Origin of the sequence: Leifsonia sp. 115AMFTsu3.1 (assembly GCF_004362795.1) — a bacterium.
Classification (GTDB): domain Bacteria; phylum Actinomycetota; class Actinomycetes; order Actinomycetales; family Microbacteriaceae; genus Leifsonia.
Genome location: NZ_SNYB01000002.1, coordinates 833,495 through 1,280,222 on the forward strand (window position 1 = coordinate 833,495; position 446,728 = coordinate 1,280,222).

The 446,728-nt window shown below is 69.8% G+C and carries 448 protein-coding genes, 6 tRNA genes, 1 pseudogene and 1 riboswitch (1 of these 456 only partly in view); of the genes and pseudogenes, 277 read left to right on the forward strand and 178 right to left on the reverse strand.

All coding sequences use genetic code 11. From position 1 onward, the window contains the following. The 9 genes from AXZ95_RS14950 to AXZ95_RS14990 all read left to right on the forward strand — a co-directional run. On the forward strand, window positions 1–1,312 hold the 3' portion of the coding sequence (locus AXZ95_RS14950; protein ID WP_018191989.1) for a type II secretion system protein. Its footprint begins 14 nt before the window's first position; 1,312 of the gene's 1,326 nt are visible here — the last part of the coding sequence; its start codon lies beyond the left edge, outside the window; its stop codon occupies window positions 1,310–1,312. Window positions 1,313–1,314: 2 nt separating this feature from the next. Continuing rightward, a complete protein-coding gene (locus tag AXZ95_RS14955; RefSeq protein ID WP_018191988.1) occupies window positions 1,315–2,022 on the forward strand; it encodes a hypothetical protein in 708 nt (235 codons plus the stop codon). Beyond that, window positions 2,019–3,848, forward strand: coding sequence for a hypothetical protein (locus AXZ95_RS14960; RefSeq protein ID WP_018191987.1), 1,830 nt, complete (start codon window positions 2,019–2,021; stop codon window positions 3,846–3,848). Before AXZ95_RS14955 ends, AXZ95_RS14960 begins: the two co-directional genes overlap by 4 nt. Further along, window positions 3,845–4,696: an A24 family peptidase gene (locus tag AXZ95_RS14965; RefSeq protein WP_018191986.1), complete on the forward strand. Its 852-nt coding sequence runs from the start codon at window positions 3,845–3,847 to the stop codon at window positions 4,694–4,696. The genes AXZ95_RS14960 and AXZ95_RS14965 overlap by 4 nt, the downstream gene beginning before the upstream one ends. Window positions 4,697–4,707: 11 nt before the next feature. Beyond that, window positions 4,708–5,757 (forward strand): type IV pilus assembly protein PilM, encoded by a 1,050-nt coding sequence (gene pilM, locus AXZ95_RS14970; RefSeq protein ID WP_018191985.1) that lies wholly within the window; start codon window positions 4,708–4,710, stop codon window positions 5,755–5,757. A gap of 137 nt (window positions 5,758–5,894) precedes the next feature. Then, window positions 5,895–6,428, forward strand: a complete 534-nt coding sequence (locus AXZ95_RS14975) for a hypothetical protein (RefSeq protein ID WP_231374463.1) — start codon at window positions 5,895–5,897, stop codon at window positions 6,426–6,428. A gap of 1 nt (window position 6,429) precedes the next feature. Beyond that, complete coding sequence (locus AXZ95_RS14980; RefSeq protein ID WP_018191983.1) at window positions 6,430–7,140, forward strand: hypothetical protein; 711 nt, start codon at window positions 6,430–6,432, stop codon at window positions 7,138–7,140. Window positions 7,141–7,220: 80 nt separating this feature from the next. Then, complete coding sequence (locus AXZ95_RS14985; RefSeq protein ID WP_026307274.1) at window positions 7,221–8,333, forward strand: hypothetical protein; 1,113 nt, start codon at window positions 7,221–7,223, stop codon at window positions 8,331–8,333. Window positions 8,334–8,354: 21 nt separating this feature from the next. Further along, window positions 8,355–8,849, forward strand: coding sequence for a DUF6121 family protein (locus tag AXZ95_RS14990; protein ID WP_018191982.1), 495 nt, complete (start codon window positions 8,355–8,357; stop codon window positions 8,847–8,849). A 15-nt stretch (window positions 8,850–8,864) separates the two neighbouring features. Here the strand turns inward: AXZ95_RS14990 and AXZ95_RS14995 are convergent, their stop codons facing one another. Then, the gene (locus AXZ95_RS14995; protein WP_018191981.1) at window positions 8,865–13,379 is read right to left on the reverse strand and encodes an FtsK/SpoIIIE domain-containing protein; all 4,515 of its coding nucleotides are present in this window, start codon (window positions 13,377–13,379) and stop codon (window positions 8,865–8,867) included. A gap of 137 nt (window positions 13,380–13,516) precedes the next feature. Between AXZ95_RS14995 and AXZ95_RS15000 the strand changes: the two genes are divergently transcribed. The 4 genes from AXZ95_RS15000 to AXZ95_RS15015 are packed head-to-tail and all read left to right on the forward strand — an operon-like array spanning window position 13,517 to window position 16,417. Continuing rightward, complete coding sequence (locus AXZ95_RS15000; protein WP_018191980.1) at window positions 13,517–13,819, forward strand: hypothetical protein; 303 nt, start codon at window positions 13,517–13,519, stop codon at window positions 13,817–13,819. Beyond that, window positions 13,816–15,174, forward strand: a complete 1,359-nt coding sequence (locus tag AXZ95_RS15005; RefSeq protein WP_020487544.1) for a putative T7SS-secreted protein — start codon at window positions 13,816–13,818, stop codon at window positions 15,172–15,174. The genes AXZ95_RS15000 and AXZ95_RS15005 overlap by 4 nt, the downstream gene beginning before the upstream one ends. A gap of 14 nt (window positions 15,175–15,188) precedes the next feature. Then, window positions 15,189–15,809 (forward strand): hypothetical protein, encoded by a 621-nt coding sequence (locus AXZ95_RS15010; protein ID WP_018191979.1) that lies wholly within the window; start codon window positions 15,189–15,191, stop codon window positions 15,807–15,809. Then, on the forward strand, window positions 15,806–16,417 hold the full coding sequence (locus AXZ95_RS15015) for a hypothetical protein (RefSeq protein WP_018191978.1): 612 nt from the start codon (window positions 15,806–15,808) through the stop codon (window positions 16,415–16,417). The genes AXZ95_RS15010 and AXZ95_RS15015 overlap by 4 nt, the downstream gene beginning before the upstream one ends. Here the strand turns inward: AXZ95_RS15015 and AXZ95_RS15020 are convergent. After that, window positions 16,374–17,162, reverse strand: a complete 789-nt coding sequence (locus AXZ95_RS15020; protein WP_018191977.1) for a hypothetical protein — start codon at window positions 17,160–17,162, stop codon at window positions 16,374–16,376. The two genes, AXZ95_RS15015 and AXZ95_RS15020, sit on opposite strands and share 44 nt — an antisense overlap. A gap of 153 nt (window positions 17,163–17,315) precedes the next feature. On the opposite strand from AXZ95_RS15020, the gene AXZ95_RS15025 reads away from it, so the two are divergent. The 7 genes from AXZ95_RS15025 to tuf all read left to right on the forward strand — a co-directional run bounded on the left by AXZ95_RS15025 (window position 17,316) and on the right by tuf (window position 24,530). Further along, window positions 17,316–17,612, forward strand: a complete 297-nt coding sequence (locus tag AXZ95_RS15025) for a WXG100 family type VII secretion target (protein WP_018191976.1) — start codon at window positions 17,316–17,318, stop codon at window positions 17,610–17,612. Window positions 17,613–17,730: 118 nt separating this feature from the next. Beyond that, the gene (locus AXZ95_RS15030; protein WP_018191975.1) at window positions 17,731–18,777 is read left to right on the forward strand and encodes a hypothetical protein; all 1,047 of its coding nucleotides are present in this window, start codon (window positions 17,731–17,733) and stop codon (window positions 18,775–18,777) included. A gap of 2 nt (window positions 18,778–18,779) precedes the next feature. Continuing rightward, window positions 18,780–19,802 carry a hypothetical protein gene (locus tag AXZ95_RS15035; protein ID WP_018191974.1) on the forward strand — a complete coding sequence of 341 codons (1,023 nt, stop codon included), beginning with the start codon at window positions 18,780–18,782 and terminating at the stop codon, window positions 19,800–19,802. A gap of 359 nt (window positions 19,803–20,161) precedes the next feature. Beyond that, complete coding sequence (gene rpsL / locus AXZ95_RS15040) at window positions 20,162–20,536, forward strand: 30S ribosomal protein S12 (protein WP_011186743.1); 375 nt, start codon at window positions 20,162–20,164, stop codon at window positions 20,534–20,536. After that, window positions 20,536–21,006 (forward strand): 30S ribosomal protein S7, encoded by a 471-nt coding sequence (gene rpsG / locus AXZ95_RS15045; RefSeq protein ID WP_018191973.1) that lies wholly within the window; start codon window positions 20,536–20,538, stop codon window positions 21,004–21,006. Before rpsL ends, rpsG begins: the two co-directional genes overlap by 1 nt. A 99-nt stretch (window positions 21,007–21,105) precedes the next feature. Beyond that, window positions 21,106–23,220 carry an elongation factor G gene (gene fusA, locus AXZ95_RS15050; RefSeq protein WP_018191972.1) on the forward strand — a complete coding sequence of 705 codons (2,115 nt, stop codon included), beginning with the start codon at window positions 21,106–21,108 and terminating at the stop codon, window positions 23,218–23,220. A 116-nt stretch (window positions 23,221–23,336) separates the two neighbouring features. Next, complete coding sequence (gene tuf / locus AXZ95_RS15055; RefSeq protein WP_018191971.1) at window positions 23,337–24,530, forward strand: elongation factor Tu; 1,194 nt, start codon at window positions 23,337–23,339, stop codon at window positions 24,528–24,530. A 337-nt stretch (window positions 24,531–24,867) separates the two neighbouring features. Here the strand turns inward: tuf and AXZ95_RS19660 are convergent, their stop codons facing one another. Then, window positions 24,868–25,020 carry a hypothetical protein gene (locus AXZ95_RS19660; RefSeq protein WP_018191970.1) on the reverse strand — a complete coding sequence of 51 codons (153 nt, stop codon included), beginning with the start codon at window positions 25,018–25,020 and terminating at the stop codon, window positions 24,868–24,870. A gap of 453 nt (window positions 25,021–25,473) precedes the next feature. On the opposite strand from AXZ95_RS19660, the gene rpsJ reads away from it, so the two are divergent. The 31 genes from rpsJ to truA all read left to right on the forward strand — a co-directional run bounded on the left by rpsJ (window position 25,474) and on the right by truA (window position 43,320). Further along, entirely contained in the window at window positions 25,474–25,782 is a 309-nt protein-coding gene (rpsJ, locus tag AXZ95_RS15060; RefSeq protein ID WP_018191969.1) for a 30S ribosomal protein S10, read from the forward strand. A 14-nt stretch (window positions 25,783–25,796) separates the two neighbouring features. Continuing rightward, window positions 25,797–26,456: a 50S ribosomal protein L3 gene (rplC, locus tag AXZ95_RS15065; protein WP_018191968.1), complete on the forward strand. Its 660-nt coding sequence runs from the start codon at window positions 25,797–25,799 to the stop codon at window positions 26,454–26,456. A gap of 5 nt (window positions 26,457–26,461) precedes the next feature. Then, entirely contained in the window at window positions 26,462–27,112 is a 651-nt protein-coding gene (gene rplD, locus AXZ95_RS15070) for a 50S ribosomal protein L4 (RefSeq protein WP_018191967.1), read from the forward strand. After that, complete coding sequence (gene rplW / locus AXZ95_RS15075) at window positions 27,112–27,408, forward strand: 50S ribosomal protein L23 (RefSeq protein ID WP_018191966.1); 297 nt, start codon at window positions 27,112–27,114, stop codon at window positions 27,406–27,408. The genes rplD and rplW overlap by 1 nt, the downstream gene beginning before the upstream one ends. 24 nt (window positions 27,409–27,432) lie before the next feature. Further along, the gene (gene rplB, locus AXZ95_RS15080) at window positions 27,433–28,272 is read left to right on the forward strand and encodes a 50S ribosomal protein L2 (protein WP_018191965.1); all 840 of its coding nucleotides are present in this window, start codon (window positions 27,433–27,435) and stop codon (window positions 28,270–28,272) included. A gap of 12 nt (window positions 28,273–28,284) precedes the next feature. Then, window positions 28,285–28,566 carry a 30S ribosomal protein S19 gene (rpsS, locus tag AXZ95_RS15085; protein WP_018191964.1) on the forward strand — a complete coding sequence of 94 codons (282 nt, stop codon included), beginning with the start codon at window positions 28,285–28,287 and terminating at the stop codon, window positions 28,564–28,566. 25 nt (window positions 28,567–28,591) lie between these two features. Then, complete coding sequence (gene rplV, locus AXZ95_RS15090) at window positions 28,592–28,984, forward strand: 50S ribosomal protein L22 (protein ID WP_018191963.1); 393 nt, start codon at window positions 28,592–28,594, stop codon at window positions 28,982–28,984. Beyond that, complete coding sequence (gene rpsC / locus AXZ95_RS15095) at window positions 28,984–29,751, forward strand: 30S ribosomal protein S3 (RefSeq protein ID WP_018191962.1); 768 nt, start codon at window positions 28,984–28,986, stop codon at window positions 29,749–29,751. Before rplV ends, rpsC begins: the two co-directional genes overlap by 1 nt. Before the next feature lie 2 nt (window positions 29,752–29,753). Then, a complete protein-coding gene (gene rplP, locus AXZ95_RS15100; protein ID WP_018191961.1) occupies window positions 29,754–30,173 on the forward strand; it encodes a 50S ribosomal protein L16 in 420 nt (139 codons plus the stop codon). Next, window positions 30,173–30,502 carry a 50S ribosomal protein L29 gene (rpmC, locus tag AXZ95_RS15105; RefSeq protein ID WP_018191960.1) on the forward strand — a complete coding sequence of 110 codons (330 nt, stop codon included), beginning with the start codon at window positions 30,173–30,175 and terminating at the stop codon, window positions 30,500–30,502. Before rplP ends, rpmC begins: the two co-directional genes overlap by 1 nt. Continuing rightward, a complete protein-coding gene (gene rpsQ / locus AXZ95_RS15110; protein WP_018191959.1) occupies window positions 30,502–30,807 on the forward strand; it encodes a 30S ribosomal protein S17 in 306 nt (101 codons plus the stop codon). The genes rpmC and rpsQ overlap by 1 nt, the downstream gene beginning before the upstream one ends. After that, window positions 30,804–31,172, forward strand: a complete 369-nt coding sequence (gene rplN / locus AXZ95_RS15115) for a 50S ribosomal protein L14 (RefSeq protein WP_018191958.1) — start codon at window positions 30,804–30,806, stop codon at window positions 31,170–31,172. Before rpsQ ends, rplN begins: the two co-directional genes overlap by 4 nt. Before the next feature lie 3 nt (window positions 31,173–31,175). After that, window positions 31,176–31,535: a 50S ribosomal protein L24 gene (gene rplX, locus AXZ95_RS15120; protein WP_018191957.1), complete on the forward strand. Its 360-nt coding sequence runs from the start codon at window positions 31,176–31,178 to the stop codon at window positions 31,533–31,535. Next, window positions 31,535–32,122: a 50S ribosomal protein L5 gene (rplE, locus tag AXZ95_RS15125; protein WP_018191956.1), complete on the forward strand. Its 588-nt coding sequence runs from the start codon at window positions 31,535–31,537 to the stop codon at window positions 32,120–32,122. The genes rplX and rplE overlap by 1 nt, the downstream gene beginning before the upstream one ends. A 99-nt stretch (window positions 32,123–32,221) precedes the next feature. Beyond that, window positions 32,222–32,620 (forward strand): 30S ribosomal protein S8, encoded by a 399-nt coding sequence (gene rpsH / locus AXZ95_RS15130; RefSeq protein ID WP_018191955.1) that lies wholly within the window; start codon window positions 32,222–32,224, stop codon window positions 32,618–32,620. A gap of 6 nt (window positions 32,621–32,626) precedes the next feature. Then, window positions 32,627–33,163: a 50S ribosomal protein L6 gene (gene rplF, locus AXZ95_RS15135; protein ID WP_018191954.1), complete on the forward strand. Its 537-nt coding sequence runs from the start codon at window positions 32,627–32,629 to the stop codon at window positions 33,161–33,163. Window positions 33,164–33,165: 2 nt separating this feature from the next. Beyond that, a complete protein-coding gene (rplR, locus tag AXZ95_RS15140) occupies window positions 33,166–33,537 on the forward strand; it encodes a 50S ribosomal protein L18 (protein ID WP_018191953.1) in 372 nt (123 codons plus the stop codon). 59 nt (window positions 33,538–33,596) lie between these two features. Further along, window positions 33,597–34,247 (forward strand): 30S ribosomal protein S5, encoded by a 651-nt coding sequence (gene rpsE, locus AXZ95_RS15145; RefSeq protein WP_269209392.1) that lies wholly within the window; start codon window positions 33,597–33,599, stop codon window positions 34,245–34,247. Then, a complete protein-coding gene (rpmD, locus tag AXZ95_RS15150; RefSeq protein WP_018191951.1) occupies window positions 34,247–34,432 on the forward strand; it encodes a 50S ribosomal protein L30 in 186 nt (61 codons plus the stop codon). The genes rpsE and rpmD overlap by 1 nt, the downstream gene beginning before the upstream one ends. Next, a complete protein-coding gene (rplO, locus tag AXZ95_RS15155; RefSeq protein ID WP_018191950.1) occupies window positions 34,432–35,124 on the forward strand; it encodes a 50S ribosomal protein L15 in 693 nt (230 codons plus the stop codon). Before rpmD ends, rplO begins: the two co-directional genes overlap by 1 nt. Window positions 35,125–35,200: 76 nt before the next feature. Further along, a complete protein-coding gene (gene secY, locus AXZ95_RS15160; protein WP_018191949.1) occupies window positions 35,201–36,523 on the forward strand; it encodes a preprotein translocase subunit SecY in 1,323 nt (440 codons plus the stop codon). Beyond that, complete coding sequence (locus tag AXZ95_RS15165) at window positions 36,520–37,140, forward strand: adenylate kinase (protein ID WP_026307273.1); 621 nt, start codon at window positions 36,520–36,522, stop codon at window positions 37,138–37,140. Before secY ends, AXZ95_RS15165 begins: the two co-directional genes overlap by 4 nt. Window positions 37,141–37,142: 2 nt before the next feature. Next, complete coding sequence (gene map, locus AXZ95_RS15170; protein ID WP_018191947.1) at window positions 37,143–37,973, forward strand: type I methionyl aminopeptidase; 831 nt, start codon at window positions 37,143–37,145, stop codon at window positions 37,971–37,973. A gap of 173 nt (window positions 37,974–38,146) precedes the next feature. Further along, the gene (infA, locus tag AXZ95_RS15175) at window positions 38,147–38,368 is read left to right on the forward strand and encodes a translation initiation factor IF-1 (RefSeq protein ID WP_011186713.1); all 222 of its coding nucleotides are present in this window, start codon (window positions 38,147–38,149) and stop codon (window positions 38,366–38,368) included. Between the two features lie 82 nt (window positions 38,369–38,450). Further along, window positions 38,451–38,564 (forward strand): 50S ribosomal protein L36, encoded by a 114-nt coding sequence (gene rpmJ, locus AXZ95_RS15180; RefSeq protein WP_018191946.1) that lies wholly within the window; start codon window positions 38,451–38,453, stop codon window positions 38,562–38,564. A 135-nt stretch (window positions 38,565–38,699) separates the two neighbouring features. Further along, window positions 38,700–39,074 carry a 30S ribosomal protein S13 gene (gene rpsM / locus AXZ95_RS15185; RefSeq protein ID WP_018191945.1) on the forward strand — a complete coding sequence of 125 codons (375 nt, stop codon included), beginning with the start codon at window positions 38,700–38,702 and terminating at the stop codon, window positions 39,072–39,074. Window positions 39,075–39,112: 38 nt separating this feature from the next. Further along, window positions 39,113–39,511, forward strand: coding sequence for a 30S ribosomal protein S11 (gene rpsK, locus AXZ95_RS15190; RefSeq protein WP_018191944.1), 399 nt, complete (start codon window positions 39,113–39,115; stop codon window positions 39,509–39,511). A gap of 120 nt (window positions 39,512–39,631) precedes the next feature. Continuing rightward, window positions 39,632–40,630, forward strand: a complete 999-nt coding sequence (locus AXZ95_RS15195; RefSeq protein WP_018191943.1) for a DNA-directed RNA polymerase subunit alpha — start codon at window positions 39,632–39,634, stop codon at window positions 40,628–40,630. Window positions 40,631–40,684: 54 nt separating this feature from the next. Next, window positions 40,685–41,257 (forward strand): 50S ribosomal protein L17, encoded by a 573-nt coding sequence (gene rplQ, locus AXZ95_RS15200; protein WP_026307272.1) that lies wholly within the window; start codon window positions 40,685–40,687, stop codon window positions 41,255–41,257. Window positions 41,258–41,420: 163 nt separating this feature from the next. Further along, window positions 41,421–42,446: a GNAT family N-acetyltransferase gene (locus tag AXZ95_RS15205; RefSeq protein WP_018191941.1), complete on the forward strand. Its 1,026-nt coding sequence runs from the start codon at window positions 41,421–41,423 to the stop codon at window positions 42,444–42,446. 4 nt (window positions 42,447–42,450) lie between these two features. Further along, window positions 42,451–43,320, forward strand: coding sequence for a tRNA pseudouridine(38-40) synthase TruA (gene truA / locus AXZ95_RS15210; RefSeq protein WP_018191940.1), 870 nt, complete (start codon window positions 42,451–42,453; stop codon window positions 43,318–43,320). 7 nt (window positions 43,321–43,327) lie between these two features. Here the strand turns inward: truA and AXZ95_RS15215 are convergent, their stop codons facing one another. The 3 genes from AXZ95_RS15215 to AXZ95_RS15225 are packed head-to-tail and all read right to left on the reverse strand — an operon-like array spanning window position 43,328 to window position 46,093. Then, entirely contained in the window at window positions 43,328–43,963 is a 636-nt protein-coding gene (locus tag AXZ95_RS15215; protein WP_018191939.1) for a response regulator transcription factor, read from the reverse strand. Next, on the reverse strand, window positions 43,960–45,171 hold the full coding sequence (locus tag AXZ95_RS15220; RefSeq protein WP_018191938.1) for a histidine kinase: 1,212 nt from the start codon (window positions 45,169–45,171) through the stop codon (window positions 43,960–43,962). Before AXZ95_RS15220 ends, AXZ95_RS15215 begins: the two co-directional genes overlap by 4 nt. 52 nt (window positions 45,172–45,223) lie before the next feature. Continuing rightward, a complete protein-coding gene (locus tag AXZ95_RS15225) occupies window positions 45,224–46,093 on the reverse strand; it encodes a helix-turn-helix transcriptional regulator (RefSeq protein ID WP_018191937.1) in 870 nt (289 codons plus the stop codon). A gap of 105 nt (window positions 46,094–46,198) precedes the next feature. On the opposite strand from AXZ95_RS15225, the gene AXZ95_RS15230 reads away from it, so the two are divergent. From AXZ95_RS15230 to glmM, 4 genes are all read left to right on the forward strand, one after another. After that, window positions 46,199–47,137 (forward strand): SDR family oxidoreductase, encoded by a 939-nt coding sequence (locus AXZ95_RS15230; protein ID WP_018191936.1) that lies wholly within the window; start codon window positions 46,199–46,201, stop codon window positions 47,135–47,137. A 167-nt stretch (window positions 47,138–47,304) separates the two neighbouring features. Beyond that, on the forward strand, window positions 47,305–47,751 hold the full coding sequence (gene rplM / locus AXZ95_RS15235) for a 50S ribosomal protein L13 (RefSeq protein ID WP_018191935.1): 447 nt from the start codon (window positions 47,305–47,307) through the stop codon (window positions 47,749–47,751). A gap of 52 nt (window positions 47,752–47,803) precedes the next feature. Continuing rightward, window positions 47,804–48,301, forward strand: a complete 498-nt coding sequence (gene rpsI / locus AXZ95_RS15240; RefSeq protein WP_018191934.1) for a 30S ribosomal protein S9 — start codon at window positions 47,804–47,806, stop codon at window positions 48,299–48,301. Between the two features lie 27 nt (window positions 48,302–48,328). Beyond that, entirely contained in the window at window positions 48,329–49,690 is a 1,362-nt protein-coding gene (gene glmM, locus AXZ95_RS15245) for a phosphoglucosamine mutase (RefSeq protein WP_018191933.1), read from the forward strand. Window positions 49,691–49,727: 37 nt separating this feature from the next. Here glmM and AXZ95_RS15250 read toward each other — a convergent pair whose 3' ends face one another. Further along, window positions 49,728–50,036: a helix-turn-helix transcriptional regulator gene (locus AXZ95_RS15250; protein WP_018191932.1), complete on the reverse strand. Its 309-nt coding sequence runs from the start codon at window positions 50,034–50,036 to the stop codon at window positions 49,728–49,730. 81 nt (window positions 50,037–50,117) lie between these two features. Next, the gene (coaA, locus tag AXZ95_RS15255; RefSeq protein WP_018191931.1) at window positions 50,118–51,056 is read right to left on the reverse strand and encodes a type I pantothenate kinase; all 939 of its coding nucleotides are present in this window, start codon (window positions 51,054–51,056) and stop codon (window positions 50,118–50,120) included. A gap of 65 nt (window positions 51,057–51,121) precedes the next feature. Here coaA and glmS point away from each other — a divergent pair, with 65 nt between their 5' ends. From glmS to AXZ95_RS15295, 8 genes are all read left to right on the forward strand, one after another. Continuing rightward, complete coding sequence (gene glmS, locus AXZ95_RS15260) at window positions 51,122–52,972, forward strand: glutamine--fructose-6-phosphate transaminase (isomerizing) (protein WP_026307271.1); 1,851 nt, start codon at window positions 51,122–51,124, stop codon at window positions 52,970–52,972. A gap of 4 nt (window positions 52,973–52,976) precedes the next feature. After that, on the forward strand, window positions 52,977–53,333 hold the full coding sequence (locus AXZ95_RS15265; RefSeq protein ID WP_018191929.1) for a holo-ACP synthase: 357 nt from the start codon (window positions 52,977–52,979) through the stop codon (window positions 53,331–53,333). Next, window positions 53,321–54,451, forward strand: coding sequence for an alanine racemase (gene alr / locus AXZ95_RS15270; RefSeq protein ID WP_018191928.1), 1,131 nt, complete (start codon window positions 53,321–53,323; stop codon window positions 54,449–54,451). Before AXZ95_RS15265 ends, alr begins: the two co-directional genes overlap by 13 nt. Next, window positions 54,448–54,981: a tRNA (adenosine(37)-N6)-threonylcarbamoyltransferase complex ATPase subunit type 1 TsaE gene (gene tsaE, locus AXZ95_RS15275; protein ID WP_018191927.1), complete on the forward strand. Its 534-nt coding sequence runs from the start codon at window positions 54,448–54,450 to the stop codon at window positions 54,979–54,981. The genes alr and tsaE overlap by 4 nt, the downstream gene beginning before the upstream one ends. A gap of 9 nt (window positions 54,982–54,990) precedes the next feature. After that, window positions 54,991–55,611 (forward strand): tRNA (adenosine(37)-N6)-threonylcarbamoyltransferase complex dimerization subunit type 1 TsaB, encoded by a 621-nt coding sequence (gene tsaB, locus AXZ95_RS15280; protein WP_018191926.1) that lies wholly within the window; start codon window positions 54,991–54,993, stop codon window positions 55,609–55,611. After that, window positions 55,608–56,108 carry a ribosomal protein S18-alanine N-acetyltransferase gene (gene rimI, locus AXZ95_RS15285; RefSeq protein WP_018191925.1) on the forward strand — a complete coding sequence of 167 codons (501 nt, stop codon included), beginning with the start codon at window positions 55,608–55,610 and terminating at the stop codon, window positions 56,106–56,108. Before tsaB ends, rimI begins: the two co-directional genes overlap by 4 nt. Next, entirely contained in the window at window positions 56,105–57,208 is a 1,104-nt protein-coding gene (gene tsaD, locus AXZ95_RS15290) for a tRNA (adenosine(37)-N6)-threonylcarbamoyltransferase complex transferase subunit TsaD (RefSeq protein ID WP_018191924.1), read from the forward strand. The genes rimI and tsaD overlap by 4 nt, the downstream gene beginning before the upstream one ends. A gap of 122 nt (window positions 57,209–57,330) precedes the next feature. Next, window positions 57,331–57,948, forward strand: a complete 618-nt coding sequence (locus AXZ95_RS15295) for a DUF4190 domain-containing protein (protein ID WP_018191923.1) — start codon at window positions 57,331–57,333, stop codon at window positions 57,946–57,948. A gap of 32 nt (window positions 57,949–57,980) precedes the next feature. Here AXZ95_RS15295 and AXZ95_RS15300 read toward each other — a convergent pair whose 3' ends face one another. Further along, window positions 57,981–59,168 (reverse strand): hypothetical protein, encoded by a 1,188-nt coding sequence (locus AXZ95_RS15300; protein ID WP_018191922.1) that lies wholly within the window; start codon window positions 59,166–59,168, stop codon window positions 57,981–57,983. A gap of 155 nt (window positions 59,169–59,323) precedes the next feature. Here AXZ95_RS15300 and groES point away from each other — a divergent pair, with 155 nt between their 5' ends. The 4 genes from groES to AXZ95_RS15320 all read left to right on the forward strand — a co-directional run bounded on the left by groES (window position 59,324) and on the right by AXZ95_RS15320 (window position 64,034). Then, entirely contained in the window at window positions 59,324–59,620 is a 297-nt protein-coding gene (gene groES, locus AXZ95_RS15305) for a co-chaperone GroES (RefSeq protein WP_018191921.1), read from the forward strand. A gap of 82 nt (window positions 59,621–59,702) precedes the next feature. Further along, window positions 59,703–60,644 carry an EamA family transporter RarD gene (gene rarD, locus AXZ95_RS15310; RefSeq protein WP_018191920.1) on the forward strand — a complete coding sequence of 314 codons (942 nt, stop codon included), beginning with the start codon at window positions 59,703–59,705 and terminating at the stop codon, window positions 60,642–60,644. A 97-nt stretch (window positions 60,645–60,741) separates the two neighbouring features. Then, window positions 60,742–62,244: an IMP dehydrogenase gene (guaB, locus tag AXZ95_RS15315; RefSeq protein ID WP_018191919.1), complete on the forward strand. Its 1,503-nt coding sequence runs from the start codon at window positions 60,742–60,744 to the stop codon at window positions 62,242–62,244. Between the two features lie 101 nt (window positions 62,245–62,345). Continuing rightward, complete coding sequence (locus AXZ95_RS15320) at window positions 62,346–64,034, forward strand: ATP-binding cassette domain-containing protein (protein ID WP_018191918.1); 1,689 nt, start codon at window positions 62,346–62,348, stop codon at window positions 64,032–64,034. Here AXZ95_RS15320 and AXZ95_RS15325 read toward each other — a convergent pair. Next, window positions 64,018–65,178 (reverse strand): aminotransferase class I/II-fold pyridoxal phosphate-dependent enzyme, encoded by a 1,161-nt coding sequence (locus AXZ95_RS15325; protein ID WP_018191917.1) that lies wholly within the window; start codon window positions 65,176–65,178, stop codon window positions 64,018–64,020. The genes AXZ95_RS15320 and AXZ95_RS15325 overlap by 17 nt on opposite strands. A 65-nt stretch (window positions 65,179–65,243) precedes the next feature. On the opposite strand from AXZ95_RS15325, the gene AXZ95_RS15330 reads away from it, so the two are divergent. From AXZ95_RS15330 to guaA, 7 genes are all read left to right on the forward strand, one after another. Then, on the forward strand, window positions 65,244–66,362 hold the full coding sequence (locus tag AXZ95_RS15330; RefSeq protein WP_018191916.1) for a GuaB3 family IMP dehydrogenase-related protein: 1,119 nt from the start codon (window positions 65,244–65,246) through the stop codon (window positions 66,360–66,362). Window positions 66,363–66,464: 102 nt separating this feature from the next. Beyond that, the gene (locus tag AXZ95_RS15335; RefSeq protein WP_018191915.1) at window positions 66,465–68,288 is read left to right on the forward strand and encodes a glycerol-3-phosphate dehydrogenase/oxidase; all 1,824 of its coding nucleotides are present in this window, start codon (window positions 66,465–66,467) and stop codon (window positions 68,286–68,288) included. Between the two features lie 132 nt (window positions 68,289–68,420). After that, window positions 68,421–68,954, forward strand: coding sequence for a TrkA C-terminal domain-containing protein (locus AXZ95_RS15340; RefSeq protein ID WP_231374462.1), 534 nt, complete (start codon window positions 68,421–68,423; stop codon window positions 68,952–68,954). 6 nt (window positions 68,955–68,960) lie between these two features. Continuing rightward, window positions 68,961–70,331, forward strand: a complete 1,371-nt coding sequence (locus tag AXZ95_RS15345) for a cation:proton antiporter (protein WP_018191913.1) — start codon at window positions 68,961–68,963, stop codon at window positions 70,329–70,331. A gap of 56 nt (window positions 70,332–70,387) precedes the next feature. Next, entirely contained in the window at window positions 70,388–71,215 is an 828-nt protein-coding gene (locus AXZ95_RS15350) for an SURF1 family cytochrome oxidase biogenesis protein (protein ID WP_018191912.1), read from the forward strand. Window positions 71,216–71,219: 4 nt separating this feature from the next. Further along, complete coding sequence (locus tag AXZ95_RS15355) at window positions 71,220–71,669, forward strand: DUF3817 domain-containing protein (RefSeq protein WP_018191911.1); 450 nt, start codon at window positions 71,220–71,222, stop codon at window positions 71,667–71,669. Window positions 71,670–71,694: 25 nt separating this feature from the next. After that, window positions 71,695–73,308: a glutamine-hydrolyzing GMP synthase gene (gene guaA, locus AXZ95_RS15360; RefSeq protein ID WP_018191910.1), complete on the forward strand. Its 1,614-nt coding sequence runs from the start codon at window positions 71,695–71,697 to the stop codon at window positions 73,306–73,308. Window positions 73,309–73,377: 69 nt separating this feature from the next. Here the strand turns inward: guaA and AXZ95_RS15365 are convergent, their stop codons facing one another. Beyond that, the gene (locus tag AXZ95_RS15365; protein ID WP_018191909.1) at window positions 73,378–74,169 is read right to left on the reverse strand and encodes a Bax inhibitor-1/YccA family protein; all 792 of its coding nucleotides are present in this window, start codon (window positions 74,167–74,169) and stop codon (window positions 73,378–73,380) included. Window positions 74,170–74,209: 40 nt separating this feature from the next. Then, window positions 74,210–74,806, reverse strand: coding sequence for a hypothetical protein (locus AXZ95_RS15370; protein WP_018191908.1), 597 nt, complete (start codon window positions 74,804–74,806; stop codon window positions 74,210–74,212). An 86-nt stretch (window positions 74,807–74,892) separates the two neighbouring features. On the opposite strand from AXZ95_RS15370, the gene AXZ95_RS15375 reads away from it, so the two are divergent. The 3 genes from AXZ95_RS15375 to AXZ95_RS15385 are packed head-to-tail and all read left to right on the forward strand — an operon-like array spanning window position 74,893 to window position 79,627. Then, window positions 74,893–75,960, forward strand: coding sequence for a glycerophosphodiester phosphodiesterase family protein (locus AXZ95_RS15375; RefSeq protein WP_018191907.1), 1,068 nt, complete (start codon window positions 74,893–74,895; stop codon window positions 75,958–75,960). A gap of 50 nt (window positions 75,961–76,010) precedes the next feature. Further along, entirely contained in the window at window positions 76,011–78,566 is a 2,556-nt protein-coding gene (locus AXZ95_RS15380; protein ID WP_018191906.1) for a UvrD-helicase domain-containing protein, read from the forward strand. Continuing rightward, a complete protein-coding gene (locus AXZ95_RS15385; RefSeq protein WP_018191905.1) occupies window positions 78,563–79,627 on the forward strand; it encodes an FUSC family protein in 1,065 nt (354 codons plus the stop codon). The genes AXZ95_RS15380 and AXZ95_RS15385 overlap by 4 nt, the downstream gene beginning before the upstream one ends. Here the strand turns inward: AXZ95_RS15385 and AXZ95_RS15390 are convergent. From AXZ95_RS15390 to AXZ95_RS19665, 3 genes are read right to left on the reverse strand one after another with little or no spacing between them, the layout of a single operon-like run. Further along, window positions 79,624–80,481 (reverse strand): oxygenase MpaB family protein, encoded by an 858-nt coding sequence (locus tag AXZ95_RS15390; protein WP_018191904.1) that lies wholly within the window; start codon window positions 80,479–80,481, stop codon window positions 79,624–79,626. The two genes, AXZ95_RS15385 and AXZ95_RS15390, sit on opposite strands and share 4 nt — an antisense overlap. A gap of 57 nt (window positions 80,482–80,538) precedes the next feature. Further along, window positions 80,539–81,924 carry a hypothetical protein gene (locus AXZ95_RS15395; RefSeq protein WP_018191903.1) on the reverse strand — a complete coding sequence of 462 codons (1,386 nt, stop codon included), beginning with the start codon at window positions 81,922–81,924 and terminating at the stop codon, window positions 80,539–80,541. A 45-nt stretch (window positions 81,925–81,969) separates the two neighbouring features. Continuing rightward, window positions 81,970–82,143 (reverse strand): hypothetical protein, encoded by a 174-nt coding sequence (locus AXZ95_RS19665; RefSeq protein WP_018191902.1) that lies wholly within the window; start codon window positions 82,141–82,143, stop codon window positions 81,970–81,972. 234 nt (window positions 82,144–82,377) lie between these two features. Here AXZ95_RS19665 and sucC point away from each other — a divergent pair, with 234 nt between their 5' ends. The 8 genes from sucC to ddaH all read left to right on the forward strand — a co-directional run bounded on the left by sucC (window position 82,378) and on the right by ddaH (window position 91,948). Further along, window positions 82,378–83,541, forward strand: a complete 1,164-nt coding sequence (sucC, locus tag AXZ95_RS15400; protein WP_018191901.1) for an ADP-forming succinate--CoA ligase subunit beta — start codon at window positions 82,378–82,380, stop codon at window positions 83,539–83,541. A gap of 17 nt (window positions 83,542–83,558) precedes the next feature. Next, window positions 83,559–84,446 carry a succinate--CoA ligase subunit alpha gene (gene sucD, locus AXZ95_RS15405; protein WP_018191900.1) on the forward strand — a complete coding sequence of 296 codons (888 nt, stop codon included), beginning with the start codon at window positions 83,559–83,561 and terminating at the stop codon, window positions 84,444–84,446. Between the two features lie 145 nt (window positions 84,447–84,591). After that, window positions 84,592–85,974 carry a hypothetical protein gene (locus AXZ95_RS15410; RefSeq protein WP_018191899.1) on the forward strand — a complete coding sequence of 461 codons (1,383 nt, stop codon included), beginning with the start codon at window positions 84,592–84,594 and terminating at the stop codon, window positions 85,972–85,974. A gap of 55 nt (window positions 85,975–86,029) precedes the next feature. Then, on the forward strand, window positions 86,030–87,334 hold the full coding sequence (locus tag AXZ95_RS15415) for a DUF6350 family protein (RefSeq protein ID WP_018191898.1): 1,305 nt from the start codon (window positions 86,030–86,032) through the stop codon (window positions 87,332–87,334). A 35-nt stretch (window positions 87,335–87,369) separates the two neighbouring features. Then, the gene (gene purN, locus AXZ95_RS15420; protein WP_018191897.1) at window positions 87,370–87,963 is read left to right on the forward strand and encodes a phosphoribosylglycinamide formyltransferase; all 594 of its coding nucleotides are present in this window, start codon (window positions 87,370–87,372) and stop codon (window positions 87,961–87,963) included. Continuing rightward, a complete protein-coding gene (purH, locus tag AXZ95_RS15425; RefSeq protein ID WP_018191896.1) occupies window positions 87,960–89,540 on the forward strand; it encodes a bifunctional phosphoribosylaminoimidazolecarboxamide formyltransferase/IMP cyclohydrolase in 1,581 nt (526 codons plus the stop codon). The genes purN and purH overlap by 4 nt, the downstream gene beginning before the upstream one ends. Before the next feature lie 104 nt (window positions 89,541–89,644). Next, window positions 89,645–90,700, forward strand: coding sequence for a Glu/Leu/Phe/Val dehydrogenase family protein (locus AXZ95_RS15430; RefSeq protein WP_018191895.1), 1,056 nt, complete (start codon window positions 89,645–89,647; stop codon window positions 90,698–90,700). Between the two features lie 24 nt (window positions 90,701–90,724). Further along, the gene (gene ddaH / locus AXZ95_RS15435) at window positions 90,725–91,948 is read left to right on the forward strand and encodes a dimethylargininase (protein ID WP_018191894.1); all 1,224 of its coding nucleotides are present in this window, start codon (window positions 90,725–90,727) and stop codon (window positions 91,946–91,948) included. On the opposite strand, the gene AXZ95_RS15440 is transcribed toward ddaH, so the two are convergent. After that, complete coding sequence (locus AXZ95_RS15440) at window positions 91,920–93,296, reverse strand: MFS transporter (RefSeq protein ID WP_018191893.1); 1,377 nt, start codon at window positions 93,294–93,296, stop codon at window positions 91,920–91,922. The genes ddaH and AXZ95_RS15440 overlap by 29 nt on opposite strands. A gap of 401 nt (window positions 93,297–93,697) precedes the next feature. Between AXZ95_RS15440 and AXZ95_RS15445 the strand changes: the two genes are divergently transcribed. From AXZ95_RS15445 to AXZ95_RS15455, 3 genes are all read left to right on the forward strand, one after another. Next, window positions 93,698–95,542 (forward strand): ABC transporter ATP-binding protein, encoded by a 1,845-nt coding sequence (locus AXZ95_RS15445; RefSeq protein ID WP_018191892.1) that lies wholly within the window; start codon window positions 93,698–93,700, stop codon window positions 95,540–95,542. Further along, entirely contained in the window at window positions 95,539–97,353 is a 1,815-nt protein-coding gene (locus tag AXZ95_RS15450) for an ABC transporter ATP-binding protein (protein WP_018191891.1), read from the forward strand. The genes AXZ95_RS15445 and AXZ95_RS15450 overlap by 4 nt, the downstream gene beginning before the upstream one ends. A gap of 142 nt (window positions 97,354–97,495) precedes the next feature. Further along, complete coding sequence (locus AXZ95_RS15455) at window positions 97,496–97,942, forward strand: hypothetical protein (protein WP_018191890.1); 447 nt, start codon at window positions 97,496–97,498, stop codon at window positions 97,940–97,942. 102 nt (window positions 97,943–98,044) lie between these two features. On the opposite strand, the gene AXZ95_RS15460 is transcribed toward AXZ95_RS15455, so the two are convergent. Beyond that, window positions 98,045–99,100, reverse strand: coding sequence for a hypothetical protein (locus AXZ95_RS15460; RefSeq protein ID WP_026307267.1), 1,056 nt, complete (start codon window positions 99,098–99,100; stop codon window positions 98,045–98,047). Between the two features lie 178 nt (window positions 99,101–99,278). Here AXZ95_RS15460 and AXZ95_RS15465 point away from each other — a divergent pair, with 178 nt between their 5' ends. The 7 genes from AXZ95_RS15465 to AXZ95_RS15495 all read left to right on the forward strand — a co-directional run bounded on the left by AXZ95_RS15465 (window position 99,279) and on the right by AXZ95_RS15495 (window position 105,099). Then, window positions 99,279–99,626, forward strand: coding sequence for a response regulator (locus AXZ95_RS15465; protein ID WP_018191889.1), 348 nt, complete (start codon window positions 99,279–99,281; stop codon window positions 99,624–99,626). 43 nt (window positions 99,627–99,669) lie between these two features. Continuing rightward, window positions 99,670–100,314 (forward strand): response regulator transcription factor, encoded by a 645-nt coding sequence (locus AXZ95_RS15470; protein WP_018191888.1) that lies wholly within the window; start codon window positions 99,670–99,672, stop codon window positions 100,312–100,314. A 4-nt stretch (window positions 100,315–100,318) separates the two neighbouring features. After that, window positions 100,319–102,157 (forward strand): sensor histidine kinase, encoded by a 1,839-nt coding sequence (locus tag AXZ95_RS15475; RefSeq protein WP_018191887.1) that lies wholly within the window; start codon window positions 100,319–100,321, stop codon window positions 102,155–102,157. 160 nt (window positions 102,158–102,317) lie between these two features. Continuing rightward, window positions 102,318–103,145 (forward strand): cutinase family protein, encoded by an 828-nt coding sequence (locus AXZ95_RS15480; protein WP_081626618.1) that lies wholly within the window; start codon window positions 102,318–102,320, stop codon window positions 103,143–103,145. A gap of 49 nt (window positions 103,146–103,194) precedes the next feature. Then, complete coding sequence (locus AXZ95_RS15485) at window positions 103,195–103,494, forward strand: hypothetical protein (RefSeq protein WP_020487543.1); 300 nt, start codon at window positions 103,195–103,197, stop codon at window positions 103,492–103,494. Between the two features lie 127 nt (window positions 103,495–103,621). Further along, a complete protein-coding gene (locus AXZ95_RS15490) occupies window positions 103,622–104,797 on the forward strand; it encodes an inorganic phosphate transporter (protein ID WP_018191884.1) in 1,176 nt (391 codons plus the stop codon). A gap of 2 nt (window positions 104,798–104,799) precedes the next feature. Continuing rightward, window positions 104,800–105,099, forward strand: a complete 300-nt coding sequence (locus tag AXZ95_RS15495; protein ID WP_018191883.1) for a hypothetical protein — start codon at window positions 104,800–104,802, stop codon at window positions 105,097–105,099. A gap of 21 nt (window positions 105,100–105,120) precedes the next feature. On the opposite strand, the gene AXZ95_RS15500 is transcribed toward AXZ95_RS15495, so the two are convergent. From AXZ95_RS15500 to AXZ95_RS15510, 3 genes are all read right to left on the reverse strand, one after another. Beyond that, window positions 105,121–105,546 (reverse strand): hypothetical protein, encoded by a 426-nt coding sequence (locus AXZ95_RS15500; RefSeq protein WP_018191882.1) that lies wholly within the window; start codon window positions 105,544–105,546, stop codon window positions 105,121–105,123. 61 nt (window positions 105,547–105,607) lie between these two features. Next, window positions 105,608–105,976, reverse strand: a complete 369-nt coding sequence (locus AXZ95_RS15505) for an MGMT family protein (RefSeq protein ID WP_018191881.1) — start codon at window positions 105,974–105,976, stop codon at window positions 105,608–105,610. After that, on the reverse strand, window positions 105,960–106,412 hold the full coding sequence (locus AXZ95_RS15510) for a GNAT family N-acetyltransferase (protein ID WP_026307266.1): 453 nt from the start codon (window positions 106,410–106,412) through the stop codon (window positions 105,960–105,962). Before AXZ95_RS15510 ends, AXZ95_RS15505 begins: the two co-directional genes overlap by 17 nt. Before the next feature lie 146 nt (window positions 106,413–106,558). Here AXZ95_RS15510 and AXZ95_RS15515 point away from each other — a divergent pair, with 146 nt between their 5' ends. Continuing rightward, a complete protein-coding gene (locus tag AXZ95_RS15515; RefSeq protein WP_018191879.1) occupies window positions 106,559–107,773 on the forward strand; it encodes an NADP-dependent isocitrate dehydrogenase in 1,215 nt (404 codons plus the stop codon). Between the two features lie 86 nt (window positions 107,774–107,859). Here AXZ95_RS15515 and AXZ95_RS15520 read toward each other — a convergent pair whose 3' ends face one another. Then, entirely contained in the window at window positions 107,860–108,651 is a 792-nt protein-coding gene (locus tag AXZ95_RS15520; RefSeq protein ID WP_018191878.1) for a glucose 1-dehydrogenase, read from the reverse strand. Between the two features lie 175 nt (window positions 108,652–108,826). Between AXZ95_RS15520 and AXZ95_RS15525 the strand changes: the two genes are divergently transcribed. From AXZ95_RS15525 to nagB, 9 genes are all read left to right on the forward strand, one after another. Then, the gene (locus tag AXZ95_RS15525; protein ID WP_018191877.1) at window positions 108,827–109,354 is read left to right on the forward strand and encodes a carbonic anhydrase; all 528 of its coding nucleotides are present in this window, start codon (window positions 108,827–108,829) and stop codon (window positions 109,352–109,354) included. Between the two features lie 17 nt (window positions 109,355–109,371). Next, window positions 109,372–110,295, forward strand: a complete 924-nt coding sequence (locus AXZ95_RS15530) for an alpha/beta hydrolase (RefSeq protein ID WP_018191876.1) — start codon at window positions 109,372–109,374, stop codon at window positions 110,293–110,295. Between the two features lie 78 nt (window positions 110,296–110,373). Beyond that, complete coding sequence (locus AXZ95_RS15535) at window positions 110,374–111,558, forward strand: ROK family transcriptional regulator (RefSeq protein ID WP_018191875.1); 1,185 nt, start codon at window positions 110,374–110,376, stop codon at window positions 111,556–111,558. 81 nt (window positions 111,559–111,639) lie between these two features. Then, window positions 111,640–112,989 carry an extracellular solute-binding protein gene (locus AXZ95_RS15540; protein WP_018191874.1) on the forward strand — a complete coding sequence of 450 codons (1,350 nt, stop codon included), beginning with the start codon at window positions 111,640–111,642 and terminating at the stop codon, window positions 112,987–112,989. A gap of 92 nt (window positions 112,990–113,081) precedes the next feature. Continuing rightward, window positions 113,082–114,038, forward strand: coding sequence for a sugar ABC transporter permease (locus tag AXZ95_RS15545; RefSeq protein WP_018191873.1), 957 nt, complete (start codon window positions 113,082–113,084; stop codon window positions 114,036–114,038). Continuing rightward, complete coding sequence (locus AXZ95_RS15550; RefSeq protein ID WP_018191872.1) at window positions 114,035–114,928, forward strand: carbohydrate ABC transporter permease; 894 nt, start codon at window positions 114,035–114,037, stop codon at window positions 114,926–114,928. Before AXZ95_RS15545 ends, AXZ95_RS15550 begins: the two co-directional genes overlap by 4 nt. Then, window positions 114,925–116,508: a glycoside hydrolase family 3 protein gene (locus AXZ95_RS15555; protein ID WP_018191871.1), complete on the forward strand. Its 1,584-nt coding sequence runs from the start codon at window positions 114,925–114,927 to the stop codon at window positions 116,506–116,508. Before AXZ95_RS15550 ends, AXZ95_RS15555 begins: the two co-directional genes overlap by 4 nt. Then, complete coding sequence (locus AXZ95_RS15560; RefSeq protein WP_018191870.1) at window positions 116,505–117,401, forward strand: ROK family protein; 897 nt, start codon at window positions 116,505–116,507, stop codon at window positions 117,399–117,401. The genes AXZ95_RS15555 and AXZ95_RS15560 overlap by 4 nt, the downstream gene beginning before the upstream one ends. Further along, window positions 117,401–118,186 (forward strand): glucosamine-6-phosphate deaminase, encoded by a 786-nt coding sequence (nagB, locus tag AXZ95_RS15565; RefSeq protein ID WP_018191869.1) that lies wholly within the window; start codon window positions 117,401–117,403, stop codon window positions 118,184–118,186. Before AXZ95_RS15560 ends, nagB begins: the two co-directional genes overlap by 1 nt. Before the next feature lie 134 nt (window positions 118,187–118,320). Here the strand turns inward: nagB and nagA (AXZ95_RS15570) are convergent, their stop codons facing one another. The 3 genes from nagA (AXZ95_RS15570) to purU are packed head-to-tail and all read right to left on the reverse strand — an operon-like array spanning window position 118,321 to window position 120,765. Beyond that, window positions 118,321–119,499: an N-acetylglucosamine-6-phosphate deacetylase gene (nagA, locus tag AXZ95_RS15570; RefSeq protein ID WP_018191868.1), complete on the reverse strand. Its 1,179-nt coding sequence runs from the start codon at window positions 119,497–119,499 to the stop codon at window positions 118,321–118,323. Continuing rightward, on the reverse strand, window positions 119,496–119,858 hold the full coding sequence (locus tag AXZ95_RS15575) for a YrdB family protein (RefSeq protein ID WP_231374461.1): 363 nt from the start codon (window positions 119,856–119,858) through the stop codon (window positions 119,496–119,498). The genes nagA (AXZ95_RS15570) and AXZ95_RS15575 overlap by 4 nt, the downstream gene beginning before the upstream one ends. A gap of 43 nt (window positions 119,859–119,901) precedes the next feature. Continuing rightward, window positions 119,902–120,765, reverse strand: a complete 864-nt coding sequence (gene purU, locus AXZ95_RS15580) for a formyltetrahydrofolate deformylase (RefSeq protein WP_018191866.1) — start codon at window positions 120,763–120,765, stop codon at window positions 119,902–119,904. Between the two features lie 71 nt (window positions 120,766–120,836). On the opposite strand from purU, the gene AXZ95_RS15585 reads away from it, so the two are divergent. From AXZ95_RS15585 to AXZ95_RS15605, 5 genes are all read left to right on the forward strand, one after another. Continuing rightward, window positions 120,837–121,052, forward strand: a complete 216-nt coding sequence (locus AXZ95_RS15585) for a hypothetical protein (RefSeq protein ID WP_018191865.1) — start codon at window positions 120,837–120,839, stop codon at window positions 121,050–121,052. Then, window positions 121,049–121,465, forward strand: coding sequence for a PIN domain-containing protein (locus AXZ95_RS15590; protein WP_018191864.1), 417 nt, complete (start codon window positions 121,049–121,051; stop codon window positions 121,463–121,465). The genes AXZ95_RS15585 and AXZ95_RS15590 overlap by 4 nt, the downstream gene beginning before the upstream one ends. A 47-nt stretch (window positions 121,466–121,512) precedes the next feature. Next, window positions 121,513–122,979 (forward strand): cytosine permease, encoded by a 1,467-nt coding sequence (locus tag AXZ95_RS15595; protein ID WP_018191863.1) that lies wholly within the window; start codon window positions 121,513–121,515, stop codon window positions 122,977–122,979. Next, complete coding sequence (locus tag AXZ95_RS15600; protein ID WP_018191862.1) at window positions 122,976–123,521, forward strand: isochorismatase family cysteine hydrolase; 546 nt, start codon at window positions 122,976–122,978, stop codon at window positions 123,519–123,521. The genes AXZ95_RS15595 and AXZ95_RS15600 overlap by 4 nt, the downstream gene beginning before the upstream one ends. Before the next feature lie 165 nt (window positions 123,522–123,686). After that, window positions 123,687–124,910: an MFS transporter gene (locus AXZ95_RS15605; RefSeq protein WP_018191861.1), complete on the forward strand. Its 1,224-nt coding sequence runs from the start codon at window positions 123,687–123,689 to the stop codon at window positions 124,908–124,910. A 78-nt stretch (window positions 124,911–124,988) separates the two neighbouring features. On the opposite strand, the gene nagA (AXZ95_RS15610) is transcribed toward AXZ95_RS15605, so the two are convergent. The 6 genes from nagA (AXZ95_RS15610) to AXZ95_RS15635 all read right to left on the reverse strand — a co-directional run bounded on the left by nagA (AXZ95_RS15610) (window position 124,989) and on the right by AXZ95_RS15635 (window position 130,678). Then, window positions 124,989–126,164, reverse strand: coding sequence for an N-acetylglucosamine-6-phosphate deacetylase (gene nagA, locus AXZ95_RS15610; RefSeq protein ID WP_018191860.1), 1,176 nt, complete (start codon window positions 126,162–126,164; stop codon window positions 124,989–124,991). Continuing rightward, window positions 126,161–126,946: a DeoR/GlpR family DNA-binding transcription regulator gene (locus tag AXZ95_RS15615; RefSeq protein WP_018191859.1), complete on the reverse strand. Its 786-nt coding sequence runs from the start codon at window positions 126,944–126,946 to the stop codon at window positions 126,161–126,163. Before AXZ95_RS15615 ends, nagA (AXZ95_RS15610) begins: the two co-directional genes overlap by 4 nt. After that, window positions 126,943–127,803 carry a class II fructose-bisphosphate aldolase gene (locus tag AXZ95_RS15620; RefSeq protein ID WP_018191858.1) on the reverse strand — a complete coding sequence of 287 codons (861 nt, stop codon included), beginning with the start codon at window positions 127,801–127,803 and terminating at the stop codon, window positions 126,943–126,945. Before AXZ95_RS15620 ends, AXZ95_RS15615 begins: the two co-directional genes overlap by 4 nt. A gap of 81 nt (window positions 127,804–127,884) precedes the next feature. After that, window positions 127,885–128,796, reverse strand: a complete 912-nt coding sequence (locus AXZ95_RS15625; protein ID WP_018191857.1) for a hexose kinase — start codon at window positions 128,794–128,796, stop codon at window positions 127,885–127,887. Beyond that, window positions 128,793–129,803 carry an ROK family protein gene (locus tag AXZ95_RS15630; RefSeq protein WP_133638926.1) on the reverse strand — a complete coding sequence of 337 codons (1,011 nt, stop codon included), beginning with the start codon at window positions 129,801–129,803 and terminating at the stop codon, window positions 128,793–128,795. The genes AXZ95_RS15625 and AXZ95_RS15630 overlap by 4 nt, the downstream gene beginning before the upstream one ends. After that, window positions 129,800–130,678, reverse strand: coding sequence for an SIS domain-containing protein (locus tag AXZ95_RS15635; protein ID WP_018191855.1), 879 nt, complete (start codon window positions 130,676–130,678; stop codon window positions 129,800–129,802). Before AXZ95_RS15635 ends, AXZ95_RS15630 begins: the two co-directional genes overlap by 4 nt. A gap of 362 nt (window positions 130,679–131,040) precedes the next feature. On the opposite strand from AXZ95_RS15635, the gene AXZ95_RS15640 reads away from it, so the two are divergent. The 4 genes from AXZ95_RS15640 to AXZ95_RS15655 all read left to right on the forward strand — a co-directional run bounded on the left by AXZ95_RS15640 (window position 131,041) and on the right by AXZ95_RS15655 (window position 135,553). After that, on the forward strand, window positions 131,041–132,282 hold the full coding sequence (locus AXZ95_RS15640) for an extracellular solute-binding protein (RefSeq protein ID WP_018191854.1): 1,242 nt from the start codon (window positions 131,041–131,043) through the stop codon (window positions 132,280–132,282). A 5-nt stretch (window positions 132,283–132,287) separates the two neighbouring features. Further along, window positions 132,288–133,244, forward strand: coding sequence for a sugar ABC transporter permease (locus AXZ95_RS15645; RefSeq protein ID WP_018191853.1), 957 nt, complete (start codon window positions 132,288–132,290; stop codon window positions 133,242–133,244). Then, complete coding sequence (locus tag AXZ95_RS15650) at window positions 133,241–134,137, forward strand: carbohydrate ABC transporter permease (protein ID WP_018191852.1); 897 nt, start codon at window positions 133,241–133,243, stop codon at window positions 134,135–134,137. The genes AXZ95_RS15645 and AXZ95_RS15650 overlap by 4 nt, the downstream gene beginning before the upstream one ends. Window positions 134,138–134,290: 153 nt before the next feature. After that, a complete protein-coding gene (locus AXZ95_RS15655) occupies window positions 134,291–135,553 on the forward strand; it encodes a hypothetical protein (protein WP_231374460.1) in 1,263 nt (420 codons plus the stop codon). Here AXZ95_RS15655 and AXZ95_RS15660 read toward each other — a convergent pair. Next, a complete protein-coding gene (locus AXZ95_RS15660; RefSeq protein ID WP_018191850.1) occupies window positions 135,537–137,060 on the reverse strand; it encodes a beta-N-acetylhexosaminidase in 1,524 nt (507 codons plus the stop codon). The two genes, AXZ95_RS15655 and AXZ95_RS15660, sit on opposite strands and share 17 nt — an antisense overlap. Before the next feature lie 264 nt (window positions 137,061–137,324). On the opposite strand from AXZ95_RS15660, the gene glyA reads away from it, so the two are divergent. The 3 genes from glyA (at window position 137,325) to AXZ95_RS15675 (ending at window position 140,129) form a co-directional block, all read left to right on the forward strand. Continuing rightward, window positions 137,325–138,668, forward strand: a complete 1,344-nt coding sequence (gene glyA / locus AXZ95_RS15665) for a serine hydroxymethyltransferase (RefSeq protein WP_018191849.1) — start codon at window positions 137,325–137,327, stop codon at window positions 138,666–138,668. 94 nt (window positions 138,669–138,762) lie between these two features. Continuing rightward, window positions 138,763–139,644 carry a bifunctional methylenetetrahydrofolate dehydrogenase/methenyltetrahydrofolate cyclohydrolase gene (locus tag AXZ95_RS15670; RefSeq protein WP_018191848.1) on the forward strand — a complete coding sequence of 294 codons (882 nt, stop codon included), beginning with the start codon at window positions 138,763–138,765 and terminating at the stop codon, window positions 139,642–139,644. Beyond that, window positions 139,641–140,129 (forward strand): YbaK/EbsC family protein, encoded by a 489-nt coding sequence (locus tag AXZ95_RS15675; protein WP_018191847.1) that lies wholly within the window; start codon window positions 139,641–139,643, stop codon window positions 140,127–140,129. The genes AXZ95_RS15670 and AXZ95_RS15675 overlap by 4 nt, the downstream gene beginning before the upstream one ends. 106 nt (window positions 140,130–140,235) lie before the next feature. Here AXZ95_RS15675 and AXZ95_RS15680 read toward each other — a convergent pair whose 3' ends face one another. The 3 genes from AXZ95_RS15680 to galT form a co-directional block, all read right to left on the reverse strand. After that, a complete protein-coding gene (locus AXZ95_RS15680; RefSeq protein ID WP_231374459.1) occupies window positions 140,236–141,042 on the reverse strand; it encodes an MBL fold metallo-hydrolase in 807 nt (268 codons plus the stop codon). 69 nt (window positions 141,043–141,111) lie between these two features. Then, window positions 141,112–142,272, reverse strand: a complete 1,161-nt coding sequence (gene galK / locus AXZ95_RS15685) for a galactokinase (protein ID WP_018191845.1) — start codon at window positions 142,270–142,272, stop codon at window positions 141,112–141,114. Further along, window positions 142,269–143,483, reverse strand: a complete 1,215-nt coding sequence (gene galT, locus AXZ95_RS15690) for a galactose-1-phosphate uridylyltransferase (RefSeq protein ID WP_018191844.1) — start codon at window positions 143,481–143,483, stop codon at window positions 142,269–142,271. The genes galK and galT overlap by 4 nt, the downstream gene beginning before the upstream one ends. An 82-nt stretch (window positions 143,484–143,565) precedes the next feature. Here galT and AXZ95_RS15695 point away from each other — a divergent pair, with 82 nt between their 5' ends. Both AXZ95_RS15695 and AXZ95_RS15700 read left to right on the forward strand, forming a co-directional pair. Further along, entirely contained in the window at window positions 143,566–144,351 is a 786-nt protein-coding gene (locus AXZ95_RS15695; protein ID WP_018191843.1) for a DeoR/GlpR family DNA-binding transcription regulator, read from the forward strand. Window positions 144,352–144,367: 16 nt separating this feature from the next. Further along, on the forward strand, window positions 144,368–145,303 hold the full coding sequence (locus AXZ95_RS15700; RefSeq protein WP_018191842.1) for an aldose 1-epimerase family protein: 936 nt from the start codon (window positions 144,368–144,370) through the stop codon (window positions 145,301–145,303). On the opposite strand, the gene AXZ95_RS15705 is transcribed toward AXZ95_RS15700, so the two are convergent. Continuing rightward, window positions 145,282–145,986 carry an SDR family oxidoreductase gene (locus tag AXZ95_RS15705; protein ID WP_018191841.1) on the reverse strand — a complete coding sequence of 235 codons (705 nt, stop codon included), beginning with the start codon at window positions 145,984–145,986 and terminating at the stop codon, window positions 145,282–145,284. The two genes, AXZ95_RS15700 and AXZ95_RS15705, sit on opposite strands and share 22 nt — an antisense overlap. Window positions 145,987–146,078: 92 nt before the next feature. On the opposite strand from AXZ95_RS15705, the gene AXZ95_RS15710 reads away from it, so the two are divergent. Then, window positions 146,079–146,645 (forward strand): TetR/AcrR family transcriptional regulator, encoded by a 567-nt coding sequence (locus AXZ95_RS15710; protein WP_018191840.1) that lies wholly within the window; start codon window positions 146,079–146,081, stop codon window positions 146,643–146,645. A 67-nt stretch (window positions 146,646–146,712) separates the two neighbouring features. Here AXZ95_RS15710 and AXZ95_RS15715 read toward each other — a convergent pair whose 3' ends face one another. Further along, window positions 146,713–147,807: an ionic transporter y4hA gene (locus AXZ95_RS15715; protein ID WP_018191839.1), complete on the reverse strand. Its 1,095-nt coding sequence runs from the start codon at window positions 147,805–147,807 to the stop codon at window positions 146,713–146,715. A gap of 105 nt (window positions 147,808–147,912) precedes the next feature. Between AXZ95_RS15715 and AXZ95_RS15720 the strand changes: the two genes are divergently transcribed. Beyond that, entirely contained in the window at window positions 147,913–148,518 is a 606-nt protein-coding gene (locus AXZ95_RS15720; RefSeq protein WP_018191838.1) for a DUF4232 domain-containing protein, read from the forward strand. A 13-nt stretch (window positions 148,519–148,531) separates the two neighbouring features. On the opposite strand, the gene AXZ95_RS15725 is transcribed toward AXZ95_RS15720, so the two are convergent. Continuing rightward, entirely contained in the window at window positions 148,532–149,086 is a 555-nt protein-coding gene (locus tag AXZ95_RS15725) for a hypothetical protein (RefSeq protein ID WP_018191837.1), read from the reverse strand. Between the two features lie 69 nt (window positions 149,087–149,155). Here AXZ95_RS15725 and AXZ95_RS15730 point away from each other — a divergent pair, with 69 nt between their 5' ends. The 4 genes from AXZ95_RS15730 to AXZ95_RS15745 are packed head-to-tail and all read left to right on the forward strand — an operon-like array spanning window position 149,156 to window position 152,167. Further along, window positions 149,156–150,049, forward strand: a complete 894-nt coding sequence (locus AXZ95_RS15730) for a DUF6578 domain-containing protein (RefSeq protein ID WP_018191836.1) — start codon at window positions 149,156–149,158, stop codon at window positions 150,047–150,049. 54 nt (window positions 150,050–150,103) lie between these two features. Next, window positions 150,104–151,306, forward strand: coding sequence for an AAA family ATPase (locus tag AXZ95_RS15735; protein WP_018191835.1), 1,203 nt, complete (start codon window positions 150,104–150,106; stop codon window positions 151,304–151,306). Window positions 151,307–151,340: 34 nt separating this feature from the next. Beyond that, on the forward strand, window positions 151,341–151,700 hold the full coding sequence (locus tag AXZ95_RS19810) for a hypothetical protein (protein ID WP_231374458.1): 360 nt from the start codon (window positions 151,341–151,343) through the stop codon (window positions 151,698–151,700). A 47-nt stretch (window positions 151,701–151,747) separates the two neighbouring features. Beyond that, a complete protein-coding gene (locus AXZ95_RS15745; RefSeq protein ID WP_081626617.1) occupies window positions 151,748–152,167 on the forward strand; it encodes a hypothetical protein in 420 nt (139 codons plus the stop codon). A gap of 12 nt (window positions 152,168–152,179) precedes the next feature. On the opposite strand, the gene AXZ95_RS15750 is transcribed toward AXZ95_RS15745, so the two are convergent. Together AXZ95_RS15750 and AXZ95_RS15755 are read right to left on the reverse strand one after the other, a co-directional pair. Then, window positions 152,180–152,581 (reverse strand): hypothetical protein, encoded by a 402-nt coding sequence (locus AXZ95_RS15750; protein ID WP_018191832.1) that lies wholly within the window; start codon window positions 152,579–152,581, stop codon window positions 152,180–152,182. Then, window positions 152,578–153,114 (reverse strand): barstar family protein, encoded by a 537-nt coding sequence (locus tag AXZ95_RS15755; RefSeq protein ID WP_231374457.1) that lies wholly within the window; start codon window positions 153,112–153,114, stop codon window positions 152,578–152,580. Before AXZ95_RS15755 ends, AXZ95_RS15750 begins: the two co-directional genes overlap by 4 nt. Window positions 153,115–153,203: 89 nt before the next feature. Between AXZ95_RS15755 and AXZ95_RS15760 the strand changes: the two genes are divergently transcribed. Both AXZ95_RS15760 and AXZ95_RS15765 read left to right on the forward strand, forming a co-directional pair. Then, window positions 153,204–153,698, forward strand: a complete 495-nt coding sequence (locus AXZ95_RS15760; protein ID WP_133638928.1) for a hypothetical protein — start codon at window positions 153,204–153,206, stop codon at window positions 153,696–153,698. Next, window positions 153,682–154,224: a hypothetical protein gene (locus tag AXZ95_RS15765; RefSeq protein WP_018191829.1), complete on the forward strand. Its 543-nt coding sequence runs from the start codon at window positions 153,682–153,684 to the stop codon at window positions 154,222–154,224. The genes AXZ95_RS15760 and AXZ95_RS15765 overlap by 17 nt, the downstream gene beginning before the upstream one ends. A gap of 138 nt (window positions 154,225–154,362) precedes the next feature. Here the strand turns inward: AXZ95_RS15765 and AXZ95_RS15770 are convergent, their stop codons facing one another. The 3 genes from AXZ95_RS15770 to AXZ95_RS15775 form a co-directional block, all read right to left on the reverse strand. Further along, the gene (locus tag AXZ95_RS15770; RefSeq protein ID WP_231374456.1) at window positions 154,363–156,603 is read right to left on the reverse strand and encodes a CBM35 domain-containing protein; all 2,241 of its coding nucleotides are present in this window, start codon (window positions 156,601–156,603) and stop codon (window positions 154,363–154,365) included. Window positions 156,604–156,807: 204 nt separating this feature from the next. After that, window positions 156,808–156,954, reverse strand: a complete 147-nt coding sequence (locus tag AXZ95_RS19670; protein WP_018191827.1) for a hypothetical protein — start codon at window positions 156,952–156,954, stop codon at window positions 156,808–156,810. A 52-nt stretch (window positions 156,955–157,006) separates the two neighbouring features. Beyond that, a tRNA-Lys gene (locus AXZ95_RS15775) sits at window positions 157,007–157,079 on the reverse strand. A 56-nt stretch (window positions 157,080–157,135) separates the two neighbouring features. On the opposite strand from AXZ95_RS15775, the gene AXZ95_RS15780 reads away from it, so the two are divergent. The 3 genes from AXZ95_RS15780 to AXZ95_RS15790 all read left to right on the forward strand — a co-directional run bounded on the left by AXZ95_RS15780 (window position 157,136) and on the right by AXZ95_RS15790 (window position 159,342). After that, a complete protein-coding gene (locus AXZ95_RS15780) occupies window positions 157,136–157,765 on the forward strand; it encodes a hypothetical protein (RefSeq protein ID WP_018191826.1) in 630 nt (209 codons plus the stop codon). A 243-nt stretch (window positions 157,766–158,008) separates the two neighbouring features. Next, window positions 158,009–158,569 carry an ECF RNA polymerase sigma factor SigK gene (gene sigK / locus AXZ95_RS15785; protein ID WP_018191825.1) on the forward strand — a complete coding sequence of 187 codons (561 nt, stop codon included), beginning with the start codon at window positions 158,009–158,011 and terminating at the stop codon, window positions 158,567–158,569. After that, window positions 158,566–159,342 (forward strand): anti-sigma factor, encoded by a 777-nt coding sequence (locus tag AXZ95_RS15790; RefSeq protein WP_018191824.1) that lies wholly within the window; start codon window positions 158,566–158,568, stop codon window positions 159,340–159,342. The genes sigK and AXZ95_RS15790 overlap by 4 nt, the downstream gene beginning before the upstream one ends. Before the next feature lie 105 nt (window positions 159,343–159,447). Here AXZ95_RS15790 and pstB read toward each other — a convergent pair whose 3' ends face one another. From pstB to AXZ95_RS15840, 10 genes are all read right to left on the reverse strand, one after another. Beyond that, window positions 159,448–160,227, reverse strand: a complete 780-nt coding sequence (gene pstB / locus AXZ95_RS15795; RefSeq protein ID WP_018191823.1) for a phosphate ABC transporter ATP-binding protein PstB — start codon at window positions 160,225–160,227, stop codon at window positions 159,448–159,450. Window positions 160,228–160,262: 35 nt separating this feature from the next. Further along, window positions 160,263–161,354 carry a phosphate ABC transporter permease PstA gene (gene pstA, locus AXZ95_RS15800; protein ID WP_018191822.1) on the reverse strand — a complete coding sequence of 364 codons (1,092 nt, stop codon included), beginning with the start codon at window positions 161,352–161,354 and terminating at the stop codon, window positions 160,263–160,265. Next, on the reverse strand, window positions 161,354–162,301 hold the full coding sequence (gene pstC, locus AXZ95_RS15805) for a phosphate ABC transporter permease subunit PstC (protein ID WP_018191821.1): 948 nt from the start codon (window positions 162,299–162,301) through the stop codon (window positions 161,354–161,356). The genes pstA and pstC overlap by 1 nt, the downstream gene beginning before the upstream one ends. A gap of 99 nt (window positions 162,302–162,400) precedes the next feature. Further along, on the reverse strand, window positions 162,401–163,495 hold the full coding sequence (gene pstS / locus AXZ95_RS15810; RefSeq protein ID WP_018191820.1) for a phosphate ABC transporter substrate-binding protein PstS: 1,095 nt from the start codon (window positions 163,493–163,495) through the stop codon (window positions 162,401–162,403). 153 nt (window positions 163,496–163,648) lie between these two features. Beyond that, entirely contained in the window at window positions 163,649–164,515 is an 867-nt protein-coding gene (locus tag AXZ95_RS15815) for a L,D-transpeptidase (protein WP_018191819.1), read from the reverse strand. A 125-nt stretch (window positions 164,516–164,640) separates the two neighbouring features. Then, window positions 164,641–165,429, reverse strand: coding sequence for a hypothetical protein (locus AXZ95_RS15820; RefSeq protein ID WP_018191818.1), 789 nt, complete (start codon window positions 165,427–165,429; stop codon window positions 164,641–164,643). 99 nt (window positions 165,430–165,528) lie between these two features. Beyond that, window positions 165,529–166,467, reverse strand: coding sequence for an NUDIX domain-containing protein (locus AXZ95_RS15825; protein ID WP_018191817.1), 939 nt, complete (start codon window positions 166,465–166,467; stop codon window positions 165,529–165,531). Then, window positions 166,464–168,674, reverse strand: coding sequence for an RNA degradosome polyphosphate kinase (locus tag AXZ95_RS15830; RefSeq protein ID WP_018191816.1), 2,211 nt, complete (start codon window positions 168,672–168,674; stop codon window positions 166,464–166,466). Before AXZ95_RS15830 ends, AXZ95_RS15825 begins: the two co-directional genes overlap by 4 nt. A gap of 92 nt (window positions 168,675–168,766) precedes the next feature. Further along, window positions 168,767–169,666 carry a mycothiol synthase gene (gene mshD / locus AXZ95_RS15835; RefSeq protein ID WP_018191815.1) on the reverse strand — a complete coding sequence of 300 codons (900 nt, stop codon included), beginning with the start codon at window positions 169,664–169,666 and terminating at the stop codon, window positions 168,767–168,769. Further along, the gene (locus tag AXZ95_RS15840; RefSeq protein ID WP_172823246.1) at window positions 169,635–170,285 is read right to left on the reverse strand and encodes a response regulator transcription factor; all 651 of its coding nucleotides are present in this window, start codon (window positions 170,283–170,285) and stop codon (window positions 169,635–169,637) included. The genes mshD and AXZ95_RS15840 overlap by 32 nt, the downstream gene beginning before the upstream one ends. A gap of 207 nt (window positions 170,286–170,492) precedes the next feature. On the opposite strand from AXZ95_RS15840, the gene AXZ95_RS15845 reads away from it, so the two are divergent. From AXZ95_RS15845 to AXZ95_RS15870, 6 genes are all read left to right on the forward strand, one after another. Beyond that, the gene (locus AXZ95_RS15845) at window positions 170,493–170,846 is read left to right on the forward strand and encodes a hypothetical protein (RefSeq protein WP_018191813.1); all 354 of its coding nucleotides are present in this window, start codon (window positions 170,493–170,495) and stop codon (window positions 170,844–170,846) included. Between the two features lie 137 nt (window positions 170,847–170,983). Then, on the forward strand, window positions 170,984–171,580 hold the full coding sequence (locus tag AXZ95_RS15850) for an FABP family protein (RefSeq protein WP_018191811.1): 597 nt from the start codon (window positions 170,984–170,986) through the stop codon (window positions 171,578–171,580). 12 nt (window positions 171,581–171,592) lie between these two features. After that, entirely contained in the window at window positions 171,593–172,726 is a 1,134-nt protein-coding gene (locus AXZ95_RS15855; RefSeq protein WP_018191810.1) for a glycine cleavage T C-terminal barrel domain-containing protein, read from the forward strand. Between the two features lie 79 nt (window positions 172,727–172,805). Further along, window positions 172,806–173,648 (forward strand): ABC transporter ATP-binding protein, encoded by an 843-nt coding sequence (locus AXZ95_RS15860; protein WP_018191809.1) that lies wholly within the window; start codon window positions 172,806–172,808, stop codon window positions 173,646–173,648. Continuing rightward, complete coding sequence (locus AXZ95_RS15865) at window positions 173,645–174,622, forward strand: iron-siderophore ABC transporter substrate-binding protein (protein ID WP_018191808.1); 978 nt, start codon at window positions 173,645–173,647, stop codon at window positions 174,620–174,622. Before AXZ95_RS15860 ends, AXZ95_RS15865 begins: the two co-directional genes overlap by 4 nt. After that, complete coding sequence (locus AXZ95_RS15870) at window positions 174,619–176,694, forward strand: iron ABC transporter permease (protein ID WP_018191807.1); 2,076 nt, start codon at window positions 174,619–174,621, stop codon at window positions 176,692–176,694. Before AXZ95_RS15865 ends, AXZ95_RS15870 begins: the two co-directional genes overlap by 4 nt. 26 nt (window positions 176,695–176,720) lie before the next feature. Here the strand turns inward: AXZ95_RS15870 and AXZ95_RS15875 are convergent, their stop codons facing one another. After that, on the reverse strand, window positions 176,721–177,542 hold the full coding sequence (locus AXZ95_RS15875; protein WP_018191806.1) for a class I SAM-dependent methyltransferase: 822 nt from the start codon (window positions 177,540–177,542) through the stop codon (window positions 176,721–176,723). 69 nt (window positions 177,543–177,611) lie between these two features. Here AXZ95_RS15875 and AXZ95_RS15880 point away from each other — a divergent pair, with 69 nt between their 5' ends. After that, window positions 177,612–178,361: a phosphoglyceromutase gene (locus tag AXZ95_RS15880; RefSeq protein WP_018191805.1), complete on the forward strand. Its 750-nt coding sequence runs from the start codon at window positions 177,612–177,614 to the stop codon at window positions 178,359–178,361. A gap of 53 nt (window positions 178,362–178,414) precedes the next feature. Further along, on the forward strand, window positions 178,415–178,843 hold the full coding sequence (locus tag AXZ95_RS15885; RefSeq protein ID WP_018191804.1) for a 2'-5' RNA ligase family protein: 429 nt from the start codon (window positions 178,415–178,417) through the stop codon (window positions 178,841–178,843). Between the two features lie 99 nt (window positions 178,844–178,942). Here the strand turns inward: AXZ95_RS15885 and phoU are convergent, their stop codons facing one another. Next, window positions 178,943–179,599, reverse strand: a complete 657-nt coding sequence (phoU, locus tag AXZ95_RS15890; RefSeq protein ID WP_018191803.1) for a phosphate signaling complex protein PhoU — start codon at window positions 179,597–179,599, stop codon at window positions 178,943–178,945. Window positions 179,600–179,792: 193 nt separating this feature from the next. On the opposite strand from phoU, the gene AXZ95_RS15895 reads away from it, so the two are divergent. After that, the gene (locus AXZ95_RS15895) at window positions 179,793–180,944 is read left to right on the forward strand and encodes an ATP-binding protein (RefSeq protein WP_018191802.1); all 1,152 of its coding nucleotides are present in this window, start codon (window positions 179,793–179,795) and stop codon (window positions 180,942–180,944) included. Then, window positions 180,941–181,624: a response regulator transcription factor gene (locus AXZ95_RS15900; RefSeq protein WP_018191801.1), complete on the forward strand. Its 684-nt coding sequence runs from the start codon at window positions 180,941–180,943 to the stop codon at window positions 181,622–181,624. The genes AXZ95_RS15895 and AXZ95_RS15900 overlap by 4 nt, the downstream gene beginning before the upstream one ends. Before the next feature lie 90 nt (window positions 181,625–181,714). Here the strand turns inward: AXZ95_RS15900 and AXZ95_RS15905 are convergent, their stop codons facing one another. Beyond that, window positions 181,715–182,221 carry a hypothetical protein gene (locus AXZ95_RS15905; RefSeq protein WP_018191800.1) on the reverse strand — a complete coding sequence of 169 codons (507 nt, stop codon included), beginning with the start codon at window positions 182,219–182,221 and terminating at the stop codon, window positions 181,715–181,717. Between the two features lie 139 nt (window positions 182,222–182,360). Between AXZ95_RS15905 and AXZ95_RS15910 the strand changes: the two genes are divergently transcribed. The 4 genes from AXZ95_RS15910 to rlmB all read left to right on the forward strand — a co-directional run bounded on the left by AXZ95_RS15910 (window position 182,361) and on the right by rlmB (window position 186,623). Beyond that, window positions 182,361–182,843 carry a CarD family transcriptional regulator gene (locus AXZ95_RS15910; RefSeq protein WP_018191799.1) on the forward strand — a complete coding sequence of 161 codons (483 nt, stop codon included), beginning with the start codon at window positions 182,361–182,363 and terminating at the stop codon, window positions 182,841–182,843. An 87-nt stretch (window positions 182,844–182,930) separates the two neighbouring features. Next, on the forward strand, window positions 182,931–184,088 hold the full coding sequence (locus tag AXZ95_RS15915) for a bifunctional 2-C-methyl-D-erythritol 4-phosphate cytidylyltransferase/2-C-methyl-D-erythritol 2,4-cyclodiphosphate synthase (RefSeq protein ID WP_018191798.1): 1,158 nt from the start codon (window positions 182,931–182,933) through the stop codon (window positions 184,086–184,088). 88 nt (window positions 184,089–184,176) lie between these two features. Beyond that, window positions 184,177–185,610: a cysteine--tRNA ligase gene (gene cysS, locus AXZ95_RS15920; protein WP_018191797.1), complete on the forward strand. Its 1,434-nt coding sequence runs from the start codon at window positions 184,177–184,179 to the stop codon at window positions 185,608–185,610. After that, a complete protein-coding gene (rlmB, locus tag AXZ95_RS15925) occupies window positions 185,607–186,623 on the forward strand; it encodes a 23S rRNA (guanosine(2251)-2'-O)-methyltransferase RlmB (RefSeq protein WP_018191796.1) in 1,017 nt (338 codons plus the stop codon). Before cysS ends, rlmB begins: the two co-directional genes overlap by 4 nt. 42 nt (window positions 186,624–186,665) lie before the next feature. Here rlmB and AXZ95_RS15930 read toward each other — a convergent pair whose 3' ends face one another. Together AXZ95_RS15930 and ugpC are read right to left on the reverse strand one after the other, a co-directional pair. Then, a complete protein-coding gene (locus AXZ95_RS15930; protein WP_018191795.1) occupies window positions 186,666–187,973 on the reverse strand; it encodes a DUF4032 domain-containing protein in 1,308 nt (435 codons plus the stop codon). 101 nt (window positions 187,974–188,074) lie between these two features. After that, a complete protein-coding gene (ugpC, locus tag AXZ95_RS15935; protein ID WP_018191794.1) occupies window positions 188,075–189,169 on the reverse strand; it encodes a sn-glycerol-3-phosphate ABC transporter ATP-binding protein UgpC in 1,095 nt (364 codons plus the stop codon). A 338-nt stretch (window positions 189,170–189,507) separates the two neighbouring features. Between ugpC and AXZ95_RS15940 the strand changes: the two genes are divergently transcribed. The 3 genes from AXZ95_RS15940 to AXZ95_RS15950 all read left to right on the forward strand — a co-directional run bounded on the left by AXZ95_RS15940 (window position 189,508) and on the right by AXZ95_RS15950 (window position 190,872). After that, window positions 189,508–190,404 (forward strand): thioredoxin domain-containing protein, encoded by an 897-nt coding sequence (locus AXZ95_RS15940; RefSeq protein ID WP_018191793.1) that lies wholly within the window; start codon window positions 189,508–189,510, stop codon window positions 190,402–190,404. A gap of 52 nt (window positions 190,405–190,456) precedes the next feature. Continuing rightward, window positions 190,457–190,529: transfer RNA gene (locus AXZ95_RS15945), tRNA-Thr, on the forward strand. Window positions 190,530–190,572: 43 nt separating this feature from the next. Then, window positions 190,573–190,872: a hypothetical protein gene (locus AXZ95_RS15950; RefSeq protein ID WP_018191792.1), complete on the forward strand. Its 300-nt coding sequence runs from the start codon at window positions 190,573–190,575 to the stop codon at window positions 190,870–190,872. 49 nt (window positions 190,873–190,921) lie between these two features. Here the strand turns inward: AXZ95_RS15950 and AXZ95_RS15955 are convergent, their stop codons facing one another. From AXZ95_RS15955 to AXZ95_RS15970, 4 genes are all read right to left on the reverse strand, one after another. Further along, a complete protein-coding gene (locus AXZ95_RS15955) occupies window positions 190,922–191,365 on the reverse strand; it encodes a hypothetical protein (RefSeq protein WP_018191791.1) in 444 nt (147 codons plus the stop codon). Between the two features lie 135 nt (window positions 191,366–191,500). Continuing rightward, window positions 191,501–191,884, reverse strand: coding sequence for a PLD nuclease N-terminal domain-containing protein (locus AXZ95_RS15960; RefSeq protein WP_018191790.1), 384 nt, complete (start codon window positions 191,882–191,884; stop codon window positions 191,501–191,503). A 23-nt stretch (window positions 191,885–191,907) separates the two neighbouring features. Continuing rightward, on the reverse strand, window positions 191,908–193,443 hold the full coding sequence (locus AXZ95_RS15965; protein ID WP_018191789.1) for a carboxylesterase/lipase family protein: 1,536 nt from the start codon (window positions 193,441–193,443) through the stop codon (window positions 191,908–191,910). Then, a complete protein-coding gene (locus AXZ95_RS15970) occupies window positions 193,440–193,784 on the reverse strand; it encodes a YciI family protein (RefSeq protein ID WP_018191788.1) in 345 nt (114 codons plus the stop codon). The genes AXZ95_RS15965 and AXZ95_RS15970 overlap by 4 nt, the downstream gene beginning before the upstream one ends. Window positions 193,785–193,983: 199 nt before the next feature. On the opposite strand from AXZ95_RS15970, the gene AXZ95_RS15975 reads away from it, so the two are divergent. Further along, window positions 193,984–194,931, forward strand: coding sequence for a siderophore-interacting protein (locus AXZ95_RS15975; RefSeq protein WP_018191787.1), 948 nt, complete (start codon window positions 193,984–193,986; stop codon window positions 194,929–194,931). 121 nt (window positions 194,932–195,052) lie between these two features. On the opposite strand, the gene lepB is transcribed toward AXZ95_RS15975, so the two are convergent. Next, window positions 195,053–195,787: a signal peptidase I gene (gene lepB, locus AXZ95_RS15980; RefSeq protein ID WP_026307261.1), complete on the reverse strand. Its 735-nt coding sequence runs from the start codon at window positions 195,785–195,787 to the stop codon at window positions 195,053–195,055. Window positions 195,788–195,917: 130 nt separating this feature from the next. On the opposite strand from lepB, the gene AXZ95_RS15990 reads away from it, so the two are divergent. Both AXZ95_RS15990 and AXZ95_RS15995 read left to right on the forward strand, forming a co-directional pair. After that, window positions 195,918–197,351 carry a M23 family metallopeptidase gene (locus tag AXZ95_RS15990; protein ID WP_231374455.1) on the forward strand — a complete coding sequence of 478 codons (1,434 nt, stop codon included), beginning with the start codon at window positions 195,918–195,920 and terminating at the stop codon, window positions 197,349–197,351. Between the two features lie 57 nt (window positions 197,352–197,408). Continuing rightward, window positions 197,409–198,746: a phosphotransferase gene (locus AXZ95_RS15995; protein ID WP_018191783.1), complete on the forward strand. Its 1,338-nt coding sequence runs from the start codon at window positions 197,409–197,411 to the stop codon at window positions 198,744–198,746. Here the strand turns inward: AXZ95_RS15995 and AXZ95_RS16000 are convergent. Next, a complete protein-coding gene (locus AXZ95_RS16000; RefSeq protein ID WP_018191782.1) occupies window positions 198,739–199,227 on the reverse strand; it encodes a MarR family transcriptional regulator in 489 nt (162 codons plus the stop codon). The genes AXZ95_RS15995 and AXZ95_RS16000 overlap by 8 nt on opposite strands. A gap of 63 nt (window positions 199,228–199,290) precedes the next feature. Here AXZ95_RS16000 and AXZ95_RS16005 point away from each other — a divergent pair, with 63 nt between their 5' ends. After that, a complete protein-coding gene (locus AXZ95_RS16005; protein ID WP_018191781.1) occupies window positions 199,291–199,659 on the forward strand; it encodes a VOC family protein in 369 nt (122 codons plus the stop codon). 41 nt (window positions 199,660–199,700) lie between these two features. On the opposite strand, the gene AXZ95_RS16010 is transcribed toward AXZ95_RS16005, so the two are convergent. The 6 genes from AXZ95_RS16010 to paaA are packed head-to-tail and all read right to left on the reverse strand — an operon-like array spanning window position 199,701 to window position 204,194. After that, complete coding sequence (locus AXZ95_RS16010; RefSeq protein WP_018191780.1) at window positions 199,701–200,471, reverse strand: enoyl-CoA hydratase-related protein; 771 nt, start codon at window positions 200,469–200,471, stop codon at window positions 199,701–199,703. 14 nt (window positions 200,472–200,485) lie between these two features. Continuing rightward, window positions 200,486–201,592 (reverse strand): 1,2-phenylacetyl-CoA epoxidase subunit PaaE, encoded by a 1,107-nt coding sequence (gene paaE / locus AXZ95_RS16015; RefSeq protein ID WP_018191779.1) that lies wholly within the window; start codon window positions 201,590–201,592, stop codon window positions 200,486–200,488. Window positions 201,593–201,602: 10 nt separating this feature from the next. Continuing rightward, window positions 201,603–202,085 (reverse strand): 1,2-phenylacetyl-CoA epoxidase subunit PaaD, encoded by a 483-nt coding sequence (paaD, locus tag AXZ95_RS16020; protein ID WP_018191778.1) that lies wholly within the window; start codon window positions 202,083–202,085, stop codon window positions 201,603–201,605. Further along, entirely contained in the window at window positions 202,079–202,939 is an 861-nt protein-coding gene (paaC, locus tag AXZ95_RS16025) for a 1,2-phenylacetyl-CoA epoxidase subunit PaaC (protein WP_018191777.1), read from the reverse strand. The genes paaD and paaC overlap by 7 nt, the downstream gene beginning before the upstream one ends. Further along, window positions 202,936–203,223: a 1,2-phenylacetyl-CoA epoxidase subunit PaaB gene (gene paaB, locus AXZ95_RS16030; RefSeq protein ID WP_018191776.1), complete on the reverse strand. Its 288-nt coding sequence runs from the start codon at window positions 203,221–203,223 to the stop codon at window positions 202,936–202,938. The genes paaC and paaB overlap by 4 nt, the downstream gene beginning before the upstream one ends. Continuing rightward, window positions 203,220–204,194: a 1,2-phenylacetyl-CoA epoxidase subunit PaaA gene (paaA, locus tag AXZ95_RS16035; protein ID WP_018191775.1), complete on the reverse strand. Its 975-nt coding sequence runs from the start codon at window positions 204,192–204,194 to the stop codon at window positions 203,220–203,222. Before paaA ends, paaB begins: the two co-directional genes overlap by 4 nt. 85 nt (window positions 204,195–204,279) lie before the next feature. On the opposite strand from paaA, the gene AXZ95_RS16040 reads away from it, so the two are divergent. Further along, on the forward strand, window positions 204,280–204,873 hold the full coding sequence (locus AXZ95_RS16040) for a TetR/AcrR family transcriptional regulator (protein ID WP_018191774.1): 594 nt from the start codon (window positions 204,280–204,282) through the stop codon (window positions 204,871–204,873). Window positions 204,874–204,960: 87 nt separating this feature from the next. Here the strand turns inward: AXZ95_RS16040 and paaZ are convergent, their stop codons facing one another. Then, window positions 204,961–207,048: a phenylacetic acid degradation bifunctional protein PaaZ gene (gene paaZ / locus AXZ95_RS16045; RefSeq protein ID WP_018191773.1), complete on the reverse strand. Its 2,088-nt coding sequence runs from the start codon at window positions 207,046–207,048 to the stop codon at window positions 204,961–204,963. 36 nt (window positions 207,049–207,084) lie between these two features. On the opposite strand from paaZ, the gene AXZ95_RS16050 reads away from it, so the two are divergent. Further along, entirely contained in the window at window positions 207,085–207,486 is a 402-nt protein-coding gene (locus AXZ95_RS16050) for a hotdog fold thioesterase (protein ID WP_018191772.1), read from the forward strand. On the opposite strand, the gene AXZ95_RS16055 is transcribed toward AXZ95_RS16050, so the two are convergent. From AXZ95_RS16055 to AXZ95_RS16070, 4 genes are all read right to left on the reverse strand, one after another. Further along, window positions 207,461–208,348 (reverse strand): 3-hydroxyacyl-CoA dehydrogenase family protein, encoded by an 888-nt coding sequence (locus tag AXZ95_RS16055; protein WP_018191771.1) that lies wholly within the window; start codon window positions 208,346–208,348, stop codon window positions 207,461–207,463. The two genes, AXZ95_RS16050 and AXZ95_RS16055, sit on opposite strands and share 26 nt — an antisense overlap. Continuing rightward, entirely contained in the window at window positions 208,345–209,091 is a 747-nt protein-coding gene (locus tag AXZ95_RS16060; RefSeq protein ID WP_018191770.1) for an enoyl-CoA hydratase/isomerase family protein, read from the reverse strand. Before AXZ95_RS16060 ends, AXZ95_RS16055 begins: the two co-directional genes overlap by 4 nt. Next, window positions 209,088–210,272: an acetyl-CoA C-acyltransferase gene (locus AXZ95_RS16065; protein ID WP_018191769.1), complete on the reverse strand. Its 1,185-nt coding sequence runs from the start codon at window positions 210,270–210,272 to the stop codon at window positions 209,088–209,090. The genes AXZ95_RS16060 and AXZ95_RS16065 overlap by 4 nt, the downstream gene beginning before the upstream one ends. Window positions 210,273–210,438: 166 nt before the next feature. Then, window positions 210,439–210,867 (reverse strand): Lrp/AsnC family transcriptional regulator, encoded by a 429-nt coding sequence (locus tag AXZ95_RS16070; RefSeq protein ID WP_018191768.1) that lies wholly within the window; start codon window positions 210,865–210,867, stop codon window positions 210,439–210,441. Between the two features lie 127 nt (window positions 210,868–210,994). On the opposite strand from AXZ95_RS16070, the gene pdhA reads away from it, so the two are divergent. From pdhA to AXZ95_RS16090, 5 genes are read left to right on the forward strand one after another with little or no spacing between them, the layout of a single operon-like run. Then, entirely contained in the window at window positions 210,995–212,149 is a 1,155-nt protein-coding gene (pdhA, locus tag AXZ95_RS16075) for a pyruvate dehydrogenase (acetyl-transferring) E1 component subunit alpha (protein WP_018191767.1), read from the forward strand. Continuing rightward, window positions 212,146–213,198, forward strand: coding sequence for an alpha-ketoacid dehydrogenase subunit beta (locus AXZ95_RS16080; RefSeq protein WP_018191766.1), 1,053 nt, complete (start codon window positions 212,146–212,148; stop codon window positions 213,196–213,198). Before pdhA ends, AXZ95_RS16080 begins: the two co-directional genes overlap by 4 nt. Beyond that, window positions 213,195–214,529 carry a dihydrolipoamide acetyltransferase family protein gene (locus tag AXZ95_RS16085; protein ID WP_018191765.1) on the forward strand — a complete coding sequence of 445 codons (1,335 nt, stop codon included), beginning with the start codon at window positions 213,195–213,197 and terminating at the stop codon, window positions 214,527–214,529. Before AXZ95_RS16080 ends, AXZ95_RS16085 begins: the two co-directional genes overlap by 4 nt. A gap of 15 nt (window positions 214,530–214,544) precedes the next feature. Continuing rightward, window positions 214,545–214,667 (forward strand): hypothetical protein, encoded by a 123-nt coding sequence (locus tag AXZ95_RS19890; protein WP_018191764.1) that lies wholly within the window; start codon window positions 214,545–214,547, stop codon window positions 214,665–214,667. Window positions 214,668–214,699: 32 nt separating this feature from the next. Further along, window positions 214,700–215,650: a DMT family transporter gene (locus AXZ95_RS16090; protein WP_018191763.1), complete on the forward strand. Its 951-nt coding sequence runs from the start codon at window positions 214,700–214,702 to the stop codon at window positions 215,648–215,650. Here AXZ95_RS16090 and AXZ95_RS16095 read toward each other — a convergent pair. Continuing rightward, complete coding sequence (locus AXZ95_RS16095; protein ID WP_018191762.1) at window positions 215,647–216,228, reverse strand: nitroreductase family protein; 582 nt, start codon at window positions 216,226–216,228, stop codon at window positions 215,647–215,649. The genes AXZ95_RS16090 and AXZ95_RS16095 overlap by 4 nt on opposite strands. Beyond that, window positions 216,228–216,653: a peptide-methionine (R)-S-oxide reductase MsrB gene (msrB, locus tag AXZ95_RS16100; protein ID WP_018191761.1), complete on the reverse strand. Its 426-nt coding sequence runs from the start codon at window positions 216,651–216,653 to the stop codon at window positions 216,228–216,230. Before msrB ends, AXZ95_RS16095 begins: the two co-directional genes overlap by 1 nt. A gap of 181 nt (window positions 216,654–216,834) precedes the next feature. On the opposite strand from msrB, the gene AXZ95_RS16105 reads away from it, so the two are divergent. From AXZ95_RS16105 to groL, 4 genes are all read left to right on the forward strand, one after another. Beyond that, window positions 216,835–217,146 (forward strand): DUF3263 domain-containing protein, encoded by a 312-nt coding sequence (locus tag AXZ95_RS16105; protein ID WP_018191760.1) that lies wholly within the window; start codon window positions 216,835–216,837, stop codon window positions 217,144–217,146. Window positions 217,147–217,167: 21 nt separating this feature from the next. Beyond that, a complete protein-coding gene (locus AXZ95_RS16110; protein WP_018191759.1) occupies window positions 217,168–217,716 on the forward strand; it encodes a LytR C-terminal domain-containing protein in 549 nt (182 codons plus the stop codon). A gap of 169 nt (window positions 217,717–217,885) precedes the next feature. Then, window positions 217,886–218,089 (forward strand): cold-shock protein, encoded by a 204-nt coding sequence (locus AXZ95_RS16115; protein ID WP_018191758.1) that lies wholly within the window; start codon window positions 217,886–217,888, stop codon window positions 218,087–218,089. A 194-nt stretch (window positions 218,090–218,283) separates the two neighbouring features. Continuing rightward, the gene (gene groL, locus AXZ95_RS16120) at window positions 218,284–219,903 is read left to right on the forward strand and encodes a chaperonin GroEL (protein WP_018191757.1); all 1,620 of its coding nucleotides are present in this window, start codon (window positions 218,284–218,286) and stop codon (window positions 219,901–219,903) included. 232 nt (window positions 219,904–220,135) lie between these two features. Here groL and AXZ95_RS16125 read toward each other — a convergent pair whose 3' ends face one another. Together AXZ95_RS16125 and AXZ95_RS16130 are read right to left on the reverse strand one after the other, a co-directional pair. Then, complete coding sequence (locus AXZ95_RS16125; RefSeq protein WP_018191756.1) at window positions 220,136–221,836, reverse strand: HAMP domain-containing sensor histidine kinase; 1,701 nt, start codon at window positions 221,834–221,836, stop codon at window positions 220,136–220,138. A gap of 59 nt (window positions 221,837–221,895) precedes the next feature. Next, window positions 221,896–222,588 (reverse strand): response regulator transcription factor, encoded by a 693-nt coding sequence (locus tag AXZ95_RS16130; protein ID WP_018191755.1) that lies wholly within the window; start codon window positions 222,586–222,588, stop codon window positions 221,896–221,898. Between the two features lie 103 nt (window positions 222,589–222,691). On the opposite strand from AXZ95_RS16130, the gene AXZ95_RS16135 reads away from it, so the two are divergent. The 4 genes from AXZ95_RS16135 to AXZ95_RS16150 are packed head-to-tail and all read left to right on the forward strand — an operon-like array spanning window position 222,692 to window position 226,432. Continuing rightward, the gene (locus AXZ95_RS16135; protein ID WP_018191754.1) at window positions 222,692–223,912 is read left to right on the forward strand and encodes an FAD-dependent oxidoreductase; all 1,221 of its coding nucleotides are present in this window, start codon (window positions 222,692–222,694) and stop codon (window positions 223,910–223,912) included. Next, a complete protein-coding gene (gene folP / locus AXZ95_RS16140) occupies window positions 223,866–224,810 on the forward strand; it encodes a dihydropteroate synthase (protein ID WP_018191753.1) in 945 nt (314 codons plus the stop codon). The genes AXZ95_RS16135 and folP overlap by 47 nt, the downstream gene beginning before the upstream one ends. Further along, on the forward strand, window positions 224,803–225,555 hold the full coding sequence (locus tag AXZ95_RS16145; RefSeq protein ID WP_018191752.1) for a pyrimidine reductase family protein: 753 nt from the start codon (window positions 224,803–224,805) through the stop codon (window positions 225,553–225,555). Before folP ends, AXZ95_RS16145 begins: the two co-directional genes overlap by 8 nt. Before the next feature lie 7 nt (window positions 225,556–225,562). After that, window positions 225,563–226,432, forward strand: coding sequence for an aminoglycoside phosphotransferase family protein (locus tag AXZ95_RS16150; protein WP_018191751.1), 870 nt, complete (start codon window positions 225,563–225,565; stop codon window positions 226,430–226,432). A 148-nt stretch (window positions 226,433–226,580) separates the two neighbouring features. On the opposite strand, the gene AXZ95_RS16155 is transcribed toward AXZ95_RS16150, so the two are convergent. The 3 genes from AXZ95_RS16155 to AXZ95_RS16165 form a co-directional block, all read right to left on the reverse strand. Continuing rightward, window positions 226,581–228,224 carry a DNA repair helicase XPB gene (locus AXZ95_RS16155; RefSeq protein ID WP_018191750.1) on the reverse strand — a complete coding sequence of 548 codons (1,644 nt, stop codon included), beginning with the start codon at window positions 228,222–228,224 and terminating at the stop codon, window positions 226,581–226,583. A gap of 78 nt (window positions 228,225–228,302) precedes the next feature. Continuing rightward, window positions 228,303–230,195, reverse strand: a complete 1,893-nt coding sequence (locus AXZ95_RS16160) for a helicase-associated domain-containing protein (protein WP_018191749.1) — start codon at window positions 230,193–230,195, stop codon at window positions 228,303–228,305. Between the two features lie 28 nt (window positions 230,196–230,223). Further along, window positions 230,224–230,535: a hypothetical protein gene (locus tag AXZ95_RS16165; RefSeq protein WP_018191748.1), complete on the reverse strand. Its 312-nt coding sequence runs from the start codon at window positions 230,533–230,535 to the stop codon at window positions 230,224–230,226. Window positions 230,536–230,591: 56 nt separating this feature from the next. Here AXZ95_RS16165 and AXZ95_RS16170 point away from each other — a divergent pair, with 56 nt between their 5' ends. Then, complete coding sequence (locus AXZ95_RS16170; protein ID WP_018191747.1) at window positions 230,592–230,972, forward strand: cold shock domain-containing protein; 381 nt, start codon at window positions 230,592–230,594, stop codon at window positions 230,970–230,972. After that, on the forward strand, window positions 230,965–231,894 hold the full coding sequence (locus AXZ95_RS16175; protein WP_018191746.1) for a DUF3027 domain-containing protein: 930 nt from the start codon (window positions 230,965–230,967) through the stop codon (window positions 231,892–231,894). The genes AXZ95_RS16170 and AXZ95_RS16175 overlap by 8 nt, the downstream gene beginning before the upstream one ends. Here AXZ95_RS16175 and AXZ95_RS19815 read toward each other — a convergent pair. Together AXZ95_RS19815 and serC are read right to left on the reverse strand one after the other, a co-directional pair. Further along, window positions 231,814–231,978 (reverse strand): annotated as a pseudogene (locus AXZ95_RS19815) (DUF2530 domain-containing protein); the annotation flags it as partial. The gene AXZ95_RS16175 and the pseudogene AXZ95_RS19815 sit on opposite strands and share 81 nt — an antisense overlap. 7 nt (window positions 231,979–231,985) lie before the next feature. Further along, window positions 231,986–233,101, reverse strand: a complete 1,116-nt coding sequence (gene serC / locus AXZ95_RS16180; RefSeq protein WP_018191745.1) for a phosphoserine transaminase — start codon at window positions 233,099–233,101, stop codon at window positions 231,986–231,988. A 131-nt stretch (window positions 233,102–233,232) separates the two neighbouring features. Here serC and AXZ95_RS16185 point away from each other — a divergent pair, with 131 nt between their 5' ends. Continuing rightward, window positions 233,233–233,925: a metal-dependent transcriptional regulator gene (locus AXZ95_RS16185; RefSeq protein ID WP_018191744.1), complete on the forward strand. Its 693-nt coding sequence runs from the start codon at window positions 233,233–233,235 to the stop codon at window positions 233,923–233,925. A gap of 213 nt (window positions 233,926–234,138) precedes the next feature. Here AXZ95_RS16185 and AXZ95_RS16190 read toward each other — a convergent pair whose 3' ends face one another. After that, window positions 234,139–234,444: a hypothetical protein gene (locus AXZ95_RS16190; protein WP_133638932.1), complete on the reverse strand. Its 306-nt coding sequence runs from the start codon at window positions 234,442–234,444 to the stop codon at window positions 234,139–234,141. On the opposite strand from AXZ95_RS16190, the gene AXZ95_RS16195 reads away from it, so the two are divergent. Both AXZ95_RS16195 and AXZ95_RS16200 read left to right on the forward strand, forming a co-directional pair. Beyond that, on the forward strand, window positions 234,443–235,093 hold the full coding sequence (locus AXZ95_RS16195; RefSeq protein ID WP_133638934.1) for a C40 family peptidase: 651 nt from the start codon (window positions 234,443–234,445) through the stop codon (window positions 235,091–235,093). The genes AXZ95_RS16190 and AXZ95_RS16195 overlap by 2 nt on opposite strands. Window positions 235,094–235,504: 411 nt before the next feature. After that, the gene (locus AXZ95_RS16200; protein ID WP_018191742.1) at window positions 235,505–236,020 is read left to right on the forward strand and encodes an HNH endonuclease; all 516 of its coding nucleotides are present in this window, start codon (window positions 235,505–235,507) and stop codon (window positions 236,018–236,020) included. Window positions 236,021–236,024: 4 nt separating this feature from the next. Here AXZ95_RS16200 and AXZ95_RS16205 read toward each other — a convergent pair whose 3' ends face one another. Next, complete coding sequence (locus AXZ95_RS16205; RefSeq protein WP_133638935.1) at window positions 236,025–236,474, reverse strand: GNAT family N-acetyltransferase; 450 nt, start codon at window positions 236,472–236,474, stop codon at window positions 236,025–236,027. Between the two features lie 84 nt (window positions 236,475–236,558). Here AXZ95_RS16205 and AXZ95_RS16210 point away from each other — a divergent pair, with 84 nt between their 5' ends. After that, a complete protein-coding gene (locus tag AXZ95_RS16210) occupies window positions 236,559–236,783 on the forward strand; it encodes a hypothetical protein (protein WP_026307258.1) in 225 nt (74 codons plus the stop codon). A gap of 127 nt (window positions 236,784–236,910) precedes the next feature. Here AXZ95_RS16210 and AXZ95_RS16215 read toward each other — a convergent pair whose 3' ends face one another. Genes AXZ95_RS16215 through AXZ95_RS16230 form a run of 4 tightly spaced genes read right to left on the reverse strand, consistent with a single transcriptional unit; the run spans window position 236,911 to window position 239,211 of the window. Beyond that, entirely contained in the window at window positions 236,911–237,681 is a 771-nt protein-coding gene (locus AXZ95_RS16215; RefSeq protein ID WP_018191739.1) for an ABC transporter permease, read from the reverse strand. After that, window positions 237,678–238,514 carry an ATP-binding cassette domain-containing protein gene (locus AXZ95_RS16220; RefSeq protein ID WP_018191738.1) on the reverse strand — a complete coding sequence of 279 codons (837 nt, stop codon included), beginning with the start codon at window positions 238,512–238,514 and terminating at the stop codon, window positions 237,678–237,680. The genes AXZ95_RS16215 and AXZ95_RS16220 overlap by 4 nt, the downstream gene beginning before the upstream one ends. Further along, window positions 238,511–238,879 carry a DUF1048 domain-containing protein gene (locus AXZ95_RS16225; protein ID WP_018191737.1) on the reverse strand — a complete coding sequence of 123 codons (369 nt, stop codon included), beginning with the start codon at window positions 238,877–238,879 and terminating at the stop codon, window positions 238,511–238,513. Before AXZ95_RS16225 ends, AXZ95_RS16220 begins: the two co-directional genes overlap by 4 nt. A 2-nt stretch (window positions 238,880–238,881) precedes the next feature. After that, window positions 238,882–239,211, reverse strand: coding sequence for a PadR family transcriptional regulator (locus AXZ95_RS16230; protein ID WP_018191736.1), 330 nt, complete (start codon window positions 239,209–239,211; stop codon window positions 238,882–238,884). A 139-nt stretch (window positions 239,212–239,350) separates the two neighbouring features. On the opposite strand from AXZ95_RS16230, the gene AXZ95_RS16235 reads away from it, so the two are divergent. From AXZ95_RS16235 to AXZ95_RS16260, 6 genes are all read left to right on the forward strand, one after another. Continuing rightward, a tRNA-Arg gene (locus tag AXZ95_RS16235) sits at window positions 239,351–239,422 on the forward strand. A 411-nt stretch (window positions 239,423–239,833) separates the two neighbouring features. Continuing rightward, window positions 239,834–240,835, forward strand: a complete 1,002-nt coding sequence (locus AXZ95_RS16240; protein WP_133638937.1) for a hypothetical protein — start codon at window positions 239,834–239,836, stop codon at window positions 240,833–240,835. Window positions 240,836–240,842: 7 nt separating this feature from the next. Then, window positions 240,843–241,460, forward strand: a complete 618-nt coding sequence (locus AXZ95_RS16245) for a hypothetical protein (protein WP_081626615.1) — start codon at window positions 240,843–240,845, stop codon at window positions 241,458–241,460. Continuing rightward, window positions 241,457–242,455, forward strand: a complete 999-nt coding sequence (locus tag AXZ95_RS16250; protein WP_166645325.1) for a nucleotidyltransferase domain-containing protein — start codon at window positions 241,457–241,459, stop codon at window positions 242,453–242,455. The genes AXZ95_RS16245 and AXZ95_RS16250 overlap by 4 nt, the downstream gene beginning before the upstream one ends. Window positions 242,456–242,624: 169 nt before the next feature. After that, window positions 242,625–244,250: a DUF262 domain-containing protein gene (locus AXZ95_RS16255; RefSeq protein ID WP_081626614.1), complete on the forward strand. Its 1,626-nt coding sequence runs from the start codon at window positions 242,625–242,627 to the stop codon at window positions 244,248–244,250. Between the two features lie 67 nt (window positions 244,251–244,317). Next, window positions 244,318–245,100, forward strand: a complete 783-nt coding sequence (locus AXZ95_RS16260) for a PIN-like domain-containing protein (RefSeq protein ID WP_133638941.1) — start codon at window positions 244,318–244,320, stop codon at window positions 245,098–245,100. A gap of 115 nt (window positions 245,101–245,215) precedes the next feature. Here AXZ95_RS16260 and AXZ95_RS16265 read toward each other — a convergent pair whose 3' ends face one another. The 4 genes from AXZ95_RS16265 to AXZ95_RS16280 form a co-directional block, all read right to left on the reverse strand. Next, complete coding sequence (locus AXZ95_RS16265; RefSeq protein WP_081626613.1) at window positions 245,216–246,655, reverse strand: restriction endonuclease; 1,440 nt, start codon at window positions 246,653–246,655, stop codon at window positions 245,216–245,218. After that, entirely contained in the window at window positions 246,656–247,735 is a 1,080-nt protein-coding gene (locus AXZ95_RS16270) for a DNA cytosine methyltransferase (protein WP_081626630.1), read from the reverse strand. After that, window positions 247,735–248,856, reverse strand: coding sequence for a DNA cytosine methyltransferase (locus AXZ95_RS16275; protein ID WP_196802442.1), 1,122 nt, complete (start codon window positions 248,854–248,856; stop codon window positions 247,735–247,737). The genes AXZ95_RS16270 and AXZ95_RS16275 overlap by 1 nt, the downstream gene beginning before the upstream one ends. Before the next feature lie 248 nt (window positions 248,857–249,104). Further along, window positions 249,105–249,782, reverse strand: coding sequence for a response regulator transcription factor (locus tag AXZ95_RS16280; protein WP_026307256.1), 678 nt, complete (start codon window positions 249,780–249,782; stop codon window positions 249,105–249,107). Window positions 249,783–249,872: 90 nt separating this feature from the next. Between AXZ95_RS16280 and AXZ95_RS19680 the strand changes: the two genes are divergently transcribed. Next, entirely contained in the window at window positions 249,873–250,037 is a 165-nt protein-coding gene (locus AXZ95_RS19680; RefSeq protein WP_018191731.1) for a hypothetical protein, read from the forward strand. Between the two features lie 92 nt (window positions 250,038–250,129). Here the strand turns inward: AXZ95_RS19680 and AXZ95_RS16285 are convergent, their stop codons facing one another. From AXZ95_RS16285 to AXZ95_RS16300, 4 genes are read right to left on the reverse strand one after another with little or no spacing between them, the layout of a single operon-like run. After that, window positions 250,130–250,336, reverse strand: a complete 207-nt coding sequence (locus AXZ95_RS16285) for a hypothetical protein (protein WP_018191730.1) — start codon at window positions 250,334–250,336, stop codon at window positions 250,130–250,132. Window positions 250,337–250,396: 60 nt separating this feature from the next. Then, window positions 250,397–250,834, reverse strand: coding sequence for an alternative ribosome rescue aminoacyl-tRNA hydrolase ArfB (gene arfB, locus AXZ95_RS16290; protein WP_018191729.1), 438 nt, complete (start codon window positions 250,832–250,834; stop codon window positions 250,397–250,399). Between the two features lie 23 nt (window positions 250,835–250,857). Beyond that, on the reverse strand, window positions 250,858–251,415 hold the full coding sequence (locus tag AXZ95_RS16295; protein WP_018191728.1) for a dihydrofolate reductase family protein: 558 nt from the start codon (window positions 251,413–251,415) through the stop codon (window positions 250,858–250,860). Between the two features lie 33 nt (window positions 251,416–251,448). Continuing rightward, complete coding sequence (locus AXZ95_RS16300) at window positions 251,449–252,051, reverse strand: TetR family transcriptional regulator (protein WP_018191727.1); 603 nt, start codon at window positions 252,049–252,051, stop codon at window positions 251,449–251,451. Between the two features lie 74 nt (window positions 252,052–252,125). Here AXZ95_RS16300 and AXZ95_RS16305 point away from each other — a divergent pair, with 74 nt between their 5' ends. Further along, window positions 252,126–252,422, forward strand: a complete 297-nt coding sequence (locus AXZ95_RS16305) for a hypothetical protein (protein WP_018191726.1) — start codon at window positions 252,126–252,128, stop codon at window positions 252,420–252,422. Window positions 252,423–252,528: 106 nt separating this feature from the next. Here the strand turns inward: AXZ95_RS16305 and dinB are convergent, their stop codons facing one another. Both dinB and AXZ95_RS16315 read right to left on the reverse strand, forming a co-directional pair. Continuing rightward, entirely contained in the window at window positions 252,529–253,725 is a 1,197-nt protein-coding gene (gene dinB, locus AXZ95_RS16310; RefSeq protein WP_018191725.1) for a DNA polymerase IV, read from the reverse strand. Window positions 253,726–253,855: 130 nt separating this feature from the next. Continuing rightward, a complete protein-coding gene (locus AXZ95_RS16315; protein ID WP_018191724.1) occupies window positions 253,856–254,590 on the reverse strand; it encodes an Ltp family lipoprotein in 735 nt (244 codons plus the stop codon). A 137-nt stretch (window positions 254,591–254,727) separates the two neighbouring features. Between AXZ95_RS16315 and AXZ95_RS16320 the strand changes: the two genes are divergently transcribed. Next, window positions 254,728–255,123 (forward strand): CPCC family cysteine-rich protein, encoded by a 396-nt coding sequence (locus AXZ95_RS16320; RefSeq protein WP_231374454.1) that lies wholly within the window; start codon window positions 254,728–254,730, stop codon window positions 255,121–255,123. Window positions 255,124–255,150: 27 nt separating this feature from the next. Here the strand turns inward: AXZ95_RS16320 and AXZ95_RS16325 are convergent, their stop codons facing one another. Continuing rightward, a complete protein-coding gene (locus AXZ95_RS16325; RefSeq protein WP_018191722.1) occupies window positions 255,151–255,720 on the reverse strand; it encodes a dihydrofolate reductase family protein in 570 nt (189 codons plus the stop codon). Between the two features lie 26 nt (window positions 255,721–255,746). Continuing rightward, window positions 255,747–256,937 (reverse strand): MFS transporter, encoded by a 1,191-nt coding sequence (locus AXZ95_RS16330; protein ID WP_018191721.1) that lies wholly within the window; start codon window positions 256,935–256,937, stop codon window positions 255,747–255,749. A gap of 47 nt (window positions 256,938–256,984) precedes the next feature. Between AXZ95_RS16330 and AXZ95_RS16335 the strand changes: the two genes are divergently transcribed. After that, window positions 256,985–258,409: a PLP-dependent aminotransferase family protein gene (locus tag AXZ95_RS16335; RefSeq protein ID WP_018191720.1), complete on the forward strand. Its 1,425-nt coding sequence runs from the start codon at window positions 256,985–256,987 to the stop codon at window positions 258,407–258,409. A gap of 33 nt (window positions 258,410–258,442) precedes the next feature. On the opposite strand, the gene AXZ95_RS16340 is transcribed toward AXZ95_RS16335, so the two are convergent. Together AXZ95_RS16340 and AXZ95_RS19895 are read right to left on the reverse strand one after the other, a co-directional pair. After that, the gene (locus AXZ95_RS16340; RefSeq protein WP_018191719.1) at window positions 258,443–258,649 is read right to left on the reverse strand and encodes a hypothetical protein; all 207 of its coding nucleotides are present in this window, start codon (window positions 258,647–258,649) and stop codon (window positions 258,443–258,445) included. 160 nt (window positions 258,650–258,809) lie between these two features. Continuing rightward, window positions 258,810–261,392: a LuxR C-terminal-related transcriptional regulator gene (locus AXZ95_RS19895; protein ID WP_269209389.1), complete on the reverse strand. Its 2,583-nt coding sequence runs from the start codon at window positions 261,390–261,392 to the stop codon at window positions 258,810–258,812. 206 nt (window positions 261,393–261,598) lie between these two features. Here AXZ95_RS19895 and AXZ95_RS16350 point away from each other — a divergent pair, with 206 nt between their 5' ends. Next, window positions 261,599–263,062 carry an FAD-dependent monooxygenase gene (locus tag AXZ95_RS16350; RefSeq protein ID WP_243737920.1) on the forward strand — a complete coding sequence of 488 codons (1,464 nt, stop codon included), beginning with the start codon at window positions 261,599–261,601 and terminating at the stop codon, window positions 263,060–263,062. 120 nt (window positions 263,063–263,182) lie between these two features. After that, window positions 263,183–263,827, forward strand: coding sequence for a hypothetical protein (locus AXZ95_RS16355; protein ID WP_018191716.1), 645 nt, complete (start codon window positions 263,183–263,185; stop codon window positions 263,825–263,827). A gap of 103 nt (window positions 263,828–263,930) precedes the next feature. On the opposite strand, the gene AXZ95_RS16360 is transcribed toward AXZ95_RS16355, so the two are convergent. Then, window positions 263,931–264,563: a methyltransferase domain-containing protein gene (locus AXZ95_RS16360; RefSeq protein WP_026307254.1), complete on the reverse strand. Its 633-nt coding sequence runs from the start codon at window positions 264,561–264,563 to the stop codon at window positions 263,931–263,933. Window positions 264,564–264,757: 194 nt separating this feature from the next. Continuing rightward, on the reverse strand, window positions 264,758–265,846 hold the full coding sequence (locus AXZ95_RS16365; RefSeq protein WP_018191714.1) for an epoxide hydrolase family protein: 1,089 nt from the start codon (window positions 265,844–265,846) through the stop codon (window positions 264,758–264,760). Between the two features lie 100 nt (window positions 265,847–265,946). On the opposite strand from AXZ95_RS16365, the gene AXZ95_RS16370 reads away from it, so the two are divergent. Continuing rightward, on the forward strand, window positions 265,947–266,561 hold the full coding sequence (locus tag AXZ95_RS16370; RefSeq protein ID WP_018191713.1) for a DUF1992 domain-containing protein: 615 nt from the start codon (window positions 265,947–265,949) through the stop codon (window positions 266,559–266,561). 102 nt (window positions 266,562–266,663) lie between these two features. Here AXZ95_RS16370 and AXZ95_RS16375 read toward each other — a convergent pair whose 3' ends face one another. From AXZ95_RS16375 to AXZ95_RS16385, 3 genes are read right to left on the reverse strand one after another with little or no spacing between them, the layout of a single operon-like run. Further along, the gene (locus AXZ95_RS16375; protein ID WP_026307253.1) at window positions 266,664–267,380 is read right to left on the reverse strand and encodes a hypothetical protein; all 717 of its coding nucleotides are present in this window, start codon (window positions 267,378–267,380) and stop codon (window positions 266,664–266,666) included. Then, a complete protein-coding gene (locus AXZ95_RS16380) occupies window positions 267,377–267,919 on the reverse strand; it encodes a DUF6114 domain-containing protein (protein ID WP_018191712.1) in 543 nt (180 codons plus the stop codon). The genes AXZ95_RS16375 and AXZ95_RS16380 overlap by 4 nt, the downstream gene beginning before the upstream one ends. After that, entirely contained in the window at window positions 267,910–268,506 is a 597-nt protein-coding gene (locus tag AXZ95_RS16385; RefSeq protein ID WP_018191711.1) for a DUF6230 family protein, read from the reverse strand. The genes AXZ95_RS16380 and AXZ95_RS16385 overlap by 10 nt, the downstream gene beginning before the upstream one ends. A 132-nt stretch (window positions 268,507–268,638) precedes the next feature. Here AXZ95_RS16385 and AXZ95_RS16390 point away from each other — a divergent pair, with 132 nt between their 5' ends. Further along, the gene (locus AXZ95_RS16390) at window positions 268,639–269,226 is read left to right on the forward strand and encodes a TetR/AcrR family transcriptional regulator (RefSeq protein WP_018191710.1); all 588 of its coding nucleotides are present in this window, start codon (window positions 268,639–268,641) and stop codon (window positions 269,224–269,226) included. Here the strand turns inward: AXZ95_RS16390 and AXZ95_RS16395 are convergent. Further along, window positions 269,223–269,546, reverse strand: a complete 324-nt coding sequence (locus tag AXZ95_RS16395; RefSeq protein ID WP_018191709.1) for a hypothetical protein — start codon at window positions 269,544–269,546, stop codon at window positions 269,223–269,225. The two genes, AXZ95_RS16390 and AXZ95_RS16395, sit on opposite strands and share 4 nt — an antisense overlap. 139 nt (window positions 269,547–269,685) lie before the next feature. Continuing rightward, complete coding sequence (locus AXZ95_RS16400) at window positions 269,686–270,519, reverse strand: thioredoxin domain-containing protein (RefSeq protein WP_018191708.1); 834 nt, start codon at window positions 270,517–270,519, stop codon at window positions 269,686–269,688. 194 nt (window positions 270,520–270,713) lie between these two features. On the opposite strand from AXZ95_RS16400, the gene AXZ95_RS16405 reads away from it, so the two are divergent. Then, the gene (locus AXZ95_RS16405; protein WP_018191707.1) at window positions 270,714–271,355 is read left to right on the forward strand and encodes a methyltransferase domain-containing protein; all 642 of its coding nucleotides are present in this window, start codon (window positions 270,714–270,716) and stop codon (window positions 271,353–271,355) included. A gap of 99 nt (window positions 271,356–271,454) precedes the next feature. Then, window positions 271,455–272,090 (forward strand): G5 domain-containing protein, encoded by a 636-nt coding sequence (locus tag AXZ95_RS19825; RefSeq protein WP_018191706.1) that lies wholly within the window; start codon window positions 271,455–271,457, stop codon window positions 272,088–272,090. A gap of 67 nt (window positions 272,091–272,157) precedes the next feature. Here AXZ95_RS19825 and AXZ95_RS16415 read toward each other — a convergent pair whose 3' ends face one another. Further along, window positions 272,158–273,603, reverse strand: a complete 1,446-nt coding sequence (locus AXZ95_RS16415; RefSeq protein WP_018191705.1) for an MDR family MFS transporter — start codon at window positions 273,601–273,603, stop codon at window positions 272,158–272,160. A gap of 75 nt (window positions 273,604–273,678) precedes the next feature. On the opposite strand from AXZ95_RS16415, the gene AXZ95_RS16420 reads away from it, so the two are divergent. From AXZ95_RS16420 to AXZ95_RS16440, 5 genes are all read left to right on the forward strand, one after another. Beyond that, on the forward strand, window positions 273,679–274,368 hold the full coding sequence (locus AXZ95_RS16420; RefSeq protein WP_018191704.1) for a helix-turn-helix domain-containing protein: 690 nt from the start codon (window positions 273,679–273,681) through the stop codon (window positions 274,366–274,368). After that, entirely contained in the window at window positions 274,365–275,657 is a 1,293-nt protein-coding gene (locus AXZ95_RS16425) for an MFS transporter (protein WP_018191703.1), read from the forward strand. Before AXZ95_RS16420 ends, AXZ95_RS16425 begins: the two co-directional genes overlap by 4 nt. A gap of 52 nt (window positions 275,658–275,709) precedes the next feature. After that, complete coding sequence (locus AXZ95_RS16430) at window positions 275,710–276,204, forward strand: hypothetical protein (RefSeq protein WP_018191702.1); 495 nt, start codon at window positions 275,710–275,712, stop codon at window positions 276,202–276,204. A 147-nt stretch (window positions 276,205–276,351) separates the two neighbouring features. Further along, complete coding sequence (locus tag AXZ95_RS16435; RefSeq protein ID WP_018191701.1) at window positions 276,352–280,110, forward strand: ATP-binding protein; 3,759 nt, start codon at window positions 276,352–276,354, stop codon at window positions 280,108–280,110. 26 nt (window positions 280,111–280,136) lie between these two features. Then, the gene (locus tag AXZ95_RS16440; protein ID WP_133638943.1) at window positions 280,137–280,328 is read left to right on the forward strand and encodes a hypothetical protein; all 192 of its coding nucleotides are present in this window, start codon (window positions 280,137–280,139) and stop codon (window positions 280,326–280,328) included. Window positions 280,329–280,563: 235 nt separating this feature from the next. Here AXZ95_RS16440 and mscL read toward each other — a convergent pair whose 3' ends face one another. Genes mscL through AXZ95_RS16455 form a run of 3 tightly spaced genes read right to left on the reverse strand, consistent with a single transcriptional unit; the run spans window position 280,564 to window position 281,962 of the window. Next, entirely contained in the window at window positions 280,564–281,001 is a 438-nt protein-coding gene (gene mscL / locus AXZ95_RS16445) for a large-conductance mechanosensitive channel protein MscL (RefSeq protein ID WP_020077115.1), read from the reverse strand. A 17-nt stretch (window positions 281,002–281,018) separates the two neighbouring features. Continuing rightward, complete coding sequence (locus tag AXZ95_RS16450; RefSeq protein WP_020487542.1) at window positions 281,019–281,342, reverse strand: FmdB family zinc ribbon protein; 324 nt, start codon at window positions 281,340–281,342, stop codon at window positions 281,019–281,021. A gap of 35 nt (window positions 281,343–281,377) precedes the next feature. Then, on the reverse strand, window positions 281,378–281,962 hold the full coding sequence (locus AXZ95_RS16455) for a 5-formyltetrahydrofolate cyclo-ligase (protein WP_018191698.1): 585 nt from the start codon (window positions 281,960–281,962) through the stop codon (window positions 281,378–281,380). A 59-nt stretch (window positions 281,963–282,021) separates the two neighbouring features. On the opposite strand from AXZ95_RS16455, the gene galU reads away from it, so the two are divergent. The 6 genes from galU (at window position 282,022) to AXZ95_RS16485 (ending at window position 286,309) form a co-directional block, all read left to right on the forward strand. Continuing rightward, complete coding sequence (gene galU, locus AXZ95_RS16460) at window positions 282,022–282,999, forward strand: UTP--glucose-1-phosphate uridylyltransferase GalU (protein WP_043742478.1); 978 nt, start codon at window positions 282,022–282,024, stop codon at window positions 282,997–282,999. Between the two features lie 23 nt (window positions 283,000–283,022). Then, complete coding sequence (locus AXZ95_RS16465) at window positions 283,023–283,685, forward strand: GNAT family protein (protein ID WP_018191696.1); 663 nt, start codon at window positions 283,023–283,025, stop codon at window positions 283,683–283,685. A gap of 129 nt (window positions 283,686–283,814) precedes the next feature. After that, complete coding sequence (locus AXZ95_RS16470; RefSeq protein ID WP_018191695.1) at window positions 283,815–284,936, forward strand: hypothetical protein; 1,122 nt, start codon at window positions 283,815–283,817, stop codon at window positions 284,934–284,936. Between the two features lie 58 nt (window positions 284,937–284,994). Continuing rightward, a tRNA-Ala gene (locus AXZ95_RS16475) sits at window positions 284,995–285,070 on the forward strand. Between the two features lie 106 nt (window positions 285,071–285,176). Continuing rightward, window positions 285,177–285,725, forward strand: a complete 549-nt coding sequence (locus AXZ95_RS16480) for a hypothetical protein (RefSeq protein WP_018191694.1) — start codon at window positions 285,177–285,179, stop codon at window positions 285,723–285,725. Between the two features lie 2 nt (window positions 285,726–285,727). Then, window positions 285,728–286,309, forward strand: coding sequence for a TetR family transcriptional regulator C-terminal domain-containing protein (locus AXZ95_RS16485; RefSeq protein ID WP_018191693.1), 582 nt, complete (start codon window positions 285,728–285,730; stop codon window positions 286,307–286,309). A gap of 18 nt (window positions 286,310–286,327) precedes the next feature. On the opposite strand, the gene AXZ95_RS16490 is transcribed toward AXZ95_RS16485, so the two are convergent. Continuing rightward, window positions 286,328–286,927, reverse strand: coding sequence for a LysE/ArgO family amino acid transporter (locus AXZ95_RS16490; protein ID WP_018191692.1), 600 nt, complete (start codon window positions 286,925–286,927; stop codon window positions 286,328–286,330). A gap of 71 nt (window positions 286,928–286,998) precedes the next feature. On the opposite strand from AXZ95_RS16490, the gene AXZ95_RS16495 reads away from it, so the two are divergent. Continuing rightward, window positions 286,999–287,934, forward strand: a complete 936-nt coding sequence (locus AXZ95_RS16495) for a LysR family transcriptional regulator ArgP (protein WP_018191691.1) — start codon at window positions 286,999–287,001, stop codon at window positions 287,932–287,934. Here the strand turns inward: AXZ95_RS16495 and AXZ95_RS16500 are convergent. After that, window positions 287,873–290,749, reverse strand: a complete 2,877-nt coding sequence (locus tag AXZ95_RS16500; RefSeq protein WP_018191690.1) for an aminotransferase — start codon at window positions 290,747–290,749, stop codon at window positions 287,873–287,875. The genes AXZ95_RS16495 and AXZ95_RS16500 overlap by 62 nt on opposite strands. A gap of 168 nt (window positions 290,750–290,917) precedes the next feature. Between AXZ95_RS16500 and AXZ95_RS16505 the strand changes: the two genes are divergently transcribed. Continuing rightward, entirely contained in the window at window positions 290,918–291,337 is a 420-nt protein-coding gene (locus AXZ95_RS16505; protein WP_018191689.1) for a DUF3054 domain-containing protein, read from the forward strand. 36 nt (window positions 291,338–291,373) lie between these two features. Here AXZ95_RS16505 and AXZ95_RS16510 read toward each other — a convergent pair whose 3' ends face one another. The 3 genes from AXZ95_RS16510 to AXZ95_RS16520 all read right to left on the reverse strand — a co-directional run bounded on the left by AXZ95_RS16510 (window position 291,374) and on the right by AXZ95_RS16520 (window position 294,529). Beyond that, window positions 291,374–292,486, reverse strand: coding sequence for an aminopeptidase P family protein (locus tag AXZ95_RS16510; RefSeq protein ID WP_018191688.1), 1,113 nt, complete (start codon window positions 292,484–292,486; stop codon window positions 291,374–291,376). Window positions 292,487–292,520: 34 nt separating this feature from the next. Then, window positions 292,521–293,696: an acyl-CoA dehydrogenase family protein gene (locus AXZ95_RS16515; protein WP_018191687.1), complete on the reverse strand. Its 1,176-nt coding sequence runs from the start codon at window positions 293,694–293,696 to the stop codon at window positions 292,521–292,523. Window positions 293,697–293,773: 77 nt separating this feature from the next. After that, on the reverse strand, window positions 293,774–294,529 hold the full coding sequence (locus tag AXZ95_RS16520; protein WP_018191686.1) for an SDR family NAD(P)-dependent oxidoreductase: 756 nt from the start codon (window positions 294,527–294,529) through the stop codon (window positions 293,774–293,776). A gap of 57 nt (window positions 294,530–294,586) precedes the next feature. On the opposite strand from AXZ95_RS16520, the gene AXZ95_RS16525 reads away from it, so the two are divergent. Further along, window positions 294,587–295,198, forward strand: a complete 612-nt coding sequence (locus AXZ95_RS16525; RefSeq protein WP_018191685.1) for a TetR/AcrR family transcriptional regulator — start codon at window positions 294,587–294,589, stop codon at window positions 295,196–295,198. Between the two features lie 9 nt (window positions 295,199–295,207). Then, complete coding sequence (locus AXZ95_RS16530) at window positions 295,208–296,188, forward strand: aldo/keto reductase (protein ID WP_018191684.1); 981 nt, start codon at window positions 295,208–295,210, stop codon at window positions 296,186–296,188. Between the two features lie 112 nt (window positions 296,189–296,300). Here the strand turns inward: AXZ95_RS16530 and AXZ95_RS16535 are convergent, their stop codons facing one another. Together AXZ95_RS16535 and AXZ95_RS16540 are read right to left on the reverse strand one after the other, a co-directional pair. Further along, window positions 296,301–297,188 (reverse strand): hypothetical protein, encoded by an 888-nt coding sequence (locus tag AXZ95_RS16535; protein WP_018191683.1) that lies wholly within the window; start codon window positions 297,186–297,188, stop codon window positions 296,301–296,303. Between the two features lie 140 nt (window positions 297,189–297,328). After that, window positions 297,329–298,540 carry an MFS transporter gene (locus AXZ95_RS16540; RefSeq protein ID WP_018191682.1) on the reverse strand — a complete coding sequence of 404 codons (1,212 nt, stop codon included), beginning with the start codon at window positions 298,538–298,540 and terminating at the stop codon, window positions 297,329–297,331. 263 nt (window positions 298,541–298,803) lie between these two features. Here AXZ95_RS16540 and AXZ95_RS16545 point away from each other — a divergent pair, with 263 nt between their 5' ends. The 7 genes from AXZ95_RS16545 to AXZ95_RS16580 all read left to right on the forward strand — a co-directional run bounded on the left by AXZ95_RS16545 (window position 298,804) and on the right by AXZ95_RS16580 (window position 307,041). Continuing rightward, on the forward strand, window positions 298,804–301,302 hold the full coding sequence (locus tag AXZ95_RS16545; RefSeq protein ID WP_026307251.1) for a ribonucleoside-diphosphate reductase subunit alpha: 2,499 nt from the start codon (window positions 298,804–298,806) through the stop codon (window positions 301,300–301,302). A gap of 112 nt (window positions 301,303–301,414) precedes the next feature. Continuing rightward, window positions 301,415–302,404, forward strand: a complete 990-nt coding sequence (locus tag AXZ95_RS16555) for a ribonucleotide-diphosphate reductase subunit beta (protein ID WP_018191680.1) — start codon at window positions 301,415–301,417, stop codon at window positions 302,402–302,404. A 1-nt stretch (window position 302,405) separates the two neighbouring features. After that, on the forward strand, window positions 302,406–303,290 hold the full coding sequence (locus tag AXZ95_RS16560; protein ID WP_018191679.1) for a sulfurtransferase: 885 nt from the start codon (window positions 302,406–302,408) through the stop codon (window positions 303,288–303,290). Between the two features lie 238 nt (window positions 303,291–303,528). Next, on the forward strand, window positions 303,529–304,428 hold the full coding sequence (locus AXZ95_RS16565; RefSeq protein ID WP_026307250.1) for an ABC transporter substrate-binding protein: 900 nt from the start codon (window positions 303,529–303,531) through the stop codon (window positions 304,426–304,428). A 5-nt stretch (window positions 304,429–304,433) separates the two neighbouring features. Then, entirely contained in the window at window positions 304,434–305,417 is a 984-nt protein-coding gene (locus tag AXZ95_RS16570) for an amino acid ABC transporter permease (protein WP_018191677.1), read from the forward strand. Next, window positions 305,414–306,187 (forward strand): amino acid ABC transporter ATP-binding protein, encoded by a 774-nt coding sequence (locus tag AXZ95_RS16575; protein WP_018191676.1) that lies wholly within the window; start codon window positions 305,414–305,416, stop codon window positions 306,185–306,187. The genes AXZ95_RS16570 and AXZ95_RS16575 overlap by 4 nt, the downstream gene beginning before the upstream one ends. A gap of 83 nt (window positions 306,188–306,270) precedes the next feature. Further along, complete coding sequence (locus tag AXZ95_RS16580) at window positions 306,271–307,041, forward strand: SDR family oxidoreductase (RefSeq protein ID WP_043742476.1); 771 nt, start codon at window positions 306,271–306,273, stop codon at window positions 307,039–307,041. A 120-nt stretch (window positions 307,042–307,161) separates the two neighbouring features. Here the strand turns inward: AXZ95_RS16580 and hrpA are convergent, their stop codons facing one another. Further along, the gene (gene hrpA, locus AXZ95_RS16585; RefSeq protein ID WP_018191674.1) at window positions 307,162–311,043 is read right to left on the reverse strand and encodes an ATP-dependent RNA helicase HrpA; all 3,882 of its coding nucleotides are present in this window, start codon (window positions 311,041–311,043) and stop codon (window positions 307,162–307,164) included. Between the two features lie 135 nt (window positions 311,044–311,178). Here hrpA and AXZ95_RS16590 point away from each other — a divergent pair, with 135 nt between their 5' ends. Then, window positions 311,179–312,777, forward strand: coding sequence for a long-chain fatty acid--CoA ligase (locus AXZ95_RS16590; protein WP_018191673.1), 1,599 nt, complete (start codon window positions 311,179–311,181; stop codon window positions 312,775–312,777). A 28-nt stretch (window positions 312,778–312,805) separates the two neighbouring features. Here the strand turns inward: AXZ95_RS16590 and AXZ95_RS16595 are convergent, their stop codons facing one another. The 3 genes from AXZ95_RS16595 to AXZ95_RS16605 form a co-directional block, all read right to left on the reverse strand. Beyond that, window positions 312,806–313,357, reverse strand: a complete 552-nt coding sequence (locus AXZ95_RS16595; protein ID WP_018191672.1) for a hypothetical protein — start codon at window positions 313,355–313,357, stop codon at window positions 312,806–312,808. 268 nt (window positions 313,358–313,625) lie between these two features. Beyond that, window positions 313,626–314,174 (reverse strand): hypothetical protein, encoded by a 549-nt coding sequence (locus tag AXZ95_RS16600; RefSeq protein WP_018191671.1) that lies wholly within the window; start codon window positions 314,172–314,174, stop codon window positions 313,626–313,628. Then, the gene (locus AXZ95_RS16605) at window positions 314,171–315,814 is read right to left on the reverse strand and encodes a C2 family cysteine protease (protein ID WP_018191670.1); all 1,644 of its coding nucleotides are present in this window, start codon (window positions 315,812–315,814) and stop codon (window positions 314,171–314,173) included. Before AXZ95_RS16605 ends, AXZ95_RS16600 begins: the two co-directional genes overlap by 4 nt. Before the next feature lie 106 nt (window positions 315,815–315,920). On the opposite strand from AXZ95_RS16605, the gene AXZ95_RS16610 reads away from it, so the two are divergent. From AXZ95_RS16610 to AXZ95_RS16620, 3 genes are all read left to right on the forward strand, one after another. After that, a complete protein-coding gene (locus tag AXZ95_RS16610; protein WP_018191669.1) occupies window positions 315,921–316,754 on the forward strand; it encodes an aldo/keto reductase in 834 nt (277 codons plus the stop codon). Between the two features lie 58 nt (window positions 316,755–316,812). Further along, a complete protein-coding gene (locus AXZ95_RS16615; RefSeq protein ID WP_018191668.1) occupies window positions 316,813–317,223 on the forward strand; it encodes a hypothetical protein in 411 nt (136 codons plus the stop codon). Window positions 317,224–317,295: 72 nt separating this feature from the next. Next, on the forward strand, window positions 317,296–319,173 hold the full coding sequence (locus AXZ95_RS16620) for a DUF255 domain-containing protein (RefSeq protein WP_018191667.1): 1,878 nt from the start codon (window positions 317,296–317,298) through the stop codon (window positions 319,171–319,173). A gap of 38 nt (window positions 319,174–319,211) precedes the next feature. Here the strand turns inward: AXZ95_RS16620 and AXZ95_RS16625 are convergent, their stop codons facing one another. From AXZ95_RS16625 to AXZ95_RS16645, 5 genes are all read right to left on the reverse strand, one after another. Then, window positions 319,212–320,789 (reverse strand): FAD-binding oxidoreductase, encoded by a 1,578-nt coding sequence (locus tag AXZ95_RS16625; RefSeq protein ID WP_018191666.1) that lies wholly within the window; start codon window positions 320,787–320,789, stop codon window positions 319,212–319,214. Between the two features lie 124 nt (window positions 320,790–320,913). Further along, window positions 320,914–321,525, reverse strand: coding sequence for a dihydrofolate reductase family protein (locus tag AXZ95_RS16630; RefSeq protein ID WP_018191665.1), 612 nt, complete (start codon window positions 321,523–321,525; stop codon window positions 320,914–320,916). A 13-nt stretch (window positions 321,526–321,538) separates the two neighbouring features. Further along, window positions 321,539–321,874, reverse strand: a complete 336-nt coding sequence (locus AXZ95_RS16635) for a hypothetical protein (protein WP_018191664.1) — start codon at window positions 321,872–321,874, stop codon at window positions 321,539–321,541. 143 nt (window positions 321,875–322,017) lie between these two features. Continuing rightward, on the reverse strand, window positions 322,018–322,911 hold the full coding sequence (locus AXZ95_RS16640; RefSeq protein WP_018191663.1) for an aminodeoxychorismate lyase: 894 nt from the start codon (window positions 322,909–322,911) through the stop codon (window positions 322,018–322,020). A 124-nt stretch (window positions 322,912–323,035) separates the two neighbouring features. After that, a complete protein-coding gene (locus tag AXZ95_RS16645) occupies window positions 323,036–323,311 on the reverse strand; it encodes an acylphosphatase (RefSeq protein ID WP_018191662.1) in 276 nt (91 codons plus the stop codon). 31 nt (window positions 323,312–323,342) lie between these two features. On the opposite strand from AXZ95_RS16645, the gene AXZ95_RS16650 reads away from it, so the two are divergent. After that, on the forward strand, window positions 323,343–324,872 hold the full coding sequence (locus AXZ95_RS16650) for a methyltransferase (protein ID WP_018191661.1): 1,530 nt from the start codon (window positions 323,343–323,345) through the stop codon (window positions 324,870–324,872). A gap of 87 nt (window positions 324,873–324,959) precedes the next feature. Here the strand turns inward: AXZ95_RS16650 and AXZ95_RS16655 are convergent, their stop codons facing one another. The 3 genes from AXZ95_RS16655 to AXZ95_RS16665 all read right to left on the reverse strand — a co-directional run bounded on the left by AXZ95_RS16655 (window position 324,960) and on the right by AXZ95_RS16665 (window position 326,529). Beyond that, window positions 324,960–325,460 (reverse strand): metallophosphoesterase, encoded by a 501-nt coding sequence (locus AXZ95_RS16655; protein WP_018191660.1) that lies wholly within the window; start codon window positions 325,458–325,460, stop codon window positions 324,960–324,962. A gap of 86 nt (window positions 325,461–325,546) precedes the next feature. Continuing rightward, a complete protein-coding gene (locus AXZ95_RS16660) occupies window positions 325,547–325,846 on the reverse strand; it encodes a hypothetical protein (RefSeq protein WP_018191659.1) in 300 nt (99 codons plus the stop codon). 2 nt (window positions 325,847–325,848) lie between these two features. Then, a complete protein-coding gene (locus AXZ95_RS16665; protein ID WP_018191658.1) occupies window positions 325,849–326,529 on the reverse strand; it encodes a hypothetical protein in 681 nt (226 codons plus the stop codon). Window positions 326,530–326,798: 269 nt separating this feature from the next. On the opposite strand from AXZ95_RS16665, the gene AXZ95_RS16670 reads away from it, so the two are divergent. After that, window positions 326,799–327,830 carry an aldo/keto reductase gene (locus AXZ95_RS16670; protein ID WP_018191657.1) on the forward strand — a complete coding sequence of 344 codons (1,032 nt, stop codon included), beginning with the start codon at window positions 326,799–326,801 and terminating at the stop codon, window positions 327,828–327,830. A 24-nt stretch (window positions 327,831–327,854) separates the two neighbouring features. On the opposite strand, the gene AXZ95_RS16675 is transcribed toward AXZ95_RS16670, so the two are convergent. Then, window positions 327,855–328,277, reverse strand: a complete 423-nt coding sequence (locus AXZ95_RS16675; RefSeq protein WP_018191656.1) for a hypothetical protein — start codon at window positions 328,275–328,277, stop codon at window positions 327,855–327,857. After that, a complete protein-coding gene (locus AXZ95_RS16680; RefSeq protein ID WP_018191655.1) occupies window positions 328,274–328,876 on the reverse strand; it encodes an NADPH-dependent FMN reductase in 603 nt (200 codons plus the stop codon). The genes AXZ95_RS16675 and AXZ95_RS16680 overlap by 4 nt, the downstream gene beginning before the upstream one ends. A gap of 141 nt (window positions 328,877–329,017) precedes the next feature. Here AXZ95_RS16680 and AXZ95_RS16685 point away from each other — a divergent pair, with 141 nt between their 5' ends. Beyond that, window positions 329,018–329,257 carry a hypothetical protein gene (locus AXZ95_RS16685; RefSeq protein WP_018191654.1) on the forward strand — a complete coding sequence of 80 codons (240 nt, stop codon included), beginning with the start codon at window positions 329,018–329,020 and terminating at the stop codon, window positions 329,255–329,257. Between the two features lie 85 nt (window positions 329,258–329,342). Continuing rightward, a complete protein-coding gene (locus AXZ95_RS19900) occupies window positions 329,343–332,294 on the forward strand; it encodes a helix-turn-helix transcriptional regulator (protein WP_043742475.1) in 2,952 nt (983 codons plus the stop codon). Between the two features lie 31 nt (window positions 332,295–332,325). On the opposite strand, the gene AXZ95_RS16695 is transcribed toward AXZ95_RS19900, so the two are convergent. Continuing rightward, complete coding sequence (locus tag AXZ95_RS16695; protein ID WP_018191652.1) at window positions 332,326–332,757, reverse strand: TraR/DksA C4-type zinc finger protein; 432 nt, start codon at window positions 332,755–332,757, stop codon at window positions 332,326–332,328. A 112-nt stretch (window positions 332,758–332,869) separates the two neighbouring features. Here AXZ95_RS16695 and AXZ95_RS16700 point away from each other — a divergent pair, with 112 nt between their 5' ends. Continuing rightward, a complete protein-coding gene (locus tag AXZ95_RS16700; RefSeq protein WP_018191651.1) occupies window positions 332,870–333,160 on the forward strand; it encodes a hypothetical protein in 291 nt (96 codons plus the stop codon). Window positions 333,161–333,181: 21 nt separating this feature from the next. On the opposite strand, the gene AXZ95_RS16705 is transcribed toward AXZ95_RS16700, so the two are convergent. From AXZ95_RS16705 to AXZ95_RS16740, 8 genes are all read right to left on the reverse strand, one after another. Then, on the reverse strand, window positions 333,182–333,670 hold the full coding sequence (locus tag AXZ95_RS16705) for a glutathione peroxidase (RefSeq protein WP_018191650.1): 489 nt from the start codon (window positions 333,668–333,670) through the stop codon (window positions 333,182–333,184). Between the two features lie 94 nt (window positions 333,671–333,764). Then, window positions 333,765–335,150, reverse strand: coding sequence for an L-serine ammonia-lyase (locus AXZ95_RS16710; RefSeq protein WP_018191649.1), 1,386 nt, complete (start codon window positions 335,148–335,150; stop codon window positions 333,765–333,767). 269 nt (window positions 335,151–335,419) lie between these two features. Next, complete coding sequence (locus AXZ95_RS16715; RefSeq protein ID WP_018191648.1) at window positions 335,420–336,238, reverse strand: ABC transporter permease; 819 nt, start codon at window positions 336,236–336,238, stop codon at window positions 335,420–335,422. Then, on the reverse strand, window positions 336,235–337,236 hold the full coding sequence (locus tag AXZ95_RS16720) for a daunorubicin resistance protein DrrA family ABC transporter ATP-binding protein (RefSeq protein WP_018191647.1): 1,002 nt from the start codon (window positions 337,234–337,236) through the stop codon (window positions 336,235–336,237). Before AXZ95_RS16720 ends, AXZ95_RS16715 begins: the two co-directional genes overlap by 4 nt. Window positions 337,237–337,380: 144 nt before the next feature. Next, a complete protein-coding gene (locus tag AXZ95_RS16725; protein ID WP_018191646.1) occupies window positions 337,381–337,890 on the reverse strand; it encodes a Clp protease N-terminal domain-containing protein in 510 nt (169 codons plus the stop codon). Then, entirely contained in the window at window positions 337,883–338,125 is a 243-nt protein-coding gene (locus tag AXZ95_RS16730) for a helix-turn-helix domain-containing protein (RefSeq protein ID WP_018191645.1), read from the reverse strand. Before AXZ95_RS16730 ends, AXZ95_RS16725 begins: the two co-directional genes overlap by 8 nt. 164 nt (window positions 338,126–338,289) lie before the next feature. Beyond that, window positions 338,290–341,613, reverse strand: coding sequence for a BTAD domain-containing putative transcriptional regulator (locus tag AXZ95_RS16735; protein ID WP_018191644.1), 3,324 nt, complete (start codon window positions 341,611–341,613; stop codon window positions 338,290–338,292). 43 nt (window positions 341,614–341,656) lie between these two features. Beyond that, window positions 341,657–349,738, reverse strand: a complete 8,082-nt coding sequence (locus AXZ95_RS16740; protein WP_018191643.1) for a choice-of-anchor D domain-containing protein — start codon at window positions 349,736–349,738, stop codon at window positions 341,657–341,659. A 152-nt stretch (window positions 349,739–349,890) separates the two neighbouring features. Here AXZ95_RS16740 and AXZ95_RS16745 point away from each other — a divergent pair, with 152 nt between their 5' ends. Further along, on the forward strand, window positions 349,891–350,472 hold the full coding sequence (locus AXZ95_RS16745; protein WP_018191642.1) for a class I SAM-dependent methyltransferase: 582 nt from the start codon (window positions 349,891–349,893) through the stop codon (window positions 350,470–350,472). A 95-nt stretch (window positions 350,473–350,567) separates the two neighbouring features. On the opposite strand, the gene AXZ95_RS16750 is transcribed toward AXZ95_RS16745, so the two are convergent. Together AXZ95_RS16750 and AXZ95_RS16755 are read right to left on the reverse strand one after the other, a co-directional pair. Beyond that, on the reverse strand, window positions 350,568–351,170 hold the full coding sequence (locus AXZ95_RS16750) for a CoA-binding protein (RefSeq protein ID WP_018191641.1): 603 nt from the start codon (window positions 351,168–351,170) through the stop codon (window positions 350,568–350,570). Next, window positions 351,167–352,468 (reverse strand): O-acetylhomoserine aminocarboxypropyltransferase/cysteine synthase family protein, encoded by a 1,302-nt coding sequence (locus tag AXZ95_RS16755; protein WP_018191640.1) that lies wholly within the window; start codon window positions 352,466–352,468, stop codon window positions 351,167–351,169. Before AXZ95_RS16755 ends, AXZ95_RS16750 begins: the two co-directional genes overlap by 4 nt. A gap of 77 nt (window positions 352,469–352,545) precedes the next feature. Beyond that, window positions 352,546–352,608: riboswitch (guanidine-III (ykkC-III) riboswitch) on the forward strand. A 10-nt stretch (window positions 352,609–352,618) separates the two neighbouring features. On the opposite strand from AXZ95_RS16755, the gene AXZ95_RS16760 reads away from it, so the two are divergent. Continuing rightward, window positions 352,619–352,933 carry a multidrug efflux SMR transporter gene (locus AXZ95_RS16760; RefSeq protein WP_018191639.1) on the forward strand — a complete coding sequence of 105 codons (315 nt, stop codon included), beginning with the start codon at window positions 352,619–352,621 and terminating at the stop codon, window positions 352,931–352,933. A gap of 7 nt (window positions 352,934–352,940) precedes the next feature. On the opposite strand, the gene AXZ95_RS16765 is transcribed toward AXZ95_RS16760, so the two are convergent. From AXZ95_RS16765 to AXZ95_RS16775, 3 genes are all read right to left on the reverse strand, one after another. Next, the gene (locus tag AXZ95_RS16765; RefSeq protein ID WP_018191638.1) at window positions 352,941–353,963 is read right to left on the reverse strand and encodes a putative sulfate exporter family transporter; all 1,023 of its coding nucleotides are present in this window, start codon (window positions 353,961–353,963) and stop codon (window positions 352,941–352,943) included. A gap of 137 nt (window positions 353,964–354,100) precedes the next feature. After that, entirely contained in the window at window positions 354,101–355,693 is a 1,593-nt protein-coding gene (locus AXZ95_RS16770) for a S53 family peptidase (RefSeq protein ID WP_018191637.1), read from the reverse strand. A 70-nt stretch (window positions 355,694–355,763) separates the two neighbouring features. After that, window positions 355,764–357,377: a phospholipid carrier-dependent glycosyltransferase gene (locus AXZ95_RS16775; protein ID WP_018191636.1), complete on the reverse strand. Its 1,614-nt coding sequence runs from the start codon at window positions 357,375–357,377 to the stop codon at window positions 355,764–355,766. 76 nt (window positions 357,378–357,453) lie between these two features. Between AXZ95_RS16775 and rsmI the strand changes: the two genes are divergently transcribed. The 5 genes from rsmI to AXZ95_RS16800 all read left to right on the forward strand — a co-directional run bounded on the left by rsmI (window position 357,454) and on the right by AXZ95_RS16800 (window position 362,722). Then, complete coding sequence (rsmI, locus tag AXZ95_RS16780; protein WP_018191635.1) at window positions 357,454–358,272, forward strand: 16S rRNA (cytidine(1402)-2'-O)-methyltransferase; 819 nt, start codon at window positions 357,454–357,456, stop codon at window positions 358,270–358,272. 84 nt (window positions 358,273–358,356) lie between these two features. Beyond that, the gene (metG, locus tag AXZ95_RS16785) at window positions 358,357–359,946 is read left to right on the forward strand and encodes a methionine--tRNA ligase (protein ID WP_018191634.1); all 1,590 of its coding nucleotides are present in this window, start codon (window positions 358,357–358,359) and stop codon (window positions 359,944–359,946) included. Further along, window positions 359,943–360,872 (forward strand): TatD family hydrolase, encoded by a 930-nt coding sequence (locus AXZ95_RS16790; RefSeq protein WP_018191633.1) that lies wholly within the window; start codon window positions 359,943–359,945, stop codon window positions 360,870–360,872. Before metG ends, AXZ95_RS16790 begins: the two co-directional genes overlap by 4 nt. Next, window positions 360,869–361,720, forward strand: coding sequence for a 16S rRNA (adenine(1518)-N(6)/adenine(1519)-N(6))-dimethyltransferase RsmA (rsmA, locus tag AXZ95_RS16795; RefSeq protein ID WP_018191632.1), 852 nt, complete (start codon window positions 360,869–360,871; stop codon window positions 361,718–361,720). The genes AXZ95_RS16790 and rsmA overlap by 4 nt, the downstream gene beginning before the upstream one ends. A gap of 66 nt (window positions 361,721–361,786) precedes the next feature. Next, window positions 361,787–362,722: a 4-(cytidine 5'-diphospho)-2-C-methyl-D-erythritol kinase gene (locus AXZ95_RS16800; RefSeq protein WP_018191631.1), complete on the forward strand. Its 936-nt coding sequence runs from the start codon at window positions 361,787–361,789 to the stop codon at window positions 362,720–362,722. A gap of 185 nt (window positions 362,723–362,907) precedes the next feature. Here the strand turns inward: AXZ95_RS16800 and AXZ95_RS16805 are convergent, their stop codons facing one another. Further along, window positions 362,908–365,739 carry a LuxR family transcriptional regulator gene (locus AXZ95_RS16805; RefSeq protein ID WP_018191630.1) on the reverse strand — a complete coding sequence of 944 codons (2,832 nt, stop codon included), beginning with the start codon at window positions 365,737–365,739 and terminating at the stop codon, window positions 362,908–362,910. A 130-nt stretch (window positions 365,740–365,869) separates the two neighbouring features. Further along, window positions 365,870–367,675: an ABC-F family ATP-binding cassette domain-containing protein gene (locus tag AXZ95_RS16810; protein WP_018191629.1), complete on the reverse strand. Its 1,806-nt coding sequence runs from the start codon at window positions 367,673–367,675 to the stop codon at window positions 365,870–365,872. Between the two features lie 43 nt (window positions 367,676–367,718). Here AXZ95_RS16810 and AXZ95_RS16815 point away from each other — a divergent pair, with 43 nt between their 5' ends. Beyond that, window positions 367,719–369,350 (forward strand): acyl-CoA dehydrogenase family protein, encoded by a 1,632-nt coding sequence (locus AXZ95_RS16815; RefSeq protein ID WP_018191628.1) that lies wholly within the window; start codon window positions 367,719–367,721, stop codon window positions 369,348–369,350. Between the two features lie 157 nt (window positions 369,351–369,507). Beyond that, window positions 369,508–372,774 carry a ricin-type beta-trefoil lectin domain protein gene (locus AXZ95_RS16820; protein ID WP_018191627.1) on the forward strand — a complete coding sequence of 1,089 codons (3,267 nt, stop codon included), beginning with the start codon at window positions 369,508–369,510 and terminating at the stop codon, window positions 372,772–372,774. 15 nt (window positions 372,775–372,789) lie between these two features. Here the strand turns inward: AXZ95_RS16820 and AXZ95_RS16825 are convergent, their stop codons facing one another. Together AXZ95_RS16825 and AXZ95_RS16830 are read right to left on the reverse strand one after the other, a co-directional pair. Continuing rightward, on the reverse strand, window positions 372,790–375,288 hold the full coding sequence (locus AXZ95_RS16825) for a glycosyltransferase (RefSeq protein ID WP_018191626.1): 2,499 nt from the start codon (window positions 375,286–375,288) through the stop codon (window positions 372,790–372,792). 84 nt (window positions 375,289–375,372) lie between these two features. Next, the gene (locus tag AXZ95_RS16830) at window positions 375,373–375,876 is read right to left on the reverse strand and encodes a MarR family transcriptional regulator (protein WP_018191625.1); all 504 of its coding nucleotides are present in this window, start codon (window positions 375,874–375,876) and stop codon (window positions 375,373–375,375) included. A 67-nt stretch (window positions 375,877–375,943) separates the two neighbouring features. On the opposite strand from AXZ95_RS16830, the gene AXZ95_RS16835 reads away from it, so the two are divergent. The 3 genes from AXZ95_RS16835 (at window position 375,944) to AXZ95_RS16845 (ending at window position 378,466) form a co-directional block, all read left to right on the forward strand. Continuing rightward, window positions 375,944–376,015 (forward strand) — tRNA-Gln (locus AXZ95_RS16835). A 30-nt stretch (window positions 376,016–376,045) separates the two neighbouring features. Beyond that, entirely contained in the window at window positions 376,046–377,488 is a 1,443-nt protein-coding gene (gene glmU, locus AXZ95_RS16840; RefSeq protein WP_018191624.1) for a bifunctional UDP-N-acetylglucosamine diphosphorylase/glucosamine-1-phosphate N-acetyltransferase GlmU, read from the forward strand. Next, window positions 377,489–378,466 (forward strand): ribose-phosphate diphosphokinase, encoded by a 978-nt coding sequence (locus tag AXZ95_RS16845; RefSeq protein ID WP_018191623.1) that lies wholly within the window; start codon window positions 377,489–377,491, stop codon window positions 378,464–378,466. It begins immediately after the preceding gene. Here AXZ95_RS16845 and AXZ95_RS16850 read toward each other — a convergent pair. Continuing rightward, window positions 378,423–379,766 carry a nucleotide disphospho-sugar-binding domain-containing protein gene (locus AXZ95_RS16850; RefSeq protein ID WP_018191622.1) on the reverse strand — a complete coding sequence of 448 codons (1,344 nt, stop codon included), beginning with the start codon at window positions 379,764–379,766 and terminating at the stop codon, window positions 378,423–378,425. The two genes, AXZ95_RS16845 and AXZ95_RS16850, sit on opposite strands and share 44 nt — an antisense overlap. Before the next feature lie 73 nt (window positions 379,767–379,839). Between AXZ95_RS16850 and AXZ95_RS16855 the strand changes: the two genes are divergently transcribed. Continuing rightward, window positions 379,840–380,505, forward strand: coding sequence for a TetR family transcriptional regulator (locus AXZ95_RS16855; protein ID WP_018191621.1), 666 nt, complete (start codon window positions 379,840–379,842; stop codon window positions 380,503–380,505). Here the strand turns inward: AXZ95_RS16855 and AXZ95_RS16860 are convergent. The 4 genes from AXZ95_RS16860 to AXZ95_RS16875 all read right to left on the reverse strand — a co-directional run bounded on the left by AXZ95_RS16860 (window position 380,474) and on the right by AXZ95_RS16875 (window position 384,981). Continuing rightward, on the reverse strand, window positions 380,474–380,824 hold the full coding sequence (locus AXZ95_RS16860; RefSeq protein WP_018191620.1) for a hypothetical protein: 351 nt from the start codon (window positions 380,822–380,824) through the stop codon (window positions 380,474–380,476). The two genes, AXZ95_RS16855 and AXZ95_RS16860, sit on opposite strands and share 32 nt — an antisense overlap. Window positions 380,825–380,933: 109 nt before the next feature. Continuing rightward, window positions 380,934–382,391, reverse strand: coding sequence for an NADP-dependent phosphogluconate dehydrogenase (gndA, locus tag AXZ95_RS16865; protein ID WP_018191619.1), 1,458 nt, complete (start codon window positions 382,389–382,391; stop codon window positions 380,934–380,936). A gap of 125 nt (window positions 382,392–382,516) precedes the next feature. Beyond that, window positions 382,517–383,932, reverse strand: a complete 1,416-nt coding sequence (gene uxaC, locus AXZ95_RS16870) for a glucuronate isomerase (RefSeq protein WP_018191618.1) — start codon at window positions 383,930–383,932, stop codon at window positions 382,517–382,519. Next, window positions 383,929–384,981 (reverse strand): LacI family DNA-binding transcriptional regulator, encoded by a 1,053-nt coding sequence (locus AXZ95_RS16875; protein WP_018191617.1) that lies wholly within the window; start codon window positions 384,979–384,981, stop codon window positions 383,929–383,931. The genes uxaC and AXZ95_RS16875 overlap by 4 nt, the downstream gene beginning before the upstream one ends. A gap of 135 nt (window positions 384,982–385,116) precedes the next feature. Between AXZ95_RS16875 and AXZ95_RS16880 the strand changes: the two genes are divergently transcribed. From AXZ95_RS16880 to AXZ95_RS16920, 9 genes are read left to right on the forward strand one after another with little or no spacing between them, the layout of a single operon-like run. Beyond that, a complete protein-coding gene (locus tag AXZ95_RS16880; protein ID WP_026307244.1) occupies window positions 385,117–386,478 on the forward strand; it encodes an extracellular solute-binding protein in 1,362 nt (453 codons plus the stop codon). An 8-nt stretch (window positions 386,479–386,486) separates the two neighbouring features. After that, window positions 386,487–387,518: a sugar ABC transporter permease gene (locus AXZ95_RS16885; RefSeq protein WP_018191615.1), complete on the forward strand. Its 1,032-nt coding sequence runs from the start codon at window positions 386,487–386,489 to the stop codon at window positions 387,516–387,518. After that, window positions 387,515–388,387, forward strand: coding sequence for a carbohydrate ABC transporter permease (locus tag AXZ95_RS16890; RefSeq protein ID WP_018191614.1), 873 nt, complete (start codon window positions 387,515–387,517; stop codon window positions 388,385–388,387). Before AXZ95_RS16885 ends, AXZ95_RS16890 begins: the two co-directional genes overlap by 4 nt. A 27-nt stretch (window positions 388,388–388,414) precedes the next feature. Further along, window positions 388,415–389,260 carry a sugar phosphate isomerase/epimerase family protein gene (locus AXZ95_RS16895; RefSeq protein WP_026307243.1) on the forward strand — a complete coding sequence of 282 codons (846 nt, stop codon included), beginning with the start codon at window positions 388,415–388,417 and terminating at the stop codon, window positions 389,258–389,260. Continuing rightward, entirely contained in the window at window positions 389,257–390,402 is a 1,146-nt protein-coding gene (locus AXZ95_RS16900; RefSeq protein WP_018191612.1) for a Gfo/Idh/MocA family oxidoreductase, read from the forward strand. Before AXZ95_RS16895 ends, AXZ95_RS16900 begins: the two co-directional genes overlap by 4 nt. Then, a complete protein-coding gene (locus AXZ95_RS16905) occupies window positions 390,399–391,262 on the forward strand; it encodes a sugar phosphate isomerase/epimerase family protein (protein ID WP_018191611.1) in 864 nt (287 codons plus the stop codon). Before AXZ95_RS16900 ends, AXZ95_RS16905 begins: the two co-directional genes overlap by 4 nt. After that, on the forward strand, window positions 391,259–392,551 hold the full coding sequence (locus tag AXZ95_RS16910) for a mannitol dehydrogenase family protein (protein WP_018191610.1): 1,293 nt from the start codon (window positions 391,259–391,261) through the stop codon (window positions 392,549–392,551). Before AXZ95_RS16905 ends, AXZ95_RS16910 begins: the two co-directional genes overlap by 4 nt. After that, window positions 392,548–393,807, forward strand: a complete 1,260-nt coding sequence (manD, locus tag AXZ95_RS16915; protein ID WP_018191609.1) for a D-mannonate dehydratase ManD — start codon at window positions 392,548–392,550, stop codon at window positions 393,805–393,807. Before AXZ95_RS16910 ends, manD begins: the two co-directional genes overlap by 4 nt. A gap of 25 nt (window positions 393,808–393,832) precedes the next feature. Continuing rightward, the gene (locus AXZ95_RS16920) at window positions 393,833–394,336 is read left to right on the forward strand and encodes a gluconokinase (RefSeq protein WP_018191608.1); all 504 of its coding nucleotides are present in this window, start codon (window positions 393,833–393,835) and stop codon (window positions 394,334–394,336) included. Between the two features lie 80 nt (window positions 394,337–394,416). On the opposite strand, the gene AXZ95_RS16925 is transcribed toward AXZ95_RS16920, so the two are convergent. Both AXZ95_RS16925 and AXZ95_RS16930 read right to left on the reverse strand, forming a co-directional pair. After that, window positions 394,417–394,881 carry a MarR family transcriptional regulator gene (locus AXZ95_RS16925; RefSeq protein ID WP_018191607.1) on the reverse strand — a complete coding sequence of 155 codons (465 nt, stop codon included), beginning with the start codon at window positions 394,879–394,881 and terminating at the stop codon, window positions 394,417–394,419. Further along, window positions 394,874–395,308, reverse strand: a complete 435-nt coding sequence (locus tag AXZ95_RS16930) for an SRPBCC family protein (RefSeq protein WP_018191606.1) — start codon at window positions 395,306–395,308, stop codon at window positions 394,874–394,876. The genes AXZ95_RS16925 and AXZ95_RS16930 overlap by 8 nt, the downstream gene beginning before the upstream one ends. 229 nt (window positions 395,309–395,537) lie before the next feature. Between AXZ95_RS16930 and AXZ95_RS16935 the strand changes: the two genes are divergently transcribed. Continuing rightward, window positions 395,538–396,155 (forward strand): 50S ribosomal protein L25/general stress protein Ctc, encoded by a 618-nt coding sequence (locus AXZ95_RS16935; RefSeq protein WP_018191605.1) that lies wholly within the window; start codon window positions 395,538–395,540, stop codon window positions 396,153–396,155. 9 nt (window positions 396,156–396,164) lie between these two features. Then, the gene (gene pth, locus AXZ95_RS16940; protein ID WP_018191604.1) at window positions 396,165–396,779 is read left to right on the forward strand and encodes an aminoacyl-tRNA hydrolase; all 615 of its coding nucleotides are present in this window, start codon (window positions 396,165–396,167) and stop codon (window positions 396,777–396,779) included. Between the two features lie 217 nt (window positions 396,780–396,996). Here the strand turns inward: pth and AXZ95_RS16945 are convergent, their stop codons facing one another. Next, window positions 396,997–397,467, reverse strand: a complete 471-nt coding sequence (locus AXZ95_RS16945) for a hypothetical protein (protein WP_133638945.1) — start codon at window positions 397,465–397,467, stop codon at window positions 396,997–396,999. A 99-nt stretch (window positions 397,468–397,566) separates the two neighbouring features. On the opposite strand from AXZ95_RS16945, the gene AXZ95_RS16950 reads away from it, so the two are divergent. After that, a complete protein-coding gene (locus AXZ95_RS16950; RefSeq protein WP_026307241.1) occupies window positions 397,567–398,271 on the forward strand; it encodes an alpha/beta hydrolase in 705 nt (234 codons plus the stop codon). 57 nt (window positions 398,272–398,328) lie between these two features. After that, entirely contained in the window at window positions 398,329–401,949 is a 3,621-nt protein-coding gene (gene mfd, locus AXZ95_RS16955; protein WP_018191601.1) for a transcription-repair coupling factor, read from the forward strand. Between the two features lie 87 nt (window positions 401,950–402,036). Here the strand turns inward: mfd and nhaA are convergent, their stop codons facing one another. Next, entirely contained in the window at window positions 402,037–403,230 is a 1,194-nt protein-coding gene (gene nhaA, locus AXZ95_RS16960) for a Na+/H+ antiporter NhaA (protein ID WP_018191600.1), read from the reverse strand. 113 nt (window positions 403,231–403,343) lie between these two features. Here nhaA and AXZ95_RS16965 point away from each other — a divergent pair, with 113 nt between their 5' ends. Beyond that, complete coding sequence (locus tag AXZ95_RS16965; RefSeq protein ID WP_018191599.1) at window positions 403,344–404,051, forward strand: MazG family protein; 708 nt, start codon at window positions 403,344–403,346, stop codon at window positions 404,049–404,051. A gap of 14 nt (window positions 404,052–404,065) precedes the next feature. Here AXZ95_RS16965 and AXZ95_RS16970 read toward each other — a convergent pair whose 3' ends face one another. Genes AXZ95_RS16970 through AXZ95_RS16990 form a run of 5 tightly spaced genes read right to left on the reverse strand, consistent with a single transcriptional unit; the run spans window position 404,066 to window position 408,623 of the window. Next, window positions 404,066–404,533, reverse strand: coding sequence for a heme-degrading domain-containing protein (locus AXZ95_RS16970; RefSeq protein ID WP_018191598.1), 468 nt, complete (start codon window positions 404,531–404,533; stop codon window positions 404,066–404,068). Between the two features lie 59 nt (window positions 404,534–404,592). Next, window positions 404,593–405,408, reverse strand: a complete 816-nt coding sequence (locus AXZ95_RS16975; RefSeq protein WP_018191597.1) for an ABC transporter ATP-binding protein — start codon at window positions 405,406–405,408, stop codon at window positions 404,593–404,595. A gap of 1 nt (window position 405,409) precedes the next feature. Beyond that, window positions 405,410–406,492, reverse strand: coding sequence for an iron chelate uptake ABC transporter family permease subunit (locus tag AXZ95_RS16980; RefSeq protein ID WP_231374453.1), 1,083 nt, complete (start codon window positions 406,490–406,492; stop codon window positions 405,410–405,412). Next, complete coding sequence (locus AXZ95_RS16985) at window positions 406,489–407,562, reverse strand: iron chelate uptake ABC transporter family permease subunit (protein WP_018191595.1); 1,074 nt, start codon at window positions 407,560–407,562, stop codon at window positions 406,489–406,491. The genes AXZ95_RS16980 and AXZ95_RS16985 overlap by 4 nt, the downstream gene beginning before the upstream one ends. Window positions 407,563–407,567: 5 nt before the next feature. After that, window positions 407,568–408,623: an iron-siderophore ABC transporter substrate-binding protein gene (locus tag AXZ95_RS16990; protein ID WP_018191594.1), complete on the reverse strand. Its 1,056-nt coding sequence runs from the start codon at window positions 408,621–408,623 to the stop codon at window positions 407,568–407,570. Window positions 408,624–409,064: 441 nt separating this feature from the next. Here AXZ95_RS16990 and hisS point away from each other — a divergent pair, with 441 nt between their 5' ends. The 9 genes from hisS to AXZ95_RS17035 all read left to right on the forward strand — a co-directional run bounded on the left by hisS (window position 409,065) and on the right by AXZ95_RS17035 (window position 417,309). After that, entirely contained in the window at window positions 409,065–410,357 is a 1,293-nt protein-coding gene (hisS, locus tag AXZ95_RS16995; RefSeq protein ID WP_018191593.1) for a histidine--tRNA ligase, read from the forward strand. Between the two features lie 66 nt (window positions 410,358–410,423). Further along, window positions 410,424–411,704 carry a phosphopyruvate hydratase gene (gene eno, locus AXZ95_RS17000; protein WP_026307240.1) on the forward strand — a complete coding sequence of 427 codons (1,281 nt, stop codon included), beginning with the start codon at window positions 410,424–410,426 and terminating at the stop codon, window positions 411,702–411,704. Window positions 411,705–411,858: 154 nt separating this feature from the next. After that, window positions 411,859–412,446 (forward strand): hypothetical protein, encoded by a 588-nt coding sequence (locus tag AXZ95_RS17005; RefSeq protein ID WP_018191591.1) that lies wholly within the window; start codon window positions 411,859–411,861, stop codon window positions 412,444–412,446. Beyond that, entirely contained in the window at window positions 412,443–412,688 is a 246-nt protein-coding gene (locus AXZ95_RS17010; RefSeq protein ID WP_018191590.1) for a hypothetical protein, read from the forward strand. Before AXZ95_RS17005 ends, AXZ95_RS17010 begins: the two co-directional genes overlap by 4 nt. A gap of 146 nt (window positions 412,689–412,834) precedes the next feature. Next, entirely contained in the window at window positions 412,835–413,332 is a 498-nt protein-coding gene (locus AXZ95_RS17015; protein WP_231374452.1) for a septum formation initiator family protein, read from the forward strand. A gap of 4 nt (window positions 413,333–413,336) precedes the next feature. After that, window positions 413,337–413,852, forward strand: coding sequence for a DUF501 domain-containing protein (locus AXZ95_RS17020; protein WP_018191588.1), 516 nt, complete (start codon window positions 413,337–413,339; stop codon window positions 413,850–413,852). An 8-nt stretch (window positions 413,853–413,860) separates the two neighbouring features. Next, a complete protein-coding gene (locus AXZ95_RS17025; RefSeq protein ID WP_026307239.1) occupies window positions 413,861–415,249 on the forward strand; it encodes a S8 family serine peptidase in 1,389 nt (462 codons plus the stop codon). A 40-nt stretch (window positions 415,250–415,289) separates the two neighbouring features. After that, window positions 415,290–416,705, forward strand: a complete 1,416-nt coding sequence (locus AXZ95_RS17030; RefSeq protein ID WP_018191586.1) for an FAD-dependent oxidoreductase — start codon at window positions 415,290–415,292, stop codon at window positions 416,703–416,705. Window positions 416,706–417,060: 355 nt separating this feature from the next. Further along, window positions 417,061–417,309, forward strand: a complete 249-nt coding sequence (locus tag AXZ95_RS17035; protein ID WP_133638947.1) for a hypothetical protein — start codon at window positions 417,061–417,063, stop codon at window positions 417,307–417,309. Between the two features lie 125 nt (window positions 417,310–417,434). Here the strand turns inward: AXZ95_RS17035 and AXZ95_RS17040 are convergent, their stop codons facing one another. After that, window positions 417,435–417,713 carry a hypothetical protein gene (locus tag AXZ95_RS17040; protein ID WP_018191584.1) on the reverse strand — a complete coding sequence of 93 codons (279 nt, stop codon included), beginning with the start codon at window positions 417,711–417,713 and terminating at the stop codon, window positions 417,435–417,437. A gap of 557 nt (window positions 417,714–418,270) precedes the next feature. Between AXZ95_RS17040 and AXZ95_RS17045 the strand changes: the two genes are divergently transcribed. Together AXZ95_RS17045 and AXZ95_RS17050 are read left to right on the forward strand one after the other, a co-directional pair. Beyond that, a complete protein-coding gene (locus AXZ95_RS17045; RefSeq protein WP_208108416.1) occupies window positions 418,271–418,552 on the forward strand; it encodes a hypothetical protein in 282 nt (93 codons plus the stop codon). 110 nt (window positions 418,553–418,662) lie between these two features. Next, window positions 418,663–418,974: a tyrosine-type recombinase/integrase gene (locus AXZ95_RS17050; protein ID WP_166645326.1), complete on the forward strand. Its 312-nt coding sequence runs from the start codon at window positions 418,663–418,665 to the stop codon at window positions 418,972–418,974. 111 nt (window positions 418,975–419,085) lie between these two features. Here AXZ95_RS17050 and AXZ95_RS17055 read toward each other — a convergent pair. Then, window positions 419,086–419,159 (reverse strand) — tRNA-Leu (locus AXZ95_RS17055). 364 nt (window positions 419,160–419,523) lie between these two features. Between AXZ95_RS17055 and AXZ95_RS17060 the strand changes: the two genes are divergently transcribed. Beyond that, window positions 419,524–419,901, forward strand: coding sequence for a YchJ family metal-binding protein (locus AXZ95_RS17060; protein ID WP_018191582.1), 378 nt, complete (start codon window positions 419,524–419,526; stop codon window positions 419,899–419,901). Between the two features lie 6 nt (window positions 419,902–419,907). Here the strand turns inward: AXZ95_RS17060 and AXZ95_RS17065 are convergent, their stop codons facing one another. Beyond that, complete coding sequence (locus tag AXZ95_RS17065; protein WP_020487541.1) at window positions 419,908–422,217, reverse strand: Ig-like domain-containing protein; 2,310 nt, start codon at window positions 422,215–422,217, stop codon at window positions 419,908–419,910. A 194-nt stretch (window positions 422,218–422,411) separates the two neighbouring features. Between AXZ95_RS17065 and AXZ95_RS17070 the strand changes: the two genes are divergently transcribed. Genes AXZ95_RS17070 through AXZ95_RS17085 form a run of 4 tightly spaced genes read left to right on the forward strand, consistent with a single transcriptional unit; the run spans window position 422,412 to window position 426,935 of the window. Continuing rightward, window positions 422,412–423,080 carry a TetR family transcriptional regulator C-terminal domain-containing protein gene (locus tag AXZ95_RS17070; protein ID WP_018191580.1) on the forward strand — a complete coding sequence of 223 codons (669 nt, stop codon included), beginning with the start codon at window positions 422,412–422,414 and terminating at the stop codon, window positions 423,078–423,080. Then, window positions 423,077–424,333, forward strand: a complete 1,257-nt coding sequence (locus tag AXZ95_RS17075; protein ID WP_018191579.1) for an MFS transporter — start codon at window positions 423,077–423,079, stop codon at window positions 424,331–424,333. The genes AXZ95_RS17070 and AXZ95_RS17075 overlap by 4 nt, the downstream gene beginning before the upstream one ends. Next, window positions 424,333–425,625: an amino acid deaminase/aldolase gene (locus AXZ95_RS17080; RefSeq protein WP_018191578.1), complete on the forward strand. Its 1,293-nt coding sequence runs from the start codon at window positions 424,333–424,335 to the stop codon at window positions 425,623–425,625. Before AXZ95_RS17075 ends, AXZ95_RS17080 begins: the two co-directional genes overlap by 1 nt. Beyond that, entirely contained in the window at window positions 425,622–426,935 is a 1,314-nt protein-coding gene (locus tag AXZ95_RS17085; RefSeq protein WP_018191577.1) for a D-arabinono-1,4-lactone oxidase, read from the forward strand. The genes AXZ95_RS17080 and AXZ95_RS17085 overlap by 4 nt, the downstream gene beginning before the upstream one ends. Before the next feature lie 65 nt (window positions 426,936–427,000). On the opposite strand, the gene AXZ95_RS17090 is transcribed toward AXZ95_RS17085, so the two are convergent. Both AXZ95_RS17090 and AXZ95_RS17095 read right to left on the reverse strand, forming a co-directional pair. After that, window positions 427,001–427,885 carry a M48 family metalloprotease gene (locus AXZ95_RS17090; protein ID WP_018191576.1) on the reverse strand — a complete coding sequence of 295 codons (885 nt, stop codon included), beginning with the start codon at window positions 427,883–427,885 and terminating at the stop codon, window positions 427,001–427,003. 7 nt (window positions 427,886–427,892) lie between these two features. Next, window positions 427,893–428,459, reverse strand: a complete 567-nt coding sequence (locus AXZ95_RS17095) for a LemA family protein (protein ID WP_018191575.1) — start codon at window positions 428,457–428,459, stop codon at window positions 427,893–427,895. A 164-nt stretch (window positions 428,460–428,623) separates the two neighbouring features. On the opposite strand from AXZ95_RS17095, the gene AXZ95_RS17100 reads away from it, so the two are divergent. Genes AXZ95_RS17100 through AXZ95_RS17110 form a run of 3 tightly spaced genes read left to right on the forward strand, consistent with a single transcriptional unit; the run spans window position 428,624 to window position 430,847 of the window. Beyond that, on the forward strand, window positions 428,624–429,271 hold the full coding sequence (locus tag AXZ95_RS17100) for a TetR family transcriptional regulator (RefSeq protein ID WP_231374451.1): 648 nt from the start codon (window positions 428,624–428,626) through the stop codon (window positions 429,269–429,271). 8 nt (window positions 429,272–429,279) lie between these two features. Further along, the gene (locus tag AXZ95_RS17105; protein ID WP_018191573.1) at window positions 429,280–430,116 is read left to right on the forward strand and encodes an ABC transporter ATP-binding protein; all 837 of its coding nucleotides are present in this window, start codon (window positions 429,280–429,282) and stop codon (window positions 430,114–430,116) included. Next, window positions 430,113–430,847, forward strand: coding sequence for an ABC transporter permease (locus AXZ95_RS17110; protein WP_018191572.1), 735 nt, complete (start codon window positions 430,113–430,115; stop codon window positions 430,845–430,847). The genes AXZ95_RS17105 and AXZ95_RS17110 overlap by 4 nt, the downstream gene beginning before the upstream one ends. Window positions 430,848–431,015: 168 nt before the next feature. Here the strand turns inward: AXZ95_RS17110 and AXZ95_RS17115 are convergent, their stop codons facing one another. Beyond that, window positions 431,016–431,462, reverse strand: coding sequence for a hypothetical protein (locus tag AXZ95_RS17115; protein ID WP_018191571.1), 447 nt, complete (start codon window positions 431,460–431,462; stop codon window positions 431,016–431,018). Continuing rightward, window positions 431,459–432,688 (reverse strand): crosslink repair DNA glycosylase YcaQ family protein, encoded by a 1,230-nt coding sequence (locus AXZ95_RS17120; protein WP_018191570.1) that lies wholly within the window; start codon window positions 432,686–432,688, stop codon window positions 431,459–431,461. Before AXZ95_RS17120 ends, AXZ95_RS17115 begins: the two co-directional genes overlap by 4 nt. Window positions 432,689–432,828: 140 nt before the next feature. On the opposite strand from AXZ95_RS17120, the gene AXZ95_RS17125 reads away from it, so the two are divergent. The 7 genes from AXZ95_RS17125 to ilvA all read left to right on the forward strand — a co-directional run bounded on the left by AXZ95_RS17125 (window position 432,829) and on the right by ilvA (window position 440,211). Next, the gene (locus tag AXZ95_RS17125; RefSeq protein WP_018191569.1) at window positions 432,829–433,965 is read left to right on the forward strand and encodes an extracellular solute-binding protein; all 1,137 of its coding nucleotides are present in this window, start codon (window positions 432,829–432,831) and stop codon (window positions 433,963–433,965) included. Next, window positions 433,944–434,942 carry a hypothetical protein gene (locus AXZ95_RS17130; protein WP_018191568.1) on the forward strand — a complete coding sequence of 333 codons (999 nt, stop codon included), beginning with the start codon at window positions 433,944–433,946 and terminating at the stop codon, window positions 434,940–434,942. The genes AXZ95_RS17125 and AXZ95_RS17130 overlap by 22 nt, the downstream gene beginning before the upstream one ends. Beyond that, window positions 434,930–435,796, forward strand: coding sequence for an ABC transporter permease subunit (locus AXZ95_RS17135; protein WP_018191567.1), 867 nt, complete (start codon window positions 434,930–434,932; stop codon window positions 435,794–435,796). The genes AXZ95_RS17130 and AXZ95_RS17135 overlap by 13 nt, the downstream gene beginning before the upstream one ends. 1 nt (window position 435,797) lies before the next feature. After that, on the forward strand, window positions 435,798–436,886 hold the full coding sequence (locus tag AXZ95_RS17140; RefSeq protein ID WP_018191566.1) for an ABC transporter ATP-binding protein: 1,089 nt from the start codon (window positions 435,798–435,800) through the stop codon (window positions 436,884–436,886). A gap of 20 nt (window positions 436,887–436,906) precedes the next feature. Beyond that, window positions 436,907–437,506, forward strand: coding sequence for a hypothetical protein (locus AXZ95_RS17145; RefSeq protein WP_231374450.1), 600 nt, complete (start codon window positions 436,907–436,909; stop codon window positions 437,504–437,506). Between the two features lie 129 nt (window positions 437,507–437,635). Continuing rightward, entirely contained in the window at window positions 437,636–438,898 is a 1,263-nt protein-coding gene (locus tag AXZ95_RS17150) for an AI-2E family transporter (protein ID WP_018191564.1), read from the forward strand. 50 nt (window positions 438,899–438,948) lie between these two features. Then, window positions 438,949–440,211 carry a threonine ammonia-lyase gene (gene ilvA, locus AXZ95_RS17155; protein WP_018191563.1) on the forward strand — a complete coding sequence of 421 codons (1,263 nt, stop codon included), beginning with the start codon at window positions 438,949–438,951 and terminating at the stop codon, window positions 440,209–440,211. 88 nt (window positions 440,212–440,299) lie between these two features. Here the strand turns inward: ilvA and greA are convergent, their stop codons facing one another. Beyond that, entirely contained in the window at window positions 440,300–440,791 is a 492-nt protein-coding gene (gene greA / locus AXZ95_RS17160; RefSeq protein WP_018191562.1) for a transcription elongation factor GreA, read from the reverse strand. Window positions 440,792–440,915: 124 nt separating this feature from the next. Then, the gene (locus tag AXZ95_RS17165; RefSeq protein WP_018191561.1) at window positions 440,916–441,326 is read right to left on the reverse strand and encodes a DUF4307 domain-containing protein; all 411 of its coding nucleotides are present in this window, start codon (window positions 441,324–441,326) and stop codon (window positions 440,916–440,918) included. Between the two features lie 115 nt (window positions 441,327–441,441). Between AXZ95_RS17165 and mca the strand changes: the two genes are divergently transcribed. Both mca and AXZ95_RS17175 read left to right on the forward strand, forming a co-directional pair. Further along, on the forward strand, window positions 441,442–442,293 hold the full coding sequence (gene mca, locus AXZ95_RS17170) for a mycothiol conjugate amidase Mca (RefSeq protein ID WP_018191560.1): 852 nt from the start codon (window positions 441,442–441,444) through the stop codon (window positions 442,291–442,293). Beyond that, window positions 442,290–442,577 (forward strand): hypothetical protein, encoded by a 288-nt coding sequence (locus AXZ95_RS17175; protein WP_018191559.1) that lies wholly within the window; start codon window positions 442,290–442,292, stop codon window positions 442,575–442,577. The genes mca and AXZ95_RS17175 overlap by 4 nt, the downstream gene beginning before the upstream one ends. 6 nt (window positions 442,578–442,583) lie before the next feature. Here AXZ95_RS17175 and AXZ95_RS17180 read toward each other — a convergent pair whose 3' ends face one another. Further along, a complete protein-coding gene (locus AXZ95_RS17180) occupies window positions 442,584–443,216 on the reverse strand; it encodes a LysE family translocator (RefSeq protein ID WP_018191558.1) in 633 nt (210 codons plus the stop codon). A gap of 114 nt (window positions 443,217–443,330) precedes the next feature. Between AXZ95_RS17180 and AXZ95_RS17185 the strand changes: the two genes are divergently transcribed. After that, a complete protein-coding gene (locus AXZ95_RS17185; protein WP_018191557.1) occupies window positions 443,331–443,783 on the forward strand; it encodes an Lrp/AsnC family transcriptional regulator in 453 nt (150 codons plus the stop codon). A gap of 36 nt (window positions 443,784–443,819) precedes the next feature. Here AXZ95_RS17185 and AXZ95_RS17190 read toward each other — a convergent pair whose 3' ends face one another. Beyond that, entirely contained in the window at window positions 443,820–444,665 is an 846-nt protein-coding gene (locus AXZ95_RS17190; protein ID WP_018191556.1) for a hemolysin III family protein, read from the reverse strand. 97 nt (window positions 444,666–444,762) lie between these two features. Here AXZ95_RS17190 and AXZ95_RS17195 point away from each other — a divergent pair, with 97 nt between their 5' ends. Both AXZ95_RS17195 and AXZ95_RS17200 read left to right on the forward strand, forming a co-directional pair. After that, a complete protein-coding gene (locus AXZ95_RS17195; RefSeq protein WP_018191555.1) occupies window positions 444,763–445,539 on the forward strand; it encodes an isoprenyl transferase in 777 nt (258 codons plus the stop codon). Window positions 445,540–445,601: 62 nt separating this feature from the next. Continuing rightward, a complete protein-coding gene (locus AXZ95_RS17200) occupies window positions 445,602–446,720 on the forward strand; it encodes an aminotransferase class V-fold PLP-dependent enzyme (RefSeq protein ID WP_018191554.1) in 1,119 nt (372 codons plus the stop codon). Window positions 446,721–446,728: the final 8 nt, after the last annotated feature.

Sequence of the window (446,728 nt, forward strand, 5' to 3'; positions counted from 1 at the left end):
TCGTCGACTGCGACGGGACACCGCGCCCGATGCCGGGCTGACTCTGATCGAAGTGCTCGTCGCCATGACGATCTTCGGCTTCGTCGCCACGGGCATCGCACTCGGGCTCACTTCGAGCATGACGGCGGCTCTGGACAATCAGAAGCGCATCACCGCTGCAAGCCTCGCGGCGGCCGAGATCGATCGGGTTCGAGCGATCGGCGACCCCTTCAAGGTGAGCAGTGTCGACCCGGGAGTCGCCACTGGCCCCGACAACGCCTTCACCGTCACGACAGACGCGACCTGGAAGACGCCGAGCGGGTCCGACTCCACCTGCGGGACCAGCGGCGGCCCTCTGCAGTTCAAGCTGGTGAAAGTGACGGTCTCGTGGAACGGCGCTCGTTCGGACGTCGTTTCCAACACGCTGATCGCACCCAGTGGTCGGATCAACGACCCGACGATGGGCACCATCCTCGTGGTGGTGAAGAACGCACTCGGCCGCGGCGCCGGCGGAGTCGGCTTCACCGCAGGCACGCTTGCCACGAGCCCCACCGATTCCGATGGGTGCGGTTACGTGCTGAAGGTGCCACCAGGCAGCTATACGGTCACGATGAACCAGTCCGGCTACATCGACTATCAGCAGAAGACGTCGCCGTCGAAAACCGCCGACGTCGCAGCCGGCAGCTCCACGGTCTACTCGTTCCAGTATGACAAAGCGGCCACGTTCACCCTCGCGTACGGGACGGGCTCTCCTACCCTCCCGAACAATCTCGACACGACGTTCATCAACGCGACCTACGGCGGAGCCTTCCCTCCGATGAAGGTGTCCACTACGACGAAGCAGGCCAGCCTGCACCCGTACAAGGACGGCTACCAGGCGGTCGCCGGCGCGTACGATGACAACACCTGCCCGGCTCCGAATCCCACCGAATGGTCGCCTGACACGCGCACGACGCCGAATAAGGTCGGCGCGCTCCCTGCACCTCAGACCGCAGCCGCGGGTGCGGCCACGTCCATCACAGTACCCATGGGAACAGCGACGATCAGCTCAGGGTCGGGCCCATTCCTGTTCGCGGTCTCGCAGAGCGCCGCGCCGGTGCCCGGAGAGCCTCCGTGCGCGGACGGAGCGATGAAATACACCTTCGGCAGCGTGATTCCGTCCTCTGGTGGGAGCGGCGTGAAGATCGCCCTCCCGTTCGGCACCTGGCAGCTGTTCTCCGCATCCACGGCGACCGGGACTCAGACGGCTCTCACCGGCGGGCGCGTGACGATCACCAGCAACGGCAGCTACGTCTCCTCTTCCGGTCAGCTGACTCTGGATCCGAGGGCCTGACCATGAGAATCCACCGGGCACTGAAGAACGACGAGGGCTATTCACTCGTCGAGCTGGTCACCGCCATGGGTCTTCTCGCCCTCATTCTGACGATGGCGACAGCGCTGTTCGTCAGCACGACGACCTCCACCGGACTCGCGCAGGGGATGGACGCCAACACCCGGGTCGCGACCAATGCGATGGATGAGATCGGTCGGGTGCTTCGCGTCGGTACGACCGTCGCTGTCACGGGGTCCGCGACTCCGCGAGCAGCCTTCGTCTACGCCGACCGTGAGCAGCTGGTGGTGTTCTCGAACATCGACGTGGACCCTTACGCCTCCGTCACGACCCTTCCCCCCAAGCCGACGATGGTGCGGTTCCGACTCGACGGCGTGCGGCAGCTGTGGGAAGACCGGCAGAGCCCAACGTCGTCGGGCATCTACTGGGTGTTCCCGGCCGCGATGGGCACTCCGGACAGCAGCCGATCGCTCGGTGGGACCGTGCTCGCTGCTCCCGCTGGTCAAGACGTCTTCTTCACCTATTACGACCAGACAAACACGGTGCTGTCGGTACCGGCGACGGGCGGGTTGAGCGCGACTCAGCTGGCGCAGGTCACGTCGGTCAAGGTGACCTTGCGGATCAAGGCGACGAATTCCCGTGCCGGGAAGGCGGTCACCGTCGTGAACACCATCCTGCTTCCGAACGTTTCCGTGACGAAGGTGACATCATGAACGGCCTGCGCGCCTCCCGGCTGCGGCTGCGCCGGGACCAGAGCGGTGTCGCCGTGCTGGCCGTCGTCGGTCTCGCGTCCGTCATGTTGATCGTCATCGCCACTGCGTTGACGGTGTCCGTCGGCGGGATGAAGCGCGCCACGAACGATGCGGACTGGAACGCCGCGCTCGCGGCTGCGTATGCAGGAGTCGACGAGTACGCCAGCCGGCTGGCCAACGACAGCACATACACCAAGTACGGCAACCCCGCGTCCACCTTCACGATCCGGACCGGCAGCAAGGACACCGTGACCCTCCCGACGGCGTCTCCGAATCCGGCTTTCGCAGTGGGGGCTGGGGCCGGTTGGGCGAGCGTCCCTGGAACGAGCGGCGCGGCCGCGTTCCGCTATGAGGTCGACAATTCGCAGTACACCCGCAATGGCGTCATCCGCGTACGCTCGACGGGGAAAGTCGGCTCGCAGACGCGCTCGGTCATCGCCAACCTGAAGCAGCAGGGTTTCTTGCAGTTCCTGTACTTCACCAATTACGAGATCATCGACCCGGCGATCCAGAATCTCGGATCGGGAGCCACGGCTTGCGTGCCGAGCTACGCGTTCAAGTCTGGCGGCACCATCACTCACAAGACGAACTGTCAGGAGATCGAGTTCGCCTCCAAAGACGTGATCAACGGTCCTCTCCACTCGAACGACGAACTCCGGATCTGCGGCACCACCTTCCTGGGCGATGTCTCGACGAGCAGCTCCCTCACGCCGAGCTGGGTGAACACCTGCCCGACGGGTGCGCTTCCGAAGTGGTACAACGGCGCCACAGGGCCCTCGCACAAGGATGCGCTCGACATCCCACCGACCAATCTGGCGATGGCGAACGAGGCTCGTGTGGACCTCAGCGATGTTCCGAGGCCCGGTTGCCTGTACACCGGTCCGACGACCATAACCTTCACGAGCGACGGCAAGATGCGGGTGGTGTCTCCGTGGACGAAGGTGACTCAGCCGTCCTTCACGTCAGGAATCGCTTCCAACAATCCGACGATGTGCGGCGCCCCCGGGGCAGGAACGGGCAACCTCGGTGACCCGAACGGTGCGGTCATCCCGGTGCTCGACAGCAATCTCATCTACGTGCAGAACGTCCCGGGGGCTCCAGCAGGCGGAGCCGCCGCCGATCCCAACTACAGCGCGACCCCGCCGAGCGGAGTGACCTGCACCAACGTCGGAGCGAAGAACGAAGGGTGGAGTTTCGGCGGGACCCAATATCCTGCGGCCACGGAGACGATCCCTCCGACGGCCAAGGCGTCGGCGCCCGCGTACGGATGTCGGAACGGCGACGCCTACGTGAAAGGCGTCATGAAAGGCGCTCTCACGATCGCGAGCCAGAACTACATCTACGTCACCGGCAGCATCACATACACGGACCGCGCGGCCGACATGCTCGGCCTCGTGGGGCAGAATGCGGTCTGGCTGCTCAATCAGATGGCGTGCACGACCTCGACCCGTTCCGCCTGCACGCCGCTGGTCGCGAATGCGGACGTCGAGATCGATGCAGCGATCCTGTGCGTCCAGCACACGTTCATGGTCCAGAACTACGAAGCGGCCGGGAAACGCGGCACTCTAACGGTGTTCGGTGCGATCGCCCAGTACTTCCGCGGACCGGTGGCGCAAGGTGACGGCTCCGGAGGAACGTCCTCCGGGTATGTGAAGAGCTACTGGTACGACCAGCGGCTCCGGTCGGCCGCTCCGCCCAAGTTCCTCGCCCCGACCTCGACGACCTATGGAGTGACGCAGTACTCGGATGTCTCACCGGCGTTCACCTCGGATGGAACGGCGCGATGAGCCAGACAACCAGCTACGTGTTCGCCTGGACTGCCTTCGCCGCCGTCCTCGGACTGCTCATCGGCTCCTTCGTCAACGTCGTGGTCTACCGCGTACCCGCTGGAATCTCCGTGGTGCGGCCCGGAAGCGCCTGCCCGAAATGCGGCAGCGCCGTCCGTCCGTTCGACAACATCCCCGTCCTGTCATGGCTCGTGCTCGGCGGGCGTTGTCGAGACTGTCGACAGCCCATCGCTGCGAGGTACCCCCTGGTCGAAGGGGCGGTGGGTGTGGGGTTCGGCCTGGTCGCATGGTGGCGGTGGCCGGCTCTCGCCGATGCAGCACAGGCAGGCTTGGCGCCGCTCATCGGACAGGCGCTCGTGCTCGCCGCTTTCCTCTACCTCAGTGCGATCACCGCAGCCCTCGCGCTCATCGATCTGGAGACTCGCACCCTCCCGAATGTCATCGTTCTCCCCGCCTATATCGTCGGTGGTCTACTGCTCTGCGCGGGAGCAGCGTTCATCGGGAGGCCGGAGGCGCTGGTATCGGCCGTCATCGGAGGCGCGGGCGCTTTCCTCCTGTACCTCGTTCTTGCGCTGGCCGTCCCTGGCGGGATGGGCTTCGGCGATGTGAAGCTGGCCGGCGTGCTGGGGATGTTCCTCGGCTTCCTCGGCTGGCCGCAACTGTTGGTGGGTGTCTTCGCGGCGTTCGTGCTCGGTGGTGTTTTCGGCATCATCCTGATGACAGTGCGCCGGGCAGGGCGCCGCACGGGCATCCCGTTCGGCCCGTGGATGCTCGGCGGTGCGTGGATCGGCGCTGTCGCCGGTCCCTCGATCGTCTCCGCTTACCTAGCGATTCTCGGCCTGGGCTGAAGGAGGGCCACATGAAAGACAGCATCGTCGGTGTCGACATCGGCAGCACATCCATTCGCGCCGTCGAGGTGGGCGGATTGCGCAGATCACAGCCCATCCTCCTGCGCTATCACGAGCTCCCGCTGCCGGAGGGGGCGGCCAGCCGAGGCGAGGTGTTGGAGCCGAACACGGTGGCTGCACTGCTCAAGCAGCTCTGGTCTCGTGGCGGATTCGGCACGAAGGATGCCGTACTCGGCATGGGCAATCAGCGCGTGCTGGCCCGGGACCTCACAGTCCCGCGCATGTCTTTGACCCGTATCAGAGAGTCGTTGCCGTTCCAGGTCCAAGAGATGCTGCCCGTCCCCGTGGCGGACGCCCTCCTCGATTTCTATCCGGTGTCCGAAGGAGAGAGCGAAGCCGGGCCGGTCATCAACGGTTTGCTGGTCGCTGCCGTCAAGGAGGCGGTTCTCGGCAATGTCAACGCGGTCCATCTGGCCGGCCTCAACCCGGTCGACGTGGATCTCATCCCGTTCGCCCTGTGCCGCGCGATAGTGAACCGGGGCCGGATCACCGGGACGGTAGCTCTCGTCGAGATCGGCGCGGCAACCACGAGCGTCGTGATCGCTGCGGAGAATATCCCGCATTTCGTCCGGATCATTCCGTCCGGCGGTGGCGATCTGACCGCTGCGCTGGTGGATGGTCTGGATATCGAGCCCCAGCAGGCTGAAATGCTGAAGAGGACGCTGGGCTTGGCTCCGGCCGTGTCGTCCCAGCAGGAGCAGAAGGCCGTCGAGATCATCTACCAGGTCGCAGGCGAGCTGCTGGGCAGCATCCGGAACACCATCAACTATTTCGTGAACACCCGTCCAGGCTCCTCGGTCGATCGGATCGTCATCACTGGTGGCGGGAGTCAGCTCGTCGGCCTCGGCGACGCGCTGTCCGAGATGACCCGGATTCCCGTGGAGGAGGCCGACCCGTTCACTGCGATCGGCTTGTCGCGACGCCTCGATGCGTCCGACCTCCGGTATCGCCGCGCGGCACTCACGGTGTCCCTGGGGCTGGCTCTCGGGAGGGTGGCATGAGCGCGCGCGGGCGGTCGCGGAGCGAAGACGGCCCCGTCATTGGTGGGGTGCCGCGCGTCGATCTCCTCCCGCCCGAGGTGCGTGCCCGGCGGAGGGCGCGAGCGCTCCGACGCTCTCTCGTTCTTGCCGTCGTCGGGGTGGCAGCCGCCGTTTCGCTGGCCACTGCCGGCTCGTTCGCCTACAACATCCAGGCGAACGTGGCCCTTGCAATGGAGCAGACGCGGACGACAAGCCTGCTGGGACAGCAGGCAAAGTATGCAGACGTACGCAGCATGCAGGACGACATCAAGCTCCTCCACGCTGCACAGGAGGTGGGCGCTTCTACGGAGATCCAATGGAAGGCATACCTGGAGAAGGTCCAGGCGACACTTCCGGCTGGCGTGTCGGTCCAGACCGTGGAGGTGGAATCCGCATCACCGCTGGCCGCGTTCCAGCAAGGAAGCACACCGTTCGAGGGACCGCGGGTCGCCACCATCACCTTTTCCGCAAGGACGGATTCGTTCCCTTCGACCCCGGAATGGCTGAAGGCGCTCGAGGGACTCCCCGGTTATGTGGACGCCACCCCGAATAACCTCACCCGAGACGAAGGCACGGGGTCCTACACGGTTTCGATCACCATGCACGTGAATGGTGACGTTTACGACGGTCGATTCTCCTCGAAGGACAAGTGACATGGACTCTAATCGGATCTGGTACATCGGTGCCGTCGTGGCAATGGTCGCGATCGTCGTCGGGGGGTGGTTCCTCGGGGTTCAACCTCAGCTCGACGCTGCGACCGCCGCCCAAACGCAACGCGCAAACATTCAGCGGCTCAACACGGTGAACGAGGCGACACTTCGGGCGTTGCAGGCCGAAGACGCCAAGAAGGGCGAGTTGCTCGACGAGTTCGCGCAGTTGTCCGCCTCGGTGCCCGCTCTCCCGCAGTTCCCTGCTTTCCTGGACGAGGTCAACCAGATCGCCACCAGCAACAACGTCGTCGTCTCGAACGCAACGACGTCCTCGAACGTCGCTTACGAGCCGGTTATCCCGGCTGCCGGGAAGTCGCCCGGTTCTTCCGGGACTGCGTCCCCAACCGCGACTCCTGCCCCCACTGCGAGCCCCTCACCGTCATCGTCGGCTCCGACCGGCGCGCCGGTCGTCACGAATCCGCTGATCACTTCGAAGAACTTCTACGCGGTCCCGGTCAGCTTCACGCTTACCGGTGACACCAGTGGCATCCTCCAGGTCGTGGACGGGATACAGAAGGGTAAGCGTCTGTTTCTGATCAACGGGCTCACCACTTCAGTAGCGCCGCCGGGAGCGACCATGCCAGAAGTTCAGGCACAGGTCTCCGGGTTCATCTATGTCGTTCGGCCCGATCACGCTGTGCAGGGCGCCGGGTAGCGGTACGCCTCCCTGGATTCGCGCCGCGCCGTTGCTACAGTGGGCGACGACGGGCCCGCCGGGCCGATAGAGGAGCCACGATGACCGACACGCCGGAGTCTGCGCCCAAGCGCGCGAGCTACGAGCCCGCGCCGGCCGACGAGCAGGCCGCAGCGGCGACCGCGCCGGCGGAATCCGCCGCCGCCGAGCCCGCCACCGACACGGGGGCACAGGTCGTCGAGCCGCCGTCGAATCCCGTTTCGGCCCGTGGTCACCTCAACCGTCCCGCAGACGACGCCGAGCAGGAGGCGGCCCCCGTGGCCGCCGCGCCGGCCGAGCCGCAGCGTCCCGCCGCGATCGCCGAGCCGGAGCCTGTCGTCGCGAGCGATGACGATGTCGCGGCCGCCATCGCCCGTAACAGCCCGCAGCCGGGAGCGACCGCCGCGGGCGACGCGACGGTCGACACCGCCTCACCTGTCGAGTCGGCCACTCCGGTGATCGTCGCAGCCGAAGCCGCCACTCTGAGCCAGGGCGACACCGCGACGACCGCGTATGGCAGCGTCCCGCCGGGCGCACCGGCCGCGGCCGCGACCACCGCCCCCGGCCCGCAGCCGGTCGCCCCGATCTACCTCACGCGCCCCGAGCCGCCGAAGAAGAAGAGCAACCGCGGCGTCGGCATCCTCATCGCCCTCGTCGGCACCGTCGCGTTCGCCATCCTGTGGGCCGGCGCCGTGCTCATCGTCGGGTCGCTGCTGACGCCGAGCAACGAGTTCGGCCCGGCGCTCCTCGAGTTCTTCACCGGTGGTCGCGCGTTCGGCATCCGCGGCTGGGCGCCCGTCGTGGCGTTCTTCATCGGGATGGTCGTGCTCATCCAGATCCTGAACCGCGCGCGCTGGTGGGCCTACATCCTCGGCGGCCTGTTCGTCGCGGTGTTCGTGTACTTCGTCTACATCGGCGCCGGCCTGATCGATGCCCAGTACTGGCTCCGCAACTCCGACGAGTTCGCGATCCTCATGCGCAGCGCCTGGGTGAGCCCCCTCGCTGTCCTCGCCGGCGTGATCGCCCGCGAGGTGTCGATCTGGACGGGCGCGTGGCTCGCCGCCCGCGGCCGCAAGCTGAAGGCGCGCAACGCCGAGGCGCAGGCCGACTACGACCAGCAGGTCGCCGACGCCCAGAACCAGGCCGTCGCCGCCTACGCGCAGCAGGGGTACTGACCGGGAGGACTCGCAGCCGACATGCGTGACGAGCGCGTCTACGCAACCGTCGTCGCCTTCTTCGCGACGGGGCTGTACCTCGCTCTGGTCGTCGCCGCGTTCGGCCTGGTCTCCCTCGCGACCGACAGCGATGTCGTCGCCGACCCGGCCGTCGGGCCGCTGGTCGGCCCCGTCATGGTGGTGGCGTCGGCGGTCATGCTGCTGGTGTTCCTCATCGTGCTCGGGACGCGCGTCCCGGCCGAACGCCAGCGGGTCTCGCCCGGTGTCGCGTTCGGCGTCGCGGTCGCCTGCTATGCCGTGTTCATCGCCGCGGGCGGTATCGCCGGTGCGGCCGGCGACCCGAACGACCCGTTCCACTACTTCCTGTTCGCGTTCGCCCAGCTCCTGCGCTGGCCCGCCATCACGATCGCGGTCCTCGCGTTCGCGGTGACGCTGCTCTACCAGCTGGTGCTCGTCGGACGCTTCCGGCAGCGCGGGCGTCCGCGCTGGCCGTGGGAGGGCGACGACGAGGAGTAGGCCCGCCCGACCGGGTCAGGCGCGGACGCGCGCCGGGAGGGACACATCCACCAGCGGCACCTGCACCCGCGTGAAGCCGCCCTTCTGGATGAACACACCGCGTCCCGGAGGGAACTCGGACCGGTTCAGGCGCGGCAGCGGCGTCTTCAGCAGGATGTCGCCCTCGACCGAGTCCGGCTGCAGCAGCAGTCCGCGTCGGCCGTTCTTCACCTCGCCGAGCAGCGGCCATGACGTGCCCCACGCGCTCGACTCCGCCTCCGCGACGAGCAGGTGATCGCTGCGCCGGATGGCGCGGATCAGCTCCACGATGGGGGAGTCGGCGGGCGTCTGCAGGAAGTCGCCGATGCTCTCGACGAACACCGCGATCCGCCCCTCGGTGTCCGGGTCGGCGATGGCGACGGCGAGGTCCTTCGCGAGCTCGGCGGCGTCCGCCGGCGTGAGCGCTCGGTCCGTCCACAGGCTCGACCCGGAGAGCGGAGACCGGGCGCTTCCCACGTAGTACAGCCGCGTCTCGGCGTCGAAGCGCGCCACCGCATCCGCCACCGCCGCCAACGCGGTCGTGCGACCGCTGGCCGGCGGTCCGGCGACGAGCAGCGTCCCCGATGGCTCGAAGCCGAGCGGGCCGAGGTCGATGTCGCCGATGCCGAGTACGGGCTGTCCGCCGACGCTGTTCGGAAGGGACGTGGGGTCCAGCTCCTTCGGCATCGAGCCGACCACGGGCGCCTCCGGGATGCCGGCGCGCTCCATCGCCTCCGCGAGACGGCGGACCGCCTCCGACTGGTCCGCGACGGCACGCGACCCGCCGAGCACGGCGATCTGAGTCTCGTAGCCGTCGACGATCGCGCGGCCGGGAGGGGAGGCGGGCGAGAGGATGTCGCTGGGCACGTCGAGCATCCCGTACCCGTCGTCCGCCAGCCGCAGCACGACGCGGCGCTGAACCAGCGAACCGATCGCGGTGGGGACGGCGCCGGCACGGTCGCCGGTCAGCGCCACGTGCATCCCGAGCCGCCGGCCGTCGGCCAGCAGGTCGCGGAACACGTCGTACCACTGCGACCGCCCGGCCGGGATCTCGAAGTCCTCGCGGAAGCTGGGGAAGCCGTCGACGAGAAGCAGGATGCGCGGCTCCTCCTGGCGGCCGGTCAGCGACCGGTACTCGGTGATGTTGGACGCGTTCGCTTCGGCGAAGCGCGGCCCGCGGTCTTCGAGCGTCTCCTTCAGCATCCGGAACAGCCGGATGATGCGCTCCGGGTCGTCGCCGGGGATGATCGAGCCGACGTGCGGGAGCTTCTCCAGCATCCGCAGGCTGCCCGCCCCGAAGTCCAGACCGTAGACGTGCACGGGGCCGCCGCGCGGAGTGATCGCGGCGGCGGAGGCGAGGGTGCGGAGCACCGTGGACTTGCCGGAGCCGCCGGTGCCGTAGACGGCGAGGTTGCCGTCGACATCGGGCTGGAAGTAGACCGGGCGTTGCTCCTGGCGGTCCGGGATGTCGGCGACACCGAGCAGCAGTTCCGCGTCGGTGCGCTGCCGCAGCAGCCCGAGGTCGTAGGCGGCGGCGAGCTCGTCGAGCCACGGACGGCGGGGAGCCGGGATGTGCGCGGCCGACTGCGCGCGCACGATCGCGGCGACCATCCGCTGCTGGTCCGTGGGGCCGAGGTCGCGCTCCGGCTCCTCGGCGGGCCGCTCCTCCTCCCAGCGCACCTCGCCGCCGAAGCGGAGCTCGGCGACCTCGACGCCCGCCCGCTCGGGCTCGCGGGTAGTCCAGCCGCCGGCGTAGGCCGACTGGAACCGCACGAGACGCCCGGGCCCGGTCTTCGCCATGCCGCGGCCGGGGATGCTCGGGTCGAAGTGTGCGGCGTCGGCGACGCCCACGACGTCCTGGCTGTCCGACTCGTCGGCCATGCGCAGCGCGATGCGGAGGTTGGTGTTGGCGCGCAGGTTGTCCTTGATGACACCCGCCGGCCGCTGCGTCGCCATGATGAGGTGGATGCCGAGTGAGCGTCCGCGCTGGGCGATGTCGACGACGCCGTCGACGAACTCCGGCACCTCGCCGACCAGCGCGGCGAACTCGTCGATGACGAGCACGAGCGCGGGCGGGCTGTCCGGATCGCCGCGCTTCTCCAGCTCCAGCAGGTCCTTCGCCTTCTTCCGGTTGAGCAGGTGCTCGCGGTAGTGCAGCTCGGCCCGGAGGCTGGTGAGCGCACGGCGCACCAGGTGCGGGCTCAGGTCGGTGACGAGGCCCACGCAGTGCGGGAGGCTGACGCAGTCGGCGAACGCGGACCCGCCCTTGTAGTCCACGAACAGGAAGGTGACGCGGTCGGGGCTGTACTCGGCGGCCATCCCGAGCACCCACGCCTGCAGGAACTCGCTCTTGCCGGCGCCGGTGGTGCCCCCGACGAGGGCGTGCGGTCCCTGCGTGCGCAGGTCGAGGTGCATGGCGTCGACGCCGGCCGACCCGATGGTCGCGCGCAGCGTGCCGGGTCGGCGTCGCGTGGGCTTCGCGCCGGCGGTGCGGTCGTGGATGGAGGCGTTCTGCCGCCAGCGGTCGACCACCGCACTCGACGACTCGGCCAGCTCGTGTCCGAGCAGCGTCACCAGCGACACGGAGCGCGGCAGGTCGCTGGCATCGGCGACGAGGGCTCCGGCGTCGATGACGGGGGCCATCCGCTTGGCGTAGTCGAGCGCGGTCGCGGCGCTGACCGGCTCGGTGACGACGTCCTCCACCGTCTCGCCGATGCGGACGAAACCGGCCCGCGCGCGGTGCGGCTGGTCGGTGTGCTGAAGGAACGTGCGGCAGACGGCCGGGAGCCGGTCGACGTCGTCCGAGATCCACACCGGGAAGACGCCGGCGTCGGCCGCCGCCTCGGCGAGCTGCACGAGGCGGGCGCGGTCGACGGCGACATCGTCGGAGATGACGACGATCACGGCGGGGACCGGCGATGGCGTCCCGTTGCTGGTCTGCGAGCGTCCGACCTCCGCGCCGCGCTCGAGGGCGGCGCTCTCCTGCTCCATGGCACCACGCCGCTGCGGGGCGGCCTTCGCGGCCGCGAGGCGTTCCTCGACGAGGCCCTCGAGCGAGCTCAGCACGCCGGCGGCCGAGGATGCGCTGTCGGCGAGGTGAGCGCCGGCCAGCGGGCTGTGCGGGGACGAGGTGTGCGGCATCCACTTCAGCCAGCCGAGCTCGCGCGACCAGCGCGGTGAGACGAGGGCGGCGACCGCCAGCTCGGAGGGGGAGTGCAGGGCGGTGAGCTGGACGAGCACCGAGTTCACCGATCCCGCGATGAGGTCGGCCGGTCCGGCGATGCCGAGCGCTCCGGACTCGTACAGGTTGTCGAGCACCGGGACGTCCTCGACCAGGGCGTTGTCGGCGATGACCGCGTCGAGGCGCTCCTGGAACTCGACGATCAGCTCGCCCCGGTCGACGGCCTGCACGGTGTTCCGCGAGCGCATGGTGCCCCGGCCCAGCTGCAGGTTGAGGAACGACCAGTGCTCCGGGCGCCGCGTCCAGAGCAGCGGGCCGCGGCGGACCGCCTCGGCGAGGGCGTCCGCGGTGGTCGGCGTCTCCGCCTGGCGCAGCTCGACCTCCATGGTGCGCTCCTGCTCCAGCTTGCTGGAGAGCGCCTCGAGCCGCTGCTCGAACAGCGCGATCTGCTTCTTGAGCTTCCGCTTGCCGCGGGTGCGGCCGCTGATGTAGTTGCCGACGAGCATCACCGGCGACAGCAGCACGAAGAGCAGGCTGGTCGGGTTGTGCGTCAGGAAGAACATCGCACCGCCGAGAAGCAGCGGCGTGATCATGGCGAGCAGGGGGAAGGGCGGGTCGTCCTTCTCGCCGGGCACCTCGGGCGCCTGGAAGACCTGCCCGGAGTATCGCCGCTCGACGCGCGGCGACCGGTTGAAGAACACCGGGCCCGCGGTGGGCGGAGCCGCCGGCAGCTCGGACCCCGACTTCACCTCGAGCTCCACCTCGGTGTCGCCGAGCAGCAGCGTCTCCGACCGCCGCACGGTGAACCGGGTCACCAGCCCGCCGTCGACCACGACACCGTTCGCCGAGCCCAGGTCGACGACCTCGACGCCGTCGCCCGCCTCGAACCGCACGTGACGCTTCGAGACGAGGGGATCCTGCAGAACGATGTCGCACGACTCGTCGCGACCGAGCACCGTGGTCCCGGCACGCAGAGGGAACTCCGTGCCCTCCTGCGGACCGCTGAGCACCCGCAGCGTCGCGACAATCGGCACGTCGCCGAGTTCGGGGGAGACGTAGTGGAGGCCGGCGTCGGCCAGCGCGACCGTCGCACCACTGCCGATCCACGCCTCCCCGACCGGGGCGTCCGGCGGCAGGACGAGCGGATCGGCCTGTCCGGGAAGCTGGGCGCGGAGCGTCAGCGCGCCTGGCGCGGCGACCGGTCCGGTGCGCCGCGGATCGATCCGCGCCACGGTCGAGGCAACCTCGGCGATGCTGGCGGCGGCGTCGGCGGTGACGACGATGTCATCGCTGCTGCCGGACGGGCGGGCGAGAGTCAGTTTCAGTCGCACTTCAGCACCATACCCATCTCCTCGCCCGCACGTGGATGGGGACCGCTCCCCATCGCTTCCCCGCTGGTCCACCGGTACGTTGCTGAAGGCAGGATGACCGGAGGACTCCGGCGGTCGCCACCGGAAGGGGAGGAACAGTGTCCGATCTCGTACTCAAGCTGGACGAGCTGGTGCAGCTGCGCGATGACCTCGACGCCGTCGTGCGCGAGTTCCAGAACGCCGACGACTTCAGCGACTCCGTCGCCGAGGCGACCGGGCACGACGACCTGCACAGCCACGTCCGCGACTTCGCCCACAAGTGGAACGAGAAGCGCAAGGAGATGACCGAGAACGTGAAGAACGTGCAGCAGGTCATCGCCGCGGTGGCGGACAACTTCGTGAAGGTGGACGGCGACCTCGCCAAGGCGCTGGACGAGAAGAAGGGTGCGGACCACAAGTGAGCGACAAGGAGTTCCAGCCGCTGACCGGCGACCCCGACGTCCTGGAGGCGAAGGCCCGCCACTACGAGTCGATCGGCGAGGCGATCCAGCGCTCCGTGAAGGAGCTCAACAAGATCCACGACCTCGACGGCTACAAGTCCCAGGCCGTATCGAAGCTGCAGGAGATGTCGAAGGACACCGCAGAAGACATCAACAAGGCCAAGGACCGCTACTCGAAGACGGCGAACGCGCTGATCACGTACGCCGCGCAGCTGCGCGAGGCGCAGGACGACGCCGACAAGGCCATCGCGCTGATCGAGCAGAAGCAGAGCGCGGCGGATGCGGCGCACAAGGCGGCGACGACCGCCCACACCGACGCGCAGAAGGCGAAGCCGGAGGACGCCGCGACCGCAGGTAAGTCGGCCGACAAGGCCGACGATGCCGCCCGCGACGCGAACGCAGCCCTGCAGGCGGCGCACCAGGCCTGGTACGACGCCCGCGACAAGAAGAACCGCGCGGCCGAGAAGGCTGTCGACGCGATCGTCGACGTCGTCGACCACCACAACAACGGCCTCAAGAACCCGGGCTTCTGGGACAAGGTGATGGATGTCATCGAGACCATCGGCGACATCGCCGGGGTCCTGGCGATCTTCCTCTCCTGGGTTCCGATCCTCGGCCAGGTACTGGTCGTGATCGCGCTGGTCGCATCCATCATCAAGCTGGTCGATGCCGTCGTGAAGTTCGCGAACGGCGAGGGCACGTTCCTCGACATCATCGGAGCCGCCGTCGGCGTCGCGCTGAGCCTCTTCGGCGGACGCATCTTCGCGTTCCTCGGAAAGGCCGCGCGCATCAAGGCGCTGGCCCGTGCTCCGCGACTGGTCGGCGGCGTGCGCACCAGCCCGAACGCCATGCTCAAGATGCAGATCGGCAAGCGCTTGATGAAGTCGGCGACGAAGAAGCTCTTCGAGAAGCCGCTCAACGACGTCAACCCGGTCAAGATCTGGCAGGCCGCCGGCGAGTCGGCCGCCGGCCAGCGCGCCGCGTACAAGGCCCTGGTGACGGACGGCGCCGACAAGGCGAAGGCGATGCGGACGCTGCTCGGCATCGACCAGAACGTCGTGCGGGCCGTCTCGCATGACGTCGGCGCCCGCGAGGTGAACCCGCTCACCGTCGTCGCCGCGTACCACCAGGGCACCGCGCTGATCAACAAGGGCATCGAGCTGGTCAACGCTCCGGGCAAGGTGGACGAGATCGCCAACAAGTTCGACGGCGGCAACCACACCGATCTGCCGAAGATCCCCAGCATCGACCTGCAGAAGTTCGCGCTCGGCCAGGCGGACAAGTATGTTCCGACCTACAAGAGCAACAACGGCTGAGGAGGCTGACCCGTATGACGCTGCGCCCGCGCGACATCGTCGACTTCACGTTCGAGGCCCCGGAGGGCTGGTACGACGTCGAGCTGCTGAGCGAAGACCCTCGAGGGGACTGGCCGGAGCGATTCGCGGCCACCCTGGACGCGGGTGAGCAGGCGGCCGGCCTGACGGCCCAGCTCCGCGCCCTGCAGCAGGTGCTGCACGCCGAGGACCCGACCGGAGCCACCCGCGCGCGGGTGTACATCCCGATCCCGTCGGCGGGCGTCCTCAACGCATACCAGACGTTCGAGCTGCTGCAGCTCGAGGTCGACGACAGCCCGGAGAGCTACCTGGCGGCGACCGACGCGGATGCGGCCGAACGCCGCCCCGGCTACGAGACCCTCGGCTACCGCTCCTGGCGCACGGCCCACGCGGTCGGGGAGCTCGTCGGCTTCACGCACCTGACAGCCCTCGCCGACGACGACGCGGGCGACGCGCTCCTGGAGCAGCGTGTGGTCTTCGCGATCTTCCCGGTCGGGTCCGCACAGGCGTTCCACACCGTGTTCCGATCGGGATTCATCGGCGGCTTCGACGACATGGTCACCGACACGCAGGCCATCGCCGACTCGCTGCGCGTCACTCTGGGGGAGTTCGCATGACCGACGCACGTCTGACCTCGCTCGACGATGAGCTCACCATCGTCTTCCCCGGCACGTGGGTGATGATCCCGCTGCACGACGAGGAGGCGGCCTCCCGGCGCATCGCGCGCCTCGTCACCGAGCGGGTCGGTCGCGCCGACCGGCTGGCGCGCGTCCGGCGCACGGCGAAGACCGAGCTGGAGCACCTGGTCGCCCTGGCGGACGCGACCTCTGCTTTCGCCCTCGCGCTCTCGATGGAGATCCTCCCGGGGGTGCCGTTCCCCGCCTCCATCGTGCTGTCGCGCGAGGAGTGGCCGACGACACCCGGACCGGACGACGACACCGCCACGCACCTGCAGCGCTGCTTCCCGGACGACGACGCGCTCGAGTTCTCCATCGGGCCGGTGCGACGTCGATCGCAGGTCCGGCAGACGACCTACGACGAGCAGTCCGCTCCTGAACTGGTGGCCGACTACCGGTTCGCGGTTCCGGACGGCTCGCGACTCATCCACGCGCGCATCAACGCGCCGATGGCGACGGCTCCGGAGCTCTACCTGGAGTTGTTCGACGCGATGATCGACTCGATCAGCTTCCGCGCGCCTCTCGTGCAGCCGGCCTCCGCCCGCTGACCTTCCGTCCGCTCACCTTCCGCCCGCTCGCCCGGCGGCGGTACTCGCGGACGATCAGCACGACGGTGGTCACAACGAGCGCCGCCGTCACAACGGTCCAGACGACCGCGCCGATCGGGCCGACCGGCCAGAACAGCCAGCCGGCGACGAGGAACGACGCGAGACCGTAGGGGATGCCGGCGACCAGCACGGCGCGTCCCGGTCGCCAGCCGAGGAACATGATCTCGGTCCAGAACGCCGTCCAGCGCGTCATCCGGACCGGGAGCAGCGACAGTGCCGTCTTGCCGACCGTCACCGGCCCGATGACGTTGCGCGACCATCCCGTGCTCGACAGCCGCTCGTCCGCGTACGACGGCCGAAGGCTGCGGACCACGTACGTCCACGAGAGCACGGCGAGCGAGACCGATCCGAGCGCGAGCGCGACGAACGCGTACCCGAGCAGCGGGACGAGCACGACGAGGGCGAACACGAGGAACAGCACGATGATCACGGTGTCACCGCCCGTGACGAACTCGCGGGAGTTGAAGTCGGGGTTCGTGCTCCAGAGACCGAAGGGCAGGGCGGCGGGGAGAGCCACCGTGACCGCCCCGAGCACCGTCCACACCAGGGCCACCAGCAGGTATCCGAGAGGGCGGAGCGCGCGCTCGGCCTGCGACGGCGGTGTCGAGGAGCGGTCCGAACGCGACCTGGTTCCGCGTGCAGCGGCGGAGTTCGGGTTCGGCTTCATCGGGCTGTACGACGGCATGGCAGCCACGCTATCCCGCTGGCCCGGCGAGCGTGAACTCCGACGGATGGGGAGTGCTCCCCATTCCGTCCTCTCCGCAGGCCTGGTTAGGTGGACGTAGCTGGTCGGCCCCGGGGGTACGGCCTCTTTCGAACCGAAGGGATAAGGACCGTCATGGCCAACATGAACGTCACGTACGGCGAGATGACCGATGCCGCCAACCGCCTCATCGCGGGCAAGGACGACATCACCGCGAAGCTCCACGAGCTGCAGAACCTGGTGAACGGGCTCGTGAACGGGGGCTTCGTCACCGACCAGGCGTCCGGCGCCTTCCACACCTCGTACGAGCAGTTCACCAAGGGCACCACCGAGGCGGTGAACGGACTCGACGGGATGTCGCAGTTCCTCACCAAGGCGGCCGACGCCCTGCAGAACGTCGACAGCGAGCTCGCCAAGGGCATCGGCGGCTGAGCCGAACCCACACGACAGCGGAGCGCGGGTACCCCGAAAGGGTGCCCGCGCTCTTCTGCGTCCCGCCCCTAAGCTGACTGTCGGCCGATCGGTATCCGGCCGGTATGGGGGAGTCCACGTGAGCACCGAGTCCGAAGCCGCGCCCGCGAAGCGCACCGTCCGCGTCCGCTGGTTCTGGTGGGTCCTCGCCGCCGCTGCCGTGCTGTGCACGGCCGTCGGCGCCTTCTTCTCCGTCACCACCGTCGCGGCGGCGCAGAGCATGCCGCGCACCGTAGTCGCGCGTTATCTCGACGCCCTCGTCCACGGCCATGCCCGCGAGGCGATGACACTGGGCGGGATCACTCCGCGCTCCGGCGACATCCTGCTGACCCAGAAGGCCTACGCGACCGCGACCGACCGCATCACCTCGTTCACGCTCGGGGCCCCGGTCACCCGCAAAGGCGTGACGACGGTGGATGCGACGGTCGAGCAGGGCGATCGCCCGTACCACCGCTCCTTCCGCGTCGTCCGCGCGGGCGGCCTGCCGTTCCTCCCGCTGTGGAAGCTGGCGCCCGTGACGCCGGACACCGTCGAGGTCGAGACCCCCGGTCCCAGCGGCCTGAGCTTCACCATCGCGGGTGTCACGCCGTCGAGCGATGACGCTGTTGCGAAGCTGCGCGCCCTCCCCGGCAGCTACCCGGTGAAGGTCAGCTCGTCGAGCGCCGACTACTCCGCGAAGAGCGGTGTCGCCATCTCGCACCCGGTCGGCAGCGTCGTCACTCCGACGGTGTTCGCCGCCGAGCTCTCCGAAACGGGCTACGCGGATGCGAAGAAGGCCGTCGAGGACTGGCTGGACGCCTGCCTCGCCACGCAGGACGCCGCTCCGGCGAACTGCCCGTTCCTGGTGAAGGACGAGACGGCGAACGGCGTCCGGCTGAGCGACCTGCGGTGGGCACTGGTGACGCGCCCCGAGGTCGACATGTACGGAGACTGGCACGACGGAGGGTGGGACGTCCGCGGCTCCGGCGGCTCGGTCACGGCGACGGCGAAGGTGACCAGGCTCGCCGACGGCGCCACCGGGCAGGTCTCGACGGGCGACATCCCATTCGCGTACTCGGGCACGGTCACCTTCACCGGCGACGGTGCGGTCTTCACGCCGGCGCGCGGCGACGGGTCCCAGGGCTGACCGTGGAGAAGTCGAAACGGACGGCGCTGTGGCTGGGCGCCACGGCGGCGGTACTCGCCACGCTGGCGGGCGCCGTGATGTCGGTCGCGACGATCGGCATGGCGCAGGACCTTCCGCGCACCCTGGTCGCGCGGTACCTGACCGCGCTCGAGCACGGCAAGGCGGAGCAGGCGATGCGCATCGCCGGGATCCACCGGTCGGCCGGGGACATCCTGCTGACCGACACGGCGTATGCCAAGGCCACGCATCGCATCACGTCGTTCACCGTCGGCCACCCGGCGACCCGGTCGGGCCGCACGACCGTTGAGGCCGTCCTCACGCAGGGCGACCAGGAGCAGCGCCGTACGTTCGCGTTCGAGCGGACCGGCGGGCTCCCCGGCGTCCCGCTCTGGCGCATGGCGAAGGTCGCACCGGACACGGTCTCGTTCGAGGTGCAGGCGCCGGACGGGATGGCCTACTCCATCGCCGGCATCAGGCCCGTGAAGCAGGCGCTGCGCACGATCGTCGCATTCCGCGCTCTCCCGGGCAGCTACCCCATGAGCTTCACGTCGCCCAACGCCGCCTACCGGATCTGGGATGCGGACGTGGCATCCAGCCCGTCCGACCGGGCGAAGACCACCCGCTTCCCGGCCCAGCTCTCGTCCGACGGCGACACCGCCGCGCGCGCCGCGGTCGACGCGTGGCTGGACGCGTGCCTGGCGACGACCGTTCCCGATCCGGCCGGATGCCCGTTCGTCGTGGACGACACGACCGACGACGGCTACACGGTGAGCGGCGTCCAGTGGAAGCTGGACCAACGCCCCCTCGTCGCGGTCGACTCCTCGTGGGCGCACGGCGGATGGATGGTGTCGAGCGACGAGGGGACCGTCGAGGCATCCGGAACGGTGACGAGCCCCACCGACGGCTCGACCGGCCCGGCGTCGACGGATCCGTTCTCGTTCCAGTACTTCGGATCCGTGACGTTCGGCCCGGGCGGCGCCCCCGTGTTCACGCCCCAGTACGAGGACGGGACGACCCAGGGCTGACGGGTGCCGCAGTGGGTTTCGCCCTGCGCGGACACCGGCCGCCCGCACCCGTGCTCATTTGACCGACCGGCCCCCGGCGGATAGTATTTATCGGGTGTGCGCTCTGTCGCGCGCTTGCTTCGTGCCCGGTTTCCGGGCCAGGAGCGAGCGGGTTGGCACGTACTCATCCGATGGGCAGGGAGACCGCACGGGACCCCGGCCCCCACGGCATATCGGCCGGCTCTGCCGTCCGATTCCCCCAAGTGCCGTTCCACCCGACGACAGCCTCCATCGTTCCGATGACGGGCGCGAAGCCGGTGGGTGGCTCATGGGGAAGAAGCAACAACTGTCACCGTGCAGTCCATATAAGGAGAAGTTCAGTGCCAACCATTCAGCAGTTGGTCCGTAAGGGCCGGACGCCGAAGGTCACCAAGACCAAGGCTCCCGCCCTGAAGGCCAACCCGCAGCAGCGCGGCGTGTGCACGCGTGTGTACACCACCACCCCCAAGAAGCCGAACTCGGCGCTCCGCAAGGTCGCCCGTGTGAAGCTGTCGAACGGGACCGAGGTCACCGCTTACATCCCCGGTGAGGGCCACAACCTGCAGGAGCACTCGATGGTGCTCGTCCGCGGCGGTCGTGTGAAGGACCTCCCGGGTGTCCGCTACAAGATCGTTCGTGGCGCCCTGGACACCCAGGCCGTGAAGAACCGCAAGCAGGCTCGCAGCCGTTACGGCGCGAAGATGGAGAAGAAGTAATGCCTCGCAAGGGTCCCGCTCCGAAGCGCCCCGTCGTCGCCGACCCCGTGTACGGCGCGCCGGTCGTCAGCCAGCTCGTCAACAAGATCCTCCTCGACGGCAAGAAGGGCCTCGCCGAGCGCATCGTCTACGACGCGCTCGAGGGTGTCGCCACCAAGTCCGGCCAGGACGCGGTCACCACGCTGAAGAAGGCTCTCGACAACATCCGTCCGACCCTCGAGGTCCGCTCCCGCCGTGTCGGTGGCTCGACCTACCAGGTGCCGGTCGAGGTCAAGCCGCACCGCGCGAACACGCTCGCGCTCCGCTGGCTCACCAGCTACGCCAAGGGTCGTCGCGAGAAGACGATGACCGAGCGTCTCCAGAACGAGATCCTGGACGCGTCCAACGGTCTCGGCGCCGCTGTCAAGCGTCGCGAGGACACGCACAAGATGGCCGAGTCGAACAAGGCCTTCGCCCACTACCGCTGGTAAGCACCGCACCGCGGTAATAAATCTGGCCGTCCGGGCGTTATACCTCATAGTGCCGCGCCCGGACGGCACCCCTCACTTTCAACAATTCGGAGGAACCCTGTGGCACAGGACGTGCTCACCGACCTGAACAAGGTCCGCAACATCGGCATCATGGCCCACATCGATGCCGGCAAGACCACTACGACCGAGCGCATCCTGTTCTACACGGGCGTCAACCACAAGATCGGCGAGACGCACGATGGCGCCTCGACCACCGACTGGATGGAGCAGGAGAAGGAGCGCGGCATCACCATCACGTCCGCGGCCGTGACCTGTTTCTGGAACAAGAACCAGATCAACATCATCGACACGCCCGGTCACGTGGACTTCACCGTCGAGGTGGAGCGTTCGCTCCGCGTCCTCGACGGCGCCGTCGCCGTGTTCGACGCGAAGGAGGGCGTCGAGCCCCAGTCGGAGACCGTGTGGCGTCAGGCCGACAAGTACGTCGTCCCGCGCATCTGCTTCGTCAACAAGATGGACAAGCTCGGCGCCGACTTCTACTTCACCGTCGACACCATCATCTCGCGCCTCGGCGCCAAGCCGCTGGTGATGCAGCTCCCGATCGGTTCCGAGTCCGACTTCGTCGGCGTCGTCGACCTCATCGAGATGCGCGCGCTGGTCTGGCCCGGCGACGCCAAGGGTGATGTCACCATGGGCGCCAAGTACGAGGTCCAGGAGATCCCCGCCGACCTCCAGGCCAAGGCCGAGGAGTACCGCGCGAAGCTCATCGAGACCGTCGCCGAGAGCGACGACGTGCTGCTCGAGAAGTTCTTCGGCGGCGAGGAGATCACCGTTCCGGAGATCAAGGCGGCCATCCGCAAGCTCACCGTGAACAACGAGATCTACCCGGTCCTCTGCGGTTCGGCGTTCAAGAACCGCGGTGTGCAGCCGATGCTCGACGCCGTGATCGACTACCTCCCGTCGCCGCTCGACGTGCCCGCCATCGAGGCGCATAACCCGCGCGACGAGGAGCAGGTCATCCTGCGCCACGCCGACGCCACCGAGCCGTTCTCCGCCCTGGCCTTCAAGGTCGCGGTGCACCCGTTCTTCGGTCGCCTCACCTACGTGCGCGTCTACTCGGGCCGCATCGACTCCGGCGCCCAGGTCATCAACTCGACCAAGGGCAAGAAGGAGCGCATCGGCAAGATCTTCCAGATGCACGCCAACAAGGAGAACCCGGTCGACTTCGTCACCGCCGGCAACATCTACGCGGTGATCGGCCTCAAGGACACCACCACCGGTGACACCCTGAGCGACCCGGACAACCAGGTCGTGCTCGAGTCGATGACCTTCCCGGAGCCGGTGATCGAGGTCGCCATCGAGCCGAAGACCAAGGCCGACCAGGAGAAGCTGGGCACCGCGATCCAGAAGCTGGCCGAAGAGGACCCGACGTTCCGCACCGAGCAGAACCAGGAGACCGGCCAGACCGTCATCAAGGGCATGGGCGAGCTCCACCTCGACATCCTCGTCGACCGCATGAAGCGCGAGTTCAACGTCGAGGCGAACGTCGGCAAGCCCCAGGTGGCCTACCGCGAGACCATCCGCCGCACGGTGGAGAAGTACGACTACACCCACAAGAAGCAGACCGGTGGTTCCGGTCAGTTCGCTAAGGTGCAGATCAGCCTGGAGCCCATGGAGGTCACCCCGGAGACCTCGTACGAGTTCGTGAACGCCGTCACCGGCGGTCGCGTCCCGCGCGAGTACATCCCCTCGGTGGACGCGGGAATCCAGGACGCGATGCAGGTCGGCGTTCTCGCCGGCTTCCCGACGGTGGGCGTCAAGGCGACGCTCCTCGACGGTGCAGCGCACGACGTCGACTCCTCGGAGATGGCGTTCAAGATCGCCGGCTCGATGGCCTACAAGGAGGCCGCTCGGAAGGCGAACCCGGTGCTCCTCGAGCCGCTCATGGCGGTCGAGGTGCGTACGCCGGAGGAGTACATGGGCGACGTCATCGGCGACCTGAACTCCCGTCGCGGGCAGATCCAGTCCATGGAGGACGCCAGCGGTGTCAAGGTGGTGCGTGCCAACGTCCCGCTGTCGGAGATGTTCGGTTACATCGGTGACCTGCGGTCGAAGACCTCGGGCCGCGCGGTGTACTCGATGCAGTTCGACAGCTACGCGGAGGTCCCGAAGGCTGTGGCCGACGAGATCGTCCAGAAGAGCAAGGGCGAGTGACCTCGGGTCTCAAGCCTTCGGCAACATCCCGTAACATAAGAAACCAATCCCGTAGAGCTTCCGGTCGAAATCCATCGACCGGCGCCTCTACACGAGAGTCCTGAGGAGGACCCACAGTGGCTAAGGCCAAGTTCGAGCGGACTAAGCCGCACGTCAACATCGGAACCATCGGTCACGTCGACCACGGCAAGACGACGCTCACCGCGGCGATCTCCAAGGTGCTTGCTGACAAGTACCCGTCGGCGACCAACGTTCAGCGCGACTTCGCGTCGATCGACTCGGCTCCGGAAGAGCGTCAGCGTGGTATCACGATCAACATCTCGCACGTCGAGTACGAGACGCCGAAGCGCCACTACGCGCACGTTGACGCCCCGGGTCACGCCGACTACATCAAGAACATGATCACCGGTGCTGCTCAGATGGACGGCGCGATCCTCGTGGTCGCCGCCACCGACGGCCCGATGGCTCAGACCCGTGAGCACGTTCTGCTCGCCAAGCAGGTCGGCGTCCCCTACCTGCTCGTCGCGCTGAACAAGTCCGACATGGTGGACGACGAGGAGATCCTGGAGCTCGTCGAGCTCGAGGTTCGCGAGCTGCTCTCCAGCCAGGACTTCGATGGCGACAACGCCCCCGTCGTGCGCGTCTCGGGCCTCAAGGCTCTCGAGGGCGACGAGAAGTGGGTCCAGTCGGTCCTCGACCTCATGGACGCCGTCGACAACTCCATCCCCGACCCGGTGCGTGACAAGGACAAGCCGTTCCTCATGCCGATCGAGGACGTCTTCACCATCACCGGTCGTGGCACGGTCGTCACGGGCCGCGCCGAGCGTGGCACCCTGGCCATCAACTCCGAGGTCGAGATCGTCGGCATCCGCCCGACGCAGAAGACCACGGTCACGGGTATCGAGATGTTCCACAAGCAGCTCGACGAGGCCTGGGCCGGCGAGAACTGTGGTCTGCTCCTGCGCGGTACCAAGCGCGAGGACGTGGAGCGCGGCCAGGTCGTGGCGAAGCCGGGTTCTGTGACCCCGCACACCAACTTCGAGGGCACTGCCTACATCCTCTCGAAGGACGAGGGTGGCCGTCACAACCCCTTCTACACGAACTACCGTCCGCAGTTCTACTTCCGTACCACCGACGTCACCGGCGTCATCTCGCTGCCCGAGGGCACCGAGATGGTCATGCCCGGCGACACCACCGACATGTCGGTCGAGCTGATCCAGCCGATCGCCATGGAGGAGGGCCTCGGCTTCGCCATCCGTGAGGGTGGCCGCACCGTTGGCGCCGGTACGGTGACGAAGATCATCAAGTAAGTCCTTCGACTTCACTCGTGAGAGGGTCGGGCCTTCGGGCCCGGCCCTCTTTCGCGTTCCTGGCTATCCGCTCCGACCGCTTTACCTGAGGGCGATGGAGTCGCAGAATGGACGCACCGTTTCAACCGGACGGTTCCGTTCGACGAGAGGAGCGCCTATGGATTCCCACAGCCTCGCAAACCAGCCCACATCGCTGACAGGTTCTCGTAACGGAAGTTCGGGGGCCGCATAGCGGTCGTGGACAATCACCTGAGTAGCGGCGCGAGGCGCTACTCGAGCGGGGTCGGCTAGGGTCGGCCCCGCTCCGCTGTGAGTGGCCTCCGCTCGCCGGATGCCGTCACGGCAGCGTGAACCGGCGGGGATCCAGGTCGTACTCCAGCTCGATCCCGGAATTCAGCCGCACGATGAGCGTGCACGAGTCCACCTGCTCGCCGCGATCGGGCCGCGACTGAGCGTGAGCCGACCGGGCTTCCTCATCTTCATCTCGCATCCCCCTGCTCCTTCCGCTGCGCATTCGCGGCTGGTGGCGAGCGTGCACGCACATGCTGCATCACAGCGGCCCGCTCTGGCTACGGATGGTTTCCCGACGCCGCGACACGCCCGGGTTGCAGGTTGGGCCGCGATCTGGCAAACTTGTCTAGTTCAACATTCCGGAACGAGCGCGTCTACGCGCGCTTCGACCGGATCACTGCCAGGCAGTGCATAGCCCGTTGCACCGTGTTCATTCGCGGTTTTGGCGACGTGAGGTTAGGCCGCAGGCAGCAGGACACGCTCAATTCGAACACCCACGAGACCAGGGGCTAACTCTGTGCCTGTGACAGGTTCGATCACGAGTTGACAGAAGAATAGTGGCGTTCCACCGCGTACGTCGCCCGCGTCCAATGCGAAGAACGGCTCGAGAGAGCCGTCTCGTACGACGCCATAACAAGAGAGAGAGTCAGACATGGCGGGACAGAAGATCCGCATTCGGCTTAAGTCGTATGACCACGAGGTCATCGACACCTCGGCGCGCAAGATCGTCGACACGGTGACCCGTGCCGGCGCGACCGTCGTCGGCCCGGTGCCGCTTCCCACCGAGAAGAACGTGGTGGTCGTCATCCGTTCGCCCCACAAGTACAAGGACAGCCGCGAGCACTTCGAGATGCGCACGCACAAGCGGCTGATCGACATCATCGACCCGACGCCGAAGGCCGTCGACTCGCTCATGCGTCTCGACCTGCCCGCCGACGTCAACATCGAGATCAAGCTCTAAGGGGGAGTGCCACCATGTCCAACGCTGACACGAAGACTTCCAAGGGCCTCCTCGGCAAGAAGCTCGGAATGACCCAGGTCTGGGACGAGAACAACAAGCTCATCCCCGTGACCGTCATCGAGATCACCCCGAACGTCGTGACCCAGGTCCGCACCCCCGAGGCCGACGGCTACAACGCCGTCCAGATCGCGTACGGCCAGATCGACCCGCGCAAGGTCAACAAGCCGTCCGCCGGCCACTTCGACAAGGCGGGCGTCACCCCGCGTCGTCACCTCACCGAGGTCCGCACCGCCGACGCCGCCGAGTACGCGGCCGGCCAGGAGCTCACCGTCGACGAGACCTTCGAGGTCGGCCAGCTGGTCGACGTCGTCGGGACCTCGAAGGGTAAGGGCTTCGCCGGTGTGATGAAGCGCCACAACTTCCAGGGCGTCTCCGCTTCGCACGGTGCGCACCGCAACCACCGCAAGCCGGGCTCCATCGGCGCCTCCTCGACCCCGAGCCGTGTCTTCAAGGGCATGCGCATGGCCGGTCGCATGGGTGGCGAGCGCGTCACCGTCCTGAACCTCAAGGTGCAGGGCATCGACGCCGAGAAGGGCCTGCTGCTGGTCAAGGGCGCCGTTCCCGGCGCTCGTGGCCGCATCGTTTTCGTCCGCAACGCAGTGAAGGGGGCCTAAGGTAAATGGCTACCTCGATTGACGTCGTCGACCTCAAGGGCAAGAAGGCCGGCTCCATCGAGCTTCCCGACGCCCTGTTCGACGTTCAGACCAACATCCCGCTGATCCACCAGGTCGTCACCGCCCAGCTCGCCGCGGCGCGCCAGGGCACGCACAAGACCAAGGGTCGTGGCGAGGTCTCCGGAGCCGGCCGCAAGCCGTTCAAGCAGAAGGGCACCGGTCGCGCCCGCCAGGGTTCCATCCGCGCCCCGCAGATGACCGGTGGTGGCATCGTCCACGGACCGACGCCGCGCAGCTACGCTCAGCGCACCCCGAAGAAGATGATCGCCGCTGCTCTGCTCGGTGCTCTCTCGGACCGCGCCCGCGGCAGCCGCCTCCACGCCGTCCAGGCCTTCACCACCGGTGACGCCCCGTCCACCAAGGCCGTCGTCGACCTGCTGAGCGGCATCGCGACCTCGAAGCACGTCCTCGTCGTGCTCGAGCGTGACGACGAGCTCGCCTTCAAGAGCGTCCGCAACGTGCCGACCGTGCATGTGCTGACGTACGACCAGCTGAACGCCTACGACGTCCTGGTGAGCGACGACATCGTCTTCTCGCAGGCGGCGCTCGAGGGCTTCATCGCCGCCAAGAGCAACAAGGAAGAGGTGAACGCGTAATGGCCGTCAACAAGGACCCGCGCGACGTCATCATCGCCCCGGTCGTCTCTGAGAAGAGCTACGGCCTGATCGACGAGGGCAAGTACACCTTCCTCGTCGACACGCGTTCGAACAAGACCGAGATCAAGCTCGCCATCGAGTCGATCTTCAAGGTCGAGGTCGCGTCGGTGAACACCCTGAACCGTCAGGGCAAGACCCGCCGCACCCGCTTCGGCACCGGCAAGCGCAAGGACACCAAGCGCGCCATCGTCACGCTGAAGTCCGGTTCCATCGACATCTTCACGGCCGTCGGCTGAGCGAAGGACTAGAGGAAAACAGACATGGCAATTCGTAACTACAAGCCCACGACCCCCGGTCGTCGCGGCTCCTCGGTCGCCGACTTCGCCGAGATCACCCGCTCGACGCCGGAGAAGTCCCTTCTCCGTCCGCTGTCGAAGACCGGTGGCCGCAACAACCAGGGCCGCATCACGACCCGTCACATCGGTGGTGGCCACAAGCGCCAGTACCGCGTGATCGACTTCCGTCGCAACGACAAGGACGGCGTCAACGCCAAGGTCGCCCACATCGAGTACGACCCCAACCGCACGGCGCGCATCGCGCTGCTGCACTTCGTGGACGGCACCAAGCGCTACATCCTGGCGCCCGCCGGCCTGAAGCAGGGCGACGTCGTCGAGTCGGGTGCCGGCGCGGACATCAAGCCGGGCAACAACCTGCCGCTGCGCAACATCCCGACCGGTACCGTCGTGCACGCGATCGAGCTGAAGCCGGGCGGTGGCGCCAAGCTCGCCCGTTCGGCCGGTGCCTCGGTCCGCCTCGTCGCGAAGGACGGCCCCTACGCCCAGCTGCGCCTCCCCTCGGGTGAGGTCCGCAACGTCGACGCGCGCTGCCGCGCCACCGTCGGCGAGGTCGGCAACGCCGAGCAGTCGAACATCAACTGGGGCAAGGCCGGCCGCATGCGCTGGAAGGGCGTCCGCCCGACCGTGCGTGGTGTCGCGATGAACCCGATCGACCACCCGCACGGTGGTGGTGAGGGCAAGACCTCCGGTGGTCGCCACCCGGTCAGCCCGTGGGGTCAGAAGGAAGGCCGTACGCGCCACCCCAACAAGGAAAGCGACAAGCTCATCGTCCGCCGTCGCAACGCCGGCAAGAAGCGCAAGTAGGAGTTCGAGAAGATGCCACGCAGTCTCAAGAAGGGCCCCTTCGTCGACGAGCACCTGTTTCGCAAGGTGGTCGCCGCGAACGAGGCCAACAGCAAGAACGTGATCAAGACCTGGTCGCGCCGCTCGATGATCGTCCCGGCCATGCTGGGTCACACCATCGCGGTGCACGACGGTCGCAAGCACATCCCGGTGTTCGTCACCGAGACCATGGTCGGTCACAAGCTCGGCGAGTTCGCGCCGACCCGCACCTTCCGTGGACACGTGAAGGACGACAAGAAGGGTCGCCGCCGCTGATCGCGGTGGCGTAAGGAGGAGAGAAATGGTGGAGTCGATCGCCCGCGTGCGACACATCCGCGTTACCCCCATGAAGGCCCGCCGCGTCGTCAACATGATCCGCGGCAAGCAGGCTCAGGAGGCCCTGGCCATCCTGAAGTTCGCCCCCCAGAGCGCGAGCGAGCCTGTTTACAAGCTCGTCGCCTCGGCCATCGCCAACGCGCGTGTCAAGGCCGACCAGAGCAACACCTACCTGGACGAGCAGGACCTGTACGTGAGCCGCGCCTTCGTGGACGAGGGGACCACCCTCAAGCGGTTCCAGCCGCGTGCACAGGGCCGGGCCTTCCGCATCAACAAGCGCACCAGCCACATCACGGTCGTCCTCGCGACGCCGGACGAGGCCGAGGCCGCCCCCGTCAGCAAGAAGGCGAGCAAGTAATGGGTCAGAAAGTCAATCCGTACGGCTTCCGTCTGGGGATCACCACCGACCATGTGTCGCGGTGGTTCTCCGACAGCACCAAGCCGGGTCAGCGTTACAGCGACTACCTCGCCGAGGACGTCAAGATCCGCCGTCTGCTTCAGACGTCGCTCGACCGCGCGGGCGTGTCCCGCATCGAGATCGAGCGCACCCGTGACCGCGTCCGCGTCGACATCCACACCGCCCGCCCGGGCATCGTGATCGGTCGTCGTGGCGCCGAGGCCGAGCGCATCCGCGCCGACCTCGAGAAGCTCACGGGCAAGCAGATCCAGCTGAACATCCTCGAGGTGAAGAACCCCGAGGCCGACGCCCAGCTCGTCGCGCAGGGCATCGCCGAGCAGCTCTCCGCCCGCGTGGCCTTCCGCCGCGCGATGCGCAAGGGTCTGCAGGGCGCGCAGCGCGCCGGCGCCAAGGGTGTCCGCATCCAGGTGTCCGGCCGTCTCGGCGGCGCCGAGATGAGCCGCTCCGAGTTCTACCGCGAGGGTCGTGTGCCGCTGCACACGCTCCGCGCCAACATCGACTACGGCTTCTACGAGGCCAAGACCACCTTCGGTCGCATCGGTGTGAAGGTGTGGATCTACAAGGGCGACATCACGAACAAGGAACTGGCTCGCGAGCAGGCCAACCAGAAGCCGTCGCGCGAGCGCAACGACCGTCCGCGTCGCGGTGGCCGGGGCAACGCCCCCGAGACCACTGGCGCGCCGGCCGCAGCAGGAGTTGAGGCATAACCATGTTGATCCCACGCAGAGTCAAGCACCGCAAGCAGCACCACCCCGGCCGTAGCGGCCAGGCGACCGGTGGCACGAAGGTCTCCTTCGGCGAGTTCGGCATCCAGGCCCTGACGCCCGCTTACGTGACCAACCGTCAGATCGAGTCCGCTCGTATCGCCATGACGCGTCACATCAAGCGTGGCGGCAAGGTGTGGATCAACATCTACCCCGACCGTCCGCTCACGAAGAAGCCGGCCGAGACCCGAATGGGTTCCGGTAAGGGTTCGCCGGAGTGGTGGGTCGCCAACGTCAAGCCGGGTCGCGTCCTCTTCGAGGTCTCCGGAGTCTCCGAGCAGCTCGCTCGCGAGGCCATGACCCGTGCAATCCACAAGCTGCCCCTCAAGGCACGCATCATCAAGCGCGAGGAGGGCGACGCGTAATGGCGATCGGATCCAAGGAGCTTGCCTCGAGCGAGCTCGACACTTTCGAAGACGAGCGTCTCGTCGACGAGCTGAAGAAGGCCAAGGAAGAGCTGTTCAACCTCCGCTTCCAGTCGGCCACCGGCCAGCTCGAGAGCCACGGCCGCCTGCGCGCCGTGAAGCGTGACATCGCTCGTATCTACACCGTGATCCGCGAGCGCGAGCTCGGGATCCGGGCTACCCCGGCCCCGACCGAGGCAGCGCCGGCCGAGAAGAAGAAGACCCGCGCCAAGAAGGCGGCCCCGGCCGCCGAGGCCGAGGTCGACACCACGAATGAGGAGGCCAAGTAATGGCTGAGACCACCAAGGCCGCGGCCGCGGAGTCGGCGGCCGACGAGGCCCTCGTCCGCGGGTACCGCAAGGCCCGTCGCGGTTACGTCGTCAGCGACAAGATGGACAAGACCATCGTCGTCGAGGTCGAGGACCGCGTGAAGCACCCCCTGTACGGCAAGGTCATCCGTCGCACCTCCAAGGTGAAGGCGCACGACGAGAACAACACCGCCGGCATCGGCGACCTCGTTCTCATCAACGAGACCCGTCCCCTGAGCGCCAGCAAGCGCTGGCGCCTGGTTGAGATTCTGGAGAAGGCCAAGTGATCCAGCAGGAATCCCGACTCAAGGTCGCCGACAACACCGGCGCCAAGGAGCTCCTCGCGATCCGCGTGCTCGGCGGCTCCAGCCGTCGCTACGCCGGCCTCGGCGACGTCATCGTCGCCACGGTCAAGGACGCGATCCCGGGTGGGAACGTCAAGAAGGGCGACGTCGTCAAGGCGGTCGTCGTGCGTGTTCGCAAGAACACCCGCCGCCCGGACGGCTCCTACATCAAGTTCGACGAGAACGCCGCTGTCATCCTGAAGAACGACGGTGACCCCCGCGGCACGCGCATCTTCGGACCGGTCGGCCGCGAGCTCCGCGACAAGAAGTTCATGAAGATCATCTCGCTCGCACCGGAGGTGCTGTAACCCATGGCGAACATCAAGAAGGGCGACCTGGTCCAGGTCATCTCGGGCCGTTCGCAGGCCCGCGGTGGTGACCGTGGCAAGCAGGGTCGCGTCATCGAGGTTCTCGTCGAGCAGAACCGTGTCATCGTCGAGGGCGTCAACTTCGTGACGAAGCACGTGCGCGTCGGCCAGACGCAGCGTGGCACGAAGACCGGCGGAATCGAGACCCACGAGGCCCCGATCCACGTCTCGAACGTGGCGCTGGTCGACCCCGAGACCAAGAAGCCGACCCGCGTCGGCTTCCGCGAAGAGAGTGTCACGAAGGACGGCGTCACCAAGACGGTCCGCGTTCGTTACGCCAAGAAGTCTGGTAAGGACCTGTAATGACCGACACTGCAACCGCTGCTGGCAAAATCCAGCCGCGCCTGAAGCAGAAGTACAAGAACGAGATCTCCCAGCAGCTCCAGGGCGACTTCGGCTTCACCAACGTGCACCAGGTGCCCGGTCTGGTGAAGATCGTCGTCAACATGGGTGTCGGCGAGGCGGCTCGTGACGGCAAGGTGATCGACGGTGCGGTCAACGACCTCACCCTGATCACCGGTCAGAAGCCCCAGGTCACGAAGGCCCGCAAGTCCATCGCGCAGTTCAAGCTGCGCGAGGGTCAGCCGATCGGCGCGCACGTCACGCTGCGCGGCGACCGCATGTGGGAGTTCCTCGACCGTCTCCTCACGCTCGCGCTTCCGCGAATCCGCGACTTCCGCGGCCTCAGCGACAAGCAGTTCGACGGGAACGGCAACTACACGTTCGGTCTCACGGAGCAGTCGATGTTCCACGAGATCAACCAGGACCGCATCGACCGCGTCCGCGGCATGGACATCACTGTGGTGACCACCGCCAAGAACGACGACGAGGGTCGCGCGCTGCTCAAGCAGCTCGGCTTCCCGTTCCGTTCCAACGACGCGGCCAACTAGGCCCACCTGCGGGCCGGCCGTCCGGCCGGCCCGCTTCCACCACAGGTCGTCAGTCGTGTACCGGCTGAACGAAACCTGGTGACCGTAAGGAAAACCGAAATGACCATGACAGATCCGGTCGCAGACATGCTGACCAGACTGCGCAACGCGAACTCGGCTCACCACGACACCGTGTCGATGCCGCACTCGAAGCTCAAGGCCCACATCGCCGAGATCCTCACCAAGGAGGGCTACATCTCCGGCTGGGACGTCACCGACGCCCGCGTCGGCAAGACGCTGACCCTGCAGCTCAAGTTCGGACCGAACCGCGAGCGTTCCATCGCCGGTATCAAGCGCGTGTCGAAGCCCGGCCTTCGCGTCTACGCGAAGTCCACGGAGCTCCCCAAGGTGCTCGGCGGGCTCGGCGTCGCCATCCTGTCCACCTCCTCCGGTCTGCTCACGGACCGCCAGGCTGAGAAGAAGGGCGTGGGTGGGGAAGTCCTCGCCTACGTGTGGTAATCCGCCATGTCGCGTATTGGAAGACTGCCCATCGACATCCCGACCGGGGTCGATGTGAAGATCGACGGCCAGGCCGTCACCGTCAAGGGCCCGAAGGGTGAGCTCAGCCTCACCGTCGCCGAGCCCATCGAGGTCAAGCTGGAGGAGAACCAGGTCCTGGTTACCCGTCCGGACGACGAGCGCGCTTCGCGTTCGCTGCACGGCCTGACCCGCACCCTCATCAACAACCAGATCATCGGCGTCACCCAGGGCTACTCCAAGGGCCTGGAGATCGTCGGCACCGGTTACCGCGTCGTCCAGAAGGGCTCGGCCGTCGAGTTCGCGCTCGGCTTCTCGCACCCGGTGACCGTCGAGCCGCCGGCTGGCATCACGTTCACGGTCGAGGGCAACAACCGCCTGACCGTGGCCGGGATCGACAAGCAGGCCGTCGGTGAGGTCGCCGCGAACATCCGCAAGATCCGCAAGCCCGAGCCGTACAAGGGCAAGGGCGTGCGCTACGCCGGCGAGGTCGTTCGTCGCAAGGCCGGAAAGGCTGGTAAGTAATCATGGCTCTGGGTACCAGAGGAAAGAGCAAGGCGGCCGCTCGCGACCGCCGTCACACCCGCCTTCGCAAGAAGATCGAGGGCACCGCGGTCCGTCCGCGCCTGGTCGTGACCCGTTCGGCCCGCCACGTCTTCGTGCAGGTCGTCGACGACGCGCAGGGCCACACGCTGGCGTCCGCGTCGACCATGGAAGCGGACCTGCGCACCTTCGACGGTGACAAGACCGCCAAGGCCCGCAAGGTCGGAGAGCTCGTCGCCGAGCGCGCGAAGAGCGCCGGTGTCGACGCCGTCGTGTTCGACCGTGGAGGCAGCAAGTACGCGGGCCGCGTCGCCGCTGTCGCCGAGGGAGCTCGAGAGGGTGGACTGAACCTGTGAGCGACGAGAACAACAAGGAGCAGACCGTGGCCGATCAGGTAACGGACAGCGCGCAGCCGGTGGAGACCGCTGCGGGCACCGACAACAACACCCGGAGCGAGCGCGAGCCGCGCCGTGGTGGCCGCGAGCGCAACCCCAACCGCGACCGTGGCAGCCGTGACGCCGACAAGAGCCAGTTCCTGGAGCGCGTCGTCACCATCAACCGCGTCTCGAAGGTCGTGAAGGGTGGTCGTCGCTTCAGCTTCACCGCTCTCGTGGTCGTCGGCGACGGCAACGGCCTGGTGGGCGTCGGCTACGGCAAGGCCCGTGAGGTGCCGCTGGCGATCTCGAAGGGCGTCGAGGAGGCGAAGAAGAACTTCTTCCGCGTCCCGCGCGTCGGCAACACCATCCCGCACCCGGTGCAGGGTGAGGCCGCCGCCGGTGTCGTCCTCCTGCGTCCGGCCGCCGCCGGTACCGGTGTTATCGCCGGTGGTCCGGTGCGCGCCGTCCTGGAGTGCGCCGGTATCCACGACGTGCTGAGCAAGTCGCTCGGTTCGTCCAACACGATCAACATCGTGCACGCGACCGTCGAGGCGCTGAAGCAGCTCGAGGAGCCCCGCGCCGTCGCAGCTCGCCGTGGTCTCGACTACGACCAGGTCGCCCCGGCGCGCCTGCTTCGCACCGAGGCAGCGCTGGCCGAGGCCGCCGCGACCGCGAAGGCAGGTGCCTGATGGCTGCGCGTCTGAAGATCACGCAGATCAAGTCGAAAGTGAGCGAGAAGCAGTACCAGCGCGACACGCTGCGCAGTCTGGGACTGAAGCGCATCGGTGACGTCGTCGTCCGCGAGGACAACCCGCAGAACCGTGGGTACGTCAACACCGTCGCTCACCTGGTGAAGGTCGAGGAGATTGACTAATGGCTGAAGAGAAGGCCACCACAGAGGCCGCTGAGAAGCCGGCCGCCAAGAAGCCCGCGACCAAGGCCGCGAGCACGAAGGCTGCCGGCGACAAGCCGGCCGCCGAGAAGACCAGCACCGCGAAGAAGGCTCCGGCCAAGAAGGCGTCGGCTTCGGCCGCTGCCGACAAGGCCGCCGCCTCCAGCACGGACGACACCGTGGCCGCAAAGCCGGCCGCGAAGTCCTCCGCCAAGAAGGACGTCGCCGCCCCGCGCGAGCAGGTCCTGAAGGTGCACCACCTCCGCCCCGCCGCCGGCGCCAAGAAGGAGAAGACCCGCGTCGGACGCGGTGAGGGCTCCAAGGGTAAGACGGCCGGTCGCGGTACCAAGGGAACCAAGGCGCGCTACCAGGTGCGTCCGGGCTTCCAGGGCGGCCAGCTTCCGCTGCACATGCGTGCGCCGAAGCTGCGCGGCTTCAAGAACCCGTTCCGCGTCGAGTACCAGGTCGTGAACCTGGAGAAGCTCGCCGAGCTGTACCCGTCGGGCGGTGACGTCACCGTCGCCGACCTGGTCGCCAAGGGTGCCGTTCGCAAGAACGAGAAGGTCAAGGTTCTCGGCAACGGGGACATTGCGGTTAAGCTGAACGTTGCGGTCGACAAGGTCTCCGGCTCTGCTGAGCAGAAGATCGTCGCCGCAGGTGGCTCCGTCAAGTAGTCATCCGCAGAGCAGCTGAGTCGGGTGGCCGGGGAACCGGCCACCCGACTGACTCTTAGGAAAGCAGGACGCAGGATTGTTTAGCGCCGTTGGGCGGATCTTCCGCACCCCGGATCTTCGCCGGAAGATCTTCTTCACGCTGGGCATCATCGCCCTGTTCCGGCTGGGATCCTTCATCCCTGCGCCATTCGTCGATTTCGGCAACGTCCAGACCTGTCTGAACGCTAATCAGGACACTTCCGGCCTGTATTCGCTGGTGAATCTGTTCTCCGGCGGTGCCCTCCTCAAACTCTCGATCTTCGCGCTCGGCATCATGCCGTACATCACCGCGTCGATCATCGTGCAGCTGCTGCGCGTGGTCATCCCGCGCTTCGAGACCCTCTACAAGGAGGGCCAGGCCGGCCAGGCCAAGCTCACGCAGTACACGCGCTACCTCACCATCGCGCTGGGCGTCCTCCAGTCGACGACCCTCATCACGGTCGCCCGCAGCGGCGCGCTGTTCGGCACCACCGCCGTCTCCCAGTGCACGCAGCTGATCACGGACGACTCCTGGTACGCGATCATGCTCATGGTCGTCACCATGACCGCCGGCACGGGCCTCATCATGTGGATGGGCGAGCTCGTCACCGAACGCGGCATCGGCAACGGCATGTCGCTCCTCATCTTCACCTCGATCGCCGCGCAGTTCCCGTCCTCCCTCTGGGCGGTCGGCCAGTCGCAGGGCATCGAGATCCTGCTGGTCGTGATCGCGATCGGGTTGCTCATCGTCATGGGCGTCGTCTTCGTCGAGCAGTCGCAGCGGCGCATCCCCGTGCAATACGCGAAACGCATGGTCGGGCGACGGACCTACGGCGGCAACAACACCTACATCCCGATCAAGGTCAACATGGCCGGTGTCGTGCCCGTCATCTTCGCGTCGTCGCTGCTGTACCTGCCGGCGCTCATCGCCCAGTTCAACCAGCCGGCCGCCGGCAAGGCACCGGCGCCGTGGGTCACGTGGATCACGAACTACCTGACCAAGGGCGACCACCCGCTGTACATGCTGCTGTACTTCCTCCTGATCGTCGGGTTCACCTACTTCTACGTGGCGATCACCTTCAACCCGGAGGAGGTCGCGGACAACATGAAGAAGTACGGCGGCTTCATCCCCGGCATCCGCGCGGGCCGTCCGACGGCCGAGTACCTCGATTACGTGCTCACGCGGGTGACCCTGCCCGGATCCTTCTATCTGGGCATCATCGCGCTGATCCCATTGGTCGCCTTCGCGTTGATCGGCGCAAGCCAGAACTTCATGTTCGGCGGCACGTCCATCCTGATCATCGTCGGTGTCGGGCTGGAGACGGTCAAGCAGATCGACTCCCAGCTCCAGCAGCGGCATTACGAAGGGCTTCTGCGTTGACCCGAATGCTGATCGTCGGACCCCCCGGAGCGGGCAAGGGCACTCAGGCCTCCCGCATCACCACCGTCTACGGGATCCCCGACATCTCCACGGGCGACATCTTCCGGGCCAACATCAAGAACGAGACGCCGCTCGGCAAGCAGGTCAAGGCCATCGTCGACGCGGGCGACTACGTCCCCGACACGCTCACCAACCAGCTGGTCGCGGACCGGCTCGACGAGGAGGATGCCAAGAACGGCTTCCTGCTCGACGGGTACCCGCGGACGCTCGCGCAGGTCGACTACCTCGACGAGCTCCTCGCCGGCAAGGGGCAGAAGCTGGATGCGGTCATCCAGCTGACGGCCGACCAGGACGAGATCGTGCAGCGCCTGACCAAGCGGGCTCACGAACAGGGTCGAGCAGACGACTCGGAAGAGGCCATCCGCCACCGCCAGCAGGTGTACGTGCGCGAGACCTCGCCGCTGATCGACGTGTACCGCGAGCGCGGTCTCCTCGTGCCGGTCGACGGCCTGGGTGCGATGGACGAGGTCGCGGAGCGGATCACCTCCGCCCTCGCCGAGCGCGGCATCGTCCCGGTCGCGGGCGCAGGCGCGTCCACCGGCGAGTCCGTGGCCTAGAAGTGGTCTTCAAGAGGTCGATCTACAAGACGCCCGCTCAACTCCGCGACATGCTCGCGCCCGGGCGCGCGACGGCCGCATCCCTCGAAGCGGTGGCAGCGGCGGTCGCTCCCGGCGTGTCCACCCTCGAGCTCGACGCGATCGCCGAGCGCGCGATCGTGGACGCGGGCGGTGCGTCGAACTTCCAGTTGGAGCCCGGCTACCATCACACGATCTGCGCGTCAGTGAACGACGAAGTGGTGCACGGGATCCCCGGTCAGCGCATTCTCGAGCCCGGCGACATCCTGTCGGTCGACAGCGGCGCGATCCTGAGCGGCTGGAACGGGGATGCGGCGCGCACCTTCGTGCTGCCCGATCCCGCGCATCCCGAACTCGTGGCCGAGCGCACCCGCCTCTCAGAGGTGACGGAGCAGTCGCTGTGGCGCGGTATCGCGACCCTGGCGTCCGCCCGCTACCTCAACGACGTGGGCGAGGCGATCGAGGACTACATCTCGGCGCAGGGCGACTACGGCATCCTGACCGACTACATCGGCCACGGCATCGGGCGCCGCATGCACGAGGAGCCGCCGGTGTTCAACTACCGCGTGCGCGCCAAGGGGCCGGAGGTGCGCCCGGGGCTGGTTGTCGCGATCGAGCCGATGGTCGTGCTCGGATCGCAGGAGACCTACGTCAAGGACGACGGCTGGACCGTCGCTACGGAGGACGGCTCGGCGGCCGCCCACTGGGAGCACAGCGTCGCCGTCCACGCGGACGGCATCTGGGTGCTCACCGCGAGCGACGGCGGGGCCGCCGGCCTCGCCCCGTTCGGTGTGGCGCCGGTTCCGATCGCCTGATGGGCGCCCGGATCACGGTGTTCGCCCAGAGCGGCGGAGGATCATACACTCGGATTGGCGGATTCGCGCCCTTTCCCATAAGATAGATCCTTGGTGTCTTAGGCGCGTTCTCACGTGCCTTCCGCCGATCAACGCACGACCAGCAAACCACGACTTTTAGCGACAGTGAGGCTATGGCCAAAAAAGACGGTGTCATCGAGATCGAAGGATCCGTGATCGAGGCTCTTCCCAACGCGATGTTCCGCGTGGAGTTGACGAACGGTCACAAGGTTCTTGCCCACATCTCCGGCAAGATGCGCCAGCACTACATCCGCATCCTCCCCGAGGACCGCGTGATCGTGGAGCTGAGCCCTTACGATCTGACCCGCGGCCGGATCGTCTACCGCTACAAGTAAAGGTCTGCTGTAAGTAACGGCCCCACCCAACGGGTAGCCCCGGGTGAGGTACGAGGACAGCGAACAAAGGTAAGAAACACTCATGAAGGTCAACCCCTCGGTCAAGAGGATCTGCGACAAGTGCAAGGTCATCCGCCGCAACGGCCGGGTCATGGTCATCTGCGAGAACCCGCGCCACAAGCAGCGCCAGGGCTGAACGCAGTCATAACCGAATAGAAGAACAGGCGATGCCAGAACCCGCGTCCGGAGACGGACACGGGGGACACCCTCGGAGGAGGCCGGGGCACCGGGATCGCTGCAGACCTCCACTCATCACAGGAGAAGCCAACACATGGCACGTCTAGCAGGCGTCGACATCCCGCGCGAGAAGCGCGTCGAGGTCGCACTCACCTACATCTATGGAGTCGGCCGCACCCGCGCCCTCCAGACTCTGCGCGAGACCGAGATCTCGGGCGACATCCGCGTCAAGGACCTGACCGACGAGCAGCTCGTCGCTCTCCGCGACTACATCGAGGGCAACTTCAAGGTGGAGGGTGACCTGCGCCGCGAGGTCGCCGCCGACATCCGCCGCAAGGTCGAGATCGGCAGCTACGAGGGTATCCGCCACCGTAAGGGCCTCCCGGTCCGCGGCCAGCGCACCAAGACCAACGCTCGTACCCGCAAGGGTCCGAAGCGCACCGTGGCCGGCAAGAAGAAGGCGCGCTAAGGCCCGCGGCCCCACGCTCTTAGGATTCAGGAGAAGAAATGGCAGCACCCAAGTCGGCCGCTCGCAAGCCGCGCAAGAAGGAAAAGAAGAACATTGCTGTGGGCCAGGCCCACATCAAGAGCACGTTCAACAACACGATCGTCTCGATCACCGACACCACCGGTGCCGTGATCAGCTGGGCCTCGTCCGGCGGCGTCGGATTCAAGGGCTCCCGCAAGTCGACCCCGTTCGCGGCGCAGCTCGCCGCCGAGTCGGCCGCGCGTCAGGCGCAGGAGCACGGCATGAAGAAGGTCGACGTCTTCGTCAAGGGCCCGGGTTCGGGTCGCGAGACGGCGATCCGCTCCCTCCAGGCCGCCGGCCTCGAGGTCGGCTCGATCAACGACGTCACCCCGCAGGCGCACAACGGTTGCCGCCCGCCCAAGCGCCGTCGCGTCTGAGTTCTCTTCTCGTCCGCCGCAGGCGGCGGTCCATTCGGGCCGCCGCCTGACGGCGTGACGAAACCCACCCCAGTAGAAGCGAATGTCATATAGCGGACATTCAGCCGAAAGGAATCAATAGTGCTCATTGCACAGCGTCCTACGCTCACCGAAGAGAACATCTCCGAGTTCCGCTCGCGGTTCGTCATCGAGCCCCTGGAGCCCGGCTTCGGATACACCCTCGGCAACTCCCTGCGCCGCACCCTCCTCTCCTCCATCCCCGGCGCGGCTGTCACCAGCATCCGCATCGACGGCGTGCTGCACGAGTTCAGCACCGTTCCGGGCGTCAAGGAGGACGTGACCGAGATCATCCTGAACATCAAGGGTCTGGTGGTCTCCAGCGAGCACGACGAGCCCATCACCGCGTACCTCCGCAAGACCGGCGCCGGTCAGGTCACCGCCGCCGACATCTCGGCTCCGGCCGGTGTGGAGATCCACAACCCCGAGCTGGTCATCGCGACCCTCAACGACAAGGCGAAGTTCGAGGTCGAGTTGACCATCGAGCGCGGCCGCGGCTACGTGTCGGCCCAGCAGAACCGCAACGAGTACAGCGAGGCGGGCCAGATCCCGATCGACTCGATCTACTCGCCCGTCCTGAAGGTCACCTACCGCGTCGAGGCCACCCGTGCCGGTGAGCGCACCGACTTCGACCGCCTCGTGGTCGACGTCGAGACCAAGCCCGCGATCAGCCCGCGCGACGCCATCGCCTCGGCCGGCCGCACGCTGGTCGAGCTGTTCGGTCTCGCTCGCGAGCTCAACAGCGCCGCAGAGGGCATCGAGATCGGCCCGGCTCCGGTCGACGCCGTCCTCAGCTCCGAGCTGTCGATGCCGATCGAGGACCTCGACCTCTCGGTCCGCTCGTACAACTGCCTCAAGCGCGAGGGCATCAACACCGTGAGCGAGCTCGTCTCGCTGTCGGAGACGCAGCTCATGAACATCCGCAACTTCGGTCAGAAGTCGGTGGATGAGGTCAAGGACAAGCTGACGGAGATGGGTCTGTCGCTGAAGGACTCGGTCCCCGGGTTCGACGGCGCCCACTTCTACAGCGGCTACGACGAGGACGAGTCCACCACCATCTGAGGCTCGTCGCCCGACTCAGCCATCAGACCTTTTCAACACTGGAGATAACCGATCATGCCTAAGCCCACCAAGGGCCCCCGCCTCGGGGGCGGCCCGGCGCACGAGCGCCTCATGCTCGCCAACCTGGCCGCTGCGCTCTTCACGCACAAGAGCATCAAGACCACCGAGACGAAGGCCAAGCGCCTGCGTCCCGTGGCCGAGCGCCTGATCACGTTCGCGAAGCGCGGCGACCTGCACGCCCGCCGTCGCGTGCTCGCCGTGATCAGCGACAAGTCCGTCGTGCACGAGCTCTTCACCGAGATCGCGCCGCTGGTCGCCGAGCGTGAGGGCGGCTACACCCGCATCACGAAGCTCGGCTTCCGCAAGGGTGACAACGCGCCGATGGCGCAGATCGAGCTCGTGCTCGAGCCCGTCACCCCGAAGGTGAAGTCGTCCAAGACCACCGCCGCCCCCAAGGCTGCGCCGGTCGAGGAGACCCCTGCCGAGGAGGCCGCGACCGAGGAGACCTCGGCCGAGGAGACCAGCACCGAGACCGCCGCCGCCGAGGCGGAAGTCGTCGAGGACGCGACCGCCGACGCCGACGCCGCCGGTGAGACCGACGCCGAGAGCGAGGCGGAGAAGGCGTAACGCCCTCCCCTTTCCACACGAAGGCCCTGCATCCGTGGATGCGGGGCCTTCGTCGTTCCCGCGGTCTGTGGGTCGCAACACGCCGTTATGGCGACCGCAAAACGGCGTGTTGCGACCCACGGATGCCGGGCGGGGGCGGGAGGCGAGGCTCTAGGGTGAAGGGATGACCGACGACACTCTGAGCCCGCTCCGCGAGCGGGTCGCCGCGCCGCCGACCTACCGCCCGCAGCATCCCCTCATCGAGGAGTGGCGGCCCGCGACGGCGGCCGATGTGGATGCGGTGCACGAGGTGTACCGCGCGATCGCCGTCCAGGACCACCCCAATTACGTCACGACACGCGAAGAGGTCGAGGAGGAGCTGGGCTACAGCTTCATCGACCTGGATGCCGACTCGCTGTTGGCCGTCACCGCCGACGGTCGGGTCGTCGCCGTCGGCATCGTGATGGAACCGCCGCGGCAGGAGACACTGGTGCGCGAGTTCATGAACGGCGGCGTGCATCCCGAGTTCCGCGGCCAGGGGATCGGACGTGAGCTGCTGGCGTGGCAGCGTGCCCGGGGCGAGCAGAAGCTGGCCGCGTCGGACAAGGCGCTGCCGGGCTGGCTGGTGGGTTACGCCGACCGGCGCGCGCCGGATCGCGAGCGGCTGCTCCTCGTCGGCGGGTTCGAGGTGGCCCGGTACTTCCGGACGATGGAACGCGACCTGCGCGACCCCATCCCCGAGGTGGCGCCGACGATCGATGTGCGGATCGTCCCGTACACGAGCGAGCTGGCCGCCGCCGTCCATGCGGCGCGCGATGACGCGTTCCGGGACCACTGGGGCAGCCAGCCGCTGAGCGATGAGCAGTTCGACGGTCTGGTGTCGGGAGTGTTCGTCGCCGAGCTCTCGTTCGTCGCGCTCGCGGGCGACGAGGTCGCCGGCGTCCTGCTCACGGATGTGAACGAGGACGACTGGCCCGGGCAGGGCTTCACGGGCGCGTACGTGTCCACCGTCGCCGTGACGCGGCCGTACCGGGGGAGACGCATCGCGCCGTCGCTGCTGCGAGCGGTGCTCGAGGCGTGCGCTCAGCGCGGCTGGGACAAGGTGGTCCTCGACGTCGACGCCGAGAATCCCACCGGTGCGCTGGGGCTCTACACGGGGATGGGGTTCGTGACGACGCAGGCCGAGACGGGGCTCGTGCGTGCCTACTGATCCTGTGGCCGCCGACCACGCGCGGCGGTACCGCCTCGACATCGCCTACCAGGGCACGGACTTCAACGGCTGGGGACGTCAGCCCGGGCTGCGGACGGTGCAGGGGACGTTGGAGGACGCCCTCGCGACGATCTTCCGGCGGGCGGGGGAGCCGCCGCTCCTGACCGTCGCGGGTCGAACGGATGCCGGGGTGCACGCCGTCGGGCAGGTCGCCCACGTCGACCTGTCCCCGGCACAGGAGGCGGTCCTCCGGAAGCCGCACGGGAAACGTCCGCCGCTGTCCGCCGAGGAGGCGCTCGGCCGGCGGCTGAACGGCATCCTGGGCCCGGTGTCCGACGTCGTCGTGCTGTCCGCGACAGTCGCACCCGACGGGTTCGACGCGCGTTTCTCGGCCCTCTGGCGACGCTACGAGTACCGCGTCGCCGACCGCGCGGCCCTCCGTGATCCGCTGCAGCGCCACCGGACGGCCTGGGTGTCGGCCGACCTCGACGTGGACGCGATGGACATGGCCGCCCACGGGCTCCTCGGGCTCCACGACTTCGCCAGCTACTGCAAGGCGCGTGAGGGCGCCACGACCATCCGCACTCTCCAGGCGTTCAGCTGGCGTCGCGACGAGGACGGCGTGCTCGTCGCCGAGCTCACGGCCGACGCTTTCTGCCACAGCATGGTGCGCGCGCTGGTCGGGGCATGCGTCGAGGTCGGTGAGGGCAAGCTCGACGCAGGCGACCTCGTGGCGCTGCGCGACGAGAAGCAGCGCACCAGCGCCTTCAAGGTGATGCCCGCTCGCGGCCTCACGCTGATGGAGGTGGGCTACCCCGAGGGAGCGGAACTCGCCCTCCGTGCGGAGCGAACGCGCGCGATGCGCGAGCTGTGAGGGCCGCTCACCGCACGAGCCCGTTCTCGTAGGCGAACGCCACCAGTTGCACGCGCGACGCGAGCCCGAGCTTGGCGAGGATGCTGCGGACGTGCGACTTGACGGTCGCCTCGGAGATGAACGCCGTCCGGCCGATCTCGCCGTTGCTGAGGCCTCGGGCGGCGAGGAGGAACACCTCCTTCTCGCGGACCGACAGGGCGTCGATCGCCTCCGGGCGGCGGCGGGCCAGTGTGCGGAACAGGTCCGTGGTCGCCTTCGGTGCGATGACCGAATGACCATCGTGCACGGTGCGGATCGCCGCCAGGATGAACTCCGGCGTCGCATCCTTCAGCACGAAGCCGTCCGCTCCCGCTCGAAGCGCCGCGGCGACCGCCTCGTCGCGTTCGAAGGTCGTGAGGACGACGATGCGGGGGAGTGGTTCCGCGTTTTCCCGCCGGATGCCCTCTGTCGCTGCGATGCCATCCAGCACCGGCATCCGGATGTCCATGAGCAGCACATCCGGTCGTGCCGAGCGGGCCAGGTGCATCGCCTGCAGGCCGTCCGGCGCGCTGCCGGCGAACTCGAGATCGGGTTGCGACTCGATCATCATCTGCAGCCCCGTGCAGAACAGCGGCTGGTCGTCGGCGATCGCGACCCGGATCATGCGGTCACCGCATTCCGGCCGGTCGCCGGGATGTAGGCCGTCACGAGATACCCGCCCGGCTGGTCCTCGTCCTCGCCGGCGTCGAGCCAGCCTCCGGCGAACCGGGCGCGCTCGCGCATCCCGATGAGGCCGCGGCCCGCTGGGTTGGGCGGAGGGGCATCCCGAGGAACCGAGGGCCGGGATGCCAGGGACAGGGCGATGCCGTCTTCACGCTCGTCCAACGCCAGCCGCGCGCGTGCACCGGTGCCAGCGTGCTTGAGCGCGTTGGTGAGGCCCTCCTGGACGATCCGGTAGACGGCGAGTTCCTGTGCCGCGCTGAGTACCACGGCGCCGCCGAACCGCTCGACGGAGATCACGAGGCCGGCGTCGGACATCCGCTCCACCAGGTCGTCGAGATCGGTCACGCCGGGATGCACGGGTCCGTCGGGACTGCCGACGAGGGTCTCGATCAGCACCCGGACCTCGGTCAACGACGCTCGCGCGGTGTCTGCAATGGTCGCGAGCGAGGGCGCGACGGATGCGGGGCGCTCGTCCACGAGCAGGCGAGCACCGTCCGCCTGGGCGAGGATGACCGACAGGGAGTGCGCCATGATGTCGTGCACGTCCTGGGCGATGCGCTCCCTCTCGCCGGCGACCATCGTCTCGACCTCCGCGACGCGGAGTTCGGCCGTCGTGCGCGCGAGCTCCTCCTCGCTCCACCGCGTGCGCATCCAGACGCCGATGAGGGTGCCGATGACCCAGGCGAACGCCGCCGCTCCGGCGCAGACGACGAAGAATGTCACTCGGATCGCAGCATCGGTGTGCCCGATCCCCTGGGCCCAGGACAGGAGGCCCGCAACGGACACTCCCGCCCCGACGGCGAAGGCGAGGGCGACGACCCGCATGCGACCGTGCACCGTGGCGGCCACGACGACGATGATGACGGCATAACCGAGGTAGATGGCCGCGTTCTGGAAGATCCCCGCCGGGAAGAGGAGTTGCCCGATGAGCACCGCGGTCCCGGTCGCCATGGCCGCGACAGGACTGAGCCGGGAGAGCCCGATGGCGCACCCGAGCACGAGCAGCGCGGCCCAGAACGGAACGGTGGCGCGGAGGGCGGACGGCAGGAGCTGGTTGCGGCCCGCTTCCGTCAGCGCCCAGAACACGAAGAACGTCACGGCGAGGGCGGGCTCCAACAGCCACCGGCTGCGCGTCAGGATCGGACTCATACGGGCAACGCTAGGGTGAGGCCGCCGATTGTGCGCGTGATCGGGCGAGGTTTCAGCCCTGGGGCTGAGTGCGGGTCAGCCCGCCCTGGAGGGTCTGGGCTCCGATCACCGACAGCAGGCGCAGCTTCTCCGCGGACTCGCTGCCCGGTATCGCGGTGTAGACGAGCAGCGAGTGCGCGTGACCCGGGTCGACGAGCTGCTGGCAGTGCAGTTCGAGTTCCCCGACCTCCGGGTGAGTGAAATGCTTGACCTCCTTCGGCCGGAGCCCGACCTCGTGCGCCGCCCAGAGCGTCCGGAACTCGGCGCTGCGGTCGAGGACGTAGTCCGCCAGAGCGGCCGCCCGCGACCCGGGACCGCGCGCTGTCACGATCTCGCGCAGGCCGGAGGCGAACATCCGGCTCAGGAAGTCGTGGTCGCGAGGGGCGTACAGGCTGCGCGAACCCGGGTCGGTGAACCATCGCACTCCCAGGCTGCGCTCCGGCCCGCGGAGCGACGCCGTATCACCGGTCAAGGCCACGCCCATCCTGCTCTGCCGCAGCGTCTCTCCCACTTCGGTCACGATCTCGGCCGGGGTGTCGTCGAGCCGATCGAGCACGCGCAGCAGGCCGGGGCTCACGTGCTCGCTCTCCGAGCCCTGCGCAGGCGGGGTGTGGCCGGCGAGACGGAACAGGTGATCGCGCTCCGCGTGGGAGAGATGGAGCCCCTGAGCGATCGAGGCGAGCATCTGCTCGGACGGCTGGGGACCTCGCTCCCGCTCCAGCCGGGCGTAGTAGTCGACCGACATGTGCGCCAGGGCGGCCACTTCCTCACGCCGCAGCCCGGACGTGCGGCGGCGGCTGCCGCGCGGGAGGCCCACGTCCTCCGGCTGGAGCAGGTCACGCCGGGTCCGGAGGAATTGGGCGAGTCCGATACGGTCGATCACCCCTCATGTCTACCGTGTGGCGCTCTCCGTAACCACGGATCGCCGGGCCGTGGCTACGGATGGCCCGAGCGTCCAGGGTGGAGTCACCGAACGAAGGAGAACACCGTGGCACGAACGATCGACATCGACATCCCCCCGCTCACCGGCAGACGGGCCGTCGTCACCGGGGCCAGCGACGGCATGGGGACGGTCATCGCGGCACGGCTTGCGCAGGCGGGCGCGGAGGTCGTCATGCCGGTGCGCGACCGAGCCAAGGGAGCTGCGGTTGCGGATCGGATCCGCTCCACCGTCCCGGATGCGCGGCTGGTGCTTCGTGACCTCGACCTGGCCTCGCTCGACTCGGTCGCCGCGTTCGGCGAGGGGATGCGAGCTGACGGGCAGCCGGTCCAGATCCTCATCAACAACGCCGGGCTGATGACGCCTCCGGAGCGCCGCACCACCGTCGACGGCTTCGAGCTGCAGTGGGGCACCAACCACCTCGGCCACGTCGCGCTCGTGGGAGCCCTCTTCCCGCTGCTCCAGGAGGGGCGGGCGCGGGTCACATCGCAGGTGAGCGTCGTGGCGAGGAGCGGCGCGATCGACTGGGACGACCTCGGCGCCGAGCGGCCGTATCGCGCCCAAGCGGCATACCGTTCCTCGAAGATCGCGCTCGGCCTGTTCGGGCTGGAGCTCGATCGGCGGAGCGCGGCGGCCGGATGGGGTATCAGCAGCAACCTCGCGCATCCCGGGGTCGCTCCCACCAACCTGCTCGCAGCGCAGCCCGGGTACGGGCGTGCGGCGGACACCGGGGCGGTCCGCATGATCCGCTGGCTGTCCGCCCGCGGCCTCCTGGTCGGCACCCCGGAGACGGCCGCGCTTCCCGCGCTGCTCGCGGCGACGGGGCCGGATGCGGAAGGAGGCAGGATGTACGGCCCGAGCGGACCCGGGCACCTCGGGGGTGCTCCGGCGGAGCAGACGCCGTATCCGCCGCTCCGCGATGCCGTGGAGGCCGTCCGGGTGTGGGAGGTCTCCGAGCAGCAGGCGGGCATCTCCCTCCCGGTTTGACCGGGCGTGTCCGGCTCCCGTAGTATTGACCTTTGGTGTCCGGGCCCCTGCGGCCGGACACACGAACGTGAGCCCTCCACCGGTCCGGTTCGACGCCATCGCGAGCGAACCACCAACGGAGTGGGATTCACGAACACCTCCGTTCGAGACAGAAAGCAGCCACTACTGTGACGCGCACCTATTCCCCGAAGGCAGACGAGATCCAGCGCGACTGGGTCGTCATCGACGCGACCGATGTCGTGCTCGGCCGTCTCGCCAGCCACACCGCCGCCCTCCTCCGCGGCAAGCACAAGCCGACCTTCGCCCCGCACATGGACAGCGGTGACTTCGTCATCATCGTCAACGCTGACAAGGTCGCGCTGACCGGTCAGAAGGCTCTGCAGAAGAAGGCCTACCGCCACTCGGGGTACCCGGGCGGACTGAAGGCGACCACGTACTCGGAGCTCCTCGAGAAGAACCCGGTGCGCGCCGTCGAGAAGGCCGTCCGCGGAATGCTGCCGAAGAACTCCATCGGCCGCGCCCAGCTCCGCAAGCTGAAGGTCTACACCGGAAGCGAGCACCCGCACGCCGCCCAGCAGCCGAAGCCGTACACGCTCGGCCAGGTCGCCCAGTAAGCGCGACGACGCAGACCTTCACGACTTAAAGAGACAAAGGATTATCACCACCGTGGCGAAGATCGCAGACAGCATCGACTCGGCCCAGGCCGAGAACGTCGAGTCCTACTCGACCGAGACCCCGGCCTCCGAGGCCCCGGCCGCCCCGCGCGCCGTCCTCTCCGTTCCCGGCGCGGCCGTCGGCCGCCGCAAGGAGGCCATCGCGCGCGTGCGCCTGGTCCCGGGTTCCGGCACCATCACGGTCAACGGCCGTGAGTTCGCCGACTACTTCCCGAACAAGCTGCACCAGCAGCTCATCAACGACCCGTTCAAGGTGCTCGACCTCATCGGCTCCTACGACGTGGTCGCCCGCATCACCGGCGGTGGCCCCTCGGGTCAGGCGGGCGCACTGCGCCTCGCCATCGCGCGCGCTCTCAACGAGATCGACCGCGACAACAACCGCCCGACCCTGAAGAAGGCCGGCTTCCTCACCCGTGACGCCCGCGTCACCGAGCGCAAGAAGGCCGGTCTCAAGAAGGCCCGCAAGGCGTCGCAGTTCTCCAAGCGCTAACGCTCGCCAGCGTTTAGGCTTCGGTCCATGCCACGCCTCTTCGGAACCGACGGCGTTCGCGGTCTCGCGAACGGCAGTCTCACCGCCGACCTGGCGCTCGGCCTTGCGCAGTCAGCTGCTGCTGTACTGACGCAAGGCCGAAGCGCCGAGGCGCGCCGCGCCGCCGGCAAGCGCCCAACGGCCATCGTCGCCCGCGACCCCCGTGTCTCGGGTGAGTTCCTCTCCGCCGCCGTCGCGGCCGGGCTCGCCAGCTCGGGCATCGACGTGTACGACGCGGGAGTCATCCCCACGCCGGCAGCGGCCTTCCTCATCGCCGACTTCGATGCAGACTTCGGTGTGATGGTCTCGGCCTCGCACAACCCGGCCCCCGACAATGGGATCAAGATCTTCGCCCGCGGCGGCACCAAGCTCCCCGACGTCGTCGAGGACCGCATCGAGCAGCACCTCGACCTCGAGAAGCTGACCCCGACCGGCGCCGACGTCGGCCGCATCCGACGCTTCGCCGACGCGGAGGACCGCTACGTCCTCCACCTCCTCGGCAGCCTCCCGCACCGCCTCGACGGCATCCACGTCGTCCTCGACTGCGCCCACGGCGCGGCGGCGGGAATCTCGCCCGAAGTGTTCACCGACGCGGGAGCGCGAGTGACCGTCATCGGCGACGCGCCGGACGGCATGAACATCAACGACGGTGTCGGCTCCACGCACCTCGACAACCTCGCGAAGGCCGTGCTCGCGGCCGGCGCCGACGTCGGCATCGCCCACGACGGCGACGCGGACCGCTGCCTCGCGATCGACGCCGACGGCAACGTCGTCGACGGCGACCAGATCATGGCGATCCTCGCGGTCGGCATGAAGGAGCGCGGCAAGCTGCGCGACGACACCCTCGTCGCCACGGTGATGAGCAACCTGGGCCTGAAGCTCGCCATGCGCGACCACGGCATCCGGATGGTCGAGACCGCGGTCGGTGACCGGTACGTGCTCGAGGAGATGAACGAGCACGACTACTCCCTCGGCGGAGAGCAGTCCGGCCACGTCATCATGCGCGAGTTCGCGACGACGGGTGACGGTATCCTCACCGGGCTCCACCTCCTCAGCGAGATGGCACGCCAGGGCAAGACGCTGGCGGAGCTCGCCCGCGTGATGACCGTGTACCCGCAGGTGATGGTGAACGTGAAGAACGTCGACCACCACGCGGTCCACACCGACGAGGGACTCCGCACGGCCGTTCAGACGGCGGAGAGCGCACTCGGCGACACCGGGCGCGTGCTGCTGCGCCCGTCCGGCACCGAGCCGCTCGTCCGCGTCATGGTCGAGGCCGCGGATCAGGTCACGGCGGAGCGTCTGGCGAACGAGCTCGCGGATGTCGTGCGGGAGCGGCTGGCTCTCTAGCCGGTCAGCGCGTCTCGCGCGTCAGCACTCTCGCGCGTCAGCGCGTCTCGTGCGCCCGGCGCGCCGCGAGGAAGTCCGCCACGGAGTAGGCGCGCGAACGGTCGGGCAGCATCTCGGTGCCGTACAGTCCCGCCATCAGGGTGCCCGGGTCGACGTCGAGCGCTGTGGCGATGCGGACGATGGTGTGCAGCTCGGAGTTCGCCTCGCCGCGCTCCACCCGCCCGTAGTGCGTCACGTGCATGTCGGCCAGGTTGGCGATGTCCTCCTGGCTCATCCCGAGCGCGATGCGTGCCTCGCGAACCCGCTGCCCGAAGAGCTCGGCGGCGCGAGAACGTGGTGCTGGCATGCCTCATGCTTACGGGTCGTATGCATGCATGGCCAGAGCACCACGACCTCATTTATGCATGCCTGAGGTTTAGAAGCCAGATCAGAGCTTGCGCAGCAGGACGGAGCTCACCGTGTGATCGGCATCCTTCCGCAGCACCAGCTTGGCGCGCGAGCGTGTCGGCCGGATGTTCTGGAGCAGGTTCGGCTCGTTGATCGCCGTCCAGATGGATGCGGCCCGCGCTCGCGCCTCATCCTCCGTCAGCTGCGCATAGCGGTGGAAGTACGACTTCGGATTGGCGAACGCACCGCGCTGCAGCTTCAGGAAGCGCTCCTCGTACCAGTGCGCGATGTCGCGGGTGCGCGCATCCACGTAGACGCTGAAGTCGAACAGGTCGCTCACGGCGAGCCGGTTGCCGCCTCCCGCCGGCTGCAGCACGTTGAGGCCCTCGACGATGAGGACGTCCGGGCGCCGCACGACGATCTCCGCATCCGGAACGATGTCGTAGCTCAGGTGCGAGTAGAAGGGGGCCCGGACCTCCGCGGCGCCGCTCTTGATGGCCGTGACGAAACGCAGCAGCGCCCGCCGGTCGTACGACTCCGGGAAGCCCTTGCGCTCCATCAGGCCGCGGCGCTCGAGTTCGGCGTTGGGAAGAAGGAAGCCGTCCGTGGTCACCAGTTCGACGCGCGGGGTGTCGTCCCAGCGCGACAGCAGCTCGCGCAGCAGGCGCGCGATGGTCGACTTGCCGACGGCGACAGAGCCCGCGACGCCGATGACGAACGGCGTGCTGGCCGCCCGCTCGCCGAGGAAGTCGCTCGTCACCCGATGGAGCTGCTTCGCGCCACCCACGTACAGATTGAGGAGACGGCTGAGCGGGAGGTAGACCTCCGACACCTCACGCATGTCGAGCGGATCGCCGAGGCCGCGGAGCTGGACGATCTCCGTCTCCTGCAGCGGCAGTCTGGTGTTCTCCGCCAGCTCCGCCCAGTCGGCCCTGCTCAGCTCGACGAAGGGGGTGGAGGAGTCGCCGTTCGGAAGCATAGGGCACCAATTCTAGGGGGCGCTCCGAGCCGGCTCCCACTTACGCCCACGATAGACTCGGGTGCATGTGTGGAATCGTGGGGTACGTCGGTACCGACAAGAGCCTCGAGGTGCTTCTCGGCGGCCTGAAGCGCCTGGAGTACCGCGGATACGACTCCGCGGGCATCGCCGTGATCGGCCCGGACGGCGCCCTCGGCACCGCTAAGAAGGCCGGGAAGCTCTCGGTGCTGACCGAAGACCTGCAGGAGCACCCCATCCCGAACGGGCAGACCGGCATCGGTCACACCCGCTGGGCGACGCACGGCGGCCCGACCGACGTGAATGCGCACCCGCATCTGGGCGACGACGGTCGCCTGGCCGTCATCCACAACGGCATCATCGAGAACTTCGCGACGCTGAAGGACGAGCTGCTCGCCGACGGCTTCGCCTTCGAGTCCGAGACCGACACCGAGGTCGCAGCCGTGCTGCTGGGCCGCGAGTACCGCCGGACGGGCGACCTGCCCGAGGCGTTCCAGAGCGTCGTCTCACGCCTGGAGGGTGCATTCACCCTCCTCGCGATGCACCAGGACCAGCCGCACGTCGTCGTCGGCGCGCGCCGCAACTCGCCGCTCGTCATCGGGCTCGGCGAGGGCGAGAACTTCCTCGGCTCGGACGTCGCCGCGTTCGTCGAGCACACCCGCAAGGCGATGGCGATCGGTCAGGACCAGATCGTCACCATCACGCCGGACAGCGTCACGGTCACCGACTTCGCCGGCGCGCCCGTCGAGGTCGAGCCGTTCGAGGTCGCCTGGGACGCCTCCGCCGCCGAGAAGGGCGGGTGGTCGTCGTTCATGGCCAAGGAGATCGCCGAAGAGCCGGATGCGGTGGCCAACACGCTCCGCGGCCGTCTCGTCGACGGCGCCGTCCACATCCCCGAGCTCGACGCGCTCGGCGACGAGTACTTCGCCGGCATCGACCGCATCACGATCATCGCCTGCGGCACCGCCGCGTACGCGGGCCTGGTGGGCAGCTACGCGATCGAGAAGTGGGCCCGGGTGCCGGTCACGGTCGAGCTGAGCCACGAGTTCCGCTACCGCGAGCCCGTGCTGACCGACGGCACCCTGGTCATCTCGATCAGCCAGTCGGGCGAGACGATGGACACGCTGATGGCCGTCAAGTACGCCCGCGAGGGCGGCGCCAAGGCCATCTCGGTCTGCAACACGCAGGGCGCGACCATCCCGCGCGAGTCCGACGCCGCGCTGTACACGCACGCCGGCCCGGAGGTCGCCGTCGCGTCGACCAAGGCCTTCGTCGCCCAGATCACCGCTCTGTACCTGTTCGGCCTTCACCTGGCGCGCGTCCGCGGCACCCTGAGCGCCGCCCAGCAGCGCGACGCGATCGAGGAGCTGCAGGAGGTGCCCGCCAAGATCGCCACGGTGCTCGAGTCGCACGCCGAGATCGCGCAGCTGGCCAAGTGGATGTCGGACACCCGCGCGGTGCTGTTCCTCGGTCGTCACGTCGGCTACCCGATCGCGCTGGAAGGCGCGCTGAAGCTCAAGGAGCTCGCGTACATCCACGCCGAGGGCTTCGCGGCCGGTGAGCTGAAGCACGGACCGATCGCCCTGATCGAGCCGGGTCAGCCGGTGTTCGTCGTCGTGCCCAGCCCGCGCTGGTCGGACGAGCTGCACAAGAAGGTCGTCTCGAACATCCAGGAGATCCGCGCCCGCGGCGCCCGCGTCATCGCGATCGCCGAGGCCGGAGACGCCGCCGTGCTGCCGTTCGCCGACGAGGTCATCCGCATCCCGCTGGCCGCGCCGCTCTTCGAGCCGCTGCTCGCGGTCGTCCCGCTGCAGATCTTCGCCATGGAGCTGTCGGCGGCGAAGGGCCTCGACGTCGACCAGCCGCGCAACCTGGCCAAGTCCGTCACCGTCGAGTGACGCCGTGATCGCCGGCATCGGGGTCGACGTGGTCGATCTGGCCCGCTTCGAGCGGTCGATCGCCCGCACGCCGAAGCTGCGCGACCGGCTGTTCACCGAGGCGGAGCGCCTGCTTCCCGTGCACTCGCTCGCGGCCCGGTTCGCCGCGAAAGAGGCGCTGATCAAGGCGCTCGGCGGCTCCGAGGGCGTGCGCTGGCACGACATGGAGATCGTCCCCGACGAGGAGAGGAACCCCGGTTTCGTGCTGCACAACGTCGTCGAGGCGCAGGTCCGCGAGCGTGGCATCGTGCGCATCCACGTGTCGATGACGCATGACGCCGGCGTCGCGACGGCGTTCGTGGTGACGGAGTGCGCGCCGTGACCGCCGTGTTCCGGGAGCGGGTCGTCGACCTGGATGCGGTGAGTGCGAACGTCGCACGCCTGCGCGAGCTCGTCGGCACGCCGCACGTCATGGCGGTCGTCAAGGCGGACGCGTACGGACACGGCGCCGTCGAGTGCGCCCGGGCAGCGCTCGCCGGCGGGGCGGATTGGCTCGGCGTCGCCGAGATCTCCGAAGGACTCGCGCTGCGGGAGGCCGGCATCACCTCGCCCGTGCTGGCGTGGTTGCACGACCCCGACGACGACTTCGCCGACGCCGTCCGCGCCGACCTCGACCTCGGGATATCGTCCCGCGTCCAGCTGGAGGCCGCAGCGGCCGCAGCCACCGGTGAGCGGCCGGCCTTCGTCCAGCTGAAGATCGAGACCGGTCTGAGCCGCAACGGCGTCCCGGAATCCGAGTGGGATGCGGTGGTCGCGCGCGCGCGTGAGCTCGAGATCGCGGGGCTGGTCCGGGTCCGCGGCATCTTCTCGCACCTCTCCAACGCGTCGCCGGAGGACGACCGCGCCGCGATCGCCGTGTTCGAACGTGCTCTCGATCGCGCATCCGCCGCCGGACTCGATCCCGAGCTGCGGCACATCGCGGCCAGTGCGGCCGCCCTCTCGCTGCCGGAGTCGCGGTTCGATCTCGTCCGCCTCGGCATCGCCGTGTACGGGCTGTCGCCCTTCGGCCGGGAGTCGGCCGTCGAGCTCGGGCTGCGTCCCGCGATGACGCTGCGCGGGCGGGTGGCCGCGGTCCGGCGCGTGCCCGCGGGCACAGGCGTCTCCTACGACTACACGTACCGCACCGAGAAGGAGACGACGCTCGTCCTCGTCCCCCTCGGCTATGCGGAGGGCATCCCGCGTCATGCGTCCAACCGCGGACCCGTCGCGATCGGCGGCCGCACGTTCCGGATCAGCGGGCGCGTCGCCATGGACCAGTTCGTGGTCGACGTCGGCGACCTGGACGTGGCGGTCGGCGACGAGGTCGTCCTGTTCGGCGACCCCGCGGGCGGTGTGCCGGGGGCGGACGACTGGGCTGAGGCCGCCGACACCATCAACTACGAGATCGTCACGCGTCTCGGCGGGCGGCTGAGACGGAGCTACACCGGAGGCGGCCGATGACGGACGCGCTGCAGGTGCCCGCCGTCCGGCGGGTCGCCACGGCGGACGAGATGCACGAACTCGGCCGGGATCTCGCTGGCGTCCTCCGAGCGGGCGACCTCGTCATCCTGTCCGGTCCACTCGGGGCGGGCAAGACGACGCTGACGCGTGGGATCGGCGAAGCGCTGGACGTGCGCGGCCCGGTGACCAGCCCCACGTTCGTGCTCGCCCGGACGCATCCCAGTCTCTCCGGCGGTGCGCCGCTCGTCCACGTCGACGCGTACCGCCTGTCGAGCGCGCTGGAGCTCGACGACCTCGACATCGACTTCGCGCGCTCGGTCGTGGTGGTGGAGTGGGGCGCCGGGATGCTCGACGGCGTCGCCGAGTCGTGGCTCGAGGTCGCGATCGAGCGGCCGACCGGAGCAGCGGAGGGCGCGGCCGTAGACGCCGATGCGGTCGACGAGACGGACGAACCGCGTACCGTCACGCTGACCGGGTTCGGTCCGCGCTGGGCGCCGCCCGCGGGCTCCTCGTCCGCCGATCCCGCTTAGGCTGGATGCATGCTGCTCGCCATCGACACGTCCGCCGGGACCAGCGTCGCCGTCGTCGACCGGGAGGGCGGGGTGCTCTCGGAGATCATCGAGACCGACACCATGCGCCATGCCGAGGTGATCGGCACCCTGATCGACGAGGCGCTGACCGTGGCCGGCATCGAGGTGCGCGCTCTGTCGGGCGTCGTCGCCGGGATGGGGCCGGGCCCGTTCACGGGACTCCGGGTCGGCATCGCCGCGGCGAAGGCGTTCGCGATCGGCGCGGGCAAGCCGCTCGTCCCCGTCGTCAGCCATGACGCCGTCGCCTACGACCGCTACGCGTCCGGCCACGCGGGGCCGCTGCTGATCGTGACCGACGCCCGGCGCCGCGAACGCTACTGGACCGCTTACTCGGGCGTCGACGGCTTCGGTCTGCCGATCCGTCTCGACGGGCCGGGTCTCGCCCGACCGGACGAGCTGCCGCATCCCGATATCGCCAGAGTCGACGCCGACGTCGTGCCCGCCGGCCGGCTCGGCATGATCGCCGAGCTGCGCTACGCGAACCGGCTGCCCATGGACCCCGATGTCGCCCTCTACCTGCGCTCGCCGGATGTGACGCCGTCCGCCGGGCCGAAGCGGGTGACGGCATGACCGATCCCGCCCGCACCGTGCACCAGCTGCGCCGCGCCGAGCCCGCCGACGTGCCCGCGATCATGGAGCTGGAGCGCAGTGTTTTCCTCAACGACGCGTGGTCGGAGCGCTCCATGCGCTCGGAGGTCGCCGGCGAGCACGGCTACTACCTCGTCGCCTTCGCACCGGAGTCGCCCGACCGCCTCGCCGGGTATGCCGGACTCCTCGCCCCGCGCGGGGGAGGGGAGGGGGACATCCAGACCATCGCGGTCGCCCCGCACGCCCGTCGCCGTGGGCTGGGTCGGCAGCTCATGCTCGCCCTGATCGCCGAGGCGCGGAAACGCGGCGCACGCGAGGTGTTCCTCGAAGTGCGTGCCGACAACCCGGGCGCCCAGACCCTCTACCGCGACCTCGGTTTCGAGGAGATCGGCGTGCGCCCGAAGTACTACCAGCCGGACGGTGTGGACGCGATCGTGATGCGTCTCGCCGTCCCCAGTCCGGAGACCACCCTCGCATGACCAGTGCAGCATCCACTCGCCTCGATCCGGCGTCCGTGAAGGAGCCGCTCGTGCTCGGCATCGAGACGTCATGCGACGAGACCGGTGTGGGGATCGTTCGCGGCACGACTCTGCTCGCCAACACGATCGCGTCGTCGATGGAGGAGCACGCCCGCTACGGCGGCGTCGTCCCGGAGGTCGCCGCCCGCGCACATCTGGAGGCCCTGGAACCGACGCTGCGCACCGCCGTAGCGGACGCGGGGATCGAGCTGGACGACGTCGACGCCATCGCTGTGACCAGCGGCCCCGGGCTCTCGGGTGCGCTCATGGTCGGCGTCGGCGCGGCAAAGGCGCTCGCCGTCTCCCTCGGCAAGCCGCTGTATGCCGTCAACCACCTCGTCGGCCACGTCGGCGCCGATCTGCTCGACGCGCAGGGCGGCCCGGGTCATCCCGTCGAACTGCCGACGATCGCCCTGCTCGTCTCCGGCGGCCACACCTCCCTGCTGCTCGTCCGCGACCTCGTCTCGGACGTCGAGCTGCTCGGCGAGACCATCGACGACGCAGCCGGTGAGGCGTTCGACAAGGTCGCCCGTGTGCTCGGCCTGCCGTATCCCGGCGGCCCGCAGATCGACCGCGTCGCAGCGGACGGCGACCCGAAGGCGATCCGCTTCCCGCGGGGGCTGACCCGGCCGAAGGACCTGGAGAAGCACCGGTACGACTTCTCCTTCTCCGGACTCAAGACCGCGGTCGCGCGCTGGGTCGAACAGCGTCAGGATGCCGGGGAAGAGGTGCCGGTCGCCGATGTCGCTGCGTCGTTCCGGGAGGCGGTGGCGGACGTGCTGATCACGAAGGCGCTGGCCGCATGCCGTGATCACGACGTGCCCCGGCTACTGCTCGGCGGCGGCGTCGTGGCGAACGCCCGGGTGCGCCAGCTCGCCATCGCACGGGCGGCCGAAGCCGGTGTCGCGTTGCGCATCCCGGCTCTGTCGCTGTGCACGGACAACGGCGCGATGATCGCGGCGCTGGGGGCGCAGCTGATCATGGCGGGTCACGGCCCGAGCGAGCTCACCTTCTCGGCGGACTCCACGCTCCCGGTGACGGAGATTCAGGTCACCGCCTGAGTGGTGCGTTGACACCCTCCCGGACCCCCTGCCACGATGGGTGTGATACAGCGTTCTCTCAGGAAATCCGTTTCCGCTGAGGCGCCGACCACCAGCTTCCCGCACCGAAGGAGATGGGTCTCATGACCGACCCGAACGCCCCCGTCGAACCGACGGACCCGAACTCGCAGAACGGATCGGTCCCGCCGCCGCCGCCGCCCGCCCCGCCCGCGTCCGACACGGGGGCCGTGCCGCCGCCCGCGCCGGGTTACGGTCAGCAGCCGCCGGCTCCGGACTACGGTCAGCAGCCGCCCGCTCCCGGATACGGTCAGCAGCCGCCCGCGCCGGGATACGGCCAGCAGCCACCGGCCCCGGGATACGGCCAGCAGTACCAGCAGCCCTACGGCCAGCAGCCGGGCCAGCCCCAGCAGCCGTACGGCCAGCCGGCATACGGGCAGCCCGCCCCCGGCTACACCCAGCCCTACGGGCAGCCCGCCGCCAAGTCGCCGATCCTGAGCATCCTGTCGCTCGTCGGCGGCATCCTCGGCATCGTGCTCAACATCGCCTGGGGCATCGGCTTCCTGTTCGGTATCGCGGCGGTCGTGCTCGGCTTCATCGGCCGCAACAAGGAGCCGCAGGCCAAGGGCTTCTGGCTCACCGGCATCATCCTCGGCTTCGTGAGCATCGCGATCGCGATCATCTACTGGATCTTCCTCGCGATCATCTTCGCGAGCATCGCGAACTACCAGGGCACGTACTGAGCAAAGCCCTGTGAAGCGGTTCGCCGACGGCCTCAGAGCCGTTCGGCGAGCAGCGCCGTGTGCCGCCCGGCGACCCTGGTGAGGATCAGGGTCGCCGGGCGGTCGCCGTTGAGGCTCAGCCGGCGGCGCAGTGCGGCGGGGTCCACATCCACCCCCCGCTTCTTGATCTCGAGGGTGCCGATGCCGCGCTGACGGAGAGCCTTCTTCAGGTCCTTCTCGGCGTACGGGAGCGTTTCGAGAACGCGGAAGCCGGCCGCGAACGGGGTCTCGGCGGGCCGGTCGGTCGTGATGTAGGCGATCTGCTCCGAGAGCATCCTGCCGCCCAGCCTGCGTGCGAGATCGCCGATGAGGCGCGCGCGGATGACCGCGCCATCCGGCTCGTAGAGGAACTCCCCGAGCGGACCGGTCTCCTCGTCGGGACTGTCGGCATCGGCGGTCAGTTCGTCCGCCCGATCGCCGCGGAGCACAAGTGCGGCGCGGTGGATGCCGGGCCGGGCCAGCGCTCCGAACCAGAGGCCCAGCTCGACGACCTGTCCGTCGGCGGACACCCACTGCGCCTCCGCCGTCGAGGGGATGAGGTCGCGGTCGAATCCCGGACCGAGCTTCAGGCCGACCGATCGGCCGGTGGCGAGCTCGTACGCGAAGCCGAGCGACGGCGTGTAGTCGTCGGGGTCGGTGAGGCGCTCCGTCTGCGTGTGCCCGGCGGTCCGTCGCGCCGGGTCGAGGAAGACGCCGTCGATCTCGCGCAGGTCGACGTCTTCCGCACGCCGCTGCTCGACCCGCGCGCTGGGGAACGGGGCCAGGTTGAAGGAGGCGATGGCCGCGGTGACCTCGTCGGCCTCGATCGCCAGGACGTCCAGCTCGAGGGCGGCGAGGGCGAGAGCGTCGCCGCCGATGCCGCAGCCGAGGTCGGCGACCCGGCGGATCCCCGCCGCGCGGAACCGTCCGGCGTGCCGCGCGGCGACCGGCAGCCGGGTGGCCTGCTCCAGGCCGGCCTCGGTGAAGAGCATCTGCGACGCGAAGTCGCCGAACTTGGCCACGGCCTTGCGGCGCAGTTTCGACTGCGTGAGTACGGCCGCGACCAGCGCGGGGGAGTGGCCCTGCTTGCGGAGGTCGCTGACGATCGCGAGTACGTCCCGCTCGCTGTTGTAGGGCGGAAGGGAGTCGAGCAGCCGCAGTCCCTCCGGGCTCAGGAGGGCGACCAGCTCGGAGCGTTCCATGCGCTCAACGCTACCCTGGACGTGCCGCCCCGCCCGGTCTGGCACTCACGTTGCGTGACTGCTAACGCACCCCCTAGACTCGTGTTAGCACTCTCAGTGCGAGTTTGCTAATCAGTCTTAGTAGAGACACTGTTCTTCACAGGAAAGGGGTCAACGTGTCGGTCTCCATCAAGCCGCTCGAGGATCGCATCGTCATCAAGCAGGTCGAGGCTGAGCAGACCACTGCTTCCGGTCTGGTCATCCCCGACACCGCCAAGGAGAAGCCGCAGGAGGGCGAGGTCGTCGCGGTGGGCCCTGGTCGCATCGACGACAACGGCAACCGCATCCCGCTCGATGTCGCCGTCGGCGACAAGGTCATCTACTCGAAGTACGGCGGCACCGAGGTGAAGTTCGGCGGCGAGGACTACCTCGTCCTGTCGGCCCGCGACGTGCTCGCGGTCGTCGTCCGCTGACGCACCCCCTCTTCTCGACGGCCCGGATGCTCTGAGCATCCGGGCCGTCGTGGTGTCTGCGGTCGCAGGTAGAGTCGGACGAGTGGCACCCTCCGACGACCTCAGCTCCCACCGCACATCCGGACTCGTCTACGCGGTCTCCGCGTACGTCCTGTGGGGCATCCTCCCGATCTACTTCCTGGCGCTCGCGCCCGCCTCGGCCTGGGAGATCGTCGGCTGGCGCGTGATCTTCTCGCTCGGGTTCTGCGCCATCGCCCTCACGGTGACCCGTTCCTGGCGCGCGTTCACGGCGCTGCTCACCGACAAGCGCGTCCTGTTCACGATGGGCCTCGCCGGCGCTCTCATCTACGTCAACTGGCAGACGTATGTGCTGGCGACGGTGAACGGCCACGTCGTCGAGGCGGCCCTCGGTTACTTCATCAACCCGATCGTCACGGTGTTCCTCGGCGTCGTCGTGCAGCGCGAGAAGCTGCGCGTCGCCCAGTGGGTCGCCGTCGGCGTGAGCGTCGTCGCCGTCATCGTCCTCGCGGTCGGCTACGGCTCGATGCCGTGGATCGCCCTCATCCTCGCCTTCTCGTTCGGCCTGTACGGGCTGATCAAGAAGCGCGTGGGCAACCGGGTGGATGCGCTCTCCGGCCTCACCCTCGAGACGATGTGGCTGACCCCGGTTGCCATCATCCAGCTCGTCGTCGTCGGCGTCACCGCCGGGCTCACCATCGGCACCGCGGGGGTGTGGCACACCGTTCTGCTCGTCGGAGCCGGTGTCATCACGGCCGTCCCGCTGCTGTTCTTCGCCGCGGCATCCCGTCGCCTCCCGCTCGTCTACATGGGCTTCATCCAGTACTTCGCCCCGTTCATCCAGTTCATCGTCGGCGTCGCCGTACTGCACGAGGCGATGCCGCCGGAGCGCTGGGTCGGCTTCGCGATCGTCTGGCTCGCGCTGCTCATCCTGAGCATCGACATGATCGTCGCCGCGCGGCAGGGCAAGCGGGCGGCGGAGCTCGACCTGGCCCCGGTGGACTGACCGCGAAGCGGCCGGAATATCCGTCCAGATTCTGCCGTTACCATTGAGCATCCACAGTCGCGCGTCCTCACACGGGATGCATCTTTGAAGGGGTGAGATGGATCAGGCGGATCCGTTCGGTTTCATCGGTTTGACCTACGACGACGTCATGCTCCTCCCCGGGCATACCGACGTCATCCCGAGTGAGGCGGACACGTCCACCCGCTTGACCAAGCGCATCTCGATGGCGACTCCGCTGCTCTCGAGCGCGATGGACACCGTCACCGAGTCGCGCATGGCCGTCGCCATGGCGCGCCAGGGCGGCATCGGCATCATCCACCGCAACCTCTCGATCGAGGACCAGGCGGCGCACGTCGACAAGGTCAAGCGGTCCGAGTCGGGCATGATCACCAACCCGGTGACCACGACCCCGGACGCGACCGTCGAAGAGGTCGACGCACTGTGCGGCCAGTTCCGCGTCAGCGGCCTCCCCGTCGTCGAGCCGGACGGCACCCTCGTCGGCATCATCACCAACCGCGACATGCGTTTCGTCTCGCCGTTCGAGCGGTCGACCACCAAGGTCCGCGACGTCATGACCCGTCAGCCGCTGATCACGGCTCCGATCGGCATCGACCCGGACGCGGCCGTCGCCATCTTCGCCGAGCACAAGATCGAGAAGCTCCCCCTGGTGGACGCCGACGGCAAGCTCGGCGGCCTCATCACGGTGAAAGACTTCGACAAGAGCGAGAAGTACCCCGACGCCACGAAGGACGACGAGGGCCGGCTCCGTGTCGGCGCCGCGATCGGCTTCTTCGGCGACGCCTGGCAGCGCGCGATGACCCTGGTCGACGCGGGGGTCGACGTGATCGTCGTCGACACCGCCAACGGCGACAGCGCCGGCGTTCTCGACATCATCCGCCGCCTCAAGGCCGAGCCCCGCGCGTCGCACGTCGACGTCATCGGCGGCAACGTCGCCACCCGTTCGGGCGCTCAGGCGCTCATCGACGCGGGTGCCGACGCCATCAAGGTCGGTGTCGGCCCGGGCTCCATCTGCACCACGCGCGTCGTCGCCGGTGTGGGTGTGCCCCAGGTCACCGCGGTCTACGAGGCGTCGCTCGCCGCGCGCGAGGCCAACGTCCCGCTCATCGCCGACGGCGGCCTCCAGTACTCGGGCGACATCGCGAAGGCGCTCGTCGCCGGTGCGGACAGCGTCATGCTCGGATCGCTGCTGGCCGGCACCTCCGAGTCACCGGGCGAGCTCGTGTTCGTCAACGGCAAGCAGTTCAAGAACTACCGCGGGATGGGGTCGCTCGGCGCTCTGCAGACGCGCGGCAAGAAGACCTCCTACTCGCGTGACCGCTACTTCCAGGCGGATGTGCCGAGCGACGAGCAGCTGATCGCCGAGGGCATCGAGGGTCAGGTGCCGTTCCGCGGCCCGCTCTCCGCCGTCGCCTACCAGCTCGTCGGCGGTCTGCGGCAGTCGATGTTCTACGTGGGCGCCCGCACCATCCCGGAGCTCAAGCAGAACGGCAAGTTCGTGCGCATCACCGCGGCGGGGCTCAAGGAGTCGCACCCGCACGACGTGCAGATGGTCGTGGAGGCTCCGAACTACCGCCGCTGACACGCAGCTTCAGGTCTGAGAAACCGCCGCCCGTTCCCTCGGGCGGCGGTTTCGTTTACTCTGGAAGGCTTTGCCCGCCTCCCGAGATACAGGATCACTCCATGAGCCACATCGACGTCTCCGGCGTCTCGTACACCCTTGCCGACGGCCGGCCGCTGCTCGACGACGTCTCGTTCCGGGTCGGGGATGGGCGCGTCGGCGCTCTGATCGGCGCGAACGGTGCGGGCAAGTCGACCCTGCTGCGCATCATCCGGGGTGAACTCCGGCCCGACGCGGGCGGCGTCGTCATCGACGGCGGCCTCGCGGTGATGGACCAGTTCGTCGGGCACGTCCGCGACGACCGAACGGTGCACGACCTACTGGTGGGAGTGGCTCCGAAGGCGGTGAAGGCCGCGGCCGAAGCGCTGGAGGCGGCCGAGAACGCCATCATCGAGCGCGACGAGACCGACACACAGCTGCGGTATGCGAACGCGCTTGCCGAGTACGCCGACGCCGGCGGATACGAGCAGGAAGTCGTCTGGGACCAGTGCACGGTCGCCGCGCTCGGCGTCCCGTTCGAGCGAGCGCGATACCGGGCGGTCCGGACCCTGTCGGGCGGAGAGCAGAAGCGGTTGGTGCTGGAGGCGCTGCTGCGCGGTCCGGAACAGGTGCTGCTGCTCGACGAGCCGGACAACTACCTCGACGTGCCGGCCAAGCGCTGGCTGGAGGAGCAGCTCCGGGCGACGCAGAAGACGGTGCTGGTCGTCTCGCACGACCGTGAGCTGCTCGCCAACGCGGCCGACCGCATCATCACGCTGGAGCTGGGGGCCGCCGGCAACACGACGTGGACGCACGGGGGAGGTTTCGTCGGCTACCACGACGCTCGGCGCGAGCGGATGGAGCGGCTCGAGGAGCTTCGCCGCCGGTGGGATGAGGAGCACGCGAAGCTGAAGGCGCTCGTGCTGCGCTTCAAGGAGAAAGCCAAGTACAACAGCGACCTCGCGAACGCCTACCAGGCCGCGCAGACCCGCCTCGCCCGCTTCGAGACGGCCGGTCCGCCGCAGGAGGTGCCGCGCGAACAGAACGTCCGGATGCGCTTGACCGGCGCACGCACCGGCCGCCGCGTGCTCGAATGCACAGATCTCGAACTGACCGGGCTGATGCGGCCGTTCGACGCCGAGGTCTGGTTCGGTGAGCGCGTCGCGGTGCTCGGCTCGAACGGGTCCGGGAAGTCGCATTTCCTCCGGCTGCTCGCGGCCGGCGGCACGGATCCGGACCCGTCGGCCGGGCATCTCGCCGCACCGGAGAACGCCGGCGCCGTTGTCCCGCACACGGGGAACGCGAAACTCGGTGCCCGGGTCGCTCCGGGCCTGTTCGCGCAGGCTCACGAGCATCCCGAGCTGGTCGGACGGACGCTGCTGGAGATCCTGCACCGCGGCGACGAACGCCGCGACGGGATGCCCCGGGAGGCCGCGAGCCGGGTCCTCGATCGGTATGGTCTCGCCGGTGCCGCCGAGCAGACGTTCGAATCGCTGTCGGGGGGCCAGCAGGCGCGGCTGCAGATCCTGCTGCTCGAACTCTCCGGTGCGACGCTGCTGCTGCTCGACGAGCCAACCGACAACCTCGACCTGGTCTCGGCCGAGGCGCTCGAGGAGGGCCTCGCCGGCTTCGAGGGCACGGTGATCGCGGTCACGCACGACCGCTGGTTCGCTCGCGGGTTCGACCGGTTCCTGGTGTTCGGTTCCGACGGCGCGGTCTACGAGACCGACGAGCCGGTGTGGGACGAGCGGCGGGTCAGCCGCGCGCGCTGAGCTCGGCGATCCGGTCGATCGCGTCGGTGAGGACCTCCGGAGAGCACGCCAGGTTGAGGCGGATGAAACCGGCGCCGGGCGCACCGAACTCGATGCCGGGATTGACGGCGACGCGGGCCTCCTCCAGAATGCGCGTGGCAGGGTCGTCGCCCCAGCCGAGGGCGCGCAGGTCGATCCAGGCCAGGTAGCTGGCGAGCGGCTCCCGGTAGCGGGCGCGCGGCAGACGGTCGGTCAGCAGGACGGACAGCAGTTCGCGGTTGGTCTCGATGGCCCGCAGCACGTCGTCGAGCCAGGGTCGCCCATCCCGGAAGGCCGCTTCGGTGGCGATCCGGCCGAAGTGGCTGGTGCGCACCTCCACCTCGATGGGCAGGGCGTGGATGCGCTCGGCCTGCTCCGGCGACGCCGTCACGAACAGTGCGCACTTCAGGCCGGCCAGGTTCCAGGCCTTGCTGGCGGAGTGAGCGGCCACGCCGATCCGCCGCGCCTCCTCCGACACGGAGAGGAACGGCGTGAACGTCGCGTCGGTGTGCGTGAGCGGTGCGTGCACCTCGTCGCTCACGACGAACACACCGTGGTGGGCCGCCAGCGCGGCGACCGCCTCCAGCTCGGCGCGCGGGTGGACCAGACCGAGCGGATTGTGCGGATTGCAGAGCAGGAACGCCTTCGCCCCTCCCGCGAACGCCCGCTCCAGACCGGCGAGATCGAGCGCCCAGCCTCGGCCGTCGGTCCCGCCGTCGAGCAGCGGCACCTCCTCGACGACACCCCCGGCTTCGGGGATCAGCTCGAAGAACGGCGGATAGACCGGCGGGGTGATGACTACGCGGTCGCCCGGCTCGATCAGCATCCGCAGGGCTTCGACGATCACCACGCTCACGTCGGTGGTGGTCCGCGTCTGCGCGGGGTCGACCTCCCAGCCCCACCGGTCGCGCGCGAAGTCGACGAACGCCCGCTGCGTGCGGTCGTCCGGCCCGATATAGCCGGTGTCGCTGCGGTCGACGGCCGCGTGCAGGGCCGCGGCGATCGGCGGGGCGAGCGGGTAGTCCATCTCGGCGACGAACAGCGGGAGGACGTCGTCGGGGTACGCGCGCCATTTCTCACTGGTGCGCTGGCGGAGACGGCTGAGGGGTTCGGCTTCGACGGTCACGAGACCACCTTTCCACAGGCCCCCGACGCCGAACAGGCGCGCGGCCTAGACTGAAGCGCGTGAGTATGGAGATCGAGATCGGCCGCGCCAAGCGCGCCCGCCGTGTGTACGCCTTCGACGACGTCGCCGTGGTTCCCAGCCGGCGCACCCGCGACCCGGAGGACGTCTCGGTCTCGTGGACGATCGACGCCTACCAGTTCTCCATCCCGTTCATCGCGGCCCCGATGGACTCGGTGGTCTCGCCGACCACGGCCATCATGATGGGCCAGCTCGGCGGCCTCGGCGTTCTCGACCTCGAGGGTCTGTGGACCCGCTACGAAGACCCGGAGCCCCTGCTCGCCGAGATCCGCGAGCTCCCGGCTGAGCGCGCGACGAGCCGGATGCAGGAGATCTACTCCGAGCCGATCAAGCCGGAGCTCGTCACCCGTCGCCTCGCCGAGATCCGCGAGGGAGGCGTCACGGTCGCGGGCGCACTCTCGCCGCAGCGCACGCAGGAGCTCTACGAGACGGTCGTCGACGCGGGCGTCGACCTTTTCGTGATCCGCGGGACCACGGTCTCGGCCGAGCACGTGTCGAAGAACGTCGAGCCGCTCAACCTCAAGAAGTTCATCTACGAGCTGGATGTGCCGGTCATCGTCGGCGGCGCCGCCACCTACACCGCGGCGCTGCACCTGATGCGCACCGGCGCGGCCGGAGTGCTCGTCGGCTTCGGCGGCGGGGCCGCGTCGACCACGCGATCCACCCTCGGCATCCACGCGCCCATGGCGACCGCCGTGGCCGACGTCGCCGGTGCGCGCCGCGACTACATGGACGAGTCGGGCGGCCGGTACGTGCACGTCATCGCCGACGGCGGCCTCGGCAGCTCGGGTGACATCGTCAAGGCCATCGCCTGCGGCGCCGACGCCGTCATGCTCGGCACCACGCTCGCCCGCGCCACCGATGCGCCCGGCGGCGGATGGCACTGGGGCGCCGAGGCGCACCACTCGCAGCTGCCGCGCGGCAATCGCGTCGCCGTCGGTCAGGTCGCGCCGCTCGAGGAGGTCCTCTACGGGCCGGCTCCGGTGGCCGAGGGCTCTGCGAATCTCGTGGGAGCCTTGCGCCGGAGCATGGCCACGACGGGATACTCGGACTTGAAGGAGTTCCAGCGCGTCGAGGTCGTCGTCGCGCCGTATCGTACGCAGTAGAGCAGCGCCGGCCGATGGCGGCCGGAGAGGGAGAGAACGATGGTGAAGTCCCAATCTGCCCCAGGCGGCGACAGGCACGCGACGCCCGCGTCGAACCCGGCCGTGACCTACCCGTCACGGCTCGGTCCGGCTGAGCGCGCCGCGGCGATCGCGGCGCTCAAAGACACGGAGCTCGACATCCTCGTGGTCGGCGGCGGCATCGTCGGAGCCGGATCCGCGGTGGATGCGGCGACCCGTGGTCTGACCACCGGGCTGGTGGAAGCGCGCGACTTCGCCTCCGGCACCTCCAGCCGCTCCTCCAAGTTGGTCCACGGCGGCATCCGGTACCTCGAGCAGCTCGACTTCCGCCTGGTCCGCGAGGCGCTCATCGAGCGCGGGCTGCTGCTGCAGCGCATCGCCCCGCACCTCGTGAAGCCCGTGCGCTTCCTGTACCCGCTGCACAAGCGGGTGTGGGAGCGCTTCTACATCGGCGCCGGCATGATGCTGTACGACATCTTCTCGTACACCGGCGGACGGCCTCCCGGTGTTCCGCACCACCGGCACCTCAGCAAGCGGCAGGTGCTGAACGCCATCCCGTCGATGAACAAGGACGCCCTGATCGGCGGCATCACGTACTACGACGCGCAGGTCGACGACGCCCGCTACGTCGCCAACCTGGTGCGCACGGCCGCGCACTACGGCGCCCACGTCGCCTCCCGCGTCAGGGTGGAGGGCTTCATCAAGGTCGGCGAGCGGGTGGTCGGCGTGCGCGCCCACGACCTCGAGACCGACGAGCGGTTCGACATCCGCGCCAAGCAGGTCGTGAACGCGACCGGCGTGTGGACGGACGACACGCAGTCGATGGTGGGGGAGCGCGGCCAGTTCAAGGTGCGCGCATCCAAGGGCATCCACCTCGTGGTGCCGCGGGACCGCTTCCAGTCGAAGATGGGCCTGCTGCTGCGCACCGAGAAGAGCGTGCTCTTCGTCATCCCGTGGGGCAGGCACTGGCTCATCGGCACGACGGACACCGACTGGCACCTCGACAAGGCGCACCCCGCGGCGACCGCCGCCGACATCGACTACCTGCTCGCGCACGTCAACGAGATCCTCAACATCCCGTTGACCAGAGAGGACGTCGAGGGCGTCTACGCGGGCCTCCGGCCGCTCCTCGCCGGTGAGTCCGAGCAGACGTCGAAACTGTCCCGCGAGCATCTGGTCGCCCACTCGGTGCCGGGCCTCGTCGTGATCGCGGGCGGCAAGTGGACGACGTACCGGGTCATGGCGAAGGATGCGGTGGATGCCGCCGTCAGCGCGATCGACGGCAGGACTCCTCCCTCCACGACGATGGACATCGCCCTCGTCGGAGCCGAGGGATACCAGGCCGCGTGGAACCGCCGCCACCGGATCGCCCAGGAGTCCGGCCTCCACGTCGCCCGCATCGAGCACCTGCTGAACCGCTACGGCACGTTCGCGGAGGACATCCTCGCGCTCATCCGCGAGGACCCGTCGCTGGCCGACCCGCTGCCCGGAGCGGACGACTACGTCGGCGCCGAGGTCGTCTATGCGGCGACGCACGAGGGCGCCCTCCACTTGGAGGACGTGCTCGCCCGCCGCACCCGCATCTCGATCGAGGCGTGGGACCGCGGCGCCTCCGCCGCCCCGGTCGCCGCGTCGCTGATGGCGCGCGTGCTCGGCTGGGATTCGGAGCGGGAGGAGCGCGAGGTGCGGACCTACCTGCGCCGGGTCGAGGCGGAGCGCGCCAGTCAGTTGCAGCCCGACGACGAGTCCGCAGACCGCATCCGACTCGAAGCGCCCGACATCGTGGAGGCCGACGCCGAAGCCGCGAAGGCGGCCGCATCGAAGGCCGGCACCCCGACGAGCGCCGACCAGGCGCCGAAGCACGTCGAGGGCGCCGGTGCGGAGGATGCCCCCGGGACCGACGGGTAGCGGCGACAGCGCAGGCTGAGAAGCACCGCAGAAGGCCCTCCCGGAGCTCGCTCTCCGGGAAGGCCTTCGCACGCCTCCGGTAGGCTGGAGGCATACCCCCCTTATGCCGGCCGGCCCGGCGGATGGAGACGGATGATGGTAGACGTTCGACGGGTGAAGCTGCCCGGGGTCGGGGTGCTTCACACCTTCGTGACCGACGATGGCGGCAAAGTCGGCGTCATCGCGCACCGGTCCGGCCACAGCGACCTGATCACGTTCTCGGACCACGAAGACGGCAGCGACGTCACCAAGGTGTCGCTCCGGCTCAACGAGGATGAGGCCCACACGCTCGCGGAGCTGCTCGGCGGCACGCAGATCACCGAGGCTCTGACCGCGCTCGACCAGATCCCCGGTCTCAGCATCGACTGGTTCACCGTCGACTACGACGACTACATCGCCGGTCAGCAGCTCGGCGCGCCCGGCGACCGCGGCTTCGTCGGCCTCACGGTCGTCGCGGTCGTGCGCGGGGACTCCGCCAACCCGGCGCCCGCTCCCGACTTCAAGGTGTTCCCCGGGGACACGCTCGTGGTCGCCGGCACGCCGGAGAAGGTCGCGAAAGCGTTCTCGTTCTTCCGCACCGGCGAGGTCGCCCACCGTGTCACCGCCGACGCTCCGCCCGGAGGCTGATCGACGATGCATCTCGGCGAAGACCTCATCGTTCTCGGCATCCTCCTGCTCGTCGCGTACGTGCTCGGGCGCCTCGGCAGGTTGGTGAGTCTCCCCGCGATCCCCATCTACATGCTGGTCGGGTTGCTGGCCAGCCCGCACACCGGCTGGTTCCCGCTCAACTTCGAGAGCGACTACATCGAGCTCATCGCGATCTTCGGGCTCATCCTGCTGTTGTTCAACCTGGGTCTGGAGTTCGACCAGGATGAGTTCTTCGGCAACTTCGGCAAGCTGATCGTCTCCGGCGGCTCATACATCGTCATCAACATGGGTGTCGGCCTGATCTTCGGGTTCATGGTCGGGTGGGGCACCCGCGAGGCGCTCATCATCGCCGGGATGACGGCCACGTCGTCGTCGGCGATCGTCACCAAACTGCTCATCGAGCTGCGGCGGCTGGCGAACACCGAGACGCCGATGATCCTCGGTGTCACCGTCGTCGAGGACATCTTCATCGCCATCTACCTGGCGATCGTCTCCGTGGTGCTCAGCGGCGAGACCGACTTCTGGCCCGTGGTCGGCAAGCTCGCCATCGCGTTCGCCTTCCTCGTCGTGATGTTCACGATCGCGCGCTGGGGCGGCCGGTTCGTCTCGCGGCTGTTCCGCACGAAGGACGACGAGCTCTTCACCATCCTCTTCTTCGGGTTCGCGGTGCTGTTCGCCGGCATCGGCGAGCTGCTCGGTGTGACCGACGCGATCGGCGCCTTCCTCATCGGCCTCGTCCTCGGGGCGACGAAGTACCGCCGCAAGATCGAGCAGATCGCCATCCCGCTCCGGGATGTGTTCGCCGCGTTCTTCTTCCTCAACTTCGGCCTCGCGCTCGACCCGGCGAAGTTCCCGTCCGTGCTCCTGCCCGTCGGGATCGCCGTCGTCATGACGATCGTGCTCAACATCGGCGCCGGCCAGTTCGTGGCCTGGATCAACGGGATGGGCGTGCAGGCCGGCATCAACACCACCGTGATCCTGCAGAACCGTGGAGAGTTCGCCCTCATCCTCGCCACGCTGTCACTCGCCGCAGGACTGGATGAGCGCATCCAGCCGTTCGCCGGTCTCTACGTGCTCATCATGGCGATCATCGGGCCGATCCTCGCAGCGAACTCCGAGAAGATCGGTGCGATGATCCTACGGTCCGGCCCGTCACGCCGACGGGAGCGGAAGAAGACGAAGAAGCGCGAGCCGATGCTGGACGAGGAGATCGCCCTGGTCGAGGCCGCGACCGCCGACCTCGACTCCGACGCCCGGCGCGAGACGGAGAGCGTCGACGAGACGCAGCGGGCCGTCGACAGGATGGTCGAGCGGGCCATGCAGGATGACACGAGCGGCGAACGGGAACGGGACTGACCATCGAGACGACCACGGGTGCCGAGCCGATCGCCGGCGAGACCACCCTCTTCCAGATGATGCGGCGCCCGCGGTGGATCGGCGCGCTGGTGTTCGCGCTGCTCCTCGCCGCCGGGTTCGCCTGGCTCGGTCAGTGGCAGCTCGAGCGGGCCGTCGAATCGGGAAAGGCCGTCGAGGCCCCCAGTGAGACCGTGCTCCCGCTCGCGGATGTCGCCGGTCCGTCGTCGCCCCTCCGCGATGTGGCCGTCGGGCAGCTGGTCGAGTTCACCGGGACGTTCGTGCCCGAGGACTACCAGCTGCTTCACGACCGGCTCAACAAAGGACGCAGCGGCTGGTGGGTCGTCGGTCACGTGAACCTCGAGCGCGACGGCCGTCCGGTCGCGCTCGCCGTTGCGCGTGGGTGGGCTCCGGACAAGGCGTCTGCGCAGGCGGCCGTCGAGCGGCTGTCGCGGCAGGCGGACACGGATCCGCAGCGCATCGTCGGTCGCATCCTGCCCGACGAGCAGCCCGAGGTGCCGACCGACAAGAAGGATCCGACGGCGATGCGCACGCTCGGCGTCGGCGCCCTCTACAACCTCTGGACCGGGGTCGACGGCATGCCCGTCTACGCGGCCTACGTCGTCGAGCGCGGAGCGCCGGCGGGGCTGGTCCAGATCTACTCGCCCCCGCCGATCGCTCAGACCGAGCTGAACTGGCTCAACATCTTCTACGCGGCCGAGTGGATCATCTTCGCCGGGTTCGCGGTGTTCCTCTGGTACCGCCTCGTGAAGGACGCGAAGCAGCGGGAGGACGAGCTGCGCGAGGAGCAGCTGCTCGAACGTGAGAAGCGTGAGAAGCAGGATGCGATGGCCGGGAAGAACCCCCAGTCCGAGCCTTTAGAATAGGCCTATGCCCCTCGCTCCCAAGCTCGAAGACTTCCCGAAGATCCGCGGGGCGCTCCGGTTCTACCAGGTGTTCGCGTACGTCACGGGCATCATGCTGCTGCTCCTGTGCGCCGAGATGGTCGTCAAGTACGGGCTCGGCTACGAGCTCTTCGCATTCAGCAACTACGGCGCGCTGACCTTCGTCCCCGTCGAGACCGCCGTCGCTCCGACCGGGGTGGACCTGAGCACGGGCATCCTCATCGCACACGGCTGGCTGTACGTCGTGTACCTGATCTCCGACTTCCGCCTGTGGAGCCTGATGCGCTGGCCGTTCACGAAGTTCGTGATGATCGCCCTCGGCGGCGTCGTCCCGTTCCTCTCCTTCTTCGTGGAGGCGCGCATCACCAAGCAGGTGAAGTCCTACCTGGCCGGCCGCGAGGCCGAGGCAGCCGACCTCGTGGAGGCGACACATTAGCGGCGAGACAAGGAGCCCTGACCCGATGAGCACGGATGCGGCGTTCACCGATCTTCTGGGCGGAGCCGACTCCGCCAACCCGTCCGGGCCCGTCCTGGTCGTCGACTTCGGCGCGCAGTACGCGCAGCTGATCGCCCGGCGCGTGCGCGAGGCGAACGTGTACTCGGAGATCGTCCCGCACACCGTGACCGCGTCCGAGGTCGCTGCCAAGCGCCCCTCCGGGATCGTGCTTTCCGGCGGACCGTCCTCGGTGTACGAGGAGGGCGCACCGCGGCTCGACGAGGCCATCCTCGACCTCGGCGTTCCCGTGCTCGGCATCTGCTACGGCTTCCAGGTCATGGCGACCGCGCTCGGCGGCGAGGTCGCGAAGACCGGCCAGCGCGAGTACGGCTCGACCGCCGTGCGGATCAGCGACTCCGGCATCCTGCTCGACGGGCAGCCAGAGGAGCAGACGGCCTGGATGAGCCACGGCGACTCGGTCGCCCGCGCGCCCGAAGGGTTCGACGTCCTCGCGTCGACCGACGGAACGCCTGTCGCCGCCTTCGCGAACGACGAGCGCAAGCTGTACGGCGTCCAGTGGCATCCCGAGGTCAAGCACTCCACCTACGGCCAGGCCGTTCTCGAGAACTTCCTCCACCGGGCGGCCGGCATCCCGGCCGACTGGAACAGCGGCAACGTGATCGCCGACCAGGTGGCGGCCATCCGCGCCCAGGTCGGTTCGGGCCGCGTGATCTGCGCGCTCTCCGGCGGGGTCGACTCCGCCGTCGCCGCCGCGCTGGTCCACGAGGCCGTCGGCGACCAGCTGGTCTGCGTGTTCGTCGACCACGGCCTTCTCCGCAAGGATGAGGCGCGGCAGGTCGAAGAGGACTACGTCAAGGCGACGGGCGTCCGGCTCGTGACGGTCGATGCGCAGAAGCAGTTCCTCGACGCGCTCTCCGGCGTCAGCGACCCGGAGACGAAGCGCAAGATCATCGGCCGCGAGTTCATCCGCGTCTTCGAGAAGGCTCAGGCCGACCTGATCGCCGAGGCGGCCAGCGAGGGCGACCCCATCCGCTTCCTCGTCCAGGGCACCCTGTACCCGGACGTCGTGGAGTCGGGCGGCGGCACGGGCACGGCCAACATCAAGAGCCACCACAACGTCGGCGGCCTGCCGGAGGACCTCCAGTTCGAGCTGGTCGAGCCCCTCCGCACGCTGTTCAAGGACGAGGTGCGCGCCATCGGCCGCGAGCTCGGACTGCCGGAGGAGATCGTCTCGCGTCAGCCGTTCCCCGGACCGGGCCTCGGCATCCGCATCGTCGGCGAGGTCACCCAGGAGCGTCTCGATCTGCTGCGCGACGCCGACGCGATCGTGCGCGCAGAGCTCACGGCCGCGGGCCTCGACGCAGAGATCTGGCAGTGCCCCGTCGTGCTGCTCGCAGACGTGCGCTCGGTCGGCGTGCAGGGCGACGGCCGGACCTACGGGCATCCCATCGTGCTGCGCCCGGTCTCCAGCGAGGACGCCATGACGGCCGACTGGACCCGCCTGCCGTACGACCTGCTGGCGAAGATCTCGAACCGCATCACCAACGAGGTGGATGGCGTGAACCGCGTCGTGCTCGATGTCACGTCGAAGCCGCCGGGGACCATCGAGTGGGAGTGATCCCGCACTGACGACAAAGGCCCGGGATGCTGAACCAGCATCCCGGGCCTTCGTCGTGAAATGTGGGTGTCAGTCGCGCGAGATCGCCAGCATGCGGAGGATCTCGAGGTACAGCCAGATGACCGTGACCATGATGCCGAAGGCACCCGACCAGCCGTAGATGCGCGGGGCGCGGTTCGCGACACCCTGCTTGATCGCGTCGAAGTCGAGCACCAGCGAGTAGGCGCCGAGCAGGACGACCAGGAGGCCGATGATCAGGCCCAGCTTGATGCCGGTGTTGCCGAGCTCGACGCTGTTCAGGCCGAAGCTGCCGCCGGTCACGCCCGTCCACATCAGGACCAGGTTGACCAGCGAGTAGGCGAGGTAGCCGAACATCGCGATGAGGAAGATCTTCGTCGCCTTCGCCGAGGCGCGGATCTTGCCTGAGGCGAAGAGCGCCAGAGTCACGCCCACGACGGCGAACGTCGCGATGACCGCCTGGATGACGATGCCCGACCACTGCGACTCGAAGAACATCGAGATCGCGCCGAGGAAGATGCCCTGCGCGGCCGAGTATCCGAGGATCAGGCCGGGGGACGGCTTGCGCTTGAAGATATTGACGAGCGCCAGCACGAAGCCGACGATCGCGGCGGGGATGGCGAGAACAGGGACGAACCAGCCGACGCCGGCGCCCGCGAGCAGGAGAACGAAGCAGATCGCCGTCTTGGTGATGGTGTCTTCGACCGTCATCCGGTCGGTGTCCACGGCCGTCGCCGACGGCGACTGGTACATCTGCTCCAGTTTCTCGGCGGAGACGGTCGCCGCCTGACCGTTGGTGGAGAACGCCGGGTTCGTAGAGAAGGCCGGGTTGTTGAGTGCCATGAGCTCCTCGTTCTATGGGTGGACCGGTTAACGGTCGTCTTCAGTCAAATCTACGGGGTTCTTTTCTGAGAGTTCTGACAGATTGCCATGAATCGAACCGGATGGCGATCCATTTCGCGAGCCACGCGCCCCCGACGATGACCGCCGTGCTCGTGGCGATGGTGATCCAGCCGTGCTCGTAGTCGTGCACGAACAGCGGGAGGAGGACGCTCCACGCGACCGGGAGGACGAGCACGGCGAACGAGGGGAGCGGGCGGAGCCGGACGAGCAGCCAGGCCGCGAGGACGACCGCGTAGCACCAGGCGAAGCCGGAGCCGCCCAGCATGAGCCAGGTGAAACCCAGGACGGGAAGGGGGACGGCGACGCGCCGGCCGATCGTCGACGGGAGCACGGCCCAGCCGGCCGGCTGCATGAGCGATCCGATGAGGAGGAGCGTGAGGCTGTACGTCGTGGTCCCGAGCACGCACGCGGTTCCGACGACGAGCATCGCGAGTCCGACGATCAGTCGGGGGCGGTAGGCGCCCCAGCGGAGCGGGAGCAGGGACGCGGGCTCCCTCCAGCCGCCGTGTGCAGGCGTGCCGGTGTCCGGCCGGGCGGGATCGCGGGGCGCGGGGGCCGTGTTGGGATCGGCGGACACCCGTCGATTCTGGCACTCCTCGCGCGTCCACGACCCGGCATGTCGGTGCCGGGGGCGGCATGCGTGCTCCGAGCTAGGATCGGGCCATGCGCGCGCGAACGGCTCCGGTGGTCATCGGCCACCGCGGGGCTCCGGGGTATCGGCCGGAGCACACGCAGGGCTCGTACGAGCTGGCGTTCCAGCTCGGTGCCGACGCCGTCGAGCCCGACATCGTGGCGACGAAGGACGGAGTGCTCGTCCTCCGGCATGAGAACGAGATCTCGGGAACGACGGATATCGCGGACCACACGGAGTTCGCCGATCGCCGGACGACCAAGGAGGTCGACGGGGTCGCGCTGACCGGCTGGTTCACCGAGGACTTCACCTGGGACGAACTGTCGACGCTGCGGGCGCGGGAGCGCATCCCGGCTCTGCGGCAGCACAGCTCGACCTTCGACGGGCACTACCCGATCCTCCGCCTGCGTGACCTGCTCGAGCTGATCGATCGCACGGGCGAGGGCTCTGGGCGGCCGCCGGGTCTCGTGGCCGAGCTGAAGCACGCGACGTACTTCGAGGCGGCGGGGTACCCGCTGGACGAACTGCTGTTGCGGGATCTCGCGGACGCGGGCTGGACGGATCGAGCCGGGGTGGTGGTCGAGAGCTTCGAGCGCACCGTCCTGGTGAAGCTGCATGAGCGCGGCTTCCGAGGTCGCCGCGTGTATCTGCTGGAGGATTCAGGCGCTCCGGCGGACCGTGTCGCCGCCCTCGGATCGTCGGCACCCGGGTACGACGCCGATCTCAGCCTGCGCGGTCTGTACGCGCTGGGCTCGGCGGCCCCGTCGGCAGCCGATCGGGTCGACGGAATCAGCGTCGAGACGTCGCTGGTGCTGTCCTCCGGCTCGGTGTCGATGGCGCTGTTCGGGGAGGACGACGGGGCGGACGTCGGCGCGGTCACGTCCGATCTGGTCGATCTCGCGCATTCCGCGGGCCTCGCCGTGTTCTGCTGGACGCTGCGCCCGGAGAACGGGATGCTCCCCGCCGAGTTCCGGACCGAGGGCGCGGAGGCGGCCTGGGGGGATTGGCGACGCCACTTCTCGATCCTGCTGCACTCGGGAGTGGACGGCGTGTTCGCCGACCATCCTGACCTGGCGGTGGCCGTGCGCGACGGTCGCTGACCACGCTCGCGGCCGAATGACGGTGGCAGCGACTAAAATCGACTGCAGACATGACGAGCCTTCCCGACGCCCCGCAGACCACCCCTTCCTCCGTCCCGATCATCCTGGACGGGTGGCAGGGCGACGGCACCGACGTCGACGCGACCCCGGGCTCCGGCCGGGGCACCGGCGGCGGGCGGGGCTCGCGCGGAACGGGAGGGCCAGGCGGCTCCGGCCACTGGCGCGGGCCGAGCGAGCGCCTGTTCGAGGGCCTCAACCCGCAGCAGCGCGAAGCGGCCGAGTATCGCGGCCAGGCGCTGCTGATCGTGGCGGGCGCCGGTTCCGGCAAGACCAGCGTCCTGACGCGGCGCATCGCCGGGCTGATCGAGAGCCGCGAGGCGTGGCCGAGCGAGATCCTGGCCATCACCTTCACCAACAAGGCGGCCAACGAGATGCGCGAGCGCGTCGAGCAGCTGCTCGGCGGCAAGGCGCAGGGAATGTGGATCTCGACGTTCCACTCGGCCTGCGTGCGCATCCTCCGGCGTGAGGCCGAGACGATCGGCAAGACGCCGAGCTTCACCATCTACGACTCGGGCGACTCTCGTGCCCTGCTGAAGCGCATCATCAAGGAGCTCGACGCCGACACTCTCGGATTCACCGTCGGCAGCGCGGCGAACCGCATCTCGAAGCTCAAGAACGAGCTGACCGATCTGGAGACCCACGCGCGCTCGGCCAACCTCAGTGACCCGCAGGAGGTCATGTTCCTCGAGATCTTCCGCCAGTACACGCGGGAGCTCCGACGCGCGAACGCTTTCGACTTCGACGACCTGATCGCCGAGACGGTGTTCCTCTTCCGCGCCTTCCCGCGGGTGGCTGCGCTCTACCAGAGCCGGTTCCGCCACATCCTGGTCGACGAGTACCAGGACACCAACCACGCGCAGTACTCGCTGATCCGCGAGCTCACCATGCCGGTCGCTCCGGACATCGCCGACGACCTGGAGGCCCATGGCCGCAATGTCGGCCCGCTGCGCGATGCTGCGGGCGTCATCCCGAGCGCCTCTCTCACGGTGGTCGGCGACTCGGACCAGTCGATCTACGCGTTCCGTGGCGCAGACATCCGCAACATCGTCGAGTTCGAGCGCGACTTCCCGGGCGCGAAGGTGGTGCTGCTGGAGCAGAACTACCGCTCGACGCAGAACATCCTCAGCGCTGCCAACGCGGTCATCTCCAACAACTTCGACCGCAAGGACAAGAAGCTGTGGACCGCCGTCGGAGACGGCGAGAAGATCGTCGGGTACACCGGGTACTCGGGCCACGACGAGGCCCAGTTCGTGGCCGACGAGATCGAGAAGCTGCACAGCGCGGGGATGGACTACAAGGACATCGCCGTCTTCTACCGCACCAACGCCCAGACGCGTGCGCTGGAGGAGATCTTCATCCGTTCGGCGTTGCCGTACAAGGTGATGGGCGGCACGAAGTTCTACGAGCGGGCCGAGATCAAGGACGCCATGGCGTATCTGATCACGGTCGCGAACCCGAGCGACATGCTGGCGCTCCGCCGCATCCTGAACACGCCGAAGCGCGGCATCGGACCGGCGACGGAGACGCAGCTGGCGAGCTACGCGGAGGACAACGGACTCACGTTCCGTGCGGCCATGCGCGACGCCGGCTCCTTGGGTCTCGGCCCGAAGGTGACGAACGCGATCCTGCAGCTGTCGAATCTTCTGGACGAGGCGGCCGCCAAGATCGACCCGTCGAATCCGGCCGGGGTCTCGCCGGTCGCAGACATCCTGACCTTCCTGCTGGACGGCAGCGGCTACCTGGACGTGCTGCGCAACAGCCGCGACCCGCAGGATGAGGCGCGCGCCGAGAACGTGGACGAGCTCGTGGCTGTGACCCGCGAGTTCGCGCGCAACAACCCGGACGGGACGCTGGTCGACTTCCTCACCGAGGTATCGCTGGTCGCTGCCGCGGATGAGATCGACGACTCGAGCGGCTCGGTGTCGCTGATGACGCTGCACACGGCGAAGGGCTTGGAGTACGACGCCGTGTTCCTGACCGGCATCGAGGAGGACCTCCTCCCGCACCGGATGTCGGCGAACGAGCCCGGCGGCCCGGCGGAGGAGCGTCGCCTGTTCTACGTGGGCATCACGCGAGCGAAGAAGCGCCTGTTCCTGTCGCTGGCGATGACGCGGGCGCAGTTCGGCGAGACCGCGGTCGCGATGCCGAGTCGCTATCTGCAAGAGATCCCCGCCGATCTGATCGATTGGCGCCAGTCGCCGGGTTCGGCGAACGGCCGCGGCGGCACGCAGTCCCGCGCGCTCAACGCCAGGCGTCCGGGTCTGGGAGCCGGTTCCGGCGGGACCGGGTGGAACGACCCGCTCTCGTCGTCGACGTTCCGCCAGGAGCGCCCGAAGGCGGAGTGGCCGAACCGCGTCACGGGCAAGGTCCGCGACAACGGCGACCTGGAGTTGGCGCCCGGCGACCGCATCCGCCACGCCGACTTCGGCGAGGGCCGGGTCACCCAGGTGACCGGGCAGGGCGCCAAGCGCGTCGCGCATGTCCAGTTCGACAAGGTGGGCGCGAAGAAGCTCCTCATCAAGATCGCCCCGATCGACAAGCTGTGACGGCGGCTGCCCCGGCAGAGCGGAAGGGCGGAGCGCCGCGCAACCTCGAGGTGGGTCTGCGGGCGGCCGTCGCTGTCGCGGTGCCGTTGCTCATCCTCTTCGCGGTCGACCGTCTCGATCTGACGGCGTACGCCACCTTCGGCGCCTTCACGGCGCTCTATGGAAGGAACGAGCCGTATCGGGTGCGGGTGCGGACCCTCACCGTCGCCGCCCTTGCGCTGCTTCTCAGCATCTCCGCCGGCGTGGGTCTCGCCGTGCTCGGTGAACCGCTCGCGCTCGTGGCCGTCGCACTGGTGCTGGTCGTCGGCGGTGGAACCCTGTTCGTCACGGTCTTCCAGATGATGCCGCCGCAGGCGCTGTTCTTCGTCTTCGCCCTGCTGGTCTGTGCCGCCGTGCCGACTCCGGCGGCGGACGCGCTCCCGCGCATCGGCCTCGCCGCGGCGGCGGCGGCGTTCGCATGGCTGCTGACCATGTCCGGCTGGGCCGTGCGTCGCATCCCGGGCGTCTCGCGCAGTGCGTTGGGGCGCTCCGGGTTCGTGCCCGACCTGCGTCGGCGGCCCGGCATCGACCTCGCGGCCGTGCGGGATCCGCGGGTCTGGCTCACCGTCGCGCAGAACGTCGCCGGTGTGCTGATCGCCGGCGGCGTCGCCCTCGCGTTCGGACTGGGTCACGCCTATTGGGCCGTGGTGAGCGTCGTGGCCGTGATCCCTCCTGCGCGGGCGGCCCACTCCATCTCGCGTTCCCTGCACCGGATCGTGGGCACGATCGTCGGCGTCGCCGTCACGGCCGTGCTCCTGGTCTGGTCGCCTCCCGCGATCGTGGTGATTTGCGTGATCGTGGTGTGCCAGTTCTTCGCAGAGATCCTCGTCGCGAGGCACTACGGCGCGGCTCTGGTGTTCATCACTCCGCTGGCTCTGTCGGTCTCGCACCTGGCGAGTCCGACACCGTTGAACGTCCTGGTCGTCGACCGCGTTCTGGAGACGGTTCTCGGTGCGGGCGTCGGTATCGCACTGGTGCTGCTCGCCCGCGTCGTCGAGCGTCGGCGCGGTCTCGCCGCCTAGCGCGGCGCGGTCGGCTTCATCGCGGCACGGTCGCCCGCGGCGGCTGGACGCGCTCTGCGCACCGCACGTCGGAGCTTCGCCCGGTAGCGCTCGCGCGGGAGATGGCGCAGGGGGAGCGGCAGCCGGGGGTAGACCGCCGCTGTCCACCGGATCGCGCGGTCGAACCGGCGCTGGCGCTGCTCGTTCCAGGCGAGACCGAACTGACGTCGCACCGCGTCGGGCAGAAGGCCGGCCGTGACGAGCCGCACCAGAGGCAGTGTCGGGCGGAGCCACCACGGCACCCGACGCGGGTACAGGATCTGCCGTGAGACCGCTCGTACGTCGTCGTCCACCCGGAGCGCCAGGATCATCCCGTCCCAGTAGGCGTCGAAGTCTGCGCGCCGGGCCGGCCACCGGTCGTGGGTGAGCTGCAGATTGGACAGTGCTCGCGAGAGCTCGTCGTACGCTCGGTCCGCCTGCGCCGGAGTGAGCGGGCCGAAGACCCGCCGGTGCAGGTCCATCACCGTCTGGTAGAGCGTGGCGGCCACCCAGAGCTGGAGCTCCGGATCGAAGGCGTTGTAGGCCGATCCATCTGCCGAGTTCTCCCCGCGGACGGGCGCATGCGCTCTGTTGACGATCCTCCGCATGGCCGCGAGCTCCGCCTCCGAGCCGAACATCGTCGCCGTGAGATAGAGCATCGTGCCGTCGAACCGGTCCATGAGCCGCTCGGCGAAGTCGCTGTGCTCGACGACGCCGCGGCCGACCGAGGGATGTGCGATCTGCAACAGAAGAGCGCGGCCCCCGCCCGCCAAGGTCAGCGCCTCGGAGACGATGTCCTCGACCTCGACGGGCCGATTGCGGGGGTTTCTGCGCACCCGGACATCCTGTCGTCGGCTCCTGCGAGTGACCGGAGAGTGAGGGCTGCGTGCTGCTCACGGTGCTACCCAGGTGGAGCGGGCGCGCCGCGGGCGCAGGTTCCGTCGGCCGGTGACGCGCGGCGGCCGACCGGGGCGGGCGACCGACTCGGGGTCGAGGGCCGCTCCCTCGAGAGCCGCGAGTCTGCCTCGTGGCCGACGAACTCCGCGGGTACGCAGTCGCCCGGCGATCAGCAGAAGCACACCTGCGACGCCGGTCCCAGAGCCCCAGAGTGCCGGCACCAGCGTGTCCGTGCCCGTGTCGGCCAATCTCGTCTGAGTCAGGGCGGGCTCGATGTCCGGTACGGGGACGACGGGAGTCTGCGCCCGGGTGATCTCGGTGGCGATGCCGAACTCGGACGTCCACGGGTGCACCCGTGCTCCGCCCGCACCGGGATCGGTGCGCGCCGGGTCGATGCGTTCGGTCCAGACGTAGTAGCCGTCGGCCGGGAGCGTGCAGCTCGGCGTGGTGTATTCGCCGACGCCGTCGATCACCGTCTCGACCGTGCAGACCGTGGGCGAGTCCGGCGGCGGCGCGGGAGCGTGGGAGATCGGTTCGGCGAACGGCCCGTGCAGCGTGCTCTCGACGACCGCTGTGATGGCGGTGAAGCCGTCATCGCTGGCGCGAACGCCCCAGGTCGGAAGCAGGCCATCGCCCTCGGCGACGCTCACGGTGAGGTGGTCGGCGATCGCGGCACCCGGATGCGCCTCGGCCAGGGATGTGCGTGTACCCACCTGCGGCTGGAACGGCAGCGGTGACGGGCCGGTCGCGTGCGCCTCGGCCTGCGCATTCGCCGTGGACGGTTCCGCGATCAGCACGGCCTGTGCGTCCGTCGTCGGCAGAGCGACGGTGATCCGGTTGCCGTAAGGGAGTTCGCCCGTCTTCGCCGTGGCGCTCACGGCGACGCTGGCCTCCGATCCGGTCGGCCGGATGGCGACATCGGTCCCCGACCGAATGGTGCCGGTGCTCCCGCCGTCGTCGAAGGTTGCCCCTGTGAGGGCCACCGAGACGGGATGAGCGCCGCTGGGGAGCAGCTCCGGGCCGGCGATGCGGTCCACGGTCAGCTCGACGCGCACGCGGCCGGCTCCCGTCTCGGCGAGTTCGACGACCACGGCGGCGCGCACCCCCGTCGAGGCGCGGCTTCGGGCCTCGGCCAGCATCTCGACGGCCCGCGCGTAGACGCGGTCGCTGTCGGCGCCCGCTCGTGCCGCGTGCTCTCGGGCCTCTGGTTCGGACATCCCGGCGTGCATCCATGTCGCCAGCTGCCCTGAGGCAGCAGTGAGGCGGTCGCTGCTTCCCGCCCAGGTGCGGGCGAAGTAGGCGAACATCGCCGACTGCTCCGGCGTCCACCAGCCCATTCCGGCGGGGTCCGCGTAGCTGTACTGGAGGCCGACCGGTGCCACCTTGCCGGGATTCAGGCAGAAGCCGAGTGCGCCGTCGTCGAAATGCTAGGCGCCCAGCCACCAGCCGTCGGGGGACTGGTAGCCGGGACCGTGGCCGTCGCCCACGAGGGCGCGCGCCGGCCCGGCAGCGGAGGTGAGCGCTCCATGGAGGACGCCGAGGAAGACGGCCAGCCCCGCGAGGCATACAGCGGAGATCAAGGTGAAAGGTCGATGAGTCATGCCTCCACCGTCGCGGCGACGTCGGCTCCGCGGGGCCGCCGTCGGCGGATCGGTGGACAACGGCGTTCGCCGAGGACCTGTGAACACCTCGGCCGGTTTCGGCCCGTTCAGGGGAAGGGTCTAAAGTTCTTCCTGGCGAATTTATCTCGGCGTCGAGCTATTCTCGCGCCGGACCGTCAGGAGAAATCAGCCGGCAGCCACGAGCGCACCGGAACACCAGCGGATTGGATAACCGTGGATCTATACGAGTACCAGGCCAGAGACCTGTTTGAGAAGTACGGGGTCCCGGTGCTTCCGGGCATCGTCGCCGACACCCCCGAGGAGGTGCGTGCGGCTGCCGAGAAGCTGGGCGGCGTGACCGTCGTCAAGGCGCAGGTCAAGACCGGTGGTCGCGGAAAGGCCGGCGGTGTCAAGGTCGCGAAGAACGCCGATGAGGCGGAGGCAGCGGCCCGGGCCATCCTCGGACTCGACATCAAGGGCCACGTCGTCCGTCGTGTCATGGTCGCCGGCGGCGCCCGCATCGCTCGCGAGTTCTACTTCTCGGTGCTCCTCGACCGCGCCAACCGCTCCTACCTCTCGCTGACCAGCGTCGAGGGCGGTATGGAGATCGAGCAGCTCGCCGTGGAGAAGCCGGAGGCGCTCGCCCGCGTCGAGGTCGACCCGCGCGGCGGCATCGACCACGCGAAGGCCGTCGAGATCGCACGGGCCGCCGGATTCCCGGAGGACCTCGTCGAGAAGGTCGCCGATGTCTTCGTGAAGCTCTACGAGGTCTACACCGGCGAGGACGCGACCCTCGTCGAGGTGAACCCGCTCGTCCTCACCGAGGAGGGCGACATCATCGCGCTCGACGGCAAAGTCTCCCTCGACGAGAACGCCGATTTCCGTCACCCCGACCACGAGGCCCTCGAGGACAAGGACGCGGCCGACCCGCTGGAGGCCAAGGCCAAGGCGGCGAACCTCAACTACGTCAAGCTCGACGGCCAGGTGGGCATCATCGGCAACGGCGCCGGCCTCGTCATGTCGACCCTGGATGTCGTCGCCTACGCCGGCGAGAAGCACCAGGGCGTCAAGCCGGCCAACTTCCTCGACATCGGCGGCGGCGCATCCGCCGAGGTGATGGCGGCGGGTCTCGACGTCATCCTCAACGACCCGCAGGTGAAGAGCGTGTTCGTGAACGTCTTCGGCGGGATCACCGCGTGCGACGCGGTCGCCAACGGCATCGTGAAGGCGCTGGAGATCCTCGGCGACGAGGCGAACAAGCCGCTGGTCGTGCGCCTCGACGGCAACAACGTCGACGAGGGGCGCCGCATCCTGACCGAGGCGAACCACCCGCTGGTCACCCTCGCACTCACCATGGACGAGGGCGCCGACAAGGCCGCCGAGCTGGCCGCGAAGTAAGCGAAGGACGAACGAGAATGTCTATCTTCCTCAACAAGGACTCCAAGGTCATCGTCCAGGGCATCACCGGCGGTGAGGGCACCAAGCACACCGCGCTCATGCTGAAGGCCGGCACCCAGGTCGTCGGCGGTGTCAACGCGCGCAAGGCCGGCACGACCGTCACCCACGGCGATGTCGAGCTCCCCGTGTTCGGCACGGTCGTCGAGGCCATCGAGAAGACCGGCGCAGATGTGTCGATCATCTTCGTGCCGCCGGCGTTCGCGAAGGACGCGATGGTGGAGGCCATCGACGCCGAGATCCCGCTGCTCGTCGTGATCACCGAGGGCATCCCGGTGCAGGACTCCGCAGAGGCGTGGGCCTACGCCAAGGAGAAGGGCAACAAGACCCGGATCATCGGCCCGAACTGCCCCGGAATCATCACGCCCGGCGAGTCGCTGGTGGGGATCACCCCGGCGACCATCACCGGCAAGGGCCCGATCGGCCTCGTCTCGAAGTCGGGCACGCTGACCTACCAGATGATGTACGAGCTGCGCGACCTTGGCTTCTCGACCGCCATCGGCATCGGCGGAGACCCCGTCATCGGCACCACGCACATCGACGCCCTCGCCGCGTTCGAGGCCGACCCGGAGACGAAGGCCATCGTGATGATCGGCGAGATCGGTGGCGACGCCGAGGAGCGCGCCGCGGACTTCATCAAGGCGAACGTGACCAAGCCGGTCGTCGGCTACGTCGCGGGCTTCACGGCTCCCGAGGGCAAGACCATGGGCCACGCCGGCGCCATCGTGTCGGGCTCGGCGGGCACCGCCCAGGCCAAGAAGGAGGCGCTGGAGGCTGCGGGCGTCAAGGTCGGCAAGACGCCGTCCGAGACGGCGGAGCTGCTGCGCGAGGTCTACGCCGCGCTGTAATCCCGAGACGCACCACCGCGAAGGCCGGGACCGGGAGGTCCCGGCCTTCGCTGTTTCCGGCCTGCGTCATCCCGTTCAGGTACTCCCTGCCGCACACGGCGACCGCGGCGCTACAGTGAGCGCACCGTGCCGGAAGGAGACGCTGATGGCTCGTCCGACGAACACCGAGCTGCTGCAGCGCATCGCAGCTCTGGAGGAGGAGAACGCCGCGCTCCGGATGCAGAGCGGCGACCCCTCGATCGACACGGTGCCGATCGCACCGTTGCCGCCGACGAAGCGCCCGCGCAGCTGGGCCTGGACCCTGCTGGCGACCGTCCTGATCGTCCTCGGTGCCATCCTCGCGCCCGTCGCGGTGGTCGCGTCCTGGGCGAAGGTCCAGCTGACCGACACCGACTCGTTCGTCACGACGTACGCGCCACTTGCGCACGACCCGGGCGTCCAGGCGTTCGTGACCGACGAGGCCGTGAAGGCCGTGCAGGACAATGTGGACATCGACCAGCTCACATCGCAGGTGATCGACGGCATCACCGACCTGGGCACCGGTCCGGTCGCCACCAAGGCCCTGGAGTCGCTGAAGGGCCCGCTCGCGCAAGGCGTCGAGTCGCTGCTGCGCTCGACCGTCCAGCGTTTCGTCGCCTCCGACGCATTCGCACAGGTGTGGCAGCAGGCGCTCCGGACGAGTCACGACCAGCTGATCGCGACGATGCAGAACGACCCGAAGGCGGCCGTCACCGTGGGGTCCGACGGCTCCGTCGGCATCCAGCTCGCCCCGATCATCGACCGGGTGAAACAGCTCCTGCTGGATCAGGGGGTCACGTTCGCGGCGCAGATCCCCTCGGTGGATCGCACCATCACCGTCGCCCAGAACTCCTCCATCCCGACGCTGCAGCTCTTCTACGGCCTGGCGGTGGCTGCCGGGGCGTGGCTGCCGTGGGTCGCGATCGGACTGCTGGCCCTCGGTGTCGTCGTCGCCCGCCGTCGTGCCCTCGCTCTGATCTGGGCTGCGGTCGCGCTGGGCCTCGCCATGGGCATCACGCTGGCCGCGATCGGCATCGGCCGGCTCGTCTTCGTCTCCTCGGTCTCTCCGTCGTTGGTGCCCTCGGGATTGGCGCAGACGCTGTTCTCGACGGTGACGGACGCGATGATCGCGACCGCGGTCGCCGTCCTCGTCCTCGCGATCGCTGTCGCCGTGGTCGGGTGGTTCTCCGGCCCGTTCGCCGTTCCCCGGAGGCTGCGCGGTTTCTTCGGCGACGGTGTCGCGTGGGTGCGCCAGTCGGCGGAGCGTCACGGCATCACGACCGGCCGGGCGGGCGAGTGGATGTACGCCCAGCGCACGCTGCTCCGCGCGGCCGTGGCGGTGATCGCCGCCGCCGTCGTGCTGTTCGTCCGCCCGCTCACACCGGCTCTGATCATCTGGACGCTGGTGCTCGCGGCGCTGGTCGTCGCGATCCTCGAACTGGTGCAGCGGCCGGTCATCACCATGCCGGAGCAGGCCGACGACGAGACGCCGGTGGTCACGGTCTCCTGAGCGCCGAAGTGTCGGCCCTCCGCGCCGCGTGCGCGCCGGTAGGCTCCGTTCGGTCATGAGTCGCACAACCGTCGCCCTGCTCGCCGCGCTGGAGGCGCTCATCGTCGCCGCCATCGGCATCGGGATCTGCCTCGTCCCGATCACGATCCTCTGGGCGGCGCAGTACCAGCTCGGCGCCGACTTCACGGTGGTGTGGCGGTCCGCCGCGGACATCTGGCTGGTCGGTCACGGCGTCAACCTGACCATCGCGCTCGACCCGCAGACGGTCGCGCAGCTCGGCTTGCCGGGTGCGGCCGTGCCGTTCCAGGTGACGATCGCGCTGCTCGGGTTCGCCGCTCTGACCGCTGGACTGGGCGTTCGGACCGGGATGCGCGCAGCGGAGACGGATCAGCGTCTCGTCGGCGCGCTGACCGCCTTGGCGACCTTCGCGGTCATCTCGACACTGGTGGTACTGACCGCGGGTTCGCCGGTCGCGCAGCCGTCCATCTGGCAGGGGGTCATCCTGCCGCCCTTCGTCTACGGGGTGGGGATCGCCGCCGGATTCGGCTTCTCCGCGCTGCGCGGCGGGGCGCCCGCCGAGACGGCTGCCGCGACCGCGTCGCCGGATCGGGATGCGACGGGCGCGCTCGACGGCGACATCGGCGGCTCCTCGTCGGGGAGGGCAGCCGCGCCGGCCGTCCTCTCCGTTCTTCGGACCGCGACCGTGCCGATCCCCGGCGCCCTGCGCACCGGCGCGGGCGCCGCATTGCGTGCCGGGACGGCCGCGACCGCCATCGTGATCGGCGTGGCCGCTCTGGTGGTCGCGCTGCTGATCTTCGGCAATTACGGGACGATCATCAGTCTCTACGAGCAGCTGCAGACCGGTGTCGCCGGGGGAGCGGCCCTGACCATCGGGCAGCTCGCCGTCATCCCGAACGTGGTGGTGTGGATGGCGTCCTGGCTGGTGGGACCCGGCTTCGCCCTCGGCACGGGGTCGTCGGTGAGCCCGATCAGTACCGCGCTGGGGCCGTTGCCGGGGTTGCCGCTCTTCGGCATCATCCCGGCCGGCGGCTGGAGCTTCGGGCTGGTCGGCGTCGTCGTCCCGATCCTCGCGGGCTTCGTCTCCGGTGTCCTCGTCCGCTCGCGGACGGCGGTTCGCGGGCTCGACGGCCTGCAGGCACTGCTGCTGACCGCGCTCGGGATCGGTGCGGTCGCCGGGATCGAGCTCGGGCTCCTCGCGTGGTGGTCGTCCGGCGCCCTCGGCCCGGGGCGGCTGCACGACGTCGGACCGAACCCGTGGCTGGTCGGCGCGCTGGCGGCCGCGGAGGTCGCCGTCGCCGCGGGGATCGGGCTGGCCGCAGCCGGGCGCGGCCGCCGATGACCGAGCCGGTCGTCTCACGCCGCTAGGCTGGTGGCGTGCTCTCGATCGTGGTGCTGATCTCCGGTGGCGGCTCCAACCTGCGTGCCCTGCTGGAGGCTTCGGAGGACGCCGAGTTCCCCGCCCGCGTCGTCGCCGTCGGCGCCGACCGCGATGCGGACGGCTTCGAGCACGCGGAGCGCTTCGGCATCCCGACCTTCACGGTGCCCTTCACGTCGTATCCGAGCCGGGAGGAGTGGGGCGACGCCCTGCTCGAGCAGATCCGGCAGTGGGAGCCCGACCTGACCATCCTGTCCGGCTTCATGCGCCTGGTGCCGCCGCGGGTGGTCGAGGCGTTGTCGCCGCGGCTCATCAACACGCACCCCGCGTACCTGCCCGAGTTCCCCGGCGCGCATGCGGTCCGCGACGCTCTCGCCGCCGGCGTGACGCAGACCGGGGCGAGCCTGATCGTCGTCGACAACGGTGTGGATGCCGGCCCCATCATCAGCCAGGAGCGCGTGGAGGTGGAGCCGGGCGACACCGAGGCCGCCCTCCACGAGCGCATCAAACCTGTGGAGCGACGGCTGCTCATCGACGCCGTGCTCGACATCGCCAACGGACACATCGACCTCGAGGAGCTTGCCCGAGCATGAGCGGACCCCGTCACGACGCCAGCCTGTACCGCGAGCGGGATCTCGTCCCGATCCGCCGCGCCCTGATCTCGGTCAGCGACAAGACCGGACTGCTCGACCTCGCGTCCGCGCTCGCCGCGGCCGATGTGGAGATCGTCTCGACCGGCTCGACGGCGCAGACGATCCGCGACGCCGGTCACGCAGTGACCGATGTCGCCAGCGTCACCGGGTTCCCGGAGTCGCTCGACGGGCGTGTGAAGACGCTGCACCCTGCTATCCACTCGGGACTCCTCGCCGACCTCCGGCTGGCGTCGCACGAGGAGCAGCTCAAGGATCTGGGCATCGAGCCGTTCGAGCTCGTCGTCGTCAACCTCTACCCGTTCGTCGAGACGGTGGCTTCCGGCGCGGTCGGCAACGACGTCGTCGAGCAGATCGACATCGGCGGCCCGGCCATGGTGCGCGCCGCCGCGAAGAACCACGCGAACGTGGCGATCGTGGTGTCGCCCTCCGACTACGACGGCATCGTGGAGGCCGTCGCCGCCGGTGGCACGACCTTCGACCAGCGCCGGGAGCTCGCATCGAAGGCGTTCGCGCACACGGCCGCCTACGACGGCGCCGTCGCCGCCTGGTTCGCGGGACAGGCGCCGTCGACCGACGACTTCCCCGAGCGCTGGGAGGCGCGGGCCGAGCTCAAGCAGACCCTCCGCTACGGCGAGAACTCGCGCCAGGCGGCCGCCCTCTACGCCGACCCGAAGGGCACCGGCATCGCCCAGGCGACCCAGCTCGGCGGCAAGGAGATGTCGTACAACAACTACGTGGATGCGGATGCCGCCCTGCGCAGCGCCTACGACTTCCACGAGCCGGCCGTCGCCATCATCAAGCACGCGAACCCCTGCGGAATCGCCGTCGCGGACGACATCGCCGAGGCGCACCGCAAGGCGCACGAGTGCGACCCGGTGTCGGCGTACGGCGGGGTGATCGCGGCCAACCGCACGGTCACCCTCGCCATGGCGGAGACGGTGAAGGGCATCTTCACCGAGGTGCTGATCGCCCCGGACTACGAGCCGGAGGCGCTGGAACTCCTGCAGACGAAGAAGAACCTCCGCATCCTGCAGCTGCCCGAGGGGTACGCCCGCGCGCTGACCGAGTTCCGCCAGATCTCGGGTGGCGTGCTCGTGCAGGACTCCGACCGCTTCGATGAGTTCTCTTCCGACGGATGGACCCTGGTCGCCGGCGAGGAGGCCGACGCGGCGACCCGTGAGGATCTCGAGTTCGCCTGGAAGGCGTGCCGCGCGGTGAAGTCGAACGCCATCCTGCTTGCCCACGACGGCGCATCCGTCGGGGTCGGGATGGGTCAGGTCAACCGCGTCGACTCGTGCACCCTGGCGGTCAGCCGTGCGGGGGAGCGGGCGGCCGGATCCGTGGCCGCATCGGACGCGTTCTTCCCGTTCGCCGACGGCCCGCAGATCCTCATCGACGCGGGCGTCCGTGCGATCGTGCAGCCGGGCGGCAGCATCCGCGACGAGGATGTGATCGCGGCGGCGAAGGCAGCAGGAGTCACCATGTACTTCACCGGCGAGCGGCACTTCTTCCACTAGGAGAACGCGCGGCGACGTTGCCTCCGGGGCCCGGTCGCGGGAGAATGGACGGCGGTCCACAAGACCGTCACACATTTTCACCGCGATCCCACGAGGAGACACCGATGTCCGTCCTGCCCGCAGACCTGCCGCACGAAACACTGCACGTGGTGAGGGGGAGGCGGAGCGGCCTCACCATCAGCATCGCGGTCCACTCCACCGTCCTCGGGCCGGCCCTCGGCGGATGCCGGGTCTGGACGTACGACTCCTGGCAGGAGGCGGTCGCCGACTCGCTGCGGCTGGCCGAGGGGATGACCCTCAAGAACGCGGCGGCCGGTCTTCACCGCGGCGGCGGCAAGGCCGTCGTCTACCTGCCGCGCGGCACGGTGCTCACACCGACCGAGCGCTACGAGGTCATGCTCGACCTCGGCGACGCCGTCGAGACGCTCGGCGGCAGCTACATGACCGCAGAGGATGTCGGAACGAGCGCCGAGGACATGTCCGTCGTCGCCACGCGCACCGCCCACGTCTGCGGCCTCCCGCCGTCGGAGGGCGGCGTCGGCGAGCCCAGCGACGCGACCGCCGCCGGTGTGTACGCCGGTCTGCAGGCCACCATGGAGCGGGCGTTCGGCAGCCGGGATGTCAGCGGCCGCCACGTGATCGTGCTCGGCCTCGGCCACGTGGGATCGCTCATCGCGATGCGCCTCGCCAGCGAGGGCGCCGTGCTGACCGTCACGGACGTGAACCCCGCGAAGCGCGCCCTCGCCGATGCGCTCGGCGCCACCTGGGTGGAGCCGGATGACGCCCACCGCGTCGAGGGCGATGTCTTCGTCCCCGCCGGTGTCGGCGGAGTGCTGACCGACCGGGTGATCGACGAGCTCCGGGTCGCCGCGGTCGTCGGCCCCGCGAACAACCAGCTCGCGCACCGCTCCGGAGCGGAGCGTCTGGCCGCACGCGGCATCCTCTGGGCGCCGGACTTCGTCGTCAACGCGGGCGGGGTGATCTTCCTGTCGATGGCCGGCGAGACCGGCGTGACCGCCGAGGCCACGCAGGAGCGGGTCGAGCGGATCGGCGATACGGTAGCGGAGATCTTCCGGGCCGCCGACCAGCGCGGTGTCACCACGCTGCAGGCCGCGGAGGAGCTCGCGCTCGACCGCCTCCGGGAGCCAGCGAACGCATAGCAGCGCTCCGCTAGGTTGGAACCCATGACGTCTTCCTGGGGCCGCCGGCTCATCGCATCCCTTGTCGCTGCCCTCGTGGTGGTCCTCGTCGTTCACGCGGCGATGATCGCCGCGTTCTACGTGGGGAGCCTCGCCGGGTCGTCGGCCCCGTCGGGGGCGTTGATCGTCGCCGTCAGCAACTACTTCTCGCTGACCAGCGTCATCGCCTTCGTCCTGCTCTGGGTCGCCGGCTTCGTCGGCGCGTTCGACCGGTGGTGGACGGCGCTGATCGCGGGTGTGCTGGCCGCTGTGCTGGCCCCCGCGGTCGGCACCATCCTGACCGCGACCTCGGGCGGCTCGCCGTTCAGCGGCGACCTGATCGCCGCCGTGCTCGGCACCCTGCTGGGGATCAACCTGCTCTACGCCGTCGCCATCACCGCGCTCACCCCGACGTTCGGCCGCTGGCTGTTCCGCGTCGTCGAGGGCACCCGCAGCCGGTTCGAGACGGACCGCAAGGTCGCGCTGGTCCGCATCCCCGCAGGCAACCTCGCCGAGGGTCTGGTGACCCACATCGACCGTGAGCCGGTGGATGCGGAGCGCGCGGACGCGCAGTGGGACGCGTACGTCGCAGCTCTCTCCGAGGCCGGGTGGCAGACCGTCGAGGTCACGAGTGCTGACACCCTGGCCGACTCGGTCTTCGTGGAGGACACCGCCGTCGTCTTCGGCGACACCGCCGTGATCACGCTGCCCGGCGCCGAGTCGCGCCGCGCGGAGGTCGTCGGCACCGAGGCCGCGCTCCGTGCGCAGGGGATGCACCTCGAGCGCATCGAGGCGCCGGGGACGCTCGACGGCGGCGACGTCCTCAAGGTCGGCTCGACGGTCTACGTCGGCCGCGGAGGGCGGACCAACGCCGAGGGCATCCGTCAGCTGCGCGCTCTCGTGGCGCCTCTCGGATACACCGTCGTCGCCGTCCCGATCACCAAGGCGCTGCACCTGAAGACGGCCGTGACCGCCCTGCCCGACGGCACGGTCATCGGCTACGAGCCGATCGTGGACGAACCGCGCGTCTTCGAGCGTTTCCTCCCGGTTCCCGAGGCCCACGGCACGGCGGTCGTCGTGCTATCGGACGACACCGTGCTGATGTCGTCGTCCGCCCCGCAGTCGGTGGCGCTCGTCGAGGACCTCGGCTACACCGTCATCCAGGTCGACATCTCCGAGTTCGAGAAGCTCGAGGGATGCGTCACCTGCCTGTCGATCCGGATCCGCTGACTCCCTCCAGCGACTCCCGGCGCGCTCCGAGTGGAGCCGGCAGGGCGCACCACGCCGCGGTCGCCGCAGCGAGGAGGGCCGCGGCCGCCCATCCCGCACCGACCCCCGCAACCGAGGCCACGAGCACCAGCGCGGAGGTGCCGAGTGCGGTTCCGAGCTGGGCTCCGGTGTTGAGGATGCCGCTTGCGCTGCCGGCGAGTTCGTCGGGCACCGTCGTGCCGATCGTCGTCGCGGCGACCGACGACAGGCCCAGCCCTGCGCCTGCCAGCGCCACGCCGAGGAAGACGCCCCACCACGTGCCGACGGTCAGCGCCATCAGCAGGCAGCCGAGGGCGATCGCCGCGATGCCCATCCCGCATACGGCGTAAGCACTCAGCCGTTTCAGCAACGAGCGCGTGCTCGTCGATGTGAGGATGACGGCGACACTCAGCGCCATCAGTGTCAGCCCGGCGGCGATCGGGTCGATTCCGAGCCGTTCCTGTAAGAACAAGGTGGCTAGTACGGCCGTCGAGCTGGTGGTCGCGGTGTTGACGAACGACAGCAGGGTTCCGTGGCGCAGCGGACGCGATCGGAAGGCGGCTGCGGGGATGAGGGGTGCGCGGGCGGTGCGCAGCCGGATGCCGAGGAGGACGGCGAGGACGACGCCGGCGCCGACCGTCGCGACGCCGATCATCCGGGTCGCGGGTTGCTCGATCCAGGCCGCGCCGGCGATGACGGCCATGACCGTGAGGATGAGCAGGGCGGCGCCCAGGGCATCGACCGGCTCCTCCTCGGTGCGCTCCCGCGCACCCGTCACCGTGGCGAGGCTGCCGATCGTCAGCGCGCAGGCGAGCGGAAGGTTGACCCAGAAGACGGCCGGCCACCCGAACGCTTGCACCAGCAGGCCGCCGACCAGGAAGCCGGATGCGCCCGCCGCCGCTCCTGTGGCGCTCCACGCCGCGAGGGCGCCCCTGCGCCGCGGCGTCTCTGGCGTCGCCGAGAGCAGCAGCCGCAGCGCCGAAGGGACGGACAACGCGGCGGCGGCACCCTGCAGCGCCCGGGCGACGAGGACGACGGCCAGGGCTCCCTGATGCCAGACCGCAGCTGCACCGCCCAACACGGAGACAACGCCGAACATGCCGATGCCCACGAGCAGAATGCGTCGATGTCCGAAACGATCGCCCAGCCGCGCGCCCAGGATGAGGAGGCCGCCGAAGAACATGGCGTAGACCGTCGCCAGGGGTCCGGCCGCGGATTCCGGCGCGCCCAGACCGCTCAGGATCGCAGGAATCGCCGTGGTCGCACTGGTCACGCCGAGGACGTCGACGAACTGCACCAGGCACAGCACGAAAACGGCCCCTCTGCGCATGCGGCCACCGTACCCGGCGCCTCCGACAGGCCAACCCGCCACTGGGATGTGAGAAAAACTCTTGCGTTCGTCGAGAACCTGGCAATATGCTGTAGGGCTGCCTTGTCGCGGCAAAACGGACGTGTACATCGAGGCTGGGAGGACGCCATGACGACGATCGAGACCGCACGAAAGACCACCGTGCCCGGGTTCGTCGCCGCCCTCGCGGCCGACGCCCGACCGTCCGGGCGGTAGCTCCCCGCCCCTCGCCGCGCGCCGCCGCGCACGACACCGGGAGCGTCCGCGGACGCTCCTCGCATCCCCACCACAAGACTCGCCATCGTCGGCGTGTCTTCGGCGACTCCTCCGCGTGCTCGCCGCCGGCTCCATGACGTCGGACACTCACAGAAAACGGATCATCCATGTCTGTCGCCCAGACTCCGAACACTCAGACTCCGAAGACCACCGCGAAGCGGAAGAGCACCGCGCGCATCCTGCTGCGCATCCTCCCGTTCGCCAAGTCCGCCGCGCCCCGCATCATCCTGGGCATGGTGGCCGCGCTGCTGGCCAGCCTCGTCGCGCTGAGCATCCCGCAGGTGCTCCGCTGGCTGGTCGACGGCCCGCTGTCGACGGGTGACCCGTCGGCCGTGTGGCCCGCCGCGCTCCTCGTGGTCGGGCTGGGCGCTGCCGAAGCGGTGTTCATCTCGCTGCGGCGCTGGTTCGTGCTGACTCCTGGAACTCACGTCGAGGCGAAGATGCGCAACGCGCTGTACGCGCAGCTGCAGGATCTCCCGGTCGCGTTCCACGACCGCTGGCCGAGCGGTCAGCTGCTGTCGCGTGCGGTCAGCGACCTCAGCATGATCCGTCGGTGGCTGTCGTTCGGCATCGTGCTGCTGGTAGTCAATGTCGTCACGATCGTGGTCGGGTTCGCGATCCTGATCGGGTGGAACTGGATCCTGGGGCTCATCTTCCTGGTGTGCTCTATCCCGCTGTGGATCTACGGGTTCGTGTTCGAGAACAAGTACTCGGTCATCGCGCGGCGCAGCCAGGACCAGGCGGGCGACCTGGCGACGGCGGTCGAGGAGTCGGTGCACGGCATCCGTGTGCTGAAGGCGTTCGGGCGCGGAAAGCACGCGCTGAAGACCTTCGAGTCGCGCGCGGAGGAGCTGCGCGGCACCGAGATCGAGAAGGCGAAGGCCATCGCCGGCATCTGGCTCTGGCTGCTGCTGGTCCCGGACGTCGCGTTCGGCATCTGCCTCGTCGTCGGCGTCTGGCTGTCGGCGCAGGGCCAGCTGTCGGTCGGCGAGCTCGTCGCGTTCTTCGCCACGGCGACCGTCCTGCGGTTCCCCGTGGAGTCGATCGGCTTCCTGCTGTCGATGACCTTCGACACCCGCACGGCGGCGGACCGCTACTTCGAGGTGATGGACGAGGTCAACACGATCACCGACCCCGCCCAGCCCAAGCGCATCGCCGAGCCGCGGGGAGAGCTCCTCTTCGACGACGTGCACTTCCGGTACCAGGACTCGCCGGAGCGCTTCCCGGACCTGCTCGACGGCATCCGCCTGACGGTCCGCCCGGGGGAGACGATGGCCCTGGTCGGCCTGACCGGCTCCGGCAAGTCGACCCTGACCGCCCTGACGACACGTCTGTACGACGTGACGGGCGGCGCGGTGAAGGTTGACGGCGTGGATGTGCGCGACCTCACCCGCTACGACCTGCGCAAGGCGATCGCCATGGCGTTCGAGGATGCGACCCTGTTCTCAGCGTCCGTGCGCGACAACGTCCTGCTCGGCCGCGACGACCTCGACCCCGCCTCGGCGGAGGCCGAGCGCGTGCTCACCGAGGCTCTCGAGGTGGCGCAGGCGGGCTTCGTCTACGACCTCCCCGAGGGCGTCGAGACGAAGGTCGGCGAGGAGGGGCTCAGCCTGTCCGGCGGTCAGCGACAGCGGCTCGCGCTCGCGCGCGCGGTCGCCGCGAACCCCAGCATCCTGGTGCTCGACGACCCGCTGTCGGCGCTCGACGTCGACACCGAGGCGCTCGTCGAGGCCGCGCTGCGTCGAGTGCTCGCCTCGACCACGGCCCTGATCGTCGCGCACCGCCCGTCCACCGTGATGCTCGCCGACCGGGTGGCCCTGCTGGAGGACGGCCGCGTCACCGCGGTGGGCACCCACCACGACCTGCTCGCCAGCAGCGAGCACTACCGCTTCGTCATCTCCAGCCTGGAGGACGAACAGAACGAAGAGATCCTCGAGGAGGTGAACCTGTGAGCACCACGACCGTCCTGGGCGTCGAAGGCGAAGAGCGCAACGACCTCAGCAAGGAGGAGAGCCGGCAGGTGCGGCGCCGTTCGCTGCACCTGCTGGGTTCGCTGCTGCACCCGCTGCGGATGCGGCTGGCGCTGACGGCCGTCGTGGTCGTCGTGAGCACGGCCGCCCAGGTGGCGGGCCCCGCGATCATCGCGTTCGGCATCGACAACGGCCTGCCGGCCCTGCTGAAGCAGGACTGGTTCCCGCTGGCGGCCGCCGGTCTCGCCTACCTGATCACCGGTGTGATCGGCGCGGTGCTCATCGCCTGGTACACGGTGCTGAGCGCGCGGATCAGCCAGGCCATCCTGCTCGACCTGCGCAAGCGGGTGTTCCTGCACACGCAGAAGCTGTCGCTCGAGTTCCACGAGTCGTACACGTCCGGCCGGATCATCTCGCGCCAGACGAGCGACCTGGACTCCATCCGGGAGCTGCTCGACTCGGGCATCAACCAGTTGGTCCAGGGCTTCCTGTACATGCTGTTCATCGCGATCGCGCTGTTCTCGATCGACTGGATCAGCGGTGTCGTGCTGCTGGTGTCGCTCGTGCCGCTGTACCTGCTGACGCGGTGGTTCCAGAAGCGCTCGCAGGTGCTGTTCCGCATCTCGCGGGTCGCGTCGGCGAAGCTGATCGTGCACTTCGTGGAGACCATGACCGGCATCCGCGCGGTCAAGGCGTTCCGCAAGGAGAAGCGCAACGAGAAGGACTTCGGCGGCCTGGTCGAGGAGTACCGGGATGTGAACGCCCGCGTCATCCAGCTGTTCGGGATCTTCGACCCGGGCCTCGTGATGATCGGCAACGTCACCGTCGGAGTCGTTCTGCTGGTCGGCGGCTTCCGGGTCGCCGACGGGCAGCTGGCGATCGGCGTGCTTCTCGCGGTGCTGCTGTACACGCGGCGCTTCTTCGACCCGATGGAGGAGATGGCGATGTTCTACAACTCCTACCAGTCGGCCGCCGCAGCGCTGGAGAAGATCTCCGGCGTCCTGGAGGAGGAGCCCAGCGTTCCGGATCCGGTGCAGCCGGTCGACCTGTGGTCGGCGCAGGGGCGTGTGAGCTTCGACGAGGTCTCGTTCGCCTACAAGAAGGACCGCGTCATCCTGCCGGAGTTCACGCTCGACATCCCGGCCGGGCAGACGGTCGCGCTGGTCGGTTCGACCGGTGCGGGCAAGTCGACGCTGGCGAAGCTGATCTCGCGCTTCTACGACCCCACCGCGGGTTCGGTGAAGCTGGACGGCGTCGACCTGCGCGACCTGCACCCGAAGGATCTGCGCCGGGCGATCGTGATGGTCACCCAGGAGGCGTACCTGTTCAGCGGCTCGGTCGCCGACAACATCGCCCTGGGCAAGCCGGATGCGACGCGCGACGAGATCGTGCGGGCGGCGGAGGCCGTCGGCGCGCACGAGTTCATCGAGGGTCTGCCGAACGGCTACGACACCGACGTGAACAAGCGCGGCGGCCGCGTCTCCGCGGGACAGCGGCAGCTGATCTCGTTCGCGCGGGCGTTCCTCGCGGACCCGGCCGTGCTCATCCTGGACGAGGCGACGAGCTCACTCGATATCCCGAGCGAGCGCCTGGTGCAGGAGGCGCTGCAGACGCTGCTCGCCGATCGCACGGCCGTGATCATCGCGCACCGCCTGTCCACCGTCGCGATCGCCGACCGGGTGCTCGTCATGGAGCACGGCCGCGTGGTCGAGGACGGCACGCCCGACGACCTCATCGCGGGCACCGGCCGGTTCGCCCAGCTGCACGCAGCCTGGCGCGACTCGCTGGTGTAGCGGTCACGGCCGCGTGTGCGGCGGCTCGTCCGGCGGGGACCACGGGGAGATTTCCTGTGGTCCCCGCCGCCGTCTCGGTGCCCCGGGATACTGCGATTGACCGCTATCAGCGCGCCGGGCCCGGTCGCCGCTAACGTTCCTCATGATGTCGGCGTTCAGAGGGTCGAGCCGGGGAAATCCCGTCTGGTTGCTGTGGTTGATTCTGGGTCTCACGTTTCTGTTCATCGCGTGGGAGGTCGGTTCCTGGTTCTGGTTGCAGCGTCCGGTCGAGTTCACGGAGCGAGATCTGTACGGGACCTGGGTGAGCGATGGTCCGCATCCGACGACCCTGGATTTCACGAAGGATGGCGTCGTGACGATTTCGGGTGCGCCCCTTCCTCAGGCGCCCGAAGACGATGACCCTGTACTGAGCGGTGTGACCGAGTGGAAGTACTTCCCGGATACGCGCGATCCGAGCGTTTCGGTGGGCGGAACCTACAGCCAGTCCCTCTCTGCTGAGAACTCGATGTTCTCGACCGTTTTGGCCCTGTACACCGGTGACCCGGACTCGGCGGGCACGAGAGTGGTCTTCAGGCACACGGGCGGATAACCCTGGTCGACGCAAGCCTCGACGTCGCGGGCGATTCCGGCGGGGACCACAGGAAACCTCCCGTGATCCCCACCGCCGGTCGCCGGGCGGTCAGGGGTTGAGTCAGCCGGCCGGGGACCAGGTCGAGCGCGCGCGAGACGGGCGCAGCGTGCGGTGTCCGCCCGCGCGAGCGTGCGGGGTGCGGCGCACGGAGGGTGCCTCGCGCGCCAGCGCCGTGCGGAAGAGGGGCAGGCGGGACAGCAGGCTGTCGCGCATCCCGTCGCGGAGCACGACCACCTCGCACCCCGCGTCGATGTAGGCGCTCGCCGTCGGGCCGTCGGCGAAGCGTGCTGCCGCGCCGGCGGAGACGGTGATGCAGTCGGCGACGAGCGCGCGGCCGGCCGTTGCCAGCACGGTGGTGCGGGAGGTCGCCGGGGCGACGAGCGAGCGGATGGTGCGGGCAAGTGCCGGCCACTCCGCCGGACGGATCGCCGTGCCGTCGGAGAACGTGTCGCCGAGGTCGAGAAGCTCGAGACGGCGGCCGGTCGCCGCGGACACCTCCGCGCTCGCACGCACGGCGCGCTGCAGCAACGTGACCAGGTCGGAGGCGCCTGTGTCCGGTGCGACGGGGAGGGAGAGGCCGGCGACACGGACGCCGAGAGCCGCTGCGTACCGCGCGACCGCAACGGCGATGGCCGGGTCGACCCGGAGCAGCACGGCCGTACCGGCCGGTGCGGAGACGAAGGTGTCGAGATCGTCCGGGTCGTCGACGACGAACCGGCGCACGCCCGCCTCCCAGGCGGAACGCCGCTGCAGCCAGCGCGCACCCGGCGCGGCGTGCAGCACCCGGCCGAGGTCCGCATCCACTCGGCGGAGGGCCGGAAGTGCGGCGTCGTGGGTCACGGTGAAGCCGGCGCCCTCGGCGGAGATGGTGGCGAGCAGAGCCGGATGCGCGAGGGCGCTGATGTCGTAGTGCACGTCCACCCAGGGAAAGGCGGCACGCAGGTCGCGGAAGCGGCGTGCGGCGCGGGAAAGATCCATCACGACGACGGGCAGCTCGTCGTCATCGCGTCGGCCCCGCCCGGAGTGACGGCCGTCCACCGCGCCCGCCCCGGTCGCCGCGTCCGTTCGGACGGCTGCGGCGCCGGTCGGGTCGGCGGTTCGGGTCGCGGTGGACATCGCCATCTCCTCGGGTGGACCTTCGTCCCGCCCAGCGGCGGGAACCTCGACGTTCGGGTCGTTGAGGTTGTCTCACATCCTGGCCCCGGCCCAGATGGCCCACATCCGGGGGGTCACCTCATTCCGTTTGCGTGGAGGCACGGATGACCCTCGGGGTGCGTGCGGAGATGATGGTGCCATGTACCTCCGCGTTGTGATCGTCGACGACCACGAGCGGTTCCGCGAACAGGCGGCGGAGCTGCTCCGCCTGGAGAGCTTCATGGTGGTCGGCGACAGTGCGACCGCTGCCGGCGGCATCGAGCTGAGCCGCCGCCTGGCCCCCGACGTCGTGCTGCTCGACGTCGGTCTGCCCGACGCCAGCGGCTTCGATATCGTGCCCGCGATGCGGGCGACGGGCGCCGCCGTCGTGCTCACGTCGAGCCGGTCGGCGACCGACTACGGAAGACGCGTCGCCGACAGCGGCGCGGAGGGTTTCATCAACAAAGACGAGCTGACCGGTGAGGCGATCCGCACCCTGCTAAGGTAAGCGCGTGAGCGGGGGACAGACTGTAGAGTCTCGCGCGCTCAGAGTGGCCGTCGCCGACGATGCAGTGCTGCTGCGCGAGGGGATCGGACAGATCCTGCGCGCGGGCGGTATGGAGGTCGTCGCCTCGGTGGACACCGCCGAGGAACTTCTGCGCGCCGTCGCGGCCGACGGGGATGTGGACGCGATCGTGCTCGACATCAAGATGCCGCCCACCCACACCGATGAGGGGCTGCGCGCTCTGGAGCGTCTTCGTGCGAGCGGCTCGCGCGCCGGCATCCTGCTTCTCTCCATGTACACCACCGCGTCGTACGCGATCCGGGCGATGAGCGCCGGCAGCGGCACCGGATACCTGCTCAAGGACCGCGTCGCCGACGCCGACACCCTGGTCACCGCCGTCCGCACCGTCGCACGCGGCGGCTCGGTGGTCGACCCCGAAGTCGTACAGTTGCTCGTCACCGCGCGGTCATCGGAGGCGACGGTCGAGTCGCTCTCCTCCCGGGAACGCGATGTTCTACGGCTGATGGCGGAGGGCAAGTCGAACGTGGGCATCGCCACCGAGCTGCACCTGAGCCTCCGCACCGTCGAATCCCACATCGGGCACATCATGGCGAAGCTGGGCGTGGAGGACTCCGCCGAGGGCCACCGGCGGGTGCTCGCGGTGCTGCGCTTCCTCGGCAGGGACGCCTGACCCCATGGATGCCGCGCTCCCGGCGCATCCGGAGGTCGCGCGCACCGGCGATGTGGGCGTCGCCCCGGCACGACCGGGCGCGGGCCGGCTGATCCTCCGCGCGCTCGCCGTGACCGTCACCATCGCGTCGAACGTCACGGCCCAGGTGCTCAGCGCGATCACCGGCGACTACGGGCCGCGTCCCTCCGGCGTCGGCTGGGCCATCGTCTTCATCTCCGTCGCGGTCGTCTACGTCGTCTGCGCGGTGATCGCCTGGCGGATCGTGCGGAGCCCCATCCCCGGCTGGCTCATGGTCGGAGCCGCCTTCTTCTGGTCGGCGGGCGCCTGGTACCCGTTGGTCCGTCAGTGGGGCTGGGTGTGGCCATGGGTGCAGGGCGTGACGGACTTGTGGGCGGTGCTGGTCGGGCTCCTCGTGCTGTGCTACCCCACGGGGAGGCTGGTCGCGCGTTTCGACCGCGCTATCCTGCTGGCCATCTCGATCGCCTTTGCGGTGCGTCTCGGCGGCACCCTGCTGTTCTCGTCGCCGGAGCCGTCCGAGTGCGGCTGCGTGATGAACCCGTACGCCGTGCTCCCCAGCGACACGGCCGACTACTGGCTGGGGCTCGCGTGGCGGTTCGTCGGCCTCGCGCTCATGCTGACCGTGGCGGCCCGCCTGATCGCCCGCTGGTTCACCAGCTCCCTCCCGGCCCGCCGGGTGGCCTTCGTGATGCCGCTCGCCATCCTTCTCTGGTGCTACGGCACGGTGCAGGACTCGCTGAGCTTCGCGTTCGGCTGGGACAGCGGCTGGTTGCAGTTCATCCCGCCGGTCGCGATCGCGCTCATCCCTCCGGCGTTCGTCGGCGGTGTGCTCTACGCGCGGGGACTGCGCTCGCGGATGGCGGACCTCGTGATCGTCGCGCGCGACAAGGTCGACCGCGGTCTGTGGGAGTCGAGCCTCGCGCGGATGCTGCACGACGGATCCCTGCGCGTGTTCTGGTGGGATGAGCCGCTGCAGAGCTACCAGACCAGCGACGGCAAGCCGGTGCCGGAAGCCGGCCTGACCGACCGGCCGGGACGCTCGGTGCTCGCGATCGACTCCGACCAGGGACCGATCGCCCTGATCGAGCACGATGTGGCGCTCAGCCAGGATGACCGCCTGCTCGACGCCGTCTCCTCGGCCCTGCTGCTCTCGGTCGACAACGACCGGCTGCGCGGGAGGCTGGAGCGCACCATCCAGGAGCTGCGGGAGTCGCGCTTGCGCATCGTCGAGGAGGGCTACCTCGCCCGCCGGAAGCTGGAACGCGACCTGCACGACGGCAGCCAGCAGCAACTCGTGTCGTTGGCCATCAGCCTCCGCATCGCGACGTCCAAGGCCGAGGCGCACGGTGACGAGGAGCTCGCGGGCGACCTGCAGCGCGCCTCCGAGCAGCTCGCGGACGCCCTCCGCGAGCTCCGGGAGCTCGCCCGCGGCATCCACCCCACCGTGCTGACGGACGGCGACCTCCGTTCGGCGATCGAGGAGCTGGGACTGCGGAGCCACGTGCCCGTCGAGGTCCGCGTCGACATCGCCGAACGGCTGCCCGAGGTCATCGAGGAGACCATCTACTACTGCGTCTCGGAAGCCCTCGCCAACGCCGCCAAACACGCGCGGGCACGCACGTGCACCGTGATGGTCTCGCGAGCGGACGCGACGGTCACGGTCATCGTGAAGGATGACGGCCAGGGCGGCGCGCGCATCGAGCCGGGCGGTGGCCTCGAGGGCCTCCGCGACCGGGTGGAGGCGGTGTCCGGCCGGGCCGAGGTGCGCTCGGTCGAGGGCCTCGGCACGATCATCGAGCTCACCATCCCGGTGCAGGGTTCCTGACCCGGTTGCACCGTCTCATGCCCGCGACCCCGACCCGGTTGACGCTGGCCCTGCGGCAATAACAGCAATCTCAGCGTCATAGCGACCCTGGGATTCGCGTCTCAAGGGATAAGCAGGTGTTCCGATACGACGGACGCCTCGTATCCGGAAGCGAGACGCCATGAGCAGAGCTGCTCAGATCACTCGAATTGTCATCGCCGCTATCGCCAGCACTGGTCTCATGACTAGCCTGTCCGCCACCTCCGCCTCGGCATGGGTGCCTGCTTCGAGGTGCGCATTCTCAACGTTGATCGGCGTGCGTGGCACAGATGAACCCGCTGGCTCGGGAAGCGCCAATGGTGGCCGTACCTACGCATCAGGAGGCCTCGGCGACGCAGTCGACTCCATCGCGAACTATGCCCGATCAGACAAGAACCTTCCCATCTACGTCGAGGCTCTGAACTACCCGGCGACGGCCTACCAGGCTCCATTCACCACCTACATCAACAGCGTCAATGTCGGTGTGGCGCGCCTTGCCGCCGAGGTGGAGAACCTCGCGTCTAGCTGCCCGAGCACGAATATTCTCCTGGTCGGCTACTCACAGGGGGCGCACGTCATCAGCAACATGTTGTCCGGATCCAATCCGCCGGCCTTCACCACTGTGTCCTTGTCGCCCGGCGCCAGGGCCCACATCAAAGCGGTCGTCTTGCTCGCGAGCCCGTCGTTTCGGCCGGGTCAGAGTTGGAACGCACCCAACCAGGCGCGGACCACTGCCGGACTCTTCCCCGCTGATGCTGGCAAGCTCAGCGCGTGGACGGCCCTCGCCTGGAACTCGAATTACACGGCCCGGACGCAACAGCCGATTGTGCGCGAATGGTGTTTTGAAGGCGACGCATTCTGTCAATCCGCGTTTCCCAATGGCATGACGATTCATCGCAATTACTGGAAGTCGAGCGCGATGGCGGAAGCGTGGGGATTCATCTACCAGAAGATCACGTCGAATGAATAGGAGCGGTCAGGTGCAGAAGACAACGCGCCCGAGCAGCGCGGATGCCGCGATGGCGATCGTCCTGAGCGTCCTCGCTGTCTTCATAGGAGGCGTGCTCACCGGTGCCATCGCACTACTCGATATGGGCGTCGCAGCCTGCGGACCAGCAACCGATTGCGACTATGGTGCGCTGTGGGTGGTCGGTCTCATCACGCCGAGCACCACGGTTGCCGGGGTGATCTTCATCCTCGTGATGATCTACCGCCTCGGCCGGTCCAGGCGCGTGTGGTGGATCCCCCTCCCCGTGATCGGTGGGATCGTCGTCGCCTTTCTCATCTCGGCCGCGATCACCGCGGAACTCCTTCCGTAGGTCGCTCACCATCCCGGTGCAGGGGACCTGACCAGAATTCATCCGCCGTTCACGAAGGCGGGCGGGGATCGGCGTACTCAGGGGGTGGGCGCATCGAGCGTCCGTCCCCTTTCCGGAAGGACCGCCGATGGACATCCTCGTCACGGTCGTCGCCGTGATCGTCGTCGCCCTCGTCTTCGACTTCACGAACGGCTTCCACGACACCGCCAACGCGATGGCGACCTCCGTCGCCACCGGCGCACTCAAGCCCCGGACGGCCGTCCTCATCTCGGCCGTCCTCAACCTGGTCGGCGCGTTCCTGTCGACCGCAGTCGCCCAGACGATCTCCGGCGGCGTCATCAAGGAAGGGTCGTCGGGTGTTGACATCACCCCGACGATGATCTTCGCCGGGCTGGTCGGCGCGGTGCTGTGGAACCTGGTCACCTGGTACTTCGGTCTGCCGTCGAGCTCGACCCATGCGCTGTTCGGCGGCCTGATCGGCGCCGCGGTGATCGGAGCGGGCTTCGGAGCCGTCGACTGGGGCGTGCTGCTGAGCAAGGTCATCGTCCCCGCCCTGCTGTCGCCCCTGGTCGCGGGAGGCGTCGCCCTGGTGGCCACCTTCGCGGCCTACCGCATCACCCGGAACGCACGGGTCCACGGCGCGGAGGCCGGATTCCGGCACGGCCAGACGGTGTCCGCCTCGCTGGTCTCGCTCGCGCACGGCACGAATGACGCCCAGAAGACCATGGGCGTCATCACCCTGACGCTGATCGCCGCCGGCTACCTGAGCTCCGGGAGTGCGCCGCCGTTCTGGGTGATTGTCTCCTGCGGCCTGGCGATCGCGCTCGGAACCTACCTCGGCGGCTGGCGCATCATGCGCACGGTCGGCAAGCGGATCACCGACGTCAAAGCGCCGCAGGGCTTCGCGGCCGAGACGTCGTCCGCGGCCACCATCCTGGTCTCGTCGCACCTCGGCTTCGCCCTTTCCACAACGCAGGTGACGTCGGGCGCCGTGGTCGGCAGCGGCCTGGGCAAGAAGCTCGCCTCGGTGCGCTGGGGCGTCGTCGGACGGATCGCGACGGCCTGGGTGGTGACGCTACCCGCCGCGGCACTCGTCGGCGGGCTGGCGGCCTGGATCGCCTCCGCCAGCCTGGTCGGGCTCATCGGCGTCGCCGTGGTCGGGCTCCTCGCCGGCCTCGGACTGTGGGCGCTCTCGCGCCGCAACCCGGTCACCCGGCACAACGTCAACGAGGGCGACGAGGCCGAGGACGACGCGTCCGGCTCGCGCGCGACGGCGTCCGTCGGCGCCGGACAGGAGGGATGAGGATGCGACAGCTCATCGCGCACACGGCGGCACCCGATGGATCGTTCCTCGGTGTGGACTGGGGGTCGTTCGTCGTGGTGCTGCTGGTCGCCTTCGCGGCGACGACGGTCGTCGTCATCGGCTACGCGACGGCCCTGCGGCTGTTGGCCGTCGGGGCTCCGCTCGACGCCGACGGGGGAGCGGCGAGCGTCCGGACCGGGCGGCGTCCGCTCGCCGCGACGGTCGGAGCGGTCGTGTGCTTCGCCATCGGCGTCGCCGCTGTGGTCTACGGGATCTGGCTGATCGTCCCGCAGTTCCACTGACGATGCACGGGCGGCCCGGCGCTACTTCTTGGTCGGTGACTTGACCGCCCACACCTGCTGACCGATCCCGAAGGCGGCCCATCCGTTCGGGCACTTGGAGGACTCGGGCGGGATGCCCTGAACAGGCCACCAGCTGTCCTCGATAGGGGGCTTCGGCGTCGCGACGGAGCCGGAGCACACGTTCGGCGCGAGGAGGGTCTTCGACGTGTATGTCATGATCGCCGACCCGTTCTGGGTGTCGTAGTCGACGCGGATGACCGTGGCGTCGTCCGGCACGAAGGTCGGCGAACCGATGAGGGCCGTGTTCGAGGCCTTCATCTCCTTCGCCGTATCCCAGATCGCCGAGTCGACGTGAGGCTCGAACGCGGTCAACACCGAGCATCCGGACAGAGCCAGGGCGAGGGCGGACGTCGTCGCGATGACTCCGGCGGTTCGGATGCGGGGCACGGCAGCTCCAGGGGAAAGGGACAAGGATCTCCTACGAGTGAACACTACGGAACTGAGTGGTTCATCGGTCGGAGGGATGATTCCGCGCGTCGTCGAGGCGGGCCGCCCGTAAATCTACCCGGTACGGCGTCTTTCCGCCGCCCAGCAGGGGAGTGCCCTCCGCGCGGTAGTGCTGCAGCGCGATGTGCTCGTGGCCCGCGGCGGGGTGCCCGCTGGCCCGCACGACCCGCCACCACGGCACGTCCGAGCCGTAGTACGCCATGACCTGGCCGACCATCCGGGCCGCACGCGAACCCAGTGTCGCCGCCACATCCCCGTAGGTCATGACGAGCCCGGGTGGGATCGCATCCACGACCTCGAGCACCCGCTCGACGAAGGATGCGCTCGCCGCGTCCTCCTGGTCGGGTTCCCGGTCAGAGATCGAGGGCACCGATCGTCTCGCCGTACTGGGTCTCGCCGACCGGCTGGAAGCCGCTGCGCAGGAAGAACTGCTCCGGCCCGAGCTCGCCCGATTCCCAGATCACGTAGAGGCGCTGGTGTCCGCGCGCACGCGCCTCGTCGGCGAGGGCCCGCACGGCGAACGTCCCGATGCCGCGACCCTGGTCGTCGGCGTCGACGTTGATGCGCCAGAGGATCGCCTTGAACTCCTCGTGCTCGGCGTTCGGGTCGAAGTTGCCCATGATGAAGCCGACCACCTCGTCGCCGTCGAGCACGACGCGCTGCCACGAGGTGTTCGGGTCGGCGACCGCGGCCGCGGCCGAGTAGGAGACCGGAGCGATGAACTGCTCCTGGCCCGGCTTCAGCGTGAGCGCGTTCGCCGCCACAACGGTCCGCGCGCTCAACTCTTCCAGTCTCAACTCAGCCATGACGAAAGGGTAACGTGCGCGGGTGACCGGGGCATAGTCGCGCCGCACCCGACGATCAGCCGAGAGAAAATGTCTCGATGTCAAGATAGTTGTCGCGCTCGGGTAAGCTGTCGTCGGCGTAAAACGGCAGACACCCCAGGAGAACCATGGACAAGATCAAGGTTGACGGAACGGTCGTCGAACTCGACGGCGACGAGATGACACGCATCATCTGGAAGGCCATCAAAGACTCTCTCATCCACCCGTACCTCGATGTGAACCTCGAGTACTACGACCTCGGCATCCAGAAGCGCGACGAGACCGACGACCAGATCACGATCGACGCGGCCCACGCCATTCAGAAGCACGGCGTCGGCGTGAAGTGCGCGACCATCACGCCCGACGAGGCGCGCGTCGAGGAGTTCGGCCTGAAGAAGATGTGGAAGAGCCCGAACGGCACGATCCGCAACATCCTCGGCGGCGTCGTCTTCCGTGAGCCGATCATCATCTCCAACATCCCGCGACTGGTCCCCGGCTGGAACAAGCCGATCGTCATCGGCCGTCACGCCTTCGGCGACCAGTACCGCGCCACCGACTTCACGTTCGACGGCCCGGGCACCCTCACGATGAGCTTCCAGCCGGCCGACGGCGGCGAGGCCCAGTCCTTCGAGATCTACCAGGCGCCCGGCGCCGGTGTCGCGATGGGCATGTACAACCAGGACGCGTCCATCCGCGACTTCGCGCGCGCGTCGTTCAACTACGGCCTCGACCGTCAGTACCCGGTGTACCTGTCGACCAAGAACACGATCCTGAAGGCCTACGACGGCCGCTTCAAGGACCTGTTCCAGGAGGTCTTCGACACCGAGTACAAGGAGAAGTTCGACGCGGCCGGCCTCACCTACGAGCACCGCCTCATCGACGACATGGTCGCCTCCAGCCTCAAGTGGGAGGGCGGCTACGTCTGGGCCTGCAAGAACTACGACGGCGACGTGCAGTCCGACACCGTCGCGCAGGGCTTCGGGTCGCTCGGCCTGATGACCTCGGTGCTGACCACGCCGGATGGCTCGGTCGTCGAGGCGGAGGCCGCACACGGCACGGTGACGCGCCACTACCGCCAGTACCAGCAGGGCAAGCCGACCTCGACGAACCCGATCGCCTCGATCTTCGCCTGGACGCGCGGCCTCGCGCACCGCGGCAAGCTCGACGGCAACCAGGACCTCATCGACTTCACGCACACCCTCGAGGACGTCGTCGTGAAGACGGTCGAGGAGGGCAAGATGACGAAGGACCTCGCGCTCCTCGTCGGCCCGGAGCAGAAGTTCCTCACCACGGAGGAGTTCCTGGACGCCATCAGCGAGAACCTGAAGGCGCGCCTGGGCTGATCCCTCTCGGACACATTCGTGCCGAATGTGCGCTATCGCGACGCGAGAACGCACATTCGGCACGAATCGTTAAAGGCGCTCACGGGTCAGCGGGCGGTCCAGCCGCCGTCGATCGCGAGGGTCTGGCCGGTGATGAGGGAGGCGGACGGGGACGCCAGGAACGCGACCGCGCCGGAGACCTCGCGCGGCTCGCCGATGCGGTGGAGCGCGGCGATGCGCTCGACGGTGTCGGCCCGGAAGGCGTCGTCCGAGAGCGCGGCGGACGTGCCGTCGGTCTCGATGAAGGTCGGCGCAACGGCGTTGACGCGGATGCTGTACTCTCCCCATTCGACGGCCAGGCAGCGCGTCAGGTGGACGACGGCGGCCTTCGCCGCGCAATAGGACGCCTCGCCGGGCAGCGCCACGAGCCCGGCCTGCGACGCGACGTTCACGATCGCGCCGCCTCCGTTCTCCCGCATGCTCTTCGCGACGTGCTGCGACAGGAAGAACGTCGAGCGCGTGTTGAGCTGCCAGACGTGGTCGAAGTCGTCCTCGGTGACCTCGAAGGCGGGGGAGTCGATCCCGCCACCGGCGTTGTTGACGAGGATGCCGATCGGACCGCCCTCCTCCGTCACCGCGTCGATGGCCGCGCGGCAGGCGTCCAGATCGAGCACATCCATCCGGATCGCCACCGCGTCGACGCCGAACACGCGCAGCTCGTCGACCAGCCCGGCCGAGCCGCCGGGGTCGCGGACGCCGAGCACGACGTCGGCGCCCTGGCCGGCCAGTTCGAGCGCGATCTCACGGCCGAGGCCGCGGCTGGCGGCGGTGACGAGGGCGCGTGAACCGGTGAGCGCGAACGGGGCGCGGGTGGATGCGGTGGGGGCTTCTGTGACCATGGGGGGAGCCTAGCCCGGGCCGCGGCGCGAACCCCTCACCCGCCGCGGGCCTGCGTCGGAGGTTGGCGGGAAACCCCCGCGCGGCACGGCGACCGGCGGTCGTATCGTGGCCACCGCACGCCCCGGCGAGCCGTCGCATCCGGACGTGACCCTCACGACAGAAGGAGCTGCGACCATGAGCATCACCGACGACGCGCTGCGCGCAAACGCCACTCTCGCCGGCGACTACGACCCGGCGGGCGCGGGACCACCGGCGCCGAAGATCGCCATCGTCACCTGCGCCGACCCCCGCTTGAGCGGGGTGGTGCGGCTGATGGGGCTCGCGGACGCCGACGTCGACCTCATCCGCAATGTCGGGACGGTGATCGACGACGACGCGATGCGGTCGCTCATCGTCTCGACGCGGATGCTGGGAACGCGCGAGATCCTCGTCATCAATCACGACGACTGCGGCCTCTCGCGCTTCTCGGGCGACGACCTCGTCGAGCGCCTGCGGGCCGAGACCGGACGCTATCCGATCGCGCCAGCGCAGTTCTTCACGTTCACGGACGCCGAGCGGAACACGCGGGAGCAGGTGCTCAAGGTCCGCTCGCACCCGTGGATCTCGCCAGACGTCCCGGTGCGCGGCTTCGTCTTCGGCGTCCGCACGGGTCGGTTGACCGAGGTGCTCGTCGAGGACCCCGTCGTTCCCGCGGCGAGCTGACGGGGTCGAGGGTCGACGTGCCGAGCACGGAGATGGAGGCCGCCCTGGCGGTCATGCGCGCCCGGCAGCGCGCCGCCGCAGCCGCTGTCGAGGCGGGCCGGGCGGAACCGACCCCGGACGAGGCGCGCGCCTCCTTCGTGCCGGGCGACACCCTCCACCCTCTTCCCGCTGACGTGCGGGTCACTGACGTGGATGCAGGCGGAGTGGCGGCCCATTGGCTGGATGTCCCCGGCGGGAACCGGACGAGCGTTCTCGTGTTCCTCCACGGCGGGGGATTCCAGCTCGGGTCCCTCGCGAGCGACGGGGAGCTCGCCGCCAGACTCGGCCGGGCGGCGGGGATGCGCGTCCTCTTCGTCGACTATCGGCTGGCACCGGAGCACCCGTTCCCTGCGGCGCTCGACGACGTCCGCACCGCGTGGGAGTGGCTCTGCGTCGCTCACGGCTCGCCTCCGATGTCTGTCGCATTCGCCGGGGACTCCGCGGGCGGGGGACTCGCGCTCTCGACCCTGGTCGCGGCGCGCGATGCCGGCGAGCCGCTGCCCGCTGCCGTCGTGCTGATGTCGCCGACGGTCGATCTGACCGGCTCCGGAGAGTCGATGCGGGACCGTGTCGCCGAGGATCCGGTCTCGACGCCGCAGCTTCTCGCCCGCCTGGCCGCCGACTATCTCGGCGGTGTGGATCCGCGCACGCCGGCCGCCTCGCCCCTGTTCGCATCGCTGGCGGGGCTTCCTCCCCTCCACATCGAGGTGGGGACCGCCGATCTGCTGCTGAGCGACGCGGAGCGGCTCGCCGCAGCGGCGACCGCCGCGGGGGTCGAGGTGCAGCTGGTGGTGGGGCAGGGACTCCCGCACGTGTTCCCGCTCCTGCTCGGGACGCCCGAGGCTCAGGATGCGACGGAGCGCATCGCCCGATTCGTCCGCGAGCGGGTGGGAGGGCACTGAGCGTCCGGTCGCATCGCCGGTGTAACAACTTCGTTTCGTCTCTTGCAATTCATTTGTTCGTAAGCTTTACTAACAAACATGACGACGACCGAGGTGCAGGGAAGCGCCGGGGGACTGACCCCGGGGCGGGCACTCCGGCCGCGCGCCAAGGTGCTCCCCGAGCACGCTCGCAGCCACAACCGGTCGCTCGTGCTCCAGACCCTGTATCGGGATGGTCAGCGCAGTCGCGCAGACCTCGCCCGGGAGACGGGGCTCACCCGGGTGACGGTCTCCGACCTGGTCGCCGAGCTGCTCGCCGAAGGGCTCGTCATCGAGCTGGGCCAGCGGGAGTCGGCGCGACCCGGCAAGCCGGCCGTCCTCCTCGACATCGACCGCGCGGCGCACCAGATCATCGGAGTGGACCTCAGTGACCACGACCGTTTCCGCGGCGCGGTCATGGACCTGGACGGGCGCATCCTGGCCAGGGCAGAGGTCATGCTCGCGGACGGCGAGGGCGGCGAATCCGCCACCGGCGAGTCCGCAGCCGCCAAGGTCGACGCCCTGGTCGACCGGCTGGTCGCCGCCACCACCGCACCCGTCCTCGGGATGGGCGTGGGCTCACCCGGTGTCGTCGACCTGACCGGCACCATCCTGACGGCGCCGAACCTCGGCTGGGACGACCTCCCGCTGCAGCAACGCCTCGCGGCACGCACGGGTCTGCCCGTCGTCGTCGCCAACGACGCCAACGCCGCAGCGCTCGCCGAGCACACGTACGGCGGAGCAGCGGGCGACATGATGCTCATCCGCGTCGGCCACGGTATCGGCGCAGGCCTCCTCGTCGCCGGCGCGCTCGTCTACGGCAGCCACTTCGCGGCGGGCGAGATCGGGCAGGTCATGGTCGGGACCGACCTGGGCCTCGAGACCACGTACAACCGCGACCAGGTGCTCGAGCACTGGCTCAGCGTCCCGCAACTGCAGCGCGGCATCCGCGAGGCAGAGGCCGCCGGCGTCGACGCGACGCCGATCCTCCGCGAGGCGGGGCAGCGGCTCGGCATCGCCCTCGCGCCCGTCGTCGGCGCGCTCAACCTGTCGGAGATCGTGCTCAGCGGCCCGACCGAACTGCTCGACGGCCCCCTCGCCGAGGCGACCGTCCACACGCTCCGGAACCGGACCATGGCCCAGAACCATGCCGACCTGTCCCTCCGGATGACCACGCAGGGGCAGGACATCGTCCTCCGCGGCGCGGCCGTACTCGTCCTCTCCGGACAACTCGGGGTCTCTTAACACAGCACCACCCGAACCACGACCCCTGCACCGACGGTGTGCTGCACCTGCAGCCACTGACCACTACGAAAGGAACCAGCAATGAAGAGAAAGCTCGTCGGCCTCGCCGCTGTGGCAACAGCTTCCGCTCTCGTGCTCGCCGGATGCGCCTCGGGAGGCTCGACCGCCGCGAGCACCGACGGCAAGGGCAAGACGGTCACCCTGTGGCTCGTCGGCTCCGACACCCCGGACAAGCTCCGCGACTACCTCAAGACGGAGTTCAACAAGGAGACCGGAGCGACCCTCAAGATCGAGCAGCAGGACTGGGGAGACATCGTCACCAAGCTCACCACGGCCCTCCCGGACGCCAACAACACGCCCGATGTGACCGAGATGGGCAACACCCAGTCGCCCACCTTCACCAACGTCGGCGCCTTCCTCGACATCTCCGACATGTACAAGGACCTCGGCGGGAGCGACCTGCTGCAGTCCTTCGTCGAGGCCGGAAAGGTCGACGGCAAGAACTACACGCTGCCCTACTACTTCGGGTCGCGCTACATGTTCTACCGCAAGGACATCTACCAGGCCGCCGGGGTCAGCGTCCCCACGACGCTGGACCAGTTCAACACGAACGTGGCCGACATCACGGCGAAGAACCCGAAGGGGATCAACAACTTCTCCGGCTTCTTCCTCGGTGGCCAGGACTGGCGCGACGGCATCTCCTGGATCTTCGCCAACGGCGGGGACATCGCCAAGAAGGACGGCGACAAGTGGAAGGCCACCCTCGAGTCGGAGGAGTCGCTGAAGGGCCTCCAGCAGCTCCAGGACCTGTACAAGAACGCATCCAAGGCGCCGAACGACGCCAAGGACTCGAACCAGTACATCTACCTCAACGACACCGACCAGACGGTCGACGCCGACGGCAACAAGACCGGTGACACCTCCCTCGCGGCGGCCACCATCATGGCTCCGGGATGGGCGCACTGGTCGATCGGCGACCTCGGGAAGGGCGACGACGGCAAGCCGACGCGCACCTGGAACGACGCCACATTCGGCACCTTCGTGCTCCCGGGCAACGACGGCAAGCCGGCCCCCGTGTTCGCGGGCGGCTCCAACATCGGCATTTCGGCGAAGACCAAGGAGCCGGGGCTGTCGAAGACCCTCCTGAAGATCATCTTCTCCAAGGAGTACCAGGAGATGCTCGGCAAGAACGGCCTGGGCCCGGCGAACGAGAAGTACACCTCCTCGCTCGGCGACGACCAGTTCGCGAAGGCGCTCATCGAGTCGGCATCCAACTCGAAGCTGACTCCGGCCGCACCCGGCTGGGCCTCGGTCGAGGCGGCCAACGTGATGGAGGAGTTCTTCTCCAAGATCCGTGACGCGTCCGACCTGAAGGCGCTCGCGCAGGAGTACGACAAGAAGATCGACGCGCTGCTCAACGTCAAGAGCTAGCGCTCAGCGATCGGCGAGGGCGCGGAGGCACCCCTTCCGCGCCCTCGTCGCTGCCCTCAGACTGACTCCGCAACACAGAAAGGAGGACGCCCGTGACCGCCACCGAGGACACCCGCCTCGCCCTCGCGACACCACCGGCACCGGCGCGGGACGCACCGCGCCGCCGCCGAGGGAAGTTCACGCCGTACTCCCTGCTGCTCCCGGCCATCCTCATCCTGCTCGTCGCGCTCGGCTACCCGATCGTGTGGCAGCTGATCACGTCGATGCAGCACTTCGGACTCGCCCAGCAGTTCGGCAAACCGGCCGAGTTCGTCTGGTTCGAGAACTACATCACGCTCTTCTCCGACGGTTACACCTGGGTCGTCGTCGGCCGTTCGATCGCCTTCTGCCTGGTCACCGCCTTCGTCACGGTCGTCATCGGCGTCGGGATGGCGCTGCTGATGAACGCGGTCAACAAGGTCGTGCGCATCATCCTGCAGGTCTCCCTGCTGCTCGCCTGGGCGATGCCGGTCGTCGCGGCCATGACGGTCTGGAACTGGCTGTTCGACTGGCGCCGCGGCGTCGTCAACTACGTGCTCACCTCGTGGGGGCTCGACTTCCAGGACCACAACTGGCTGCAGAACCCGCTCTCCTTCTTCTTCGTCGCGATGGTGATCGTGACGTGGATGAGCGTGCCCTTCGTCGCGTTCTCCGTCTATGCCGGGCTGACCCAGGTCTCCACGGAGGTCGTCGAGGCCGCGCAGATGGACGGCGCGCGGGGATGGCAGCGGCTGCGCTACATCATCCTGCCGATCATCCGGCCCGTGCTCGGCATCGTCCTGCTGCTGCAGATCATCTGGGACCTGCGCGTCTTCGCGCAGATCAAGCTGCTGCAAGACAAGGGCTCCATCGCCAGCGAGACCAACCTGCTCGGCACCTACATCTACCAGCTCGGCGTCGGCTCGAGCGACTTCGCGATGGCGAGCGCCGTCAGCGTCTTCGTGCTCGTGCTCACCGTCGCGCTCAGCTGGTTCTACGTGCGCTCCCTGCTCAAGGAGGACGAATCGTGACCACCGCGACCTCGACCCGGCCCGCTGCCGTCACGGCGCGGCCCCGGACCCGCCGGCGCATCCGCGCCTCCCGCGTGCTGCTCGGCGCGCTCGGCATCGTGCTCGCCCTGGTGTGGGTGTTCCCGGTGTACTGGATGGTGAACTCGTCGCTGCTGCCGAACGTCATCCTGCAGAACACCACGCCGACGTGGCTGCCGTTCGGCGGATCCTTCGACAACTTCTCCGCGGTCGTCGAGGGCGGGACGTTCTTCCCGGCCCTCGGGATGAGCGTCGCGGTCGCCCTCATCACCGTGGTGTGCTGCCTGGCGTTCGCGTTCCTGGCCGCGCTCGCGATCAGCCGGTTCAAGTTCCGCGGGCGTCGCTCGTTCGTGCTCGCCGTGCTGCTGATCCAGATGCTCCCGGCCGAGGGGCTGTTCATCGCCCAGTACAAGCTGATGGGCACCCTGGGCCTGCTCAACACGGTCGTCGGGGTCAGCATCCTCTACATCGCCGCCGTCGTGCCCTTCACGATCTGGATGCTGCGCGGCTTCGTCGCCGGCATCCCCGCCGACCTCGAAGAGGCCGCCATGGTGGACGGCCTCAGCCGGACGCAGGCGTTCCTGCGGATCACCTTCCCGCTCCTCGCCCCTGGGCTGGTCGCCTCCGGCGTCTACGCCTTCCTGCAGGCCTGGAACGAGTTCACGGTGGCGCTCGTCATCCTCCCGCAGTCGAGCAGCGCGACCCTCCCGCTGTGGCTGCGCGGGTTCGTGCAGCAGTCCGCGTCGCGGGCGACCGACTGGGGGCAGGTCATGGCCGCCTCCACGCTCGTGGCGGTGCCGGTCATCATCTTCTTCCTCATCGTGCAGGGCCGGATGACCAGCGGCCTGGTCAGCGGGGCGGTGAAGGGGTGAGCGGCGCGTCCGTCGCCCACACCGCCGTCGCCGATCCGGACCTCCGCCGCAGCATCGCGGCGACGCTGCTGCCCGGGTTCGTCGGGACGACGCTGCCCGCATGGCTCGAGGAGCGCCTGCGCGGCGGCCTCGGCGGCGTGTGCCTGTTCGGGCAGAACATCGCCACCGCGGAGCAGCTGCGCGCGCTGACCGACGCGATCTACGCGGCCAACCCGGATGCGGTGGTCGCGATCGACGAAGAGGGAGGCGACGTCACCCGGCTGTACTACGGGAGCGGTTCGCCCTACCCGGGGAACGCCATCCTGGGCCGCCTCGGCGATGCCGGCTACACCGAGCGCGTGGCGCACCGGGTCGGCCAGGAGCTGCGGCGCGCGGGCGTGAACCTCGACTTCGCCCCGGACATCGACATCAACTCCAACCCGGACAACCCGGTGATCGGCGTGCGGAGCTTCGGCTCGACGCCCGAGGTGGTCGCCGAGCACGGCGCCGCCTGGACCCGCGGGCTGCAGTCCGCCGGCGTCGCGGTCGCCGCCAAGCACTTCCCCGGGCACGGCGACACGGGCACCGATTCTCACCTCGAACTGCCCGTCGTCGACCTGTCGCCGCAGCAGCTGCGCGAGCGGGAGCTCGTCCCGTTCCGCGCCGTGATCGACGCGGGCGCCCGGGCGGTCATGACGTCGCACATCCTGCTCCCGCAGCTGGATGCGGTGCACCCGGCCACGCTCAGCCCCGCGATCATCGAGGGGATGCTGCGCGGCGAGCTCGGCTTCGACGGCGTCGTCGTCAGCGACGCGCTCGATATGCAGGGCGCCAGCGGTGAGCGCGGCATCCCGGAGGCGGCCGTGCTGGCGCTCGCCGCCGGCTGCGACCTGCTGTGCATCGGCACCGAGAACACCGACGAGGAACTCGCCGCGATCGAGCAGGCCATCGCCGACGCCGTTGCGGCGGGCCGCCTCCCCGCAGCCCGCATCTCCGCCGCGGCCGCCCGCGTCCGCGCCCTCGCCCGCTCCCTCCCGCCCGCTCCGCCCACCGTCGAGTCCGCGAATTTTGCACACGACGCGCCGGATGATCGTGCAAAGTGTGCGGACTCGACGGCGGGACAGAGCCAGGTGCGGGAGGCGGATGTCGCGGCGGCGGAGCGCGCGTTCGACGTGAGCGAGCACGCGCGCGAGTGGCTGCGGGAGAACGGCGGCGGACGGTACTCGGTCGTCCGCATCGACACGGTCGCCAACATCGCGGTCGGGACGGCGCCCTGGGGGCCGTTCTCGGAGGTCGAGGCCGACCCCGGAACCGCATGGGCCGCAGCATTCACCGCCAACCCGGCGGTCGTCTTCACCGAGAACGACCACCCCGACCTGGTGCTCGCCGCGCAGTCCCCGGTGCTCGTCATCGGCAAGGACAACCACCGGCACCCCTTCGCCCGAGCTGCCATCGACCGGCTGCGCGCCGAACGTGAGCGCGTGCTGGTCGTCGACATGGGCTGGCCCAGTGACGACCGCGCGTACGCCGACATCGCGACCTTCGGCGCCTCCCGCCTGGTCGGTCGCGCCCTCCTCGAACTGCTCGGACGCAGAACGTGAGGCTCGGGATCGACATCGGCGGCACCAAGACCGACGCGGTCGCCGTCGATGAACTCGGCGCGCTCACCCAGCGGGTGCGCCTGGCGACCGGATTCGGACATGACGCCGTCGTCGAGACCGCCGTGGCCGCCGTGTCGCGCATCGGCGAGCTGACCGGCCTCGCACCGGGCGGCTTCCAGTCGATCGGGATCGGCGTGCCCGGGATGGTCGACACCGTCTCCGGACAGGTCGCACACGCGGTCAACCTGGGGCTCGAGCAGCTGGAGCTCGGCGGGATGCTCGCCGGCCGCCTCGGCGTCGGCGTCCGTGTCGAGAACGACGTGAAGGCCGCCGCCCTCGGCGCGTACCACCTGCTCGGCCTGACCGGCACGATGGCGTTCCTCAACCTCGGGACCGGGATGGCCGCCGGCATCGTCGTCGACGGACGGCTCTGGCGCGGGAGCACGGGCATCGCCGGCGAGATCGGACATCTGCCCGTCGACCCGCAGGGAGCGCTCTGCGCCTGCGGTCAGCGCGGCTGCCTGGAGACCGTCGCGAGCGGATCGGGCGTCGCCCGCCAGTGGCCGACCGACGACCCGCTGCCGGTGCGCGCAGTGTTCGCCGCGGCGGACGACGGCGACCCCGCTGCCCGAGCGATCACGGCTAGGCTGGCTGCGGGCATCGCCTCAGCGGTGCGCGTCCTCGTGCTCACCGTCGATGTCGGCACCGTCGTCATCGGCGGCGGTCTGAGCCACCTGGGGAAGCGCCTGCTCGACGACGTCCACGAGGTGCTGCACGACTGGGAGCGCACGTCGCCGTTCCTGGCGTCGCTCGACCTGCCCGGGAGGGTGCGCCTCGTTCCCGAAGGCACCCCCGTCGCCGCGCTGGGCGCGGCACTCGTAGGAGAGAACTGATGGCCGAAATCGTCGTCGTCCGCGACCAGGACGCCGCGGGCGAGCTCGCCGCGCGCAGCATCCTCGATCTGATCGCCGCCAAGCCCGATGCGGTGCTGGGCCTCGCGACCGGGTCCACCCCGCTGGCGGTCTACCGGGCGCTCGAGCGCGGCATCCACGAGCGCGGTGTGGATGTGTCCCACGTGCGCGGGTACGCGCTCGACGAGTACGTGGGGCTGCCGGCCGGGCATCCCGAGTCGTACCGTGCGGTGATCACGCGCGAGGTCGTCGAGCCGCTCGGGCTGACGCCGTCGCTCATCCACGTGCCCAACGGGTCGCTCGACGGCATCGAGCACGCCGGAGCCGACTACGAGAAGGCGATCGCCGAGTCGGGGGGAGTGGATGTGCAGCTCCTCGGCATCGGGACCGACGGCCACATCGGGTTCAACGAGCCCGGCTCGTCGTTCGCGTCGGTGACCCGCGTGAAGACGCTGACCGAGCAGACCCGCAAGGACAACGCCCGCTTCTTCGCGTCGGAGGACGACGTGCCGATGCACTGCATCACGCAGGGGCTGTCGACGATCCTGCGCGCGCGGCATCTGATGCTGCTGGCGTTCGGCGAGGGCAAGGCGGAGGCCCTGGCGGGTGCGGTGGAGGGTCCGGTGTCGGCCTCGAACCCGGGCTCGGCCATCCAGCTGCACCCGCACGTGACGGTCCTCGTGGACGAGCCGGCGGCCTCCCGCCTGCGCAACCTCGACTACTACCGCTACGCCTACGCGAACAAGCCCTCCTGGCAGACCCTCTGACCCGTCCTCACCCGCACCCACCCACCGTCGAGTCCGCACAAACTGCACACGAAACACCGCCGGCGCGTGCAAAGTTCGCGTACTCGACGGCAGGGGAGTTGGGCGCGCGCAGACGTTGGGGGGATCGGGCGCGGTCAGGCGAGCGGGGCGCCGTCGGCAACGACGGCGGTGACACGCCAGTCGTGGTCGAGGAGGACTGCGTCGACCACATAACCGGCGTGCAGCCGTCCGAGGCGGTGACCCTCGCCGAGCACGTGCGCGGGGGTCCGCGTGAGGGCCGCGACCGCGGTGACCGGGTCGAGTCCGGCCAGCGTGACGGCGTTCCGCAGCGCGACATCCTGGGTCAGCGTCGAGCCGGCGATCGTGTCGGTGCCGGAGAGCACGGCCAATCCGTTGTGGACGGTCACGTTGAGGCCGCCGAGCCGGTAGTCGCCGTCGGTGGCGCCGGCCGCGGCCATCGCGTCGGTCGCGAGCGCGACGCGCCCCGGCGCCTCGCGGAACAGCAGCGCACCAACGGTCGGGTCGACGTGCAGCCCGTCGAGGATGAGCTCGAGCGTGACCTCGGGGTTGTCGATCGCGGCCAGGACGGGGCCCGGCGCCCGGTGGTGGATGCCCGGCATCGCGTTGAACGCGTGCGTGAGCAGCCGCGCGCCCACCTCGAAGGCGCGGGCCGTCTCGGCGTACCCGGCGGTCGTGTGGCCGACGCCCACGACCGCACCGGCCTCGATCAGCACGCCGATCGCCTCCAGGGCGTTGGGCAGTTCCGGCGCGATGGTCGCGGTCCGGAGGGTTCCGCGGGCGGCGGCGATGAGCTCCTCGACGGCCTCCGGCTCGGGGTCGCGGAGGAAACGGGCGTCGTGCGCTCCGCGTCGCTCCGGCGCGAGGAACGGGCCCTCCAGGTGCGACCCGAGCACGAGCGGGTCGCTCGCCGTCAGCTCGGCGACGACGGCGAGGCTCTCGCGCAGCGAGGCCAGCGGGTTCGCGACGTGCGAGATCAGGGAGCGGGTCGTGCCGTGCGCGCGGTGCGTCGCGAGCGCGGCACGCATCTGGTCGATGCCGTCGTCGTAGGGGTGGCCTCCGCCGCCGTGGCAGTGCAGGTCGATGAAGCCCGGGGTCAGCCAGTGACCGTGCGCGTCGATGATGTGCGGCTCGGCGGTCGATGAGGCGTCGTCGTCCGTGCCGCGCAGCACCTCGCGCCAGCCCGATCCGGTGCCGGTCGCGGTGATGTGCGCTCCATCGGTGGCGAGCCAGAAATCGTCGACCAGCCCATCCGCATCCACCTTGCGGGCGCTGTGGATGACGAGGCCGCTCATGAGAACTCGCGCCGTCCGTTGATCACGCCGCTGATCGTCGCGATCACCGCGAAGACGATGGCGACGACCGGCTGGCCGAGATCCCACCAGGCGAACGCCGCGGAGCCCATCACGACGATCTCGACGATCGCCTTCACGAACGGGTCGACGTGCAGCACCGCGCGCGGCGAACGGAACAGCGCCCACAGCAGGATGGCCACGACCGGAGCGCCGATACCGACGAGGAAGTTCCACGGCAGCGGCCAGGCCAGGAACCCCCAGATGCCGAGCGAGACGATGGCGAACAGCTCCAGGACGAAGCGCAGGATGTCGTTCGGCCCCACCGTGAGCCGGGCGTGCTGGTCGGGTGCTGAGGTCACCACGGCAGTCTACCGACGCGTCGTGCAGCTGAGACAGCGCGGCTCAACGGAAGATGATGGTGCGCGCGCCGTCGAGCAGCACGCGGTCTTCGGCGAACCACTTCACGGCTTGCGTCAGCGTCCGGCTCTCCTCGTCCTGTCCGATCGCGACAAGCTCCTGCACGGTGTTGCTGTGGTCGACCCGGACGACGTTTTGCTCGATGATCGGCCCTTCGTCGAGGTCGCTGGTGACGAAGTGGGCGGTCGCTCCGATCAGCTTCACGCCGCGCGCGTGCGCCTGGCGGTACGGGTTGGCGCCCTTGAAGCCGGGGAGGAAGGAGTGGTGGATGTTGATCGCGCGCCCGGCGAGGCGCTCGCACAGCTCCGGCGAGAGGATCTGCATGTACCGGGCGAGCACCACCAGCTCGATGTCGTGCTCGTCGACCGCGTCGAGGATGCGCTGCTCGAACGCCGCCTTCGAGTCCGGGTCGGTGACGATCCTCGACTCGAAGGGGACGCCGTAGAACCCGGCGAGGTCGCTCAGGCTGTCGTGGTTGGAGAGCACGAGCGGGATCTCCACCGGTAGCTGGCCGGCGCGCTGGCGGAAGAGCAGGTCGTTGAGGCAGTGCGCGGCCTTGGACACGAGTACCAGCGTCCGGAGCGGACGGCCGACGTTATCGACCCGGTGCGTCATCCCGAACTCCTCGACGACCGGGGCGAGCGCGCGCTCGAACTCGTCGCGTCCCGCCGCCGACTCCACCTGCAGCCGCATGAAGAAGCGGCCGGTGTCGGTGCTCGCGAACTGCTGGCTCTCGGTGATGTTGCCGCGCGCGGCGACGATCGCGCCGCTGACCGCGTGCACGATCCCCGGGCGGTCGGAGCAGCTGAAGGTGAGCACCCAGTGGTTGGAGGCGGAGGAGTCGGTCACCAGATCAGGGTAGCGGTCGGGGTGATAGCGTTGGTTGATATCCAAAATATGTCTGCATTAGGAGGCATTTGATGATGAAGCAAGTATCGGTGACCGTCGGTCTCGACGTGGACATCTACGAGACCCTCGAGCTCATGGCTCGCGGCGAGAGTCGGACGGTCGGTGAAGAGCTCGAATACATCGCGGGACGGGTCGCGGTGGGGGAACCTGTCGACCCGCGTCCGAACTACAAGAAGCTGGGCTTCGTGGAGTTCATCCGCAACCGGGTCGAAGCGATGGACGAATGATCCTGCTCGACACGAACGTCCTGTCGGAGTTCGCGAAACCCGAGCCGGACCCGCGTGTGCTGTCCTGGTTCGCCTCCGTCGGCGACGACGAGCTGCGAATCTCGGTCGTCACCGTCATGGAGATGCTCACCGGAGCCAATCGCATGCAGGACGGCCGTCGGTCGGAACACAAGGCCGGGATCATCCTCGAGATCCTCGGGTACTACCACGCCCGCACGCTCCCGTTCGATCCGGTCGCCGCGGCGGAGTGCGCCACCATCAGATCGGTCCGGGAGGCGGCGGGCCGCCCGATCGCGCTCGCCGACGCCATGATCGCAGCAACGGCCCTCGCCGCCGAAGCTGACGCGGTGGCGACGCGGGACAAGGATTTCGCCGACGTCGGCGTCCCCGTCATCGATCCCTGGGCTGCCTGAGCGCGCCGCGGTTGACGCGCCGGGGCGGGGTGCACCACGATCGGTGCATGACCAGCACCGGTGAGGATGCGCCCGATACCCGTTCGGGCGCGGCGTCCGCTTTCGACGTGGAGCTGAACGGGCTCAACACCATTCACGAGAGTGAGCGGAAGGGGCGGCCGCGCGACCTGTTCTGGCCGTGGTTCGGCGCCAACGTCTCCGTGTTCGGTCTCAGCTACGGGTCGTTCCTGCTCGGGTTCGGCATCTCGTTCTGGCAGGCGACGATCGTCGGCGTGGTCGGGATCGTCGCCTCGTTCCTGCTGTGCGGCGTGATCGCGCTCGCCGGCAAGCGTGGATCCGCGCCGACGATGGTGCTCAGCCGCGCCGTGTTCGGGGTGGAGGGCAATCGCGTCCCCTCGGCGCTGTCGTGGCTGCTGACGGTCGGGTGGGAGACCGTGCTCGTCTCGCTCGCCGCGCTCGCCACCGCGACGGTGTTCCAGCAGCTCGGCTGGGAGGGCGGGGTCGTAACCAAGCTGGTGGCCCTCATTGTCGTCGTCGCGCTCGTCATCGTCGGCGGCGTGATCGGCTTCAACCTGATCATGCGCATGCAGATGGTCATCACGATCGTGACCGGCGTGCTGACCGTGGTCTACATCCTGCTGGTCCTGAACCACATCGACCTCGGCGCCGTGGCTGCACTCCCGGCGGGAGACGCGCCGCATGTGATCGGCGGGTTCGTGTTCATGCTCACCGGCTTCGGGCTCGGCTGGGTGAACGCCGCCGCCGATTACTCCCGTTACCTGCCACGCAGCGCCCGCAGCGGGGGAGTGGTGGGATGGACGACCTTCGGCTCGTCGCTGGCCCCGGTCATCCTGCTGATCTTCGGCATCCTGCTGGCGGGCTCCTCGTCGAAGCTGAGCGAGGCCATCGCCGCCGACCCGATCGGCGCGCTCGCGTCGCTGCTGCCCACCTGGTTCCTGGTGCCGTTCGTCATCGTCGCCGTGCTCGGGCTTGTCGGCGGTGCGGTGCTCGACATCTACTCTTCCGGGCTGGCGCTGCTCAGCGTCGGCGTCCGCGTCCCGCGGTACGTCGCGGCGGGCATCGACGGCGTCATCATGACCGCAGGCGCGATCTACGTCGTGTTCTTCGCCACCGACTTCCTCGGCCCGTTCCAGGGCTTCCTCATCACCTTGGGCGTGCCGATCGCCGCCTGGTGCGGCATCTTCGTCGCCGACATCCAGCTGCGTCGGCGCGACTACGCGGAGGCCGAGCTGTACGACCGGCGCGGTCGCTACGGCGCCGTCCGCTGGCTGCCGATCGCGCTGATCGTGGTCGGAACCGCGATCGGCTGGGGCCTCGTCACCAACGGCTCGGCCTCGTGGCTGGCCTGGCAGGGCTACCTGCTCGGCCCGATCGGCGGCAAGCAGGGCGACTGGGCCTTCGCGAACCTCGGCGTCCTCGTCGCACTGGTGATCGGATACCTGGGCACGCTGCTGTTCTCCCGCGGTGCGGTGCGCCGGCAGGAGGAGCGATGACCGGCCCGACCCTCGTGGTCGTCGACATGCAGCAGGTGTTCGGCGACCCGGCGAGCCCGTGGTTCACGCCGCGCTTCGCGGACGCGGAGGCCGTGATCGCGGGGATGGTGCCCGCCTTCGAGCGCGTGGTGTTCACCCGCTTCATCGCACCGGAGCAGCCGGAGGGCGCCTGGGTGCCGTATTACGAGCAGTGGCCGTTCGCGCTCGTCCCCGCCGACGACCCGATCTACGACCTGGTGCTGGCATTTCGCGACACCGGGCATCCGGTGGTCACCGAGACGACGTTCGGCAAGTGGGGTCCTGCTCTGCGGGATGCGCTCGACGGGTCGCAGGATGTGGTGCTCGCCGGCGTCTCCACCGACTGCTGCGTGTTGAGCACGGCACTGGGAGCCGCGGACGCGGGCGTGCGCATCCGGGTCGCGGCCGACGCGTGTGCCGGCCTGAGCGACGCCGACCACCAGCGCGCACTGGATGCGATGGCGCTGTACGCGCCGCTGATCGAGATCTCGGACAGCGCTGCCATTCTCGACGGCCTCCGGTAGAATCGTCCGTGGTCGGCGGTTCCCGCGCGGCCCTGGGCGCGCACATGGGCGCGTAGTCGACCCGCCATCCCCTCCCGGAAAGCCGCAGCCAGCCACTGGCACCGGCGCCGAGGCCCGCAGTAGCGGCGGAATGGCCGGGGAACGCCGTCCGTTGGACAGATCCGTATGACTGCCACTTCGACGACTCCGGCGCGCATTGCGCCGAAATTCCCGTGGACCGGGCTGATCGCCCTGGCTACGGCCACCTTCCTCTCGGTGACCAGCGAGATGATCCCGACCGGCCTGCTGCCGGACATGAGCGCCTCCCTCGGCGTGAGCGAGGCCCAGATCGGGTTGCTCGTGACGGTGTTCGCGTTCACCGTGGTGGTCACCAGCGCCCCGTTGACGGCGCTGACCCGGCGCTGGCCGCGGCACGGCCTGCTGATCGGCATCCTGGTCGTGCTCGGCATCTCGAACGCGCTCACCGCCATCGCGCCCGACTACGCCTTCGTGGTCGGCTCGCGCGTGCTCGGCGGTGTGGCGCACGGGATGTTCTGGTCGATCGTCGGCGCGTACGCCGGCCACCTGGTGCCCAAGGAGCAGATCGGCCGGGCCGTCTCCATCACGCTCGGCGGGGGGACGCTGGCGTTCGTGCTCGGTGTGCCGCTCGGCACGTTCGCCGGGCACGTCTTCGGCTGGCGGCTGTCGTTCGGGCTGCTCGCCGCCCTCATGATGGTCGGCGCCCTGGTGATCTGGAAGTTCTTGCCGGCGGTCGAGCGGGAGGCGGACGGCAAGCGACGGCGCGAGCGCGACCGCACGGTTCCCCGGCCGCGCGACCGCACCGTCCCGCTGGTCATCATGGTCTGCGTGATCGCGGCCGTCACGATGGTCGGGCACTACGCGTTCTACACGTTCGTGGTGCCGTTCCTGACCGGGCCGATGGGCGTGCCGTCGGGCGACGTCGGTGCGCTGCTGTTCCTCTACGGCATCGCCGGTGCGGGCGGCCTGATCCTCGCCGGTTCGGTGTTCGGTCCGCGGCCGCAGCTGGGGCTCATCCTCGCGCTCGTCGTGACCGGGATCGCCGTGGCGGCGCTCGCCGTGCTCGCTGGCCAGATCGTGCTCGCGCTGATCGCGTTCATCCTGTGGGGGCTCGCCTTCGGCGCGCTCCCGCCGCTGCTCCAGACGCGGATGCTGCACACGTCCTCGCCGGCGTTCCGCGACACCGCGAGCGCGCTGTACACGACGTCCTTCAACGTCGGGATCGGCGGGGGAGCGCTCGTCGGGGCGGTCATCTACGACGCGGGCGGCCTGATGGTGCTGCCGTGGGCGTACGTCGGTCTGCTGGTCGTGTCGGTCGTGCTGGTGCTCGTGGTCGGCCGGATGTCACGGACGGTCGTCGCGGCGCACTGACGGCGACGCACTGACCGCGGCTGTGGGACGCAACACGCCGTTATGGGCCGCCCATAACGGCGTGTTGCGACCCACGGATCAGGCGACGGGTGCGCCCGCCGCCCACACCTGGCGGACGCGGAAGTCGGCGTCCAGCAGCACGGCGTCGGCCGCGTAACCCGGGGCCAGACGGCCGAGGTCGTGAGCGCGCCCGACGGCTGCGGCCGGCGTCTCGGTGAGCGCGCGCACCGCCTCGGCGACCGGGATGCCGACCTCGAGCACCGCGCGCCGCAGAGCGTCGTCGAGGGTGAGCGTCGAACCGGCGATCGACCCTCCGCCGGCGAGCCGGGCGACACCGTCGCGCACCTCGACGTCCAGCGACCCGAGCACGTAGTCGCCGTCGGCGGAACCGGCGGCGGCCATCGCGTCCGTCACCAGGGCCATCCGGCCGGGGGCGGCGGCGAAGGCGATCCGGACCATCTCGGGATGGACGTGCACGCCGTCGTTGACGATCTCGAGCGTCACCCCCGGGGTGCGGGCGGCCGCGGCGACCGGTCCGGGCGCGCGGTGGTGAAGTCCCGGCATGGCGTTGAACGCGTGCGTGAGGATGCTCGCGCCCGCGTCGAAAGCGGCCAGCGCCTGGTCGTAGTCGGCGGCGGTGTGGCCGACGGCGACGGCCGCGCCGGCGGCGGAGAAGGCGCGCACCGCGTCCATCCCGCCGGGACGTTCGGGCGCGATGGTGACCTGTCGCAGGGTGCCGGCGGCGGCATCCAGCAGCAGCTCGATGTCGGCCGGGGTCGCCGAGCGCAGCAGTGCCGGGTCGTGGGCTCCCTTGTGCCCGACGTCGAGGAACGGCCCCTCCAGGTGCGACCCGAGGATGCGCGGGTCGGCCGCTGTGAGCGCGGCCACCTCCCGCACCCGCCGGGCCAGCTCCGGTACCGGCGCCGTGACGAGCGACAGCACCGAGCGGGTGGTGCCGTGCCGCCGGTGCAGCTCCAGGGCCCGGTCGATCGCGTCGGGCCCGTCGTCGAAGCTCGCGCCCCCGCCGCCGTGGACGTGGATGTCGACGAAGCCGGCCGTGAGCCACGCCCCGCCCGCATCCGTCACAGTCACGCGATCGGTGCCGGCCACATCCACTACGCCCGGCTCATCGCGCCATGTCGCGCCGCTGCCGACCGCGGCGATCATGTCGCCGTCGAACCGCACCCAGCCGTCCTCGACGACCGTGCCGCCGTCCACCAGCCGCGCCGAGTGGATGAGATGGCCGTCGCTCACGCGACGATCACCTCGATGCCCTGCTCGACGAACGCGGCACGCTGCTCGGCGGTGATGCCCTCGTCGGTGATGAGGGTCGTCAACACCTTCGGACCGCCGAGGGTCGCGAACGCCTTGCGGCCGATCTTGGACGAGTCGGCCACCACGACGGCGCGGGTCGCCCGGCGCGCCATCAGTGAGTTGACGCTCGCCTCGCCTTCGTCGTGCACGGTGGCGCCGACCACCGGGTCGATGCCGTTGACGCCGATGAACGCGATGTCCATCGTGATCTTCTCCAGCACGACATCGCTGTACGGCCCGACGAGCTCGTACGAGCGCGCGTGCACGACGCCGCCGGTCATCACGGTCTTGATCTGGGGTCGCATCACCAGCTGTGCGGCGATGTTGATGGCGTTGGTCACAACGGTGAGGCTGGGATGCGGCGAGGGTTCCATGAGGTCCGGGCGCGACCCGAGCACGGTCGCGACGGCGGTGCTGGTCGTTCCGCCGCACAGGCCGACCACGGCGCCGCGAGGCACGAGGGCGCTCGCCGCCTGCGCGATCCGCAGCTTCTCAGGCGCGTGCTGCTCGCGCTTGTACCGGATGGGCAGGTCGTAGGCGACCGACTGGCCGATCGCTCCGCCGCGGGTGCGGGTGAGCAGCTGCTGCGACGCCAGGGCGTCGAGGTCGCGGCGTGCGGTGGCCGCCGACACATCCAGCTTGGCCACGATGTCGTCGACCTCGATCTGGCCGGCCTCGGCCAGCAGGTCGAGCACGGCGTTCAGCCGTTCGGCTCTGTTCATCGCTGTGCGCTCTCCGTTCCGCCTGCCACATCGAACAGGGTCATCAGCCGTGCCGCCTCCCTGGTCACCGCGGCGCGTCCCTCCCGCACGTACTTCCTCGGGTCCACCACATCGGGATGCGCGCTGAGGTACGCCCGGATCGCGTCCGTGAAGAACCGGTTGAGGTGGGTGGAGACGTTGACCTTGGTGATCCCTGCGCGGATCGCCGCCTCGATCGTCTCATCCGCGACGCCGCTGGAGCCGTGCAGGACCAACGGAACCGGCACGGCGTGTCGCAGCCGGGCGATCAGGTCGAGGTCGAGGGAGGCGGTCCGCTCGGTCATGGCGTGCGAGCTGCCGACCGCGACGGCGAGGGCGTCGACGCCGGTCTCCTCGACGAAACGGCGGGCCTCGTCCGGGTCGGTCCGGACGCCGGGTGCGTGCGCGCCGTCCTTCCCGCCGATCTCGCCCAGCTCCGCCTCCACCAGCACGTCGTTGGCGTGGGCGTGCTCGACGACGCGCACGGTGGCGGCGACGTTGCGGTCGTAGTCGAGCGCGGCGCCGTCGTACATGACCGAGCCGAAGCCCAGTTCGACCGCCTGCCGCGCGAGCTGCTCGTCCTCGGCGTGGTCGAGGTGCACGGCGACGTGCGCCGTCGACTCCCGGGCCAGTGCGAGGGTCGCCGACGCGATGGGGTCGAGCGAGCCGTGGTACGCGACGCAGTTCTGCGAGATCTGCAGGATGACGGGGAGCCCGGTCTGCTCGGCCGCGTCGACGAGGGCCTCAGCGGTCTCCAGCTGGATGACGTTGAACGCGGCGAGGCCCGTGCGGCGGCCGACGGCCGCGTGCAGCAGGTCGGCGGTGGGGACGAGGGGCATGGCGGCGGCTCCGGGCGAGGGTGGTGGGCGTGGGTGGATGGGCGAAGGGCGGATGGGATGGGATGGGATGGATCGGCCGGCTCAGCCGGTCTCGATCCGCTCCTCGAACTCCCGGAAGCCGGGGGCGAGTTCGCCGGCGAGGGGCGCGAGCACCGCGGCGGCCGACCAGGCGGTGGCGCGCCGGACGAGCGTCGACGGGTCGGTGACGCCGACGGCGAGCAGGCTCGCCATCGCGGCGACGGCCGCATCCCCCGCACCGGTGGCGTTGCCGGTCAGCGGCGAGCCGAGCCGTGCGTGGACGGGTGCGCCGTCGCGCGGCACCGCGAGCATCCCCTCGGCGCCGAGCGACACCACCACCAGGCCTGCGCCGGCGTCGAGGAGAACGCGCGCGCCGGCCACGGGGTCGTCGTGGCCGGTCGTGTCCGTCAGCTCACGGCGGTTGGGCTTCACGACGGAGGCCCCGGCTTCGGCCGCGAGCACCAGCGGCGTACCGACGGCGTCGATCACACTCGGCAGACCGCGGGAAGCGGCCGCAGCGACGACGCGCGCGTAGACGTCGTCCGGAGCATCGGGTGGCAGGCTGCCCGAGCCGACGACGCAGGTCGCTGGCACGACGAGCCGGTCGACGGCGTCGTGCAGGGCCATCCACTCGGCCGCGCTGAGGACGCCGCCCGTCTCGTTGATGACCGTCGTCTCGCCGGTGGACTCGTCGACGACGGCGACGCTGCTGCGGGTCGGCGCCTCGACCGGCACCAGCTCCGAGGGCAGGTGCGACGCCTCGAGGTCGTCGGCGAGCCGCAGCCCGGGCGGACCGCCGGCGGTGGTGAGGATGAATGCGGCGGTCCCGGTCTGGGCGAGCACCCGCGCGACGTTGAGACCCTTGCCGCCCGCCCGCACGGCGGGGGCTGCCGCACGATGCGTCTCGCCCGGCTGCAGCCGGGGCACGCGGTAGGTGAGGTCGAGGGCCGGGTTCGGCGTGACGGTGAGGATCACGACGCCACCTCGGCGGTGGATGCGGTCGACGCCATCGACGCCGAGGGGGATCCGGCGAGCCGGTCGCGCGCCCGCAGGGCCGCCCCGATCAGCCCCGCGTTCTCACCGATGCTCGCCGGCAGCAGCACCGGACGCCGGTGGAAGGTGAGGATGGCGTCCAGTTTCTCCGCGAGCGGCTCGAACAGCGCGGGGCCGGCCTGCGCCAGTCCGCCGCCGATCACCACGGCCTCGGGCGCCAGCAGCGCGACGGTGTGCGAGAGGTCGAGTGCGAGCGCATCCACCGCCGAATCCCACACGCCCCGAGCGGTCTCGTCTCCCGCATGCGCCAGCGCGAGCACCTCCCGCGCTCCCGGGACGCCCGCCCCGGTGAGCGCGTTGTACCGGCGCGCGATGGCTGCGGCCGAGGCGACGGCCTCCAGGCAGCCGATGCCGCCGCAGGCGCACAGCGGCCCGTCGGCGACCCGGGAGTGCCCCATCTCGCCGGCCATGCCGCCACCCGTGTGCAGGCGGCCGTCGAGGAAGATCGCCCCGGCGATCCCCGTGCCGATCGCCATGACGACGACGTCGCGGTAGGGCGCGGCGGCGCCGAGGCGGTGCTCGGCCTCGCCGGCCCCGCGCACGTCGTGACTGAACGCCACCGGGATGCCGAGTGCGGCCTCCGCCCGGTCGCGGAAGGGGAAGTCGCGCCAGCCCAGGTTCTCGGCGAAGACGCCGATCCCGGCGTCGTCGTCCACATGACCGGGCACCAGCAGCCCGGCCGCGCGCGGCGCGATGCCGGGGTGCTCCTCCCGGAACCGCTCGGCGAGACCGGCGATCGCGGTCACCACGGCGTCGCCGGTCGCGTCGCCCGCATGCGGGGTCGGGATGCGCACCACCTGCACCATACGGCCGCGGTCGTCCACGAGCGCGGCCTTGGTGTCGGTCCCTCCGACGTCGAACGCCAGCACCGGTGCGCCGTCTCCCAGCGGAGCGGCGGCCGGTGGCGGGGTCAGGGGGTCTCCAGTCACGAGGGGAGGATGACCGATCGGCTGAGGTTGCGGGGGCTGTCGGGGTCGAGGCCGGCGCGGCGGGCGCGCGCGAGAGCGACCCGCTGTGCGCGCACCAGGTCGGCCATCCCGTCGATCGGGCGGTCTTCGAAGCGCGCCCCGGTGACGGCGAGGTCGCCGGAGAGCCCTGCGGGCGCCTCGCCCAGCATCCAGGTGACCCGGCCGGGAGCGGCGATCGCGATCGGACCGTGGCGGTACTCCTTGGCGGGATACGACTCCGTCCACGACTGCGACGCCTCGCGCATCTTGAGCGCGGCCTCGTGCGCGAGCCCGACCGTCCACCCGGCGCCGAGGAACGAGTACTGGTCGGCGGTGATGAGCTCGTCGTCCAGCTCCTCCTCGATGGCTGCGGCGGCCTGGTCGATCGCGGGGGAGAGGTCGTGGCCGAGGGAGGCACGAACGAGGGCGAGCGCCGTGGTCGCGAAGCGCGTCTGCACGACGGACTGCTCGTCGGCGAACGGGAGCCGGATGGCGACGTCCACGAGGCTCACGAGCGGGGTGTCCGGGTCGCCGACGATCCCCACGGTGCGCGCCCGGTTGCCCGAGGAGCGGAGCCTGTCGAGCAGCTCGAGCACCTCGGTCGTCGTTCCGGAGCGCGTGATGGCGACGACCGCATCGTAGTCGCGGTCGACGAACGCCTCGGAGGCGGCGAACGCGTCGGTGACACCGTGCCCCGCGCTCTCGCGCAGCACCGCGTACGACTGCGCCATGAACCAGGAGGTCCCGCAGCCGACGACGGCGATGCGCTCACCGGCGGCGGGGAGCAGCGACTGCTCCTCGCGCAGGCCGGCCGCGGTCGCCCAGGTCTCCGGCTGCGACCGCAGCTCGGCCTCCATGTGGGCTCCGGCGGTGGGTGCGTGCGTCACTGATCGCTCCTGTTCTGCGCTTCTCGCGGCTGAGTGCGTGGATGTCTCGTCACAATGATCACTGATGATCGAACACTATGTCTAGTGATCATGTTCAATCGTTTCTCCTCGATCCCTTCGTCGTGTCGAGCCGTCCTGTAAACGCCGTGTAACGATCTTGCGCATTGTCCTTGACGCGGAGAACCGAACGCGCCATGATTTCGATCATCCATTGAGTGCAAGTGCTTGTTTCAAGCAGAAACAAATCACTAAGCATCAACAGCTACGCATCGTCGCGCAGGTTCCATCGGCAGTGACGGTTCGCGTTTTCCCTTCAAGAAGTGAGGAAGTCAATGAAGAAGTCACTGCGGTGGGGAGCGGCGGTCGCAACAGCGGCGGTCGCCACCATGACGCTCGCCTCCTGCGGCTTCAGCGGCGGGTCCGGAGGCTCGTCCGGCGGCGCGCAGACGCTCGACCTGATGGTCGCCAGCTACTCGGACAACACCAAGACCGAGTGGCAGCAGATCATCAAGGACTTCGAGGCGAAGAACAGCGACATCAAGGTCAACCTCGACGTCGAATCCTGGACCGACATCAACAACGTCATCAAGACGCGGATCCAGGCGCAGAAGCAGCCCGACATCCTGAACATCGACGCGTTCGCCGGCTTCGCGGCCGACGACCTGCTCTACCCGGCGAAGGACATCGTCTCCTCCGCCACGCTCGACGACTTCCAGGACGCCTTCAAGAAGAACGCGAGCATCGACGGCACGCAGTACGGTCTTCCGTTCATCGCGTCCGCCCGCGCGCTGTTCTACAACAAGGACGACTTCTCCAAGGCCGGCATCTCGGCCCCGCCGAAGACCTGGGCCGAGTTCGAGGACGCCGCCGCCAAGCTGAAGGCCGCCGGGATCACCCCGTACGGCATGCCGCTCGGCAGCGAGGAGGCGCAGGCCGAGACCGCCATCTGGTTCTACGGAGCCGGCGGCGGATACGGCGACGCCAAGAAGCTGACCATCGACAGCTCGGAGAACGTCGAAGGCGCCACCGAGATGCAGAAGATCATCACGCAGGGCTACACGGAGGCGAACCCCGGTTCGACCAACCGCACCCCGCTGCTGAACGTCTTCATCCAGGGCCAGCTCGGCATGCAGGTCGGCCTGCCGCCGACAGTCGGGCAGATCAAGGACAAGAACCCGTCGCTGCAGTACGGCATCGCGCCGATCCCGACCAAGGACGGCTCGCCGTTCACCCTGGGCGTCGCGGACCACCTGATGGCGTTCAAGAACAAGACGGACAAGACGGCGTCGATCAAGAAGTTCCTCGACTACTTCTACTCGAAGGACGTCTACACGAAGTGGGTCTCGGCCGAAGGCTTCCTGCCGACGACCAAGTCCGGCGCCGACGCGATGGGCTCCGACGAGACCATCAAGCCGTTCCTCGACCTGCTGCCGAACGCGAAGTTCTACCCGTCCACCAACCCGAACTGGTCGGCCGCGCAGGGCGCGATCCAGAGCCAGATCGGTCAGCTCGGTCAGGGCGCCAAGCCCGAAGACCTGCTGAAGTCCATCCAGGCGAAGGCCGACGGCCAGTAACCCGGATGACCAGCACCGCTGAAGCGACCCGCGCGGGGGCGGCCACCGGCCGTCCCCGCCGCGGGGCGTCCCCCAAGCCCACCGGCGGGGCGTCCGACCTGTGGCACGCCGTGCCGTGGACGCTGCCCGCCCTCATCCTGATCTTCGGCGTCGTGCTGTTCCCGGCCGGCTACATGATCTACAACTCCACCCGGAAGATCTCCATCGCCGGCGTGGACCACGGATCGGTCGGCCTGAAGAACTACGTCACGGTGCTGTCGCGGCCGGAGCTCCCCGGCATCCTGCTCAACACCCTGGTCTGGGTGGTCTCGGTCGTCGTCATCACCGTCGTGATCTCGCTCGCCCTCGCCCAGTTCCTCGACAAGAACTTCCCCGGTCGGCGCTGGGTGCGGATGGCGATCATCGTCCCGTGGGCGGCCAGCGTCGTGATGACCACGACCGTGTTCGTCTACGGCCTCGACCCCTTCTACGGGATCATCAACAAGTTCCTGGTCGACATCCACGTGCTCGCCGAGCCGTTCGGCTTCACCAAGGAGCCGATCCCCGCGTTCATCTCGTCGATCGGCATCGCGGTGTTCGTCTCACTGCCGTTCACGACCTACACGATCCTCGCCGGGCTCGCCGGCATCCCGGGCGACATGCTCGAGGCGGCGAAGATGGACGGCGCGGGAGCGTTCCGCTCGTACTTCAGCGTGACCCTCCCGAACCTGCGGAACGCCATCGCACTGGCCGCGCTGATCAACATCATCAACGTGTTCAACTCGCTGCCCATCCTGAAGCTGATGACCGGGTCCATCCCCGGGTACAAGGCGGACACGACGACCACCTACGTGTTCAAGCTGCTCCAGAACGAGCAGCGCATCGACCTGTCCAGCGCCCTCAGCGTGATCAACTTCCTGATCGTGCTCGTCGTCGTCGGCATCTACCTCTGGGTCGTCAAGCCGATGAAGGAGGTCTCGTGACCGCGCCAGCCCCCGTCGCACTCGCCGGAGCGCCAACGCCGCGCCGCCGTCGCTCCCGGTCCGCCGGATCCTCCTGGCGCGTCGCCGGGAAGACCGTCGCCGGCATCGTGATCGCCCTGGTCTTCATCGCGCCGTACCTGATCATGCTGATCGGCTCGTTCAAGAGCCGGAACAACATCCTCGCCGTCCCTCCGACCTATCTGCCCGAGCAGTGGCATCCCGAGAACTACCTCACGATGTGGTCGACGCCGGAGACGCCGCTGCCGTACAACCTCATCTCCACGATCGTGATCTCCGTGTTCGCGACGGTGCTGGTGCTGGTGGTGTGCGTCCCCGCCGCCTATTACACGGCGCGGTTCCGGTTCCCGGGGCGCGGGATCTTCCTGTTCCTCGTCATCGTGACGCAGATGCTCCAGCCGACGGTGCTCGCGACGGGTCTCTTCAAAGAGATGGTGGCGCTCGGGATCAACGACACCTGGCTGGCGATGATCCTGGTCAACGCGGCGTTCAACCTCGCATTCGCGATCTGGATCATGCACAGCTTCTTCGCGGGAGTGCCGAAGGAGGTCGACGAGGCCGCCCAGCTCGACGGAGCGGGAAAGTGGACCGTGCTGTTCCGCGTCCAGCTTCCGCTCGTCTGGCCCGGCATCGTCACGGCGATCATCTACACCTTCGTCGCGTCGTGGAACGAGTTCGCGGCGAGCCTCGTCATCCTGTCGACGGATGCGAACCAGCCGCTCTCGGTCGCGCTCACCAAATTCGTCGGCCAGTACGACGCCGCGTGGCAGTACGTGTTCGCGGTGTCGGTGGTGGCCGTCATCCCCGTGGTCATCCTGTTCATGCTCATCGAGAAGCGCCTCGTCGGTGGACTCACCGCGGGCAGCGTGAAGTAGGGCTCACCCCGACCCGGCGGGAGGCGCCGCGCGTGTGGCGCGATGCGGTGGCCTCCCGCCGTATGAGGACTCTCTCAGGCCGCGTCAACCGGCTGCCGGAGGACCGTTTCCGGCGGGTACCATCCCAAAGGGCGATTCCCCGACGGGGATCGGATGGCGACGGACGGGACGATGACAGCGGGCACCACGAGCACCAGGCGACCGGAGCTGCCCGGCCGCCCGATGGCGGTACCGCGGCGGCTGCGCTTCGCCGGCCGCGAGGTGCCCTGGTGGGCGGCGGTGCTGGTGCTCTACGCCGTCTCGCGGCTGCTCACGACTACGCTCATGCTGGCGCTGTTCGTCACCGCCAACGTCGCGCACTGGGACTACGCCAGCCCGCGGATGAACCCGACCTTCTTCACGTTCTCGGGCTCGTGGGACGGCTCGTACTACAGCCAGATCGTGGAGCAGGGATACCCCACCCGCCTTCCGCTCGACAGCGACGGCTCCGTGCAGCAGAACCCGTGGGCGTTCCTGCCCCTGTTCCCGATGGTCGTGCGCGTCGTGATGCTCCTCACCGGGCTGAGCTTCTATCCCGCCGGGTTCGCCGTCGCGATCGTTTTCGGGGCCGCCGCCAGCGTGGTGCTGTTCCGGCTGGTCGCGGCGCGGGCGGGAGTCTCGAGCGCGTTCTGGGCGACCGCGTTCTTCTGCTTCGGCCCGCTCTCCTTCGTTCTGCAGATCGCGTACGCCGAGAGCATGTTCTTCTTCCTGATGTTCGCGGCGCTGCTGACCATGATCCAGCGGCGGTACTGGCTGATGCTGCCGTTCGCGGTCGCCGCGGCGTTCACCCGCCCGGGGGCGCTGGCCCTGCCGCTCGCGCTCGCGATCGTGCTCGTCGTCCGGATGGTGCGGGCCCGGCGCGGCACGGACGCGTTCCTCCCGCGGGAGCGCCTCACGATGCTGCTGACCGGCGGGCTGATGGCGCTGGCCGGTCTCGCGTGGCCGATCATCGCGGCCGCCGTGACGGGGACGGGCGACGCGTACGTCAGCACCGAGCTCTCGTGGTGGACCGGCTTCATCGGCAAGGTGGCGTTCATCCCGCTGACCCCGTGGTTCCTGCTCAGCTGGAAGTACCTCAGCATCCTGGGCGCGCTGATCGTGCTCGCGATCGTCGCCGGGTTCGCGTGGGTGGTGACGCGGCCGTCGGTCCGGGCGCTCGGGACGGAGACCGTCGCGTACGCCGCCAGTTACGGGCTGTACCTGTTCGCGGTGTTCCTGCCACAGCAGAGCACGTTCCGGCTGCTGCTGCCGCTCGCACCCCTCGCGGGAGCGCGCGGCCTCACGCGTCATCGGAAGGCGCGGAAGGCGGTGCTCATCGCGGGCATCGCCCTGCAGCCGGTGGCGATCGTGCTGCTGTGGTTCATCGGGTACCCGTGACCTCTCGCCACGGCACCTCGGGCACACGCCGGTAGCGGGTGCCCGCGGCATCCCAGTGCTCGGCGAGCTCGGCCACGCGCCCGGTGAAGTCGTCGAGGTCGCGTGCCGCCTCGATGGGCTCGGTGTCGGCGGGCGCGCGTGACCAGCCCACCTCGGCGACTGCGGCGAGTCGGGGGAGGACCATCTCCTCCACCTCCTCGATGGAGGTGACCGTCTCGGTCCACAGGGCGGCCTCGACGCCCAGGATGTGCGCATCCCCGACGCCCGGGATGACGCGAGCCGGGTCCCACACGAACGCGTCGCGCAGAGTGGTCGGCTTGCCGGTCCAGTCCTGGCCGATCGGGTCGCCCTCCGCGTAGACGATGTCGAGGTAGGCGGCGTCCGACGGCGAGAGGATGAGGGACCCGCCGCCGCGGACGAAGGTGACCGCGTACTCGGCCGAGCGCTCGCGCGGCGTGGTGAAGTCCCAGTACTGCCCGACGGTCCCGGCCGGCAGGTCGCCCGCCTTGCCCATCTCGTGCCAGCCGACGGCCGTCTTTCCGTTCTCGGCGACCACCCGGGCGGCCTCCTCCACGAACGCGACGAAGTCGGCCGGCGACGTGCTCAGGCACTCGTCGCCGCCGAGGTGCAGCAGAGGTCCCGGCGTGAGCGCGGCCACCTCGCGGACGACGTCGCGCACGAAGCGGCGGGTCACCGCATCCCCCGTCTGAAGCGTGCTGAAGCCCACGTCGGACCCGGTGTAGAGCGGACGCGCGACCCCGTCCGGATTCAGTTCGGGATACGACGCGAGCGCCGCGTTCGTGTGGCCCGGCATGTCCAGCTCCGGGACCACGGTGATGTGCCGCTCGGCTGCATAGGCGACGAGATCGCGGAACTCCTCCTGCGTGTAGAACCCGCCGCGGCTGCCGTCGCTGCCGGTCGAGCCGCCGACGCGGGTCAGCTCCGGCCACGACTCGATGTGGATGCGCCAGCCCTGGTCGTCGGTCAGGTGCAGGTGCAGGTGGTTGACCTTGAGCAGGACGATCGCGTCGATGAACCGCTTCACCTCGGCCGGCGTGAAGAAGTGGCGCGCCACATCCAGCATCGCTCCGCGGTACGCGTACCGGGGATGGTCGTGGACGCGCACGGGCTCGATCGTCAGCGGGTCGCCGTCGCAGACCGCCGGAACCAGCTGGCGCAGCGTCTGCACGCCCCAGAACGCACCGGCCGGGGTGGCGGCGCCGATGCGCACGCCCTCCGCGGCGACCTCCAGTGTGTAGCCCTCCGCGCTGTCCGAACCGTCCTCGTGCGGACCCTCGCCCGGCGCGATCACCACGGCGATGTCGCCGAACGCGGGCGGCTCGTCCACGATCGCGAGATCGCGGGCGCAGTCGGCGGCCAGGGCGTCGCGGAGGAGCCGTGCGACGGCGTCCGCTCCGGGCCCGGCGACGCTGATGCGGGCGGTCGGCGCGAGCACGAAGGGCGAACCCTCCGACGGCTCGGCGGAGACAGGGCGGGGCACGACCACGGTGAGCTCCCTTGCGGGTCGGGGCAGAGCGGATGGGACCGACTCCGCCCGCCCCGCATGCGTCGGCCATCAGCGAGTATCGCAGGGCCTTCGGCGATGGGCAAGGGTTCCGCCCGGCCCCCGCTTTGCTATGCTTGGCCCGTCGCGACTGGCGCTCAGATGGTCACCATCGGGGAGCGACACGGAACCTCGAGAACACGGATGGATGCGGCCGCGCGCCTGGGTCGCTACGCAATGGTCCATCCCTGTACGAAGGAGCCGGCAATGACCGATACCCTCCCCTCGACGAGCCCAGCGTTCTCGTCCTTTGGCGCCCCTCTGGCGGAGGTCGACCCCGAGATCGCGGAGGTGCTGCAGCTGGAGCTCGGCCGCCAGCGCGACTACCTCGAGATGATCGCCTCCGAGAACTTCGTGCCGCGCGCGGTGCTCGAAGCGGTCGGCTCCGTCCTCACGAACAAGTACGCGGAGGGCTACCCGGGTCGCCGCTACTACGGCGGCTGCGAGTACGTCGACATCGCCGAGCAGCTCGCGATCGACCGGGCGAAGGCCCTGTTCGGCGCCGAGTACGCCAACGTCCAGCCGCACTCCGGCGCGTCGGCCAACGCGGCCGTACTCTCCGCCATCGCGACGCCCGGCGACACCATCCTGGGCCTGGAGCTCGCCCACGGCGGTCACCTGACCCACGGGATGAAGCTCAACTTCTCGGGCAAGCTCTACAACGCCGTGTCGTACGGCGTCGACCCCGAGACGTTCCTCGTCGACATGAACGTCGTGCGCGACAAGGCGCTCGAGCACAAGCCGCAGGTCATCATCGCCGGCTGGTCGGCCTACCCGCGTCAGCTCGACTTCGCGGCGTTCCGTGAGATCGCCGACGAGGTCGGAGCGAAGCTGTGGGTGGACATGGCGCACTTCGCCGGTCTCGTGGCCGCTGGGCTGCATCCCTCGCCCGTGCCCTTCGCCGACGTGGTCAGCTCGACCGTCCACAAGACCATCGGCGGCCCCCGCTCCGGCTTCATCGTGAGCCGTGACACCGAGCTCGCCAAGAAGCTCAACTCCAACGTGTTCCCGGGCCAGCAAGGCGGACCGCTCATGCACGTGATCGCCGCCAAGGCGACCGCGTTCAAGCTCGCGGCGACGGAGGAGTTCACGGACCGCCAGGAGCGGACCATCCGCGGCGCGAAGCTGCTCGCCGAGCGCCTGACCGCCGACGACTCCCGCGCTGCCGGTGTGGACGTGCTCACGGGCGGAACCGACGTGCACCTCGTGCTCGCCGACTTGCGCACGTCGGAGCTCGACGGCCAGCAGGCAGAGGACGTGCTGCACGAGGTCGGCATCACCGTGAACCGCAACGCCGTGCCGTTCGACCCGCGCCCGCCGATGGTGACCTCCGGTCTCCGGATCGGCACCCCGGCGCTCGCGACCCGCGGCTTCGGCGACACCGAGTTCACCGAGGTGGCCGACATCATCGCGCTCGCCCTGCGTCCGGGTGCGGACACCCGCGCGCTGCGTGCCCGCGTCGACGCGCTGACCGCGGCCTTCCCGCTCTACCCGGGCCTGACGCCGTCCGGCGCCGAGGCCGTTCAGGTCGAGCTCCCCTCCTCCATCTGACCCACCCCCCGTCGAGTACACGAACTTTGCACGTTCGCGAGGCGTTCGCCGTGCAGTTTTCGTGTACTCGACGGTGGAAACGCAAGGAGACAACGTGACCGCACAGATTCTGGACGGGAAGGCGACCGCCGCCGCGATCAAGGCGGAGCTGAAGGAGCGCGTCAGCGCGCTGCGTGAGAAGGGCATCGTCCCGGGGCTCGGCACGATTCTGGTCGGCGACGACCCGGGCTCGCAGTGGTACGTCGCGGGCAAGCACCGCGACTGCGCCGAGGTCGGCATCGCCTCCATCCGCCGCGACCTGCCCGCCGACATCTCGCAGGCCGAGCTGGAGGCCGTGGTCGAGGAGCTCAACGGCGACCCCGACTGCACCGGCTTCATCGTGCAGCTGCCGCTGCCGGGCCACCTCGACACCGACGCCATCCTCGAGCTCGTCGACCCGGCGAAGGATGCGGACGGCCTGCACCCGACGAACCTCGGCCGCCTGGTCCTCAACGTCAACCGGCCGATCACGTCGCCTCTGCCGTGCACGCCGCGGGGCGTGATCGAGCTGATGCTGCGGCACGGCATCGACATCCGCGGTAAGGATGTCGTGGTCGTCGGGCGGGGAGTCACGGTCGGGCGCTCGATCGGCGCCCTGCTGACCCGCCGCGAGTACAACGCGACCGTCACGCTCACCCACACCGGAACCCACGATCTCGACGCTCACCTCCGACGCGCCGACATCATCGTGGCCGCCGCCGGTGTCGCCGGGCTGGTCACCGCCGCGAACGTCAAGCCCGGCGCGATCGTGCTCGACGTGGGCGTGAGCCGCGTGGAGGACCCGGTGACCGGCAAGAGCGTCGTCGCGGGCGATGTAGCTCCGGATGTGGCCGAGGTCGCCTCCTGGGTCTCCCCGAACCCGGGCGGAGTCGGCCCGATGACGCGTGCGCTGCTGCTGCAGAACGTGGTCGAGTCGGCGGAGCGGGAGCTGCTGTGACCGACGCGTCGCGCGAGCGGACGCATCCTGCTGTCGAGCGCGTCGAAGCGGCGCTGCTCGCGGCAGGGGTCGAGCCGCGGGTCCGCTGGTTCGAGTCGGCGACGCCGACCGCGGCGTCTGCCGCCGCCGAGCTCGGGGTCGAGGTGGGGGCGATCGCGAACTCGCTCGTCTTCACCATCGACGGCGAGCCCCTCCTCGTGATGACCTCCGGCGCCCACCGCGTCGACACCGCGTTCCTCGGCGAGCGGCTCGGCGGCCGCATCCGCCGCGCCGACGCCGAGACCGTCAAGGCGGCGACCGGGCAGACGATCGGCGGCGTCGCACCCGTCGGTCACCCCCAGCACCTGCGGACCGTGGTGGATGTGGCGCTCGCCGGCTACCCGGAGGTCTGGGCCGCCGCGGGTCACGCCCACACCGTCTTCCCCACCACGTTCGACGAGCTGGTGCGCCTCACCGGCGGCGACCCGCACCCGGTCGAGCCCTAGCCCCTCCTCATCCCGCCCCCCACCGTCGAGTCCGCAAACTTTGCACACGACGCGCCGTCGGAGTGTGCAAAGATTGCGGACTCGACGGTGGGCAGAGGGGAGCGGGTCAGCGGTCGACGACGACGATGAAGCGCTTCGTGACGATGCGCTCGCCGGGCGTGCCACGGAGTTCGCCGAGGGCCGCGAGCACGCGGTCGAGGATGCGCGGGCGCAGCGGCAGCGGCGCCTCGTCCGGCTGGTCCACCGTCCCCGCCGGATAGTCCACGCCCGGCTCCGTGGACATCTCGATGTGCGCGCCGCGCAGCTCGCGCACGGGCGCGGGCGGGTCGTCGCGGAAGCGGATCAGCCGCTCGATCGTCGCCCGGTACTGGCCGAGGTCGCGCACATACAGCCGGGCGGGTAGGACGGTGTCGCCGGTGAACAGGATGCCCGTCTGCCGGTCGAAGAACACGACGGCCGACGGCTCGTGCCCCGGCCCGCCGATGACGTCGATCACCCGGCGGCCGAGGTCGTAGGCGACCGTCGCGTCCGGCCAGGTCGGGAAGCCGAAGAAGCCGATCACCTCGGCCGGGCTGGTGCCGACGACCGTCGTGCCCGGCCGATCCCGCAGCAGCGCGTCACCCGCGATGTGGTCGCCGTGCGCGTGCGAGTGCGCGACGACGAGGGGATACGGCCGCACGAACACGACCGGGTTGCGCCGCAGCCAGTCGGCGATCAGGCCTTCGACCGTCGCTCGCAGCGGGAACACCGCCTCATCGGAGGTCGCGCCGGTGTCGATCAGGAGGGCCCGCTCACGCCCGAACAGCAGGTAGAGGAACGGCGCCTCCCAGTGCGACGTCTTCGGCTGCCGCACCTGGACGGTGTCCGCGTCGAGCCACACGACGACCGGATCGTTCACTCCCTGTCCACTCACGCGTCACAGTGTGACACCGCAGGGTGACCGGGAGGTGAACCGGCCGAACAGGCCGAACAGGCCGCCCGCTCAGCTCTCGCGCCGAGCACCCTCCGACGCCTGCACCGTGAAGAGGTCCGGCTGGCCGAACCCGTGCTCGGCGAACGCGCCGTCCAGCGCGACGAGCACGCGGCTGAGCGCGTCCGTCGGCACGAGGGCGATGGCCGAGCCTCCGAAGCCGCCGCCGGTCATCCGCGCGCCGATCGCGCCGTTCGCCTGCGCCGTCTCCACGGCGAGGTCGAGCTCGGGCACCGAGATCTCGAAGTCGTCGCGCATCGACACGTGGGAGGCGTCGAGCAGCTCGCCGATCGCGGCCGGCCCCTGCTCGCGGAGGGTGCGCACGGTGTCGAGCACCCGCTGGTCCTCCGTGACCACGTGACGGACGCGACGGAAGGTCACGTCGTCCATGAGCTCGCGCGCGCGGTCGAGGTCGCCGACCGACACATCCCGCAGCGCTTCGACGCCCAGGATGCGCGCGCCCTCTTCGCACGAGGCGCGGCGCTCGGCGTATCCGCCGGTGGCGTGGGAGTGCGTCACACCCGTGTCGATGATGAGGATCTCGAGCCCGGCGGCCTCGAGCCCCAGCGGCACGACCTCGGAGTCGAGTGACCGGCAGTCGAGGAAGACGGCCGCGTCGCGCTCGCCGAGGAGGGATGCGGACTGGTCCATGATGCCCGTCGGCGCTCCGACCGCGACGTTCTCGGCGCGCTGGCCGACCCGGGCGAGGGTGCGGCGGTCGAAACCGAGGCGCCACAGGTCGTTGAGCGCCACGGCAACGGCGCCCTCGATCGCCGCGGAGGACGACAGGCCGGCGCCGACGGGCACATTGGAGTCGAGCAGGATGTCGACGCCCGGCACGGCGGCGAGGTCGGCGCCGAACTGGCCGAGAGCCCAGGCGACGCCCAGCGGGTACGCCGACCAGCCGGAGAGCACCTCTGGCGCCAGGTCGTCGAGCGGGATCTCGACCACCTCGTCCGCGAAGGTGCTCCCGACACGGATGACGCGGTCGTCACGCGCCCCGACCGCGGCGACGGTGCGCCGGTTGATCGCGAACGGCAGGACGAATCCCAGGTTGTAGTCGGTGTGCTCGCCGATCAGGTTGACCCGGCCGGGGGCCGACCAGACGCCGTCGGGTTCGCGGCCGAACACCTCGGCGAAGTCGTCGCGGACGCCCGTACGCAGGTCGGTCATCGGTCAGCCTCTCGGTCGGAAGTGGATGCGGTGCCCGCCGGAGCCGCGACGGGCTCGGTGACGAGCCCGGTCACGGAGACCGGCAGTTCGCCGACCGGGTTGTCGCGGTCGGCGCGGGCGACGGCCTCGCGGAGCGCGGCGGCCGCCTGCTCGGGCGGGATGTCGCCCACCCAGGCGCCCATGGCCGACTCCGAGCCGGCCAGGAACTTCAGCTTATCCGCGCCGCGGCGGGGCGAGGTCAGCTGGAGCATGAGGCGGATCTCGTCCCGGCGAACGCCGACGGGGGCCTGGTGCCACGCGGCGATGTACGGCGTGGGGGAGTCGTAGAGCGCATCCACCCCGCGCAGCACCCGAAGGTAGAGCGTGGCCAGCTCGTCCCGCTCGGCGGCGTTGGTCTCGGAGATGTCGGCGACGTGGCGGTGCGGGAGGACGTGGATCTCGATCGGCCAGCGCGCGGCGAACGGCACGTATGCCGTCCAGTGCTCTCCGGCGAGGACGACGCGCTCGCTGGTGCGCTCCCGCTCCAGGATGTCGGCGAACAGCGTCGGTCCGTACGCGTCGAGCGAGCGGATGAGCGCGGAGGTGCGCGGCGTGACGTACGGGTAGGCGTAGATCTGCCCGTGCGGATGGTGCAGCGTGACGCCGATGGCCTCGCCGCGGTTCTCGAACGGGAACACCTGGCGGACGCCGGGCAGGGCGGAGAGCTCGGTGGTGCGGTCCGCCCACGCCTCGATGACCGTGCGTGCGCGCGACGGGCTGAGGCTTCCGAAGGATCCGGTGGTGGCCGGGCTGAAGCAGACGACTTCGCAGCGGCCGACGGACGTGCGTGTGCGCCCCAGACCGACCTGGGCCAGGTCGTCGATCCCCTCGGGGGCGTTGTCGTCGACGAGCAGCGGCCCGAAGGAGGGCGACTTGTTCTCGAATACGGCGACATCGTAGAGGTCGGGGATCTCGGACGGGTTCGTCGGTGTCGCGGGAGCGAGCGGATCGAGCTCGGCGGGTGGGAGCATCACCCGGTTCTGGCGCGCTGCGGCGATGGAGACCCACTCGCCGGTGAGCGGGTCCTGCCGCATCGTCGCGGTGGCCGGTCGGGGTGCGGGCTCCCGGAGGTCGGGCTTGCGCTCCGGGCCGAGCGTCGTCTCGGCGTCGTCGTAGTAGATGAGGTCCCGTCCGTCGGAGAGACGGGTGGGACGCTTCGTGATCGAGGCCATGCCATCCTTTCGATTGCGAAAGCGAGGATACCGCTTCTGCTTTCGTATTGACAAGCAATCGCAAGCGCTCCAGCATGGGCGTATGAGCGAAGCCCTCCCCGCGGCGCTCCGGCGCGAACGGATGCTCGAGCTGATCGGGCGCGCCGGCTTCGCCCGGGTGTCCGACCTGAGCGAGGCGTTCCAGGTCTCCGACGTCACCGTCCGCAGTGACCTGGATGCGCTCGACCGCGAGCAGAGCATCCGGCGCGTCCACGGCGGGGCTGTGCTGCGAACAGCAGGGATGCGGGAGCCCAGCTTCGAGGAGGCTCTGGAGTCGTCGGCAGAGGAGAAGCGCCGGATCGGCCTGGCTGCGGCGGCGATGGTCTCCTCGGGCAGCAGCGTGCTGCTCGATGTCGGAACGACCCCCGCCGCTATCGCCCGCGCCCTCGTCGAGCGGGACGACCTGGAGAACGTGACGGTCATCACGAACGGCCTGACCATCGCGCTCGAACTGGAACGCGCCATCCCGCGGTTCGAGGTCGTCGTCACCGGCGGCACTCTGCGGCCGCTGCAGCACTCGCTCGTCGAGCCGCTCGCCGCCGTTCTCCTGGGCCGTGTGCACACCGACATCGCCTTCATCGGCTGCACGGGCGTGCATCCCACCGGCGGCATCACCAACGTGAACCTGCCCGAGGCCGACCTCAAGCGCGTCATGGTCGGTTCCGCCGAGCGGGCGATCGTGGTGGCCGACGGCAGCAAGCTCGGCCGCACGCATCTCGGCCGGATCGCCGCGGTGGATGAGGTGGCTGAGCTGGTCACCGGCGAGTCGGCTGCACCGGAGGCGGTGGCGGCCCTGCGGGACGCGGGGCTGCCGGTGGTCGTCGCCTGAGGCCTAATCTGTTGCCATGCGACCCGCCACCGGTGAACAGTACGAACTCGATTTCGGCGACCTGAGCGCCACCATCGTGCAGGTGGGAGCCGGCATCCGCTCGCTGCGCTTCGCCGAATCCGACCTGACCGAGCCTTACCCTTCGGGGGAGCAGCCGCCCTCGGCGTGCGGGATCGTGCTCGTCCCCTGGCCCAACCGGGTCGCGGACGGCCGGTGGGAGTTCGACGGGGAGCCGCGGCAGCTCGACCTGACCGAACCGGCGAAGCGGAACGCCATCCACGGCCTGCTGCGGCGCCGCCCGTATGAGCTGGTCGAGCAGTCCGACTCAATGGTCACGCAGGCCGCGACCGTCTATCCCGAGCCCGGGTACCCGTTCCTTCTCGACACCACGGTGACCCACGAACTGCACACCGAGGGGTTGCAGGTCACCCACGCCATCAGCAATGCCGGCGAGACGGCGGCGCCGGTGGCCGTCGGCGCGCACCCCTACCTCCGCATCGCGGACGTTCCGCCGGAGCAGTTGACCGTCACCGTGGCTGCGCGCACCCGGTTCGAGACGGACGACCGAAGCAACGTCACCGGCGAGTCGCCGGTCGCTGGCACGTCGTTCGACCTCTCGGCGGGCCGCCGGGTCAGCGAGCTGGAGCTCGACACCGGCTTCGCCGACCTGCCCGACGGGCCGGTGGAGCACATCCTCGCCGCCGATGACGGCCGCCAGGTCGTGCTCTGGGCCGACGAGGCGTTCCGCTACGTGCAGGTGTTCACGCACCGGTCGTTCGCGACGAAGCCCGGGGGAGTGGCCCTGGCGATCGAGCCGATGACCGCCCCGGCGAACGCCCTCAACTCGGGCCGCGGTCTGCGCTGGCTGGAGCCGGGCGAGACCTGGTCGGTGAGCTGGGGCGTCCGCCCGGAAGGATTCGGCGGCGAGGCCTATCTGGCCAGCTGGGGGTAGAGCACGCGAACGTCCTCGTGGAGGTGCGACTTGACCTGCTGCGCGACCTCTCCGACGATCGCCTCCGCTCCACCCTCCTGCACGGTGACGAGGGCCTCGTCGGCGACCTGACGCGGCGGGACCTTCACGCCGGTCGCGTCCGCCGCCATCTCGGTGTCGACGTAACCGACGTGGACGCCGACGACCTGGATGCCCGCGGGCGCGAGCTCCACGCGGCTCGAGTTGCTTGCCGACCACAGGGCGGCCTTCGTCGCGCTGTAGGAGCCGAAGGCGAGCCAGCTGAGGGCGGAGTGCATGTTCACGATGGCGCCGCCGCCGTTGGCCTCGAGGACGGGGGCGAAGGCGCGCGTGACGAGCACCGGTCCCCAGAAGTTGGTGTCGAACTCGCGGTGGATCTCGTCGAGGTCGCCGGTGACGAGCGACTCGTTGACGGCGATGCCCGCGTTGTTGACGAGGATCGTGACGTCGCTCGCGACCTCGGCCGCCTGGCGGATGCTGTCCGCATCGGTCACATCGAGGGCGAGGGGGACGACGCGCGGGTCGTCGCTCGTGACGGTCTCGGGGCGGCGGGCGGCGGCGTAGACCTTCGTCGCGCCGCGCTCGAGGAGCGCTGCGACGAAGGCGGCACCGAGGCCGCGATTGGCGCCGGTGACGAGGGCGACGCGGCCGGTGATGTCGGTCATGTGAGGAGTCCTTCCGAAGGTAAACCGATCTGTGTACTCGCAATGTACACAGATCGGTTTACTTTTTGCAAGCGCCTGACTAAGATCGAGGCATGTCCACAGCCACCGCCCGGCCGAAGCCGCGGGATCGCGTGCTCGCGGCCGCCGCACGTCTGTTCGTGCGCGAGGGTGTCAACGCGGTCGGCGTCGACCGGCTCGCCCAGGAGGCCGAGGTCTCGAAGCGCTCGATCTACCAGCACTTCGACGGCAAGGATGCGATCGTCGCGACCATGCTCCAGGAGTACGGGCCGCGTGTCGTCACGGGATACTTCGACGCCGACGAGGGTGCCGCCCCACGGGACCGCGTGCTCCACGTCTTCGACGCCCTGCACGCCGCCGCAGAGGCCGGCGACTTCTACGGCTGCCCCTTCGTCAACGTTGCGACCGAGCTGCGCGACCGCGAGCATCCCGCCGCCGTGGTCGCCCGCGGGTTCAAGGACGAGCTGACCGCCTACTTCGAGCGCCAGGCCGCGGCCGCCGGAGCAGCTGACCCCCGCACCCTCGCCATCCAGCTGACCCTGCTGTTCGACGGCGCCTCGGCGAGTGCCGCCATGCGCGGCGGCACGCCCGACGCGGCCCGCCTCGCCGCCGCCCAGCTCTTCGACGCCGCGACTGCCTGACCTGCGCAGATTCGTGCCGGTGCGTTCTGGCGTCGCCAAACCGCACATTCGGCACGAATGTCGCGAGCTAGGGCGCGATCGACAGGAAGATGAACGCCGCGAACAGCACCAGGTGGATGCCGCCCTGCAGCCGCACCGCGCGTCCCTGCACGATGGTGAGGATGCTGACGAGCACTGTCAGCACCAGCAGAACGATCTGACTCGACCCGAGTCCGAGGTGCAGTGCGCCCGGCAGCCAGATCGACGCGACCGCGATCGCCGGAATGGTGAGCCCGATGCTCGCCATCGCCGAGCCGAGCGCCAGATTGAGGCTCGTCTGCGTGCGGTTGCGCGATGCCGCCTTGGCTGCGGCGATTCCCTCCGGCAGCAGCACGAGCAGCGCGATGACGACGCCCACGAACGACTGCGGCAGCCCGATCCCGGTCACCGCCCGCTCGATCGGTGTCGACTCCAGCTTGGCCAATCCGACGACCGCGACCAGGGACACGAGCAGAAGCCCGAGGCTGATCAGGGCCGCGCGCTTGGTCGGCGCTTCGGCGTGGTCGTCCTCGGTCAGGGGCTTGCCCTTTCTGCCCACCGGGAGGAAGAAGTCGCGGTGCGCCACCGTCTGGGTGAAGACGAACATCCCGTACAGGGCGAGGGAGGCGATCGCCGCGAACACCAGTTGCGGTCCGGAGAACACCGGGCCGGGCGCCGACGTGAAGCTCGGCAGCACCATCGTCAGGGTGGCGAGCGCGGTGACCGTCGCCAGGGCCGCTCCACTGCCCTGCGCGTTGAAGGCGGTGGACTCGCGTCGGGATGCGCTGAGCAGAAGCGAGAGGCCGACGATGCCGTTCATCGTGATCATCACGGCCGAGAAGACGGTGTCGCGCGCGAGCTCGGGGGAGTCCTTGCCCGTGGTCATGAGCGTCACGATCAAGGCCACCTCGATGATGGTGACCGCGACGGCGAGAACGAGCGAACCGAAGGGCTCCCCGACCCGGTGGGCCACCACCTCCGCGTGCTGGACGGCCGCCAGTACCGTCCCGGCCAGGACGACGGCGATCACGATGACGGCGATCGTGTTCAGCTCCACCGCCCAGAACGCCACCAGGACCACGACGCCGATCACCGGCACCCCGATCGTCCACCATCGTGCGAGCCAGGTGCCGAGCGCTTTCATGCATCCATCCTGCCAGGCCGCCCTCCGAGGGCTTCGGGACGGTTCCGTCGCCGTCGTCCGGCGGGTCCCGCGGGTTCGGCCGCCGGGGACCGGTTGGATGGGCCCATGACCGGGACTCCGACCCTCCGCGCGCTCTCCGCGACTGCCGTCGCATTCGCCTTCGCCGTCCTCCTGGCGGGATGCGTCTCGCCGAGTCCGGCGCCGACCGGATCGCCCTCCGCATCCACGACCTCGACGTCGCGGCCGACCCCGACCTCCACGGCGACCTCGACGCCGATCGACGGCCAGTGCGACACGGGAGACCTCTCCGGTACTATCGCGCAGGGTGGCGGCGGGGCGGCGGGCAGCGTCGAGGTGACCCTCGTGCTCACGAACAATGGTTCCAGCGAATGCTCTCTGCAGGGCTGGCCGGGCGTGTCGTTCGTCGGCGATGGAAACGGCACGCAGCTGGGTGCCGCGGCCGAGTTCGACCGCAGTACACCGCATCCGACCGTCGTGCTCAAGGCGGGCGGGACCGCCCAGGCGCCGCTGCGCATCACCCAGGCACTGAACTACCCCGAGGCGGACTGCGCTCCGAAGCAGGCCGACGGCTTCCGGGTCTACCCGCCCGGGTCGACCGAGTCGCTGTTCGTGAAGGACGCGGGCGTGACGGCGTGCACGAAGGATTCGGTGTCGCTGCTCACCGTCGGGGCACTGGTCGCCGGCAGCTGATCCGGCGTCCGAGTCACTGGCAGACGCGGGCGAGCGGTCCGTCCCACGACTCCCGCAGATCTGCCGCGGCCCTGTTCGCATCGGCGAGTGCCGCGCCGGGGTCGCCGGCGAAGGCGTGCCCGCCGACGGCGCCCTGCAGGTCGTCCAGCCTCCGGTCGACGGGATCGAGGGCGCGCTCCACGGCGTCCGTCGCGATGTCGCTCGTGTCCGCGCGGAATGTCGTCACCGCTTCCTGGATCGCCGACCCCGCCTCGACGGGATGCGCTCCGAGCGCGGCGAGGTGTGCATCCAGCGCGGCGTCGAGGGCATGGCGCGCGCTCCGGATCGTCGTGCAGTCGCGCCCCCGCTCGGCCGACGCCTCGGAGAACAGCGGAAACTCGGAGGCGGCCGCCACGCCGAGCATCGCGACGGCCGCAACGCAGCCCAGCATCAGCGCCGCAACTCCCGGCCAGAGCCGGACCGCACGCGCCAGCATCCCGGACCGGGTGCGGGTCGCCGCATCCACGGCCGGCGTCGAGCGCGGAGTGCCGGCATCGACATCCGGCACGCTCGGGCGCGAGATGGTCACGGTCGCAACGCTAGGGCCGCTCGGTGAACAGTTCGTTGCATGATTTCCGGTGCCCGGTAGCGTTGCGACATGGACGCCGCCTCCGCCATCGATGTACTCGTGTTCTCCGCGGAGTTCGCCTGCTGCGGCACGCCTTTCGCGGCCGGCGAGGATGTGACGTTGACGCTCCGCGCTCCCACCCAGGACTCGTCGGCCCACGATGGCGTTCCCACGTATCTCCACGAACTCCATCCGCATGACGACCGTGTGCCTCTCGCCGATGTCACGGGGCGCGTCGAGCGGATCGTCGCGTGGTACGAGCGCATGGTCCCGGTCCCCGGTGCTCACTACCGCACCAACGACCCCGACGACCGGATCGAACGCGACGTCGACCGGGTGCCGACCGAGGACCACCCGGCTGGTTATGGCGGCCCGGACTACCGGGTGCGCCTCCGCATCCCCTCCGGAACGCGCCTACCCGATCCCGCTCCCGAGCTGTCGCCTGCCCCCGACCTCGACGCCCCGCCGCCGCCGCGGATACTGCCTCTGCTGACGACGCTGGTCGCGGAAGTGGCGGCGGAGTTCGGAGACGCGGTGGATGTGCTCCGCGGCCGCGAGGACGCCTCCGTCACGCTGCAGCCGCGGCGGGAAGGGGCGGCCGCTGTGCGGTGGAACGCTTACCTCGATCAGCTCACGGCGGAGGTCGAGCACGCGGAGTGGACGCTGACGGACGACGGAGCCGGCGTCGCCGTCCTCCGCGACCTCGTCGCCGCAGCCGCGGCCGGACGCTTCTCCGAGACGGTGGAGGACTGGACGATTGTCTCCGTCGCGACGACGGCAGATGGGCGCGCGTACGAGGCGACGACGACCGTCTCGCGGTTTCCCCTCGGCGGCACCGTCATCATGGTGGGAGGGGCCGCCCTCGAGCGGGTGGAGCGCGCGCGGTCCGGCGATGCGTTCCTTCCGTGGGTCGATGCGCTCTGACCTCACCGTGCGGCCGCTGAGACTCGCGTCGGCGGCCCTCGATACGATCCCGGAGTGATCTCCACCGTCGCCGTCTCCGGCTACCGCTCGCTGCGCGACCTCGTCATCCCGTTGGGGCGGCTGACGGTGGTGACCGGTGCGAACGGGGCGGGCAAGTCGTCGCTCTACCGGGCGTTGCGCCTGCTGGCCGGGTGCGGGCGGGATGAGGTGGTCGTCGCGATCGCGCGCGAGGGCGGACTCGACTCCACCCTATGGGCCGGTCCGGAGCGGCTCGGCCGGGCGATGCTCCAGGGCGACGCGCCCGTCCAGGGCACTGTGCGTCGTGATCCGGTCGCGCTCCGGCTGGGCGTTCAGCTCGACGACGACGGCGTTGGCATCGGCTACGCCCTCGACCTCGGACTGCCGCAGCCCAGCAAGGACACCGCGTTCGGCCGCGATCCCGAGCTGAAGCTGGAGACCGTGTGGACGGGTCCTGCGCCTCGACCGTCGAGCCTGGCGGCCGAGCGGCGCGGCGGCCACGTCCGTGTGCGCGGCGACGACGGCGGCTGGACGGAGCTCGGGAAGACCCTGCGCACGTTCGAGAGCATCCTCACCGAGGTCGTCGATCCCGTCCGTGCCCCGGAGGTGCTGCGGGTGCGCGAGAACCTGCGCGCGTGGCGCTTCTACGACCACTTCCGCACCGACACGGCGGCCCCGGCGCGGCTTCCGCAGCTCGGAACGCGCACGCCGGTGCTCGCCGCCGACGGGACGGATGTCGCGGCGGCCATCCAGACCATCCGCGAGTCGGGCGGCGGCGGCCCTTTCGACGCGGCCGTGGATGCGGCGTTCCCCGGCAGCCGGGTCGAGATCGTGGTCGACGGCGCGCAGTTCTCGGTGGCCGTCCGGCAGCCCGGGCTGCTCCGTCCGCTCGCGGGCGCGGAGTTGTCGGACGGCACCCTGCGCTTCCTGCTCTGGGCGGCCGCGCTGCTGTCACCGCGTCCACCGCAGCTGCTGGTCGTCAACGAACCGGAGACCAGCCTGCACCCGGACCTGCTGCCAGCCCTCGGCTCCCTGATCGTCGCCGCGTCGGCCAACACGCAGCTCGTGGTCGTCACGCACTCCCACGAGCTGCAGGTCGCGATCCAGCGTTCCGCGGCCGACCGCGACCTCGTCGACGACGTGAGCCGCATCCACCTGGAGAAGCAGCTGGGGGAGACCCACGTGCGCGGCCAGGAGGGCCTCCTCGACCGTCCCACCTGGCACTGGCCCACCCGCTGAATGCTCATTGCGGCTCCGGTGTAGATTCTGGCGTGTGAGTGACCCCGGCCGGCGGCACCGATCGGACCGCACGGTCGCGCGCCCGCTGACGCCCATGAAAGAAAGCCGAGCGCCGGGACTCGCGCAGCCCGGGGGATGGCTGGCGGGTGTCACAACGCCCCCGCGGCCGGTGAGCACGTGGGGGATGGCCTGGCGGCTGACCGCGCGGTGGACGGCCACGTTGGTCATGTCCGCCTTCCTCGCCGCCGCCATCTGGTCCGTCGCGGCGACGCCGTCGTCCCAACACTGGCTCGTGCTGCTCGCGGTCGTCGGTAGCTGGCTCTACAGCGTCCTGGTGACCGTCGTCCTCACTGTGGTGCTACTGCGAGCTCCCCGAGCGCCGCGCCGAGGGTGAGCGCCGCTCACGCCGCAGGCTACGGCCGCCGCCGGTATCCTTCACGCGTGTCTGAATTCGCGACCTACGTGGAGAACGTCGTGCGGCCGTATCCGGGGACGGGCAGGAAGCGTGACTCCGCTAGTTTGCTCCACGACTATTACGCGATCATCACCAACGTCGCAGGCGGCTATAACGACTACGTTGCCGAATACTTCAACGATCTCGCGCCCCGAGACTTCATCGAACAGGTTCTCCGCGATCCCACCGCTCAACGGTTCCCGGAGTTCGAAGAGTTCGTTCGCCAGGTCGATGACTTGGATGAGCAATTCCGGCGGCTGCTCACTCCGACACCGGTTGCGCCTGGCAAGGGCTGGTGGACCACGCACCTGCCACTACGTGCTGGACGCAGGTTCAACGACGAGATGTGGACACTCTTCGACTACCGAGCTGAACCCGCCGAAGACGGGGGCGGCACGTGGTACTGAGTGGCATGGCGGTCAACTGACCCGTCTGGAAAACGGGGGATCACCCCACCAGCCCACACCGCCGGCATCGAAGACGAGTTCATCGGCGAAGCGCCCCAGCGGCTCGGCGATACTGAAGTCGGCGATGTCCGTCCCGAACTCCTCCGCCGTCGGGTGATCGGTGTAAGCACCGGAGTATTGCTCGCCGGTTGCCGTGACACGCAGCCCCACGGTGGGACCCCAGGGCGATCCGTAGATGGCGCAGAAGCCGTCGTCGAACGCCCACGCTTCGACGACGGTGACCTCTTTCGCGGAAGTCGGGCCGCCCGAACGGAGACGCTCAAGACAGCTCAGCAGAGCGGTCTGACCCCACGACAGCTCGGGGAGAGCCCGCAGCTCGTCGATCGCTGCGCTGTGAGCGGGGGTCACGCTCACGGCGCGGCCCCGCCCACGCGGTCGGAGAGGAACCACTCGCGTGGGTTCCACGGGGGCTCCGCGCCACCGACCGGTCCGACATCCAGGAGAGGGTCATCCGACCGGATCACACACAGGATCCGGTTGCCGAGGAGTGCTCCGAGACGAGCCGTGTCGACGAGGAGGTCGAGCAGGATCCGACAGGCGGCCGGCATCGTCGCGCGGAACCGGTCGAGGCGGTCGAGTTCGATGATGAGTCCCCTGTCGGCCTCCGTCCATCCGTACGCCTGCTCGGCGACGTCCTGGAGGCAGTCGGACAGCGCGGCGAAGTTGCGGCCGTAGTAGGCGGGGAAGTCGAGGGCGGTACTCAGCGCGTCGTGAAGCTCGATTTCGTCGGTCCAGGATGCGGTATCCAGCCGGACGATGCGGTAGCCGGCCGACCGGAAGGAGGCGAGCGACTCATCGACGACGGCTGCCGAGTAGAACTTCGTCACGAATCCGTTCCTGGCCAGTTGGAATCCGAGATCCTGATCGTCCGCTTCCCACACAGCCACGAGAGAAACCTATCTCGCACGAGACGCCGTCGAGCAAGCAACGGCCGCTGCTCCAAGAGTCATCGCGGCTCCGGTGTAGATTCTGGCGTGTGAGCGACCCACGAACCTCCGGCCGGACCGAGGAGGCGGCGACGACACCGTCGGGGCCTGCCACCCGCCACCAGAGGAGATGGGGACCTTTCGTCTGGTACTCGATCGCTTTGTGCACCGGACTCGGCGTGCTCATCCACGGGACGGCGATGGCGCCGCCCTTGGGGTGGACTCCGCCCCTGGTCGCGGGTTTCTACCTGTTGTTCCTGTTCATCTGGACGATTCCCACGTCGACGCTGCTCGGCTTGGCACTCGGGCTCGGGCTGCGCTGGGCGGTCGACTGGTCTGAGCGGCGGGCGCCCGCATGGTGGCGCTCCGGGATCGCGCTGTCTCTCGCCTACGGTTTGCTGGCAGCGGGAGGCTTCGCTCTGATCTTCTCCCGGGCGTGGACGAACGGGGTGGGCCTGTTCGCGGCGGGAGCGGGCTTCTGCGTGGGCGTGGCGATAGTGCTCGTCCTTCGGAAGACGCTGGACACTCGTGCAGCGCATCACTGACCCCGATCGCCTCCAGGCCGTCGTCGGCCTGAGGGACGCTGCCGCCGACGGCCCCTACGACCTCCGCGCCGAGTGGCTGTCCGCGACGGGTTCCTTCGTTCTCGCACAGGAGGCTGCATCGCGGATCGACCCCGACCAGATCGAGCGCATCATCAGAGCGAGCGCCGTGCACGGCATCGGGGGCTACATCGCCGTGTCGAATGACGATGCGTTTGTGGACCCGACGACGATGGCCTTCGAGGTCGACGTGACGCAATCGGAGCTCCACGCCTGCAGCGACGAGTTCTTCGGCCTCAACATGATGCTCTTGGCGCCGGACCATGCCGTCGCGCTGCTCTCCACCGTCGACGACTATTCGATCCTTGCGGGCCCTCGAGCCTTCATCCTCGGCTACGAACCCGACATCGATCGGGCGCTCGAGGAGTTCAGATCGTTTGCGCTTCAGCAGATTGAGAGCCTCCGCCCTGCTGCTCTTCGGGCGCTCGAGACTTTTGAGAGCCGTCTCCCGACACGATCGGTCGACTGAACGTTCCGCGGCGGGCAAGAGCTTGTCCTACGGCGCCGTCGAGCAGCGAAGGGCCGGACCCGATCTCCCGGGTCCGGCCCTTCCGGGCGGCGCCTGTCATGCTGGGGGTGACAGGCGCCACTCGAGAAGCGGTGTCTCTTATCGGACGACCGCACCCGCCGGGGAGGAGAACTGCGCGTAGTCGAGCTCCGCGTAGTTCTGGTTCGCCTGGTGGGCGATCGTGACCGTGTTCGTGCCGGCGTTGAGCTGCACCGTCGTGGTCGCCACCGGGAAGGATCCGCCGTTCGCACCCCACGGCCCCGTGACGGGGAGGGTCACGTTCGTCGCGGCCCCGCCATTGACGGTGAGCCCGACCACCGCATCCAACGTCCCGTTCTGCGTGTAGCCACCGTCGTTGGCGTAGCCCAGCTGGAGCCGATAGGTGCCGGCAGTGGTGACGTTGGGGCGGAAGGTGACCGAGCTGGTGGAGGAGTCGAGTCCGCCGACGAAGCTTCCGCCGGACGCGTTCGACGAGGCGATGACGTTGCCGCCGGAGATTGTTCCGGACTCCGCCTCCAGCCGCTGGACGAAGGTCGCCGCAGGCGGGTTCGACGGCTGCGACCAACCGGGAACGGCAGCTGTCGTGGACAGGGAGATGGAGTCGAGCTCGGCGTAACCGGTGCCTCCGGCGAAGTACGGCGACCCCTTCGCGAGCCGGATCATGTTGTATCCGGCGGTGAGGTGGAGGGTCGGCCCGGAGACCGTCGCGAACTTCCCTTGGGCGCCCCATCCGCCGGTCGCGGGATAGCTGACCGTGCTCCAGGCGCCGCCGTCGTAGGCGATGCCCTGGGTGGAGGTGGCACCCGTGCCGTTGGCGTAGCGGATCGAAAGGCTATAGTCGGCCGCGACCGGGACGTTGACCAGGAAGTCGACGAAGCTGTCGTTCCGCATGTCGCCGCTGTTGTCCAGGCCGCCGACGTATCCGCCGCTGGACGCGGCGGAGGAGGAGTAGCGGATGCCGTTGACCACGGAGGCGTTCTCTGCCTCGTACGTCTGCTGGAACGAGGTGACCGGTCCGCTGGTCGGCGTGACGACGATCTCGTACGCGGCGCCCGGGTCCTGCCCGGTGAGCGGGACGCTGATGGCTCCGTTGGTGACCGTGAGGGATCCCGACCAGATGGTCGTCGGAGCGGACACGGCGTGCAGGCGGCCGGAGTCCGGCGTGGAGAGCACGGTGACCGCGACCGACGAGCCGAAGCCGCTGAGGTTCTTCACCGACACGGTGTTGTCGCCGGTTGCGCCGCCCACGACGGCCGTGAGGATCTTGCGGGTCGTGTCCAGTGAGGCGATGCCGTCCTGCAGGCCGTTCTGGGCCACGGACACCATGTTGCCGGTCATGTCGCCGTACCACTTGTAGAGCCAGTAGGTGCCGGTCGGCTGCCCGTTGACGAACAGGCCGTTCATCGTGCCGGACTCGTACCAGTAGGCGCGTTCGGCGTCACGGACATCGGTGGCGCGCTCGAAGGTCGCGAGGTAGCGCAGTGATGCTGCGGGCACATCCACCTGGTCGGGCCAGGCATACTCGTTGATCGACACCGGGCGCGGCGAGATGCCGAGTGAGCTCTCGATCCCGCGCAGGTCGGCCAGTTCGCCGGGCAGGGCGTCCGAGCTCCACAGGTGCCAGCTGATGACATCCGGCACGGTGCCGGCGTTCTTCGCGGCGGTGAGGAAGCTGGTCATCCAGTCGTGGTTGTAGCTGGAGATGCTCGGGCCGACGATCGGGGTGACGGTGTCGTACTTCTTGACCTCGTTGTAGATGCGCGACCAGCCGTCGTTGAACGGACCGGCCGCCGAGGTGTTCCAGGTGCCGTCCGGCTCGTTCCACAGCTCCCACCCGTTGATGTTGGTTGTGGAGGTGGCCGAGACGCGCGCCTGGACCATCGTGTCGACCTTCGACAGGTAGTCGCTCCAGCTGACCCACTTGTACGGCCAGTCCGGGTAGATATCCGGCATGCGGACGGTCTCCTGGCCTCCCGCGAAGATCAGCGACGGCGCGACCTTGAGCGCGTCGCCGGATGGAGTGGTCGCGCCGTTCCCCAACTGCTGGACGTCCGGTGCCGGCTGGGTGAACTGGTTCACGTGCAGCGGCAGCAACGAGGCGGGATCGGGCGTGCTCGCGGTCGCGAGACCGTACAGGCCGCCGGCGGCGACATGCGTGACGGGACGCACGACCGACGCCGCGTCGATGGAGAGGGTGTTTCCTCCGATTGCCGCGACGGCAGGAAGCGCTGCTCCGGCAGCGACCAGAGAAGCGGCTGCAGCGCCCGCGACAGAGATGCGCAACAGGGGGGACCGGCGGCGAGATCGCCTGCTCGCGACGGTCGAGTGGGTGAGTGACATGGTCGGATGCTCCTTCGCATCAAAACGGTGACGGACTTCGGCACCGCATTGTCGAACCGGTTCGACAGTCACCTTAGCGCAAACGCTTTGCGCCGCCAATAGATGTTGTTTCGCGCAACATTTGGGTGCCGTCCGCCCCATTCCGAGCCTGAACGCACCGTTATGTCACCCAGTGTCGAACCGGTTCGAGCAAGGTGCTTCCGATCACTCCTCGACTAGGGGGCGCTCTATGGCGTCGCCTCTATGCGCGCTCTCGATCGCATCCATCAGGCGCCGTGCGTTCCTTGGTGAGCGCAGCAGGTAGGCGGTTTGGCAGCAGTCGCGCTCGTGTTCCGGCGCGGTGATGGCCATGGTTCCTCCGGGTAGTTCACGATCCCGAACCACTGCAGTGTGCTGATAAGGGTGGGCCCGGTGGGGCTCGAACCCACGACCCGCGGATTAAAAGTCCGATGCTCTGCCAACTGAGCTACAGGCCCTCACCTCCAATCTAGCGTGGATTCACCCTGTCCCGCGGCGGGGGCAGAATAGGGGGATGTCTGACCGGTTCCACAAGCCCGCGCTGTTCACGAGTGGGATGTTCGAGGCCTTCATGGGCGGGGAGGATCCCGCGCAGATCAGCAGGGTCGCGCACGAGACCGCCCGTGCCCTGCTCGCGCGGGTGCGCGAGAACCCGGACGCGGAGGTTGTGGACCGGCTGGTCGCGTTCACCGACCAGCACGGCATCGATGCGCTCGCCGAACTGTGGTCTCGGTCCAACGCAAAGAGCCTGCCGGGCGCGCTGTGGCGCATCTACCTCATCCGGCTTCTCATCCGGCAGGATGCGGAGGGCACCGCGTACCTGTTCCAGCGCGGCACCGAGGTGCTCGGGTCCATCGACGCGGTCGTGGCAGGCGCCCCGAATCCGGCGGGACCGGCGGAGATCACCGAGCTCGCCGACCGCATCCTCCGTGGCCTGTTCGAGGGCGACTTCGCCGTCGCGCTCGACCGGGCGGCTGCGTTCTGCCGGGTCGCAGCAGCCGGGGCCGCCTCTGTCGCCGACGACCGCGACGTGCTCGACCCGGAGCGGGCGAGTGAGCTGACCACACGGGCTCTGCGCTTCACCCGCACCGCGGAGGAGTTGACCGCGTGCGCACGGCTGTGGCGGTCGGGATCGCTCGACTGAGCAGGTCAACCCCTGCGGCGGCATCCGCGTTCTCCCGCTGCGAACGCCACGCCGATAGGCGCCGCGAACCGCTCCTGTACACTGGATGTCGCCGGGCCGCAGTAACCCCGGGCTCCAAAACTAGCCGCTTCGAGCGGCCTCGCGCCGAGAGGCGTTCTGCGGCCCGGCACTCTTCTGCCAGGAGAAGCCCGTTCGAGCATCGGCGGGACGACTCCCGGCAGGCCGGATGAGAGCGGAGACGACGTGGACGACGCCCCTGCGGTCGACCTCGACGCCCTCCTCGTCCGCACCGCCGCCGGCGATCAGGAAGCGTTCTCGCGCTTCTACGACTTGACCGCGGCGCGCGTCCTCGGGCTGATCCGCCGCCTGCTCATCGACGGCGCGCAGTCGGAGGAGGTCGCCCAGGAGGTCTTCCTCGAGGCGTGGCAATCCGCTCCGCGGTTCGATCCGAATAAAGGTCGAGCGCAGACGTGGATCATGACCATGGCCCACCGGCGCGCTGTCGACCGGATCCGCGCATCTCAGGCGTCGCGCGATCGGGACACAATGGTGGGCATCCGCGACCTCCCGACCGCCTATGACCAGGTGGCCGAGACGGTGGAGGTCCGGGTCGAGCACGAGAGGGTGGAGGTGGCCATGGCGAAACTGAGCGAGCCGCAGCGGCAGGCCGTCACCCTCGCCTACTACGGAGGGCTCAGCCAGTCCGAGGTCGCGGCCGAGCTCGGAATCCCGCTCGGCACAGCGAAGACTCGGCTGCGCGATGCGATGATACGGCTGCGAGAGGAACTGGGGGTGACGACATGACCCGCGAGGACGACCGAGACGCCGGGCGCCTCGGCTACCGCCTGGGCGCGGACGACGAGCAGGAGGCCCGTGCCTTCGAGGACGTCGCCGCCGAACTGGCGCTCTCCGCCGAGCCCGTCCAGCCCCGCCCGGAACTCAAGGCGGCGCTGTTCGCGCAGCTGCAGAACACCCCGCAGCTGCCGGCTCAGGATGTCGCCCAGCCGACGGCAGGGCCCGTCGCGGCCCCGGCCGAAGCAGCCGACGCCTCTCCGACCCCTGTGGCGACCCCCGAGGCCACCCCGGGCCGCGCCGAGCGCGCCGCACAGCGCCGCTGGTTCCAGCGCCCTGCCCTTCTCCTGGGCGCCGCCGCAGCCGCGATCGTGCTGTTCGTCGGCGGAGCGTTCGTCGGCTCGACACTCTCCGGCGGCAACTCGTACCAATCGCAGCAGGCGTCCGCCCTGGCAGAGATCAACGCCGCTCCTGACGTGCAGCGGGCGACCGCGCAGGTCGAGGGCGGCGGAACGGCGACCCTCGTGTGGTCGGGCGAACTGGGACGTTCCGCGCTCGTCGCCAACGACCTCCCGGCGCTTCCCGGCGACAAGACCTACGAGCTCTGGTACCTGCGCGACGGGCAGGCGATCCCCGCCGGGACGATGAACCCGGCGAACTCGGGATCGACCTGGCGCGTGCTCACCGGCGACATGGCGGCGGGGGACACGGTCGGCGTCACGGTGGAGCCGAGCGGTGGCAGCGACAAGCCGACGAGCCCACCGATCGTCGCCATCCCCTCCTGATCGAGATCGCCCGGCAGGAGACGACGAGCGCACACAAAGAACGCCGCCGATCGCACTGATCGGCGGCGTTCTCGCGTCTGCTGCGACCGCGGGGTCGCGCGCGGATCAACCGAAGCGGCCCGAGACGTAGTCCTCGGTGGCCTGCACGGTCGGGTTGGAGAAGATCTGGTTGGTGTCGTTGTACTCGATGAGCTTGCCCGGCTTGCCGGTGCCCGCGATGTTGAAGAACGCGGTGCGGTCCGAGACGCGCGACGCCTGCTGCATGTTGTGGGTCACGATCACGATCGTGTAGTCGTTCTTCAGCTCCTCGATGAGGTCCTCGATCGCGAGCGTGGAGATCGGGTCGAGGGCCGAGCACGGCTCGTCCATCAGCAGGACGTCGGGGGAGACGGCGATCGCGCGGGCGATGCACAGACGCTGCTGCTGGCCGCCGGAGAGTCCGGAGCCGGGGAGGTTGAGGCGGTCCTTGACCTCGTTCCACAGGTTGGCGCCCTGCAGCGAGCTCTCGACCAGGTCGTCGGCCTCGCTCTTCGACATCCGGCGGTTGTTGAGCTTCACGCCGGCGAGCACGTTGTCGCGGATGCTCATGGTCGGGAACGGGTTCGGGCGCTGGAACACCATGCCCACCTGGCGGCGCACGAGGACGGGGTCGACGCCGGGGCCGTACAGGTTGTTGCCGTCGATGAGCACCTCACCCTCGACGTACGCGCCGGGGATGACCTCGTGCATGCGGTTGAGGGTGCGGAGGAACGTCGACTTGCCGCATCCCGACGGGCCGATGAAGGCCGTCACGGAGCGGGGCTCGATGGTGAGCGAGACGCCCTCGACGGCGCGGAACTTGCCGTAGTAGACGTTGAGGTCGTTGACTTCGATGCGCTTGGACACGTGATTCCTTGGCTGTCGGGTGTTGGGGTGCGGGTTCAGCGGCCGTACTTGGGAGCGAAGGCCTTGGCGATGATGCGGCCGGCCAGGTTGAGCAGCATCACGATGATGATCAGCGCGAGGGCGCCCGTCCAGGCGCGGTCGATCTGGGCTTGCGCGTGGAGCCCGGCGGCCTGCGTGTACTGGGTGTACACGAACACCGGGAGGGTCATCATCCGGTCGTTGAAGAGGTCGTAGTTCATGCTCGTCGTGAAGCCCGCGACGATGAGCAGCGGCGCGGTCTCGCCGATGACTCGGGCGATGGCGAGCATGACGCCGGTCACGAGGCCGGCGAGCGAGGTCGGCAGCACCACCTTGAGCACGGTCAGCCACTTGGGGACGCCGAGGGCGAGGGATGCCTCACGCAGCTCGTTGGGGACGATCCGCAGGATCTCCTCGCTGGACCGCACGACGACGGGGATCATCAGCACCGACAGGGCGACGGCCCCCATGAAGCCGTTGCGGATGCCGGGACCGAAGAACAGCGCGAACAGGGCGTATGCGAACAGGCCGGCGACGATCGAGGGGATGCCGGTCATCACGTCGACGAAGAAGGTGATGCCGCGCGAGAGCATGCCGCGCCCGTACTCCACCAGGTAGATCGAGGTCAGCAGGCCGATCGGCACGGAGATGACCGCCGCCATGAGGGTGATCTCGAGCGTTCCGACGATCGCGTGGAGCGCGCCGCCGCCGTCGCCGATGACGTTGCGCATCGACTCCGAGAAGAAGGCGATGTCGAAGCGGGCGAGACCCTGCGAGACGACCGTCCAGCCGAGGGAGATCAGCGGGAGGAGGGCGATGATGAACGCGGTCGCGACGAGCGAGGTGACCAGCCGGTCCACGGCCTTGCGGGAGCCCTCGACCAGCAGGGATGTGGTGTAGATCGCGACGTCGAACAGCACGGTGCCGAAGAAGATCGCGCCGACGATGTTGAAGTCCTTCGTCGCGCCGCTCGCGGCCAGCATCGCGAAGATCGCGGCGAAGACGACCCACGAGACGACGAGCATCGTCCACGGCGCCCAGCGGGGCAGCTTGCCGGCGGTGTAGGAGTTGGCGAGGGGGCGCGGGGCGGTAGCGGTGGTCGTGGCCATCAGTTCGCTCCAGAGAAGGCCTTGCGGCGGCTGACGATGTAGCGGGCGAGCATGTTGATGAGCAGGGTCACCACGAACAGCACGAGACCGGAGGCGATGAGCGCGTTCACGCCGAGGCCGGTCGCCTCGGGGAACTGCAGGGCGATGTTCGCCGCGATCGTGTTCGGGCTCTGTGCCTGCAGCACCGCGAACTTCACGATCAGGGCGGGCGAGAGCACCATCGCGATGGCCAGCGTCTCGCCGAGGGCGCGGCCGAGGCCGAGCATGATGGCGGAGATGATGCCGCTGCGGGCGAAGGGGAGGACGGCCATCTTGACCATCTCCCAGCGCGTCGCGCCGAGGGCGAGGGCGGCCTCCTCGTGGAGGCGCGGGGTCTGCAGGAAGATCTCGCGGCAGATGGCGGTCATGATCGGGATGACCATGACGGCGAGCACCAGGCCGGCAGTGAGGATGGTGCGGCCGGTGCCGGAGACCGGCGGCGCGAAGAACGGGATCCAGCCGAGGTTGTCGCCGAGCCAGACATAGAAGGGCTGGACGAACGAGGAGAGCGTCGCGATGCCCCACAGGCCGAAGACGACGGAGGGGACGGCGGCGAGAAGGTCGATGATGTAGCCGAGCACCGAGGCGACACGGCGCGGTGCGTAGTGCGAGATGAACAGCGCGATGCCGATGGACAGCGGGGTCGCGATCAGCAGCGCGATCAGCGCCGCCCAGATGGTGCCGAAGACGAGCGGCCAGACCCACGACCAGAAGTTCGTCGCGTTGTTGGGCAGCTCGCCTGCGTGGGCGAACAGAGCCGGGATGCTCTGCACGACCAGGAAGATCGCAACGGCGGCGAGGGTGGCGAGGATCAGGGATCCGGCCACGATGGTGCTGGTCGAGAAGACCCGGTCGCCGAGGCGGACCTTCGCCTTCGGCCTGATGGCTCCTACTGTTCCGGCGGTCATTCGTTGCTTTCTCTCATCGGGTGCGCCGTGGGGGACGGCTGAGGACGGGAGCACCGCTCGGCCCGGGCTGCGGGGCAGCCCAGGCCGAGCGGCGTGGTGTTACTTGATGCTGGCGACGGCCTTGGAGACCTTGTCGGCCAGGTCGCTCGCGAGCGGGGCCGAGCCGGCCTGCTCCGCAGCGGCCTTCTGGGCGTCGCTCGAGATGATGTAGTCGACGTAGCCCTTCACCAGGTCCGCCTTGGCGGCGTCCTTGTACTCCTGGCACGCGATGATGTAGGAGACCAGGACGAGCGGCCAGGCGCCCTTCTTGGTGTCCTTGCGGTCGATCTGGATGGCCAGGTCGTTGGCCTCGCGACCATCGGCGATGGGGGAAGCGGCGACCACGGCGGCAGCACCGTCGGCGCTGATCTTCTCGTAGTTGTCGCCGACCTTGAGCTGGGCGATGCTGAGGCCCGCCGAGCCCGACTCGTCGATGTACGTGATCGAGTTCTTCGCGTTCTTGGTGGCGTCCGCGACACCCGAGGTGCCCTTGGCTGCGTCACCGACCTGGAACGGGAAGGTCTGGGAGGCCGGGGCCGTCCAGACGTCGGGGGCGTTCGCGGCGAGGTACTCGGTGAAGTTCTGGGTGGTGCCCGAGTCGTCGGAGCGGTGAACGACCGTGATCGGGGCCGACGGGAGCGAGGCGCCCGAGTTCTGGTCCTTGATCTTGGCGTCGTCCCACGTGGTGATCTTGCCCGAGAAGATGCCGGCGATGGTCGCGGCGTCGAGCTTGAGGTCCTTCACGCCGTCGACGTTGTACGCGATCGCGATCGGGGAGATGTAGACGGGGAGGTCGATGCCCTTGCTGTCCGCGGCGCAGCCGGCGAACGTGGAGCCGAGCTCCTCGGTCTTCAGCGCGGCGTCGGAGCCGGCGAAGTCGGCGGCACCCGAGATGAAGCTCTTGCGGCCGGCGCCGGAGCCCTGCGGGTCGTAGTTGATGGTGGCCTTCGGGTTGGCCTCCTGGAAGCCGGCGGCCCACACCGTCTGCGCCGCGCCCTGGGCGGACGAGCCGATGCCGTTCAGCGTGCCGGACAGGTTCGAGGCCTTGGCCGTCGTGGTCGACGGCGTGCTGCCCTCGTTCGCCGCACAGGCGGTGAGAGAGATGGCGGCTGCGGCGAGGAGTGCCACGGGAGCGCCGATGCGCTTGAGTTTCACAGTTGTCCCTTCGGGGATCAGTAACAACAGGACGGGGTCGGTGCGACCCGCGTGAGACGCTATTCCCGGTGTCTGTCCAGAGTCCCCCGCGGTGGTAAACGGGAGGTTAACGCCGGGCGTCCTCTTGTCCTCGTGCTCCTGTGAATCCGCGGGTCAGCCGGTGATCTGCACCGGTGTCCCGAGGGGGAGGGCGTCGACGGCGGCGATCGCCTCGGCCGACAGCCGCACGCAGCCGTGCGAGACGGCGCCGGCCGCCGTCGACTGGTAGTGGATGCCGATGAGGCCGCCGTCGGAACCGTCGTAGGGCTCGTCGGCCGCGGTCGCATGCAGCGAAGTGAGTTGGATGCGGTGCTCCTCCTGGCCCTGCGCGGGGTCCAGGTAGCGGGCCTGCAGGTAGCCGGTGCCGGTCGGAGTGGGCGTCGAGTCGGTGCCGACGCCGACCGCGAACTCCTGCAGGGTGCGGCCCGCGCCATCCAGGATGCTGAGCTTCTGCTCCTCCGTCGAGATCACGACCCGCTTGGTAAGGGTCGCCGAGACGCGCAGCAGCCTCGTCGGCACCCAGGCTGCGCTCTGGGCGGGTGCGGGGTCGGCCGCGGTCGCCTTCGAGGGGAGCTGCTTCCGTGCCGGCGTGAGGATGAGTGACCAGTCGCCGCGCGTCTTCACACGGACCACCACGGTCGGCTCGCCGAGGAAGTTGTTGGCGGGGATGAGCGCGACCGGCGTCCGGAAGTCGCCGGCGTACGCGGCGGTGTCGAAGGCCAGACGGAACGCGGTGCGGATCTCGGCCTTCTCGGGTGCCGCGATGAGGCCGGGGATGACCGCGTCGAAGGAGGCGGTGGGGAGCGCCTTCAGCTCGGACGGGGAGAGTCCGGGCGGCAGCGCGGGGGCGGCTTCGGCGGTTGCGGTGGGCCGCGGCGAGGCGCTGTTGGTGGGCTTCGCGTCGCCGGGGGCACAGGCGGAGAGGGACGCGAGCAGGGCGGCGGTGCAGAGCAGGGCGGGGAGGATGCGGCGGTTCGTCATGGTGTCTCTGTCGTCGGGTCAGGTCTGGGCGGGGTCGGAGGGTGTGTGGGATGGAGGGCGCCGTGAACCGCGAGTGGCGGCGCGGACCGATCGGGTCCGCGCCGCCACGAATCGTCAGGCGCCGATCAGCCGCTGACGACGGGGAGGCGCGACGGGCCGGAGGCCGCCGCGGTCGCAGCGCCACCGAGCGACGGCGCGGTGCCGCCGCCGACGGCGACGTCCTCACCGGTGACCTGGATGGTCACGCTCTGGCTGACGCCGGACTGCTGACCGGCCACCGTCACGGTGAGCGGGCCGGCGGTCGCGACGCCGCCGGCGAGGTAGAAGCCGAAGACGACGGAGCCGTCCGCCTCGACCGTGTACGGGCCGAGGTCGAGGGCGTCACCCGCGTAGTCGACCGTCACCTTCACCTGCTCGCCGGGGGTGTAACCCGAGGCGAGGATGGAGATGCCGCTGTTCTTGTCGGTCAGCTGCGCCGTCGTGATGGTGGAGACGCTCGAGACGATGCTCTTCGGCAGCGTCGCGGGGTTCACCGTGAGCGGCACCGAGTTGGAGGTGTCACCGAGGTTGCTCGTCGCGGTCACCGAGAGGGTGTCGCCCGCGGCCGGGAGGGGCAGCGTGACGAACGGGGTGTAGGTCTCCTGGAAGGAGCCGGATGCGTCGGCCGTCACATCGTGCAGGTCGATGGCGGTGTGGTCGGAGGTCTCCACGGTGATGGTCACGACCGCGTCGGCGGTGAAACCGGAGCCCGCGACGTTGAGGCCCGCACCCCAGTCGCCCGCGGTGAACGTGGTGTTGGCGAGCGTCAGGGTGCCGGTCGCGGCAGTGGCCGGAGCGGCGGCGAAGAATCCGCCGGCGACCACGGCAGCGGCTGCCGTGAGCGCGCCGAAGCGGATGCGCGTTGAGCTGGTCATTCATTTCCTCTGGTGGAACGGAGACGTGCCGAATGGCACTCACCGACACTAACAGGGTGATATCTCAGCTGCAACTATGGAAGATGGATGTGCGGTGTGCTAACCCTCCAGGGGCGCGTAGGTCTCGATGGAGACGATCCCGGACGCCGGGTTCGTCGCCGAGAGATGCACGACCGAGAAGCCGCCGGTGTCGAGATCGGCCGCGTCGTCGAGGTAGGCGCCCGGCATCGTGCCGGTCGCCAGGGCGATCTCGCGCATGATCTCGGGCAGCACCGGGCCGTGGCTGCACAGCACGGCTGTCTTGCGGGAGCGGACGCGCTTGCCGACGACGCCCCGCACATCCCCGCGGCCCTCCTCGTAGGCGTCCTGGCTGATGTCGTGATCGCGGTGGGGCTTGATGCCGGTCGCCGCCGCGAGCGGAGCCACCGTGGTGACGCAGCGCACCGCGTCGCTCGTGACGATCCGCTTCGGACGCCACGTCTCGAGGGTCGCAACGTCGGCCGCGGCCTGCTTGACGCCGCGCTCTGTGAGCGGCCGGGAGGCGTCGGAGCCGTCCCAGCGGTCGCGGGGCGCCGCCTTGCCGTGTCGCAGCGCGATCAGCGCGAACGTGGAGGTGATGCCCTGGTGGACGAGCGCGTCGAACGCGTCGAGGATCTCGACATCCCGCTCGTAGGTGAGGTAGCCGCGCGCCTTCTTGATCGTGACCCACTCGATCGCGGCGATCTCGCTGTTCGGCACGAAGGTGGAGCGCAGGATGGCCTTCTCGCCGACCTCCGCCGCCCAGTAGTGCACGATCTTCTCGCGGCCGCTGCTGAGGGGATAGGTCGAGACGCCGAGCGGGACTCCGAGGCCGATCTTCAGCCCCGTTTCCTCCTCGATCTCGCGCACGGCCGTCTGCGGCAGCGTCTCGCCGGGGTCGACTTTTCCCTTGGGGATCGTCACGTCGCCGTACTTGGTGCGGTGCACGACGAGCACGACGATCCGATCGTCCACGACGCGCCAGCAGAGGGCGCCCGCGGCGTAGATGGCCGGGCTCACCGCCTCGTTCCCGTACGGGTGCTGCGTGGGCGGTGACTGTACTGCTGGATGAGCTTGTTCTGCAGGTCGACCAGCGGCTTGCCGTTCTCGTCGAGGTGGTGCCGCGTCCACACGCCGTCCTGGTCGAGCTTCCACGTGGCGGTGCGCTCGTCGAACGCGAGGTCGAAGAGGTCGCTCAGCTCGCGCAGGTGCTCGGGCTCGGTGAGGCGGACGAGCGCCTCGACCCGGCGGTCGAGGTTGCGGTGCATCATGTCGGCGCTGCCGATGTACACCTGGGGGTCGCCGCCGTTGACGAACGAGAAGACGCGGGAGTGCTCGAGGTACCGGCCGAGGACCGAGCGGACGCGGATGTTCTCCGACAGGCCTTCGCGGCCCGGCACGACTCCGCAGATGCCGCGCACCCACAGGTCGACCGGAACGCCGGCCTGGCTCGCCCGGTAGAGGGCATCGATGATGGCCTCGTCGACGATCGAGTTGAGCTTGATCCGGATGCCGGACGGGCGGCCGGCCTCGGCGTTGGCCCGCTCGGTGTCGATCCGCTTGAGGAGCCCCTTCCGCAGGTGCAGCGGGGCGACGAGCAGCCGCTTGAACTTCTTCTCGATCGCGTAGCCGGAGAGCTCGTTGAACAGGCGGGTCAGGTCTTTGCCGACCTGGTCGTCGTCGGTGAAGAGCCCGAGGTCTTCGTAGATGCGGGAGGTCTTGGGGTTGTAGTTGCCCGTGCCGATGTGGCTGTAGCTCTTGAGCACGCCCTTCTCCTCGCGGATGACGAGGGCGAGCTTGCAGTGCGTCTTGAGACCCACCAGGCCGTAGACGACGTGGACGCCGGCCTTCTCGAGCTTCCGGGCCCAGGAGATGTTGTTCTGCTCGTCGAAGCGGGCCTTGATCTCGACCAGGGCGAGCACCTGCTTGCCGGCCTCCGCCGCGTCGATCAGCGCCTCGACGATCGGGCTGTCGCCCGAGGTGCGGTACAGCGTCTGCTTGATGGCGAGCACGTGCGGGTCGGCCGCCGCCTGTTCCAGGAAGGCCTGGACGCTGGTCGCGAACGATTCGTACGGGTGGTGGACGAGCACATCCTGCCGGGCGATCGCCGCGAAGATGTCGGGCTTGGCGTTCGGCTCGCTCGGCATCAGCTGCGCCGGCGTGGTCGGCACGTGGTTCGGGTAGTGGAGGTCGGGGCGGTCGATCTTGGCGAGGTCGAAGAGGCCGCCGAGGTCGAGCGGCGCCGGGAGGCGGTACACCTCCTGGTCGGTCACATCGAGCTCGCGCACGAGCAGCCCGAGGGTGACCGGGTCGACGTCGTCCGTGACCTCCAGACGGATCGGCGGACCGAAGCGTCGTCGCAGCAGCTCGCGCTCGAGCGCCTGGATGAGGTTCTCGGTCTCGTCCTCGTCGATCTCGACGTCTTCGTTGCGGGTGACGCGGAAGACGTGGTGGTCGAGGATCTCCATGCCGGGGAAGAGGTCGCCGAGGTGGTTGGCGATGAGCTCCTCGAGGGTGATGAAGCGCACCTGGCCGACGGTCTCGCGCTGGTCGATGCGGACGAACCGCGGCAGCATCTGCGGCACTTTGAGGCGGGCGAACTGCTCCTTGCCCGTGCGCGAGTTGCGGACGCGCACGGCGAGGTTGAGCGAGAGCCCCGAGATGTAGGGGAACGGGTGCGCCGGGTCGACGGCGAGCGGCATCAGTACCGGGAAGATCTGCTGCGAGAAGATCTCGCGCAGCTGCACCTTGTCGGCGTCGTCGAGCTGGTCGTACGTCACGACCGTGATGCCCGCATCGCGCAGGGCGGGGAGGACCAGGTCGTGGTACGCCCGTGCGTGGCGCAGTTGCAGTTCGTGCGCCTTCTCGGAGATGTCGGCGAGTACGTCCTGCGGGGCGCGCCCGACGTTCGTGGGCACAGCGAGTCCTGTGGCGATACGGCGCTTCAGGCCGGCGACGCGGACCATGAAGAACTCGTCCAGGTTGCTCGCGAAGATGGCGAGGAAGTTCGCGCGCTCGAGCACGGGGAGCAGCGGGTCCTCCGCCAGCTCCAGCACGCGCTGGTTGAACGCGAGCCAGCTCAGCTCGCGGTCGAGGTAGCGGTCGTCCGGCAGGGTCGGGTCGGGCTCGTAGATGAAGGGAGCGAAGTCGTCGTCGAAGTCGCTGCCCAGGCTGCCGCCCAGCCCCGTGTCGAGAAGGCCGTTCTCCAGAGTCGTGCGCTCGTCCATCCCCCCATCATGGCACCGGGAGCGGGCCGTGGTGACGGCGCTGCGTAAACGGTGGATAAACGCTGCCTGTGGAGGGAATCCGCGTAGATGAGCTACGCCGTGCGGTCCCTGCGGTACTGGATGTCGACCGTGTGGTCGACGAACCCCGCGGAGCGGTAGAGCGCGAGCGCCGACTCGTTGTCGCCCTCCACGTAGAGGTCGGCCGTGCTGACACCGCGGTCCGCCAGCCGGGCGAACCCGGCGCGCAAGAGGCTCCGGCCGAGCCCCTGCCCGGCGAGCTCCGGGTCGACGCCCAGCACGTAGATCTCGCCGGCGTCGTCCTCTACCTTCACCCAGTCGTAGCCGACCATCCGGCCGTCGCCGTCGCGCAGCACGAGCAGGTCGTCCGCGTCGAACCACGGCTCGTCGATCCGGTCGCGGAGATCGTCGACGGTGAGCGAGCCCTGCTCGGGATGCGACGAGAAGATGCGCGCGTTGACCGCCACCCACTCCTCGTCGTCGGCGCCCGGGCGGAACGCCTCGATCGAATACGGCGCGGAAATAGGCCAAGGGCCCGGCGCTGACGACGCCGGAGGCACGGGGGCGGTCAGGTGGAGCAGCCGCCGCACCGGCACGAATCCGAAGCGCTCGGCCAGCCGTGCGGCTGCGGGATGCGCCCCGTGCGACCACGCGGTCAGCGACCCGGCCGCGCTCGCGAGCATCCCCTCGAGCACGGCCTCTCCGAAGCCGAGGCCGCGGAACAGCGGGTCGACGACCAGGTCGAGTTCGCCGCGTCCGACCGCCCCGGCTGCGACCACCCGTCCGTCCGCCGCGTCGCCGGTCGCGGTGGCGACGACGGGGGAGCGCCGGCCGGCGTCGAGATCGAGGCGCGCCTGCTCGTTGAAGGCGTCGGCGCCGTCCTCTTCCGCGGCGGCCGCGGCGACCTCGAAGAACGCCTGCCGTTGTGCGGGATCGCCGAGGTCAGGGACGGAGAGACGTAGGGAGGCGGTCATTCTCCTCCTCGTACACGTTGAACCGGTATCCGACGTTGCGCACGGTGCCGATCAGCGACTCCAGGTCGCCGAGCTTGGCCCGCAGGCGTCGCACGTGGACGTCGACCGTCCGGGTGCCGCCGAAATAGTCGTAGCCCCACACCTCGCTGAGCAGCTGCTCGCGGGTGAAGACGCGCGAAGGATGCGTCGCGAAGAAGCGGAGCAGCTCGAACTCCTTGAACGTGAGGTCGAGCTGGCGGCCGTGGGCCTTGGCGGAGTAGCTGGCCTCGTCGATCGTGATGCCGGAGGCCTGGATCTTCGACTGAGAATGCTCCTGCGTCTGGCGCCCGATGGCGAGACGGATGCGCGCATCCAGTTCGGCGGGGCCCGCGGAGTCGAGCACGACGTCGCTGACGCCCCAGTCCGCGCTGACCGCGGTGAGACCGCCCTCGGTGAGCACCAGGACGAGCGGGACCGTGACGCCGGTCGTCGTGAGGATCTTGCAGAGCGACTTCGCACTCGCCAGGTCCCGCCGCGCATCCACGAAGATGAGGTCGCAGCTCGGGGCGTTCACCAGGGAGGCCGGTTCGGCCGGGATCTGACGCACCCGGTGGCTCAGCAGCGCGAGGGACGGCAGCACCTCCGCGCCCGGACCGGCGGCGTCGGAGACCGAGGAGGTCGCCCCTGGAGTGCGGGGCGCGGTGGGGTTCGGCGCAGAGGTCAGGATCAGAAGCTGCGCCACACATTCCTCCTCACCCGCCGGGAAACCGTGCCGTAATGCTACCGGAAACAGCCGCCCGCACTGTCCGGCAGCAGCCGCGGGCCCGCGCCGGGGCACAATGGGAGGGTGAGCGACGACACCCCGGACACCCCGCCGATGCACGTGATGGGTCCGGCCGCCGCGGCCGGCCCCGTGCAGCCGCCGCTGCCGCGATGGGCCACGCTCACCAGCATCGGCGCCGTGTGGGCCGTCTCGTTGCTGCTCGGCATCCTCATCGCCACGGTGGCGCGATCGGCCGAGTACGCTTCCTGGCTGTCCCTCGCGCTGGGCGTCTCGGTGCTCCTGGGATTCGTCGCGCAGCTGGCGACGCAGCAGAAGGACGGCTTCATCGACCGGCTCGCGGTGACCTTCGTCGGCAGCTTCGTCATCCTGGGCCTGTTCGGAGGCGTTCTTGCCCTGGTGTCGGCGGCTGCTGGGTAGACTGGCAGCATGCTGGTCGCTCTCGAACTCTTCTTCATCGGCCTTCTGGGCCTGGCCACTCTCGCCATCCTCGGCGTCTCGGGCGTGGTCGTGTACAACCTCTTCCGCGGTCAGCGCTGAGCCCTGAGGCCGAAGCCATGATCGAGATCCCCACCGATCTCCCTGCCGAGCTCGTCCCTCTCTCCTGGCTGATCGGCGTCTGGGAGGGCACAGGTGTGCTCGACTACACCGTCGACGAGGAGCACACCCAGCTGGAGTTCGGCCAGCGCGTCAGCTTCAGCCACGACGGGCTCGGCTACCTCAACTACTCGGCGACCTCGTGGGTGCTCGACGAGCAGAACACGCCGCTCGCCGCCGAGACCGGCTACTGGCGGCTGCGCCGCAAGCTGGTCGAGGGCGACGCCGGTCCCGCGATGCTCCCCGGTGTCGGCTCCCGCCCGTTCAACACGGCGCAGTCCGTCGAGACCCTGCGCAATTCGCACGGCGCCTTCGACATCGATGTCTCGATCATCCATCCCGACGGCGTGAGCGAGATCTACGTCGGCCAGGTGGCCGGTCCGCGCATCGACCTGGCGACCGACGCGGTGCTGCGGACGGCCGGGGCGAAGGAATACACCGCGGCGACCCGCCTCTACGGTCTGGTGGACGGCCACCTGCTGTGGGCGTGGGACATCGCCGCCCTGGGCCAGGAGCTGCGCACGCACGCCTCCGCCCGGCTCGCCAAGGTCGACTGAGAGGCGCCGCCGATGTCCGACCAGCTGGAGCCCGATCAGCGCTCCCCGTTCCTCGATCTGCCGGGCGCCGTCGACACCGACGGCACGGGCGTTCCCACGCACTACGGCAGCCCCCTCGCCGAGCAGCGCGCCCTCGCGGAGCGCGGCGCGATCGTAGACCTGTCCGACCGGGCCGTTCTGACCATCCAGGGTCCTGATCGTCTCAGCTGGCTGAACTCGCTCACGAGCCAGGCGCTCACCGGGCTGCGGCCGGGGGAGTCGTCGGAGACCCTGCTGCTGGATGTGACGGGTCGTGTCGAGCACGCCGTCCGGCTGGTCGACGACGGCGAGACCCTGTGGCTGCTGGTGGACCGACCGGAGGCGGAGGGTCTGCTCGGCTGGCTCGACTCCATGCGTTTCATGCTGCGCGTCGAGCTCGCCGACCGCACGGCCGACCTCGCCACGATCGGCACGCTGGGCGACCCGCCGCTGCCGCTGGCGGCGCCCAATGCCGTTCCCCTGGTCTGGCACGATCCCTGGCGCGCCGTGACGCCGGGCGGTCATCAGTATGCGCACGGCGAGCATCCCGGAGCGGGATGGTCGTGGAGCGAGCGCCTCGTCCCGCGCGACGCGCTGCCCTCGATCGTCGCCCGCGTCCGCTCGGGCGAGCTGTCGGTCGCCGGAACGCTGGCCGCCGACGCCCTGCGCATCGCGGCCTGGCGACCGCGCTTCTCGACGGAGGTCGACGAGCGGACCATCCCGCACGAGCTCGACTGGCTGCGCACGGCGGTGCACCTGAGCAAGGGCTGCTACCGCGGGCAGGAGACCGTCGCCAAGGTGCACAACCTGGGCCACCCGCCGCGGCGCCTGGTCATGCTTCATCTGGACGGGTCGGAGGGCGTGCTCCCCGCATCCGGAGCGGTCGTCTCCGCCGCCGACCGCGAGGTGGGCGCCGTGACCTCGTCGGCGGTGCATTACGAGCTGGGTCCGATCGCGCTCGCCGTGGTGAAGCGGTCGACCGATCCCGACGCCACGCTCACCGTCGAGGCGGACGGCGTGCGGGTCGCCGCTGGGCAGGAGATCGTGGTGCCGCCGGAGGCCGGCTCGGCTGCGCAGGTTCCGCGGATCCCGCGTCTGGGCGCCGTCACCCGCACCCCGCGTTCCTGAACGGCTGACGCGACGCCGCTGGGCCGCTGTGTTCGGCTGCCGCTTGGCGACCGAGTTAGGTTAAGCTAACCTAACTTTCGTGACTGCGACCGCCGGCCTTCTCGCCTCTGACGTGACCATCGCCTACGACGGCGTCGACGTCGTCCACGGCGCGGATCTCCTCCTCCCGCGCGGGCGCGTGACCGCCCTCATCGGCCCGAACGGCAGCGGCAAGTCGACACTCCTCCGCGCGATCGCACGGTTGAAGGATGCGCGCGGCGGCTCGGTGCTGCTCCCCGGCGCGGCAGACGCCGACGCGACGGAGATGGTCGACGCTCTCGCCCTCTCCCGCCCGGAGTTCGCCCGCCGCGTCACCCTGCTCGCCCAGAGCCGTCCGACGCCCGCGGGCTTGAGCGTCCGCGAGGTCGTCGGCTTCGGCCGTCACCCGTACCGCCGTCGCTTCCGCTCGACCGACCCGGAGGGCCGCGCCGCCATCGACCGCGCGCTCGAGCTGACCGGCGTCGCGGCGTTCGCCGACCGCGGTGTCGAGTCGCTCTCCGGCGGCCAGTTGCAGCGCGTGTGGCTCGCGTGCTGCCTCGCACAGGAGACGGATGTACTGCTGTTGGACGAGCCGACGACGTACCTCGACCTGCGCTACCAGGTGGAGATCCTCGACCTCGTCCGCGAGCTGGCGGACCTGCACGGCGTCACCGTCGGCCTCGTACTCCACGACCTCGACCAGGCCGCCGCCGTCTCCGACCGCGTCGTGCTCCTGCGCTCCGGCCGCGTCGTCGCCGCCGGTTCCGCGGCCGAGGTGTACGACCCCGAGCTCCTGACCGACGTCTACGCCATCCGCATCGACGTCGAGACCGATCCGATCTCCGGTGTCCCGCGCACGCGGGCCGTCGGCGCCCACCACCTCCGAACCGAAAGGACCCGATGAACATCCGACGACACCTGCCCGTGGCAGCCCTGGCGGTCGCCGCCGCGATCGCGCTGAGCGGCTGCGGCACGACCGAACCCGCCAGCGGCGAGACGAACGGCGGGGCCGCCCTGACGGTCACCGACGCCCGTGGCGAGAAGGTCCGCCTCGACGGTCCGGCGAAGAAGGTCGTCGGCACCGAGTGGAACGTGGTCGAGATGCTGCTGACCCTCGGCGTCGAACCGGTGGGCGCCGCGGATGTGAAGGGCTACAGCGCCTGGGACACGGCGGAGAAGCTGCCGAAGGGCGTGAAAGACATCGGGACGCGCGGGGAGCCGAGCGTCGACACCGTCGCCGCGCTCAAGCCGGACCTGGTGGTCGCGACGGCCGACCTCTCGGACTCCGCCATCGACCAGCTGGAGCGCGTGGCGCCGGTGCTGGTGGTCCGGTCGGCCGACGCCTCCCGCCAGCTGGAGCAGATGACCGACAACGTGAACCTGATCGCGAAGGCGACCGGGACGGAGGACCGCGCGAAGACCGAGCTGGCGTCGTTCGAGACGGCGGTCGCCGACGGCAAGAAGAAGCTCGCCGATGCGGGCCTGTCCGGTGCGAAGGTCGCGTTCGCCGACGGATGGGTGCAGGGCAACAGCGTCTCCGTGCGTCCGTACGCGGCCGGGTCACTGATCTCGGACGTGAACGAGAAGCTCGGCCTCGCCAACCCGTGGACGCTGAAGGGCGACGAGGCGTACGGCCTCGCCGCGACCGACGTGGAGGGGCTGACATCCCTCGGAGACGTGCAGTTCGCCTACATCGCGAACGACGTCGACGGCAGCGACCCGTTCCAGGGTGCACTGAAGGATAACGCCGTGTGGGCCTCCCTCCCGTTCGTCACGGCCGGCGACGTGCACCGCCTGCCCGACGGCATCTGGATGTTCGGAGGCCCCGCGTCGATGAAGCAGTACGTCGCGGCGCTGGTCGACGCCCTCACGAAGTGACGCAGGCCGTCGCCGTCCGCCGGGGAGCCGGCGGACGGCTCGCCCTTCTGGCCTGCGCGGCCGCGGTCGCGGTGGTGGCGCTCTCGCTCATCCACCTCTCGCAGGGGACCGCCGTGCTCGCGCCGGACGCCCTTTGGCGTGCTCTGACCGGGGGAGCGGGGGCGGGGGAGTCGGGTGCAGCGCAGGCGGATGCCGTGCTCGCCGCCTCCCGGCTGCCCCGGCTCGCCGCCGGGCTCGTGGTCGGCGCGACCCTGGGCGCGGCGGGGGCGGCCCTGCAGTCCGTCTCCCGGAATCCCCTGGCCGCTCCCGACACGCTTGCGGTGAACGCGGGTGCCTACCTGGCCGTCGTTGCTGTCGCCGCCTTCGGCATCTCCCTTCCGGTGCTCCCGGCTGGAGCGATCGCCTTCTGCGGCGGTCTGATCGCGGCCGTCGTCGTGCTGGGGCTGTCGCGTGGGGGAGCCGGCCCGGTCCGGCTGGTTCTGGCGGGTTCCGCGCTGACGCTCGCGCTGAGCGGGGTCAGCGGGATGCTGCTGCTCTTCTACTCGCAGGAGACGACCGGTCTGTTCGCGTGGGGCAACGGGTCGCTCGTGCAGACCGGGATGGACGGGGTGCTGCAGCTCCTGCCGCTCGCCGTCGTCGCATTCGCGGGTCTGCTGGTGCTCTGCCGGCGGCTCGACATCCTCGCCCTCGGTGATGACGGCGCCGCCTCGGTCGGGGTGAACCCGCGCACCACCCGCGCGGTGGTCGTGGTTCTCGCGGTGCTGCTCTCGGCGGTGGCGGTGACCATCGCAGGGCCGATCGCGTTCGTCGGGCTGTGCGCGCCCGCGATCGTGCGGCTGCTGGCGTCGCGGGTGCCCGGGCTGGCCCGCCATCGGGCGTTCCTGCCGGCCTCCGCGGTGGCGGGGATGCTCGTCGTCCTGATCGCCGACGTGCTGCTCCGCGCGGTGTTCGGCGGGCAGGCGGGCGTCGCGGTGCCGACCGGGATCGTGACAACGGTCTTCGGCGCCGGCGTGCTCGTGTTCCTGGCGTACCGGTCGCGCGACACGTCGTCGAACACCGCGACGAACGCGGCGGTGAAACTGCGCAGCAGGCGCGCCTTCGTGATCACGCTGGTGGTCTGCTGCGTCGCTCTCGTCGCCGCGCTGGTCGCTGCCGTCCTCCTGGGGGATGCGCGCCTGCTTCTCGGCGACGTGTGGAACGGCATCACCGGTCGCGCCGGACGCGTGGTGTCCTTCGTGCTCGACACGCGCCTCCCGCGGGTCGCCGCGGCACTCCTCGCAGGTGCCGCCCTCGCCCTGGCGGGCACGATCGTGCAGGCGGTGTCGCGCAACCCGCTCGCCGAACCCGCCATCCTCGGCGTCGTCGGGGGAGCGGGCGTTGGAGCGATCGCCGTCATCACGGCCGTCCCGCTGGCGAGCTTCTGGCTGGTCGGAGGAGCAGCGCTCGCCGGTGCGGCGGCCGCCGCCCTGCTGGTGTTCGGCCTCGCCGCACGGCGTGGGCTGGAGCAGAACCGTCTCATCCTGATCGGCATCGGCGTCTCCTCCGGCGCGACCGCCCTGACCAGCCTGTTGATCGTGCTGACCGACCCGTTCAACGGCGCGAAAGCCCTGGTGTGGCTGTCCGGCTCGACGTACGGCCGCACGTTCCCGCAGGTGCTGCCGGTGCTGGTGGTGCTCCTGGTCGCGGTGCCGCTGCTGGCGGCGGCCACCCGGGAGCTCGACATCGTCGGACTCGACCCGGACACCCCGCGGGTGCTCGGCGTCCGGCTCGGCCGCGCCCGGCTCGGGCTGCTGGCGATCGCGGTCGCCCTCACCGCCGCGGCCGTGGCGGCCGTCGGCGTGATCGCCTTCGTCGGGCTGGTCGCTCCGCACGCCGCCCGATCGCTGGTCGGTCAACGGCACGCGCGCGTGCTGCCGGTCGCCGCGCTGCTCGGGGCGATCCTCGTCAGCGTCGCCGACACGGTGGGCCGGACGCTGATCGCGCCCGCGCAGATCCCGGTCGGTCTGGTCACCGCCGTGATCGGGGCGCCGTACTTCCTCTGGCTGCTGTGGAGGTCGCGGGCGGAGGCGTGAGCGGGCTGCGCGAAGGGCCGCTTGCTTCAGGGGTTCGGCGCTACCGCATCCCACGCCACGGTCAGCTCGCCCAGCCGCCAGCGCGTCCGGCCGCCGACGACCGGCCAGCCCGCGTCCCGCATCCCCTGTGCCACGGCGATCCACCGCTGGCTCGGGCCGTAGGCGGCGAGGGGCGAGTGGATGCGCCACAGCCGGTCGAGCTCGGCCAGGAAGTCGTGCACGCGCTCGCCCGGAACGTTCCGGTGGATGAGTGCCTTCGGGAGCCGCTCGGCGGCGATCGAGGGGGTGTCCAGACCGCGGAGCCGCAGCGAGACGGTGAGCGTGCGCGGGCCGGCGGTGTCGAGCTCCACCCAGCTGGAGATGCGCCCGATCTCGTCGCAGGTGCCCTCGACCAGGATGCCGCCCGGCTGCAGTCGCGCGCGCATCCGCTCCCAGGCCTCGGCGACATCCGCCTCCCGGTACTGCCGCAGTACGTTGAACGCGCGGATCACCGCGGCACGCCGGCCGTCGGGAAGCGGCACCTCGAAGCCGCCCAGCGCGAACCGGATGCGCGCGTCCGCTGCGAAGCCCGTCCGGCCCTCGCGCACCGCGGCCAGCTGCTCGTTCGCCGTGCGCACCCGGCCCGGCTCGATCTCGAGGCCGACGACCTCCACATCCGGCCGCACCCGGGCCAGCCGCTGGTGCAGCTCCAGCGCGGTGACCCCGCTGGCGCCGTAGCCGAGGTCGACGACGACCGGGTCGGAGGTGCGGCGGAGCACCGGCTGCGCGGCGATCCAGCGGTCGACACGGCGCAGCCGGTTCGTGTTCGTCGTGCCACGGGTGACCGTGCCGACCGCACCGGAAGCCATGCCTCCATCCTGGCAGCGGGCGGGTCTCCGCCGCGCTCGCCGGCACCGGCGACGCGATAGATTGGGGGCATGGCCGCTCCCTACACCCTGATCCTCCTGCGCCACGGCAGCAGCGAGTGGAACGAGAAGAACCTGTTCACCGGCTGGGTCGACGTGCGACTCAGCGAGACCGGCGTCGCCGAGGCGAAGCGGGCGGGCGAACTGCTCCGCGACTCCGGGCTCGAGCCCGATGTGCTGCACACGTCCGTCCTGACGCGCGCGATCCAGACCGCGAACTACGCGCTCGACGTCGCCGACCGTCTGTGGATCCCCGTCGAGCGCTCCTGGCGGCTCAACGAGCGTCACTACGGCGCGCTGCAGGGCCTCGACAAGGCCGAGACGCTCGAGAAGTACGGTCCGGAGCAGTTCCAGCTGTGGCGTCGCTCGTTCGACGTGCCGCCGCCGCCGCTCGCCGACGACAGCGAGTTCTCGCAGGTCGGCGACCCGCGCTACGCGGGTCTGGGCGACGACCTGCCGCGCACCGAGTGCCTGAAGGACGTCATCGCCCGGATGCTGCCCTACTGGGAGTCGGACATCACGCGCGACCTCGCCGAGGGCAAGACGGTGCTCGTCACCGCGCACGGCAACTCGCTGCGCGCCCTGGTGAAGCACCTCGACGGCATCTCCGACGAGGACATCGCCGGCCTCAACATCCCGACCGGCATCCCGCTCGTCTACAAGCTCGGCGAGGACTTCACGCCGCTCGAGCCGTCGTACTACCTCGACCCGGAGGCAGCGGCCGCCGGTGCCGCCGCGGTCGCCGCGCAGGGCAAGAAGTAGCCACGACCAGCACCTTCGTCGTCGTCGCGTTCCTCCGGGGACGCGGCGACGACGTGTTTCCGGCCACGTTTCCGGCCGGCGACTGGCCGCTGCATGTCACCATCGTGCCGCCGTTCGACACCGAACTCGATGCGGATGCGGTCGCCGCGCTCATCCCGCGTGTTCCGCCCATCCCGGTCGTCGCTGCAGCCCGCGAGCGGTTCGGAGCCCACCGGACGGTTCCGGTGACGGTGCTGCGCGCCTCCGAGCCGCTGCATGCGCTGCACCTCGCGGTGGTGGATGCGCTGGAGGCCGCCGGCGTCGTCATCCGCGACCAGCGCCACCTGCGAGACGGCTACCGTCCGCACGTCACGGACCAGTCAGCCGGCCGTCTGCACCCCGGCGAGCACGCCCTCCTCGCGGAGCTCTCCGTCGTCGCCCGCGCTCCGCACTCCACCCGAACCGTCGCCGCGCGCATCCCCCTCGCGCCCCTCCGCCCCTGACGCCCCTGACTCAAGCCAACAGCTCCTGAGTTTTTCGCGCGAAACGCCGGAGCGCGAGGCGAAAAACTCAGGAGCTGTTGGCTTGAGTCGGGGAGTGGACTAGGAGGCGAGCTCGGGCGCCCAGTCGCCGGTGGCGAGGTACTGCACCTTTTTGGCGATCGAGACCGCGTGGTCGGCGAAGCGCTCGTGGTAGCGGGAGGCGAGGGTCGCGTCGACCGTGTCGACGGCCTGGCCCTTCCACGTCTCGCCGAGCACCTTGTCGAAGACGCTGATGTGCAGCTCGTCGATGTCGTCGTCGTCGTTGCGGATCTCGTCCGCGAGACGGAGGTCCTGCGAGCGGAGCAGCTCGGCCAGCTTCTGCGCGATCTGCACGTCGAGGCGCCCCATTTCGGCGAACGTCGACCGGAGGCTCTTCGGCACGACCTTGTCCGGGAATCGGTACCGGGCCAGCTGCGCGATGTGCTCGGCCATGTCGCCCATCCGCTCGAGCGACGCGCTGATGCGGAGCGCGCTCACGACGATGCGCAGATCGCGGGCGACGGGCTGCTGCCGGGCGAGGATCTGGATGGACAGCTCGTCGAGCAGCACCGTCAGCTCGTCGATGCGGTGGTCATTCGCGATGACGTCCTCGGCGAGCGTCACATCCGAGTCGTTGAACGCCTGCGTGGCGTTCTGGATGGAGCGGACGACCAGCTCGGCGATCTCGACGAGGCGGTCCTGAACTTCCGCCAGCTCCTGCTGGAAGACTTCGCGCATGGGGTGTGGTCCTTCCTGGCGTGCGCGGGCACGCGGGATGTCGGGGCCTTCTGACCCCGTATTGCATGTTCGCCGTGGCAGGTTAACAAACGGTGCCCCCTGGCTGAACACTGTCTAACGTACCCGCGAAAACACGCGGCCGGTGGCGGGATGCGTCCATGCGCGTGCATCGTGATCACCTACGCTTGGGGCCATGGACTCCACCTGGTTGGTGCTGCTGTCGCTGGGCCTGGGGCTCGCCGTCGGCGCCGGTTTCGTGTGGATCCTGCACATCGCCGCGCGACGCGGCCATCACGCCGCCGAGGTGGTCAACCCGGCGGTGCCGGACGGCGTCGACCAGGTGCTGGACGCGCTCGAGTCCGCCGGCGTCGTGCTCGACCCGTCCAACAACGTCATCAAGGCGTCGCCGGGCGCCCACGCCATCGGCCTGGTCTGGAACGGCGCCCTCGTGCACCCGCACCTCGTCGACCTGGTGAACCGGGTGCGACGGAGCGGAGAGTCGCTCACCGAGGAGTGCGAGCTGTCGCGCGGGCCGTTCGGCGACGCCGGCATCCATCTGAGCGTGCGCGTCGCCCGGCTCGGCTCGCGCTACATCCTGCTTCTCGCGGAGGACCGCACCGAGTCGTTCCGGCTGGATGCGGTGCGCCGCGATTTCGTCGCGAACATCAGCCACGAGCTCAAGACGCCGATCGGAGCCGTCAGCCTGCTCGCCGAGGCGCTCGACGGCGCTTCCGACGACCCGGAGCAGGTGCGCCGCTTCGCCCTGCGGCTGTCGGAGGAGGCGCAGCGTCTCGCCCGCATCACGCAGGACATCATCGAGCTGAGCCGGCTCCAGGCGACGGATGCGCTGGGCAACGCGACCGAGCTGTCCGCCAGCAAGGTCGTCAAGGCCGCCATCGATCAGAACCGCGTGGCCGCGGAGACCCGCAACATCGAGATCGCCATGCGCGGCGACAAGGACGCCCAGGTCATCGGCAACGAGAACCTGCTGGTCACGGCCGTCCACAACCTCATCTCGAACGCCATCCAGTACTCGCCCGACGACTCCCGCATCGGGATCGGCGTCCGCAACACCGGAGGCGTGGTGGAGATCGCGGTGACCGACCAGGGCGAAGGGATCCCCGAGGAGGACCTCGACCGGGTGTTCGAGCGCTTCTTCCGCGTCGACCAGGCCCGCTCGCGCAACACCGGCGGCACCGGGCTCGGCCTCTCCATCGTCAAGCACGCCGTGCAGAACCACGGCGGCGAGGTGCGCGTCTGGTCGCAGCCCGGCCGCGGTTCCACATTCACGATCCGGTTGCCCGAGGCATCCAGTGTCCGACCCCCGTTAGGAGACAACCAGTGACATCCATCCTGCTCGTCGAGGATGAGGCCTCGCTCAGCGAGCCGCTCGCTTACCTGCTCAAGCGGGAGGGCTACGAGGTGGAGGTCGCGGAGGACGGCCCGTCCGCGCTGGCCGCCTTCGACCGCGACGGCGCCGACCTCATCCTGCTCGACCTCATGCTCCCGGGCATCCCGGGCACCGAGGTGTGCCGCGAGATCCGCACCCGCTCGAACGTTCCGATCATCATGCTGACCGCCAAGGACTCCGAGGTGGACATCGTGGTCGGGCTGGAGCTCGGCGCCGACGACTACGTCACGAAGCCGTACTCGTCGCGGGAGCTGCTGGCGCGCATCCGTGCGGTGCTCCGCCGCCGCGTCGACGAGGAGGAGCAGCAGGATGACGGCGTGCTCGAGGCCGGAACGGTGCGGATGGATGTGGACCGCCACACGGTCGCCGTGAACGGCGCGGAGATCTCCATGCCGCTGAAGGAATTCGAGCTGCTCGAGCTGCTGCTGCGCAACGCCGGACGCGTGCTGACCCGTGGCCAGCTGATCGACCGGGTGTGGGGGAGCGACTACTTCGGCGACACCAAGACACTCGACGTGCACATCAAGCGCATCCGCTCGCGCATCGAGGAGAGCCCGTCGGAGCCGCGGATGCTGGTGACCGTGCGCGGGCTGGGCTACCGCTTCAACGCCTGAGGCGTCTCCCGGGCCGCTCGTCCCGAACACGAAGAAGCCGCCCCACGCGATGCGCGGGGCGGCTTCTGCTGTCTGGGGTGCCGCCGGTGATCAGCCCGCGGCCGGGAGGATGGTCGGCGGCACGAGGCTCGCATACTCGGGCAGCTGGCCGTCGAGCACCGGGACCTTGAGGTTGACGCCGGTCTGGTCGCCGTACTGGAAGTAGACGGGGAACAGGGCGCCGGGCTTGGTGGTGAACTCCGGGATGAGGACGTTGCCGGTGCCGCCGTTCTCCGGGTCCTGGCCGAGCTGCTTGACTTGGCCGGGCTGGACGGTGACGTACGCCGCGCTGGAGCTCTGGTCGCCGGCGCTGATGGCGACGCGGTGGCTCTTGGTGTCGGTGTTCACGAGGGTCACGACGAGATTGCCGACCGTTCCGTCTTTCGCGTCGGTGACGATGATCGCGTTGCGGACGTCGATCGAGCCGACATTCCCGCTCACGCCGTCGCTCGCGTCGTAGTGCTTCGTGGTGGCCTGTGGGGCGATGAAACCGCATCCCGCGGTGCCGAACGCGACGGCCAGGGCGAGGGCGACGGACGCCGCGACTCGAGCTTTCACTGAATGACCCTCCCGGTGATTTTCCCCTGCAACTCTATCCCATCCGGAGGGGTCGTCCGGGGCGTCGGGAGGCGTGAGGGCGAACCTTAGCACGTGCCTCATGTGGTATCCTATTCATTGCTGAAGGGACAACAAATCTATGCTTTTCGAGGTTGGCGAGACCGTCGTCTATCCGCACCACGGTGCCGCAACGATCACCGAAGTCAAGAAGAGAATCATCAAGGGTGAAGAGAAGCTGTACCTCAAGCTCAACGTGACGCAGGGCGACCTGACCATCGAGGTCCCCGCCGAGAACGTCGATCTGGTCGGTGTGCGCGATGTCATCGGCCGCGAGGGTCTCGACCGCGTCTTCGAGGTGCTGCGCGCTCCGTTCACCGAGGAGCCGACCAACTGGTCCCGCCGCTACAAGGCCAACCTGGAGAAGCTCGCTTCCGGCGATGTCATCAAGGTCTCCGAGGTCGTCCGCGACCTGTGGCGTCGCGACCAGGACCGCGGTCTCTCCGCCGGTGAGAAGCGCATGCTCGCCAAGGCCCGCCAGATCCTGATCTCCGAGCTCGCGCTCGCAGAGAAGACCGACGACGAGAAGGCCTCCAGCCTGCTCGACGAGGTGCTGGCCTCCTAGGCTCTCCCGACGAATTCGAAGGCCCCGTCGCTCCGTGCGGCGGGGCCTTCATCGTGCGCGGAGCGGGCCGCCGGGTACGCTCGACGCGTGGACAGCATCCCCGGACCGCGCGTCGCGGTCGTCGTCGTGGCAGCAGGATCGGGCACGCGCCTGGGCGCCGAGCTCCCGAAGGCTTTCGTGCCGTTGCACGGCCTGACGCTGCTCGAGCGGTCGCTCCATGCCGTCCGCGGCATGCGGCATGCTGTCGACCCGATCGTGGTCGTGCCGTCCGACCGTCTCGACGAGGCCGAAGCCCTGGCGCGGCGCGCGATCGGCGGCCCGGTGACGGTCGTGGCCGGCGGCGCGACCCGGCAGTCGTCCGTCGCGGAGGGGCTCGCCGTGGTGGATGCGCGAGCCGACATCGTCCTCGTTCACGACGCCGCCCGGGCGCTCGCGCCGACCGAACTGTTCGATGCGGTGGTGGATGCGGTGGTCGAGCGCGGATACGGCGTGATCCCCGGCCTGCCGGTCAGCGACACGGTGAAGCGCGTCGGTGACGACGGCCAGGTGCACGAGACCGTCGACCGTTCCGCGCTGTCGGCCGTGCAGACGCCGCAGGGGTTCCCGCGCGAGCAGCTGCTGGCGGCGTACGCGCTGGCCGAGAGCGACGAGACAGACGACGCCGGGCTCGTCGCCGCCGCAGGCTTCCGGGTGGATGTGGTGCCCGGCGACGCGCACGCTTTCAAGGTGACCACGCCGTGGGATCTGCGGCGGGCCGAGGAGCTGCTCACGGGATCCACGACGCCGAGGATCGGCAGCGGGAGCGACACGCACGCCTTCGACGAAGCCGCGGAACTGTGGCTCGCCGGGCTGCACTGGCCGGGGGAGCCGGGGCTCGCCGGCCACAGCGACGGCGACGCCGTGGCGCACGCGATCGTCGACGCGCTGCTGTCCGCCGCGGGGCTTGGCGACATCGGCGGGGTGTTCGGGACGGGCGATCCGCGGTTCTCGGGCGCCCATGGGGATGTGTTCCTCGCCGAGGCCCGGCGCCTCGTGGAGGAGGCGGGATTCCGGATCGGGAACGTGGCCGTCCAGGTGGTCGGCAACCGGCCGAAGTTCGCGCCGCGCCGGCAGGAGGCGCAGGAGCGCCTCTCGGCGATCCTCGGGGCTCCGGTGTCGGTCGGGGCGACCACGACGGACGGGCTCGGCTTCACCGGACGCGGCGAGGGGATCACCGCGCAGGCGACGGCGCTGCTCCTGGGCTGAATCCGTCCACAACCCGCGACAGGGCGAGGTTTTCCCCAACTCGGTCATGACGGAGCGACGGCCGGGGCGTGGCCCGTAGGCTTATGCCGTGACTCTTCGGCTCTACGACACCAAGGCGGGCGCTCTGCGCGACTTCGTCCCGTTGCGCGACGGCGAGGTCGGAATGTACGTGTGCGGGCCCACCGTGCAGTCGTCGCCGCATATCGGGCACCTGCGATCGGCCCTCGTCTACGACCAGCTGCGGCGGTGGCTCAGCTACCGCGGCCTCGACGTCACGCTGGTGCGCAACGTCACAGACATCGACGACAAGATCCTGGTCAACGCGGCGGCCGCGCAGGCTGCAGGGGGCAGCGAGGAGTGGTGGGCGCTCGCCTACCGCTTCGAGCTGGAGTTCAGTGACTCGTACCGCGCGATCGGTGTCCAGCCGCCCACCTACGAGCCCCGGGCGACGGCCAGCATCCCCCAGATGCAGGAGATCATCCAACGCCTCATCGACGCCGGTCGCGCGTATGCCGCGGCGGACGGCTCAGGCGACGTCTACTTCGACGTGAAGAGCTGGCCGTCCTACGGCGAGCTCACCCGGCAGAGCATCGACAATATGGAGGCCGCGGCCGACGCAGATCCGCGCGACAAGCGCGACCCCCGCGATTTCGCTCTGTGGAAAGGCCGGAAGGACGACGAGCCCGCCTCGGCGGCGTTCCCCTCGCCCTGGGGCGACGGGCGCCCCGGCTGGCACATCGAGTGCTCGGCCATGTCGCGCCGCTACCTCGGCCCGCAGTTCGACATCCACGGCGGCGGGCTCGACCTCCGCTTCCCGCACCATGAGAACGAGCTGGCGCAGTCGACGGCGGCGGGGGATGCCTTCGCGAACTACTGGGTGCACAACGGCCTCGTCAACGTGAACGGTCAGAAGATGAGCAAGTCGCTCGGCAACTCGGTCTACGCGGCCGATCTGCTTGGTGCCGCGCGTCCGCTGGTCGTGCGCTACTACCTCGGATCGGCGCACTACCGGTCGACCATCGACTACCACGACGGCTCGCTGAGCGAGGCCGAGGCCGCGCTCGACCGAATCGCCGGGTTCTTCGAGCGCGTGGAGCGGCGGCTGTCCGGAACCAGGTTCGCCGGGCACGGCGTCGAGGTCGTCCCCGACGCCTTCGCCGAGGCGATGGACGACGACCTCGCGGTGCCGCAGGCGCTCGCCGTGCTCCATGACACCGTGCGTTCAGGCAACGCGGCGCTGGATGCGGAAGACTTGGAGGCAGCGGCCACCGCGCGCGGGCATGTTCTCGCGATGACGGAGGTGCTCGGCATCAACCCGCTCTCGCCGCAGTGGCGGAGCGGGGGCTCGACCGCCGCGGACTCCGCGCTCGGCGAGCTCATCGGTCGGCTTCTCGCCGACCGGCAGGCGGCCAGGGCCGCACGCGACTTCGCCGCAGCCGATCGCATCCGCGACGAGCTGGCGGCGGCAGGAATCACCATCGAAGACACCCCGACGGGGTCGCATTGGAGCATCGGATCATGAAGAACTCGGGTGGAAAGCCCCGCGCCGGAGCGGTGCGCAAGAGCAAGAAGGGCGCCCAGGTCGGCACCGGCGGCCACGGCCGCAAGGCGCTGGAGGGCCGCGGCCCGACGCCGAAGGCGGAGGACCGCGACTACCACCCCGCGGGCAAGGCCAAGGCGCTGCGAGAGCGCGCGGCGGCGAAGGCTGCACGGAGCGGGCGCGACACCGCCCCCCGTGGCGCCTCGGGAGCCTCGCGTCGGGCGAAGAGCGGAGACGAGAGCGAGATCGTCACCGGCCGCAACTCGGTGCTCGAGGCCCTGCGGGCCGACATCCCGGCGTCGACCCTCTATGTCGCCGCGCGCGTGGAGTTCGACGACCGCATGAAGGAGATCCTCTCCATCGCGACGGGCCGGGCCATCCCCATCCTCGAGGTCATGCGGCCCGAGCTCGACCGCCTCGCGGGCCGCGACGCGGTGCACCAGGGCGTCGCCCTGAAGGTGCCGCCGTACGAGTACGCGCACCCCGGTGAGCTGCTCGACCGCACCCTCCGTTCGTCGGAGACCCCGCTGTTCGTCGCGCTCGACGGCATCACCGACCCGCGCAACCTCGGGGCGATCATCCGCTCGACGGCGGCCTTCGGCGGCCAGGGCGTGATTGTGCCGCAGCGCCGGTCGGTCGGCATGACCGCCGCGGCCTGGAAGACGTCGGCCGGGGCGGCCGCACGCACGCCCGTCGCGATGGCTCCGAACCTGACGCAGACGCTCAAGGAGTTCAAGAAGGCCGGAGTGTTCGTGCTCGGCCTCGATGGCGGCGGCGACGTCAGCCTCCCGGGCCTCTCGTTCGCCGACCGGCCCGTGGTGATCGTCGTCGGCAGTGAAGGCAAGGGCCTGTCCCGCTTGGTGACCGAGACGTGCGACGCCGTCGTGTCGATCCCGATCTCCGCAGCGACCGAGTCGCTGAACGCCGGCATCGCGGCGAGCGTCACGCTCTACGAGATCGCGAAGCTGCGCGCCGAGGCCCGCGCCGCGAAATAACGCGCGGCGTCAGACCTTGACGGCGTCAGACCTTCGACGGCGTCAGACCTTCGACCGCCAGTCGTCGTCGTCCTCGTCCTCGTCGTCCGCCGCGGCCCCGCTGCTCAGGACCGGGAGGCTGATGGTCTCGGTCGGCGGGGCGATGACGGTCGCCTCGTCGCGCCGGTGGCGCAGGATGTCGTTGATGTACGAGGTCAGGGCCTCCGCCAGAGGGACATCGCGTCCCTCCTTCTGCGACATGAACCAGCGGTGCTCCAGCAGCTGATGGAACACCTCCGCCGGCTCGAGCTTGCCCTTGAGGTCCGCGGGGATCGAGCGCACGACCGGCTCGAACACGCGCATGAGCCACTCGTGCGCCATGGCCTCCTCGTCGAGCCCCTCCTTGCCCAGGGTGGCCGCGTACGAGTCCAGGTCGTTGAGCAGGCGCCGGGCCTGGTTCTCGCCCGTGTCGAGGCCCGTCAGGCGAAGCAGGCGGCGCTGGTGGTGGCCGGCATCCACGACCTTCGGCTGGATGCGCACCTTCGTGCCCTCGTCCGACGTCTTGATCGCCAGCTCCTCGATGTCGAAGCCCAGCTCGTTCAGCCGCTCCACGCGCTCGCTGATGCGCCAACGCTCCGACGACGAGAACGACTCGCTGCCGGTCAGCTCCTTCCAGAGCTTCCGGTACGCTGCCACGATCCCGTCGGAGAGGCTGATCGGGTCGAGCTCCTCATCCACTCGGCCGCCGGCCTCCAGGTCCATCAGCTCGCCGGCGATGTTGACCCGCGCGATCTCGAGGTCGTTCTCGCGCTGCCCGTTGGAGAGGCCGCCCTCGTACAGCTGGCCGGTCTCCGCATCCACCAGGTAGGCGGCGAACGCGCCGGCGTCACGACGGAACAGGGTGTTGGAGAGCGACACGTCGCCCCAGAAAAAGCCGACGATGTGCAGACGCACCAGCAGCACCGCGAGGGCGTCGACCAGGCGGGTGGCGGTGTCCGGCCGGAGGGTCTGCGAGAACAGGGCGCGGTAGGGGAGCGAGAACTTGAGGTGCCGGGTGACGAGGGCCGCGTTCAGCGGGGTGCCGTTGTCATCGGTCCGGTTCTTGATCACGGCGACGGGATCGACGCACGGCACGTCGAGGCGCTGCAGCGTCCGCAGCATGTCGTACTCGCGCTGCGCCATCTCCGCGGTCGTCTCCTTGATCGCGATGACGTAGCCGGAGAGGTTGGCGAACCGCACCAGGTGGCGGCTGATGCCCTTCGGCAGGAGGGCGATGTGCTCGTTCGACCACTCCTCCAGCGGAATGTTCCAGGGCAGGTCGAGAAGCGCCGGGTCGACGGTCGCTGCGGTGATGTTGACGGATCCGGCCACGATGGTCCTCCGGTCGGTGGTGGGGCGGTGCTGGCTGGCGCAAAGCACTCTGCCGCAGCCCGATCCGGACTGCGGCAGAGTGAGGAATCGCTTCTTGGACCTTAGTCGACGACAGCTCCGCCGAGGCGCTCGCCCGACTCCGCGTGGAAGACGTGGACGTGGCCCGGCTTCGGGGTGATGTAGACCGTGTCACCCGCGTTCGGGTGGATACGGCCGTCGACGCGACCGACGATGTCGGTGCGCTTGCCGTCGACCTCGGAGTGACCGTACAGGTAGCCGTCCGCGCCGAGCTCCTCGACGAGGTCGACCGTGACCTTGAGGCCGGTGCCCTCGGTGTTCGACACGACGACGTCCTCCGGGCGGACACCGATGGTGACAGCCGAACCGGCGTTGGCGATGGTGTCGCGCTCGACCGGCACGACGGCCGAGCCGAACTTGACGCCGCCGTCGGTGACATCGGCCGTGAACAGGTTCATGGCCGGGCTGCCGATGAAGCCGGCGACGAACACGTTGTTCGGCTGCGCGTACAGGTCGCGCGGGGTGCCGACCTGCTGCAGGACGCCGTCCTTGAGCACCGCGATGCGGTCGCCCATAGTCAGCGCCTCGGTCTGGTCGTGCGTGACGTAGACGGTGGTGACGCCGAGACGGCGGGTCAGCGACGCGATCTGCGTGCGGGTCTGGACGCGGAGCTTGGCGTCGAGGTTCGACAGCGGCTCGTCCATGAGGAACACCTGGGGCGAACGCACGATCGCGCGGCCCATGGCGACGCGCTGACGCTGACCACCGGAGAGCGCCTTCGGCTTGCGGCCGAGGTACGGCTCCAGGTCGAGCAGCTTGGCGGCCTCGAGGACGCGCTGGGCGCGCTCCTCCTTGCCGACACCGGCGATCTTGAGCGCGAAGCCCATGTTCTCGGCGACGGTCATGTGCGGGTACAGCGCGTAGTTCTGGAACACCATCGCGATGTCGCGGTCCTTCGGCGGGACGTCGGTGACGTTGCGCTCGCCGATGAAGATGTTGCCGTCGTTGACCTCTTCGAGGCCCGCGAGCATGCGGAGGGACGTGGACTTGCCGCAACCGGAGGGACCGACGAGCACGAGGAACTCCCCGTCTGCGATCTCCAGGTCCAGTGCGTCCACGGCGGGGCGGGTCGATCCCGGGTAGAGCCGGGTCGCCTTGTCGTAGGTGACTGTCGCCATTTTCTTCTTTTCTCCTTCACCGGCAGGTACGTGCCGGACGATCCGTTGTGAATGGATGAACGTGGCGTCTACGTCCGATGGGCGCCGATGCCACGTGGCCATAATATGGCATCGGCGGACATGCTCATGACCGGAGCCCCACCCGGACGTGCGGATGCTCGCCGCAAGCGCAGTAACCCGCGCGTTTCCGCTGTACCCGCGCGTCCAGCCACCGTCTGGTCGATTCCCAGACAGCCGGTTTACGCTTTCCCGGTTGTGTGCGCCGGAGGTGCGCCACCCGCCGCGTCCCCCGCGCGGCCCGTTCGACCCGAGAGCAGTATTCGGAAGATATGAGCCCTATGACCGATCCCGACGACAGTCGCAACAGCGACGTCCGCGCGGCTGCGCGGGAGAAAGCACGACAGCTCCGCACCACGCAGCAGCGCAGGGACCGCCGGAACCGGCTGCTGCTGTCCGGCGGCATCGTCCTCGGAGTCCTCGCGGTCGTGGCCATCGTCGCCGTCGTGATCGTCAGCGCCATCCGTCCGACCGTCCCCGGTCCCAAGAACATGGCCAGCGACGGCGTCGTCGTCGGCTCCGGACTCAAGGTCAAGACGACGACCGCTCTCGCCGCCGACGCGAAGCCGGTCGCGAGCACGCCGGACCCGGCGGGCAGCACGGTCGACATCCGCATCTACGCCGACTACCTCTGCAAGCTGTGCGGCGACTTCCAGCGCACGAACCTCGAGCAGCTCGAGCCGCTGGTGAAGAACGGCGCGGTGACCGTCGAGATGCACCCGGTCGCGATCTACACCAGCCACTCCGCGGGCACGAAGTACTCGCTGCGCGCGGCCAACGCCGCCGCCTGCGTGGCCAATTACGACCCCAACGCCTTCTGGAAGTTCAACGCATCGCTGTTCGAGAAGCAGCCGGCGGAGGGCGGCCCCGGCCTCAGCGACGACACCCTGAAGAAGCGCGTGGATGCGGCGGGCGCGACCCGCACGAGCGAGATCGACTCCTGCATCGACGAAGGACGCTTCAAGACGTGGGTGACCACGGCGAGTGACCGGGCGCTCAGCGGCCCCATCCCGAACTCGGACGTCAAGAAGATGACGAACGCCCTGCTGGTGCTGGTGAACGGCAAGCCCTACACCGGGTCACTGACGAGCGCGGACGACTTCAAGGCCTTCGTGCTGCAGGCGCAGGGCGACGAGTACTCGTCGACGGCGACGCCGACGCCCACACCGTCTCCCTGATCCGGCGCGTCCGCCCGCTGCCCTAGGATGGGGTCGGCGGGAGACCGCCACCGCCGGCTTAGCTCAGTTGGTAGAGCACTCGCCTTGTAAGCGAGCGGTCGCGGGTTCGAGTCCCGCAGCCGGCTCCGTCGCGTCATATTCCGGGGCCATCGGACGTCTCTTGCAGGTGTGACCGATGACAGCCGCACCGAGCTCCCGACCGCCCTCTCCTCCCGTGAGCACTACGTTCTGGGAGTGCCCGAGCGCGCACAGCGCCTGGAGGCCGACACCGTGGCCGCAATCGCGGCAGCCGTGGTCGGCGTCGTGTGCGTGCTGGCGTCCGCCGTCGGTGTGATCGCGTTGTTCGTCGCCCCGCTCGGGGCGGGCGCTGTCGTTCTGTCGTCCGTGGTGGCCGGCGCGGTCGCGACGACCCTGCTCGCGGGCGGCATCTGGGCCTGGTTCACCGATCGGCGCGGCCACGGCGTGTGAGTCGTTCGCGAGGTCGCAAGACGAGCCGCCGCGCGCTCAGCCGGCGGATTCAGTCGGCGCGCGCGGTGCCCGTCGCGGCGAGCAGCAGCCGGTCGAGGGCGTCCGTCGGCGTCGTGGCGTAGCGGATCGCCACATCCCACACCCGCTCGTAGGCGGCCTCGCTGACGGCGAGCGACCGCGGGTCGCTGCGCTCCCACGACGGCTCACGAACCGGGAGGCGGAGCATCCGCTCCCGGAGCAGGAACGCGATGTTGTCGGCGGGTGCGATGCCTCGCTGGCCGTCGCGGATCGACATGACGAGGTCGCCGATGGTCGTCGCGTGCCGTACCTGCGCGATGGTCATGCCCGCGAACCGGGCGAACTCGTCGACCGTGAGCAGGTCGGGGAGCTTCGCCGCGTACTCCTGCGCGATGGCTCCGCGGAGCTGCATCCACGCGGCCCTCCGCTGCTCGACGCTGCCGGAGGTGCGCTCCGTCGTTGTGATGTCGGCCATTCTGTTTCCCCCGATCCTTGGGCGTATCGACGATGCCGTCCTACCCATAAGGGACGAGGTGTGCCGCGTCCGCATGACGCGGCGCACAGGACCCGCTCAGGTCCGGTCGCGCAGCCGGGGCTCTGCAGACGTGCGTCAGGCCGTCTCGCCTGCGTCCGTCCGCCGCCGCAGCTCCTCCTCGAGCCGCCGGATGCGCTGGTCGCGTTCGGCCTCCGCGATCTCGCGCTCGAGTGCGGCGAGCTGCGCCTCCGTGCTGCTCTGTGCGAGGTCGTGCCCCGGGGCCGACGCTGTCGGCTCTGCGTGGACCGCCGGCATCCGGAGCGTCCGCCGGGGACGGGAGGACGCCGCGTACTCTCGGCCGACCGCGAACCACAGGATGCTGCCGATCAGGGGCAGCAGGATCACGACGAACACCCACGCCAGCTTCGGCAGGTGCCGCACCTGGTCGCTCGGTCGCAGGATGATATCCACCAGGGCGAACACGAACAGCGTCATGACGAGCAGCGGGATGACGAGCATGCCGCCGAGTCTAGAGGGAACGCTCAGCCGAAAGTCAGGACCTGCTCGCCCCAGCCGGCACGCAGGCGGGCGTCGAGATCGGGCACGACCCGGTCGGTCGCGCCGATGACGAGCGTCGCACGGCGGTGCGGTTCGTACGTCGGCCAGCCCGTGCCGGGCACGCCCGTGCGGGCGAAGTCCGCCCAGCGCCGGCGCATCCGCTCGGAGACCGCTTCGGCAGTCCGTCGGCCACCGAGCAGGAACGACGGGTCGCGGGGGAGGGCGTCGAATTCGCCCCAGACGTACGGCAGGTCCGTCGCATGGGACGCCCCGACGCCGGTGATCCGGAGCAGGGGAGGCGCAAAGTCGAAGCGGTAGAGGTGGGTGGGGGCGACGGCGCAGTGCCCTGCGGCGACCCAGAGGGCCGGCATCCTGAACGCGATGTCGGTGGCGACGCGGACGCCGCGTGCGGGACGCCGGCGGCCGTAGGCCGAGAGCACCCGCTCGCGCTCGGGGAGGGATGCGCCGCCGCGCTCCTGCTCGGAGCGCATGGCGTCGAACATCCGGCGCAGCGCGGTCCGCCGGATCGGGAGCAGCGGCGACCGCATCAGCCGGAACAGCGTCGCCTCGTCGTGGGTACTTCCGATGAGGAGCGGGACGGGCATCCCACGTCCATCGCTGAGCACACGGATCGGCGCCTCGGGCAGCAGATCGTCGCCGACGACCGGGGCGAAGGCGAGCATCCCGGGATGTTCGCGCGGGATCTCCGTGTACACAGCTGCGCCCGCATCCACGATCGCCTCGACCTGGACCCCGCGGAGGACGCCGGGCGTCCGCGCGCCGGGGCCGAGCCGTTCGACGAACGCCCGGGCCACCGTCGCAGCGCGCTCCGGCCCGTACATCGACCCGGCGGGCGGGCTCTGCGCGATGGCCCGGTGGAACAGGCCGGCCGCCGCGGGAGAAGCGAGCAATGCGGTGACAAGGCCGGCGCCCGCGCTCTGGCCGAACACGGTCACCGAGTCCGGGTCGCCGCCGAACGCGTGGATGTTGTCGCGCACCCAGCGGAGCGCGAGCAGCACATCCCGCAACGCGACATTCGTCTCCGCGTCGTCCACCCCGACGCTGCGTACGTCGAGGAAGCCGAGCGCGCCCAGGCGGTGGTTCAGGGTGACGAGCACGACATCCCCGTCCGGCACGAACCGGTCGCCGCGGTAGATGCGCTGGCTTGATGCGCCCAGCGCGTACGCCCCGCCCTGCAGCCAGACCATCACCGGACGGAGACCGCCGGACGGGGGTTCGTAAGACGGCCGGATGACGTTGAGGAACAGGCAGTCCTCATCCATCCGCGTTTCGCCGGGCGGCCCGAGGGGCACCGCCGGGTTGGGGCGCTGCGGCGCCGCCGGCCCGAAGGCGACCGCATCCACGACGCCGCTCCATGGGGCAGCAGGCACGGGCGCGCGCCAGCGGAGCCGGCCGGTCGGCGGCTCGCCGTAGCGGATGCCGCGCCACGTGGACACACGGCCGTCGTCGCGTCCGCGGACCGCGCCCGCGGACGTGACGACGACCGGCCGACCGTTCACGCCGGGGCGGTCTCGTCCCACTGCATGAACGGGCGCAGCTCGAGCTGGCCGTTGCGTGCCATCGGGTGCCGCGAGGCGATCTCGATGGCCTCGTCCAGGTCCTCGACCTCGAGGATGTCGAATCCGCAGATCCACTCCTTGGTCTCGGCGAAGGGGCCGTCGGTGACGTAGCGCTTCCCGTCGCGGACGCGGACGACCCGCGATTCGGTCGGAGCCTGCAGCACCTCGCCGATGACGCGCTTGCCGCCGGCATCCAGCTCGTTCACCCAGATGTCGACATCGGACTCGTCCGACACGGTGTCCCGCTGGGAGTCGGTGACCACGAACATCATGTACTTCATCGTTCTTCCTCTCGATCGCGAACGCTTTCATACCGGACGTCGAACGAGACGGCCCCTGCTCGACATTCTGGCCCGGGACTTCCCGATCGCGAAGGAATCGGGGCGGGGGATCGGGCACGGCGGTCTCGGATCGCCAGGAGCCTCGAGAGGAAGTTAGTGTAGCCTTACCTTAGTCCCGCCCCTGCTTCGGAAGGCCGCCGTGACCATCCTCGCCCCCACCCGCACCGAGCGCCCCCGCCCCGCGTACCGGCCCTATCGCGTGGCCGTCGAGCGGATCCAGCGGCTCAGCCCGCACTTCACCCGCGTCACCTTCCGGTGCGACGACTTCACGCACTTCGGGACCGAGTGCCTCGACCAGCGGATCAAACTCCTCTTCCCGCTCGCGGACGGCTCGTACTCCGACCTCGGCATCGACGACGAGGAGGCCCACTTCGCGGGCGACTGGTACGAGCGCTGGCGCGCCCTCCCGGACCACCTCCGCAACCCGTTCCGCACCTACACCGTGCGGGCGATCGACACCGATGGCTGCCGGCTCGACGTCGACTTCGTCGTCCACGCGGACGGCGGCCCCGCCTCCCGCTGGCTGCTCGGCGCGGCCCCCGGCGACGAGATCGTCGTGATCGGACCGGATGCGCGCAGCGAGCACCGCGGCGTCGGCATCGACTGGCGCCCGGGCGAGGCGCGCGAGCTGCTGCTCGTCGGTGACGAAACAGCTGCGCCGGCCATCGCATCCATCCTCGAAGCGCTGCCCGGCGGGTGCCGTGCGCGGGCGTTCATCGAGGTGCCGTCGGCGGACGACGCTCTCGAGCTCCGGCTGCCGGCTCACGCCTCCGTCACCTGGCTGTGGCGCGGCGACGCGGTGACGGGAACCGAACTCGTGCCGGCCGTCCAGGGCTGGCTCGCCGAGAACCCGCACGTCGTCGCGGCGGCGTCGGCGACCGCCTCGCAGAACCTCGACGAGGTGGATGTGGACCGCGACATCCTGTGGGAGACCCCGGAGGACACGCATCCCGGCTTCTACGCCTGGATCGCGGGGGAGTCGGCGGCCGTCAAGACGCTGCGCCGGCTGCTCGTCCGGGACAACGGCATCGACCGCTCCCGCGTCGCCTTCATGGGCTACTGGCGCCTCGGCCGCTCCGAGAACTGACTCTCGCGCCCTTTCCGCCCACCGTCGAGTCCGCACAAATTGCACGCGACGCGCCGTCGCGGCGTGCAAAGTATGCGGACTCGACGGTGGGGGGAATCGGCGAGGGCGGAAGCGGCGAGGGCTACTTGTCCTCGCGCTCGACGCCGCGGAAGACGTCGGGGTAGTCGTCGAGCCACGACCAGTGGCTGGCCGGCCAGCTGATCACGAACGCTTTGCCGACGACGTCGGAGAGCGGCACGAAGCCCTTGCCCGGGTCGTCCATGTGGTAGCGCGAGTCGGCCGAGTTGTAGCGGTTGTCGCCCATCACCCAGACCGAGCCTTCCGGCACCGTCACGTCGAACGACTTCTCGGACACCGCCTGAACTCCGGCGGGCAGCAGCACGTAGGGCTCCTTGAGCGGGACGCCGTTCACGCTCATCTGACCGAGCGCGTTGCAGCAGCTGATGTGGTCGCCCGGAAGGCCAATGAGGCGCTTGACCAGGTGCTGGTCGGAGTCCGAAGCGCCCAGACCCACGAAGTCGAGCACCGCGCCGACGCCCTGCTGGAAAGCATTGCCGGTCTCCGGCGGTGCCGGCGGGAGCCATCCACCCGGATCCTTGAACACGACGACATCGCCGCGCTGCAGACCGAAGACCTTCGGCTGGAGCTCGTTGACGATGATGCGGTCGTTGATCTGGAGGGTGTTCTCCATCGACCCGGACGGGATGTAGAACGAGCGGGCGACGAACGTCTTGATCAGGAACGACACCAGCACCGCCACCACGAAGATGATCACCACATCGCGCAGCAACGTCTTCCAGCTGGACGTGCGCCGGGCGGATCGTCGCGGGCGCGCGGTGGCAGTACTGTCGGTCACAATCTCTCACCGTAACGTGCGGATGCTGTGAGCCGCATCCGACCTCGAACGGGTGTCTTGTTCCCCACCCCGAGCGGTGAGAGCATCTCACTACAGGCCGAACGGCGTATGCCGCCGGCCCGTTCTGATCATGCACGCATCGCTCGGACGACACAGGAGAGCGACGCGACCCGGGGGGCCGCGCCTGACTCCCGCGTGGGCGGCGCTGGTTCTGGTCGCCGGCAGCCTGCTGGGCGTCTCCTCGCCCGCCGTGGCCGACGAGTGCACCACCGAGTGCGCGCCCGCGGCGACGGACGGATCGGGCGCCTCGGGGGCGGATTCGACGGGCGACACGCCAGCGACACCGGATCCGACGCCGTCGGGCGATCCCGACCCGACACCGGATTCGACACCCACGCCCGATCCGACCCCGACCCCGGACCCGACGCCGACTCCGACACCGACCCCCACTCCCACTCCCACGCCCAGCCCGTCGACTCCTCCGACGTCCCCCGCTCCGCCCGCACCTAACCCGCCCGCAGCCCCGGATCCGGCGCCGTCGGATGAGATCACTCTCAGCGTTCCCGACCTCCCGCAGTTCCCCACGGTCGACCCGGCCGACCTCGAGCGGGCCGTGCAGCTGGCCAGCGACCTCGCCTCGGCGCAGGCGCAACTGGCCGACGCGATGAACGAGTCGGAGGCCGCCCAGCGCGAGCACGACCAGGCTCAGGCCGCGGCGGACGCCGTGCAGAAGCAGGCCGACGCCGCAGCCGAGCAGGCGCGCAAGAGCGCCGCGTTCGCGACCGCGCTGATCCGTTCGTCCGGCACCCACTTCCTGACCCAGGATCCGCTCAGCGCCGCACTGCAGGGCTCCGGCGACCTGTTGACCAAGCTGGGCGCCGCCGACCGGCTCGCCGCCCTCTCGAAGGATCGCGACGCCGCCATCCGAGAGGCCTCCGCCGAGAAGAAGCTCGCGAAGAGCTGGGCCGAGAAGGCGCAGAACGCGGCGGACGCGGTCGCAGCGGTGGATGTCGACAGCAGCCAGCAGGCCGTGGCCGACGCGCAGGCCCAGGTCAACGCGGCCTCCGCCGCTCTCGCCGCCGCGCCGACCGTGATCGAGGCCGGCTCCGGCTGGCAGGTGCTCACCTCCGACCCGACACTCGTCGCGAGCGGGTGGGCGCTCCCCGTGCAGGGGTCGCTCACCGACGTGTTCGGCCCGCGGCCGTCGCGTCCCCTCGGCACCGACCCGTTCCATCCCGGTGACGACCTCGGCGCCGCTTGCGGAACCACCATCTACGCGGCTGCAGCCGGTACGGTCGTGCGCGCAGGGCCGTACAGCGGATACGGCAACTTCATCCTCATCGACCACGGCGGGGGCGTGCAGACCGCCTACGGCCACATCCGCGACGGGGGAATCGGGGTGACCGCCGGACAGCAGGTCGCGGCGGGCCAGCCGATCGCCCAGGTCGGGTCGACGGGGCTGTCGACCGGCTGCCACCTGCACTTCGAGGTGCGCGTCAACGGCCTGCAGATCGACCCGCAGCCCTTCCTGGCCGCCCGCGGTGTCGTGCTCGGCCGGCACTGATCCTCAGGATTCGCTGGACGCGGCGCGCAAACGGCGGAGCGGGCGTACGGTTCAGGCATGACCGAACTCACCGAGCTGGTCGGGACGTGGATGCGACGTCAGCGCTGGTACTCGACGAAGAACGTCGAGCCGCGCCTGCGGCTTCTCGCGTCGTTCGACGCCGAACCCGTGGACGCCGATGTCCGCGTCGTCACCCACTTCTTCTGCGACGAGGCACCCCGTACACCGCGTGTCTATCAGGTGCCCGTCGTGGCGCGCGCGAGCCGCGACGGCGATGAGGCCGCGCTGATCGGCGAGGCCGGAGGACGGTACCTCTACGACGGTCCGACGGAGGAGGCGTATGTCGCGTCCCTCGTCCAGCTGATGACCGGCCAGGAGCACGCCGAGGGCCGGGATGCGCACGCGCAGGGTCACACGCTCGGCGAGCGGATCGCGGTGCGCTCGTCGCGGCGGCTGACCGGGGAGCAGTCGAACACCTCCATCGTCGGCGAGCTCGAGGACGGCCGCCTCGCCCTCATCAAGGTGTTCCGCGTGGTGCAGGACGGCGAGAACCCCGACGTCTCGACGCTCGCCGCGCTCACCGCCGGCGGATCCAGACGGACACCCTCCCTGCTCGGCTGGCTCACCGGCAGCTGGCCCACGCCGTCGGGCGGGACCGCATCCGGCGAGCTCGCCCTCATGCAGGACTTCGTGCCGGGCGCGGAGGACGGCTGGGAGCTGGCGGTCAGCGCCGCCGAGCGCGGCGAGGACTTCACCGACCGCGCGTATCAGCTGGGCGCCGGCACCGCGGAGCTGCACCGCCTCATGGCGCGCTCGCTGCCGACGAAGCCGGCGACGAAGGAGGATGTCGCGCTCGCCCTCGACGGCATGTTCCGGCGTCTCACGGTCACGACGACCGAGGTGCCGGAGGTCGAGGACCTCCGGGCCGGGATCGCCGCCGTCTACGAGGACGCGGCCGCTGCGCCGCTCCCGCTGCTGCAGCGCATCCACGGCGACCTCCACCTGGGCCAGGTGCTGTACGCGCCCGACCGCGGCTGGCAGTTCATCGACTTCGAGGGGGAGCCGCTGCGCCCGCTCGCCGAGCGCGCCCTGCCCGACGCGACCATGCGGGATGTCGCCGGGATGCTGCGCTCGTTCGACTACGTCGCCGGCTCCCTCGCGCGGAGGGAGACGCCGGTGGATGCGACGGCCTGGGCCGCGAACGGCCGCCAGGCCTACCTCGACGGGTACGCGTCGGTCGCCGGCTCCGAGGTCGAGGACTTCCGCCTGCTCCTCGACGCGTTCGAGCTCGACAAAGCGGTGTACGAGATCGCGTACGAGGCGCGGCACCGGCCGGCGTGGATCCCGATCCCGCTGTCGGCGGTGCAGCGGCTGCTGGCGACCCGCGTCAGCTGACGCCGCCGCCGGGCTTGACGCCGCCGCCGCCGCTGCGCTCGCCGCGGAGCGACGCGATCATGCTCCGCAGGATGCGGCGGGCGGCCGCCTGCTCCGTCTCCGTGAGTCCCGAGAGCATCCGGACCTCCACGGATCGCACGGCCGCGCTCGCCTGCTCGAGGCGCCGACGGCCGCGCGCGGTGAGCCGGGTGGGCAGGACCTTCCCGACGGGTGCCTCCGACGGGCGCGTCACGTCCCCCTCCCGCTCCAGGGCCTGAAGGAGCACATTCATCGACTGGCGGGTGACGAAGGTTCCGCGCGCGAGTTCGGAGTTCGAGAGGCCGGGCCGCTGCGACAGCAGCTCCAGGCACGAGTAGTGCGTGATGGTCATGCCGAGAGGGCGGAGGACATCCTCCATGGCCGCACGCAGCGTGCTCGACGCCTCCTTGAGCAGGTAGCCCAGCGACGTCTCGAGGTCCACGCCGACTCCGTCTTGACTCATGTCAGTATTCTGACATAGATTGAGCCGTGTCAGATAACTGACACGAAAACGAAGGAGCATCCCATGCCCGCCACCGGACCCGACTTCCTCTCCCTGCAGGTGCGTGATCTCGACGCATCCCAGGCCTTCTATGAGCGCTACCTCGGACTCGTCCGCTCGCAGGCAGGGCCTCCGCACGCCGTGGTGTTCGACACGACGCCGATCGCGTTCGCGCTCCGCGACCTGGTGCCCGGCACCGACCTCGACGCAGCAGCGCAGCCCGGGATCGGCGCAGCGATCTGGCTCCACGCGACCGACGTCCAGGACATCCACGACGCGCTCGTCGCCGACGGCCGCACGATCGTCGCCGCACCCATCGACGGCCCGTTCGGCCGCACGTTCACGTTCGCCGACCTCGACGGCTACCACATCACGCTGCACGACCGCGTCTGACGGCCGGTCGGCAGCGACCGTGCGCTGAAACCGGAAGCGCCTCAGTGGCCGGTGAAGCCCGGCTTCCGCTTCTCCTGGAAGGCGCGGAAGCCCTCGCGGTAGTCGTCGGTGTCGCGCAGGGACGCCTGAGCGGCATTCTCGGCGGCGACAGATCCCCACAGGTCCAGGGACCCGTCGCGCAGACCCGAGACGATCCTCTTGCTCGCGAGGAAGGCCTGGGTGGCGCCGGATGCGGCTGCCGCGGCCGCCGCATCCACCTCTTCGCGCAGGGCGTCGGCGGGAAGCGCCCGTGAGAACAGGCCGCCAGCAACGGCTTCGGCGCCCGAAAGGAGCCGCCCGGAGTAGATGAGGTCGAGCGCGCGGTGCGGACCGAGTCGCGAGACCAGCAGCCAGTGGCCGCCGGAGTCGAGGGCGGCCCCCAGGGCGGCGAACGGGGAGCCGACCTTCGCGTCGTCTGCGACGTAGACGACATCCGTGGCGATCAGGAGTCCGAGGCCGACACCCAGGCAGGCGCCCTGGGCGGCGGCGAAGGTCGGCGCGGGGAAGGCCGCGATGCGCCGAAGCAGCGGCGTCACCAGGCCGTCCAGATAGCCGCTCACGTCGTCGGTCGCGGGGTCGACGCCCGCGATGTCGCGTCCGGCGCAGAACGCGCGGCCCTCCCCGCGCAGCACCAGGGCGCGCACGCCGGCGGCCTCCGCGTCGGCGTAGGCCGCATCCAGCGCCCGGAGGTCGTCCGGGCCGAGCGCGTTGAGCCGCTCAGGCGCGTTCAGCGTGATGCGGGCGATCCCGTCGGTGATGTCCAGGTCGATCACGGGGCCTCCGCTGTTCAGACGTCGTAGTCGACCACGACGCGGTCGGTGAGGGGATGGGACTGGCAGGTCAGCACGTAGCCGCGCTCGAGCTCCTCGGGCTCCAGCGCGTAGTTCTCCGTCATCCGGACGTCGCCGCTGACCAGACGCGCACGGCAGGTCCCGCAGACACCGCCGGTGCACGCGAAGGGCACGTCGGGGCGCACCCGCAGGGCGGCGTTCAGCACCGACTCGTTCGCATCCACCGGTGTTGTGACCGTCGAGCTGAGCCCGTCGAGCGTGAACTCGATCTCGGCTGTGCGCTCGCCGTCGTGCACGACCACCGGACGGCCGGCGTCGCCGCGCGGCTCGACCGGGTCGCCGGTCGTGAACAGCTCGAAGTGGATGCGCTCCCGCTCCACCCCGTACGTCTCGAGCACATCGCGGCACAACTGGACGAGCTCGAACGGTCCGCAGAGGAACCACTCGTCGACGGTCGCCGGCGGGATGAGCGTGTCGAGCATCCTGCGCAGCCGGTCCTCGTCGATGCGGCCCGAGAGAAGGGGAGCCGACCGCTGCTCGCGGGAGAGGACGTGGTGCAGCGCGAGCCGGGACGGGTAGCGGTCCTTCAGATCGGCGAGCTCCTCCAGGAACATGACGTCGATGGCCGTGCGGTTCGTGTACACGAGCGTGAACTGCGCGGTGGGGGAGCCCGCGAGGATGCTGCTCGCGAGCGCCATCAACGGGGTGATGCCGGATCCCGCTGCGATGCCGACGACGTGCCGGCCGTCGACGCGGGATGGGTCGACGGTGAACGTGCCCTGCGGGCTCATCACGTCGATCCGGTCGCCCGGCCGCAGTTCGCTCGTCGCCCAGGTCGAGAACGCGCCGCCCAGGTCACGCTTGATCGCGACGCTGATGCGGCCGGCGTGTTCGGCGGTCGGCGGCAGCGGCGGCCGGCAGAGCGAGTAGCTGCGCCGCAGCTCCCGGCCGTCGACGTGGGCGCGGAGGGCGACGTGCTGCCCGGGCAGGTAGTCGTACTCGCCCCGGAGCTCCTCGGGCACCGCGAAGGTGACCTCGACGCTCGCCGCCGTCAGCGGCCGCACCTCGGCGACCGCGAGCGTGTGGAACCGTGCCCGCGCCATCAGTCCGGCCTCACAGCGCCTTGAAGTGGTCGAACGGCTCGCCGCACGACCGGCAGACGAACAGCGCCTTGCAGGAGGTCGACCCGAAGTGCGCCACCTCGCGCGTATCGAGCGAGTCGCAGTGCGGGCACTTGACCGACATGCTCAGACGGACCGGGCCTGCGGCCGACGGCGGAGCGATGCCGTACTCCTTCAGCGCGCTGCGGCCTTTCGCGCTGATCCAGTCGGTGGTCCACGCGGGCGACAGCACGAGCCGGACCCGCACGTCGCCGAACCCCTCCGCGGCCAGGGCGCGCACGACATCCTCGCGGATCGCATCCATCGCCGGACATCCCGAGTACGTCGGCGTGATGACGACCTCGACGCCGGTGTCCGAGACGGTCACCTCACGCAGCACGCCCAGATCGTCGATGCTGAGCACCGGCACCTCGGGGTCCACTACGGCTGCGACCGCCGACCACGCCCGCGCGGCGTCCGCGTGATGCGTCACCACGACGCCCCCGGATGCTGGCGGGCGAGCACTTGCAGTTCGGCGAGCAGCGGCGCGAGATACTCGGAGTGGCGGCCCAGGCGGCCACCGCCGGCCGCATGGAAGGCGGTCGGCGGCTCCAGCTGCGCCTCCGTGAGCACAGGGGCGACCTCCGCCTCGAACGGCTCCCGCAGCGACGACGGCCGCACGGCGACGCCATCGAGTGCGGCGAACAGGTCGTCGCCTCCGGCCGCGTCGTCCGAGAACAGCTCGTCGACGTACGGCCAGACGTCCTCCATCGCGCGCAGGGTGCGGCGGCGCGACTCGTCCGTGCCCAGCGCGAGGCGCAGCATCCACTGGTCCGCGTGGTCGCGGTGGTAGTCGACCTCCTTCACCGCCTTGGCGGCGACGCCGGCGAGCACCGGATCGGTGGATGCGCGCAGCCGCTCGTACAACGGGTGCAGATAGTGCGCGGCGGCGAACTGGCGGACGATCGTGTGGGCGAAGTCGCCGTTCGGCTGCTCGAACAGGTGCGCCGAGCGGAACCCGGTCTCGTCGCGCCAGTAGGCCAGGTCATCCTCGGTGCGTCCCGTCGCCGAGCCGGCGTAGCGCAGCAGCGATCGGGCGTGGCCGAGCAGGTCGAGGGCGATGTTCGCGAGGGCGACATCCTCCTCCAGCTCCGGCGCGCGGGTGATCCAACCGCCCAGGCGCTGCGCCAGGATGAGCGCGTCGTCGCCCAGCCACATCGCGTACTCGGCGACCTCGGGCGAGGCCGGGGCGTCGGTGGAGACGAACTCCTCGGAGAGGACGACGGCGCTGAGTTCGACGTGGCCGTGGTCGGTGTCGGCGTCGGCGAGGCCGTGGTCGGTGTCGGTCACAGGTGCTTCACCCCCTCTGCGGCGGTGTAGTAGGTGGCGTGGCGGAAGTTCTTGCCCTCCGGCGCGGTGAAGAAGGCGTCCTTCGCATCCGGGTCGCTCGCCGTGATCAGGTCGGAGCGCACCACCCAGATCGAGACGCCCTCGCCGCGCCGGGTGTACAGGTCGCGGGCGTTCCGCACCGCCAGCTCCTCGTCGGGGGCGTGCAGCGAACCGACGTGCACGTGGCTGAGGCCGCGCGAGGCCCGGACGAAGACCTCCCAGAGCGGCCACGCCTCGGCGGTCATGCGACGGCCTCCGCGGTCTCGCGGGCCGAACGCTGCTTCTCGGCGTACGCGGCCGCCGCCTCCCGCACCCAGCGGCCGTCCTCGTGCGCCTCGCGCCGACGCTGCAGGCGCTGCGCGTTGCAGACGCCGCGACCCGCGATGACCTCCTGCAGCTCGCTCCAGTCGATGGGGCCCAGGTCGTACGCCTGACGCTCCTCGTTCCAGCGGAGCTCCGGGTCGGGCAGCGTGACGCCGAGCGCCTCCGCCTGCGGGACGAGCATCGCGACGAAGCGCTGACGCAGGTCGTCATTCGAGAAGCGCTTGATCTTCCACGCCATCGAGCGGGCCGAGTTGGGGGAGTCGCCGTCGGGCGGTCCGAACATCATCAAGGACGGCCAGTACCAGCGGTTCACCGCGTCCTGTGCCATCCGCTGCTGTTCGGGGGTGCCGCGCATCAGCGTCAGCAGGATCTCGAAGCCCTGTCGCTGATGGAACGACTCCTCTTTGCAGATCCGGACCATCGCGCGGCCGTACGGCGCGTACGAGCAGCGGCAGAGCGGCACCTGGTTGCAGATCGCGGCGCCGTCGACCAGCCAGCCGATCGCGCCGATGTCGGCCCAGCTGAGGGTCGGGTAGTTGAAGATCGAGGAGTACTTGGCGCGGCCGGAAAGCAGCTGCTCGGTGAGTTCGTCGCGCGTGATGCCGAGGGTCTCGGTCGCGGAGTAGAGGTAGAGCCCGTGGCCCGCTTCGTCCTGCACCTTGGCCATGAGGATCGCCTTGCGCTTCAGGCTCGGGGCGCGCGTGATCCAGTTGGCCTCCGGCTGCATCCCGATGATCTCGGAGTGGGCGTGCTGCGACATCTGCCGGATGAGCGTGCGGCGGTAGTCGTCGGGCATCCAGTCGCGCGGCTCCACGCGGGAGTCGGAGGCGATCAGTTGGTCGAAGCGTGCGCGGCCGTCGGTGTCGGTCGGCGCCTCTGTGGTGGTGGTCATCGTCGACCCTCTCCTCGCAGATCATTACTTACTGATCGTTCGTTCAGTATATCCACGGGAGGGGCGCGCATGCCAGACTGGGCGCGTGACCGAGACGCTCCGCTCCGACGCCCTGCGCCGAGGCCGGCCCGGCTACGACCAGCGGGGCATCCTCGAGGTCGCGGTCGCCGCGTTCAACGAGCACGGCTACGACGCGACCTCCATCGGGATGCTGGCCGACCGCCTCGGACTGTCGAAGTCGGCGATCTATCACCACGTCTCGTCCAAGGACGAACTGCTCGCCCTCGCGCTCGACGAAGCCCTCGACGGGCTGGAGGGCGTGCTGCGGGCGCCCGAGGCGACGACCGGGCCGGCGGCCGACCGGCTCGCCTACGTGCTGCGGGGCGCTGTGCGGGTGCTCGCCGACCGGCTGCCGTACGTGACGCTGCTGCTGCGCGTGCGCGGCAACACCGACGTGGAGCGGGCGGCGCTGGCCCGTCGCCGCGCGTTCGACCACGCGGTCGCCGAACTGGTGGCCGAGGCGCGGGCCGAGGGCTCCTTGCGCACCGACGCGGATCCCGCGGTCGTCGCGCGTCTCCTCTTCGGCATGATCAACTCCCTCACCGAGTGGTACACCCCCGCGGGCCCGCTGACCCCCGACGACCTCGCCGACACCATCCTCGCCCTCGCCCTCCGCTGACCCGCGATTCCGACCCCCGTCGAGTCCGCAAACTTTGCACGTTTTCGGGGCGCGCGGCGTGCAAAGTTTGCGGACTCGACGGTGGGGCTATTTGGCTACGAGGGTCAGGACGTCGTAGGTGGCCACGAGCTCGTCGTGCTGGTTCAGGATGCGCGCATCCCACCGCACCTCGCCGTAGTCGTCGGTCTCGCGCGGCGTGATCTGCTTCGCCGTCAGGGCGACGCGGATGCTGTCACCGGGCACGACGGGCGTCAGGAACCGCAGGTCCTCCAGCCCGTAGTTGGCGAGCACCGGCCCCGGCGCCGGGTCGACGAACAGTCCGGCCGCCCACGACACCAGCAGGTACCCGTGCGCCACCCGCCCGGGGAAGAACGGGTTGGCGGCCGCGGCCTCCTCATCCATGTGCGCGTAGAACGTGTCGCCCGTGAACGCCGCGAACGTCTCGATGTCGTCGAGCGTGATCTGCCGCGAGCCGGACTGCACCTGGTCGCCGATTCGCAGGGTCGCCAGCGACTTGCGGAAGGGATGCGGCGGCTCGGCCGACGCGGCGGCACCGGGATGCCACACCCCGGTGATCGCGGTGAGCAGATCGGGAGACCCCTGCAGCGCCGTCCGCTGCATGTGGTTCAGCACCGCCCGGATCCCGCCCAGCTCCTCACCGCCTCCGGCTCGCCCCGGCCCGCCGTGCACGAGGTGCGGCATCGGCGAGCCGTGGCCGGTGGAGGTGCGGGCGTCGTCGCGGTCGAGCACCAGGATGCGCCCGTTGTAGGCCGCAGAACCCAGCACGAATATGCGCGCGAACTCCGGATCGTGCGTCGCCACGCTGGTCACGAGCGACCCGCCGCCGCGCGCGACCAGCGCGACCGCCTCTTCCGCCGTGTCGTACGACAGGACGCTCGCGACCGGCCCGAACGCCTCGACGGTGTGCGCCTCCGGCGTCCACGCGTCCGCGAACCGCAGCAGCACCGGCGCGACGAAGGCGCCCTCGGGGGCTGCGCCGGTCGTGCCGTCGGCCCGCACGACGGTCGGCTGGTCGAGTCCGCCGATCACCAGCTCTCCGCCCGCCGCGACGAGCCGTCCCACCTGGCGCAGCACCTCCTCGCGCTGCGTGCGCGAGGCGAGCGGCCCCATCGTCACGCCCTCGGCGCGCGGATCGCCGATCACGACGCGCGCAGCGATCCGGTCGCGCACCGCCGCGATCACGGAGTCCGCGAGCGGCGTCGGGACGATCGCCCGGCGGATGGCCGTGCACTTCTGCCCGGACTTGGCCGTCATCTCGACGACCAGTCCCTTCACGTACGCGTCGAACTCCGGCGTCCCGGTGACGGCATCCGGCCCGAGCACCGACGCGTTGATCGAGTCGGTCTCGCTGGTGAACCGCACCCCGCCGGTCTGCACCGAGTCGTGCGCCTTCAAACGTTCGGCAGTGGATGCGGACCCCGTGAACGCGACCAGGTCACCGAGCCGCAGGTGGTCGAACAGGTCGGGGACCGATCCGCTCACCAGCTGCAGGGAGCCCGCGGGCAGGAGCCCGGACTCGACCATGATCCGAACGGCGGCCTCGGCCACGAACGCGGTCGGGGTGGCGGGCTTGACCAGCGTCGGCATCCCGGCGAGGAAGGACGGGGCGAGCTTCTCGAGCATCCCCCAGACCGGGAAGTTGAACGCGTTGATCTGCACGGCGACGCCCGGCAGCCGGGTGTAGACGTGGCGGCCGAGGAAGCTGCCGTCCTTCGACAGCTGCTCGGCGGGACCGTCGAGCACGACCTGCGCGTTGGGCAGCTCGCGCCGTCCCTTCGAGCCGTAGGTGAACATCGCGCCGATGCCGCCGTCGACGTCGATCCAGGCGTCGGCGCGGGTCGCGCCGGCCTGGGCGGACAGCTCGTACAGCTCGTCCTTGCGCTCGGTGAGCGCCTGCGCAAGCTGCTTGAGCAGCAGGGCGCGCTGGTGGAACGTCAGCGCGCCGAGGGAGCGCTGCCCGACGGTCCGGGCGTGGTCGAGCGCGCCCGCGAGGTCGAGGCCGGCGGTGCTGACCCGCGCGATGACGGCGCCGGTGGAGGCGTCGAGCACCTCGGCGGCGCCGCCCTCGGTACCGTCCTCCGTGCCGCCGCCGGCAGCACCGACCGCGGATTCGGGCGTCCACCATTCATCGCGGATGTAGCTGGGCAGGATCATCGAAGGCCTCCTCGAGTGGATGCGTATGCTGGCGGCATGGCCGACGGCGACTGGACGATCGAACTGGGTGAGCTCGACGTGAAGATGGGGGTGCGCATCCTGGAGCAGTCCGCGGAGCGCGTCGTGGCGACGATGCCGGTCGAGGGCAACCGCCAGTCGTTCGGGCTGCTGCACGGCGGCGCGTCGGTCGCGTTCGCGGAGGCCCTCGGGTCGTGGGCGGCGGTCATCCACGCCGGTCCTGGACGCAGCGCGGTCGGCGTCGACATCAACGCGACCCACCACCGGGCGGCGCGGTCGGGCCTCGTGACCGGGGTCGCGACCGCGATCCGGCTGGGCCGCACCATCGCATCGCACGAGATCGTCATTACCGACGAGGACGGCAACCGGCTCTGCACGGCGCGCATCACGAACCTCATCGTGGACGCTCCCCAGCGGTAGCGATCGGCGACCCGTCCTCACCCCAGGAGAAGAACCCCTGGCCGGTCTTCCGGCCCAGCATCCCCTCGGCGACCATGCGCCGGAGCAGCTCCGGCGGCTCGAAACGCGGCCCCAGCTCGCGGGCGAGGTACTCGGCGATGTCGAGCCGCACATCCAGCCCGACCAGGTCGGTGAGCCGCAGCGGACCGACGGGATGCTTGTAGCCGAGCTCCATGGCGGTGTCGATGTCGTCGGGGGTGGCGACGCCCTCCTCGACCATCCGGATGGCCTCCAGCCCGAGCAGCACCCCGAGGCGGGAGGAGGCGAAGCCGGGGGAGTCGCGCACGGTGATCGCCGTCTTGCCGAGCGCGCGCACCCACCGTTCGGCCGCCTCCCCGGCGGTGGCGGCGGTCGCCGTGCCCAGCACGACCTCCACGAGAGTGGATGCGGGGACCGGGTTGAAGAAATGCAGCCCTAGGAACGCGCCTGGCCGGGTCAGCCCCTCCGCCAGGGTGTCGATCGACAGGGATGACGTGTTCGTCGCGAGCACCGCGTCCACCGGCAGCAGCTGCTCGGCGCGGGCGAGGGCATCCCGCTTCAGGTCGAGCAGCTCGGGCACCGCCTCGATCGCGAGGCCCGCGCCGTTCAGCGCCTCCCAGGTCACGGTGACGAGCAGGCGCGCGGGGTCGGGGGCGGAAGAGCCGCGGCGGACGCTGCCCTCGACCGCGGTGAGGATGCGGTCCCGCGCCTCCGACGCGGCGGTCGCGTTCTGCTCGACCACGGCCACCTCCGCACCCGCCATGAGGAACGCGTGCGCGATGCCCGCGCCCATCCGTCCACCGCCGATCACGGCGACCCGCTCGGGCAGCCCCGTCGTGCTCATCTCCTGCTCCTCCGCTCCAGGAACTCGGTCATCCTCCGCCGCTTCTCCGGCGACTCGAAGAGCACCGCCTGCGCCTCACGCTCGGCGGCGGGATGCCGCTCGGCGGGCTCGCGCAGCACGCGTTTGGTGAGCCGGGTCGCCTGCGGGTCGTTCGCGGCGATGCGGTCGGCCAGGGCGTGGGCCCCTGCAAGCAGCTCACCCGGCTCGAACAGGTCGCCGACGAGTCCTGCGGCCAGCGCCTCCTCGCCCGTCAGGATGCGCCCGGTCAGCACCAGCTCGGTCGCGAGCGGCAGGCCGACGAGCTCCGGCAGCCTCCACAGCGCGCCGGCGGCGGCGATGATCCCGAGGCCGGTCTCCGGGTTGCCGATGCGCAGACGCGGGGTGCCGATCCGCAGGTCGGCCGCGTAGGCGAGCTCCGCTCCGCCGCCCAGCGCGTACCCGTCGAGGGCGGCGATCACGGGCATCGGGAGCATCGCGATGCGGGTGAAGATCGTGTCGTTGATGCCGCTCGCGGCGTCGGCGGCGGTCCGCTCGCGCAGCTCGGCGATGTCGGCACCGGAGGCGAAGATTCCGCCCGACCCGGTGAGGATGAGGATGCGCGGCTGCACCTCCAGCGTCGCGCAGACGCGGTGCAGCTCGTCCACCATCTGCTGGTCGATCGCGTTGCGGCGCTCCGGCCGGTCGAGCGTGACCACGACCCGGTCGCCGCGCTCCTCGACCGCGAGGGTGCTGTACCCGGTCATACCGCCTCCACGATCAGCGAGGTGCCCTGGCCGACGCCCACGCACATGGTCGCGAGCCCGCGTCGTGCCCCCTCCCGCTCCATCCGGCCGAGCAGGGTGACGAGGATGCGCGACCCGCTCGAGCCGAGTGCGTGGCCGAGGGCGATGGCGCCGCCGTCCGCATTGACGACCGCGGGGTCGAGCCCGAGACGGCGGATGCACGCGATGGCCTGGCTGGCGAACGCCTCGTTGAGTTCGATGGCGCCGAGGTCGGAGACGTCGAGCCCGGACCGGGCGAGGGCCTTCTGTGTCGCGGGCACCGGACCGAGCCCCATGACCTCCGGGGCGACGCCGGCGCTCGCCGCGGCGACGACCCGGGCCCGGGGTTGCAGTCCGTATCGCTCGACGGCCGCTGCGCTCGCCACCACGATCGCCGATGCTCCGTCGTTCAGCGGCGACGCGTTGCCTGCGGTGACGACACTGCCGCCCGCGACGACAGGCTTCAGACGCGCCAGCGCATCCATCCCGGTGTCGCGGCGGATGCCCTCGTCGGCGGTGACCGTGCCGCTCGGTGTCTGGACCGGCAGCAGTTCGGCGTCGAACCGTCCGCCGTCGGCCGCGGCCGCAGCTCGCCGGTGGCTCTCCAGGGCGAAGGCGTCGGCCTCTTCGCGCGTGATGCCGTCGATCCGGGCGACCTCTTCGGCCGTCTCGGGCATCGTGTAGGTCGCCTTGTCGCGTTCGAGCAGGCGCGGGTTCGTGAACCGCCAGCCGATCGACGTGTCGTACTGCGGGCCGGGCTTCGCCCAGGGGCGTTCCGGCTTCGCCTGCACCCAGGGCGCACGCGTCATCGACTCGACGCCGCCCGCGATCACCAGGTCCGCATCCCCGGCGCGGATCGCCTGCGCCGCCTGGATCACCGCGGTCAAGCCGGATGCGCACAGCCGGTTGACGGTCATGGCCGGCACCGCGTCGGGCAGCCCGGCGAGCAGGACGGCCATCCGGGCGACGTTGCGGTTGTCTTCGCCGGCCTGGTTCGCGGCGCCCAGGATCACCTCGTCGAGGGCATTCGGGGGAGCAGCCGCTCGGCGCACCGCCTCGGCGACGACGAGCGCGGCGAGGTCGTCGGGCCGGACACCGGCCAGCGCGCCGCCATAGCGACCGACGGGCGTGCGTACTCCGCCCACGAGGTAGGCCTCCGCCATCGCGCTCTCCCTCGAACCCGAATTACCGAACGAGCGTTCAGCAATTGCATCGTCGCAGAATCGCCGCCCCTGGGCAACCCGTCCGTCGGCTCCCGCCGGCGAGGGGTCGCAACACGCCGTTATCCGGCGCGCATAACGGCGTGTTGCGACCCACCAGAGCCGGCCGTCAGCGCTGGTCGTGGTCCTCGAACACCAGCGACGTCTTGGTGTCCCGCACCGACGGGATGCTCGTCAGCTCCTCCAGGACCACCCGCCGCAGGTCTTCGTTGTCGCGGGCGCGGACCAGCAGGATGACGTCGAAGTCGCCGCCGACGAGGGCGAAATGCTCCACCTCGGGGATCTGCCGCAGCCGGTCGCGCAGGTCGTGCCAGGCCGCCTGCTCCACGCGCATGGTCACGTACGCCGATGACCGGCGTCCGGACAGCCGCGGGTCGACCTTCGCGGTGAAGCCGGTGATGACGCCGTCCGAGACCAGCCGGGAGAGCCGCGCATACGCGTTGGCGCGCGACACGTGCGCCGCCTCCGCGACCGCCGTGATGGAGGCGCGGCCGTCGGCGCGCAGAGCGTCCAGGATGCGTACGTCGATGTCGTCCATGGTGCTGGACAGTCTGGCACTCGAACGCGCCCAGCGCATCCATTCGTCTCGACTCCGGCGCACCCGTAGCATCCGGGGTCCAGCGAAGTCATCCTGATGATGAGCGACGTCTTTCAAAGGAGAACGGATGCACGCCGACGCACCGCTGCGCGCGGACGACCTGCTGCCGGGCGACACCCCGCTGCGGCTCATCGACCAGGACGGGTCCGCGGACCCGAGCGGCCACGCCGCCCTCGCGCCCGACCGCGTCCCCGACCAGGACACCCTGCGGGACGGTTACCGCCGCCTCGTCCTCGCCCGCCGCCTCAACGACCAGGCCGACGCCCTCGTCCGTCAGGGGCGGCTCGCGGTGTACCCGTCGTCACACGGTCAGGAGGCCAGCGAGATCGCCGCGGCGATGGTGCTCGGCGAGCGGGACTGGCTGTTCCCGACCTACCGTGACACCGTCGCGGTGATCGCGCGTGGCGTCGACCCGTTCGAGGCGTTCGTGCTGCTCCGCGGCGACTGGCACTCCGGCTACGACCCCAACCGGCACCGCGTCGCACCGCAGGCGACGCCGCTGGCGACCCAGCTGCTCCATGCGGTCGGCTTCGCCCACGCGGCCGGCCTCCGCGGCGAGGACACCGTGGTGCTCGCGATGTGCGGCGACGGCGCGACCAGCGAGGGGGACTTCCACGAGGCGCTCAACTTCGCCGCCGTCTTCCACCTGCCCGTGGTCTTCCTGGTGCAGAACAACGGCTACGCGATCTCGGTGCCGCTCAGTCGGCAGACGGCCGCGCCGAGTCTGGCGCACAAGGGCGTCGGCTACGGGATGCGCGGGCGCCTCGTCGACGGCAACGACCTCGCCGCTCTGCTCGCGGTGCTCGGGGAGGCCGTCGAGGAGGCGCGCGAGGGCGGAGGCCCGACGCTCGTCGAGGCGGTCACCTACCGGGTCAAGTCGCACACCAACGCCGACGACGCCACCCGCTACCGCACCTCCGACGAGGTGGAGCCGTGGCTCGCGCGCGACCCGCTGGTCCGGCTGCGCGCCTGGCTGACCGAACAGGGCGCGCTCACCGAGGGCGACGACGCCGAGGCGCACGCGCACGCCGAGAGGGTCGCCGCTGACCTCCGCACGGCGATCATGGCCGACGCCGAACCGCATCCAGAAGACCTGTTCGCCCATGTCTACGCCACCCCGACCCCGCAGCTGCGCGAGCAGGCCGAGCAGCTCGCCGCAGAGCTCCGCGCCGCCGACGCGGGCCACGCGGGCCAGCCGACCAGCCAGGAGGCCGCACGATGACGCTCATGCACGACGCTCCCGCCGAACGCCCGGCCGGCGCGGAACCGGAGCAGGCCGCATCCACCGCACCCGCCACGATGACGATGGCGCAGGCACTCAACCGGGCCCTCGCCGACGCGCTCGCCGCCGACCCGTCCGTCGTCGTCTTCGGAGAGGACGTCGGCGCCCTCGGCGGCGTCTTCCGCATCACCGACGAGCTGACCGCCCGCTTCGGCGAGAGCCGCTGCTTCGACACTCCGCTGGCCGAGTCCGGCATCGTCGGCACGGCGGTCGGCATGGCCATGAACGGGATGCGCCCGGTCGTCGAGATGCAGTTCGACGCCTTCGCGTATCCGGCTTTCGAGCAGATCGTCGACCACGTCGCCAAGATGGGCAACCGCACGCAGGGCCGCGTGCGCCTTCCGATGGTGGTGCGCATCCCGTACGCCGGCGGCATCGGCGGGGTGGAGCACCACTCCGACTCGTCGGAGGCGTACTACGTGCACACGCCCGGGCTGACCGTGGTGTCGCCCGCGACCCCGCAGGACGCGTACGGGCTGCTGCGCGCCGCCATCGCGCATCCCGACCCGGTCATCTTCCTCGAGCCGAAGAAGCTGTACTGGTCGACCGGCGAGGTGGATGTGGAGGCGCCGCTTCCCGAGATCGGCCGCGCGCGAGTCGCCCGGGAGGGCGACGACGTGACGTTGATCGCGTACGGCCCGTCCGTGCCGGTCGCGCTCGCCGCCGCCGAGGCCGCAGCGGAGGACGGACGCAGCGTCGGGGTCATCGACCTGCGGTCGCTGGTCCCGTTCGACGACGAGACGGTGTGTGCGGCGGTCCGCCGCACCGGCCGCGCGGTCGTGGTGGCGGAGGCGCCCGGTTTCGCCAGCATGGCGGCCGAGATCGTGGCGCGGGTGTCGGAGCGCTGCTTCCACCACCTGCTCGCGCCGGTGCACCGTGTGGCCGGGTTCGACACCCCCTTCGCCCCGCCCAAGCTGGAGCGGTTCTACCTGCCCGACGTCGACCGCGTGCTGGATGCGGTGGATGCGCTGCAGTGGGAGGACGCATGACCGCACGGGTGTTCACCCTTCCCGACCTCGGAGAGGGCCTGACCGACGCGGAGCTGGTGCGCTGGCTGGTCGCGGTCGGCGACACCGTCGTCACCGACCAGCCGATCGCCGAGGTCGAGACGGCGAAGTCCGTCGTCGAAGTGCCGTCGCCGTACGCCGGGCGGATCGCTGCGCTTCATGGCGCGGAGGGCGAGAACATCCTGGTCGGCGCCCCGCTGATCGAGGTCGAGGAGGAGGCGGCGGAAGCGCCGGCGACCTCCAGCGGTTCGGGCGCGGTGCTGGTGGGGTACGGCACGACGGCGCACGCCGGTCGCCGGCCCCGGGCCTCCCGCACTGCGACGCTCGAGCCGCCGCGCGCGACCACCGTCACACCGCCCCGGCCTCGCGTCGTCCCCGTCGTCTCGCCCGTCGTCCGCGCGCTCGCCCGCAGCCATGGCATCGACCTCTCGACCCTCCGCCCGGGCCGCCCGGACGGCGTCGTCACGCGGCACGACGTGGAGGCGGCGCTGTCGGCGCGCGCGCAGGTGCCGGCGCGCGCATCCACCGCCACGCCGTCGCCGACGGCACCCGCGGCACCCGCGGCACCCGCCGCTTCCGCGGAGACCGACCCGCGCACCGGGCTCACCGTGCGAGAGACGGCCGCGTTCTCGCGCCTGCGCCGCACGGTCGCCGAGACCATGACGCGCAGCCGCGCCGAGATCCCCGAGGCGACGGTGTGGGTGGATGTGGATGCGACCGAGCTGTGGGACGGGCGCCGTCGCCTCGCCCGCACGGGTCGCGCTCCCTCGTTCCTCTCTTTCGTGGCCCGGTTCGCCCTCACTGCGCTCGCCCGGCATCCCGAGCTCGCCGGACGCGTCACGACCGACGGGCAGAGCCTGCAACTGTTCGAGGGCGTCAACCTGGGTTTCGCCGCCGACACCGACCGCGGGCTCCTCGTCCCGGTCGTCCGCCGGGCCGACCGGCTCTCCGTGCGCGAGCTGGACGCGGAGCTCGACCGTCTGGCGCAGGCGGCCCGCGAGGGCACCCTCCCGCCCGCCGATCTCGCCGGCTCGACGTTCACGATCAACAACTACGGAAGCCTGGGGGTCGACGGCAGCGCGGCGATCATCAACCACCCCGAGGTCGCCATCCTCGGCCTCGGCCGGGCGATCGAGCGGCCGTGGGTCGTGGACGGCGCGATCGTGCCCCGCCGCATCCTGCAACTGTCGCTCGTGTTCGACCACCGGGTCACCGACGGGGGAGTCGCTGCGGGGTTCCTGCGCGACATCGCCGACGCGATCGAGTCGCCCCTCGGCGCGCTGGCGGACACGCCCGGCGCTGTCGCCGGCTGAGCGTAGGGTGGCGGCATGAGCGACAAGAAGAACGACGACGACTACGACCTCACCGAGGAGAAGGAGGTCGCGCCGGAGGAGAACATCGACTGGCTGCCGAAGCCGGAGCCGACCGACGGCGAGGCGCCCGCTCCCTGAGCAGTGTCGCCGGCGGGCCTAGGCTTGGGGGAGTGACTCCTCGCTCGTTCCCGCTCTGGCTCGCTCTCGTCCTCGCGCTCCTGTGCGGTGCGCTGGTCGCGCTGCAGTCCCGCATCAACGGCGAGCTGGGGAGCCGACTCGGTGACGGGTTCACGGCCGCCGCCATCTCGTTCGGCTCCGGCCTCGTGATCCTCACGGTCGCGCTGGCGATCGTGCCGGCCGGCCGACGAGGCCTGGCGCGCGTGCGTGACGCGCTCCGCGGCCGCGGTCTGCGCTGGTGGTACGTGCTGGGCGGCGCCGCCGGCTCGTTCCTGGTGCTCTCGCAGGGATTGACGGCCGCCGCGCTCGGCGTCGCGCTGTTCACCGTCGCGGTCGTGGCCGGCCAGACCATCAGCGGCCTCGTGCTCGACCGCGTCGGGCTCGGCCCGGGCGGCCGCCGCCCGCTGACGGCCGCACGACTCGTCGGAGCACTGCTCGCCCTCGTCGCGGTCACCTGGGCGGTGTCGGCGCAGTTCGGGGGCAGGGCCCCGGTATGGATGATGGTGCTCCCGTTCATCGCGGGTCTCGGCACGGGCTGGCAGCAGGCGGTCAACGGCCAGGTTCGTGTCGCCGCCGAGAGCGCGCTGACGGCGACGTTCATCAACTTCGCCGTCGGCACATCGGTTCTGCTGGTGCTCATGCTCGGACACTGGGCGCTGGCCGGACTCCCCGCACGCCTGCCGACGGAACCCTGGCTATACATCGGCGGGGCGATCGGCTGCATCTTCATCGGGGTGACCGCGTTCCTCGTGCGGATCACCGGGGTGCTGCTGCTCGGTCTGGCGACGGTTGCGGGCCAGCTGGCCTCCGCCCTCCTGCTCGACCTGCTCCTGCCGACCGCAGGCCACACCCTCGCGTTCTCGACGATCGGCGGCACGCTGCTCGCGATCGTCGCGGTCGCCATCGCCAGCATCCGCTGGGGCTGGCGACGGCAGTCCGCCTAGTCCAGCGCCGTCAGGAAGCGCTCGGGGTCGAGCGACCGGCGGTACCCCTCCTTGCTGTCCGCGGGGATGCCTCCCACGTACAGCCAGCCGAGCAGCCGCTCGTTCTTCTTCAGTCCGTGCATTCTGTGCACCGCCTTCGACCGGGTGTGGTGGCCGGTCCGCCACATCACGCCCCAGCCCGCGTCGTGGAGCAGCAGGCTCAGGATGTGGGCCACTCCTGACGCCACCGCATCCTGCTCCCAGCCGGGAACCTTCTCGCTCTTCGTCCGCACGGACACGATCGCGATCAAGAGAGACGAGCGCAGCGGCTTGGATGCGAGCTTCTCCGCCTCCGATCCGGTCGCCTTCGCATCCCGCACGAACGCCTGGCCGAGCCGCAGCCGCGCGTCTCCGCGGAGCTCGATCAGACGCCACGGGTGCAGCGCGCTGTGGTCGGCGACCCGGCCGGCCGCCGCCACCAGGGGCAGCAGCTCCTCGTGGGTCGGCGCGTCCGGCGTCACCCGCGAGTACGACCGGCGCGCGGCGACGCGCTCGGCGAGGTCGCCGGCGGAGCCCGCGGCCGTCGCGCCTGTCGTCATCAGGACTCCGGCGTGAAGTTCAGCGACAGCGAGTTCATGCAGTAGCGGTCGCCGGTCGGAGTGCCGAAGCCGTCGGGGAAGACGTGCCCGAGGTGCGAGCCGCAGGAGGCGCAGCGCACCTCGGTGCGGACCATGCCGAGGCTGGTGTCCTCGATCAGCTGCACGGCCTCCGGGCGGACGGACTCGTAGAAGCTCGGCCAGCCGCATCCCGAGTCGAACTTGGTGCCCGACTTGAACAGCTCCGCGCCGCACGCCGCACAGGTGTACAGGCCGGCGCGACTCTCGTCGAGCAGCTCACCGGTCCACGGGCGCTCCGTCCCGGCCTCCCGCAGCACCGCGTACTGCTCGGGGCTGAGCTCCTCGCGCCACTCGTTCTCGCTCTTGGAGACCGTGTATCCGTCCTGGGCCGTCTCGTTCGTTGCCATGCCTCTCCCTTTCGTCGTCACCAGACTAAACGGCGGCGCCGCGACGGCTGTTCCCGTTTCGTCCCGCGACGTGCCGGGAGGAAACGGGGAACACACAGGGCCTGCGCCCTAGGATGATGCGCGAGCGCGGGGCGCGACCGGCATGTCCGGCAACGTCCGGCGTCCGTGACGAGGGAAGGCGGTGCGCGTGACCCGGTCAGCCGACGAACGGCCTGCCGCCGACCGCGAGCCCTCGGACACGGACCAGCTGAGCGATCGGGATGCCGCGATCCTCGCGTTCGAACGCCAGTGGTGGCGTCACGCCGGAGCCAAGGAGCAGGCCATCCGCGAGGAGTTCGGTCTCTCGGCGGCTCGGTACTATCAGTTGCTCGGTGCGCTGATCGACCGCCCGGCCGCTCTCCGCCACGACCCCATGCTCGTCAAGAGGCTGCTGCGGCTGCGCGAGGCGAGGCTGGCCGCACGACACGCACGGACCCTCCCGTCCGGCGACTGACCCCGAGGACCGCATCCCCCGATGGCTGAGAAGTACCCCCGCGACAGGTTCGACGAGATCCCCGACGACCTGAAGCGCGTCGGCGCGCACCGTGCGCCGCGCCCGCGGGGCCGCGCATGGATGGCGGTGGGATGGGCGGCGCTCGCCACGATCGTGCTGGTCGGCGCCGGCATCTTCGGTCTCTCCGTCATCAACGGCAACATCTCCTTCCACGGGCCGTCGGCCTCGGCATCCCGCTCGCAGACGCCGACGCCCACCCCGACCCCGACGATCGTCCCGACCGTGAACCCCGCGCTGCAGGTCAACGTGCTGAACGGCACGTCGACGGAAGGCCTGGCGCAGACCGTCGGCGACAAGCTGAAGGCCGCGGGCTGGACGGTCAGCGCGCTCGCGAACGCCGACCGCAACGACCTGGCGACGACCATCGTCTACTACGGCAATCCCGCCAACCAGGCCGCCGCCCTCGGGGTCGTGCAGTCGCTGCCGGGCGCGACCATCCAGCAGAGCAATGCCTTCGACGACACGGGTGCGGACATCACCGTCGTGATCGGCGCGAACTACCAGGGCTGATCCGGGCTCCGTGACCGCCCGATCTCTTTGTTTCGCGCGTGTTTAACTTTCGCCTCATTTCGGAATCGATTCACGAAATCTCTGGCGTCGCCGCCTATTGAAAGCATTAGGATCGGGAGTCAACGTGCGGCGACGGATCGCGCGAGCGACACAGCAATGGGAGTAATGCATGGCGAACGGGACCGTGAAGTGGTTCAACGCTGAGAAGGGCTACGGCTTCATCACCGTCGATGGAGGGGGACAGGACGTTTTCGTTCATTACTCCGCGATTGACATGAACGGATACAAGGTCCTCGAAGAGGGCCAGCAGGTCGTTTTCGAGGTCGGCACCGGGCAGAAGGGCCCGCAGGCCGAGTCGGTGCGGCTGGCCTGAGCACAGCGAACCAACGAATCTGCGGAGCGCCGTCCCCATCGGGGGCGGCGCTTCGCCGTTGCTCCCGGTGTTCGCCGGTCGCGGAGTGATCTTGCACTCGACAGCGGCGAGTGCCAGAATCGCTTTAGCACTCCATCTGATCGAGTGCTAATAGACGGAATCTTTCGCACACGTCCGGGAGGGACGAGAAACACATGGCAAAGATCATTGCTTTCAACGAGGACGCCCGCCGCGGCCTCGAGCGCGGCCTGAACACCCTGGCCGACACGGTCAAGGTGACCCTGGGCCCGCGCGGTCGTAACGTCGTCCTCGAGAAGAAGTGGGGCGCCCCGACGATCACCAACGACGGCGTCTCCATCGCGAAGGAGATCGAGCTCGACGACCCGTACGAGAAGATCGGCGCGGAGCTCGTCAAGGAGGTCGCCAAGAAGACCGACGACGTCGCCGGTGACGGAACCACCACCGCGACCGTCCTCGCTCAGGCCCTGGTCAAGGAGGGCCTGCGGAACGTCGCGGCCGGCGCTGACCCGATCACCCTGAAGCGCGGCATCGAGAAGGCCGTCGCGGCGGTTACCGAGGAGCTCGTCGCCTCCGCCAAGGAGGTCGAGACCAAGGAGGAGATCGCGGCCACCGCGTCCATCTCCGCCGGCGACACCACCATCGGCGAGATCATCGCCGAGGCGATCGACAAGGTCGGCAAGGAGGGCGTCGTCACCGTCGAGGAGTCGAACACCTTCGGCACCGAGCTCGAGCTCACCGAGGGCATGCGCTTCGACAAGGGCTTCCTGTCGCAGTACTTCGTGACCGACCAGGACCGCCAGGAGGCGGTGTTCGAGGACCCGTACATCCTCATCGCCAACCAGAAGATCAGCAACATCAAGGACCTCCTGCCGATCGTCGACAAGGTGATCCAGGCCAACAAGCCGCTCCTCATCATCGCTGAGGACGTCGACGGCGAGGCCCTGGCGACCCTGATCGTCAACAAGATCCGCGGCATCTTCAAGTCCGTCGCCGTCAAGGCTCCGGGCTTCGGCGACCGCCGCAAGGCCATGCTGCAGGACATCGCGATCCTCACCGGCGGCCAGGTCATCTCCGAGGAGGTCGGTCTCAAGCTCGAGAACGTCACCCTCGACCTGCTCGGCCAGGCCCGCAAGGTCGTCATCACCAAGGACGAGACCACGATCGTCGAGGGTGCGGGCGACCCGGAGGTCATCGCCGGCCGCGTGCAGCAGATCCGCAACGAGATCGAGTCGACCGACTCGGACTACGACCGCGAGAAGCTGCAGGAGCGCCTCGCCAAGCTCGCCGGTGGCGTCGCCGTCATCAAGGCGGGCGCGGCCACCGAGGTCGAGCTCAAGGAGCGCAAGCACCGCATCGAGGACGCCGTGCGCAACGCGAAGGCCGCCGTCGAGGAGGGCATCGTCGCCGGTGGTGGCGTCGCCCTCATCCAGGCCGGCAAGACCGCCTTCGAGAAGCTGGAGCTTACCGGTGACGAGGCGACCGGCGCCAACATCGTCAAGGTCGCCATCGAGGCTCCGCTGAAGCAGATCGCGATCAACGCGGGCCTCGAGGCCGGCGTCGTCGTCGAGAAGGTCCGCAACCTCCCGGTCGGCCACGGCCTCAACGCCGCGACCGGCGAGTACGTCGACATGCTGGCCTCCGGCATCAACGACCCGGTGAAGGTCACCCGCTCGGCGCTGCAGAACGCGGCGTCCATCGCGGGCCTGTTCCTCACCACCGAGGCCGTCGTCGCCGACAAGCCCGAGAAGAACCCGGCTCCGGTCGGCGACCCGGGCGCAGGCATGGACTTCTAAGTCCCCGCACCACGCAGAGAGGGCGTCTCCCCACAGGGGAGGCGCCCTCTTCGCATGCCCGGGCCGATTCATGCGTGCGACTGCACCCCGCGCAAACGGAGGAGAATCGTGCGCGGTCCGCGGTGATTCGCCACGAACGGAGGTGGACCGGCGGGTCAGTGGGCCGGATCCCCTCCGTTTCCGGCGCCCCGACGCGGGGTTCCGTTGCGAACGCGACGCGGCGGGCGAGCGCTTACGGGGCGAGCGGGCTCGGGGAGGCGGGGGAGCCGGCGAGCGGCAGCGAGACGCGGAAGGTCGCGCCGCCTCCCTCGGTGTCGACCACGTCGACCGTGCCGTTGTGGGCGGCGACGATGGAGGAGACGATGGCGAGGCCGAGGCCGCTTCCGCCGGTCTCGCGGGCGCGCGACGTGTCGGCGCGCCAGAAGCGCTGGAAGATCTTCTCGCGGATCTGCGGCGGGATGCCCTCGCCGTGGTCGCGGACTTCGATGATGCCGCGCTCGGTGCGGTGGTCGATCTGCACCGCGATCTCGATCGGGCTGCCCTCCGGCGTGTAGCGCAGGGCGTTGCCCATCAGGTTGGTGACGACCTGGCGGAGCTTGTTCTCCTCCGCCATGACGATCGCGGGCTCCGACGGGGCGGGCTGCGTGAGCACCACCTTCTCGGCCGTCGTGATGGGCAGTGGCTCGGTCGCCCCGCGGCGGCTGCGACCGCGGCGCAGGCGGGCGAGCGCCGATCCCGCGAAGGCGATCGGGCCCGTGGCGTTCGCGGCGCGCGCGTCGGTGTCGGGGATGGTCATCGGGACGGTGTCGAGCCCGGGCTCCGCGGCGTCGTCGTCCGCAGGCGGAAGTGGCTCGGGCGTGAGGACCGTGACGACGCGTCCTGGGGAGCCGGCCATCGCATCCATCGCCGCGTCCTGCGCGATCTTTACCAGGTCGACGCGGCGGAGGTCGAGCGGCTTGGTCTCATCGAGCCGGGCGAGCTCGAGGAGGTCCTCCACGAGGATGCCCATGCGGATCGCCTCCTTCTCGATGCGATCCATGGCCTGCGCTACGTCCTCGGGCGTCTGCAGCGCACCCATCCGGTACAGCTCGGCGTAGCCGCGCACCGAGACCAGCGGGGTGCGGAGCTCGTGGGAGGCGTCGCCGACGAAGCGGCGCATCTGATCGATCGTGCGCGCGCGGTCGCTGAACGCGCGGTCGATGCGGTTCAGCATGGTGTTGAGGGAGCGGTTGAGCCGCCCGACCTCGGTGTTGGGAGTCGCCCCGCCGAGGCGCTGGCTGAAGTCTCCGTCGGCGATGGCGGCGGCCGTCTGCTCCACCTCGCGCAGCGGCGAGAACGTCGTCGTGACCAGCATCCGGGTGAGCCCGGCGCCGACCACGATGACGATGACGCCGAAGCCGAGGAAGATCGCGAGGAAGCTCGCCATTACGGTGTCGATCTGCGATGTCGTCGTCGCGACGATCGCGGTGGCGAGCTCGCCGCTGCCCGCGAACGTCTGCGTCGTCGCAAGGGCACGGTACGTCGTGCGGCCGTCGTTGCTCGGCAGCGTGAAGCCGCCGTTCATGCTCTTCGCCTCAGGGAGGGTCAGGGTGGTGGGGATCGCCGGCCGGTGCGCGTACGGGATGTTCGACCAGTTGCTCTTCACCAGCTTGCCGCTGGAGTTGTACAGCGCCGCGAAGTAGTCCGACGGGCTCGAGTCGGTTGCGATCTGGTCGTCGTCCGACGACGGCGTGCCGAGGTACGTGTTCAGGTACGACGCGCCCGAGGCGGCCGAGAGCTGCGCATCCAGCTGGTCGAGGAGCACCGGCTTCAACATCGACATCGTGCCGATACCGGTCACGAGCAGCCCGAGCGTCAGCATGAGCACGGTCACGCCCGTGATCTTCGTGCGCAGGGAGATCGCGTTCCAGCGGTCGAGCAGACGTGAGTGCATCAGGCCGTCAGTCTATGCAGGGGATGCTGTGCCGGGCATGTGTGCGCCCGGTGCGCACCTCAGGCTTTCGCGGCCTTCAGCATGTACCCGAACCCGCGCTTGGTCTGAATGAGCGGCTCGCTGGAGTGCGCATCCACCTTGCGGCGCAGGTACGAGATGTACGACTCCACGATGCCGGCGTCGCCGTTGAAGTCGTACTCCCAGACGTGGTCGAGGATCTGCGCCTTCGAGAGCACGCGGTTCGGGTTCAGCATGAGGTAGCGCAGCAGCTTGAACTCGGTGGGGCTGAGCTCGATGGGGGTGTCGCCGACGAAGACCTCGTGCGTGTCCTGGTCCATCGTCAGCTCGCCCGCGCGGATGACGGCGTCTTCGTCGGCCTGCATCGTGCGGCGCAGGATGGCCTTGATGCGGGCGACGATCTCGTCGAGGCTGAACGGCTTGGTGACGTAGTCGTCGCCGCCGACGGTGAGGCCGGTGATCTTGTCCTCGGTGTCGTCCTTCGCCGTGAGGAACAGGATGGGCGCGGTGTAGCCCGCGCCGCGGAGGCGCTTGGTGACGCCGAAGCCGTTCATGTCCGGCAGCATGACGTCGAGGATGATGAGGTCGGGCTCCTCTTCGAGGACCGCGGAGATCGCCTGCGCGCCGTTCCCGACTGCACGGACGGCGAACCCGGCGAAACGGAGACTGGTGGTGAGGAGGTCGCGGATGTTCGGCTCGTCGTCGACGATGAGAATGCGGGGTCCTGCGTTCATGGAGACAGTATCTGCGCGTCGGCTGGGTCTTACCTGTGAGCCGTCGGTGCGCCCTAGGTGCGCAGGTCTGGCGCCCGCAGTGTGAAGAGTGGATGCTGAGATCATGTCTGAACCCACCGTCGTGATCGCCGGGGCCGGCCTGGCCGGCGCGACCGTCGCCACGGAGCTGCGCGAGCGCGGCTTCGGCGGCCGTATCCTGCTGCTCGGTGCGGAAGAGCACCATCCATACATCCGGCCGCCGCTGTCGAAGGAGTTCCTGAAGGGCGAGGCCGGGCTCGAGGATGCGGACGTGCATCCCGCCGAGTGGTACGCCGACAACGCGGTCGAGTTCATCCCGAATGTCGAGGCGGGTTCGTTCGAAGCGGACGCGCACGAGCTGTTCGTGTCGGACGGCGGCCGGATCACCTACGACAGCCTCGTCCTCGCCACCGGGGCGCGAGCGCGCCCGCTCGGTGTTCCGGGCAGCGGTCACGGCGCGGTGTTCCCGCTCCGGACCCGGGAGGACTCCGCCTGGCTGCGCGCGGCGCTCGAGGTCGGCGGCCGACGTGTCGTCATCGTCGGGTCCGGGTGGATCGGCATGGAGGTCGCGGCGGCGGCCCGCGGGTACGGCAACGACGTGACCGTGATCGGCCACTCGGCGGTCCCGCTCAGCGGGGCCATCGGTCGGGAGCTCGGCGGCGTCTTCGAGCGACTCCACCGGGACAACGGGGTCGCGTTCCGCAACGGCGCGAAGGTAGTGGGCGTCGACGGCGGCGAGGAGCAGCACGTCGTGCTCGCGTCGGGGGAGCGCATCCCCGCCGACGTGGTCGTCGCCGGTGTCGGGGCGTCGCCGAACAGCCTGGTGGCCGAGCGCTCCGGCGCGGCGGTCGCGGAGGGCGTCCTCACGGACAAGGGGATGCGGACCAGCATCGACGACGTCTACGCCGTCGGCGACGTCGCCACTCCCTTCCTTCCGGCGATCGGCCGCCACCTCCGCAGCGAGCACTGGTCGAACGCGATCGCGAGCGGGAAGGTCGCCGCCCACGCCATCCTGGGCGAGCGCGCGTCGTACGACGACATCCCGTACTTCTACTCCGACCAATACGATCTGGGCATGGAGTATTCGGGCTACGGCCCCCTCACCGCCGGCGCCCGGGTGGTGTTCCGGGGCGATGTCGACGCCCGCGAGTTCATCGCGTTCTGGTTGCGCAACGACCGGGTGGTGGCCGGCATGAACGTGAACGTGTGGGACGTGCAGGACGACATCCAGCGCCTCATCCGGCTGGGGGAGCACGTGGATGCGGACCGCCTGGCCGATCGGGACGTCGACCTTGCCGCGCTCTGAGCCGTACCTGCCGCCGCTGCGCGTGCCGGTCCGGCGCATCGGCGCGCGCACGTTCGACTTCTCGCGGCAGGTCGCGGTCATGGCCGTGGTGAACCGCACCCCCGACTCGTTCTTCGACCAGGGCCGCACGTATGCCTTCGACCGGGCGGTGGATGCGTGCTTCGAGGCCGTCGCGCTCGGCGCCGACTGGGTGGACATCGGCGGCGCGCCCTTCGCTCCGGGCGAGCCGGTCCCGGTGGAGGAGGAGATCGAGCGCGTCGTCCCGGTCGTGGCGGCGCTGCGGGCCGGGTCCGACGTGGTCATCTCGGTGGACACCTTCCACGCGGCCGTCGCCCGGGAGGCCATCGCCGCCGGAGCGACCGTCATCAACGACACCACCGGGCTGCGCGATCCCGAGCTCCCGCGGGTCGTCGCCGACAGCGAGGCCACCCTCGTCATCACGCACAGTCTCGCCGAGCCGCGACGCCCGTACCCGAAGCCCCAGTACGGGGATGTGGTGGCGGAGGTTTCCGCGTTCCTGCTCGACCGCGTCGAGCGTGCGCAGGCGGCGGGCATCCCGGAGGAGCGGATCATCGTCGACCCCGGCCACGACCTCAACAAGAACACGCTGCACTCGCTGGAGCTGACCCGCCGTCTCAGCGAGATCGCGGACCTCGGCTACCCGACTCTCGCCGCGGTGTCGAACAAGGACTTCATCGGCGAGACGCTCGACGCCCCGCGCGCCGACCGGCTGGAGGGGTCGCTCGCGGCCGCGGTCATCAGCATCGTCAACGGCGCGCGTATCGTGCGGATGCACGACGTGCGCGCCTCCGTCGCCGCCGTGCGCATGACCGAGGCTGTGCTCGGCCTCCGCCAGCCCGCCTACCTGAAGCACAACATGGGAGACGTGAATGAGTGAGCCCGCCATCCACCGCCTGTCGCCGCTGCCGTCGCAGACCGAGCTGACCGATGACGACATCACCGCCCTCTACCTGGAGGGGGCGGGCGATCCGTGGCTGCGGGTCAACTTCGTCAGCAGTGCGGACGGCGCGGCCACCCATCAGGGGCTCTCGGGCGGGCTGTCCAACGACGTCGACAGCCGCGTGTTCGAGTTGCTGCGGCGACTCTGCGATGTCGTGCTCGTCGGTGCCGGCACTGTTCGTGCCGAGGGGTACGGTGCGATGCGCGTCGCCCCGGAGTCGGCTCGCGTCCGCAGCGGCGCGGGGATGACCGCGCATCCCGTCTTCGCGATCGTGTCGGCCGGGCTCGACCTGGACCCGCGCAGCTCGATCTTCCAGGACGCCCCCGAGCGGCCGATCATCCTCACCACCGAGCTGTCGCGGCCGGAGGCGCGCGAGACGCTGTCGGAGGTGGCGGACGTCGTGGTCTGCGGTCGGGAGCGCGTGCAGGCCGAGCGCGGACTGCGGGTGCTGCACGAGCGGGGGCTCACGCGCATCCACTGCGAGGGAGGTCCGCACCTGTTCGCCGACCTGATCGCGGCGCGTGCGGTCGACGAACTCTGCCTGACGGTCAGCCCACGGCTGGAGGGCGGGACGTCGTCTCGGATCGCGACGGGCGCAGCACCGATCGCCCCGCTCGGGCTGCGGTTGGCGCACACGCTGGCGGGGGATGACACGCTGCTGCTGCGGTATGTCCGGGGCTGAGGATGCTGTGACCGCCGAGCTGCGGCCGGTGATCGATGCGGGTGTGGTGCGTCGTCTCGTCGACGCGCAGTTCCCGCGGTGGCGCGGGCTGCCCATCCGACCGGTGGACCACGACGGCTGGGACAACCGGACATTCCGGCTCGGCGACGAGCTGAGCGTCCGCCTGCCGAGCGCCGCCGGCTATCGCGAGCAGGTCGCGAAGGAGCAGGAGTGGCTGCCGCGGCTGGCCCCGCTGCTGCCATTGCCCATCCCGCAGCCGGTCACCGCGGGCGCACCGACGGCGGAATACCCGCTGCCCTGGTCGGTGTACCGGTGGCTGCCCGGCCGCCCGGTGGTGCTGCTCGGCGATGTGTCGCGGGATGCGGTGCTCGCGGAGGCGATCGGGCGCTTCCTGGTCGCACTGCGGGAGGCGCCCACCACGGGCGCGCCCCGGCCCGGCACGCACAACTTCTTCCGCGGCGCTCCGCCGGACGTCTACGGCGAGGAGGCGCTCGCCGCGTTCACGCTGCTCCCGCCCGCTGACGCCGACCGCGCGCGCGGCCTATGGGCCGAGGCGACAGCATCCCGCTGGGGTCGGCCGCCGGTGTGGTTCCACGGCGACGTCGCGCCGGGCAACCTGCTGGCGGATGCGTCGGGCGCGCTGTCCGCGGTGATCGACTTCGGCACGTCCGGTGTCGGAGACCCCGCTTGCGACCTCGTGCCCGCCTGGACGATGTTCGAGGGCGCAGCCCGCGATGCCTTCGTCGGCACCGTCGGCCTCGACGACGACACGTGGTCCCGGGCGCGCGGCTGGGCCCTCTGGAAGGCCGCCATCACGCTCCGCGACCGCCCCGCAGACCCTGAGGCGCGCGCGACCCTCGCCCGCATCCTGCGCTGACCCCGCGGCGCGCCGGCCCGCTCCCGAAGCCCCGAGATTTGCGCCAAATCTCTGTTATGCGGCGCCGATAACCGCGATTTGGCGCAAATCTCGCGCGGGCAGGTGGCGAGGGCAGGGCGGCGTGGGGAGGGCGACGCAGGGCAGCGCGCTACGCCGCCTGCAGCGCGTGCGCGTCGAGGATCGTGTACGAGTAGCCCTGTTCGGCGAGGAACCGCTGGCGGTTCTGCGCGAAGTCCTGGTCGACGGTGTCGCGCGCGACGAGCGTGTAGAAGTTCGCCGACAGCCCCGACTCCTTGGGTCGCAGCAGGCGTCCGAGCCGCTGCGCCTCCTCCTGGCGGCTGCCGTACGAGCCGGAGACCTGGATGGCTACGGTCGCCTCGGGCAGGTCCACCGAGAAGTTCGCGACCTTGCTCACGACGAGCACCTTCGTCCGGCCGTCGCGGAACTCCTGGTAGAGCCGCTCCCGCTCGTCCACGGGCGTCGCGCCGGTCAGCTGCGGTGCGTCGAGCGCCTCGGCGAGCTCGTCGATCTGGTCGAGGTACTGGCCGATGATCAGGATGCGCTCTCCCTCGTGTCGAGCCACCAGTTGACGCACGATGTCGAGTTTCGCGGGGGCCGTCGCCGCGAGGCGGTACCGCTCGTCGTCGGGGGCGGCGGCGTAGCTGAGCCGGTCCGACGGCGGCAGGTCGACGCGCACCTCGTAGCAAGCGGCCGGCGAGATGAAGCCCTGCGCTTCGATCTCCTTCCATGGGGCGTCGAAGCGCTTCGGGCCGATGAGGCTGAACACGTCGCCCTCGCGGCCGTCTTCGCGCACCAGTGTCGCGGTCAGGCCGAGGCGGCGGCGGGCCTGCAGCTCGGCCGTCAGCTTGAAGACGGGCGCAGGGAGCAGGTGCACCTCGTCGTAGACCACGAGGCCCCAGTCGAGTGCGTCGAGCAGCGCCAGGTGGGCGTACTCGCCTTTCCGCTTGGCGGTGAGGATCTGGTAGGTCGCGATCGTGACCGGCTTGACCTCCTTCACCTGCCCCGAGTACTCGCCGATCTCCTCCGCCGTCAGCGTCGTGCGGCGCAGCAGCTCGTCGCGCCACTGCCGGGCCGACACGGTGTTGGTGACGAGGATGAGCGTCGTGGTCTTCGCGGTCGCCATCGCGCCAGCGCCGACGAGCGTCTTGCCCGCGCCGCACGGGAGCACCACGACTCCGGAGCCGCCGTCGAAGAAGTTGGTGACCGCCTTGCGCTGGTAGTCGCGCAGCGCCCAGCCGTCCTCCTTCAGCCCGATCTCGTGCGGTGTTCCCGGCGTGTACCCGGCGAGGTCCTCCGCCGGCCAGCCGAGCTTCACGAGCTCCTGCTTCAGCTGCCCGCGTGCCCACGCCTCCACGACGAACGTCGTGTCGTCACGGCGCTGCAACAGCAGGGGCGCGATCCGCTTGGCGCTCGCGACCTCGGTCAGCACGGCCAGGTCGCTGGAGCGCAGCAGCAGCGTCCCCTCGTCGTCACGCTCGATCACGAGCCGCCCGTAGCGGGCGACCGTCTCGGAGACGTCGACGGACACCGTCTGCGGGATGGGGAACTTCGAGTAGCGCTCGAGCGTCCCGAGCATGTCCTCCGCGGTGTGCCCGGCGGCCCGCGCGTTCCACAGCCCCAGCCGGGTGATGCGGTAGGTGTGGATGTGCTCGGGCGCACGCTCCAGCTCGGCGAAGACGGCGAGGTCGTGGCGTGCGTCCTCCGCCTCCGGGTGTGCGACCTCCAGCAGGACGGTGCGGTCGCTCTGGACGATCAGGGGGCCATCGGACATAGCTCACCAGCCTACGCCCTGCGCCCTGGGGTTCGGCCGGGTGGCCGGGAACCGGACGCGGCCGCACCGCCGCCGCGATCACGGCGCCGGGCGCACGCCCCGGATGCTGGAGAGCGGGAGTGTCCGCTCGATGTCCGCTGCACGGTCGCGTCCGCGCAGCCGGCCGCCGCCTACCCCGGTCGGCTCCAGCAGGTAGTCGACGACGTCGCCGCCGGGCATGGCCACCTCGACGATGACGGTCTGGCGTGCCTTGACCGCCGCATCCAGCTGCCGCGCCAGCCAGCGCTCGCCCGTGTCCTCGCCGGCGTCGTCCTCGGCCTGCCGCAGCCGCGCGACCAGTTCTGCGTCGCGATCGGCCTCCTCTGCGGCGCGGGGATGCGCGAACCGCTGGCGACGGAGCGTCACCTCGCGCCCGTCCGCGTCCTCCGCCACCACCGGGTAGCGCGCGTCGCTGAGCGCCCAGAACACCACATCCCGTGGGTACCGGCTCACCAGTTCGCCGTCTCCGGTCGGGATCAGCCGCAGGGAGCTGAGCGCCTGGTCGATCTGGATGCTGCGGAGCAGCGTCGCGTCCGTCGAACGGACCGCCGACCGCACATTCTCGCGCTCCGCTCCGTGCACGCGGACGCGCCCGTGCCGCTCGGCGGCATCGGCGATCAGGTACTCGATCGGCTGCGGAAGTCCGGTCAGCGAGATCATGCTGAGGAACTCGCGGATGCCGTCCGCCGTCTCGCCCGCCGTCAGCGCACGGTCGACCGACGCGGCGGAGAGGCGGAAGGTCGCCGCGAGTGCCCGGGACTCGAGGTCGGCGATCCCGCGCAGGCGTCCTTCGATCTCCGGCGCCAGCGGCCCGGGGGAGACGATCGTGAGGTCGTGCTGCAAGTAGACGCGGTCGACCTCGGCCGGGAACGCGGCGGCCATGACCTCCGTCGCAGCCTCCGGACCGCTCTCGACCAGGGTGGTGCCTGCGGAGGACGGCGCCTGGTGCGCGGTGACACCGAGCCATTCCGCGAGGCGCGTGTGCGCATCCACGCGCCGCTGCGCCTCCTCGACGGCCGCCGGGTACAGCCAGGCGACGTGCTCGCGCAGGCTGTCGCCCCACGCGGCGCGGCTGCGCAGGGCGAGCAGGGTGCGGAGGTCGGCGGGGAGGGCGTCGAGCCACGCGGCGGTGAGGGCACGCCAGCGGTCGCGGGTGGGGGAGTGCGACCAGTCCGCCGCGGCCTCGGTCGGCAGCCACATCCCGTCGTCGACGGCGACGAGCCCGGCGCGCTCGGCGGCGGAGAGGACCACGGGGACGACGTCCGCCTCCACCGAGAGGGCCTCGGCCAGGCGCTTGACCGCCGGGAGCGCGAGTCCGCCCTTCTGCAGGCGGCGGGAGCCCTCGCGCGCGAGTTCCGCGAGCAGTTCTGACACGGCCGTCACGGCCTCGAAGGCGCGCTCGGAGGCGAGGCGGTCGGTGAAGCGGCTCTCCGTGTCCGGCACGGGCGCCAACGCGGGTGGAGGCGGGGTGCCGAGCAGCTCGGCCGGCGACGGGAGTCCGGAAGCCGGCCACGAGGCGAGGTGCTCGGTCACCGCGACGTAGACGACGACGCGGCCGACCGGCGCGTCGGAGGCAGGATCGGCGTCGGCGTCGGCGGGATGGACGAGCAGGAGGCCGTCCAGGTCGGCGAGGGCGGCCGCGGCCGACTCGACCGTGGTTCCGGCGGTCGCCGGCTCGCGGGTCAGCCGGTCGGCGAGCTCCTCCGCAGTCAGCGGTCCTCCGCCGCTGCCCAGCGCGACGAGCGCCGCGAGGCGTGTCCGGTCGAGTGGGGTCAGCGCGCGCTGGAGGGAGTCCGCGTCGAGGAGGGCGTCCGCCAGGTCGAAGAAGTCTGACACCCCCGTCCGGCGGTAGGTGCGCCGGTGCAGCGCGGAGACGAGCTCAGCGTCATCCAGCTCCCGCAGTCGTGCTGCGAGAGCGAGCGTGGTCGTCATGGCGCCGAACCGCCGGTCGCCCCGGCCCCTAGCGCCGGCCCTTGGGTCCGGTGGGCGCAGAGCCGGGCGTGCCGTTCGCCCGGTTGAGAGCGCGGTTGCGGCGGGCGCTGACGATGATCAGCACGACGATCAGCACGAACGCGATCGGAAGCGCGACCAAGGGGAAGAAGAACACCGTCGGCCAGAGGCCCTGACCCGATCCCTGGGCGGCGAACTGACCCGCTGCGGTGCCGATGAGGATGGCCGCGATGCAGACCAGGGAGACGATGACGAGCGCAGCGATGATGTACGCAAGGATGCGCTGGAGCCGCGATGCCGGCGGCGGGGTCTGTTGGGTCACGAAATCAAGGATAATTGAGGTTGGTCATACGATCCCCCATGCGAAGTGAGGTTCCCATGCCAACCGGCAAGGTCAAGTTCTACGACGAGGAGAAAGGCTTCGGCTTCATCAGCTCCGATGACGGCCAGGAAGTCTTCCTGCACGCCTCGGCGCTTCCCGCCGGTGCCGTCGTCAAAGCGGGAACCCGTCTGGAGTTCGGCATCGCCGACGGCAAGCGCGGTGCACAGGCGCTGTCCGTGCGCGTCCTGGAGGCTCCGCCGAGCCTGGTGAAGATGAAGCGCAAGTCGGCCGACGACATGGCGATCATCGTCGAAGACCTCGTGAAGCTGCTCGACGGCATCGGTGCGAACCTGCGCCGCGGCAAGTACCCCGACAAGGCGCACGGCGCGAAGATCGCGGCCGTGCTGCGCAAGGTCGCGGACGACCTGGATGCCTGAGCGCGGCGACGAGGTCGACCCGGCTGCCGAGGCGGTCGAGAGTGAAGCGGTGCCGGAGGACGTCGAGGTCGAGGAGATCGACATCGTCGAGGTGATCGAGGATGCGGAGCCGGCCGAACCGCTGGTGGCCGATCCCGAGCTGCTCGCCGCTGTCCCGCTGGCGCTCCAGGCGTTGCGCGAGATCACTCCGGAGAACACGATCGGCGAGCCCCTCGGGCACGTCGTCGAGGCGCCGGGTGTCGTCTCCCTGCTGTTCGCCAGCCGCCTGTCGGGTTACCCGGACTGGCACTGGACCGTCACCGTCGGCCGCGCGAGCGACGACGACGAGCCGACCGTGCTCGAAGCCGAGCTCATGCCCGGCGACGGGTCGCTGCTCGCACCCGACTGGGTGCCGTGGTCGGAGCGTCTCGCCGAGTACCAGGCCGCGCAGGAGGCGAACGCCGGTGCGGAGGCCGAGTCGGAGGACGACGACGACGCGGATGACGACGAGGACGAGGGCGACGACGACTCCGAGGAGGGCTTCGACGACGCCGAGGACGACCACGACGTGCACGACCTGCACGACGACGACGATGTGGACGGCGTGGACATCGACAGCGTCGACGTCGACTTCGACGAGGAGACGGACGTCGACACCGGCCTCGACCTCGAGGCCGAAGAGGCGGCGGCGCTCGCCGACGAGGACGCCGACGACGAGGACTCGGACGACGACGATGACGATGACGCCGAGCCGGATGACGACGAGGACGAGTCGGACGACGACGCGCCCGACGCCTCAGCGGCGGCGCTTGACGGTGAGGTAGCCGAGTCCGAGGACGCCGAGGACGAGTCCGACGACGATGGTCCAGAGCCAGGTGCCGGAGGCGACGACCGGTCCGCCGACGACCAGCACGACGACGAGGGCGATCACCCACAGGGCTAGCCCGACGACGACGGCCCGCCGGTCATCCGTCTTCACGGGGACCGGATCGGGCCGACGTTCGTCGTCGCGGAGCCAGAGGCGCATCGCGCTCTCAGCCCAGCCGCTCGACCACGTATTCGATGCAGCCGATCAGGGCACGCACATCCGCCGGCTCGATCGCGGTGAACGTCGCGACGCGGAGCTGGTTGCGGCCGAGCTTGCGGTACGGCTCCGTGTCGACCACGCCGTTGGCCCGCAGCGTCTTCGCGACCGCTGCCGCATCCACGCGCTCGTCGAAGTCGATCGTGACGACGACCTGCGACCGGTGGTCGGGGTCGGCGACGAACGGGGTCGCGTACTCGACCGACTCGGCCCACGAGTACAGCGCGCCCGACGACTCGCGGGTGCGGGCGTCGGCCCAGGCGAGGCCGCCGTTGCCGTTCATCCACTCGAGCTGGTTCTCGAGCAGCACCAGCGTCGCGATCGCCGGGGTGTTCAGCGTCTGGTTGAGGCGCGAGTTGTCGACCGCGTTCTTGAGGCTGAGGAACTCGGGGATGTAACGGTCGCTCGCCGCGATGCGCTCGACGCGCTCCAGAGCGGCGGGGGAGAAGAGGGCGAGCCACAGGCCGCCGTCCGACGCGAAGTTCTTCTGCGGGGCGAAGTAGTAGACGTCCGCCTCGCTGACATCGAGGTCGACCCCGCCGGCAGCGCTGGTCGCGTCGATCACCGTGAGCGCGCCCTCGTCGCCGTGGACGCGGCGGACCGGCGCCATGACACCGGTGGACGTCTCGTTGTGCGGCCAGGCGTACAGGTCGACGCCCTCCACGACCTCGACCTCGCTGCGCGATCCGCCCGGCGCCTCGATGACGTGCGGGGCGTCCAACCACGGCGTCTGCGCCGCCTTGGCGAACTTGCCGCCGAACTCGCCGAAGACCAGGTTCTCACTGCGCTTCTCGATGAGACCGAACGCCGCGGCGTCCCAGAACGCGGTCGACCCGCCGTTGCCGATGACGACCTCGTAGCCCTCGGGCAGGCGGAACAGTTCGCCGAGGCCCTCGCGCACGCGGCCCACCAGGTTCTTGACCGGTGCCTGGCGGTGGGAGGTGCCCAGCAGCTCCGCACCGGCGCCGGCCAGGTACGCGACCTGCTCGGGCCGGACCTTGGAGGGTCCGCATCCGAATCGACCGTCGGCGGGCAGCAGCTCAGAGGGAATCGTGACGTCCGGCATAACTGAAGTGTATTGGCTGTTGCACGTCCAGGACGGCGCGCACCGGCGCTCCGCCCGCGCCTGCGCCAGGCTGTCAGCCGCACCAAGTAGGCTGATATCCGACGTTCGCGCGCCGTCACGTGGAGGGGTTCATGACCGATCTGATCGATACGACCGAGATGTACCTTCGCACCATCCTGGAGCTGGAGGAGGACAACATCGTCCCCCTGCGTGCGCGCATCTCCGAGCGTCTCGGCCACTCCGGTCCGACCGTCTCGCAGACCGTCGGCCGCATGGAGCGCGATGGACTCGTCGTCGTCTCCGGCGACCGCCATCTCGAACTCACCGACGACGGCCGCCGCAAGGCCGTCCACGTCATGCGCAAGCACCGCCTCGCGGAGCGCCTGCTGAGCGACGTCATCGAGCTCGAGTGGGAGTACGTCCACGAAGAGGCGTGCCGCTGGGAGCACGTGATGAGCGAGCAGGTGGAGCGCAAGCTGCTGACCATGCTGGGCCACCCGACCGAGTCGCCGTACGGCAACCCGATCCCCGGTCTCGGCGAGCTGGGCGCCGTCGACTCGTCGCTTTCGACCGAGAACCTGATCAACCTGGTCGACGTCGTCCGCAGCAGCGATTCCGGGGTGACTGCCAGGATCCGACGCCTGGGCGAGCCCGCCCAGGTCGACCCCGAGCTCCTCCTGCAGCTCAAGCAGGCGGGCGTTTTTCCCGGCTCGACCGGCACTTTCTCCGCCGCGGGCTCGTACGTCGCCGTGCAGATCGACGGGTTCGACACCGGGCTGGAACTGCCCAACGAACTTGCGGCGCACATCTTCGTCGACGCCTGAATCCCGTTACCGATTCGTTAAAAAGCGGCCAAAAAGATGTGACAAACGGGGTCTCGTCCCGTAGTCTCTTACGAGTCCGAACGGGCCACCACCCGGCCCATCAGGACCCTGGATCGAGACGCTCCACCCCCCTATACCCGTCTCTCGATCCGTGAAGCCGAAGCCACTCGTGCGGACGGGGGCAGCTCCCTAGTGCTGCCGGAGCGTTGGAGGTCACACTTTGGCAGACTCGAGCACGACCGGTCCCTCCCAGGACCGTTCGAACCCGGACCAGAGCAGCACGGACATCACTTCTTCCCCTTCGACCCCTGTTTCCCGCCGCGCGCAGCGCGTGCAGCGTGAGGCCGCAGCGTCGTCCCGCACGGCATCGTCGCCGGCGCGCACGAACGGCCGCGCCGCCTCGACCGCCGTCCGCACGGCCACCGGCTCCACGGCTGCGCAGGCGAAGAAGAAGCGCAAGGGCGGATGGATCCTCAACGCCGGTGTCATCACCGTCGCCACCGGGATCATCGCGACCATGTCCCTCCCTGCTTTCGCTTTCAACCCGAACGACGCCGAGAGCGCGGGCTTCGGCCCGAGCGCCGCCGACTCGATGAAGAAGGCGCAGTCGCAGACCGTCGAGGTCGGCGGTGTCGCCGCGTCGACCGTCAACCGTGACGCCGTCTCCGCGACCACCGAGGAGCAGCTGGCCCAGCAGAAGGCCGCCGCCGCCGCGGTCGCCGCCGCCGAGGCCGCACGCCGTCAGGCCGCCGTCGAGCTGGCCACCTACGCGAGCAAGTCGACCGGCCCGTCGGTCTCCGACTTCCTGGCCAACCCGCCGTACCCGAGCTTCAGCCTCTCGCAGGTGTTCTCGGTGGCCCAGCAGTACATCGGCACCCCGTACGTGTACGGCGGCGCCAGCCCCGCGGGCTTCGACTGCTCCGGCTACGTGATGTACGTGTACGCCCAGTTCGGGATCTCCCTCCCGCACTCGGTCTCGGGTCAGGCCGCGATGGGCAAGCGCATCTCGATCGCCGACGCCCAGCCGGGCGACCTGGTGATCATGCCGGGCCACGACGGTTTCTACGCCGGCAACGGCAACATCATGGACGCCCCGGACACTGGCCGGTCGATCTCGATCCGCCCGATCTGGACCAGCGACTACTACATCGTCCGCTTGGGCATCTGAGCCCCGTCGGCATCCCCTCCGGACCGGACCTGAACGGTTTCCGTCCGGTGAACACTCCGCACCACAGCACCGGAACGGCGCGCCCCGAATAGGTGGCGCGCCGTTTCTGGGTTACCCTGGCGTTCTGACGCTGCGTCATGCAGCCGCAGAATCGGAGGATCCGATGGCCGGAACACGTTCCGCCGGGCCGCTGAGGGCGACCGGGTGGGACGAGCGCGGCCTTCCGACGGGATCGAGCATCACGCTCTCCCGTTGGGGTGACTTCCTCGCCTGCCGTCACCACGTCGAGGCCTGCCACCGCCACCATGTGGCGTGCCGCCACCATGCCGCCTCCTCCTTGGGCGCTGTCCGCACGGACAGTGCCCTTTTTGTTTGCCCGAGCACCGTCCCTTTTGTCCCGAAAGGCCGCAGATGAAGACTCTGGTTCTCAACGCCAGCTACGAGCCGCTCGGCGTGATCGCGACGCGACGCGCGATCATGCTGGTGCTGAGCGGCAAAGCGTCGACCATCGCTGGGAGCGGGGCGCAGCTGCACAGCCGCTCCCTGGTTCTGGACGCGCCGAGCGTCGTTCTCCTGAACCAGTTCATCAAGGTGCCGCACCGCCGCATCCCGCTGACCCGCAAGTCAGCACTGGAGCGTTACGGCCACGTGTGCGCGTACTGCGGCAAGTACGGCGACACCCTCGACCACGTCATCCCGCGCGCCCGCGGCGGCACACACACGTGGGACAACGTCGTCGTCGCCTGCTTCCGCTGCAACAACGTCAAGTCGGACCGCCTGCTCAGCGAGCTGGGCTGGAAGCTCCCGTTCGAGCTGAAGGAGCCGCACCTGAACATGGCGTCGCTGATCAGCATGCGCTGGAACGACCCCAACTGGGAGGAGTTCACGGAGCCGTGGCGCCGCCACGAGCTGCAGCTGGCCGGGTGAGCCTCTAGCCGTCGGACTCCATCGACCGGAGCCGCATCAGCACCGAGTCTCGGCGCTCGAAGCCGACGGATTCGTAGAGGCGGATGGCTGCCGCGCGGCTGGGGCGGGACGTCAGGTCGAGGGTTCGCAGCTCGCGCTCGCGCGCGAGGTCGATGATCGCGTCGAGCAGCTGCCGCGCGATCCCCTTTCCGCGCTGCGCGTCGTCGACCACGACGTCGTCGACGTGGCCGCGCCAGCCGGTCGGGAGGGGGAAGGTGGCGAGGGTCGCCATGCCGACGACCTGTCCGTCGACGCGGGCGAGGAGGAGGTCGGTTCCGGGATGGTCGAGCATGGCCAGCATCCGGTCGCGGTCGTAGCCGGCGGTGGACGAGAGCTGGGGGAGGAGGCGCTCGATCGCATCCAGATCGGTGGGGCTGAGTGTGGTCGCGACCTCGATGTCGACGCGGGCGTTCATGCCCATCACGCTAGCCGAGCGCGGACGACAGGAGTTTCGCTGGTGCGCGTGCCGCACGCAGTCGCACGGTGGGACACTCCCGTCATGGATATCGAGCAGTGGTGGCCGCAGCTGAGTGAAGCGACGAGGGCGTGGCTGATCGCCAACAACGGGGATGCCGTTCCCGAGCCGATGGCGGATGAGATCGTCGCGGCCGGCGGGGTTCTGACCGCGGGCTCCGCGGAGGACGGCGATGCTGGCTCGGACGGCCTGTATCTCTCTGACGAGGAGACGGATTGGATCGAGACGGTCGCGAACGGCGAGGAGTGACTCAGTATCTCGGTGATCGGTTCTCGGCGGCGGGCGACGCAGGCGGTGCGGAGCGGCTTAACGACCGAAGCGGAAGGTCCTGTCGGAACCTTCCGTTCGGTGCCGGGGCCGGCAGCGGTGACCCCGGTCAACCCGCGGTGATCTTGCGGCGGTAGATGACCATCGCGAAGGCGTACGCGATGACGAGGATGCCGACGAGCCAGGCGAGGGCGATCCAGATGTCGCTGCCGACCGGCTGCTGCTCGAACAGCGCCCGGATGGTGTTGACGATGGACGTGACGGGCTGGTTCTCGGCGAACCAGGCGACCGGGCCGGGCATCGACGTGGTCGGAACGAACGCCGAGCTGATGAAGGGCAGGAAGATCAGCGGGTAGCTGAAGGCGCTGGCCCCATCCACTGTCTTCGCCGACAGTCCCGCAATGACCGCGAGCCAGGTGAGGGCGAGGGTGAAGAGGATGAGGATGCCGGCGACTCCGAGCCAGGCCCAGACCGACGCTCCCGTGCGGAAGCCCATGATCAGTGCGACGCCGATGACGATCGCCATGGAGACGATGTTGGCGACGACGGACGTGAGCACGTGCCCCCACAGGACGCTGCTGCGGGCGATCGGCATCGACTGGAACCGCTCGAAGATGCCGCCCTGCAGGTCGAGGAACAGCCGGTACGACGTGTACGCGACCCCGGAGGCGATGGTGATGAGCAGGATCCCGGGCAGCAGGTAGTTGACGTACGAGCTGCTGGATCCGGTGTTGATCGCCCCGCCGAGCACGTACACGAACAGCAGCATCAGGGCGATCGGCGTGACCGCGGTGGTGATGATGGTGTCGGGACTGCGCAGGATGTGGCGGAGCGAGCGCCCGGTGAGCACACCGGTGTCGCTGAGAACGGTGGCGGTCATCGTGCTTTCCTTCCTGTGGCGGCCGCGCCGTCGGTGCGGTCGGTGGTGGTGTCGGTGTCGGCGTTTTCGCCGCTGTCGTCTCCCGTGTCGCCGACGAGGGCGAGGAAGACCTCCTCGAGCGTCGGCTGCTTCTCGACGTATTCGACCTTCGCGGCGGGGAGCAGCCGCTTGAGCTCGTCGAGGGTGCCGTTCTGGATGATCGTCCCCTTGTGGAGGATGGCGATCCGGTCGGCGAGCTGCTCGGCCTCGTCCAGGTACTGCGTGGTGAGCAGCACCGTGGTGCCCTGCCCGGCGAGGCGCTTGACCGTGTCCCAGACCTCGATCCGCGCCTGCGGGTCGAGTCCGGTGGTCGGCTCGTCGAGGAAGATGATCGGAGGGTTGCCGATCAGGCTCATCGCGATGTCGAGCCGGCGCCGCATCCCACCGGAGTAGGTGGCGGCCTTGCGCTTGCCCGCGTCGGTGAGCGAGAAGCGGGCGAGGAGGTCGTCGGCGATGCCGGCCGGGTCCTTCAGGTGGCGGAGTTTGGCGATGAGGATGAGGTTCTCGCGTCCGCTGAGCACCTCATCCACCGCCGCGAACTGCCCCGTGAGGCTGATCGCGCCGCGCACGTCGCCCGGCTTGGCCGCCACATCCACCCCCTGCACGGTGGCGGTGCCGCCGTCGGCGCGGAGGAGGGTGCTGAGGATGCGGACAAGCGTCGTCTTGCCGGCCCCGTTGGAGCCGAGCAGGGCGAAGATGGTGCCCGCCTGCACGTCGAAGTCGACCCCGCGGAGCACTTCGATGTCTTTGAACGATTTCTGGATGCCGCGGACGCTGATCGCGGTTGCGCTCATTTCTTCTCCTCCTGTTCTGCCTCCTGGACCGCCTTGACGAGGCGGGCCCGCTCCTTGTCGATCCACTTCACGCCGCCGTACGACTCCGTGTAGGTCTCGGCGAAGTCGATGGGGTCGCCCCCGACGAGCTCGCTGATCGGCGTGCCGTCGATGGCGGCGCGCTCCCACATGTCGGCGAAATCGGTGAGCATCGTGACGAGGGTGTCGCCGTCGGTGATGCCGCCGTTGTACATGAAGTACCGTTCGAACGCCTTCGCGGCGCCGCGGTACGGCTCCGGCAGGGCCTGCACGCGGGCCTTGTACTGCCGGTACTGCTTCTTCTGCTCGAGGGATCCGGTGATCGTCTCGATCCACTTCGCTGCCATGATCAGTTGTCTCCTTCGTGGAGCTGTTCGATCCGCTCTGCGAGGAAGCTCCACGTCCTCCAGAACTCTTCGAGGTAGTCACGACCTCGGGCGTTGAGGGAGTACACCTTGCGGGGCGGACCCTTCTCGGATGGAACCTTCTCGACATCCGCCAGCCCGCGCTGTTCGACCCGGACGAGGAGGGCGTAGATCGTGCCCTCCGCGATGTCGGCGAACCCCTGGTCGCGCAGCCATGCGGTGATCTCGTACCCGTATGCGGGCCGACGCGACAGGATGGCGAGCACGATGCCCTCGAGCGTCCCCTTGAGCATCTCGGTCTCTTGCTTGCCCATGGGACCCTCCTTCCTGCTTGCTAGTCAGTGTTGCTGATTACCGGTACATAGTAAGCATGAGTACCGGTAGATAGCAACACTGAATAGCGAACTTTTTTGGGAAGGGGATGGCGTGGCGTTCGGTAGACTCGACGGGCCAGCCTCTGTAGCTCAATGGAAGAGCAGTTCCGTCCTAAGGAAACGGTTGGGGGTTCGAGTCCCTCCAGGGGCACTGCTAATTTGCGGAAAAGTGCTGGTCATAGGCGTTATTCAGGGGCCGAGGCCGGCGCCCCCACCAGATACGTTGCCACTCGACCGCCAATAGTCGTCGAGCGTCAGTTCAAGCTCGACCTGGGCGATACGCCTATTCGACGAAGTCGTGAAACCACGACCTTTGGCTGAGACCCTAGAGGGCATCAAGTGACGCGCGACGCACGCTTGGCAACGCCTTCGTGGGTGCCCACCATTGCCACAATCGGGCCAGTTCCAATGTGGTCAGAGTCATCCTCTGGGGATCAATGCGGACTCTGCGGATTTTGACATCACAAGAACCGCGCTAAAGGGGGTCACGTTTCGGTTGCCCTCCCAGCGCACTCGGTCACCATACATAGGCGAGCGGCCCGCCAGCCCGCGATTCGCTAAAGTGCATCTGCACGAATATCAAGGGGGAACGATGCAACCAACGGATGAATACGAGTTGGCCACAGCCGGCCTGGAAGATTTTGGACGCGAGCTCCGGTCTGCATTTAAGGCGGCGTTGGACAAGACGTCCGTGACTCTGCATGACATCCCATTCCGGGTGAAACGAAGGGAGAGCGCCGTCATCAAGCTTCTCTCAACCGGACGCGCACCCGATGATTTCCGCAGTTTGCACGATCTTCTAGGTATGAGAGTGATAACGCTCTTTGAAGATGACTTGGACATCGTCACCAAGGTGATCAACGAGATCCTCGATGTTGACAAGACGTCCGACAAGATTGAGACGCACGCATCTGATGCATTCGGATACCGGTCGCTTCATTTTGTAGGCACTCTCTCCGAGGCGCGTGCAGGCATGATCGAGTATTCAAGGTACGCGGGAATGCGTGTGGAAGTGCAAGCACGCACACACCTACAGCACGGCTGGGCGGAGATCGAGCATGATCTTGGGTACAAGCCAGAACGCCCTTTGGACGAGAAACTTCGCAGGCGATTCTCCCGCCTTGCCGCGCTAATGGAGATTGCAGACTCCGAGTTCGTTTCTCTCCGCGGTGCAGTGATCGGAGGGATACCCGCGGCAGGCGAGATTGCAAAGGCCCCAACCGCGCAGTTGTCAGTGGCGAATTTGATCGCCCACATACGTGAGAGCAAAGATTTGCGAACCCTTGACCGAAGGGTTTCCACTGTCCTGAGCGACAACGTCCTCCCAGAGGGCAAGAATTACAGAGCCTTCGCCGGTCACCTACTCGACCTTTGCCTGGCCGCGGGATGGACCGATCTCGCTCAACTGAGAGCGGCCGAATCTGAGGCAGCTTCTGATGCTGTTCAGTGGGCAACCTCTTTGACCGAGCAAGAGCGGCTTGCAGTGGAGGCCTCAGGTCATGGCCTCCGGCCAGGCTTCTCGATAGGCATTGCTGCGCGGCGAGCGTCCGTGGCTAAGGCATAATTCGTCTATGGATCTGGATCGAAGTCGAGAAGGTGCGCTAAGCGAGGAAGATGTCTATTTCAGCGTCGACGTCGAGACCGACGGTCCCATACCCGGCGAGTACAGTTTGCTGTCCTTTGCCATTGTTGAGGCCGGAATACACAATGGAGTTCGCTATCTAGGTCCGGAGGAGCCTGAAACCGGCTACTGGGAGTTGAAGCCGATCTCTGACAAGTTCGAGCATGAGGCGCTGGAAGTGAACAGGCTGGACCGAACGCGCCTCGCTCGGGACGGTGATACGCCCGAAGTTGCCATGCGATCCGCCGCCGAATGGATTCGCAATAGGTCGTCTGGTCGCAGGCCAGTGATGGTCGCATCCCCCGTCGGATTCGACTGGATGTTCATGCATTGGTACTTCGTGCGGTATTGCGGAGCAAGTCCGTTTGGATACTCGTCGGGTTTTGACTTGAAGACGGCCATCTCAGTTCGGTTTGATCGACCAGTTGCTCAGTCTGGTCGAAGTAGCATCCCGCGTTGGATGGAGTCGCATGTTCCTCACAGCCACGATCCGCGCGATGATGCGCTGAAGCAGGCTCAGGAATTTCAAGCCATTCGTGAGTGGCAAGGAATCGGAGTAGAGCTTTGAGCAACGTTCCTCAAGTATTCCTTGAGCGTGCCGAGCTCTCTGAGGCGCGTCTGAAGAGCCTCACCGATCGGCTTCCCGTGGATAACCTGGGGCAAATATGCGTTTACGCTACGGGCTCGATAGCCCGAGGCGAGGCGAACGAACATAGCGACCTCGATATCTTCTTGGTTGATACCGCCGACGAGTCACGCGGCGAACTTCGGATGTCCAAGCTCGATGCAACACTGCTGAAAGCCGACCTCATCCGAGCATCGCGAGACGCCGGATTCCCCCGATTCTCGGGCGACGGGATTCATCTCGAAGTGCATTCGTCGTCCGACTTAGTCCGTCAGGCGGGATATCCCGTCGATGACTACAACAACACGTTCACCGCTCGTCTACTGCTGCTTTTGGAAAGCCGAGTTATCGCGAATAGTCCCGCGCACGCTCGAGTAGCTGAGCATGTCATCGACATGTACTGGCGTGACTACCCACAGAATTCAAAGAGCTTCCTTCCCGTTTTCCTGGTCAACGATATAATGCGGTATTGGAAAACGCTCTGCCTGAACTACGAATCGCAGCGGCTCGGCGGAATGCCTTCCGGCTATGACGCAGAGCGATGGCGTCGGCGGAACCAGCTAAGGAACATCAAGCTGAAGTTCAGCCGCCTCTGGATGTGTCATTCTACGATTGCGTATCTGCTGTGGAAGTCTGCTGGAGGTGCGCCTGTGGCCCCGGACGATGTTCGCCACATGCTTCCCCTGTCGCCTCTCCAACGAATGCTGGAGATCCGAGACGGCTGCGACGAGCCCGCTATCGTCGACGCGGCTGTGGAAAATTATGCTTGGTTCCTTGAAAACTTCGCCGGATCGAAGGAAGACTCCTACAGCGCAATTGCGGACAAGAGCTTTTGGATCGAAGCGCGAGCTCGCGGCGCAGAATTCGCCGAATCAATGGGAGGGGTGCTTGCATACTTGGGAAGGGAGTCGGCACTCTATCGTTTCCTCCTGGTTTGAAGTCCTGGCACTGCTACTGCTGGCATAGACCCCTCCACGCGGACGGCTAACATGGCCGATATATCATGGCCTCCCTCGTACCACGACAGTGACGCCCGAAAACCCTTCTCCTCTGACTCGCCGTTGAGTAGACCTAGGCCCATGCTCGACTACTCGATATGGTCGCCTCATGGAGACGCAACTTGCTGCATCGTCCACGACCGCCGGAGGTTTGTTCTCCGGTGGACGCTTCCACGTTCCTCGCTTTCAGAGGGAGTACGCGTGGGAAGACGACGAGGTCACGGAGTTTTTCCGGGACTTGTCCACGGCTCTCAATGATGAAACCTACTTTCTTGGGCTAGTCATCGTGACGGGGAAAGGGCACTCGAAGGATGTGGTTGACGGTCAGCAGCGGCTCCTCACTCTGACGCTGCTGGTGGCGGCGCTCTATCACGAGGCTTTGAAATATGAACGTCGAGCATTGGCCGAACGCCTGCAGTCGACCTTCCTGAAGAGCATTGACTTCCAGACCGATGCGGAAGTCCCGAGGGTTTCACTTTCGTCGGGAACCGATGATGACACGCTGCGGCAGATCCTCGCCACGCCCGCGACGCTGTTGTCAAAGTCATCCACAGACGACTTCTCCGTCTCTACTCACCTCATCAATGCATATGGAATTCTGTCCGACGCATTAGCGAAGGACCTCACAGATGATCCATTTAGACGCCTTGGAACATGGGCCGACTTCATCACGAATAAGCTCTACTTTGCAGTTTTCGTGCATCCGGACCCGGCTTCTGCCTATCGCGTCTTTGAGGTGATTAATACTCGAGGCAGAGAGCTTACAACTGCCGATCTGCTAAAGAGCTATGTGCTCAGCCAAACTAGCGCCGATAGGCGGGAGGCACGATATCAACAGTGGCAGCGGATTGCGGAGACCTTCTCGGCGGAGGCCTCGAGCTCTTTTGTACAGTTTATTCGCCACGCAGTCACAATTGTGCGCGGGCATGTGCTGCCCAGGGACCTATATGACGTCCTCACGGGCAGAGGCGAGAGCGCTGCCTCGAAGGCGTTGCCAATGTCACCCGATGAATTGCTTTCACTCTTGGAACTCGAGCTGCCGCTATATGCGCAGACCGACGATCCGACGTTGGATGGGCCCGCAGATTCGGCGCAGCTTGCAGTCTTCTCGATACTAAATGCACTGAACGTCGTTTCCGTGCGGCCGATCATCCTTGCGATGGCTAAGACCGCCAACGCTACCGAGGGTATGCGGCGATTGCTTCAACTCGTGGTCCAGCGAATCGTTGTTGGAAATCTAGGCACAGGTAACGTCGAGCGCCGGTTTGGGCAGGTTGCCCAGCGAATTGCTGCGGAGCGAGCTTGGGAAGGACCGCTCGAGTCACTTTCGGATCTGGAACCCGACGGTGAGGAGTTCCGCATTCGAGTTTCGAATAGATCGATGAACCGGAACGTTCTTGGGGTTATTCGAAGCTCCGTTCTGCAGAACACGATCACCCCTAACCTCGAGGGCTACGTTTACCTGATCAAGCCACGAAATAGCGAGTGGACCCCAGCCGACGAGGATCGGGCGGCGTACTGGGTGTCTACTGTGGGAAACACTTTCCTAGCCAACGAGTCTCGGCGGCCGATGGGGAGCTCCACTTGGAGCGGCTTCCGGGCCGAGTTGCTGCCGAGAGGGGTACCGGGCGAATGGACCGAAAAGCTTGAGTCGTTCTCGACGTGGGGGGTGGATGAGATTTCTGTAGTTGGGGAAGAGATGGCCGCGCTTGCAGCAGACATTTGGTACCGGTGACGACTTGATGGATCACACACCGTATGACGCTTCTGGTGGGCCGTTTGAGTCCGGTCCACTTGCGACAGTGTGGAAGGCCCTGGACCGGAGTCTCGCTCCGGACTCCCTAAGGGAGCTCTACAATGGGCTCGCTGAAGATGGCAGGCGTCCGGAACTGAATGCTGACCTCAATCTGGCTTTCGGATTTGATACGAACGCGATATTCCGTGTGGGCCTGGGCGTTCAGGGCGGTAACGCTCTCGATTATCTAAACCAGGTTCATCAAGGACCCATCGTGATTCCCGGACAGGCCGTACAGGAGCTCTGGAACAATTTTCTTGCAGGCGTCGAACCCAAAGCAAGAATAGTCGCGCGAAAGCTGGCCGACTTAGAGAGCGAGATGAGCCTGATCGGTCAAGAGCTTGGCCCGCCCGGCGAGGACGCACGCGCAGCGATGCAAACGCTGATCGCTTTTCACGGCGATTGGACGGACGCCAAAGCGCTGGAAGAGTTCGATGGCGCGTTGAAGGTGTTGCTCGACAGGGGAGAGGTGTCGTACGTCCCCAGGACTGCTTTCTACAACCTTGCACTTGTCCGGAAAGAGACTAAGACTCCGCCTGGTTTTCGCGATGATGCCAGGAATTTCGGTGACTACTTCCTCTGGGCGGACTTCCTGTACGGACTCGCGCGCGCGGACTTGAGCGAGGTCGACGCCGTTGTCATGGTCACCAACGACACGAAAGCGGACTGGAGTCGCAATTCGGTCCCTCACCCAATTCTCGTCGCTGAAGCGCGTGCTGTTTCCGGGAAAGACTTCAGGCTGTGGACCGTAGACAAGTTCCGAGCCCACGCGAAGAAGATAGTTAGCTGACCGCGTTAGACGTGGATGCGAAAGGCTCTATGCCCTCCATTGAGACCGCAATTTAGTACTCACGACTCACCTTTAGTTCTGTGACGCCTGCGCACGGCCCCGGCGCAAGACACCCCTACTCGAGGGGCACTTCGTCTAATTGCGAACGTTTCAGTGTCAGCACCTCCACGGCGCGGCTGTGCAACTCTTCGCGAAGCGCGATTGGCCCCTGGTGGGCGTAATTCTCGAGTATCAACTTGTCGAGGAGCACTACCTGGATCGCTGTCGTTTCAGCGGCTTGACGTGCGAAGTCGCGGACCGATTTTGCGAATGCGGCGGTTGTCACGATTACGACAACCTGTGCGCGGAGCAGAGTCGCCATGCCGAGCTCTTTCGCCAAAACGCCGAGGTCGACCGTTGCTATCTGGTTCTTGCATTGAAACAGCCAGCGTGAGAAATGGAGATGCGCGCCCTCGGCTACGAGATCGACCTCCGCCCCACCAGTTGCTACGCCACGAACGCGAAGATCAACCGGCATGAGCCCGCAGTCCGCGGCCAGTTTCAAAGCCAACAGTTCGAGGGCAAGACCCTTTATGTGTTTGTCCGTCGACTCAAGATCTTTGAGTACTTCCGGGAGCGGACGCCCGAGGTGCTCTTGCAACTCAGCGGGCAGAGCACCTAGGGCAAGCCCATCGATCAGGGCGACATCCAGCTTGAGTGTCTTGTCTGTGGGCGCAATCGCACCGCCCTTGGCACCGCGTCCTTTGGTCGCACCGGTCTGCGTAATCCATCCGTTATCGACGAGAGGCTTGTAAATGTCGCGCTTGACCTGACCCCCATTGAAATCGGCGCCACGCTGGCGCAAAAGGTCAAGTAGATCCGGTGAAGCGATCGGCGCCCCGTTCCCGTCCGCTCTAATCCGGAGAATCTCAAGCGTTGTCCGTTGGAGCGGTGTTAGTTTCCGCCAGTCTGTTATTTCAGATGATTTCACCCCCGCAAGGTCAGCAAAGACGTCTTCGTTGATGACCCAGTGATCGTCAATTACGCCCGCGGTTCCCAGCCATTGGCGCAACTTGCCAGAATTGCTGCTGTTCGTCGGCACTGCATACCCGCGGGATAGAAGTTCCTTGTCGACCGCTGCCTTCGTAACCTGTCCGGCGCGCCGGCGGACGGCTCGTGCGGCCTCAAGCAACTCAATACCACGACGCTCGCGCAGGAGGAACGTGGCGAACTTCCTAGCGGCGAATTCAGGATTTGACTTCAGCCCCAGGATTTCCTCGCCGAAGCTGCTTAGCGCTGGCTTGCTCTGATTGTCCGTAAGTAGGCCGAGAGCGCGCATTCCAGAAATGACGTTACCCGCACGTTTGAGTTGTTGTATCAGCCGCTTGTCGGGATCCAAATAATGGAGCGCTGAGTTAGCAAACCAAGTTTCGCGAACCGCTTCAACGATTTTCGCACGATCGCCGGCATTATTCTTGACGATCGCGAGCGCAACGAAAATTTCGTCGAAGCCCCCAAGTTGTTCTGGAGTGAACTCCACGATCGGAGGGAGTTTGGGCGCACTGTTCTCGGCCATTTAGGCAGCAACCTGGTCGCGGGACTGTGCGCGCAAGTGATGCGCGAGTTGTGCTCCGAGCGCATTAGCCAGCATCGGCGGAACGGCATTTCCGACCTGCCTCCACTGCTGATCTACATTGCCTTCAAGGTACCAATCGTCCGGGAAGGTCTGTAGCCGCTTTACCTCCTCAATTCGAAGGATGCGATTACGCCAATGCAGCGGCCCCATATTGTTCGATCGACGAGCTTGAATAGTCCATGAAGGCAAGTCGGGGCTCAGCTTTAGCAGGAACGACCAGTAGCGCTTGCGCCACTCGAACTGCGGGTCAGGGTGGCCACGCTTTGCGGTGAGGAACAGGTAATTATCGCCTGGCGGAATCTGCTTGAGCAATTCGCGGTGCTTCCCTCCGGCGACGTGGCCAGCATCGTTCGCGTTCTCTTCGGTGTCAAGATCGCTGATCACCTCTCCTGCCGTCCTCCATGGCGGAAGGTCAGGACTCGACCGATCCGCGGGATCTCGGTTCGTCGGCTCGGGCCATTCGAACTTGCCGGCGAGAGTGCCGACAATAAAGAAGCGCTGACGAATCTGGGGCACTCCGTAGTCAGCAGCATTGAGCACTCGAGTCGATGTTGTATATCCGAGGGCTCTCGCCGAATCGAGAATGAAGTCGAGGGTCTCGCGGTGGACTTTGAAGTTCATTCCCGCGACGTTCTCGAGTAGAAACGCCCTAGGTCTCAGCCACTTGAGAGTGTCGATATAGCCATTGATTGTAACTTCGCCCACAGGGTCGCTCATCGCCCGTGGCTTATCCGTGCGGTAGAACCGGCTCTTGGAAAAAGGCGGGCAGGGGGGTCCGCCGACCAAAAGGTCAACGTCCTCCAGTGCTTCTTTCCCGACAAGGTCGACCGCAGCCTGCTGGGTGAAGTCGCTGATGCTCCCCTCGAAGAACCCGGACGTCGGGAAGTTCCTAGCGTGGCTGCGCGCGGAAAAGGGGTCGGTGTCCACTCCGGCGACAATTGAGAATCCGGCTTCACGGATGCCCAGGTCAAGGCCGCCGCAGCCCGAGAACAGGCTGAGCGCTTTGAGCTTCGGGGCCATCACGCGGCCGCTCGAAGGGCGTTGACGGACTCTAGGACGGAGCCGACCATCGCGGCCGCCATCACCGAGGGAACAGCATTACCTATTTGGCGAACCTGCTCACGACGTGGACCCGCAAATCTATAGCCGTCCGGGAAACACTGAAGTGCGGCGAGCTCGGCGATCCGGAGCCGACGTCCGCTCCAGTGGAAGGGACCGGTCCAAGGCCCGGGGCTCGCGGGAATGGTCCACGATGGGCGGTTAGGATCAAGTTTGAGCAGGAAATTCCAGTAGCGCGTCTCAGTCTCGAAAGTTGGCGAAGGATGCCCCGCCCAGGCGGTGTGAAACTTGTAGTTCATTCCGGGTGGAATGTCGCGAAGGTGACTAGCCCAGCGGCCCGTGATGGTTTCGTCCGCCTCGGCGAACTCTGGACCCTCAAAGCGGGCTAGCGCATCGCCTGCCGTCACCCAGGGCAGCATGCCCTCGGCAGATGTCTCTGAGTGAGTTAGGGCGGGTGCCACTGGAGCCTCGTTCAGCGACCCCAAGAGGAATACACGCTGTCGTGTTTGAGGTGCGCCATAATTGGTCGCTGTCGCGACGACCGTAGTCGTCTTATATCCGGCCGCTTCGGCGTCTTCGCGAAGTGCGGCGAATATGTGCTTGTTACGAGGGTGCAAAATGCTCGGAACGTTCTCGAATACAAAGCCTGTCGCGTCCGCCTCCCGTACCAAGCGCCAAAACTCGTGCACGAGCGTCCGGCGGCTATCCGGACGTGCAACTATCGGCTCCTGAGGCCTCTCGGCGTTCTCACCACGTGCCCGAGCCCGTCGGTATGCGGCTTCCTGCCCGGGATCGATCCAATAGGCGGCCTTGCTGAAAGGTTGGCACGGTGCGCCACCGACCACCACGAGATCGTCGGTCCTTCCCAGACCGGCGGAGCGCCGTAGTTCAGAGCCGGTCGATTTCGTCACATCGCCGACCTCTGCCTTGCCGCCATGGAGTGTCGGATTCGAATTCATCGTCTCGACTGAATGAATGTCGTTATCGACCGACAGTCGAAGGTCGCCGCCCGCTTGCTGGGCTCCGAGACCTAGACCACCGGCGCCGGAAAAGAGGTCGATTACGGGCATCTGGTTTGGCACATGCAATCCTTTTTCGCGAGTTGATAACGCGCCCACGCTACGACGGGCCACTGACATTGGCGCGCCGGCTCGGCATCGAAATAAGGCTAAGCGTTTTGTGCTGCGGAATAGCTCAGGCGCTCCGGGGCACAATTCCGTGAGGTGCGCTATCGAACGGCCTGATCGCTGTTGACCTGTAGGTGAGCCGACTCACCCACCATCGCTGTGTCCACGCGCGGCTCAATCGCGCGCACTACACCAAATTGCCCTCACTCACGAGCCACCCACCGCTCGATCCTCCGGTGATCCGGCGTGAACCCGTGCTCCACACCCCACAGCACCGCCTGCGTGCGGCTGCTCGCGCCGATCTTGCGGTAGACGCTCCGGATGTGCGACTTGACCGTGTTCGGGCTGAGGTAGGTGAGTTCGGCGACGGCCGCGTTGCTCTTACCTTGCGTGATGAGGGCCAGGATCTCGGACTCGCGGTCGGTGATGCCCTCCTCTTTGCCGGGCCAGTCGAGTTCTTCGGCGCTGCGGGCTCGCGCGGGGGAGTCGCTCACCACGATCTGGCCGGAGTTCACGGCTTCCAGCGCGGCGACCAGCTCTGAGGCTGTGAGGGTCTTCGAGAGGTAGCCGTGGACGCCCTGCGCGCTGGCGCTCTCGATGAGTTCGGGATGGAAGTTCCACGTGTAGACCACGACGTGGCGGGCTCGGGGGTTCCTCACGAGCTCGCCGATCTGCGCGTGGCCGGACTCGGGCTGGGCGAACGCGTCGTACAGGACGACGTCGATCGGCTCATCCAGCGGGGCGTTCGCGTCGATCTCGGCGACGACCAACCGGTCGCGGAAGTCATCCAGCATGTGCGCGAGGCCCAGCAGCACGACGTCGTAGTCGTCCACGAGGGCGATCGTGAACGGCTTGGTTGCTACGTCCGGGGCTGCCGACATGGCCGCACATTACACCCCTAGGGGTGAGGCGCCGCACCCTCGCCGGTGGTTGCGTGGAGCCATCAACCCCCGACCAGAAAGGGTCAACTGATGAATATCCTGCTCATCATCATCGCTGTGATCGCCATCATCCTCCTGCTCACGGGAGGGTTCGTCTCGTCGCTGAACTTCCTGCTCTGGGTCGGGATCGTGCTCCTCGTCATCGCGGCCATCGTCTTCCTCGTCCGGATGCTCACGGGAAGCCGGCGCGTCTGACCCAACCCACCCAGGCGGTGCGGGGGAGGAGCGGTCGTCCGCTTCGTCCCCCGGGCACCGCATCCAGCTCGCCGCCGAAAACGCGGGCGTCGTCAGGTGTCTGAGCGCCGGCGCCGGCGCACCAGCGCGACGATGATCAGCACGACGCCGGCGATGAGCACGATGGGGCCGATGGTGCCCCACAGCGGGGACCCGCTCATGACGGAACCGCCGAGCACGTTCAACCCCTGAAGCGTCCACAGCAGTCCGATGAGGACAAGCACGATGCCGATGACGAGGAACAACCACTTCGTTTTCACGATGCGAGGCTACGTCTCCTGTCGCGATCCGTGGGTGCTCCGCCCGAAATCCCGAGACGCTCAGTCGTGAGGAGGGCGACGCAGCCGCTTGATGTCCGTGCGCCGCTTCTTCGCATCCAGACGCCGTTCCCTGGCGCCGCGACTCGGCCTCGTCGGTCGTCGCGGTGCCGCGGGCGGCCGGAGGGCGTCAGCCACGATGTCGGCCAGCCGAGCGCGCGCGGCCTCCCTGTTGCGCAACTGTGCGCGGTGCTCGGATGCGGCGATCGTCAGCTTCCCGTCGACGAGGCGACCGCCCAGACGCTCGAGGAGCCGCTCGCGCTGCGCGGGGGAGAGAACGGCGGAACCCGCCACATCCCACACGAGTTCCACCCGCGAGTCGGCCGTGTTCACCCCCTGCCCGCCGGGACCGGACGACCGCGAGAACCGCCACGACAGCTCGGACTCGGGGATGGTGAGTCCCGAGTCGACCGTAAGGCCGGGGCGGTGAGGGGCGGGCATGAGTCCATCATCCCGCGCTCCCGCTAGCTGGGCCGGAATCGCAGCGCGGTCACCCCTGACCGGAAGTCCCGGCGATCTACGAGGTCCAGCTGGATGCGCTCGCGCAGACCCGCAAGCAGCGTCGGCCCGTGCCCGGCGATGACGGGATGCACGACGAGCACGTACTCGTCGATCAGCCCCAGATCCGCCAGCGCGAGGGGGAGCGTCACCCCGCCGACGAACAGGCCTTCGCCGGGCTGCTGCTTGAGCTGTTCCACCGATTGCCCCACGTCGCCCTGCAGCAGTTCGGCGTTCCAGTCGACCTCGCCCAGTGTGCTCGACACGACGTGCTTCTTCGCCCCATCGATGGCTTCGGCGAAGGGGAGCTGCGACTCGTCCATCCACTCGGGCCAGGTGCCGGAGGCCGGCCGCCGCCACGCGGACTCCATCATCCCGTAGGTCACCCGCCCGAAGATGAGGGCGTCGGCTCGCTCCATCTCCGCGGTCCAGTAGCGCATCGACTCCTCGTCCGGGGGAAGCCCCGCCTCGTGATGGCAGCAGCCGTCGAGGGTGACGTTGATGGCGTAGCGAAGCGGTCTCATCCCGTTCTCTCCCTTGATGTGCGAGGCGCCTACTTACGGGACGGTACTACCTCGCCGCGTGACCATGGCCTCCGCCGTCGCCACGACGTGGCTGCGGTAGCGGCGCTTGGCCTCCTCATCGGACACGTCGCCGAACACCATCCGGACCAATTGCGGCGCTGCCACGAACCAGTAGCACATGGCGATGATCGAGAAGAAGATGGCCTCCGCGTCGCCATCCGCGTCCCCGTCGCTGTCGAGGGCGGCACGCACGGCGGCCACCCGGGACTGGAAGTAGTCGGACCGCTCAGCGAGGGCAGGCACATCGTCCGCGCCGTAATGCAGCCCCTCCTGCTCGAACAGCCAGGCCACGGACGGATCCGCGGTGAGGAAGTCGAACAGGTCGCCGGCGTACGCGGCGAGGTCGTCGGACTGGATGGCCACCGTCTTGGCCAGCTCGCCGAGCTTGGATTGCAGGGTCGCTTCGAACAGGTCGTCCTTGTTGCCGATGTAGGAGTAGATGGACGCCTTGTTGACCTCGGCGCGGTCGGCGATCCGCTCGATGCGCGCGCCCCCGACGCCATGGCGGGCGAACTCCTCGGCACTCGCCTCCAGGAGCAGTCGGATGCTCTCATCCCGGTCGTACCGTCTGGCCATGGCGCCTCCCGCTTTTCTTTTGCCTGGACATGATCTACCATACAACTAAACGTTTATTTATATTGGAGGTCGCAATGAACGTCGAACTCACGCAACGCACCATCACCGAGGCTCGGCTGGACGCCGCGAAGGTGGCAGAACTCACCAGCCGCCCGCAGGCAGCAGGTCCGCAGGTGGTACTCCAGGCCGAGGGTCTGGGCTCGCCCCGTCAGTGGACCGCGCAGCTCCCCACCGCTGCAGACCGCATCGTCGTCGAGTACGACTCGACCGGCGGACGCTTCGAGCGCGCCTGGGCACTGTCAGCACAGACTGGCAGCACCCGGTACTACACGCTGGAGCACGACACAGACGGCGAGTACATCAGCCGCTGACCGCAGCAACCACGTCAGCCGGACGAGAAGGGGCGCAGCATCCGCTGCGCCCTTTGCTGTGTCTGGGATGTGGACCTCGCGCCCTCCGACGAACCGGGGCGTCGCCCTATTGGTGTTCGGGGAGCAGCGGCGTGGACCAGCCGGGATCGCGACCGAGCTGTGCGGCGCGCGCGACCGAGGTCGCCCCGAAGCGGTCGCGGACGGCGTCGAGCACGGTGTCGAGACGCGCCCCGTCATCCCAGTCGATGGGCAGTTCGGGCTGGAAGGTATCCGATCGGCCAAGGTGCGAGAGCGAGATGCCGATGAGGCTGATTCCCCGCTCGCCGATCTCGGGCTGAACCGCGGCGAGGAGGCCGCGGGCCACGGTCAGCAGCACCGAGGTGCGGTCCGATGGGAAGCCGAGCGTGCGCGATCGCGTGGCTCTGGCGAAGTCGCCGAAGCGCAGCCGCAGCACGATCGTGCGACAGGTGCGATCCCCATCCCGCAGCCGTCGAGCCAGCCGGTCGGTGATCTGGGTCAGGATGAGGTCGAGCTCCCCCGGCGTCCGCGGACGACTGCCCAGTGCGCGCTGTGAGCCGATGGATCCGCGGCGCTTCGTCGCGTTGACCGGGCGGGGGTCGCGCAGCCGGGCCAGGGCGTGCAGGTGCGCGCCGGCCGCCTTGCCGAGCAGCCTCTCGGTGGTGGCTTCTTCGAGTTCGGCGAGCTGACCGACGGTGCGGATACCGAGGCGGTGGAGCTTCTCTGCGGTGACGGCGCCGACGCCCCAGAGACGTTCCACGGGGAGCGGGAGCAGGAACTCCTGCTCCCGGTCGGGTTCCACCAGGATGAGGCCGTCGGGTTTGCTCACGGCGCTTGCGACTTTCGCGAGGAACTTCGTTCGGGCGATCCCGACCGAGATGGCGAGTCCGACCTCCGCGCGAACGCGTTCCCGCAGGCGCGTCGCGATCTGCTCGGGTGTGCCGGCGATGCGTCGGAGCCCACCCACTTCGAGGAAGGCCTCGTCGATCGACAGTCCCTCGACGATGGGGGTCGTATCGCGGAAGATCGCGAACACGTCCTTGCTCGCGGCGGAGTACGCATCCATTCGAGGCGGGACGACGACGGCCTCGGGGCACAGGTCGCGCGCCTGCCGGCCGCCCATCGCGGTGCGCACCCCGCGCGCTTTCGCCTCGTAGCTAGCAGCGAGCACGACGCCACCGCCGACGATGACCGGGCGGCCGCGCAGCTCCGGCGCATCGCGCTGCTCGACGGAGGCGTAGAAGGCGTCGAGGTCGGCATGCAGCACGGTCGCCTCGCCCCGCATCTCGGCCTCCGATCCGTCGAACGTGCGTTCAGGTGAATCGTCGCAGGGACCGCGGACATCGGAGGTGAGACCGCGGTGCGGAGACCGAGGGCGTCAGGGCAGGTCGGCCCACCAAGAGGGAGAGGTTCGTCTACAGGCCGACCTGGCCGGCCGCATACTCCGCCTGCTCGGGGGTGAACTTGTTGCCGTACGGCGAGCTCAATTGGTCGACGAGCGACTGGTGCGAGAACCCCTGGCCTGACGACAAGTACCCCTTCGCGGCGATCACGGCCTGGGCGTTCCAATCGGCGTGAAGCGAGTCCACGGCAGCAGTCGCGTCGGCCGCAGCGAATCCGTTGCCGTACGGCGACGTGAGCTGATCGATCAGGCCTTGGTAGCTGAAGCCCATACCGCTGCTCAGATAGCCCTTTGCGGCGAGGAGCGCTTGCTGCTGAGCGACGCTGAGCACCGGGCCTGCCGGCGTCGGTGCCGCGGACGGGGCGGCGGCCTTCAGGCTCGACGATTTGACGACGGTCAGCTTGATCTTGGTACCGGACTTGACCTTCGACCCTGCTTTCGGTGATTGCTTCGTGACCGTCCAGTTCTTGGACAGGATGACGACGCTGCCGCTCGGAGGGCTATACGTGTAACCGAGCCCGGCCTTCTTCAGTGCTGCCTTGGCGTCGGAAGCGGTCTTGCCGACGACGTTCGGTACGGTCTTCGACTTCGACGAGGTGGTCGCGAGCTGCGCCGAACTTGCCTGTGATTCGACAGCGATAGCGCTGGACGAGGGCCCAGCAAGTGGAGCTGCTACGACGAGAGCCGCAACAAGGGCAGCAGCAGCGATGAACGCGTGACGGATGAGCGGCCGGGCCGAAATGTGCATTGTGATTCCCCCAGTTATCGAGTGCCCTGACTCTAGCCAGCACCGGGTGCCAACCGAACGCCCCAAAGTGAGGGACGCTCACAACCGCTGCTCATGTTCGGGCCACTCCCTCGTGCCGTATGGCTATGCTTGCCCGCATGAAACGACGCCGTGAGCCGGAGCGGAGACACGTCGTGCGCGGTCCCGGCGACGATCCCGCGCTCAGCGACGATGAGATCCTGGCCATGCGAGCGGCGTGGTTCGAGAGGTACGTCTCCTTCGAGAACGTGTGGGCCCCGGCATCCGAGGGACCGTACTCCTGTCCGTGCTGCGGCCACGTCACCCTGAGCAAGCGGGCCGGCTACGAGTCCTGCGATGAGTGCGGCTGGGAGGACGACGGCCAAGACGATCACGACAGCCACATCGTGCGTGGCGGGCCGAACGGTAGTCAGAGCCTGGATGCTGCTCGGGCTCGGTACGTGGAGGAAGGCGGGGTGCCTCTTCCGCATCACCCGCCTTCGCCGCCTGAACGGGACTGGATCATCGAGCCCTGAGGCCGTCGTCGGCGTCTGGGCGACCCGTCACCCCCGCGCCACGTACTCCACCAGCAGCGCCCCCGTGTCCATCGTCCGCGACGACACCAGCTGCAGGTCGGCACCCGGACCGCCGGATGCGAACACCGATCGCCCGCTTCCGGCAAGGCGCGGCATCAGGAGCAGGCGGTAGCGGTCGACGAGCCCCGCCGATACGAGCGACTCGACCAGGGAGAGGCCTCCGACGGCGACGATCTCGCCGTCGATCTCGCGCTTGAGGCGGGCGATGACATCGGGGAGCGGACCCCGGGCGACGGTGGTGTTCCAGCCGGGGGTCTCAAGGGTGTCGGAGACGACGACCTTCGGGAGGCTGTTCATCGTGCGGGCGAAGGCGCGGTAGTCCTCCGGATTGTTCTCGTCGGCGGCCGCGGTGGGCCAGTAGCCGGCGTTGAACTCGTAGGCGACCCGGCCGTAGAGGAGGGTCTGGCCCTCGTGCGCGTTCGCGCCGGACCAGTACTGCTGCATGTCATCCGACCAGTCCGGCGAGATCAGTTCGCCGTCCGCCGTCTCGGTGTAGCCGTCGAGGGTCATGAACATGGCGACGGTGAGTGTTCCCATGGTGGTTTCTCCTTAGTGAGATGCGGTCAGGCGGCGCGGTGCCGGCGGACCAGTGTGAGCGCGAGCGGGAGGGCCAGCGCGAGGATGAGGAAGGCGAGCGGGCTGCCGATCAGGGCGGCCAGCGCGCTGACGGCGACGGCGCCGACGGCCATTCCGCCGTCGTAGCCGGCGTTCCAGAGGGCGCTGACGGTCCCGAACTGGCGTTCGTCGGCGTTGGCGTACATGTCGGCGATCGTCGCGTTCTGGAGAGCGCCGAAGCCGAGGCCGAAGAGGGCTGCGCCGGCGAGCAGAAGCAGGATGTTCGAGGTCGCGGCCAGCGCGGCCATCCCCGCCGCCGAGAGCAGGATGCCGGGGACGAACAGCCGACGGTGGCCGACGCGGTCGCCGAACCGGCCCGCAACCCAGCGGCCGACGGCCGTGGTGGCGGGCTGCACCAGCAGCAGCGCCGGGCCGAAGGCGACGGCACCGCCGGACAGCGCGCCGGGGACGCAGGTGACGACGACACCGGCCACGGCGGCGGAGGCGGCGAAGACGAGCGCCGGGCGGAGGATCGACGGCGAACGCAGGCCGGCGAGGATGCCGGCCGAGGCGGCCTCGGCCGGAGACGCAGGGCGGAGCGACCGTCCGGGCAGGCCGGCGACGGTCGCGAGCGCCAGCAGCGGCGCGGCACCGGCGATCCAGAACACCAGGGCTGGTCCGGCGGCGGCGGTCAAGGTCACGCCGAGCGGCAACCCGATCAGCGACGGGACGGCGCTGACCAGCCCGGCGACGGCCAGCCCCTCGCCGCGACGCTCCGCGGGGACCAGCGCGGCCGTCACGGCACCGCCCGCCACGATGGCGAGGGCGAAGCCGAGACCGCGCAGCACGCCGACCGCGACGAGGGCGGCAACCGAGGAGGAGCCGAGCAACAGGAAGGTCGGAGCCCCGAGCAGGATGAGACCGGCGGCGAGCACCGCGCGAGCGCCCAGCCGCTGCATCAGCCAGGGCGAGACAAGTTCGCCCGCGACAGTCGCCCCGAGCAGCGCCCCGTTCGCCAGGCCGCCCGCGACCGGCGAGGCGGACTCGGCGAGCAGCGGCACGACGGCCAGCGGGAGGAAGAACCCCACCGAGCACGCCACGATCGACACGAAGCGCAGCAGCAGCGGGCGGGTGATCAGCCGCGGCCGGGCGGTGAGGCCGGTGGTCGGGGCGGTGGTGGTGAGTGTCGTCGCGGTCATGGATATGACACTAGGAACCGGGTGGCTCAGCAGTAAGATCCATTGCCATGGCGGTGGAGTGGTCCAATTCGAGTCCCGAACTGCTGATCCAGCTCGACCGGGACTCGGGCGAGCCGCTGCGGTCGCAGCTCCAGACCCAGCTGCGGGATGCCATCCAGACCGGGCGACTGAGCGCGGGGGAGCGGCTGCCGTCGTCGCGCGACTTCGCCCGGAGCCTCGGTGTCGCCCGCGGCACGGTGCAGGACTGCTACGAGCAGCTGCGATCGGAGGGGTACCTCGTCGCCCAGACCGGATCGGCCACCCGGGTCGCCGACCTGCGTGTCGAGCCGGCCGAGGCGACGGCCCCCGGCGCACCGATACCGACGCCCGACCCTCACCCGCCTCGCCGCTGGATCGCCGACTTCGCCTCCGGCGTCCCCGACCTCGGCACCGTCCCGCGCGACGACTGGACGTGGGCCCTGCGCGAGGCCACGCGCACCGCCCCGAACGCCGCCTTCGACTACGGCGACCCCCGAGGGGATGCGGACCTCCGAACCGTCGTCGCCTCCTACCTCCGCCGGGTGCGCGGCATGAGCGCGCATCCACACCAGGTCGTCGTCTGCGCGGGCTTCGCGCAGGGAATCGCGCTGACGTTCCGTGCGCTCGCCGACCGCGGGATGACACGGGTCGCGGTCGAGGACCCCGGGTCGATCGGCACGGTCACCCGGGCGGCGGAGGCGGCGGGCGGGACGGCGGTGCCGGTCGCGGTCGACGATTCGGGGATCGATGTGGATGCGCTGGACGCGAGCGGCGCACGCGTCGTCGTGCTCACACCGGCGCACCAGTGGCCGACCGGCGTCGTGCTCGCCCCGGAGCGCCGCCACGCGCTCATCGCCTGGGCCGAGCGCCGCGACGCCGTGATCGTCGAAGACGACTACGACGCCGAGTTCCGCTACGACCGGGAGCCGGTCGGATCGCTGCAGGGACTCGCGCCCGACCGCGTCGTCACGCTCGGCACGGTCAGCAAGTCGCTCGCGCCGGCCCTGCGGCTCGGCTGGGCCGTCGCACCCGTGCACCTGGTCGAGGCCCTGACCGCGGCGAAGGAGGCGGCCGACCGCGGTGCGCCGACGCTCGACCAGGTTGCGCTCGCCCGGCTCATCGAGTCCGGACGCTACGACCGGCACCTGCGGCGGATGCGCGCACTGTACGGAGCACGGCGGGATGCGCTCGCGGCGGCGCTGCGCGAGGCGGCGCCGCACATCCCGCTCACCGGTCTCGCGGCGGGATTCCACGCGGTGGCGCACCTGCCGAGCGGCGCCGACGAGCAGGCCGTGATCGCGGCGGCCGCGGAGCGGGGAGTCCGGCTGTACGGGATGAGCACCTACCGCTCGACGCGCAGCTCGCATCCACCGCAGCTCGTGTTCGGCTTCGGCAACACGTCGGTCGAGGAGATCCGCGACGGGATCGCGGTGGTCGCCGACCTGCTGAGGTGAGCGCGTTGCGTGTCCGGAGGACGGGCGCCCGACTCACGGCAGGTAGCGCAGCCACTCCTGGCGCGACAGCCGTATCCGGCGTCCGTGGTGGTCGACGATCCACTCGGTCAGCGTGGACGAAATGTAGACCGCGATGATGGTCTCGGCCGTCCACTCTTCACGTCCGCGCGTCCACCGGATCAGATGGAACTCGGCCCCCCGGCGGGGCGTCAGCCCGATGGGCAGATCGATGTAGGTCACGTCCGCTCCTTCCCCGAACCCATGCCGGCCGGAGGGCCCGAACCTCCGACCGGCACGAGAGTCGCATCACTACACCGAGGACGCTAAGGCGCGGGGGAGCCGGCGGCGTCACCCGAACGGGGTGACCTTACGCAGGGGCGGCGGGCGACGCGTGCAGGCGTCAGCGCTCGTCGACCAGGTCCAGCGGCTCCAGCAGGCCGAGCTCCGCCGCACGGTCGACGGCGGCCGCGCGCGACTGCACGTCGAGCTTGCGGTAGATGCGCGCGATGTGGGTCTTCACGGTGTTCAGCGACACGTAACCCCGGGCCGCGATCTCGGCGTTGGACAGGCGTGTCGGCAGGTAGGCGAGGATGGCCAGCTCGCGACGGGTGAGCGGGTCCGGCAACGCGTCGGGCCGGGTGCTCACGACCAGCCCCGCGAGGCGCACGACCTCGCGGCGGAAGGCGTCGGGTGCGCCGGGCAGCGCCTCGATCAGGCCGGCGACGGGTCGGCCGGCGCGCACGAAGACGTCGATCAGGCCCTCCGGCTCGGCGACGGCCAGCGCGCGGGCCAGGTGCAGCTCCGAGCCCGGGCGGTCGCCCGCGGCGGCGAGGAACCATCCCCGTGCGACGTCCCGCTCGACGCGCTCGATGATCGACGCGGACGGTCCGGCGGGCGGCAGCTCGTCGAGGCGGCGCCCGGCACCCGACACGTCGCCGCGCGTCAGCCGTCCGACGATCTCCTCGAAGGCGACCGGCGACCACACAGCCGGAGAGTCGTGCGCCGGCTCCGGCTGTCCGGCGAGCCGGGCATGACGGAGGCGCAGCGCATCCAACTCCACCTGCACGATCGGCGGCGCCTCGGTGACGGGATCGGCGACCTCGGGCTCCGCGTCGGGCGGCAGCCCCAGCCGCTCGGCCAGCACGGCCAGCCACAGCAACTGCAGCCGGGCGTTCCAGGAAGCGCGCAGCACACCCTCCCGCAGCGACAGAGCCCCGGAACCCGGCCGTCCGCGCCGGACGGCGACGAGCGCGAGCGCGATGTGCGCATCCCCGGTCGCCGGATGGTCGAGCAGTGCGGACTCCTCGGCCAGGCGCAGGGCCTCGTCGGCCCGGGCGGCGGCGCGCATGAGTCGCCCACTGAAGGCGTCGGCCACGGCCAGGCTTCCGAGCGCGTGGATGCGGTACGGCGTGTACTGCCCGCCCGCCGAGTTCAGCATCCGTTCGATCCACTCCTGCGACTCGTCCAGGTTGCCGAGGAACAGCTGCGCGCGCCCGGCTGCCACCAGCGAGACCGCGAGCAGGAGGTCACGACGGTTCAGCTGCAGCAGGTCCGGCAGGGTCAGATCGGGGTCGGCGAGGAGGAGCGCAACGGCGCTCGCCGCCTCCTCATAGGCGGTCTCCGCCGGCGGGTTGAACTGCACGGTGACGCCCAGCCACGCCAGCGCGACGGCCCGGCGACCGGGGTCGACGTCCGACCGCGCGGCGACACTGCGGAGGAACTCGGCGGCCTCCCGGGCGCGTCCCGTCATCCCGTACGTGATCGCGTAGACGATCTCCGCATCCACCGACGTCCGCCGGATGTCGTCCGGGACCGTCCCGAGCCACCGAGCGACTGTCGCGACGTAACCGCGCTCGAACACCTCCCGGCCGGAGGTGACGATCAGCTCCATCGCGTCGTCCCAGGCCTGGGCGCGCAGCAGAGCCTCCACGGCCGTCGCGGTGTCCCCGCGGCCGCGCGACCAGTCGGCGACGCGCACCAGCAGCGTCCGCTCGAGGCCGGGATGTTCGGCTCGCAGGCGCATCCGCATCAGTTTCCGGAACAGCGCGTGGAAGGCGAACCAGCCGGGCTTCTCGGGAAGAGCGGAAAGGAACATCGACTCCCGCTCCAGCCTGCCGAGCAGGTCGACGCCGAGATCCGCCTCCGTCAGGATGGGCACCAGATCGGGGTGCAGCTCGTCGGCCACGGACAGCCGCAAGAGGGCCTCGCGGCGCTCGGGCGATTGCGCGTCGAGCACCTCCTCGCCCAGATAGTCGACGATCAACCGGTCGGACTCCGCGAGGCTCGCCACCAGATCCTCGCCCGGCCGTGACCGCAGGGTGAGACCCGCGAGCTGGACGCCCGCGGCCCAGCCGTCGGTGTGCTGGCGGACGGTCGCGGCGGTGCGGAGGTCGACCGCGGAGCCGGTGAGCCGCCCGAGCAGGTCCTCCGTCTCGTCGTCGGCGAAAGTCAGCTGGTGCTGCCGGATCTCGACCAGCGCGTGCTGCAGACGGTGGTGGGTCAGCCGCATCCCGGCGTCCGAGCGGGAGGCGAGCACGAGGTGGGCGTTCGGCGGGAGGCGGTCGGCCAGGTTCGACAGGTCGTCCACCAGTTCGGGCAGGAGCACGTGGACGTCGTCGATGACGATCACGATCTCGACACCGGACTCCGCGAGCGCGCCGACCAGCGCCTCGAGATAGCTCTCGCCGAGGCCGCCGGTCGCCTCCGCCGCGGGTTGCACTTCGACGACGGCGGGATGCGCGGCGGCGAGGCCGGCGGCCAGACGGCGCGCGAAATGCGTGACATCGCGGTCGGCCCGCGTCGCATGGAACCACGCGACCGCGAGATCGGGGCGCGAGGCCGTCCACTGGGACAGCAGCACGGTCTTCCCGGACCCGGCCGGGGCGATGATGACCGTCAATGGGCCGCGGACGCCGACATCCAGCAACTCGAACAGCGCGGGGCGGTCGACCGCGTGCACGGGGGCGAGGCGATGGTCTGGCATCGAGGCGGCTCCGGTCGGCGCGCGTCGGGTCTGCGCCTGCCGAAATCATCCCACAGGGGTGACGACCTCAGGATGCTCGGGTGGAAAGATGACGCCCCCTCCCGCATTTCCAGGATACCGGTCGGGCGGGGGCTTGTGGCAAGGCCCATCCCATCCACCAGAATGGCTGGTCGCGCGTGAAATCGTGGCGCGCGGCGGAAGCGAGGATGGGGAGACGCGTGGGTTCTGACGTGTTCGACGTGGTCATCAGCGGGGGCGGGCCGACGGGCATGATGCTGGCGAGCGAGCTGCGCCTGCACGGCGTGGAGGTGCTGGTGCTGGAGCGCGACGTGGAGCCGACGACCGCGGTCCGGTCGCTCGGCCTGCACCCGCGCAGCATCGAGATCATGGACGCGCGCGGGCTGCTCGACCGCTTCCTCGCGGCCGGCACGACCTACCCCGGCGGCGGGCGGTTCGCCGGCATCCCGAGCCCGCGGCCGGTGCACCTCGACACGGCGCACGACTACATCCTCGGGATGCCGCAGCCCGTCACCGACCGGATCATCGCCGAGCGCGCGGCTGAGCTGGGCGCGCAGATCCGCCGCGGCGAGGAGGTCGTCGGCTTCTCGCAGACCGCTGACGGGGTGGATGTCGAGCTCGCGTCGGGCGAGCGGGTGCGCGGACGCTGGCTGGTCGGCTGCGACGGAGGACGCAGCCTGGTGCGGCGGACGCTCGGGATCGGCTTCCCCGGCGAGGCGGCGACCACCGAGTGGATCCTCGGCGAGGTCCAGGCGACCGCGTCTGCGGAGGAGATCGCCGCCGTCTCCGAAGAGGTGCGGAAGACGCACCGCGGCTTCGGGATCGGGCCCAACGGCGAGGGACTCTACCGAGCGGTCGTTCCGGCCGCATCCGTGTCGGAGGACCGGTCGGTGCCGCCGACGCTCGACGAGTTCCGGACGCAGCTCCGGGCGTTTGCGGGAACCGATTTCGGCATCCACTCGCCGCGCTCGATCACGCGGTTCACCGACGCGACGCGGCTCGCCGAGCGGTACCGCGTCGGGCGGGTGCTGATCGCGGGCGACGCTGCGCACATCCACCCGCCGCTCGGAGGGCAGGGACTGAACCTCGGCATCCAGGACGCCTTCAACCTCGGCTGGAAGCTCGCCGCCGAGATCGGGGGATGGGCGCCGGACGGGCTGCTCGACACCTACTCCGGCGAGCGGCACCCGGCGGCGGAGGACGTGCTCACGATCACGCGGGCGCAGAGCGAGCTGATCTCGCCGGAGCCCGGGCCGCAGGCGGTGCGGCGGCTGCTGACCGAGCTGATGGATGTGGACGGGGTGGGGGAGTTCTTCGGCGCGAAGGTCGCCGGGATCGCGGTGCGGTACGACGTAGGGGAGGTGGACGCGGTCTCGGACGCGGGCGGGCCGCTCGGGCGGCGGCTGCGTGATGTCCGGCTGTCGCGGGGGCGGCTGTACGAGCACCTCCACGACGGACGCGGGCTGCTGCTCGACCAGACGGGAACGCTCGGCGTCGCGGGATGGGCGGGCCGGGTCGATCTCGTGTCTGACGTCAGTGACGAGCTGGATGCGCCGGCGGTGCTGCTGCGGCCCGACGGGCACGTGGTCTGGATCGGGAGTTCGCAGGAGGAGCTGGAGGTGCGGCTGGCGCGCTGGTTCGGGGTTGCGTGAGTCGTGCCCGCCCGTGATCGTGCGCCTCGAAATGGGGTGCGGGCGGCGCGAGACTCGCGGGCTGCGGGTGTGGGAGGCTGTCCTCCGCGCCTCGGTGGGAGGCCGGGATGGGGGACACGCGTGACCGACGCGACAGACGACCGAACTCAGCCGCGATACGGGGAGCTCGTGCCCGGGGAGCCGGCGCAGGAGCCGACGCAGGAGCAGGCGGCAGCGGCGCCCGCGGAGGCATCTGCCGCGACGCCGGCGGCGGATGCCGACGCGCCTTCCGCGGCCGCGTACCCGTCGGCGGAATCGCTCGCGCCCGGCGGACCGCTCACCCAGCAGGAGCGGGTCGGCCGGGGCCTCGCGCTCGCGCTCGTCATCATCCCGGCCGGGGTGATCGCGTGGACCATCCTGTGGAACATCGGCTTCATCGCCTCCATCGTCTCGTGGGGTGTCGCGGCGGGAGCGGTGTGGCTGTATCGCGCCGGATCGAAGGCGCGCGTCACGCGTGGCGCCTTCTGGGGGCTCGTCGCGATTGTGGTCGTGACCGTGGTGCTCAGCCTGCTCGCCGGGATCTTCTCCGATCTCGTCAGCGCGGTCGGCATCCCGCTGACCCAGGCGCTGACCGACCCGGACTTCTGGGGACTGTTCGCGGACAACATCTTCAACAACGGCGAGCTGTGGCAGGCGTACCTGCCGCAGGTGGTCTTGGCCCTGGCGTTCGCGTTCCTCGGCTGCTTCTGGACCATGCGGCGTCTCGCCCGCGAGTCCCGCGCCTGACCCCTCGCGCCGCTCCACCCCCACCGTCGAGTCCGCAAACTTTGCACGCGACGCGCGGTGAGGGCGTCAAATTTGTGCGGACTCGACGGTGGGGGATGCGGCGTCAGGAGGTCGGGAGGGTCAGTTCGGCGAGGAGGAGCTCGTCGGCGCCGTCCGTCCAGGTGGTGGTGCGGGCGACGCGGAAGCCGGCAGCCTCCACGGTGTCGGCGAGGTGCTCGACGGAGTCGAACGGGGCGTGGTCGATGAACGCCTGCGGTGGGGCGGAGCGGTGCTTCGACGGATCGAAGGTGAGGAACGTCGCCGTGACGGCATGCCCGCCGGGGCGGAGGACCCGCGCCCACTCGGCGATCGCGGCGACGGGATGCGGGAACAGCTGGAGTCCGGTGACGCACGTCACGAGGTCGAACGTGCCGTCGCCGAGCGGCAGGCGGGTCGCATCCGCCTCGAAGAGTTCGGCGTCCGGGAGGTGGCGGCGGGCCTCGGTGATCATGCGCGGGGAGAGGTCCACACCAGTGGCGCTTCCCGTGAAGCCGCGGTCGCGGAGGGCGCGGAGCACCAGACCGGTGCCGGTCGCGACGTCGAGCACAGCATCCACCCCGGTCAGGTCGGCGAAGCCGGCGACGGCGGCGGCGAGGTTGTGGTGCATGGCGCTTTCGTCGTACGTGGGCGCGCGGTCGTCGAAGCGTTCGCGCACGGCCCGGAGGTGTTCGTCAGCGGTCACTGCATCATCGGTCACGGCGGCCAGCGTACCGAGGTCCGGAGCGACGAGGGAGGGCCGGGAAAGAATTAGCGGCGGCCGGCTCACCCGAAAAAGCCGACCGCCGCGCACCGGGAACGCAGTACAGCTGCCCGCCCCCTGCGGTTCAGCCTGCCATCCGTTGCTTAGTGCACACAGTAAAGGGCTTTCCTGGGTTGTCAACCGGTCTGCGGCTATGAATTCCGGATGTTCATCTCCAGTTCACGCACCGCGCGCGCGACGGCCTCGGGTGCCTCCCACGCGGTGAAGTGGCCACCGCGCTCCAGGCGCTCGAACGAGCGGATGTCGGTGTAGCTCTTCTCGGCGAGCGACCGCGGGTAGGCGGCTTCGTGCCGTTGGATGACGATCGCGGCCGGAACCTCGATCAACGGGTGCAGGTCGTCGTCGTCCGGCGACTCACGGTAGGGACGGAAGCTCGTGCCGATGGAGCGGGTGACCCAGTACAGGGCGACGTTGGTGAGCACGTCATCCACCTCGAAGTGATCCAGCCCGTCGCCGTCGCTCCACGCGGCCACCTTCTCGGCGATCCAGGCGAGCAGACCGCTGGGGGAGTCGAGGAGCGCGGCGGCGAGCGTGTCGGGACGCGTGCCTTGAAGGTGCGCGTAGCCGGACTCCTCGGGTCGGGCGACCGACCGCAGGAATTCGGTCTCCTCCTCCGTCAGTTCGACGCCCGGCCGGGAACGCCCAGAGAAAGAGGCATGCGTGGCGACGATTCCGGCGACCGACTCGGGATGCGTCCCCGCCAGCCAGTCGCTCACGCCCGCACCGACATCCTCTCCGTAGGTCAGATAGCGGTCGTATCCCAGCTCGGAGGTCATCAGCGTGTTCCACCGGCGAGCCACGCCCTGGGCGGAGAAGGGGTCGGGCAGCGCCGCCGAGTACCCGTACCCGGGCAGTGAGGGCACGACGACGTCGCGGTCTTCGGAGAGGAGGTCGGCGAGGTAGAGCATGGAGGCGAACGAGTACGGCCAACCGTGGGTGAGCACGATCGGGAGGCCGGACGCGCGGCGGGCCGGGAGGCGCACGACGTGGACGTCGGAGCCCTCGATCTGCACCATCCGCTGCTCGTATCCGTTGACCCGCCGTTCGAAGGCGCGCCAGTCGTACCCCGTTCGCCACCGGTCGACCAGCGCCGCCAGCACGCGCGGCGGGATGCCGTTCGACCACTCCGGGCCCGGCGTCGGCTCGGGCAGGATGGTTGTCTCCAGCCGGCGCCGGAGGTCGTCGAGCACGGTCTGCGGCACCTCGATGCGGAACTCCATGGGCCGAACGTAGCCGCTGCCACCGACAGCGCCACCGACACCGGCGACGGGGCGGTCGCAACCCCCGGCGGAGCGTCGGCGCCCGGCGTAATGTGGATGCATGGCCCGCAACCGCGACGACATCCGTCGCGCGCCTCGGGAGTCCGACCCGCTCGTCGAGGCCGCGCGTTACCGCCTGCGACGAGACGCGGAGGCGCGCGGAGAGCCGGTGGAGGAAGCCAACCCCGGCCAGCCCACGATGGAGCAGCGCGCGCAGATCGTGGAGACGTCCATCCAGCAGGCGATCCGCCGCGGCGACTTCGACAACCTGCCCGGCGCGGGCAAGCCGCTGCCCGGGCTCACCGGGACGCACGACCCGGATTGGTGGATCCGCCGCAAGATCGAGCGCGAGCAGCTGACCGGACTCGGACCGCCGGCGCTGCTGCTGCGCACCGAGGATGCGGAGCTCGACGCCAAACTCGACCGGCTCGCGTCGGAGAGCGCCGTGCGGGAGCACCTCGAGAGCTTCAACCGGCGCGTGATCGAGGCTCGCAGGCAGCTGCAGGGCGGCCCGCCCGTGATCACGCGCACCCGCGACGTCGAGGAGGAGGTCGCCCGGTGGCGGCAGCGACGCGACGAGCGCATCCGCGAGGCCGATGCCAGGCGGCGGGCCGAGCAGGAGGCGTACGCGGCGCTCAGCTGGCGCGAGCGGCGACGGCTGCGGCGCGGGCGCTGAGCACCGCATCCACTCCGATCCATGCAGTTGACGCAACACGCCGTCGACGCCGACACTCCGACGGCGTGTTGCGTCAACAGGATGGGGTGAGCGACGGGGCCGCTACTCCGTCAGGTGCTGGTGCGGGTTGGTGAAGTGGATGCTGTCCGCCGTCACCCCGACGAGCCCGAGTGTGACACGCAGCAGCTGGGGAGGCAGGCCGTCCGCCGGGGGAGGCGTGGCCGCGCCGAGGGTCAGGGTCTTGCCGTCGGGGCCGGTAGCGGTCACCGAGTCGAGGTAGACCTGCACGTTGCCGCGCAACGCCATCTGGTCGGCGGTGGTCGCGAGCTTGGGGCCGGTCTCCTTGCGGACGGTCAGGCTGAAGCCGTCGATGGTGATGCTGTCGGCCGAGATCTTGAGCACCGGGATGCGGCTGCCGTCGGCGAGCGGGACCGTGACGACGCTGATGCCCTTGAGGCCGGAGAACGACAGCGAGCTGCTGCCGAGCTGCGCGGGCGGCTGGGTGAAGACCGGAGCGCTCGCGTCCGGGCCGGCGGGGGCGGCGGGGGCCGCCGGAGCCGTCGGCGTCGGGGTGGGGGAGCCGGGCGCGGTCGGCGCGCCCGGAGCGCCCGGGATCGGCAGCGTGGGGACGCCCGGGATGCCGGTGCCGGTCGGCGTGGGCGTCGGGGTCGGCGTCGGCGAACTGCACGGCATGATGATCGGGATGCACAGCGCGGCGGGAGCCGCTGTCGGCACACGTGCGGCGCCGAGGCCCGCGAGGGCGGCGGCGATGCACGCGACCAGGGCACCCGCGACGATGCCGGAGCGGCCCCGCCTCATGCGTTCGTGCCTTCGGTGGATGATGCGGCGGGCGAAGCGGTCGGCGATACGGTCGGCGATTCAGCGGGCGAAGCGGCGGCACGCGCGTCGTCGTCCCCCTCGGCGCCCGCCGCATCCACCTCGGCCTTCTTCGGCATCCACGCCACCGTCAGGATGCCGCCGATGCTGCTCAGCAGCATCCCGATGAAGAACCCGCCGAGGTTGACGCCGACCAGCGAGTAGACGGCGACCGCCAGCGCGATGACGCCGTAGAAGATGCGGTGCGCGGGCATCGCGATCACCAGGATGCCCAGCAGCACCAGCAGGATCGGGATGATCGTCGCCTGCAGTCCCTCGATGCCGAGCTGCACGTGGATCTTGCCGATGTCGAGCTGCCCCGAGAAGAACATCTCGACGCCGCCGATCGCGGTCAGCAGGCCGCCGACGAAGGGGCGGCGGCGGCGCCACGCGCGGAAGCGCGCGCGGGCGCTCGGCGCGGTCGTCTCCTCGCCGGCCGCGATCGGGCCGTTCGCGTGCGCGCGGGCCACGATCAGAAGCATCCCTTCGAGCCGTCGGTCAGCTCGACGTGCATGCCGCTGAGGGTGAAAACGGAGGCCTGGGTGCTCCACGCGGTCTGCTGGAGGTTCGTGATCGTGACCGTGTCCGCATCCTGCGCGAAGTCGCCTGCAGAGCCCTTTGCCGTGGTGTTCACGGTGGACGCGTCGACGCCGATGCGGATGTTGTGGAACTCGGAGTCGCCCTTGAGGTCGGTCATGCCGATCTGCAGGTCGGAGGCCGAGGCCGGGTTCCCGCCGCCGCCGGCGGTGATCAGCATCCCGACCTTGCCGAGCGGGGTGTCGGTGACGACGGCCTGGCAGAGGTCGGAGAGCGTGGCGGACTTGATGTTCGCGATGGCGACCTGGTGCTCCTTGCCCGCGGTGTCGGGCGCGACGCCGGCGTACTGCGAGAAGCCGGTGCCGTCGAGCTTGGTTGCGCTGATCTGGAACTGGCTGCCGGAGACGGCGAAGGAGACGGGGACGGCGCCCTGAGCGACACCGGTCATCAGCACGGTGGAGACGACGGCGACGGGGACGGCGGCGAGCACGATCCGTCCGGCATGCGACCCGGCGAGCTTTCGGAACTTCATCGATCCTCCTGTTCGGGGGACTTGACAGCGTCGGCGCAGTCAGGTCCAGATGCGAGCTTAGACGTTATTGACAGGCTGTCAATAGGTGATCCGACACCTCAGCGTTCGGGAGGCGGCCGATAGTCTCGAAGCATGGACACCGACCGGCGCACACGGCTCACGCCGGACGAGCGTCGCGGGCAGCTCGTCGCGCTCGGGGTGGCGTTCCTCGCCGACAACCCGCTGGACCAGCTCTCCATCGAGGAGCTGTCGGCGCGCGCGGGCGTCTCGCGCGGGCTGCTGTTCCACTACTTCGGGTCGAAGCAGGGGCTCCATCGGGAGGTCGTGCGGACGGCCCGCGACAGCATGCTGCACGCCACGGAACCGGTCGCCGGCCTCGCGCCGCTGGACCGCCTCCACGACACGCTGGAGCGCATCGTCGCCTTCGTGCGCGAGCACAGCGGGACGTTCTACTCGCTGGTGCGCGGCGTCGCCTCCGGAGATACAGAGGTGCGCCAGGTCGTCGAGGAGGCACGCGGGGAGCAGGCGGATCGCGTGATCGCGGTGTTCCTCGAACTGGGCGTGCCGGACACCGTGCTGCTGCGCATCGCGCTGCGATCGTGGATCGCGTTCGCCGAGGAGGCGCTCGTCGAGAGCGCGATCGGTACCGACCTGCCGTCGGAGAAGATCGTCGGCTTCCTCGAGCGGAGTGCCCGCGGAGTGGTGGATGCGCTGGGCTAGATGCCCTCTTCCTCGACGTCCTCTTCGGTCAGCACGCCGTCATCCTCCGGCTCGTCGCCGTGCTCGTCGTAGACCGGCTCGGCTTCGCGGGCCTGACCGCCGGTGGGGCCGTCGTTGCCGTCGCCCGGTCCCGGCCAGATCGTCTCGCCGGCGACCGCGTCGTTCGTGACGAGCTCGTCGGCGAAGTCGGCCTCGGCCTCGGGGTCGTTGAGCGCGTAGTCGACATCGCCGTCGGCCGGATCGGCCCAGCCGGGCGTCTCGCCCGCATCCGTCTCGCCGACCTCGACGCCCTCGACGCCGTCTTCCGGAATCCGATCCATCGCCTCGTCCCTTCCGCTCTCTCGCCTTGTCGCCCCCGACGCTACACCCACCGTCGAGTCCACAAACTTTGCACGCGACACGCCTGAGCGGTGTGCAATTTGTGCGGACTCGACGGTGGGTGGGGCGAGTGGGAGGGCGTTACTTGGCGGTGGGGAAGGTGATGGTCTTGCCCGAGCCGGCGTCCTTCACGGCTGCCTGCGTGAACGCGGCGAACTGCGAGGCGTCGGTGAACCCGCCCTGGTAGCGCTCGCCGTTGACGAAGACGGTCGGGGTTCCGAAACCGCCGGTCGTCGGGTTCTTCAGCTGCGAGTTGGTCGTCGCATCCTTCGTCATCGCGGTCACGAAGTCGGCGTACGTCTGGTTGTTCACGCAGTCGGTGACGGCCTTGGAGCTGACGCCCGCATCCTTGAAGAGGCTGAGGATCTCGGCGTTCGTGAGCCCGGTGCCGGTCTGCTCGTCCGGCTGCTTCGCGAAGAGCGCGGAGTTGACGTCCCAGAACTTGTTCGGCTGCGAGTTGGCGACGCACGATGCGGCAGCGCCGGCGCGCGTCGAGTAGTTCTTGTTCTGGACGCTGTCGAGGATCGCGACGGGGTGGATCTCGACGGTCGCCGAGCCGTCCGCCATCCACTGCTTGATCTGGTCGTCGTTCGTGGTCTCGAACTGGTCGCAGTAGGGGCACTGGTAGTCGAGCCAGATCTGGATGTGCGCGGTCTTGCCGTCGAGCTCCATCTTGTTCGGCGTCGGCTGGCCGCCTGACGGGATCGCCGGCGTGGTCACGGCCTTGCTCGACGATTCGAGCAGGATGCCGCCGCTGGCCATGTTCTTCGGGTTCGCGGCTCCGGCGCCCCCGGTTCCCACCGTGGTGAAGATGACGACGCCGATGATGGCGAGCACGGCGATGACGCCGGCGATGACCGATCCCTGAACGATGATCTTGCGCCGCTTGGCCTTCTTGGCGGCCTCTTCGCGCATCCTCCTGGCGGTTTCGCGCGCCTCCTCACGGCGGTCGCGTTTCGTAGGACCAGTCGTCCCTCTGCCAGTTGCCATTCAGCTCATCCCATCGAACAGTGGACAGTTCTCACATGATCGTAGGGGGACTTTGCTTTGAAGGCGCTGTACCGGGTGCTCTACCGTGGACGCATGCAGTCGACAGACCGAGCCAGCTGATGCCGTCGGATTCCGAAGGGCACGGAACCGGCGCGGAGCCGAACGAGGGCCGCGACACCGCGGGCGCCGACTACGCGGAGCGCCTTCGTCGCCTGGACACCAGCTGGTGGCGCCGCACACTGAACGTGCAGGCGCCGTACCGCTGGAACATCCGCCGGCTGCACCTCGGACGGGTGCTGGATGTGGGGAGCGGCCTCGGCCGCAACCTTGCGCACCTCGGCAACAACGGTGTCGGCGTCGACCACAATGCGGAGTCCGTGGCGATCGCGCGGGCGCGCGGGCTGACCTCGTTCACGAGCGACGAGTTCCCGTCCACCGAGTACGCGGTGCCCGGTGCGTTCGACTCGCTGTTGCTCGCCCACGTCGTGGAGCACGTCGACCCGGACTTCGCGGTCGAGCTGGTGCAGACGTACCTTCCGTATGTGAAGCCAGGCGGTCACGTCCTCTTCATCACGCCGCAGGAGCGCGGCTACGCGAGCGACGCCACCCATGTCGCGTTCACCGACTTCGACGGCCTCCACCGCCTCGCCGACCGCCTGGGCCTCACCGTCGAGCGGGAGTACTCGTTCCCGCTGCCGCGCTTCGCGGGAAAGGCGTTCACCTACAACGAGTTCGTCGTGCTCACCCGCCTGCCGGGCTGACGCGTCCACCCCCTGTTCGCGGGCTATACCGAGGAGTTCTCACTTCTTTAGCCTTCAGGTGTCGCCCGGTTCTCGGGCGATCGACCCGAAGGAGTGGATGTGGCGCGCGTAGGAGCGAAGGGATGGGCGGCGATCGGACTCGGCGCGGCTCTGGTCCTCGGAGTGGGGATCGCGGCGAACGCGGCCAATCATCCTGCGGCGGAGGACGCCGCCGCGACGTCGTCCACCTCGTCGGCATCCGCATCCCCGTCCGCGACGCCGAGCCCGACGCCGAGCGTCGAGGTGCGTACCGAAACGGCGGACGAGGTCATCCCGTTCGCCGCCACGAACGCCGACGACCCCGGGCACGACGTGGGCTGGTCGGCCGTCACCACTGCCGGCGCCAACGGTGTGAAGACGAAGACCTACCGGGTCACGTACGTCGATGGGGTGGAGACCTCCCGCGAGCTGGTCTCCGAGGCGGTGACGACGGCGCCCGTGGACCAGGTCACCAGCGTCGGCAGCAGGCAGCCCGCCCCGCCGCCCCCTCCCGCGCCTGCGCCTGCTCCTGCTCCCGCGCCCGGTGGAGGCTGTGATCCGAACTACGCTGGAGCCTGCGTGCCCATCGCCTCGGACGTGGACTGTGCGGGCGGCAGCGGAAACGGCCCCGCCTACGTGCAGGGACCGGTGACCGTGGTGGGTTCCGACATCTACGACCTCGACCGCGACGGCGACGGCACCGGCTGCGACGGCTGACCCCCGCCGCGACCGGTCTGGTTGACGCAACACGCCGTGCGGGCGAGTGCGCGCACGGCGTGTTGCGTCAACTCGATGCGGCCGGCGCGCGGCCGAGCTCCACATCCTCCACGCGTGAGCGCGGCATCGCGAGGCCCGCGACGATCGTCAGCACGGCCGCGATCGCGACCGCGACGAAGACGGCGGTCGACGCCTGCTGGATGGTCGCCGCGGCGTGCGCGCCGCCGGCGGACGCCCCGATGATCGCGTTGGCGATGGCACCGAACACGGCCACGCCGACCGCGCTGCCGATGGAGCGCGCGAACATGTTGCTCCCGGTCACCACGCCGCGCTCGTTCCACGCCACGCTCGACTGGGCGGCGATCAGCGTGGGGGTGGCGATCAGACCCATCCCGAGGCCGACGATGAAGCAGCTGACCGCGACGAACAGGACGGACGGGGTCAGCGAGGTGAGCGCGAGCGAGATCGCGCCGACGATGGCGATGCTCATCCCGAGCAGTGCCGTGTTGCGGAACCCGATGCGCAGGTAGAAGCGGCCAGAGAGGCTGGCCGCGATCGGCCAGCCGAGGGTCAGGGCGGCCACGGCGAGGCCGGACACGATGGGGGCGACGCCGATGGTTCCCTCGAGGTAGGTGGGCACGTACGACGTGAGTCCGATGAGGATGGCGCCGACGCCGAGCGAGATCAGGGTCGTGGTGACGAGCAGCCTCCTCGAGAACACCCAGAGCGGAAGCACGGGCTCTGCGGCTCGCCGCTCGACGAGGACGAACGCGACCAGCAGGACGCCGCCCAGCGCGAACGAGCCGATGCTCCACACCGAGTCCCACGCCCACGCCTGTCCGCCCTCGAGCACCGCCAGGATGATCAGCGTCATCCCGCCGGTGAGCAGCGCGGCTCCCGCGTAGTCGATGCGGTGCTTCCGCGGCTCGATGCTCTCGTGGAAGCTGCGGATGAGCATCCACGCGGCCAGGATGCACAGTGGGATGTTGACGAAGAAGATCCAGCGCCACGACAGGAACTGCGAGAACACGCCGCCGAGCGTCGGCCCGACAACGGACGAGATCGCCCACACGCTCGCCAGGTAGCCCTGCGTCTTGGCGCGCTCGGCGACGGTATATATGTCGCCCGCGATCGTCATGGACATCGGCTGGATGGCGCCGGCGCCCAGCCCCTGCAGGGCGCGGAACGCGATCAGGGCGGGCATGCTCCACGCGAACCCGCAGAGCACCGACCCAACCAGGAACAGCGCGATGCCGATGAGAACGATGGGCTTGCGGCCGACGGTGTCGGAGAGCTTCGCATAGACGGGGACGGACACCGCCTGCGCGAGCAGGTAGACGGAGAACAGCCACGGGAACTGCGCGAACCCGCCGAGGTCCTGGACGATCGAGGGCACCGCCGTCGCGAGGATCGTCGAGTCGATGGCCACGAGCCCGGTCGTCAGCATGAGGGCGATCAGGATGGGGGCGCGCTCGGATCGGAATCCGACGCTCGCTCGGGTGGGTTCGTTCATAGAGGTCAACAACGCGGGGGAGCCGGTCGCATTCCCTGCTTGACGTGAAAGAGGACCAGCGCGACAATCTGAAACATGTCTTTCATAACTGGGTCGGAAGGGAACGCCGACGCCGACCGCGCGCGTCCCGAACGGCGCACGACGGTCACCGACCCGCGGGCCCTGCGCGCGCTCGCGCATCCCCTCCGTCTGGCGCTGCTCGACCACCTGATGTCGTTCGGGCCGCGCACCGCCAGCGAGTGCGCCGCCGTTGTCGGCTCCACCGCATCCAACTGCAGCTACCACCTCCGCGCACTCGCCAAGGTCGGGCTGGTCGAGCCGGTGGATGCGGAGGACGGCCGCGAGCGTCCCTACCGGTCGTCCTCCACCGGGCTGACCTTCGGCCGCACCGAGGACCCCGAGTTCGCGATCGGCGCCAACACCGTCGAGCGCGCCCTCGCCGATCGCCAGGTCGACGACGAGGCGGCGCTCGTCCACCGCGCCATCGCTCAGCGCGACGAGCAGCCGATCGAGTGGCGCGAGGCGAGCCTGCTGACGGGGTACGCCCTGAAACTGACGCCGGGCGAGCTGCGCGAGCTGATGCAGGGGCTGGATGCGCTCATCCGCCCCTACATCGCCCTCACCCGGGTGGATGCGCCCGAGGGCAGCGATGTCGTCGCGCTGCACCTGAACGCCTTCCGGCATCCGGACGCGATCGCGGCGGCGCGGACCGCGGGCGCCTCGGCCGAGCAGCACGACACAGACTCCGAGGGAGGCGCGTCGTGACCACCACGGCGACCCGCGAGCGTTCGCCGCTGCTCCGCCGCGACTTCGCCCTGGTCTGGACGGCGGGCCTGGTCTCCGACACCGGCGACTGGCTGCTCATGATCGCGCTGCCGCTGTTCGCCCTGTCGGCGACCGGGTCGGCGCTCGGCGCATCCACCGTCTTCCTGGTCGAGCTGGTCCCCATGCTCCTCGTCGGCAGCTTCCTCGGCGTGCTGGTCGACCGGTGGGATCACCGCCGCACGATCATCATCGTCGCCCTGTTGCAGGGACTGCTCCTGCTTCCACTCCTCGCGGCGAGCGCCGACCGGATGGGCATCGTCTACGCGGTCGCCGCCGTCGAGGCGGTGCTCGGCGCGATCATCAACCCCGCGCGGCAGGCGATGATCCCGCAGCTGGTCGGCGCCGACCAGCTGGCTCGTGGCAACGCCCTGATCGCCGTGAGCGACAGCCTCGCCCGGCTCATCGGCTCACCGCTCGGCGGCCTCTCGTTCGCGCTGTGGGGGCTGCCGGGTGTCGTGATCGCGGATGCGGCGTCGTACCTCATCACCGCGGGGCTCGTGCTGTTCGTGCGCGCGCAGCGGCGGAAGGCCGATGCCGCGCGGGCAGCGGACGGCGAGCCTGCGGCGGTCGCCGAGCGGCGCATCCTGCACGAGTGGGTGGAGGGACTGGCGCTGATCGCGCGGTCCGCTACCCTGCGCACGCTCGCGGGCATCGCCGCGCTCGCCGGCGTCGCGCAGGGCCTCTTCCTCGTGCTGTTCCTCGTCTACGTGACGCAGAACCTCGGCGCAGGCGACACCGGCGCGGGCATCATCCGCGGCGTCCAGGCCATCGGCGGGGTGCTCGGCGGCCTGGTGACCGGCGCCCTGGCGCGACGACTGGCGCCGCGCTGGATGATCGGCGTCGGCTACCTGGTGTTCGGGACGCTGTCGCTCGTCACCTGGAACCTCGCTCCGTTCACCACGGCGCTGTGGGTCTACGCCGGGCTGTTCATCGCGATGGGCATCCCCGGGGTGACGACGGCGACGGGCGAGATCACGCTCGTCCAGACGACCGTCCCTGCGCGCGCCTTGGGGAGGGTGATCGCCGCGGTCACGACCCTCGACGGTGCCGCCCAGGCGGTCGGGCTGCTCATCGGCGGCCTCCTCGCCGACTCGGGCGACATCGTCCCGGTGCTCGACGTGCAGGCGTCGCTCTACCTGCTCTGCGGGCTGATCGGAGTCGTGGCGTTGCGCGACAGGCGCGGGCTCGCCGGAAGCGGTGTGGCTGCCGAGAGGACCCGTCTTACGTAACGGCCCGCGCGGACGCTAGGGTGCTGCCACCGTGGTCCCTCGGAGGTGGATGATGTCGTACCGCACCCTCTCGCGCATCCCGCTGTTCCGCCGCACCGTCGGCGCCGTGGCGCTCGCCGCGGCCCTGACCGGGGGACTGACCGCGTGCGACCTGTTCGCGCCGCAGGACACCCTCGACATCGAGGAGGCCAGCGTCGGATCGAGCGCCACCGTCGGGGACGTGTTCGTCGGCAACGCCGTGCTGGTCACCAGCGACGACGGCGAGACGGCGAACCTGGTCGTCACGCTGGTGAACCAGGGGAACGACACCCAGCAGGTCGAGATCGCGCCGAGCGGCGGGAAGAGCATCACCGTGTCCCTCGACCCGCGCGACACCCAGCAGCTCGGCGACCCGCCGGACGACGAGAGCCTGGTGAGCGACCTGAATTCGGCTCCTGGCTCGCTCACGACCGTGACGGTCACGAGCGGGGGAGACTCGGTCGGCCTGCAGGTGCCGGTCGTGACGGGCGCGCTCCCGCCGTACGGCACGCTCACCCCGGCGCCCTGATCGCACTCGTCGGTCGCACTCGCCGGTCGCGCGTCGCGACTCGCTGGATGCGCCTGGAGGGCGGCACCGGTATTCCGGCACATGATATTGGCGCGAAACCCGCCCGGGTTCCCGCTGTTTCCGGGGATGTGAACGTAGGGTGTCGGTGTGTGGCGACTGGACAGGAAGACCGAGGATGACGACGCGACGTCGGGCATCCCAGACGATGACGCCCTGAACCCGCGCACGACGACGGCTCCGCACGCGCTCAGTCTGGGCGACCCGGCCCTGGTCGCCGGCAACATCGCCGACCCGGTCTGGAAGCGCTGGCGCGACGAGATCGCGGCGGTCGGCGGGGTCTCCCCGCTGCTCCACTTCGAGGACAGCCCGCGTACGCGCATCGAGCTGAGCACGACGCATCCCGGCGGCCTGCCGCAGTTCATCACCGGGCAGAGCACGCTGCTCTCCAGCCTCATCCGCGACGAGCTGGCGCTCCGCACCGCGCGCGCGGCCGCGAACGCGATCACCGCGAAGGGCATCGAGCTGCGCTCCGTGCGGGGCATCGAGTCGGTGCACCTGGCGATCGGCCTGGCGCAGTGGCGACACGGCTCCGAGGAGTACATGGCGCCGATCCTGCTGCGCCCGCTCGCCATCCGCCGCTACGGCCGCGACTTCGAGCTGAAGCTGAAGGGCCACACGTTCCTCAACCCCGAGCTCGCGCGCGCCCTCAACGAGCAGTTCCAGATCACGCTGGATGCGGACGCCTTCGTCGCGCTCGCCGTCAGCAACGGCGTGTTCAAGCCGCAGCCGGTGATCGACCGTCTGCGCGGCCTGACATCGCACCTGCCGTGGTTCAACGTCCAGCCGCGGCTGGTCGCCTCGTCGTTCGCCGACGTCGCCCCGGCGCTGAGCGAAGAGGCGCGAGACCTCGACACCGTCCTGCTGGATGCGCTGGCCGGCAACCCGACAGCGCGCACGACGGTCGAGAGCGCCTTCAATCCGGTGGAGCCCATCCGCCAGGACGAGCGCCCGCCCGCGACCGACACCCTCCTGCTCGACGCCGACGAGGCGCAGGAGAACGTGGTGGCGCAGATCGCCGCAGGCAATTCACTCGTCGTCAAGACGCTGCCCGGCACCGGCGGCACCCAGACGATCGTCAACGCGATCGGCGCCCTGGTGGCCCAGCACAAGCGCGTGCTCGTGGTGAGCCCGCGGCGGTCGAGCCTCGACGACATCGCCCAGCGCCTGACGAAGGCCGGTCTGCCCGGTCTCGCGGTGACGCCGCGCACGCTCCGCCGCGACCTCATCCAGTCGATCGCGCGCAACGAGAAGGCCACGCAGCCGAAGGTCACCGACGTCGACGAGGCACTGGTGCGGCTCCGCAAGGTGCTCGTCGACTACCGCGCCGCGCTGACCCGACGCGACCCCGTGCTGCGCGTGTCCGTCCTGGATGCGCTGCGCGAGCTGTCGCGCCTCTCCCTTCTTCCTGCCCCGCCCTCGACGACGGCCCGTCTCGGCCGCCGGGCGATCGAGGGGCTCGCCCGCGACCGTGCCGCGTCGGCGGACGCGCTGATCCGCGCCGCCCGCCTCGGCGAGTTCCGGTACGGACCCAACGACTCTCCCTGGTACGGCGCCTCCTTCACGACGACGGAGGAGGGGAAGGCCGCGCACGAGCTGGCCAAGAAGCTCAACCGCGCCGAGCTGCCGCGCCTCATCGACCGCGCCCAGGCCCTCATCGGCCAGACGCGGATGCGCCCGTTCGCCTCGATCGCCGAGCTCGGCGTCTACCTGCGGCTGCTGCTCGACATCCGGGAGACGCTCGACAAGTTCACCCCCTCCGTCTACGACCGTTCGCTGACCGAGCTGATCGCGGCCACCGCATCCCGTCGCGAGTCGCCGTCGATGTCGAGCGCCAACCGCCGCCGCCTGCGCAAGCACGCCCTGGAGTACGTCCGGCCCGGCGTGCACGTCACCGATCTCAACGAGAGCCTGCGGCGCATCCAGCAGCAGCGCATCCTCTGGAACCGGTTCGCCGTCGCCGGCGTCGTGCCCGAGGTCCCGGTCGGGATCGCGGACGTGCAGGTCGCCTACCAGCGCGTGGCGGAAGACCTGGCGCGCCTCGACATCCCGCTCCGCCGCACCGGGACGCCGCAGTCGCTCGCAGCCCTCCCGGTGGAGGAGCTGACCCGCCAGATCGCCGGGCTCGCCGCCGAGTCCGAGGTGCTCGCCAACCTGCAGGAGCGCACCGCGCTGCTCACCCAGCTGCGGGAGCAGGAGCTCGACCCGCTGATCTCCGACCTGTCCATCCGGCACGTTCCGGAGACGCAGGTGAGCGCCGAGCTGGAGCTCGCGTGGTGGCAGTCGGTGCTGGAGTCGCTGCTCGCCTCCGACCGCGCCCTGCTCAACGCCAACACCGGGGTTCTCGACCGGCTCGAGGCCGACTTCCGGCTGGTGGACGAGGCGCACGCCTCCGCGACAGGCAAACAGCTGGCGTGGATGCTCGCCGAGACCTGGAAGATCGGCATCGTCGACTGGCCGGACGAGGCCGCAGCGCTGAAGCGCCTGCTGAAGAGCACGACGCCCACGGCGACCACGCTCAACGAGGCGGCGCCGCACCTCGCGCGCCCGCTCGCGCCGGTCTGGCTGATCTCGCCCTACGAGGTGCCGTCGATCGGCCGCGAGGTCGGTTTCGACGCCGTGCTGCTGGTGGATGCGGGCGCGTCGAGCCTCGCCGAGAACGTCCCCGTCATCCGTCGCGCGAAGCAGGTCGTCGCGTTCGGCGACCCGGTGACGCAGACGCCGTCGCGCTTCGACATCGGCGTGCACGAGTACGGCACGACCGTCGAGGACGTCGACGTGGATGCGCTCCACGCCGACTCCGCGCTCGCGCGTCTCTCCGAGCTGCTCCCGGTCTACACGCTCAGCCGCAGCTACCGCGCCGGCGGCGAAGACCTCGCCGAGCTGGTCAACCGCCGCTTCTACGGCGGGATGATCGACTCGATGCCCTGGGCCGGCACCTACCTCGGCCACGGCAGCCTGTCGCTGCACTACGTCAGCGGCGGTCAGGGCATGCCGGACACCGACACGGGAGCCGTCGAGTCGACCGACGCCGAGGTCGCGAAGGTCGTCGAGCTGGTGCTCGCGCATGCGACCGAGCGTCCGCGCGAATCCCTCATGGTCATCACCGCGAGCGAGCGGCACGCCGTGCGCGTCAACCAGGCGGTGCTGGCGGCGTTCGCCAAGCGCTCGGAGCTGGCCGACTTCATCCTCGGCGACCGGGCGGAGCCGTTCACCGTCGTCACCCTCGACCAGTCGGTCGGGCAGAGCCGCGACCGCGTCATCTTCTCCATCGGTTACGGCCGCACCCCGCACGGGCGACTGCTGTCGAACTTCGGCGCCCTCGCCGAGCCGGGCGGCGACCGCCTGCTCGCGGTCGGCATGACCCGTGGCCGCCGCGGGATGGACATCGTCTCCTGCTTCCGGCCGGAGGACATCGACGAGACGCGGATGCGTCACGGCATCGCTGCGCTGGCCCAGGTGCTGGGGGAGGCGGACCAGATCCAGGCCGCCGCTCCGGAGTACCTGAGCCCGGACGCCGACCCGATGGTGCTCGACCTCGCCAAGCGCCTGGCCCGTCGCGGCCTCGACGTGCACCTCGGCTACCGCGGCAAGCTGACCCTCGTCGCCTCGCACGGCGGCCGCGCGGTCGCGGTCGAGACGGACCAGGACGTGTCGAAGGGAAGCCTCCGCGAATCGCTGCGCCTGCGGCCGGACGTGCTGCGCCGCCTCGGCTGGCACTACCTGCGCGTGCACAGCTTCGAGCTGTTCGCCGACCCGGACGCCGTCGCCGGACGCATCGCCAAGCTCATCGGCAAGACGGAGCCGGATGCCGAGACCGCGCCGATCACGCTGCCGCCGCTCGCGTAGGGCGCGTCCGTTCTAGGCTGGACGGGATGAGCGAGACACCCGGAAGGCGGCGGCACCGCCGCGTGCAGCGCCCAGGCGCGCCCGGAACCGACCCCGCGCCGCGCGTCGACCCGCGCGAGGGCCCGACGCTCCCGCCGGCAGCCCCCGACTCCGACAACGCCCCCAGTTGGTCGTCGAACGACGAGCAACTCCGCCGCGACGTCCCCCCGCACTGGTAGCCCGCCGCACCCCTCCGCATCCCCTCCTCTTCTCGTCGAAGTGCACGTAGTTGCGCACCTGCGCGGCGTGTCACCCGCAACAACGTGCACCTCGGCGGATGACGGCTCGGGGAGACGGCGCGGCCGCGAGCGTTCGAAATCCTCGAAGTGCACGTAGTTGTGGGGTTGCGCGGCGTGTCGACCGCAACAACGTGCACTTCAGCGGTGAAGGCTCCGCGGGAGGGCGCGGGAGGGGTTAGGTGAGGGGGTCGGCGTGCTTGCCCGAGGGCTGCGGCGGCGACTGCTGCGCCTGCAGCAGGTCGCGGATCTCGGTGAGGAGGTCGAGCTCCGTGATGGGAGCCTCCGGCTCGACGACGCCCTTCTTGCGCAGGCGCTCTGCCCGCTTCTTGACCTGGTTCAGCGGGTAGACGAAGACGAAGTAGACGACCACGGCGACGATCAGGAAGTTGATCACCGCACCGAGGACCGCCCCGAACTTGATGTCCGAGTTGTTGAGGGTCACGATCATCGCGTTGTCCAGATCGCTCGCCTTGAAGAACGCGCTGATGAGTGGATTGATCAGGTTGTTCACGATGGCGGTGACGACGCCCGTGAACGCGGCGCCGATGACGACCGCGACCGCCAGGTCGATCACATTTCCGCGGAGGATGAACTCCTTGAACCCTTTGAGCATGACCGGAACGAACCCTTCTACGCGGCGGAGCCCGACGACGGAGTCGACGGGGTCGAGGAGGTGGAGGAGCTGGACGAGGTGGAGCCGGAGGAGGACGAGCCGGACGAGGAAGACGACGAGCCCGACGAAGACGACGACGAACCCGAGTCCGCCTTCTTCGCCCCGCCGCGCGAGTCGGTCCGGTAGAACCCGGAGCCGTTGAACGTCACGCCGACGGTCCCGAACACCTTGCGGAGCGATCCGCCGCAGTTCGGGCACACCGTGAGGGCGTCGTCGGTGAAGGCCTGCTGGATGTCGAAGGCGTGGCCGCAGTCGCGGCACGAGTAGGAGTAGGTCGGCATTCTTCTTCCGCTGCGCTCGCTGTCGGGGTGGGGGGTCAGGTGAACTGGACGATGCGGGTCGGCGTGACCGCGCCGTCCACCGGCTGGTCGTGACGCTCGCGCGGCACCTCGTCCACCAGTTCGCCGTCGAACAGGACGGCGTACACCGGGGGACATTTTTCCATGCTGCCCAGCGTCTTGTCGAAGTATCCGCGACCCCAGCCCATCCGCATCCCGGTCGCATCGACCGCGGCCGCCGGCACCAGGATGAGGTCGACGTCGTTGATCGCGATCGGCCCGAGCAGCTCGCCGACCGCCTCGGGCAGGCCGAACAGGCCTTCGGTCTCGGTCTCGCCGTCGCCCGTGGTCCAGTCGAGCAGGCCGTCCTCGCGCGAGATCGGCAGCAGGACACGAAGGCCCTGCGTGTGCGCCCAGTTGAGGAAGGGGCGCGTGTCCGGCTCCACCGGAGTGGAGAGGTACGCCGCCACCGAGCGGGCGGAGAGGTCGGTCGCGAGGTCGACGAGGTTGCGGGTCAGGCCCGCCGTCGCGGTCTGACGCTCGGTCGTCGTGAGGTTCTGCCGGCGCTCGCGGAGCTCCGCACGCAGGGCACGCTTGCGATGAGCGGCAGTGTCCGAGTCCATACGGCAATCCTAGGAGATGCCATCCTGTGCACCGCCGAAATGCGGATACTGTAGGCGGCATGGCAAATCACGACCGCGTTACGAAAGCAGTGATCCCCGCAGCCGGCCTCGGAACCCGCTTCCTCCCGGCGACGAAAGCGATGCCCAAGGAGATGCTGCCGGTCGTGGACAAGCCCGCCATCCAGTACGTCGTCGAGGAGGCCGTGGATGCGGGCCTGCACGACGTCCTGATGGTCACCGGCCGCAACAAGAACGCCCTCGAGAACCACTTCGACCGCAACGCCGAACTGGAGGAGACCCTCACCAAGAAGGGCGACACCGACCGGCTCGAGAAGGTCAACTACTCCACCGCCCTCGCCGACATGCACTACGTGCGCCAGGGCGACCCGAAGGGCCTCGGCCACGCCGTCCTGCGGGCCAAGATGCACGTCGGCCGCGAGCCGTTCGCCGTGCTGCTCGGTGACGACATCATCGACGCGCGCGACGACCTGCTGAGCCGGATGCTGACCGTGCAGTCGCAGCGCCACGCCAGCGTCGTCGCCCTCCTCGAGGTCGACCCCGACTCCATCCACCTCTACGGCGCCGCCGCCGTCGAGAAGACCGACGAGGAGGACGTGGTCCGTATCACCGGCCTCGTCGAGAAGCCGGACAAGGAGCACGCCCCCTCGAACTACGCCGTCATCGGCCGCTACGTGCTGCGCCCGGAGGTCTTCGACGTCCTGGAGCGCACCGAGCCGGGTCGGGGCGGAGAGATCCAGCTGACCGACGCGCTGCAGTCCATGGCGGAGGCGCCCGACTGGACCGGCGGCGTCTACGGCGTCGTCTTCCGCGGCCGCCGTTACGACACCGGCGACCGCCTCGACTACATCAAGGCGATCGTCCGGCTCGCCGTCGACCGTGAGGACCTCGGTCCCGATCTGCGCCCGTGGCTCCGCGAGTTCGCCGCGGAGCTCGCGGACGAGCCCGTGGACTTCGTCGAGGAGATGCCCGTCGACCCGACCGGGCCCATCCAGACGCTCTCCGACCGGTCCCGCTGACGGCCGGCCGAAGGAGGACTCCGTTGGCGCTCGTCGTCCCCACCCTCACCGAGGGTCGCGTGGGGTTGCGTCCCATCCGCCTGCGCGACGCGCGGCCGCTGGAGCGTTCGCTGCTCGACAACCGCAGCTGGCTGCGGCAGTGGGAGGCGACGAGCCCGTACGCGCCCGGCTCGTTCGACACCCGGGCGAGCATCCGGTCCCTGCTGGCGAACGCGCGCGCCGGGCACGGCCTGCCGTTCATCGTCGAGTGGGACGGGCGCCTCGCCGGGCAGCTGAACGTCTCGTCGATCGCGTACGGCTCGCTGTCGAGCGCGACGATCGGCTACTGGATCGCCGAAGAGTTCGCCGGCCGCAACATCACCCCGACCGCGGTGGCGCTGGCGACCGACTACTGCTTCTACCAGCTGGGGCTTCACCGGATGGAGATCTGCATCCGGCCCGAGAACGGCCCGAGCCTGCGCGTGGTCGAGAAGCTCGGCTTCCGCTATGAGGGGCTGCGGCGCCGCTACATCCACATCAACGGCGACTGGCGCGACCACTTCTGCTTCGCGCTGGTGTCGGAGGAGCTGACCCAGGGCGTGCTGCGTCGCTGGCTCGACCACAACGTCCCGGAGGACGCCGCGATCATTCCCGCGGAGGACCGCGCGGCGGCGGCCATCCCGCTGCCGATCGCCCGGCATTACTGAGCCGGTTCTCATCCCCGGGCCGTTCAGCCGTGTGCTTCCGGTGGAAATGTGCTGAAAGCGCGCTGGATCGGGTGACACACCCCCGCGGGTGACCGAGGCACGGCCGTCGCCGCCCCTACCGTAGAGGACATGAACGGGGATGTGATGGGCGGTGGGGTCGTCGTCGCGCTCGCGGCCGCTTTGTGGCTCGCCTATCTGGTCCCGGTGTGGTTGCGCCGCCGCGAGTATCTCGCCACGGAGCGGAACGCCGTGCGGCTGCAGCAGACGCTGCGCATCCTCGCCGAGACCAGCGAGCTCCCCGACGAGGTGCGCCTCGAGGCCACCGCCCGGACGGTCGCGGAGCAGCAGCGCATCCTCCGCAGGTCGGAGCAGAAGACCCTCGCCGCCGCTCGCGCGGAGGCCGCCGCCCACGCGCGCCGCGAGCAGGCACTCGCGGAGGAGCGCCGCCGCGCGGCAGAGGAGGCGGAGCGGGCCGCCGCGGAGGCGATCGCCCTGGAGCGTGCCGCCCGCGCGGCCGCCGCGCAGCGCGCTCGTGTGCTCGCCACATCCACTTCTCGGCCTGCCCTGTCGCCGCAGCGCCGCCGCCGTCTCCGCCGGGCGCGCGGGCTCTCGACCCTCGTGCTCGTCGCCGGACTGATCGGGCTCGTCTCCGGCACAGTTCTGCTCTTCGAGACCGGAGCGTGGCTGCTCGCCGCCGCCTCGGTCGGCGCGGTCGCGCTGTCCGGATGGATGCTCGGCCGCCTCGCGCGTCCGGAGCGCGCCACCGGGGTCGCCCAGCCCCTGGTGCGCACGTCCGTCGTCGCGCCGGAGCTCTATGACGACGCTCAGCATGACGACGTCCCGGTGCAGGAGCGCCTGCGTCAGAGCTGGACGCCCCGCCCGCTCCCGAAGCCGCTGCACCTGTCGCCCGGCACCGTCGCGGCCGCCGCGATGGCGTCGGTGGATGCCGCCGCGGAGCTGCGCCGCGCGGCTGCCCGTGCCGAGTTCGAGCGGAAGGCGGCCGAGGTCGCACCGCCCGCGCCGGTGGCCGCGCCCGTCCCTCTGCGGGCCGTGGAGCGCCCGGTCGCGGAGTCGACGGTCCCGTCCGCTGTCGCGTCCGCAGTGGCCCCGGTGGCGGCCTCCGTGGTGGCTTCCGCGCCCGCTGCGGCGACCGTCCCGAGCCGCTACGCGAGCATGGGGATTCTCGATGATGCGGACACCGGAAGCATGGACCTGGACGCCGTCCTGCGTCGTCGCCGAGCGGCCAGTTGAGCCGTGCTCGATTTCGACGGGACCCGCGAGGGGTGCTATTGTTTCTAAGCAGTTCCCCGGGGCTATGGCGCAGTTGGTAGCGCGCTTCGTTCGCATCGAAGAGGTCAGGAGTTCGAATCTCCTTAGCTCCACCAGAACCGGAAAGGCCGCCCAGTCGGGCGGCCTTTTTGTTTGCCTGCGTTCGCTCCCATCCTTGTTTGTTGGTACAGTCGTGCTAACACAGAGGGATGCGGGGGCGAGATGATTCTGCTGGCGATCGTGGCGTGCGAGATCGGGTTCTGGGTGGCCATCGTCGCCGGCCTGATCGCCCGTTATCCGGCGGGGAAGCCCCGCGTGGGCGCCGCGCTTCTCATCGCGGGGCCGCTCATCGACGTCGTGCTGCTGGTGCTGGTCGCCGCCGACCTGATCGGAGGAGCCACGGCATCCTGGCATCACGGCCTCGCCGCCCTCTACATCGGCATCTCGGTCGCCTACGGGCACCGGATGATCTCCTGGGCCGACGCGAAGTTCGCGCAGCGCTTCCGTGGTGCCGAGCCGCGTCCGAAGCCGACACGGTGGGCGTACACGGTCGCCTGCTGGAAGGATGCCGGGCGAACGCTGCTCGCATGCGCCGTCGCCGCGGCGATCCTCGGCGTCTTGATCCTCGCAGTCGGCGCTCCCGAGCGCACCGCGGAGCTGCTCGGTTTCTTCCCCCTCCTCGGAGTGATCCTCGGCATCGACGTGCTCTGGGCGGTCAGCTACACGATCTGGCCCAAGAAGACCGCGCAGCCGGCCGCGTCGGGCAGCTGACGATGCCCCGGCTGATCGACCACGAGGAGCGCGACCGCGAGATCGCCGAGGCGGCTCTGCGCGTGCTGGCGCGCGACGGCCTGGCGGGCCTGTCGGTGCGCAATGTGGCGGCCGAAGCGGGCATCGCCACCGCATCCCTCCGCCGGGCCTTCCCCGAGCAGGATGCGCTGCGCCGCTTCTGCCTCGAGCACATCCGGCAGAACGCGACACGTCGCATCGAACGAGTTCGCGGCGAGGGCAGGATGGCCGTGCTCGCCGTTCTGGAGGAACTGCTGCCCCTCGACGAGGAGCGTCGGATCGAGCTGACCGCACACCTCCAGCTCGGCGCGCTGGCGCTCAGCAGCGGGCAGCTCCGACCGGTCCTGCTCGAGTTCAACGCCGCCATCCGCGAGTTGTGCGTCCGCCTGATCGCGGAACTCGAACGGGCGGGGGAGCTTCGGGCGGGAGCGGATGCGCCGGCCGAGGCCGACCGGCTGCACGCCCTGGTCGACGGCGTCGCTCTCCACCTGCTCTGGGAGGACGGACCAGAGGAGCGCAGGCAGGCTGTCGGCGTGCTGGCGGCGCACCTGGACGGTCTCCGCTGAGATGCGCGGCATGCCGGGCTAGACGACCAGCAGGATCGCGAGCACGACCATGAGCACTGCGATCCCGCCGTCCAGGATGCGCCAGGCGATCGGCTTCGCGAACACGGGAGCGGCGAACCGCGCACCGAAGCCGAGCAGACCGAACCAGAGCAGGCTGGCGGTCGCGGCGCCCGCGCCGAAGACCCAGCGGCCCGGGTCGCCGTGGGATGCCGAGAGCGAGCCCAGAAGCAGCACGGTGTCGAGATAGACGTGCGGGTTGAGCCAGGTGATCGCGAGGCAGGTGCCGACGGCCGCGGCGAGGGATCCGGCCACGGCGCCGGAGGCGGTCAGCGACTCCGGCTTGAGCGCCCGGCGCGCGGCGAAGACGGCGTAGCCGAGGAGGAAGGCGAAGCCGGCCCAGCGGACGATTTCCAGTGCGATGGGGGCGTTCTTCACGAGAACCCCGATGCCCGCCACGCCCGCCGCGATGAGGAGCGCGTCGCTGATCACGCAGATGAGGACGATGGGGAGGACGTGCTCGCGGCGCAGCCCCTGGCGGAGGACGAAGGCGTTCTGCGCGCCGATGGCGACGATGAGGGATGCGGCCGAGCCGAGGCCGGTGAAGAACGTTGCGAGCACTCCTCGACGCTAGGGCTGTGCGTGGGCTAAGTACAGCTCAGGTTCGTGATGATGGATTAGCATCCCTTCATATGGCGAACGTGGAGCACCTGCGGACCCTCGCCGCCGTGGTGGACGGCGGGACCTTCGAGGCGGCCGCCGCTGCGCTCCACATCACCCCCTCGGCGGTCAGCCAGCGCATCAAGGCGCTCGAGGAGCAGAGCGGGCGGGTGCTCGTCCGGCGCAGCAAGCCGGTCGAGCCGACCGAGGCTGGCAGCGTCCTGCTTCGCCTGGCCCGCCAGCTGACCCTGCTGGAGGCGGAGGCCGCGGCCGAGCTGGCGGGCGATGACGATGAGGCGGCCGCCACGCCGCTCCCGCTCGTCGTCAACGCCGACTCCCTCGCCACCTGGGTGCTTCCCGCGCTCGCCCGGCTCGACGGCGTCGCGTACGAGCTGGCCATCGACGACCAGGAGCACACCCTCGACCGCCTGCGCGACGGGACGGCGCTGGCGGCGATCGGATCCGACCCGGAGCCCGTGCAAGGGTGCACCTCCCGGCCGCTCGGCTCGATGGTCTACCGCGCCACGGCGAGCCCCGCGTTCGTCGCGCGCTGGTGCCCCGACGGCTGGAGTCCGGAGGCGGCCGCCGTCGCGCCGATGCTGGTGTTCGACCGTAAGGACGCCCTGCAGGACCGCTACCTCGACGTGTTCGCGCCCGGTGCCCGACCGCCGCGCCACTACATCCCGGCGTCCACCCAGTTCGTCGAAGCGGCGGTGCACGGGCTCGGCTGGGGGATGCTGCCCGATCTGCAGGCGGATGCGCTCGTCGCCTCCGGCGCGCTGGTGGTGCTCGACGACGAGCGGACGGCGGAGGTTCCGCTGTACTGGCACCAGTGGTCGCTGCGTTCAGCCGCGCTCGACGCCGTCGCCGCCGCGATCGGAGAGGAGGCGCGCCGCGTCCTCCGGCCTACAGGGTCGCCAGCACGAGGTCGAGCGCGTCCGCGAAGCGATCGGCGCTCTCGCGCGTGATGCAGAGCGGCGGCTTGATCTTGAGCACGTTCTTGTAGTCGCCGGTCGGCTGGACGATGCAGCCCTCAGCCAGCATGCGGTCGCACACCAGCGCCGCCTCCGCGGTCGCGGGCTGCAGCGTCTCGCGGTCGAGGACAAGCTCCATGCCGAGGTACAGGCCCATGCCGTGGACGGCGCCGACGAGCGGATGCCGCTCGGCCAGTTCACGCAGACGCGCGGCGAGGTGGTCGCCGACCGTTGCGGCGTTCTGCTGGAGGCCCTCGTCGCGCATGACGTCGAGCACGGTGAGGCCGACCACCGACGAGACGGGGCTGCCGCCGGCGGAGGAGAAGAAACTGCCCTCGGCCGCGAACGACTCCGCGATCTCACGCCGGGTGATGACGGCTCCGAGCGGCTGCCCGTTGCCCATCGCCTTCGCGATCGTGATGACGTCCGGCACGACCCCCTGCTGCTCGGAACCCCAGAAATAGTGCCCGAGCCGGCCGTAGCCGACCTGGACCTCGTCGGCGATGCAGACGCCGCCGCGCGCGCGGATGCGCTCGTAGACCCCGGCCAGGTAGCCGTCGGGGAGCATGAGGCCGCCCGCATTTCCGAACACCGGCTCGGCGACGTAGCCCGCGACCTCGGTGCCGGTCGCCTCCAGCTCCGCCAGGTCGGCGTCGAGGTCAGCCAGGTAGGCGGCCGCGGAGTCGGGGCCGCGGTGGCGCCCGCGCAGCGAGTTGGGAGCGGCGACGAGCTTCACCCAGTCGGGCCGGGTCTCCAGGGCGCGCGGGTTGTCGCCGAGGGACGACGAGACGGCGTCCGACCCGATGGTCCAGCCGTGGTAGGCCTCGGTCACCGCCAGGATCGTCCGGCGGCCGGTGTGGATCTGGGCCAGGCGGAGCGCGAGGTCGACCGCCTCGCTGCCGCTGTTCACCAGGAAGACGGTGTCGAGCCCCTCGGGCGCGATCTCCACCAGGCGCTCGGTGAAGCGGGAGAGCTCGTCGTAGTGGAACCGCGAGTTCGTGTTCAGCCGCGCCCACTGGTCCCGGACCGCGTCGACCAGCCGCGGGTGCCCGTGGCCGATCTGCGTGACGTTGTTGACCATGTCGATGTAGCTCTGGGCCTGTGTGTCGACGAGGTGGTGCCGCCAGCCGCGTTCGATCAGCGGTGGATGCGCGAAGTAGTGCTCCTGAACCTGCGCGAAGGTCGCGTCCCGTCGGGCCAGCGACCCCTCCGGATCGGGCTCCGCCACCGCGAGGTCGACGCCGAACAGCGCCGACGGATCGGGGGAGACGGCCGTCCAGGACGAGAACGGGAGCGTCGGCGTGACGAGTGACGGCGGGCGGTGGCCGCGAAGCGTGCTGAGCTGCGCCGTGAGGCGGATGGCCGTGCCGATCGGCGTGCCGGCCGTAACCGTCGCGGTCGTGAGTGGACGGGTGAGGCCGTCCAGCCACAGGTCGGCATCGTCACCGCGCAGCAGCCAGGAGCCGCCGACGAGGGCCAGCTCGCCCGCGAACGGGGCGGTCACCTCGACGCCGGTGGGCGCATCCAGTGTCACGGCGAGGGCGACGGTCGCGGAGGGCAGGGCGCGGTCGGTCCGAGCGCGGGTCAGGCGCGCTTCGCCGTACCGGGTGACGGCGTGCCCGTGCTCGCGGCACACGCGGGCCAGGACAGCATCCTCCGCATCCACCGCCAGCCAGGCTCCCGCATCGAGGTCGCGGGCGGTGACGGAGAGGTCGGCGAGGTTCTCGGGAGTGGGGGTGAGTGCGATCAAGCGGCCGAGTCCGGTCGGCGCCCCGGTGACCGCGGACCGGGCGAGCCGGGCGCGGATCAGCGTCTCCAGCTCCGCCGCATTCAGTCGTCGGGCCACGTCGAACGCGACCCACTCGTGCGCACGGTTCTCGGCGGCGTAGACGTTGTCGGCCTCCAGCGCGACCTGCTGCTCGCCGCTGACCACGAGCACGGCGCCGCGGAGGACGACCAGCGGCCATAGTGCGGCGAGGTCGGCGTCGTCGAGCGGCGACTCGGCGTTGAACGCCTCGATGACGTCCAGTACGGCGAGCGGCTCGTCCGGAAGGTGGTGCAGGGCGCTCGTGACGGTCGCGGCCAGTTCGGCCACGAGCCAGCCGTCGGACACGTCGCCGAAGTCGATCACGCCGGGTCCGTCGTCGCCGAGCACGATGTTGTCGTCGGTCACGTCGCCGTGGACCGCCTGGACGCGCAGCCGGTCGCGGACCGGGTGCAGCCGGGCGAGGGCGGCGTCGGTCGCCTCCCGCACGACGGAGCGCTTCGCCGGCTGGGCGACGTGCTCGATCAGCAGGTCGACGACCTCGCCGCTGACGCGCGCATCCCACTGCGTCGTCCGGTCGAGACCGGGGTGACGGAGCGCCGAGAGCCCGGCGGCGACGCGGCCGGCGAGGGTGCCGAGAGTGCGCAGCTGTTCGCGCGTCGGACGGCCGACGTCGGTGAGCGGGTCGCCGTCCAGGTAGCGCAGCACGCGGGCGAGCAGGGTCGTGCCCCGGACGTCGACCTCGATCAGTTCGTCCCCGCCGGTGGTCTCGAGGACCTCAGGGATGCGGATGCCCGACCCCGCGAGCGCGCGGAGGGCCGCGTTCTGAGCCCGCAGTTCGTCGGCGGAGAACACGGGGTTGGCGAGCTTCAGCACGTACCGGTCGGTGCCGGTGTCGATGCGGAAGTTGCGATCCTGGTTGCTGCCGAGCTCGGTGATGCGGCCGTCGAGGCCGAAGTGCGCCGCCGCGATCGCCGCCGCGTCGTCGGCCGTGACATCCGGGCGCGGGAGAGCGGGCTGGGTGAGGAAGTCGAAGTTCGGCAACGGGGCTCCAGGGCTCGGGCGGGGCGGATCTGACGCCAGTCTATTGAGGGGGTATGGACGCTATGTCGACCGTGGACCGAGGTTGTGGACAGGCTGCCGATTGTGGATAACCACCGGTATCAATTCGGCTCCCGTCCAGCGAACGCTCGGGGGTGTCCGCGTAGCCTGGTGCCCGTGAAATCCTGGAGGACCGCGCTCGCGGCATTCGTCATCGACGTGGCCCTCGTGACCCTCTTCGTGCTCATCGGGCGCCGCAGTCACGGAGAGGCGAACTCCGTCCTCGGGATCCTCGACACCCTCTGGCCGTTCCTCGTCGGTCTGGTCGTCGGCTGGCTGGTGACGTGGGCCTGGTACCGTCCGCTCGCGATCATCTGGCCGGGCATCCCCGTCTGGCTGATGACGGTCGCTGTGGGGATGCTCATCCGCACATCCGCGGGCCAGGGCGTCCAGCCGTCGTTCATCGCCGTGGCTGCCGTCGTGCTCGGCGTGTTCCTCGTCGGCTGGCGCCTGATCGCCCTGCCGTTCGTGCGGCGGCGCCGGACCCTCGCCGCCGCGCAGCAGGTCGCGGTCGACCGCGCCGTGCGCTAGAGCCTCTTCTCGGCGCGCCTTTTCAGCAGCCTCTTCTCAGCCGACCAGGTGCAGCTCCCTGCTGGAGTTGTTCAGCCGGTGCGCGCCGTCTTCCGCCGCGACGACGATGTCCTCGATCCGGACCCCGAATCGACCGGGCAGGTAGATGCCCGGCTCGATGGAGAAGCACATCCCCGCCTCGATGGGATGGTGCTCGCCCTCGACCATGTACGGCGGTTCGTGCGTGGTCACTCCGATGCCGTGCCCGACCCGGTGGATGAAGAACTCGCCGTATCCCGCCTCGCGGATCACCCGCCGGGCGGCCCGGTCGATCTCCTCGCACGGGACGCCGACGGCCACCGCCTCGAAGGCCGTCTGCTGCGCCAACGCGACCACGTCGAACACCTCGCGCTCCTCGTCCGTGGGCTCGCCGACGTGGACGGCCCGGGTCGTGTCGGAGCCGTAGCCGTCGAGCAGGCCGCCGAAGTCGAGGACGACCATGTCGCCCTCGACGATGGTCCGGGAGCCCGGCTCGTGATGGGGGTCGGCGCCGTTCGGACCGGAGGCGACGATCGTGAAGTCGACCTGCGCATGACCGTGCTCGCGCAGCAGCCGGTCGAGGTCGGCCGCCACCTGCAGTTCGGTGCGTCCGGCGAACCGAACGCGCAGGATGTCCTCGAAGGTCGCGTCGGCCGCGGCCCCGGCGGCCGCGAGCCGGTCGACCTCGTCGCCGGTCTTGACCGCCCGCAGCATCGGCAAGGCGTTGGAGATGGCGGCGAAGCGCGCGTCGGGCAGCCTCTCCTGCAGGCCGAGCAGGTGCATCGCCCAGGTCGCGTCGGAGATCGCGTATCGGCCGTCCGGCCGGAGCAGTGCGGCCGCCGGGACGTACTCGTCCTGACCGTCGGACCAGTCGGTCAGCCGGATCGCCCCAGCGGCGCGGGTCTCGGCGGCGCCGCCGTGCTCGAGCGCAGGTACGAGCATCGTCGGCTCGCCGTCGGCCGGGATGACGAGCAGGGTGATCCGTTCGGTCGTGGCAACGGGAAGGTAGTCGGCGAAGTAGGCGAGGTCGGGGCCGGGCGCGATCACCAGGCCGTCGAATCCCGCCGCGCGGGCCTGGGTCGCGCCGCGCTCCAGGCGCTCCGCGAAGTGGCGCGCTGTGATCTCCTGCATGTGCGTCTCCTCTCCCGGTGCTGTCGTGCCCGGTTCAGTCTTCGATCGGCCCGAGCCAGGCGTTCGCGACGGTGTTGTGCGCCGACTCGGCGTCGGAGGGATGGAAGATCCCGGCGAGAACATCGCGGTACAGGCGCCCCAGCTCGTTGCCGGCGAAGAAGGTGGAGCCTCCCGAGACGCGGATCGCCTGATCCACGACCCGCCGCGCAGTCTCGGTGGCCCGGACCTTCAGTCCGACCAGCTTCGGGAACCACAGCCGGCCGTGGTCGGCGAGGGTGTCGACGTCGCCGGCCAGCGCATCCAGCTGGGGGAGCAGAGCATCCTGCTCGATCGCGGCTTCGGCGACGCGCCACCGGATGTCCGGGTCGTTCGCGTAGCTGCGCCCGTCGTTCTTGAGACTCGTGCGGCGGTGGGCCGCCTCGACCGCGAGATCGAGAGCCCGTGATCCGATGCCCGTGTAGACCGCGGCGAGCAGGATCTCGAAGTTCGCGAAGATGGCGAACACGAGCGGGTCCGGATTCGGACCGGGGTCGAGGCGCCGCACGACGCGGTCGGCAGAGGCTCGCGCACCGTCGAGCACCGTCGTGTTGCTCTGCGTCGCACGCATCCCGAGCGTGTCCCAGTCTTCCCGGATCTCGAAGCCGCCGCCGGTGCGCTCGATGAAGCCGTACACGATCTTGGGGGCGTCGTCGCTCGTGCTGTCGAGGCCCATCGTGCCCAACCGGGTCCATGCGGGGGAGAGGGACGTGAAGATCTTTCTGCCGTGGAACCGATACGACCCGTCAGATTCCGGCCGCGCCTCCGTCGTCGAGCCGAACAGCACCAGGTCGTTGCCCGCCTCGCTGAGACCGAAGGCGAAGACTTCGCCCTGGCCCGCCTCCCGGAGCACGAACTCCAGGGAGTCGTCGCCACGGTCGCGAAGTGTCTTGGCGATGCCCGTCCAGACCAGGTGCATGTTCACGGCGAGGGCGGTCGCGGGCGCGGCCCCGGCCAGGCGCGCCTGCAGGCGCGCGGTCTGCTGCAGGCTGAGCCCCAGGCCGCCGAACTCGGTCGGCACGAGGGCGCGGAGGTAGCCTTCGTCGGCCAGTTCGGCGAAGTCTTCTGTGAAGAACCGGTTGTCGCGGTCGTAGCCGACGGCTCGCTCCCGGATGCGGGAGAGGAGGTCGTCGGACAGCAGAGTGGCGTCGGGGGAGGTGTCGTGCTCGGTCACGTTCCTCACCCTAGGCGAGCGCGACCGAGCACGGCAGGCCTCCGGCTCTTCTGTGGAAAGCCGGAGGCTGTGGAGGATTACTGGGCGGTGTAGCCGCCGTCGACCAGGTGGTAGCTGCCGGTGATGAAGCTCGCGGCATCCGAGGCGAGGAACGCGACGAGCGCGGCGACCTCCTCCGGCTCGCCCAGGCGGCCGAGCGCGTGCTTGCCCTCGAGGAATTTCAGGGTGTCGGCATCCAGATTCGATGCGACGAGCGGGGTGCGGATGAAGCCGGGACCGACGGCGACGACGCGCACGTTCTGGCCGGCGTACTCGAGCGCGGCGTTCTGGGTGAGGCCCAGCAGGGCGTGCTTCGCGGTGACGTACGCGGACGAGTTGGCGAATCCGACGCTGCCCAGGATGGACGCCATGTTCACGATGGCGCCGCCGCCGTTGGCCGCGATGGCGTCGAGCTGGGGCTGCATCCCGTAGAAGACGGCATTGAGGTTGACCTCGATGACCTTCCTCCAGGAGTCGACCGGGTACTCGCCGACCGGGGCGGAGGCGCCACCGATGCCGGCGTTGTTGACGGCGATGCGGAGCGGAGCGAGTTCGTTCGCCGCAGCGACGCTGGCGGTCGCGAACTCCGGGTCGGTCACATCCCCGGCGAGCGCGCGAGCGGTGCCTCCGGCTGCCGTGATCTCGTCGACGACGGCCTTCGCGTGCTCCTCGTTCAGGTCGGTCACGAGGACCGAGGCGCCGCTCGCCGCGAGGGTGAGGGCGACGGCGCGGCCGATGCCCGAGCCGCCTCCGGTCACGATCGCGGACCGGTCGGCGACATCGTACTGAGCCATGAAGATCTCCTTTCGTTATCCGACAACTGTCGGATAACTCCATTGTACGATCGTCCGGTGGATGCACGCCAGCAGAAAACGCTCGCCCGGCTCAGCGCCACCATCCTCGACCTCGCCAGTCGCGGGCCGGTGAGCGAGGTCACGGTGTCGGCGCTCGCCGCGGCGGCCGGCGTCCACCGCTCGACGGTGTACGAGTACGCGCCGTCACCCGCCGCCCTGCTGGAGAGCGTGCTGCGGTCGGAGCTGGATGCGCTCCGCACCGAGTACCTCGTCGACGTCGAACCGTCGGATGCCGGAGCCGCCGTCGTCGGCGTCACCCGCGCGGTGCTGCGGCACGTTGACGACCACGACATCATCTACCGGCGCGGGCTGGGGACCGAGAGCGGCGCGGCGAGTCTGCACGCCATGCTCAGCGAGCACTTCCAGGCGTCCATCGAACTGCTCCTCGACCAGCACAGCCTCGTCGTCCCGGCGGACGACGACGGGGAACGCCGAGCGATCGCGCGCTACCTCGCCGACGGCACCATCGGGGCGATCGACGTCTGGCTCACGCGCCCGCGGCCGCGCGACGTGGATGCGTTCCTCGCTCTCGTCGGGCGGCTCACGCCCGCATGGTGGCCGGGAAGCGGTGGATCGCAACCCCCGGACACCGCATCCCGCCCGGCATAGGCTGAGGGCATGGAACAGCGCATCCTCGGCGGAACAGGACGGGAGGTGTCGGTCGTCGGACTCGGCACCTGGCAGCTCGGAGCGGACTGGGGAGACGTGTCGGAAGACGACGCCCTCGGTGTGCTCGAAGCGGCGGCGGAATCCGGCGTCACCTTCTTCGACACCGCCGACGTCTACGGCGACGGCCGCAGCGAGCAGATCATCGGGCGGTTCGTGACCGAGCACCCAGAACTGCCGCTCACCGTCGCGACCAAGATGGGGCGGCGCGAAGCGCAGGATCCGGCCAACTTCACCCTGCCGAAGTTCCGCGAGTGGACGGACCGCTCGCGCCGCAACCTCGGCGTCGACCGGCTGGACCTGGTGCAGCTGCACTGCCCTCCCACTCCCGTCTTCTCGACGGACGCGGTGTACGACGCGCTCGACACGCTGGTGGAGGAGGGCGCCATCGAGAACTACGGCGTCAGCGTGGAGACCGTGGACGAGGCGCTGGCGGCGATCGCGCGGCCCGGCACGGCGACGGTGCAGATCATCCTGAACGCCTTCCGCCTCAAGCCGCTCGACCGGGTGCTCCCGGCGGCGCGCGAGGCCGGCGTCGGCATCATCGCGCGGGTGCCGCTGGCCTCCGGGCTGCTGAGCGGCCGGTACAGCGAGCAGACGACGTTCGCGGCGGACGACCACCGCACCTACAACCGCCACGGCGAGGCGTTCGACGTGGGCGAGACCTTCTCGGGCGTGGACTTCGAGGAGGGCGTGAAGGCCGCGCGCGAGTTCGCGGAGTTGGTGCCCGAGGGCGCGACGCCCGCGCAGGCGGCCATCGCGTGGATCATCGCGCAGGAGGGCGTCACCACCGTCATCCCCGGCGCCCGCTCGCCCGAGCAGGCGCGCGCGAACGCGGCCGCGGCCGACGTGCGCCTCCCTTCCGGCTTCGACGAGGCCGTGCACCGCATCTACGACACCCACTTCCGCGCCTCCGTCCACCCCCGCTGGTAGCTCCGCCTCCCCTCCGCTCCGCCCCCTCGCCCCCGGGCCCCCTCCGCCGAGGTGCACGTTGTGGCGGCTATTCCGACGGAATTGCGACCACGACGTGCACCTCGACGATCATTCACCGGGTGCGGAGCAGGTGACGGACCCGCGAAGCTAGGGTGTGCGGCTCGCGGAGGTCCGCCGCGGTCACCCGCACCATGCGCCAACCCAGGTCTTCTACGCGTTCCCGGCGGCCGATGTCCTTCATCCAGGTCGCCCGATCCACGCGGTGGACATCGCCCTCGTACTCGAGCGCGATTCGGGATGCCGGGTAGGCCAGATCTGCACGAGCGACGAAGCGGCCGTCGTCGTCGCAGATATCGACGTTGAGGAGTGGCTCGGGCAAGCCGGCCTCGTGCAACGCGAGGCGCAAACGCGTCTCGCCCGGCGACTCGGAGCCGACGCGAATCTTCTCGAAGGCCGATCGCGCGCGGGCGATGCCTCGCCGACCCGACGCGGCAGTGATCGCTGCGCGCAGGGCGTTCTTGTCGGTCAGTGGATGACGTCCGCCGATCAAGAAGTCGCCGGCGACGACGAGGGCGGACACCGACAGAAGGGAAGCGAGGTCGATCCAGGTCTGCTCCGGTGTCGTGACGGGCAAGCCTCCGACCACGCGCACATCCCAGCGGCGCAGCTTGTGTCCGATGAACCCGTGAATCGACGGCGGTCGTCCGGGGTCGGGCACACTGACATGGATGCCTGGCGGGAGTTCCGCCGGTACGGGGATGTCGTACAGCCGGGCTGCCGTCGTGTGGCTGAACGCGAAATCCCGGTTGCGGTGCAGAGCGTATGCGCGTAGGCGGGCTTCGAGACCGTCCGCACAGAGGGGGATGCGGACCCCGCGAATCGGCGTGATGAGGTCGCCGGCGCGCATCCGGGAGCGGGTCACCCCCGTCTCAGCACCCGCTCGCGTGGTGAAGGGGCCGTCGGTGAGCGCGTCGTCCAGTTCGGCGAGATGTCGTCCCATCTGCACATCGTCTCGGCTGCCGCCCCGTGCATCCGGTTATCCACAGCCCCGGCTTTGTCGAGGTGCACGTTGTGGTCGCTAAAACGGTGAAATTGCCGCCACTACGTGCACTTCGGCGAAAGGGAGGTGGGGGTAGGGGGTTAGGAGGGTTGGACGGGGACGGGCTCCGTGTCGGGGATGGGGGAGGCGTCGCGACCGCGCAGGTCGGGGTGGATGCGGTGCGCCAGGGCGGGCACGACGAAGCCGACCAGGGCGAAGGCCCCCGCCACCCAGAAGGCGCCGACCGCACCGACGCCGTCGATGAGGAAGCCCGCGACCGCGGAACCGAGGGCGGCTCCGATGAGCTGGCCGGTTCCGACCCAGCCGTAGGCCTCCGCGGTGTCGGAGAACTTCACGCTCGCCGACACGATCGCGAACAGCACGGCGAGGGCGGGGGCGATGCCGAGACCGGCGATCAGGAGGGTGAGCGACAGCCCCCACCACGACCACAGCATGAACGTCGACAGCACGACGCCGACGAAGACGATGAGCATGCGCCGCGCGGTCGCCCACGGTCCGATCGGCACGTGACCGAACGCGAGGCCCCCGACCAGCGAGCCGAGCGACCAGATGGCGAGCACGATGCCCGCGAGCGGAGACCCCTCTCCGAACGTCGCGACCACTCCGGCCTCGACCGCCGAACAGGAGCCGATGAGCAGGAAGCCGACGACCGTCGCGAGCAGCACGGGCGGCCGCGCCAGCACCGTCCCGAACCGCCGCTTGCTGCGCGGGATGCGCACCCGGCCGACCTCGGGCGACGAGATGAACCAGCATCCGCCGGCGAGCATGATCGCGACCGACATCAGGATGCCCTCGACGGTCCCGATCTGGGTCGAGACGAAGGTGATGGCGACCGGGCCGGCGATCCAGATGATCTCCTGCGCCGAGGCGTCGAGCGAGAACAGCGGGGTCAGCTGCCGCGAGTTGACCATCTTCGGATAGATCGTGCGGACGGCCGGCTGGATGGGCGGCATGCTGAGGCCGGCGAAGAACGCAACGCCCATGGTCAGGGGGATGGGCATGACGAAGAGGCCGATCGCGGCGACCGCCACCGAGCACAGCGCGAGGGTCGTCCAGAGCACGACGCGCATGCCCAGGACGCCCATCAGCCGGCTGGTCATCGGCCCGGCGATGGCCTGTCCGATGCTCATCGCGCCGAGCACCAGACCCGCGGCGCCGTACGAGTCGTGGACGCGCTCGATGTGCAGCAGGAAGGCGAGCGACAGCATGCCGAACGGGAAGCGTGCGGTGAGCTGAGCCGCGATGATGCGGGCGACGCCCGGCGTCTTCAGAAGGCTCGTGTAGGTGCTCACAGCCATCCACACTATCGGTCGCGGAGGCGGTTCTGCGGGAGTATCCACACTGTCCATCCCCCCTTCGTGGGGTGTGGAAACTGTGCATAACTTCTCCCCATCTGTGGACGACACGCCCACTAGATGTGGGGGAGTGGAAATGTCGGACCCCCGCTATATAGTGGTCGAGCACACAGAGCCGGTCAGCCTCCCCCCGATGCGGGAAGGCACGGTTCCGCGGGGATTTCCGCCGCTCACGCGGCTTAGCGAATGAGGGAGAGACAGTGGCTATCACAGTCGTGAAGCGCAACGGCGAGCGCGAGCCGTACGACGCCAACAAGATCAACCTGGCCATCGAGAATGCGGCCCAGGGTCTTGACGAGAACATCACGTGGGTGACGCAGATCGCGAGCGAGCTCGAGCTCACGCTCTTCGACGGCATCACGACGCAGCAGCTCGATGAGGCGGTCATCCAGGTCGCCCTCCAGAACGTCAAGGACGACCCGGCGTTCGACACGGTCGCCGCGCGCCTCCTCCTCAAGACGATCTACAAGCGCGTGCTCGGCGACTACGAGAGCCACGACGAGCTCGTCGAGCTCCACACCTCCCGCTTCCGCGGCTACATCGAGCGGGGCGTCGCCGAGACGCTGCTCGACGGCCGTTTCACGACCGCGTTCGACCTCGACCGCCTGGCCGGCTACCTCGACCCCTCGCGCGACGAGCTGCTGAAGTACATCGGCGTCGTCACCCTCAACAACCGCTACGGCATCAAGGCGCGCAACGGCGACTCCCTCGAGGTGCCCCAGTTCTTCTGGATGCGCATCGCGATGGGCCTCTCCCTCAACGAGGCCGACCCCACGAGCCACGCCATCGCGTTCTACGACAAGATGTCGAAGCTCGAGTACCTGGCCGCCGGATCGACCCTGGTCAACGCCGGAACCGCCTACCCGCAGCTCTCCAACTGCTTCGTCATGGAGATGCAGGACGACATCGAGCACATCGCGAAGAGCGTCCGCGACGTCATGTGGCTCACCAAGGGCACCGGCGGCATCGGCCTCTCGGTCACCAAGCTGCGTGCGCAGGGCTCGCCCATCCGCTCCAACAACACCACCTCCACCGGTCCGATCCCGTTCATGCACACGATCGACTCGGTGCTGCGCGCGGTCAGCCGCGGCGGCAAGAAGTTCGGCGCCCTGTGCTTCTACATGGAGAACTGGCACATGGACTTCCCGGAGTTCCTCGACCTCCGTCAGAACTCCGGCGACCCGTACCGCCGCACCCGCACCGCCAACACCGCGGTGTGGATCAGCGACGAGTTCATGAAGCGCGTCCAGAACGACGAGGACTGGTACCTCTTCGACCCGCTGGAGGTCGCCGACCTCAACGAGCTGTACGGCAAGGCCTTCTCGGAGCGCTACGCGCACTACGTCGCCGAGGCCGAGGCAGGCAACCTCAAGATGTTCAAGAAGATCAGCGCTCGCGCGCAGTTCAAGGACATCCTGATGAGCCTCCAGACCACCAGCCACCCGTGGCTGACCTGGAAGGACACGATCAACAACCGTGCCCTCAACAACAACACGGGCACCATCCACCTCTCCAACCTGTGCACCGAGATCACGCTGCCGCAGGACCGCGACAACGTCTCGGTCTGCAACCTCGCGTCGATCAACCTGTCGCGTCACCTGGTCGACGGGAAGATGGACTGGGAGCGCATCGAGGCCAGCGCCCGCCAGGCGGTCCGCCAGCTCGACAACCTCATCGACATCACCGTGTCGAGCGTTCCCGAGGCCGACTTCTCGAACCAGCAGAACCGCGCGATCGGCCTCGGCGTCATGGGCTTCACCGACGTCGTCGAGAAGCTCGGCCTGAGCTACGAGAGCGAAGAGGCCTACCAGCTGATCGACGAGATCATGGAGCACGTCTCGTACGCCGCCATCGACGAGAGCGCCGACCTGGCGCAGGAGCGCGGCGCGTACCCGAACTTCGAGGGTTCCCGCTGGTCGCAGGGTCTCGTGCCTTACGACTCGATCGCCCTCACCGAGGCCGACCGCGGCGTCCCGATCACCGTGGACCGCACCATCCGCCTCGACTGGGACCGTCTCCGCGAGAAGGTCAAGGGCGGCATGCGCAACGCCACCCTCATGGCCATCGCGCCGACCGCGTCCATCGGCCTCGTCGCGGGCACCACGCCCGGCTTCGACCCGCAGTTCTCGCAGATCTTCAGCCGGTCGACCTCCTCGGGCAAGTTCCTCGAGGTCAACCGCAACCTGGTCGAGACCCTGCAGGAGCGCGGCATCTGGCAGGACGTCCGCGAGGCGATCCTGCGCTCGCAGGGCGACATCCAGAACATAGCGGAGATCCCGGACGAGGTGAAGGCCACGTTCAAGACGAGCTTCCAGCTCTCGCCGTACGCCTTCATCGAGGTCGCGGCCCGCGCCCAGAAGTGGATCGACCAGGCGATCAGCCGCAACATGTACCTCGAGACGCGCGACCTCGGCGACATGATGGACATCTACTACGCGGCCTGGGAGAAGGGCGTCAAGACGACGTACTACCTCCACATGAAGCCGCGTCACCAGGCCGAGCAGTCGACCGTCAAGGTCAACAAGGCCGAGGAGATCAGCGGAGGCCGCAAGGGCTTCGCCTCGGTCGGCGCCGGCGCTCCGGCCCCGGCTGCGGCTCCCGCCGTCACGGAGACCGCTCCGGCCTCCGCCCCCGCTCGCCGTGGCTTCGGCTTCGGCGGTCTCGGTTCCTCCACCCCGGCGGGCGGTGAGAACAAGTGAACAGCACCAAGATCGAGGAGTACTACGTGCCGGTCGACCCGATGGACGACCTGCAGTGCGAGTCCTGCCAGTAACCCGCCGACCCACCGAATAACGAAAGAGACGGAACACCATGGGGATTCTGGGAACGGGAATCGAAGAGGGCCTGCTGCTCAAGCCGGTCACGTACCAGTGGGCGATGGACCTCTACGACCAGGCCGTCGCGAACACCTGGTTCCCGAACGAGATCCAGCTCGGTGAGGACATCGCCGACTTCAAGCGGATGACCGACGAGGAGCGCCACGCGGTCACCTTCCTGATGAGCTACTTCAACCCGAACGAGTTGCTCGTCAACAAGGCCCTGGCCTTCGGTGTCTACCCCTACATCAACGCGGCCGAGGCGCACCTCTACCTCGCCAAGCAGATGTGGGAGGAGGCGAACCACTGCATGTCGTTCGAGTACGTCCTCGAGACGTTCCCGATCGACCGCGAGCAGGCCTACAACTCCCACGTCGACGTGCCGTCGATGGCGAAGAAGGAGGAGTTCGAGGTCCGCTTCATCAAGCGGATGACCGAGCAGGCGCTCGACATCACGACGACCGAGGGCAAGCAGGACTTCATCCGCAACCTGGTGGCGTACAACGTCATCCTCGAGGGGATCTGGTTCTACTCGGGCTTCATGGTGGCGCTCTCGTTCCGCCAGCGGAACCTGCTGCGCAACTTCGGTTCGCTCATCGACTGGGTGGTGCGCGACGAGTCGCTGCACCTCAAGTTCGGCATCAACCTCATCCTGACGGTGCTGGAGGAGAACCCGGACCTGCAGACGCCGGAGTTCGCCAACGAGATCCGCCAGATGATCCTGGACGCCGTGGAGATGGAGGAGCAGTACAACCGCGACCTCCTCCCCGGGGGCATCCTGGGCCTGAACGCGAACTACATCAACCAGTACGTGAAGTACCTGGCCGACCGCCGTCTGGAGGAGCTGGGCTTCGAGGCCGAGTACAAGGTCTCCAACCCGGCCAAGTGGATGGCGACCGCCAACGACACGCTGGAGCTGGTGAACTTCTTCGAGTCCACCAACACCTCCTACGAGTCGAACGCCAAGGCCTCCACCGGTCGCTGATATGGCAACGGAGACCTCTCCGCTGATCACCGCCGCCGCGCTGGACGTCGCTCTCGGGGCCGAATCCCTGTGGAGCGGCGCCGGCCGGCGGCGTTCGGCGTGGCGCGTGCTCGACGTCCGCTGGAAGCTGGGCGGACCGCCCGGCCGCGAGGAGTTCGAGCGCGGGCACATCCCCGGCGCGGTGTACGTCGACCTGGACACCGAGCTGGCCGGTCACGGCGAGCCCACGGATGGTCGCCACCCCCTTCCGTCGCCGGACGCCTTCCAGGAGGCGGCGCGACGCTGGGGCCTCGGCGACGGCGACTCCGTCGTCGTGTACGACGACGCCTCAGGAACGTCGGCCGCTCGGGCGTGGTGGCTGCTGCGCCACGCGGGCGTGCGCGACGTCCGCGTCCTCGACGGCGGGATCGCCGCCTGGCGCGACGCCGGGATGCCGCTCGAGAAGGGGCCCGGCGCTACGCCGATCCCCGGCAGCATCCACGTGCAGTTCGGCGCGCTTCCGACCCTCGACGGCGACGCGGCCGCCGCCCTCGCCGCCTCGGCGCACGCCGTGTTACTGGACGCGCGCGCGGGCGAACGCTTCCGCGGCGAGGTGGAGCCGGTCGATCCGCGACCCGGCCACATCCCGGGTGCCGTCAGCGCACCCACCACGGACAACGTCGACGCCGACGGACGGATGCTTCCCGCCGACGCGCTGGCGGAACGGTTCCGCGGCCTCGGCATCGACGCCGACACGCCCGTCGGCGTGTACTGCGGATCGGGCGTCACGGCTGCCCACGAAGCCCTCGCCATGGTCGTCGCCGGTCTTCCGCTGCCCGCTCTGTACGCGGGTTCGTACTCGGCGTGGTCGAACGACCCGGAACGGCCGGTCGTTACGGGAGCGTGACCTCCGGGCGCCACCGCGGCGTCCGGGCGCATCCCGCGCGGGTTTCGCCGTGCGTCCACGCACAATTCCACGGATTTCGCTGCCGGAATCGACGAAACCTTCCGGAAACATCCGTGAAAAACGCCGTTCCCTGCGCGAATTAGTGTTGAAGCGCGGCGACGCCGCTGGGGTATCCTCCCCTTACCCTTGCAATACGCATCAGGCACATTCCTGTACAGGAAGAAGGACAACGACAATCATGCGCATTCGTACCGTGGCTCCCATCGCCGCAATCGCCGCCGTCGCAGCGCTCGCGCTCAGCGGTTGCGTCGACAACAGCACCCCGTCCGGCAGCTCAACGACGAGCTCGGTCTCGGACGTGAAGAAGGACGACACCCTCGCCGGGCAGCTGCCCCAGAAGGTCAAGGACGCCGGCAAGCTGGTGGTCGGCATGGACAACACGTACCCGCCGAACGAGTTCAAGGACGACAACTCCCAGCCGGTCGGCTGGGAGGTCGACCTCGCCAAGGCCATCGGCGACAAGCTGGGGGTGAAGACGGAGTTCGCGATCGCGAAGTTCGACAACATCATCCCGAGCGTCGCGGGCGGCAAGGACGACTACGGAATGTCGTCGTTCACCGACACCACCGAGCGCGAGCAGCAGGTCGACTTCGTCAACTACTACTCGGCCGGCATCCTCTGGGCCGCCCAGAAGGGCAAGAACATCGACCCGGACAACGCCTGCGGCCTGAAGGTCGCCGTCCAGTCGACGACCTACGAGGACACGGACGAGGTCCCCGCCAAGTCGAAGAAGTGCACGGATGAGGGCAAGCCCGCCATCCAGGCCCTCCGCTACGACACCCAGGACGACGCGACCAACGCGGTCATCCTCGGCAAGGCCGACGCCCTCAGCGCCGACTCGCCCGTCACGCTGTACGCCATCTCCAAGTCGAACGGCAAGCTCGAGGCCGCCGGCAAGACCTTCGACGAGGCGCCGTACGGCCTCCCCGTCAAGAAGGACTCGGAGCTCACCCCCGTGCTGCAGAAGGCCGTCCAGGCCCTCATCGACGACGGCACCTACAAGAAGATCCTCGACAAGTGGGGCGTCGCCGACGGCGCCGTCGAGTCGGCCGAGGTCAACGCGGCCTCGAAGGGCTGACCTTCATGTCACAGAGCAACACCGCCCGCCCGGCGACGGGATCCGTCCCGTCGCCGGGCGGGACCCGTCCCGAGCCGATCAAGGCGATCAAGCTCCGGCACCCCTGGCGCATCGTCATCGCGGCGATCCTCATCCTCCTGCTGGTCTGGTTCATCGTGGACGCCTCTCAGCGCGAGGCCTACGGCTGGCAGTACGTCGGCAAGTACGTCTTCGACAAGCGCATCAGTGCTGCTGCGCTCGTCACCCTTCAGCTGACGATCTACTCGATGATCATCGGCGTCGTGCTCGGCCTCATCCTTGCGGTGATGCGCCTCTCGCCGAACCCGGTCGTGAAGTCGGTCGCCTGGCTGTACCTGTGGATCTTCCGCGGCACCCCGGTCTACGTGCAGCTGGTCTTCTGGGGCCTGTTCTCGCTGATCTACCCGCAGATCTTCCTGGGCGTGCCGTGGACGAACATCGGCGTGGATCTGAACCTCGGCTTCATGCAGAACGCCTTCATCATCGCCGTCATCGGCCTCGCGCTGAACGAGGCCGCGTACATGGCGGAGATCGTCCGCGCCGGCCTGCTCTCGGTCGACGAGGGCCAGGAGGAGGCGGCGACCGCGCTCGGAATGTCGTGGTGGCAGACGATGACCCGGATCGTCATCCCGCAGGCCATGCGCGTCATCATCCCGCCGACCGGCAACGAGGTGATCTCGATGCTGAAGACGACCTCGCTGGTGGCGGCGATCCCTCTGACGACCGACCTGTACGGTGTCGCGCGCGACATCTCGGCGGTCACTTACACGCCCATCCCGCTGCTCATCGTGGCGTCGCTCTGGTACCTGCTCTTCACCTCCTTGCTGATGGTGGGGCAGTACTTCTTGGAGAAGCGGTTCTCCCGCGGCGTCAACGCGCGCCGCCCGGACCGCAACGACCCGGCCCTCGCGACCGGCGCGCTCCCCGCGGCCGGCGCACCGGACGGCAACGACCTCGGAGGCAAGGGATGACCGACACGAAGACCCCCATGGTGCTGGCCGAGGGCGTCTCGAAGAGCTTCGGCTCGAACGAGGTGCTCAAGAGCATCGACCTCAAGGTGAACCCGGGCGAGGTGCTGTGCATCATCGGCCCGTCGGGCTCCGGCAAGTCCACGTTCCTCCGCTGCATCAACCATTTGGAGCGCGTTGACGCCGGCCGTCTCTCGGTTGACGGCGAGGTGGTCGGCTACCGCCAGCACGGCGACAAGCTGTACGAGCTGAAGCCGAAGGAGGCCGCCCGGCAGCGTCGCGAGATCGGGATGGTGTTCCAGCGGTTCAACCTCTTCCCGCACATGACGGCGCTGGAGAACATCATCGAGGCGCCCATTCGCGTGAAGGGCCTCTCGAAGGCGAAGGCGGTAGAGCGCGCGACCGAGCTGCTCGCCCGCGTGGGACTGAGCGACAAGGGCGACCACTACCCGTCGCAGCTGTCCGGCGGTCAGCAGCAGCGCGTCGCGATCGCGCGTGCGCTTGCGATGGACCCCAAGCTGATGCTGTTCGACGAGCCCACCTCGGCGCTCGACCCGGAGCTCGTCGGCGAAGTGCTGGATGTCATGAAGGGCTTGGCCGCGAGCGGTATGACCATGGTGGTCGTGACGCACGAGATGGGCTTCGCCCGCGAGGTCGCGGACGAGCTTGTGTTCATGGACGGCGGCGTCGTCGTCGAGTCCGGCGACCCGCGCGAAGTTCTCAGCAACCCGCAGCACCAGCGGACGCAGGCGTTCCTCTCGAAGGTGCTCTAGCCTCCCCTCCATCGGCTCCGGAGTTTTTCGGCCTCGACACGGCGTGTCGAGGCGAAAAACTCCGGAGCCGATAGCATCACGGGGTGGATGCGAAGCGGGCTGTGGTGTTCGTGACCGGTGCGAGCCGACGGGGGTCGATCGGCGATGCGATCGCCCGGAACCTCGCGTCCATCGGGTTCGATGTCGCGTTCGGGTACTGGGACGGGTACGACTCGGAGATGCCGTGGGGTGCGCATCCGACCGAGCACGAGGCGCTCGCGGAGGAGCTGCGCGGGATGGGCGCTCGCGCGTTGCCCGTGCCGGTCGACCTGGCGGACACGGAGGCTCCGGCCGCCGCGATGGCGCGGGTGCGCGACGAGCTGGGACCGGTGCAGGCGCTCGTGATGAGCCACGCGCACTCGGTCGACAGCGGCATCCTCGACACCTCGGTTGAGGCGTTCGACCGGCATTTCGCCGTGAACACGCGCGGCTCGTGGCTGCTCATCAGGGCGTTCGCCGAGCAGTTCCCGTCCGGCGCATCCGGTCTCGGGCGGATCGTCGCGCTGACCAGCGACCACACCGCGCACAACCTGCCGTACGGCGCGAGCAAGGGTGCTCTCGACCGGATCGTGAAGGCTGCCGCCGTCGAGCTTGCGCACCTCGGGATTACGGCTAACCTCATCAATCCCGGACCGATCGACACCGGGTGGATGACGCCCGAACTGGTCGAGCAGCTGACGGCGGAGACCGCGCTGGGCCGCCTGGGACGCCCGCACGACACCGCCGACCTCGTCGCCTTCCTCCTGTCCGTCAGCGGCGGCTGGATCACCGGCCAGCTCCTCCACTCCAACGGCGGCTTCCACCTCGGCGTCTGACCCCGTCCCCGTCGTCAGCCGCCCGCCGTCGAGTCCGCAAACTTTGCACGCCACACGCGGTCGGAGTGTGCAAAGTTTGCGGACTCGACGGTGGGACGGAGTGGCGCGGAGGCGCGACGGTCAGGAGGTGAGGACTTTGCGGATGCGCTGGAGGGAGACGGTCTCGGCGGTGCCGAGGGACTGGGCGAACAGCGAGACGCGGAACTCCTCCAGCATCCACCGCGCGTGCACCAGCGACGGCGGCGACCCGGGCGCGAGCGGGATGCGGCCGCCCGCGTCCGTGTACAGCGCGACCGCCGTCTCCACCTGCGTCTGCCAGGCCCGGTCGCGGCCGGGGTTCGTGGGCAGCGCCTGCATGCGCTGCGTGATCCCGGCGAGGTACCGCGGCAGATGCCGCAGCTGCTCGAGCCCTGTCGCCGACACGAATCCGACGCCCTTCCCGGCCCAGACGAGTCCGGAGAGCTGCCCCTTCGCGTCGTTCAGCGCCGCCAGGTAGGTCAGCGCCGTCACGCCCGCGATCGCCTTCTCGGCTGTGCGGGCGGCGGTGAGGATGCGCGTGACGAGCGCGACCGTCTCGAACATCGAGTCCATCACGATGCCGGACACCCGATCCCGCACCGCCTCGAATTCGGCGCGCATGAACACCTGGCCGTCGGGCTTCATCCGGTACAGCACCGAGTCGATCACGGCGAGCAGGCAGTCGTCGAACAGCGCCTTGGTGTTGGGGTAGGGGCTCGCCGCGAGCGTGAGCTTCTCGTTGACCGTCAGGTGCTGCTGCACGTAGGCGACGGGCGAGGGGATGCCGGCGAGCAGCAGTCGCCGCACACCGCCCGGCATCGCCCGGGCCTGCTCGGCGGGCGTTCCCATCAGGCGGATGCTGACGGAGTCGCCGTCGTCGACGAGTGCCGGGTAGGCGCGGATCACGTTCTTCGTGCCGCCCGGGCCGGTGTGCGTGGAGTCGACGAAGCGGGGGAGCTCGTCGAGATCCCAGGTCGTCAGAGCGGTCCGTTCGATCGCGTTGGGCGTTCGCGCCTCCGCGACGGCGGCGACGGAGTCGCGGGCCCGCGATCGCAGCCGCTCCTGCAGGGCGCCGAGGTCCTTCCCGCTGGCGAGCGTGCGTCCGCGCTCTCCGACGACCTGGAACGTCGGCCGGAGGTGCGCGGGGAGGCGGTCGAGGTCGAAGTCCGAGCCGCTGACCCGGGATCCGGTCAGCCGCGAGATCGCCGCCGCGAGCGTGTCGGCGAGGGAGGCCGCGGGCCGTTCACCCTCGTGGGCGCGCATCCCGGCTGTGCCCGACAGCTCGCCGAGCAGCCGCTGCGCCCAGTCGGCGGCCGGGACCACCTGCCGCCGGATCGCCTTCGGCAGCGACTTGATGAGCGCGGTTACGAGCTCGTGGCGGAGCCCGGGCACCTGCCAGTCGAAGCCGTCGGGGAGCAGCCCGGCGAGCAGCGGAAGCGGCACCTGCACGGTCACCCCGTCGTCCTCCGCGCCCGGCTCGAACCGGTACCGCAGGGTCAACTGCTGGTCGCCCTGGCGCCAGACCGGCGGGAAGGCGTCCTCGTCGACCTCGGCCGCCTCCTCGTCGAGCAGCGCCTCCGGCGTCATCGTGAGGAGGTCGGGCGTCTCCTGCCTTGCCTTCTTCCACCAGCCCTCGAACGACCGCGTCGACACCACGTCGGCGGGGATGCGCTTGTCGTAGAACTCGAAGACCGCCTCGTCGTCGTTGAGGATGTCGCGGCGGCGGGTGCGCTCCTCCAGCTCGCGCAGCTCCGCTCGGAGCTTCCTGTTGGCGCGGTCGAACGCCTGGTGCGAGTCCCATTCGCCGTCGACGAGAGCGTGCCGGATGAAGAGCTCGCGTGACAGCTCCCGGTCGATCCGCGCATACTGCACGCGCCGGCGCGGGATGATCGGGACGCCGAACAGCGTCACGCGCTCGTAGGCGACGACGGACCCCTGGTTCTTCTCCCAGTGCGGCTCGCTGTACTGGCGCTTGCAGAGGTCTCCCGCGATAGGCTCGGCCCACGCCGGGTCGATGGCCGCGTTCATCCGCGCGAACAGCCGGGATGTCTCCACCAGCTCGGCGCTCATCACCGCGTTCGGCTGCTTCTTGGCCAGGGTGGATCCGGGGAAGATCACGAACCTGGTCTGGCGGGCGCCGAGATACTCGGCCTGCCTGCTGCGCGGGGCCTTGCCCGCACCCTTCGGCGCAGGACCGGTCTCGCGCACATCCTTCAGCCCGATGTGCGAGAGCAGCCCGGCGAGCAGCGAGCGGTGGATGCCGTCGGGGTTCACGGACGGCTCGCCGATGGTCAGCCCCAGCGGCTTGGCGAGCTGCCGCAGCTGGCGGTAGACGTCCTGCCACTCGCGGACCCGCAGGAAGTTGAGGAACTCGGCCTTGCAGAGCCGCCGGAAGGCGCTGGACGAGAGCTCCTTCTGCTGCTCTTCGAGGTAGTTCCAGAGGTTGAGGAGGGTGAGGAAGTCGCTGGTCGGGTCGGCGAACCGGGCGTGCTTCTCGTCGGCGCTGCCGCGGCGCTCGACGGGACGCTCGCGCGGGTCCTGGATGGTGAGTCCGGCGACGATGGCCATCACCTCGCGCGAGGTGCCGTGGCGTTTCGACTCGACGACCATGCGGGCGAACCGCGGGTCGATCGGGAGCTGTGCGAGCTGGCGTCCGACCGGCGTGAGCTTCGTGCCCTCCTTCGCCGTCGCGATTGCCCCGAGCTCGGTGAGCAGATCCAGACCGTCTTTAATGCCGCGTGAGTCGGGCGGCGTGAGGAACGGGAATGCCGCGATGTCGCCGAGGCCGAGCGAGATCATCTGCAGGATCACCGCGGCGAGGTTGGTGCGGAGGATCTCGGGCTCGGTGAACTCGGGCCGCTTGGCGAAGTCCTCCTCGGAGTACAGCCGGATGGCGATACCGTCGCTGGTGCGGCCGGAGCGGCCCGACCGCTGGTTGGCGCTGGCCTGCGAGATCGCCTCGATCGGAAGCCGCTGCACCTTCGCTCGCGTGCTGTACCGGCTGATCCGGGCCGTGCCCGCATCCACCACGTACTTGATGCCCGGGACGGTGAGGCTGGTCTCGGCGACATTGGTGGCGAGGACGACGCGGCGCCGGATGCCCGGGAGCGTCGACGGCTGGAAGACGCGGTGCTGCTCGGCGGAGGAGAGGCGGCCGTAGAGCGGCAGAACCTCGGTTCCGGGTAGATTGCGGCCACGGATCGCGTCGGTCGCATCCCGGATCTCGTTCTCGCCGGAGAGGAAGACGAGCACGTCGCCTGCGGCCTCACGCGCCAGCTCGTCGAGCGCGTCGTTGATGCCCTGAAGGTAGTCGCGGTCGGCCGACGGCACCGGGTCCGGATCGTCGTCGTCCTCGTCCAGCGCTTCGGCGACCAGCGGACGGTAGCGGATCTCGACCGGGTAGGTGCGGCCGGAGACCTCGACGATCGGCGCCGGGGTGCCGTCCGCGGAGGCGAAGTGCTGCGCGAAGCTCTCCGGGTCGATGGTCGCCGACGTGATGATGAGCTTGAGGTCGGGACGCTGCGGCAGCAGCTGCTTGAGGTATCCCAGCAGGAAGTCGATGTTGAGACTGCGCTCGTGGGCCTCGTCGATGATGATCGTGTCGTACGCCCGCAGCATCCTGTCGCGGCGCAGCTCGTTGAGCAGGATGCCGTCGGTCATCAGCTTGATCCTGGTCGCCTTGGACACGCGGTCGGTGAAGCGGACCTGATAGCCGACCAGCTCGCCGACGGACTGCCCCAGCTCCTCCGCGATCCGCTCCGCTATGGTGCGCGCGGCGAGGCGCCGGGGCTGCGTGTGGCCGATGCTGGTGCGGCCGAGCTCCAGCGCGATCTTCGGCAGCTGTGTGGTCTTGCCCGACCCGGTCGCGCCGGCGACGATGACGACCTGATTGTCGCGGATGGCGCGCGCGATGTCCTCCCGCTTCCGGCTGACCGGCAGCTCGGGCGGGAAGACGATGCGGGGGAGGGTCGCGGTCGAAGACATGAGCCCTCCAGTTTACCCGTGTGGGGCGCCATCCCGGACGGTCCCCAGCCGGGGGCGTTGCCCCGCGCCCGCCGCTGACGTAGGTTCGCATCACACCCGGAACGGGTCCGGCGTCAATGGAGACGAGGAGAACCCATGAGTCACGGCTATGCGACCATGTCTGTCGCGAGCATCCTGGCGGAGACGGCGCATCGGATGCCCGACAACGTCGCTCTGATCTTCGCGGGGCAGGAGATCCGCTACAGCGAGCTGTGGGATCAGACCCGCGCCTACGCCGGAGCGCTGAAAGGGCTCGGCGTCGGGCCGGGCGACAAGGTGGCGCTGATGCTGCCGAACGTGCCCGACTTCCCGCGGTCGTACTACGCCGTCCTCGCCCTCGGTGCGGTCGTCGTGCCGGTGCATGCGCTGCTGAAGGCCGACGAGATCGCGTACGTGCTGCGCGACTCCGGGGCGTCGCTGCTGATCTGCGCCGCGCCGCTGCTGGCGGAGGGGGCGCGTGGAGCCGCGCTCGCCGCTATCCCGATCGTGTCGGTGCTGGTGCCGGACGAGATGTACGAACAGGCGCCGTTCCCGCGCCTGGAGGAGCTCGCCGCCGACGCCGAGCCCGTCGACACGTACGTGCCGCGCGACCCGTTCGACACCGCGACGATCCTCTACACGAGCGGGACGACCGGCAAGCCGAAGGGCGCGGAGGGATGCCACTTCTCGCTGGTCGAGCAGGTGAACGTGCTGCTCTCCGGCACGCTCGACCTGGAGCCGGAGGATCGCATCCTCGGCTGCCTGCCGCTGTTCCACACGTTCGGGCAGACCTGCGTGATGAACATGGGATTCCGCGCGGGCGCGGCCGTCGTGCTCGTGCCGAAGTTCGACGGCGCCACCGCCCTGCAGTTGATGAACCAGCACGCCTGCACCGTCATGACCGGGGTTCCGACGATGTACATCGCACTGCTGGAGGCCGCGAAGACCAACCCCGACCGTCCGCCGCTCCGGTACGGGATGAGCGGCGGCGCGGCCATCCCCGTCGCCGTGATCGAGCGCATGAAAGAGGTGTACGGCATAGACGTGCACGAAGGCTACGGCCTCACCGAGACGTCGCCGGTCGCCTCCTTCAACCACCGCGGACGGCCGACCCGCGTGGGCACGGTCGGAACGCCCATCTGGGGCGTGGATGTGGAGATCGCCGACGCGGAGGTGGATGACCGCATCCAGCTGCTCCCGCGCGGCGAGCTCGGCGAGATCGTGGTGCGCGGACACAACCTGATGAAGGGCTACCTCAACCTCCCGGAGGCGAATGCGGAGGCGGTCGTCGACGGCTGGTTCCGCACCGGCGACCTCGGCACGAAGAGCGACGACGACTACATCACGATCGTCGATCGCAAGAAGGACATGATCGTCCGCAACGGCTACAACGTGTACCCGCGCGAGGTCGAGGAGGTGCTGTCCGCGCATCCGGCTGTCGCTATGGTGGCCGTTTTCGGGGTGACGCACGAGACGCACGGGCAGGAGATCATGGCGGCGGTGACGCTGATGCCCGGCGGCGAGGTGGAGGTCGACGAGCTGCTCGTGTTCGCGCGCGAGCGGGTGGCGGCGTACAAGTACCCGCGGCGCGTGGAGATCCTCGAGGCGCTGCCGCTCGGGCCGAGCGGGAAGGTGCTGAAGCGCGAGCTGGTGGCCCGGTTCGAGGCGGAGGGGGCGTCGATCACGGAGGTGTCGACCTCGGGCGCATCCGGCTGAGGTCGTGGCGGCCCGGTGGGTACCCGGGTCAGCCGGCGGTGTACGTCTTCGGCGGTGGGCAGAGGACTTGGGATTCGTCGAAGGTGACCTTGAGGTAGGCGCGCCGGTACTGGGGGATGGGGGAGTTCCAGACCTGGAGGACTTTCACGGTGGCGGGACCGAACCGGTAGCTGTGGCCGACCTTCACCATTTGATTGAAGATCGTGCGGTTGGGCCAGCTGTCTTCGAATGGGCTGTCCTGGCTGATGCTGCTGGGATCATAATCAGGCCTGATCGAAAGGGTCTTCAGATCGAATCGGAGGCGAATAGAGTCCTCGGTCCACTCCCATGCACCATAAGTCCCGACGCTCAGCTGGCATCTGTCGACGGCCTCGGAGTAGGTGGATTGCTCGTGCGAGGGGACGTTCGGGTATTCCGCGCGTTGAAAATCGCCGGTGACGACGTTGTTCGTGCCCGCTGGCTTCGGGGGCGGGGCAAGGAAGGCGTTGACGACGGCTCCGGTCGTGATCAGGACGCCCAGCACGATTGCGGTGACGATCCACCCGCGCCTACGGGCAGGAGTGGTGGTCTGGTCGGTCATTTAATTGGTGCTCCGATATTTACGTAGAAAACGGCTCGTTGCAGTTCATCGAAGGTGAGGGGAGGGTGGTCCGGTTGGGGAACGCCCGTGGAGTCGGACATGTTCGGCACCCAGCCGCCGCTGCGATTGTCGTACGCACCGCCGTCCGGGAGGGCCGCCCGCACTTTCTGGGGGGTTGGCGCTGAGCCGACGTTGATCACGAGTCGGCGGACACGGTGCGCGCGGTGTCCAATCTTCGCTGGTGTCGTGAGGTGTGGTTTCGACATCGTCACTCGGCCGCGTAGGTCTTGGGTGGTGGGCAGAGGACTTGGGACTTGTCGAAGGTGACCTTAAGATACGCGCGCCGGTACTGCGGCAGGGGGGAGTTCCAGACCTGGAGCACCTTCACGGTGGCGGGTCCGAACCGGTAGCTGTGACCGACCTTCGCCATTTGATCGAAGGTGGTGCTGCCCCAGATGTTCTGGTCAGGTCCGTCATAGACCAATTCGGTCGAGGGGTCCGAAGAAACTGCGGAGGTCATGGACGTCACATCGAATCGGAGTCGGAACGAGTCGGTAGTCCAAGGCCATGCGCCGTAGGTTCCCATGACGACCTTGCATCCATTGACGGTTGTAGAGGTGTATTGCTCGTCGGACGGAACGTTCGGGTATTCCTCGCGCTGAAACTCCCCGGTGACGACGTTGTTCGTGCCCGCCGGTTTCGGCGGCGGGGCGAGCAAGGCGTTGACGACGATCCCGGCTGCGACCACGGTGCCGAGCAGGGCTGCACCGATCGCGAACGCGCGTCGGCGAAGCCGACCTGTGGGCCGAGTGATCATCGGATCGGTGCCCCGATGTTGATGTAGAAACCGGCCCGTTGCAGTTCATCGAAGGTGAGGTGCAGATATTCCGGCTTGGGCGTCCCGTTGAGAGAAGCGTCCTGTCCCCATGGGTTGCGGAGGGTGACGGTGCTGTCGGGATTGACGCTGGTGACGGTGTATTGGTGGAAGTCGACCATGTCGGTGCGGCCGCTGATGTAGGTGGTGACCGTGACTGGGCGGCCGTCGAAGAGGTCTTTGCGCAGGTCTGAGAGTTGGTATCCGGGGAGAGGGAGGCGGGTGATGGGGTCACTGGGGGTGATCCAGCTTGCCTCGTCGCCGGTAAGTGTGCCCATGGCACCGCCGGACCCGAAGTTCGGGTTCACGATCGACCAGCCGCCGCTGAGGTTGTGGTACGAGCCGGTGTCCGGAAGCGCAGCACGGGCCTTCTCGTAGATCGATGCCCAATTCGGTACTTTCTTGTTCTGCTCGTTCCAGAACCCGTTGCCGGCGGTAGATTCTTTGTCACTCGCGGGGAAGTACTCCGTGACGGTGACCTCGACCGGCTTCCCATCGACATACAGGGTGACGGTGAAGGTCCCGTTGGGATTGGCGCGGATGTGGTCCTTCAGCCACTTCTCGCCTTCGGGGCTATTGGCGTATGCGGCGAGGGTGCCGATCCACCAGCAGTCGTTCACGGCGCCCTGATTGATGTCTTCGGGAGAGAACCTGCCGGTGACATCGATGTCGGACCACTGCTTCCACCGTGTGCCGTCGATGAGCCCGGGCTCCAGCTCGGGAAAGTGGTCGTGCAGCCAATCCACATCGCCGCGTTTGGTACCGCTGAAAAGCCACGATGCCAGCCCGTACCGGTCGGGTCCCATCCCGGCGAGGAGGTCTGTGAGCCGGTCCCGCTGTTGCGGGGTCATCTTCTTGATCAGGTTGACCAGGTCCTGGGGGCTGTAGCCGTTCTTCTTGGCCCACGCGACCCAATCGGCGGGACTCGCGCCGCGAAGGAACTGCATGGTCAGTTCCTGGATGACCTGCTCGGCTGAGTGGTTCGGTTTCGATCCGGCTGGCGTTGCAGTGGTCACCGGCTGTGGGTGGAACTGCTGTGCGAACAGTCCGCGGGTGTCCGAGTCGAACGTATGGAGTGCTTTCAGCCTGTCTTCCAGCTCGCGGACGTCGCGCTCGAGCTGATTCAGGACGAGTTCCAACCGGTCGTTGACCAACTGCAGCGCGTCGCTCAATCCGGGAATCACGGACGTCGCAGTCGCCACCGCGCGATTCGTCTCCACCAGCCGCTCCGTCGCGTCCCGTTGTCGTTGTGTCGCGGTGAGTTGGATGTTCAGCGCGTCTTCGTCCAGCACGCCCAGACGAGAGACCTTGGCGTCCGCGACGGTGTATGTGTCGAGGTCGGCCTGGATCGCGTCGAGCTTCGCGTTCCCCGTCGCGAGGCGAGGAGCGATGCCTCGCGAAAACAGCTGTCCGGCCGCAGTGTAGGCCTTGCCGGACAGCGGTCCGCCTGGAGCCATGGCGGCGACCAGCTGTCGGGTGGCCCGGGAGGTCGTACCGAGCGTGGATCGGGCAGCCGCAAGATTGGACGTCAACGCATCCATCACGCTGCGTGAATCGGTCGGATCGTAGATCAACCCGGGCATAGCTCGCCCTCCTCGAACTCTCTGAAATACAAATCGATATGTAAGTACCTACAGAATAGAGGTATCGCCCGCGCGTGCGTCGCCTGACGCTGGTACCGTGGCGGATATGGTTGCAAACGCAAATACTCCGCTCCTGACCCTGAACAATGGGACGACCATCCCGCAGCTCGGCTTCGGCGTCTTCAAGGTCGATCCGGATGAGACCACCCGGATCGTGACCGACGCTCTCGAGGTCGGCTACCGCCACATCGACACCGCCGCCATCTACGGCAACGAGGAGGGCGTCGGCCAGGCGATCGCGTCCTCCGGCGTCCCGCGCGACGAGCTCTTCATCACCACCAAGCTGTGGAACGACCGCCAGACCGATGCGGAGGCGGCCTTCGACGAGTCGCTCGGCAAGCTCGGGCTCGACTACGTCGACCTGTACCTCATCCATTGGCCGACGCCGCAGAAGGACACCTTCGTGCAGGCGTGGAAGTCGCTCGAGAAGATCTACGCGTCGGGCCGCGCGAAGGCGATCGGCGTGTCCAACTTCCTGGTGCCGCACCTGGAGAAGCTGCTCGCCAACACGGATGTGGTCCCGGCCGTCAACCAGATCGAGCTGCACCCGGCGCACCAGCAGCCGGAGGTGACCGCGTTCTCCCGCGAGCACGGCATCGCGATCGAGGCGTGGGGTCCGCTCGGCCAGGGCAAGTACCCGCTGTTCGAGACGCCCGAGGTGTCGCAGGCCGCCGAGGCGCACGGCAAGACGCCGGCGCAGGTCGTCATCCGCTGGCACCTGCAGACCGGGAACATCGTCTTCCCGAAGTCGAACCGCCGCGAGCGCATGGCCGAGAACTTCGACGTGTTCGACTTCGAGCTGAGCTCCGACGAGGTCACCGCGATCAGCTCGCTCGAGCGCGAGGGACGCGTCAGCGCGCACCCCGACGAGGTCAACTGATTCACCGGCCGGGAGCGTGCGGCCCATCCGTGTCGCCGCTCCCGGCTAGGCTCGACGGGTGAGGATCACGTCGGTCACGGGGAAGATCGCCTACGTCGTCGGCGTCTTCGCGTTCATCCTGCTGGTGAACGGGTTCATCATCGCGAACCTCGTCAACGCCACGCTCGACGTGCTGATCGTCGCCGCCCTGAACGTGGCGTACGTCATCGTCGGGGTGCGCTGCTTCCGCGGCGCCGGCGAGAACCGCACCGACCCGCGGCCCTGGTGGCGCGCGACCGCCCGTCCCGCAGCCGGGTTCTGGATCGGCGGAGCGCTGGTGATCCTGGCGTTCATCTCCGGCGTCGGCGCCCTGGCCAGCCGCCCGGAGGGGGCCTTCATCCCGGCCGTCTCCTGCCTGACCTACGCGGTGCTCGCCGCGTTCTACCTCAACTCGTCCGTGCGGCTGCACGGGATGGATCGGCCGGCCTGACCGCATCCGTACGGCTGCTGTCTGGCGGCGTCGAGGGCTTACGTTCCCGCGCCCGGGTCGTAGGGTGAGCCCATGGTGAATCGGCTCGCGGACGCGGTCAGCCCCTACCTGCGCGCTCACGCGTCCAACCCGGTCGACTGGTTCCCGTGGGGCGCCGAGGCGTTCGCGGAGGCGCGGCGGCGGGATGTGCCCGTGCTGATCTCCATCGGATACGCCACCTGCCACTGGTGCCACGTCATGGCACGCGAGAGCTTCAGCGATCCGATCGCCGCCGGCGAACTGAACGCGCGGTACGTGGCGATCAAGGTCGACCGGGAGGAGCATCCCGAGGTGGATGCGGCCTACCTCTCCGCCGCGAGCGCCTTCACCGACAACCTGGGCTGGCCGCTGACGGTGTTCGCCACACCGGAAGGCCGCGCGTTCTTCGCGGGGACCTACTTCCCGCCCGAGCCGATCGGCGGCCGCGCGTCGTTCCGTCAGGTGCTCGACGCCGTCGCCGACGCGTGGATGAACCGCCGGGACGCCGTGGAGTCGGACGCCGCGCGGGTCGGCGAGGCGATGACCGCTGCGGCCGCAGCCGCGACGGCGGTCGCCGACCTGCCCGACGACCGAGCCCTCGACGCGGCTGTCGAGCGGCTCGCGCAGGCGGAGGACCCGCAGTACGGCGGCTTCGGGACGGCGCCGAAATTCCCCGTCGCGCCGGTCCTTGGCTTTCTGCTCGCCCGGCCGTCCGGGCGCGAACTGGGGCACCGGACCCTGGAGCGCATGGCCGCCTCCCCACTCCGCGACCCGGTCGACGGCGGCTTCTTCCGGTACGCCACCCGCCGCGACTGGAGCGACCCGCACTACGAACGGATGCTCTACGACAACGCGCTGCTGCTCGACGCGTACGCCACCGCGTGGCAGCAGGGCGGCGCCGCCTGGGCGGAGCGGACGGCCGACGGGGTCGCCGCGTTCCTGCTGGCGGTGCTGCGGCGTCCGGCCGGAGGCTTCGCCTCGGCGCAGGACTCCGAGAGCGTGATCGACGGCGCGCGGGTCGAGGGCACCTACTACACGGTCCCGCCGGAGGAGCGCGCCAGGCTGGAACCGCCGGCCGTTGACGGCAAGGTGCTGACCGGGTGGAACGGCTTCGCGATCGGCGCCCTCGCGCGAGCCGGTCGCATCCTCGACCGACCGGCCTGGATCGCGGCGGCGGGGGAGGCAGCCGACATGCTGCTGACCCGCCACCGGCGGCCGGACGGGCTGCTGCTCCGCGCCTCCCTCGGCGGCCGGGCCAGCGACGCGGAGGCGACCCTCGAGGACTACGGCGGGCTCGCCGGCGGCCTCCTGGAGCTGGCGCTCGCCGGCGGCGGAGCGCGCTACGCGGCGGCGGCGCGCGACCTGGTGGACCTGTGCCTGGATGCGGCAGGCGAGGGGACGTGCCCGTTCGAGACCCCGGGCGGAGGCGACCCGGTGTTGGCCGCGACCGGGCTGGCCGTGCGCGTCGACCCGAGCGAGGGCGCGTATCCCTCGGGTCTGAGCGCGACCGCCGCGGCGGCGCACACGCTCTACCTGCTGTCGGGGGAGCGGAAGTACGAGCGGGCTGCACGGGAGGCGATGCGGATGGTCGCCGCGCAGGCGCCCCAGGTGCCGAGCGGCTTCGGGGCGTCGCTCACGCTGATGTCCCGCCTGGGGGAGGAGCCCGAGCAGCTCGTCGTGGTGCGGCCGGAGACGGGCGGTGCGGGCGTCGGCGCAGGATCGGTGGGCGCGGATACCGGAGGGCTCGTGCAGGCCGCGCGGCGGCATCCGGCACCGCTGATCGCTCTGGTGACCGAGCAGGATGCGATCGACCTGGCCGCGGACGGGTTCGAGCTGTTCGAGGGGCGCGTCACTCGCGACGGCCTGCCGACCGCGTATCTCTGCCGCGACTTCGTCTGCCGGCTGCCCGTGACGGACGCGGCGGCGTTGTAGCAGCCGGCGCACAACCGGGAACCTCCGACCGGACGGGGTCATTGCGGTGCGATTCCCTGGGCGTACCCGAAGACGCCGCTCGGGTCGTAGGCGGACTTGACCGCTCGCAGCCGTGCGTAGTTGCGCCCGTAATAGGCCTGCTGCGGATCTCGCAGATACGGGTCCGGGAAGTTCTGGTAGGCGCGCGTCGACGGAACGAGGGCGGTCAGGCCGTCCAGCCACTCCCGGTGCACCCGCAGGCTCGACGCTGGATCGCGCTCCGACCAGTTGACGTTGAACTGCGCGATGAACAGGGCATCGCGGTGGACGTATGCCGTCGCTTCCGCGGCGACGTCGTTCACGGCGCCGCCAAGCGCGAAGAGGGCGATGTCGACGCCGTCCGGGTTGGAACTGCCCGGCCAGGTCAGCAGGTGGTCGCGGACGGCGGCTATCCGTTCGCCGGGAAGCGGCTCGGTCAGCACGGCCGATGCTCCCGTGAACGGAGCGGGCGCGACATCCTCGTTGAGCAGTTCGCTCGCCTCGGCCAAGGTGACGTCGCGGATGCTCGCCGCGTTGGCCGCCTGCTCCGACGGCGTGCCGAGTCGCAGCGCGGAGGCGAGCAGATCGCGCAGCTCACGGGCGCTGCCATAGAACTGCCCGATGGCCGTCACCGAAGCGTTGGCGCGAACCTGTTGGGCTGACGTGCCGGACGTCCCCAGGCCGATGCGCATGTGCAGCCGTGGGTCGCGGAAGGCGTCGGCGCACGCGCGCTGGAGCGCGACGGCCGCATCCACCGCCGTGTCGATGCTCCAGCTGAAGCGGTAGAAGGCGACCGTCCCATGGTATTTGTCGTAGTCGAGGGTGAAATCGAAATGGATGCCGAAGTTGTCGCCCGCTCCACCGCGCACCGCCCAGAAGAGGTCGGCGTTCTCCTTCTCGCTGCACGTGATCCACTCGCCGTCGGCCCCGATCAGCCGGGTCTCCACCAACCGGTCGCAGGTGAGCCCCGCCATCTTGTCGCTGAATCCGATGCCTCCGCCGAGCACGAGCCCGGCGACCCCGACACTGCTGCATCGACCGGTCGGGAGGACGATGTTGCCCCGTTCCAGCTGGGGATGCAGCATGCCGTTGGTGACACCGGCCTCCACCAGGAGGGTCCCCGCTTTCTTCGTCATCGTGCCCGTCGAGTAGCCGACGACCGGCGCGGACGCGCGGGCGTCATCCCGCCAGACCACATCCGTCATCAGCGAGAGCACCAGCAGCAGGCCGCCGGTGGTCGAGAACCCGGCGTAGCTGTGGCCGAGCCCGCTGCGCGGCGTGATCGGCACGCCGTTGCGCACGGCCCAGCGGACGCACGCCGCGATGTCGGCAGGGCTGCGCGGCGTGACGATCGCCAACGGGCGGACGGAGGCGAACTGGCGGTTGAACGGAGGCGCGAGCTGCTCGTACCGCGGCTGGCCGGGGATCAGCAGGTAGTCGGGCCGGGAGAGGGCACGACGGAGCTCCTCGAGATCGGGGCCGTCACCGCCGAAGGGCGCCGCCTCCGGTGCCGAGTGCGCCATCGTCGTGGGCGAGAGGCCCAGCCCCGCGCCGATCGCCGCACCGAATCCGGTGCGGAGCAGTGTTCTCCGGTCCATGTCGACTCCATCCCTCGCCTTAACCGACGGAGACGGACGCGCGAACATGACCGGATCGGGCGTTTAAACCTGATGGGGTGCGAGCGGCATCCCGGGCGGGTATGCGCGCCCGGTGACCGCCCTCTCAGCGGCGCACGCGATAGGTGAGGTGCGCGACCTCGGGGGTCACGCGCTCGCGCAGCAGCTCCAACTCGAGCGAGGGCACACGGTCGAAGACACGCTCACCCGCGCCGAGGGTGACGGGAGCGATGTGCAGCCGCAGCTCGTCGACGATCCCCGCCCACAGCGCCTGATTGAGGGTCTCGGCGCCGCCGGCGATGGCGACGTCCGCATCCCCGGCGATCTCTCGCGCCTGCTCGACCGCCGAGTGGATGCCGTCGGTGACGAACCGGAACGTGGTCCCGGTCAGCTCCAGCGGGTCGCGGGCGTAGTGCGTGAGCACGAACACCGGCGCGTGATACGGCGGCTCCTCGCCCCACCATCCGATCCAGTCGCCGAGCGGCTCGTCGGGGGTGGGCCACTCGTTCCGCACCGGGCCGAACATCTTGCGTCCCATCACGTAGGCGCCCGCCGCGGTGATGGCGTCGATCTCCTCCGCGTGCGCGTCGGCGTACTCGAACATCCACGCGTGCAGGCGGTTGGCCGCTCCACCGCCCAGCGGCTGCTCCAGCGACTGGTCGGGGCCGGCCGCGAAGCCGTCGAGCGAGATGGCGATGTCGGCGGTGACGATTCCCATGCGGGAAGAGTAGTCAGGCGCGCTCGACCTTGTCGAGCATCCCCCAAACCGCTTCGCTGAGTTCGGGATGCTCCAGGGCGATCCGGCGCAGCACCCCGTACTCGAAGCGGGCGAACACATCGCGGCCGGCCGAAGGATGGTGTGCGCGGGACTGCTCGTCGGCGAGGTCGAACGCCTCGATCGCGGTAGCGCGGAGGCCGATGACGACCTGCTCGTCCACACTCGGCAGATCGGGAATGAACTGCCACGGATCTTCCCCGGCACGGCAGCGGTGCTCGATGATCGCGGACAGCTCGTCGCGCGCCTGCTGGCGGAGCAGCTCGATGCTGCGCGGCACCGGTTCGGTCATCTCGCACCCTCCTTCCCCGGGTCGTGGACGGGTCGTTCGCCCGCCGCGCCGGCCCCATCGCCCGCGCAGTGGGAACAGCCTAGGCGGTGCCGGCGACACCACGCCAATCGGGGTGCAACGAAGGGTCTACGTGTCGCGCGATGTCACTCGGTGCGAGCGAGGAGGTAGGCGTTCAGCTCGGCGGTGAGGGCCGCATCCACTGGGTACTCGCGCTCGTCCAGGTGCGTGACGGGCGCCGCCTGGCGGACGCTCGACACCAGCCAGAGGGCGTCGGCTGCGGTCACGTCGTCGAGGGTCAGCGGAGCGAACTCCGTCCGCAGACCGCGGCTCTCGAAGAAGTCGAAGACGGCCGCCTGCGTGGTCCCGGCGAGGATGCCCTGGTCGGTGTTCGGCGTGCGGACGACGCCGTCGGTGAGGGTCACGACGTTCGAGGTGGGGCCCTCGAGTGCGTAGCCGTCGCTGCTGACGAAGAGCACGTCATCGGCCCCGCGGCGGACCGCCTCGCGCTGCGCGGCGCGGTTGATCGCGTACGACAGCGTCTTCGCGCCGGCGAGCAGCCAGGGCGAGGTCTCGGCGACGTCGTGGCGGTACCCGCGATCGAGGGTGACCACCCGGATGCCGAGGCGGGCCCGCGAGAAGTCCTCGCCCAGATCCACGAACAGCCAGCCGCTCGGGACGCCCGAGCCCTCGATCCCGCGGCTGTAGATGAGCTTGGCGTAGAGCTCCGCATCCCGGTCGCCGTTGCGGGTCAGGTAGTCGGCGACGCCTGCGCGAACGGCTTCCCGCCAGACGTCGAGCGCCGGAGCCGGGAGGTCGAGCAGCGCGGCGGAGTGCGCCAGTCGCGCGAGGTGCGGTTCGAGCGCCTGCGGGTGGCCGTCGATGACGGCAATCGTCTCGAAGACGCCGTCGCCGCGGGTGACCGACAGATCGGTGACGCGCACCTGCGGCGCGTCGAAGTCGGACACCACGAACCCGGGATCGCCGGCCTCCGGGGTCCCGGTCGGCGTGGTGATGGTCAGCAGTGTCGCGCGCGTCATGCCCCCATTCTGCCCCGCGCCTCTCCGTCCGTCCCTCCCGCGCCTCCGCCCACCGTCGAGTCCGCGATTTTTGCACACCGCCGCGGCGTGTCACGTGCAAAATTTGCGGACTCGACGGTGGGGGTCAGGCGGTTTCGTGGATGCGGAAGGCGTCGTCGTGGGCGAGGGGGAGGTCGGAGACGGCGACGTTCGAGACGGATGCCCCCGGCGGGCCGGTGCGCAGCCAGTCGAGCATCCCGTCGACCTGCTCCGGCGTGCCCTCGATCTCGGCCTCGACCGTTCCGTCGAGGCGGTTGCGCGCCCATCCGGTCACGCCGAGGCGCTGCGCGGCCTCCCGCGCACCCCAGCGGAACCCGACGCCCTGCACGCCCCCGGACACGATCGCTCTCTTGCGGATCACAGCCCCATTCTGCCCCTGCTTCAATGGAAGGATGAGCGCACCCGCCGTCCCGGCCGCCGAACGCATCCCCGACCTCCGGTCCGACCTGATCCGCGCCGGCCTCACGGTCGACGCGCTGACCGACCTCTGGGGCGAGGAGGCGGCGGACGCCCTGCACCGCGGGCAGCGCGTCCCGGCGGAGCGGGCGCTGCGACGCCGCGGTCCGTCGGCGCTGGCAACGCTCGCCCGCGTGTTCGTGCTCGGCCGGCCGGTCCCGAGCGACGAGGTCGCCGAGGCCCTCCCCGCGCTCGGGATCGACGGTGCGCTCGCGCTCGAACTCGTCACGGTCGACGGCGACACGGTCGCGTCGGCGGTCGACCTCCGGCCCTACGGCTTCGTGGATGCGGCGGGCCCCGCCGAGTGGTGGATCGTCTCCGACCTCGGCGAGCTCGCCCTCGGCCACGCCCTGCCCGAGGACCATGTGCTCGGCGTCGGCGGCGCATCCCTCACCCTCAGCGGACTGATGCTGCAGAACCCCGTCGACAGCGCGCTCGACCTCGGGACGGGATGCGGCATCCAGGCGATGCACGCCGCACGCCACGCCCGCCGGGTCGTCGCGACCGACATCTCGCCGCGCGCCCTCCGCCTGGCGGCCCTGAACCTCGCGCTCAACGAGATCGACGGCGTCGAGCTGCGGCTCGGAAGCATGTTCGAGCCGGTCGCCGGCGAGCGTTTCGATCACATCGTGTCGAATCCGCCGTTCGTCATCACGCCGCGGGTGGAGGGTGTCCCCGCGTACGAGTACCGCGACGGCGGCATGGTCGGCGACGGGCTGGTGGCCTCCTTCGTGAGTGGATGCGGCGAGCATCTCCAGCCCGGCGGGGTCGCGCAGCTGCTCGGCAACTGGGAGTACCGCGGCCCCGGCGACGGTCTCCAGCGTGTGCGCGACTGGGTGGATGCGTCCCCCGTCCCGCTCGACGCCTGGGTCATCGAGCGCGACGTCGAGGACGCGGTGCGTTACTCGGAGACGTGGATCCGCGACGGCGGCACCCGCCCGGGCACCCCGGAGTTCGAGCGGCTGCTCGGCGCGTGGCTCGACGACTTCGAGGCCCGCGATGTGCGCTCGGTCGGGTTCGGTTACCTGCTGCTCCGTCGGTCGGCGGGCGTGCCGACGCTGCGCCGGTTCGAGCGGCTGCACGGTTCGCTCGGCGCCAACGAGGCAGGGCTCGGCGTACACCTGGGCGAGGCGCTGGCAGCGCATGATCTGCAGGCCGCACTGACGGACGATGAGCTCGGCCGCTTGCGGCCGGTGGTCGCCGGCGACGTGACGGAGGAGCGGCATCTCTGGCCGGGCGCCGACGCACCGACGGCGATCCTGCTCCGGCAGGGTGGAGGGTTCGGGCGGACGGTGTCGGCCGACACCGGACTCGCGGCGCTGGTCGGCGCGTGCGACGGCGAGCTGTCCGTCGCGGCGATCGCTGCGGCGCTGGCGCAGCTGCTGGAGGTCGACGACGATGCGCTCCTCGCTGACCTCCTGCCGGCCGTGCGGGGCATGCTCGTCGACGGCTTCCTGCGCGCGTGACGCGCTGGCGCATCCCGGGGTCGCATCCCGGGGTCGCAACACGCCGTTATGGGGCGCGTGTAACGGCGTGTTGCGCCCCACGGAACGTCAGCCGCGTTCGACCGGCACCAGCGTGACGTCGGCGATCCGCCCGTCCGCGACGTCCAGCGTCAGGTAGGTGCAGACCGGCTGACGTCGCCGATCCGTCGGCGAGCCGGGGTTGAGGAGGCGGAGCCCGCGCGGCGACACCGTGTCCCACGGGATGTGCGAGTGCCCGAACACCAACACGTCCGCATCGGGGTGGTCGCGTTCCGCCCGCATTTCGCGGCCGGTCGCCGGGCCGGCCTCGTGCACGACCGCGAACCGCAGCCCGCCCAGCTCCACATGTGCGACCTCCGGCAGTCGCCGCCGCAGCTCGGGTCCGTCGTTGTTGCCCCAGACGCCGACGAGCCGCCGTGCGCGCTGCTCCAGCAGGTCGAGCGTCGCCGCATCCACCCAGTCCCCGGCATGGATGACGACATCGGCCGCATCCACCGCCGCCAGCACCTGGGCGGGCAGGGCGCGAGCGCGTTTCGGGACGTGCGTGTCGGAGATCAGGAGCAGCTTCACGATGGCACACAGTACGCAAACCGCCGGGACGGGGCTAGTTTCGCGCTATGGATCTACGCAACCTCGGAACGGCTGCGGCGGGCCGCTCACCCCGGGATGAGGGTCACCTTCCCGTCTCCCGTGTCATCGAAGGTTGCAGCGGTTGCCACCCCCAGTGCCACCCCGACGACGATTGACAGACTGAGCAGGACGATCGCGGTGGTGAGCATCGCCACCGAACGCGGCCGCTGGCGGGCCAATCGCACCACGGCCCAGACCAGGAGGACGACTGCGACGACGAGAGCGGGCCACACGATCGGGGCCAGAAGACCCACCACTACGGAAGCGACCAGCAGCCGCCGATCGGTCGCGAGAGAGTGGGTTCGGGTGACAGTGGGCGTGGTCATGGCTAAATGTTCTTCAGGCTCGTGCTGGTGAGCCTTGTGCCCTTGTAGACGAGCTGCTGCTGCTTGTTGGCGGTGAAGAAGGATCCCTTGAAGGCAAGCGACATGGTGTACTTGACCGTGCATGCGCCCTGACCGCCGGAGACGTAGTTGCTTTGGCTGGTCCCGATGTTCCAGACTCCGGCCGCCCCGGTGAACCAGCCCGTGCACTCCAGGTTCCGGGTGACGTTGGTCGACGTCGCCTCGAAGACGTAGCGCATGGTGAACGTGCCAGTCGTGATCCCGAACAGGCTCGCGTTCACCGGGTAGGTTGCCGTGTACCGAGGCGCGGCCGCGGACGTCCGGATGTGGAGCCCGCGGGCCGAATTGCGTGCCAGCGCCGGCTGTGCAGAGGTTCCGGTTCCCGAGGTCAGCGTCGGCGCACCGGCGTCGAATACCATCACAGACAGCGGATCCTCCTCTATCGCGTCCGCGACCCGCTTCTGCTCGGCTGGCGGCAGGTCATCGAACCGCTCGGTCAGCGCAGCATCGGTTTTGGCGTCGACTTTCAGGGTGTCGAGAAACTCCTCGAACACCGCCTCAGCCGAGTCCGGTGCCTCCTCCGCATGAGCCGCGGTGATTCCGGTCCCCAGGATCAGGCCCAGCGCAACGCCGCTTGCCGTCGCCATCTTCGTCAGTCGGTTCATCTGAATCTGCAATTTCCGTTCGTCCTTGAACGCGCGATCCTCGTGTCCCTCACCCGACGTTCGGAAGGGGCGGTGCGGTTCGCGACCGTACAGGGAGTGACCCCGTTACTCAGGAAGACGACGCATCGCTCGGATCGTGACGCCACGTGCGCCGAGGGGAGGGTGATGGCGCCCGGAAGCTGCGTGAGTGGCGGTCCCGGACACAGAGGTGCGAAACCTCACGATGGCACACAGTACGCAAACCGCCGGGACGGGGCTAGTTTCGCGCTATGGATCTACGCAACCTCGGAAACAGCGGAACGATCGTGTCGGAGTTCGCCCTCGGCACCATGACCTTCGGAGCGGAGGCGGACGAGCAGACCTCGCACGCCATCCTCGAGCACTACATCGACGCGGGCGGCAACTTCATCGACACAGCGGACGTGTACACGACAGGTGCCTCGGAGTCGATCATCGGCCGGTGGCTGGCCCGTAACCCGGGTCGCCGCGACGGGGTGGTGATCGCGACGAAGGGCCGGTTCCCGATGGGCGGCGGCCCCAACGATCTCGGCCTCTCGCGCACCCACCTTCGCACCGCGCTCGACGCCTCCCTGCGGCGGCTCGGCGTCGACCACATCGACCTGTACCAGATGCACGCGTGGGATGCCCTCACGCCGATCGAGGAGACCCTGCGGTTCCTCGACGACGCCGTCACCTCGGGCAAGATCTCGTACTACGGCTTCTCGAACTACCTGGGCTGGCAGCTGACGAAGGCGGTGCAGGTCGCCCGCGCGAACGGGTGGGCCGCGCCGGTGACCCTGCAGCCGCAGTACAGCCTGATCGTGCGCGGCATCGAGCACGAGGTGGTGCCGGCTGCTCTGGATGCGAACATCGGCCTTCTGCCGTGGTCGCCGCTCGCGGGCGGCTGGCTGAGTGGCAAGTACCGTCGCGACGAGCCGCCGACGGGCGCGACGCGGCTCGGCGAGAACCCGACCCGCGGCATGGAGGCGTGGGAGGCCCGCAACGCCGACCCGCGCACGTGGGAGGTCATCGACGCGGTGGATGCGGTCGCGAGCGAGACCGGAGCATCCGCCTCGCAGGTGTCGCTGGCCTGGCTGAGCGATCGCCCGGCGGTCACATCCGTCATCCTCGGCGCCCGCACGGTCGAGCAGCTGGAGGACAACCTCGGCGCGGCCGACCTGGAGCTGACCGACGAGCAGCGGGCACGCCTCGACGAGGCGAGCACGCCGCGCACCGACATCTACCCGTACGGCGAGCAGGCGATCCAGCAGCGTCACCGGAAGCGCGAGGGCGGCCGCTGACCCGGGCCGCGGCGTCCGCCGACCCTAGCGGCGGAGGCCGTCGAGCTCCAGGAGGAGGTCGCAGGCGGCGGCGCTGACCGCCGCCTGCGGCGCGCGCAGACCGACCACGACATCCGCGGTGCCGCCGCCGGCCGCCGCCATGCGCAGCACCGCCATCCGCAGTTCGACGGTTCCGCCCGGGATGCGGTGGCCGCTGAGCGAGATGACGGTGGAGGCGAACGTGAGCGACGTCCACTCGTCTGCGGCGGCCGTGGTGTCGTCGGCGATGCCGGCGAGCCATGCCGCCAAGTCCCGCGCCTCGTCGTCGGTCAGGCAGGCGTCGGTCAGCGTCCAGCGCCGGGCGCCGTCCTCCACGACCGCGTCGACGACCACGCGGTCGCTCGCCGAGTCGTAGGCGGCCGGCCGTAGCTCGACGCTGCGGTCGCCGCCCTCGTCCTGCAGTCTCACGATGCGCTCGGCACCACCGTCAGCACGCGCTCGATGTACTCGAAGAACGCGTTCATGAAGCCGCGGAGGAACTCCTCCGTCCCCGGATCGGTGACGGTGCCGTCCTCCTCGATGAGGCCGGGGCGCATCCAGATGTAGGCCTCCGGTGCGTTCATCTGCGGCGCCTGGAGGAAGCTGAGGACGCTGCGCAGCTGCTGCTGTGCGACGGCCGTCCCGATCTGCCCGGGCGACGCCCCGATGACGGCGGTCGCCTTGCGCGCGATGACGTTCTCGCCGTAGGGGCGGCTGGCCCAGTCGATCGCGTTCTTCAGCGCGCCCGGGATGGACCGGTTGTACTCCGGCGTGATGAAGAGGAGCGCATCCTGCTCGGCGATGAGCGCCTTGAACTCGCGGGCGACCGGCGGGAAGTCGCCGTCGAAGTCGCGGTTGTAGAGGGGCAGCTCGCCGATGGGGATCTCGGTGAACACGAGGTCGGACGGAGCCAGCCGGAGCAGGGCGCGGGAGAGCGTGCGGTTGACGGAGCTCGTGGACAGGCTGCCCACGAAGTAGCCGACTTTGTACGGAGGTTGGAGTTCGTTGATCGTCGCCATGTCCGCCATGCTGCTCCCCGCGGTCGGCGGAGTGAAGCCCCCTTATGCGTCGGTCTCGCGTCGCCGGGGTGAGGAATAGGGCATCTTCCCGATGTCTGCGGGGGGCCTTAGCGAGAAGTCTGAGACTCACGAAGAAGAGGGGATCGGATCATGATGATCGAAGAGTTCGTGGACTTCCGGGTACGGGCCGGCGAGACGGCGCGCGAGGAGCGGCAGCGCGAGCAGGCGCGCCGCGCCGACGAGCGGGGCCGGTGGTTGCGGTCGGAGCACCGGGGGCGCATGAGTGCACGGTCGGCGGCCGTCGGCGCGGCTGCGGTCGTGCCGGTGCCGGCGCCCGCGGCGGAGGGCCTGAGCGAGGAGCGCAGGGAGCTGGCCGACGTCGCCCGCTGAGGGCGGCGCCGGGCGGCTGTCTGCCGTCCGCAGACCCACGTTCGCGGTGGGCACGGATGTCGGTGGTCGGTGGCACGATGATGTCATGCGAGCACCGGCGTCGAGCCCCACATTGATCGGACGGGAGTCCGATCTGGTGGCGCTGCGCGACGCGCTCCGCGACGCTCAGGAGGGGGAGCCGCAGGCCGTCGTGATCGGCGGCGAGGCGGGCATCGGCAAGACCCGGCTGCTGGAGGAGTTCCTGTCGGCCCAGGAGTCGACGGCCACCGTGCTGCTCGGCCGTTGTGTCGATCTGGGCGACGACGCCGCGCCGTACGCGCCGTTTGCCGCGGTGCTCCGTCGCCTCATCCAGACGGTCGGGCTGGAGCGTGTGCTCGACGCGACGGGCTCAGGGGCCGGGGTGCTGTCGGCTCTGCTGCCCGAACTTGCCGACGAGTCGGCGGTTCCTCCGCGCACCGGCGCCGAGCGGCTCTACGAGCTTGTGACGGTGCTGCTGGAGAAGATCTCCGGCGACCGGCCCGTCATCCTGGCGATCGAAGACGTGCAGTGGGCCGACCGCTCGACGCTCGAGCTGCTCCGGTTCATCGTGCGGATGGCCGAGGGAGGGCGTCTCCTGGTCGTCCTCACCTACCGCAGCGACGAGGTGCCGCGCGGCCACGTACTGCGGTCATGGCTGCCGGAGCTGGAGCGCACCCGGCGCGTGACGCGCTGGGAGCTCTCCCGCCTGTGCCCGGAGCAGGTCGCCGAGCTGGTGGCGGAGCTCCTCGGGCGCGTGCCCGACGATCCCTCCCTCGCCCGGGTCACGGAGCTGAGCGAGGGCGTGCCATTCTTCGTCGAGGAGCTGGTGTGCATCGACGGCCTGCAGTCCGGCGACGACCTCCCCGAGACACTCCGCGAGCTGGTGCTCGCCCGGTTCGAGAGGCTGAGCGACCCGGCGCAGCGCCTGCTGCGCGTGCTGGCAGCGGGCGGTGTCTGCGTCACGCACGAACTGCTCGCGGCCGTCTTCGAGGGCACACCCGACGAGCTGGATGCGGGAGCCCGCGAGGCCGTCGTCGCCAACCTGCTCTCGGCCGACTCCACCGAGTACGCGTTCCGTCACGCGCTGGTCCGCGAGGCCATCCACGCCGACCTCCTGCCGGGGGAGCGCACGCGCTTCCACGCCCGGTACGCCGAGGCGCTCGAGCAGAGCCCGCAGCGGTCCGCGGTGCAGCTCTCGTCGCACTGGCTCGCGGCGCACGATGTGCGGCGCGCCTTCCTCGCCTCCCTGGAGGCGATGGAGGAGGCCAAGCGCTCCTACGCGTACGCCACCACCGCGGCCATGGGCGACCGTGTGCTGGAGCTCTGGGATCGCATCCCGGACGCCGAGACCCTGAGCGGGCGCGACCGCGCGTCGGTGATCGCCCGCACGGCATCCGCCCTCCGCAACGCCGGCAACAACGAGCGGGCGCTGGCGCTGGTGGAGTCCGCGTTGGCCGAAGCCGACGACCTGGCGCCGTCCCGCCGGGCACGGCTGCTGCGCGACAAGGGCCAGTACCTTGCGAACCTCAACCGCCCGGGCAGCGCCGAGCTCCTGGAGGAGGCGCTCGCCCTCGTGCCGCCGGAGGCGGTCTCGCCGGGCGACCCCCTGCGGCCGCATCTGCTGACGGAGCTCGCGGCGCAGCGGATGCTCGCCGGGCTCTTCGACATCGCGATCGAGACGGCACGTGCCGCGATCGCGGAGGCCGAGGCGGCTGCCCCCTCGATGCGTTCCGTCGCCCACAACATCCTCGCGGCGTCGCTCGTCGAGTGCGGTCGCATCGAGGAGGGGTTCGCCGAGTTCGAGATCGCCGGACGCCTCGCGGTCGGTGACGCAGGGGCCACGTTGCGCTATGCCGTCAACGCGTCGGACGCCCTGAACTCGGTCGGCCAGTACGCCGAGGCGGTCCGGTTGGCGGAGTCCGGGGTCGCCCAGGCGCGCGAGCGCGGGGTCGAGCGCACCTCCGGAGTCTGGCTCGCGGCCAACACGGCCGAGCCGCTGATCGCGCTCGGACAGTACGAGCGGGCGGAGGAGATGCTGCGCATCGCCCTCGGGTTCGACGACCGCACGGGCGTGACCGCCCAGCTGCAGCGAGCGCGTCTCTGGGTGTGGCACGGCGAGCCGCAGCGGGCGGAGGCGTTGCTCCGGCGGTTGCGGACACCCCTCCGTGCGCTGGCCGAGCTGGAGCAGCAGACCCGGCTGTCGCTGGCGCGCGTGTCCGCCGAGGTGGCGATCGCGCTCGGCGACTACGATCGCGCGTGGGCCGAGACGCGGGGGATCGGGTCGCTGCCGTTCCGCTCGCTCCCGGGGTACGACCTGCCGGTGCTGGCGTCCGCGTCGCGGGCGCTCGCCGAGCTCGCGGTCCGGGGCGACGGCATCCCTGGCTCGACTGCCGGTGCGGCCGGCGGCGACGACGGTGCGCTGGATGTCCTGGCAGAGGCCGCGCGCCTGGAGGCCACCCTCGACCGCCTGCGTTCCTGGCCGACGGCGACGGCGTGGGCACCGCTGGTCGAGGCCGAACTCGCGACCGCGCGCGCCGCGGTCTCGGACACCGCGGACCGCGCCGGGCGTTACGCCGACGCCCTCGCCGCCTGGGAACGCGCGATCGTCGCCGCGGAAGACGCGGTGGCACCCGCTCACCTGCGGCCATATGCCCTGCTGCGCGGCGCACGCGTCGCCCTCGCCGCCGGGGAGCGTTCGCGGGCCGACGCGCTCGTCGCCGAGGGTCGTCAGGCGGCAGCCGGTCACGGCATCCCACTGCTCGTCCACGTCGCCGACGCTCTCGCCGAGCACCCCGTCGGTCGCCCCGCCGCGGTCGCGACCGCGCACGGCCAGCCGCTGACCGAGCGCGAGGAACAGGTGCTCGCCCTCATCGAGCAGGGCCTCAGCAACAAACAGATCGGCGAACGCCTCTACATCAGCGCCAAGACCGCGAGCGTGCACGTGTCGAGCATCCTGCGCAAGACCGGAGCATCCAGCCGCACGGAGGCTGTCTATCTGGCCTCGAAGCCGTTGCCCTGAGCCGGTGCCCTAGGCGGGTGCCGCCGACCGATCAGCTCTCGACGGCGACCGCGCACCGGATGCACAGCTCGGCGGTCGGCCGCGCCCGCAGGCGGTCCACGCCGATCGGCTGCCCGCAGCGTGCGCACACGCCGTAGGTGCCCATCCGCAGCCGCTCGAGCGCCGCATCCACCGCGACGATGTCGTGTGCGGCATCCGACCGCAACGCCTGCAACCGGCTCCACTCCGACGACAGCGTCGGGCCCTCCGGATCGTGTTCGTCGTCGGCGGTCGACTCCGACCGCGACGCGAGCAGCACACCCAGCGACTCCGCCATGCGCTGCGACTCGGCGAGGTCGCCGCGCCGCCGCTCGCGCAGCAGTGCGCCCAGCTCGTTCCGCTCCTCGGCGGTGAGGACGTCCTCGTCCGACACCAGCCGCAATTCGGCGGTCACCGGCTCGTCGGCCCGTGCCCGCTCATCCATCTGCGCATCCTGCACCAGCGCACCCCTTCCGATCCCCCGATCGTGCTTCTGACCGAGTCAGGGTACGCCTGCTCGATCGATTCCGCCTCCGCGACGCGCGTAGGCTCAGCGGGTGCCCTCCTTCCGCGTGATCGTCGCCGTCGGCCGTCTTCGCCCGGGAGTGGACCCGCGCTCCGTGGAACCGGCGGCCGCAGACGCCGCCCGCGAGTTCGCCGTCGTCGAGGCGTCGAGCGTGGATGTCGTGGCCGGCGAAGCGCGCATCACCGTCCGGTTCACCGAGGACTCCGCGCAGTCCGCCCTGCGGGTCGCCGAGCACACCGTCGCCGGCCTCCGCTCGGTCGCGGAGACCGGTCCGTGGCGGCTCACCGAACGCGTCGGAGGCCGCTGGTTCCGTCGGGCGTGAGCCTGACCGCCGGTGCGCCGCTCAGGCAGCGGCGGGCAGTGACTCCTCGATCAGCCCGAGGATGGCCGGGTCGTCCGGCTCGGTCTGCGGGCGGAAGCGGTACACGGCGCCGTCGGGCGTGATCACGAACTTCTCGAAGTTCCACTTCACCCGCCCGGCCTTGCCCTCCGCATCCGGCGACTTGGTGAGCTCCTGGTACAGCGGGTGGGCGTTGCGCCCGTTCAGCCGCACCTTCTCCATCATCGGGAACGTGACGCCCCAGGTAGTGGAGCAGTACTCCTTGATGGCGTCGGTGGAGCTCAGCTCCTGGAGGAACTGGTTGCTCGGGAACCCGACGACGGTGAACCCGCGGTCGCCGTAGGTCTCCTGCAGCTTCTCGAGCTTCTCGTACTGCGGAGCGAGCCCGCAGCGAGAGGCGACGTTGACGACGAGGACGACTTTCCCGGCGAATGCCGCGAGGGAGGTCTGCTCGCCGTCGATGGTGTGGAAGGGGATGTCCATCACGGTCATGATCGCAGCGTATGGCCCGTGCCTTCGAACCTGCTCTGAGTCTGCGATTCGGCGCGCCGCATCCGGCGCCACCGCATCCGGCGCCACCGCATCCTCAGCACTCGATGACGTTGACCGCCAGGCCGCCCTCGCTGGTCTCCTTGTACTTGGTCGACATGTCGAGACCGGTCTGCCGCATGGTCTCGATCACGGTGTCGAGCGACACCAGGTGCGAGCCGTCGCCGTGCAGGGCGAGGCGGGCGGCCGACACGGCCGTCGAGGAGGCGATCGCGTTGCGCTCGATGCACGGGATCTGGACGAGGCCGCCGACCGGGTCGCACGTGAGGCCGAGGTGGTGCTCCATCGCGATCTCGGCGGCGTTCTCCACCTGGCGCGGGGATCCGCCGAGCACCGCGCAGAGGGCGCCGGCCGCCATGGCGCACGCCGATCCGACTTCCGCCTGGCAGCCTCCCTCGGCTCCGGAGATGGAGGCGTTGGCTTTGAACAGCGAGCCGATCGCCGTCGCGGTGAGCAGGTACTGCCGGATGCCCTCGGCGGAGGCGCCGGGCACGAACCGCAGGTAGTAGTGGGCGACGGCCGGGACGATGCCGGCCGCGCCGTTCGTCGGCGCGGTGACCACCCGGCCGCCGGACGCGTTCTCCTCGTTCACCGCGAGCGCGAACGCATGAAGCCACTCGAGAGCGGTTGCGCGGCCCGGGTCGTCCTGGACGGACTCCAGGTGCTGTCGCATCTTCGCGGCGCGGCGCCAGACGCCGAGGCCGCCGGGCAGTGTCCCGTCGCCGGAGAGTCCGCGGGCGACGCACTCGGCCATCGCCTCCCAGATGAGGTCGAGGCGTTGGCGCGTCGCGTCCTCCCCGTGCAGTGCGACCTCGTTGCGGCGGGCGACTTCGCAGATCGGGATCGACTCCCGGTCGCAGATCGCGATCAGCTCCTCGGCGGTGTCGTACGGGAGCGGATGCGCCTTGCGTGCCGCGAGGTCGGCCTCCTCGCCGTCGCGGCGGATGAATCCGCCGCCGATGGAGTAGTAGGTCTCTTCGAGCAGGGGGAGCGGTGACCGCTCTCCGTTCTCGTCGCGGCCCCAGGCTCGCAGGGTCAGGGCGTTGGGGTGGCCGGGTAGGCGCGTGCGCGGTTCGAAGGCGATGTCGTCCTTCGACAGCGGGATGCTGCGGCGGCCGGCGAGCTGGAGCGTCGCGCCGGGGGTGAGATCCGCCCAGGCGCCGCGGACGTCCTCCGGGCGGCAGGTCTCGGGCTGCAGCCCGCGGAGTCCGGCGATGACCGCGTCCGGTGTCCCGTGGCCGATGCCGGTGGAGCCGAGCGAGCCGTAGAGAGCGCAGGTGACCTGGTCGACGCGGTCGAGCATCCCTGCGTCGTCGAGCCGCGAGGCGAACGCGGCGGCCGCTCGGAGGGGTCCGACGGTGTGCGAACTCGACGGGCCGATGCCGATCGAGAACAGGTCGAAGGCCGAGACGTACGCTGTCACTTCTCCAGTGTATGTCGCTGTCCGCGCGGCTTTCCCGCGTTCCCGCGCGCATCCGCGCACGATCCGTGCGCGAGCCGCGACGCCCGCGCGGTGGACTCGATCGCGCCGAGGCTCACGATTTGCGCCAAATCGCGGTTTTCGGGCGGCGTTAACCGAGATTTGGGGCAAATCGTGGTTTTCGGGCGGCTAGGGCGGCGGGGACGGGGAAGCGGCCGCCGCATCCCTCCGCAGGATGCGACGGCCGCCATTCACGGGACCGGGTGTCGGCGTCAGGCCTTCCGCATGTAGGCGCGGACCGTCAGCGGGGCGAACACCGCGACGATCACGGCGGCGCCCGCGAGGGCGATCCAGCCGTCGGCGCCGAAGGTGCCGCTGTTGGCGAGGTCGCGGACCGCGGTGACCAGGTGCGACACCGGGTTGATGTTCACGAACCACTCCAGCCAGCTCGGGAGTGTGCTGGGCGACACGAAGGCGTTCGAGAAGAACGTCAGCGGGAACAGCACCAGGAACGAGATGCCCTGCACCGAGCCGGCGGTCCGGGCGATCACCCCGAAGAAGGCGAAGATCCAGCTGATCGCCCACGCGCAGGCGATGACGAGCAGGCCGCCGAGCGCCGCATAGCCGACCCCGGCTCCGGGCTTGTAGCCCATCGCGAACCCGACGATGAACGTGACCGCCGTGGCGATCGTGTACCGCAGGGTGTCCGCGAGCAGGGCGCCCGAGAGCGGGGCGATGCGCGCGATCGGGAGCGACTTGAAGCGGTCGAACACGCCCTTGTCCATGTCCTCGCGGAGCTGGACGCCGGTGACCACGGAGGCCGTGATCACCGTCTGGACGAGGATGCCCGGGATCAGCTGCGGCAGGTACGCCTGGACGCTGCCCGCGAGGGCGCCGCCGAACAGGAACGCGAACATGACGGTGAAGATCACCGGCTGGAGCGTCACATCCATCAGCTGCTCCGGCGTCCGCTTGATCTTGAGCAGGCCGCGGTGCGCCATGGTGACGGTGTTGGCGAGCGTCTGGCTCAGGCTCACGTGGTTCTTCAGCCGCCGCTCGGACGGCGGGGTGATGGTGGTCAGGGCGGTCATGCGGAGACCTTCTCTCCTTCTTCGGCGGACGCCTCGTCCGCCTTCTCGTCTTCGACGCCGTGGCCGGTGAGGGTGAGGAACACCTCGTCGAGCGTCGGCTTCTGCACGGACATCTCCGACAGGTGGATGCCCGCCTCGCGGAACGTGATGAACAGGTCGGTGACCGCGTCCGCGTTGCGCATGGGAGCGGTGATGCGGGAGCCCTCGGGCGACACCACCGCATCCACCCCGAGCACCGTCTGGATGGCACGGCGGGCGTCTTCGATGTCGGCCGGGTCGCTGATGCGCAGCTGCAGCGACGACTCTCCGACAGAGGCCTTGAGCTCGTCGGCGGTGCCCTCTGCGACGACGCGGCCCCGGTCGATGACCGCGATGCGGTCGGCCAGCTGGTCGGCCTCGTCCAGGTACTGCGTGGTGAGCAGCACGGTGGATCCGGTGGCGACCAGGCGGCGGATGGTGTCCCACATCTGGGCGCGGGTGCGCGGGTCGAGCCCGGTGGTCGGCTCGTCGAGGAAGATGAGCGGCGGCTGCGCGATCAGGCTGGCCGCGAGGTCGAGGCGCCGGCGCATGCCGCCGGAGAACTTCTTCAGCGGGCGCTTCGCCGCCTCCGTCAGCCCGAACTCCTCGAGCAGCTCGGCCGTCTTCTGCTTGGCCTCCCGCCCGCTCAGGCCGAGCAGGCGCGAGAAGATGATGAGGTTCTCGTTGGCCGACAGGGTCTCGTCGACCGAGGCGAACTGCGCGGTGACGCCGATCAGCTGGCGGACGACCTGCTGCTCCTTGCGGATGTCGTGGCCGAAGATGAAGGCCTCACCGGCATCCGGCTTCAGCAGGGTGGCGAGCATGGAGATGGTGGTGGTCTTGCCGGCCCCGTTCGGGCCGAGGACGCCGTAGACGGCGCCGGCGCGAACGGTGAGGTCGACGCCGTCGACCGCGCGGTTGTCGCCGAAGACCTTGACGAGCCCGTGGGCTTCGACGGCCCACTCGGAGCTTCGAGTCATGGTGTTCCTTTCCTGGTTGGAATGGTGATGCTCCGATAGTGCGCGGGCGCGCTTGCATCGCCCTCACGTGCCGCTTACAGCGCGGGCGAGGGGATGTAAGAGCGCGTGAGCGCGTGTCAGGATGCGGTGCGAGCGGCGCTGAGGTCAGGCCGCGCGGCGTGCCGACGCGAGGAGTCCCTGCCGGTCGATGTCGGCGAGAGCGAGGGCGCGTGGCACGGTGCCGAGCTCGAGGCTGAGGAGGGCGGCGAGAAGGTCGAGCTCGCCCGACCGCTGCCGCCGGTTGGCGGCGGCGACCCGGTGGGCGCGGACGAGTGCCTCTCGGGCGGAGGCGCCCCAGCGGGGGCGGACGACGCGCGGCGACGCCGACAGGCGTTCGGCCGGCGGCGGGGTGACACCGGCGACGCGCAGGCTGGCGGCCCGCTCGTCGGCCAGCGCTGCGTCGAGGCCCTTCGGGTCGAGGCCGGCGGCGGCGAGGACGGTGCGCACCGGCTCGCTTCCCTCGCGGGACAGCGCGAGCAGCAGGTGTTCGGCTTCGACCGTGGACGAGCTGCGCTGCTGCGCCTCGGCGACCGAGCGGATGATCACCGGACGCAACGCGCGCGACAGCGGCTGGCCGGGCACGTTCTGGGTGGAGCCGGGAGCGATCTCAGACATTGCGTCTCCTCAATTCGACGCCGGCCGCGGCGACACGGCGCAGGTGCTTCTTGTGGACCGCCTGCCGCGTGATGCCGAGAGCGTCGGCGATCTGGGTCCAGCTCCAGCCTTCGCGGAGCGCGCGCTCGACCTCGGCGTCTTCGAGGCGGTCGGCGAGTTCACGGAGGGCGACCACCGCGGCGAGGCCGTCGGCGACGCCTCCGACCGGGTCGGGGAACGGTGCTTTCGGAGTCATGGAAGCAACTATAGTTGCTTATCCGACTTTGTCAACCAAAGTTGCTCATCCACGAACGAGTGGGTCGCAACACGCCGTTATGGCGCGCGCATAACGGCGTGTTGCGACCCACGGAGGGCGTGGGAAGGGGCGGACGGGACGGGAGGGAAGGACGCGGGGCCGGGTCAGGGGCGCACGTCGGAGAGCAGCGCAAGCCCGCGCACGACGGCCTCGGCGGGCGGGACGGCCGCCACGGACGCGGCGGCGGCCCGCAGGCGCTCGCGCCCCCACGTCTCCGCGATCCGGTCCGCGAGCACGTCCTGGTGCAGGCTCGCGACGTCCTGCCGGGCGTTCGCCCGGCCGGAGAGTGCGAACAGCGTCAGCCCCGCATCCACCCAGCCGTCGGGATGCCGCTCGGCCGTTCGCGGGTCGAGCATCCACACCGCGAACCCGGACAGGCCGGACCCGGTGACCGGCCGGTCGAGCGACGGCGGGTTGAGGCGGGAGGTGACCAGGATGCGCGTGCGCAGTGCCGCGGCCGCCGCATCCGTCTCCGCGGCGTCGACGACGGTCGGGTCCGCGGCGAGCACGCGCAGCCGCACGACCAGCGCCGCCGCCCCCAGCACGATCGTCCACGGGTTCAGGATGCGCTCGCCGGTGGTGGGCGCGCCGCCGAACGCGGCGAGCGCCTCGTCGTAGAGCCGCAACGCCTCGGGCAGGTCGCCCTCCGCCACCGCGATCTCCGCCATCCCGGCGTAGCCGATCGCGTAGTAGTCGGCGTAGTCGAAGCCGGTGCGGTCGATCTCGACGGCGAGGTACCGCTCCAGCAGGGTGCGGCCGCGAGCGGTCTCGCCGTTCGCGATGGCGTTCATCGCGATCAGCCAGTCGAGCTGGCGGAGGTCGCCGTCGGCCTGCAGCTGCGACATCTGGTCGTGGGCGCGCTGTGCCCACTCCAGAGCCTCGGCGGGATGCGCGAGCTGGCTGTGGCACTGCGCAATGGCCTGGGCGGCGGACGCCAGCGACCAGGCGTCCCCGGCGGCCTGGGCGGCCTCCCACCCGCGCGTTGCGCGCTCGAGCGCCTGATCCAGCTCGCCGGAGTTCTCGTGCAGCTGCGCGAGCAGCAGGTTGCCGATGGCCGCGCGCTCGGGATCGTCCGAGTCGGCGTAGGTGCGCAGCAGATCCAGGCCGGTGTCGGCCCGGCCGGCGTGCAGGACGAGCGCGGCGAGTGCATCCAGCCGGGAGTCGGCGAACGGCTGTCGTCGACGGAGCCTGCGCAGCCGAGAGATCGCCCGGGCGGAGGTGCGCAGATCGACGAACAGGAAGGTGCCGCCCACGATGGTGTAGGTCGCGGCGACCGCCTCCCGGAGCTCGCCCTCCGGCTCCCACCCCTGCAGCAGGTCCATGATCGCCGAGCCGAAGCCGAGCACCTCCGAGTGCGCACTGCGGAGCGACCAGTAGTAGGCGAGCGTGGCGAAGACCACCGCGGCGGTGTCGCGCCGTCCGCCGTCGATCGCCGAGCGCAGCACGGTGACGAGATTGTCCTGCTCCGCGGTCACGCGCTGGAAGGTCGGCACCTGCTGCGGGCCGTGCATCAGCGACAGCGTCTCGCGGCAGAACGCCACGGCCCACGCGTCCATCCCGACGAGCACGGCGTCCTCCTCGCGGGCGCCGACCAGCTCGTGGTCGCCGAATTCGCGGACGGTCTCCAGCATCCGGTAGCGGAGGAGTCCGGTGCTGCGGTCCTCGGTCACGGTCACCAGCGACTGCGCGACGAGCGCGTCCAGATCGTCCAGCACGGTCACGGCGCCGGAGCCGGCGACGGCCTCCGCGGCCTCGGCGCTGAAGCCGTCGGGGAAGCGCGACAGCCGCCGCAGCAGCGCCTGCTCCGACGTGCTGAGGAGGTTCCAGCTCCACTCGATGACGGCGAACAGGGTGCGGTGCCGCTCCGGGGCGGTGCGCTCGCCGCCGGTGAGCAGGGCGAAACGGTTGCCGAGACGCCGCTCGATCTCATCCACCGACAGCGATCGGGTGCGCGCGGCGGCGAGCTCGATGGCGAGCGGGAGGCCGTCGAGCCGGTCGCAGAGCCGGGCGACGACGTCGAGGGGCAGCACGGCTCCGGGTCGTGCGGCGCGGGCGCGCTCGACGAACAGGGCGACGGCCGGGCCGTAGGCGTCAGCGGGCGACGAGCTGGATGCGGCCGGGGCACCCGACGCGTGCGCCGCGTCCCCGTCGGTGCTCTTGAGCGAGTCGAGCGGATACACGCGTTCGGCCCCGATCGCGAGCGGAGCGCGGCTGGTCGCCAGCACGCGGACGTTGGTGGTGGAGTCGAGGATGTCCTGCACGTACGCTGCCGCCGCATCCACGATGTGCTCGCAGTTGTCGACGATGAGCAGGGTCTCGCGTTCGGAGAGCAGGCCGAGGATGCGCGAGCGCAGGTCGAGCTGCGAGCCGGGGTCGGCCGCCCGCGTCGCACGGGCCTCGCGGATGCCGAGGGTCGACGCGAACGCGAGCTCCACATCCTCGCCCGACCGGACGCTCGCCAGCTCGACCACGATGACGGCCGGGGTGTGCACGGCGCGATTGCCGACCTCCTGCGCCAGACGGGTCTTGCCGAGGCCGCCGGCGCCGAGGATGGTCGTCAGCCGGGAAGTGGCGATGAGGTCTTCGACGGCTTGAAGGTCGTACTCGCGGCCGACCAGCGCGTTAGGCGCGGTGCGGAGCCCGATCCGGACGCGGCGCGGAGTGCTGGGCCGCTCGTCCTCGTCGGCGGCGAGCAGTTCCGCGTTGAGGGCGACGAGTTCGGGGCCGGGGCGGGTGCCGAGCCGGTCGAGGAGCGCCTCCTTCAGCTCGGCGAACGCCAGCAGCGCCTCGCTGCGCCGTCCGGCGTCGGCGAGCGCCCGCAGCTGCTCCAGCCGCAGTGTCTCGTCGAGCGGGCGGCTCTCGAGGAGCGGTCGCAGGTCGTCGAGGGCGGAGGTCGGATCGCCGGCCGCACGCCGGGCGCGGGCGCGCAGGAGCAGCAGCTCGTCGCGGAGGGAGGCGGCCGTGCGCTGCAGTTCGTCGGCGAGCGGCGAGCTGCCCAGCTCGGCACCCGGTTCGCCGCGCCACAATCGGAGCGCACGCGTCGTCTCGGCGATCGCGGAGGCGGTGTCGCCCGAGCGCAGGGCGGCGGTGGCGCGGTCGAGGCAGTGACGGGCGAGCCCGAGGTCGGTCTGCTCGGGCGCGACCGCGAGCGTATAGCCGCTCGGCGTGGACTCCAGCAGACCGTCGGCGCTGGTCGTCCGCACGCGCGAGACGAGGGTCTGCAGCGCCGCGCGCTCCTGCCGGGGCGGGGCGTCATCCCAGAGGTCCTCGACGAGGGACGGGACCGTCGCGACGCCGCGAGCGAGCACCAGGGCCACGATCAGGCTCTTGCCGAGCACACCGGCGGGCTCTGCCAGCGCGCCGGCACGGTCCTCCACCAGCACCGGGCCGAGCACGGCGACGCGAGGGGGCGGGGGCGCGGACTGCACCCGCCGATCTTAGCCAGTGCGGACGACGCTCGGTGGGATGCGCTCAGCCGGTCACGATGGGGAGGTGCGCGATCGCGCGCACGGGCAGGGCCAGGGTGGACTCCGGCGAACCGACGCGGACTCCGTCCGGCCCGATTCCGGTCGCGACCGCGGTGTCGCTGATCGACGTCGCGAGCATCATGTCCGCGGCGGTGACGGTGTAGGTGGCGGTGCACGTCATCCGCTCTCCCGGTGCGAGGACGGCGGCCGGACAGGAGACGGGCGAGAGGTTCGCCTGGTCGGAGGGGGCGGCGACGGTGTCGGTGACGACGATCCCGTCGAGGGTGACGTTTCCGGTGTTCTGGACGGCGAACTGGAAGACGACCTGCTGCGCGGCCATGGTCACGGCTCCGGTCTCGGTGGTCTTGTCGACGGTCAGGCCGGGTGCCGGGGTCGCGGCCAGGGTGACGGTGGACGGCGGCGACGTGATGGGCGACGGCGTGGGGTCGGTCGGCGTGGCCGGAGGGGTGCCGGTCGCGGTGGCGGTATCGGTGACCGAGCCGTTGTCCAGGTCCGCCTGCGTGACCGTGTAGGTGGCGGTGCACGTCATCGTCTGGGCGGGCGCGAGCGTGCCCTGCGGGCAGTCGACGGCCGACAGGTTCGCGGGATCGGAGGGAGCTGCGACCTGGTCGGCCACCGTCACGGCGGTCAGCGTGCTGGTGCCGCTGTTCGTGACGAGGAACTCGTATGGCACGACCTGGCCGACCTGACTCACAACCACGGTCGTGGACGACTTGGTCACGGTGAGCGACGACGTCGCCGGCGACGGGATGCTGAGGGTGCTCTCGGGGGAGGCGGTGCGCGGCGGCGTCGGATCGGCCGGGGTCGCGGGCGGCAGCCCGGACGCGGTGGCGCGGTCGGTGATGCTGCCATGGTCGACGTCCGCCTGGGTGACGGTATACGTGGCGGTGCACGTGACCTGGCCGCCGGGCGCGAGGAGACCGGGCGGGCAGGTCACGGCCGAGAGGCTGCTCTGGCTGGCCGGGGACTCCTGGATGTCGTCCACTTGGATGCCGCTCAGCGTCACGTTTCCGGTGTTCGTCACCAGGAACGCGTACGGCACCACCTGGCCGACCTGCGTCACTGCGGTCGTGGTGGACGACTTCGCCACTGTCAGCGCCGGAGCCTGCGTGACGGCGATCGTGAGCGTGTCGACGGGTGAGCCGACCGTCGGCGGGTTCGGATCGGACGGAGTCGCGGGAGGGGTGCCCGACGCCGTCGCGCTGTCCGCGACCGCACCGCTGTCGACATCCGCCTGCGTCACCGTGTACGTCGCGGTGCAGGTCGTCGTCGCGGTCGGCGCGAGCGTGGTCACCGGACACGAGACAGCGGAAAGGTTCGCCGGGTCGGAGGGCGCCGCGACTTGGTCGTCGACGGTGATGCCGGTGAGGGTGACGTTTCCGGTGTTGGTCACGAGGAAGGCGAACGGCACGACCTGCCCGACCTGCGTGATCGCCGGCGTGGTGGACGATTTGGCCACGGTGAGCGCGGGCTGGTCGGCCACAGCGATCGTCACAGACGAGATCGGCGAGCTGACCGTCGGCGGGTTGGGATCAGTCGGCGTGGCGGGCGGCGCCCCCGTCGCCGTGGCCGTGTCGCTGACCGAGCCGCTGTCCACATCCGCTTGGGCCACGGTGTAGGTGGCGGTGCAGGTCATCGTCGCGGCCGGCGCCAGCGCCGTCTGCGGGCAGGTGACCGCCGACAGGTTGGCGGGATCGGAGGGCGCGGCGACCTGGTCGTCCACGACGATCCCCGACAGGGTGACTGTTCCGGTGTTCGTGACGAGGAACTCATACGGCACCTGCTGCCCGGCCTGCGCGACCGCGGTGGTCGTGGAGCTCTTCACGACGGTGATCCCGGTGACCCGGTCCGCGTCGATGGTGACGGTGGAGACGGGCGAGACGACGGCGGGCGGGTTCGGGTCGCCGGGGGTCGCGGGTGGCAGACCGGACGCGGTGGCGCTGTCGACGACGGATCCGTTGTCCACGTCCGCCTGCGTCACCGTGTAGGTCGCCGTGCAGATCGTCGTGGCCTGCGGTGCGAGCGCGGTCTGCGGGCAGCTGATCGCGGAGAGGTTCGCCGGAGAGGATGGGGCGGCGACCTGGTCGTCGATGGCGATCCCCGAGAGCGTCACGTTTCCGGTGTTCGTCACCAGGAACGCGTACGGCACCACCTGCCCGGGCTGCGTGACGGTCGCCGTGGGCGAAGACTTGGTCACGGTGATCGCGGGTGCGGGAGCGGCCGAGACGGTGAGCGTCGTCTGCGGCGACGTGATCCGGGGAGGGTTCGGGTTCTGCGGTGTGGTCGGCGGCTGTCCGGAGGCGGTCGCCTGGTCGGTGATGGCGCCGTTGTCGACGTCCGCCTGGGTGACGGTGTACGTCGCGGTGCAGGTGATCCGGGCGCCCGGCGCGATCGGACCCGTCGGGCAGGTCACCGGCGAGAGGTTGGCCTGGGTCGCCGGCGCCACCTGCACATCCTCGACCGTCACGTCCGCCAGGGTCTCGTTGCCGGTGTTCTCGACCAGGAACTCGTACTGGATCTGCTGGCCCGCCGCCGTCGGCGGGTTCGCCGTCTGCGGGGAGGACTTCACCACGGTCAGCGCCGGGTCGGAGGCGACGAGCAGGGTCACCTGCGATCCGGTCGAGACGACCGGCCCGGGGGTCGGGTCGCCGGGACTCGGGGCGGGCCGGCCCGATGCGATCGCGGTGTCGTGCACCTGGCCGCTGTCCACATCCGCTTGGGTGGTGGTGTAGCTCGCCGTGCACGTCGTGGAGGCTCCCGGCGCCAGCACCGTGACGGGACAGACCACCGGGGTCAGGTTCGCGGGGTCCGACGGCGCGGTGACCGTGTCGGTGACCTGGATGTCGGAGATCGACAGGTTGCCGGTGTTGGTGACCAGGAACGTGTACGGGATGGTCTCGCCTGCGCGCGTCACCTCGGGTGCGGGCGAGGACTTCAGGATGGTCAGCTCGGCCTGGTAGTTGACCGGGAGGGAGACGGTCGAGGGGCCGGAGGTCGTGGGCGCCGGGTTCGGGTTTCCCGGGGTGGCCGGTTGGATGCCGCTCGCAGTGGCGGTGTCGTTCACGGTGCCGTGGTCGATGTCCGCCTGGGTGACCGTGTACGTCGCGGTGCAGGTCACCGTCCCGGCGGGCGGAACCGTCGTCGTCGGGCAGGTCACGGCGGTCAGGCCGCCGGGGAGGGAGGGCGGCGCGACCGTGTCGGTCACGGCCACGTTCGCGAGAGTCACGTTGCCCGTGTTGGTGACCAGGAACCGGTACGGGATCTGCTGTCCGGCGCGCACCACGGCGGTCGTCGTCGACGACTTCACCAGGGTGATGGCCGGCGCGGCGACCGTGGGGATGCTCAGCGCATCCTCGCCCGAGTGGATGGGCAGCCCGGCCGGTGTCGTCCCGTGCGCGGTCGCCGAGTCGTTCACCGACCCGTTGTTGAGGTCCGCCTCGGTGGTCGTGTACGTGGCCGTACAGGTCGCCGTGGCGTTGGGTGCCAACGGAGTGGTCGGGCAGGTCACCGCGCTGAGGTTGGACTGCGCCGACGGCGAGGCGACCACATCCGTCACCGACAGCGCGGTGATGGTCTGGGTGCCGGTGTTGGTGACCAGGAACTGGTACGGAACCTGCTGACCGACCTGCGTGATCGTGGTGGTGGTGGAGCGCTTGTCGATCGTCAGGCTGTTGTCGACCGGGTCGACCAGCACCACGAACGTCGACGGCGACGACTGCACGACCGTGCCACCCGGGTCGCGCCCGGTCGCCACGGCCGAGTCGTCGATCCGTCCGTGGTCGAAATCGGGCTGGGTCGTCGTATAGGTGGCCGTGCACGTCATCGACGCACCGGCCGCGAGAGTCGTGGACGGACAGGTGACGGACGACAGGTTCGACTGCGACGCCGGCGGCGCCTGCGTGTCGGTCACCCGTACCTCGGTGAGGGTGACCGCGGAGTTGTTGGTCACCTCGAAGCTGTACGGGATCTGCTCGTTCAGGGTGCTGACGCCCTGTGACGACGAGGACTTCACGATGGAGATCGCCGGCGGTGTGGAGGGCGCCGGGATGCTGAGGGCGTCGGGCGTCGACCGCACGGCGACGCCGCCCGGCGTCGTTCCGGTGGCGACCGCGAAGTCGGCGACCGAGCCGTTGGCGACGTCGGCCTGGCTCACGGTGTAGGTGGCGGTACAGGTCTGCGACTGGCCGGGTTCGAGCGACGGGTACGGGCAGGCGATCGGCGAGAGGCTGCCCTGCTGCGCGGGCGGCAGCTGCACATCTTCCACATCGACGCCGTCGATGCGGACATTTCCGGTGTTCGTGATGAGGAAGCGATAAGTGAGGGTCTGGCCGACCGCGGTGATCACCGAGGTGCTGGACGACTTCGCGACCGTCAGCTCGGGGGACTGCTGCGCCGGGATGGCGAGCTCGGACGGCTCGGACGGCGGCAGCGGCAGGCCGTTCGCGTCGGTGCCCTCCGCCACGGCCGAGTCGTCGACCGCGCCGTTCGCGATGTCGGCGGCGGTCGCGGTGTAGGTGCCGTGGCAGAGCGTGGAGGCGCCCGGCGCGAGCGTGACGTCGTCGCAGACGATCGCGGACATCCCCGCCTGGCTCGACGGGAAGATCTGCGTGTCGTCCACCCGCACGTTCGAGACCGGTGTCGTGCGGATGTTCGTCACCAGGAACTCGTACGGCACCTGCTGGCCGATGGCGGTGATGAGCGTGGTGGTCGACGACTTCTCGATGGTGAGCGCCGGGTTGGCGGTGATGCGGAGCCGGGTCTCGGGCGCATCCACCGGGTTCCCGGTCGGGTCGGTCGCGCGCGCGGTCGCGGTGTCGGCGACGAGGCCGTGGTCGAGGTCCGCCTGCGTGACCGTGTACGTGCCGGTGCAGTCGACGGTGTCGCCCGGTGCGAGCGCACCCGGCGGACACGTCACGGCGCTCATGTTCGCCGGGGTGGCCGGCGGCATCTGGGTGTCGGTGACGGTGACGTCGGTCACGTCCACGTTTCCCGTGTTGCGGACGGTGAAGACGTACGGCACCTCCTGGCCGAGCGCCGTGATCCGGGTCACGGTCGACGTCTTGGTCACGGTGATGGCGGGCGATTGGATGGCCGGGATGATCGTGCTCGACCGCGCGGTCGTGTAGGTGTTGCTGGCCACATCCACTCCGGTCGCTGTCGCGAAGTCGCTGAGCCATCCGTTCGTGATATCGGCCGCGGTCACCGAATAGGTGGCCGAGCAGACCGCCACCTGACTGGGCGCGAGGGTGGTGCGGTCGCAGGTGATGAGCGACAGCCGGCTCTGCGTGGCCGGCGCGACCTGGGTGTCCTGGATGGTGATGTTCCGGTACGTGGTCGACGAGTTGTTGGTGACGGTGAACGTGTACCGCACCGGTTGACCGACGGCGTTGAAGGAGTTGGTCGACGAGGCCTTGACCATGGTCAGGGCCGCGGGCGTCGCGTTGACCGATGCGGCCGACTGCGGGGAGGTGACGGTGGCCCCCGCCGGGTTCCGGCCGGATGCGGTCGCGAAGTCGTTCACCGACCCGTTGCCGAGGTCGGCCGCCGTCACCTGGTACGTCCCTGTGCACGACATCGACGCGCCGGGGTTGACGGTGGTCTGCGGGCACGAGACCGCCGACATGTTCGCCTGTGAGGCGGGCGGCACCTGCGTATCGGCGACCGCCACGTTGGTGAGCACCTGGTTTCCGGTGTTCGTGACGAGGAACGCGTACGGGACCAGCTGGCCAACGGCCGACACCGAGGTCGCGGTGGTGGATTTCACGATCGTCAGTGCGGAGACGGGGGAGAACAGCTCGACGCGCGACGGCGAGGAGAGCACCGGGTTGCCGACGGGATCGGTCCCGGACGCGCGGGCGTGGTCGGCGACGACCCCGGCGTTCACATCGGCGGACGTGACGCGGTATGACGCCGTGCACGTGGTCGACGCACCCGGCGCCAGCGTCGTCTGCGGGCAGCTCGGGGTGGTCAGGTTGGCCGGCAACGACGGCGCCTCGACGGTGTCGGTGACGACCACGTTGTTGACGACGACGGTGGAGTTGTTGGTCACCAGGAAGGTGTAGGGGATGACCTGGCCGATCGCCGTCACCGCGGCCGTCGTCGTCGCCTTCCGGATGGTCAGCGAACCGGGCAGCTGGGTCGGGATGGACAGGTCGGACGGCGCGGAGGTCACCGCGGTCCCACCCTCCGGGGTGCCGGAGGCCGTCGCCGAGTCCGCGAGCGTGCCGTTCTGCAGGTCCGCGAGGGTCGCGGTGTACGTGCCGGTGCACGACTGTGACTCGCCCGGCGCGAGAGCCGGGTTCGGACAGGTGATGGCCGACAGGTTCGCGGACGACGCCGGAGGGGTGGGGGTGTCGGTCACGGAGACGCCGAACAGGGTCACGTTTCCGGTGTTCGTCACGAGGAATCGGTACGGGATCTGCTGGCCGACCGAGCTCGCCAGCGTGGTCGTCGTCGACTTGACCACCGAGATCGCCGGGCGGGCGCTCGTGATGGTGAGGGTGGCCGGCGGCGCGGTGACGGTCGCCCCGCCCGGGTCGAGACCGCTCGCGGTCGCGGTGTCGTGCACGGAGCCGTTGTCGAGGTCCGCCTGCGTCACGGTGTAGCGCGCGGTGCAGGTGGTGGATGCCTGCGGCGCCAGAGTCTGCGTCTCGCAGAGGATCGCGGAGAGGTTCGCCTGCGAAGCGGGCGGGGTCTGCGCATCCACCACCGAGATGCCGTGCAGGGTCACCTGCGACCGGTTCGTGACCACGAACTTGTACGTCACCACCTGCCCGACCCGCGTGATCGCGGTCGTGGACGACGCCTTGGTCACGAGCAGGGAGGCAGGCGGTGTCACCGTCAGCGGCGTGTCGGCCGGCGGGTTCAGCCCGTCGAGCCCGGCCGTCCCCTCGGGGAAGTTGCCCGGACCGTTCGTGTAGGTGCCCGGCACCGTCGCGGTCACCTGCACGGTCACGGTGCAGGCGTTCTGGCCCTGGGTCAGGGTGCCGTTCGCGACGACGACCGAAGTCGATCCGGCCGCGGCCGTGACGGTTCCGCTGGAGCAGGTCGTCGCGTTCACCCCGGTGGCCGTCACACCGGCAGGCAGGTCGTCGTGGAAGGACCAGCCGTTCTTCGCCGCGAGCTCGGAGGTGTTGGTGATCGTGAAGGTCAGCGTCGAGGTCTGGCCGGAGGCGATGGTCGCCGGGCTGAACGCCTTGTCCAGCTGCGGGGTGACGTCCAGGATCTGGGGGAGGTCGAACGCGCCGTCGTTGCCGGCGACCACCGCGCTCTGGTTCTCGAGCTGCATGCCGACGGTCGGCGTCCCCGTGCTCGGCACTTTGATCGCCGCCGAGGTGAGGCCGGCGACCATGGTGGGTCCGAAGGGTCCCGAGCCGTACTGGACGGCGCCGGGGTAGTTGCAGGGATCGAGCTGCGACGCCAGCACGTTCTTGACCCCGTTGATGAACAGCGACAGCGTCTCGGCCGGGTTCCCGGAGCTGTTCGCGACGCAGTTGGTCGCGGCGACGATCGACGTCACCTGGTAGAAGTGGCCGGGAACCGCGGGGATGGCCGTGTTCGTCCTCAACTGGATGCCCGGGACGGTGCCGCTCGCGGTGTACGCCGTGACCGCCTGGTTCTGGGCCGCTGCCGCCGTCGAGTAGCCCTGGTATTGACCCATCGCGTTGGCGAGGATCTGCACGCCCGAGATCGGGCATCCCGAGTTCCAGCCGGGCGGCGCCGGGGTCGTCGAGCCGTTCACGATGTAGCCGTTGCAGTACAGGCCGTCCGCCCAGCGCGGGTCGGCGTAGTACGTCTCGGAGTTCGCGCCCGACACGCCGGGGACGTACGTGCTGCCGGGCGTGCCCTGGTACGACGTGATCTTGATCGCGGTGGATGCGGCGTTCTGGCCGGAGAAGTCCTCGGTGAACAGGGCGGTCGGCGGTTGCGGAGTGCCCGGAGTGCCCGCGGTCGTCGCTGCGGCGCGAGGCGCCGGGATGCCGACGCTGATGCCGGCCACCGTCAGGCCCAGGATGGCGACGGCGGCCACGATCGCTCGTCGGACGCTCGGTTTCCGCTGACGCATGTGAACTTCCTTCCGGCGCTCCGCCCCCGACCGAAGCTGCGAGAGAGCGCCGGTGGCCGCCTGCCTGACAAGTTAGGGCGGCGCCGGGTGACTCGAAAGACAGCTGCGTGTGGCTGGCCCGGCCGTGCCGCGCTCCGCGTAGGCTCGGCGACATGGCGTTCGACTGGTCGCAGTTCTACGGGAAGCAGGGCGGACGCGGCGTGCGGCCGACCTTCCAGAGCGCCCTCGCCGCGTGGGACGGAGAGCCGGGCGACGCGGTCGATCTCGGCTGCGGCGACGGCGTCGAGACGCGTCATCTGGCCGAGCACGGGTGGCGGGTGCTGGCGGTGGATGCGGACCCTGGGGTCGAGGAACGCGTGCGCTCGGGACTGTCAGGGGAGGCATCCGAGCGGGTGGAGGTGCGGCGCGCGTCGTTCGAGACGCTGGGGGAGCTGCCGCCCGCGGATCTCGTCTATGCCGGCTTCGCGCTGCCGTTCTGCGACGAGTCGCACTTCCCGTACCTGTGGGCCGACATCCGCGAGGCCCTGCGGCCCGGCGGGGTGTTCGCGGGGGAGCTGTTCGGCCCGCACGACGAGTGGGCCGGCCGGTCAGGGATGAGCTTCCACGACCGATCCCAGGTGGAGGGGATGCTCGCTGGGATGGATGTGGTGCAGCTGGTGGAGGACGACCGCCGTGGCATGTCCTTCGAGGGCCCGAAGCACTGGCACGTCTTCCACATCGTGGCGCGCGCCTGAGATGTCGCGCCTCTCAGCTCACAGCTCCTGAGTTTTTCGCGCTCTGACCATCCATTCGTGCGAAAAACTCAGGAGCTGTTCGTGAGGGGAGGGGTCTAGCGGAGCGTTTTGCGCGCGGTGATCTGGCCGGTGTCGAAGCCGAGCAGGTGCAGTCCGCCGTGGAAGCGGGCGTGCTCGATCTTCATGCAGCGGTCCATGACGACCGTCAGCCCCTTGGACTCGCCGTACTCGGCGGCCTCCTGGTTCCAGATCCCCAGCTGCACCCACACGGTCGGAGCGCCGATCGCGAGCGCCTCATCGATGACGGCGGGGATGTCGGCGGGCTTGCGGAACACATCCACGATGTCCGGCACCTCGGGCAGCGACGCGAGGTCGGGGTAGGCCTTCTGGCCCAGGATGGTGTCGGCGTTCGGGTTGACGAAGTACAGCCGGTAGTCGCTCGACTGCTGCAGGTACGTGCCGACGAAGTAGGAGGAGCGGGCCGGGTTGGGCGACGCGCCGACGATCGCGACGGACTTCGCGCCACGCAGGATCTTCAGGCGCTCCTTGGCGTCCGGCCCCACCCAGGTGCGCTGCGACTTCAGCAGCTTGGCGAGCGGGGAGTCGGACGGCAGCGCGCAGCTCAGCCCGTTCGCGAGCTGGACCTCGGTCGTGGACTCCGCGGTGGACTCGGTGGTGGGTTCGGTGGCAGTCGTCATGCTGCGTTCGCCTCCTCGACGGCGATCGTGAGCGCCTGATCGAGATCGTAGATGATGTCGTCGACATCTTCGATCCCGACGCTGATGCGCACGACGCCGGGCAGCACACCCGCGTCGAGCAGCTGCTGCTCGGTCAACTGCGCGTGGGTGGTCGACGCGGGATGGATGACCAGCGTCTTCGCATCGCCGATGTTGGCGAGGTGGCTGGCGAGGTTCACCGACTCGATGAACTTCTGGCCCACCTCTCGGCCGCCCTTCACGACGAAGCTGAACACGCTGCCCGGCCCCTTCGGCAGGTACTTGAGCGCACGCTCGTGGTGCGGGTGCTCGGGCAGTCCGGCCCAGAACACCTTCTCGATGCGCGGGTCGGCGTCCAGCCATTCGGCCACCGCCCGGGCGTTGTCGACGTGCGCCTGGATGCGGTACGGCAGCGTCTCGACGCCCTGCGCCAGCAGGAAGGCCGAGTGCGGTGCGAGCACCGGGCCGATGTCGCGCAATTGCTCCGCGCGCAGCCGGGTAAGGAAGGCGTACTCGCCGAAGTTGCCCGACCATTGCAGCCCGCCGTACGAGGGCACCGGCTCGCCGAAGAGCGGGAACTTCGAGGAGTGCCAGTCGAAGCGCCCGCTCTCGACCACCACACCGCCGAGGGTCGTGCCGTGGCCGCCGAGGAACTTGGTGGCCGAGTGGATGACGATGTCGGCTCCCCACTCGAACGGCCGGTTGAGGTACGGGGTCGCGATCGTGGAGTCGATGGCGAGCGGGATGCCCGCCGCGTGGGCGACCTCCGCCAGACCTTCGATGTCCGCGATCTCGCCGGACGGATTGGCGATGGTCTCGGCGAAGACGAGCTTCGTACGGTCCGTGATCGCGGCGGCGTAGTCCGCCGGATCGGCGCTCTGCACGAAGGTCGTCTCGACGCCGAAGCGCCGGAGGGTCACATCCAGCTGGGTGATCGATCCGCCGTAGAGGTTCGCGGACGCGACGATGTGGTCGCCCGCGCCGACCAGCGACGCGAAGGTGATGTACTGCGCGCTGAGGCCGGAGGCCGTCGCCACGGCGCCCAGGCCGCCTTCGAGGCTGGCGACCCGCTCTTCGAACGAGGCCACGGTCGGGTTGGCGAGACGCGAGTAGATGTTGCCGTACTTCTGCAGGGCGAAGCGCGCCGCGGCATCCGCCGTGTCGTCGAACACGAACGCGCTGGTCTGGTAGATCGGCAGCGCGCGCGCTCCCGTCACCGGGTCGGGGATGTTGCCCGCGTGGATCGCCCGCGTGCGGAAACCGTATTCGCGATCTGCCATGGCCTCACGCTACCCGACGCCGCCGACGCTCTCCGGCGGGCGTCGTAACACGCCGCAACCCGCTTTGCTACCCTGGTGCGAGGCCCACGCAGGGCCCCGGACGACGGTTCAGTACCCGGTGAGCGACAAGACTGGCCAAGGAGTCGGATCGTGTCCTGGATCGTTCTCATTCTCTCCGGCGTGCTCGAAGCCGTCTGGGCGACAGCACTCGGCCGCTCGGAGGGGCTCTCTCGGCTGTGGCCGTCCGTGGTCTTCGTCGGAGCGCTTCTCGCATCCATGGCCGGACTGGCCTTCGCGATGCGGGAGATCCCCACCGGGACCGCCTACGCGGTCTGGGTCGGAATCGGCGCGGCGCTGACCGTGCTCTACGCGATGACGTTCGGCGGTGACGGGTTCTCCCTCGTCAAGGCGCTGCTGATCGTCGCCCTGGTGGGCTGTGTCATCGGACTGAAACTCGTCGACTGAGCGCGGCTCAGGCGGCCGTCGACACCCAGACGGCGGCCAGCGCGAGCACGGCGATCAGCAGCCACGAGACGAGTCCGGTGACGAGGGCGCGCCAGCCGGTGCCGACCAGGGTGCGGAGGCGGACGGCCGTGCCGAGGCCGAACAGCGCCATCGCGAGCAGCACGGTCTGCAGGGTGTCGGCGCCGTCCGTCACGGCGGACGGGAGCGGCACGAACGTCCGCACCAGGACGGCCAGCAGGAACCCGGCGACGAAGAGCGGGACGATGGGCGGGCGCTTCACGCCCGGGTCGCCGGCGACGTGGCGGCGACGCTCCACGACCGCGGCGACCGCCACGATCGGGGCGAGCATCAGCACGCGGGTGAGCTTGACGACGACCGCGACGGCGAGAGCGGCGGCGCCCGCGAGCTGCGCGGTCGCGACGACCTGCCCGACGTCGTGGACGCCGGCGCCGACCCAGTGGCCGAACTGCTGCGCATCCAATCCGAGCGGATGCCAGAACAGCGGGAGGACGAAGATCGCGAGCGTGCCGCACAGCGTCACCAGGGCGACCGGAGTCGCGGCCTCCTCGTCCTTGGGCTTGACGACGCCGCTCATCGCGCCGATCGCGGACGCCCCGCAGATCGAGAAGCCGGTGGCGATCAGGAGCGGCTGGTGACCGGGGAGGCGCATCAGCCGACCGATCCAGAAGGTGCCCGCGAAGCTGAGCAGCACGACGCCGACGGTGGTCAGGATGGCGACCCAGCCGAGCCCGGCGATGTCGCCCAAGCTGAGTTTCAGGCCGAGCAGTACGACGCCGATGCGGATCAGGCGTTTGGCACTGACGGACAGTCCCGGTGCGAGTCGTCCGGTCACGGCCGGCCGGGCGACGGGGAGCTGGCCCACCACGATCCCGAGCACCACGGCCGCGGTCAGCAGCGGCACGGCGGGCACCAGCCAGTGGATTCCCCACGCGACGGCCGCCGCCACGGCGCACACCACGAGGCCCGGAAGCCAGGGCAGCGGACGGGCGGTGACCGACGGAGTGCTCACCGATCCATTCTGTCGGCCCGGCGCGCTTGCCCGAGCCGCGCACGCGTCGCGCACGTCCGCAGCGTGGGTCGCAACACGCCGTTATGCGCGCCGCATAACGGCGTGTTGCGACCCACGCTGCCGCGCGTCCGTGCCGGTCAGAGCGACGACAGCAGTCGCGTCCCGTCCGGCACGCCCAGACCCGTGCAGGCGTCCCACCCGGCCGTCGCGCGGTAGGCGCCGTTGTCGCCGGTCGTGATGTCGCGGAACCCGTCCGCCACCTTCCCGGCGGGAACCGAGTCGTACAGCCGCGGCTGGAGGAGTCCGAGCGGCTTCCCCGTGGACTGCGCGAGCCGCGCCACGAGCGCCGCCCACAGCGGGGCGACTGCGCTGGTGCCGCCGATCACGGTGTCCTGACCGTCGACGCGGATGCGGTATCCGGTCTGCGGGTCCGCGACCGCCGAGACGTCGGGCACCCCGCGCCCGCCCGGGCCGTTGGCCGAGCCTCCCGCGTCGGTCCCGTCCGCACCCGACGGCACCCCGACTCCCGCCTGCCACGACGGCAGCGGGAACACGGCGCTGACGCCGCCGCCGGTCGCACCGCCGCCCGTGCCGTTGTTCCACACGATCTCCGAGCGCACCGTGCCGGTCGAGGTGTCCGCCTCGAGCCGCGTGCCTCCGCAGGCGAGCGCGTGCGGCGAGGAGGCCGGGAAGTCGACGTGCGGCCGGCCGTCGCCGACCCGGTCGCTGCTCCCGTCGTCGCCCGCGGCCGCGGTGGTCGTCACACCGAGGGCGGCGGCGTCCTGCAGCGCTTCATCGAACGCGGTGCGCGCCTGCGCCGTCCAACCGTCCTCCGACTGACCCCAGCTGATGCTGATCGCCGCGGGGGTCGGGTCGGCGTGCGCGGCGGTGGTCACGGCATCCAGGAAGCCGGCGTCGGTGTTGGGCGCGAAGTAGACGACGATCTCGGCCTTCGGGGCCAGCGCGCCGGCCACCTCGATGTCGAGCATGACCTCGCCGTCGGCGCCATTCGGGTTGCCGTCCGGTGCGTTCGAGCCGCCGTCGACGCCGACCGCGCGCACGCTGGGCGTCGGGATGCCGAGGCCGGCGAAGTAGGTGTCGAGGTCCTCCTGCACGTAGCCGCCGCCGAGTTCGATGATCGCGATGGTCTGCCCGCTCCCGTCGGTGCCGTCGGGGAACGCGTAGACCGTGCCGAGCTGCGGCGGTGTGTAGCTCGTGTTGACCGCGGCCGCGGGGACGTAGCGGTACTGGGCCCGTGCCTGGGGCCGGTCGTCGAGACCGAGGACGGCGGTCACCACGCCGGCGAGCGCGGCCGGGATGCTGAGCCCGCCTGTCCGCTGCCGGTAGACGGTCGCACCCTCGCCCGCGTCGTCGGCGCTCGACTCGGCCAGGTCGGTGCCGAACACCCGGGCGACGGTCTGCACGGGGCCGGAGACGCGGACACGACGCGCGCCCGCATCCACTTCGTCGACGGTCAGCCCGAGCCCTTCGAGCGTGCTGCGGACCAACTCGACGTCTTCCGGGGACGCGCCGTAGCGTTCCGCGAGCTCGTCGCGGCTCAGCGGCTCGGCGAAGGCGCTCTGCGGGAGTTCGGCGCGGCGGCGCAGGACGAGCGTCGCATCCACCCGGGAGTCGGGCGCAAGGCCGCCGTGCGCGCGGTAGCCGGGACGTTCCGGCCGTTCACTTCCGGGAAGGGGGACGAGGTCGAGGGGCTGTTCCGCATCGGTCATACCACTCGGTCTACCACCGGCCTCCGACACCGGATAGGGCACCGTATGGAGCGTCCAGCCGACCCATGCGCTACACCCAGCTGGGCAGCCACATGTGGATCTGCCAGAACCAGAACGGCACCTGCTGGCCCGTCCAGATCGGCCAGAAGAACGCGCTCACCAGGGTGCAGGCGGCCAGGAAGACGCCGGTCCAGAGGATGCCGCGGCGCCGTCGCGGCTCCGGATCGGTGCGTTTCCCGAGCACGATCGCGATGGCCGCCGTGAGGGCGAGGATGAGGTACGGCTCGAAGGCGATCGAGTAGAAGGTGAAGATCGTCCGGCCCATGTAGAGCCACCACGGCAGGTAGCCCGCCGCCAGCCCGGTGAGGATGAGGCCGATCCTCCAGTCGCGGTAGCGGATCAACCAGTACACCAGGAAGAGGATGGCGGCCGTCCCCGCCCACCAGATGAGCGGGTTGCCGAGCGATGTGATCGCCGCCGAGCAGGAGTCCCACTGGCAGCCGTCCTGTCCCTTCGTCGTTCCGACGTAGTACATGCTCGTCGGTCGCAGCATCAGCATCCACGTCAACGGGTTCGACTGGTAGGGGTGCGGGGTGTGCAGATTGATGCTGTAGTTGTACATCTGCGTCTGGTAGTACCAGAGGTTCTGCACCCAGAGCGGCACCCAGCTGAAGGCGCCCGTCCACTGCGCGTGCGCGGCCTCCGCCCAGTGGCGGTAGTAGCCGTTGCTCGACAGGATCCAGCCCGTCCACGTCGCGACGTAGGCGACGAACGCGAGCGGGACCATGAGGACGAAGGTCGCCGGCGCCTGCTTGAGCAGGGCGCCGCTCGCGTAGAACGGCAGCCGCTCTCGGCGGCGGGCCACCGCATCCACCACAACGGTGTACACGGCGAAGAAGGCGAGGAAGTAGAAGCCGGTCCACTTGACCCCGGCGCACAGCCCGCAGAGGATGCCCGCGGCGATCAGCCAGGGACGCCACCACAGCACGGGCCCCCACGCCGGATCGCGACCCGCCGACCGGGCGGCCGCGACCTTGGCAGCCAGCCGATCGGCCGCCCAGCGCCGGTCGAGCAGGATGCAGCAGAACGCCAGCAGCGCGAAGAACATCACGAAGTTGTCGAGGAGCGCGACGCGGCTCATCACGATAGCGTGACCGTCGATCGCGAACAGGAAGCCGGCGATCGTGGCGAGCATCGTCGAGCGGAACAGGGTGCGCGCGATGAGGAAGACGAGCAGCACGGCGATCGTCCCGGCGATCGCGGTGGACACCCGCCAGCCGAACGAGTTCGCCGGGCCGGTGGCCGCCATCCCGAGCCCGATCAGCCACTTTCCGAGCGGTGGATGCGCGACGAACGACGGATCCGCGTCGAAGATCTGCGTCTGGCCAGCGGCGAATCGCGCGTCGGCCTTGTCGGGCCAGCTGCCCTCGTAGCCGAGATTCCATATGCTCCAGGAGTCCTTCACGTAGAAGGTCTCGTCGAAGACGAGCGCGTGCGGCTGGCCCAGGTTCCACAGCCGCAGCACGGCGGCGAGCAGGGTAACCGCGACGGGCGCGCCCCACATCCACAGCCGCAGGCGGGCCGGCGTTCCGAGGGCGCGCGCCCACCAGTCGTCGAGGCGCGTGCCGACGGGTACCGCGGCGACGTGCGCGGCCGGGAGGTCGGTCGGAGGAGCAGAGGTCACCCAGCCATGCTAGGGGCGGAGGCTCGGTGTCGCCTTTTCGACGGACAGACAACTTTCGACTGCCACACTAGAAGCCATGATCATCCTCGCCGCGACTCCGATCGGCAACCTCGGCGACGCGTCGCGGCGGCTGGTGGAGGTGCTGTCCGCGGCGACGGTGGTCGCGGCGGAGGACACCCGGGTCGCCCAGCGGCTGCTGGCCGGCCTCGGCGTCGAGAACCGCCCCCGGCTGATCGCCCTGCACGACCACAACGAGCGGGATCGGGCGGCGGAGCTCGTGGAGCTGGCGCGCGATCAGGATGTGGTGCTGCTCTCCGATGCCGGGATGCCCACGGTGTCCGACCCCGGATTCCACCTGGTCGAGGCGGCCGCGGCGGCGGGGGTGGGCGTGACGGCGCTGCCCGGGCCCTCGGCCGTGCTGACCGCGCTCGCCGTCTCCGGCCTCCCCACCGACCGCTTCACCTTCGAGGGCTTCCTCCCGCGCAAGCAGGGGGAGCGGCTGTCCACCCTGCGGGCGGTCGCCGCCGAGCAGCGGACCATGGTGTTCTTCGAGTCGCCGAACCGGCTCGCCGCCTCCCTCGGCGACATCGCGACGGCGCTCGGCGCCGACCGGCGCGTCGTTGTCTGCCGCGAGCTGACGAAGCTCTACGAAGAGGTGCGTCGCGGGACGGCCGCTGAGCTCGCCGCCTGGGCCGCCGAGGGCGTGCGCGGGGAGATCGTCGTGGTCGTCGCCGGCGCTCCGGAGCGGGCGGCCGACCCCGAAGCGGCGGTGCAGCAGGTGCTCGCGCTGGTCGCCTCGGGCACGCGGCTGAAGGATGCGGCGGCCGAGGTCGCCGAGGCGACGGGCCTCGGGAAGCGCGACCTCTACCAGGCCGCCCTCGAACGGCGCGGCTGACGAGTCCGTCCACAGCGCAACCCGTTCTCCACAGGCGGAGTAACACACCGGATCGCGTGCTCCAGCGCCCGTAGGATAGTCACCATGTCCGACGGCTCTTCCTTCTACATCACCACGCCGATCTTCTACGTGAATGATGTCCCGCACATCGGGCATGCCTACACGGAGGTCGCGGCCGACGTCCTCGCCCGCTGGCACCGCCAGGCCGGTGACGACACCTGGCTGCTCACCGGCACCGACGAGCACGGGCAGAAGATCCTGCGCACGGCGACCGCCAACGGCACCACGCCGAAGCAGTGGGCCGACAAGCTGGTCACCGAGGAGTGGCTGCCGCTGCTCGACACCGTCGACATCGCCAACGACGACTTCATCCGCACCACCGACGAGCGGCATGAGGTCAACGTCCAGAAGTTCCTGCAGAAGCTCTACGACGACGGCTACATCTACGCCGGCGAGTACGAGGCGCTGTACTGCGTGGGCTGCGAGGAGTTCAAGCCGCAGAGCGAGATCGTCGACGGCACGGGGGAGTACGAGGGCCAGAAGGTCTGCGCCATCCACTCCAAGCCGCTCGAGCTGCTGCAGGAGAAGAACTACTTCTTCCGGATGAGCCAGTTCGCCGAGCGACTGCTGTCGCTCTACGAGGAGCGCCCGGACTTCGTGCAGCCCGAGTCGGCCCGCAACGAGGTGGTCAGCTTCGTGCGTCAGGGGCTGAGCGACCTGTCCATCTCGCGATCGAGCTTCGACTGGGGCATCAAGGTGCCGTGGGACGAGTCGCACGTCGTCTACGTGTGGTTCGACGCGCTGCTCAACTACATCACCGCCGTCGGCTACGGGCAGGACGACGAGGAGTTCGCCCGTCGCTGGCCCGCCAATCACCTGGTCGGCAAAGACATCCTGCGGTTCCACGCGGTCATCTGGCCCGCCATGCTGATGGCAGCCGGCCTCGAGGTGCCGAAGCGCGTGTTCGGTCACGGCTGGCTGCTCGTGGGCGGCGAGAAGATGTCCAAGTCCAAGCTGACGGGCATCGCGCCGACGCAGATCACCGACACGTTCGGCTCCGACGCGTTCCGCTATTACTTCATGCGCGCCATCAACTTCGGGCAGGACGGCTCGTTCAGCTGGGAGGATCTGGCGGCCAGGTATCAGGCCGAGCTCGCCAACGGCTTCGGCAACCTGGCGTCGCGCGTGATCGCGATGGTGACGCGGTACTTCGAGGGCATCGTGCCGCCGGCGGGCGAGTACCAGGAGGTCGACCTGCACGTGCAGGAGGTCGTCCGCACCGCGGCGGCCGACGCCGATGCGGCGATCTCGCGGCTGGCGATCCACGACGCCCTGACGGCCATCTGGCGGATCGTCGACGAGCTCAACGGCTACATCACCGAACAGGAGCCGTGGACTCTGGCGAAAGATGAGGCCAAGCGCGAGCGTCTCGGCACCGTGCTGTACACGGCGGCCGAGGGGCTGCGGTCCCTCGCCGTGCTGCTGTCGCCGGTGATCCCGGTCGCGACCGGCAAGCTGTGGGAGTCGCTCGGTGTCGCCGGCGAGCTGGGCGCGCTCGACGCGCAGCCGCTCCGGACAGCGGGCGACTGGGGTCAGCTGCCGGCAGGCACGGAGGTCAACGGTCTCGAGGCGCTGTTCCCGCGGATCGACGCGGAGGCGGTCGCCGCGGTATGACGGACCCGTCGTTCGTCCGGCAGCGGCACGTCACGGACGGCCGCGACCTCAGCTACCCTCCGCTGCCCGAGGCGCTGACCGTTCCCGTCTACGACAACCACACGCACCTCGAGATCGCCGACGGCGAGCAGCCGCTCGACTACCGCGAGCAGCTGGACCGCGCGTCCAGCGTCGGCGTGCGCGGGGTCGTCCAGGTGGGCAACGACGTCGAGACGTCCCGGTGGTCGGCCGAGACGGCGGCCGTCGAGCCGCGGATGCTGGCCGCCGTCGCGCTGCACCCGAACGACGCGCCGGACTACGACGAACGCGGAGAGCTGGATGACGCCCTCGCCGTGATCGCCGAGCTCGCGGGCCGACCCCGGGTCCGCGCCGTCGGCGAGACCGGCCTGGACTTCTTCCGCACGGAGGAGGGGCCCCGGCGTGACGCGCAGTTCCGGTCGTTCGAGGCCCACATCGAGATCGCGAAGCAGAACGACATCGCGCTGCAGATCCACGACCGCGACGCGCACGCGGCCGTCGTCGCCACGCTGAAGCGGGTCGGAGCCCCCGAGCGGACGGTGTTCCACTGCTTCTCGGGCGATGTCGAGCTGGCCCGCATCTGCGCCGACAACGGCTGGTACATGTCGTTCGCGGGCAACGTCACCTTCAAGAACGCCCCCAACCTCCGTGCCGCCCTCGAGGCGGCCCCGCGCCACCTGGTGATGGTGGAGACGGACGCCCCCTTCCTCACGCCGATGCCGTTCCGCGGCCGCCCGAATGCGCCGTACCTCATCCCGCACACCCTCCGGGCCATGGCCGAGGTGATGGGAACGGACGCCTCGACCCTCGCCGCGCAGATCAACTCCAACACGGAGCTCGTGTACGGCCGGTGGGACAGCGAACCCGTCGGACCGCCGCCGACCACTCCCATCGGGATCATCGCGTGACCGAGCTCCGGCTGCTCGGCCCGGCGGAGATCCGCGACCTGGCGGAGCTGCTCGACGTCACCCCGACGAAGAAGCTCGGCCAGAACTTCGTGATCGACGCCAACACCGTCCGTCGGATCGTCCGCGTCGCCGAGGTGAAGGCGGGAGACAGCGTCGTGGAGATCGGCCCCGGGCTCGGATCCCTCACCCTCGGGCTGCTCGAGGCCGGAGCGGACGTGGTGGCCGTCGAGATCGACGGGCGGCTGGCCGCGCAGCTGCCCACGACGGTGGCCCAGCTGGCGCCGGACGCCGCCCCGCACCTGACCGTGGTGCATCGGGACGCCCTCGCCATCACCGAGCTTCCGGTCGATCCCGTGCGCCTGGTCGCGAACCTTCCCTACAACGTCTCGGTCCCGGTGCTCCTGCACTTCCTGGAGCACTTCCCGAGCCTCCGCTCCGGTGTGGTGATGGTTCAGGCCGAGGTCGGGCACCGGATCGCCGCGCAGCCCGGATCCAAGGTCTACGGCGCCCCGAGCGTGAAGGCCGCCTGGTACGGCACCTGGCGCACCGCCGGCTCCGTCAGCCGCCAGATCTTCTGGCCGGTGCCGAACGTCGACTCGGTCCTCGTCGCCTTCGAGCGCCGAGACGACCCGCCGGGCGACGAGCAGCTCCGTCTCCGCACGTTCGCCCTCGTCGATGGCGCCTTCCAGCAGCGCCGCAAGACGCTCCGCCAGGCCCTCGCCCCGGTCTACGGCGACCCCGTGTCCGCGGAGGCGGCTCTGCTGGCGGCGGGCATCTCTCCGTCCCTCCGCGGCGAGCAGCTCGCCCTGGCCGACTTCGCACGCCTGGCGGCCGCGGGCGCGGAGTAGCGGCGGCGCGAACAGGCGCTCAGGCCGTGCCCAGCATGGGCGTTCCGGTGTGTGTAGGTTGGAGACATGGTGGACGCGTGGGACGTCGACGGCGTGCATGTTCGCGCCCCGGGCAAGATCAACGTGTTCATGCGTGTCGGCGCCGTCATGGAGGACGGCTACCACGACGTCGCGACCGCCTATCAGGCCGTCTCCCTCTACGAGGACGTCCGCGCCTATCACGCCGATGACTTCTCGGTGAGCTTCGGCGGCAGCGTCGACACGAGCGGCCTGCCGCGGGACGAATCCAATTTGGCGATCAAGGCCGCGCGCCTGCTGGCCAAGAGGACCGGTTACTCCAGCGGTGTCCGGCTGGAGATCGACAAGCACGTTCCCATCGCCGGCGGGATGGGCGGAGGCTCGGCGGACGCCGCCGCCACGCTGGTCGCCTGCGACACGCTCTGGGGCACGGAGCTCGGGCGGGAAGAGCTCCTGACCCTCGCCTCCACGCTGGGTGCCGACGTGCCCTTCGCCCTGGTCGGCGGTACTGCCATCGGCACCGGTCGCGGCGACCGGCTGAGCCCGGCCCTGGCGACGGGCCAGTTCCACTGGGTGCTGGCGCTCCCCGACGGCGAGCTGAGCACACCGCGCGTCTACAGCGAGCTCGACCGGCACCGCGAGCGCCATGCGGCCGACATCGCCCCGGCGCAGGTTTCGCCGACCGTCGACTCCGCCGTGCTGCAGGCCCTCCGCGCCGGTGAGCCGGCCATGCTCGCGGAGGCTCTGACGAACGACCTGCAGGCTCCGGCCATCCACCTGGTGCCCGAGATCGCCGACGTGATCGAGCTGGGCGAGATGAACGGGGCTTTGGCCGGAATCGTGTCCGGATCCGGCCCGACCGTCGCCTTCCTGGCGGCCGATCTCGATTCGGCCATCGACCTGCAGATCGCGCTCAGCGCTTCCCGGGTGAGGGCGGTCCGCGCCACCGGGCCGGTGCATGGGGCACGCATCCTCGGCGACTGACGGCGGATGCCCGAGGATGTCGATGCCCGAGGGTGTCGATGCCCGAGGATGCCCGGCCACGACACGCGTCGGGTTGAGACGATTCGTCGGAATCTGAAGCGTATCCACGTCCCGGGCCGGGCATCCCAGGTGTTCTCACCCTAACCAGCGCTCGGCCCGCGAACGCTGCCCAGAGCGCGAAACCGTCAAGACTTGACGGGTCTCCTCCGCGACAGCGTGCGGAGGTCCCGGCGCGAGCGCAGCCCGAGCTTCGAGAGGATGTTGCGGACGTGGAAGTTGACGGTCGTCACGGACACGTAGAGGCGCTCCGCGATCTCCTTGTTCGTCATCCCCGCGGCGAGCGCGTGCGCTACCTGCCGCTCCCGCGTCGTGAGCGTCGCGAGCGGGTCGACGGCCGAGGTCGCGACCGCCGTCTCATCGAGCAGACGCACACAGCGGGCGAGGTATCCCGCTGCACCGAGCCGGCGGAACGTCTCGGCCGCCGCATCCAGCTGCGCCCTCGCCCGCTCTCTGCCGTCGGCCGTGGCGCCCGGCTGCGCGGCGGCGAGCCGTCCGGCGTCCAGGGCAGCCACCGCGCGGGGGAAGGGGAAGCGCTCCGCGCCGGGCTCGGCGACCGCGTCTTCGTAGGCCTCGAGCGCCTCGGCGGTGTGCCCCTCGGCTTCGAGCACCCGCCCCTCCAGCCACCGCAGCGAGCCGTAGTACGGCCGCCACATCGGCGACGACGCCGCCCGCTCGTACGCCTCGCGCGCCTCCGCCGGCCGCCCCAGGGCCGCGAGGGCGTCGATCCGGTACGTCAGCCAGCCGAGCGTGGAGCCGCGGGAGGCGGCAGCCTCTGCCTGCTCGGCGGCCGCCAGCTGCTCCTCGGGCCGGCCCAGGGCGCGCCCGAGCTCCGCACGCGCGAGATGCGGCAGGTCGCCGTCGTACGATCCGGTGATGCGCGGGTCGGCCTGCGCGGCAGCGCGGAGCCGCTCCTCGACCGCCTCCGCCTCGCCGCGGCCGGCGCGCACCAGCGCGGAGGTCCACAGGGCGATCGGCCAGCAGGACAGGTCGGTCTCGTCGAGCGCGAGCGCGACGGCCGTGTCCGCGAGGGTGACGGAGTCCTCCCATTCGCCGGTGAGGAAGAGGATGTGCGCGTACATCGTGCGTGCGAATCCGGCGGTCCAGCTGGAGGGGAAGCGTCGCACCAGGTCCGCAGCGCGCGCCAGGTCGGCACGCGCGCGGCCGATGTCGCCGCTGAGGATGAAGACGCGTGAGCGGCTGACCAGCGCATCCACCGCTGCGGGCGACTCGTGCCCGACGAGCAGCTCGTCGAGTTCGACGGTGAGCGGTCCGAAAAGGTCGGGACGACGGGAGTGCGCGGCCGAGTTGATCGCCCAGCCGAGCAGACGCGTCAGGTCGTCCTGGGGCGCGGCCAGCCAGCGGAGGGCCGGATCGGCGACCTCGTTCGGCGCGGGGGAGGCGGCGATGTGCTCCCGTGCGGCGTCGAGGTGGTCGATCACGCCGGCGAAATCGCCCATCGCCATGAGCACCTTCGGGAGCGCCTCGGCCACGTGGGAGCGGAGGGCCCGCTCGTCCGGGGTGACAGCGGGCCGCCGCTCGAACTCAAGCGCCAACGCCAGCGCGCCCGGGAGGTCACGCGAGAGAGTCCGCAGTTCGAGCAGGACCGCGTCCCGCGTGGGCGACGCCGGCGTCGCCTCGAAGGCGGGCCGGAGGTCCAGGATGCGCTCGTGCATCCGGAACCGCATGGCGATGAGCCCGAGTTCGAGCAGCGCGCGCTCCGCGTCGCTGCCGTCCGCGAGGTCGACGGCCGACCGGGCGTAGCTGAGGGCCTGCTCCGCCTGCCCGAGGTCGGACACCGTGAGCGCGGCGGAGAGCAGCTCGGCGACCAGGGTCGGGTCGGCGCGGTCGGCGGCCTCCACCCGGTGCCGCAGCGCCCGGTGACCGGAGAGCACCTCGGAGGCGACGCGGTGGATGGCGACGCGCCTCTCCAGCGACAACTCGCCCGCAAGGGCGTCGGCGAGGATGGCGTGCGCCGGCTCGACGCGGACCACCCCGTCGCGCGTCTCGGCGAGGACGAGCCCGCGGGCGACCGCACCGGGCACATCCACGTCGATCCCGAGGCGCTGCGCGATGGTGCCGACGACCGGCAGCGGAAGGGGGTCGCGGAGCACCGCGATGAGCTCCGCCGCCGCGCGCACGGACGGCTCGGCGCCCTCCAGGGAGGCGGCGATCGCGGTGGCGAGCGGCGTGATCGCGGTAGCCGGGAGGTCCCATCCGGCTGGGTGCAGCGCCTGGGCGAAGGTGTCGCGCAGCTGGCCGAGGAGCACACTGAGCAGCAGCGGCGACCCCTGCGTCGCCTCGGTCAGGCGCGTCGCGGTGCGGCGTGAGACGGGGTGCCCGAGGATGTGGCGGGCGAGCTCCTGCGTGTCGCCGACGGCCAGCGGTGTGAGCTCGACGCGGGCGTGGTTCGTGGTGGTGGAGGCCAGGTCGTCGAACAGGCCGCTGACGCTGTTCGACTGCGGCCGCGCGGCCGCCGTGAACAGGAAGGACTGCTCCGCGAGCCGTCGTACCAGGAAACGCAGGGCGCGCGCGGACGGCTCGTCCACCCACTGCGCATCGTCGACGATGAGGCACACCGGTCCGTCGATCGCGTCGATGGCGTCGAGCAACAACCGGCCGACCGTCAGCGGGTCGTCGCCGGGCGACGGCGGGCGGATGGCGGCATCCGTTCCCCGCTTCGTGCCGGTCCGCTGGGCGTTCAGGCCGCGGACGAGGGTCTCCACGGTCGCGTAGGCGAGGTCGGACTCGAACGAGTCGGCGTGCACCCGCAGCACCGTCCAGCCGTCGAGCCGCTGGGCCACGTCGGCGAGCAGCGCTGTCTTGCCCATGCCGGCCTCGCCGGTGACGAGCACCGCCCCGCCGCGCTCCTTGGCGCGGTGCGCGACCAGGAGCATCGTCTCGCGGGCACGGTCCCGTCCGAACAGGGGCCGCTCGTCGGCCCGTTCCTGGTCAGTCACGTGGCGCTCCCGTCCCCGTCGGCCGCGTCGGGTCGGGTTTCGCGACCGATCCTCAGGATCATCGCACAGCGAGAGGCCGAGTTCGTTCCCCAGTCCGGGGGAGTGGACGCGGGATGCCGCGCGTGCGTGGTCAGCCCTCCAGCTGTTCCGAGAGTTCCAGCCAGCGGGTCTCCAGGTCGGCGATCTCGCCCTCCAGCGTCCGGAGCTCGTCGGTGAGCCGGCCGAGGCCCTGGTAGTCGCTCTGGTCGTGCCGCGCCAGCTCCTCATGCTTGGCGGCGACCTGGTCGCCCACCTTGGCGAGCCGGCGGTCGAGCGCCGACAGCTCCTTCTCGGCGGCGCGGAGTGCGGCGCCGGAAAGCGCGGGGGTGACGGGCGTCGTCGGTGTGGATGCGACGCTCGCGACAGCATCGGAGACCGCAGCCCCGACCGCGCCCTGTGCGCGGCGCAGACGCAGGTACTCGTCCACGCCGCCGGGAAGGTGCCGCAGGCGGCCGTCGAGCACGGCGTACTGCTGGTCGGTGACGCGCTCGAGCAGGTACCTGTCGTGGGAGACGACCAGCAGCGTCCCCGGCCACGAGTCGAGGAGGTCCTCCATCGCGGCCAGCATGTCCGTGTCGAGGTCGTTGGTCGGCTCGTCGAGGATGAGCACGTTCGGCTCGTCGAGGAGGATGAGGAGCAGCTGCAACCGGCGCTTCTGGCCGCCCGACAGATCCTTCACCGGGGTGGAGAGCTGGGCGTTCGAGAAGCCGAGACGCTCCAGCAGCTGGCCAGGGGTGACCTCCTTGCCGCCGGCGAGGTAGGTGGTCCGCTTGCCCGCGACGACCGCGGAGACCCGCTCGTCCTGCACGTCGTCGAGCTCGGCGAGCTGCTGGGTGAGGGTGGCGATGCGCACCGTCTTGCCGCGCTTCACGGTTCCGGAGTCCGGCTTCACGGTTCCCGCGACAAGCCCGAGCAGTGTGGACTTGCCCGCTCCGTTGACGCCGAGGATGCCCGTGCGCTCGCCGGGGGCGATGCGCCACTCGACGTCGCGCAGCACCGTCTTCGGCGGGTACGAGACCGAGACGTCGATCAGGTCGACCACGTCCTTGCCCAGGCGGGAGGTGGCCAGCGTCGTCAGCTCGACGGTGTCGCGGGGCGGCGGCTCGTCGGCGATCAGCGTGGCGGCCGCGTCCATCCGGAACTTCGGCTTCGAGGTGCGCGCCGGAGCGCCGCGACGCAGCCATGCCAGCTCCTTGCGCATGAGGTTCTGCCGCTTCGTCTCCGCGACCGCGGACATCCGGTCGCGCTCGACGCGCTGCAGGACGTAGGCGGCGTACCCGCCCTCGAAGGGCTCGACAATGCCGTCGTGCACCTCCCACGTCGTCGTGGAAACCTCGTCCAGGAACCACCGGTCGTGTGTCACGACGACGAGTGCGCCCGACGCCGCCGACCAGCGGCCCTTGAGGTGCTGGGCGAGCCAGGCCACGCCCTCCAGGTCGAGATGGTTCGTCGGCTCGTCGAGGAAGAGGATGTCGTGGTCGTGCACCAGCAGCGCGGCCAGCGCGACGCGACGACGCTGGCCGCCGGAGAGCTCCCCGATCGTCGCCTCCCAGCGGATGTCGGAGACGAGCCCGGCCAGCACGTCGCGGACGCGCGGATCGCCCGCCCAGAGGTGCTCCTCCCTGTCGCCGACGATGGCGTGCCCGACCGTCAGCTGCGACGGCAGCTCGTCGCGCTGGTCGAGCATCCCGACCGTCACCCCGCGGCGGCGGGTCACCCGGCCCGAGTCCGGCTCGATGCGCCCGGCGAGCAGCTGCAGCAGCGTGGACTTGCCGTCGCCGTTGCGGCCGACGACGCCGACGCGGTCGCCCTCGGAGAGCCCCAGCGTGACCGAGTCGAAGACGGTGCGCGTCGGGTACTCCAGGTGAAGGGATTCCGCGCCGAGAAGGTGAGCCATGAGGGTCTCCAGCCTACCCGGCGGCCGGAGCTAGACTCCCGCCATGGTCACCCACACCGTCGTGAACCAGGCGCCGCCGCGCGTCGACGTGGACGAGTTCGCGGCGAACCTGCCGCTCCGGGAGGGCGTGGAGCGCTATGACGCCGCCTGGGCCATCCCCTCGCTCGGCGACATCGGCCGCCTGGTCGGCTCGGAGGCGTTCCAGCGGGATGCTGAGCTCGCCAACCGGCACGAGCCCGAGCTGCACGCCTTCGACCGCTGGGGGAACCGGATCGACGAGGTCGAGTACGACGACGGCTACCACCGGGTCATCGCCGCTGCGGTCGCGGCCGGTGCCCACACCTCCGCGTGGGCGGACCCGCGTCCCGGGGCGAACGTCGCCCGCGCCGCGGCTTTCCTGCAGTTCGCGCAGGTCGAGCCGGGCCACGCCTGCCCGGTATCGATGACGCACGCCGCCGTCCCCGCGCTCGCCGCCTCCGAGAGCCTCTCCGCCGAGTGGATGCCGCGGCTGCTCAGCCGCGACTACGACGGCCGGTTGCTCGCGGGCAAGACCTCCGCGCTGTTCGGGATGGCCATGACCGAGAAGCAGGGCGGATCGGATGTGCGGGCCAACACGACCCGCGCACTCGCAGACGGCGACGGACGCTGGCTGCTCACCGGCCACAAGTGGTTCTGCTCCGCGCCCATGTCGGACGCGTTCCTCGTGCTCGCGCAGACCGCGGACGGGCTCTCCTGCTTCCTCGTGCCACGCGTGCTGGACGATGGCGCGCGCAACGTGTTCCTCATCCAACGGCTGAAGGACAAGCTCGGCAACCGTTCGAACGCGTCGTCCGAGGTCGAGTTCGACGAGACGGTCGGATACCTGCTGGGGGAGGAGGGCCGCGGTGTACGCACCATCCTCGAGATGGTGAACCGCACGCGTCTCGACTGCGTCTACGGCAGCGCGGCGGGGATGCGGCAGGCGGTCGCCGAGGCGGCCTGGCACGTGCGGCACCGCGCGGCGTTCGGGCGGCGGTTGATCGACCAGCCCGCGATGACGGCGGTGCTCGCCGACCTCGCGCTGGAGTCGGAGGCGGCGACCGCCGTGTCCCTCCGGTTGGCGCGCGCTCACGATGCGGATGCGCCGGAGGGGGATGTGGCGCTCCGCCGGCTCGCGACCGCCGTCACCAAATACTGGGTGTGCAAGCGCGGTCCGGGGCACGCGTACGAGGCGTTGGAGTGTCTGGGCGGCAACGGGTACACGGAGGCGTTCCCGCTGGCCCGGCGGTATCGGGAGCAGCCGGTGATGGCGATCTGGGAGGGCTCGGGCAACGTGATCGCCCTGGATGTGCTGCGCGCGCTGCGTCGGGAGCCTGCGGCGGCGGAGGCGTTCGACGCCGAGCTAGCCGCAGCGCGCGGCGTGTACAGGACCTTCGACGGACACCATGACCGCCTGCGGGCGCGCCTGGCGACGGCAGCGGCGTTCGCATCCGACGACCCCGCCGCGGCCGAGGCGGCGGTGCGCCCGCTCGTCGCCGCACTGGCCGTCGCGCTGCAGGCCTCCCTGCTCATCCGCACAGCACCCGTCGCCGTCGCGGACGCCTTCGTCGCCGCCCGGCTCGGCCCCGAGCGCGGAGCCCTCTACGGCGAGCTCCCCTCCGGCCTCGACCTCGCCGCCCTCGCCGCCCGCGCCTGACCCCCCGCACCCCCCACCGTCGAGTACACGATTCCTTACCGCGACACGCCGCCGCGGTGTGCAAAAATCGTGTACTCGACGGCGGGGGGAGGGGCACGGGAGAGGTATAGATGCGAGAGGGCGTCATGGGCGGAGTGAGCGGCGCGTCCTAAAGGGCGTGTTGCGTTATTCCTTCGGGCGCTGGGCCGCTGCGGCCGTCGCCGTCGTCCTGCTCGTCACGTCCGGTGTGTTGGCCGTCGATCGACCTGCCCTCGCGTGGGTGGATGCGGTGAGCAACTCCCGCTGCTCGCCGACCCAGCCGGTGCGCCCGGCGATGCACGTGACGTACGACTCGGAACTTCCCGCGAACTACCGGACGGCCGTCCGCGCGGCGGCCGCCGCCTGGGAGGATGCGCTGCCCGGGCTCATCACCCTCGAGGTGTCGGCAGAGCCGCCGGCGACCTTCCACGCCAACACGTCATACGTCACGGTCTACCCGGCGACCGGCCGCCGCGACGCGTACGCGTCCGCCGGGGCTTCGGCGTGCGGCACCGCCGGGACCGGCACCTACGACACCGGGCGGATCGACGCGTACCGGGCCCAGATGGACGGACTCACCCAGCTCGAGAAGGCGGCGGTGATGATCCACGAGTTCGGGCACCTGCTGAGCCTCAACCACCCGGTCGTGAACGACCGCTGCCGGTCGGTGATGAGCCACATCGGCTGCCCGGGCCAGGACATCGGACCGTACCCGGACGACATCGCCGGCGTCCTCGCCTCCCTCGCGCCGAACGCCACGCCCGGTTTCCCCGCGGACGCCCCGATCGTCATCGACGCCGGCCTCGCCCTGCACGGCGGGGGCGAACCCGGCGGTGCGCTGTTCATGAACCGACGGGCGACCGACACGTCGGCACGCTGGACCTTCGTCCCGCAGGAGCGAGCCGGTGTCGGCCCGGCCGGCGAACGGGCGGGCGTGATCGTGAACACGCTGTCCGCCCTGTGCCTCGCGTCATGGTCGACCGACAACGGCCATGAGGTCGCGACGGAGCAGCAGTGCTACGAGAGGAGCGACCGCGCCGGACTGTTCTGGTCGGTGCAGCAGCAGGCGGACGGGACGACGACGCTCCGCAACCAGAAGGACGGGCAGTGCCTGCTCGCGCGCCTCGGTGTGTTCGGCATCCACGCGGTCCTGGGGGGCTGCGATTCGCAGAACGCCCGGATGATCGTCTCCCACCCTGAGACGGCCGCGTCGCCGGCGGTTCCCGGCTCACAGGCGTACCCGCTGGTGGGGCAGCAGTCCGGTCGCTGCATCGACGTGCCCGACAGCGACACGAAGCCCGGCCGGCAGCTGGGGATCTGGGACTGCAACAACGGAAGCAACCAGAAGGTGCGGTTCCACGACGAGGGCCGATCGATGACGGTGTTCGACCTCACGGGTCCCGGAGACGTGGACGGCCCGGACCTGACGCTCTGCGTCGCAGCCTCCGGCGTCGCCGACAACAGCACGATCGTGACGGCACGCTGCCGCCAGGGCGACGCCCTCCAGGTCTGGCATCACCGCGGCGACGGGACGATCTACAACCCGGTCTCGAACAAGTGCATCAACGTGGCCGGCGGTGCAACCGGAAACGGAAGCCGCTTGATCCTCTGGTCCTGCACGACCACCGAGAACGAGGTCTTCAACGACGTCGGGGCGCTGGGCCGCGAGCCGCGGGTCAGCGTGCGCACGCTGCTCGGCACCGGCAAGGTGCTGACGGCGACCGCGGGCAACGGCGTGGTCGGCAACGATGTCAACGGCGAGAAGCAGAACTGGGCGTGGGCGGCCTCCCCGACGGATCCGGCTTCCGGGATGCTGACCTCCTGGCGCTCGACGTCCGGGACGGAGGAGCTGCAGTGCCTGACCGCATCCGCCGAGTCGGCGCCCACCCTCGTGCGCACCTGCAGCAAGGACGACCTGGCGCAGCGGTGGAAGCCGTCCACCAACACCAACGGATCGACGACGTTCACCAATGTCCGCTGGAGCGGCCAGTGCCTCGACGTGGCGGAGGGGAAGACCGACGAGGGGACCGCCATCGTCAGCTGGGCGTGCAAGACGTCGGGCGACCGCACCAATCAGCAGTGGCGCATCCTGCCCGAGAACCCGCCGGCAGCCGTGCCCACCGTCCCCGCGCCGACCGCGGAGGTGTCGCTGTCGGCACGCGCGAACTCCCGGCAGGTCACGGTGGTCAGCTACGAGTCGAACGTGCTGTGGCCGAAGGCGACCACAGTGGGAGCCGACGAGCTGTTCGACCTCGTCTTCAACAACGACGACCTCGGGTCGGTGTCCTTCCGCTCGCGGAGCGCCGGCCGCTTCGTGACGGTCGACGCGACCTCGACGGAACTGCGGGCGAGTGCCGGATCCATCGGCGATCGGGAGAAGTTCACGCTCACCGAGTCGACCGAGGGATGGGTGGCGCTGCTCTCGAAGGCGACGGGCAAGTACGTCGTCGCCGAGTCTGGGGGCGACGGTGTGCTCCTCGCGAACCGGGCGGCGATCGGCCCGTGGGAGAAGTTCGACCTGAGCGGCAACCACCACCTCCCCGAGATCGCCTGGAACCCGGGCCTCGGCGGAACGATCGCGAGCGCTCCCGCCGTCACCTTCGACCCCGGGCAGAGCCGCTACGTGGCGGCCGCGCGTACGACGAGCGGAGCGATCGCCTGGAAGGTCCGGGCGACGACCTGGACCGGCTGGAACACCATCTCGCCGCCGGCCGGGACGACCATCGTCGGACGACCGGCGCTGACCGCATCGCGCGGCCGGATCGAGTTGTGGGCGCTGACCAGCAACACCCGTGTGTACTCGATCACCAGCACGGACAGCGGGAAGACCTGGGCCCCCTGGACCGACCCCGGACTGCCGACCGCCCTCGAACCTCCCGCTGTCGCCTTCGACGCCGTGTGGGGCGACTCCCATGTCGTCGTCCGCAGCACCGACGGAACCACCTGGCACTCCGTGCGCACCCTCGCCGGCCAGTGGGTGGGGTCGCAGAAGATCCTGTTCGGCGTGCCCCTGGTCGGAGAGCCGGCGATCACGGTGTTCGGCTCGTCGGTGGATGTGTTCGCCCGCGGCGCCGACGACAAGCTCTACCAGACCTACAGTCGCACCAACGGCTCGCAGTGGACGGTGGTCGAGGGCGTCGCCCTCGCGGGCGGGCTGACCGGCAGTCCGGCGGCCGCGTACGACCCGGCGGCGAACGTCTACCTGGTCGCCGTGAAGGGCGCGGACGGGAAGGCGTACCTCAACAGGTGGAACGCCGACTGGTCCGGGTGGAAGGCCATCCCCGGTCCGACCGGAGGGACGTTCACCGACTCGCCCGCCCTGGTCGCGTACGGCTACACCGCGCAGCTGTTCGCCCGCGGAACGGACGGCTACGGCTGGTACACGCCCGTCTCGGCGTACTACTGAACCGCCGCCGGGCGCTCAGGCGCCCGGTGCGCCGATCGCCCGGTAGAACTCGCCGACCGCCTTGCGGTTGTACGCGTGGTAGTCGAAGTGGCTGTCCGGCACGTCTCCACGAAGGAAGGCGCGCATCCCGTCCGCCACGCCGTCCACGGTCTGCGGCACGATCATGCCGCTGCCCGCGGGGAGGGCGTTCTTGGCCGAGGCGAACTCGACCGTCACGATCGGCAGCTGCAGCACCAGCGCCTCCAGCAGCACCATCGGCTGGCCCTCGTAGTCGCTGGAGAGCACGAAGCAGTCGGCCTTCGCCATGATCGCGTGCGGGTTGCGCTGCATCCCGGTCAGGAACACCGAACCCTCGAGACCCAGCTCGGCGACCAGACCCTCCAGCTCGCCTGCCAGCGGCCCGGACCCGACGATCACGAGACGTGTCCGCGGGTTGTCCGCATGCACCGCGGAGAACGCGCGGATCAGCCGCGCCTGGTTCTTCTCGGGCGACAGGCGGCCGACGTTGACGAACGTGGTGACGTCGTCGTCGGCGAGCAGCAGCTCGGCCCAGTCCGGGATGCTCCCGGTCTCCTCGTCGAAGGTCAGCTCGTGCAGGTCGGCGCCCGCGTTCTCGAGGATGTGCTCGGCGTCGACCGTGTTCAGCGCCGACACGAACTTCTCGGGCGCCGCGTACTCGGCGAGCGACGTGCGGTTGATCTCGGACAGCGTGGGCGAGACGGAGACGAGGTGGTCGTACTGGCCGTACAGGGTGAAGATCTGCGTGAGGCTGTGCAGCATCCGCTTCTCGCCGTTGACCTCGCGGTGCGCGTCCGACGCCAGGTCGTTGTGCAGCCAGATCGCGCGCTGGGCGTCGGGGGAGTGCAGCAAGAGCGTCGCCCAGAACGGCCCGTAGCCGGAGAAGTCGACGACGTAGTCGAACCGGCTCTCGCCGAAGCAGCGGTACCACTCGTCGTCCCACAGCCGGTTCTGGGCCGGGATGTCGGCGTGCTGGGCGATGCGCCCGCGCCGGAAGTCGAGGTGCCGGGCGACATGCAGCAGCTTGGTGCCGTTCATCCCGCCGACGCGCGGGAACTGCCGGACCGATGGATGGATCTGCCGCTGCTTCCCGATGACGACCTGCGACCGGCTCTGGGCGAAGAACGCGGAGACGTCGTAGCGGTCGTGGTCGAGGTTGTTGAGCAGGTTCAGCGCAGACGTCGTGATGCCGTTGGGGCGCATCCCACCGAGGTACAGCAGGATCTTCTGCCGGCCGTCGTCCGCTAGGTCGGTGCGCAGGCGGTACCCGTCGCGCACGCCGCGGAACACGATGTCGACGACCCGGCGCGACGCCTCGCCGTCCTCATAGGGGGTGAACCGCCGCTGCATGTCCAGGTATCGCTCCTGCGACTCGACCGGGACGGTGTCGCCCGCCTCGGCGATGGCGTGCAGCTCGTCGCCGACCTCGCGGGCCGACAGCAGCACAGGGCCCGGCCACTCCTCGGGCTCGAAGTAGAGCCCGCGGGTGCCCGCGTAGTCGGCGAGGTCGGGCGTGAAGAACACGATCGGCCGGCCCGTCTGCAGGAAGTCGAAGAAGATGCTGGAGTAGTCGGAGATGAGGATGTCCGTGGCGCCCAGCACGAGGTTGGTCGGGATCTCGTTGGGGACGAGCATCCGCTTCAGCTCCGGCCGGTGCGCGGCCAGGGAGTGTACGGTCTGGTGCGTCTTCAGCAGCACCGCGTACCGGCTGGTGTCGATGCGCTCCTCGATCTGCGCGATGTGGGCGAGAAGGGCGTCCAGGTCGTCCTCCGGACGGCCGAACGTCTGCCCTTTCCAGGTCGGCGCGTAGAGCACGATCTTCCGGTCGCCGAGCGGGATCCCGGCGGCGATGAGCCGCTGTCGCACCGTCTCGCGCCCAGCGCCGTCGAGGAACTGCCGGTCGATGCGCGGGTACCCCTCCTCGACGAGGGTGCCGCTGTAGATCCCGGTCAGCTTGTAGCCGGCCTCGTACATCTGCTCCGACATGAACGGGTTCGCCGAGAGCAGGTAGTCGGCCTGCACGAAGTTGCGGATGATGTTCGCGGTGGCGAGGGCGCCGTCCTCGATGTCGTAGCCCATCCGCTTCAAAGGCGTGCCGTGCCAGGTGTTGAGGTAGACCTGGCCGGGACGCTTCGAGAAGTCCGGCGGGAAGGTCGCGTTGTTGACGAGGTACTGGCTGGTGGCGAGCGCGCGGTAGTACGCGGCGGATCCGTAGCGGACGAAGCTGACGCGGTCGTCGCCGGCGAACTCCTCGACCGCGGCGCGGTACTGCGTCAGATCCGACAGAGCCCAGATGTGGGTCAGGTGGCCGAGATCGGGGCTCGCGAGCAGCTCGCGGAAGATCGCCTCGGGGTTGTCGAGCATCCCGTTGCCCGAGAACGACTCGTAGAAGACGGAGCCCTGTACGATCGGCTGGCGGCGCCAGTGCGCGTGGATCTCATAGCGCGCGGCGCGCTTGACCCGAGAGGGGAGTCGCTTCAGTCGGGAGAGTCTCATCGCGCCCGAGTTTATGAGAGCGGGATAACAGCATCCTGGGAGCGGATCATGCGGCGGCCGTGAGCGTCGCGCTCCCGAGCCGCATCACCCTTCGGTGTCGAACCCGAGGCTCAGCTTGCGCAGGAGCCCGGCGAGACGCTCGGCGTCGGCGGGGGAGAGGCCGTCGAGCAACTCGGCCTCGGCATCCACTAGGCGGGTGATGGCCGCATCCACCCGGGTGAGACCCTGCGCGGTCATCTGGACGAGGATGCCGCGGCCGTCGTTCGGGTCGGTGCGGCGCTCGACGAGCCCGCGCGCGACCAGGCGGTCGATGCGGTTCGTCATGGTGCCGGACGAGACGAGCGTCTGCTGCAGCAGCGACTTGGGGCTCAGCTGGTACGGCGCTCCCGCGCGGCGGAGGGCCGCCAGCACGTCGAACTCCCACGAGTCGAGGTCGGAGCGCTCGAACGCCCCGCGGCGCGCGCGGTCGAGGTGGCGGGAGAGCCGGTCGACCCGCGAGAGCACCTGGAGCGGGGCGAAGTCGAGGTCCGGACGCTCGCGCAGCCAGGCGTCCACGATGCGGTCCACCTCGTCTCGTGCGTCGGCCATCCCCCCATGCTATTGGGGGTTCGGTCGGGACACGTCTGGCAGACTGTCATCTGCGCGAAACGCGCGTTCCGCCTTGGTGTAATGGCAGCACGACAGCCTTTGGAGCTGTGAGGTCCAGGTTCGAGTCCTGGAGGCGGAGCGACCGACAGCCCGACCCCCTGGAGGGACATTGACCGACCAGAATCTCGCCATCGTCGTTCTCGCGGCGGGGCAGGGCACGCGGATGAAGTCCGCCACCCCCAAGCTGCTGCACCCGCTGGGCGGCATCCCGATCGTGTCCCACGTTCTGGCCACCGCGCGCGAGCTCGACGCCGCGCACGTCGTCGCCGTCGTGCGTCACGAGCGCGACCGTCTCGCCGAGGTGATCGAGGCCGACCTGCCGGAGGCCGTCATCGTCGACCAGGACGAGGTGCCGGGCACCGGCCGCGCGGTAGAGCTCGCCGTCGAGGCCCTCCCGGCCGACTTCTCCGGGGATGTGCTGGTCGTGAACGGCGACGTCCCGCTGCTCGACGCGGGCACTCTCCGCGAGCTCATCGAGCGGCACCGTGCGGGCGAGGCGGCCGCGACGATCCTGTCGTCGTTCCCGGCCGACGCGACCGGCTACGGCCGCATCGTGCGCACCCCCCAGGGCCACCTCGACCGCATCGTCGAGCACAAGGACGCGAGCGAGCAGGAGCGGGCGATCGGCGAGATCAACGCCGGCATCTACCTGTTCGGGCTCGCCGCCCTTCGCGACAAACTGGCGCTGGTCTCCACCGACAACGCCCAGGGCGAGAAGTACCTGACCGACGTGATCGGGCTGCTCCGCGAGGCCGGCTTCGACGTGGATGCGCTCCCCGTCGCCGAGTCGTGGCTGGTCGAGGGCATCAACGACCGCGCCCAGCTGAGCGACGCGGCGGCGAAGCTGAACGCGCTGATCGTCCGCACCTGGCAGCTCGCCGGCGTGACCGTGCAGGACCCCGCGACGACGTGGATCGACGTCAAGGCGAAGCTCGCCCCCGACGTCACCGTCCTCCCGGGCACGCAGCTGCGCGGCGCCACCGTCATCGAGACCGGTGCGACCGTCGGACCGGACACGACGCTGACCGACACCGAGGTCGGCGAAGGCGCGACCGTCACCCGCACGGACGCGACGCTCGCCGTGATCGGCGCGGGCGCGACGGTCGGCCCGTTCGCGTACCTCCGTCCCGGCACCGTGCTCGGCGCCCGCGGCAAGATCGGCACCTTCACCGAGACCAAGAACGCGGTCATCGGCGAGGGCACCAAGCTCGCGCACTTCAACTACGTCGGCGACGCCGAGGTGGGGGAGAAGGGCAACCTCGGCGCCGGCGTCATCACCGCGAACTACGACGGTGTGAACAAGCACCGCACGGTCATCGGCTCCCATGTCCGGATCAGCACGAACACCGTGCTCGTCGCGCCGGTTAGGATGGGTGACGGAGCGTACACGGGGGCGGGCACGGTCGTCCGCAAGGACGTCCCCGCCGGAGCCCTCGCCATCACCGTCGCTCCTCAACGCAATATCGAAGGCTGGGTCGCCGAGAAGCGGCCGGGCACGGACGCCGACAGAGCGGCTCGCGAAAGCGACGCGTCGGAAGAGAGCGGAGCGTAAGTGTCAGGGATCACCGCGACCGGCCAGAAAAGACTCGTCCTCATCTCCGGTCGCGCGCATCCTCAGCTCGCCCAGGAGATCGCCGAATGCCTCGGCAGCGAGCTCATCCCGACCGACGCGCGCACCTTCGCCAACGGCGAGATCTACGCGCGCTTCGACGAGAGCGTCCGCGGCTCGGATGCGTTCGTCATCCAGTCGCACACCTCGCCGATCAACGAGTGGCTCATGGAGCAGCTCATCATGGTGGATGCGCTGAAGCGCGCCTCGGCGAAGCGCATCACCGTCGTCGCCCCGTTCTACCCGTACGCCCGTCAGGACAAGAAGGGCCGCGGCCGCGAGCCGATCTCCGCCCGACTGGTCGCCGACCTGTTCAAGGCCGCCGGTGCTGACCGCATCATGTCCGTCGACCTGCACGCCGCGCAGATCCAGGGCTTCTTCGACGGCCCGGTCGACCACCTCTTCGCCATGCCGGTGCTGCTCGAGCACATGCGCCGCGAGCTCGACCCCTCGACGCTGACCGTCGTGTCGCCCGACATGGGCCGCGTGCGCGTTGCCGACATCTGGAGCGACAAGCTCGGCGCACCGCTCGCGATCATCCACAAGCGGCGCGACCCGCTCGTCCCGAACCAGGTCTCGGTGCACGAGATCGTCGGCGACGTCAACGGCCGCGTCTGCCTGCTCGTCGACGACCTGATCGACACCGGCCGCACCATCGTGAAGGCCGCAGAGGCGCTCAAGGAGGCCGGCGCGACCGGCGTCGTGGTCGCCGCGACGCACGCCGTCTTCAGCGACCCGGCCGTGGAGCTGCTGCAGAGCGACGCGATCGACTCGGTCGTCGTGACCGACACCCTCCCGTTGCCGGAGCACAAGCGCTGGGAGGGCCTCACGGTCCTGCCGATCGCGCCGCTGCTGGCCAACGCGATCCGCGAGGTCTTCACCGACGGTTCGGTGACGTCGATGTTCGACGGGGCCGCGTAGCAGCCGCTTCGCGGACGGTCTCGACCACCGCTCGCTCCAGGCCGTCCAGTCCCGAGGATGCGCGGATGGCCCGGCCGATCGCCGCGCTGCGCTCCGCGCAGCCGGGGTCGTCGAGCACGGTCCGCACCGCCCGTGCGATGGCCGCGGTTTCCGGGCGGTTGGTCGGCAGCTTCACTCCGACACCCGACCAGGCCACCCGCGCGGAGACCTCGGTCTTGTCCTCCGTGGTGCCCGCGACGACCACGGGGACGCCGTTCTCCATGGCGTAGTGGATGCCGCCGTATCCACCGTTCGTGACGTACACCGCCGTCCGCGGGAGCAGCCGGTCGTACGGCAGGTAGGACGCGACGCGGGCGTTGCGCGGCAGGTCGGCGCCCAGCTCGGCCACGGGGCGTCCTCCGGTGCTCGCCACCACCCACACGTCCTGGTCCGCGAGCGCATGGATGGTGGGCAGGATGAGATCGTGCAGGTCGCGGTTGGCCACCGTCCCCTGGGTGACGTGGACGACCGGGCGGCCGTCGTCCAGATCGCCCCACCATGCCGGCAGCGGGGTGTCGGAGGGTTGCGTGCGGGAGACGGGCCCGACGAAGTGGATGGGCACGCGCACGTCTGCGCGCGGGTACTCGAACTCGGGGACGGTGAACTGCACGACGCCGTCCGCGTGGGACGGCCAGTCGAGCACGAAGCCGTTCAGGCCGGTCCCCGCCTCCTGCCCGATACGCTGCGCGGCCCGCTGGACCGGAGCGAACACGACCTTCTCGGCGATCGCCGTCAGTGCGGCGTTGCGGACACGGCCGAGGGCTCCGGGTCGCGGCGGCACACCGAGCCCGAACGGCGCGGTGTCGCGGCTCTTGACCCCGAGCGGGACGATGCCGAGGTTGAGCAGCGCCGGGCGGTCCGCGGGCGGGCGGGCTGCGAGGAGGGCGGCTCCGAGGAAGAGGCTTTCGGCGAGTACGACGTCGATGTCCAGCTCGCGGATGACCGCATCCATCGCCGCCAATTGCGTCCGCGCCGGGCGGAGGAAGATCTCGGTCATGTCCCACCGGATCCCGGCCGGGCCGGTGAGCCCGACGCGGCCGGGGAAGGCGGCGTCGATGTCGGTGTCGTCGTAGTCGGCCTCGGCCGGCAGCCGGAGCGCCGACGCGCCGGTCGCGGCCGCGCGCTCGAGATACCGCTCGCCGGTGAGGAAGTGGACGCGGTGGCCGCGGTCCACAAGGGCGCGGCTGACGGCGAGAAGGGGCGTGACGTGTCCGTGCACGGGCGTGCTGCAGAGAAGGATGTCGAGCGGGCGGGCGTTCATGGTCCGGGTCCTCGTTTCGGGTAGAGTCGAATAAACGTCAACAGTATTCACTACACCCGAAAGGTAGTCAATAGTGGCCGGCACGCGCCCGTACCGTTCGACCCTCCGGCAGGAGCATGCGCAGCAGACGCGGCGCCGCATCCTGGAGGCCGCCGCCGAGGTGTTCTCCGCACGCGGCTATGCGAGCGCCTCGCTCGCGGACATCGCGACGGCCGCCGGCGTCTCGGTCGAGAGCGTCAAGGTGCACGGGCCGAAGCGGGCGCTGCTGCTCGCCGCTTTCGAGCTGAGCTTCGGCGGCGAGGCGGGGGAGTCGTCGCTCACCGAGCGGCCCGAGATCGCGGCGATCGCCGCCCTCGACGATCCGCAGGAGATGCTCGACCGGCTCGTTCCCTTCATCGCCGCCGCCAACGCGCGGACGGCGGGCCTCTGGGCGACGTTCACCGCCGCGTCGCGTGACGATCAGGCGGTTCGCGCCGCGTACACGGAACTGCTCGGGCGCCGCCATGCCGACTACCTGGCGATGGTGGGTCTCCTGGGAGAGCGCGGGATCGCCTCCATCGCGGCCCTCCCACCGGCCGGGCGCCGTGAGCTCGCCGACGCGCTCTCGTTCGTCATGTCGCCCGAAGGCCACCAGCAGCTCGTCGGCGAGAGCGGTTGGACCTTCGAGCGCTATGCGGCGTGGGTGCTCGCGACGGTGCGCACGCTCATCATGGAAGCCGGTGCGGCGTCGACGGGATGAGGCCCAGCGGCGCGACCCACGTCGCGTCGCCCTCGGTGTTGAGCGCGTAGCACTGCCATCCCGGCCCGACCGGCCCGGCGAGTTCGAAGCGTGCGGACGAGCCCTGCGCCTCGGGCTGGTAGTGCTGCGCGTACACGGAGCAGGTGTAGTCGGCGGTCTGCGTCTGGATGCTGATCGTCAGCAGGATGCCGGGCAGCAGCAGCGCGCTCAGCGCGACGACGACGAAGACCCGGCTGGCGACCGTCATCGTCCGCCCGCGGAGCGGTCGCTCCCCGAGCGGCTCGTACTCCGCGAGCTCCGGATGGTCGTCGTACGTCACCCTCCCATCCTCCCTCGCCACCGCCGTCGAGTACACAAAAATTGCACGCCGATCGCGCGATCAGCGTGCAATTTTTGCGGACTCGACGGAGGGCGGAGGCCCGAGACGGTCAGTGGGTGGAGGGCTCGGTCTCGATTTCGGTGCGGTCGCCGGACCAGAGGGTGTGGAAGACGCCGTCCTTGTCGACGCGCTTGTATGTGTGCGCGCCGAAGAAGTCGCGCTGGCCCTGCACGAGCGCGGCGGGGAGGCGCTTCGAGGCGAGCGAGTCGTAGTACGACAGCGCCGAGCCGAAGCCGGGGACGGGGACGCCCGAGAGCGCGGCGGTGGCGACGATGCGACGCCAGGCGGCCTCGCCCTCGCGGACGGCGTCGGCGAAGTACGGCGCCTCGAGCAGCGTCGCGATGTTCGGGTTCTCGTCGTAGGCGTCCGCGATGCGGTTGAGGAACTGGGCGCGGATGATGCAGCCGCCGCGCCAGATCTTGGCGATCTTGTCCTTGTGGATGTCCCACCCGTACTTCTCGGCGCCGGCGATGATCGCGTCGAAGCCCTGCGCGTAGGCGACGACCTTCGAGGCGTACAGCGCCTTCGAGACGTCGTCGGCGAACGCGGCCACGTCGGACGCCTTCTGCACGTCGGGTCGCGACTGGATGGTCGCCTGCACGGCCGCGCGCTGCGCCGGCTTCGACGACACGGCGCGGGCGAACACGGCCTCCGCGATGCCGCCGACCGGGACGCCCAGGTCGAGCGCGTTCTGCACGGTCCAGACGCCGGTGCCCTTGGAGCCGGCCTGGTCGAGCACGATGTCGATGAACGGCTTGCCGGTCTCCGCATCCACCTGGCGCAGCACCTCGGCGGTGATCTCGATCAGGTACGACTCGAGGTAGCCGTTGTTCCACTCGGCGAACACGTCCGCGATCTCCGCGGGCTCCAGCCCGCCGATCGTACGCAGCAGGTCGTATGCCTCGGCGATCAGCTGCATGTCGGCGTACTCGATGCCGTTGTGGATCATCTTGACGAAGTGGCCGGCGCCGTCGGTGCCGACGTGGGTCACGCACGGCTCGCCCTCGGCGACCGCGGCGATGGACTCGAGGATGGGGCCGAGCGTCTTGTACGACTCCACCGAACCGCCCGGCATGATCGACGGGCCGTTCAGCGCGCCCTCCTCGCCGCCGGAGATTCCGGCGCCGACGAAGTGGATGCCCGTGGGCGCGATGCGCTTCTCGCGCTCGATGGTGTCGTGGAAGTTGGCGTTGCCGCCGTCGACGATGATGTCGCCCGGCTCGAACCGCTCCACCAGCTGGTCGATCACGGCGTCGGTGCCCTTACCGGCCTGCACCATGATGATCGCGGTGCGCGGCTTCGACAACGACGCGACGAAGTCGTCGATCTCCTCCGAGCCGACGAAGCCGGCCTCGGGGTGCGCGTTCATCAGGTCTTCCGTCCGCGTGTAGGTGCGGTTGTAGACGGCGACGGTGTTGCCCTCGCGCGAGGCGAGGTTGCGGGCCAGGTTCGACCCCATCACCGCCAAGCCGACGACGCCGATGTTCGCGGTTGCTTCCTGTGACACGTATTGCTCCTTCGTGTAGCCGCGACGGACGGAGGCCGTCCGCCACGACGGGGATGTAGTCGGGGGTCAGCTCTCCCGCTGGTGGCAAGATTCGAGCACTCCCACCAGCGTAGCGCGACGCCCGGTCAGCCGAGTCGAAAGGTGGTGCGGGGGATGTCGTCGACGAGCCGCCGGGCGAGGACGAACGCGTCCTCCTCGCTGAGCCGGTGCTCCGCGACGAGGCCGGCGAGGTAGGACGCATCCACTCGACGCGACATGTCGTGCCGTGCCGGGATGGAGCAGAAGGCGCGCGTGTCGTCGATGAACCCGCTGGTCTTGGTGAACCCGGCGCTGTCGGTGACCGCGCGGCGGTAACGGAGGATGGCGTCCGGGGTGTCGATGAACCACCACGGAGCGCCCGCGTACACGGACGGGTAGAAGCCCGCCAGCGGCCCGATCTCGCGCGAGAAGGTCGTCTCGTCGACCGTGAACAGCACGAGCCGGAAGACGGGATGCGTCCCGAAGTCGCGCAGGATGGGCGTGAGCGGCTGCGTGAACGACCCGACGGCGGGCAGGTCGTGACCGGTGTCCGGGCCGTAGGCGTCGAACGTGGGCCGGTGATGGTTGCGGTGGACGCCCGGGTGCAGCTGCATCACCAGCCCGTCCTCGGCGGAGAGCTCCGCGAGCCGGTAGAGCAGGTTGCGACGGTAGGCGACGGCTTCCCCCGCGGTGAGGGTGCCGTCGAGGGCGGCCCGGTGGATGCGGGACGCCTCGGTCTCGTCGAGGGGATCGCTCCCGGCGTCGATCACGCCGGTGTCGGTCGCCGTCCCGCCCGCCTCGATGAACGCCCGACGGCGGCGCCGCAGCCCCTCCAGCAGCCCGGTGTACGTGGCGGTGTCGACGTCGGCGACGGTGCCCAGGCGCTCCAGCCGACCGGCCCATCCCGCTTCGTCGGGGTGCATGTAGCGGTCCGCGCGGAAGGTGGGGATGACGCGGCCGCCGAACGTCGGGTCGGCGGCGAGCCGGGCGTGGGCGGCCAGGTCGTCGGCGGGGTCGTCGGTGGTCGCGAGGACCTCGATGTTGAAGCGCTCGAACAGCGCCCTGGGCCGGAACGCCGGGTCGGCGAGCGTCGCGCTCAGCTGGTCGTACAGCGCGTCGGCGGTCGCTGCGGACGGCTGCTCGGTGAGGCCGAAGACCTCGCTGAACTCCGTCTCGAACCAGAGCCGCACGGGCGTGCCCAGGAAGACGTCCCAGTGCTCGCAGAGCCGCCGCCAGATCGAGCGTCCATCGGCCGTCGACGGACGGCCGTCGCGCGCGAGCCCCAGGTCGTCGAGCGGCACGCCGACCGCGTGCAGCATCCGCGTCACGTAGTGGTCTGGCGTGATGAGGAGGGCCGCCGGGTCGGGAAAGGGCTCGTCGTCGGCCAGCATGCGCGCATCCACGTGTCCGTGCGGCGAGAGGATCGGCGCCGTGGCCACCTCCGCGTGCAGACGCCGGGCGAGGTCGCGCACACCGGGGTCGGCGGGGAACAGGCGGTCGGGATGGGGCGCGAGGGCGGTCATGCGGTCGATGCTCCGTTCGTGGTCGGTGCGTTCCGGGGTGCCGGTCCGGTGGAGTCGCGGACGGTCAGGTGCGTCGGGAGGGTGACGGCCTGCCGCGTGACAGGAGAGGGACCGCCGTCGAGCCGGGACAGCAGCATGGCGACAGCCGTGCGCCCCGCCTGCTCGATCGGTGCGGTGAGGGTCGTCAGCGGCGGGTTGCAGAAGTCGGCGCCGAAGATGTCGTCGCAGCCGACGATGCTGAGGTCTTCGGGGATGCGGACGCCGCGCTCGCGGAAGCGTGGAAGCATCCCGATCGCCAGCAGGTCGTTGAAGGCGATGCAGGCGGTGACGCCCGCGTGGAGGACGGCGTCGGCCGCGGCGGCTCCGGCGTACTGCCGCGGCGCGAACGGGCCGACGCGGACCGCCTCGACCCCGTAGTGCTCGGCGGCACGGACGAGGGCACGCCAGCGGCCTTCGTTCGGCCAGGATGTCGCCGGGCCGGCGGCGTACGCGATCCGGCGATGGCCGAGGGAGACGAGGTGCCCGACGGCCTGCTCGATCGCGCTCGGCGTGTCGATGAAGACGCTTGGCACGCCGCGCGTCTGCCGGTTCACGGCGACGAGCGGGATCTCCTTGGCGAGGGCCGTGAGCCGCCGGTCGGTGAGACGCGAGGCGGCGAGGATGGCGCCGTCGAACGAGCGGCGGAGCTTGTGCAGTGTGCCGTCCTCCAGCTCGTCCGACTCCTCGGTGTCGACCAGGAGCTGCGTGTAGCCGGCGGCCTTCAGCTGGTGCTGGGTGCCCCGGATGATGCCGAAGTAGAACGGGTTCGTCACGTCCGAGACGAGCACGGCGATGGCGCGGGTCCGTCCGCTCGTCAGCGCCCGCGCCTGCGAGTTCGGCACGTAGTTGAGCTCCCGGGCGGCGCGCTCGATCCGCTCCCGGGTGAGGGCGTTCACGCGGCCCGGGTTGGAGAGCGCGCGCGAGACCGTGGAGGTGGCGACTCCGCTGAGCGCAGCCACGTCCGCCAGGGTCGCGGGGCGGTCGTTCCCCGCACCGGTGAGAGGGCTCATGCGGATATCAGAGCACACGATGGCAAATTGTGGCAATCGCTTGCAGTCCGATTTGCCGCGCTTCTAGAGTCGCAGCCAACCTGCCCGGCCCACCGGGTCGAGGTCACACGATCCCTGCTCAAAGGAGAGTCACGAATGAGATCACGTCTTGCGCTCGGCGCGGTGGCGGCCCTCGCGGCCGCAACGCTCGCCCTCACCGGATGCTCCGGCTCCGGCTCCACGTCCTCGTCCTCCGCGGGCGGGAAGATCGACGGAACGGGGAAGACCCTGGACGTCATGATCGCCGCCAACACGCTCTATCCGACGGAGCAGCAGAAATGGTTCTCCGACGTCTCCGCCCAGTTCCAGAAGGAGACGGGGGCGACTGTCAAGTTCGAGACGTTCGCCTCGGCGAACGACGAGCTCACCAAGATCCAGACCTCGGTGCTGAGCGGTCAGGGCCCGGACATCTACGACCTGGGCACCACGTTCACCCCGACGGCCTACTCGACCGGCGCGTTCGTGAAGCTCACGAAGGACGACTGGGAGAAGATCGGGGGCCGCGACCGCTTCGTGCCGGCGACCCTCGGCATCTCCGGCCCGAGCGAGTCCGACGAGGTCGGCATCCCCTTCCTTAGCCGCCCGTTCGTGATGGCGTACAACAAGGATCTGCTGAAGGCGGCGGGCATCGACAAGCCCGCGGACACCTGGGACGGTCTGGCCGAGCAGGCGAAGAAGCTGACCAGCGGCGACGTTCACGGCATGGCCGTCGCCTACGCGGACAGCTTCGACCCGTGGAAGTTCGTCTGGGCGATGTCGATGCAGCAGGGAAACACCATCCTCGACCTGAAGACGAAGAAGGCGACCATCGACGACGCTGCCGTGAAGAAGGCGTACCAGACGTACTTCGGCTGGCTGACCGAGGACAAGGTGGTCGACCCGGCCGCGATCGGATGGAAGAACGCACAGGCCGTCGCCGCCTTCGCCTCGGGCAAGGCCGCGTTCCTGCCGATGGTCTCCTCGTCGTCCCAGGTCTCGCTCGACAAGTCGGGCGTGGCCGGCAAGTACGCCTATGCGGTCATGCCGACCGTCCCGCCGGGCGCCTCGAAGCTGCCTAGCGATGGCAAGGCCGCCGCGACGATCATCTCGGGCGACAACATGGTCGTCGCCAAGTACTCGAAGAACCAGGACCTCGCGTTCGCGCTGATCAAGATGCTGACCAGCGAGGAGAACCAGGTGGCGTACACGAAGACGTTCGGCGACCTGCCGACGAACGCCGCCGCGGCCAAGAAGATCGAGGACGGCAACGAGCTCCTCGGCCCGATCCTCGACGCCGGGACGAAGGCCTACGGCACGCCGTTCTCCGGCGCCTGGGGCGACACCCAGCTGGCGCTCGTGAACGTGGTGGTGCAGTCCATCCCGGCCCTGTCGTCCGGAGGCGTCTCGTCGTCCGACCTGCAGGCCCGGCTGAAGGCCGCGCAGGCGACCGCGCAGGCCGCGCTGAGCAAGGCGAAGTAACCAGACCGATGTCGAATCCCACCATCGCCGCGCCGCAGAGCCCGGCGCCGGCCGACGGCTCGCCCGCGGGACGCGCTCCCGCGGGCGGCCGCTCCGGCCGGTCGAGCCGGAACGGCGGCGCGGGCGACCGCACACCCCGGGCCCCGCGCCGCCGCGGCCTCGAACGACGCAACCGACCGCTCTGGATGCTGCTCCCCGGCGGCATCCTCATGCTCGTCATCATCGTCGTCCCGCTGATCGTGGCCGTCGTCATGTCGACGCTCGACCTCGACCAGTACACGCTGCAGAGCTGGCTCCAGGCGCCGTTCCTCGGGTTCGGCAACTACGTCGAGGCCGTCACCGCGTCGCCGCTGCTCCGCTCGATCGGGATCAGCGTCTCGTTCGCGGTCATCGCCGCGGTCGTCACGCTCCCGATCGGGCTCTCGGCGGCGCTCGCCACGCAGAACCGCTTCCGCGGCCGCGCGCTGGTCCGCTCGCTGTTCCTCATCCCGTACGTGCTCCCCGCATTCGTCGTCGGCACGCTGTGGCGGACGATGCTGCAGCCGGGCGGCGTGGTGGACAGCATGCTCGGCGCGGCCGGCGCGCATCCCGGGCTCTGGCTGAACGGCCCGTTGAGCTACTGGTCGCTGATCATCGTGCAGCTGTGGACGTCGTGGCCCTTCTTCTACCTGCTGGTCGTCGCGGGCCTCCAGAGCGTCGACCCGGAGGTGCACGAGGCCGCGGCGATCGACGGCGCGACCTGGTGGATCAAGCTCCGCTACGTGATCCTGCCGTACCTGCGGGGATCCATCCTGCTGGCGCTGATCATCGCGTTCCTGCACAACATCAACGCCTTCACGCTGCCGTTCGTGCTGTTCGGCATTCCGGCGCCGCAGGACGTCGACGTGCTGCCCGTGCTCACCTACACGACCAGCTTCCAGAGCTTCCGGTTCGGGTTGAGTGCGGCCATGGCCATCTGCTCGCTCGTGCTGATCGCCATCCCGCTGTTCGTCTACCTGCGGGCCGTGCGGCTCGACTCCGGAGAGGAGGCGCAGCGATGACGGCCGTCACCTCCAGCGCCGACGTCCACCGCCTGCTGCCGCGCTGGCTCATCGTCACGATCATCACCGTGCTTCTCGTGATCGTGCTCGGCCCTGTGCTGTACATGCTGTTCGCGTCCGTCAATTCGGATGTGTCTGTCGCGTCGGGCGCGTTCCTCCCGACCGAGCTGCACCTCGACAACTACCTGAAGGTGTGGACGACCGTCGACCTCGGCACCGGGCTCGCCAACAGCGTGCTCATCTGCGGAGCGGTGGCGATCGTCTGCGCGTTCCTCGCGGTGGCGACGGCGTACGTGCTCGTGCGGTACGAATTCCGCGGGCGGCTGTCGTTCCTGCGGGCGCTGCTCGGGCTGCAGTCCATCCCGGGCACGCTGATGCTGCTCCCCGTGTTCGTGCTGTTCTCGTCCACGGCGTCGCTGCTCGGCGTGCAGATCATCGGGACGCGCTGGGCGGTGTTCATCACCTATCTCACGTTCGCCCTGCCGTTCTCGACCTGGGTGATGGTGACCTACCTGCGCGGCCTGCCGAAGGCGCTGGAGGAGGCGGCCAGGATCGACGGCGCGTCGTCGTGGCGCATCCTCACGGGCATCGTCGTCCCGCTCAGCTGGCCGGGCATCGTCGTCTCGGGCATCTTCGCCTTCCTGCTCGGCTGGAACGACGTGCTGTTCGCCTCGGTGCTGACGAATCCCGAGACGCGCACGGCCGCGGTGGCCCTGCAGGTGTTCGGCGCGACGCAGGAGGGCGGCGCCGTGCCGCTGTACGGCCAGATGATGGCCGCATCCCTGATCTGCGCACTGCCGGTGGTGGTGCTGTACCTCGTCTTCCAGCGGTACCTGGTGGGCGGATTGACATCCGGAGGAGTGAAGTGACCAGTGAGTGACGTGAACGGTGGAGGAATGGCAACACCCGTGAGCTGGACCCTCTCGGGGTTCGGCGACGAGATCGACGCGGACCCCGTGGTGCAGACGGCTGTGCTGCAAGCGCTCGGCGCCAGCTTCATCGAGGTGCGGAGTGCGTGGGGCGTCAACATCGTCGACCTCGACGCGGGGCAGCTCGACCGGCTCGCCGGCGTGTTCGAGGAGCGCGGGATGGGCGTCTCGGCCATCGCCTCGCCGGTCGGCAAGGTGGATGTGGCGCTGCCGGTGGAGCACGAAGTGGAGCGACTCGGCCGCGCGATCGCCGCGGCCGAACGGCTGGGCGCGCGTTACATCCGGCTGTTCTCCTTCTTCCGCGGGGAGGGCGTCGCGGTGGAGAGCATCCGCGACGACGTGATGGTGCGGATGCGCGCTCTTGCCGACCTCGCCGAGGCGGCCGGCGTGATCCTGCTGCACGAGAACGAGAAGGACATCTACGGCGACACCCCGGAGCGCTGCCTCGACATCGTCGAGACCGTCGGCTCCCCGTCCCTCCGCCTGGCCTGGGACAGCGCGAACTTCGTGCAGGTCGGCGTCGGGCATCCCTTCGACGACGGGTACGCGCTGCTGCGCCCGCACCTGGAGTACCTGCAGGTGAAGGACGCGCTGTCCGCCACCGGCGAGGTCACCCCGGCCGGGGAGGGCGACGGCCAGGTGCTTGAGACCCTGACCGCGCTGCGTGACGACGGCTACACCGGCTTCGCCTCCCTCGAACCCCACCTCACCGACGTGAACGCGCTCGGCGGCTTCTCCGGGCCGGCGGCCTTCGGGCGGGCCGGACGCGCGTTCCGCCTCCTCACCGACCGGATCGGAGTGACCCTCGTATGACAGACCCCGCCACCACCGCACCCGCGTCGCCGTTGCGCGTCGCCATCGTCGGCTGCGGCATCATCGGCCTCAACCACGCCCGCGCGATCCTGCGTCATCCGCGCCTCGCGATCACCGCGCTGGTGGATGCGGTGCCCGCGGCCGCGCGCACGCTCGCCGACACGATCGTCGCCGAGTCCGGTGCCGACCGCCCGGCCGAGTTCTCGACGCTGACCGCGGCGCTCGCCGCCGCCCCGATCGACGTGGTCGTGATCTGCACGCCGAGCGGGCTGCATGTCGCGGTGGCGCGCGAGGCGATCGCCGCCGGCACGCATGTCGTCATCGAGAAGCCGCTGGACACCGAGATGGGGCGGGCCCGCGAGATCCTCGAGCTCTCCCGCGCCGCCGAGCGCGACGGTCTCGTCGTCTCCGTGATCAGCCAGCACCGCTTCGACCCGGCCTCCCGGGCCGTCGCGGAGGCCGCGCACACGGGCCGGTTCGGCCGGGTCACGAGCGGCGTCGCGTCGGTGGCCTGGTGGCGCAGTCAGGAGTACTACGACTCCGGGCAGTGGCGCGGCACCTGGGAGCTCGACGGCGGAGGCGCGCTGATGAACCAGGGCGTCCACACCGTCGATCTGCTGGTCTGGTTCCTCGGCCGCCCGGTCGAGATCACGGCGCACACCGCCCTGCTCGCCCACGAGCGGGTCGAGGTGGAGGACATCGCCGTCGCGACCATCCGCTTCGAGTCCGGCGCGCTCGCCGTGCTGCATGCGACCACCGCGGCCTTCCCCGGGCTCGCCGTGCGCATCCAAGTGCACGGGGACCGCGGCTCGGCGATCGTGCACGACGACCAGCTGGAGACGTTCTTCGCCGACGGCGACACCGCCGAGCGGGCCGCCGACGTGGTCCCCGCGGCCGAGCTGCGCGGCGGCGATCGCGGGCCGGACGCCTTCGTCGTCGGGCACCTGCGGCAGTACGACGACATCGTCGACGCCATCGACGGCCGGCGTGCGCCGGGCGTCCGGGTCGAGGACGCGTTCGAGTCGCTCTGCGTCGTCCGCGCCGTCTACCTGTCCGCCACCCTCGGCCGGCCGGTCCGCTTCGACGAGGTGCTCGCGGGCGAGCTCGACGATGTCGTGGTCACGACGGGGGTGCCGGCATGAGGTTCTCCGTCTTCACCGCATCCACCCCGGAATGGACGCCCGAAGAGGCCGCGCAGTACCTCGCCGAGCAAGGCTGGGACGGCATCGAGTGGCGGATCACCGACCAGCAGGAGGCCGATGAGCCGGGATTCTGGTCCGGCAACCGCGCGACCTGGCCGCTGAGCGGGCTCGAGGAGCGGCTGGACGACATCGCCCGGATCACGCGCGAGTCGGGTCTCGAATTCTCGGGCATCGGCGGCTACGCCCGCTGCGACCAGCACGACGACGTCGAGCGGATGCTCGCCGCGACCGCGCGACTCGGCGCCCGCCAGGTGCGCGTCACCATGCCGCGGACCGATTCGGGGGACTACCGCGCCCTGTTCGCCGCCGCCCGCCGCGACATCGAGTGGGCCGCCGAGCGCGCCGCGCACCACGGCGTGAAGGCGCTGGTCGAGCTCCACCATGAGACGATCACGCCGTCCGCCTCCGCAGCGTTCCGTCTGCTCGACGGGCTCGACCCGGAACACGTCGGCGTCATCCACGACCTCGGCAACCTCGTCATCGAGGGGCGCGAGGAGACGCTGGCGTCGCTCCAGCTGCTCGGCCCGTACCTGGCGCACGTGCACGTGAAGAACGCCGCGTGGGTGCCGGGGGAGCCGGAGACCGACGGCACCGTCCACTGGCACCACGAGTGGGCGCCGCTCCGCAGCGGCACCGGCGATGTGGATGCGTACTTCCGGGCGCTGCATGCCTTCGGGTACGACGGCTGGGTCACGTGCGAGGACTTCTCGACCGCGGTTCCGCTCGCGGAGCGCACTCGCGACGACCTCGCGTACCTGCGCGCCGTCGACGCGCGGACCCGGCCGACGGCGGTCGCGTGACGCCGCCGCCGCGGTCCGCGCGCCACCCCGTCCGGGTCGCCCACCTCGGCCTGGGCGCCTTCCACCGTGCCCACCAGGCCTGGTACACGCAGGCCGCCGACGACGCGGGCGGCTCCTGGGGCATCGCGGCCTTCACCGGGCGCAGCCCCGAGGCGGCCCGCGTGCTGGCCGCACAGGACGCGGTCTACACCCTCGTCGAGCGTGGAGCGGACGGCGACGCGGCCCGGTCGGTGGATGCGCTCAGTCGCGTCCACGACGGAGCCGACCGCGACGCGTGGCGGGCGACGATCGCCGACCCCGACGTCGCGGTGCTGACGCTGACCATCACCGAAGCGGGGTACCGGCCGGGCTCCGGCGCCCCGGCCCGGGTGCTCGACGGCCTCGCCGCGCGCTCGGCGGCCGGCGCAGGCGGCATCGCGGTCGTCAGCTGCGACAACCTCGCGCGCAACGGCGAGGTCCTCCGGGATGCCGTGCTCGCGCTCGCCGCGCCCGATGCGGAGCTCTCGGACTGGATCCGCGCCGAGGTGTCCTTCGTCTCGACCATGGTGGACCGGATCACCCCGGCCACCACCGATGCCGACCGGGCGGAGGTGCGTCGGCTGACCGGCTGGGACGACGCGGCGCCCGTCGTCACCGAGCCGTTCACAGAGTGGGTGCTCGCCGGCGCGTTCCCCGCCGGACGGCCGGACTGGGAGGCCGGGGGAGCCCGGTTCGTCGCCGATATCGAGCCGTTCGAGCGCCGCAAGCTGTGGCTGCTCAACGCCGGTCACTCCCTGCTGGCGTACCAGGGGCTGCTGCGCGGTCGCGCGACCGTCGCAGAGGCCGTCGGCGACCCCGCGCTCCGCGACGAGCTGGAGCTGCTCTGGTCGGAGCAGCGCACCGAGCTCCCGTTCGACGACGCCGTCGTGGACGAGGCGCTCGCCGCCCTGCGTGACCGGTTCGCCAACGGGCGCATCGAGCACCGCCTCGCCCAGATCGGGGCGGACGGTTCGCAGAAGCTCGGGCCGCGCATCCTCGATCCGCTGCGCGCCCGGCTCACGGCCGGACGCCCGCCGGGCACCGCGCAGGCGGGCGTGCTCGCGGCGTGGGCCCTGCACCTCGTCCAGGAGGCCGGCGACCTGCGCGACGCGGGAGCCGCCGCCCTGGCCCCGCGACTCCGTGAGGCACAGACCGACGCCGACCGTGCCGTCCTCGTCCTCGACGCCCTCGCCCCCGACCTCACCGAACGCAACGACCTGGTCGGCCTCATCGCCGACCGCATCGCATCCCTGCAAGGAGCCCCCGCATGAGAATCACCTCCGCCGACGTCCTCGTCGCCAGCCCCGGCCGCAACTTCGTCACGCTCCGCATCACGACCGACGACGGCGTGGTCGGGCTCGGCGACGCCACCCTCAACGGCCGCGAGCTCGCCGTCGCCGCCTACCTGAGCGAGCACGTCGTCCCGCTGCTGATCGGACGTGACGCGCACCAGATCGAGGACACCTGGCAGTACCTGTACCGCGGCGCGTACTGGCGGCGCGGCCCGGTGACGATGGCGTCGATCGCCGCGGTCGACACCGCGCTGTGGGACATCAAGGCCAAGGTCGCCGGGCTGCCGCTCTACCAGCTGCTCGGCGGCCGCAGCCGGACGGGATGCCTCACCTACGGTCACGCCTCCGGCGCGGAGCTGCCGGAGCTGTTCGACTCGGTGCGCGCCCACCTGGAGCAGGGCTACCGCGCCATCCGCATCCAGACCGGGGTGCCCGGCCTCGGATCCGTCTACGGCGTCGCGTCCTCGCCGAACGCGATCGCCGGAGCGGACTCGCACGCGGGCGGCAGCACCGCGCGGTACGACCACGAACCGGCCCGCCGCAGCGCCGTGCCCGTCGAGGAGCAGTGGGACACCCGCGCGTATCTGCGCCACATCCCGGGCGTCTTCGAGGCGGTGCGGAACGAGTTCGGACCCGAGCTGCCGCTGCTGCACGACGCGCACCACCGGCTCACGCCCATCCAGGCCGCGAAGCTCGGCAAGTCGCTGGAGCCGTACGACCTGTTCTGGCTCGAGGATGTGACCCCCGCCGAGAACCAGGCGGTGCTTCGGCGCGTGCGCGAGCACACTACGACGCCGCTCGCGATCGGCGAGGTCTTCAACACGATCTGGGACTACCGGGAGCTGTTCGAGGAGCAGCTGATCGACTATGTGCGGAGCCCCGTCACGCACGCGGGAGGCATCACCGGCCTCCGCCGCATCTTCGACTACGCGGCGGTGTACCAGATCAAGTCGGGCGTGCACGGACCGACCGACGTCTCGCCGGTCGGACTGGCCGCGGCCATCCACCTCGGCGTCGCCATCCCGAACTTCGGCATCCAGGAGTACATGAAGCACAGTCCCGAGACCGACGAGCTGTTCCGGCCCGGCTACCGGTTCGAGGACGGCCTGCTCGTGCCGGGCGAGGAGCCGGGGCTCGGCGTCGACTACGACGAGGTGCTCGCGGAGTCCTTCCCGTACCAGGCGGCATACTTGCCGGTGAACCGTCTGCTCGACGGCTCGATGCACGACTGGTGACCGGCGACGCACGGAAGGAGCGCACGTGGAGCGTGTGCAGGTGGTGGTGATGGGCGTGTCCGGTTCGGGCAAGAGCACTGTGGGGGAGCTGCTCGCGGCGCGCCTCGGGGTGCCCTTCGTCGACGGCGACGCGCTGCACCCGCCCGCGAACGTCGCCAAGATGGCCTCGGGCGTGCCGCTGACCGACGACGACCGCATCCCGTGGCTGCGCGAGGTCGGCCGTGTGCTCGAGACGACGGCGCCGGAGGGCGTGGTCGTGGCGTGCTCGGCGCTCAAGCGGGCGTACCGCGACCTGATCCGATCGGAGGCGCCCGGTGCGGTGTTCGCGGAGCTCGACGGCTCCCGCGAGCTGCTCGCGTCGCGGATGGCCGCCCGGCCCGGCCACTTCATGCCCGTGTCGCTGCTCGACTCGCAGCTCGCGACCCTCCAGCCGCTGCAGGACGACGAGACGGGGATGCGCCTCGACGTCGCCACCCCGCCGAGCGAGCTGGCCGACAGCATCGCGCGAGAGCTGCCCGCCCGCGCCTGATTCCCTACCTCTGTGGGTCGCAACACGCCGTTATGGCCCGGCCATAACGGCGTGTTGCGACCCACGGATGCGTGCGGCGGTCAGTCCGGCTCCGGCGGCGTCGCGAGGACGGCCAGCCGGCTCGCGAACGCGGCCGCATCCACCGGGGCAAAGAACGCCGCGTCGGCGGCCTCGACGTCGGCCGTCGCTCCGCGGGCAGCCGCGACGCCGTCCGCCGTCGGGCGGAGCACGCGCGCGCGGCCGTCGGTGGGATGCGGCAGCCGCTCGACCAGCCCCGCACGTTCGAGCGTGCGGACGACCTGCGAGGTCATCATCGGATCCGTCGCGGCGAAGCCGGCCAGGTCGGCCTGCGTCACCAGTCGCTCCGGCTCCCGATCGCTCAGCCAGGTGAGGGAGGCGAGCAGCACGTACTGCACATGCGTCAGCTCGTGCGGGGCGAGTGCTGCGCGCATCGCCGCCTGCCAGCGGTTGGTGACCCGCCAGAGCAGGAGGCCGGGGCTCTGCGCGGCGACGGGGAACCGGCTGCCGAGGCCGCCGTCAGGCACGGGCCGCCGTGCGGGTCTCGGCCGCGTGGAGCAGCTCGGCCATCGCCACGGGGAAGTCGCCGGCGATCTGCGGGCCGAGCTCCGGGCCGACCGCGTCGGCGCCATCGCCGTCGATCTCGAGGGTGTGCGTGACCGCCGTCCGGCCGTCCGCCTGGGGCGCGATCGTGTGCCGGAAGGTGAGGGTCAGCCCGCCGAACGCGGTGCGGTCCGCGTAGACGCGCTCGGGCACGAGCTCCACGATCTCGGAGGTCATGGCGTCCTGCCCCTGCGGCGTCACGGTGATGGCCGTCCCGACGGCGAAGGGGCCGTGCAGCTCGAAGCGGTCGCTCGCCGGGCCGAGCGGCGTTCCGCTGTGCAGGTCGCGCAGCGCCGACCAGACCGCAGAGGCGGGGGCCGTCGTCACGTCGCCGTACTGAGTGGTCCACATGGTGGTCTCCGATCCGTAAACTAATAAGCGCGCTTAGCTTATCCCCATCGGGTAGACTCGGCAACTGAACTTCGGCGAGGGATGCTGCCCCCAGCATCCGTGATCGACGCGGTGGAGCAGGCTACGCAGTCTTTCCTCGCGCACTTCGATGCGTTCGAGTCGAACAACAACCACACTGCGGGCCTCGCGGCTCGCCCGACAGCCGGACCCCGTCCGGCGAGGAGACACCATGGCAGACGAGTCCAACAAGGTCGCAGCCGAGCTGCGCGAGAGCTTCGGCAAGGGCGCGGCGCGCAAGATCCGTGCCGCCGGCAAGATCCCGGCCGTCATCTACGGTCACGGCACCGACCCCGTCCACATCACGCTCCCGGCGCACCAGGTCGGCCTGCTGCTCCGCAAGGCGAACGCGGTCCTCGACCTCGACATCGCCGGCAAGGCCGAGCTCGCGCTCGTCAAGGACGTGCAGAAGGACCCGGTGTCGCAGATCATCGAGCACCTCGACCTCATCCTGATCCGCCGCGGCGAGAAGGTCACCGTCGAGGTCCCCGTGCACATCGAGGGCGAGCCCTACTCCGGCACGATCGCCATGCTCGAGGTCAGCACCATCCGCCTCGAGACCGAGGCGACCCACATCCCGGAGCGCATCGTCATCGACGTCACCGACGCGGCGGAGGGCACCCAGTACCTCGCGAAGGACTTCGACCTCCCGCAGGGCTCGACCCTGGCCGAGGACGAGGACCTCCTCATCGTCAACATCGCGGTGCCGGCTTCCGCCCGCGCCGAGGACGAGGAGACCGCAGCGGCCGAGGCCGCCGCCGACGCCGAGGCCGCCGGAAGCGCCGAGTAAGCACCTCCCATGGAATCCACCCGTCAGGCGTCGTCCACGGGACCGTCCGACGGGCCGTGGCTCGTGGTCGGGCTCGGTAACCCCGGGCCCGGCTACGCCGCCACACGCCACAACGTGGGTCAGATGGTGCTCGACGAGCTCGCCTCGCGCGGCCGTCTCACCTTCAAGACCCACAAGACGAACGCGACGGTCGCCGAGGGTCGGCTGACCCCCGGCGGCCCGCGTTTCGTCCTGGCCAAACCGAACACGTACATGAACGTGTCCGGCGGCCCGGTGTCGCAGCTGCTGCGTTTCTACTCGCTCGACCCGTCGCACCTGATCGTGGTGCACGACGAGCTCGACATCCCGTTCGACACCCTCCGCCTCAAGCATGGCGGCGGGCACGGCGGCCACAACGGCGTCCGCGACGTGATCGCCGCGATCGGCACGGGCGACTTCACGCGCGTGCGCGTCGGCGTCGGCCGGCCGCCCGGTTCATCGGCCGCCGCCGACCACGTCCTCAAGGGATTCTCGGCGACCGAACGCAAGAACCTCCCGATCCTCGTGGCGGATGCCGCGGATGCGGTCGAGCAGATCGCCGCCGACGGCCTCACCACCGCGCAGAACCGCTTCCACGCGCGCTGACCCGTCCGCCGCGAACGGAGGAGATCCCGGCTCAGCCGGCCCGAACGCCTCCCTTTCGCGCTCCCACCGGCGTGTCGAGCCGGAACCTCCTCCCTTTCCCGCACGCGTCGAGGCGGCCGGAAAGGGAGGAGAAACGGGTGCGCGATCCGCGTGTCGGCCGGAAACGGAGGTGGATGCGGGCGTCAGGCACGCGAATGACCTCCGTTTCCGGCGGCCGTCACGCGGCGGGGAGCGTCGCCCCCAGCGCTGCCGCGTACACCGCGAACGACACGATCGGCGCCGCCGCGGCCACGATGATGGCCACGACGCCGAACGGCCGTCCGCGCTTCGTCGCGACCGCCACGATGCCGAGCACCAGTGCAAGGATGCCCAGCACCGTCCCGAGCAGGATCTGGACGCCCATGAGGAGGCCGACGGGGGCGAACGCCGCAGCCTGATCCGCGGTGAGATCGCTCGTGTTGAACGAGAAGCTGGACGACGTGCGCGACGCGAGCGGACCGGCAGCCATGCCCACGAACAACGACGCGACCACCGAGAGGATGAAGACCGGGATCGCGATGGACATCGCCGTGACCCCGAGCGCGCGCGAGCGCGGGGGAGCGGGCGGCGCATCCCACCCGGCCGGCGCGTACGGCGACGGCGGCGGCGGATACGAGTTGTAGTACGCGGGCTGGTTCGGGTCGGTCACGGTTCCCCCCTCGGGTTCGGGCCGCCTCACGGCGGATGCTCAGCCAGAGCGTAGCGGACACTCTGCCCCGGACCAGGCGCGACGCGTACCGTGACCGGCATGGAGTTGTACACGCGCGAGTGGGGCAGCGGAGACCGCCTCGCGATCCTGGTCCACGGGGTCATGTCGGACTCGCGCAACTGGCGCAGGGTCGGGCCGGTTCTCGCCGAGCGCGGCTACCACGTCATCGCCGTCGACCTCCGCGGTCACGGGCACAGCCCCCGGACGGAGGAGTACTCGGCCGAGCTGATGGCGCAGGACATCGTCGACACGGTGCCGACGCATCCCGAGCTGGTCATGGGCCACTCGCTCGGCGGTCTGACCGTCAGCCTCGCGATCGAGCGGCTCGACCCGCAGCGCGTGATCTACGTCGACCCCGCGTTCTCGTGCCCGGCCGCCAACCGGTTCCAGCAGATGCTCGCGCCGGCCTTCCTGCGCACCCTGGCCCGGCAGTCGGCGGCACGCATCGCGAAGCGCAACCCGCGCTGGGATCCGGCCGACGTCGCCATCGAGGTCGAGACGTTCAAGGCGTTCGACCGGGCCGTCCTCCCCGTGGTGGTCACCCCGTCGGCGATGCGCGCTCCCGAGGTCATGAGCGTGCCCTCGATGGTCATGCTGGCCGACAACTCGCAGCTCGTGAAGCCGGAGCTCGCCCAGCGGCTGCGCTCCGAAGGGTACGAGGTGCGCGTCGTCCCCGGTTCCGGCCATGTCATCAACCGCGACGACCACGACGGCTTCATGCGGGCCCTCGAGGGATGGATCTGACCGCTCGTCCATTCCGCACCCCTCGACGTGTCGGTGGGCCCACGTAGAATTGACCGAGTGATACTCCAGGGTCTGGTCGCCGCGCTCTCACGCGAGTCCTCGTTCAACGATGCGCTCGGCTATGCGGCGCGCGACGCCGACTTCTCGCTGACGGACGGCCTGCGGGCTCCGCTCCTCGCCGGGCTGCTGCGGCGCCGTGCCGAGCAGGGCGCATCCCAGGCGATCCTCCTCATCACGGCCACCGGTCGCGAGTCCGAGTCGATCCGCGGCGCGCTGCCGTGCATTCTCCCCGAAGCGGAGATCGTCGAGTTCCCCGCGTGGGAGACGCTGCCGCACGAGCGGCTGAGCCCGAGCCCCGAGATCGTCGGCAAGCGCCTGAGCGCGCTCCGGCGTCTGGCCGACTGGTCCGAGGGCGACCGCACCACCCCGTTCATCCTGGTCGCGTCGGTGCGTGCCGCGCTGCAGCCGCTCGCCGACAACCTCACCGACTACGCCACCGTCGCCCTGCAGGCGGGAGCGCGTGGTTTCGACCTCGGCGGCCTGTCGACGCAGCTGGTCGACCTGGCCTACGGGCGCGTCGACATGGTCACCCGGCGCGGCGAGTTCGCGGTCCGCGGCGGCATCCTCGATGTCTTCCCGCCGACGGCCGACCACCCGTACCGCATCGATTTCTTCGGCGACGAGGTGGATGCGATCCGCGCCTTCTCGGTGGCCGACCAGCGGTCGATGCCCGAGCCGATCGCCGAGGTGAGCCTGCCGCCGAGCCGCGAGCTGCTGCTCAGCGACTCGGTGCGTCAGCGCGCACGGGAGATGGAGCACGAGTTCCCGAGCCTGTCGGCCATGCTCGCCAAGATCGGCGAGGGCATCCCGGTCGAGGGGATGGAGTCGCTGGCTCCCGCGCTCGTCGACCGTCTGGTGCCGCTCACCCACTACCTGCCCGACGGCGCGGCGGTCGCGGTGCTGTCGCCCGAGCGCGTCGCCTCGCGCGCGGTGAGCCTGGCGGAGACGAACCGCGAGTTCCTCTCCGCGGCCTGGAGCGCGGCGACCGTCGGCGCCGCCGCTCCGATCGACCTCGCGGCGGGCGACTTCCTGACCCTGCAGCAGCTGAAGGACTCGGTGAAGTTCAGCCGCCCGGGCTCGCCGAGCCCCGACCATCCGTGGTGGACGATGAGTGGCTTCCAGGCGAATGACGTCCTCCCCGAGGAGCGCGAGCTGGAGGAGCACCTGCAGGTGCGCATCGACGCGGAGGCCGTCCCCAGCTTCCAGGGCAACGTCTCCGGCGCCGTCGAGCACGTCGCCACGCGGCTGCGCGACGGCTGGAGCGTCGCGATCGTCGCGGCCGGCAACGGGCTGGTCGAGCGAGCCGCCGACGTCCTCGCCGAGTCGGAGCTCCCCGCGCGGCCGGTCGACGAGTTCCCGGCCGACCCGGAGCCCGGCATCGCCTACCTCGTCAAGGCCACGGCCGAGCACGGCTTCGAGGTGCCGGGGACGAAGCTCGCGCTGATCAGCGAGGCCGAGTTCTACGGCCGCGCCGTCGGCTACGACTCGCGCCAGGTGAAGAAGCTGGCGGCCCGACGCAAGAACGTCGTCGACCCGCTGCAGCTGAAGCCCGGCGACTACGTCGTGCATGAGACGCACGGAATCGGCAAGTTCGTGGAGCTGACCCAGCGCGAGGTGTCCAGCGGCGGCCGCAATGCGGTCAAGTCGAAGCGCGAGTACCTCGTGCTCGAGTACGCGCCCTCGAAGCGCGGCTACCCGGGCGACAAGCTCTACGTGCCGACCGATCAGCTCGACCTCCTCACCCGCTATGTCGGCGGCGAGGCGCCGCAGCTGTCCAAGATGGGCGGCAGCGACTGGGCGGCGGCGAAGGGCCGCGCCCGCCGGGCGGTGCGCGACATCGCCGTGGAGCTGGTCAAGCTGTACTCGGCCCGCATGGCGAGCAAGGGCCACGCCTTCGCCCCGGACACCCCCTGGCAGCGCGAGCTGGAGGAGGCCTTCCCGTTCGCGGAGACGCTCGACCAGTTGCAGACCATCGACGAGGTGAAGGCCGACATGGAGCGGCCCATCCCGATGGACCGCCTCATCTCGGGCGACGTCGGCTTCGGTAAGACCGAGATCGCCGTGCGCGCCGCGTTCAAGGCGGTGCAGGACGGCAAGCAGGTCGCGATGCTCGTGCCGACCACCCTGCTGGTGAAGCAGCACGCCGAGACGTTCCAGGAGCGCTTCGCGGGCTTCCCCATCCACCTGCGTCAGCTGAGCCGCTTCCAGACCGACAAGGAGGCGCGCGAGACGCTGCGCGGCATGGCCGACGGCACGGTGGATGTGGTGATCGGTACCCACCGCATCCTGGCCGACGGCGTGAGCTTCAAAGACCTCGGACTCGTGATCATCGACGAGGAGCAGCGCTTCGGCGTCGAGCACAAGGACGCCCTGAAGAAGCTGAAGACCAACGTCGACATCCTGGCGATGAGCGCGACGCCCATCCCGCGCACGCTGGAGATGGCGGTCACCGGAATCCGCGAGATGTCGACGCTCGCGACGCCGCCGGAGGACCGGCACCCCATCCTCACGTTCGTCGGCCCGTACTCGGACAAGCAGGTGGCGGCGGCGATCCGTCGCGAGCTGCTGCGCGAAGGCCAGGTGTTCTTCGTGCACAACCGCGTCGGCTCGATCACGAGCATGGCCGCGAAGCTGGCCGAGCTGGTTCCCGAGGCGCGCATCGGTGTCGCCCACGGCAAGATGAACGAGCATGCGCTGGAGCAGGTCGTCGTCGACTTCTGGGAGCGCCGCTTCGACGTGCTGGTCTCTACGACGATCATCGAGACCGGCCTCGACATCGCCAACGCGAACACGATCATCATCGACCGCGCCGACAAGTACGGCCTCAGCCAGCTGCACCAGCTGCGCGGTCGAGTCGGACGCGGGCGCGAGCGCGCCTACGCGTACTTCCTGTGGGATGAGAACAAGCCGCTGAGCGAGACCGCTCACGACCGGCTCTCGACCATCGCAGCGAACAACGACCTCGGCAGCGGCATGCAGGTCGCGCTGAAAGACCTCGAGATCCGTGGAGCGGGCAACCTGCTCGGCGGCGAGCAGTCTGGTCACATCGCGGGCGTGGGCTTCGACCTCTACCTCCGGATGATCGGCGAGGCCGTCTCCACGTTCCGCGGCGAGGTCGCCGAGGGCCAGACGGAGCTGCGGCTGGAGCTGCCGGTCGATGCGCACATCCCGGAGGAGTACGTCGACAGCGAGCGGCTGCGGTTGGAGGCGTACCAGAAGCTGTCGACCGCGAGCTCGCCCGCGGCGAAGGACGGCCAGATCGACCTCGTGCTGGAGGAGCTGACCGACCGCTACGGCACCCCGCCGGAGGCCGTCACCAACCTCGTCGCCGTGTCGCGGCTGCGCCGCGCGGCACAGAAGGCCGGGCTCGGGGAGGTCGTGGCGATGGGTTCCAACCTGCGCCTGGCGCCGGCCGTGCTGCCCGACTCGCTACAGGTGCGCCTGCAGCGCATGTACCCGGGGTCGAAGTACCACGCGGCTCCGAAGGTCGCGACCGTCCCGCTGCCGCGCGTGAACGGCGAGGCGCTCGACGACGCGTCCCTGATCACGTGGGTGGCCGACCTGCTGGGGGCGCTGTTCCCGGAGAAGGAGCAGGCCGCCGCCGAGCGCGCCAGCTGACGCGACCCGTCCCGCGCATCCGTGGGTCGCAACACGCCGCTATGCGGCGGCCATAACGGCGCGTTGCGCCCCACGGATGCGGCGGGGTCAGGCAGACGGCTCCGCCTGCGACTCCGGCTCCGCCCGCTTCCGCGGATCCGGGTGCGGGTGCTGGCGCCGGTTGCGCCGGGCGAGCGCGCTGACGAGGAACCCGGAGACGACGATCGCGACCGCCGACCCGAGCAGCACGGCCAGCGTGCCCTCCGCCCGGACCTCCTCCGACCCGGCGAACGCCAGCTCGTTCATCAGCAGGGAGACGGTGAACCCGATCCCGCCGAGCGCGGCGACGGTGATGAGCCCGAAGAGCGAGATGCGCCCGCGTTCGGCACCGCGCTTCGTGAACGAGCCGAGCCATCCACCCAGGGTGATGCCGATCAGCTTGCCGACCGGCAGGGCGACCAGGATGCCCCAGAACGCCGGCGACAGCTGCGACGGCGACACGGCGGGGATGGGCACCAGCGCCGCCGAGAACGCGAACAGCGGCAGGATGAGCCCGTTCGACCACGGTTCGAGCGCGTGGGTGACCTTCCCGGCGGGCCGGCGCGCCATGACGAGCCCGAGGGCGACGCCCGCGATGGTCGCGTGCACGCCGGAGTCGTAGACCAGCCACCAGGTGAGCAGAGCGAGCAGCACCATGAGGACACCGAGCGGCCAGCGCATCCGCCCGCGCAGCATCCGGCTCATCACCCCGAACACGGCCACCGTGACAGCGGCGAGCGCCAGCTCCAGCAGGTTCGGGTCGGTGGTGAAGAACACGGCGATGATGACGATCGCGATGAGGTCGTCGAGCACCGCGAGGGCCAGCAGGAAGACGCGCAGCCGGTTCGGCAAACCGCGGCCGAAGACGGCGAGCACGCCGAGCGCGAAGGCGATGTCGGTCGCGGTCGGGATGGGCCAGCCCTGCGACACGCCGGTGCCCGCGGTCAGCGCCAGGTAGATCCCCGCAGGCACGATCACGCCGGCGACCGCCGCGATCGCCGGATGGATGGCCTTCTGCACACTGTTGAGCTCGCCCACGACGAGCTCGTGCTTGAGCTCGACCGCGACGATGAAGAAGAAGATCGCGAGCAGGCCGTCGCTGATCCAATGGCCGACGCTCAGATCGAGCGGACCGGCGCCGAGGTGGGCGTGCTGCACGTCGAGCAGCGCGGGGCCGACGGCCGTGTTGGCGAGGAGGAGGCCGAGCGCGGCCGCTCCGAGGAGGAGTCCGGCGGCGGTGCGCTCGGATCGGATGATGCTCATGCGGTCACCAATCATGCGGGGTCACGGAAACGACGCCGACCAGACTTCCCGGCACACCGCTCATGACTCTACCCGGTGGCAGGATGGATGAATCGTAGAGCGAGGAGGTCGGCATGGGCGAGGCAGTGGGTCAGGATGCGGGTCCGGTGGTCGTACCGGAGGCCGCGACGAAGCTCGACGAGCTGGTCGCCGTGATGGCCCGCCTGCGCGCTCCGGGCGGCTGCCCGTGGGACGCCGACCAGACCCACGAGTCGCTGGTGCAGTACCTGATCGAGGAGACCTACGAGCTCATCGACGCCATCGAGACCGGTGACCGCGACGAGCTGCTCGAGGAGTTGGGCGACGTGCTGTACCAGGTGCTCTTCCACGCCGACATCGCGGCGCACACGCCGGGGGAGGACTTCGACATCCAGGATGTCGCCGCTCACATGACCGCGAAGATGGTCGGTCGCCACCCGCACGTCTTCGGCGACCGGACCGCCGCCGACGCCCGACGGGCCGAGACCGCGGACGACGTGGTCGGGTTCTGGGACGAGCTGAAGAAGCAGGAGAAGCCGGGCCGCACGAGCGTGCTCGACGGCATCCCCCAGGGCATGCCCTCGCTCGCGCTGGCCGACAAGCTGCTCGGCCGCGCGCAGAAGGTCGGTCTGCTCGACCTGCAGGAGTCGGGCGGCGTGCAGGTGGCCAGCGAGGACGAGCTCGGGCCGCTGCTGCTCGCGATCGTCGCGTCGGCCAAGGCGCAGGGGCTGGATGCGGAGCGCGCGCTGCGCTCGACCCTGCGCGACCTGCAGGACGAGATCCGCGAGCAGGAGGCCGTCTAAACCCCGTCGCTATCTCACTCGCTGAGCGAAGCCAGGTATTCGCGGATACCGTCGGTCACCAGCAGATGGTCCTCTTCCGAGGTGAGGCCGGACGCGGTGACCGCTCCGACGACGCCGGTGCCGGCGACCCGGATCGGGAACGAGCCACCGGTGAGCGCGTAGTCGCGCGCATCGAGCCAGCCGAGACCCTCCACATCCACGTCGGCCAGGCGGAGAGCCACCAGGGCGCTGCTCGCCTCGAACCGGTGCACCACGGCCGCCTTCTTGCGGATCCAATCCTGCTGATCGACCGTCGTTCCGGGCAGCATGGCGCGGAACAGGATGTGATCTCCGCGCCGGATGTCGACGGCCACACCGGCGTCGGCCGCGAGCGCGCGCTCGATGATGAGGCTCCCCAGGCGCCACGCTGCGGCGAGGTCGAACGACGGCAGGACGAGCTCCCGCTCCTGCTGCTCGAGAAACGGGATCGAGAGGTCGGTCATCGTGGTCCTTCGCTCGGGGCCGCCGCACGGCGCGTCACGCCGACACTAGCCGAGTGGGCCTACGCCGTGTGGTGCCGTCCGAGCGGTACGACGAGCGGCGTCCCGGTCACCGGGTCGTCGGCGATGACCGACTCGACGCCGAACACGTCGCGCACGAGCTCCGCCGTGACCACCGCGGCCGGGTCTCCCGCCGCCACGACCGACCCCGAGCGCATGGCGATGAGGTGTCCGGCATACCGCGCGGCCAGATTGAGGTCGTGCAGCACCATGACGACCGTCGTGCCACGGGCGGCGTTGAGGTCGAGCAGGAGGTCGAGCACATCCAGCTGGTGGCTGAGGTCGAGGAAGGTGGTCGGCTCGTCCAGCAGCAGGATGTCGGTGCGCTGGGCGAGCGCCATCGCGACCCACACGCGCTGCCGCTGACCGCCGGAGAGCTCGTCCACCGGACGGTCGGCGAGGTCCGTGATCCCGGTCGCCGTCATGGCCTCGGCCACGGCTTCGTCGTCGTCGGCCGTCCAGCGCCGGAACCAGCCCTGGTGCGGGTACCGGCCGCGCGAGACCAGGTCCGCGACGGTGATGCCGTCGGGCGCGGTCGGCGTCTGGGGCAGCAGTCCGAGGCGCTGCGCCACCTGTTTGGTCGGGAGCGAGTGGATGTCGGAGCCGTCGAGCAGGACGCTGCCGGAGGCCGGCGGGAGCAGCCGCGACAGCCCGCGCAGCAGGGTCGACTTGCCGCAGGCGTTCGGCCCGACGATGGCGGTCACACGGCCGGCCGGGATGTCGAGGTCGAGTCCGTCGACCACCACCCGTCCCTCGTAGGCGAGCGACAGATCGCGGGCGGCCAGCTCCGGCACGGCGGAAGGGGTCTCGTATGTCATGTCAGCCTCCACGGCCGATGCGGTTGGTCCTGGCGAGCAGCCAGAGCAGGTAGGGGGCGCCGACGATCCCGGTGACGACGCCGACCGGCAGCACGACGCCCGGGAGCGCGAACTGGGCGACGATGTCCGAGACGACGAGGATGAGCGCGCCGAGCAGCGCCGACGGGATGAGCGCGAGCGACCCGCGGCCCAGCAGCCGCCGGGCGATCGGCGCGGCGAGGAACGCGACGAAGGAGACCGGGCCGGCGACGGCGACGGCGAGCGCCGCGAGCGCGACGGCCACGGCGACCACCAGGAGGCGTGTGCGCTCCGGCCGCACACCGAGCCCGGCGGCGAGGTCGTCGCCGAGGGACAGGGCTCCGAGCGGACGGCCGATCAGCAGTGCGCAGGGCACCAGCAGCACCGTCCCGATGCCGAGCACCAGCAGCGAGGTGGGGTCGACGGAGTTGAGGCTCCCGGTGATCCACACCAGCGCCTGCTGCACGTCGGAGAGGTCGGCGCGGGTGAGCACGTACGAGACGATGCCCGCGCAGAAGGCCGCGATCCCGATCCCGACCAGCACGAAGCGGTAGCCGCTGACACCGCGGCGCCAGGCCAGCAGGTAGATGGCCGCGGCAGCGACGAGCGTCCCAGCGAGCACGATGCCGGAGAGCGCGAGACCCGTGAGCCCGAACCAGATCAGGGCGACAGAGCCGGTCGCGCTCGCCGCCGCGGTGATGCCGATGATGTCGGGGCTCGCGAGCGGGTTGCGCGCGACCGATTGGATGAGCGCACCGGAGAGCCCGAGACACGCGCCGACCAGAGCGCCCGCGACCAGCCGCGGCAGCCGCAGCTCGAGGATGACGAACGACGTCAGCCGGTCGGCGCGGCCGACCAACGCGGCCAGCACATCGGCGGGGGAGACCGCCACAGCGCCGAGCGTCAGGGAGACGGCCGCGACGAGGAGGACGAGCACGGCGAGCACGATCGACACCCGGAGCGCGCGCGAACGGCCGTGGCGCCGGTCGGCGCGCACCGCATCCACTGTGCCGGCGGCCGACGTGCCCCCGGCCCGTGACGGCGGGGACACCGGTGCGGCGCTCACAGGCTCACCAGCCGTCGGCGCCGCACCAGCGCGATGAACACCGGCGCGCCCACGAACGCCAGCACGACGCCCACCTGCAGCTCACCGGGAGGGGCGACGACGCGGCCGAGGATGTCGCACGCGAGCAGCAGCGTCGGTGCGGCGACCGCCGAGTACGCCAGGATCCAGCGGTAGTCCGCCCCGACCACGCGCCGGGCGATGTGCGGGATGATCAGGCCGAGGAACGCGATGGGCCCGACCGCCGCGGTCGCCGAGCCGCAGAGCAGGACGATCGCCACCCCGCAGAGCACCCGCGTCACACCCACGCGCTGCCCGAGACCGCGGGCGACGTCGTCGCCGAGCGCGAGGCCGTTCAGCAGCCTCCCGAGCCCGAGAGCCAGGATCGCGCCGACGGTGAGCGTCGGGAGGATCTGCCACAGCACTCCGAACCCGCGGCCGGCGAGCGACCCCACCTGCCAGAAGCGCATGGCGTCGAGCGAGGCGCGGCTGGTCAGTTCCACCGCGGTGATCAGCGAGCCGAGGGCGGCGGAGACGGCCGCTCCCGCGAGCGCCAGCTTGACCGGCGTCGCCCCTTCGCGCCCGAGCGAGGAGACGGCGTAGACGAGCACGGAGGCGAGCGCCGCTCCGGCGAACGCGAACCACAGGTACCCCGTCGGCGCGGTGATCCCCAGGAACGCGATGGCGACGACCACGGCGAGCGACGCCCCGAAGTTGACACCGAGGATGCCCGGGTCGGCCAGCGGGTTGCGCGACAGCCCCTGCATGACCGTGCCGGCGAGCCCCAGGGCGAGCCCGGTGACCAGCCCCAGCAGAGTGCGGGGGAGGCGGCTGTCCACCACCACGAGGGAGTCCGGGTCGCTGCGCGAGTAGTGCAGCAGGGCGTGCACGACGTCGGCCGGGGCGATCGTGCGCGCGCCGACCATGAGGCTCAGCACCGAGACGACCACGAGCAGGACGGCCGCGACGGCGAAGCCCGCGAGCAGCCGGCGGCGCCGGGCGCGCGGGGACGACCCCGCGCGACCGGTACCCGCCCCGCCGGCGGCGGCGGGCGCGTCGACGCTCGCGGACATCCGCGCTACTTGACCTTGTCGGCGGCCTTGGCCAGCTGCGGCACGTAGCGGTCGAGCATCCACGGGATGCTGAGCACGCTGGGCGCGCTGGTCGCGGCGACGAACGACCGTCCGATGATGGGGGCGAAACGGCCCTCCTTGATCGTCGGCATCGCGGCGACGAGCGGGTCGGAGGTGAACGCATCCACCGCGGCCTGGTCTTCGAAGTACATCACCAGCAGGTCCGTGTCGATCTTCGACAGGTTCTCGTAGCTGAGCTGGTAGAAGAAGCTGCCGTCGCCCTTCGAAGAGTCGAGGGAGTCGATGCTCGGGGAGTTCTTGAGCCCCAGGTCGTTGAGCAGCTGCACGCGCGGGTCGTCGGCGCGGTAGACGTTGAGCTTGCCCGGCTCGTTGGCGGCGGCGTAGAAGAAGGTCTTGTCCTTGAGCACCGGGTACTTCCCGGCGAGCGCGGTCACCGAGTCCTCGGTCTTCGTGACGAGGGCGTCCGTCTCCTTCGTCATACCGAGCGCCTTGCCGACGATCTCGGTCTGGTCGCGCCAGCTGGTGGACCACGGCTTCTCCGGGTAGGCGACGACCGGGGCGATCTTGCTGAGCGTGTCGTACTCCGCCTGCGTCAGCCCGGAGTACGGGGCGAGGATGACGTCCGGCTTGGCCGTCACGAAGTCCTCGAACGGCACCTCTCCGGTGTCGGCGGGGATGATCTTCGGCGTCTTCCCGCCGAGCTCCTTGATCCGGTCGGCGTCCCACGGCAGGATGCCGTCCGCGGTGCCGCCGTAGGCGAACGCCGGCATGGCGACCGGGACGATGCCGAGGGCCAGCACGATGTCCTGCGCACCCCATCCCCAGGTCGCGATGCGCTTCGGCTTCTCGTCGATCTTCGCCTCGCCGAGGGCGCTCTTCACCGTGACGGGGAAGGCGCCGGTGCCGCTGTCCGAGCTGCTCTGCGCGGCGGATCCGCCGGCGCTGCAGCCGGTGAGCGCGAGGGCGGCGGAGGCCACGATCGCGGTGGCGATCACAGCGAGACGCGACCGGCGACGGGCGGCGCGGGGGACAGGCAGCATGGTTCTCCTCGGGAGGAATGGGATGGGCGGCTGCCGACGACATGGTCGGCGCGATGTAAGGCAAGCCTAACCTAAGAGATCACGGGCGACCAAGACCCGTCCACCGACCCGCGCGGTCGACCGGGGAGCGCACGCGACCGGCGGAGCGCAGAGATGGCCGGCAGCGCATCCGCCCGTTCAGGTCGCCATTCGGGTGAGGCGGCGCCTCGCGGCGGCGCACTCCTGGTCTCGGCGGACGCGTTGTCGGCCCGTGTCTGGCAGCGAGCAAGCGCCGTGGTCGGACGGATGCGACTCATGCCAGGTCCTGTATTGAGGACGCCACCGAGCCTCGCACAAGGGCGGAGCCTCAGGGTGGCAACGCCTGGATTTTACGCCCGCGGGTGGATGCGCACCATACCCTCCGGCACCGGCTGTGGGCCGCCTTCATGGAAGAATCGACGCATGGCCTCACCGATCACCCCGCCCCGCGGCATGCGCGACTTCCTCCCCGCTGAGAAGGCCCGCCGCGAGCATGCGCTCGGGGTGATCCGCCGCAGCTTCGCCGCGCACGGGTTCGACGAGATCGAGACCCCGGTCGTCGAAGACATCGAGCGCCTGCACTCGGGACTCGGCGGTGACAACGAGAAGCTGTCGTTCAGCATCCTGAAACGCGGGCTCGACGGCGACGACCTCACCGCCGCCATCGACTCGGGCGACCTGCTGAGCCTCGCCGACCTCGGGCTCCGGTTCGATCTGACGGTTCCGCTCGCCCGCTTCTACGCCACCCACCGGGCCGAGCTCCCTCCGGTGTTCCGCAGCATCCAGATCGCGCCGGTGTGGCGGGCCGAGCGTCCGCAGAAGGGCCGCTACCGCCAGTTCGTGCAGTGCGACATCGACATCATCGGCGAAGCGACTCAGCTGGCCGAGGTGGAGCTGATCACCGCGACCGCTGCGGCGCTCGAAGCGCTGGGCCTCAGCGACTGCACGATCCGCATCAACGACCGGCGCATCCTGAACGGCCTGCTCGAGTACTGCGGCTTCGACGAGACGCGGTGGCCACAGGTGCTCATCTCCATCGACAAGCTGGACAAGATCGGCGCGGAGGGCGTGGTCGCCGAGCTCGCCGAGTGCGGGGCGGACTCCGCGGCCGTGCTCGGCGGCATCCTCGCCGACCTGGAGCCGCACCTGGCCGACGGCGGCGTCGCGCTCACCGTCGAGGCGATCACCGGCATCCTCCCCGAGGGGATGGACACCGACGCCGTCGCCGACCTGGAGGCGCTCGCCCACGCCCTCGACACCCTTCCCCCCGGCGTCGCCCTGCGGTTCGACCCGACGCTCGTGCGTGGTATGGGCTACTACACCGGCACCATCTTCGAGATCGCGCACCCCGGCTCTGGCAGCTCGGTCGGGGGCGGCGGGCGCTACGACGGGATGATCGGCCGCTTCCTTGGCACCGACGTGCCCGCCGCGGGCTTCTCCATCGGCTTCGAGCGGGTCGTCGACCTGATCGAGCTGCCCGAGGACGCCTCCGCGGAGTCCGTCGTGCTCGTCTACGATCCCGCCGTGCCGCTCGACCGCCTCGTCGCGATCAAGTCGGAGCTGATCGCGCGCGGGCAGCGTGTCCGCCTCGACCGGCGGGCGAAGAACCTCAAGGCCGTGCTCGACCGTGCGGCCTCCGCCGGCTTCCGCTCGTTCGCGTTCGTCAACGCGGACACGGCGGATGCGGCCGCCCTCGACGTCAAGCCGCTGAACTGAGCGGCTCACCTCGCATCACTAGACTGACGTCGTAAAACCCACGAAAAACCACGCAAGGAGACAGTTGTGGCTGCAATCGAAGCTGTAGGCGCTCGCGAGATCTTGGACTCGCGCGGCAACCCGACCGTCGAGGTCGAGGTGCTCCTCGAGGACGGCACGGTCAGCCGTGCCGCCGTCCCGTCCGGCGCGTCCACCGGGGCGTTCGAGGCCTACGAGCTGCGAGACGGCGACAAGGAGCGCTACCAGGGCAAGGGCGTGCTCAAGGCCGTGGATGCGGTGCTCGACGAGCTGGGACCTGCGATCGAGGGCTTCGAGGCCTCCGAGCAGCGCCTGGTCGACGAGGCCCTCATCGACCTCGACGGCACCGACAACAAGAAGCGCGTCGGCGCCAACGCCATCCTCGGCGTCAGCCTCGCCGTCGCCAAGGCCGCGGCCGACTCGGCCGACCTGCCGCTGTTCCGCTACGTCGGCGGACCGAACGCCCACGTCCTGCCCGTCCCGATGATGAACATCATCAACGGGGGCGCCCACGCGGACACCGGTGTCGACATCCAGGAGTTCATGGTCCTCCCGCTCGGTGCGGAGACCTACTCCGAGGGCCTCCGCTGGGGCGTCGAGACCTACCACTCGCTCAAGGCGCTGCTGAAGTCGAAGGGCCTCAACACCGGTCTCGGCGACGAGGGCGGCTTCGCCCCGGAGCTCGAGCACAACCGTGCGGCGCTCGACCTGATCTCCGAGGCGATCGAGAAGGCCGGCTTCACCGTCGGCCGCGACATCGCCCTCGGCCTCGACGTCGCCTCCACCGAGTTCTTCGAGAACGGCGTGTACCGCTTCGAGGGCCAGGAGCGCACCGCCGCCGAGATGAGCGCCTACTACCAGGAGCTCGCGGCGAACTACCCGCTCGTCTCCATCGAGGACCCGCTGGCGGAGGACGACTGGGAGGGCTGGGCGCACCTCACCGCCGAGCTCGGCACCAAGCTGCAGCTCGTCGGCGACGACCTGTTCGTCACCAACCCGAAGCGCCTCGCCGAGGGCATCACCAAGCACGCGGCCAACAGCATCCTCGTCAAGGTCAACCAGATCGGCACCCTGACCGAGACGCTCGACGCCGTGTCGCTCGCCCAGCGCAGCGGCATGACCGCCGTGCTCTCGCACCGCTCCGGCGAGACCGAGGACACCACGATCGCCGACCTCGCCGTCGCCACCAACGCCGGCCAGATCAAGACCGGCGCCCCGGCCCGCTCCGAGCGCGTCGCGAAGTACAACCAGCTGCTCCGCATCGAGGAGGAGCTGGGCGACGCCGCCGTCTACGCCGGCCGCAGCGCCTTCCCGCGCTTCACCGCGTAACACGCACCCACCGGACGGCCCCCGGGGTTCCCCCGGGGGCCGTCCGCGTCTCCGGCTGCGTGAGGTGCACGTAGTTGCGCCTCCGCACGGCGTGTCGCGCGCAACTACGTGCACCTCGAGGCCGCGGGCGGGCGCCCGACGGTAGGGTGCTGGGGTGCGGATCGACGAGGACGGGGACGCGGGGGAGGTCGAGGCGCCTGTGGGGGCGCCCCTCCGCTGGTATGAGGCCGTCCTCCCCGCCGCGCTCTTGGCGCTGGGCGCTGTCGCGGCGGTGCTCTTCCTGGTGCCGCGCGCGACGCCCGGTTACGCGGTGTACCTTCTCGTCGCATCGCTGGTCGCCCTCGGCGCCGCAGTGACCCTGGGTGTCTGCGGGTGGTGCGCTTATGCGACGCTCGAGCCTCTGTGGGTCCGCAGGTATCGGTTGGCTGCGGATGCCGCCCTGGTGGCCCTGGGGCTGCTCGTGCTCCTTGCCCCCTTCTCGATCTTCTTCTTCGCATTCGCGGGATACCGCGCGGGCGCGCTTGACTTTCCGTTCGTCGCCCGCGTCGCCCTGCGAGCGTCGCCCGCCCAGTGGCACCGCCGCGCGATCTGGTGCGGTGCCTCCGCGGTCGTGCTCACGGTCGCCAGGCCGCTCGCGCAGGCTCTCGGGTCGCCGCTCCTGTTCGTACCCGTGCTCGTCGCCGGCGCGGGTCTCGCTCTGGCGGCCGGCTTCGCGTACCGCCTGGGCCGGAGCGCCGCATGACCACGGAGTCGGAGGTCGTCCCGCTCGTCCTGTTCCTCGCGCTCGCGGCGCTGTTCGCCCTCCTCGGGCTGTTCCTCCTGCTGCGTCCCGACCGAAGCGCCGAGTTCTTCTCCGAGGAGGATTCGCACCGCCGCTTCCGGGCACGCGACGCGCGGGCGCTCGGCCTGGTCTTCCTCGTCGGCGGCGGGGCACTGGTCGCGCTCGGCGCTGTGCGTCTCGTGGGCATCCTGACCGCCGGCTGAGCGCATCCCGACACCCCGTGCCGCCCAGGGGTCGAAGGGACGCCATCGCCTACGATGGGAGGGGGCCGCCCGGTCCCGATCCGCCACCAGCATCCCGAACCGGAGGGCCCATGCCGAAGCCGCGCACGCAACGCGTCCCGGTGCGCATGTCACGCCCGACCGGCACCGGCCGGTGGCTGCGCCAGCTGCACTTCTCGGCGTTCTCGCTCGTGATGATGGGCGTCCTCGTGCTCGCCGTGCTCATCCTGGCGCCGACCGTCCAGGCGTTCCTGTCGCAGCGACAGCAGATCGCCGACCAGCAGCACGCGGTCGACCAGCTCGCCGCTCAGGTCGACACCCTCAAGGACCAGCGCGCGCGCTGGAACGACCCCAGCTACCTGCGCGCCCAGGCCCGCGACCGGCTGTACTACGTCATGCCCGGCGAGGTCAGCTACCTCGTCATCGACGACCGTCCGCCGGCGGCGAAGCAGGATACGACCCCCGTCAGCTCCAAGCTGGTGAAGACGCAGACCGACTGGGTCGGCTCGCTGTTCGGCTCCTTCATGGGCGCCGGACTGACGCAGGCGACCCCGCAGCAGCTGAGCGGAACCCCGGCTCCCGACCCGACGGCTCCCGCCACCGGGTCGCCCACCCCGAAGAAGTAACGCCATGACCAGACCCCCGTTCGACCCCGTGACCGACGAGGACATCGCCGTCGTCTCCGAGCAGCTGGGCCGTCCCGCCCGCAACGTCGTCGGCATCGCCGCGCGCTGCGTGTGCGGCCGCCCGACGGTGGTCTCCACAGCGCCCCGCCTGGACGACGGGACGCCGTTCCCGACGTTCTACTATCTGACGCATCCCGCCGCGACCGCGGCCATGTCGGCGCTCGAGGCGACCCAGGTCATGGCCGAGTACAACGACCTCCTCGCGGAGGCCGACGACGTCGCGACCGCCTACCGCGCGGCGCACGAGCAGTACCTGGCCGACCGCGAGTCCATCGCCGTGGTGGAGGAGATCGCCGGCATCTCGGCGGGCGGCATGCCCTCCCGCGTGAAGTGCCTGCACGCCCTCGCCGCACACGCCCTCGCCGCAGGCCCGGGAGTCAACCCGATCGGCGACCTGGCGCTCGCCCGCGGCGACTGGTCGCCCGCGGTGTGCGAGTGCCGCATCGACGTCGCCGGCTAGGACGCCTGGTGGGGGACCGGATGCGGCGGTCGGCCGCACGTGAGCCCCGAGTCGCCGCAGGCGGCCCGGCGGCTTCGGTCCGCCCGCGCGGCGTTCGCACCCGGCCGGCCCGCACCCACCCGGCCCGCGGCCTCGCCTCCATCGCCGCCGCGGCCGCGATCGCCATCGCATCCACCCTCGTCCCCGCCACGGCCGCCCGCGCCGACCAGGTGCGCGACCTCGAGTACTGGCTGAACGACTACGGCTTCGCCCAGGCCTGGAACACGACCCGTGGCGCTGGAGTGAAGGTCGCCGTCATCGACACCGGCGTCGACGGCTCCGTACCCGACCTCGCCGGCGCTGTCGTCGGCGGTACGGACGTCTCCGGGGTCGGCGCCGCCTCCGGCCAGAAGCCGCTCGGCGACGCGGAGAGCGCCAACCACGGCACCTGGGTCGCCTCCCTGCTGGCCGGCCGGGGGACCGGGCCGGACAGCGGCGTGCTGGGCGCCGCACCGGACGCCACCATCCTCAGCGCGTCCGTCGCCCTCGGCAAGGCGATAGGACCGGTCGGCAGCGACGAGCAGATCGCCGAGGCCGTCCGCTGGGCGGTCGACAACGGCGCGTCGGTGATCAACATGTCGCTGACCCGCAACACGCTCGACTGGCCGACCAGTTGGGATGAGGCGTTCCAGTACGCCTTCTCGCACGACGTGGTCATCGTGGCCGCGGCGGGCAACCGGGGGAGCGGCACCAGCGAGGTCGGGGCGCCGGCGACCATCCCCGGCGTGCTCACCGTCGCCGGGGTCGACCGGGCGGGCAAGGCCAGCTTCGACGCGTCCGCCCAGGGCATCACGATCGGCGTCTCGGCGCCGAGCGAGCAGCTCGTCGGCGCGAACCCGGGCGGAGGGTACGTGCAGTGGGCGGGCACCAGCGGCGCCGCGCCACTGGTGTCGGGGGCCGTTGCACTCGTGCGCGCCGCGCATCCCGAGCTGAAGGCGCCGGATGTGATCGAGCGGATCATTCGCACAGCGAAACCCGCGGGCGGCACCGTGCCGAGCCCGATCTACGGCTACGGACTGCTGGATGCGGCGGCCGCGGTCACGGCCTCCGTCCCGCATGTCACCGCGAATCCGATGGGCGATCTCGGCGATTGGATCCGCATCCACCGACGGGCGGAATCGCCCTCGACGCCCGCGCCGTCGACCCCCGCTCCGGGCGGCGATCCGCAGGCCGCGCCCGTCCCGGCCAAACTGACCCCCGAGCGCGCGCTACCATGGAATCGGTTCTTCTGGCCGCAATGGAGCGTCCTCACCGCATTCTGGCTGCCGTTCGGTCTGATTGCCGGCTTTCTCGCTCTCGTCGCCCTCGGCGGCGTCGGCGTCTGGTCGCATTTCAGGCGGATGCGCAGCAAGGAGTAATGTAAGGCCCAAACTTATCGGTTAGAGGAGACGCTTCACTGTGCCCAAAATCCTGATCGTCGGCGGCGGATACGCCGGCTTCTACACCGCGTGGAAGCTCGAGAAACAGCTCCGCCCGGGCGAGGCCGAGGTCACCATGGTCGACCCGCTGCCGTACATGACGTACCAGCCGTTCCTCCCGGAGGTCGCCGCGGGTTCGATCGAGCCGCGTCACGCGGTCGTCGCGCACCGCCGCCACCTCAAGACCACGAACATCATCACGGCGAAGGTCACTTACGTCGACCACGCACGCAAGGTGGCGACCATCCAGCCGCCCGTCGGCGAGGCGTACGAGTTCGAGTACGACATCGTCGTGGTCACGGCGGGTGCCGTCTCGCGCACGTTCCCGATCCCGGGTGTCGCGGACCAGGCGGTCGGCCTGAAGAACATCGAGGAGGCCGTGTACATCCGCGACCAGCTCCTCACCAACTTCGACAAGGCCGCCGGGATGCCGGCCGGCCCGGAGCGCGACCGCCTCCTCACCGTCGTGGTCGTCGGCGGTGGCTTCGCCGGCATCGAGATCTTCGCCGAGCTGCGCTCCTTCGCCAGCACGCTGCTGAAGCGCTACCCGGAGCTGTCGTTCGAGGACACGCACTTCCACCTGATCGAGGCCATGGGCCGGATCATGCCGGAGGTGTCGCTCAAGACCAGCCACTGGGTGATCAAGAACCTCGCGGAGCGCGGCGCGCAGATCCACCTGGAGACGCAGCTCACCAGCGCGGTGGACGGCGTCATCCAGCTGTCGACCGGCGAGAGCTTCGAGACCGACCTCATCGTCTGGACCGCCGGCGTCATGGCGAACCCGACGATCGTGCGTCACACCGACCTCCCGATCGAGGAGCGCGGCCGCCTCCGCGTCCGTGCCGACCTCCGCGTGGGCACCGACGAGGAGATCGTCGAGGACGCCTGGGGCGCCGGCGATGTCTCGGCCGTCCCCGACCTGACCGGTGCGGGCGTCGGCGGCTACTGCGTGCCGAACGCCCAGCACGCGGTGCGCCAGGGCAAGCTGCTCGCGAAGAACATCGTGGCGTCGCTGCGCGGCGAACTGCCGCGCCAGTACTACCACAAGAGCCTCGGCGCGGTTGCGGGTCTCGGCGTGGGCGTCGGCGTGCTCCAGTCCGGCAAGATCGCCATGAAGGGCGTCATCGGCTGGCTCGCGCACCGCGGCTACCACGGCCTGGCCATGCCGTCGTGGGAGCGCAAGTGGCGCGTCATCTGGGGCTGGTGGAACAACTTCTGGCTCGGACGCGACATCGTCTCCCTCGAAGCCGTGCAGCACCCGCGCGCCGGTTTCGAGGAGTTCGCCGCCCGCCCGAAGCCGGCCGTCGAGGCCGCTCCGGAGGAGCCGGCGAAGAAGGCTCCGGCCCGCAAGAAGCCCGCTGCCGAGAAGCAGCCGGCGGAGGTCACCGCGAAGTAGTTCGCGGAGCGAACGCCGCACGAAGGCCCGGTCCCCTCAGGGGACCGGGCCTTCGGCGTCCGTTTGAGCCGTTCCCAATCGGAGATCTGCTCCCGATCACGCCGAAACTCCATCCGCACCGCGGTCGGTCGGAGTTTCGGGCCGGTTTTACCGACGCAAGCGCGCCCGGCGGCAAAGTACCGCCAGTGGGACTCGAACCCGAGTCCTGTGCGCGCGGTAGCGGGGATCGAGTCTCGAATCCGCGTCATTTCGCGGCTTTTCGGTTACAGCGACACCGTTTCAATTTCAGGAATGCGGGCGATTCGTGGGCGATATGGGTTGTCATGCCATCTAGCCCTGCAATAACTTGCCGTTCATGGCCGAGACAAGAGTCACAGTTGACTCACCTATTGCAGAGCTGAGGCAGTACTACCGCGACAAGCGAAAGATACTTGACGACCTCGAAGCACCTCAGTTCGTCATGAGCGACAAGAACCCGAACGATCTAGAGTGGCAGCGTGAGAAGGGCCTTGTCTTCGCGCTCGATTTCATAGACGTGCTACTCGAGCGGCTAGAAATCGTCGAAGGGCGCATAGCCAAGCTGGAAGAAACTGCCAGCGGGTAGTCGGTAGCTCATTGGGACGGTCGAAGCCGTGGACGGATGCTCTGTGTGTGAAAGCCGCCTTGACCCAGAGGTACGACGGCGGGGTGGGGCGGGGCCGGGCCTGGAGCCTAAGCCGGGCAAGCGGGCTAGCGTACGGCGCGGCTCAGAAGAGCCTGGGCTGCATCCTCGTATGTATCGAAGGCTGCAGCGAAGTCATCGTTCCAGTCTTCACGCCCAGGGTGCACATGCCACGAGCTCGCGATGCCCTCGTCCCACGTCACGGACCCGAGCAACTCCTGCCCCTCAAGGATGGTCCGCTCGAACGCCCAAAGGCGGTAGGTAACTCGCCGGATCGCGACGACGCGTTCCCGGAAGTCAATGTGACAACCGTGGCCCTCAGCCAAATCGCTACCGAACCTTGCCATGTCGGCATCATAGCCCGAGCCTTCCGCATGACAGCCCGGCCGGTTGAAGCCATCACGGCCTGGCTTGACCCCCGAAGTCGCAGAGAATACTTAGTACCGGGGTGGCCAGGGGGAAGTGGCCTGGCGCGCTCACTCGAACGGACAGTGGTCGACACAGATCGCGGCCGCATGAGGCGCGATCAATGCCACATGCGGTAACGTGTCGACCATGGCGAAGACAGTGGTAGGAAACGCAGCACGCCGCCGCGACCAGGGGGCCCGCAGGGATGTGAACCGGGCTGACTACCGCTCCCTCGGCGCGAAGCCCCCTACAAAGGCGGAGCGTGACGATCTTCGGGCTCTTCTAGAGGATCGTGCTCGCCTGGCATAGCGCGAAGCAGGAGCATAGGTCAGACCTTGGTCGCTTCAGATGCACTGACCCTGCGAGCATAACCTTCGATGATGATACGGGCCCTCAGTGTGAGGACTATCCGTGGGAGTTCGAAGTAGAACAGCACATTAATCGTCTGAATGTGCCGGCGCATCCCCCGTCATTTCTGCTCGTTGGCTACGACGACGTGGGTCTGGCAGCCGTTATTGAGATGCAGGTGTACCAGCTTGACCGCTACTGCTTCGTTAGCGCGGTGGCTGTGGCGCATCGAGTGAGCGGGAACGGCTTATGCGGTGAAGCGCTCGACCGGGTTCCGCAGGTGATGGCGAAGTACGGCTTCGAAAACGACTTCACTGTCGAAGGGCTAGTTGATGTAGACAACTATGCAGCAAAGAGCGCTTTCGAACGTCGTGGCTACGAGTTCTCTGGAATGAGAAACGGATATGAGCGTTGGGGTCGATTGTTCTGAGGTCCTGTGGTCACTCCGCCCTCTCAGCACGGTGGCCCAAAGGTGGGTGGCGAGGTTGTGGTCGGTACCGCGAAGTCTCATCGGCCAGATCTGTCCCGTTCCCCGCGTTCTTGGCAGAAGCGCTGGCAGGACAGCGTGAGGGGAAGACGCGGGATCACCTGGCGTTCGGCGATGGACACAATCAGATCACGACACCTGCATGGCGGGATGGGTGGTTCGTGTGCGCGAAGAAGGGGTCAGAGGTCACCGCGGCGCTGACGATTCACAACCTGCGCCAGACCGCCGCATCGTTGTCGATCGCGGCCGGTGCGAACGTGAAGGCAGTGCAGTGCCTGCTTGGTCATGCGTCTGCGGCTATGACCTGGACGTGTGCGGGCACTGTTCGACGATCGCCTGGATGCGGTTTCGACGGCTTTGGATGACGCCCGGGTGTCTTCGATTGCGGGCGATTCGCGGGGGATCGGCACTGATCGTGGTGGGGTAGTGGTCGCCGATCACAGTGGTTGCAAGGGATCCACGGCCATCTAGCGAAGTACCCCCAGTGGGACTCGAACCCACACTCGGGCGAGTTTAAGTCGCCTGCCTCTACCGATTGGGCTATGGGGGCCGGTGGTGCAGCGGGCCGACGGGCGGCGCGGACGGCCGCCGGTCGCGGTCTAGCGGTCGCGGTAGGGCGACTTGACCATCTGGACGATCGCGGCTGCGGCGATCCCGCCGCCGACGATCACGACGAGCCAGATGAATCCGATGAGCAGACCTTCCATGCGATCAACGCTACACCGTCGCCGCCTCACGCCGCGTCTGCGAACTCCTTCAGCCGTTCCGGAGTCCTTCTCCAAGCTTCTGCGGCACACTCGTCGCAGACACCCTTTCTGGTGAGGTGTCCTCGGTCCGGCCGGTGCCCGGGATCCCCCGACGCGGGCTCCGGCCGGGCCTCCACCCCGCTCAGCGCGGCCGGTTAGGCTCGATACGTGACCACCCGGTGCCCCTGCCTGAGCGGCGAGACGTACGACGCCTGCTGCGGTCCGCTGCACCGCGGCGAGCCGGCCCCGACCGCGGAGCGGCTGATGCGGTCCCGATTCAGCGCCTTCGCCCTCGGCGACGCCGCGTATCTGCTCCGCAGCTGGCATCCGTCCACGCGACCCGACGAGCTGGAGCTCGACCCCGGGCTCCGCTGGTACCGCCTCGACATCGAGCGCACCGAGCGCGGAGGTCCGTTCGACCGGGACGGCGTGGTCGAGTTCGTCGCGCACTACAAGGGCAGCGAGCGGGGGAGCCTGCACGAGGTCTCCCGGTTCGCGCGCGAGGGGCGCGACTGGTTCTACGTGGATGCGCTCAGCGCATCCTGACGCCTGCTACGGCACCGTGCGGTCGAGGGCCGGCGCGACGTAGCGCTCCCACAGCCACACCGCGACGCTGGCCGCCGCGAAGCCGGCCGCGACGCCGACGATGACGATCACGCCGACACCCCGTTCGACGAGGGAGGCCACCGGCAGCAGCAGCGCGAACAGCACGGTGTACACGACGAGGCTCAGCCCGCCCCAGAGCCAGCGCGACCACTGGGCGACGGCACGGCCCGCGAGCCCGCCGAGGGGGAGCAGCATGACGGAAGCCGAGCCGATGCCGATCAGGGCGAGCGCGTTGACGAGCTCGACCAGGAACGCGGTGAACGCCCCGGTGGGCGTGGGGAGCAGCCCCACCGCGAGCCAGGCGAGCACGCCCAGTGCTGCGACGGCCGAGATCTGCACGGCCGCGATCCGGCCGCGGCGCGCGCGGCCGGCGTGCGGGGCCATCGAGAGCCCGAGCACGAGGGCGAACAGCAGAGCGGGCGAGAGTCCGAGCAGGCGGGAGCCGAACGCCGCGACCGCGACCACGACGAGCAGTTCCGGCCGCACAGTGATCCGCGGCACGGGGAGGCCGAAATGCGGCGCCAGGGCGCGACCGGCGAGCACCCAGACCGCGTTGACGGCGGCGACGGCGATCCCGATCGCGAGCAGCACCCGCAGATACGCTCCCGGGTCGGAGAGCGGAGTCGAGAGGGTCACCAGCACCGCCGCGGCGATCCCCACCACGGGCACGAGCCAGCGCGGCTGAGCCCGCACGGACGGCGACGAGGGCACGGCGTCCCCGTTGTGACCCGTCCGAGCGCGTTCCGATCGCGCCGCCGCCCCGAACAGCGCCGAGGCCTCCGCGACGTCGGAACGCGGCCGGTTGCGCCCGAACACGGACACGCGGCGGCGCTCCCGATCCGCCCGGGCGGCGCGCCCGCGGGCGAGCGCGGCGGTCAGCAGCCGCGCCGGCAGGACCAGCAGGAGAAGTGCGGCGATGGCGAGACCGACCGAGCGCATCCACCCGGGCAGGGAGGCCGCTGTCACGACCGGTGCGGAGGCGTTGGAGAACGGCGTCGCGATCCAGCCGCGGGTGTCGGGATGGAGCGGTCCGGCACCCGTCCCGCCACCGGCCGCGGGCGGCACCGGCACCGCGGGGGTCGGCGTCGGGGTCGGCGTACGCGTCGGCGACGGTGTGGACGGCGTGGTGGCCGCCGTGACGCCGAGGGTGACAGCGTTGCTCCCGGCGCTCACGTTCCCCGCGGCATCCCGCTGCAGGGCGGAGAGCGTGTACGCGCCCTCGGGGAGGGCGCCCTGGCACGACCACGCGCCGGCGGCGACGTCCGCGGTGCACACCACGGTCGTGCCCTGGGCGGTGGTCGCGTAGAGGGTCACGTGGGCGCCGGTCTCTCCCGTGCCGCCGAACGCGACTGCCGTGCCGGCGAGCACGGAGGTGCCGCTGGGCGGGGAGGTGATGCCCGGGGCGGCGGGGGCCGTGCGGTCCACGTCGATGGTGACCCGGCCGCTGGCCGCCGACGACTGCGACGAGAACGGAGCCGTCTGCGTCGCCGTCACGGTGTGGCGTCCGTCGGGCAGCGAGCCGCTGAGCACGCACGCCCAGCCGCCGTTCGCGTCGACGGGGAAGGTGCAGCTCGCGCCGGTATCGGCGGTGACCGTGACGCTCGCGCCGGGGTAGGCCGTCCCGCGCACACTGCCGCCGGTCGAGACGACGCCGGTCCCGGCGATCACGGGCGGGTGCAGCACATCCACCCGGGCGCTGTCGGACCCGCTGAGGGTGGACTCGGCGCGGACGGAGACGCCGGGACCGTCGGGCAGCGAGGCGAGGGTGCAGCGCCAGTCGCCGTCGTCATCCACCGTGGCGGTGCAGCTCTGCGCGCTTCCGGGAGAGGAGCCGGCCGAGACGGAGATCGTGTCGGTCGGCGTCGCGGTGCCCGAGACGGCCAGCGGGAAGCTGCGCACCAGATCCGGGAGGCGGTCGATGCTCACGGGGCTGGGCGTCGGCGTCGGGGTCGGAGTGTCGGACGGTGACGAGGTGTCCGTCGGCGAGACGGCCGACGGCGTCGGAACGGCCGCCGGGCGCGCAGCAGCGGACGCCGGCGATGAGCCGGAGCCGGAAGAGAAGGAGGCTGCAGCGGACGAGGCTGCGGAGGAGTGGACTGCGGTGGAGCCGGATGCTGCGGTGGAACCGGATGCTGCGAATGCGGACGTCGATGCGCCGGGTGGGGGCGGCGACGCGGTCGCGGGGGGAGCGGCGCCGATCAGGCCGGCCGCGCTGAGCAGGAGGACGGCGAGCGCTGCGACGGCAGCGACGGACACCAGTCGGCTCGACCCCCGTGGCCGGACTGGTGGTGACACGTCGCTCGTAAATCCCCGCATTCCACCCCATTCCAGGGGGTACGGGTGGCCGGTGTCAAACGAATCGCCCGGATTTGCGGCATACTGTGATCTGGGTCAACTGTCCCACTTTTCTTCCCGTGCGATGGAGCGCGGGTGGAGCCCGAGGAGTCCGGATGACGCGCATCCCGGTCGCAGACCGTCGCACCGCCCTGGTCCAGGCCGCCCTGCGCGTGATCGCCCGTGACGGTGTCGCCGCCGCGACGACCCGCCGGATCGTCGCAGAGGCCCGGATGCCGCTCGCCAGCTTCCACTACGTCTTCGCCTCGCGCGATGAGCTGATGGCCGAGCTGATCGAGGCGGCCGTCGGCAGCGAGCAGACCGACCTCGCGCCCGCGCTCACCGCCGACGCAGGCGGGGGAGGGATGCGCGACGCCGTCCGTGCGGGCCTTCAGCACTACTTCGACGGCGTCCGCGCCGATCCCGGCCGCGAGAAGGCCATGTTCGAGCTGACGCAGTGGGCGCTCCGCGAGCCGGGATTCGAGCCGCTCGCGCGCCGGCAGTACGCGCGCTACCACGAGGTCGCGGCGCAGGCCGCCGCCGAGACCGCGCGTCTGACGGGTCACGAGTGGACGCGTCCCCTCGACGAGATCGCCCGCATCCTGGTCTCCTTCACCGACGGACTCACCGTCGGCTGGCTGGTCACCCGCGACGACGCGGCGGCCGCCGCCGTGATGGATGTGGCCGCCGACGCGCTGGCCGCCCTCGCCGTCCCGGCCTCCGAACCGCACCACCGCACCACGCACCACACCCCGGCCCCCTCGACGAACGCAGGTGCACGATGACGAACACGACGACGCCGGCGGTCTTCGCCGAGCCGGTGCGCAAGGTCCCCGGACGGTGGATCGCCGCCTTCGCCGTCGCCTGGCTGGGCGTGTGGATGGCGCAGCTCGCGCCCATCCAGAAGCTCCTGCCCGACCAGGTGCAGGCGCAGTTGCACTCCGACTGGTGGGTGGACAACGTGATCGCCTTCGGGGTCATCTCGGGCATTTCCGGGGTGTGCGCCATCGTCGCCTACCCGCTGACCGGGGCTCTCTCCGACCGCACGACCAGCCGCTTCGGCCGCCGCCGTCCGTGGATCGCCGCCGGAGCCGTGGTCTTCGCCGTCTCGCTGGTGCTGCTCGGGCTGCAGACCACCATGGTCGGGATGGGCGTGTTCTGGTCGCTCGCGCTGACCGGCTTCTGCATCCTCACTGCCGCGCTGACTGCCACGATCAGCGACCAGGTGCCTGTTGACCAGCGCGGCTACGTCAGCGGCTGGATCAGTGCGCCTCAGGCGATCGGCATCATCCTCGGCGTCGCCCTGGTCACCTACGTCTTCGTCGGCGCGTTCGTCGGCTACACCGCGATGGCGGTGCTGCTGGTGGTGCTCGTGCTGCCGTTCCTGTTCCTGCCGGACGCGGTGCTGCCGGTGGAGCTGCGCGAGCGGATGTCGTTCCGCGGCGTGATCGAGGGTCTGTGGATCAGCCCGCGTGAGCATCCCGACTTCGGTTGGACGCTGCTCAGCCGCGTGCTGGTCAACTTCGGCAACGCGTTCGGCACGTCGCTGCTGCTCTACTTCCTCGAGTTCGGCCTGCGCGACCCGAACGCCGACGACGACCTCCTGATCCTCATCCTCGTCTACATGGTGTTCGTGATCGTGGCCTCGCTCGTGCTCGGCCGGCTGTCCGACCGTCTCGGCCGCCGCAAGGCGTTCGTATTCGCGTCGTCCGCTGTGCAGGGCGTCGCGGCGCTGCTGCTCGCGTTCGTCCCGCAGCTGTCGGTCGCCATCGTCGCCGCCGCGCTCCTCGGCATCGGCTACGGCTGCTTCCTGTCGGTGGATCAGGCGCTCGCCACCCAGGTGCTGCCCGACCCGGAGAGCCGCGGGAAGGACCTCGGCATCATGAACATCGCCTTGGCCGTTCCGCAGGCTGTTGCGCCCCTGTTCGGCGCGGTGATCGTGGCGGCGTTGGGCGGCTTCGCCGGCCTGTTCGTCCTGTCGGCCGTGTTCGCGTTCGCGGGAGCGCTCGCGGTCGCCCGAGTGAAAGCGGTGCGCTGATGAGCGACCTCGACCTGTCCACTCCGCCGGCTCCGTCCGAGCGGACGTGGACGACGCCCGACGTCTTCTGGCCGTCGCTCTCCGCGGCGACCGCGCGGCTGGACCCTCCGCTCGCGGTGCTCCACCTTCCCGCCCTGCGGCACAACGCCCACGACCTGGTGCGCCGGGCGGCCGGGCCGTCTGACCGGCCGGCGAAGGCCATCCGGGTCGCCTCCAAGTCGGTGCGGGTGCGCTCGGTGATGGATGCGGTGCTCGCCCTTCCCGGGTACGCGGGCGTGCTCGCGTACACGCTTCCGGAGGCGTTGTGGCTCGCGGAGGGCGACGCGGAGCACCCGCCGATCGAGGATGTCGTCGTCGGCTACCCGACCGCCGACCGCACCGCGATCGCCCGCCTCGCCGCGTCACCCGAGCTCGCCGCGCGCGTCACGCTCATGGTCGACTCGATCGCCCACCTGGACTTCATCGACGCGGTGGTTCCGCCGGCGCAGCGGGAGACCATCCGGCTGTGCCTCGAGCTCGACTCCTCCTGGTTCGCGCCGGTGCTCGGTCACGTCGGCGTGTTCCGGTCGCCGCTGCACTCGGCGGCGTCGGTCCGCACGGTCGCCGAGGAGATCGTGCGGCGCCCGGGCTTCGCGCTCGTCGGGATGATGGGGTACGAAGCGCAGATCGCCGGCCAGGGCGACAACCCGCCCGGCAAGCCGGCCTGGGGTGCGACGCTGCGGTGGATGCAGAAGAACTCCCGCGACGAGCTCCTCGGCCGCCGGGGTGAGGCCGTCGCCGCGGTACGGCAGATCGCCGACCTGGAGTTCGTGAACGGCGGTGGGACGGGCTCCATCGAGTACACCGCCTCCGACGAGTCGGTCACCGAGATCGCCGCGGGCAGCGGACTGTTCGGCGGCCACCTGTTCGACACCTACCGGGCGTTCCATCCGGCGCCGGCCGCATCCTTCGCCCTCTCGGTGGTGCGCCGGCCGAATCCGGAGACCGCGACCCTGCTCGGCGGCGGCTGGATCGCCTCCGGCCCTCCCGGGCCCGACCGGATGCCGAAGGTCGAGTGGCCGACCGGGCTGAGCATGGTCGCGCGCGAGATGGCCGGCGAGGTGCAGACTCCGCTCACCGGCGCCGCGGCCGGCGTGCTGCGCATCGGCGACCGCGTCTGGCTGCGGCACACCAAGTCCGGCGAGCTCAGCGAGCACGTCGACGCCTTCCAGCTGGTGGACACCGTGGACGGGCGGGCGCGCGTCGTCGGCGAGGCATCCACGTACCGCGGCGACGGGAAGGTCTTCCTGTGACGGCGGTCGGCGGCCTGTGGCGCACCTGGGGCCGGACCGAGGCGGTGCGCCCGCAGCGCGTGGAGCGCCCGACGACGGCGGAGGCCGTGCAGCGCGCAGTGCAGGCGGCGAACCGGACCGGGATGCGCGTCAAAGCGGTCGGCGCAGGGCACAGCTTCACGGGCATCGCCGTGGCACCGGGTGTGCAGCTCGACCTCGAAGACCTCAACGGCATCCGCGATGTCGACCTCGAACGCGGGCGTGTGACGCTCGCGGCCGGCACGCACCTCCACCAGCTGCCGCGGCTGCTGCGGCCGCACGGCCTGGGGCTCGAGAACATGGGGGACATCGACCGGCAGACGATCGCCGGGGCGACCTCCACCGGCACACACGGCACGGGCGGGTCGTTCGGCGGGCTGGCGACGCAGATCGTCGGGCTCACGCTGGTTACCGGCACAGGAGAGCTGCTGCGCGTCGACGAGACGGAGAACGCCGAGCTGCTCCCTGCTGCGCGCCTGGGGCTCGGCGCGCTCGGCGTCATCGTCGACATCACCCTGCAGTGCGTTCCCGCGTACCTGCTGCAGGCCGTCGAGCGGCCCGAACCGCTGCAGGCGACCATGGAGTCGTACCTGGAGCGGTCGGCGGGGGAGGACCACTTCGAGTTCTACTGGTTCCCGCACACCGAGACCGCCCTGACCAAGACGAACACGCGCCTGCCCCTGACGGCCGAACGGAAGCCGCTGCCACGCGTCGGCCGCTGGGTGGACGACGAACTGCTCGCCAACGGCCTCTATCGGGGAGTGTGCGCGCTCGGCACGGCGGCGCCCGCCGTCATCCCGCCGTTCAGCCGCCTCGCGCAGCGCCTCACCGGCAACCGCGACTTCACCGACCACGCGCCGCGGGTCTACGTCACCAACCGCACGGTGCGATTCCGGGAGATGGAGTACGCACTGCCGCGGGAGGCGGTGCCCGAGGCGCTCGCCGAGGTGAAGGCGCTCATCGAGCGGAAGGGATGGCGGATCTCGTTCCCGATCGAGGTGCGGAGTGCCGCGGCCGACGACAACTGGCTGTCGACGGCGTACGGGCGCGAGACGGGCTACATCGCCGTGCACCGGTACTACCGGGAAGACCAGCGCGAGTACTTCGCCGCGGTCGAGGAGATCATGGTCGCCCACGACGGGCGCCCGCACTGGGGCAAGCTGCACAGCCGGGATGCGGACGCGCTGCGCGCCACGTACCCGCGCTTCGATGACTTCCTCGCGGTCCGCGACCGCCTCGACCCCGAGCGGCGCTTCGAGAACGCCTACCTGCGCCGCGTCCTCGGTCCCTGATCGCCGAGGTGCACGTCGTGGTCGTTAAACCGCCGGAATAGCAGCCACAAGGTGCACTTCGGCGCCTAGAAAGTGCCGCCCATTTGCTCTAGGCGCTCGACGCGCTGCGGGATCGGCGGGTGGGTGGAGAAGAGGCGCGCCATGAGGCCCGGCTTCAGCGGGTCGTTGATCCACAGGTGGGCCATGGACGAGTTCTGCTTCTGCATCGGACGGCCGTAGGCCTCCAGCTTCAGCAGCGCACTGGCCAGGGCGTCCGGGTGGCGGGTCGTCATCGCACCGGTGGCGTCTGCGAGGTATTCGCGCTGACGCGACACGGCCAGCTGCACGAGGGTCGCCACCAGGGGCGCGACGATCGCGGCGATCAGCCCGAACACCAGCACGACCGGGTTGCCGCCGCCGTTGTTGTTGTTGCGGTTGCCGCCGAAGAACGCCATGCGGAGGAAGATGTCGGCGATGAAGCCGATCGCCACGGTCAGGCCGAAGACGATCATCCCGAGCCGGATGTCGTAGTTGCGGACGTGCCCGAGCTCATGCGCCATGACGCCCTCGAGCTCGGCGTCCGTCATGATGTCGAGCAGTCCGGTGGTCGCGGCGACGGAGGCGTGCTCCGGGTCTCGGCCGGTCGCGAACGCATTGGGTGCCGGATCGTTGACGATGTAGACGGCCGGCATCGGCGTTCCCGTCGCGATGGACAGGTTCTCGACGACGTTCCAGAGCCGTGGGTTGTCCGCCTTCTGGATCGGGATCGCGCCCGACATGCTCAGCGCCTGGCTGCTGGCCAGGTAGTACTGGAAGAGCGCGTACAGCACCGCTCCGACGAGCACCACGACGAGGATCGTGTAGCTCTGGTAGATGTACGCCGCCAGCCATCCGAGCGCACCGATGAGGACCAGGAACAGCAGGATGATGAAGACGGTGTTGCGCTTGTTCCTGGCGATCGCCCTGTACATCTACGCCCTAGAACTGGACGCGCGGGGGCTCGGCGATCGCGGCGAGGTTGTCGACCTCGAAGAACTCGCGCTCGGTGAAGCCCAGGCGTCGGGCGAACAGGTTGTTGGGGAACACCTTGATCTTGGTGTTGAACTCGCGCACCCCGCCGTTGTAGAACCGGCGCGACGCCTGGATCTTGTCCTCGGTGTCGACCAGGTCGGCCTGCAGGCGCAGGAAGTTCTGGCTCGCCTGCAGCTGCGGGTAGGCCTCGGCCACGGCGAAGATGCTCTTCAGCGCGGTCTGCATGTGGTTCTCGGCGACGGACGCCTCGCCCGGCGTCTGCGCGGAGAGCGTCTCGGCGCGCGCCTGCGTCACGGACTCGAAGACGCCTCGCTCGTGCGCGGCGTATCCCTTGACCGTCTCGATCAGGTTCGGGATGAGGTCGGCACGGCGCTTCAGCTGGACCGTGATGTCGCTCCACGCCTCGTCCACCCGGACCTTCAGGGTGACCAGCGAGTTGTAGGTGGCCCACAGGTAGATCCCGATGATCGCGACGATCACGACGACGATGATGACCGGAATGAGCCATTCCATGTTCGCAGAACTCCTTGTGTGCCAGGCGCCGGGTCGAGCAGATGCGCAGACCTCATCCTAGCTTCGGCGAAGCGCGCTCTCACCGCGTTCTCATCACACTCGAAGCAAGCGCATCGGCTGTGGACAGCACCCTCGGTCGGCGCCGCGGCGTGCAGAATGGGGCCGTGAGCGAAGCAGGCACGCGGCGACGTCCCGGACGGCCGCGGAAGGAACGCGGGGCCGGGTCCGCGCGGGCGTCGATCATGCGTGCGGCGGCGGAGGAGTTCGCCGAGCGCGGGTACGAGGGGGCGTCGCTGCGGGCGGTCGCCCGGCGTGCGGGCGTCGACCCGGCGCTCATCCACCACTACTTCGACGACAAGGCCGACCTGTTCACCGCGACGCTCGAGGCGCCGCTTCGGCCGGACCGCGCGGTGGATCTGATCCTCGCCGGCACCCAGCACGACATCGGCGAGCGCCTCGTCGCCTACCTGCTGGAGCGTCTGGACGACGAGAAGTCCGGCCGCCGCATGGTCGTCATCCTTCGCACCGCCCTCAGCTCGGGCCCGGGCACGCGCATGGTGCGCGAGTTCCTGCTGCGCGAGGTCCTGTCCAAACTCGCGGGGCTGGTCGGGGGAGAGGATGCTGAGCTGCGCGCCGAGCTCGCCGCCAGCCAGCTGGTCGGCCTGATCATGACGCGGTACGCCCTCCGGGTGGAGCCCATCGCCGGTACGCCCCGGGAGGAGCTCGCGCGTCGCGTCGGCGCCGTCGTGCAGTGGCACCTGTTCGGAGCGCCGGACGCACCTCTTGACGCGGAGCCTCCCACAGGCGAATAATTCATCACATGATGAATTCGCGGAGAACGTCCGCGGAAGCGGGCGACGACGCCCTCGCCGATGCGATCGCCATCGAGGGGCTCCGGGTGCGGCGCGGCCGCACCGACGTCCTGCACGGGCTCGACCTCCGCATCCCGCGCGGCCAGGTCGTCGGCCTGCTGGGGCCGAGCGGCTGCGGCAAGACGACGCTGATGCGCGCGGTCGTCGGCGTGCAGAAGGTGAAGTCGGGCACCGTGACGGTGCTCGGCCAGCCCGCCGGAACCGCGGCGCTCCGCCACCGCGTCGGGTATGTGACCCAGGCGGCCAGCGTCTACGACGACCTGACCATCCGCCAGAACCTCGAGTACTTCCGCCGCGTGCTGGGCGCCGGCCGCGCCGACGTCGACCGCGCGATCACGGCGACCGACCTCGACGAGCACTCCGGTCGCCTGGTCTCGACCCTGTCGGGAGGTCAGCGCAGCCGGGTCTCCCTCGCCGCGGCCCTGCTCGGTTCGCCCGACCTCCTCGTGCTCGACGAGCCGACGGTCGGGCTCGACCCGCTGCTCCGCGTCGAGCTGTGGGCGCTGTTCCACCGCCTCGCCGAGGCCGGCACCAGCCTCCTGGTGTCGAGCCATGTGATGGATGAGGCCAGCCGCTGCGACCGCCTCATCCTGATGCGCGAGGGGGCCGTGCTCGCCGATGCGACCCCGGCGGAGCTGCTCGCCGAGACGGGAGCCGTCGACGCCGAGGGCGCCTTCCTCGCGCTGCTGCGTCGTCACCACGCCCGGCATGCTCTGCCGGACGCGGAGCCGGACGCGGAGCCGGATGCCGAGTCGGAGAGCGGAACGGAGGTGGAAACGCCATGAACCCGACGCGCACGCTCGCGACCACCGGCCGCGTGCTCACCCAGATCCGTCATGACCCGCGCACCGTGGTGCTCCTGCTGGTGGTGCCCGCGCTCCTCGTCGGCCTCGTCGCCTGGATCTTCACCGACACCCCGGTGTTCCAGACCATCGGCCCGGCCATCCTCGCCCTGTTCCCGTTCATCGTGATGTTCCTGGTGACCTCGATCACCACACTGCGGGAGCGGAGGACCGGCACCCTGGAGCGTCTCCTGTCGATGCCTCTCGGCCGCAGCGACTTCATCCTCGGCTACACGCTCGCGTTCGGGCTGCTCGCGGTGGTGCAGGCGCTCATCGCGTCGGCGTACGCGCTGTGGGTGTGCGGGCTCGACGTGAAGGGCGACCCGTGGCTGCTGGTCGCCGTCGCGGTGACGGATGCCGTGCTCGGCAGCACCCTCGGACTGTTCGCGAGCGCGTTCGCCCGCACCGAGTTCCAGGTCGTCCAGTTCATGCCCCTGCTGGTGTTCCCGCAGATCCTGCTCGGTGGGATCTTCCTGCCGCGCGACCAGCTCCCGGCCGGCCTCAAGGAGATCAGCGACTGGCTGCCGCTGTCGCACGCGGTCGATGCGCTGAACGCCGTCGCGACGAACTCGCACGACGCCGCCTACGTGGGCGGTCAGCTCCTCATCATCGGAGCGTTCGCGGTCGCCGCGGTCGTCTTCGGGGCGCTGACCCTGCAGCGGCGCACCGCCTGACCGCACCCGCAGGCCGCCGGCTTGCGTAGGTAAGAGGGCCGCAAATCTCCGACATACCGCGGTGCGGATGGAGATTCTGGGCGGACGCGGCCGAGTCTCCGACGGAATGCGGCGGGTGTCCGACCGTGGCGGAGCTCCGACGCAGGCGGCGCAGCGGCGCGGAGCGCGCTACGCGCTCGCCTCCTCATCGGACACCGGCAGCTCGGCCGTGCCCGTGTAGCGGTAGCGCACGCGCGAGCCGGTGCGCGGCTCGTCGATCGGACGCCACTCGGTGCCCACGTTGTCGTCGCCCACGATCGAGACGTCGCGGATGACGTCCTTCGGCTGCCCGTCGACGAACGACTGGATGACCTCGGCGTAGACCTCGGAGTCGGGGTTGAGCAGCACCGCGATGTAGTGGTCCGACTGCCGCACCTCGCGCGCGGGCACCCACAGCCGCTCGTCGAACTGCACCAGCGTGCCGCCGTCTGCGGCTGCGTGCGGCCGGACCCCGGTGACGATCCCATCGAGCCAGGTGTCGCCGTCGTGGTACGCGTACAGCTCGCGCATCGGCGTCTCGTAGTCGGCCTCGTCGGCCCCGTCCTGATCCAGATAGTCCAGTGGTGACGTCGTCATGCCCCGAACCCTACCCCCGCCCGCAGTGCGCCCGCGAGGAGCGGCGCGAGGTCGCCGCGCGCACCCTCGGCCACCTCGACGCGCTCCAATCCCTGCCACGCGGCCGTCGAATCCAGCAGCGGGAGGAGCCGGTCGATCGTCGCCGGGGGAGCGCCCGGCTCCGTCCATGCCGACTGCACGCGCAGGACGCCCGCCTGCCGGTCGCTCTTCAGGTCGATGCGCCCGACCAGGGCGTCGTCGAGCAGGATCGGCAACGAGTAGTACCCGTACACGCGCTTCGGCGCCGGCGTATAGATCTCGATGCGGTAGTGGAAGCCGAACATCCGCAGCGCCCGGTCGCGATACCAGACCACCGGGTCGAACGGCGAGAGCAGTGCCGCCGCTTCGATCTGCCTCGGCTTGCGGGCGTCGCGGTGCATCCACGCGCGCAGCGGCCGGCCGGCGCTCTCCCAGCCGGGCACCTCGACGGGGACGAGCTCGCCCGCGTCCTCCAGCTCCTGCAGGGCGACGGAGACGCGCGGGCCCTTGATGCGGTAGTAGTCGGCGAAGTCGCGGGCCGTGCCGATGCCGTGCGCGACCGCGGCCCGGCGCAGGAGCTCGCGGACCGCATCCTCATCGCTCACGGTCTGCTCCAGCACGCTCGCCGGCAGCACGTCGGCGGCCAACCCGTAGCGGCGCTGGAACCGGGTGCGCCCGGCGATCGCCACCTCGCCGAAGAGGAACATCCGCTCGAGTGCGCGCTTCACCTCTGACCAGCCCCACCACGGACCCGTGCGGTGGTTGGCGTCGTGCTCGATCTCACCCGCGACCAGCGGACCGTTGGCGGCGAGCTCTCCGCGCAGCCACTCCACCGTGCTCTCGTTGACCTCGAACCAGCTCCCCGGACCGCCGTACCGGGCGCGGTAGTCGCGCATCCGCCAGGCGAACAGCGGCCAGTCCTCCGTGCGCATGAAGGCGGCCTCGTGCGGCCAGTACTCGGTGTACGGGCCGCGGGCGTCGAAGGTGAGCCGGTCGAGGAGGCCGCGGTCGTACGCGCCCAGGCGTGCGAACGCGGGGAGGTAGTGGCTGCGCTCGAAGACGTTGACCGAGTCGATCTGCAGCAGCCGCAGGCGGTCCATCAGTCCGTTGAGCTGCCGGGTGCCGACCGCGTCGGGATGCGGCCGGCCGAAACCCTGCGCGGCCAGCGCGATGCGACGTGCGAGTGCGGGGGAGACCTGTTCGACCACGCGACGACCCTATCGACAACCCCGGACACCGGACGTTCACCGCCGCGTCACCGGCACGCGACCGCCCGGACGCCTGGCCTTCCTACCGTGACCACGTCCGGGCGCTCCGCCCGGTCGACACCTTGCACTGGAGGAAACCCGTGATCAACAAGCGCGCACGTGTCGCCGGCTTCGCCGCCGCGGCCGCCGTCGTCGCACTCTCGCTCTCCGCCTGCTCCGGTGGCGCGAGCGCCAGCACTGCAGACACCGCGAAGATCAACTCCGCCACCGACGTCGCGTCGGCCGGCGGGATGGACGCGCTGGTCGCGGCCGCGAAGAAGGAGGGCAGCCTCAACATCATCGCGACGCCGGGCGACTGGGCGAACTACCAGGAGATCTTCGACGGCTTCACCAAGAAGTACGGCATCACGATCAACCCGAGCCAGGACAGCGCCTCCAGCCAGGAGGAGATCGACGCCGCCAAGAAGCTCAAGGGCCAGGACACCGCTCCGGACACCTTCGACGTCGGCTCCTCGGTCGCACTCGCGAACACCGAGTACTTCGCGCCGTATAAGCCGACAGGCTGGGACGACATCCCCGACAACCAGAAGGAGAAGGACGGCCTCTGGAAGGTCGGCTACTACGGCGTCATGGCGGTCGGCTACGACGCCAACAAGATCAAGACCGCGCCGAAGTCGTTCGACGACCTCCTGAAGCCGGAGTTCAAGGGCGCGGTCGCGCTCAACGGCAACCCGACCCAGGCGGCCGCAGCGGCCGGCGCCGTCGCGTACGCCACCCTGCAGAACGGCGGGACGCTCGACGACCTGACCCCTGGCATCGACTGGTTCACCAAGCTGAAGAAGGCCGGCAACTGGAACGCCGCCGATGGCAAGCCCAACACCATCGCCTCGGGTGAGACCCCGGTGCTGCTCGACTGGTCGTTCAACCAGAAGGGCTACGCCACCTCCGACACCATCAAGGGCGGCGGCGTGGACTGGAAGTACGTCGTGCTCCCGGGCACCGCGTACGTCGGCTACTACAACCAGGCCATCAACAAGGACGCCCCGCACCCAGCGGCCGCGCGCCTCTGGGAGGAGTACCTCTACAGCGACGCCGCCCAAAACGCATGGCTGAAGGGCGGCGCCTACCCGGCGCGCGTCGACGCGATGGAGAAGGCCGGGACGCTCGACAAGGACGAGTTCCCGGGCAAGCTGGATGAGGTGGCCGTCATGAGCGACAAGCAGGCCACCGACGCCGGCACCCTGCTGAACGCCAAGTGGGCGAACGCGGTCGGCTGATGACCGAGACCGTCACAGGCGCCGCGGCGCCTGCGGTCGGACGCACCGCCGCCGGAGTCTCCGAGACGGAGACCCGGCGGCGGCCGTCGTCGGCCCGGGCCGCCGTCGAGCGGCCGAGACGACGCCGCAGGACGGGCGCGGCCGCCGTGCTGGGGCTGACGCCGTTCGCGTTCTACGTCATCGTGTTCCTCGCCATCCCGACGGTCGTCGCGGTGGGGAGCGGGTTCCTCGACGACGCCGGCCGCTTCACCTGGGCGAACCTCACCGGTCTCGCCGAGCCGGCCATCGCCGGCTCCTTCTTCGGCGCGTTCTGGCTCTCGGCCGTGACCGCCGTCGTCGGTGCGATCGCCGGAGCCGCGCTCTGCTTCGCCCTGCTCCGCTCGCGGTCCGGCGGCGTGACCCGCTCCCTGGTGGATTCGGCCAGCAGCGTCCTTGCCCAGTTCGGCGGCGTCATGCTCGCTTTCGCCTTCATCGCCACGATCGGCGCGCAGGGCCTGGTGACGGTGCTGCTGCGGAACGTCGCGCACATCAACATCTACGAGAACGGCGTCTGGCTGTACACGGTGCCCGGCCTCATCCTCCCGTACCTCTACTTCCAGATCCCGCTCATGGTCATCACCTTCATGCCTGCGTTGGAAGGACTCCGCCCGCAATGGCTGGAGGCGACGGCGACCCTCGGCGGCAGCCGCTGGACGTACTGGACGCGCGTGGGCGGCCCCATCCTGCTCCCGTCGTTCCTCGGCAGTCTGCTTCTGCTGTTCGCCAACGCGTTCTCGTCGTACGCGACGGCCGCGGCCCTCGTCGGCCAGGCGAACAACATCGTGTCGTTGCAGATCCGGCAGGCGCTCATCAGCGAGACCGTGCTCGGCCGGGCGAACCTGGCCGGGGCGATGGCGCTCGGGATGCTGCTGGTCATGGTCGTCGTCATGCTCGGCTACTCGGCCCTGGTGCGACGGACGGCACGGTGGCAGCGATGAGCCGCGCGGTCGAGTCGCGCCCGGTCCGCCCGCGCCCGGTCCGCCGCCGAGCGCCCGAGCTGCGGCTCGGCCCCGGTCCCGTGGTGCGTGCCGTGATCTGGACGCTGCTCGGGCTGTTCTTCCTCGTCCCGCTGTTCTCGATGGTCGAGTTCACCCTGCGCACCGCCAAGCCCGGCGTGTACAACCTCGACCGCTGGGTGGCCGTGTTCTCGGGCGAGACGACCCGGTACGACCGCGTCTACCAGGGCCTCGGCAACTCGCTCGTGCTGGCGGTGGTGACGGTCGCGATCGTGCTCCTCGTGCTGCTGCCGACGATCGTGCTCGTCGAACTGCGGTTCCCGAAGCTGCGGAGGCTGCTGGAGGGGATCTGCCTGCTGCCGATCATGATCCCGGCGATCGTGATGGTCGTCGGTCTCGCTCCGACCTACGCGGTGGTGACCGAGGTCTTCGGCTCCGGCGCCTGGACGCTCGCCTTCGCGTACGGCATCACCGTGCTGCCGTACGCCTACCGGGCGATCCAGAGCAACGTCGCCGCCGTCGACATGATCACGCTCAGCGAGGCCGCCCGGTCGCTCGGCGCCGGCTGGTGGACGGTGTTCTGGCGGGTCCTCGTGCCGAACCTCCGGCGCGGCATCCTCGCCGCCTCCGCCCTGTCCGTCGCCGTCGTGCTGGGCGAGTTCACCATCGCCTCGCTGCTCTCCCGCGTCAACCTGCAGACCTCCCTGCTGCTGGTGTCGCAGTCCGACCCCTTCGTCGCGGTCATCTTCGCGCTCCTCGCGCTGGTGTTCGCGTTCGTCCTCCTCGTCGTCGTCGACCGCCTCGTGAGCGTCCGGCGCCGCACCGCGAAAGGCTGACATGACCGCCCTCGAGACCCCGCTCCTCTCCTCCCGCACCGGCTCCACCGTCGAGTTGCGCGACCTCGTCCGCGACTTCGGCGGCGGCGTCGGCCTGTCGGGCTTCGACCTCGAGGCCGCGCCGGGGGAGCTGATCGCCCTCCTCGGCCCCAGCGGGTGCGGAAAGACCACGGCGCTCCGCTCGCTCGCCGGACTCGAGCGGGTGGACAGTGGCAGCATCCTCATCGATGGACGCGACGTCACCGACGAGCCCACCAGCCGGCGCGACCTGGGGATGGTATTCCAGTCGTACTCGCTGTTCCCGCACCTCACCGCCGGCCAGAACGTCGAGTTCGGGCTGCGGATGCGCAAAGTCGCCCCGGCGGACCGCCGCCGCCGCGCCGCTGAGGCCCTCGAGCTGGTCGGCCTCGATCACCACGCGGGCCGGTACGCGCACCAGCTGTCCGGCGGCCAGCAGCAGCGCGTCGCCCTCGCCCGCGCCCTCGTCACCGAGCCGCGCGTCTTGCTGCTCGACGAACCGCTGTCGGCGCTCGACGCGAAGGTCAGGGTCCAGCTCCGGGATGAGATCCGCCGCATCCAGACCGAGCTCGGCATCACCACGTTCTTCGTCACGCACGACCAGGAGGAGGCGCTCGCCGTCGCCGACCGGGTCGCCGTGATGCGCGCGGGCCGGATCGAGCAGATCGGCAGCCCGGAGGAGCTGTACCACCGCCCCGCGACCGCGTTCGTCGCCGAGTTCGTCGGCCTCACGAACCGGGTGGACGGCGTGGTCGCCGGCGGGCGGCTCACCGTACTCGGACACGAGGTGCCGCTCGCCTCCGATGCGGTCGACGGCCCCGTGACCGCGTATCTGCGGCCGGAGGACGTCGTGCTCGCCGGCGGCGGCATCCCGGCTGTGGTGCTCACGACGAGCTTCCTCGGCGCGTTGCGCCGCACGCGCGTCCGGCTGGAGGACGGCACCGAGCTGTCGCTGCAGCACGGCGCACGCGAGCGGCCGGAACCGGGCGAGCGGGTCGCCGTGGGGCTCACCGGGTCTCCGGTCACCGTCGCGCCGCGGGACGCCGGAAATGGGGCAGTCCCGGCGCGCTGACCGCGGAGTAGAGTCCGCGCATGTCCAGCGAGACTCCGAATCGGGGTGGGCGTGCGGGGGAGGACGCAGAAGTCGCTGTGCAGATCGATCCCGCAACGTTCGAGAAGACCCAGTCCCTCACGGACATCGCGCACCGCATCTCGGTGCACGATGTCATCACTTTTCCCTGGTACCGCCCCATCGACACCATCAGCCCCACGCACACCGTGGGGAAGGGGCGGACCAACCTGACCCTCATCGCGTCCGACATCATGCAGACGGACACGACCGGCACCCCGTACGCGTCGTTCACGTACCGCCCGACACCGTCCGGCGGCCCGGGGGTCTCGGTGCACTTCACGCCGGGCGACTACGGGGCGACGGCGGTCGGCGACTACGTCGTCACCTTCGTCATCGCGGCGAACGGCAGCGTGAACCTCACGGTCGGCGGCTACGCGGGCGGCACGATGCCCACCGGGCTCGGGCCGCGGGTCGTGAACGGGAACGTCGCCATCGTCGTCGGGCTCAAACACGTGCCGCCGACGCAGGTGACGTATGCCTCCATCCAGCAGACCGGGGGAGCCACCTGGCAGTGGTACCGCACGGCCATCGAGTATCCGCCGTTGATCCTGCAGCTGTGAGCCGGCGCCCCTGAGCCGAGGCACCGATCCAAGGCCCCGGCCGGCCCCGGATCCGCCCGGCTGTCAAGGGGCCGGGAGCCGCGGCCCCGTTTCGGCGAACGAGCGGAGCCGCGGCCTACACTGACGGTCATGTCCGACATCGACCGCCCCGTCCCGTCGCCCACGACTGCGCCCGGAGCCGGCCCCGAGGCCAACCGCGCACCGGCCCGCGCCTGGTTCCAGCGCCGCCGCCGAGAGCTCGGCGAGCCGATCGAATCCGCCGACGAGACGGTCCCGCGCGGGATGCGCATCGCCGGCGCGTGGTCGTGGCGCCTCCTGGTGATCGGTGCGGTCCTCGCCGTCGTCATCTTCCTGATCATCCAGCTGAAGCTCATCGTCATCCCCGTGCTCATCGCGGTGCTGCTGGCGGGCCTGCTGGTTCCGTTCAAGGATTTCCTGGTGCGGCACCGCTGGCCGAAGTGGCTGGCGATCGTCGTCGTGCTGATCACGCTGGTGGTCGTCGTCGGCGGGCTGCTCTATCTGGCGATCTGGCAGGTGACGCGGCAGAGCGGGGAGCTGCAGAAGCAGTCGGTCGCGTCCTTCAACGACCTGCAAGCCTGGCTGACGAGCGGACCGCTCGGACTCAGCCCCGACCAGATCAGCAACGCGTTCGCGTCGATCGGGAAGTCGATCCAGCAGGACGGCCAGGTCTTCCTCTCGGGTGCGCTGTCGGTCGGCTCCACCCTCGGCCACGTCTTCGCGGGCGCTCTGCTCGTGCTGTTCAGCACCATCTTCATCCTCATCGACGGCAAGAGCATCTGGGGATGGATCGTCCGCGTTTTCCCGAAGCGGTCGCGCGCGGCGATCGACGGAGCAGGACAGGCCGGCTGGGTCACGCTCAAGAACTTCGCGAAGGTGCAGGTGCTGGTCGCCTCGATCGACGCGCTCGGCATCGGCCTCGGGGCGTTCTTCCTCGGGCTGCCGCTCGTCATCCCGATCTCGGTGCTGGTGTTCCTCGGCTCCTTCATCCCGGTCGTCGGAGCGGTCGTCACCGGGGCGCTCGCGATCTTCATCGCGCTCGTCTTCAAGGGCTGGGTGTTCGCGCTGATCATGCTCGGCGTCGTGCTGCTCGTGCAGCAGATCGAGGGGCACATCCTGCAGCCGCTCATCATGGGCAGCGCCGTGAAGGTGCACCCGCTCGCCGTGGTGCTCGCCGTCGCGGCCGGTTCGCTGCTGGCCGGCATCCCCGGCGCCCTGTTCGCCGTGCCCTTCGTCGCCGTGCTGAACGTGATGGTGCACTACATCGCGAGCGGCGTGTGGCGGAATGTGCCGCCCACGGATTACACGCCGCCGGAGCGGGCGATCTGGGAGACGGTCCCGCGGCCGGTGCGCCGCCCGCCCGCGCGGTCGTAGCACGAGCACGCATACAGTCGCCGGCATACGAGCGCCGCTAGGCTGAGCGCGTGGCAACCGCGACCGATCACACGCGCACCCCGTTCGCAGGCCCCAGCCTGGACGAGTTCGAGGCTGCGCGCGCCATCGTCGCCCACGTCGCCCAGCCGACGCCGATGGAGAGCTCGCGGTTCCTGACCGAGATCCTCGGCGCCCCCGTGCTCCTCAAGTGCGAGAACCTGCAGCGCACTGGCTCCTACAAGATCCGCGGCGCCTACAACCGGATGTCGAAGCTGAGCGCCGAGGAGCGTGCACGCGGCGTCGTCGCGGCCTCCGCGGGCAACCACGCGCAGGGCGTCGCCTTCGCCGCGCGCGAGCTCGGCATCCACGCGACGATCTTCATGCCGGTCGGTGTCGCCATCCCGAAGTTCCAGGCCACACGCGCCTACGGGGCGGATGTGGTGCTCAGCGGCAGCATCGTCGACGAGACGCTGCAGGCGGCCGCCGACTTCGCCGCCGAGACCGGCGCCGTGCTCATCCCGCCTTTCGACCACCCGGATGTGGTCGCCGGCCAGGGGACGCTCGGCCTCGAGATCCTCGACGCCGTCCCCGACGTCTCGACCGTCGTCGTGCCGATCGGCGGAGGCGGCCTCATCTCCGGTGTCGCCAGCGCGATCAAGCAGCGCGCGGCGATCACGGGACGGACGGTCCGCATCGTCGGCGTGCAGGCGGCCAACGCCGCCGCGTACCCGCCGTCGCTCGCCGCGGGGGAGCCGACCGACATCTCGCTCACCGGCACCATCGCCGACGGCATCGCCGTGCGGCGGCCCGGCGCCCTCAACTTCGAGATCATCCGCGAGGCGGTGGACGAGATCGTCACCGTGTCGGAGGACGACATCGCCCGCGCCATGGTCGTGCTCCTGGAGCGCGCCAAGCTCGTGGTCGAGCCCGCGGGCGCGGCCGGCGTCGCCGCCATCCTCGCCGGGTCCGTCACCGCCGACGGCACGACCGTCGCCATCCTCTCCGGCGGCAACATCGACCCCCTGCTCATGCAGCGCGTGATCAGCCAGGGTCTGGCCGCCTCCGACCGCTACCTCAAGCTGACGATCATGCTCCCGGACCGCCCCGGCCAGCTGGCGCGCATCGCCGAGATCCTCGCGGGCGTCAATGCGAACGTGGTCGAGGTGCTGCACACCCGGCACGGGCGGGGGATGCAGATCACCCAGGTCGAGCTGAACGTCAGCGTCGAGACCCGTGGCACCGACCACCGCCGGCACGTCATCGACGCCCTCCGCGCCGCCGGATACGACCCCGTCGTCGTCGACGACGAATAAACGCGAACAGCTCCTGAGTTTTTCGCCCGTTTCACGAGGAAACGGCGGAAAAACTCAGGAGCTGTTCGCGTGGATGCGGGGGAGCGGCTTACTGGCCGGTGTAGGTCTCGACCTTGGTGACCTCGACGGCGATCTGACGGCCGTTCGGAGCCGTGTACTCCGTCTTGTCGCCGACCTTCAGGCCGAGGATGGCCGCGCCGAGCGGGCTCTGCTCGCTGTAGACGGGGAGGTCGGTGCCGGCCGCGATCTCGCGGTTGCCGATGAGGAACACGCTCTCGTCGCCCGCGATGGTCGCGGTGATGACGGTGCCCGGCTCGACGACGCCGTGGCTCTCCGGCGCCGCGCCGACGGTGGCGCTCCGAAGCAGGTTGGTCAGCTGGACGATGCGGGCCTCGATCTTGCCCTGCTCGTCCTTGGCCGCGTGGTAGCCGCCGTTCTCCTTGAGGTCGCCCTCCTCGCGGGCCGCCTCGATGCGCTTCGCGATCTCGTTACGGCCGTTGACGCTGAGCTCCTCGAGTTCGGCCGAGAGACGGTCGTACGCGTCCTGGGTCAGAAACGTGACCTGAGACTCCTGAGACATGATGAACTCCTTCGCGCCTGCGGCTGGAAGCCCCACAAGCTGATAGCACAGTGGCTGATGGTCCGGTTCGGTACCGGTGCTAAAGTCGACGCCCCGGCCACGGCCGGGGCGTATCCGCACAATACTAGGACAGCCAGCAGGTGTTGATCAAACCCGTGTTGGGCTTCATGATCGTGCGGATCGACTCGGTGTGGGCGGTCAACCGGCTCGCGGAACCGGGGTATTCGACGATGCGCCAGCCGACGATCGCGAAGTCCTCGTTGAGGGCCTGGAGGGCGCACGTCACCGGGGTCCCGACGGGCGCGTTGATCGAGAACGAGATGTCGACATGGCTGTCGTCGGGGATCGTGTAGGCGGTGTCGGTGGTCTCGAGGTTCGCCTGGTCGTTGTCCCAGCCGGCCCAGAACGCCCAGACCGTGGCGATGGCGACCGCGGCGATCCCCCCGACGATGAGCAGCCACCGGTCGCGCCGCTTGCGCTGGGGCGTCCGGCCGTAGCGGGTGTCGAGGGTGGGGACGCGGTGGGTCGTCGTCATGCGTGCACCGCCATGCCGTCCAGCCCCGCCTTCCGCTCAGGAGCCCTCCGTCGGGCGACGGTAGGCTGAGACCAGACTAGGAGAGAAAGCTGTGAATGCTGCCGCCCGCAGGCTGATGGCCGTGCACGCCCACCCGGACGACGAGTCCAGCAAGGGTGCGGGGACGTACGCGTCGTACGTCCGCCGCGGCGACGAGGTCATGGTCGTCAGCTGCACCGGAGGGGAGCGCGGCGACGTGCTCAACGAGCGGCTCCCCGCCGACGCTCTCGCGATGGCGGCCCGCGATCTGCCCGGACTCCGCCGGAAGGAGATGGCGGCGGCTCAGGCCGTGCTGGGCATCCAGCACCGGTGGCTCGGCTACGTCGACTCCGGCATGGCGCGTGAGGACGGCTCCCTCCCCCTCAACTCGTTCGCGTCCATCCCGCTCGAGACCTCCGTCGCGCCGCTGGTGAAGCTGATCCGCTCGTTCCGCCCGCACGTGCTCGTCACGTACGACGAGAACGGCGGATACCCGCATCCCGACCACATCCGTGCGCACGTCGTCGGCGTCGAGGCGTACCGCGCGGCCGCCGACCCCGACCGGTTCCCGGAGCTCGGGAAGCCGTGGCAGGTGTCGAAGCTCTACTACGACCGCATCTTCAACGGAGAACGCATCCGCGCGGTGCTCGACGCCCTGCTCGCGGCGGACCCGTCGTCGCCGCTCCTCGACCAGCTGCGGCAGATGCGCTCCTGGATGGACGACCAGCCGCCGCTCGCGACGACGCGCGTCTCCGTCGGCGACGTGCTGGAGACGAGGGATGCCGCCCTGCGCTCCCACGCCAGCCAGGTCGCGCCCGACAGCGCCTTCTTCTTCTGGCCCAACGACATCCTGCGCGCCGCCTGGCCGACGGAGGAGTTCCAGCTCATCGACTCGAAAGTGGAGACCGAGATGCCCGAGACCGACCTGTTCGCGGGGGTGCGTGCGTGATCGCCGACGCCCTGCTGCGCGCCTCCGTCTGGCTGGCCGCCACCCCGACCCCCACGCCGTCCGGTACGCCCGATGACGACTCGGTCACCCCGGGCGTGCTCGGGTTCGTCGTCACGTTCCTGCTGGCCGTGGTCGTCGTCCTGCTGGTGCTCGACATGGTGCGCCGGATCCGGCGCGTGCGGTACCGCGCCGAGATCGCGGAGAAGCTGGATGCGGAAGAAGCGGAGCGCCGCGGCGACGGTTCCGGCGGCCCTGACGGCTCCGACGGTTCCGGCCGGCCGTAGCGCTCGTCAGAACGCCTGCGCCACCCGCTCGGCGAGCAGCGCGACGCCGATCAGCGTCATGGCGATCGCCGACACGCGCGCCATGACCACGGTTCCGCGCGGGCGCGCCGCCAGCAGGCGCCGGGCGAGCACGGCGACGGTCAGGTAGACGACCGCGCACGTCGCCACGAACAGCCCGCCGAGCATCAGCATCTGAGCCGCCGGTGCCCACCCGCCGTGCGCGTTGGTGAACTGCGGCACGAGCGCGACCAGCACCAGCAGGCCCTTCGGGTTGAAGCCGCTGACGCCGGCTCCCCGCAGGAAGGACGCGACCGACGACGAACCGCCCGTCGCCGTGCCGGTCTGCGCGGCGATCGGCGTCGCCGACCGTGCCAGCCCGCTGATCCCGAGCCAGAGCAGGTACAGCGCGCCGCCCACCGTGAGCACGTCGAGAAGCACCGGATTGGCGGCGACGAGCGCTCCCAGCCCGACCGCGACCGCGACGACGACCACAAGGTATCCGAAGAGGATGCCGCCGATCGAGGGCAGGAGGGTCCGGCCGCCGAGCCCGGCCGTCACCGCGTACGCCCAGTCGGCACCGGGCGTGCAGACGAGGAGGGCGGCCACTCCCCAGAAGCCGAAGACCAGTGCCGGATCCATCGCCGTCCTCCCTCCGCCCGCGCTCTGCGGTCTACCGGAAAGCTATGGCGTGGGCGACCGAAAGTGCTTGCGACTTTCGTGCCTTCTGCATCCATTCGTGGAAGAATCTGCTGCATGGACGCCATCGATCGGGAGATCCTCGCTGCGCTGCAGGAGGACGGCCGGCTCAGCCTCACCGACCTGGCCGCACGCGTCGGCCTGACACTGTCGCCGTGCCACCGCCGGGTGCGCGAACTGGAGCGCGCCGGCGTGATCGAGCAGTATCGCGCGGTCGTCTCTCCCGCCGCGGTCGGGCTCGACTTCGAGGCGATCGTGTTCGTCACCATCGACCGCACCGACCCGGAGACCGTCGGGGCCTTCGAGGAGGGCGTGCTCGCCATCCCGAACATCGTGCAGGCCGAACGCCTGTTCGGCGACCCGGACTACATGCTGCGGGTGCTGACCGCCGATCTCACCGGGTACCAGGAGCTGTTCGACGGGCCGCTCGGAGCGCTTCCGGGCGTCCGCAAGCTGTCCTCGACCCTGGTCATGAAGCAGGTGACCGGGCGGCGGGCGCTGCCCACCTGATCCCGCGCCGCAAGCGGCGACTGATTCCGGCAGGTCTCAGCCGGCGTTGTAGGCGGGATGCAGCGCGATCAGGAGCGTCGCCGTCCAGTGACAGAGGAACGCCAGCACCGTCAGCGTGTGGAAGATCTCGTGGAAGCCGAAGCGCCCGGGGAACGGGTTCGGGCGCTTCATCCCGTAGATGACCGCGCCCACCGTGTACATCAGTCCGCCGACGAGCACGAGCACCATCATCGCGACGTTGGCGTCGACGAGGTCGACGATGTACATCATCGCCGCCCAGCCGAGCGCGACGTAGATCGGCACGTACAGCCAGCGCGGGGCGCTGATCCAGAAGACGCGGAAGCCGATGCCGATGAGGGCGCCGGCCCACACCAGGGTGAGCAGCAGGATGCCCTTCTCCGGCGGCAGCGCCAGCACGGCGAGCGGGGTGTACGTGCCCGCGATCAGCAGGAAGATGTTCGCGTGGTCGATGCGCTTCAGGATGATCTTGGCGCGCGGCCGCCAGTTGAAGCGGTGGTACAGGGCGGAGTTCCCGAACAGCAGCATCGAGGTGAGCATGAACACCGCGGACGCCCACTTGGCCGGAGCGCCGTGCGCAAGGGAGATCAGCACGATGCCCGCCACGATGGTGACCGGGAAGGTCGCGGCGTGGATCCAGCCACGCCAGGTCGGCTTGACCTCGCCGGGGAAGGCGGGGGAGGCGTCCAGCAGCGGGATGTTCGGCAGCTCCGGGCCGCCGTCGCGCGCCTCGCGCTCGTCCGCCTGAACGGCCGCATCCGAGGAGCTCAGGTCGGCCGTCGGCTCCGCGAGGAGCTCGGCGACGTCTTCATCGGCTTCGCGGTCGTCGGTCGTACCGGGGTTCTGACTCTCTCGGGGCGACATAGACCAAGAGTAGGGGAGGACGGGTGGCCGGATGCTGTGAGCCGGGCGCCGTCGGCCGCGCTAACGTAGCAGCGTGAGCAGACGCGGAACGCCGGGGATGGGCCGGCGGGAGGGTAGCGGGCTGCTGTACGGGCTCTACCAGAAGCGTCTCCGCCGCGATCTCAATCGCGAGTCGATGCCGAAGCACGTCGCCATGATCATCGATGGCAACCGGCGGTGGGCCCGGCAGGCCGGGCTGACCACCGTCGCGCACGGCCACCGGGCCGGTGCGGCGAAGATGCGCGAGTTCCTGGAGTGGTGCGACGAGCTCGGCATCCAGGTCGTCACGCTGTATCTGCTGTCGTCCGACAACCTCACCAACCGCGAGAGCGGCGAGCTCGGCGACCTGATCGACATCATCGCCCAGCTGGCGGACGACCTCTCCCACTACCGCGACTGGCGGGTCAAGCACGTGGGGTCGGCGACGGGCCTCCCGCCCCGCCTGCTGGAGGCGTTGGCGGATGCGGAGAAGCGCACCGCCGCCAACACCGGGATGCACATCAACCTCGCCGTCGGCTACGGCGGCCGCAAGGAGATCACCGACGCCATGCGCAGCATCGTGGCCGCGCACCACGCCGAGGGCGGCAGCCTGGAGACCCTCGCGGACCTCCTGACCCCCGACCTCATCGGCGAGCACCTCTACACCGGCGGCCAGCCCGATCCCGACCTCGTCATCCGCACATCGGGGGAGCAGCGCCTCAGCGACTTCATGCTCTGGCAGAGCGCCCACAGCGAGTTCTACTTCGTGGAGGCGCTGGGGCCGGACCTGCGCGAGGTCGACTTCCTGCGCGCCGTCCGCGACTACTCGCGCCGGCACCGCCGCTTCGGCGGCTGAGAGGGCGCGTTCGTTTCGTCGCCGATTTCCGGAGGCCGGTCGGGTTCGGCCAGAATCGGAGGGTGACGACGGTCGAGGAGTACGCCCGCGGGTTCGGCGAAGAGCCCGGATATCTGGACTACGGACGGGTCGGACCGCTGTCCGCGACCGTGCGCGCGGAGGCGATCGGGCAGTACGAGATCCTCTCCAAGGCGCGCTACGGCACCATCGAGCGGATGCGCACGGAGGACGAGCGCGTGCGCGAGGGCGTCAGCGCCCTCACCGGGTTCCCAGCCGACCAGGTCAGCTTCCAGCCGAACGCGTCGAGCGGCCTGCTGCACGCCGCCTTCGGGCTGACCGGCGGCGACGTGCTGCTGTCGCTGTCCGAGTTCCCGTCCCTCACCTACGCCGCCGAGCGCGCGGCCCGGGCTCTGCGCGTCATCACGCCGACCTGGCTGGAGACCGACGGCGGCCGTGTGACGCCGTCGCGCATCCGCGAGCAACTGACCGACAGCACCTCGGCCGTGATGGTGAGCCTCGTCGACTCGCGCACCGGCTACCTCGCCGACATCGACGGCATCCGTCAGGTGATCGGCGACCGCCTGCTCATCGTGGACGCCATCCAGGGCTTCGGTGTCGTCGACGCCCCGTGGGAGGTCGCCGACGTCGTCGTGTCGGGCGGTCAGAAGTGGATGCGCGCGGGCTGGGGCACGGGATTCCTCGCGCTCAGCGAGCGCGCGATCGACCACCTGACGCCCGTCTTCAGCGGCTGGACCGGCTCCGGGCCGCAGCAGCCGTGGGATGAGGTGCTCGAGCCGGTGCGCGGCGCCGGCGCCTTCTCGATCTCCAACCCGGACCTCGTCGCGGAGGCGCGCTTCGCGGCGGCGCTCGAAGAGGTCGACGCGGTCGGCGTGAGCGCGATCTCCGCGGCCATCTCCGACAACGTCGAGCGCGTGCTGCAGCTCGCCGACGAGTTCGCCGTGCCGGTCAGCTCCTCGCGGAGCCCCGCCGAGCGCGCCGGGATGATCGTGCTGGAGCCGCTGCCCGAGCAGCTGACCGTGCTCGGCGCGTCCCTCCACAACCACGGCGTCACGGCCTCGGTGCGTGCGACGAACGCGCGGATCAGCGTGCACGCGGGGACGACGGAGGAGACGCTCGACATGCTGCGGGCGGCGTTCACGTCGTACGCGTCGGCGGCCTGACCCGCCGT

What these genes read in the sequence shown, in the direction of transcription:
- AXZ95_RS17195 (WP_018191555.1), top strand. Translation starts at nt 444,763, where the DNA reads ATGGGCCGGCGGGAGGGTAGCGGGCTGCTGTACGGGCTCTACCAGAAG.
- pilM (WP_018191985.1), top strand. Translation starts at nt 4,708, where the DNA reads ATGAAAGACAGCATCGTCGGTGTCGACATCGGCAGCACATCCATTCGC.
- rpmC (WP_018191960.1), top strand. Translation starts at nt 30,173, where the DNA reads ATGGCGATCGGATCCAAGGAGCTTGCCTCGAGCGAGCTCGACACTTTC.
- AXZ95_RS17115 (WP_018191571.1), bottom strand. Translation starts at nt 431,462, where the DNA reads ATGACGACGTCACCACTGGACTATCTGGATCAGGACGGGGCCGACGAG.
- rpsJ (WP_018191969.1), top strand. Translation starts at nt 25,474, where the DNA reads ATGGCGGGACAGAAGATCCGCATTCGGCTTAAGTCGTATGACCACGAG.
- sucD (WP_018191900.1), top strand. Translation starts at nt 83,559, where the DNA reads ATGTCTATCTTCCTCAACAAGGACTCCAAGGTCATCGTCCAGGGCATC.
- AXZ95_RS16755 (WP_018191640.1), bottom strand. Translation starts at nt 352,468, where the DNA reads ATGGCAGATCGCGAATACGGTTTCCGCACGCGGGCGATCCACGCGGGC.
- AXZ95_RS15345 (WP_018191913.1), top strand. Translation starts at nt 68,961, where the DNA reads ATGCATCTCGGCGAAGACCTCATCGTTCTCGGCATCCTCCTGCTCGTC.
- AXZ95_RS15910 (WP_018191799.1), top strand. Translation starts at nt 182,361, where the DNA reads ATGCTTTTCGAGGTTGGCGAGACCGTCGTCTATCCGCACCACGGTGCC.
- AXZ95_RS16650 (WP_018191661.1), top strand. Translation starts at nt 323,343, where the DNA reads ATGAGCGCACCCGCCGTCCCGGCCGCCGAACGCATCCCCGACCTCCGG.
- AXZ95_RS15295 (WP_018191923.1), top strand. Translation starts at nt 57,331, where the DNA reads ATGACCGACCCGAACGCCCCCGTCGAACCGACGGACCCGAACTCGCAG.
- AXZ95_RS16810 (WP_018191629.1), bottom strand. Translation starts at nt 367,675, where the DNA reads ATGGCTCACCTTCTCGGCGCGGAATCCCTTCACCTGGAGTACCCGACG.
- rplV (WP_018191963.1), top strand. Translation starts at nt 28,592, where the DNA reads ATGGTGGAGTCGATCGCCCGCGTGCGACACATCCGCGTTACCCCCATG.
- groL (WP_018191757.1), top strand. Translation starts at nt 218,284, where the DNA reads ATGGCAAAGATCATTGCTTTCAACGAGGACGCCCGCCGCGGCCTCGAG.
- AXZ95_RS16935 (WP_018191605.1), top strand. Translation starts at nt 395,538, where the DNA reads ATGGCAGACGAGTCCAACAAGGTCGCAGCCGAGCTGCGCGAGAGCTTC.
- AXZ95_RS16510 (WP_018191688.1), bottom strand. Translation starts at nt 292,486, where the DNA reads ATGCAGGAGATCACAGCGCGCCACTTCGCGGAGCGCCTGGAGCGCGGC.
- AXZ95_RS15010 (WP_018191979.1), top strand. Translation starts at nt 15,189, where the DNA reads ATGACGCTGCGCCCGCGCGACATCGTCGACTTCACGTTCGAGGCCCCG.
- rplR (WP_018191953.1), top strand. Translation starts at nt 33,166, where the DNA reads ATGGCTCTGGGTACCAGAGGAAAGAGCAAGGCGGCCGCTCGCGACCGC.
- AXZ95_RS15705 (WP_018191841.1), bottom strand. Translation starts at nt 145,986, where the DNA reads ATGACCGACATCACCGGCCGCGTCGCCCTCGTCACCGGCGCCAATCGC.
- AXZ95_RS16050 (WP_018191772.1), top strand. Translation starts at nt 207,085, where the DNA reads ATGGCCGACGGCGACTGGACGATCGAACTGGGTGAGCTCGACGTGAAG.
- AXZ95_RS16740 (WP_018191643.1), bottom strand. Translation starts at nt 349,738, where the DNA reads ATGCGTCAGCGGAAACCGAGCGTCCGACGAGCGATCGTGGCCGCCGTC.
- rpsH (WP_018191955.1), top strand. Translation starts at nt 32,222, where the DNA reads ATGACCATGACAGATCCGGTCGCAGACATGCTGACCAGACTGCGCAAC.
- AXZ95_RS15015 (WP_018191978.1), top strand. Translation starts at nt 15,806, where the DNA reads ATGACCGACGCACGTCTGACCTCGCTCGACGATGAGCTCACCATCGTC.
- AXZ95_RS16065 (WP_018191769.1), bottom strand. Translation starts at nt 210,272, where the DNA reads ATGGCGGAGGCCTACCTCGTGGGCGGAGTACGCACGCCCGTCGGTCGC.
- AXZ95_RS19670 (WP_018191827.1), bottom strand. Translation starts at nt 156,954, where the DNA reads ATGGCCATCACCGCGCCGGAACACGAGCGCGACTGCTGCCAAACCGCC.
- greA (WP_018191562.1), bottom strand. Translation starts at nt 440,791, where the DNA reads ATGTCTCAGGAGTCTCAGGTCACGTTTCTGACCCAGGACGCGTACGAC.
- AXZ95_RS16325 (WP_018191722.1), bottom strand. Translation starts at nt 255,720, where the DNA reads ATGGGAACACTCACCGTCGCCATGTTCATGACCCTCGACGGCTACACC.
- AXZ95_RS16060 (WP_018191770.1), bottom strand. Translation starts at nt 209,091, where the DNA reads ATGACCGGGTACAGCACCCTCGCGGTCGAGGAGCGCGGCGACCGGGTC.
- AXZ95_RS15025 (WP_018191976.1), top strand. Translation starts at nt 17,316, where the DNA reads ATGGCCAACATGAACGTCACGTACGGCGAGATGACCGATGCCGCCAAC.
- guaA (WP_018191910.1), top strand. Translation starts at nt 71,695, where the DNA reads ATGAGCACGGATGCGGCGTTCACCGATCTTCTGGGCGGAGCCGACTCC.
- AXZ95_RS16975 (WP_018191597.1), bottom strand. Translation starts at nt 405,408, where the DNA reads ATGACATACGAGACCCCTTCCGCCGTGCCGGAGCTGGCCGCCCGCGAT.
- AXZ95_RS15815 (WP_018191819.1), bottom strand. Translation starts at nt 164,515, where the DNA reads ATGACGAACCGCCGCATCCTCCCCGCCCTGCTCTGCACCGCCGCCCTG.
- rimI (WP_018191925.1), top strand. Translation starts at nt 55,608, where the DNA reads ATGACCGATCCCGCCCGCACCGTGCACCAGCTGCGCCGCGCCGAGCCC.
- AXZ95_RS16985 (WP_018191595.1), bottom strand. Translation starts at nt 407,562, where the DNA reads ATGTCCGCGAGCGTCGACGCGCCCGCCGCCGCCGGCGGGGCGGGTACC.
- nagA (WP_018191868.1), bottom strand. Translation starts at nt 119,499, where the DNA reads ATGAGCGGCCTCGTCATCCACAGCGCCCGCAAGGTGGATGCGGATGGG.
- AXZ95_RS15520 (WP_018191878.1), bottom strand. Translation starts at nt 108,651, where the DNA reads ATGGTCACAGAAGCCCCCACCGCATCCACCCGCGCCCCGTTCGCGCTC.
- AXZ95_RS19890 (WP_018191764.1), top strand. Translation starts at nt 214,545, where the DNA reads ATGAGCGACAAGAAGAACGACGACGACTACGACCTCACCGAGGAGAAG.
- AXZ95_RS16850 (WP_018191622.1), bottom strand. Translation starts at nt 379,766, where the DNA reads ATGAACGCCCGCCCGCTCGACATCCTTCTCTGCAGCACGCCCGTGCAC.
- AXZ95_RS16745 (WP_018191642.1), top strand. Translation starts at nt 349,891, where the DNA reads ATGGCGTTCGACTGGTCGCAGTTCTACGGGAAGCAGGGCGGACGCGGC.
- AXZ95_RS15710 (WP_018191840.1), top strand. Translation starts at nt 146,079, where the DNA reads ATGTCCACAGCCACCGCCCGGCCGAAGCCGCGGGATCGCGTGCTCGCG.
- AXZ95_RS16210 (WP_026307258.1), top strand. Translation starts at nt 236,559, where the DNA reads ATGGATATCGAGCAGTGGTGGCCGCAGCTGAGTGAAGCGACGAGGGCG.
- AXZ95_RS16225 (WP_018191737.1), bottom strand. Translation starts at nt 238,879, where the DNA reads ATGGCAGCGAAGTGGATCGAGACGATCACCGGATCCCTCGAGCAGAAG.
- AXZ95_RS15600 (WP_018191862.1), top strand. Translation starts at nt 122,976, where the DNA reads ATGACCGGCCCGACCCTCGTGGTCGTCGACATGCAGCAGGTGTTCGGC.
- paaE (WP_018191779.1), bottom strand. Translation starts at nt 201,592, where the DNA reads ATGGCGCGGGCACGGTTCCACACGCTCGCGGTCGCCGAGGTGCGGCCG.
- AXZ95_RS15465 (WP_018191889.1), top strand. Translation starts at nt 99,279, where the DNA reads ATGTACCTCCGCGTTGTGATCGTCGACGACCACGAGCGGTTCCGCGAA.
- rplX (WP_018191957.1), top strand. Translation starts at nt 31,176, where the DNA reads ATGGCGAACATCAAGAAGGGCGACCTGGTCCAGGTCATCTCGGGCCGT.
- AXZ95_RS15330 (WP_018191916.1), top strand. Translation starts at nt 65,244, where the DNA reads ATGGAGATCGAGATCGGCCGCGCCAAGCGCGCCCGCCGTGTGTACGCC.
- galK (WP_018191845.1), bottom strand. Translation starts at nt 142,272, where the DNA reads ATGACCGACCTGCGTACGGGCGTCCGCGACGACTTCGCCGAGGTGTTC.
- AXZ95_RS16395 (WP_018191709.1), bottom strand. Translation starts at nt 269,546, where the DNA reads ATGGATCGGATTCCGGAAGACGGCGTCGAGGGCGTCGAGGTCGGCGAG.
- AXZ95_RS16315 (WP_018191724.1), bottom strand. Translation starts at nt 254,590, where the DNA reads ATGCACATTTCGGCCCGGCCGCTCATCCGTCACGCGTTCATCGCTGCT.
- AXZ95_RS16685 (WP_018191654.1), top strand. Translation starts at nt 329,018, where the DNA reads ATGATGATCGAAGAGTTCGTGGACTTCCGGGTACGGGCCGGCGAGACG.
- nhaA (WP_018191600.1), bottom strand. Translation starts at nt 403,230, where the DNA reads ATGAGCATCATCCGATCCGAGCGCACCGCCGCCGGACTCCTCCTCGGA.
- AXZ95_RS16055 (WP_018191771.1), bottom strand. Translation starts at nt 208,348, where the DNA reads ATGAGCACGACGGGGCTGCCCGAGCGGGTCGCCGTGATCGGCGGTGGA.
- AXZ95_RS16815 (WP_018191628.1), top strand. Translation starts at nt 367,719, where the DNA reads ATGGTCACCCACACCGTCGTGAACCAGGCGCCGCCGCGCGTCGACGTG.
- AXZ95_RS15645 (WP_018191853.1), top strand. Translation starts at nt 132,288, where the DNA reads ATGACCAGCACCGCTGAAGCGACCCGCGCGGGGGCGGCCACCGGCCGT.
- dinB (WP_018191725.1), bottom strand. Translation starts at nt 253,725, where the DNA reads ATGCGGGGCGAGGCGACCGTGCTGCATGCCGACCTCGACGCCTTCTAC.
- hisS (WP_018191593.1), top strand. Translation starts at nt 409,065, where the DNA reads ATGGCCTCACCGATCACCCCGCCCCGCGGCATGCGCGACTTCCTCCCC.
- AXZ95_RS15830 (WP_018191816.1), bottom strand. Translation starts at nt 168,674, where the DNA reads ATGGACGAGCGCACGACTCTGGAGAACGGCCTTCTCGACACGGGGCTG.
- AXZ95_RS16555 (WP_018191680.1), top strand. Translation starts at nt 301,415, where the DNA reads ATGGGGATTCTGGGAACGGGAATCGAAGAGGGCCTGCTGCTCAAGCCG.
- phoU (WP_018191803.1), bottom strand. Translation starts at nt 179,599, where the DNA reads ATGCGCGAAGTCTTCCAGCAGGAGCTGGCGGAAGTTCAGGACCGCCTC.
- AXZ95_RS16390 (WP_018191710.1), top strand. Translation starts at nt 268,639, where the DNA reads ATGGACACCGACCGGCGCACACGGCTCACGCCGGACGAGCGTCGCGGG.
- AXZ95_RS16430 (WP_018191702.1), top strand. Translation starts at nt 275,710, where the DNA reads ATGTCGTACCGCACCCTCTCGCGCATCCCGCTGTTCCGCCGCACCGTC.
- rplP (WP_018191961.1), top strand. Translation starts at nt 29,754, where the DNA reads ATGTTGATCCCACGCAGAGTCAAGCACCGCAAGCAGCACCACCCCGGC.
- AXZ95_RS15850 (WP_018191811.1), top strand. Translation starts at nt 170,984, where the DNA reads ATGATCGAGATCCCCACCGATCTCCCTGCCGAGCTCGTCCCTCTCTCC.
- AXZ95_RS16085 (WP_018191765.1), top strand. Translation starts at nt 213,195, where the DNA reads ATGACCGCACGGGTGTTCACCCTTCCCGACCTCGGAGAGGGCCTGACC.
- AXZ95_RS16420 (WP_018191704.1), top strand. Translation starts at nt 273,679, where the DNA reads ATGTCTTTCATAACTGGGTCGGAAGGGAACGCCGACGCCGACCGCGCG.
- AXZ95_RS16560 (WP_018191679.1), top strand. Translation starts at nt 302,406, where the DNA reads ATGGCAACGGAGACCTCTCCGCTGATCACCGCCGCCGCGCTGGACGTC.
- AXZ95_RS15410 (WP_018191899.1), top strand. Translation starts at nt 84,592, where the DNA reads ATGGCTCGTCCGACGAACACCGAGCTGCTGCAGCGCATCGCAGCTCTG.
- AXZ95_RS15475 (WP_018191887.1), top strand. Translation starts at nt 100,319, where the DNA reads ATGGATGCCGCGCTCCCGGCGCATCCGGAGGTCGCGCGCACCGGCGAT.
- rpsK (WP_018191944.1), top strand. Translation starts at nt 39,113, where the DNA reads ATGGCAGCACCCAAGTCGGCCGCTCGCAAGCCGCGCAAGAAGGAAAAG.
- AXZ95_RS15355 (WP_018191911.1), top strand. Translation starts at nt 71,220, where the DNA reads ATGCCCCTCGCTCCCAAGCTCGAAGACTTCCCGAAGATCCGCGGGGCG.
- AXZ95_RS15510 (WP_026307266.1), bottom strand. Translation starts at nt 106,412, where the DNA reads ATGGCTGAGTTGAGACTGGAAGAGTTGAGCGCGCGGACCGTTGTGGCG.
- AXZ95_RS16800 (WP_018191631.1), top strand. Translation starts at nt 361,787, where the DNA reads ATGGTGGACGCGTGGGACGTCGACGGCGTGCATGTTCGCGCCCCGGGC.
- AXZ95_RS16965 (WP_018191599.1), top strand. Translation starts at nt 403,344, where the DNA reads ATGGGCGAGGCAGTGGGTCAGGATGCGGGTCCGGTGGTCGTACCGGAG.
- AXZ95_RS16145 (WP_018191752.1), top strand. Translation starts at nt 224,803, where the DNA reads ATGAGTGAGCCCGCCATCCACCGCCTGTCGCCGCTGCCGTCGCAGACC.
- AXZ95_RS17090 (WP_018191576.1), bottom strand. Translation starts at nt 427,885, where the DNA reads ATGTACAGGGCGATCGCCAGGAACAAGCGCAACACCGTCTTCATCATC.
- AXZ95_RS15780 (WP_018191826.1), top strand. Translation starts at nt 157,136, where the DNA reads ATGTCTGACCGGTTCCACAAGCCCGCGCTGTTCACGAGTGGGATGTTC.
- AXZ95_RS15605 (WP_018191861.1), top strand. Translation starts at nt 123,687, where the DNA reads ATGACTGCCACTTCGACGACTCCGGCGCGCATTGCGCCGAAATTCCCG.
- AXZ95_RS15220 (WP_018191938.1), bottom strand. Translation starts at nt 45,171, where the DNA reads ATGAGTCCGATCCTGACGCGCAGCCGGTGGCTGTTGGAGCCCGCCCTC.
- mca (WP_018191560.1), top strand. Translation starts at nt 441,442, where the DNA reads ATGGCCGTGCACGCCCACCCGGACGACGAGTCCAGCAAGGGTGCGGGG.
- rplW (WP_018191966.1), top strand. Translation starts at nt 27,112, where the DNA reads ATGGCCGTCAACAAGGACCCGCGCGACGTCATCATCGCCCCGGTCGTC.
- AXZ95_RS16130 (WP_018191755.1), bottom strand. Translation starts at nt 222,588, where the DNA reads ATGAACGCAGGACCCCGCATTCTCATCGTCGACGACGAGCCGAACATC.
- AXZ95_RS15380 (WP_018191906.1), top strand. Translation starts at nt 76,011, where the DNA reads ATGACGAGCCTTCCCGACGCCCCGCAGACCACCCCTTCCTCCGTCCCG.
- AXZ95_RS15640 (WP_018191854.1), top strand. Translation starts at nt 131,041, where the DNA reads ATGAAGAAGTCACTGCGGTGGGGAGCGGCGGTCGCAACAGCGGCGGTC.
- AXZ95_RS16265 (WP_081626613.1), bottom strand. Translation starts at nt 246,655, where the DNA reads ATGGCCGAGAACAGTGCGCCCAAACTCCCTCCGATCGTGGAGTTCACT.
- AXZ95_RS16170 (WP_018191747.1), top strand. Translation starts at nt 230,592, where the DNA reads ATGCCAACCGGCAAGGTCAAGTTCTACGACGAGGAGAAAGGCTTCGGC.
- AXZ95_RS16200 (WP_018191742.1), top strand. Translation starts at nt 235,505, where the DNA reads ATGAAGACTCTGGTTCTCAACGCCAGCTACGAGCCGCTCGGCGTGATC.
- ugpC (WP_018191794.1), bottom strand. Translation starts at nt 189,169, where the DNA reads ATGGCGACAGTCACCTACGACAAGGCGACCCGGCTCTACCCGGGATCG.
- AXZ95_RS16185 (WP_018191744.1), top strand. Translation starts at nt 233,233, where the DNA reads ATGACCGATCTGATCGATACGACCGAGATGTACCTTCGCACCATCCTG.
- AXZ95_RS16695 (WP_018191652.1), bottom strand. Translation starts at nt 332,757, where the DNA reads ATGGATGAGCGGGCACGGGCCGACGAGCCGGTGACCGCCGAATTGCGG.
- pstA (WP_018191822.1), bottom strand. Translation starts at nt 161,354, where the DNA reads ATGGCCACGACCACCGCTACCGCCCCGCGCCCCCTCGCCAACTCCTAC.
- AXZ95_RS17165 (WP_018191561.1), bottom strand. Translation starts at nt 441,326, where the DNA reads ATGACGACGACCCACCGCGTCCCCACCCTCGACACCCGCTACGGCCGG.
- AXZ95_RS15590 (WP_018191864.1), top strand. Translation starts at nt 121,049, where the DNA reads ATGATCCTGCTCGACACGAACGTCCTGTCGGAGTTCGCGAAACCCGAG.
- AXZ95_RS15250 (WP_018191932.1), bottom strand. Translation starts at nt 50,036, where the DNA reads ATGCCAGCACCACGTTCTCGCGCCGCCGAGCTCTTCGGGCAGCGGGTT.
- AXZ95_RS16625 (WP_018191666.1), bottom strand. Translation starts at nt 320,789, where the DNA reads ATGGACCGGAGAACACTGCTCCGCACCGGATTCGGTGCGGCGATCGGC.
- AXZ95_RS17015 (WP_231374452.1), top strand. Translation starts at nt 412,835, where the DNA reads ATGTCACGCCCGACCGGCACCGGCCGGTGGCTGCGCCAGCTGCACTTC.
- AXZ95_RS14980 (WP_018191983.1), top strand. Translation starts at nt 6,430, where the DNA reads ATGGACTCTAATCGGATCTGGTACATCGGTGCCGTCGTGGCAATGGTC.
- AXZ95_RS17035 (WP_133638947.1), top strand. Translation starts at nt 417,061, where the DNA reads ATGGCCGAGACAAGAGTCACAGTTGACTCACCTATTGCAGAGCTGAGG.
- AXZ95_RS16715 (WP_018191648.1), bottom strand. Translation starts at nt 336,238, where the DNA reads ATGACCGCCCTGACCACCATCACCCCGCCGTCCGAGCGGCGGCTGAAG.
- AXZ95_RS19900 (WP_043742475.1), top strand. Translation starts at nt 329,343, where the DNA reads ATGCGAGCACCGGCGTCGAGCCCCACATTGATCGGACGGGAGTCCGAT.
- AXZ95_RS15215 (WP_018191939.1), bottom strand. Translation starts at nt 43,963, where the DNA reads ATGATCCGGGTCGCGATCGCCGACGACCAGCCGCTGTTCTGCACGGGG.
- AXZ95_RS16895 (WP_026307243.1), top strand. Translation starts at nt 388,415, where the DNA reads ATGGCAACACCCGTGAGCTGGACCCTCTCGGGGTTCGGCGACGAGATC.
- AXZ95_RS16930 (WP_018191606.1), bottom strand. Translation starts at nt 395,308, where the DNA reads ATGTGGACCACTCAGTACGGCGACGTGACGACGGCCCCCGCCTCTGCG.
- rplO (WP_018191950.1), top strand. Translation starts at nt 34,432, where the DNA reads ATGGCTGAAGAGAAGGCCACCACAGAGGCCGCTGAGAAGCCGGCCGCC.
- AXZ95_RS16885 (WP_018191615.1), top strand. Translation starts at nt 386,487, where the DNA reads ATGTCGAATCCCACCATCGCCGCGCCGCAGAGCCCGGCGCCGGCCGAC.
- galT (WP_018191844.1), bottom strand. Translation starts at nt 143,483, where the DNA reads ATGGCCTCGATCACGAAGCGTCCCACCCGTCTCTCCGACGGACGGGAC.
- tsaB (WP_018191926.1), top strand. Translation starts at nt 54,991, where the DNA reads ATGCTGCTCGCCATCGACACGTCCGCCGGGACCAGCGTCGCCGTCGTC.
- AXZ95_RS15495 (WP_018191883.1), top strand. Translation starts at nt 104,800, where the DNA reads ATGCGACAGCTCATCGCGCACACGGCGGCACCCGATGGATCGTTCCTC.
- AXZ95_RS16405 (WP_018191707.1), top strand. Translation starts at nt 270,714, where the DNA reads ATGCCGTCGGATTCCGAAGGGCACGGAACCGGCGCGGAGCCGAACGAG.
- AXZ95_RS16205 (WP_133638935.1), bottom strand. Translation starts at nt 236,474, where the DNA reads ATGAACGCCCGCGTCGACATCGAGGTCGCGACCACACTCAGCCCCACC.
- AXZ95_RS16485 (WP_018191693.1), top strand. Translation starts at nt 285,728, where the DNA reads ATGCCCCGGCTGATCGACCACGAGGAGCGCGACCGCGAGATCGCCGAG.
- AXZ95_RS16160 (WP_018191749.1), bottom strand. Translation starts at nt 230,195, where the DNA reads ATGACGACCACGCTCGCTCTCGCAGCACGACTGCGGGAGCTGGATGAC.
- AXZ95_RS16450 (WP_020487542.1), bottom strand. Translation starts at nt 281,342, where the DNA reads ATGCCGACCTACTCCTACTCGTGCCGCGACTGCGGCCACGCCTTCGAC.
- AXZ95_RS14985 (WP_026307274.1), top strand. Translation starts at nt 7,221, where the DNA reads ATGACCGACACGCCGGAGTCTGCGCCCAAGCGCGCGAGCTACGAGCCC.
- AXZ95_RS16750 (WP_018191641.1), bottom strand. Translation starts at nt 351,170, where the DNA reads ATGACGACTGCCACCGAACCCACCACCGAGTCCACCGCGGAGTCCACG.
- AXZ95_RS16670 (WP_018191657.1), top strand. Translation starts at nt 326,799, where the DNA reads ATGGATCTACGCAACCTCGGAAACAGCGGAACGATCGTGTCGGAGTTC.
- AXZ95_RS17095 (WP_018191575.1), bottom strand. Translation starts at nt 428,459, where the DNA reads ATGGAATGGCTCATTCCGGTCATCATCGTCGTCGTGATCGTCGCGATC.
- AXZ95_RS16530 (WP_018191684.1), top strand. Translation starts at nt 295,208, where the DNA reads ATGGAACAGCGCATCCTCGGCGGAACAGGACGGGAGGTGTCGGTCGTC.
- AXZ95_RS16270 (WP_081626630.1), bottom strand. Translation starts at nt 247,735, where the DNA reads ATGGCCCCGAAGCTCAAAGCGCTCAGCCTGTTCTCGGGCTGCGGCGGC.
- AXZ95_RS16455 (WP_018191698.1), bottom strand. Translation starts at nt 281,962, where the DNA reads ATGGACTCGGACACTGCCGCTCATCGCAAGCGTGCCCTGCGTGCGGAG.
- AXZ95_RS16305 (WP_018191726.1), top strand. Translation starts at nt 252,126, where the DNA reads ATGAACGTCGAACTCACGCAACGCACCATCACCGAGGCTCGGCTGGAC.
- AXZ95_RS16825 (WP_018191626.1), bottom strand. Translation starts at nt 375,288, where the DNA reads ATGAGACTCTCCCGACTGAAGCGACTCCCCTCTCGGGTCAAGCGCGCC.
- AXZ95_RS15300 (WP_018191922.1), bottom strand. Translation starts at nt 59,168, where the DNA reads ATGGAACGCTCCGAGCTGGTCGCCCTCCTGAGCCCGGAGGGACTGCGG.
- AXZ95_RS16905 (WP_018191611.1), top strand. Translation starts at nt 390,399, where the DNA reads ATGAGGTTCTCCGTCTTCACCGCATCCACCCCGGAATGGACGCCCGAA.
- AXZ95_RS19895 (WP_269209389.1), bottom strand. Translation starts at nt 261,392, where the DNA reads ATGCCAGACCATCGCCTCGCCCCCGTGCACGCGGTCGACCGCCCCGCG.
- AXZ95_RS15340 (WP_231374462.1), top strand. Translation starts at nt 68,421, where the DNA reads ATGATGGTAGACGTTCGACGGGTGAAGCTGCCCGGGGTCGGGGTGCTT.
- rlmB (WP_018191796.1), top strand. Translation starts at nt 185,607, where the DNA reads ATGAAGAACTCGGGTGGAAAGCCCCGCGCCGGAGCGGTGCGCAAGAGC.
- hrpA (WP_018191674.1), bottom strand. Translation starts at nt 311,043, where the DNA reads ATGTCTTCGACCGCGACCCTCCCCCGCATCGTCTTCCCGCCCGAGCTG.
- AXZ95_RS16520 (WP_018191686.1), bottom strand. Translation starts at nt 294,529, where the DNA reads ATGGCTCAGTACGATGTCGCCGACCGGTCCGCGATCGTGACCGGAGGC.
- AXZ95_RS15455 (WP_018191890.1), top strand. Translation starts at nt 97,496, where the DNA reads ATGATGTCGGCGTTCAGAGGGTCGAGCCGGGGAAATCCCGTCTGGTTG.
- AXZ95_RS15350 (WP_018191912.1), top strand. Translation starts at nt 70,388, where the DNA reads ATGATGCGGCGCCCGCGGTGGATCGGCGCGCTGGTGTTCGCGCTGCTC.
- AXZ95_RS15595 (WP_018191863.1), top strand. Translation starts at nt 121,513, where the DNA reads ATGACCAGCACCGGTGAGGATGCGCCCGATACCCGTTCGGGCGCGGCG.
- AXZ95_RS15955 (WP_018191791.1), bottom strand. Translation starts at nt 191,365, where the DNA reads ATGGCCGACATCACAACGACGGAGCGCACCTCCGGCAGCGTCGAGCAG.
- rplE (WP_018191956.1), top strand. Translation starts at nt 31,535, where the DNA reads ATGACCGACACTGCAACCGCTGCTGGCAAAATCCAGCCGCGCCTGAAG.
- rplQ (WP_026307272.1), top strand. Translation starts at nt 40,685, where the DNA reads ATGCCTAAGCCCACCAAGGGCCCCCGCCTCGGGGGCGGCCCGGCGCAC.
- AXZ95_RS17150 (WP_018191564.1), top strand. Translation starts at nt 437,636, where the DNA reads ATGTCCGACATCGACCGCCCCGTCCCGTCGCCCACGACTGCGCCCGGA.
- infA (WP_011186713.1), top strand. Translation starts at nt 38,147, where the DNA reads ATGGCCAAAAAAGACGGTGTCATCGAGATCGAAGGATCCGTGATCGAG.
- AXZ95_RS16680 (WP_018191655.1), bottom strand. Translation starts at nt 328,876, where the DNA reads ATGGCGGACATGGCGACGATCAACGAACTCCAACCTCCGTACAAAGTC.
- AXZ95_RS16830 (WP_018191625.1), bottom strand. Translation starts at nt 375,876, where the DNA reads ATGGCCGACGCACGAGACGAGGTGGACCGCATCGTGGACGCCTGGCTG.
- AXZ95_RS16470 (WP_018191695.1), top strand. Translation starts at nt 283,815, where the DNA reads ATGAACGGGGATGTGATGGGCGGTGGGGTCGTCGTCGCGCTCGCGGCC.
- tsaE (WP_018191927.1), top strand. Translation starts at nt 54,448, where the DNA reads ATGACGGACGCGCTGCAGGTGCCCGCCGTCCGGCGGGTCGCCACGGCG.
- AXZ95_RS16440 (WP_133638943.1), top strand. Translation starts at nt 280,137, where the DNA reads ATGAGCGAGACACCCGGAAGGCGGCGGCACCGCCGCGTGCAGCGCCCA.
- galU (WP_043742478.1), top strand. Translation starts at nt 282,022, where the DNA reads ATGGCAAATCACGACCGCGTTACGAAAGCAGTGATCCCCGCAGCCGGC.
- pstC (WP_018191821.1), bottom strand. Translation starts at nt 162,301, where the DNA reads ATGACCGCCGGAACAGTAGGAGCCATCAGGCCGAAGGCGAAGGTCCGC.
- AXZ95_RS15480 (WP_081626618.1), top strand. Translation starts at nt 102,318, where the DNA reads ATGAGCAGAGCTGCTCAGATCACTCGAATTGTCATCGCCGCTATCGCC.
- AXZ95_RS16215 (WP_018191739.1), bottom strand. Translation starts at nt 237,681, where the DNA reads ATGACCGCCACCGTTCTCAGCGACACCGGTGTGCTCACCGGGCGCTCG.
- AXZ95_RS16230 (WP_018191736.1), bottom strand. Translation starts at nt 239,211, where the DNA reads ATGGGCAAGCAAGAGACCGAGATGCTCAAGGGGACGCTCGAGGGCATC.
- purH (WP_018191896.1), top strand. Translation starts at nt 87,960, where the DNA reads ATGAGCGGACCCCGTCACGACGCCAGCCTGTACCGCGAGCGGGATCTC.
- AXZ95_RS15880 (WP_018191805.1), top strand. Translation starts at nt 177,612, where the DNA reads ATGGCCGCTCCCTACACCCTGATCCTCCTGCGCCACGGCAGCAGCGAG.
- AXZ95_RS17080 (WP_018191578.1), top strand. Translation starts at nt 424,333, where the DNA reads ATGAGCGACCTCGACCTGTCCACTCCGCCGGCTCCGTCCGAGCGGACG.
- AXZ95_RS15515 (WP_018191879.1), top strand. Translation starts at nt 106,559, where the DNA reads ATGGACAAGATCAAGGTTGACGGAACGGTCGTCGAACTCGACGGCGAC.
- tsaD (WP_018191924.1), top strand. Translation starts at nt 56,105, where the DNA reads ATGACCAGTGCAGCATCCACTCGCCTCGATCCGGCGTCCGTGAAGGAG.
- rpsG (WP_018191973.1), top strand. Translation starts at nt 20,536, where the DNA reads ATGCCTCGCAAGGGTCCCGCTCCGAAGCGCCCCGTCGTCGCCGACCCC.
- AXZ95_RS16720 (WP_018191647.1), bottom strand. Translation starts at nt 337,236, where the DNA reads ATGACTCGAAGCTCCGAGTGGGCCGTCGAAGCCCACGGGCTCGTCAAG.
- AXZ95_RS16875 (WP_018191617.1), bottom strand. Translation starts at nt 384,981, where the DNA reads ATGAGCCCTCTCACCGGTGCGGGGAACGACCGCCCCGCGACCCTGGCG.
- AXZ95_RS15970 (WP_018191788.1), bottom strand. Translation starts at nt 193,784, where the DNA reads ATGAAGTACATGATGTTCGTGGTCACCGACTCCCAGCGGGACACCGTG.
- AXZ95_RS15365 (WP_018191909.1), bottom strand. Translation starts at nt 74,169, where the DNA reads ATGGCACTCAACAACCCGGCCTTCTCTACGAACCCGGCGTTCTCCACC.
- AXZ95_RS15720 (WP_018191838.1), top strand. Translation starts at nt 147,913, where the DNA reads ATGACCGGGACTCCGACCCTCCGCGCGCTCTCCGCGACTGCCGTCGCA.
- AXZ95_RS16300 (WP_018191727.1), bottom strand. Translation starts at nt 252,051, where the DNA reads ATGGCCAGACGGTACGACCGGGATGAGAGCATCCGACTGCTCCTGGAG.
- AXZ95_RS15865 (WP_018191808.1), top strand. Translation starts at nt 173,645, where the DNA reads ATGAACATCCGACGACACCTGCCCGTGGCAGCCCTGGCGGTCGCCGCC.
- AXZ95_RS15615 (WP_018191859.1), bottom strand. Translation starts at nt 126,946, where the DNA reads ATGAACAGAGCCGAACGGCTGAACGCCGTGCTCGACCTGCTGGCCGAG.
- AXZ95_RS16080 (WP_018191766.1), top strand. Translation starts at nt 212,146, where the DNA reads ATGACGCTCATGCACGACGCTCCCGCCGAACGCCCGGCCGGCGCGGAA.
- AXZ95_RS15695 (WP_018191843.1), top strand. Translation starts at nt 143,566, where the DNA reads ATGAGCGAAGCCCTCCCCGCGGCGCTCCGGCGCGAACGGATGCTCGAG.
- AXZ95_RS16950 (WP_026307241.1), top strand. Translation starts at nt 397,567, where the DNA reads ATGGAGTTGTACACGCGCGAGTGGGGCAGCGGAGACCGCCTCGCGATC.
- rsmI (WP_018191635.1), top strand. Translation starts at nt 357,454, where the DNA reads ATGATCATCCTCGCCGCGACTCCGATCGGCAACCTCGGCGACGCGTCG.
- AXZ95_RS15540 (WP_018191874.1), top strand. Translation starts at nt 111,640, where the DNA reads ATGAAGAGAAAGCTCGTCGGCCTCGCCGCTGTGGCAACAGCTTCCGCT.
- AXZ95_RS19660 (WP_018191970.1), bottom strand. Translation starts at nt 25,020, where the DNA reads ATGCGAGATGAAGATGAGGAAGCCCGGTCGGCTCACGCTCAGTCGCGG.
- AXZ95_RS15415 (WP_018191898.1), top strand. Translation starts at nt 86,030, where the DNA reads ATGAGTCGCACAACCGTCGCCCTGCTCGCCGCGCTGGAGGCGCTCATC.
- AXZ95_RS15895 (WP_018191802.1), top strand. Translation starts at nt 179,793, where the DNA reads ATGGACTCCACCTGGTTGGTGCTGCTGTCGCTGGGCCTGGGGCTCGCC.
- rpsC (WP_018191962.1), top strand. Translation starts at nt 28,984, where the DNA reads ATGGGTCAGAAAGTCAATCCGTACGGCTTCCGTCTGGGGATCACCACC.
- AXZ95_RS16245 (WP_081626615.1), top strand. Translation starts at nt 240,843, where the DNA reads ATGGATCTGGATCGAAGTCGAGAAGGTGCGCTAAGCGAGGAAGATGTC.
- manD (WP_018191609.1), top strand. Translation starts at nt 392,548, where the DNA reads ATGAGAATCACCTCCGCCGACGTCCTCGTCGCCAGCCCCGGCCGCAAC.
- AXZ95_RS15790 (WP_018191824.1), top strand. Translation starts at nt 158,566, where the DNA reads ATGACCCGCGAGGACGACCGAGACGCCGGGCGCCTCGGCTACCGCCTG.
- paaA (WP_018191775.1), bottom strand. Translation starts at nt 204,194, where the DNA reads ATGACCACCACCACAGAGGCGCCGACCGACACCGACGGCCGCGCACGC.
- AXZ95_RS14955 (WP_018191988.1), top strand. Translation starts at nt 1,315, where the DNA reads ATGAGAATCCACCGGGCACTGAAGAACGACGAGGGCTATTCACTCGTC.
- coaA (WP_018191931.1), bottom strand. Translation starts at nt 51,056, where the DNA reads ATGCTTCCGAACGGCGACTCCTCCACCCCCTTCGTCGAGCTGAGCAGG.
- ddaH (WP_018191894.1), top strand. Translation starts at nt 90,725, where the DNA reads ATGACGTCTTCCTGGGGCCGCCGGCTCATCGCATCCCTTGTCGCTGCC.
- folP (WP_018191753.1), top strand. Translation starts at nt 223,866, where the DNA reads ATGCGGACCGCCTGGCCGATCGGGACGTCGACCTTGCCGCGCTCTGAG.
- AXZ95_RS16220 (WP_018191738.1), bottom strand. Translation starts at nt 238,514, where the DNA reads ATGAGCGCAACCGCGATCAGCGTCCGCGGCATCCAGAAATCGTTCAAA.
- AXZ95_RS16335 (WP_018191720.1), top strand. Translation starts at nt 256,985, where the DNA reads ATGGCGGTGGAGTGGTCCAATTCGAGTCCCGAACTGCTGATCCAGCTC.
- AXZ95_RS16705 (WP_018191650.1), bottom strand. Translation starts at nt 333,670, where the DNA reads ATGACCGTGATGGACATCCCCTTCCACACCATCGACGGCGAGCAGACC.
- AXZ95_RS15770 (WP_231374456.1), bottom strand. Translation starts at nt 156,603, where the DNA reads ATGTCACTCACCCACTCGACCGTCGCGAGCAGGCGATCTCGCCGCCGG.
- AXZ95_RS16070 (WP_018191768.1), bottom strand. Translation starts at nt 210,867, where the DNA reads ATGGACGACATCGACGTACGCATCCTGGACGCTCTGCGCGCCGACGGC.
- AXZ95_RS16000 (WP_018191782.1), bottom strand. Translation starts at nt 199,227, where the DNA reads ATGAGTCAAGACGGAGTCGGCGTGGACCTCGAGACGTCGCTGGGCTAC.
- serC (WP_018191745.1), bottom strand. Translation starts at nt 233,101, where the DNA reads ATGCCGGACGTCACGATTCCCTCTGAGCTGCTGCCCGCCGACGGTCGA.
- AXZ95_RS16280 (WP_026307256.1), bottom strand. Translation starts at nt 249,782, where the DNA reads ATGTCGGCAGCCCCGGACGTAGCAACCAAGCCGTTCACGATCGCCCTC.
- pdhA (WP_018191767.1), top strand. Translation starts at nt 210,995, where the DNA reads ATGCACGCCGACGCACCGCTGCGCGCGGACGACCTGCTGCCGGGCGAC.
- AXZ95_RS17020 (WP_018191588.1), top strand. Translation starts at nt 413,337, where the DNA reads ATGACCAGACCCCCGTTCGACCCCGTGACCGACGAGGACATCGCCGTC.
- AXZ95_RS16370 (WP_018191713.1), top strand. Translation starts at nt 265,947, where the DNA reads ATGGCCCGCAACCGCGACGACATCCGTCGCGCGCCTCGGGAGTCCGAC.
- rplD (WP_018191967.1), top strand. Translation starts at nt 26,462, where the DNA reads ATGGCTACCTCGATTGACGTCGTCGACCTCAAGGGCAAGAAGGCCGGC.
- AXZ95_RS16620 (WP_018191667.1), top strand. Translation starts at nt 317,296, where the DNA reads ATGGTGAATCGGCTCGCGGACGCGGTCAGCCCCTACCTGCGCGCTCAC.
- AXZ95_RS17105 (WP_018191573.1), top strand. Translation starts at nt 429,280, where the DNA reads ATGATGAATTCGCGGAGAACGTCCGCGGAAGCGGGCGACGACGCCCTC.
- AXZ95_RS16175 (WP_018191746.1), top strand. Translation starts at nt 230,965, where the DNA reads ATGCCTGAGCGCGGCGACGAGGTCGACCCGGCTGCCGAGGCGGTCGAG.
- AXZ95_RS15020 (WP_018191977.1), bottom strand. Translation starts at nt 17,162, where the DNA reads ATGCCGTCGTACAGCCCGATGAAGCCGAACCCGAACTCCGCCGCTGCA.
- AXZ95_RS16600 (WP_018191671.1), bottom strand. Translation starts at nt 314,174, where the DNA reads ATGATCACTCGGCCCACAGGTCGGCTTCGCCGACGCGCGTTCGCGATC.
- AXZ95_RS17070 (WP_018191580.1), top strand. Translation starts at nt 422,412, where the DNA reads ATGACGCGCATCCCGGTCGCAGACCGTCGCACCGCCCTGGTCCAGGCC.
- AXZ95_RS15700 (WP_018191842.1), top strand. Translation starts at nt 144,368, where the DNA reads ATGCGACCCGCCACCGGTGAACAGTACGAACTCGATTTCGGCGACCTG.
- AXZ95_RS15460 (WP_026307267.1), bottom strand. Translation starts at nt 99,100, where the DNA reads ATGTCCACCGCGACCCGAACCGCCGACCCGACCGGCGCCGCAGCCGTC.
- rplC (WP_018191968.1), top strand. Translation starts at nt 25,797, where the DNA reads ATGTCCAACGCTGACACGAAGACTTCCAAGGGCCTCCTCGGCAAGAAG.
- AXZ95_RS16730 (WP_018191645.1), bottom strand. Translation starts at nt 338,125, where the DNA reads ATGACTCCGAAAGCACCGTTCCCCGACCCGGTCGGAGGCGTCGCCGAC.
- AXZ95_RS16890 (WP_018191614.1), top strand. Translation starts at nt 387,515, where the DNA reads ATGACGGCCGTCACCTCCAGCGCCGACGTCCACCGCCTGCTGCCGCGC.
- AXZ95_RS16660 (WP_018191659.1), bottom strand. Translation starts at nt 325,846, where the DNA reads ATGACCACGCCCACTGTCACCCGAACCCACTCTCTCGCGACCGATCGG.
- AXZ95_RS17190 (WP_018191556.1), bottom strand. Translation starts at nt 444,665, where the DNA reads ATGTCGCCCCGAGAGAGTCAGAACCCCGGTACGACCGACGACCGCGAA.
- AXZ95_RS16665 (WP_018191658.1), bottom strand. Translation starts at nt 326,529, where the DNA reads ATGAACCGACTGACGAAGATGGCGACGGCAAGCGGCGTTGCGCTGGGC.
- AXZ95_RS16570 (WP_018191677.1), top strand. Translation starts at nt 304,434, where the DNA reads ATGTCACAGAGCAACACCGCCCGCCCGGCGACGGGATCCGTCCCGTCG.
- AXZ95_RS16770 (WP_018191637.1), bottom strand. Translation starts at nt 355,693, where the DNA reads ATGACCGATGCGGAACAGCCCCTCGACCTCGTCCCCCTTCCCGGAAGT.
- AXZ95_RS16970 (WP_018191598.1), bottom strand. Translation starts at nt 404,533, where the DNA reads ATGACCGACCTCTCGATCCCGTTTCTCGAGCAGCAGGAGCGGGAGCTC.
- AXZ95_RS16590 (WP_018191673.1), top strand. Translation starts at nt 311,179, where the DNA reads ATGAGTCACGGCTATGCGACCATGTCTGTCGCGAGCATCCTGGCGGAG.
- rpsS (WP_018191964.1), top strand. Translation starts at nt 28,285, where the DNA reads ATGCCACGCAGTCTCAAGAAGGGCCCCTTCGTCGACGAGCACCTGTTT.
- AXZ95_RS16380 (WP_018191712.1), bottom strand. Translation starts at nt 267,919, where the DNA reads ATGCTTCTGATCGTGGCCCGCGCGCACGCGAACGGCCCGATCGCGGCC.
- AXZ95_RS16385 (WP_018191711.1), bottom strand. Translation starts at nt 268,506, where the DNA reads ATGAAGTTCCGAAAGCTCGCCGGGTCGCATGCCGGACGGATCGTGCTC.
- AXZ95_RS19680 (WP_018191731.1), top strand. Translation starts at nt 249,873, where the DNA reads ATGAATATCCTGCTCATCATCATCGCTGTGATCGCCATCATCCTCCTG.
- AXZ95_RS17145 (WP_231374450.1), top strand. Translation starts at nt 436,907, where the DNA reads ATGTCCAGCGAGACTCCGAATCGGGGTGGGCGTGCGGGGGAGGACGCA.
- rpsM (WP_018191945.1), top strand. Translation starts at nt 38,700, where the DNA reads ATGGCACGTCTAGCAGGCGTCGACATCCCGCGCGAGAAGCGCGTCGAG.
- metG (WP_018191634.1), top strand. Translation starts at nt 358,357, where the DNA reads ATGTCCGACGGCTCTTCCTTCTACATCACCACGCCGATCTTCTACGTG.
- AXZ95_RS17185 (WP_018191557.1), top strand. Translation starts at nt 443,331, where the DNA reads ATGGACGCCATCGATCGGGAGATCCTCGCTGCGCTGCAGGAGGACGGC.
- AXZ95_RS16640 (WP_018191663.1), bottom strand. Translation starts at nt 322,911, where the DNA reads ATGACGCGCGCGACACTGCTGACCATCACCACGCCGACCGGGACCCCG.
- AXZ95_RS16605 (WP_018191670.1), bottom strand. Translation starts at nt 315,814, where the DNA reads ATGCCCGGGTTGATCTACGATCCGACCGATTCACGCAGCGTGATGGAT.
- AXZ95_RS16400 (WP_018191708.1), bottom strand. Translation starts at nt 270,519, where the DNA reads ATGCGCGAAGAGGCCGCCAAGAAGGCCAAGCGGCGCAAGATCATCGTT.
- AXZ95_RS16575 (WP_018191676.1), top strand. Translation starts at nt 305,414, where the DNA reads ATGACCGACACGAAGACCCCCATGGTGCTGGCCGAGGGCGTCTCGAAG.
- AXZ95_RS16535 (WP_018191683.1), bottom strand. Translation starts at nt 297,188, where the DNA reads ATGGGACGACATCTCGCCGAACTGGACGACGCGCTCACCGACGGCCCC.
- AXZ95_RS16365 (WP_018191714.1), bottom strand. Translation starts at nt 265,846, where the DNA reads ATGGAGTTCCGCATCGAGGTGCCGCAGACCGTGCTCGACGACCTCCGG.
- AXZ95_RS16330 (WP_018191721.1), bottom strand. Translation starts at nt 256,937, where the DNA reads ATGACCGCGACGACACTCACCACCACCGCCCCGACCACCGGCCTCACC.
- AXZ95_RS16565 (WP_026307250.1), top strand. Translation starts at nt 303,529, where the DNA reads ATGCGCATTCGTACCGTGGCTCCCATCGCCGCAATCGCCGCCGTCGCA.
- AXZ95_RS16480 (WP_018191694.1), top strand. Translation starts at nt 285,177, where the DNA reads ATGATTCTGCTGGCGATCGTGGCGTGCGAGATCGGGTTCTGGGTGGCC.
- AXZ95_RS16375 (WP_026307253.1), bottom strand. Translation starts at nt 267,380, where the DNA reads ATGAGGCGGGGCCGCTCCGGCATCGTCGCGGGTGCCCTGGTCGCGTGC.
- AXZ95_RS14990 (WP_018191982.1), top strand. Translation starts at nt 8,355, where the DNA reads ATGCGTGACGAGCGCGTCTACGCAACCGTCGTCGCCTTCTTCGCGACG.
- AXZ95_RS16415 (WP_018191705.1), bottom strand. Translation starts at nt 273,603, where the DNA reads ATGAACGAACCCACCCGAGCGAGCGTCGGATTCCGATCCGAGCGCGCC.
- AXZ95_RS16990 (WP_018191594.1), bottom strand. Translation starts at nt 408,623, where the DNA reads ATGCTGCCTGTCCCCCGCGCCGCCCGTCGCCGGTCGCGTCTCGCTGTG.
- AXZ95_RS15205 (WP_018191941.1), top strand. Translation starts at nt 41,421, where the DNA reads ATGACCGACGACACTCTGAGCCCGCTCCGCGAGCGGGTCGCCGCGCCG.
- AXZ95_RS15535 (WP_018191875.1), top strand. Translation starts at nt 110,374, where the DNA reads ATGACGACGACCGAGGTGCAGGGAAGCGCCGGGGGACTGACCCCGGGG.
- AXZ95_RS16125 (WP_018191756.1), bottom strand. Translation starts at nt 221,836, where the DNA reads ATGCACTCACGTCTGCTCGACCGCTGGAACGCGATCTCCCTGCGCACG.
- AXZ95_RS15525 (WP_018191877.1), top strand. Translation starts at nt 108,827, where the DNA reads ATGAGCATCACCGACGACGCGCTGCGCGCAAACGCCACTCTCGCCGGC.
- AXZ95_RS15995 (WP_018191783.1), top strand. Translation starts at nt 197,409, where the DNA reads ATGACCGAACTCACCGAGCTGGTCGGGACGTGGATGCGACGTCAGCGC.
- AXZ95_RS16115 (WP_018191758.1), top strand. Translation starts at nt 217,886, where the DNA reads ATGGCGAACGGGACCGTGAAGTGGTTCAACGCTGAGAAGGGCTACGGC.
- AXZ95_RS15430 (WP_018191895.1), top strand. Translation starts at nt 89,645, where the DNA reads ATGTCCGTCCTGCCCGCAGACCTGCCGCACGAAACACTGCACGTGGTG.
- AXZ95_RS16880 (WP_026307244.1), top strand. Translation starts at nt 385,117, where the DNA reads ATGAGATCACGTCTTGCGCTCGGCGCGGTGGCGGCCCTCGCGGCCGCA.
- AXZ95_RS16155 (WP_018191750.1), bottom strand. Translation starts at nt 228,224, where the DNA reads ATGTCCGATGGCCCCCTGATCGTCCAGAGCGACCGCACCGTCCTGCTG.
- pth (WP_018191604.1), top strand. Translation starts at nt 396,165, where the DNA reads ATGGAATCCACCCGTCAGGCGTCGTCCACGGGACCGTCCGACGGGCCG.
- AXZ95_RS15585 (WP_018191865.1), top strand. Translation starts at nt 120,837, where the DNA reads ATGATGAAGCAAGTATCGGTGACCGTCGGTCTCGACGTGGACATCTAC.
- AXZ95_RS16095 (WP_018191762.1), bottom strand. Translation starts at nt 216,228, where the DNA reads ATGACGACAGGCGCGACGGCCGCGGGCTCCGCCGGCGACCTCGCCGAG.
- AXZ95_RS16495 (WP_018191691.1), top strand. Translation starts at nt 286,999, where the DNA reads ATGGCGAACGTGGAGCACCTGCGGACCCTCGCCGCCGTGGTGGACGGC.
- AXZ95_RS17075 (WP_018191579.1), top strand. Translation starts at nt 423,077, where the DNA reads ATGACGAACACGACGACGCCGGCGGTCTTCGCCGAGCCGGTGCGCAAG.
- AXZ95_RS16255 (WP_081626614.1), top strand. Translation starts at nt 242,625, where the DNA reads ATGGAGACGCAACTTGCTGCATCGTCCACGACCGCCGGAGGTTTGTTC.
- AXZ95_RS14960 (WP_018191987.1), top strand. Translation starts at nt 2,019, where the DNA reads ATGAACGGCCTGCGCGCCTCCCGGCTGCGGCTGCGCCGGGACCAGAGC.
- AXZ95_RS16635 (WP_018191664.1), bottom strand. Translation starts at nt 321,874, where the DNA reads ATGACCGAACCGGTGCCGCGCAGCATCGAGCTGCTCCGCCAGCAGGCG.
- AXZ95_RS15820 (WP_018191818.1), bottom strand. Translation starts at nt 165,429, where the DNA reads ATGACCAGCTCAACGCGCATCCGCTTCGGCGCGCTCACGGCAGCCGCT.
- nagB (WP_018191869.1), top strand. Translation starts at nt 117,401, where the DNA reads ATGGCCGAAATCGTCGTCGTCCGCGACCAGGACGCCGCGGGCGAGCTC.
- AXZ95_RS16790 (WP_018191633.1), top strand. Translation starts at nt 359,943, where the DNA reads ATGACGGACCCGTCGTTCGTCCGGCAGCGGCACGTCACGGACGGCCGC.
- AXZ95_RS15635 (WP_018191855.1), bottom strand. Translation starts at nt 130,678, where the DNA reads ATGGAGGCCGAGCTGCGGTCGCAGCCGGAGACCTGGGCGACCGCGGCC.
- AXZ95_RS16195 (WP_133638934.1), top strand. Translation starts at nt 234,443, where the DNA reads ATGTCCCTCCCTGCTTTCGCTTTCAACCCGAACGACGCCGAGAGCGCG.
- AXZ95_RS16630 (WP_018191665.1), bottom strand. Translation starts at nt 321,525, where the DNA reads ATGGGAATCGTCACCGCCGACATCGCCATCTCGCTCGACGGCTTCGCG.
- uxaC (WP_018191618.1), bottom strand. Translation starts at nt 383,932, where the DNA reads ATGACCGCCCTCGCGCCCCATCCCGACCGCCTGTTCCCCGCCGACCCC.
- guaB (WP_018191919.1), top strand. Translation starts at nt 60,742, where the DNA reads ATGGATCAGGCGGATCCGTTCGGTTTCATCGGTTTGACCTACGACGAC.
- AXZ95_RS16725 (WP_018191646.1), bottom strand. Translation starts at nt 337,890, where the DNA reads ATGTCTGAGATCGCTCCCGGCTCCACCCAGAACGTGCCCGGCCAGCCG.
- AXZ95_RS15485 (WP_020487543.1), top strand. Translation starts at nt 103,195, where the DNA reads ATGGCGATCGTCCTGAGCGTCCTCGCTGTCTTCATAGGAGGCGTGCTC.
- AXZ95_RS15715 (WP_018191839.1), bottom strand. Translation starts at nt 147,807, where the DNA reads ATGAAAGCGCTCGGCACCTGGCTCGCACGATGGTGGACGATCGGGGTG.
- rpsQ (WP_018191959.1), top strand. Translation starts at nt 30,502, where the DNA reads ATGGCTGAGACCACCAAGGCCGCGGCCGCGGAGTCGGCGGCCGACGAG.
- AXZ95_RS15940 (WP_018191793.1), top strand. Translation starts at nt 189,508, where the DNA reads ATGACCGATCCCGACGACAGTCGCAACAGCGACGTCCGCGCGGCTGCG.
- AXZ95_RS15960 (WP_018191790.1), bottom strand. Translation starts at nt 191,884, where the DNA reads ATGCTCGTCATCCCGCTGCTCGTCATGACGCTGTTCGTGTTCGCCCTG.
- paaZ (WP_018191773.1), bottom strand. Translation starts at nt 207,048, where the DNA reads ATGATCCTGCCCAGCTACATCCGCGATGAATGGTGGACGCCCGAATCC.
- AXZ95_RS15440 (WP_018191893.1), bottom strand. Translation starts at nt 93,296, where the DNA reads ATGCGCAGAGGGGCCGTTTTCGTGCTGTGCCTGGTGCAGTTCGTCGAC.
- AXZ95_RS16190 (WP_133638932.1), bottom strand. Translation starts at nt 234,444, where the DNA reads ATGGTCGCGATGATCCCGGTGGCGACGGTGATGACACCGGCGTTGAGG.
- msrB (WP_018191761.1), bottom strand. Translation starts at nt 216,653, where the DNA reads ATGGCAACGAACGAGACGGCCCAGGACGGATACACGGTCTCCAAGAGC.
- paaB (WP_018191776.1), bottom strand. Translation starts at nt 203,223, where the DNA reads ATGACCGCCGAGGCGTGGCCGCTCTGGGAGGTCTTCGTCCGGGCCTCG.
- AXZ95_RS16595 (WP_018191672.1), bottom strand. Translation starts at nt 313,357, where the DNA reads ATGACCGACCAGACCACCACTCCTGCCCGTAGGCGCGGGTGGATCGTC.
- AXZ95_RS16110 (WP_018191759.1), top strand. Translation starts at nt 217,168, where the DNA reads ATGGCTGAGAAGTACCCCCGCGACAGGTTCGACGAGATCCCCGACGAC.
- AXZ95_RS17040 (WP_018191584.1), bottom strand. Translation starts at nt 417,713, where the DNA reads ATGGCAAGGTTCGGTAGCGATTTGGCTGAGGGCCACGGTTGTCACATT.
- AXZ95_RS15990 (WP_231374455.1), top strand. Translation starts at nt 195,918, where the DNA reads ATGCACGCATCGCTCGGACGACACAGGAGAGCGACGCGACCCGGGGGG.
- rplB (WP_018191965.1), top strand. Translation starts at nt 27,433, where the DNA reads ATGGCAATTCGTAACTACAAGCCCACGACCCCCGGTCGTCGCGGCTCC.
- mscL (WP_020077115.1), bottom strand. Translation starts at nt 281,001, where the DNA reads ATGCTCAAAGGGTTCAAGGAGTTCATCCTCCGCGGAAATGTGATCGAC.
- AXZ95_RS15855 (WP_018191810.1), top strand. Translation starts at nt 171,593, where the DNA reads ATGTCCGACCAGCTGGAGCCCGATCAGCGCTCCCCGTTCCTCGATCTG.
- AXZ95_RS15320 (WP_018191918.1), top strand. Translation starts at nt 62,346, where the DNA reads ATGAGCCACATCGACGTCTCCGGCGTCTCGTACACCCTTGCCGACGGC.
- rpmJ (WP_018191946.1), top strand. Translation starts at nt 38,451, where the DNA reads ATGAAGGTCAACCCCTCGGTCAAGAGGATCTGCGACAAGTGCAAGGTC.
- AXZ95_RS16320 (WP_231374454.1), top strand. Translation starts at nt 254,728, where the DNA reads ATGAAACGACGCCGTGAGCCGGAGCGGAGACACGTCGTGCGCGGTCCC.
- AXZ95_RS16610 (WP_018191669.1), top strand. Translation starts at nt 315,921, where the DNA reads ATGGTTGCAAACGCAAATACTCCGCTCCTGACCCTGAACAATGGGACG.
- arfB (WP_018191729.1), bottom strand. Translation starts at nt 250,834, where the DNA reads ATGCCCGCCCCTCACCGCCCCGGCCTTACGGTCGACTCGGGACTCACC.
- glmM (WP_018191933.1), top strand. Translation starts at nt 48,329, where the DNA reads ATGCCACGCCTCTTCGGAACCGACGGCGTTCGCGGTCTCGCGAACGGC.
- AXZ95_RS17110 (WP_018191572.1), top strand. Translation starts at nt 430,113, where the DNA reads ATGAACCCGACGCGCACGCTCGCGACCACCGGCCGCGTGCTCACCCAG.
- mshD (WP_018191815.1), bottom strand. Translation starts at nt 169,666, where the DNA reads ATGACCGCCTCCCTACGTCTCTCCGTCCCTGACCTCGGCGATCCCGCA.
- AXZ95_RS17180 (WP_018191558.1), bottom strand. Translation starts at nt 443,216, where the DNA reads ATGGATCCGGCACTGGTCTTCGGCTTCTGGGGAGTGGCCGCCCTCCTC.
- AXZ95_RS17140 (WP_018191566.1), top strand. Translation starts at nt 435,798, where the DNA reads ATGACCGCCCTCGAGACCCCGCTCCTCTCCTCCCGCACCGGCTCCACC.
- AXZ95_RS15620 (WP_018191858.1), bottom strand. Translation starts at nt 127,803, where the DNA reads ATGCCCCTCGTCCCCACCGCCGACCTGCTGCACGCGGCCGTCGGCCGC.
- AXZ95_RS15875 (WP_018191806.1), bottom strand. Translation starts at nt 177,542, where the DNA reads ATGGCTTCCGGTGCGGTCGGCACGGTCACCCGTGGCACGACGAACACG.
- AXZ95_RS15655 (WP_231374460.1), top strand. Translation starts at nt 134,291, where the DNA reads ATGGCGACGGACGGGACGATGACAGCGGGCACCACGAGCACCAGGCGA.
- AXZ95_RS14965 (WP_018191986.1), top strand. Translation starts at nt 3,845, where the DNA reads ATGAGCCAGACAACCAGCTACGTGTTCGCCTGGACTGCCTTCGCCGCC.
- AXZ95_RS16350 (WP_243737920.1), top strand. Translation starts at nt 261,599, where the DNA reads ATGGGGAGACGCGTGGGTTCTGACGTGTTCGACGTGGTCATCAGCGGG.
- AXZ95_RS16900 (WP_018191612.1), top strand. Translation starts at nt 389,257, where the DNA reads ATGACAGACCCCGCCACCACCGCACCCGCGTCGCCGTTGCGCGTCGCC.
- rplF (WP_018191954.1), top strand. Translation starts at nt 32,627, where the DNA reads ATGTCGCGTATTGGAAGACTGCCCATCGACATCCCGACCGGGGTCGAT.
- AXZ95_RS19665 (WP_018191902.1), bottom strand. Translation starts at nt 82,143, where the DNA reads ATGACTCATCGACCTTTCACCTTGATCTCCGCTGTATGCCTCGCGGGG.
- rpmD (WP_018191951.1), top strand. Translation starts at nt 34,247, where the DNA reads ATGGCTGCGCGTCTGAAGATCACGCAGATCAAGTCGAAAGTGAGCGAG.
- AXZ95_RS17010 (WP_018191590.1), top strand. Translation starts at nt 412,443, where the DNA reads ATGACCACGGAGTCGGAGGTCGTCCCGCTCGTCCTGTTCCTCGCGCTC.
- AXZ95_RS15730 (WP_018191836.1), top strand. Translation starts at nt 149,156, where the DNA reads ATGGACGCCGCCTCCGCCATCGATGTACTCGTGTTCTCCGCGGAGTTC.
- glmS (WP_026307271.1), top strand. Translation starts at nt 51,122, where the DNA reads ATGTGTGGAATCGTGGGGTACGTCGGTACCGACAAGAGCCTCGAGGTG.
- AXZ95_RS16005 (WP_018191781.1), top strand. Translation starts at nt 199,291, where the DNA reads ATGCCCGCCACCGGACCCGACTTCCTCTCCCTGCAGGTGCGTGATCTC.
- AXZ95_RS15490 (WP_018191884.1), top strand. Translation starts at nt 103,622, where the DNA reads ATGGACATCCTCGTCACGGTCGTCGCCGTGATCGTCGTCGCCCTCGTC.
- AXZ95_RS16135 (WP_018191754.1), top strand. Translation starts at nt 222,692, where the DNA reads ATGTCTGAACCCACCGTCGTGATCGCCGGGGCCGGCCTGGCCGGCGCG.
- AXZ95_RS15375 (WP_018191907.1), top strand. Translation starts at nt 74,893, where the DNA reads ATGCGCGCGCGAACGGCTCCGGTGGTCATCGGCCACCGCGGGGCTCCG.
- AXZ95_RS15445 (WP_018191892.1), top strand. Translation starts at nt 93,698, where the DNA reads ATGTCTGTCGCCCAGACTCCGAACACTCAGACTCCGAAGACCACCGCG.
- glyA (WP_018191849.1), top strand. Translation starts at nt 137,325, where the DNA reads ATGACCGATACCCTCCCCTCGACGAGCCCAGCGTTCTCGTCCTTTGGC.
- AXZ95_RS16295 (WP_018191728.1), bottom strand. Translation starts at nt 251,415, where the DNA reads ATGAGACCGCTTCGCTACGCCATCAACGTCACCCTCGACGGCTGCTGC.